Source organism: Actinomadura physcomitrii, from assembly GCF_008923205.2.
GTDB lineage: Bacteria > Actinomycetota > Actinomycetes > Streptosporangiales > Streptosporangiaceae > Spirillospora > Spirillospora physcomitrii.
The window spans coordinates 1-373986 of the sequence record NZ_WBMS02000004.1; the positions used below are offsets into that span (position 1 = coordinate 1).

The 373986-nt window shown below is 73.4% G+C and carries 335 protein-coding genes, 5 tRNA genes, 1 rRNA gene, 1 other RNA gene and 5 pseudogenes; 146 read left to right on the forward strand and 201 right to left on the reverse strand.

From position 1 onward, the window contains the following. Window positions 1–1284: bifunctional phosphatase PAP2/O-acyltransferase family protein (locus F8568_RS05940; protein WP_202124566.1), on the reverse strand; the 1284-nt coding region annotated here is incomplete at its 3' end. A 207-nt stretch (window positions 1285–1491) separates the two neighbouring features. Here F8568_RS05940 and F8568_RS05945 point away from each other — a divergent pair. Together F8568_RS05945 and F8568_RS05950 are read left to right on the forward strand one after the other, a co-directional pair. Then, window positions 1492–2238, forward strand: coding sequence for a PadR family transcriptional regulator (locus F8568_RS05945; protein WP_151592262.1), 747 nt, complete (start codon window positions 1492–1494; stop codon window positions 2236–2238). 4 nt (window positions 2239–2242) lie between these two features. Further along, the gene (locus tag F8568_RS05950) at window positions 2243–2749 is read left to right on the forward strand and encodes a DUF1707 SHOCT-like domain-containing protein (RefSeq protein ID WP_151592264.1); all 507 of its coding nucleotides are present in this window, start codon (window positions 2243–2245) and stop codon (window positions 2747–2749) included. A gap of 24 nt (window positions 2750–2773) precedes the next feature. Here F8568_RS05950 and F8568_RS05955 read toward each other — a convergent pair whose 3' ends face one another. From F8568_RS05955 to edd, 4 genes are all read right to left on the reverse strand, one after another. Continuing rightward, a complete protein-coding gene (locus F8568_RS05955) occupies window positions 2774–3169 on the reverse strand; it encodes a PPOX class F420-dependent oxidoreductase (RefSeq protein ID WP_151592267.1) in 396 nt (131 codons plus the stop codon). A gap of 62 nt (window positions 3170–3231) precedes the next feature. Further along, entirely contained in the window at window positions 3232–3858 is a 627-nt protein-coding gene (gene eda, locus F8568_RS05960) for a bifunctional 4-hydroxy-2-oxoglutarate aldolase/2-dehydro-3-deoxy-phosphogluconate aldolase (protein ID WP_151592269.1), read from the reverse strand. Further along, window positions 3855–4859, reverse strand: a complete 1005-nt coding sequence (glk, locus tag F8568_RS05965) for a glucokinase (protein WP_328600741.1) — start codon at window positions 4857–4859, stop codon at window positions 3855–3857. Before glk ends, eda begins: the two co-directional genes overlap by 4 nt. A 95-nt stretch (window positions 4860–4954) precedes the next feature. Further along, complete coding sequence (gene edd, locus F8568_RS05970) at window positions 4955–6772, reverse strand: phosphogluconate dehydratase (RefSeq protein ID WP_151592273.1); 1818 nt, start codon at window positions 6770–6772, stop codon at window positions 4955–4957. A gap of 148 nt (window positions 6773–6920) precedes the next feature. Here edd and F8568_RS05975 point away from each other — a divergent pair, with 148 nt between their 5' ends. After that, window positions 6921–8039 (forward strand): ROK family transcriptional regulator, encoded by a 1119-nt coding sequence (locus F8568_RS05975; protein WP_151592275.1) that lies wholly within the window; start codon window positions 6921–6923, stop codon window positions 8037–8039. Between the two features lie 9 nt (window positions 8040–8048). On the opposite strand, the gene F8568_RS05980 is transcribed toward F8568_RS05975, so the two are convergent. Both F8568_RS05980 and F8568_RS05985 read right to left on the reverse strand, forming a co-directional pair. After that, window positions 8049–9701: an ABC-F family ATP-binding cassette domain-containing protein gene (locus F8568_RS05980; protein WP_151592277.1), complete on the reverse strand. Its 1653-nt coding sequence runs from the start codon at window positions 9699–9701 to the stop codon at window positions 8049–8051. Between the two features lie 48 nt (window positions 9702–9749). Then, on the reverse strand, window positions 9750–10736 hold the full coding sequence (locus F8568_RS05985) for a quinone oxidoreductase family protein (RefSeq protein ID WP_151592279.1): 987 nt from the start codon (window positions 10734–10736) through the stop codon (window positions 9750–9752). Window positions 10737–10815: 79 nt separating this feature from the next. Between F8568_RS05985 and F8568_RS05990 the strand changes: the two genes are divergently transcribed. The 3 genes from F8568_RS05990 to F8568_RS06000 all read left to right on the forward strand — a co-directional run bounded on the left by F8568_RS05990 (window position 10816) and on the right by F8568_RS06000 (window position 13647). Further along, window positions 10816–11172 (forward strand): ArsR/SmtB family transcription factor, encoded by a 357-nt coding sequence (locus F8568_RS05990; RefSeq protein WP_151592281.1) that lies wholly within the window; start codon window positions 10816–10818, stop codon window positions 11170–11172. 42 nt (window positions 11173–11214) lie between these two features. Further along, on the forward strand, window positions 11215–11910 hold the full coding sequence (locus F8568_RS05995) for a GNAT family N-acetyltransferase (protein ID WP_151592283.1): 696 nt from the start codon (window positions 11215–11217) through the stop codon (window positions 11908–11910). Between the two features lie 255 nt (window positions 11911–12165). Beyond that, complete coding sequence (locus F8568_RS06000) at window positions 12166–13647, forward strand: metallophosphoesterase family protein (protein ID WP_151592285.1); 1482 nt, start codon at window positions 12166–12168, stop codon at window positions 13645–13647. 14 nt (window positions 13648–13661) lie between these two features. Here F8568_RS06000 and F8568_RS06005 read toward each other — a convergent pair whose 3' ends face one another. Together F8568_RS06005 and F8568_RS50950 are read right to left on the reverse strand one after the other, a co-directional pair. Continuing rightward, a complete protein-coding gene (locus F8568_RS06005) occupies window positions 13662–13868 on the reverse strand; it encodes a DUF397 domain-containing protein (RefSeq protein ID WP_151592287.1) in 207 nt (68 codons plus the stop codon). Further along, window positions 13865–14678, reverse strand: a pseudogene (locus F8568_RS50950) (helix-turn-helix domain-containing protein). The gene F8568_RS06005 and the pseudogene F8568_RS50950 overlap by 4 nt, the downstream one beginning before the upstream one ends. Before the next feature lie 98 nt (window positions 14679–14776). On the opposite strand from F8568_RS50950, the gene F8568_RS50220 reads away from it, so the two are divergent. Together F8568_RS50220 and F8568_RS06025 are read left to right on the forward strand one after the other, a co-directional pair. Beyond that, on the forward strand, window positions 14777–15748 hold the full coding sequence (locus F8568_RS50220) for an ATP-binding protein (protein ID WP_328600742.1): 972 nt from the start codon (window positions 14777–14779) through the stop codon (window positions 15746–15748). 388 nt (window positions 15749–16136) lie between these two features. Beyond that, complete coding sequence (locus F8568_RS06025; RefSeq protein ID WP_151592294.1) at window positions 16137–16838, forward strand: DUF6082 family protein; 702 nt, start codon at window positions 16137–16139, stop codon at window positions 16836–16838. Between the two features lie 68 nt (window positions 16839–16906). Here the strand turns inward: F8568_RS06025 and F8568_RS06030 are convergent, their stop codons facing one another. The 3 genes from F8568_RS06030 to F8568_RS06040 form a co-directional block, all read right to left on the reverse strand. Beyond that, window positions 16907–17563 carry a class F sortase gene (locus tag F8568_RS06030; protein ID WP_160573530.1) on the reverse strand — a complete coding sequence of 219 codons (657 nt, stop codon included), beginning with the start codon at window positions 17561–17563 and terminating at the stop codon, window positions 16907–16909. A gap of 34 nt (window positions 17564–17597) precedes the next feature. After that, window positions 17598–18290 (reverse strand): SH3 domain-containing protein, encoded by a 693-nt coding sequence (locus F8568_RS06035; RefSeq protein ID WP_151592298.1) that lies wholly within the window; start codon window positions 18288–18290, stop codon window positions 17598–17600. Window positions 18291–18615: 325 nt separating this feature from the next. Next, on the reverse strand, window positions 18616–19095 hold the full coding sequence (locus F8568_RS06040) for a hypothetical protein (RefSeq protein ID WP_151592300.1): 480 nt from the start codon (window positions 19093–19095) through the stop codon (window positions 18616–18618). A gap of 308 nt (window positions 19096–19403) precedes the next feature. Between F8568_RS06040 and F8568_RS06045 the strand changes: the two genes are divergently transcribed. Then, window positions 19404–20174 (forward strand): creatininase family protein, encoded by a 771-nt coding sequence (locus F8568_RS06045; RefSeq protein ID WP_160573531.1) that lies wholly within the window; start codon window positions 19404–19406, stop codon window positions 20172–20174. Here F8568_RS06045 and F8568_RS06050 read toward each other — a convergent pair. The 8 genes and pseudogenes from F8568_RS06050 to F8568_RS06085 form a co-directional block, all read right to left on the reverse strand. Then, window positions 20163–20933 (reverse strand): annotated as a pseudogene (locus tag F8568_RS06050) (lysylphosphatidylglycerol synthase transmembrane domain-containing protein); the annotation flags it as partial. The gene F8568_RS06045 and the pseudogene F8568_RS06050 overlap by 12 nt on opposite strands. Next, window positions 20930–21727, reverse strand: coding sequence for a class I SAM-dependent methyltransferase (locus tag F8568_RS06055; protein WP_160573532.1), 798 nt, complete (start codon window positions 21725–21727; stop codon window positions 20930–20932). The gene F8568_RS06055 and the pseudogene F8568_RS06050, both read right to left, overlap by 4 nt. After that, window positions 21724–22791, reverse strand: a complete 1068-nt coding sequence (locus F8568_RS06060; protein ID WP_151592302.1) for a glycosyltransferase family 4 protein — start codon at window positions 22789–22791, stop codon at window positions 21724–21726. The genes F8568_RS06055 and F8568_RS06060 overlap by 4 nt, the downstream gene beginning before the upstream one ends. Further along, window positions 22788–23186 (reverse strand): 6-pyruvoyl trahydropterin synthase family protein, encoded by a 399-nt coding sequence (locus F8568_RS06065; RefSeq protein ID WP_151592304.1) that lies wholly within the window; start codon window positions 23184–23186, stop codon window positions 22788–22790. Before F8568_RS06065 ends, F8568_RS06060 begins: the two co-directional genes overlap by 4 nt. A 48-nt stretch (window positions 23187–23234) precedes the next feature. Then, window positions 23235–24215 carry a zinc-dependent alcohol dehydrogenase gene (locus tag F8568_RS06070; protein WP_151592306.1) on the reverse strand — a complete coding sequence of 327 codons (981 nt, stop codon included), beginning with the start codon at window positions 24213–24215 and terminating at the stop codon, window positions 23235–23237. After that, window positions 24172–24960: a CDP-alcohol phosphatidyltransferase family protein gene (locus F8568_RS06075; RefSeq protein WP_151592307.1), complete on the reverse strand. Its 789-nt coding sequence runs from the start codon at window positions 24958–24960 to the stop codon at window positions 24172–24174. Before F8568_RS06075 ends, F8568_RS06070 begins: the two co-directional genes overlap by 44 nt. Further along, a complete protein-coding gene (gene ribA, locus F8568_RS06080; RefSeq protein ID WP_151592309.1) occupies window positions 24957–25622 on the reverse strand; it encodes a GTP cyclohydrolase II in 666 nt (221 codons plus the stop codon). The genes F8568_RS06075 and ribA overlap by 4 nt, the downstream gene beginning before the upstream one ends. 167 nt (window positions 25623–25789) lie before the next feature. After that, window positions 25790–26269 (reverse strand): nucleotidyltransferase domain-containing protein, encoded by a 480-nt coding sequence (locus F8568_RS06085; protein ID WP_151592311.1) that lies wholly within the window; start codon window positions 26267–26269, stop codon window positions 25790–25792. 199 nt (window positions 26270–26468) lie between these two features. On the opposite strand from F8568_RS06085, the gene F8568_RS06090 reads away from it, so the two are divergent. The 10 genes from F8568_RS06090 to F8568_RS06135 all read left to right on the forward strand — a co-directional run bounded on the left by F8568_RS06090 (window position 26469) and on the right by F8568_RS06135 (window position 38447). Next, complete coding sequence (locus tag F8568_RS06090; protein WP_151592313.1) at window positions 26469–27818, forward strand: ABC transporter substrate-binding protein; 1350 nt, start codon at window positions 26469–26471, stop codon at window positions 27816–27818. Between the two features lie 5 nt (window positions 27819–27823). Continuing rightward, window positions 27824–28849, forward strand: coding sequence for a carbohydrate ABC transporter permease (locus tag F8568_RS06095; RefSeq protein ID WP_151592315.1), 1026 nt, complete (start codon window positions 27824–27826; stop codon window positions 28847–28849). Continuing rightward, window positions 28846–29676 carry a carbohydrate ABC transporter permease gene (locus tag F8568_RS06100; RefSeq protein ID WP_151592317.1) on the forward strand — a complete coding sequence of 277 codons (831 nt, stop codon included), beginning with the start codon at window positions 28846–28848 and terminating at the stop codon, window positions 29674–29676. The genes F8568_RS06095 and F8568_RS06100 overlap by 4 nt, the downstream gene beginning before the upstream one ends. A gap of 65 nt (window positions 29677–29741) precedes the next feature. Next, entirely contained in the window at window positions 29742–31379 is a 1638-nt protein-coding gene (locus F8568_RS06105) for a glycoside hydrolase family 13 protein (RefSeq protein WP_151592319.1), read from the forward strand. Between the two features lie 10 nt (window positions 31380–31389). After that, on the forward strand, window positions 31390–32436 hold the full coding sequence (locus F8568_RS06110) for a LacI family DNA-binding transcriptional regulator (RefSeq protein WP_151592321.1): 1047 nt from the start codon (window positions 31390–31392) through the stop codon (window positions 32434–32436). A 142-nt stretch (window positions 32437–32578) separates the two neighbouring features. Beyond that, window positions 32579–33880 (forward strand): ABC transporter substrate-binding protein, encoded by a 1302-nt coding sequence (locus F8568_RS06115; protein WP_151592323.1) that lies wholly within the window; start codon window positions 32579–32581, stop codon window positions 33878–33880. A gap of 105 nt (window positions 33881–33985) precedes the next feature. Beyond that, window positions 33986–34972, forward strand: a complete 987-nt coding sequence (locus F8568_RS06120) for a carbohydrate ABC transporter permease (RefSeq protein ID WP_151592325.1) — start codon at window positions 33986–33988, stop codon at window positions 34970–34972. Continuing rightward, on the forward strand, window positions 34969–35862 hold the full coding sequence (locus tag F8568_RS06125; protein WP_328600743.1) for a carbohydrate ABC transporter permease: 894 nt from the start codon (window positions 34969–34971) through the stop codon (window positions 35860–35862). Before F8568_RS06120 ends, F8568_RS06125 begins: the two co-directional genes overlap by 4 nt. A gap of 5 nt (window positions 35863–35867) precedes the next feature. Further along, window positions 35868–37301, forward strand: coding sequence for a GH1 family beta-glucosidase (locus F8568_RS06130; protein ID WP_151592762.1), 1434 nt, complete (start codon window positions 35868–35870; stop codon window positions 37299–37301). Window positions 37302–37436: 135 nt separating this feature from the next. Next, complete coding sequence (locus tag F8568_RS06135; RefSeq protein WP_151543316.1) at window positions 37437–38447, forward strand: LacI family DNA-binding transcriptional regulator; 1011 nt, start codon at window positions 37437–37439, stop codon at window positions 38445–38447. A 41-nt stretch (window positions 38448–38488) separates the two neighbouring features. Here the strand turns inward: F8568_RS06135 and F8568_RS06140 are convergent, their stop codons facing one another. The 12 genes from F8568_RS06140 to F8568_RS06195 all read right to left on the reverse strand — a co-directional run bounded on the left by F8568_RS06140 (window position 38489) and on the right by F8568_RS06195 (window position 51849). Then, window positions 38489–38740 (reverse strand): carbohydrate-binding protein, encoded by a 252-nt coding sequence (locus tag F8568_RS06140; RefSeq protein ID WP_151592327.1) that lies wholly within the window; start codon window positions 38738–38740, stop codon window positions 38489–38491. A gap of 55 nt (window positions 38741–38795) precedes the next feature. Further along, window positions 38796–39830, reverse strand: coding sequence for a LacI family DNA-binding transcriptional regulator (locus tag F8568_RS06145; RefSeq protein WP_151592329.1), 1035 nt, complete (start codon window positions 39828–39830; stop codon window positions 38796–38798). Next, window positions 39827–41200, reverse strand: coding sequence for a GH1 family beta-glucosidase (locus F8568_RS06150; protein ID WP_151592331.1), 1374 nt, complete (start codon window positions 41198–41200; stop codon window positions 39827–39829). The genes F8568_RS06145 and F8568_RS06150 overlap by 4 nt, the downstream gene beginning before the upstream one ends. After that, window positions 41200–43491: an alpha-xylosidase gene (yicI, locus tag F8568_RS06155; protein WP_151592333.1), complete on the reverse strand. Its 2292-nt coding sequence runs from the start codon at window positions 43489–43491 to the stop codon at window positions 41200–41202. The genes F8568_RS06150 and yicI overlap by 1 nt, the downstream gene beginning before the upstream one ends. Continuing rightward, entirely contained in the window at window positions 43488–44384 is an 897-nt protein-coding gene (locus tag F8568_RS06160) for a carbohydrate ABC transporter permease (protein WP_236008469.1), read from the reverse strand. Before F8568_RS06160 ends, yicI begins: the two co-directional genes overlap by 4 nt. After that, window positions 44381–45361 (reverse strand): carbohydrate ABC transporter permease, encoded by a 981-nt coding sequence (locus tag F8568_RS06165; protein WP_151592335.1) that lies wholly within the window; start codon window positions 45359–45361, stop codon window positions 44381–44383. The genes F8568_RS06160 and F8568_RS06165 overlap by 4 nt, the downstream gene beginning before the upstream one ends. Continuing rightward, entirely contained in the window at window positions 45358–46644 is a 1287-nt protein-coding gene (locus F8568_RS06170) for an ABC transporter substrate-binding protein (RefSeq protein ID WP_151592336.1), read from the reverse strand. Before F8568_RS06170 ends, F8568_RS06165 begins: the two co-directional genes overlap by 4 nt. A gap of 193 nt (window positions 46645–46837) precedes the next feature. Continuing rightward, window positions 46838–48292 (reverse strand): protein kinase domain-containing protein, encoded by a 1455-nt coding sequence (locus F8568_RS06175; RefSeq protein ID WP_151592338.1) that lies wholly within the window; start codon window positions 48290–48292, stop codon window positions 46838–46840. A 20-nt stretch (window positions 48293–48312) separates the two neighbouring features. After that, the gene (locus F8568_RS06180; RefSeq protein ID WP_328600744.1) at window positions 48313–49104 is read right to left on the reverse strand and encodes a putative hydro-lyase; all 792 of its coding nucleotides are present in this window, start codon (window positions 49102–49104) and stop codon (window positions 48313–48315) included. Beyond that, window positions 49101–50006: a 5-oxoprolinase subunit C family protein gene (locus F8568_RS06185; protein WP_151592340.1), complete on the reverse strand. Its 906-nt coding sequence runs from the start codon at window positions 50004–50006 to the stop codon at window positions 49101–49103. The genes F8568_RS06180 and F8568_RS06185 overlap by 4 nt, the downstream gene beginning before the upstream one ends. Continuing rightward, window positions 50003–50611, reverse strand: coding sequence for a 5-oxoprolinase subunit B family protein (locus F8568_RS06190; protein WP_151592765.1), 609 nt, complete (start codon window positions 50609–50611; stop codon window positions 50003–50005). The genes F8568_RS06185 and F8568_RS06190 overlap by 4 nt, the downstream gene beginning before the upstream one ends. Window positions 50612–50619: 8 nt before the next feature. Further along, complete coding sequence (locus tag F8568_RS06195; protein WP_151592342.1) at window positions 50620–51849, reverse strand: NRAMP family divalent metal transporter; 1230 nt, start codon at window positions 51847–51849, stop codon at window positions 50620–50622. Window positions 51850–52010: 161 nt separating this feature from the next. Here F8568_RS06195 and F8568_RS06200 point away from each other — a divergent pair, with 161 nt between their 5' ends. Then, window positions 52011–52706: a GntR family transcriptional regulator gene (locus tag F8568_RS06200; RefSeq protein WP_151592344.1), complete on the forward strand. Its 696-nt coding sequence runs from the start codon at window positions 52011–52013 to the stop codon at window positions 52704–52706. 35 nt (window positions 52707–52741) lie between these two features. Here F8568_RS06200 and F8568_RS06205 read toward each other — a convergent pair whose 3' ends face one another. Then, entirely contained in the window at window positions 52742–53383 is a 642-nt protein-coding gene (locus F8568_RS06205; protein WP_328600745.1) for a GntR family transcriptional regulator, read from the reverse strand. A gap of 144 nt (window positions 53384–53527) precedes the next feature. On the opposite strand from F8568_RS06205, the gene pdhA reads away from it, so the two are divergent. The 5 genes from pdhA (at window position 53528) to F8568_RS06230 (ending at window position 58883) form a co-directional block, all read left to right on the forward strand. After that, a complete protein-coding gene (gene pdhA / locus F8568_RS06210) occupies window positions 53528–54706 on the forward strand; it encodes a pyruvate dehydrogenase (acetyl-transferring) E1 component subunit alpha (protein WP_151592348.1) in 1179 nt (392 codons plus the stop codon). Continuing rightward, window positions 54706–55725 (forward strand): alpha-ketoacid dehydrogenase subunit beta, encoded by a 1020-nt coding sequence (locus F8568_RS06215; protein ID WP_151592350.1) that lies wholly within the window; start codon window positions 54706–54708, stop codon window positions 55723–55725. Before pdhA ends, F8568_RS06215 begins: the two co-directional genes overlap by 1 nt. Continuing rightward, complete coding sequence (locus F8568_RS06220) at window positions 55722–57035, forward strand: dihydrolipoamide acetyltransferase family protein (RefSeq protein WP_151592352.1); 1314 nt, start codon at window positions 55722–55724, stop codon at window positions 57033–57035. Before F8568_RS06215 ends, F8568_RS06220 begins: the two co-directional genes overlap by 4 nt. A gap of 97 nt (window positions 57036–57132) precedes the next feature. Beyond that, window positions 57133–57777 (forward strand): nicotinamide riboside transporter PnuC, encoded by a 645-nt coding sequence (gene pnuC, locus F8568_RS06225; RefSeq protein ID WP_151592354.1) that lies wholly within the window; start codon window positions 57133–57135, stop codon window positions 57775–57777. After that, window positions 57774–58883 carry an AAA family ATPase gene (locus F8568_RS06230; RefSeq protein WP_151592356.1) on the forward strand — a complete coding sequence of 370 codons (1110 nt, stop codon included), beginning with the start codon at window positions 57774–57776 and terminating at the stop codon, window positions 58881–58883. The genes pnuC and F8568_RS06230 overlap by 4 nt, the downstream gene beginning before the upstream one ends. Here F8568_RS06230 and F8568_RS06235 read toward each other — a convergent pair. The 5 genes from F8568_RS06235 to F8568_RS06255 all read right to left on the reverse strand — a co-directional run bounded on the left by F8568_RS06235 (window position 58861) and on the right by F8568_RS06255 (window position 60639). Continuing rightward, on the reverse strand, window positions 58861–60087 hold the full coding sequence (locus F8568_RS06235) for an ROK family transcriptional regulator (RefSeq protein ID WP_328600746.1): 1227 nt from the start codon (window positions 60085–60087) through the stop codon (window positions 58861–58863). The two genes, F8568_RS06230 and F8568_RS06235, sit on opposite strands and share 23 nt — an antisense overlap. A gap of 219 nt (window positions 60088–60306) precedes the next feature. Further along, window positions 60307–60381: transfer RNA gene (locus F8568_RS06240), tRNA-His, on the reverse strand. A gap of 1 nt (window position 60382) precedes the next feature. Further along, window positions 60383–60455 (reverse strand) — tRNA-Arg (locus F8568_RS06245). Between the two features lie 21 nt (window positions 60456–60476). After that, a tRNA-Met gene (locus tag F8568_RS06250) sits at window positions 60477–60549 on the reverse strand. 5 nt (window positions 60550–60554) lie between these two features. After that, window positions 60555–60639, reverse strand: a tRNA-Ser gene (locus F8568_RS06255). 223 nt (window positions 60640–60862) lie between these two features. Here F8568_RS06255 and F8568_RS06260 point away from each other — a divergent pair. Both F8568_RS06260 and F8568_RS06265 read left to right on the forward strand, forming a co-directional pair. Then, entirely contained in the window at window positions 60863–61288 is a 426-nt protein-coding gene (locus F8568_RS06260) for an SDR family NAD(P)-dependent oxidoreductase (RefSeq protein WP_328600747.1), read from the forward strand. Further along, window positions 61204–61854, forward strand: a complete 651-nt coding sequence (locus tag F8568_RS06265) for a LysR family substrate-binding domain-containing protein (RefSeq protein ID WP_151592360.1) — start codon at window positions 61204–61206, stop codon at window positions 61852–61854. Before F8568_RS06260 ends, F8568_RS06265 begins: the two co-directional genes overlap by 85 nt. On the opposite strand, the gene F8568_RS06270 is transcribed toward F8568_RS06265, so the two are convergent. Both F8568_RS06270 and F8568_RS06275 read right to left on the reverse strand, forming a co-directional pair. After that, window positions 61844–62104 (reverse strand): sigma factor-like helix-turn-helix DNA-binding protein, encoded by a 261-nt coding sequence (locus tag F8568_RS06270; RefSeq protein WP_225992169.1) that lies wholly within the window; start codon window positions 62102–62104, stop codon window positions 61844–61846. The two genes, F8568_RS06265 and F8568_RS06270, sit on opposite strands and share 11 nt — an antisense overlap. A 62-nt stretch (window positions 62105–62166) precedes the next feature. After that, window positions 62167–63348: an MFS transporter gene (locus F8568_RS06275; protein ID WP_151592362.1), complete on the reverse strand. Its 1182-nt coding sequence runs from the start codon at window positions 63346–63348 to the stop codon at window positions 62167–62169. Between the two features lie 100 nt (window positions 63349–63448). Between F8568_RS06275 and F8568_RS06280 the strand changes: the two genes are divergently transcribed. Continuing rightward, window positions 63449–64216 (forward strand): AraC family transcriptional regulator, encoded by a 768-nt coding sequence (locus F8568_RS06280; protein ID WP_151592364.1) that lies wholly within the window; start codon window positions 63449–63451, stop codon window positions 64214–64216. Window positions 64217–64306: 90 nt separating this feature from the next. Then, window positions 64307–64612 carry a hypothetical protein gene (locus F8568_RS06285; RefSeq protein WP_151592366.1) on the forward strand — a complete coding sequence of 102 codons (306 nt, stop codon included), beginning with the start codon at window positions 64307–64309 and terminating at the stop codon, window positions 64610–64612. An 8-nt stretch (window positions 64613–64620) separates the two neighbouring features. Here F8568_RS06285 and F8568_RS06290 read toward each other — a convergent pair whose 3' ends face one another. Next, window positions 64621–65178, reverse strand: coding sequence for an MFS transporter (locus F8568_RS06290; protein WP_151592368.1), 558 nt, complete (start codon window positions 65176–65178; stop codon window positions 64621–64623). A gap of 117 nt (window positions 65179–65295) precedes the next feature. Between F8568_RS06290 and F8568_RS06295 the strand changes: the two genes are divergently transcribed. From F8568_RS06295 to F8568_RS06305, 3 genes are all read left to right on the forward strand, one after another. Further along, window positions 65296–67221, forward strand: coding sequence for an AMP-binding protein (locus F8568_RS06295; RefSeq protein ID WP_328600748.1), 1926 nt, complete (start codon window positions 65296–65298; stop codon window positions 67219–67221). A gap of 31 nt (window positions 67222–67252) precedes the next feature. Further along, the gene (locus F8568_RS06300; RefSeq protein WP_328600749.1) at window positions 67253–68188 is read left to right on the forward strand and encodes a phosphotransferase family protein; all 936 of its coding nucleotides are present in this window, start codon (window positions 67253–67255) and stop codon (window positions 68186–68188) included. 67 nt (window positions 68189–68255) lie between these two features. Further along, on the forward strand, window positions 68256–68510 hold the full coding sequence (locus tag F8568_RS06305) for a TFIIB-type zinc ribbon-containing protein (protein ID WP_151592372.1): 255 nt from the start codon (window positions 68256–68258) through the stop codon (window positions 68508–68510). An 80-nt stretch (window positions 68511–68590) separates the two neighbouring features. On the opposite strand, the gene F8568_RS06310 is transcribed toward F8568_RS06305, so the two are convergent. Genes F8568_RS06310 through F8568_RS06320 form a run of 3 tightly spaced genes read right to left on the reverse strand, consistent with a single transcriptional unit; the run spans window position 68591 to window position 73625 of the window. After that, window positions 68591–71146 carry a polynucleotide kinase-phosphatase gene (locus F8568_RS06310; RefSeq protein ID WP_151592373.1) on the reverse strand — a complete coding sequence of 852 codons (2556 nt, stop codon included), beginning with the start codon at window positions 71144–71146 and terminating at the stop codon, window positions 68591–68593. After that, complete coding sequence (locus F8568_RS06315) at window positions 71143–72591, reverse strand: 3' terminal RNA ribose 2'-O-methyltransferase Hen1 (RefSeq protein ID WP_151592375.1); 1449 nt, start codon at window positions 72589–72591, stop codon at window positions 71143–71145. Before F8568_RS06315 ends, F8568_RS06310 begins: the two co-directional genes overlap by 4 nt. A gap of 38 nt (window positions 72592–72629) precedes the next feature. Further along, window positions 72630–73625: a DUF3152 domain-containing protein gene (locus tag F8568_RS06320; RefSeq protein ID WP_236008471.1), complete on the reverse strand. Its 996-nt coding sequence runs from the start codon at window positions 73623–73625 to the stop codon at window positions 72630–72632. A 255-nt stretch (window positions 73626–73880) separates the two neighbouring features. Between F8568_RS06320 and F8568_RS06325 the strand changes: the two genes are divergently transcribed. Beyond that, window positions 73881–74729, forward strand: a complete 849-nt coding sequence (locus F8568_RS06325) for a TIGR02452 family protein (protein WP_151592377.1) — start codon at window positions 73881–73883, stop codon at window positions 74727–74729. Window positions 74730–74771: 42 nt separating this feature from the next. On the opposite strand, the gene F8568_RS06330 is transcribed toward F8568_RS06325, so the two are convergent. After that, a complete protein-coding gene (locus F8568_RS06330) occupies window positions 74772–75512 on the reverse strand; it encodes a TetR/AcrR family transcriptional regulator C-terminal domain-containing protein (protein ID WP_328600750.1) in 741 nt (246 codons plus the stop codon). A gap of 182 nt (window positions 75513–75694) precedes the next feature. Here F8568_RS06330 and F8568_RS06335 point away from each other — a divergent pair, with 182 nt between their 5' ends. Continuing rightward, window positions 75695–77425, forward strand: coding sequence for an MFS transporter (locus tag F8568_RS06335; protein WP_151592379.1), 1731 nt, complete (start codon window positions 75695–75697; stop codon window positions 77423–77425). Window positions 77426–77654: 229 nt separating this feature from the next. Here the strand turns inward: F8568_RS06335 and F8568_RS06340 are convergent, their stop codons facing one another. Both F8568_RS06340 and F8568_RS06345 read right to left on the reverse strand, forming a co-directional pair. Beyond that, window positions 77655–78581 carry an LLM class F420-dependent oxidoreductase gene (locus F8568_RS06340; protein WP_151592381.1) on the reverse strand — a complete coding sequence of 309 codons (927 nt, stop codon included), beginning with the start codon at window positions 78579–78581 and terminating at the stop codon, window positions 77655–77657. 44 nt (window positions 78582–78625) lie between these two features. Continuing rightward, window positions 78626–79675: a DUF11 domain-containing protein gene (locus tag F8568_RS06345; RefSeq protein ID WP_151592383.1), complete on the reverse strand. Its 1050-nt coding sequence runs from the start codon at window positions 79673–79675 to the stop codon at window positions 78626–78628. A 215-nt stretch (window positions 79676–79890) separates the two neighbouring features. Between F8568_RS06345 and F8568_RS06350 the strand changes: the two genes are divergently transcribed. Further along, window positions 79891–80922 (forward strand): glycoside hydrolase domain-containing protein, encoded by a 1032-nt coding sequence (locus F8568_RS06350; RefSeq protein WP_151592385.1) that lies wholly within the window; start codon window positions 79891–79893, stop codon window positions 80920–80922. A gap of 31 nt (window positions 80923–80953) precedes the next feature. Here the strand turns inward: F8568_RS06350 and F8568_RS06355 are convergent, their stop codons facing one another. The 3 genes from F8568_RS06355 to F8568_RS06365 all read right to left on the reverse strand — a co-directional run bounded on the left by F8568_RS06355 (window position 80954) and on the right by F8568_RS06365 (window position 85647). Further along, the gene (locus tag F8568_RS06355) at window positions 80954–82141 is read right to left on the reverse strand and encodes a GNAT family N-acetyltransferase (protein WP_151592387.1); all 1188 of its coding nucleotides are present in this window, start codon (window positions 82139–82141) and stop codon (window positions 80954–80956) included. Window positions 82142–82208: 67 nt separating this feature from the next. After that, complete coding sequence (locus F8568_RS06360) at window positions 82209–83543, reverse strand: class I SAM-dependent RNA methyltransferase (protein ID WP_151592389.1); 1335 nt, start codon at window positions 83541–83543, stop codon at window positions 82209–82211. Window positions 83544–83613: 70 nt separating this feature from the next. Then, window positions 83614–85647 (reverse strand): APC family permease, encoded by a 2034-nt coding sequence (locus F8568_RS06365; protein WP_151592391.1) that lies wholly within the window; start codon window positions 85645–85647, stop codon window positions 83614–83616. A gap of 223 nt (window positions 85648–85870) precedes the next feature. Here F8568_RS06365 and F8568_RS06370 point away from each other — a divergent pair, with 223 nt between their 5' ends. Next, window positions 85871–86536 carry a potassium channel family protein gene (locus F8568_RS06370; RefSeq protein WP_151592393.1) on the forward strand — a complete coding sequence of 222 codons (666 nt, stop codon included), beginning with the start codon at window positions 85871–85873 and terminating at the stop codon, window positions 86534–86536. After that, a complete protein-coding gene (locus F8568_RS06375) occupies window positions 86536–87195 on the forward strand; it encodes a potassium channel family protein (protein ID WP_151592395.1) in 660 nt (219 codons plus the stop codon). The genes F8568_RS06370 and F8568_RS06375 overlap by 1 nt, the downstream gene beginning before the upstream one ends. A gap of 59 nt (window positions 87196–87254) precedes the next feature. On the opposite strand, the gene F8568_RS06380 is transcribed toward F8568_RS06375, so the two are convergent. The 7 genes from F8568_RS06380 to dut all read right to left on the reverse strand — a co-directional run bounded on the left by F8568_RS06380 (window position 87255) and on the right by dut (window position 96728). Beyond that, a complete protein-coding gene (locus F8568_RS06380; protein ID WP_328600751.1) occupies window positions 87255–88019 on the reverse strand; it encodes a DUF3159 domain-containing protein in 765 nt (254 codons plus the stop codon). Between the two features lie 58 nt (window positions 88020–88077). Then, entirely contained in the window at window positions 88078–88500 is a 423-nt protein-coding gene (locus tag F8568_RS06385; RefSeq protein WP_151592397.1) for an OB-fold nucleic acid binding domain-containing protein, read from the reverse strand. 140 nt (window positions 88501–88640) lie between these two features. Beyond that, window positions 88641–89996, reverse strand: a complete 1356-nt coding sequence (locus tag F8568_RS06390; protein ID WP_151592399.1) for an FtsX-like permease family protein — start codon at window positions 89994–89996, stop codon at window positions 88641–88643. 1 nt (window position 89997) lies between these two features. Beyond that, on the reverse strand, window positions 89998–90810 hold the full coding sequence (locus F8568_RS06395; protein ID WP_151592401.1) for an ABC transporter ATP-binding protein: 813 nt from the start codon (window positions 90808–90810) through the stop codon (window positions 89998–90000). A gap of 174 nt (window positions 90811–90984) precedes the next feature. Further along, on the reverse strand, window positions 90985–95136 hold the full coding sequence (locus F8568_RS06400; protein ID WP_151592403.1) for a HEAT repeat domain-containing protein: 4152 nt from the start codon (window positions 95134–95136) through the stop codon (window positions 90985–90987). 253 nt (window positions 95137–95389) lie between these two features. After that, window positions 95390–96217: a DUF3710 domain-containing protein gene (locus F8568_RS06405; protein ID WP_151592405.1), complete on the reverse strand. Its 828-nt coding sequence runs from the start codon at window positions 96215–96217 to the stop codon at window positions 95390–95392. A gap of 37 nt (window positions 96218–96254) precedes the next feature. Further along, a complete protein-coding gene (gene dut, locus F8568_RS06410) occupies window positions 96255–96728 on the reverse strand; it encodes a dUTP diphosphatase (RefSeq protein ID WP_151592771.1) in 474 nt (157 codons plus the stop codon). Window positions 96729–96945: 217 nt separating this feature from the next. Here dut and F8568_RS06415 point away from each other — a divergent pair, with 217 nt between their 5' ends. From F8568_RS06415 to F8568_RS06425, 3 genes are all read left to right on the forward strand, one after another. Further along, complete coding sequence (locus tag F8568_RS06415) at window positions 96946–97245, forward strand: DUF6412 domain-containing protein (protein WP_202124644.1); 300 nt, start codon at window positions 96946–96948, stop codon at window positions 97243–97245. A gap of 46 nt (window positions 97246–97291) precedes the next feature. Continuing rightward, entirely contained in the window at window positions 97292–97999 is a 708-nt protein-coding gene (locus F8568_RS06420) for a YidC/Oxa1 family membrane protein insertase (RefSeq protein ID WP_151592407.1), read from the forward strand. Window positions 98000–98107: 108 nt separating this feature from the next. Beyond that, window positions 98108–99394 carry a cytochrome P450 gene (locus F8568_RS06425; RefSeq protein WP_151592409.1) on the forward strand — a complete coding sequence of 429 codons (1287 nt, stop codon included), beginning with the start codon at window positions 98108–98110 and terminating at the stop codon, window positions 99392–99394. Between the two features lie 53 nt (window positions 99395–99447). Here F8568_RS06425 and valS read toward each other — a convergent pair whose 3' ends face one another. Then, window positions 99448–101973, reverse strand: a complete 2526-nt coding sequence (valS, locus tag F8568_RS06430) for a valine--tRNA ligase (RefSeq protein WP_151592411.1) — start codon at window positions 101971–101973, stop codon at window positions 99448–99450. Between the two features lie 126 nt (window positions 101974–102099). Between valS and F8568_RS06435 the strand changes: the two genes are divergently transcribed. Beyond that, complete coding sequence (locus F8568_RS06435) at window positions 102100–102387, forward strand: DUF4235 domain-containing protein (protein WP_151592414.1); 288 nt, start codon at window positions 102100–102102, stop codon at window positions 102385–102387. A gap of 125 nt (window positions 102388–102512) precedes the next feature. On the opposite strand, the gene F8568_RS06440 is transcribed toward F8568_RS06435, so the two are convergent. Next, entirely contained in the window at window positions 102513–103319 is an 807-nt protein-coding gene (locus F8568_RS06440) for a hypothetical protein (protein WP_202124569.1), read from the reverse strand. Window positions 103320–103365: 46 nt separating this feature from the next. Continuing rightward, window positions 103366–103662, reverse strand: a complete 297-nt coding sequence (locus F8568_RS06445; RefSeq protein ID WP_117404125.1) for a DUF4193 domain-containing protein — start codon at window positions 103660–103662, stop codon at window positions 103366–103368. A gap of 508 nt (window positions 103663–104170) precedes the next feature. On the opposite strand from F8568_RS06445, the gene F8568_RS06450 reads away from it, so the two are divergent. Together F8568_RS06450 and F8568_RS49380 are read left to right on the forward strand one after the other, a co-directional pair. Further along, window positions 104171–105904, forward strand: a complete 1734-nt coding sequence (locus tag F8568_RS06450) for a serine/threonine-protein kinase (protein ID WP_151592416.1) — start codon at window positions 104171–104173, stop codon at window positions 105902–105904. 97 nt (window positions 105905–106001) lie between these two features. After that, window positions 106002–108848 (forward strand): ABC transporter substrate-binding protein, encoded by a 2847-nt coding sequence (locus tag F8568_RS49380; protein ID WP_151592418.1) that lies wholly within the window; start codon window positions 106002–106004, stop codon window positions 108846–108848. Window positions 108849–108861: 13 nt separating this feature from the next. Here F8568_RS49380 and F8568_RS06460 read toward each other — a convergent pair whose 3' ends face one another. Further along, window positions 108862–110103, reverse strand: a complete 1242-nt coding sequence (locus F8568_RS06460; RefSeq protein WP_407924459.1) for a sensor histidine kinase — start codon at window positions 110101–110103, stop codon at window positions 108862–108864. Between the two features lie 140 nt (window positions 110104–110243). Continuing rightward, window positions 110244–110897, reverse strand: a complete 654-nt coding sequence (locus F8568_RS06465) for a response regulator transcription factor (RefSeq protein WP_151592420.1) — start codon at window positions 110895–110897, stop codon at window positions 110244–110246. 209 nt (window positions 110898–111106) lie between these two features. On the opposite strand from F8568_RS06465, the gene F8568_RS46600 reads away from it, so the two are divergent. Beyond that, window positions 111107–111283 carry a hypothetical protein gene (locus F8568_RS46600; protein ID WP_190859996.1) on the forward strand — a complete coding sequence of 59 codons (177 nt, stop codon included), beginning with the start codon at window positions 111107–111109 and terminating at the stop codon, window positions 111281–111283. 84 nt (window positions 111284–111367) lie between these two features. On the opposite strand, the gene F8568_RS06470 is transcribed toward F8568_RS46600, so the two are convergent. The 3 genes from F8568_RS06470 to F8568_RS06480 form a co-directional block, all read right to left on the reverse strand. Next, a complete protein-coding gene (locus F8568_RS06470) occupies window positions 111368–112177 on the reverse strand; it encodes an inositol monophosphatase family protein (RefSeq protein ID WP_151592422.1) in 810 nt (269 codons plus the stop codon). A gap of 10 nt (window positions 112178–112187) precedes the next feature. Then, a complete protein-coding gene (locus F8568_RS06475; protein WP_151592424.1) occupies window positions 112188–113099 on the reverse strand; it encodes a ferrochelatase in 912 nt (303 codons plus the stop codon). A 70-nt stretch (window positions 113100–113169) separates the two neighbouring features. Then, window positions 113170–114462, reverse strand: a complete 1293-nt coding sequence (locus F8568_RS06480; protein ID WP_328600752.1) for a lytic transglycosylase domain-containing protein — start codon at window positions 114460–114462, stop codon at window positions 113170–113172. A gap of 139 nt (window positions 114463–114601) precedes the next feature. On the opposite strand from F8568_RS06480, the gene F8568_RS06485 reads away from it, so the two are divergent. Next, on the forward strand, window positions 114602–114805 hold the full coding sequence (locus F8568_RS06485) for a hypothetical protein (RefSeq protein ID WP_236008473.1): 204 nt from the start codon (window positions 114602–114604) through the stop codon (window positions 114803–114805). A gap of 43 nt (window positions 114806–114848) precedes the next feature. Next, the gene (locus tag F8568_RS06490) at window positions 114849–116159 is read left to right on the forward strand and encodes a D-arabinono-1,4-lactone oxidase (protein WP_151592426.1); all 1311 of its coding nucleotides are present in this window, start codon (window positions 114849–114851) and stop codon (window positions 116157–116159) included. A gap of 4 nt (window positions 116160–116163) precedes the next feature. Here the strand turns inward: F8568_RS06490 and F8568_RS06495 are convergent, their stop codons facing one another. After that, entirely contained in the window at window positions 116164–117117 is a 954-nt protein-coding gene (locus F8568_RS06495) for a hypothetical protein (RefSeq protein WP_151592428.1), read from the reverse strand. Window positions 117118–117526: 409 nt separating this feature from the next. Here F8568_RS06495 and sepH point away from each other — a divergent pair, with 409 nt between their 5' ends. Beyond that, window positions 117527–119290, forward strand: coding sequence for a septation protein SepH (gene sepH, locus F8568_RS06500; protein WP_151592430.1), 1764 nt, complete (start codon window positions 117527–117529; stop codon window positions 119288–119290). A 12-nt stretch (window positions 119291–119302) separates the two neighbouring features. Here sepH and F8568_RS06505 read toward each other — a convergent pair whose 3' ends face one another. Continuing rightward, on the reverse strand, window positions 119303–120820 hold the full coding sequence (locus F8568_RS06505) for a PH domain-containing protein (RefSeq protein ID WP_151592432.1): 1518 nt from the start codon (window positions 120818–120820) through the stop codon (window positions 119303–119305). Beyond that, on the reverse strand, window positions 120817–121377 hold the full coding sequence (locus F8568_RS06510; protein ID WP_151592434.1) for a PH domain-containing protein: 561 nt from the start codon (window positions 121375–121377) through the stop codon (window positions 120817–120819). The genes F8568_RS06505 and F8568_RS06510 overlap by 4 nt, the downstream gene beginning before the upstream one ends. Before the next feature lie 199 nt (window positions 121378–121576). Here F8568_RS06510 and F8568_RS06515 point away from each other — a divergent pair, with 199 nt between their 5' ends. From F8568_RS06515 to F8568_RS49385, 3 genes are all read left to right on the forward strand, one after another. Next, window positions 121577–122569, forward strand: a complete 993-nt coding sequence (locus F8568_RS06515) for an ATP-binding cassette domain-containing protein (protein ID WP_151592436.1) — start codon at window positions 121577–121579, stop codon at window positions 122567–122569. Further along, window positions 122566–123375 (forward strand): ABC transporter permease, encoded by an 810-nt coding sequence (locus F8568_RS06520; RefSeq protein WP_151592438.1) that lies wholly within the window; start codon window positions 122566–122568, stop codon window positions 123373–123375. The genes F8568_RS06515 and F8568_RS06520 overlap by 4 nt, the downstream gene beginning before the upstream one ends. Window positions 123376–123707: 332 nt before the next feature. Next, window positions 123708–123842 carry a hypothetical protein gene (locus F8568_RS49385; RefSeq protein ID WP_268896186.1) on the forward strand — a complete coding sequence of 45 codons (135 nt, stop codon included), beginning with the start codon at window positions 123708–123710 and terminating at the stop codon, window positions 123840–123842. On the opposite strand, the gene F8568_RS06525 is transcribed toward F8568_RS49385, so the two are convergent. Both F8568_RS06525 and F8568_RS06530 read right to left on the reverse strand, forming a co-directional pair. Further along, complete coding sequence (locus F8568_RS06525; protein WP_151592440.1) at window positions 123843–127055, reverse strand: BTAD domain-containing putative transcriptional regulator; 3213 nt, start codon at window positions 127053–127055, stop codon at window positions 123843–123845. A gap of 89 nt (window positions 127056–127144) precedes the next feature. Continuing rightward, a complete protein-coding gene (locus F8568_RS06530; protein WP_151592442.1) occupies window positions 127145–128518 on the reverse strand; it encodes an NAD(P)/FAD-dependent oxidoreductase in 1374 nt (457 codons plus the stop codon). Window positions 128519–128899: 381 nt separating this feature from the next. Here F8568_RS06530 and F8568_RS06535 point away from each other — a divergent pair, with 381 nt between their 5' ends. The 3 genes from F8568_RS06535 (at window position 128900) to F8568_RS06545 (ending at window position 134048) form a co-directional block, all read left to right on the forward strand. After that, window positions 128900–129484 carry a YbhB/YbcL family Raf kinase inhibitor-like protein gene (locus F8568_RS06535; RefSeq protein ID WP_151592444.1) on the forward strand — a complete coding sequence of 195 codons (585 nt, stop codon included), beginning with the start codon at window positions 128900–128902 and terminating at the stop codon, window positions 129482–129484. A 255-nt stretch (window positions 129485–129739) separates the two neighbouring features. Further along, on the forward strand, window positions 129740–131659 hold the full coding sequence (locus tag F8568_RS06540) for a chromosomal replication initiator protein DnaA (protein ID WP_151592446.1): 1920 nt from the start codon (window positions 129740–129742) through the stop codon (window positions 131657–131659). A 124-nt stretch (window positions 131660–131783) separates the two neighbouring features. Beyond that, window positions 131784–134048, forward strand: a complete 2265-nt coding sequence (locus F8568_RS06545) for a SulP family inorganic anion transporter (RefSeq protein WP_151592448.1) — start codon at window positions 131784–131786, stop codon at window positions 134046–134048. A 43-nt stretch (window positions 134049–134091) separates the two neighbouring features. On the opposite strand, the gene F8568_RS46605 is transcribed toward F8568_RS06545, so the two are convergent. Continuing rightward, window positions 134092–134379, reverse strand: coding sequence for a hypothetical protein (locus F8568_RS46605; protein WP_151592450.1), 288 nt, complete (start codon window positions 134377–134379; stop codon window positions 134092–134094). Between the two features lie 299 nt (window positions 134380–134678). Between F8568_RS46605 and F8568_RS06550 the strand changes: the two genes are divergently transcribed. Continuing rightward, window positions 134679–135542 carry a hypothetical protein gene (locus F8568_RS06550; RefSeq protein WP_151592452.1) on the forward strand — a complete coding sequence of 288 codons (864 nt, stop codon included), beginning with the start codon at window positions 134679–134681 and terminating at the stop codon, window positions 135540–135542. A gap of 76 nt (window positions 135543–135618) precedes the next feature. Here the strand turns inward: F8568_RS06550 and F8568_RS06555 are convergent, their stop codons facing one another. Beyond that, the gene (locus F8568_RS06555) at window positions 135619–135888 is read right to left on the reverse strand and encodes a GntR family transcriptional regulator (RefSeq protein WP_151592454.1); all 270 of its coding nucleotides are present in this window, start codon (window positions 135886–135888) and stop codon (window positions 135619–135621) included. An 84-nt stretch (window positions 135889–135972) separates the two neighbouring features. On the opposite strand from F8568_RS06555, the gene F8568_RS06560 reads away from it, so the two are divergent. Then, window positions 135973–136338 (forward strand): hypothetical protein, encoded by a 366-nt coding sequence (locus tag F8568_RS06560; RefSeq protein ID WP_151592456.1) that lies wholly within the window; start codon window positions 135973–135975, stop codon window positions 136336–136338. Here F8568_RS06560 and F8568_RS06565 read toward each other — a convergent pair. The 6 genes from F8568_RS06565 to F8568_RS06590 form a co-directional block, all read right to left on the reverse strand. Further along, on the reverse strand, window positions 136269–136664 hold the full coding sequence (locus F8568_RS06565) for a VOC family protein (RefSeq protein ID WP_151592458.1): 396 nt from the start codon (window positions 136662–136664) through the stop codon (window positions 136269–136271). The two genes, F8568_RS06560 and F8568_RS06565, sit on opposite strands and share 70 nt — an antisense overlap. A 21-nt stretch (window positions 136665–136685) precedes the next feature. Continuing rightward, a complete protein-coding gene (locus F8568_RS06570; protein ID WP_151592460.1) occupies window positions 136686–137009 on the reverse strand; it encodes a cupin domain-containing protein in 324 nt (107 codons plus the stop codon). Window positions 137010–137538: 529 nt separating this feature from the next. Then, window positions 137539–137928, reverse strand: an RNA gene (gene rnpB, locus F8568_RS06580) — RNase P RNA component class A. A gap of 30 nt (window positions 137929–137958) precedes the next feature. Further along, a complete protein-coding gene (locus tag F8568_RS06585) occupies window positions 137959–139050 on the reverse strand; it encodes a bifunctional RNase H/acid phosphatase (RefSeq protein WP_328600753.1) in 1092 nt (363 codons plus the stop codon). Next, window positions 139047–139790: a zinc ribbon domain-containing protein gene (locus tag F8568_RS46610; RefSeq protein WP_202124645.1), complete on the reverse strand. Its 744-nt coding sequence runs from the start codon at window positions 139788–139790 to the stop codon at window positions 139047–139049. Before F8568_RS46610 ends, F8568_RS06585 begins: the two co-directional genes overlap by 4 nt. Further along, the gene (locus F8568_RS06590) at window positions 139787–140608 is read right to left on the reverse strand and encodes a Nif3-like dinuclear metal center hexameric protein (protein ID WP_151592464.1); all 822 of its coding nucleotides are present in this window, start codon (window positions 140606–140608) and stop codon (window positions 139787–139789) included. Before F8568_RS06590 ends, F8568_RS46610 begins: the two co-directional genes overlap by 4 nt. Before the next feature lie 110 nt (window positions 140609–140718). Here F8568_RS06590 and F8568_RS06595 point away from each other — a divergent pair, with 110 nt between their 5' ends. The 8 genes from F8568_RS06595 to F8568_RS06630 all read left to right on the forward strand — a co-directional run bounded on the left by F8568_RS06595 (window position 140719) and on the right by F8568_RS06630 (window position 144759). Continuing rightward, window positions 140719–141303: a pyridoxamine 5'-phosphate oxidase family protein gene (locus tag F8568_RS06595; protein WP_151592466.1), complete on the forward strand. Its 585-nt coding sequence runs from the start codon at window positions 140719–140721 to the stop codon at window positions 141301–141303. Window positions 141304–141347: 44 nt separating this feature from the next. Next, window positions 141348–141710: a DUF6191 domain-containing protein gene (locus F8568_RS06600; RefSeq protein ID WP_151592468.1), complete on the forward strand. Its 363-nt coding sequence runs from the start codon at window positions 141348–141350 to the stop codon at window positions 141708–141710. 51 nt (window positions 141711–141761) lie between these two features. After that, window positions 141762–142160: a hypothetical protein gene (locus tag F8568_RS06605; protein WP_151592470.1), complete on the forward strand. Its 399-nt coding sequence runs from the start codon at window positions 141762–141764 to the stop codon at window positions 142158–142160. 209 nt (window positions 142161–142369) lie between these two features. Beyond that, window positions 142370–142660, forward strand: a complete 291-nt coding sequence (locus F8568_RS06610; RefSeq protein ID WP_151592472.1) for a YbaB/EbfC family nucleoid-associated protein — start codon at window positions 142370–142372, stop codon at window positions 142658–142660. Continuing rightward, complete coding sequence (locus tag F8568_RS06615; protein ID WP_160573533.1) at window positions 142660–143025, forward strand: YbaB/EbfC family nucleoid-associated protein; 366 nt, start codon at window positions 142660–142662, stop codon at window positions 143023–143025. The genes F8568_RS06610 and F8568_RS06615 overlap by 1 nt, the downstream gene beginning before the upstream one ends. A 19-nt stretch (window positions 143026–143044) precedes the next feature. Continuing rightward, window positions 143045–143785 carry a WXG100 family type VII secretion target gene (locus F8568_RS06620; protein ID WP_160573534.1) on the forward strand — a complete coding sequence of 247 codons (741 nt, stop codon included), beginning with the start codon at window positions 143045–143047 and terminating at the stop codon, window positions 143783–143785. After that, complete coding sequence (locus F8568_RS06625; RefSeq protein ID WP_151592476.1) at window positions 143778–144386, forward strand: hypothetical protein; 609 nt, start codon at window positions 143778–143780, stop codon at window positions 144384–144386. Before F8568_RS06620 ends, F8568_RS06625 begins: the two co-directional genes overlap by 8 nt. 16 nt (window positions 144387–144402) lie before the next feature. Continuing rightward, window positions 144403–144759 (forward strand): hypothetical protein, encoded by a 357-nt coding sequence (locus tag F8568_RS06630; protein ID WP_151592478.1) that lies wholly within the window; start codon window positions 144403–144405, stop codon window positions 144757–144759. 12 nt (window positions 144760–144771) lie between these two features. Here the strand turns inward: F8568_RS06630 and F8568_RS06635 are convergent, their stop codons facing one another. From F8568_RS06635 to F8568_RS06670, 8 genes are all read right to left on the reverse strand, one after another. Further along, the gene (locus F8568_RS06635; protein ID WP_151592480.1) at window positions 144772–145650 is read right to left on the reverse strand and encodes a galactokinase; all 879 of its coding nucleotides are present in this window, start codon (window positions 145648–145650) and stop codon (window positions 144772–144774) included. Further along, a complete protein-coding gene (locus F8568_RS06640) occupies window positions 145647–146408 on the reverse strand; it encodes a hypothetical protein (protein ID WP_151592482.1) in 762 nt (253 codons plus the stop codon). The genes F8568_RS06635 and F8568_RS06640 overlap by 4 nt, the downstream gene beginning before the upstream one ends. Next, window positions 146405–147628 carry a glycosyltransferase gene (locus tag F8568_RS06645; RefSeq protein ID WP_151592484.1) on the reverse strand — a complete coding sequence of 408 codons (1224 nt, stop codon included), beginning with the start codon at window positions 147626–147628 and terminating at the stop codon, window positions 146405–146407. Before F8568_RS06645 ends, F8568_RS06640 begins: the two co-directional genes overlap by 4 nt. Further along, entirely contained in the window at window positions 147625–148446 is an 822-nt protein-coding gene (locus tag F8568_RS47865) for an alpha/beta fold hydrolase (protein WP_151592486.1), read from the reverse strand. Before F8568_RS47865 ends, F8568_RS06645 begins: the two co-directional genes overlap by 4 nt. Then, on the reverse strand, window positions 148439–148720 hold the full coding sequence (locus F8568_RS06655; RefSeq protein ID WP_151592488.1) for an acyl carrier protein: 282 nt from the start codon (window positions 148718–148720) through the stop codon (window positions 148439–148441). The genes F8568_RS47865 and F8568_RS06655 overlap by 8 nt, the downstream gene beginning before the upstream one ends. Continuing rightward, the gene (locus F8568_RS50225) at window positions 148717–152970 is read right to left on the reverse strand and encodes a beta-ketoacyl synthase N-terminal-like domain-containing protein (protein WP_151592490.1); all 4254 of its coding nucleotides are present in this window, start codon (window positions 152968–152970) and stop codon (window positions 148717–148719) included. Before F8568_RS50225 ends, F8568_RS06655 begins: the two co-directional genes overlap by 4 nt. Continuing rightward, window positions 152967–160325: a type I polyketide synthase gene (locus F8568_RS06665; RefSeq protein WP_151592492.1), complete on the reverse strand. Its 7359-nt coding sequence runs from the start codon at window positions 160323–160325 to the stop codon at window positions 152967–152969. Before F8568_RS06665 ends, F8568_RS50225 begins: the two co-directional genes overlap by 4 nt. Window positions 160326–160550: 225 nt before the next feature. Further along, window positions 160551–161633, reverse strand: coding sequence for an alpha/beta fold hydrolase (locus tag F8568_RS06670; RefSeq protein WP_151592494.1), 1083 nt, complete (start codon window positions 161631–161633; stop codon window positions 160551–160553). Between the two features lie 331 nt (window positions 161634–161964). Between F8568_RS06670 and F8568_RS06675 the strand changes: the two genes are divergently transcribed. From F8568_RS06675 to F8568_RS06685, 3 genes are read left to right on the forward strand one after another with little or no spacing between them, the layout of a single operon-like run. After that, window positions 161965–163842, forward strand: a complete 1878-nt coding sequence (locus F8568_RS06675) for a RelA/SpoT family protein (protein ID WP_202124572.1) — start codon at window positions 161965–161967, stop codon at window positions 163840–163842. Window positions 163843–163876: 34 nt separating this feature from the next. Next, window positions 163877–164329, forward strand: coding sequence for a universal stress protein (locus F8568_RS06680; protein ID WP_151592496.1), 453 nt, complete (start codon window positions 163877–163879; stop codon window positions 164327–164329). Window positions 164330–164387: 58 nt separating this feature from the next. After that, window positions 164388–165257, forward strand: coding sequence for a hypothetical protein (locus F8568_RS06685; RefSeq protein ID WP_328600754.1), 870 nt, complete (start codon window positions 164388–164390; stop codon window positions 165255–165257). Here the strand turns inward: F8568_RS06685 and F8568_RS06690 are convergent. The 4 genes from F8568_RS06690 to F8568_RS06705 all read right to left on the reverse strand — a co-directional run bounded on the left by F8568_RS06690 (window position 165238) and on the right by F8568_RS06705 (window position 168785). Continuing rightward, entirely contained in the window at window positions 165238–165888 is a 651-nt protein-coding gene (locus F8568_RS06690) for a hypothetical protein (protein WP_151592498.1), read from the reverse strand. The two genes, F8568_RS06685 and F8568_RS06690, sit on opposite strands and share 20 nt — an antisense overlap. 177 nt (window positions 165889–166065) lie before the next feature. Next, window positions 166066–167079: a glutamine synthetase gene (gene glnII, locus F8568_RS06695; protein ID WP_151592500.1), complete on the reverse strand. Its 1014-nt coding sequence runs from the start codon at window positions 167077–167079 to the stop codon at window positions 166066–166068. A gap of 166 nt (window positions 167080–167245) precedes the next feature. Next, window positions 167246–168247, reverse strand: a complete 1002-nt coding sequence (locus tag F8568_RS06700) for a ketopantoate reductase family protein (protein WP_151592502.1) — start codon at window positions 168245–168247, stop codon at window positions 167246–167248. A gap of 88 nt (window positions 168248–168335) precedes the next feature. Beyond that, window positions 168336–168785 carry a group II truncated hemoglobin gene (locus F8568_RS06705; protein ID WP_151592504.1) on the reverse strand — a complete coding sequence of 150 codons (450 nt, stop codon included), beginning with the start codon at window positions 168783–168785 and terminating at the stop codon, window positions 168336–168338. Between the two features lie 366 nt (window positions 168786–169151). Here F8568_RS06705 and F8568_RS06710 point away from each other — a divergent pair, with 366 nt between their 5' ends. Next, window positions 169152–170417, forward strand: coding sequence for a PucR family transcriptional regulator (locus tag F8568_RS06710; RefSeq protein WP_151592506.1), 1266 nt, complete (start codon window positions 169152–169154; stop codon window positions 170415–170417). A gap of 83 nt (window positions 170418–170500) precedes the next feature. Here the strand turns inward: F8568_RS06710 and F8568_RS06715 are convergent, their stop codons facing one another. Continuing rightward, a complete protein-coding gene (locus tag F8568_RS06715) occupies window positions 170501–171514 on the reverse strand; it encodes an AurF N-oxygenase family protein (protein ID WP_236008474.1) in 1014 nt (337 codons plus the stop codon). A gap of 390 nt (window positions 171515–171904) precedes the next feature. Here F8568_RS06715 and F8568_RS06720 point away from each other — a divergent pair, with 390 nt between their 5' ends. The 3 genes from F8568_RS06720 to F8568_RS06730 all read left to right on the forward strand — a co-directional run bounded on the left by F8568_RS06720 (window position 171905) and on the right by F8568_RS06730 (window position 174838). Then, on the forward strand, window positions 171905–173494 hold the full coding sequence (locus tag F8568_RS06720; RefSeq protein ID WP_151592508.1) for a GMC oxidoreductase: 1590 nt from the start codon (window positions 171905–171907) through the stop codon (window positions 173492–173494). 27 nt (window positions 173495–173521) lie between these two features. Next, complete coding sequence (locus F8568_RS06725) at window positions 173522–173968, forward strand: porin PorA family protein (RefSeq protein ID WP_151592509.1); 447 nt, start codon at window positions 173522–173524, stop codon at window positions 173966–173968. A gap of 183 nt (window positions 173969–174151) precedes the next feature. Next, window positions 174152–174838, forward strand: coding sequence for a DUF899 domain-containing protein (locus tag F8568_RS06730; protein WP_151592510.1), 687 nt, complete (start codon window positions 174152–174154; stop codon window positions 174836–174838). A gap of 45 nt (window positions 174839–174883) precedes the next feature. Here the strand turns inward: F8568_RS06730 and F8568_RS06735 are convergent, their stop codons facing one another. Beyond that, window positions 174884–175249 (reverse strand): hypothetical protein, encoded by a 366-nt coding sequence (locus F8568_RS06735; protein ID WP_151592511.1) that lies wholly within the window; start codon window positions 175247–175249, stop codon window positions 174884–174886. Between the two features lie 298 nt (window positions 175250–175547). Beyond that, entirely contained in the window at window positions 175548–175976 is a 429-nt protein-coding gene (locus tag F8568_RS06740; protein ID WP_151592512.1) for an NUDIX hydrolase, read from the reverse strand. Between the two features lie 80 nt (window positions 175977–176056). On the opposite strand from F8568_RS06740, the gene F8568_RS06745 reads away from it, so the two are divergent. Together F8568_RS06745 and F8568_RS06750 are read left to right on the forward strand one after the other, a co-directional pair. Next, the gene (locus F8568_RS06745) at window positions 176057–176842 is read left to right on the forward strand and encodes a GntR family transcriptional regulator (protein ID WP_328600755.1); all 786 of its coding nucleotides are present in this window, start codon (window positions 176057–176059) and stop codon (window positions 176840–176842) included. Between the two features lie 99 nt (window positions 176843–176941). Continuing rightward, window positions 176942–177316, forward strand: coding sequence for a hypothetical protein (locus F8568_RS06750; protein WP_151592517.1), 375 nt, complete (start codon window positions 176942–176944; stop codon window positions 177314–177316). Window positions 177317–177625: 309 nt separating this feature from the next. Here the strand turns inward: F8568_RS06750 and F8568_RS06755 are convergent. The 8 genes from F8568_RS06755 to F8568_RS06790 form a co-directional block, all read right to left on the reverse strand. Beyond that, a tRNA-Val gene (locus F8568_RS06755) sits at window positions 177626–177700 on the reverse strand. Window positions 177701–177754: 54 nt separating this feature from the next. After that, window positions 177755–178936 carry a geranylgeranyl reductase family protein gene (locus F8568_RS06760; protein ID WP_151592519.1) on the reverse strand — a complete coding sequence of 394 codons (1182 nt, stop codon included), beginning with the start codon at window positions 178934–178936 and terminating at the stop codon, window positions 177755–177757. Between the two features lie 32 nt (window positions 178937–178968). Continuing rightward, complete coding sequence (locus F8568_RS06765; protein ID WP_151592521.1) at window positions 178969–179616, reverse strand: dienelactone hydrolase family protein; 648 nt, start codon at window positions 179614–179616, stop codon at window positions 178969–178971. Beyond that, window positions 179613–180032 (reverse strand): CBS domain-containing protein, encoded by a 420-nt coding sequence (locus F8568_RS06770; RefSeq protein ID WP_151592523.1) that lies wholly within the window; start codon window positions 180030–180032, stop codon window positions 179613–179615. The genes F8568_RS06765 and F8568_RS06770 overlap by 4 nt, the downstream gene beginning before the upstream one ends. A 69-nt stretch (window positions 180033–180101) precedes the next feature. Continuing rightward, window positions 180102–181010, reverse strand: coding sequence for a proteasome assembly chaperone family protein (locus tag F8568_RS06775; RefSeq protein ID WP_202124573.1), 909 nt, complete (start codon window positions 181008–181010; stop codon window positions 180102–180104). Window positions 181011–181118: 108 nt separating this feature from the next. After that, window positions 181119–182075 carry a CbbX protein gene (cbbX, locus tag F8568_RS06780; protein WP_151592528.1) on the reverse strand — a complete coding sequence of 319 codons (957 nt, stop codon included), beginning with the start codon at window positions 182073–182075 and terminating at the stop codon, window positions 181119–181121. Window positions 182076–182095: 20 nt separating this feature from the next. Then, window positions 182096–182524: a ribulose bisphosphate carboxylase small subunit gene (locus F8568_RS06785; protein ID WP_151592530.1), complete on the reverse strand. Its 429-nt coding sequence runs from the start codon at window positions 182522–182524 to the stop codon at window positions 182096–182098. A 1-nt stretch (window position 182525) separates the two neighbouring features. Then, window positions 182526–183959, reverse strand: a complete 1434-nt coding sequence (locus F8568_RS06790) for a form I ribulose bisphosphate carboxylase large subunit (protein ID WP_151592532.1) — start codon at window positions 183957–183959, stop codon at window positions 182526–182528. Between the two features lie 199 nt (window positions 183960–184158). On the opposite strand from F8568_RS06790, the gene F8568_RS06795 reads away from it, so the two are divergent. After that, complete coding sequence (locus F8568_RS06795; RefSeq protein ID WP_151592534.1) at window positions 184159–185034, forward strand: LysR family transcriptional regulator; 876 nt, start codon at window positions 184159–184161, stop codon at window positions 185032–185034. Here the strand turns inward: F8568_RS06795 and F8568_RS06800 are convergent. Then, entirely contained in the window at window positions 185031–185210 is a 180-nt protein-coding gene (locus F8568_RS06800; RefSeq protein WP_151592536.1) for a hypothetical protein, read from the reverse strand. The two genes, F8568_RS06795 and F8568_RS06800, sit on opposite strands and share 4 nt — an antisense overlap. A gap of 181 nt (window positions 185211–185391) precedes the next feature. On the opposite strand from F8568_RS06800, the gene F8568_RS06805 reads away from it, so the two are divergent. Continuing rightward, window positions 185392–186570 (forward strand): saccharopine dehydrogenase family protein, encoded by a 1179-nt coding sequence (locus F8568_RS06805; RefSeq protein ID WP_151592538.1) that lies wholly within the window; start codon window positions 185392–185394, stop codon window positions 186568–186570. Here the strand turns inward: F8568_RS06805 and F8568_RS06810 are convergent. Further along, window positions 186557–187747, reverse strand: coding sequence for a GAF domain-containing sensor histidine kinase (locus F8568_RS06810; RefSeq protein ID WP_328600756.1), 1191 nt, complete (start codon window positions 187745–187747; stop codon window positions 186557–186559). The genes F8568_RS06805 and F8568_RS06810 overlap by 14 nt on opposite strands. Next, on the reverse strand, window positions 187744–188400 hold the full coding sequence (locus F8568_RS06815; protein ID WP_151542498.1) for a response regulator: 657 nt from the start codon (window positions 188398–188400) through the stop codon (window positions 187744–187746). The genes F8568_RS06810 and F8568_RS06815 overlap by 4 nt, the downstream gene beginning before the upstream one ends. A gap of 182 nt (window positions 188401–188582) precedes the next feature. Here F8568_RS06815 and F8568_RS06820 point away from each other — a divergent pair, with 182 nt between their 5' ends. After that, window positions 188583–189551, forward strand: coding sequence for a phosphoribulokinase (locus F8568_RS06820; RefSeq protein WP_151592540.1), 969 nt, complete (start codon window positions 188583–188585; stop codon window positions 189549–189551). Window positions 189552–189685: 134 nt separating this feature from the next. Here the strand turns inward: F8568_RS06820 and F8568_RS06825 are convergent, their stop codons facing one another. The 6 genes from F8568_RS06825 to F8568_RS06850 all read right to left on the reverse strand — a co-directional run bounded on the left by F8568_RS06825 (window position 189686) and on the right by F8568_RS06850 (window position 193283). Continuing rightward, entirely contained in the window at window positions 189686–190780 is a 1095-nt protein-coding gene (locus F8568_RS06825) for a potassium channel family protein (protein WP_151592542.1), read from the reverse strand. Between the two features lie 83 nt (window positions 190781–190863). Then, complete coding sequence (locus F8568_RS06830) at window positions 190864–191214, reverse strand: hypothetical protein (RefSeq protein ID WP_151592544.1); 351 nt, start codon at window positions 191212–191214, stop codon at window positions 190864–190866. Window positions 191215–191287: 73 nt separating this feature from the next. Next, window positions 191288–191746 (reverse strand): peroxiredoxin, encoded by a 459-nt coding sequence (locus F8568_RS06835; RefSeq protein WP_151542501.1) that lies wholly within the window; start codon window positions 191744–191746, stop codon window positions 191288–191290. 140 nt (window positions 191747–191886) lie between these two features. Then, the gene (locus tag F8568_RS06840; protein WP_151592546.1) at window positions 191887–192315 is read right to left on the reverse strand and encodes a DUF3052 domain-containing protein; all 429 of its coding nucleotides are present in this window, start codon (window positions 192313–192315) and stop codon (window positions 191887–191889) included. A 267-nt stretch (window positions 192316–192582) separates the two neighbouring features. Further along, on the reverse strand, window positions 192583–192990 hold the full coding sequence (locus F8568_RS06845; protein WP_151592548.1) for a YjbQ family protein: 408 nt from the start codon (window positions 192988–192990) through the stop codon (window positions 192583–192585). Between the two features lie 86 nt (window positions 192991–193076). After that, window positions 193077–193283: a DUF1918 domain-containing protein gene (locus F8568_RS06850; protein WP_151592550.1), complete on the reverse strand. Its 207-nt coding sequence runs from the start codon at window positions 193281–193283 to the stop codon at window positions 193077–193079. 219 nt (window positions 193284–193502) lie between these two features. On the opposite strand from F8568_RS06850, the gene aceE reads away from it, so the two are divergent. After that, a complete protein-coding gene (aceE, locus tag F8568_RS06855; protein ID WP_151592552.1) occupies window positions 193503–196292 on the forward strand; it encodes a pyruvate dehydrogenase (acetyl-transferring), homodimeric type in 2790 nt (929 codons plus the stop codon). 84 nt (window positions 196293–196376) lie between these two features. Here aceE and F8568_RS06860 read toward each other — a convergent pair whose 3' ends face one another. Beyond that, on the reverse strand, window positions 196377–196751 hold the full coding sequence (locus F8568_RS06860; protein ID WP_151592554.1) for a VOC family protein: 375 nt from the start codon (window positions 196749–196751) through the stop codon (window positions 196377–196379). Between the two features lie 302 nt (window positions 196752–197053). Here F8568_RS06860 and F8568_RS06865 point away from each other — a divergent pair, with 302 nt between their 5' ends. After that, window positions 197054–197527: an outer membrane protein assembly factor BamB family protein gene (locus F8568_RS06865; RefSeq protein WP_151592556.1), complete on the forward strand. Its 474-nt coding sequence runs from the start codon at window positions 197054–197056 to the stop codon at window positions 197525–197527. On the opposite strand, the gene F8568_RS06870 is transcribed toward F8568_RS06865, so the two are convergent. Beyond that, window positions 197497–198204, reverse strand: a complete 708-nt coding sequence (locus tag F8568_RS06870; RefSeq protein ID WP_151592558.1) for a helix-turn-helix transcriptional regulator — start codon at window positions 198202–198204, stop codon at window positions 197497–197499. The two genes, F8568_RS06865 and F8568_RS06870, sit on opposite strands and share 31 nt — an antisense overlap. 82 nt (window positions 198205–198286) lie before the next feature. Between F8568_RS06870 and F8568_RS06875 the strand changes: the two genes are divergently transcribed. Genes F8568_RS06875 through F8568_RS06885 form a run of 3 tightly spaced genes read left to right on the forward strand, consistent with a single transcriptional unit; the run spans window position 198287 to window position 200706 of the window. After that, window positions 198287–199078: an ABC transporter ATP-binding protein gene (locus F8568_RS06875; RefSeq protein ID WP_151592560.1), complete on the forward strand. Its 792-nt coding sequence runs from the start codon at window positions 198287–198289 to the stop codon at window positions 199076–199078. Between the two features lie 9 nt (window positions 199079–199087). Next, window positions 199088–199849 (forward strand): ABC transporter permease, encoded by a 762-nt coding sequence (locus tag F8568_RS06880; RefSeq protein ID WP_151592561.1) that lies wholly within the window; start codon window positions 199088–199090, stop codon window positions 199847–199849. A 44-nt stretch (window positions 199850–199893) separates the two neighbouring features. Beyond that, complete coding sequence (locus F8568_RS06885) at window positions 199894–200706, forward strand: MerR family transcriptional regulator (RefSeq protein ID WP_151592563.1); 813 nt, start codon at window positions 199894–199896, stop codon at window positions 200704–200706. A 4-nt stretch (window positions 200707–200710) separates the two neighbouring features. Here F8568_RS06885 and F8568_RS06890 read toward each other — a convergent pair whose 3' ends face one another. Then, entirely contained in the window at window positions 200711–201667 is a 957-nt protein-coding gene (locus F8568_RS06890; RefSeq protein WP_151592565.1) for an alpha/beta fold hydrolase, read from the reverse strand. Window positions 201668–201853: 186 nt separating this feature from the next. Here F8568_RS06890 and F8568_RS06895 point away from each other — a divergent pair, with 186 nt between their 5' ends. Beyond that, entirely contained in the window at window positions 201854–202642 is a 789-nt protein-coding gene (locus tag F8568_RS06895; RefSeq protein WP_151592567.1) for a 3-hydroxybutyrate dehydrogenase, read from the forward strand. A gap of 11 nt (window positions 202643–202653) precedes the next feature. Beyond that, window positions 202654–204537, forward strand: coding sequence for a helix-turn-helix domain-containing protein (locus tag F8568_RS06900; protein ID WP_236008475.1), 1884 nt, complete (start codon window positions 202654–202656; stop codon window positions 204535–204537). A 68-nt stretch (window positions 204538–204605) separates the two neighbouring features. On the opposite strand, the gene F8568_RS06905 is transcribed toward F8568_RS06900, so the two are convergent. From F8568_RS06905 to F8568_RS06925, 5 genes are read right to left on the reverse strand one after another with little or no spacing between them, the layout of a single operon-like run. After that, complete coding sequence (locus tag F8568_RS06905; RefSeq protein WP_202124576.1) at window positions 204606–205535, reverse strand: branched-chain amino acid ABC transporter permease; 930 nt, start codon at window positions 205533–205535, stop codon at window positions 204606–204608. Beyond that, window positions 205532–206392: a branched-chain amino acid ABC transporter permease gene (locus F8568_RS06910; protein ID WP_151592573.1), complete on the reverse strand. Its 861-nt coding sequence runs from the start codon at window positions 206390–206392 to the stop codon at window positions 205532–205534. The genes F8568_RS06905 and F8568_RS06910 overlap by 4 nt, the downstream gene beginning before the upstream one ends. Window positions 206393–206403: 11 nt before the next feature. After that, on the reverse strand, window positions 206404–207642 hold the full coding sequence (locus tag F8568_RS06915) for an ABC transporter substrate-binding protein (protein ID WP_151592575.1): 1239 nt from the start codon (window positions 207640–207642) through the stop codon (window positions 206404–206406). A gap of 30 nt (window positions 207643–207672) precedes the next feature. Next, window positions 207673–208377: an ABC transporter ATP-binding protein gene (locus F8568_RS06920; protein ID WP_151592577.1), complete on the reverse strand. Its 705-nt coding sequence runs from the start codon at window positions 208375–208377 to the stop codon at window positions 207673–207675. Further along, window positions 208364–209149, reverse strand: a complete 786-nt coding sequence (locus F8568_RS06925; RefSeq protein WP_151592579.1) for an ABC transporter ATP-binding protein — start codon at window positions 209147–209149, stop codon at window positions 208364–208366. The genes F8568_RS06920 and F8568_RS06925 overlap by 14 nt, the downstream gene beginning before the upstream one ends. 286 nt (window positions 209150–209435) lie before the next feature. Between F8568_RS06925 and F8568_RS06930 the strand changes: the two genes are divergently transcribed. After that, a complete protein-coding gene (locus tag F8568_RS06930; RefSeq protein ID WP_151592581.1) occupies window positions 209436–210761 on the forward strand; it encodes a tannase/feruloyl esterase family alpha/beta hydrolase in 1326 nt (441 codons plus the stop codon). Window positions 210762–210778: 17 nt separating this feature from the next. On the opposite strand, the gene F8568_RS06935 is transcribed toward F8568_RS06930, so the two are convergent. Continuing rightward, the gene (locus F8568_RS06935) at window positions 210779–211804 is read right to left on the reverse strand and encodes a PHP domain-containing protein (protein ID WP_328600757.1); all 1026 of its coding nucleotides are present in this window, start codon (window positions 211802–211804) and stop codon (window positions 210779–210781) included. 42 nt (window positions 211805–211846) lie between these two features. Here F8568_RS06935 and F8568_RS47870 point away from each other — a divergent pair, with 42 nt between their 5' ends. From F8568_RS47870 to F8568_RS06970, 7 genes are all read left to right on the forward strand, one after another. Next, window positions 211847–212146, forward strand: coding sequence for a sensor histidine kinase (locus F8568_RS47870; protein ID WP_328600758.1), 300 nt, complete (start codon window positions 211847–211849; stop codon window positions 212144–212146). 169 nt (window positions 212147–212315) lie between these two features. After that, window positions 212316–213335 (forward strand): alpha/beta hydrolase, encoded by a 1020-nt coding sequence (locus tag F8568_RS06945; protein WP_151592585.1) that lies wholly within the window; start codon window positions 212316–212318, stop codon window positions 213333–213335. A 55-nt stretch (window positions 213336–213390) separates the two neighbouring features. Then, a complete protein-coding gene (locus tag F8568_RS06950) occupies window positions 213391–214572 on the forward strand; it encodes a PucR family transcriptional regulator (protein ID WP_151592587.1) in 1182 nt (393 codons plus the stop codon). Between the two features lie 90 nt (window positions 214573–214662). Continuing rightward, window positions 214663–215577: an ACP S-malonyltransferase gene (locus F8568_RS06955; RefSeq protein ID WP_151592589.1), complete on the forward strand. Its 915-nt coding sequence runs from the start codon at window positions 214663–214665 to the stop codon at window positions 215575–215577. Next, window positions 215574–216539: a beta-ketoacyl-ACP synthase III gene (locus F8568_RS06960; RefSeq protein WP_151592591.1), complete on the forward strand. Its 966-nt coding sequence runs from the start codon at window positions 215574–215576 to the stop codon at window positions 216537–216539. The genes F8568_RS06955 and F8568_RS06960 overlap by 4 nt, the downstream gene beginning before the upstream one ends. 57 nt (window positions 216540–216596) lie before the next feature. Continuing rightward, entirely contained in the window at window positions 216597–216848 is a 252-nt protein-coding gene (locus F8568_RS06965) for an acyl carrier protein (RefSeq protein ID WP_151544105.1), read from the forward strand. A 150-nt stretch (window positions 216849–216998) separates the two neighbouring features. After that, a complete protein-coding gene (locus tag F8568_RS06970; protein WP_151592594.1) occupies window positions 216999–218306 on the forward strand; it encodes a beta-ketoacyl-[acyl-carrier-protein] synthase family protein in 1308 nt (435 codons plus the stop codon). A gap of 249 nt (window positions 218307–218555) precedes the next feature. On the opposite strand, the gene F8568_RS06975 is transcribed toward F8568_RS06970, so the two are convergent. Further along, a complete protein-coding gene (locus tag F8568_RS06975) occupies window positions 218556–219050 on the reverse strand; it encodes a DUF3145 domain-containing protein (RefSeq protein WP_151544103.1) in 495 nt (164 codons plus the stop codon). A 284-nt stretch (window positions 219051–219334) separates the two neighbouring features. On the opposite strand from F8568_RS06975, the gene F8568_RS06980 reads away from it, so the two are divergent. The 4 genes from F8568_RS06980 to F8568_RS06995 all read left to right on the forward strand — a co-directional run bounded on the left by F8568_RS06980 (window position 219335) and on the right by F8568_RS06995 (window position 224190). Beyond that, window positions 219335–220498: a S8 family peptidase gene (locus F8568_RS06980; RefSeq protein WP_151592596.1), complete on the forward strand. Its 1164-nt coding sequence runs from the start codon at window positions 219335–219337 to the stop codon at window positions 220496–220498. Window positions 220499–220598: 100 nt separating this feature from the next. Then, complete coding sequence (locus tag F8568_RS06985; protein WP_236008476.1) at window positions 220599–221141, forward strand: RNA polymerase sigma factor; 543 nt, start codon at window positions 220599–220601, stop codon at window positions 221139–221141. Beyond that, entirely contained in the window at window positions 221138–221602 is a 465-nt protein-coding gene (locus F8568_RS06990) for a hypothetical protein (RefSeq protein WP_151592600.1), read from the forward strand. The genes F8568_RS06985 and F8568_RS06990 overlap by 4 nt, the downstream gene beginning before the upstream one ends. Continuing rightward, on the forward strand, window positions 221599–224190 hold the full coding sequence (locus F8568_RS06995; RefSeq protein WP_328600759.1) for a CHAT domain-containing protein: 2592 nt from the start codon (window positions 221599–221601) through the stop codon (window positions 224188–224190). The genes F8568_RS06990 and F8568_RS06995 overlap by 4 nt, the downstream gene beginning before the upstream one ends. Before the next feature lie 49 nt (window positions 224191–224239). Here F8568_RS06995 and F8568_RS07000 read toward each other — a convergent pair whose 3' ends face one another. The 4 genes from F8568_RS07000 to F8568_RS07015 all read right to left on the reverse strand — a co-directional run bounded on the left by F8568_RS07000 (window position 224240) and on the right by F8568_RS07015 (window position 229909). Beyond that, complete coding sequence (locus F8568_RS07000) at window positions 224240–225070, reverse strand: sulfurtransferase (RefSeq protein ID WP_328600760.1); 831 nt, start codon at window positions 225068–225070, stop codon at window positions 224240–224242. Between the two features lie 179 nt (window positions 225071–225249). Continuing rightward, window positions 225250–226380: an alkaline phosphatase family protein gene (locus F8568_RS07005; RefSeq protein WP_151592604.1), complete on the reverse strand. Its 1131-nt coding sequence runs from the start codon at window positions 226378–226380 to the stop codon at window positions 225250–225252. Between the two features lie 7 nt (window positions 226381–226387). Next, window positions 226388–226969, reverse strand: a complete 582-nt coding sequence (locus F8568_RS07010) for a DUF5998 family protein (protein WP_151544098.1) — start codon at window positions 226967–226969, stop codon at window positions 226388–226390. Window positions 226970–227455: 486 nt separating this feature from the next. Continuing rightward, the gene (locus F8568_RS07015) at window positions 227456–229909 is read right to left on the reverse strand and encodes a bifunctional acetate--CoA ligase family protein/GNAT family N-acetyltransferase (protein ID WP_151592606.1); all 2454 of its coding nucleotides are present in this window, start codon (window positions 229907–229909) and stop codon (window positions 227456–227458) included. Between the two features lie 165 nt (window positions 229910–230074). On the opposite strand from F8568_RS07015, the gene F8568_RS07020 reads away from it, so the two are divergent. Further along, complete coding sequence (locus tag F8568_RS07020) at window positions 230075–230998, forward strand: carbohydrate kinase family protein (RefSeq protein ID WP_151592608.1); 924 nt, start codon at window positions 230075–230077, stop codon at window positions 230996–230998. 164 nt (window positions 230999–231162) lie between these two features. On the opposite strand, the gene F8568_RS07025 is transcribed toward F8568_RS07020, so the two are convergent. Beyond that, window positions 231163–232200, reverse strand: a complete 1038-nt coding sequence (locus F8568_RS07025) for a LysR family transcriptional regulator (protein WP_151592610.1) — start codon at window positions 232198–232200, stop codon at window positions 231163–231165. Between the two features lie 171 nt (window positions 232201–232371). Between F8568_RS07025 and F8568_RS07030 the strand changes: the two genes are divergently transcribed. Next, window positions 232372–232578, forward strand: coding sequence for a hypothetical protein (locus tag F8568_RS07030; protein ID WP_151592612.1), 207 nt, complete (start codon window positions 232372–232374; stop codon window positions 232576–232578). A 430-nt stretch (window positions 232579–233008) separates the two neighbouring features. Continuing rightward, window positions 233009–233914 (forward strand): NADP-dependent oxidoreductase, encoded by a 906-nt coding sequence (locus F8568_RS07035; RefSeq protein WP_151592614.1) that lies wholly within the window; start codon window positions 233009–233011, stop codon window positions 233912–233914. Window positions 233915–233967: 53 nt separating this feature from the next. Here F8568_RS07035 and F8568_RS07040 read toward each other — a convergent pair whose 3' ends face one another. Continuing rightward, on the reverse strand, window positions 233968–236061 hold the full coding sequence (locus F8568_RS07040; RefSeq protein ID WP_151592616.1) for a RecQ family ATP-dependent DNA helicase: 2094 nt from the start codon (window positions 236059–236061) through the stop codon (window positions 233968–233970). A 126-nt stretch (window positions 236062–236187) separates the two neighbouring features. Between F8568_RS07040 and F8568_RS07045 the strand changes: the two genes are divergently transcribed. Then, on the forward strand, window positions 236188–237582 hold the full coding sequence (locus F8568_RS07045; RefSeq protein WP_236008477.1) for a threonine/serine exporter family protein: 1395 nt from the start codon (window positions 236188–236190) through the stop codon (window positions 237580–237582). Window positions 237583–237784: 202 nt separating this feature from the next. Further along, window positions 237785–238123 carry a DUF6745 domain-containing protein gene (locus F8568_RS07050; protein ID WP_236008478.1) on the forward strand — a complete coding sequence of 113 codons (339 nt, stop codon included), beginning with the start codon at window positions 237785–237787 and terminating at the stop codon, window positions 238121–238123. Between the two features lie 119 nt (window positions 238124–238242). Here the strand turns inward: F8568_RS07050 and F8568_RS07055 are convergent, their stop codons facing one another. The 8 genes and pseudogenes from F8568_RS07055 to F8568_RS07090 all read right to left on the reverse strand — a co-directional run bounded on the left by F8568_RS07055 (window position 238243) and on the right by F8568_RS07090 (window position 245445). Next, window positions 238243–238629, reverse strand: a complete 387-nt coding sequence (locus F8568_RS07055) for an ATP-binding protein (protein WP_328600761.1) — start codon at window positions 238627–238629, stop codon at window positions 238243–238245. 269 nt (window positions 238630–238898) lie between these two features. Beyond that, a pseudogene (locus F8568_RS47875) lies at window positions 238899–239263 on the reverse strand (hypothetical protein). Between the two features lie 197 nt (window positions 239264–239460). Then, the gene (locus F8568_RS07065; protein ID WP_151592620.1) at window positions 239461–240276 is read right to left on the reverse strand and encodes a MetQ/NlpA family ABC transporter substrate-binding protein; all 816 of its coding nucleotides are present in this window, start codon (window positions 240274–240276) and stop codon (window positions 239461–239463) included. 32 nt (window positions 240277–240308) lie between these two features. Further along, window positions 240309–240965: a methionine ABC transporter permease gene (locus F8568_RS07070; RefSeq protein WP_151592622.1), complete on the reverse strand. Its 657-nt coding sequence runs from the start codon at window positions 240963–240965 to the stop codon at window positions 240309–240311. Next, window positions 240962–242017, reverse strand: a complete 1056-nt coding sequence (locus tag F8568_RS07075; RefSeq protein ID WP_151592624.1) for a methionine ABC transporter ATP-binding protein — start codon at window positions 242015–242017, stop codon at window positions 240962–240964. The genes F8568_RS07070 and F8568_RS07075 overlap by 4 nt, the downstream gene beginning before the upstream one ends. A gap of 661 nt (window positions 242018–242678) precedes the next feature. Next, entirely contained in the window at window positions 242679–243542 is an 864-nt protein-coding gene (locus F8568_RS07080) for a DUF4097 family beta strand repeat-containing protein (RefSeq protein ID WP_151592626.1), read from the reverse strand. Then, window positions 243539–244186, reverse strand: coding sequence for a response regulator (locus F8568_RS07085; RefSeq protein ID WP_151592628.1), 648 nt, complete (start codon window positions 244184–244186; stop codon window positions 243539–243541). The genes F8568_RS07080 and F8568_RS07085 overlap by 4 nt, the downstream gene beginning before the upstream one ends. After that, on the reverse strand, window positions 244174–245445 hold the full coding sequence (locus F8568_RS07090) for a sensor histidine kinase (protein WP_151592630.1): 1272 nt from the start codon (window positions 245443–245445) through the stop codon (window positions 244174–244176). The genes F8568_RS07085 and F8568_RS07090 overlap by 13 nt, the downstream gene beginning before the upstream one ends. 425 nt (window positions 245446–245870) lie before the next feature. Here F8568_RS07090 and F8568_RS07095 point away from each other — a divergent pair, with 425 nt between their 5' ends. The 5 genes from F8568_RS07095 to F8568_RS07115 all read left to right on the forward strand — a co-directional run bounded on the left by F8568_RS07095 (window position 245871) and on the right by F8568_RS07115 (window position 249816). Continuing rightward, window positions 245871–246248: a hypothetical protein gene (locus F8568_RS07095; RefSeq protein WP_202124577.1), complete on the forward strand. Its 378-nt coding sequence runs from the start codon at window positions 245871–245873 to the stop codon at window positions 246246–246248. A gap of 535 nt (window positions 246249–246783) precedes the next feature. Further along, window positions 246784–247356 (forward strand): hypothetical protein, encoded by a 573-nt coding sequence (locus F8568_RS07100; protein ID WP_151592633.1) that lies wholly within the window; start codon window positions 246784–246786, stop codon window positions 247354–247356. A gap of 40 nt (window positions 247357–247396) precedes the next feature. Then, complete coding sequence (locus F8568_RS07105; protein ID WP_151592635.1) at window positions 247397–247978, forward strand: TetR/AcrR family transcriptional regulator; 582 nt, start codon at window positions 247397–247399, stop codon at window positions 247976–247978. A 348-nt stretch (window positions 247979–248326) separates the two neighbouring features. Continuing rightward, window positions 248327–249088: an SDR family NAD(P)-dependent oxidoreductase gene (locus F8568_RS07110; protein ID WP_151592644.1), complete on the forward strand. Its 762-nt coding sequence runs from the start codon at window positions 248327–248329 to the stop codon at window positions 249086–249088. Window positions 249089–249126: 38 nt separating this feature from the next. After that, window positions 249127–249816: a class I SAM-dependent methyltransferase gene (locus F8568_RS07115; RefSeq protein WP_151592646.1), complete on the forward strand. Its 690-nt coding sequence runs from the start codon at window positions 249127–249129 to the stop codon at window positions 249814–249816. Window positions 249817–250172: 356 nt separating this feature from the next. Here F8568_RS07115 and F8568_RS07120 read toward each other — a convergent pair whose 3' ends face one another. From F8568_RS07120 to F8568_RS07140, 5 genes are all read right to left on the reverse strand, one after another. Continuing rightward, window positions 250173–250778, reverse strand: coding sequence for a response regulator transcription factor (locus F8568_RS07120; protein ID WP_151592649.1), 606 nt, complete (start codon window positions 250776–250778; stop codon window positions 250173–250175). Next, window positions 250775–251902 carry a sensor histidine kinase gene (locus tag F8568_RS07125; RefSeq protein WP_151592651.1) on the reverse strand — a complete coding sequence of 376 codons (1128 nt, stop codon included), beginning with the start codon at window positions 251900–251902 and terminating at the stop codon, window positions 250775–250777. Before F8568_RS07125 ends, F8568_RS07120 begins: the two co-directional genes overlap by 4 nt. A gap of 122 nt (window positions 251903–252024) precedes the next feature. Further along, window positions 252025–252693 (reverse strand): ATP-binding cassette domain-containing protein, encoded by a 669-nt coding sequence (locus tag F8568_RS07130; RefSeq protein WP_151592653.1) that lies wholly within the window; start codon window positions 252691–252693, stop codon window positions 252025–252027. 91 nt (window positions 252694–252784) lie between these two features. Then, a complete protein-coding gene (locus F8568_RS07135) occupies window positions 252785–254086 on the reverse strand; it encodes an alpha-amylase family protein (protein WP_151592655.1) in 1302 nt (433 codons plus the stop codon). Between the two features lie 52 nt (window positions 254087–254138). Continuing rightward, window positions 254139–254573 carry a MarR family winged helix-turn-helix transcriptional regulator gene (locus tag F8568_RS07140; RefSeq protein WP_202124578.1) on the reverse strand — a complete coding sequence of 145 codons (435 nt, stop codon included), beginning with the start codon at window positions 254571–254573 and terminating at the stop codon, window positions 254139–254141. A 39-nt stretch (window positions 254574–254612) separates the two neighbouring features. Here F8568_RS07140 and F8568_RS07145 point away from each other — a divergent pair, with 39 nt between their 5' ends. Next, window positions 254613–256097: an FUSC family protein gene (locus F8568_RS07145; protein ID WP_151592657.1), complete on the forward strand. Its 1485-nt coding sequence runs from the start codon at window positions 254613–254615 to the stop codon at window positions 256095–256097. Here the strand turns inward: F8568_RS07145 and F8568_RS07150 are convergent. Beyond that, the gene (locus tag F8568_RS07150; RefSeq protein ID WP_151592659.1) at window positions 256051–257217 is read right to left on the reverse strand and encodes a lactate 2-monooxygenase; all 1167 of its coding nucleotides are present in this window, start codon (window positions 257215–257217) and stop codon (window positions 256051–256053) included. The genes F8568_RS07145 and F8568_RS07150 overlap by 47 nt on opposite strands. A 175-nt stretch (window positions 257218–257392) precedes the next feature. Between F8568_RS07150 and F8568_RS07155 the strand changes: the two genes are divergently transcribed. Continuing rightward, window positions 257393–259891 (forward strand): DNA gyrase/topoisomerase IV subunit A, encoded by a 2499-nt coding sequence (locus tag F8568_RS07155; protein WP_151592661.1) that lies wholly within the window; start codon window positions 257393–257395, stop codon window positions 259889–259891. A gap of 33 nt (window positions 259892–259924) precedes the next feature. On the opposite strand, the gene F8568_RS07160 is transcribed toward F8568_RS07155, so the two are convergent. After that, a complete protein-coding gene (locus F8568_RS07160) occupies window positions 259925–260683 on the reverse strand; it encodes an ATP-binding protein (protein WP_160573536.1) in 759 nt (252 codons plus the stop codon). A 57-nt stretch (window positions 260684–260740) separates the two neighbouring features. Between F8568_RS07160 and F8568_RS07165 the strand changes: the two genes are divergently transcribed. Further along, window positions 260741–261763, forward strand: coding sequence for a helix-turn-helix domain-containing protein (locus tag F8568_RS07165; protein ID WP_236008479.1), 1023 nt, complete (start codon window positions 260741–260743; stop codon window positions 261761–261763). Beyond that, window positions 261753–261956, forward strand: coding sequence for a DUF397 domain-containing protein (locus F8568_RS07170; protein WP_151592665.1), 204 nt, complete (start codon window positions 261753–261755; stop codon window positions 261954–261956). The genes F8568_RS07165 and F8568_RS07170 overlap by 11 nt, the downstream gene beginning before the upstream one ends. 80 nt (window positions 261957–262036) lie before the next feature. On the opposite strand, the gene F8568_RS07175 is transcribed toward F8568_RS07170, so the two are convergent. The 8 genes from F8568_RS07175 to F8568_RS07210 all read right to left on the reverse strand — a co-directional run bounded on the left by F8568_RS07175 (window position 262037) and on the right by F8568_RS07210 (window position 268264). After that, window positions 262037–262633: an isochorismatase family cysteine hydrolase gene (locus F8568_RS07175; RefSeq protein ID WP_151592667.1), complete on the reverse strand. Its 597-nt coding sequence runs from the start codon at window positions 262631–262633 to the stop codon at window positions 262037–262039. After that, the gene (locus F8568_RS07180) at window positions 262630–264300 is read right to left on the reverse strand and encodes a purine-cytosine permease family protein (RefSeq protein ID WP_151592669.1); all 1671 of its coding nucleotides are present in this window, start codon (window positions 264298–264300) and stop codon (window positions 262630–262632) included. Before F8568_RS07180 ends, F8568_RS07175 begins: the two co-directional genes overlap by 4 nt. A gap of 195 nt (window positions 264301–264495) precedes the next feature. Continuing rightward, complete coding sequence (locus F8568_RS07185) at window positions 264496–265047, reverse strand: flavoprotein (protein ID WP_151592671.1); 552 nt, start codon at window positions 265045–265047, stop codon at window positions 264496–264498. A gap of 45 nt (window positions 265048–265092) precedes the next feature. Next, entirely contained in the window at window positions 265093–265455 is a 363-nt protein-coding gene (locus tag F8568_RS07190; RefSeq protein ID WP_151592673.1) for a nuclear transport factor 2 family protein, read from the reverse strand. 39 nt (window positions 265456–265494) lie between these two features. Then, window positions 265495–265848: a hypothetical protein gene (locus tag F8568_RS07195; RefSeq protein WP_151592675.1), complete on the reverse strand. Its 354-nt coding sequence runs from the start codon at window positions 265846–265848 to the stop codon at window positions 265495–265497. Window positions 265849–265969: 121 nt separating this feature from the next. Further along, on the reverse strand, window positions 265970–266632 hold the full coding sequence (locus tag F8568_RS07200; protein ID WP_151592677.1) for a response regulator: 663 nt from the start codon (window positions 266630–266632) through the stop codon (window positions 265970–265972). A 16-nt stretch (window positions 266633–266648) separates the two neighbouring features. Further along, window positions 266649–267785, reverse strand: coding sequence for a sensor histidine kinase (locus F8568_RS50230; protein ID WP_202124579.1), 1137 nt, complete (start codon window positions 267783–267785; stop codon window positions 266649–266651). Then, the gene (locus F8568_RS07210) at window positions 267782–268264 is read right to left on the reverse strand and encodes a DUF1453 domain-containing protein (protein WP_151592679.1); all 483 of its coding nucleotides are present in this window, start codon (window positions 268262–268264) and stop codon (window positions 267782–267784) included. The genes F8568_RS50230 and F8568_RS07210 overlap by 4 nt, the downstream gene beginning before the upstream one ends. Window positions 268265–268514: 250 nt before the next feature. On the opposite strand from F8568_RS07210, the gene F8568_RS07215 reads away from it, so the two are divergent. Beyond that, on the forward strand, window positions 268515–269387 hold the full coding sequence (locus F8568_RS07215; RefSeq protein WP_151592681.1) for a hypothetical protein: 873 nt from the start codon (window positions 268515–268517) through the stop codon (window positions 269385–269387). 161 nt (window positions 269388–269548) lie between these two features. Here F8568_RS07215 and F8568_RS07220 read toward each other — a convergent pair whose 3' ends face one another. Continuing rightward, window positions 269549–271639: a DNA gyrase/topoisomerase IV subunit B gene (locus tag F8568_RS07220; RefSeq protein WP_407924458.1), complete on the reverse strand. Its 2091-nt coding sequence runs from the start codon at window positions 271637–271639 to the stop codon at window positions 269549–269551. Between the two features lie 238 nt (window positions 271640–271877). Between F8568_RS07220 and F8568_RS07225 the strand changes: the two genes are divergently transcribed. From F8568_RS07225 to F8568_RS07235, 3 genes are all read left to right on the forward strand, one after another. Then, window positions 271878–272780 (forward strand): ABC transporter ATP-binding protein, encoded by a 903-nt coding sequence (locus F8568_RS07225; RefSeq protein ID WP_151592683.1) that lies wholly within the window; start codon window positions 271878–271880, stop codon window positions 272778–272780. Further along, window positions 272777–273850 carry an ABC transporter permease gene (locus tag F8568_RS07230; RefSeq protein WP_151592685.1) on the forward strand — a complete coding sequence of 358 codons (1074 nt, stop codon included), beginning with the start codon at window positions 272777–272779 and terminating at the stop codon, window positions 273848–273850. The genes F8568_RS07225 and F8568_RS07230 overlap by 4 nt, the downstream gene beginning before the upstream one ends. 139 nt (window positions 273851–273989) lie before the next feature. Continuing rightward, window positions 273990–274214, forward strand: coding sequence for a DUF7455 domain-containing protein (locus F8568_RS07235; protein ID WP_151592687.1), 225 nt, complete (start codon window positions 273990–273992; stop codon window positions 274212–274214). 171 nt (window positions 274215–274385) lie between these two features. Here the strand turns inward: F8568_RS07235 and F8568_RS07240 are convergent, their stop codons facing one another. Further along, window positions 274386–275129, reverse strand: a complete 744-nt coding sequence (locus F8568_RS07240) for a GNAT family N-acetyltransferase (protein WP_151592689.1) — start codon at window positions 275127–275129, stop codon at window positions 274386–274388. A 26-nt stretch (window positions 275130–275155) separates the two neighbouring features. Here F8568_RS07240 and F8568_RS07245 point away from each other — a divergent pair, with 26 nt between their 5' ends. Next, on the forward strand, window positions 275156–275896 hold the full coding sequence (locus tag F8568_RS07245) for a YaaA family protein (protein ID WP_151592786.1): 741 nt from the start codon (window positions 275156–275158) through the stop codon (window positions 275894–275896). Between the two features lie 81 nt (window positions 275897–275977). On the opposite strand, the gene F8568_RS07250 is transcribed toward F8568_RS07245, so the two are convergent. The 3 genes from F8568_RS07250 to F8568_RS07260 form a co-directional block, all read right to left on the reverse strand. Then, entirely contained in the window at window positions 275978–277636 is a 1659-nt protein-coding gene (locus F8568_RS07250; RefSeq protein WP_151592691.1) for an RNA polymerase sigma factor, read from the reverse strand. 268 nt (window positions 277637–277904) lie between these two features. Continuing rightward, window positions 277905–280037, reverse strand: a complete 2133-nt coding sequence (locus F8568_RS07255; RefSeq protein WP_151592693.1) for a SpoIIE family protein phosphatase — start codon at window positions 280035–280037, stop codon at window positions 277905–277907. Between the two features lie 417 nt (window positions 280038–280454). Next, entirely contained in the window at window positions 280455–281036 is a 582-nt protein-coding gene (locus F8568_RS07260) for an HhH-GPD-type base excision DNA repair protein (RefSeq protein WP_151592695.1), read from the reverse strand. Between the two features lie 151 nt (window positions 281037–281187). Between F8568_RS07260 and F8568_RS07265 the strand changes: the two genes are divergently transcribed. The 10 genes from F8568_RS07265 (at window position 281188) to F8568_RS07310 (ending at window position 291691) form a co-directional block, all read left to right on the forward strand. After that, window positions 281188–281889, forward strand: coding sequence for a molybdopterin-dependent oxidoreductase (locus F8568_RS07265; protein ID WP_202124580.1), 702 nt, complete (start codon window positions 281188–281190; stop codon window positions 281887–281889). Continuing rightward, a complete protein-coding gene (locus F8568_RS07270) occupies window positions 281876–282652 on the forward strand; it encodes a cytochrome b/b6 domain-containing protein (protein ID WP_151592697.1) in 777 nt (258 codons plus the stop codon). Before F8568_RS07265 ends, F8568_RS07270 begins: the two co-directional genes overlap by 14 nt. Before the next feature lie 136 nt (window positions 282653–282788). After that, a complete protein-coding gene (locus tag F8568_RS07275) occupies window positions 282789–283037 on the forward strand; it encodes a hypothetical protein (protein WP_151592698.1) in 249 nt (82 codons plus the stop codon). 165 nt (window positions 283038–283202) lie between these two features. Beyond that, complete coding sequence (locus F8568_RS07280) at window positions 283203–284753, forward strand: hypothetical protein (protein WP_202124625.1); 1551 nt, start codon at window positions 283203–283205, stop codon at window positions 284751–284753. 97 nt (window positions 284754–284850) lie between these two features. After that, window positions 284851–286818: a TY-Chap domain-containing protein gene (locus F8568_RS46615; protein ID WP_202124581.1), complete on the forward strand. Its 1968-nt coding sequence runs from the start codon at window positions 284851–284853 to the stop codon at window positions 286816–286818. A 62-nt stretch (window positions 286819–286880) separates the two neighbouring features. Beyond that, window positions 286881–289049, forward strand: coding sequence for a TY-Chap domain-containing protein (locus tag F8568_RS07290; RefSeq protein ID WP_151592700.1), 2169 nt, complete (start codon window positions 286881–286883; stop codon window positions 289047–289049). Continuing rightward, window positions 289046–289414 (forward strand): hypothetical protein, encoded by a 369-nt coding sequence (locus F8568_RS07295; protein ID WP_151592701.1) that lies wholly within the window; start codon window positions 289046–289048, stop codon window positions 289412–289414. Before F8568_RS07290 ends, F8568_RS07295 begins: the two co-directional genes overlap by 4 nt. A gap of 68 nt (window positions 289415–289482) precedes the next feature. Then, window positions 289483–290235 (forward strand): LamB/YcsF family protein, encoded by a 753-nt coding sequence (locus F8568_RS07300; protein ID WP_151592702.1) that lies wholly within the window; start codon window positions 289483–289485, stop codon window positions 290233–290235. Beyond that, the gene (gene pxpB / locus F8568_RS07305) at window positions 290232–290846 is read left to right on the forward strand and encodes a 5-oxoprolinase subunit PxpB (RefSeq protein ID WP_151592703.1); all 615 of its coding nucleotides are present in this window, start codon (window positions 290232–290234) and stop codon (window positions 290844–290846) included. The genes F8568_RS07300 and pxpB overlap by 4 nt, the downstream gene beginning before the upstream one ends. Next, window positions 290843–291691, forward strand: a complete 849-nt coding sequence (locus F8568_RS07310) for a 5-oxoprolinase subunit C family protein (RefSeq protein ID WP_151592704.1) — start codon at window positions 290843–290845, stop codon at window positions 291689–291691. Before pxpB ends, F8568_RS07310 begins: the two co-directional genes overlap by 4 nt. Before the next feature lie 41 nt (window positions 291692–291732). Here F8568_RS07310 and F8568_RS07315 read toward each other — a convergent pair whose 3' ends face one another. The 3 genes from F8568_RS07315 to F8568_RS07325 all read right to left on the reverse strand — a co-directional run bounded on the left by F8568_RS07315 (window position 291733) and on the right by F8568_RS07325 (window position 296229). Beyond that, window positions 291733–292428 carry a histidine phosphatase family protein gene (locus tag F8568_RS07315; protein WP_151592705.1) on the reverse strand — a complete coding sequence of 232 codons (696 nt, stop codon included), beginning with the start codon at window positions 292426–292428 and terminating at the stop codon, window positions 291733–291735. 73 nt (window positions 292429–292501) lie between these two features. Next, window positions 292502–293587 (reverse strand): winged helix DNA-binding domain-containing protein, encoded by a 1086-nt coding sequence (locus F8568_RS07320; protein WP_151592706.1) that lies wholly within the window; start codon window positions 293585–293587, stop codon window positions 292502–292504. Between the two features lie 47 nt (window positions 293588–293634). After that, window positions 293635–296229 (reverse strand): AAA family ATPase, encoded by a 2595-nt coding sequence (locus F8568_RS07325; protein ID WP_151592707.1) that lies wholly within the window; start codon window positions 296227–296229, stop codon window positions 293635–293637. 185 nt (window positions 296230–296414) lie between these two features. Here F8568_RS07325 and F8568_RS07330 point away from each other — a divergent pair, with 185 nt between their 5' ends. The 6 genes from F8568_RS07330 to F8568_RS07355 all read left to right on the forward strand — a co-directional run bounded on the left by F8568_RS07330 (window position 296415) and on the right by F8568_RS07355 (window position 301661). Then, a complete protein-coding gene (locus tag F8568_RS07330) occupies window positions 296415–297392 on the forward strand; it encodes an ABC transporter ATP-binding protein (RefSeq protein ID WP_151592708.1) in 978 nt (325 codons plus the stop codon). Beyond that, entirely contained in the window at window positions 297389–298117 is a 729-nt protein-coding gene (locus tag F8568_RS07335; protein WP_151592709.1) for an ABC transporter permease, read from the forward strand. Before F8568_RS07330 ends, F8568_RS07335 begins: the two co-directional genes overlap by 4 nt. 47 nt (window positions 298118–298164) lie before the next feature. Continuing rightward, window positions 298165–299424: a sensor histidine kinase gene (locus tag F8568_RS07340; RefSeq protein WP_151592710.1), complete on the forward strand. Its 1260-nt coding sequence runs from the start codon at window positions 298165–298167 to the stop codon at window positions 299422–299424. 117 nt (window positions 299425–299541) lie between these two features. Next, window positions 299542–300147, forward strand: coding sequence for a response regulator (locus tag F8568_RS07345; protein WP_151592711.1), 606 nt, complete (start codon window positions 299542–299544; stop codon window positions 300145–300147). Window positions 300148–300236: 89 nt separating this feature from the next. Then, complete coding sequence (locus F8568_RS07350) at window positions 300237–300956, forward strand: ribonuclease HII (protein ID WP_151592788.1); 720 nt, start codon at window positions 300237–300239, stop codon at window positions 300954–300956. Between the two features lie 72 nt (window positions 300957–301028). After that, on the forward strand, window positions 301029–301661 hold the full coding sequence (locus F8568_RS07355) for an HhH-GDP family DNA glycosylase (RefSeq protein WP_151592712.1): 633 nt from the start codon (window positions 301029–301031) through the stop codon (window positions 301659–301661). Between the two features lie 76 nt (window positions 301662–301737). Here F8568_RS07355 and F8568_RS07360 read toward each other — a convergent pair whose 3' ends face one another. Both F8568_RS07360 and F8568_RS07365 read right to left on the reverse strand, forming a co-directional pair. Further along, a complete protein-coding gene (locus F8568_RS07360) occupies window positions 301738–303276 on the reverse strand; it encodes a TerD family protein (RefSeq protein WP_151592713.1) in 1539 nt (512 codons plus the stop codon). Between the two features lie 134 nt (window positions 303277–303410). Next, on the reverse strand, window positions 303411–304460 hold the full coding sequence (locus F8568_RS07365; protein WP_151592789.1) for a lipoate--protein ligase family protein: 1050 nt from the start codon (window positions 304458–304460) through the stop codon (window positions 303411–303413). A gap of 126 nt (window positions 304461–304586) precedes the next feature. Between F8568_RS07365 and F8568_RS07370 the strand changes: the two genes are divergently transcribed. Next, window positions 304587–305552 carry a pirin family protein gene (locus F8568_RS07370; RefSeq protein WP_328600762.1) on the forward strand — a complete coding sequence of 322 codons (966 nt, stop codon included), beginning with the start codon at window positions 304587–304589 and terminating at the stop codon, window positions 305550–305552. On the opposite strand, the gene F8568_RS07375 is transcribed toward F8568_RS07370, so the two are convergent. From F8568_RS07375 to F8568_RS07460, 18 genes are all read right to left on the reverse strand, one after another. After that, on the reverse strand, window positions 305527–306549 hold the full coding sequence (locus tag F8568_RS07375; RefSeq protein WP_202124582.1) for a hypothetical protein: 1023 nt from the start codon (window positions 306547–306549) through the stop codon (window positions 305527–305529). The two genes, F8568_RS07370 and F8568_RS07375, sit on opposite strands and share 26 nt — an antisense overlap. Window positions 306550–306666: 117 nt before the next feature. Then, on the reverse strand, window positions 306667–307845 hold the full coding sequence (locus tag F8568_RS07380) for an alpha/beta fold hydrolase (RefSeq protein ID WP_160573537.1): 1179 nt from the start codon (window positions 307843–307845) through the stop codon (window positions 306667–306669). A gap of 108 nt (window positions 307846–307953) precedes the next feature. After that, window positions 307954–308856 (reverse strand): LysR family transcriptional regulator, encoded by a 903-nt coding sequence (locus tag F8568_RS07385; protein WP_151592715.1) that lies wholly within the window; start codon window positions 308854–308856, stop codon window positions 307954–307956. A 129-nt stretch (window positions 308857–308985) separates the two neighbouring features. After that, window positions 308986–309420, reverse strand: coding sequence for a carboxymuconolactone decarboxylase family protein (locus F8568_RS07390; protein WP_328600763.1), 435 nt, complete (start codon window positions 309418–309420; stop codon window positions 308986–308988). Window positions 309421–309457: 37 nt separating this feature from the next. After that, a complete protein-coding gene (locus tag F8568_RS07395; protein ID WP_151592716.1) occupies window positions 309458–311113 on the reverse strand; it encodes a class I adenylate-forming enzyme family protein in 1656 nt (551 codons plus the stop codon). Continuing rightward, on the reverse strand, window positions 311110–312834 hold the full coding sequence (locus F8568_RS07400; RefSeq protein WP_328600764.1) for a CoA transferase: 1725 nt from the start codon (window positions 312832–312834) through the stop codon (window positions 311110–311112). Before F8568_RS07400 ends, F8568_RS07395 begins: the two co-directional genes overlap by 4 nt. After that, on the reverse strand, window positions 312825–314456 hold the full coding sequence (locus F8568_RS07405) for a class I adenylate-forming enzyme family protein (protein WP_151592717.1): 1632 nt from the start codon (window positions 314454–314456) through the stop codon (window positions 312825–312827). Before F8568_RS07405 ends, F8568_RS07400 begins: the two co-directional genes overlap by 10 nt. Before the next feature lie 4 nt (window positions 314457–314460). Then, window positions 314461–315903: a protoporphyrinogen/coproporphyrinogen oxidase gene (locus F8568_RS07410; RefSeq protein ID WP_151592718.1), complete on the reverse strand. Its 1443-nt coding sequence runs from the start codon at window positions 315901–315903 to the stop codon at window positions 314461–314463. Further along, window positions 315900–316856 carry a UbiA family prenyltransferase gene (locus F8568_RS07415; RefSeq protein ID WP_151592719.1) on the reverse strand — a complete coding sequence of 319 codons (957 nt, stop codon included), beginning with the start codon at window positions 316854–316856 and terminating at the stop codon, window positions 315900–315902. The genes F8568_RS07410 and F8568_RS07415 overlap by 4 nt, the downstream gene beginning before the upstream one ends. After that, entirely contained in the window at window positions 316853–318004 is a 1152-nt protein-coding gene (locus F8568_RS07420; protein WP_151592720.1) for a DegT/DnrJ/EryC1/StrS family aminotransferase, read from the reverse strand. The genes F8568_RS07415 and F8568_RS07420 overlap by 4 nt, the downstream gene beginning before the upstream one ends. Further along, window positions 318001–319206 (reverse strand): DegT/DnrJ/EryC1/StrS family aminotransferase, encoded by a 1206-nt coding sequence (locus tag F8568_RS07425; protein ID WP_328600765.1) that lies wholly within the window; start codon window positions 319204–319206, stop codon window positions 318001–318003. Before F8568_RS07425 ends, F8568_RS07420 begins: the two co-directional genes overlap by 4 nt. Window positions 319207–319325: 119 nt before the next feature. After that, window positions 319326–319853 (reverse strand): EF-hand domain-containing protein, encoded by a 528-nt coding sequence (locus tag F8568_RS07430; protein WP_151592721.1) that lies wholly within the window; start codon window positions 319851–319853, stop codon window positions 319326–319328. 310 nt (window positions 319854–320163) lie between these two features. Continuing rightward, window positions 320164–320595, reverse strand: coding sequence for a DUF6917 domain-containing protein (locus tag F8568_RS07435; protein ID WP_151592722.1), 432 nt, complete (start codon window positions 320593–320595; stop codon window positions 320164–320166). Further along, window positions 320592–321596 (reverse strand): Gfo/Idh/MocA family protein, encoded by a 1005-nt coding sequence (locus F8568_RS07440; RefSeq protein WP_151592723.1) that lies wholly within the window; start codon window positions 321594–321596, stop codon window positions 320592–320594. Before F8568_RS07440 ends, F8568_RS07435 begins: the two co-directional genes overlap by 4 nt. Then, on the reverse strand, window positions 321593–322768 hold the full coding sequence (locus F8568_RS07445; RefSeq protein ID WP_151592724.1) for an Ldh family oxidoreductase: 1176 nt from the start codon (window positions 322766–322768) through the stop codon (window positions 321593–321595). Before F8568_RS07445 ends, F8568_RS07440 begins: the two co-directional genes overlap by 4 nt. Next, entirely contained in the window at window positions 322765–324063 is a 1299-nt protein-coding gene (locus F8568_RS07450) for a M20/M25/M40 family metallo-hydrolase (RefSeq protein ID WP_151592725.1), read from the reverse strand. Before F8568_RS07450 ends, F8568_RS07445 begins: the two co-directional genes overlap by 4 nt. Further along, a complete protein-coding gene (locus F8568_RS07455; RefSeq protein ID WP_151592726.1) occupies window positions 324060–324914 on the reverse strand; it encodes a sugar phosphate isomerase/epimerase family protein in 855 nt (284 codons plus the stop codon). The genes F8568_RS07450 and F8568_RS07455 overlap by 4 nt, the downstream gene beginning before the upstream one ends. A gap of 4 nt (window positions 324915–324918) precedes the next feature. After that, a complete protein-coding gene (locus F8568_RS07460; RefSeq protein ID WP_151592727.1) occupies window positions 324919–325947 on the reverse strand; it encodes a Gfo/Idh/MocA family oxidoreductase in 1029 nt (342 codons plus the stop codon). A gap of 499 nt (window positions 325948–326446) precedes the next feature. Here F8568_RS07460 and F8568_RS49400 point away from each other — a divergent pair, with 499 nt between their 5' ends. Beyond that, a complete protein-coding gene (locus tag F8568_RS49400; protein ID WP_268896187.1) occupies window positions 326447–326581 on the forward strand; it encodes a hypothetical protein in 135 nt (44 codons plus the stop codon). An 86-nt stretch (window positions 326582–326667) separates the two neighbouring features. On the opposite strand, the gene F8568_RS07465 is transcribed toward F8568_RS49400, so the two are convergent. Next, a complete protein-coding gene (locus tag F8568_RS07465; RefSeq protein WP_151592728.1) occupies window positions 326668–327372 on the reverse strand; it encodes a DUF4386 domain-containing protein in 705 nt (234 codons plus the stop codon). Window positions 327373–327452: 80 nt separating this feature from the next. Between F8568_RS07465 and F8568_RS07470 the strand changes: the two genes are divergently transcribed. After that, window positions 327453–327941, forward strand: a complete 489-nt coding sequence (locus tag F8568_RS07470) for a MarR family winged helix-turn-helix transcriptional regulator (RefSeq protein WP_151592729.1) — start codon at window positions 327453–327455, stop codon at window positions 327939–327941. A 374-nt stretch (window positions 327942–328315) separates the two neighbouring features. On the opposite strand, the pseudogene F8568_RS07480 reads toward F8568_RS07470, so the two are convergent. From F8568_RS07480 to F8568_RS07490, 3 genes and pseudogenes are all read right to left on the reverse strand, one after another. After that, window positions 328316–334691: pseudogene (locus F8568_RS07480) on the reverse strand (LAGLIDADG family homing endonuclease); the annotation flags it as partial. A gap of 119 nt (window positions 334692–334810) precedes the next feature. After that, on the reverse strand, window positions 334811–335284 hold the full coding sequence (gene nrdR / locus F8568_RS07485) for a transcriptional regulator NrdR (RefSeq protein ID WP_151592730.1): 474 nt from the start codon (window positions 335282–335284) through the stop codon (window positions 334811–334813). A gap of 248 nt (window positions 335285–335532) precedes the next feature. Continuing rightward, the gene (locus tag F8568_RS07490) at window positions 335533–335886 is read right to left on the reverse strand and encodes a LysM peptidoglycan-binding domain-containing protein (protein ID WP_160573538.1); all 354 of its coding nucleotides are present in this window, start codon (window positions 335884–335886) and stop codon (window positions 335533–335535) included. A gap of 175 nt (window positions 335887–336061) precedes the next feature. Here F8568_RS07490 and lexA point away from each other — a divergent pair, with 175 nt between their 5' ends. Next, complete coding sequence (gene lexA, locus F8568_RS07495) at window positions 336062–336760, forward strand: transcriptional repressor LexA (RefSeq protein WP_151592732.1); 699 nt, start codon at window positions 336062–336064, stop codon at window positions 336758–336760. A 92-nt stretch (window positions 336761–336852) separates the two neighbouring features. Here lexA and leuS read toward each other — a convergent pair whose 3' ends face one another. Continuing rightward, window positions 336853–339354 (reverse strand): leucine--tRNA ligase, encoded by a 2502-nt coding sequence (gene leuS, locus F8568_RS07500; RefSeq protein ID WP_151592733.1) that lies wholly within the window; start codon window positions 339352–339354, stop codon window positions 336853–336855. A gap of 280 nt (window positions 339355–339634) precedes the next feature. Between leuS and F8568_RS07505 the strand changes: the two genes are divergently transcribed. Continuing rightward, the gene (locus F8568_RS07505; RefSeq protein ID WP_151592734.1) at window positions 339635–341179 is read left to right on the forward strand and encodes a long-chain-fatty-acid--CoA ligase; all 1545 of its coding nucleotides are present in this window, start codon (window positions 339635–339637) and stop codon (window positions 341177–341179) included. A gap of 12 nt (window positions 341180–341191) precedes the next feature. On the opposite strand, the gene F8568_RS07510 is transcribed toward F8568_RS07505, so the two are convergent. Next, window positions 341192–341638, reverse strand: coding sequence for an MmyB family transcriptional regulator (locus F8568_RS07510; RefSeq protein WP_328600769.1), 447 nt, complete (start codon window positions 341636–341638; stop codon window positions 341192–341194). An 11-nt stretch (window positions 341639–341649) separates the two neighbouring features. Here F8568_RS07510 and F8568_RS07515 point away from each other — a divergent pair, with 11 nt between their 5' ends. Beyond that, window positions 341650–341916, forward strand: a complete 267-nt coding sequence (locus tag F8568_RS07515; protein WP_407924460.1) for an SDR family NAD(P)-dependent oxidoreductase — start codon at window positions 341650–341652, stop codon at window positions 341914–341916. Further along, on the forward strand, window positions 341877–342032 hold the full coding sequence (locus F8568_RS46620) for a Rossmann-fold NAD(P)-binding domain-containing protein (protein ID WP_202124584.1): 156 nt from the start codon (window positions 341877–341879) through the stop codon (window positions 342030–342032). The genes F8568_RS07515 and F8568_RS46620 overlap by 40 nt, the downstream gene beginning before the upstream one ends. A 6-nt stretch (window positions 342033–342038) precedes the next feature. Here F8568_RS46620 and F8568_RS07520 read toward each other — a convergent pair whose 3' ends face one another. From F8568_RS07520 to F8568_RS07530, 3 genes and pseudogenes are all read right to left on the reverse strand, one after another. After that, window positions 342039–344033: a glycosyltransferase family protein gene (locus tag F8568_RS07520; protein WP_151592736.1), complete on the reverse strand. Its 1995-nt coding sequence runs from the start codon at window positions 344031–344033 to the stop codon at window positions 342039–342041. Between the two features lie 174 nt (window positions 344034–344207). Further along, window positions 344208–345452, reverse strand: coding sequence for a cytochrome P450 (locus F8568_RS07525; protein WP_151592737.1), 1245 nt, complete (start codon window positions 345450–345452; stop codon window positions 344208–344210). Between the two features lie 212 nt (window positions 345453–345664). Continuing rightward, window positions 345665–346897 (reverse strand): annotated as a pseudogene (locus F8568_RS07530) (aspartate aminotransferase family protein); the annotation flags it as partial. 121 nt (window positions 346898–347018) lie between these two features. Here F8568_RS07530 and F8568_RS07535 point away from each other — a divergent pair. Continuing rightward, window positions 347019–347912 (forward strand): alpha/beta fold hydrolase, encoded by an 894-nt coding sequence (locus F8568_RS07535; RefSeq protein WP_151592739.1) that lies wholly within the window; start codon window positions 347019–347021, stop codon window positions 347910–347912. A 195-nt stretch (window positions 347913–348107) separates the two neighbouring features. On the opposite strand, the gene F8568_RS07540 is transcribed toward F8568_RS07535, so the two are convergent. Further along, entirely contained in the window at window positions 348108–348986 is an 879-nt protein-coding gene (locus F8568_RS07540; RefSeq protein WP_151592740.1) for an alpha/beta fold hydrolase, read from the reverse strand. A gap of 84 nt (window positions 348987–349070) precedes the next feature. Between F8568_RS07540 and F8568_RS07545 the strand changes: the two genes are divergently transcribed. Then, window positions 349071–351071 carry an AfsR/SARP family transcriptional regulator gene (locus tag F8568_RS07545; RefSeq protein WP_151592741.1) on the forward strand — a complete coding sequence of 667 codons (2001 nt, stop codon included), beginning with the start codon at window positions 349071–349073 and terminating at the stop codon, window positions 351069–351071. Window positions 351072–351173: 102 nt separating this feature from the next. Here the strand turns inward: F8568_RS07545 and F8568_RS07550 are convergent, their stop codons facing one another. From F8568_RS07550 to F8568_RS07565, 4 genes are all read right to left on the reverse strand, one after another. Next, on the reverse strand, window positions 351174–352439 hold the full coding sequence (locus tag F8568_RS07550) for a class I SAM-dependent methyltransferase (protein ID WP_151592742.1): 1266 nt from the start codon (window positions 352437–352439) through the stop codon (window positions 351174–351176). Between the two features lie 91 nt (window positions 352440–352530). Further along, window positions 352531–353898: an FAD-binding oxidoreductase gene (locus F8568_RS07555; protein WP_151592743.1), complete on the reverse strand. Its 1368-nt coding sequence runs from the start codon at window positions 353896–353898 to the stop codon at window positions 352531–352533. Window positions 353899–354107: 209 nt separating this feature from the next. Next, window positions 354108–354629, reverse strand: coding sequence for a DUF1707 and DUF4870 domain-containing protein (locus tag F8568_RS07560; RefSeq protein ID WP_151592744.1), 522 nt, complete (start codon window positions 354627–354629; stop codon window positions 354108–354110). 35 nt (window positions 354630–354664) lie between these two features. Continuing rightward, entirely contained in the window at window positions 354665–355507 is an 843-nt protein-coding gene (locus F8568_RS07565; protein WP_151592745.1) for a polysaccharide deacetylase family protein, read from the reverse strand. Window positions 355508–355679: 172 nt separating this feature from the next. Here F8568_RS07565 and F8568_RS07570 point away from each other — a divergent pair, with 172 nt between their 5' ends. Next, window positions 355680–356051, forward strand: a complete 372-nt coding sequence (locus tag F8568_RS07570; RefSeq protein WP_151592746.1) for a hypothetical protein — start codon at window positions 355680–355682, stop codon at window positions 356049–356051. 4 nt (window positions 356052–356055) lie between these two features. On the opposite strand, the gene F8568_RS07575 is transcribed toward F8568_RS07570, so the two are convergent. From F8568_RS07575 to F8568_RS07585, 3 genes are all read right to left on the reverse strand, one after another. Further along, window positions 356056–356631, reverse strand: coding sequence for a TetR/AcrR family transcriptional regulator (locus F8568_RS07575; protein WP_151592747.1), 576 nt, complete (start codon window positions 356629–356631; stop codon window positions 356056–356058). Between the two features lie 112 nt (window positions 356632–356743). Then, window positions 356744–357751 (reverse strand): DUF4192 domain-containing protein, encoded by a 1008-nt coding sequence (locus F8568_RS07580; protein ID WP_151592748.1) that lies wholly within the window; start codon window positions 357749–357751, stop codon window positions 356744–356746. Window positions 357752–357812: 61 nt separating this feature from the next. Next, complete coding sequence (locus F8568_RS07585) at window positions 357813–358310, reverse strand: phosphoribosyltransferase (RefSeq protein ID WP_151592749.1); 498 nt, start codon at window positions 358308–358310, stop codon at window positions 357813–357815. A gap of 200 nt (window positions 358311–358510) precedes the next feature. Between F8568_RS07585 and F8568_RS07590 the strand changes: the two genes are divergently transcribed. Continuing rightward, window positions 358511–360577, forward strand: a complete 2067-nt coding sequence (locus tag F8568_RS07590; RefSeq protein WP_202124642.1) for an ATP-dependent DNA helicase — start codon at window positions 358511–358513, stop codon at window positions 360575–360577. A 24-nt stretch (window positions 360578–360601) separates the two neighbouring features. Here the strand turns inward: F8568_RS07590 and F8568_RS07595 are convergent, their stop codons facing one another. From F8568_RS07595 to F8568_RS07605, 3 genes are all read right to left on the reverse strand, one after another. Then, window positions 360602–361813, reverse strand: a complete 1212-nt coding sequence (locus F8568_RS07595) for a pyridoxal phosphate-dependent aminotransferase (RefSeq protein ID WP_151592750.1) — start codon at window positions 361811–361813, stop codon at window positions 360602–360604. A gap of 85 nt (window positions 361814–361898) precedes the next feature. Continuing rightward, on the reverse strand, window positions 361899–364409 hold the full coding sequence (locus F8568_RS07600; RefSeq protein WP_151592751.1) for an ABC transporter permease: 2511 nt from the start codon (window positions 364407–364409) through the stop codon (window positions 361899–361901). Continuing rightward, window positions 364406–365185 carry an ABC transporter ATP-binding protein gene (locus tag F8568_RS07605; protein ID WP_202124585.1) on the reverse strand — a complete coding sequence of 260 codons (780 nt, stop codon included), beginning with the start codon at window positions 365183–365185 and terminating at the stop codon, window positions 364406–364408. The genes F8568_RS07600 and F8568_RS07605 overlap by 4 nt, the downstream gene beginning before the upstream one ends. 241 nt (window positions 365186–365426) lie before the next feature. Here F8568_RS07605 and F8568_RS07610 point away from each other — a divergent pair, with 241 nt between their 5' ends. From F8568_RS07610 to F8568_RS07620, 3 genes are all read left to right on the forward strand, one after another. Then, a complete protein-coding gene (locus F8568_RS07610) occupies window positions 365427–366158 on the forward strand; it encodes a TetR/AcrR family transcriptional regulator (protein WP_328600767.1) in 732 nt (243 codons plus the stop codon). A gap of 49 nt (window positions 366159–366207) precedes the next feature. Then, on the forward strand, window positions 366208–367209 hold the full coding sequence (locus F8568_RS07615; RefSeq protein ID WP_151592752.1) for an AurF N-oxygenase family protein: 1002 nt from the start codon (window positions 366208–366210) through the stop codon (window positions 367207–367209). Between the two features lie 162 nt (window positions 367210–367371). Then, entirely contained in the window at window positions 367372–368184 is an 813-nt protein-coding gene (locus F8568_RS07620) for an SDR family NAD(P)-dependent oxidoreductase (protein ID WP_151592753.1), read from the forward strand. Window positions 368185–368243: 59 nt separating this feature from the next. Here F8568_RS07620 and ctaD read toward each other — a convergent pair whose 3' ends face one another. Next, a complete protein-coding gene (gene ctaD, locus F8568_RS07625; RefSeq protein ID WP_151592754.1) occupies window positions 368244–369905 on the reverse strand; it encodes an aa3-type cytochrome oxidase subunit I in 1662 nt (553 codons plus the stop codon). Between the two features lie 94 nt (window positions 369906–369999). On the opposite strand from ctaD, the gene F8568_RS07630 reads away from it, so the two are divergent. After that, entirely contained in the window at window positions 370000–370497 is a 498-nt protein-coding gene (locus F8568_RS07630) for a DUF523 domain-containing protein (RefSeq protein ID WP_151592755.1), read from the forward strand. Here F8568_RS07630 and F8568_RS07635 read toward each other — a convergent pair whose 3' ends face one another. Continuing rightward, window positions 370498–371130, reverse strand: coding sequence for a TetR/AcrR family transcriptional regulator (locus F8568_RS07635; protein WP_151592756.1), 633 nt, complete (start codon window positions 371128–371130; stop codon window positions 370498–370500). It lies immediately after the preceding gene. A gap of 78 nt (window positions 371131–371208) precedes the next feature. Between F8568_RS07635 and F8568_RS07640 the strand changes: the two genes are divergently transcribed. Then, window positions 371209–371928 (forward strand): SDR family NAD(P)-dependent oxidoreductase, encoded by a 720-nt coding sequence (locus tag F8568_RS07640; protein ID WP_151592757.1) that lies wholly within the window; start codon window positions 371209–371211, stop codon window positions 371926–371928. An 18-nt stretch (window positions 371929–371946) separates the two neighbouring features. Here F8568_RS07640 and F8568_RS07645 read toward each other — a convergent pair whose 3' ends face one another. Next, window positions 371947–372891, reverse strand: coding sequence for an AraC family transcriptional regulator (locus F8568_RS07645; RefSeq protein ID WP_151592758.1), 945 nt, complete (start codon window positions 372889–372891; stop codon window positions 371947–371949). An 82-nt stretch (window positions 372892–372973) separates the two neighbouring features. Here F8568_RS07645 and F8568_RS07650 point away from each other — a divergent pair, with 82 nt between their 5' ends. After that, window positions 372974–373810, forward strand: coding sequence for an NAD(P)H-binding protein (locus tag F8568_RS07650; protein ID WP_151592759.1), 837 nt, complete (start codon window positions 372974–372976; stop codon window positions 373808–373810). 50 nt (window positions 373811–373860) lie between these two features. On the opposite strand, the gene rrf is transcribed toward F8568_RS07650, so the two are convergent. Then, window positions 373861–373977 (reverse strand): 5S ribosomal RNA (gene rrf / locus F8568_RS07655). Between the last annotated feature and the right edge of the window lie 9 nt (window positions 373978–373986).

Genomic DNA, 373986 nt, shown 5'->3' on the forward strand with positions numbered 1-373986 from the left:
GGCGCCGGCGAGCGCCTCGCGGACGCGGCGGCGCGGCGGCATCGCCGGCTCGGCGCCGCCGGACGGGCCCGGCGCGGCGGGCTCCATCAGCGAGATGGCCTGCGCGACGACGCCGACGCCGTCCGCGACGACGTGGTGCATCAGGAACACCAGCGTGGTGCGGCCGGGCGCGGCCCCGCCGACCAGGATCATCCGCCACAGCGGCCGGTCGCGGGGCAGCGGCTCGGCCTGGATCTCGGCGATCAGCGCGCGCAGGCCGTCCATCCCGTCGACGCCGCGCTCGGTGACGTGCCACGACCAGTCGAGGGCGGGATGGTCGCGCCAGACCGGGCGCCGCCACCGGCCGCCGTCCTCGAGCCGCTGCCGGAACCGCGGCAGCCGGTCGAGCCGGTCGCCGATCAGCCGGACCAGGTCGAGCCGGCCGAGCGCGCGGCGGGACGTGTCGAGCATGATGACGCCGCCCGTGTGCTGCGGCGCGGCGGCGCTCTCCACCGCGAGGAAGAACGCGTCCTGCGCCGGAACGCGCTCGGCGGCCGGGGGGCGCGCGGCCAACCGCTCGGCGGTGGCCACCGACAGCGCCACCAGCGGCACCGCCGCGACCGCGTCCAGCACGTAGTGGTTGGCCGTCGCGACGATGACGCAGGCGGTCACCGCGATGTGCGCGCCGTTCAGGATCCGCGCCGGCCGCGGCGCGCCCGCCCGCGCGAGCTGCGCCCCGGCCCATAAAGCCCAGGCCATGTGCAGGGACGGGACGGCCGCGAACCGGTCCGCGTGCTCGATCACCGGCGAGCCCCACGACCCCCACGTCCGGCCGAGCCGGACGGTGTCGACGAAGCCGAGGCCGCCCAGCAGCCGCGGCGGCATCACCGGGTACAGCGCGAAGCAGGCGATCGCGGCGACGTTCAGCATGACGAACGCGTTGCGCGCCGTCCGGTACCGGTCGGGGTGGCGCAGGTACAGCCAGGCCAGCACCGCGAACGTGACCGCGAGGTAGGCGGTCGCGTACTCGTAGTCGGCGAGGGCGCGCCAGGCGGGGCGTCCGGCGAGCCAGCCGTTGAGGGCCGGCTCCACGTCCAGGTGCAGGGCCCGCTCCAGCGCGAGCACCGACTCCCCGCGCCGGCGGGCCGCGTCCTGCCTGACCTGCTCCGGCAGCATCGCCACCAGGGAGTACAGCCCGAACAGCGCCAGCCCGAGCAGCACCTCGCCGCCGGCCCGCCCCCGCGTCCCGGCGCCGCCCCCGGTGAGGGCCGCGTCCCGCACGGTCACCGCGTCCTGAGTCCCCATCGTCCCCCCGACCGGCTGCTACCCAGCATTTCCGCCGGTCAGACGGCCATGACCGGAATCGAGGAGCATGTCCGGGATGCGCGCGGGGGGCCGGCCGGGGATCCGGTCCGCGATTCCGGGAACCATCTGGCACAGCGAGCCGTCTTCGATATATCGTTGTCGTATCGCGAGGGATCAAAGAGAGATCTCAGAAGGAAGGTGCGGAACATGGGAGCGGCACACGCGCACGGCGGACCCGACTGGCGCTGGGCGTTCGCGGCGGCGGCGCTCGGAGCGAAGGCCGCGCACGCGGCGTCCCGGCACGGCCCCCACGCGCACGGCCCCGGGCCGCGCGGCGAGTTCCCCGGCTTCGGCCCGATGTTCGGCGGCGGGCCCGGCCCCTGGGGACCGGGCGGATTCGGGCCCGGCCGGCCGCCGTGGGCGCGCGGGCGCGGCCCCTGGGGCCGCGGGCCCAAGGCGCGCAAGGGCAACGTCCGCGCGGCGATCCTCGTCCTGCTGGCCGAGGAGCCCCGCAACGGCTACCAGATCATCCAGGAGATCAACGAGCGCAGCGGCGGCGCATGGAAACCCAGCCCCGGCGCGGTCTACCCGGCGCTGCAGCAGCTCGCCGACGAGGGCCTCATCGCGGGCGAGGAGGGCGGCGGCCGGCGCACCTTCCACCTCACCGACGAGGGCCGCGCGCACGTCGAGGAGAACGCCGACCGGCTCGCCGAGCCGTGGGCGGAGATGACGCCCGAGTTCGGCGAGGGCGTCCCCGACCTGTTCAAGCAGGCCGCGCAGACGGGGGCCGCGGTCATGCAGATCGTCCACTCCGGCAGCCCCGAGCAGGTCGCCCGGGCACGCGACGTCCTGTCGGACGCCCGCCGGAGCCTGTACCGGATCCTGGCCGACGACGCGCCCGGCGACGGCTCCGCCGCCGACGCGGGCCCCACGGCCGACGACGACGAGGAGTAGACCGATGACTCGCCCGGACGACATCCGCATCGGCGACGCCGAGCGGGACGCCGTGATGGTCGCCCTGCACGACCACTTCGCGGCGGGGCGGCTCGACCGCGGTGAACTCGACGAGCGGCTCGACGCCGTGCTGGCCGCCAAGACGCGCGGCGACCTGCGCGCCCTCGTCCGCGACCTGCCCGCGCCGAACGGCCTGCCCGAACCGGAACGCCCCGCGGCGGCCTTCGCCGAGGGCCCCTGGGGCCACGGCCCCGCGCTGATGTTCGGCGGCCCGGGACACCCGATGCGCCGGCACCACCGCCATCACGGCCACCTGGCGCGCCGGCACGGGCCGCCCTTCCCGGCGTTCCCGCTGATGATCGCCGTGTTCCTCGCGCTCGCGTTCACGGTGGGCGTGGGGACGGCGGCGCTGGCCGTGCTGCACGTCGCGCTGGTGATCTGGCTGATCCGCGCGGCGATGCTGCTGGTCGGCGCCCGCCGCTCCCGCCGCCACCTCACCCCCGGCGCCTGAGCCGGGGGCACGCCTCGGGGGAGGTCACGCGTCGAGCGTCAGCTCGTAGTGCAGGGTCTTGTAGCGCTTCATCTTGTGGAAGAGCGGGACGGCGAAGCCCTGCTGGAAGCGGTGCTTGCGCGCCAGCAGCCGGCGGATCGGCTTCGCCTCCTCCTCGGTCAGCGGCCGGACGCGGCCGTGCACCGCGGGGCCGGTGACCTTGCCGCGGTAGGTGCTCGGCGCGACCTCGACCTCGGGGTTGCGGGCCATCCGCTTGACCTTGTACGCCTTGTCGTAGGTGCGGAAGTAGGCGCGGTCGCCGCGGACGACGACGTTCACCGGCGTCCCGACCGGCGTGCCGTCCTTGCGGTAGGTGGTCAGCAGGACGGTGCGCTGCCGGGCCAGGGCGTCGAGCGTCTCGCGGATGTTCGCGGTCTCCATTGCGGGCCTCCCTTGTTCTTGTTCTCGCCCAGGAGACTGGGGGGAGGCCCGCGAATGTGACATCAGGCCGGGCGCAGTTCTGCGGCCTCGGCGGCGAGGCCGCGGATCCGGTCCCAGTCCCCCGCGCCGACGGCGTCGGACGGGGTCAGCCAGGTGCCGCCGACGCAGCCGACGTTCGGCAGCGCGAGGTACTCGGCGGCGTTGCCGGGCCGGATCCCGCCGGTCGGGCAGAACGTGATCTGCGGCAGCGGCCCGCCGAGCGCCTTCAGGTAGGGGACGCCGCCCGCCGGCTCGGCCGGGAAGAACTTCATCGCGGTGACGCCGTCCTCCAGCAGCGCCATCGCCTCGGACGCGCTGGAGACGCCCGGCAGGAACGGCAGGCCGGTGTCCGCCATCGCGGCCCGCAGCCGGGGCATGCAGCCGGGGCTGACCAGGAACCGCGCGCCCGCCTTCAGCGACCGCTCGGCGTCCCGCGCGGTGACGACCGTGCCGGCGCCGACGACGGCGTCCGGCACCTCGGCGGCGATCCGCTCGATCGACTCGGCGGCGGCGGGCGTGCGCAGCGTCACCTCGATCGCGGGGAGGCCGCCCTCGACCAGGGCGCGGGCCAGCGGGACCGCGTGGTCGGCGTCGTCGAGGACGACGACCGGGACGACGGGCGCGAGGCCGAGCAGCTCTTCGGTGTTCATACGTGCTCCAGGTTCTCCAGGGCGGCCGGGGTCTGCGCCAGCCGGACGGCGGCGCCGACGAGGGCCGGGCCGGGGTGGACGATCAGCGAGGTCGGGATGGGCCGCAGGTAGTCCTCGACGGGCGGCTTGGCCTCGAAGCGGGCACGGAAGTCGCTGCCGCGCAGCGCGCCGGCGATGCGCGGCAGGATGCCGCCGCCGAGGTGGACGCCGCCGCGGGCGCCGAGGGTCAGCGCGACGTTCCCGGCGAGCGAGCCGAGGAGCGCGCAGAACATCGCGACGGCCTCCGCGCACAGCGGGTCGCCGTCGCGGGCGCAGATCCCCGCGGGGTCCAGCGGCTCGGCCTTCACACCGTCGAGTATCGCCAGGTAGCGGTGGATGCGGGCGAGGCCCGTCCCCGACAGCAGGGACTCGGCGCGGGCGGTGCCGTGCTCGGCGCGCAGCAGCCGCGCGACCGCCAGCTCCCGGTCGGTCGCGGCGGGCACGTCGACCTGCCCGCCCTCGCCGGCCAGCGGCACCCACCCGGCGGGCGTCGGGACGAGCCCGGCGACGCCGAGCCCGGTCCCGGGGCCGAGGACGGCGAGCGGCGCGGGACCGGCGGCGGGATCGGGCGCGGGACCGATCTGAATCAGGTCATCGGGGCCCAGGCGGGGCAGCGCGAGGGCGAGCGCCTCGAAGTCGTTGAGGATCTCCAGGTGCGGGACGCCGAGACGCTCGCGCACCGACTCCGCGGTGCCCTTCGGCCAGCCCGCGTTGGTCAGGTGGTAGGCCCCGTCGTGGACGGGACCCGCCACCGCCAGGCACGCGGCCGCAGGCCGGACGTCCGGGGCGTGCCGTCCGAGGTAGGCGGCGGCGGCCTCGGCCAGCCCGGCGTGGTCGCGGGTGGGCAGCGACTCGACCCGCTCCGGGACGCCGTCCGGGCCGTCGACGAGGGCGAAGCGGGCGTTCGTGCCGCCGACGTCGGCGACCAGCCAGGCCGTGCCCGCTCCAGTACTCAGGCTCACGCGAGTCTCCTGTGAGGGGGCGACCCCCCACACCCCCCGGTTCGCTTCGCTCATGCGAGTCTCCTGTGAGGGGGCGACCCCCCACACCCCCCGGCTCACGCGAATACCCCGGCGCCCAGCTCGGCGGCGGCCACGGAGCGGCGGAACGCGTCGAACAGCTCGCGGCCGGTGCCCGTCCACTCCTCCGCGGACGGTGCCGCGCCGCCGGGGATGCGCGCGTCGAACTCCTCGTCGGGGACGAGCACCTCGAGCAGCCCCTTGTCGGCGTCGAGCCGGACGATGTCGCCGTCGCGGACGCGGGCGAGCGGCCCGCCCGCCGCCGCCTCCGGCGACACGTGGATCGCGGCGGGCACCGCCCCCGAGGCGCCCGACATGCGCCCGTCCGTGACGAGCGCGACCCGGAACCCGCGGTCCTGGAGCACCGACAGCGGCGGGGTGAGGCGGTGCAGCTCCGGCATGCCGTTGGCGCGCGGGCCCTGGTGCCGGACGACCGCGACGACGTCCCGGTCCAGCTCGCCGGCGGCGAACGCCTCCTGCAGCGCCTCCTGCGACTCGAACACCCGGGCGGGCGCCTCCACCGTGCGGTGCTCGGGCCGCACCGCCGACACCTTGATCACCGCGCGGCCGAGGTTGCCGGACACGGTGTGCAGGCCTCCGTGGGTGTCGAACGGCTCGTCCGCCGGGCGCAGGACGTCGGTGTCGCCGGACTCGGCGGGCGCCTCGTCCCACACGACCCTGCCGCCGTCGAGCCGCGGCGCCTTCCGGTACGCGTCGAGGGTGGCGCCGCCGACGGTTCGCGCGTCCTCGTGCAGCAGCCCCGCGTCGATCAGCTCGCCGATGAGGAACGCGGTGCCGCCCGCGGCGTGGAAGTGGTTCACATCGGCGGTCCCGTTCGGGTAGAGCCGGGTGAGCAGCGGCGTCACCTTCGACAGCTCGTCGAAGTCGTCCCAGGTCAGCTCGATGCCGGCGGCGGCGGCCATCGCGACCAGGTGCAGCGTGTGGTTGGTGGACCCGCCGGTCGCGAGCAGCGCGGTGATCGCGTTGGCGAACGCCCGCTCGTCCAGCAGCTCGCCGATCGGGGTGTACTCGTCGGCGAGGTCGGTCAGCTTGAGGATGCGCCGCCCGGCCGCCTCGGTCAGCCCGTCGCGCAGCGGGGTCCCCGGCGGGACGAAGCTGGCGCCCGGCAGGTGCAGGCCCATGACCTCCATGAGCAGCTGGTTGGAGTTGGCCGTCCCGTAGAAGGTGCAGGTGCCGGGCGAGTGGTAGGACGCGGCCTCCGCGGCGAGCAGCTCGTCCCGGCCGATCTCCCCCGCCGCGTACCGCTTGCGGACCCTGGCCTTCTGCGCGTTCGGCAGCCCCGACGCCATCGGCCCGGCCGGCACCAGGATCACCGGCAGGTGCCCGAACGCCAGCGCCCCGATCACCAGCCCCGGGACGATCTTGTCGCAGACCCCGAGCAGCAGCGCGCCGTCGAACATGTCGTGCGACAGCGCCACCGCCGTCGCCATCGCCACCACGTCCCGGCTGAACAGCGACAGCTCCATGCCCGCGCGGCCCTGCGTGATGCCGTCGCACATCGCCGGGACGCCGCCCGCGAACTGCGCGGTGCCGCCCGCCCGCCGGATCGCGGCCTTCAGGATGTCCGGGTAGTCCTTCAACGGCTGGTGCGCGGAGAGCATGTCGTTGTACGCCGACACGATCGCGATGTTCGGCGTGGCGTTCCCGCGCAGCCACAGCTTGTCCTGGACGCCGCAGGCCGCGAACCCGTGCGCCAGGTTCGCGCACCCCATGCCGCCGCGCGCCGGGCCCTGCGTGCGGGCGGCGGAGACGCGGTCGAGGTAGGCGGTGCGCCGGGCGGCGCTCCGCTCGGCGATCCGCTGTGTGACACGTTCCAGGACGGGGTGCAAGGCCATCGCGAGCTCCAGACCAGGGGGATCAATAGATCGCCAAACTATCGAGACATAGGTCACCCGTACAAGCCGACTTATGAACTTCAACTAACAAAAGTCCGTCTGTTCGGCTAACTGGACGTACTGAACGGGGCCGTGCTTGACTGGCCGGATGCCGCGTCCCGTGACCCGCCCGTGCACGACCGGCGACGTGCTGCGCCTCATCCGCGAGGACGGCGTCGCCACCCGCGCCGACCTGGGCCGCGTCACCGGCCTGTCCCGGCCCGCCGTCGCGTCCCGCGTCGCCGACCTGATCGCCCGCGGCCTCGTCGTCGAGCGCGCCGACGGCCCGTCCACCGGCGGGCGGCCCCCGGCCCGCCTCGCGTTCAACGCCGCCGGCGGCACCGTGCTCGTCGCCAACCTCGGCCAGTCCCGCGGCCAGGTCGCCGTCTGCGACCTCGCCGGCCGCGTCCTCGCCCAGGCCGACGCGCCGCCCGCCGGCCCCACCGCGGGCGAGACCCTGCCCCGCCTCATCGACCAGTGGACCGACCTGCTCGCCGGATCCGGCATCGACCCGGCGTCCGTCCGGGGCGTCGGCCTCGGCGTGCCCGACGCCGTCGAGCACGTCGCCGGACGCTGGGACCGCGTCGAGGTCGGCCCGCCCGTCCAGGAGCGCTTCGGCGTCCCCGCCCACCTCGACAACGAGGTCAACACCGCCGCGCTCGGCGAGCACCAGGCCCACCCCGGCGTCCGCGACCTGCTGTTCGTCAAGGTGTCCACCGGCATCGGCGCGGGCGTGATCGCGGGCGGCGCCATCCAGCGCGGCGCGCTCGGCGCGGCCGGCGAGATCGGCCACGTGCCCGTCCCGGCCGCCGGGGACGCCCCGTGCCGCTGCGGCAACACCGGCTGCGTCGAGGCCGTCGCCGGCGGCACCGCGCTGCTCGCCCGCTCGTCCGCCGCGGACCTGCCCGCCCTCGCCGCGATGGCCCGCGCCGGCGACCCCGCCACCGTCGCGCTGCTGCGCGAGGCGGGCCGCCGCATCGGCGAGGTCGTCGCCACCGCCGTGAACCTGCTCAACCCCGCCGTCGTCGTCCTCGGCGGCGACCTCGTCGGCGCCGACGAACCGCTCATCGCGGGCCTGCGCGAGGTCGTCTACCAGCGCTCCACCGTGCTCGCGACGCGCAGCCTGCGCATCGAGCCGAGCCGCCTCGGCGAGAGCGCCGGCCTCACCGGCTGCGCCGCCATGGTCCTCGGCAACGTCCTGTCCCCCGAGGCCGTCGACGCCCTGTGACCTGGGCGGTCAGCCCGCGGTGGGGGCGAGGTCGTCGGCGACGCGGCCGCCGGCCACGGTGAGGCGGCGGGTGGTGCGGACGGCCCGCAGCATCCGCCGGTCATGCGTGACCAGCAGCAGCGTGCCCGGGTAGGACTCCAGCGCGGACTCCAGCTGCTCGATCGCCGGGAGGTCCAGGTGGTTGGTCGGCTCGTCCAGCACCAGCAGGTTGACGCCCTTGCCCTGGAGCAGGGCCAGCGCGGCGCGGGTCCGCTCGCCGGGCGACAGCGTCGCCGCAGGGCGCAGCACGTGGTCGGCGCGCAGCCCGAACTTCGCCAGCAGCGTCCGGACGGGCTCGGGCTCCAGCCCCGACGCGGCGGCGAACGCGTCCAGCAGCGGCTCGTCCCCGAGGAACAGGCCGCGCGCCTGGTCGACCTCCCCGACGACCACGCCGGGGCCGAGCGCCGCGTCGCCCTCGTCCGGGACGATCCGGCCGAGCAGCGCGCCCAGCAGCGTGGTCTTGCCCGCGCCGTTCGCCCCGGTGATCGCGACCCGGTCGGCCCAGCCGATCTCCAGGTCCACCGGCCCCAGCGTGAACGCGCCGCGCCGCACGACAGCGCCGCGCAGCGTCGCCACCACCGCCCCGGACCGGGGCGCCGCGGCGATCTCCATCCGCAGCTCCCACTCCTTGCGGGGCTCCTCGACGGCGTCGAGCCGCTCGATGGCCCGCTCGGTCTGCCGCGCCTTCGCCGCCTGCTTCTCGCTCGCCTCCGACCGGAACCTGCGCCCGATCTTGTCGTTGTCGGTGGCCTTGCGGCGCGCGTTGCGGACGCCCTTGTCCATCCACGCGCGCTGCATCCGGCCGCGCTCCCGCAGCGCGGACAGCTTCCCGGCGTACTCCTCGTACTCGGCCCGCGCGTGCCGCCGGGCGACCTCGCGTTCGGCCAGGTAGGCGTCGTATCCGCCGCCGTAGAGGTTGATCTGGTGCTGGGCGAGGTCGAGCTCCAGGACGGACGTCACCGTCCGGGCCAGGAACTCGCGGTCATGGCTGACGACCACGGTCCCGGCGCGCAGGCCGGTGACGAAGCGCTCCAGCCGCTCCAGGCCGTCCAGGTCGAGATCGTTGGTGGGCTCGTCCAGCAGGAACACGTCGTACCGGCTGAGCAGCAGCGACGCCAGCCCGGCCCGGGCCGCCTGCCCGCCCGACAGCGCCGTCATCGGCCGGTCCAGCCCGACGCCGAGCCCGAGGTCGGCCGCGACCTCCCCCGCCCGGTCCTCCAGGTCGGCGCCGCCGAGGGCGAGCCAGCGCTCCAGGGCCGCGGCGTAGGCGTCGTCGGCGCCCGCGCGCCCCTCCACGAGGCCTTCGGTCGCCGCGTCCAGGTCGGCCTGGGCCCGCGCCACGCCCGTCCGGCGGGCGAGGAACGCCGCGACGGTCTCGTCCGGCCGCCGCTCCGGCTCCTGCGGCAGGTACCCGACGACCGCCGACGCCGGGCTGAGCTGGACGGCGCCCGACTCGGGCGTCCCGAGCCCGGCCAGCAGCCGCAGCAGCGTCGACTTCCCGGCCCCATTGCCGCCGACCAGCCCGACGACGTCGCCGGGCGCGACGACGAGATCGAGACCGTCGAACAGCGCCCGGTCCCCATGCCCGGCCGCGAGATCCTTGACGACGAGAGTGGCGCTCATAGGCTTCCCACGCTATCGGCCGCACGCCCCTGCGCCGGCCGTGCGGCCTCACCTGAGGCGGGCCACGTACTTGCCGGTGCCGTGGCCTTCCGCGAGCAGCTGATGGACGCCGGCCACCTCGGCGAGCGACCCGACCTCGGTGACCTCGACGTCCAGCCGCCCATCGGCGACCAGATCCAGAACACGGCGCACGGCCTCGGCCACGCGCGCGGGAGCCGAGGCCGACAGGCCGCTGATGCTGAAGCCGGCGATCGCGACGTTCCCCGCGAGGAGCCGCTTCATCGGCGGCAGGGGCGCGGGCCGTCCGCCGGCGGCGTTGCCGAAGAGCACGATCCGCGCGCCCGGTGCCGCGACGGCGAGATCGACGTCGAGCATGTCGGTTCCCAGCGGGTCCAGTACGACGTCCACACCGGCGTCGACGGTCTTCATGACCTCGGCCGCTATGTCCTCGTCCCGCGCCAGCGCGACGTCGTAGCCGCGCTTGCGGGCTTCGGCGACCTTGCCGGCGCGACCCACGGTGCCGATGCGGAGCCCGCCGCCGAGCGCGGGCACGAGCTGCGCGACCGCGGCGCCGATACCGCCGCTCGCCGAGTGCACCAGGACGCTCTCCCCGGGGCTGAAGCGCCCGGCCTGGGTGAGCAGGAGCAGCGCGCTCGCCAGCATGAGCGGGGCCGCCGCCGCGACGGGCATCGGGACCCCGTCGGGTACCGGCACGGTGAGCGCCGCCGGTGCGACCGCGACCTCCGCCAGGCCGCCGCCCGCCAGGGTGAGAGCCGCCACCTTCGTCCCGGGACGCAGGCCGGTGACGCCGTCGCCCACCTCGCGGACGATTCCCGCGACCTCCTTGCCGGGCGCGTAGGGCCAGGCGGGGACGTAACCGGGGTCGTCCCGGCGGGCCATCACATCGAGGAAGTTGATCCCGGCGTCGACGACCTCGATGGCCACCTCGGCCGGTCCCGGCCGGGGCGCGGGGAGCTCGACGACCTCGGTCCGGTCCGCGTTCCGGGCGGGACCGGTGAACATCAGCGTCCGCATGGGCCTCTCCTTCTTCGACGTTCGTAGTACAACGAAAGTAGTACCACAGTTGTACGATGTTCGTCGAAGGAGGACGAAGATGCCCCGATCACAGGGCCGCCGCCTGGCGCCGCAACACCCCGACGTCGACCGGATGGACCTGCTCGACGTCCTGCACGCGCTGGCCGACCCGACCCGCATGACCATCGTCCTGACCCTGCACGCGCAGCCGGAGCGCCCGTGCGGCACGTTCCCGGTGGACGTCGCGCCCTCGACCCTCTCCCACCACTTCCGGGTACTGCGCGAAGCGGGCGTCATCCGGCAACGCGACGACGGCAACCGCCGCTGGACGACCCTGCGCCACGAGGACCTCGAGCACCGCTTCCCCGGCCTGCTCGAGACCGTCGTCACCGCCTACCACCAGCAGCAAAGGCACACTCCCGGCGCCCATCGTTGATCACCAGGAGTCATCCGGTCCTTGCCGGACGTTGGGTTAGACATGAACCCGCTTTACCTGCAGACCGGAACGGCTCGGCCCCCGGATGCCCCGGCTCCGGCAGAGATCCGGCCGTTCACCGAGAGTGACCGCGCGGAGCTGCTCGCCCTGTTCGCCCGCGCCCGCGAGGGCTCCCCCTCGGCGTCCCTGTGGGGCCACGAGGAATCCGAGGCGGCGATCTACCTCACCCCCTATATGGACCTGGAGCCGGAGTCGATCTTCGTCGCCGAGTCCGGGGGACGGCTCGTGGGCTGCCTGACCGGGTGCCGCGACTCCTCCCGCCTTCCCAGCGAGGAAGCCCGCACGCTGGAGGCCATCCGGAGGCACCGCCTCATGCTGCGCCCCCGCCTGACCGCCTTCTTCGCGCGCAGCACGGCCGACCTGCTGTGGGCCGCGGCCCGCCGCCGTCCGAGGGCCGGGGCCTTCGAGGACGCCCGATGGCCCGCGCACCTGCACATCAACCTCGTCCCCGAGGCGCGCGGCACCGGAGCCGCCGAGAACCTCATGACCGTCTGGTTCGACCGGCTCCGATCCACCGGCTCCCCCGGCTGCCACCTGCAGACCCTCTGCGAGAACACCCGCGCCCTCGCGTTCTTCCGGCGGATGGGCTTCACCGAGCACGGCCCGGCCCGCCTCGTCCCCGGCGCCCGCTACCGCGGCGGACGCCTCCACCAGCGCACCATGACCTGGACCCCCTGACCTCAACCTCCTCTCAGGCCGGTTGGCGAACCTCGCTCGGGTGAGTCTCCACGTTCCTCAGGGCGGAGAGCACCATGTCCTCGGTCGAGTGCAGGGCGGCCATGGACTTTCGCTGATCATCACTTGAACAACCCCGGAGACCGGGTCCGGCATGCGCCGGACCGGGGCAGGGCAGATCACCAGCGGCTTTGTCGGGTGATCAACCGCAGTCCACCGCTATGGACCGCTCAATGCCGAACAGGGGAAGTCGGAGTGATGTCACGCCTCGCACTCGTGGCCCTGGCGGTCGCCGGCGCGCTTGCCGCCGCGATCACCGGGCCGCTGCGTCCCCCGTCACAGCCCGTCCGGGCGGCGTCCTCGCCACCGCCTCCAGCGGGCGCCAAGAACGGTGAGGCGTGGGCGTGGACGCAACTGGTCAACGGCGCCTCGCACACGACCGAGATCCGGTTCGCCACCACCGAGCAGCCCTCCGGCCAGTGCCCCACCGCGCAGTACAGGCAGGCGGGCCAGACCCGCACCGCGCCGATGCGGAAGGTGAGCGACCCCTACGTCACCGCGGGCGGGCTCCAGCAGTTCCCGACCACGCTCTGCACGCTGCAGGTCCCCGACGGGTCCACCGACGCGCTGATCGAGCCGAATACCACCAGCGCGGCGACCGTCCACCCCGGCAACCTGCAGCTCCCGCTGCCGGACTGGCCCGTCACCGGCCGCCCCCGGCGGATCGCCGTGATCGGCGACGCCGGCTGCGAGGTCGCCTCCCCCGTCTCCGGGTCCGCCGCCAACCAGGACTGCCTCAAGAGCTGGTCGTTGCACACCCTCGCCACGCACGCCGCCGCCCAGTCCCGCCCGGACCTCGTCGTCCACGTCGGCGACTACGTCTACCGCGAGCAGCCGCAGGCGGCGAACGACGCCTCGGCGGGCTGCAACGCCCAAGGCCAGGCGGCCGACTGGGGCTGCCTCGTCAAGGACTTCCTGCGGCCCGCCGAACCCCTGCTCGGGGAGGCGCCGTTCGTCTTCGCGCGGGGCAACCACGAGGTCTGCACATCGGGAAAGGTGGGGCGGGGCGCCGAATGGTTCCGCTACCTCGCCACCACCCCGCAGAAGGACAACGAGTGCTACACACTCCCGCAGACCCAGGTCGAACCGGAGCAGATCAACGCGGGCACGCTGCACTTCGTCCTGTTCGACTCGTCCGCCGCCGACGACGGAACCCAGCCCGACAAGGCCCAGGCGGGCCGTTACGCGAAGTGGTTCGACGAGGTGAACCGCCTGGCCGCCAACCACCCGCTGCACGACTACTTCCTCATCACCCACAAACCCTTGTGGACGGTCAAGCAGGCCTCGTCCACCGCCGTGACGTGGACGAACCCGACCCTGGCGAGCGGGGTCGCCCAGTCGGCGAGCAAGGCGCTGGCGCCCAACGTCCGCCTGGTGCTCTCCGGCCACCTGCACCTTTACCAGATGCTCGACTTCACTAAGAGCACACGTCCCCCGCAAGTGACCGTGGGCTCCTCGGGGACCACGCTCGACACCGCCCCGGACGACACCAAGGTGATGGGCAAGACCGTTGACGGCAAGACGGTCAAGAACTCGATCTCGCATGACGTGCACGGCTACGCGCTGCTGACCGACAAGGCCGGCCGGTGGCACCTGACGTTCCACGACGGTTCCGGAACGGCCTGGCCCCCGGACTGCACGCTGGGCAACGGCACCATCGAGGGCTTCACCTGCAAGTGAGCGCTCGCCGCGCCTCAGCGGCCGCCCCGCTCGTCAAGGTCAAGCTTTCCGAGCTTGATACGCGCCAGCAACCCGCCGAAGTCCCGAGCACTGACCCCGAGCCGAGGCCCCTCAGGATCCTTGGAATCCCGCACGCCAATCCGTCCGCCCAGGTCAGCCACCTCGACGCAAGCGTCGTCATTCCCGCCGCCGCTATGAGAGCTCTTACGCCACTTGGTCACTCGTAAGTCCTCATCGTCTGCTCGATCAGTTCCCTCGAAGCGTCCCTGGAAAGGGCAAACGCCCCGATCTGCTCGAACCGTATCGCGACGGTGGCAACCTCGTCACCGGCCTCGATCAGCCGTCCGCCGATCTGCGCTCCCGCGTAAGCCAGCTCCCTCGAGCGGATCTTGTAGATCTGAAGAGGGCCATCATGGCCTGGATGCCATCCCACCGATCTGGCCACGACGCGAATCATGGTGCGCGGATTCTCCCCCATCTTGAGAAGGTGACCAAGCTGATCCCGCATCACCGCGTGGTCGCCGATACGGCACTCGAGCACCTCTTGGTCGAGCAGGATCCACAGATATGGCGGCTCCTTGCGAAGCAGAATCTCCTGACGCTTCATCCGTGCCTTGGTCTCACGCTTCTGCTTCACGCATCCGCCCGGCAGCCCGCAGAAGCGCGAGAGCATAGTCCTCGGTCTGCGCCAGCAGCGGGATCGTCTTCCCATGATAAACCCGGACAACCTCTGCACTTTTCTCATACTGGATGAATTGCTTGAACCAGTCTGGATCGTGGCCCGTGCGGGCATAATGCATCAGCCGCTGGAAGTGCCCGCCGGTGTTCCACGCCTCGTCGAGAAGAGCAAGGTGATCGTCATTAGGACGAAACCTGCCGGCCTCCCAATTCGATACGGTCCCCCTCGTGGCCTTGACGATACGTGCCACCTGGGCGAGCGATAGACCTCGCTGGGTACGGTAAAACCACAGGTCAAAGGCCAGCCAGCCCCAAAGCGACGAGTTCGGGTCGATCGTTTCGCGCACCGACATGACAGCTCCTCGCGTATCGCATGCTTTGCAATCCAGTGCAGGCTAACCCCCGAGCGCCAATCCTGTGAAGCGGATCACACACGAACAGGACGGCGACCATGAACGATCAAGTACCGACCCTCCAAGTGCATAAATCAGGTGAAATCCGGATGACTCTACTCGCGGTGGAGTCTTCGGTCGCACTCGCTCGCGAAATCGTCCGTTACGCGCTCTACAACTGGGGCTACGGCCGATCCCTGGCGGACGACTCGATCCTCGTCATGAGCGAAATCACGACAAATGCAGTCGTTGTGGCCCGCGGTCAGCACATCCGGATTCGCATCGCCACGCACAACGGCGCACCCCTGCTCGAGTGCTGGGACCCGGTCCCAGAACTCCCGCTGCACCGCGACGCCGACGCAGAAGCAGAGAACGGACGCGGCCTCACGATCATCGCCGCCCATGCCAAGGACACGGGCGTCCGACCGTCCGCCACCGGCCAGGCAAGATCATCTGGGCCCTCATGCCGCCTGCCGACGCCCATCCACCACCATGACCCCTATGGCCTCTCACGCAGCCCGGAGCATCCAGGCCCCAGATCTCCGCAAGCCTTACTCCGAGGCAAGGAGGCTATAACCACAGGCCCGAGAAACCCCAAGCCCCTCACCAGAGGGCCGCCCAGCACAACCCTGGTTTCCAACTCCACAGATCACCGTCCAGGCATCTCCAGCTCAACTCGTCCACCAAAGGCACCTCTTGTCGCTTTTGCTCCGCGATGCGAGAGTTTCAGCGCAGTGTCGGCGACCGGAAGCGAGTGCCTCATGACGAGACCATGGGAAGCGGACCATCAAGCGGAGTTCCGGCGGAGGCTGGGCAAGACTGCCGCGGAAGTCGGCGACAGCCGCACCACGCAGGACTGCCCCGAGATCTGGGAGCTGGACAACGGCGACATCGCGGTGATCGGCCGTGACGCCACGGCCGCATATGCCGGCCGACTTCCATCCGGAGTCAGCATGGGCGCCGACGAGCGCCTCGTGATCATCTCAGGACGTCTGCTCTCGGCCGCCAAGCCGGACATCCGCGACGCCTGACCCCCGCCGAACGACGTTCACTTGCGGCGTGTCGTCCTTATCAGCGCCGTTTTAAGGACGACTCGCCGCAACTCAACGTCGACGGGCGAGGAGGTGGTCGAGGGCGGCGCCAGCGAGGGTGAAGGCACCTCCGGCGAGCAACGCGGCGACCATCGGCACCCTGCCCGGCTTGACGGCTCTGCAAGCACCACCCGACTGCCGCTGATCTGCGCCACAAAGTTCGCTAAGATGCGATCACATCACGTCCTACACTCATACTCACCACCTAATCCCCCATTCGTCACACAAAACACAATAAGCCAGTTTCCAGCCATTCAGCATTCGCAACGCATTTCGATTTTTCCGCGATCGAGGGTCCGTCGACCGCGAATCCACTTATCATTTGCGCATGCCCCTCAGTCGCAGCAAACGTGCTACCGGAAGCGCGTTTCTCTCAGCGCTCGGCGCACTACTCGTCATCGGCCTCGTCGTCACTCTCGCATTCAGTACGGCGATCATCTATCAAGAGCGTTCAGGGCACAGCGGCAATCGCTACGGCCTGGCGTGTATGGCTGCCTTCGCCGTCGCCGCTCTCGCAGGCGTCGCTGCCTTCCTCGTCATCCAAGCGCGCAGCGTCCGAATCACCAGAGAGGAGGCTCGGCGCATCGCGATTGCGGAGCTGCTCAAGATGGCGATGGACGATCCGGCGCTGGACGAGGCGTGGGGGCCGGTTCCGGAAGGCGAGGACCGGACGGCCCGCCGGCAGCTCATGTACATCAACATGATCGTCTCTGAGTGGCAGATGTCGTACGAGACGAAGGCCCTCCCAGAAGTGCGTCTGCGAGCCATCTCCCGCGAGATGTTCAGCGGCCGTCCCGGACGCGCCTACTGGCAGGAGGCCCGCCAGGTTCGTTTGAAGACGTCCGCCGACAAGCGGTCGCGCCGCTTTCACGAGATCCTGGACGAGGAGTACCGCCGAGCCCCCGCTCCCCCGCCCGAGACTCGGCGCTCCCGCCGCCGTCCGTGGGCGCTCCTCGCCGCCACAGCTGCCGGCGCCCTGGCCCTGGCCCCCATCCTCCGCCGCGCCCTGACCCGGCGCGGCACACGCTGAGATACCTGACCACGTGCGGCGGCCCCGGTTCCGCGCGGTTCGCGCGCGGGACCGGGGCCGTTGCCTGGTCAGCCTTCTGCGTGGGCTCCCTGGGCGGTGCGCTGGGCACCGGGGATCAGGGACGCGTAGACGATGATGTTGTCGACGTAGTGCCCGCGCCGGTGGTCGAACCTGCCGCCGCACGTGATGAGGCGCAGCTCCGGCCCGCCCTCGCGTCCGTAGACGCTGCCGGTCGGGAACTTGTCCTTGTCGACGCGCTGGATGCGGTCGATGCGGAAGGCGGGGACGGTCCCGTCCTTGCGGACGACCTCGATCCACCGTCCCGGACGGAGCGCGCCGAGCTTGTAGAACACGCCCGGCTGGGTCTTGGAGTCGACGTGGCCGACGAGGACGCTGCGGCCGTTCTCGCCGGGCGTCGGCCCCTCCTGGTACCAGCCGACCTGGTCGACCCGGCTGAGCGGCGGCACCTCCAGCTCCCCGTCCGACTTGGTGGAGACCCGGATGACCGGGGCGTCCACCTTGATGGACGGGATCCGGACCCGTTCGGGCACCGACGGCGCGAGCGCCTGCTCCGGGTTCGGCGCCGTGACGTCGGGCGCCTTCTCCACCAGGTTCGACGAAGGCGGCTGCGGCGGCGCGTCGGGGCCGGTCAGCCGGAACCCGACCACGCACATGGTGGCCCCTGTCGCGATGAGGACGGCGGCCAGCCAATACCACAGATGCATTGGCCGGCCGCTGCGCCTTGCTCTGCTCATCGGCTCAGGAGAGCTCCGGCGCCCTGCGGCGGAACGCCGCGATCGCGACCCCGCCGCCCAGCGCGATGACGCCAAGGCCGGCGCCGGCCAGCAGCGGGTTGCCGGACGCGGCGGAGGTACCGCCGGCACCGGCCATGACACCGCCGCGAGCCGAGCGGATCGGCTTCAGGTACGCGCCGAAGGACCACTTGCCGACCTGGTTCGCCGGCACGCTCTGGCGGAGCGCCCGCCAGCCGGCCTCGCTGGCCCGGCAGTCAGCCGTGATGTGCTGGCCGCGGTGCAGCTGCGGCGGCGAGGTGTTGTATCCCGTGCTCGGGCCCGTCCGAACGTTCAGCCTGCTCGCGGTGACCTCGTACCGGCAGCTCCGGCCGCTGTGGCTGAGCAGGCGCAGGTACTGGCCGGAGACCCACTTGCCGACCTGGTTCGAGCGGAGCTGGTGCCAGCCCGACTGGCTGGTGATGCAGTCGGCGCCGAGGTGCTTGGCGTGCTGCAGCGGCGGCGGCACCGTCTCCCACCTCGTGCCCGGGCCGGTGCGGACGTTCAGGGCGCTGGCGGTGACCTGGTAGCGGCAGATGGCCGGCGCGGCGGCCAGGTGCGGCGTGGCCGCCGCGTCGGCCGTGCCGGTGGTCAGCAGCATCAGGCCGCCGGCGGTCCCGGCGACCGCGAGCGCCATGCCAGTGCGCGCGCTTGAGCTCATTCTTCCCCCAACTAGTGATCTTGTTGATGCCGGAGGTGTCCGACTTCGTCGTGATCAAGCTGCCCCTAGTGCATTAGGCGCATGCCGTCGTGGTCGCAAACGTTGGGGATAGCGATCGGTCGGCAGATCGAAATTCTCATTGTCGGACGACAAAGCGGAGTTCTATCTCGCGCGACAATGTCCGCTATCATCGACAATGCGTTCATGCATGGCAAGGACGGAAATTCCCCCATTTTCGGGAGGCGGGTTCCCCAGGCCGCGCGGCGGCCGGCCGGTACCGCGAGGGTGCGTCGGCCGGCCGCTGCGAACGGCTCGAAGGTGCGGGTCAGGAGAGGCCCTTGAGCCGGCGGCGACGGGCCGCGACGGCGAGGCCGCCGCCCAGCGCGATCGCGCCGAGGCCGGCCCCGGCCAGCATCGGGTTCGCCGCAGCGGAAGTGCCGCCGGCACCGGCGGAGGCGCCGCCACTGGGGCTGATCGGCTTGAGGAACTGCCGGAAGACCCAGCCGTGCAGCTGGTTCCTCGGCACGCCCTCGTGCAGTTCGACCCAACCGCCGTCGCTCGCCTGGCAGTCCGCGCCGATGTGCAGGCCGAACTTCAGAGGCGGCGGGATGAGCTTGCCGCGCGGCGTCTCGTGGACGTTCAGGCCGCTCCGCGCGATGACCTCGTACCGGCAGATGTCGCCGGCGCCGACGGGGCCGCCGTGCGGCGCGGTGGCCGCCAGGGCGGCGCCGCCGCTCAGCAGGGTCAGGCCGCTCGCCGCGCCGGCCACCGCGAGCTTCACGCCATTTCGCGCGCTTGTCATCATACTTCTCCCCGAACTAGTGATCTTGTTCTTTGCCGGAGGTGTCCGACATCGTGTCGTTGATCACAGTTCCCGATTGATTTCTGCCGATGTCGCACTGATCGCAAACATTGGGAACAGCGTGGGGCGCCGATCGTGAAGTCCGCGTCGGAGTAGTCCCAAGCTAAGATCTTCTGCGGCCGCCAGAAGCCCAGATAATGGACATGCTGATCATGTACGGCAAAGACGATAAGCAATACGAGTCGCGACGATCAGGTCATCCGGCGGGGTCCGCGGTCCCGGGCCGGGCGCGGGCGTGGCAGGGTGGGCGCATGCTGCCGACGCACACGAGCACGGAGGAACGGGACGACGCCCGGGTGGCGCTGCTGCCCGTCGGGAGTTTCGAGCAGCACGGGCCGTTCCTGCCGCTGGCCACGGACACGGTGATCGCGTGCACCGTCGCCGACGCGATCGCCGAGCGGTATCCGGTGCGGGTGCTGCCGCCGGTGACGATCTCCTGCTCGCACGAGCACGCGGGCTGGCCCGGGACGGTCAGCATCTCGGCCGCGACCCTGTACGCGGTGGTGCGGGACGTGGCGGAGTCGCTGCGCAAGGCGGGCGTGCCGAAGCTGGTGCTGGTCAGCGGGCACGGCGGCAATTACGTGCTCGGGAACGTCGTCCAGGAGTCGGGCGGCGCCATGGCGCTGTTCCCCGGATTGGACGAATGGGAGGACGCGCGCGCCGCCGCCGGAATGGCGACGTCCGGCATCTCCGACATGCACGCCGGGGAGCTGGAGACGTCGATCCTGCTGCACGCGCACCCGGAGCTGGTGCGGCCCGGGTACGAGGGCGCCGACCACCTCGCCGACGACCGGCGCCACCTGCTGACGGCCGGGATGGCGGCCTACACCGCGTCCGGGGTCATCGGGCGGCCGTCACTGGCCTCCGCCCGCAAGGGCCGGGACGCGCTCGCCGGCCTCGCCGAGGCGTTCGGGAGCTGCCTCGCCGTTCTTGACCAGCAGGGCGAGGGCGCCCGGCAGCGCGGACACGAAGGTCAGCACGCCGTAGACGACGGAGATGGTGAGGCCCTCGGCCGAGCCTAGGCCGGCCGCACCGAACGCCAGGGCGGTCACGGCCTCGCGCGGTCCCCAGCCGCCGACGTTGATCGGCAGGCCCATGACCAGCAGCGCCAGCAGCAGCAGCGGCAGCAGTTCGGTGACGGGCGCGTGCGAGCCGGCGGCGCGCGCGGCGACGACGAACAGGGCGAGGTGCCCGGCGAGCGCCGCGGCCGACAGCGCCGCGATGCCCGGCCAGGCCGCGAGGACGCCGCGGGCCTCCGCGAGCGCGGCGGCGACGGCGCGGTGCCGCCAGCGGGCCAGCGCGAGCAGGACGCTCAGCACCAGCGCGGCCGGGATCAGCGCGGGCGTCAGCGCCGCCAGCAGCGACGGGCGGGCCGGCAGCACGGCCAGGCACGCGAGCACGAGGACGATCTGCCCCGCGGCGCGTTCCAGCACGACCGCGCGGACGCCGCGGCCGACGTCCCCGGCGCGGTGGCCGTGGCTGACGGCGCGGTGCACGTCGCCGAGGACGCCGGCGGGCAGCACCGCGTTGAGGAACAGCGCCCGGTAGTAGGCGGTGACGGCGCCGGACAGCGGCAGCGGGAGGCCGAGCCGGCGGGCGATCAGCCGCCAGCGGGCCGCGGCGCACACGGTGCTGACCAGGCCGGCGGCCAGCGCCGCCGCGATGGACGGCCCGTCGACCGCCTTCAGCGCGGCGACGAACGCGGACGTGCTGTGCCACCACAGCAGCCCGGCGAGGATCGCCAGGGCGGCGGCGACGCGCAGCCAGGGACGGAGCTTCACGTGGTTCCCCCGGGGAGTGCGAGCAGGTCGATGTGGTGGATCTCGGCGGTGAGGCGGCCGGCGGCGCAGTCGGCGAGCCGGCGGCGCAGGTACTCGGCGGCGGGTTCGGCGAGGTCGGGGCGCTGCTCGACGGCGGCGCCGACCCAGCCGCGCAGCCATTCGGCGGCCAGCTCGGCGCGGTCCGGGCCGAGCCGCCACAGGCTGGGGCGGGTCTGGACGGACGCCCCGCGGCGGCGGAACGCGGTAGCGGCCGCCGCGGCGGCGTCCGGTCCGAGCAGCCCGTCCCGCCGCTGGTGGGCGTCGAACGCGGCGCCGATCTCGGCGTCGAGCGGGTCGTGCGGGACGATCCGGACGCGTCCGGCGACGGTGAGGGTGAGCAGCGCGGGGCAGGACGCGGCGGCGGCGATCCCGTCGACCTGCTCGGCGGTGAGGACGTCCAGCAGCGCGGACGCGGTGACCAGGGACGCGCCGACGAGGTCGGCGGCGCGCAGGTCGGCGAGGTCGCCCTCGCGGGTCTCGAGGGTGGCGGGCGTGCCGTCGGCGGTGCGGTAGGTGTTGGCGCGGGCCTCCTCCAGCAGCGCGGGGTCGCCGTCGAACAGCACCCAGTGCTGGGGGCCGGGCAGGCGCGGGGCGAGCCAGCGGCCGAGGGCGCCGGTGCCGCAGCCGAGGTCCCAGATGACGAGCGGCTCGCCGGCGGGCAGGCGGGAGCGCAGCGGGGCGAGCAGCTCGCCGGCGCGGGCGGCGGCGTCGGCGTCCTCGCGCAGCGCCAGCCAGGCCGGGGCGAAAGCGGTCATGGTGTCTCCTCAGCGAGTCCGTCCAGGACGGCGGCCATGCGGCGGGACGTCTCGTCCCAGCCGGACAGGGTGTCGCGGCGCCGCCGGGCGGCGGCCCGCAGCCGGTCGCGCAGGCCGGGGTCCCGCAGCCAGCGGCGCAGGGCCGCGGCGAGTGCGGCGGGGTTGTCCGGGGGGACGAGCATGCCGGGGACGGTGCCGCCGGGCGCGTGCCCGAGGGTGCCGGGGACGCCGTCGACGTCGCTGGTCAGGACGGGGGTGCCGCGTGCGAGCGCCTCGGTGACGACCATGCCGTAGGTCTCCGAGCGGGTGGGCAGGACGGCGAGGTCGGCGGCGTCGTAGGCGGCGTCGAGGGCGCGCCCGGTGAGGGGCCCGGAGAGGTCGACGCGGTCGCCGAGGCCGTGCCGGTCGATGAGCCCGCGGACCCACGCGGTGTGGCCGGGGTCGCGGTCGAGGGGCCCGGCGCAGAGGCACGTCCACGGCAGGTCGGCGACGCGGCCGAGGGCCTCGGCGAGGACGTCGTGGCCCTTGCGCGGCGTCATGGACGCCACGCACAGCAGCCGGGACGCCCCGTCGGTGCCGGCGGCGAGCGGCGCGGGGTCCACGCCGGGCGGCACGGAGTGCACCCGGGCGGGATCGAGACCGTGCTGCCCGATCAGGCGCTTCATCGCCCACTGGCTGGTCGCGACGACCGCGGCGGCGGCGCGCAGCGTGTCGCGTTCGAGGGCGTCGAGATGCGCGTCGCCCTCGTCGACGAGCGGCATGTGGACGAGCACGGCGAGCCGCAGCCGGGACGCGTGCGGGACGACGACGTCCGGGACCCCGCACGCGACCAGGCCGTCCATCAGCACGGTGGTGCCGTCGGGCAGGTCGGCCAACGACCGGTCGAGCTGCGCGCGGGCCCCGGTGCCGGGCCGCGGCCAGCCGCCGGGCGCGGTGATCTCCCGGACGGGCCGTCCCGCGGCGGCGAGCCCCCGGCAGAGCCGCCGGTCGTAGACGTTGCCGCCGCTCGGGACGTCCGGGTCGTCGATGCCGCCCGGGACGACGAACGCGACGCCGGAGGTCATAGCGCCCGCTCGTAAGTCGCCCACGCGACGTGCGACTCGCGCAGCGTCACCTCGATCCCGGACAGCCCGCGCGCGCTCTCCCCCATCGCCCCGGCGTGGATCCGGTCGGCGAGCCGGTCGGCGACGACCTTCGCGAGGTACTCCGTCGTCGTGTTGACCCCGGCGAACTCGGGTTCGTCGTCCAGATTGCGGTAGTTCAGCTCCCGCAGCACCTCGCCGAGCTCGCGGGTGGCGAGCCCGATGTCGACGACGATGTTGTCGGCGTCGAGTTCCGCGCGGCGGAACGTCGCGTCCACGACGAAGGTGGCGCCGTGCAGCCGCCGTGCCGGTCCGAAGACCTCGCCGCGGAAGCTGTGCGCGACCATGAAGTGGTCGCGGACGGTGATGCCGAACAAGTGTGCCCTCCCTGTTGCCGTGCGGTTCCTGCGAGCAAAGCGTTCGTGCTAGCCGTGCGGATAGTCGATCCGGTGGCAGAGCGCGGGCGTCTCCCCGCTCGCCAAGCGGGCCATGGCCTGGGGAAGCTCCTCGAAGGGGCTGTTCCCCGTGATCAGCGCGTCGAAAGCCGGAGCGGCGAGCAGCCGCAGCGCCAGCGCGAGCCGGTCGCCGAACGCGCGGCGGGACCGCCGGGCCGGCGCGACCATGCCGACCTGGCTGGCGCGGACGGCGAGCCGGCGCGAGTGGAAGAACTCGCCGAGCGGGACGCTCACCTTCCGGTCCCCGTACCAGCTCAGCTCGATCACCTCGCCCTCGGGCGCGAGCAGCTCCAGCGACCGGGCGAGCCCGTCCTCCGTCGCGCTGGCGTGGAAGACCAGGTCCCGGCCGCCCTCGGCGTCGCCGGGCAGCGCGAACGAGACGCCGAGCGCGCGCGCCGTGCCCGCCCGCGCCGGGTCGACGTCGACGAGCTGGACGTCGCATCCCGGCAGCCCGGCCAGGACGCCCGCGACCGAGCAGCCGACCATGCCCGCGCCGACGACCGCGATCCGGTCGCCGACCAGCGGCGCCGCGTCCCACAGCGCGTTCACCGCGGTCTCCACCGTCCCGGCGAGGACGGCCCGCTCGGGCGGGACGCCGTCCGGCACCGGGACGACCGCGCCCGCCGGGACCACGTAGCGGGTCTGGTGCGGGTAGAGGCAGAACACGTGCCGCCCGGCCAGCTCCGGCGGGCCGTGCTCGACGACCCCGACGTTCAGGTACCCGTACTTGACCGGCCCGGGGAACGCGCCGTCCTGGAACGGCGCCCGCATCACCGCGTACTGGTTCTCCGGGACGCCGCCGCGGAAGACGAGCGTCTCGGTCCCCCGGCTGACGCCCGAGAACACCGTCCGGACGACGACCTCGCCGGGCCCCGGCTCCGGCAGCTCCACCGGGCGGATCTCCCCCTCACCGGGCGACCGGATCCAGAACGCGCGCGCGTCGAGCTCCATGAACCCCCCTTCCCCGGCGGGCCCGGCGGTGCCGGGCCGCCAGCGCCAGCACGTCCCGTCCGAACGACCAGGCCAGCAGCGCCAGCGCCGCCGCCGTGAACACCGCCGCGTACGGGACGGCGCCGGACGCGGCGGCCGTCAGCACGACGCCCTGCACCACCGCGACGGCCTTGCGCGCGAAGCTCGGCGGCAGCGGCGCCCGCAGCCACGGCAGCGCCCACGACGCCGCGACGAACGCGTACCGCATCGTCCCGATCGCCAGCACCCACAGCCCGGCGACCGCCGCGACCTGCACCGACAGCACCAGGATCAGCAGCGCGTCGACCTCCATGTCGAAGCGCGCGCCGAGCGCGGAGGTCGTCCCGGTGCGGCGCGCGACCTGGCCGTCCACCCCGTCCAGGACGAGCGCGGCGGCGGCGAGCGCGACCAGCGCCCCGGCCGGCCCGCCGTCCACGAGCCGTCCCGCGACGAGCGCGGCGACGCATCCGACGAGCACGACCCGCACCAGCGTGACGTGGTCGGCGGGCCGCAGCGCGCGCCGCCCCCGGAACGCGAACTCGAGGACGCCCCACGCGGCGAGCGCGTAGCCGATGCCGACGGCGAGGCCCACCGCGCCCGGCCGCAGCAGCGCCACGGCCGCCATCTGGACGCACGCCGCGCCGGCCAGCTCCCATGCCCGCCACACCACGGGCCCGCGCCATCCCGTCCGGAGCACGGGGCGCGACACCGTCATCGGCCGCGTCATCGGCACGCCTCGCCGGCGTCGACCGCGGCGGCCTGCGCGGGCACCACGCCGTCCAGCTGCGGGAGGTCGTGGCCGAGGCGGTCGCGCTTGGCGGTCAGGTAGCGGATGTTGTCGTCGCTGACCGGGACGAGGAGGGGGACCCGGGCGGCGACGTCGATGCCGTAGGACCGCAGCGCGCTGACCTTCGCGGGGTTGTTGGACAGCAGCCGCACCGACCCGACGCCGAGGTGGCGCAGCACCCGGGCGGCGGGCCCGTAGTCGCGGGTGTCGACCGGCAGCCCGATCGCGGTCGCGGAGTCGACGGTGTCGAGCCCCTGGTCCTGCAGGATGTGCGTGCGGATCTTGGCCACCAGCCCGATCCCGCGGCCTTCGTGGCCGCGCAGGTAGACCAGGACGCCGGCGCCCTCCCGGACGACCGCGTCCAACGCCGCGTCCAACTGGTCGCCGCACTCGCAGCGGGTGGCGCCGAAGATGTCGCCGGTCATGCACTCGGAGTGCATCCGGACGAGGACGCGCGCGCGGCCCGCGACGTCGCCGCGGACGAGCGCCATGTGCTCGTTCCCGTCGACCGGGTCCCGGAACGCGACGGCGCGGAACGTGCCGCGCCGCGTTCTCAGCTCCGCCTCCGCGATGTCCTCGCTGTCGATGCCCTGGTCGTGCATCTGCCCCTCCTCGGCTCGTGATCACCGTGCTCCGCAGCGATCGGTACGCAGCGGGCGCGGCGTGCGGTCGCGTCCCCGGCAATGAATCTGCCCGCGAATCATTCAGGCTCTGAATGGATCCTTCGGGCCGTTACACCGACTGGCACGGAGGGGAGGTACCCGAGGGTTCAGCGAATTCGCGCGCGGACCACGAGGTCGTGCAGGGCGCGCCGCGCCATGACGTGCTTCCACTTCGGCTCGCCGCGGTTGCGCAAGTCGCCTTGCAGCTTGCGGAACTGCGCGTCGGCGTAGCGGAGGAAGGTGCGGTGCGCGTGCCGGGACAGGAACGCGTCCCGGACGGCCAGCAGCTCCTCCCCGACCGGCGTGACCGTCTCGACGATCGGCGACCACAGGCACTCCAGCACGGTCGGGTTCGCGGCCAGCGCCAGCTCGCAGAACCGCTCGAGCTCCCACGAGAACTGCTCGGGCAGCGGGCCGTCCAGATGGGTCGGCGGCTTGGTGAATCGCCAGAACAGCGGGGCCGGCGCGGCGAACACGCCGCGCCGGTCGGTGTCGCTGCCGCCGGTCGCGAGGCCGTAGGCGCGCGAGCCGGTCACGACCGACAGCACGGTGTGGTCGCGGACGAGCCGGAGATCTTCGGAGGTCACGGACGAAGCCTGGCGCAGCCGCCCGCCGCCGCGCCACCGGGTTTGGCCGGCCGCTGCAAGGGGTTACAGCCTGGCAACGAGCTTGCAGAAACTTTCTGCAAGCTATTTACGAGGCTGCAAGCCGTTGCTAGCGTCCCGGTCCAGCCACCCCAATCCCGGACCTGCGGGGCGACGTCCGCGCCCCGCGAAGGAGGACCCCATGCGGCGCATCCCCCCGATCGGCGCCCCGAGAACCACCGGCCCCCTCGTCACCGGCCCCCTCGTCACCGGAACCGTCGTGTGCGCCGCCCTCGCGCTCACGCTCTCCGCGTGCGGCGGGGACGGCGGAGGCGGCTCGGACGGCGCCGCGAGCACGGCGAGCCTCACCGGCCGCGGGCCCATCACCTTCGTCACCGGCAAGGACCGCTCCGGCTACCTGCAGAAGCAGCTGGACGGTTGGAACGCCGACCACCCGAAGGAGTCGGTCCGGGTCATCGAGCTGCCGGACGAGCCGAACGACCAGCGCCAGCAGATGATCCAGAACGCGACGACGAAGTCCGACGCGTACACGGTGCTGAACCTGGACGTGGTGTGGACCGCGGAGTTCGCCGCGAACAGGTGGCTGACGCAAATACCGAAGGACAAGGTGGACCTGTCGAAGATGCTGCCCGCGACCGTCACGACGGGGCAGTACCGCGGCAACCTGTACGCGGTGCCGTCCACGTCCGACGCCGGGATGCTGTACTACCGCAAGGACCTGCTCGCCAAGGCCGGGATCTCCGCGCCGCCGAAGACCTACGCCGAGATGTGGTCCGACTGCGACAAGGTCCAGAAGCTGCCCGAGGGCAAGGGCGTCGACTGCTTCTTCACCGAGGTCAACAAGACCGAGAGCATCACCATCAGCGCGGTCGAGGCGATCGGCAGCGCCGGCGGGTCCATCGTCGGCGCGGACGGCAAGCCGACGCTGAACACGCCGCAGGCCGAGCAGGGCCTGGAGTTCCTGGTCGGCGCCAAGAAGGACGGCCGGATGCCGAAGGAGGCCGTCACCCTCGACACCGAGGGCGGCCGCCGCTACTTCCAGTCGGGCAAGCTGCTGTTCCAGCGGCAGTGGCCCTACCAGTACGCGCTCGCCGACAAGAGCGACGGCTCGTCGAAGGTCGCGGGGAAGTTCGCCGTCGCGCAGCTGCCCGGCCCGAACGGCCCCGGCGTCGCCAACCTCGGCGGCCACAACCTCGCGATCTCCGCGTTCGCCAAGAACAAGGCGACGGCGCTCGACTTCATCCGCTACCTGACCGGTGAGCAGTCGCAGCGCGCGAACCTCCTCGCCACCTCGCAGGCGCCGACGCTCGCCTCGCTGTACGACGACCCGGAGATGACGAAGAAGTTCCCGTACCTTCCGGTGCTGAAGCAGGCCATCACCAACGCGAAGCCGCGCCCCGTCGCGGTGAAGTACGGCGACGTCACCGCCGCGATCCAAGGCGAGGTGTACGACGCGGTGACCGGCAAGAAGTCCGTCGACCAGGCGCTGACCGACCTGCAGGGCAAGCTCGGTCCCCTGACCGCGCAGTGACCGGCATGACCACCACGTACGACGGCACGCCGCCCGCCGCGGACACCGCCGCGGCGGGCGCGGCGCGCCCGGGCGGGCGCGACGTGCAGGGCACGAAGCGGCTCGCGGCGCTGCTGCTGTCCCCGACGCTGCTCGTGCTCGCGCTGGTCATCGGCTACCCGGTGCTCGCCGGGTTCCGCGAGTCGCTGTACGCGCGCGGCGAGGGCCTGGACGCGAACGGGTTCGTCGTGCAGGGCGAGCGGTTCGCGGGCCTGGACAACTACACCGCGATCTTCCACGGCGACCGCGGCGACGCGTTCTGGAACGCGTTCGGCAACACGACGTTCTTCACCGTCACGACCGTCGTGCTGGAGACGGTGATCGGCGTCGGGATGGCGCTGATCATGCAGCAGGCGTTCCGCGGCCGGGGGCTGGTGCGGGCGAGCATCCTCGTCCCGTGGGCGATCCCGACCGCGATCTCCGGCCTGCTGTGGCGATGGATCTTCCAGGCGGACGGCGCCGCGAACGCGGTGCTGCGGCACCAGATCCTGTGGACCGCCGACGGCTTCCAGGCCAAGATCGCCGTCGTCATCGCCGAGGTCTGGAAGACCTCCCCGTTCATCGGGCTGCTCGTCCTCGCCGGCCTGCAGATGATCCCGCGCGAGGTGCACGAGGCCGCGCGGGTGGACGGCGCCGGGCCGCTCCAGCGGTTCAGGCGGATCACGCTGCCGCTGGTCAGGCCCGCGCTGCTGGTCGCGGTGCTGTTCCGGATGCTGGACGTGCTGCGGATGTTCGACCTGCCCGCCGTGCTGATCGGGGTGAACCAGAAGTCGGTGGAGACCCTGACGATGATCGCCTGGTTCGAGGCGTCCAACCTGCGGTACGGGTCCGCGGCGGCGTACGCGACGATCCTGTTCCTGTACATCGCGCTGATCGCCTACCTGTTCGTCAAGCTGCTCGGCGCCGACATCATCGGCGAGGCGCGGCAGCATTCGAAGCGGACCCGCAGGAACCGGCCCGTCAAAGGGCGCCGGAAGAAGGTGACCGCATGACGGGCTCCCTGCCGAAGCGGGTGCTGTCCTACCTCGGCCTCGCCGTCGTGGCCGCGTACTGCCTCGCGCCGTTCTACTGGATGGCCGTGTCGGCGTTCCGGCGGCCGCAGGACCAGTTCGACAACTCGATCGTCCCGACGCGCTGGTCGTGGGAGAACTTCCACGCGGTGTTCTCCGGCGACAACGGCTTCGGCCGCGCGCTGCTGAACAGCCTCGTCGTCGCGGGCTGCACCACCGTGCTGACCCTGCTCATCGGCACGTTCGCCGCGTACGCGCTCGCCCGGCTGGACTTCCGGTTCAAGAACGCGGTGCTCGGGCTGATCGTCGCGACCACGATGTTCCCGGGGATCTCGCAGCTGGTGCCCTTGCTGAAGCTGTTCACGGACATCAAGTGGATCAACACCTACCAGGCGATGGTCCTGCCCAGCCTGGGGTTCGCGCTGCCGCTGTCGGTCTGGCTGCTCACCGCCTTCTTCCGGCAGCTGCCCTACGAGCTGGAGCAGGCCGCGATGGTCGACGGCTGCACCCGCGGCCAGGCGTTCCGCAAGATCATCATTCCGCTGGCTGCGCCCGGGGTGTTCACCACGGCGATCCTGACGTTCATCGCCGCGTGGAACGAGTTCCTCATCGCGCTGTCCATGGTCAACAAGAAGGAGATGCAGACCGCCACCGTGGCGATCTCCAAGTTCACCGGCGTGTCGGGCTTCGACCAGCCGTTCGGCACCCAGATGGCGGCGGGGGTCATCGTGACCGTCCCCCTGATCGCCGTGGTGCTGGTCTTCCAGCGCCGCATCGTCGCCGGCCTCACCGCCGGCGGCGTCAAATAGACCGGCACGTTGAACAGACCGGCACGTCGCGTGCATCCGGCACGCACCCGAACCGAAGGACGTTCATGACGCAGGACACCCTCGCCGTCCCCGCGCCGGGCTCTCCCACCGGGGAACCCGCCCGCTGGTGGCGCGACGCCGTCATCTACCAGGTGTACGTGCGCAGCTTCGCCGACTCGGACGGGGACGGCGTCGGCGACCTGCCGGGCATCCGGTCCCGGCTGCCGTACCTGGCCTCGCTCGGCGTGGACGCGCTGTGGCTGACCCCGTTCTACGTCTCGCCGATGGCCGACTTCGGCTACGACGTCGCCGACTACCGCGACGTCGACCCGCTGTTCGGCACGCTCGACGACGCCCGCGGCCTGATCACCGACGCGCACGACCGCGGCCTGCGGATCATCGTCGACGTCGTGCCGAACCACACCTCCGACCGGCACGCCTGGTTCCGCGCGGCGCTCGCCGCCGCGCCCGGCTCGCCGGAGCGCGCCCGCTACGTCTTCCGCGACGGCCGCGGCCCCGGCGGTGCCGAGCCGCCCAACGACTGGGAGTCGGTGTTCGGCGGCCCCGCCTGGACGCGGGTGCCGGACGGGCAGTGGTACCTGCACCTGTTCGCCGCCGAGCAGCCCGACCTGGACTGGGAGAACCCCGAGGTCCGCGCCGAGTTCACCGGCATCCTGCGGTTCTGGCTCGACCTCGGCGTGGACGGGTTCCGGGTCGACGTCGCGCACGGCATGGCCAAGGCGCCCGGGCTGCCCGACGTCGGGCACCCGAACCAGGTCGAGATGCTCGGCACTGACGTCCTGCCGTACTTCGACCAGGACGCGGTCCACGGCATCCACCGCGAGTGGCGCCGCGTCCTGGACGGCTACGGCGGGCAGCGGATCGCGGTGGCGGAGGCGTGGGCGCCGACCCCCGAGCGGCTCGCGCTCTACACCCGCCCGGACGAGCTGCACCAGGCGTTCAACTTCCACTACCTGACCGCGCCGTGGGACGCGGCCGGGATGCGGGCGGTGGTCGAGGAGTCGCTGCGCACCGCGGGCGCGGTCGGCGCGCCCGCGACCTGGGTGCTGTCGAACCACGACGTGAAGCGGCACGTGACCCGCTACGGCGGCGGCGCCACCGGCCTGCGGCGCGCCCGCGCGGCGGCGCTGCTGACGCTCGCGCTGCCCGGCTCGGCGTACGTCTACCAGGGCGAGGAGCTGGGCCTTCCCGAGGTGCTCGACCTGCCGGAGGAGTTCCAGCAGGATCCGCAGCGGCTGCGCGGCGAGGGCCAGGGCCGCGACGGCTGCCGGGTGCCGCTGCCGTGGGAGGGCGAGGAGCCGCCGTTCGGCTTCGGCGCCGGCGGCTCGTCGTGGCTGCCGATCCCGACGTCCTGGCGCGACCTGACCGTCGCGGCGCAGAGCGAGGACCCCGGTTCGATGCTCGCGCTGTACCGGGCGGCGCTGCGCCTGCGCCGCGAGCATCCCGCGCTCGGCGACGGCCCGCTCCGCTGGCTGGACGGCCCCGAGGGCACGCTGTCGTTCGTCCGCGAGGACCCGGCGACCGGGCGCGCGTGCGCCTGCGTCGTGAACATGGGCGACCGCCCCGTCCGCGTCCCCGCCGAGGGCGGCCCGCTGCTCGCCAGCGGACCGGTCCACATCGACGGCGGCACGGCCGAGCTGCCGCCCGACACCGCGCTGTGGCAGAGCCGTGAAGAGGGATAATTTGAGGCCTATGACGACACGCCTGGCGGACATCGCCGCGCACGCCGGGGTGAGCGAGGCGACCGTGAGCCGGGTCCTGAACGGCAAGCCGGGCGTGTCGCCGTCCACCCGCCAGGCGGTGCTGACCGCGCTGGACGTGCTCGGCTACGAGCGGCCGGCCCGGCTGCGCCAGCGGCGGGCCGGGCTGATCGGGCTGATCATCCCGGAGCTGACCAACCCGATCTTCCCGGCGTTCGCCGAGGTCATCGAGAGCGCGCTGGCCCGGCACGGGTACATGGCGGTGCTGTGCTCGCAGGCGCCGGGCGGCATCGCCGAGGACGACTACATCGAGATGCTGCTGGAGCGCGGGGTCGCCGGGATCATCTTCGTCAACGGGCTGCACGCCAACGCGCGCTCGGACCGGGCCCGGTACGTCCGGCTGATCGAGCAGGCGCTGCCGGTCGTGCTGGTGAACGGGTACCGGCCCGACATCGACGCGCCGTTCATCTCCAATGACGACGTCGCGTCGCTGGAGGCGATCGTCGCGCATCTGGCCGCAATGGGCCACCGCCGGATCGGGCTGGCGATCGGGCAGGACGTGTACGTGCCGACGCGGCGCAAGACCGAGGGGTTCCGGCGGGCGATGGCGGCGCACACCGGGCTGCCGGCCGCCGAGGTCGACGAGCTGGTCGTCAACACGATGTACACGGTCGAGGGCGGGCAGGCGGCGGCGGCGAAGCTGCTGGACGCCGGGTGCACGGCGATCTGCGGCGGCAACGACATCATGGCGCTCGGCGCGATCCGCGCGGCCCGGGCGCGCGGCCTGCGGGTGCCCGAGGACGTGTCGGTGACCGGCATGGACGACTCGCTGCTGACCGCCTACCTCGACCCGCCGCTGACGACGATCCGGCAGGCCGTGCGGGAGATGTCGATGGCGGCGGTGAGCACGGTGCTGGACGAGATCCGGGGCGCGCGGTCGCCCCGGACGGAGATGCTGTTCCGTCCGGAACTGGTGGTGCGGCGGTCCACGGCGCCGGTCCCGGCGGGCCGGCGGCTGTCCACGGTACCGGAGGGCTGAGCCGGGTCCCGGCCGGGTCCCGGCCGGTCTGTCCGAGTTGTAACGGTTGTGTTGCGGCGGATTGACAGTGAGGCGGCTCACGGTCTTTCCTTCGTGGGAGCGCTCCCACGCAATGGAAGACACAACCTGAGAGGGGTCCGCCATGAGGGCCATCATGCGGCGCGGACTGGGTACGGCGATGGCGGTCCTGCTCGCCGGCGGTCTCGCGGCCGCCTGCGGCGGGGACGACAAGAAGGACTCGGACTCGGGGCCGGTGACGCTCACCGTCGACGTGTTCGGCGAGGTCGGCTACGACCAGCTGTACAAGCAGTACGAGCAGTCCCACCCCGGCGTGACCATCAAGCAGCGCAAGGTCTCCGACCTGGACACCTACAAGCCGCGCATCCAGCAGTGGATGGCCACGGGCAGCGGCGCCGGCGACGTGGTGATGCTGGAGGAGGGCATCCTCCCGCTCTACATGCAGCAGCGGACCAAGTTCCTCAACCTGTTCGACTACGGCGGCAAGGCCCTGCAGGACAAGTTCCTGCCCTGGAAGTGGCAGATGGGCATCAGCCCCGACGGCAAGCAGCTCGTCGGGCTCGGCACCGACGTGGGCCCCCTCGCCATGTGCTACCGCAAGGACCTGTTCAAGAAGGCCGGCCTGCCCACCGAGCGCGACGAGGTCGGCAGGCTCTGGCCGACGTGGGACGCGTTCCTGCAGACCGGGCAGAAGTTCCAGCAGAAGGTGTCCGGCCCCAAGTGGCTCGACGGCCCGACCGGGCTCTTCCGCGCCACCGTCCTGCAGAACGCCGGCGCCGGCCCCGGCTACAGCTTCTTCGACAAGGACGACAAGTTCGTCTTCGACACCAACCCGGCGGTGAAGCAGGCGTTCGACACCGCGCTGAAGTTCGAGCAGAACAAGCTCACCGCCGACACGTCGATCTTCACGCCGCCGTGGCAGACCGGCCTGAAGCGCGACACGTTCGCGACCGTGCCCTGCCCGTCCTGGATGCTCGGCGGCATCGAGCAGTTCTCCGGCGCGTCCGGCAAGGGCAAGTGGGACGTGGCCACCACGCCGGGCGGCTCGGGCTACTGGGGCGGCTCGTGGCTCGCCGTCCCCAAGCAGACCAAGCACCCGAAGCAGGCCGCCGCGCTCGCCGAGTTCCTGACCTCCCCGCAGGGCCAGATCGGCGCGTACAAGGCCGCCAACACCTTCCCGTCGTCGCCCCAGGCGGAGCAGGACCCGGCCGTCGCCGGCTCCACCAGCGCGTACTTCAACGACGCGCCCGCCGGCAAGATCTTCGGTTCCCTCGTCGCCGCGGTGAAGCCGGTCCACCTCGGCCCGAAGAACGAGGACGTCCGGGCGGCCGTGGAGAACGTGCTGATCTCGGTCGGCCAGGGCAAGGTCAAGCCGGACGAGGCCTGGTCCAAGGCCGTCGACGCGGCCAAGAAGGCCGCCAGGTAGCCGCCTCCCGCCGCGGCGGCGGCGCCGTGCCCCACCTCCCCGTACGGCGCCGCCGCCGTTCCCTTCCCCCGCTCAGTCCCGTCCTCGGAAAGGAGGCGCCAGGCCATGGCCACCGAACTGCGCCCCAGCCGGAACGGCCCCCAACACCCCCCGGCGAAGGCTCCTCCGGCGGCCCGCCGCTCCCTGCGGTCCCGGCTGACCCGGCTCGACGTGAAGGGCGCGCCGTACGCCTTCATCTCGCCGTTCTACCTCATCTTCGCGATCTTCGGCGCGTTCCCGCTGGTCTACACGCTGTGGGTGTCGCTGCACGACTGGGGGCTCGCCTCGGGCACCCGCAAGTGGGTCGGCTTCGACAACTACAAGTACCTGTGGAGCGACGCGGACTTCTGGCACGCGACGGTCAATACGGTCGCCATCTTCGTGCTGTCGACCGTGCCGCAGCTGCTGATCGCGCTGTTCATCGCCAACGCGCTCAACCGGCGGATGCGGATGCCGACCCTGTTCCGGATCGGCATGGTCGCGCCGCTGATCACCTCGACCGCCGCCGTCGCGATCGTGTTCACCGAGATGTTCGACCACGACTGGGGCATGATCAACTGGGCGCTCGGGCTGGTGGGCGTCGACCCGATCGCCTGGAGCACCAGCCGCGGCTGGTCCTGGGTGGCGATCGCCACCATGGTCGACTGGCGCTGGACGGGCTACAACGCGCTCATCTACCTCGCCGCGATGCAGGCGATCCCGAAGGACCTGTACGAGGCCGCCGCGATCGACGGCGCGTCCCGGATCCGGCAGTTCTGGCAGATCACCGTGCCGATGCTGCGCCCGACGATCATCTTCACCACGATCATCGCGACCATCGGCGGGCTGCAGCTGTTCACCGAGCCGGTCCTGTTCAGCGTGGGGACGCCCAACAAGATGGACGGCGGCCCGCTGCACCAGTTCCAGACGCTGACGATGTACATGTACGACAACGCCTTCGGCCATGACCGGTACGGCTACGGCGCCACGGTCGCGTGGGCCCTGTTCCTGATGATCATCCTGTTCTCGCTGATCAACTTCCTGTTCGTGCGGCGCACGGGAGGCACCAAGTGACCACGCTCCTGGCCGGCCCCGGCGACGCCCGGCACGCCCGCGACCAGCGCCCGGGCCGGCTGCGCGGGCTGTGGAACGCCAGCCCGCTGACCTACCTCACCCTGATCGTCGCGCTCGCCCTGTCGGTCTTCCCGATCTACTGGATGATCGCGGTGGCGACCCGCACCAACGACGTCGTCGCCGACGTCCCGCCGCCGCTGCTGCCCGGCGGGCACGGCGGCACCAACGTGCGCCGGCTGTTCGACAACCCCGACGCCTACTTCGCCAAGGGCCTGCTGAACTCCGCGATCGTCTCGGCGTGCGTGACCGTCTCCACCGTGTTCTTCGCCTCGCTGGCCGGCTTCGCGTTCGCCAAGCTGCGCTTCCGCGGCAAGAACGCGCTGCTGGTGACGATCATCGGGACGATGATGATCCCGGTGCAGATGGGCATCATCCCGCTCTACATGATCATGGTGAAGCTGGGCTGGCAGAACCACCTGCAGGCGGTGATCGTCCCGTTCCTCGTCACCGGGTTCGGCGTGTTCATGATGCGGCAGTACGCCGACCAGGCCGTCCCCGACGAGCTGATCGAGGCGGCCCGCGTGGACGGCTGCACGACGTTCGGCATCTACTGGCGCGTCGTGCTGCCCGCGCTGCGCCCCGCCGCGGGCGTCCTCGGCCTGTTCACGTTCATGCAGTCCTGGAACGACTTCATGTGGCCGCTGGCGACGCTCAGCCCCGAGAACCCCACGGTGCAGCTGTCGATCAACAACCTGGCGAACGCCTACTTCAACGACTACACGCTCATGTTCGCCGGAACCACCGTGGCGGTCCTGCCGCTGCTCGTGGTGTTCATCGTGTTCGGCCGCCAGATCATCGGCGGAATCATGGAAGGTGCAGTGAAGGCGTGACCTCTCTGGAATCCAGCGCCGTTCAGGACGACGCCGGCGCCCGCGACGCCGGCCCGCGGTTCCCCACCGGGTTCCGGTGGGGCGCCGCCACGGCCGCCTACCAGATCGAGGGGGCCGCCGCCGAGGACGGCCGCGGCCCGTCGGTCTGGGACACCTTCGCGCGCACCCCGGGCAAGGTCCTCGGCGGCGACACAGGGGACGTCGCCGTGGACCACTACCACCGGTACCCCGAGGACGTCGCGCTGATGCGGGAGCTCGGGCTGTCCGCCTACCGGTTCTCGGTCTCCTGGTCCCGGGTGCAGCCGGCCGGGGCCGGGGCCGCCAACGAGCGGGGGCTCGACTTCTACCGGCGCCTCGTCGACGAGCTGCTGGAGGCGGGGATCGAGCCCTGGCCGACGCTCTACCACTGGGACCTGCCGCAGCCGCTGGAGGACGCGGGCGGCTGGCCCGAGCGGGAGACCGCGTACCGGTTCGCCGACTACGCGGTGCTCGTGCACGAGGCCGTCGGCGACCGGGTGAAGCACTGGACGACGGTGAACGAGCCGTGGTGCGCGGCGTTCCTCGGGTACGCGTCGGGGGACCACGCGCCGGGCCGCCTCGACCCGGCCGGGTCGCTGCTGGCGGCGCACCACCTGATGCTGGCGCACGGCCTGGCGGTGCAGGCGCTGCGGGCCCGCCGCCCGGACGAGCTGTTCGGCGCGGCCGTCAACCTGTACGCGGTCTCCCCCGCGACCGACGACCCCGCCGACGTGGACGCGGCGCGCCGCATCGACGGCCTGCAGAACCGGCTGTTCCTCGATCCGCTGCTGCTCGGCCGCTACCCCGAGGACGTCCTCGCCGACACGGCCCGGCACGGGTTCGAGCCCGACGCCGCGGACCTCGCCGTCATCAACCAGCCGATCGACCAGCTCGGCATCAACTACTACACGCGGCACACGGTCGCGGGGACCCCCGGGGAGGCGGCGCAGACGGCGTCGGGGCCGTTCGCCGTGCACTCGCCGTGGGTGGGCAGCGAGCACGTCCGGTTCGTCCCGGCGGGCCGGCCGACGACCGGGATGGGCTGGGAGATCGACGAGGGCGGGCTGCACGAGGTGCTGACCCGGGTGCACCGCGAGTACCCGGCCGTCCCGCTGTACATCACCGAGAACGGCGCGGGCTACGACGAGGTGCCGGACGGCGATGGCACGGTCCACGACGCGGGGCGCATCGCCTACATCGACGCGCACCTGCGCGCGTGCCACGCCGCCATCGCCGACGGCGTCCCGCTGGCGGGCTATTTCACATGGTCGCTGCTGGATAATTTCGAGTGGGCCTGGGGCTACTCCAAGCGCTTCGGGCTGGTCCACGTGGACTACGCGACGCAGCGCCGGACGCCGAAGGACAGCGCGCGCTGGTACTCGGAGGTGATCCGGCGGGGCGGCCTGCCGGGGGCCGGCTGACGCGTCGCCGGATACCCCCCCCGGCCGGGCGGGACCGCCCGGCCGGCCGGGCCGGCGCCCCGGTGGCCGCCGGCCCGGCGGGACGGCGGCGACGCCGCAGGAACGACGACGCCGCAGGAACGACGGAGGGGCCTGATGACGCAGAGGGGCACGCGCCCGACCCTGGAGGAGGTCGCGGCGCGCGCCGGGGTCGGCCGCGGCACGGTGTCCCGGGTGGTCAACGGGTCGCCGCGGGTCAGCGAGCGGGCCCGGCAGGCGGTGCTGAAGGCGATCGACGAGCTCGGGTACGTGCCCAACCGGGCGGCCCGCACGCTGGTCACCCGGCGCACCGACACGGTGGCGCTGGTGGTCGCCGAGTCCGACCAGCGGCTGTTCGGCGAGCCGTACTTCGCCGGGATCATCCGCGGGATCAGCAACGGCCTCGGCGACACCGGCCTGCAGTTGCTGCTCGCCCTCGCCCGCTCCCCCGCCGAGTACGCGCGCCTGGAGCACTACCTGACCACCCAGCACGTGGACGGGGTGCTGCTGACCTCGCTGCACGCCGAGGACCCGCTGCCCGCCAAGCTGGAGGCCAACGGGGTGCCGACGGTGCTCGGCGGCCGGCCGCCGGGGCTGTCGCCGGTCAGCTACGTCGACGTCGACAACCGGCTCGGCGCGCGCGAGGCCGTCGGGCACCTCATCGCCGGGGGGCGGCGCCGCATCGCGACGATCGCCGGCCCGCAGGACATGGGGGTGGGCATCGACCGGCTCGCCGGCTACCGGGAGGCGCTCGGCGAGGCGGGGCTGCCGGAGTACGTCGCGTTCGGCGACTTCGGCGAGGCCACCGGCATCGCCGCCGCCGAGCGGCTGCTCGCGGGCGAGCCCGCGGTGGACGCGGTGTTCGCCGCGAGCGACCCGATGGCGCTCGGCACGCTGCGGGTGCTGCGCCGGCTCGGCCGCCGCGTCCCCGACGACGTCGCGGTGATCGGTTTCGACGACTCGGCCGCCGCGCCGCTGGCCGACCCGCCGCTGAGCAGCGTGCACCAGTCGCCGGAGGAGATGGGCGTGGCGATGGCGCGGCTGCTGGTGTCCCGGATCCGCGGCGAGGCCGTCGCCGACCCGGTGGTCATCATGCGCCCGCACCTGGTGCTGCGCGAGTCGGCCTAGCCCGGCGGCCCGGCGGCGCGGCGCCCTGTCATGAGCCCCGCCTATGATCGCTCATGACATCCCCGGACCCAGAGGGCCGACCTGCGGGCGGCGGCCCCGTCCCGGCCGGACCGGGACGGGGCCGTGGACGTCACCGGCCGAGTGAGGGCGGACAGGCGGGCCTCGCCGGTGAAGACCAAGTAGAGGTCGTGGCGGCCGGTGGCGTGCAGGGCGGCCGTCACGTCCTTGTAGGCGTACCTGTCGCCGGTGGACGGGACGGTGAGGGTCGCGTGGGTGTCGAAGCGCTTCGACAACCGGGCCGCGCGGGCCCGGACGCATGCCTCCTTCGGGTCCGGCGGGGCGGGACGGTCAGCGCGGCGCCGGGGCGGAACTCGCGCGCGGGGTCAGGGCCGGCGGCAGCAGCGTCGCGGCCGGGACGGACTCGCCGCCGAGCTTGCCCATCAGCAGCTCGACGGCGCGCGCGCCGACCTCCTGGGCGGGGATCGCGACGCCCGACAGCGGCGGCTCGGCGTGCTCGGCCATCTCGTCCGGGCAGATCGCGACGACCGACACGTCCTGCGGGACGGCGCGCCCGTTCGCGCGCAGCGCCCGCACGACCGTGTCCGCGACCGGCTCGTTGTGCACGAGGATCCCCGACAGCCCGGGACGCTCGGCGAGCAGCCGGGCGACCAGCGCGCGGGCCGCCTCCGGCGTCGCCTCGCACGGGTGGACGCCGCCGGACAGGCCGTGCTCGCGGACGGCCGCGCCGAACCCGTCCGCGACCCGCTGCGCGAACCCGGTCCGCCGCGCGTACACCTCGGGCGGCGAGCCGATCAGCGCGACCTCGCGGTGACCGAGCCCGGCCAGGTGCTCCACGCAGACCGCGCCGGCCGCGTGGAAGTCCAGGTCGATGCAGGTCAGGTCGCCGGCGTCGGCGGGGAAGCCGATGAGCACGCTCGGCCGGTCGAGGGAGCGCAGGAGCGGCAGCCGCGGGTCCTCCATCTGGACGTCCATGACGATCAGCGCGTCCACGAGCGCGCTGCCGGCGACGCGGCTCAGGCCGTCCTCGCCCTCCTCCTGCGTCAGCAGCAGCACGTCGTGGTCGTGCCGCCGCGCGGCGGTCACCACCGACATGGCGAACTGCATCACGACGGGCACCGCGATGCCCGAGCGGAGCGGGATCATCAGCGCGAGGACGTTGGAGCGGCTGCTCGCCAGCGCGCGGGCGCCGGCGTGCGGGCGGTAGCCGAGCTCGCGGATGCTGTCGCGGACCCGCTGCCGGGTCTCCTCGGAGATCGTCCGCTTGCCGCTCAGCACGTAGGACACCGTGCTCGGGGACACCCCGGCGTGCCGGGCCACGTCGGTGATCTTGACCACGGACCGTCCCGCCGTCGAGCGGTTCATCGCGCGTCCGATCCCGGCGGCGTGCGGATCGCGTCGCGGTACCAGAACGCGCTGTCCTTCCAGGTGCGCTCGCCCGTCGGATAGTCGACGTGGATCAGCCCGAAGCGCCGGTCGTAGCCGTAGGCCCACTCGAAGTTGTCGAGCAGCGACCAGGCGAAGTACCCGCGCAGGTCGACGCCCCCGTCGACGGCGCGCCCGGCCGCGGCGATGTGGTCGCGCAGGTAGCCGATGCGGCGGTCGTCGCGGACGCGGCCGTCCACCACCTCGTCGTCGAACGCGGCGCCGTTCTCGGTGACCATCAGCGGCACGTCCGGGTACTCGCGGTGCAGCCGCAGCAGCAGCTCCTCCAACCCGGACGGGTCGATCGGCCAGCCCATCGCCGTGTACGGGCCGGGCTGCTTCACGAACTCCAGGCCCTCGCAGCCGACGAACGGGGTCGCGGCGCCCTGCTTGTGGCCGTCGTCGTTCTCGCGCGGCGACGTCCCGTCCCACACGCGGACGAGCGTCGGCGAGTAGTAGTTGACGCCGAGGACGTCGAGCGGCGCCGCGATGACGTCGGCGTCGCCGTCGCGGACGAACCCCCAGTCGGTGACGGCGGCGGTGTCGGCGAGCAGGTCGGCGGGGTAGCCGCGCCCGAGCATCGGGTCGAGGAAGATCCGGTTGGCGACCGCGTCGGCCCGCCGGACGGCCTCGGCGTCGCCGCGCAGGTGGTGCAGGTTGAGGGTGACCGAGTGCCGCGCGGACGGCGGCACGACCCCGCGCAGCGCCCGGACGGCCAGGCCGTGCGCGAGGTTGAGGTGGTGCGCGGCGGCGAGCGCGTCCGCCGGGTCGGTGCGGCCCGGCGCGTGCACGCCGGCGGCGTAGCCGAGGAACGCCGAGCACCACGGCTCGTTCAGGGTCGTCCACGTCTCGACGCGGTCGCCGAGGACGCGGCCGACGCGTTCGGCGTAGTCGGCGAAGCGGCGGGCGGTGTCGCGCTCCGGCCAGCCGCCCGCGTCCTCCAACTCCTGCGGAAGGTCCCAGTGGTAGAGGGTCGCGACGGGCGAGATGCCGTGGTCGAGGAGCTCGTCGACGAGCCGGGAGTAGAAGTCGAAGCCCTTCTGGTTCGGCTTCCCCTCCGGCAGGACACGCGACCACGAAATGGAGAACCGGTAGGCGCCGAGTCCGAGCCGCGCCATGGACGCGACGTCCTCTTTCCAGCGGTGGTAATGGTCGGTGGCGACGTCGCCGGTGTCGCCGTTCAGCACCTTTCCCGGCGTGCGGCTGAAGGTGTCCCAGATGGAGGGCGTGCGGCCGTCCTCGTCCGCGGCACCCTCGATCTGGTAGGACGCGGTCGCCGCGCCCCACAGGAAACCCTCGGGAAAGCCCATCAGTTCTCCTCTTCCAGGGTGATGGCGAGTTCGCCGCCGGCCGCTTTCACCAGGACCCCCTGCGGATGGCCGGACGCCTCGCCTCCCTCCACCGCCGCGACGCGCGCGTTCACCAGGAGGACGTTCCAGGAGCCCGCGCCGGTCATCCGCAGCGTCGCACCATCGCGCACCGTGGTGAAGGACGTTTCGCCGATCTGCGTGAGGACGTTCATCCCGTCGTACGGTTCGTAGACGCGCAACGTCACCCCGTCGGCGTGGTCATAGTCGGGACGGTCGTCCACCGAGCCCTCGGGAATGACCGCGCCGGGACGGGCCAGCAGCGGCACGCTGCCGAATCCGTGCCGTTCCTTCACCCACCGGCCGCCGTGCACGCGCTCACCGGTGAGGAAATGCGTCCACACGCCGTCCGGGACGTAGTAGGAGACGTCGCCGCCGGCCGAGAACACGGGCGCGACGAGCAGGTCGTCGCCGAGCATGTACTGGCGTTCCAGGTGCGTGCAGGCCGGGTCGTCGGGGAATTGCAGGATCATCGCCCGCATCATCGGCAGGCCCTCGCCGTACGCCTGCCGCGCCGCCCCCGAAAGGTAGGGCATCAGCCGCATCTTCAGTTTCGTGAAGTCGCGCAGGACGTCCACCGACTCCTCGTCGAACAGCCACGGCACCCGGTAGGAATGGCTTCCGTGCAGCCGGCTGTGCGAGGACAGCAACCCGAACGCGATCCACCGCTTGAACAGCGCCGGATCGGGCGTCCCCTCGAACCCGCCTATGTCGTGGCTCCAGTAGCCGAACCCCGACAGGCCGAGGGAGAGGCCGCCGCGAAGGCTCTCCCCCATCGCCTCGAACGTCGATTCGCAGTCGCCGCCCCAGTGCACCGGGAACCGCTGCCCGCCGGTCGTCGCGGACCGGGCGAACACCACCGCCTCGCCCTCGCCGCGCTTCTTGCGCAGCAGCTCGAAGACGGTCTGGTTGTAGAGGTAGGTGTAGTAGTTGTGCGCGCGTTCCGGGTCGGAGCCGTCGTGGTAGACGACGTCGGTCGGGATCCGCTCGCCGAAGTCGGTCTTGAAGCAGTCCACGCCCATGTCCATGAGCGCCTCCAACTTCGCCGAGTACCATTCCCGGGCCTCGGGATTGGTGAAGTCGACCACCGCGAGGCCGGGCTGCCACTTGTCCCACTGCCACACGCCGCCGTCCGCCCTGGTCAGCAGGTAGCCGCGGGCGCGCCCCTCCGCGAACAGCGGCGAGCGCTGCCCGATATAGGGGTTGATCCACACGCAGATCCGCAGGCCGCGCTCCTTGAGCCGGCGCAGCATCCCGGCCGGGTCCGGGAACACGCGCGGGTCCCATTCGAAGTCGCACCACTGGAACTCGCGCATCCAGAAGCAGTCGAAATGGAACACGCTCAGCGGCAGGTCCCGCTCCGCCATCCCGTCGATGAACGAGGAGACGGTCGCCTCGTCGTAGTCGGTGGTGAACGAGGTCGACAGCCACAGCCCGAACGACCAGTCCGGCAGCCGCGCCGGCCGCCCGGTCAGCGCCGTGTACTTGCGCAGGATCTCCCGCGGCGACGGCCCGTAGATGACGAAGTACCGCATCGACTGGCCCGCGACGCTGAACTGCGTCCGCGCGACGGCCTCGGACGCGACCTCGAACGACACGTGCCCGGGGTGGTCGACGAAGACGCCGTATCCCGCGTTCGTCAGGAAGAACGGCACGTTCTTGTACGCCTGCTCGCTGGCGGTGCCGCCGTCGGCGTTCCAGATGTCGACGGACTGGCCGTTCTTCACCAGCGGCCCGAACCGTTCCCCGAGCCCGTACACGAAATGGTCGACGCCGAGGTCGAGCTGCTCGCGCACGTAATGCCCGCCGTCGTCGGTGTCGATGACGGCCGTCGACTTCGGCGCCGTGCCGGTCAGCCGCCGGCCGTCCGCGAGGAAGTCGACGCCCCATTCCCCGCCGCGCTTCACCCGCACGGTCAGCGCGCCGGACGTCAGTTCCACGGCGTCGTCGCCGACGCGCACGTCGCCGGTCGGTGCCGCGGCGAGCTCGAATTCCGGGCCGCGCCGCCTCTCCCCCGCGAAATGGGTGATGGTGACGCCGATGACGTCCGGCATGGGCGACGCGCAGTCGATCGTCACCACCGGCCCCTTGAGCAGGTCGCCCCGGTGCCGAATCCGCTGGACGGGCGCCTGCACCGAGAACGAGCCCGGCCCTTCCGCGACGTCGAGGACCTCCACCGGATGGACGGCGTGCACACCCTCGCGCATCATCCAGTAGCCGTCACTGAACTTCATTTGATGGCTCCTGCGGTGAGTCCGCGCGACAGGGTGCGCTGGAAGATGAGGAAGAACACGACGGTCGGGAGGAGGCCGAGGAGCGCGGCGGCGCTGGACATGGTGGCGTCCATGAGGCGCTGTCCCTGCAGCACGCCGAGCGCGACGGAGACCGTCTGGTTCTCGTTGGAGATGAGGAAGACCAGGGGGATGAGGAACTCGTTCCACGTCCACACGAAGAAGAAGACGAGCAGCACGCTCAGCGTCGGCCGGACGACCGGGACGACCACCCGCCACAGGATCTGCCAGCGGTTCGCGCCGTCGATGCGGGCGGCCTCCAGCAGCGGGCGCGGGAACGCCGACATCACCGAGGACAGCAGGTAGGTGCCGAACGCGCTCTGCACCACCGTGAACACGATGATCACGCTGAGCCGGGTGTCGTAGATCCCGAACCGCTTCGCCAGGTAGTACAGCGGGTAGACGAGCGCCTCCTGCGGCAGCGTGTTCGCCAGCAGCAGCAGCGCGAGCAGCCAGATGCGGCCCTTGATGCGGCCGATGCCGAGCGCGTAGGCGTTGAACACCGACACCAGGACGGCCAGCACCGCGACCGAGCCGCTGATCAGCGCGCTGTTGAGCAGCACGTGCCCGAAGTCGACGCGGTCCCAGAAGTCGCTGATGGCGTCGGAGTTGAAGCCGGACGGCGGCGCGAGCGGCCCCTTGGAGGTGTACTCCTCCGGCGTCTTCAGCGCGTTGAACACCACGACCAGGAACGGGATCAGCATGACCCCGGCCAGCGCCGCCAGCGCGACGAACACCGCGTAGGCGGACGGGCCGCGGCGGCGCCCGCGGCGTGTCCGGGCGCCGCTCCGCCGGCCGCGCGCCGGCGCGCCCGGCTTGGTCATCGTCACGGTCATCGCTCCTCCCCCAGGTCACGTCCTTGCAGCCGCAGGAAGACGACGGTGAGCGCGATGATGACGAGCGTCAGCACGGTCGCGATCGCCGAGCCGTAGCCGACGTCGGACTTCTCGAAGAAGTTGACGTAGGAGTAGTACGACGGGACGTTCGTGGCGCCGCCCGGCCCGCCCTTCGTCAGCACGAAGATCTGCGGGAACGCCTTGAGCGCCGCGATCGTCGTCCACAGCAGCACGACGAAGATCTCCGGGCGGATCTGCGGGACCGTGATGTGCCAGAACCGCCGCGCCCACGTCGCGCCGTCGATCTCGGCCGCCTCGTACAGCGACGGGTCGACGCGCTGCAGCCCCGACATGAACACCACCAGCGGGAACCCGATCTGCATCCACACCATGACGCCGAGGACGGACCACAGCGCGGTGGCCGGGTCGCCGAGCCAGTCGTGCGCGAGCGAGCCGAGCCCGACGTCCTTCAGCAGCGTGTTCACCGCGCCGTTCTCCGGCGCGAGCAGCCAGCTCCACACGACGCCGGCGATGACGACCGGCAGCACCTGCGGCAGGTACAGGCAGGCGCGCAGGACCGAGGCGGCGCGCGGCCCGAAGTGCCGGCCGATCAGGTCGGTGAGGGCCGCCGCGAGCACCAGCCCGATCGCGGTCGGGACGATCGCCATGCCGACGATGACCAGGACGTTGTGCCGGAACGAGGCCCAGAACTCCCCGTCCTTCGCCAGCTCCCGGTAGTTGCCGAGGCCGGCCCAGGACGGGCTGCCGACGCCGGACCAGTCGGTGAAGCTCGTCCCGACGTTCATCAGGAACGGCACGCCGATGACGGCGGCGAACAGCAGCAGCCCGGGGACCAGGTACGGCAGGTAGGCGAGCTGCTCGCGCGCCCTCCCCCGGCCGTCCGGGCGGGACGCGGCGCCGGTGGCGGCGCCGGTGGCGGCGCCGCGTCCCTTCCGGGCGCGGTGGTGCGTCGTCACTTCGGCAGGCCGTCGTCGTAGGTCTTCTGGAGCGCGCCGAGCGCGTCGCCGGGCGCGGTGCCGTTCATGATCTTCTGGGTCTGCGCGACCCAGGCGTCGTAGAAGCCGGAGACCGGCCAGTCCGGGTAGTAGGCGAGCTGGTTGTTCTGCGCCAGCGTGGTGAAGTCGTCGGTGAGCTTCTTGACCTTCGGGTCGGTGATCGCCGAGGCGTCGGCCGCGACGGGGATGCCGCCGAGGTCGCCGAGCATGTTCTGCACCTTCTTCTTCATCGTGATGTCGATGAAGTCGTAGGCGAGGTCCTTGTTCTTGGAACCCTTCGGGACGACCCACAGGTTGCCGCTGGAGCCGAGCGTCATCTTCGCGCCGGGCCAGACGGACGTCTCCCAGTCGAACTTGGCCGCCTTGGCGACCCGCCCGTACCACCAGGACCCGGAGAACATCATCGGGAACTTGCCGCTCATGAAGGCGACGCCCGCGTCCTCGGCCTTCCGGCTCACCGAGTTCTTGGCGATGTAGCCCTTCTTCACCCAGTCGGCGAAGGTGGCGGCGCCGTAGGTCCAGGCGGCGTCCTTGAAGTCCGGCTTGGCGGTGTAGCGCTGGTAGGCGTCGACCCAGGAGCGGTCGGGCGCCTTGTCGAGGGCGAGCTGGTAGACGAACTGCTGCGCCATGTACTCGGCGCCGGCGTTGGTCAGCGGTGTGACGCCCTTGGCGACGAACTTGTCCATCGCGGCGGTCAGTTCGGCGAACGTCGTCGGGATCTGGACGCCGTTCTTCTTGAACAGGTCCTTGTTGTAGTAGACCTGCAGGTACTCGCCGTAGTTGGGGACGCCGTACCACTTGTCGCCGCCCATGGTGCCCTTGGCGTCGTACTTGGCGGTGACCTGGACGCCCGGGCTGATCAGCTTGTCCCAGCCGCGCTCGGTGACCTCCGGGGTGAGGTCCTGGAGGAGGCCCTGCTTGGAGAGCATCCCGGCGGTCGCGTTGCCCTTGTTGTACTCCAGGACGTCGGGGGCGTCCTTGGAGTTGAGGACCATCGGCGCCGTCTTCTGGATCTGCTCGAAGCCCTTCTCCTCGAACTTCACCTTCACGCCGGGGTGGGCGGCCTCGAACTCCTTGATCGCCTCGTTCCACGCCGCGCCCATGGCGCTGTCGGGGGCCTCGTAGTGCCAGAGCTTGAGCACCTTGCCGTCGGAGCCGCCGCCGTCGCCGCCGCAGGCGGACAGCGACAGGGCCGCGGCGGCGAGGGCGGCGAGCAGCGCCGCGCTCCTGCCTGCCTTGAACATGGGGGATCCTTCGGGGGTGGGACCCGGGGGTCGGATCGATGGGGGGAGTCGATGCGGGGTGTCGAAGCGCTTCGATTGACGGGGATGCTAAGCCCTCGCAAGCCGCCGCACAATAGGCCGATCAGCCTTGGCCGTCGAAATTGGGCGCTGACCTGCGGGAACTTTTTGGGAGCGCTCCCATCGACGGACGGGCCTAGCGGCACTCCCCGCCGTTCAGCGTGAACCGGGACGGCCGCCCGCCGCCCCCGTCCCGCCTGCCGAGGAACCCGAACTCGACCGTCCCGCGCGGCGGGATCGACCGGTTCCAGTCCGCGGCGGTGACCGTCACCGACGCGCCGTCCTGCCGCTGCCCGGCGTTCCACACCTGCGTGATCGACTGGCCGTCGGGGAGGTCGAAGCCGAGCCGCCAGCCGTCGATCGCGGCCGTCCCGAGGTTGGTGATCCGCACCGTCGCCTGGAAGCCCTGCGGCCACGACCCGTCGATCCGGTACGCCACCGAGCACGCGGTGACCGCCGCGGTCGCGGAGGTTCCGGACGGGGCGGGCCCCTTGGACGGGCCGGCGGCGTCCGGCGAGGAGTCCGGCGTGAGCACGCCGATCAGCAGCGCCGCCAGGCCTGCCGCGCCGACCGCCGCGCCCGCGATGACCAGCGGCCTGCGCGACGGTACCGGCCGACCGCCCGGCGGCGGCCCGGTCTGAGGCGGCCCGGCCTGCGGCGCCTCGCCCAGCACGGGCGCGCTCGCTGCGGCGGATTCCCCGGACGGCTCCGGGAGCGGCTCGTCCAGTACGCGCGTCGGCGAATCCCCGGCTCCTTCCCGCCGCTCGTCGGCGACCTGCGCGTGCTGCGGGAAGGCGGCGAGCTGGACGCCCGCCGCGGCCGCGAGGATCCGGGCCGCCTCCGGCGCCGCCGGACGGGCGCCGGGGTCCTCGTCCAGGCAGCGGCGGCACAGGTCCGCGACCTGCGCGGGGACGCCGTCCGGCAGCGCGCCGGCGACCGGTGCGGGCGCGTCGCCGGTCAGCGCCTGGTTCAGCACGACGCCGAGCGAGAACACGTCGGCGGACGGTCCCGGCTCCGCGCCGGCGAGCAGTTCGGGGGCGACGTAGGCGGGGGTCCCGAGGACGGGCCCGCCGGGCGTCCCGGTGAACGCGATGCCGAAGTCGAGGACCTTCACCCCGACCGGCGTCAGGAACACGTTCGCGGGCTTGATGTCGCGGTGCACGATCCCGGCGGCGTGCGCGGCGGCGAGCGCGTCGGCGATCCGCGCGCACACCGCCGCCGCCTCCCGCCACGGCATCGGGCCGCGCTCGAGCCGCGCCGCCAGGGTCTCGCCGTCGAGCAGCTCCATCACCACGTACGGGACGCGCCGCCGCTGCGCGTACCGGCCCGTCCGCGGCGTGACGTCGTCCTCGCCGTAGTCGTAGACGCCGGTGATGCTCGGGTGGGCGAGGCCGGCGGCGGCCTTGGCCTCCTCGCGGAACCGGCGGGCGAGGTCCTCCGGCCAGCCCTCGGCCGGGACCTTCACCGCGACGGCGCGGTCCAGGACGAGGTCGGTGGCGCGCCAGACGGTGGCCATCCCGCCGGCTCCCAGCGGCGCCTCCAGCAGGTAGCGCTCGCCGAGCCGGTCGCCGGGGGCGACGATCTCGGGCATGGAGGCAGCCTATGCCGGACTCAGGGCACGATGTAGCGGGTGTCGCGGGCGTCGGTGATCGCCATGTGCCCGGGCGCGTGGCCGATCGCGAGCTTCGGGCGGGACGCCATGACCGCGGCCTGCGGCGTCACCCCGCACGCCCAGAACACCGGGATCTCGTCCACCCGGACCTCGACCGGGTCGCCGAAGTCCGGTGCGTCCAGGTCGGCGATGCCGAGCTCGAGGGGGTCGCCGACGTGCACGGGCGCGCCGTGCACGGACGGGTACCGCGCCGTGACGCGGACGGCGTCGGCGACCTGCGCGGCGGGGACGGGCCGCATGGACACCACCAGCGGTCCGCCGAACTCGCCGGCGCGGCGGCACATCCGGTTCGTCCGGTACATCGGGACGTTGGTGTTCTGCTCGATGTGCCGGACCGGGACGCCCGCCTCGCGCAGCGCGTCCTCGAAGGTGAAGCTGCACCCGATCAGGAACGACACCAGGTCGTCGCGCCAGTGCGCGGTGACGTCGGACACCTCGGCGACCGGCTCGCCGTTCTCGTAGACGATGTAGCCGGGCAGGTCGGTGCGCAGGTCGCCGGCGAACAGCGACGCGCAGGTCTCGCCCGGCTCGGTGACGTCCAGCACGGGGCACGGCTTGGGGTTGCGCTGCGCGAACAGCAGCAGGTCGTAGGCCTGGTCGCGGGGGACGGCGATGAGGTTCGCCTGCGTCCAGCCGGAGCACCAGCCGGCCGTGGGGACGCGCAGCCCGGCGCGGAACAGCGCCCTGGCCTGGTCCGGGCTGAGCGAGCCCGGGTCGATCGGATTCGTCACGGTCCCTCCTGTCGGGGTCGCGGTCCTGCGAGCGGGGGCGCGGGGTGCGGGCGGAACCGCAGCCGCTGCCCGGGGCGCGCCTGCGCGGCGCGCCCGACGTCGGCGGAGACGACCACCGCGATCACCGGGTAGCCGCCGGTGACCGGGTGGTCGGCGAGGAACAGCACGGGCAGCCCGGACGGCGGGACCTGCAGCGCGCCGGTGACGGTGCCCTCGCTGGGCAGCTCGCCGCGTCCGGCGTGCTCCAGGCGGGGGCCGTCGAGCCGCATGCCGACCCGGTCGATCTCGCTGGTCACCGCGTAGGGCGAGGCGAACAGCGCGTCCAGGGCGCCGGGGGCGAGCCAGTCGGCGCGGGGGCCGGGGATCGCGCGCAGCTCGACGTCCCGGGCGGGCGGCGCCGCGACGGGCAGGACGTCGAGGCGCGGGTGCTCGCGCGGCGGCGGGCCGACCGGGAGCAGGTCGCCGGGTTTGAGCGGGGCCGGGCCGAGGCCGGACAGCGTGTCGGTGGAGCGGGAGCCGAGGACGGGCGGGACGGCGATGCCGCCGCGGACGGCCAGGTAGCTGCGCAGGCCGCTGGGCGGCGTGCCCATGCGCAGCTCGGCGCCGTCCGGGACGTGGAAGACCGAGAAGGGGGCGACGGCGCGGCCGTCGACGGTGAGGGGCGCGGGCGCTCCGGTGACGGCCGCGAACGCTCCCCCGCGGAAGCGGACGTGGAGCCCACCGAAGGTGGCCTCGATGGCGGCGGCGTCCTCGGCGTTGCCGACGGCGCGGTTCGCGAGCCGGAACGAATCCGGGTCCGCGGCGCCCGCCACCCCCACGCCGAGCGCCGCGTGACCCGGACGTCCCAGATCCTGAACGGTCGCCAGGAGTCCTGACTGGAGAACGTCCAGGCCCCGCTTCATGGTTCCCTCCGGACGAAACGAACTTCGACTCCAGGTCTGAGCAGGGCGGGAGGGTCGCGGTCGAGGTCCCATAGGACGGCCTCCGTGCGCCCTATGAGCTGCCATCCGCCCGGCGAGTCGACGGGGTAGACGCCGCTGAAGCGGCCCGCGAGCCCGACCGCGCCGGCCGGGACGCGGACGCGCGGGGTGCCGCGGCGCGGGACGTCCAGCCGCGGGTCGCCGCCGTCCAGGTAGCCGAATCCGGGGGCGAACCCGGTGAACGCGACCCGCCACGGCGTGCCGGTGTGGGCGGCGACGACCTCGCCCGGGGTGAGCCCGGTGCGGGCGGCGACGTCGGCGAGGTCGGGTCCGTCGTAGACGACGGGGACCTCGACAGCCGCCGCGGACCCGGCCGCCGCGCCGGGCCGCGCGCCGCGCACGGCGGCGGCGATCCGGACGGGGTCGGCGGACGGGCCGAGCAGCAGGGTCAGGGTGCGGGCCGCCGGGACGACGTCGGTGACGCCGGGCGGCGGGGCGGCGGCGAGCGCGGTGTACAGGCCGAGCATCGCCTCCTGGCCGGGCAGCTCGACGAGCAGCGCCCGGTCGCCGTTCGGCAGGATCCGCACCCGTTCCCTCAGTTCCACAGGTCTTCTATGCCCGAAAGCGAGTTCCAGCCGAGGTACAGCGACAGCAGCCAGGCCGCGACGCCGAGGCCGAGCAGCCAGACCGGGTACCGGTAGCCGCCGAGCAGGTCGCGGCGGCGGGCGGCGACCCATAGCAGCACGGCCAGCCCGAACGGCAGGATGAGCCCGTTCAGCGCGCCGGCGAGGATCAGCAGCTTCGCCGGAGTCGTGCCCATGGCCAGGTAGATGGCGGTGGAGACGACGATGAACGCGACGACGAGCCGGTTGCGGTGCCGTTCGATCCAGCCGGAGAACGAGACCAGGAACGACACCGAGGTGTAGGACGCGCCGATCACCGAGGTGATCGCGGCGGACCACATGATCAGGCCGAACACGCGCAGCCCGGTCTCGCCGGCGGCGTGCTGGAAGGCCGACGGCGCCGGGTTGTCCTTGGCGAGCGCGACGCCGCCGGCGACGACGCCGAGCACGGCGAGGAACAGCAGCACGCGCATCACGCCGGTGACGAGGATGCCGGTGATCGCGCTGCGGTTGATCTCGCGGACGTTGCCCGGCCCGGTGAGGCCGGACTCGATCATGCGGTGCGCGCCGGCGTAGGTGATGTAGCCGCCGACGGTGCCGCCGATGAGCGTGGTGATGACGAGGAAGTCGACCTGCTCGGGCGCGACGGTCTGGCGGAGCGCGTCGCCGACCGGCGGCCCCGACTTCACCGCCACGTACAGCGTCATGATGATCATGACGGCGCCGAGCACCACCACGATCCGGTCCATCGCGACGCCGGCCCGCCGGATCAGGAAGATCGCGATGGCGACCAGCGCGGACAGCGCACCGCCGATCTTGACGTCCAGGTCGAGCAGCGCGTTCAGGCCGAGCGCGCAGCCGGCCACGTTGCCGATGTTGAACACCAGCCCGCCGAAGACGTCGAGGGCGGCCAGCGCGTAGCCGCCGCCGGGCACCACCGAGTTGCCGAGGTCCTGGGCGCGCCGCCCGGAGACGCCGACGATCCGCCACACGTTGAGCTGGATCGCGATGTCCACCAGTACCGACACCAGGATCGCGAACGCCATCGCGGCGCCGAGCTTGGCGGTGAAGGTCGTGGTCTGGGTGATGAACCCGGGGCCGATGGCGCTGGTGGCCATCAGGAACATGGCGCCGAGGAGGGCGCCGCGGCGCGACGAGGTGGGCTGGGAGGCGGGCGTGTGGTCGAGGGTGGTTTCCGTCATGGCTGCCCCTTCCGGGGTATCGGCTTTCCGACAGCGTAGATTTCGTTCAACAATCCATCAATCCCCCTGTTGAGAAATTCTTCGCGGAAGGGGCTACGCTGGTCTCGGACGAGTTCCGCGCGCGCCCGGGCGGCGCCGCGCCACCCCGGGAGGACGGGCCGATGCCGGCGCAGGAGTCGTGGCTGGAGACCATCGCGGCGGCACGGGACGACATCGGCCGGCACAGCACCGCCGACCGCGTCGCCCACCAGCTCCGCGAGCAGATCACCGACGGCCGCCTCGTCCCCGGCCAACGGGTCCCCGAGGAGGACCTCGGCCGCGCCGCCAAGGTCTCCCGCAACACCGTCCGCGAGGCGTTCCGGCTGCTCATCAACGAGCGGCTGCTCGTGCACGAGTTCAACCGGGGCGTGTTCGTCCGCCGCGTCACCGCCGACGGGCTCGCCGACCTGTACCGGGTCCGCCGGATCCTGGAGTGCGAGGGCGTGCGGTGCGCGCCGTCCGCCCCGCGCGAGGCGCTCGCCCGGGTGGAGGCGGCGGTGGCCGACGGCGAGCGCGCCGCGGCCGGCGACGACTGGCCGCGGGTCGGCACCGCCGACATCCGCTTCCACCAGGCGCTCGCCGCCCTCGTCGGCAGCCCCCGGGTGGACGAGATGATCCAGCACCTGCTGGCCGAGATGCGGCTGGTCTTCCACGAGATGGGCTCGCCGCGCGAGTTCCACGAGCCGTACCTCGCCCGCAACCGGCGCCTGTGCGACCTGCTGGAGCGCGGCGACACCGAGGCCGCCGAGGCCGAACTGCGCTCCTACCTCGACGACGCCGAGGCACAGCTCACCAAGGCCTACCGCGAGAAGGAGTGAGCCGGAGCGGGGGGCGCCCTACGGCGCGCGGCCCATCATGCGCCCTCCGGCGCGTAGTTCATGACGTGGTCGTGCAGCAGCTGCGGGGCCTGCGGGTCGCGGCGGCGGAACGCCTCGATCAGCTCGGCGTGCTCGGCCGACTTTGAGTAGATCTCGGTGTGGTGCAGCCGCAGCGACAGCGTCGTCCACAGCTCGATGCCGAGGCCCTCCCACACCGAGAACAGCAGCCGGTTGCCCGCCGCCTCGACGATCTCGCGGTGGAAGGCGATGCTGAGCCGCATCTGCTCGTGCAGGTCGCCGCCGCGCGCCGCCTCGCTCAGCTGCCGGTTGCGCTCCTCCAGCGCGTCCAGGCAGCCGGCGATGCGGGCCATGCCGAGCTCGGCGGCGGTGCGCTCCAGCCCGGCCCGGACGGGGAAGATCTCGGCGAGGTCCTGCTCGGTGAACGCCCGGACGCGGGCGCCCCGGTTCGGCAGCGACTCGATCAGCCGCTGCGCCTCCAGCTGGCGCAGCGCCTCGCGCACCGGCCCCTGGCTGACGCCGAGCTCGGTGGCGATGCGGCGCTCGACGATGCGCTCGCCCGGCTCCCACCGGCCCGAGCTGATGCCCTCCACGATGAACTCGCGGATCTGGTCGGCGAGCCCGGTGCGCAGCAGCTGGGCGGGGACGGGCGTGTTCACGGGAGCCAATATTAGACGGGACGACGGTAAGTGAGTCTTGACGCCCGACGAGATAGACTCGAATATGATCGATCATTGATCAATGATGATCGGTGAGCGTCGTGGCGATCCTACGGCGTTCCCCCGGACTTAGGAAGGTCGCCGATGGCTGAGACCACCCGGTCAGCTACCAAGGCCGCTCCGGCTCGCACGACCCGGAGAGCGCGCGGCACAAAGGCTTCCGGGCCGACGGCCGCCGCCGCGGCGGACGCCGGCGCCGCGCGCGAGGGCGCGGTCAACGGCGCCGCGCCCGGCGGCCCGGCGGAGAGCGCCGAGACGCTCGTGGCGTACTACCGCCAGATGCTGCTGATCCGCCGCTTCGAGGAGCGCGCCGCGCGCGCCTACACCGAGGCCAAGATCGGGGGCTACTGCCACCTGAACCTCGGCGAGGAGGCGACCGTCGTCGGCCTGATGGCCGCGCTGCGCCCCACCGACTACCTGTTCACCAACTACCGCGAGCACGGCTACGCCCTCGCCAAGGGCATCTCCGCCGAGCGCGTGATGGCCGAGCTCTACGGGCGCTCCACCGGCGTGTCCAAGGGCTGGGGCGGGTCCATGCACCTGTTCGACGCCGAGGCGCGGCTGCTCGGCGGGTACGGCATCGTCGGCGGGCAGGTCCCGCTCGCGGCCGGCGCCGCCCTCGCCGTCTCCTACAAGGGCGGCGACGAGGTCGTCATGTGCCACATGGGCGACGGCACCACCGCGATCGGCGCGTTCCACGAGTCGCTGAACATCGCCGGCCTCTGGGACCTCCCGGTCGTCTTCGTAGTGATCAACAACGGGCTGGGCATGGGCACCACCGTGGAGCACTCCGCCGCCGAGCCCGAGCTGTACCGGCGCGGCGCCGCCTACCGGATGCAGAGCGTCCGGGTGGACGGCACCGACGTGGTCGCCGTGCGGGACGCCGCGCGCGTCGCCGTCGAGCGCGCCCGCGCCGAGAGCAAGCCGTACCTGCTGGAGACCACCAGCCCCCGGCTCAAGGGCCACTCGGTCGTCGACCCGGCCCGCTACCGGTCCAAGGAGGAGAAGGAGGCCCTGAAGGCCGCCGACCCCCTCGCCCGGATGGCGCTGGAGCTGGAGGAGGCGGGGATCCTCTCGCACGACGACCGCGACCGCCTCGACGCCGAGGTCACCGCCGAGATCGACGCCGCCGCCGCGTTCGCCGACGAGAGCCCGGCCCCCGAGGTCTCCACCCTGTTCGACTACACCTACGCCACCCCGGTCCCGGGCGAGCTGCGCCGCCTGCCCGCCGACCCGGTATTCGGTTCCGGAGGAGCACGCTGATGGCACCCGTCACCTACCGCCAGGCGCTCCGGGACACGCTGCGCGCGGAGATGCTCCGCGACGAGAACGTCTTCCTGATGGGCGAGGAGATCGGGCTCTTCGAGGGCTCGTACAAGATCACCGAAGGGCTGCTGAAGGAGTTCGGGCCGAAACGGGTCCGCGACACCCCCATCGCCGAGGAGGGCTTCGTCGGCGCCGCGATCGGCGCCGCCATGCTCGGCCTGCGCCCCGTCGTGGAGATCATGACGATCAACTTCTCGCTGCTCGCGCTGGACCAGATCGTCAACCACGCCGCCAAGATCTACGGCATGTTCGGCGGCCAGGCCAGCGTGCCGATGGTGATCCGCACCCCGGGCGGCGGCGGGCAGCAGCTCGGCGCCACCCACTCGCAGAACGTCGAGCTGTTCTACTCGTTCATCCCGGGGCTGAAGGTCGTCGCGCCGAGCACGCCCGCCGAGGCGTCGGCGATGCTGAAGGCCGCGATCCGCGACGACGACCCGGTGCTGTTCCTGGAGAACCTCGCCCTCTACAACACCAAGGGCGAGCTGCCGGCCCCGGTGGAGGAGATCGAGCCCGCCGAGATCGGCCGCGCCGCGGTCACCCGTCCCGGCACCGACATCACGATCATCGGCTACTCCCGGATGGCGCGGGTCGCGGGCGAGGTCGCCGAGACCCTCGCCGCCGAGGGCGTGTCCGCCGAGGTCGTCGACCTGCGCAGCCTGCGCCCGCTGGACCGCGCGACCGTCGTCGAGTCGGTCCGCAGGACCGGCTGCGCCGTCGTCGCCGAGGACGACTGGCTCACCTACGGCATCGGCGCGGAGATCGCCGCGACGATCCAGGAGGGCGCCTTCGACTGGCTGGACGCGCCGGTCCGCCGCGTCGCGATGGCCGAGGTGCCGCTGCCCTACGCCAAGTCCCTGGAGACGGCGGCGCTGCCGTCCGCCGAATCCCTGCTCACCGCCGTCCGCGACACGCTCCGCGCGACCGGCCGCATCCCGACTCTGGAGCCCGCCCGATGACCGAGATCCTCATGCCGCGCCTCTCCGACACCATGGAGGAGGGCGTCATCAGCTCCTGGCAGAAGCAGCCGGGCGACGAGGTGGCGGTCGGCGACGTCCTGGTGGACATCGAGACCGACAAGGCGGTCATGGAGTACGAGGCCTACGAGGCCGGCGTGCTCGAGAAGATCCTCGTCGGCGAGGGCGAGACCGCCGCGATCGGCGCGCCGATCGCCGTGGTCGCCCCGAAGGGCGGTGCGCGTCCCGAGGCGGCGGCGGCCGAACCGGCCCCGGCGCCCGCCGCGCCCGCAGAGCCCGCGCAGCCCGCCGCCGCACCGGCTCCCGCGCCTGAGCCCGCGCCGGCCGCCGCGCACCCGGCGCCGGCCCCGGCCGAGCGCCGGACCGGCGCGTCCCGGCCGCCGTCGTCGCCGCTGGCGCGCCGGCTGGCCCGCGACCACGGGCTCGACCTCGCGACGCTGACCGGCTCCGGGCCGGGCGGGCGGATCGTCCGCGCCGACATCGAGGCCGCGATCCGCGACGGCGCCCCCGCCGCCGCACCGGCCGCACCGGTCGCGGCCCCGGCGGCTCCGGCCGCCCCGGCGCAGGCGCCCGCACCCGCCGCCGCGCGCCCGCAGGCCGCCGAGGACCCGGACGTCGAGGCCGTCCCGCTGAACCGCTTCCGCAAGGTCGCGGCGCGGCGGCTCACCGAGAGCAAGCAGAACGCGCCGCACTTCTACCTCAACCGGGAGGTGGACGCCGAAGCGCTGCTGGCGTTCCGCGCCACCCTCAACGAGGCGCTCGCCCCGGCGAAGGTCAGCGTGAACGACCTGGTCGTCAAGGCGGTGGCCACGGCGCTGCGCGAGCATCCCGAGGTCAACGTCTCCTACACCGAGGAGAACCTGCTCTTCCACAAGCGGGTGCACGTCGGCGTCGCCGTCGCCGTCCCGGACGGCCTGGTCGTCCCGGTCGTGAAGGACGCCGACCGCAAGAGCGTCTCGCAGATCGGCGCGGAGACCCGCGAGCTGGCCGGCAAGGCGCGCGACGGGAAGCTGTCCGTGCAGGAGATGAGCGGCGGCACGTTCAGCGTCAGCAACCTCGGCATGTTCGGCGTCGACTCGTTCTCCGCGGTGATCAACCCGCCGGAGGCGGCGATCCTCGCGGTCGGCGCGGTGCGCGACGAGCCGGTGGTGCGCGACGGGCAGGTCGTCCCCGGCAAGCGGATGGCGGTGACGCTCTCGGTCGACCACCGCGCCTGCGACGGCGCGACGGCCGCGAAGTTCCTCGCCCGCCTTGCCGAGCTGCTGCAGAATCCGCTGCTGATCGTGGCGTGAGCCTGGCGGCGGGCCCGGTCGTGAGCGCGGCCCCGGTGACGTCACCGGGGCCGCACACCCCTTGTCGTCCCTATGACGATATGTGATCATTGCCGGCATGGCGGTCAACGTTCCGCTGGGTCCCCTGCTGGACCCGGCGTTCCACCTCGGAACCGTGCCCACGACGTGGGCGGAGCTGCTCGGCTTCGCCACCGGCGCGGTGAACGTCTGGCTGGTCGTCCGGCAGAACATCCTCAACTGGCCGGTCGGGATCGCCAACGTCGTCCTGCTGGGCCTGGTGTTCCTGGACGGCGGCCTCTACGCCGACGCCGGGCTCCAGGTCGTCTACGTCGTGCTCCAGCTGTACGGGTGGTGGGTGTGGCTGTACGCCGGCGACGGGCGCGACGAGCTGCCCGTCCGGCGCACCGCGCGCACCGAATGGTGCGCGCTCGCCGCCGCCGGAGCGGCCGGGACGGCGCTGCTGACCTGGATGCTGTCGGCCTGGACCGACTCGACCGTCCCGTTCTGGGACGCGCTGACCACCGCGCTGTCGCTCGTCGCGACCTACGGGCAGTCCCGCAAGCTGCTGGAGTCGTGGTGGCTGTGGATCGCCGCCGACCTGATCTACATCCCGCTGTACTTCTACAAGGAGCTGAAGCTGACCGGCGCGCTGTACGTGCTGTTCCTCGCGCTGTGCGTCGCGGGCCTGGTCGCCTGGCGCCGCGACCTGCGGGAGCGGGAGACGGCCCCGGTGGCGGCATGACCCACGATCACGGGCTCGTCATCGGCAAGTTCTATCCGCCGCACGCGGGCCACCACCATCTGATCGACACGGCCGCCGCCGTGTGCGCGCGGGTGACCGTCGTCGTCGCGGCGTCCACCGTGGAGAGCGTCCCGCTCGCGCTGCGCACCGCCTGGCTGCGGGAGGCGCACCCGCAGCCGCACGTGGAGATCGTCCCGGTGGTGGACGACGCCGAGATCGACTACGACTCCGACGAGATCTGGTCGGCGCACGTCGCGGCGTTCCGGGCCGGGCTCGCGCTGCGGTCCGGGCTCGGCGTGACCGTCCCGCCGGTGGACGCGGTGTTCAGCTCCGAACCGTACGGCGCCGAGCTGGCGGCGCGGTTCTCGGCCGTCCACGTGCCGGTGGACCCGCCGCGCGAGCGGTTCCCGGTCAGCGGCACCGCCGTCCGCGCGGACCCGGTGGCGGCGTGGGAGTGGCTGTCGCCGCCCGTCCGCGCGTACCTGGCGCGGCGCGTCGTGGTGACCGGCGCCGAGTCGACCGGCACGACGACGCTGGCGCGCGCGCTCGCCGCGCACTACGCGCAGCGCGGCGGGGTGTGGGCGGCGACGCGGTGGGTGCCGGAGTACGGGCGCACCTTCACCGAGGAGAAGCTCGCCGCCGCGCGCCGCGCCGCGTCCGACCCGTCGCTGTGGCTGGACGGCCTGGCGTGGGAGTCCGCCGAGTTCACCGCGATCGCCGAGCGGCACGCCGCGCTGGAGGACGCCGCCGCCCGCACCGGTTCGCCGCTGCTGGTCTGCGACACCGACGCGTTCGCGACCGCGCTCTGGCACGAGCGCTACCTCGGCGCGCCCGCCCCGGACGTCGAGGCCGTCCACGCGCGGGTGCCGCACCACCTGTGGATCCTGACCTCGCCGGACGGCGTGCCGTTCGAGCAGGACGGCTGGCGGGACGGCGCGTCGATCCGCGCCTGGATGTCGGGCCGCTTCCAGGAGGAACTAGCGAAGCGGGACCTCCCGCACATCGTGGTGACCGGCCCGCACGAGGAGCGGCTGGCCGCCGCGGTCGAGGCCGCCGACGCGCTGCTCGCGCGCGGCTGGTCGTTCAGCGCCCCGCTGGCTCCGTAGCCGCGGGCGGATCCGTGGCGGCGGGGGCGCGGTCGACGCGGAAGAGGTCCTCGTCGATGCGGTCGAGGGCCAGCCGGACGGCGCCGAGCCCGATCGCCTCGTCGCCCAGCCGCGACGCCTCGATGCGGACCGGGCTCAGGCACAGCGGCAGGACGTGCCGGCGCAGCGACTCCACCAGCGGCGCGCCCGCCCCGACCAGCGGGCCGCCGACGACGATCATCTCCGGGTCCAGCGCGAGGGCCATCGCGGCGACGCCGCGGGACATGCGCGCGGCGAGCCGGTCGACGGCCCGCAGCGCGTCCGGGTCGCGCCGCCCGGCCGCGGCGAGCACGCGTGCGGCGTCCTCCAGCGCGGGCCCGGCGGAGGCGAGGCCGGCGAGCTCCGCGCCCGCCGCCCCCGGCCCGGGCCCGGCACCGCTGATCAGCACGACGGTCGTGTCGCGCAGGCCCAGCTCGGGCAGCATCCCGATCTCGCCCGCCGCGCCCCACCGGCCGCGGTGCAGGCGCCCGCCGATCAGCGCGCCGGCGCCGGTGTGCAGCCCGGCGTGCACGCAGACGACGTCGTCGGCCGCGCGGGCCGCACCGCGCCACCGCTCGGCCAGCGCGGCGAGGTTCGCGTCGTTCTCCACCAGGACGGGGCAGGCGAACGAGCGGCCGAGCTCGCGGCCGAGCGCGACGCCCTCCCAGCCGGGCACCGCGGCGCAGCGGGTGACGGTGCCGTCGGGGCCGACGACGCCGGGGGTCCCGGCGGCGACGGCGCGCAGCGACCGCCGGTCGATCCCGGCCTCGGCCAGGCACGCCTTGACGGCGGCGCGGACGGCACTGATGCGGGCGTCCGGCCGGGCATGGGTGTCCAGGCTCGCGCGGTGGCCGCCGACGGCCTCGCCGGACAGGTCCGTGACGAGCAGCCGCACGTGGTGGGCGTCGATCTCGACGCCGAGCGCGTGGCCGGCCTCGGCGCGGAACCGGTAGCGGCGCGCGGGACGGCCGAGGCCGCTGCCCGGGCGCGGCGCGACCTCGGCGACCAGGCCTCGGCCGATCAGGTCGCCGAGCACGCCCTCGGTGGTGGGGCGCGACAGCCCGACCCGGCGGGCCAGCCCCGACAGCGTCGACTCGCCGCCGTCGCGCAGCTCGCGCAGCGTCGCGGCGGAGTTCAGGCGGCGCAGCACCGAGAGGTCGCCTCCGTGCAGCGAGCGTTCGGACACGTCATCCCTCGACGGCGATCTGCGGACCGGCGGCACCATGGCCGCTCTACTTAGGGAAGGTACCTGCATAAGTGGGCCGGACGGCGCCCACGATACCCCGGACCGGCGGCGCGGCCCCCTCAGCCGCCCGAGCCGAGCCCGGCGGCGGCCATTTCCGATGCCAAGCGGCCGGCAATATCTGCCGGCCACCGCCCGACCAATCCTGCTATTTCCTATTAAGGGCGACCGCCCGGGATCGAACCGAGGACCTCCAGGACCACAACCTGGCGTGCAGACCACCACACCACGGACGCCGTGTCTCCGACAGGACTCGAACCTGTGCCCTCCGGGTCCGCAACCCGGCGCGCTCTCCACTGCGCCACGGAGACTCGATATTCGGTTGCCGTGCGTACTGGGCGCAGGAATCGAACCTGCCTGATGCGGGATATGAATCCGCCGGATGCACCAGCATCCCTGCCCAGCCTGCGCGGAGGGTGCGAGATTCGAACTCGCGCAGGGTGACCCCTGACGACGGCTTAGCAAGCCGCTGCCTTTCCGCTCGGCCAACCCTCCGGGAAACGTTCGGGGAAAGAAAAGACCGCCCGTTCTGCTCGGGCGGTCGGCGTCAGGACGCGACGGTCACGTCCTGCGGCGGCTCCCGAGGCCGGAGTGGCTGCTGCGGTGCATTCGGTGATGGCGCATCGTTCCCTCTCCTTCCGGCCTCGTTCCGTTCAACGCCCATACTGTCCAAGCGATTCCGCTGCGGCAACCCATTATTTCCGGGGCGGCCCGCCCGGTGCGGGCCGCCCCGATTTCCCTACTCGTCGAAATCGGTGCTGCGGATCAGCGGCTCCCAGGCGGCGAACTCCTTGCGGAGGCCGTCCAGGCTCGCGGCGACCGCGTCGGCGGCGTCGCCGCCGAGCGGCAGCCGGCGACCTCGGGGTTCGGGCGGGCGATCGCGGAGGCGGCGCTCGCGGCGGGCGACACCGTCGTCGCGGCGGCGCGCCGCCCGCAGGCCCTCGACGACCTCGCCGAGCGCCACCCGGGGCGCGTGAACGCGGTCGCGCTGGACGTCACCGACCACGGCCGGATCGCCGACGTGGTGGCGGACGTGCTGCTGTCCGCCAGGCCGAGCGGGTGGCCGCAGCAGCGGAGCGGCACCGGCGCGCCAAGACCGGAGTGCTGCGCGTCGGGTTCGAGGCGAGCGGCGCCGGGGAGCTGACGACGCGGGCGCGCGCCGAGTTCGCCCGCACCCATCCCGGCGTCCGGGTCGAGCCGAAGCGGTTCGACTGGGGCGGCGAGGCCGACGCGCTGCGGTCCGGTGACGTGGACGTGGCGTTCGTATGGCTGCCCGCCGACCTGTCCGGCCTGCACGCCGAGATCGTCCACACCGAGCCGCGGATCGTCGGGCTGCCGGCCGGGCACCGGCTCGCCGGGAACGCCTCAGTCGGCATCCTCGACGTCGGCGACGAGCCGCTGATGTGGACGGAGCGGGCCCCGCGCGAGTGGGTGGACTGGTGGGCGGTCAACCCTCGCCCGGACGGGTCGGAGCCGCGGTGGGGGCCGACCAACGACAACGTCGAGGAGATGCTCGAGCAGGTCGCCGAGGGCGTCGCGATCTGCTTCGCGCCGTCCAGCATGGCGCTGTACTACACGCGGCCCGGCATGGTGTGGGTGCCGCTCACCGGCGTCGAGCCGCTGCGGGTCGCGCTCGCCTGGGCGGACGGCGCGGACGGCCCGCTGGTGCGGTCGTTCGCGCGGATCGTCCGCGGCCTGGTCACCGGGTGACGGGAGCGCCCAGGGTCGCGTGCAGCGCGCGCAGCGCCTGGTAGACGCGGACCTTGACCACGTCGACCGGCACCCCCAGCAGGGCGGCGGCCTCGTTGACCGAGCGCTCCCGGAAGACCGTCTCGGTGAGGATCTCGCGGTGCGCCGACGGCAGCGCCTGGAAGGCCCGGGCGACCGCCGCGGAGCGCGTCCGCTCCCCCGGTGCGCCGGGGGCGAACGAACCGGTGTGCTTGCCCATTCGCAGTGCCACGCAACGAACTTGGCACCACACCGCCCGCCCGGCGCCTCCCTTATGCCGCCTTTAAGGAAGAGCTAACGGTGGAGTGAGGGGCGGGGGGCGTCGGACGGGGTGGCGGGGGTCTCGAGGGGGGCGGGTTCTTGAAGAAGGCGTGCCAGGAGCCAGGCGACGGCGGGGACGGCGATGAGCGGGAGCAGGGCGGCGCGGGGGGACGCGGCGTCGGCGAGCGCGCCGACGGCGGGGCTCGCGATGCCGCCCGCGCTGACGGCGAGGCCGAGGGTGACGCCGCTGGCGGTGCCGACGCGGCGGGGCAGGTAGTCCTGGCCGAGCGTCACCTGGATCGAGAACGGGATGTAGAGGGCGATCGCGATGAGGGCGACGAACGCGTAGATCGTGTAGGAGGGGGCGAGCGCGACGCCCGCGACCGCGGGGACGGCGAGCAGGTAGGACGCGCGGAGCGTGCGGACGCGGCCCAGCGTCGCGGCGAGCCGTCCGCCGAGGACCGTGCCGGCGGCGCCGCCGGCGAACAGGACGAACAGGGCGGCGGCCCCGGCGTCGGCGCCGCCGCCGGTCCGCTGGCGCGCGACGACGGCGAGCAGGGTGCTGAGGCCGAAGAAGACGACCGAGCGGCACAGCACGACCAGGGAGAGCCGGACGAACATCGGCCAGTCGTCGCGGCCGTGCGCGGCGCTCTTCTTCGCCGCCGCGCCGGACGTGCGGCGGCGCATGGCGGTGAGGCTGAGCGCGGTCCCGAGGACGGCCGGGGCCGCCAGCCACGGCGTGGCGTGCAGGCCGCCCGCCGCGAGGACGGGCGTGACCAGCAGCGGGGCGGCGGCGAAGCCGATGTTGCCGCCGAGCGAGAACCAGCTCATCCCGGCGTGGTCGCTGCCGGTGACGGCGCGCGCGATCCGCGCGGACTCGGGGTGGTAGGCGGCCACGCCGAGGCCCGACACGGCGATCGCGGCCCAGGTCAGGGCGTAGGCGTCGGACACTCCGGACAGCGCGACGCCGAGGCCGGCGGCGCCCGTCCCGGCGGGCACGAGCCACGGCATCGCCCAGCGGTCGGTCAGCATCCCGAAGGCGGGCTGGACGACGGAGGACAGCAGCGTGGCGGCCAGCACGATCCCGGACGCGGCGACGTAGCTGTAGTGCCGCCCGGTGACGAGGAACGGGACGATCGCGGGGACGGCGCCCTGGTAGACGTCGACGCAGGCGTGTCCGGCCGACAGCAGCGCGACGGGGCCTCGGCGGTTCATACCGGCAGCCTCGCGTCCGAGGCGCCTGTCGCGCTTCCGATATTTGGCCATCTTGTATCGCTGTTCCGCCACTGTCGGTGGCCGTGCGTACGCTGAACCGATGACCCGCTACACCCCGCGCGCGAGCACGGGCCTGCGGCTGCTGCCGCCCGGCGGCGAGATCGACGCGCACCGCCACGACGACCACCAGCTCGCCTACGCCGGCTCCGGTGTCCTGTCGGTCACGACCGACGCCGGGATCTGGCTGGCGTCGCCGGCGCGCGCGCTGTGGATCCCGGCGGGGACCGTCCACGAGCACCGCTCGTTCGGCGGCGCCGGCCTGCGGCTCGTCGGGATCCCCGCGCCGCGCGACCCGCTCGGCCTCGCCCGGCCCGCCGTCCTCGGGGTGGACGCGCTGCTCCGCGAGCTGATCGCGGCCTGCACCGACGTCCCCGAAGCCGAACGGGACGGCGCCGAATGGCTGCGGCTGCGGGACGTGCTGCTCGACCGCGTCGCGCGCGCCCCCCGGTACGCCGACTACGTCCCCTCCGCCCGCGACCCGCGGCTCGCCGCCGTGTGCCGGATGCTGTGCGACGACCCCGCCGACGACCGGACGCTCGCCGAACTCGGCGCGCGCGCCGGAGCGGGCGAGCGCACGCTCACCCGGCTGTTCCGCGCGGAGCTCGGCATGACCTTCCCGCAGTGGCGCGCCCAGTTGCGCCTGCACCACGCCATGGTGCTGCTCGCCGAGGGCCTTCCCGTGACGACCGTCGCGCACCGGTCCGGGTGGGCGTCCGCCAGCGCGTTCATCGACGCGTTCCGCCGCACGTTCGGCCACACGCCCGGCACGCACCGCGCGCGCGTCGACGGGCGCCTCCTGCTCCGCTGACCGCACAGGCGCGCCTTTGCCGGCGAGCTCCCAAGCGGCCCTCGCCCGGCGGCCCAGCGCCTAGGATGAGGCGCGGGGGAGGTGGTGGACGTGGACGCGCCGCACATGTCGTTCCCACCGGACGGCTGCTCCTACGAGGTCCGCTACACGCTGGGCCGCCGCGGCACGGGCCTGGAGGCGTTCGCCGACGAGTTCGACCTCGGCCGCTGGTTCGTCCTGATGGCCGAGGAGGGCGTGTTCGTCCCGGTGGAGTTCTCCGTCCCCGACGAGGACGGCCGCAACGGGTTCCAGATCTTCTGCGTGTCCGACGGGACCCGGGTCCCGATCAGCTACTTCCACCCCCGTCTCGTGAGGGGCCGCATCGAGGGCGCGCACGACGCCGTCCCGAACCCCTGACCGGGCCGCTAAGCGCGCGCGGGACGCCGCAGGACGGCCGCCGCCAGGACCGCCACGCCACAGAACGTCCCGGCGAGCACCCCGTACCCGGCCGCGGACACGATGACGGTGGACAGCAGCCCGGCCGCGGCGGCGATCGTCCACACGGCCGCGTCCACCGTGCCCTCGACGTCCGCCCGCGCGGGCTCGGGCAGCTCGCGGGCGAGGCGCCCGCTGCCGCCGACGAAGCACAGGTTCCACGCGTAGCCGAGCCCGAACAGCGCCGCGGTGCGGGTCAGGGCTCCGTCCCCGACCGCGGCCAGGGCCGTCGACGCGGCGAGCGCCGCGATCCCGGCGGCCATCACCGCGCGCGCCCCGTACCGGTCGACCAGCCGCCCGGTCAGCGGCGACAGCGCGAACATCCCCAGCGTGTGCGCGGACAGCGTCATGCCGACCATGCCGAGCGCGTCGCCGTGCATCCGCATCGCGACCGGCGCGGCCGTCATCACCGCGACCATGACGACCTGCGCCGTGGCCATCACCACCAGCGCCGGCCGCGTCACGGGCCCCTTGAGCAGGGCGCGCACTGAGATCCGTCCGCCGGGCTCGTCCGTCTTGGCGGCGGGCGACGCCGGGGCGGACGCGGTCGCGGCGAGCGCGGCGGCCGCGGTGGCGAGGAACGCGGCCAGGAACGGGCCCGCCAGGTGCGGCAGGCCCAGCCCGTGCGCGAGGCCGCCGGACGGGTCGAGCAGCAGCGGCCCGCCGACCGCGCCGATGGCGGCGGACCAGACGACGACGCCGATCGCGGAGCCCCGCCGGCCCGGCGGGTACAGCTCGGCCGCCGCGTACCGCGAGAGCTGCGCGCGCGCCGGGCGGCCGCGGCGAGTTCCGGGATCGGGCAGGTCGTGGTTGAATTCTCGGTTATGTGGCCCTCGTCACAAAGATCACTCCCGTGGCGCCGGAGGTATCAGCCGGGGGTTCCCACCGAGATCGAGATCCCCGACGTCCCCGTCACCCGGCTGCTCGACGACGCCGCGGAGCGGTACCCGCGGCGGACCGCGCTGGTCTTCCACGGTCGGCGGCTCGACTACCGGGAGCTGCGGGACGCGGTGGACCGGTTCGCCGACGGGCTGCACCGGCTCGGCGTGCAGCCCGGCGACCGGGTGGCGCTGATCCTGCCGAACTGCCCGCAGGCCGTGATCGCGTTCTTCGGGGTGCTGCGCAGGGGCGCGATCGCCGTGCAGCACAACCCGCTGTACACCGAGGAGGAGATGCTCCACCAGCTCGCGGACTGCGGCGCCCGCGTCGCCGTCGTGCTGGATCGTTCCTACGCGACGGTGCGGGCGGTGCGGCACCGGCTGCGGCTGGAGCACATCGTCGTCACCTCGCTCGTCGACTACCTCCCTCCGGCCGGGCGGGCGGTGCTGCGGCTGCCGCTGGTGCAGACGCAGCGGCGGCGCGCGGCCATCACCGCGAACGTGCCGGACGACGCCGGCGTCGTCCCGTTCAAGGAGCTGCAGAGGATCCCGCAGCGGCAGGTGCGGCAGCTCCCGGTGGTTCCGTCGCGCGACCTCGCGGCGATCCAGTACACCGGCGGGACGGAGGGGCGCCCCAAGGGCGCGATGCTGACGCACCGCAACCTCGTCGCGAACGCGTGCCAGCAGCACGCGTGGGACGTCGGCGTGCGCGAGCGGCAGGACGTGACGCTCGCGGTCCTGCCGCTGTTCCATTCGTTCGGCCTGATGAGCTGCCTCATCGCGCCGACGATGACGGCGGGCGCGGTGGTGCTGCTCCCGCGTTTCGACCGCGACCGGGTGCTGCGCACCATCCGCAAGTACCGGCCGACGGTGTTCCCCGGCGTGCCGACGCTGTACGAGCAGGTACTGGACGGCCCGCGGTTCCGGCCGTCGGACCTGCGGTCGCTGCGGGTCTACATCTGCGGCGCGATGGAGCTGGGGCAGCGGCTCCTCGACCGCTTCGACGAGCTGGGGGTGCGCGGGCTGATCCAGTGCTACGGGCTGACGGAGGCGTCCCCGGCGGTCACCGGCAACCCGCTGGGCGGCGGCGCCCGGAACCTGACCGTGGGGCTGCCGCTGCCGATGACGGACGCGGTCATCGTCGACGTCGACGAGCCGACGCGGGACCTGCCCCCCGGGGAGGCCGGCGAGCTGGTGGTGCGCGGCCCGCAGGTGTTCGCGGGCTACTGGAACGCGCCGCTGGCCACCGCGCAGGCCCTGTCGAAGGGCTGGCTGCGGACGGGCGACATCGCGGTGATGGACGAGGAGGGGTTCATCACCATCCTCGAGCGGCAGCGCGACATGATCAAGGTGAGCGGGTTCAGCGTCTACCCGTCCGAGGTGGAGAAGGTCCTGCGGCGCCATCCGGCCGTGTACGACTGCGCGGTGGTCGGCGGGCCGGACGAGCGGCGCGGCGAGCGCGTCATCGCGCACGTGGTGGAGCATCCCGCCTACCCGTTCTCCGCGGACGAGCTGCGGCGGCACTGCGAGCGCTATCTGTCGCGCTACAAGGTGCCCGCGGAGTTCCGTCCGCGCACGGACCTGCCGCGCAACGTCCTGGGGAAGGTCGTCCGGCGCAAGCTGCGCGACGAGTCGGTGAATTCCCCGGCGTAGGCGGCGCCCGCCGGGTGGTTGACTGTTCCCCGTGGAGACCGAGACCGCCCCGCCGGAGCTGTTCGCCCGGCTCGCCGAGATCGGGCGTGACTCGTCCCGTACCGCCGCGCGCGCTTCGGACGCGCCTCTGGAGCCGGAGACGCTGTACGACCGGCACGGCGTCCTGGTGGTGCGTGTAGGCGACACCGTGGTGAAGGCGCATCAGCCCGGCCGTGACTACGGGGAGCGGTTCCTCGCACGCATCAAGGTCGCGGCGTCCCTGCCCGATCTGCTCCTCGGGCCGCTCGGTGCACCGACGGACGTGGACGGCCGTACGGTGACCGTCTCCGTGTACGGGGAGCCGGTGGATCCGCACAAGGAGCTGCCCTGGGCGGACGCCGGACGTCTCCTGGCCGCGCTCCACTCCACGCCTGTACCGGCGGACACACCGTCCTGGGGACGTCCCGCACGCGTTGCCACTCAGGTGGCGCGCCTGGGCGAGGGCCTCGCGGAGGACGAGGTGCGGCGCGCGTTCGCGACCCTGCCCGCCTGGGTCCGCGGCGAGGCGGCGGTGAGCGCCCGCCCGGAGCGCGCGGAGTGCCTCATCCATGGCGACTGGCATCTCGGCCAGATGGTGCGCGCGCGGGACGGACGCTGGCGCCTGATCGACATCGAGGACCTCGGCAAGGGCGACCCCGCCTGGGACCTGGCGCGCCCCGCCGCGCTGTACCTGTCGGGCGTCCTGCACCCGGACGACTGGGAGCGGTTCCTCGGCGCCTACGTGGAGGCCGGCGGCGCCGCGGTGCCGGACGGCGGCGACCCCTGGGCGACCCTCGACCTGCCCGCGCGAAGTCTGGCGATCCAGATCGCCGCCACGTGCGTCATATCCGCGAAGGAGGGCGAGCGCCCGTTGGACGGACCGGAGCAGGCGATGGTGGACGCCTGCGGCAGAATCTCCACCGCGGGGGACGCGGCACGGCTCGCATGACGTGGCGCGGAACCTGCCCTAGATTTACCCTCTACCTGGGGATCCATAGCGGAAGGATGACAAGGCGATGCACTGCCCTAAGTGTCATGGATTGATGCGGACCTACAACCGCAGCGGCGTCCACATCGAACAGTGTGACAACTGCCGGGGCATCTTCCTCGACTACGGAGAGCTCGAGGCCCTCGGCCAGATGGAGGCCCGCCACCATGCCGCTCCGCCGCCGCCCGGCTGGGGCGCTCCCGCGGCCTCCGTGCACCACCATCACCACGGCCACCACGCGCCGCACCACGGCGGCGTCTTCCACATGCTCTTCTCGACCTGACGCCCGCGCGGCCCGCCCCCTCGGAGGCGGGCCGCGTTCTCGGCAGATCGTTCCCGGCCGCGCGCGCCCGCGGCGTGCCGTCACAGGCGCGGGTCGACGGGCTCCGACTCCAGCGCCAGGACGGCGAAGACGGCCTGGTGGACCCGCCACAGCGGCTCCCCGGCGGCGAGCCGGTCGAGCGCCTCGGCGCCGAGGGCGTGCTCGCGCATCGCCAGCGACCGCTTGCGGCCGAGCGACCGGCCGCGCAGCCGGTCGAGGTTGCCCGGCTCGGTGTAGTCCGGCCCGTAGATGATCCGCAGGTACTCGCGGCCCCGGCACTTCACGCCCGGCTGGACCTTCGCGCCGTCCGGGAGCGGCCCGAGCGGCTTGACGACCATCCCCTCCCCGCCCGAGGCGGTGAGCTTCTCCCACCATTCGGTCGCGGCGGCCTCCGACTCCGGTGAGGCCAGGTCCACGACGACCGACTCGGTCCGCTGGAGCAGCCCGGTCGGGTCGGCCGCGGCGAGCCCGGCGGCCACGTCCAGGTGCCAGTCGTGGTCGCGCGCGGCGGCCAGGGAGCGGCCTTCCGCGGCGAGGACCTGGAACGGCGCGAGCCGCACTCCCTCAAGCCCGTTGACGGGCCAGCAGTAGCGCGCGTAGGCGTCGCGGAAACGCGCCGCGTTCGCCGCGCGCCGGTCGATGTGCTCGCGGAGCCCGCCGACGTCGAGGCCGCGCTCGTGTGCGCGCGCGAGGACGCCGGACGCCATCGGCAGTGCCGCACGCGCCGCCGCGCCGGCCGCGGCGTACTGGGTGCGGATGAGGTCCATCGCCTTGGCCGACCACGGCAGCAGCTCGCAGTCCAGCACGAGCCATCCCGTCTCCAGCTCGTCCCACAGGCCGGTGGCGCCGATCGCGGAACGCAGCCGGGCGAGAATCTGCTCGGTCACGGACGCGTCGCGGAAGAAGGCCCGCCCGGTGCGGGTGTAGACCGCGCCGGTCGTCCCGTCGTCCACGCCGAACCGCGCCTCCGCCACCGACGCGTCGCGGCAGACGACCGCGACGGCCCGCGAGCCCATGTGCTTCTCCTCGCAGATCGCGCGCAGGACGCCCTTGTCCCGGTACGCGGCGAGCGCCTCGGCGGGGTGCTCCAGGTGCCCGGGCAGCGGCGAGGTGGCGGCGGGCGCCATCGTGGGCGGCAGGTAGACCAGCCACCGCGGGTCGACGGCGAACCGGCTCATCACCTCCAGCGCGGCGAGCGCGTTCTCCTCCCGGACGGTGACGCGCCCCAGCAGCCGCGTCTCCACGCCCTGGGCGCCGAGGACGTCGTCGATCTTCAGGACGTCGCTCTCGCTGCGGCCGCCCGGCGCGGAGGCGGACGGCGCGTGCAGCGGGCGGGCCGGCTCGTACCAGACCTGCCGCGCGGGGACGGACACCAGCTCGCGCTCCGGATAGCGCAGCGCGGTCAGCTTGCCGCCGAACACCGCGCCGGTGTCGAGGCAGATGGTGTTGTTGACCCATTCCGCGTCCGGGACGGGCGTGTGGCCGTACACCACCATCGCCTTGCCGCGGTAGTCGCGCGCCCACGGGTACCGCACAGGCAGCCCGTACTCGTCGGTCTCCCCCGTGGTGTCGCCGTACAGCGCGAACGAGCGGACACGTCCCGACGCGCGCCCGTGGTAGTCCTCCTTGAGCCCGGCGTGGGCCACCACAAGGCGCCCTCCGTCGAGGACGTAGTGGCTGATGAGCCCGTCCATGAAGCGCAGCGCGGCGTCGCGGAACTCGTCGGTCTCGGCGCCGAACTGCTCCATCGACTCGGCGAGCCCGTGCGACATCTGCACCTTGCGGCCCTTCAGGGCGCGGACGAGCTTCGCCTCGTGGTTGCCGGACACGCACAGCGCGTTGCCCGCCTCCACCATGCCCTTGACGAGCCGGACCACGCCGGGCGAGTCCGGGCCGCGGTCGACCAGGTCGCCGACGAACACGGCGGTGCGCCCGCCCGGGTGGTTGGCGCCGGCGGCCAGGCCCCGCGCGTCCCGCTCGATCTCGTAGCCGAGGCCGGCGAGCAGCTCCTCCAGCTCGGCGCGGCACCCGTGCACGTCGCCGACGATGTCGAAGGGGCCGGTCAGCTCGCGCCTGTCGGTCCACGCCTTCTCGTAGACGATCGTCGCGGCGTCGATCTCCTCCTGTCCGGACAGCACGAACACGCGCCGGAACTCGCGGCCGAGCGTGCGCAGCCCGCGGCTCAGTTCGCGCCGCTGGCGCGGGATCACGTGCGGGGGCATGTCCCGGTCTGGGCGGGCGGCGTTGCGCTCGGCAGCGAGCCGCTCGGGGACGTCCAGGACGATCGCCGCCGACAGCACGTCGTGCTCCTTGGCGAGCCGCAGCAGCGGCTGCCGCGCCTTGCTCTGCACGTTCGTCGCGTCGACGACGGTGAGCAGGCCGCGCCGCAGCCTCTTGGCGACGATGTAGTGCAGCAGGTCGAACGCGTCGCCGGTGGCGGACTGGTCGTTCTCGTCGTCGGACACCATGCCGCGGCAGCGGTCCGACGACACCACCTGCGTCGGCGCGAAGTGCTTGCGCGCGAAGTGCGACTTGCCCGACCCGGTCACGCCGACCAGGACGACGAGCCCCATCTCCGGAAGCCGGATCTCGGTCATCGGGCGAAGACTCCCATCTGCGTCGGCGCGCCCACCTCGGGGTCGTCGTCGCCGACCGGCACGTGGCGGACGCGGTAGCCGTGCGCCTCGGCGACGCGGCCGGCCCAGGCGCGGAACTCCGCGCGCGTCCATTCGAAGCGGTGGTCGGGGTGGCGCATGGCGCCGGGCGCCAGCCCCTCGTAGCGGACGTTGTGCTCGGCGTTGGGCGTCGTCACGACGACGACGCGCGGCTTGGCGTGGCCGAACACGACCTGCTCCATGGCGCGGACCCGGGGCGGGTCGATGTGCTCGACGACCTCCATCAGCACGGCCGCCTCGTAGCCGCGGAAGCGTTCGTCCGCATAGGTGAGAGCGCTCTGGAAGACGTCCAGGACGCGCTTGTCGGGACGGTGCCGGGGCTTGTCCAGGCGCAGCCTGCGCGCCGCTCCCTCCAGGGCGCGGTACGAGACGTCCGTACCGGCGATCTCCGTGAAGAAGTCGTCCTGGGCGAGGCGCGCCAGGAGCTTGCCGGAGCCGCACCCCATGTCGATGACGCGGCGGGCGTCCTCGTCGTGGAGCGCCTGCACGACCGCCTGGATCCGCCGCTCCGACAGGGAGGCCGGGGCCTCCACCGCGGCGTCCGTGCCGTTCTCCGCGCGCGCCAGGCCGTTCTCCGCGCGCGCGGGCTCCTCCTCGATCTCGACCGGGTCGAGCGCGTCGTCCGGTGCGTCCTCGGCGTCGGCCAGGCGGCCCAGCGCGGCCCGGACGAGGGTGCGCCGGTTGGCGAGGTAGCGGCGGGTGATGGCGGCTCGGTCGGGGTGCGCGCCGAGCCATCCCTCCCCCGCCCGGATGAGCTTGTCGACCTCGTCCGGCGCCACCCAGTAGTGCTTCGCGTCGTCCAGCACGGGCAGCAGCACGTAGAGCTGGTTGAGCGCGTCGGCGAGCCGCATCCGGCCGGTGAGCGTGAGCGTGACGTAGCGGGAGTCGCCCCAGTCGGCGAACTCCGGGTCCAGCGGCACCGGCACGGCCGACACGTCCCAGCCGAGCGGCGCGAAGAAGCGCTCCGCCTGCCCGGCGCCGCCTCGGCACGGCAGCGCCGGCAGCACGATCTCCAGGGGGATCGCGGTCCCGGCCAGGTCGGGCCGCTTGTCGCACCTGCCGCGCATGGCGGTGCGGAAGACGTTCGCCATCGCGGACGCCAGCAGCGACGACGCCGCGTACGGGCGGTCGTTCACGTACTGGCCGAGGGAGAAGTCGGGCGTGCCTCTGCCGCGCGTGCGCACGAGCTTGACCGGGTCGACGTCCAGCAGCAGCGCCGCCGTGCAGCGGTCCTCGCCGGCGTCGGGGTAGAAGACGTGCGCGGTGCCGAAGGACTGCTCGAAGCTCAGCGCCTTGTCCGGGTGCTTGTGCAGCAGGAAGCCCAGGTCGGTCGCCTGGTCCGCGGTAGTGGTGATCGTGAGAAGCACGCCTCGAGTGTGGCGGAACCCGGCGGCGCGCTTCTAATTCATTTTCCGGCGACGGCGGGGCCGGTCAGGAAACGGCCGTGCGAGTCGAACGGCCACGGGTTGATCCGGCAGCCTTTCAGCCCGTAGATCTGCTGCATCATCACGGGGGCCGGCTTGCCGCGCCCAGGGCAGGTCATATGGCCGAACCCCAGCCGGTGGCCGACCTCGTGGTTGATGGTGAGCGCGTGATAGGCGTCCGGCTGCCCGCGGTAGTACTTGGTCAGCAGCAGCCAGCGCCGTAGGTTCACGACGACCTGCTTGCCGCCGCTGCAGTTCACCGTGCCGTTGGTGGTCATGCCGTAGGAGCCGCAGATCTTGTCGACGGTCTTCGGCGCCGCGAGCTGCACCACGAAGTCGTACGCGCCGGAGTTGACGCGCTGGAACGCCCATTTGCCGCTGGCCGTCCACCCCCGCTTATCCGCGAGTATCTTGTCGACGCTGCGCGCGAACTTCGTGGGGTCCTGGCGTAAGCCGCCTTCCACCTGGACCATGTAGCGCATCACTTTTCCGTGGCCGAACACGCGGGTTCCGGAAGCGGGCAGAAGGAATTTCCCCGTGCCCTTGGCGGGGATGTACACCGACCGTGAGGGCTTGACCACGGGCGCGTCGGACGGCTCCGACTCGACCCGGGCGCCCCCGTCCTGTCCCGTGCCGGTCTCCCGCGCGGGCGGCGGCGCGGCGGCGTGCTTCGTCCCGCCGCCGAAGCTGAGGTAGGCCATGGCGCCGAGGCCCGCGACGGAGACCAGCACCAGGGCGGTGACGCCCAGGATGACGCCGCGCAGCCGCGTCCGCCGGGCGCCCTCGAACTCCCGTTCCAGGTCGTCGCCGAGCCAGTCCCCCGAGCCCGGACGGCGCGGACCGCCGCCGCGGCGCCCGCCGCGTCCACCCTGTCCGCCCGGTCCACCCCGTCCGTCGTAGCCGTCGTAGCCGCCGGGTCCGGATGGTCCGGGCGGTACGGGTGGCCCGGGCGGTACGGGCGGTCCGGCGGGCGGCATCGGCGCGTGGGGCGGAGGGGCGGCGGCCCGGCGGTGGGACGACGCCCGGCGCCTGCCCTGGCGTGATCGTGGAGGCTGCATGGCGCAGCCAGCATGCCAGAAAGTAGTCAGAATGAGATCATTTCCCACAAATCCCCAGGTAGTGCTACAAGCACCTACATCTCTGACATGTACCGGATAATCACGAAGAGTGGCGGTCCGGCCGCGAAAAGGGTTTGCGGCCGGCCGCGCGCGCCCGCCACAATCCGGAGCGACATGAGCAGACATCCCCGCCGGATGACCGCGCAGGAGACCGTGGCCGTCCTCGAACGCGGCGAGTACCGCGCCCCGTCCGGGCGCACCGTCTCCATCGCCGCCGACCTGGCGCGCTGCGTGCGCGACACCGTTCTGTACCGGCCGGAGGAGCTGGACGCCCTTCTGAAGGACCTCCCCGGCACCGCGCCCGGCGCGGGACCGGCGGCCGACGCCGCGACGCGCGTCGAGGTGACCGACGAGACGACCCTCGCGGCGGCGCGGCGGCTGCTCGCGCCCGGGAAGGTCCCGATGGCGCTCAACTTCGCCTCCGCCAAGAACCCCGGCGGCGGCTTCCTGAACGGCGCGCACGCGCAGGAGGAGGGCCTGGCACGCTCGTCCGGCCTGTACCTGTCGCTGCGCGCGGCGAGGGAGTACTACGACTTCCATCGTGCGCAGGGCGACCTGCTCTACAGCGACCACATGATCTACTCCCCCGGCGTGCCGGTGATCCGCACCGACTCCGGGAGGCTGCTGGACGAGCCGTACGGGGTCGCGTTCCTGACCTCGCCCGCTCCGAACCGGGGCGCGATCCGCGATCCGGCCAAGGCGGAGCGCATCCCCGAGGTGCTGCGTGTGCGCGCGCGGAAGGTCCTCGCGGTGGCGCTGGCCAACGGCCACGGGCGGCTGGTGCTGGGGGCGTGGGGCTGCGGCGTGTTCCGCAACGATCCGGCGGAGGTGGCGGAGGCGTTCGCCGGGCCGCTCGGTCCGGGCGGCGAGTTCGAGAACCGCTTCGAGCACGTCGTCTTCGCGGTCTGGGAGTCCGCCAAGGACACGCCCAGGCGCAACGCGTTCCACCGCGTGTTCGGCTGACGCCGCGCCTTCGCCCCGGTGCCCCGGCCCCGCCCTGGGGCTCTAAGCCCTGCCGACGTCCTCGACGTAGGACGCGATGCCGCGCAGCAGGACGTCCAGGCCGAACTCGAAGCGCTCGGCGCCGCCCTGGTCGGTGAGGTCGTCCACCAGCGAGACGATGTGCGGGTACCGGTCGGTCGGCAGTGCCTTGAAGTAATCGCGGACCTGGGCGATGTACTTGCGGAAGTGCTCCCACGGGTCCTCGTCGCCCTTGACCGTCGCGGTGTAGAAGGTGTCCTCGACGGCGTCGGCGTCGATGTACATGCCCAGCGTGTCGACGGCGAGCCCGGCGACCTTCGGCGGGACGCCGCCCGCGATCATGAGGGCGAGCTGCGCCTCGGCGACGGCGAGCAGGTTCGGCCCGGTCGGGATCAGCCCCATGGAGACCTTCGCGATGTCGCGGTGCGAGGTGTAGACGCGGCGGATCTCCAGCGCGACCTCCTTCAGCTGCTCGCGCCACCGGGCCGGGTCGGGCTCGGCCGGCAGCCTGATCTCGGCGGCGACGCGGTCGAGCATCAGCTCGCGCAGCTCCTGCTTGTCCGAGACGTGCGCGTACAGGGACGCCGGGCCGGTGCCGAGCTCCTGCGCGACGCGGCGCATGGTGACGGCCTCCAGCCCCTCGGCGTCCAGGACGCCGATCGCCGCCTCGACGACGAGGTCCTGCGTGAGCGGCTGCCGGGACGGCGCGGGCCTGCGGGGCCGGCGGCCCGGGGGCGTCGGCATGTCCGGACGTGCGCTGGCCACCTCGGAACCTCCCAATTTCGCGATACATCTTGACTATCCCGAATCGCGATATATCTTCTCTACCTGAGAGACAAAATCGCGTCACGAACATCGTACTTGACACGAACACCGTTCCCGTCGTAGAACGATGTTCGTAACGACGAACGCCGTTTTCACCGTGTTCCCTCCCAGGAGACGACCCCATGACCGAGACAGTGCAGACCCCCACCGGGGCCACCGGCACGGCCGGCTACCGCTGGCGCTGGGCCGCCCTGTTCGTGATCCTCGCCGGCGAGGTCATGGACATGCTGGACTCGCTGATCACCAACATCGCCGCCCCCACCATCCGCGCCGAGCTGGGCGGCTCCGCCGCCACCATCCAGTGGCTCGCCGCCGGCTACACCCTGGCCATGGCGGTCGGCGTGATCACCGGCGGCAGGCTCGGCGACCTGTACGGCCGCAGGCAGATGTTCATCGCCGGCGCGGCCGGCTTCACCGCCGGCTCGCTGCTGTGCGGCGTGGCCGCCTCGCCCGGCATGCTGGTCGGCGCCCGGCTGATGCAGGGCCTGTTCGGCGCGGTGATGCTGCCGCAGGGCATCGGCATGATCAAGCAGATGTTCAGCGAGAAGGAGATGGGCGCCGCGTTCGGCGCGTTCGGCCCGGTCATGGGGCTGTCGTCGGTCGGCGGCCCGGTGCTGGCGGGCTGGCTGGTCGACGCCGACCTGTGGGACACCGGCTGGCGGATGATCTTCCTGATCAACCTGCCGCTCGGCCTCGCCGCCGTGCTCGCCGGGCTGCGCTTCCTGCCCTCCGGCCGTTCCCCGCACGCCTCCCGGCTCGACCTCACCGGCGCCGCCCTCGCCTCCCTCGGCGCCGGGCTGATGATCTACCCGCTGGTGCAGGGCCGCGAGCTGGACTGGCCCGCCTGGACGTTCGCGATGATCGCCGCGTCCCTGCTCGTCTGGGCGCTGTTCGCCTGGTACGAGACGCGCAAGCAGCGCGCCGGGGCCGACCCGCTGATCATCCCGAGCCTGTTCCGCAAGCGCGGCTTCACCGGCGGGCTCGTCGTCGGCGTCGTGTTCTTCACCGCCATGGCGGGCACCGCCCTGGTGCTCTCGCTGTTCTTCCAGCTCGGCCTCGGCTTCTCCCCGCTCAAGGCCGGCCTGTCGCAGATCCCGTGGTCGGCCGGCGTCGTCCTCGGCTTCGGCGCGGCCCAGGCCGTCCAGCGGTTCGGCCGCGCCGTCATCCAGGCGGGCGCCCTCATCATGGCGGCCGGCCTCGCCGGGATGTTCGTCACGCTGCAGCTGGCGGACACCGGCGTCACCCCGTGGCAGCTCATCCCGTCGCTGCTGGTCACCGGGCTCGGCATGGGGCTGCTGATGGCGCCGTTCTTCGACATCGCCCTCGCGGGCGTCGAGCCGCAGGAGGCGGGGTCCGCCGGCGGCACCCTCACCGCGATCCAGCAGCTCGGCAGCTCGCTCGGCGCGGCCGTCCTCGGCACGGTCTTCTTCGGGCTGCTCGGCGGCCACGTCGCGACCGCCGCCGACGACGGGTCGGCCGGGCTGCGCAGGCAGCTCGCCGCCGTGTCCGTCCCGGCCGCTCAGCAGGACCGCATCGTGACCGCGCTGCGCGACTGCGGCAAGGACCGCGCCACGGCCAAGGACGCCGAGGCCGTCCCGCCCTCCTGCGCGCGGATGCAGGACGGCGTCAGGGCGGCGATCGCCGCGCAGCCCGCCGCCGCCCCGGCGATCCAGAAGGCGGTCGCGGCGGACGCGGCGCGCTCGGCCGAGACCGGGTTCACCGGCGCCATGAAGATCACGCTGTGGATCGTGGTCGGCATGCTCGGCCTGACCTTCCTGGCCGTGTTCCTGCTGCCGGAGCACGCCCGCCCGCAGGACGCCGCCGGCGGCGGCGCCCAGCCCGCCGCCGCCTGACGCCCCGTCCGGCGGCCCCGCGGCTCCGGCGGCTCCCGGCCCGGCATCCCGGCGGACCCACGGCCCCGACCGCCCGGCGGCCCGGCGGCCAGAGGTCCCGCGATCCCGGCCCGGCAACCGCGGAGAAAGGCCCGCGGCGAGGACGAGCGCTCCCGTACGGAGCCGCACGTCCCGCCGCGGGCCTTCCGGCGTACCGGAGCGCCGCCGGACGGTGCCGGCGCGGCGCCCGTCAGACCTTGGCCAGCACCTCCGACGCCAGCAGCTCCAGGTGGTCCAGGTCGCTCAGGTCGAGCACCTGCAGGTAGATCCGCTCGGCGCCCAGCTCCCCGAAGCGGCCGATCTTCTCCACGATCTCGGCCGGGGTGCCCGCGAGCCCGTTCTGCCGCAACTCGTCCACCTCGCGGCCGATCGCGCCGGCGCGGCGCGCGAGCTCCGCCTCGTCCCGCCCGCAGCAGACGACCTGCGCCGCGGAGTACACGATCGGCTTCGTCCGGCCCGCCTCCGCGCACGCGGCCCGGACCCGGTCGAACGCGCCGCCGGTGTCCTCGACCTGGTGGAACGGCACGTTGTACTCGTCGGCGTAGGCGGCGGCCAGGCGCGGCGTGCGCTTCGGCCCGAACCCGCCGAGGATCACCGGCGGGCCGCCCGCCTGCGCCGGCTTCGGCAGCGCCGGCGAGTCCTTCAGCGTGTAGTGCTCCCCGGTGAAGGAGAAGGTCTCGCCGTCCGGCGTGCCCCACAGCCCGGTGACGATCCGGATCTGCTCCTCCAGCCGTTCGAACCGCTCGTTCAGGCTGGGGAACGGGATGCCGTAGTGGACGTGCTCCTCCTCGAACCAGCCCGTCCCGATGCCGAAGTCGACGCGGCCGCCGCTCATCCGGTCCACCTGCGCGACCGAGATCGCCAGCGGCCCCGGGTAGCGGAACGTGCCGGCCGTCACCAGGGTGCCGAGCCGGATCCGGCTCGTCTCGCGGGCCAGCGCGCCGAGCGTGACCCAGGAGTCGGTCGGGCCCGGCAGGCCGGACACGTCGCCCATCTTCGTGTAGTGGTCGGAGCGGAAGAACGCGTCGAAGCCGAGGTCCTCCGCCGCCTTGGCGACCGACAGCAGTGTTTCGTAACTCGCCCCCTGCTGGGGCTCGGTGAAGATCCGTAGACGCATGGGTCCATCCTCGTACGCCCGCGCCCCGGCCCGCGCCACGGGACCTACTTCGCGCCCGCGCGCTTGGTCTGGGGCGCGCCCGCATACGCCTTCTTCTTCGGCGCCTTCTTCTTCGGGGCGGCCTTCTTCGCCGTGATCCGGGTGCGGACCGTCGCGGAGTTGTTCCGAGGGTTCGGGTCGGTGGTCGACGACGTGACCCGCGACGCGAACGTCAGGACCTTCCCGGCCCGGACATTGCCGGCCGGGAGCACCCTGAAGCGCAGCGTCCGCGTCTCGCCGGGCCGCAGCGCCCCGACCCCGCAGACGAAGCCCCGCTCCTCCGGGATGCACGCGGCGTTCCCCGTGAGCAGCCGCACCGGGCCGGACGCCCGGACGAACACGTCCTCGGCCGTGGCCGGGCCGCGGTTGCTCACCCTGAGCACGTAGGAGATCGGCGCGCCGGAGCGCGCGGTCGCCGGTGCGGTCTTCGCGATGGCGAGGTCCGCCGTCCGGGCGACACGCGCCACCGGGAACTCCGCGGCGTCGCGCCTTCCGCGCCACGTCACCGTCGCGGGGATCCAAATCGCCTCGTCCGGGCGGGCGCGCCCGGCCACCTTCGCCCGGATCGCCCCGGCGACCGTCTGACCGGGACGGACCGCGCCGAGATCGCACTCGACCGTCCACCCGCTCACCGCGCAGTCGCGCCGTCCCGACACGAACTCCAGCGACTTCGGCAGCGTCGCGCGGAACACCGCCCGGCCCGCCTTCCCGTGCCCCTTCGCCGTCACCGCGAACGGCCAGTCGTACGTGCGGCCGGGGAGTACCGCCTTCCCGGGAGCGCTGGTGTGCAGCCGCACCGACCTGGCCTTCTTCTTGTGCCCGGCCGGCTCGCGGTGCTTGACGGGAGGCCGGTGCTTCACCGGCTTGTGGTGCGGCGCCGGCCTCCCCCGCCCCTTGCCCTTGTGAGCGTGCTGGCCGCCGTGCCCCGACGGGCCGGGGCCGTCGGCTCGCGCGCCTCCGGCCGCGCCCATCAGCGGCACCACGCCCAGCAGCGGAGCGGCGGCCAGCACCGCGAGCCCCCGCGCACCGACGCGCCGCGTCTTCTTCCCAGTCACCGTGGAACCCCCCGTGGCCTGCGCCTTTGTAGCGGACAGGTCCGTTGTAGCGAGCACACGGCGAAACCGCTAGCGCAACGTAGGCGTGTCGTCACTGACAGCCACATCGGGCGGAAAGGTCCGTTCCGGACGACCGAACCTCGGGAATCTCCTGCGACGAAACGGGCGCAACCTGTTGAATCGGCAATGACCTGGATCCGAATCATGGAGTTGACATGGCAGTCTTCGGCGTCGACTACGCGTGGGGACGCCCCGGCGCGTCCGCGCTGAAACGCGCCGGGGCGAAGTTCGCGTGCCGCTACCTCTCGCACGACACCACCGGCAAGAACCTGACCCGCGCCGAGGCGGACGAGCTGTCGGAGGCGGGCCTGTGGCTGGTGGTGGTGTGGGAGACCACCGCGAACCGGGCGCTGGACGGCAAGGCCGCGGGAAAGGCGGACGCGCAGGCCGCCGCGGGCCAGGCCGAGGCGTGCGGCATGCCGGACGACCGGCCGATCTACTTCGCGGTCGACTGGGACGCGTCCTCATCCCAGCAGGACTCGATCAACGCCTACCTGGACGGCGCCGCGTCCGTGCTCGGCCGCGGCCGGGTCGGGCTGTACGCCGGGTACGGGCCGGTCAACCGGGCGTTCGACGCCGGGAAGATCGCCTACGGGTGGCAGACCTACGCCTGGTCCGGCGGCCGCTGGGACGCGCGCGCCCAGCTCCAGCAGTACTCCAACGACCACACCATCAACGGCGTCGGCCTCGACTACGACCGCGCCGTCAAGGACGACTATGGGCAGTGGCGCGTCGGCGTCTCGCCCGGGGAGGACGACGAAATGCCGAGCTACGTGTCCGTCGGCACGACCAAGGAGCAGCAGCTGCCCGCCGGCCAGTGGACCAACGTCAGCTGGCAGCACGACTACGCCGACTCCGAGCACCAGCACGCCGACAGCGGCGGCCCGAGCATCCTGTGGGGCTCGGCCCGCTACGCGCTGACGGCCGCCGTCACGGTCACCGGCGTGCCCGCGGGCACGCTGATCCAGGCCCGCGCGGTCGAGGTCGACGCGAAGGACGACAGCAAGCTCACCGGCGGGCCCGTGCAGGACTACGTGTCGGCCGGCGACCAGACCCACATCGTGTACTCGCTCGGCGCCGACACCATCGGCGACGGCTACCGGCTGCGCTTCCAGGTCGCCCAGCACGGCAACGGCGCCGCGAAGGTCGCCACCGGGGGCAGCGCCAAGGTCTTCTTCTGGCGCTGAAATCTTCCGGCGCCGGCACCGCGGTCCGGCGTCAGAAGTCGTCGTTGGTGTAGGGGGCCAGCGGGACGGCGAGCGCCGCGTCCAGGCGGGCGGCGGCGCCCGGGGTGTGCTCGGTGACGGCGCCGATGCGCACGAGCGTGCTCAGCCTCGCGCCGCCGAGGTAGGCGGCGCCGAGGTCGGCGACGCTCAGCGACAGGTCCGGCTCGCCGCCGGTGGGCGCGCAGCCGGGCGCGGCGCCGGTCGTGAGCCGCCAGCGGCCGTGGTTGGCGGGGATCCGGGCGTCCGCGACGTCCAGCACGAACACGTCGCCGGACGCCCACGACCGGGCGCGGAGCGCGGCCGGGACGTCGACGAGCCGCAGCCACAGCGCCCCGTACTCGCCGGTCACCTTCACCTGGTCGGGGTCGGCCGCCATGTGCGGCAGCAGATCGTCCACCGGCCGGGTCGGCGCCGTGATCCGCGAGGTCAGGTCGATGCCGGCGAGGAACCGCCAGAGCGCCGCCTCGACCCGCGCGTCCGCCGCGACGAGGTCCTCGAGCCGGACGATGCCGTGGCCCGTCCGGTAGATCGCGTAGCCCTCCGGGTGGACGACGACGCGCGGAGCGGTGAGCCGCTCGTCGCTCAGTTCCTCGTCGGGCAGGACGTTGCGGGACCACCATTCGCCGTCGCGCACCAGGCCGCCCGGACGGAGGGCGAGGGCGGCCTCGTGGATCGGGCCGACAATCGCGGGCGCGTCCGCGGGATCGACGAGCCGCAGCGGCCGCGGGTCGGGCTCGGTGCGCAGGGGCAGCGGGCGGGAGGTGTCGACCTCCAGCTCGACGGCCCGGTCCGCGAGGCCGAAGCCGTACCGGCCGTAGATCGCGCCCTCGGACGCCCACAGCACCGCGACGGGACGGCCCGCGGTAGCGGCGTCGGCGTGCATCCGCTCGATCATCGCCGACAGCACGCCGCGGCGGCGGTGCGTCGGCAGCACCCCGACCGCGGTGATCGCCGAGCAGTCGACGGTCCCGCCCGGCACGGCCAGCCGCATCGGCAGCGCGGCGAGCTGCCCCGCCCGGATTCCGCCGGACCAGGCCCCGATGCGCTCGGCGCGCCGCATCATCCAGCGCCAGCGGTCCAGGTCGCGCTCGCGGATGCGCTGGTGGAACACCAGGCCGGAGAAGTCGATCATCTCGTCCAGGGCGGTCTCGGGGACGTCCCGGATCTCCAGATCGGTCATGTACCCACGGTAACCAGCGCCCGCAACCGGTTTTCGGGCCGCCGCCCGCCCCCGGCGCGGCGTCCGGTCAGCCCCTGACCAGCGTCGCGAGGCACTCCACGTGCTGGGTCATCGGGAACGCGTCGAAGGCGCGCAGGGTCTCCAGCGTCCAGCCGCGCTCGCCGAAGTAGCCGAGGTCGCGGGCCAGCGTCGCGGGGTCGCAGGACACGTAGGCGATCTTGCGGCCGGCGAGCCGGGTGACGTGCTCGACGACGTCGCGGCCCGCGCCGGTGCGGGGCGGGTCGAGGACGACGACGTCCGCGCGGCGGACCCGGGACGCGCCCTGATGGTGGCCGCTCCCGCGCTTGTTCTGCGCCTTCCCGCCGCCGGAGGCGCCGCCGCCGGACGCCCGGCCGAACTCCAGCTCGGCGACGACCTCCTCGACGGCGCCGCGCTCGATCGAGACGTTCTTCAGGTCCCGCAGGTTGAAGCGGGCGTCCCGGACGGCCTGCCCGTCGGACTCGACGCCGACGACGAGGCCGTCCGGGCCGATCCGGTCGGCGAGGACGCCGGCGAACAGGCCGACGCCGCAGTACAGGTCGAGGGCGATGTCGCCCGGCTTCGGCTCGAGCGCGTCCAGCACGGCGTCGGCGAGCAGCTGCGCGGCGCCCGGGTGGACCTGCCAGAACCCGCTGCCGCTGACCTGGAACATCCGCCCGGAGACGCTCTCGCGGACGTACGGGAGGTTCGCGCCCGGCTCCGGCTTGCCGCGCACCAGCCGGACGGGCACGTCCAGCCGGGGCACGCGGATCTTGCGGCGGTCGCGGCCGCGCAGCACCACGAGCCGGTCGCCGGTGGCGGCGGACACGATGCCCTCGACGCCGGACGCGCCGGGCCAGCGCTTGCGCTCGATGCCCATGAGCTCGACGCCCGGGTGCGCGATCAGGCACTCGTCGACCGGCTCGATGTCGTGCGAGCGGTGCCGGCGCAGCCCGACCGCGCCGCCGTCGACGGAGAACTGGACGCGGGTGCGCCAGCCGAGGCCCGGCGGCGGCACCACGTCGCCGTCGACGGGGTAGGGGACCTCCTCGACGACGACCGTGCGGGTGATCCCGGCGAGCCGGCTCAGCTGCTCCTCGACGACGGCGGCCTTGAGGGCGCGCTGCGCGGGCAGCGAGGCGTGCTGCCAGTCGCAGCCGCCGCAGCGGCCGGGGCCGGCGAACGGGCAGGGCGGCTCGACCCGGTCCGGGGACGCTTCGATGATCTCCACGGCGTCGGCGCGCAGGAAGTTCTTGGTGCGGTCGGTGACCCGGGCCCGCACCCGCTCGCCGGGCAGGGCGTGCCGCACGAACACGACGCGGCCCTCGTGCCGGGCCACGCAGAACCCCCCGTTGGCGACGTTGCCGATCTCCAGTTCGAGCATCTCGGGGACGCCCGGTTCCGAGCCGGTGCCTCGCGAGGGGGACCCGCCCCCCGGGCCGACTCCGTCGGTATTACTCACGGTCCGAAACACTACCGCCGGACGGCCGCGCTTCGACCCGCGGCGGCCGCCGGGACGCGCCCGGTCCCGGCGGCTCCAGCCGGCCCTTCAGCCGGTCGGAGGAGTGCAGCTGCCAGGCGACGCTGGTGACCATGACGCCGGGCTGGAACAGCAGCCGGCCCTTCAGCCGCAGCGCGCTCTGGTTGTGCAGCAGCTGCTCCCACCAGTGGCCGACGACGTACTCGGGGATGAACACGGTGACGACGTCGCGGGGGCTGCGCCGCCGGACGCTCTTGACGTAGGCGAGAACGGGCCGGGTGATCTCCCGGTACGGGGAGTCGAGGATCTTCAGCGGGACCGGCATGTCCAGGGCGTCCCACTCCTGCTGGAGCCGGGCGGACTCCTCGGCGTCCACCGCGACCGTGACGGCCTCCAGTGAGGACGGGCGGGTCGCGCGGGCGTACGCCAGCGCCCGCAGCGTCGGCTTGTGGATCTTGGAGACCAGGACGATGGCGTGGTTGCGGGCGGGCAGCGCCACGTCCTCGCCGGAGGGCACCAGCTCCTCGGCGACCCGGTCGTAGTGCCGGCGGATCGCCCGCATCAGCAGGAACAGCAGCGGCATCGCGATGCAGACGATGTAGGCGCCGAGCAGGAACTTGGTGAGCAGCACGACGACGAGGACGATGCCGGTGAGGGTGGCGCCGAACGCGTTGATGGTGCGGGAGGTGCCCATCCGGCGCCGCTGCGCCGGGTCGGTCTCGGTGGCGAGCAGCCGGTTCCAGTGCCGGACCATGCCGACCTGGCTGACGGTGAACGAGACGAACACGCCGACGGTGTACAGCGGGATCAGCCGGCTGACGGACGCGTCGTAGGCGTAGATCAGCAGGCCGGCCATGGTGGCGAGGATGATGATGCCGTTGCTGAACGCGAGCCGGTCGCCGCGGGTGTGCAGCTGGCGGGGCAGGTAGCGGTTCTGCGCGAGCACCGACGCCAGCACCGGGAACCCGTTGAAGGCGGTGTTGGCGGCGAGGAACAGGATCAGCGCGGTCATGGTGGTGACCAGCCCGAACCCGACCTCGAAGTTGCTGAACACGGTGTGCGCGACCTGCGCGATCACCGGGTCGGCGTCGGTGACCTCCTTGCCGGTCGCCGGGTTGATCAGGTGGCTGCCCTGGTCCGGGGAGGCGAACTTGGCGTGCGTGATGTAGGCGAACGCGGTCACCCCGCCGAACATCGTCATCGCGACGATCCCGAGCGCCAGCAGCGTCTTGGCGGCGTTCTCGCCCTTGGGCTTGCGGAACGCGGGCACGCCGTTGCTGATCGCCTCGACGCCGGTCAGCGCGGCACAGCCGGACGAGAAGGCTCTGAGCAGCAGGAACACCAGCGCGAACCCGGCGACGCCGGTCTCGTCCCCATGGATCTGGTAGTGCGCGGTCTCCGCGTCCAGGTGCGTGCCGAGCACCAGCCGGCCGAGGCCCCACAGCAGCATGACGACGATGGAGAACATGAACAGGTAGGTCGGGATCGCGAAGGCGACCCCGGCCTCCTTGAGGCCGCGCAGGTTCCCGATGGTGAGCAGCACGACGATGCCGATGGCGACGGCCACCTCGTGCGGCTGCATGAACTTCAGCAGGGCGCCGAGGTTCTCCACCCCGGACGACACCGAGACCGCGACGGTCATGACGTAGTCGACGAGCAGGGCGCTGGCGACGACCACGCCCCAGTTCCCGCCGAGGTTGGTGGTGGCGACCTCGAAGTCGCCGCCGCCGCTCTGGTAGGCGCGGACGTTCTGCCGGTACGACGCGACGACGGTCAGCAGGATCACCACCACGGCGGCGGCGACCCAGGGGGTGTAGTGGTAGGTCACGAGACCCGCGGCTGCGAGCGCGAGCAGGATCTCCTGGGGGGCGTACGCCACGGAGGACAGGGCGTCGCTGGCGAAGATCGGCAATGCGACCCTCTTCTTCAGCAGCTGTTCGTGCTGCTGGGCGCTGCTGAGGGCGCGGCCCAGGATGAGCCGCTTCGCAAGGTCCGGAACCTTTGACACGGAAGGAGAGCCTAGCCCGTCCGCCAGGTGGCCCTTCGCGGCCCCTCGTCCGGGCGGCCGGGTAGTGCTCGCCTGGGCGGATGTGTAGTTTTGCAGCCCGGCAGGGATCATTCAGAGAAGCGATCCTCGGGTGCAGCACGGCGTCGGCGGACCGGCGGCGGATGCCGTGCACGGCGCGGGGGGTACAGGGGGGACGTCCCCCTGGACGGAAGAAGGAACGGCCGTGCATATCGTGATCATGGGCTGCGGGCGGGTCGGGTCGACGCTCGCCCACATCCTCGAGGACAAGGGCCATACCGTGGCCATCATCGACCAGAGCCCGGAGGCGTTCCGCCGGCTGCGCAGCGGCTTCAAGGGCCGGCGCATCACCGGGTTCGGGTTCGACCGCGATGTGATCGTCGAGGCGGGCATCGAGAGCGCGGACGCGTTCGTGGCCGTCAGCAGCGGCGACAACTCCAACATCATCTCGGCGCGGGTGGCCCGCGAGACGTTCGGCGTCGACAACGTGGTGGCCCGGATCTACGACCCCCGCCGCGCCGAGGTGTACCAGCGGCTCGGCATCCCCACGGTGGCGACGGTCCGCTGGACGGCCGACCAGATCCTGCGCCGGCTGCTGCCCGAGGGCGCGGAGCCGCTGTGGCGCGACCCGACCGGCGCGGTGCTGCTCGCGGAGCTGGACTCCGGGCACCTGTGGGTCGGCGAGAAGGTCGGCGCGCTGGAGGAGCACGCGGACTGCCGGGTGGCGTTCCTGTCCCGGATGGGCGAGGCGCTCGTCCCGGAGCGCAACACGGTGATCCAGGACGGCGACATCGTGCACATCATCGCGCGCGCCGACGAGGTCGAGCGGATCAACGCCGCCGTCGCGGCGCGGAACGAGGAGGGCGCCTGATGCGGGTCGCGATCGCCGGGGCCGGCGCGGTGGGCCGCTCCATCGCCCAGGAGCTGCTGGAGAACGGCCACGAGGTGCTCCTGATCGACAAGAGCCCGAAGGCCATCAAGGTGGAGATGGTGCCGCGCGCGGAGTGGCTGCTCGCCGACGCGTGCGAGATCTCCGCGCTGGACGACGCGGCGCTGGAGCGCTGCCAGGTGGTGGTCGCCTCGTCCGGCGACGACAAGGTCAACCTGGTGGTGTCGCTGCTCGCCAAGACCGAGTACGGGGTGCCGCGGGTGGTGGCGCGGATCAACCACCCGAACAACGAGTGGCTGTTCAACGAGTCGTGGGGGGTGGACGTCGCGGTGTCCACGCCGCGGCTGCTGTCGGCGCTGGTGGAGGAGGCCGTCAGCGTCGGCGACCTGGTCCGGTTGATGACGTTCCGGCAGGGCGAGGCGAACCTGGTGGAGCTGACGCTGCCGGACAACGCGCCGCTCGGCGGCGAGCGGGTCGGGTCGGTGAGCTGGCCGCGCGACACGGCACTGGTGGCGATCCTGCGGGAGGGCCGGGTGCTGGTGCCGACGCCGGACGACACCCTGGAGCCGGGCGACGAGCTGCTGTTCGTCGCGAGCCAGGACGTGGAGGACGAGCTGGCGGAGCTGCTCGGCGGCCGGTAGGGCGCGGGCATGCGGGGGCGGGCCGGGCGGCAGGCCCCCGCACCCGCGTTCAGGCGGGGTCAGGCGCGGCCGGGTCCGCCGTCGCCGTCGGCGGGCAGCGGGGTGCGGCCGCGGGCGAGCAGCCACACCATGGTGGCGAGCGCGGCGACCTGCAGCGGCCAGCCCATCACGATCTTGGCGGGGCCGAGCAGCCCGCTCTGGTCGCCGGACGCGAGGTAGATCGGGTACTGGACGGCGACCCGCAGCGCGCACGGCAGCACCAGCAGCCAGGTCAGCCGGGAGCAGAGCTTCACGATGCCGGGGTCGGACCGCCAGGCGGTCGGGTCGCCGGTGACGGAGCCGATGATGAAGCCGACGAGCGGCCAGCGCACCGCGATCGAGAAGATCATCGCGGCGGCGTAGCCGGCGTTCAGCATGATGCCGGGCAGGAACGCGTCCTCGGCCTTGCCGGAGCGCAGCGCGAAGAACGCCGCGATCGCGATGCCGACGAGGCTGTTCAGCACGAACTGGACGCTGGTGCGCTGCGCGATCCGGAGCACGAGCAGCACCACCGCCGCGCCGATCCCGACGCCGACGGACAGCTTGATGTCCTTGGATGCCACGTAGGTCGCGGTGAAGCCGAGGGTGGGGACGGCGGCCTCGATCATGCCGCGGACGCCGCCGAGCGCCTTGCTGAGCTGGGCGCGGACGGCCGCCTCGACGGTGTCGTGGGCGTCACCGGTGCCGACGCGCGCGGGCGCCGGGCCTCCGGGCGCGGTGTCCCCGGGCGCCGCCGCGGTGGCGCCTGTGGAGGCCGCCGTCTCTGTCGCTTCCCGTTCGCTCACATCGCACTCCAGGCCGTATCGCCGCGGGGACGCTCCCCCGGCGCCGCGGCGGGCGGGATCAGGAACCGCCGCGCAGTTCGTACCGCGGGTTGAACATGACCTTGCGCCCGTCCTGCACGCTGACCAGGCCCTCGGCGCGCAGCCGGCGGCCCGGGTCGATGCCGGCGATCCGCCGCCGGCCGAGCCAGACCAGGTTGATCACGTCGGTGCCGTCGTAGAGCTCGGCCTCCAGCGCGGGAGCGCCGCCCCGGGGCCGGAGGGTCACCGTACGCAGCGTACCCGCCACGCAGTGCCGCTTGCGCGCCGAACATGCGGTGATGGGGGTGGCGCCCTCGTCGCCGCTCGTCTTCTGCAGCTCCTCGGCTTCGAGTTCGGCCTTGCTCGACGCCATGCGCCGCAGGAAGCGCCGCAGGCCGCCCTTGCCCCGTTCCGGCGGAGCCGGGTCGGGCTCCGGGGAAGTGCGGGGCGAAACCTCGTCCATAAGTGAAAGCGTATGGCATCACGGTGCGAATCGGGCCCCCGCGTGCGGCGGGGGGGGCCGCGGGGGGGGGGGCGGGGGGGGGGGGGGGCGCGCGCGGCCCCCCCCCCCCCCCCCCCCCCCCCCACGGGGATGGGGCCCGGTCAGGTGGTGACGGCGGCCACCGCGGGGGTGCGCAAGGTCCGGCGGGCGGCGGCCAGGGCCGTGCCCGCGGTCAGGGCGGCGGCCAGGGCGACCACCCCGGCGTAGAGCCAGACGCTTCCGTCCGGGGCGGCCGAGCCCTTGCGGGCCACGGCGAACGGGATGACCGTGAAGAGCGAGGCGACCGTCCCGCAGGCCGCGCCGACCACCGTCAGCACCGCCGACTCCAGCGCCACCGTGCCGAGCACCTGGGCCGGGGTCGCGCCCGCCAGCCGGGCCTGGCCGAACTCGCGGCGCCGGTGCACGGTCGCCGCGACCAGCGTGTTCACCAGCATGATCGCGGCGAACAGCACCACCATCCCGATGACCACGAGATTCAGCGTCTCGACCCCCTTCTGGTCGGCGGTCGCGGCGACGCCCGACCGGGCCGTCACCGCGTTCTCGGTGGCCTGCAGGAACAGCGTCCCGACGGCGATGCCGGTGAACAGGATGACCGGGGTCACCGCGGACGCCATCGCGCCCGTCCGGCGGCGCAGGTTCGTCACCGCGAGGTCGCCGGCGACGCCGAACGCGCGCACCGGCCCGGCCAGCAGCGCCGTCGCCCGCCGGACGATCACCGGGGCGAGCAGCGCCAGCCCGATCGCGGCGAAGATGTCGGCCTGCCCGGACGTCGCCATGACGTCGGTGCCCTTGCCGCGCATCATGGTCATCGTCACGACCGCCTCGTCCACCGCGAGGAACAGGAACACCCCGGCGAAGATCGCGCGCCTGCGTCCGAGCCGGCCCGGCTCCGCGGCCGCCGCCATCAGCGACTCGGTGACCCGGACGCGGGCGGCGCGGCGCGCGGTGATCAGCGCGGCGACCGTCGCGGACGCGAACGTCACGCCGAGGCCGGTGCCGAGCGCGAACGTCCCGAACGCGTAGGACACCTCGCCGGGGACCTGGTGGGTGCCGTGCAGCAGCGCGAGCAGCCCCCGCCCGCCGAGCGTGCCGGGGACGGCGCCGAGCGCCGCCGCGAGCACGGCGAGGGCCGCCGCCTCGCCGGCGATCATCCGGGTGAGCTGCGCCGGCGTCGCGCCGACGCTCTTCAGCAGCGCCATCTCCGCCGCGCGCTGCCGGACCGACAGGGTGAGCGTGGAGGTGACCGCGAAGACCACCAGCAGCAGCCCCCAGCCGCCGACCACCATCGCCATCGTGACCAGCGTGGACCGGGCCTGCCCGGTCGCCCCGCTCGCCTCGGCCGTGTCGAACATCGACGCGAACGCCATGATGATCGCCGAACCGAGGAACATCGACAGGAAGCTCGCCGTGAACGCGCCCGCGCGCTTGCGCAGGGACCGCAGTGCCAGCGCGACCATCTCACACCCCCGCCTGCGTGCGGCCCGCGGCCCGCTGCCGCTCGACCTCGTCGGCCAGGTGCGTCATCCGCGCGGCGACGGCCTCGGCGGTCGGCGCGGTCTGGTAGCCGACGATCTTCCCGTCCGCCAGGAACAGCACCGCGTCGGCGTGCGCGGCGGCGACCGGGTCGTGCGTCACCATCACCACCGTCCGCCCGTACACGCGGACGGCCTCCTGCAGCAACCCGAGGACGTCGCGCGCGCTGCGGCTGTCGAGCGCGCCGGTCGGCTCGTCGCCGAACAGGATCCGCGGCTCGGTCACCAGCGCCCGCGCGATCGCGACGCGCTGCTGCTGCCCGCCCGACAGCTCCGCCGGCAGGTGCCCGAGCCGGTCGCCGAGCCCGACCCGGGCGAGGACGTCCCGGGCCCGGGCCTTGTCGGCGCGGCGGCCCGCGAGCTTGAGCGGCAGCGTCACGTTCTGCATGACGGTCAGCGTCGGCAGCAGGTTGAACTGCTGGAACACGAACCCGATCCGCTCCCGGCGGAACCGCGTCAGCGCCGCCTCACCGTCGCCGGACAGCTCGGCGCCGTCCACCAGGACCCGCCCGGCGCTCGGCCGGTCGAGGCCCGCCGCGCACTGCAGCAGCGTGCTCTTGCCCGACCCGGACGGGCCCATCACCGCGGTGAACGACCCGGCGGGCAGCGACAGCGACACGCCGTCGAGCGCCACCACCCGGTTGTCCCGCGCGCCGTACACCTTCCGGACGTCCTCGAGCCGGAGCGCCTCGCCGGCGGACGGGGCCGTCCCCGCCGGGCGCGCCTTGTGTCCGAACATCGCCTTCACCTCTCCGCCCGGCGCCCCCTCGTGGAGCGCCTCCGGAGACGAAGCTACGGACGGCGGAGGCGGCGGAGGATGGGTCCAGCACGCCGATCGGGGTAGGCAAAACCCCACCTCGGGACGGTGCCCGCGCCGATCGTCCAGGGGCGGGCCCTCGATGCCCGGGGTCGATCACGCCTCCGAAGCGTTGATCTCGGCCAGCGGGCCGGTGTACCGGGACCGGTGGTCGGGCCGGGCGCGCCCCGCGGCGTGCCGCAGCGCCGGGACGGCCGCCGCGCCGAACCGGACGAGCCCCTCGGACGCGGCCCGCCGGACCTGCGGGCGCGGGTGGGCGAGCAGGCCGACCAGGCCCGGGATCGCGGGCGTCCAGCCGGCGTGGCTCAGCGTCTTGATCGCCGAGCGGACGACGTCGGGCTCGAGGTCGCCGAGCAGCCGCACGGTCTGGTCCAGGTACGCGGCGCGGCTCAGCACGCGGCGCGCCACCCGGTGCGCGTGCAGCCGCACCTTCGTGTCGCGGTGGCCGATCAGCTCGGCGAGCAGGTCCTCCAGGCCGTCCGCGCGGCGGTCGGCGAGGAGCGCGAGCGCGCGCCGCGCCTCCTTCGCCCCGCCCTCCCGCGCCTGCCGGAACAGCAGCTCCGTCGAGGGCTCCGTCGCGGCGGGCGGCGCGTGCTCGCGCATCGCCGCGAGGGCGGCCGCGTCGCGTGCGGCGGCGCCGGGCGGCCGGAGCGGGCCGTCCACCAGGACGAGCCGGTCCGCGAGGTCGTCGCGGCCCGCGTCGCGCAGGCGCCGCCGTGCCCGCTCCAGCGGCGCGGTCCGGGCCAGCCGGCTGCCGGCGACGAGGTCGAGCAGGCCCCACGCGCCGTCCGCCAGCCGCTCGGCGATCCGCGCGGCGACGGCGTCGGCGGACGCCTGCCGCAGCACCCGGCCGGCGGCGTCGTCCCCGCCCTCCCAGCGCGACACGAGCGCGGGGACGAACCGGTCGAGGTCGGCACCGTAGAGATGGCCCGCCAGCTGGACGAACCGGTCGCCGTCCGGCACCTCGGGCGCCTCCAGCAGGACGCGCGCCAGCTCCCGGGTGGCGGTCAGCCCGTCGCGGCCGTCGAGGAAGGCGCGCAGGACGGCGAGCCGTCCCTCGGGTTCGGGCCGGTCGAGCAGCACCCGGGCGGCCTTCGCCCGCCGGCCGGCCGGGCCGGCGTCCAGCATGGCCATCAGGCGGCGCCGCTGCGCCACGGACGGCGGCTGGTCGAGGTCTCCGGTGCGCCGCGTCCTCGCCTCGGGCTCCTCGCGGCGCTCCGCCAGCGTCCACGGCGGGGCGCCGAGCGGCTGCAGCGCCTCCATCCAGTCGAGCAGGAGGGGCCGCGCTTCGTCGGGGGCGTCGAGGTAGGCCCGGATCAGCGCGTCGAGTGTCTTCCGGGACGGGCCGCGCAGCTCGTCGCGGAGCCGCCGCAGTTCCTCCGGCTCGCGGACCGCGCCCCTGATCGCCTCGTGTATCGCGGTCGCGGGGTCCGCCGCGTCCTGCGCGAACGCCTCCCGCAGGACGGCCTCCTCGTCCGCCGCCGGATCGGGGGCGCGGCGCGCGGCGGCGAGCGCGCGCTCGAGATCGCCGCGCGTGACGACCGCGCCGCACAGGCCCAGCAGGGTGATCGACACGGTGCTCGGCGGCAGCGCCCGCACCCGCTCGGCGATCTGGAACCTCTCCCCCGCGCCGAGCCGGGGCACCGCCTCCTTCGCCAGTTCGAGGAGCGGGCCGCCGTGGCGCTCCGCGCCCGCGACCAGCGCCTCGACGAGGAGCGCGGCGGATCGCGCGAACAACTCCAGTTCCGTCGGCGTGCGCGGCGGGCCGCAGACGGCTGCGGCGAGGTGCAGCGCGCGCGGGTCCGATGCGGCGAGGTCGAGCCATCGGGGCAGCAGCGGACGCAGCGACGCGAGAGCCGCCGCCGTGCCGTGCGCTTGCGCATCGAGGAGGCGGCGCGCGGTCTCGACGTCCCAGCCGTGCTCGGCCAGCTCGCGGACAGCGTCGGCGGCCTGCTCCTCCGGCGTCCGCCGCTCGCCGGCCGTCCCGGCGTCCCGTCCGGGGCGGCGCGGCGGGGCGCCGGGGGCGAGCGCGGGCAGCGCGGCGCGCAGGAGGGCGCGGGTGCGGTCATCGTCCGCCTGGTCCGCCGCAGCGAGGACGACGGCGCCGGACGCGTCCCCGAGAACGGTGCGCAGCGCCTTGACGAGGTCCTCGCGCAGGCCGGGGTTGTCGTGATGGCCCAGCCAGAACAGCGCCTTGGGGACCGCCGCGGGCGCGCCCGCCGCCGCGAGAGCCGCCGCCGCGGCCTTCTTGACGCTCATCTCGCGATGGTCGAGGCACGCCGCGATCGCCGGTGCCGCCCAGGTCGCCCGGGCCTCGGCCAGGGCGAGCAGCGCCTGCCGGACGGTCGCCGGGTCGTCCGCCGAGACGAGCGGGACCAGGCTCGCCGACAGCACCCGGGCGCCCTCCGCGTCCGTGGTGAACAGCGCGGTCGCGCGGCCCCGGACGTGCCCGTCGCGGTGCCGGAGCAGCCGGTGGACGCGCGCCCTGGTCCGCCGGTACGGGGCGCCGCGCAGCACGGTGAGCAGGAGCGCCTGCTCGGCCGGGACGAGCCCGGGCCGGTCGAGGAGATCGAGGACCGTGCTCGCGAGCACGGCGTTCCCGGCCGCGTCCGGGTCTTCGGCGTCCAGCAGGCAGCGCGGCCGGATCGCGCCGCGCCGGTGGAGCCGCGCGCCGAGGTCGCGGACGGCGTCCAGGACCTCGTCCGGCACGGCCGGTTCGGGTCCAGGGCCGCCGGGCGTCCACGCCTCGGCCAGGCCGGACACGACGCGCAGCAGCAGGTCGGCGGCGGCGGGCAGGGTGGTGGCGTCGCCGTTGCGGGCGAGCCGGGCGAGCGCTTCGGCGGGGTCGCGGGGGTCGGGGGCCGCGCGCAGGACCGCCAGCTCGCGCGGGTCGGGGCCGCCGAGGTCGTCGGCGACGCGGCGCGGCGGGTCGCGGGGGTCGAGCCGGTCGAGCAGGGTCCGGCGCCGCTGCGGATCGCGGTCGAGGTGCCAGAGCAGTCCCAGCGCCCGGCGCCGGAACGGGGCCAGGTGCGGGGCGACGCCGCTCGCCTCCGGATCGTCCGCGTCCAGGCCGAGCCCGGTCCACAGGGCGGCGGCCGTCCGGGGGCCGCCGACGGCTTCGAGCGCGTCGAGCGCCTCGCGGGGCGCGTCCGGCAGCAGCGCGAGCACGGTCTCCTCCGCCGCCGGATCGCGCAGGTCGCGCAGCGCGCGCAGGAAGGGCCGGGGGTCGGCGGCCTCGCGCGCGAGGCGGGCGACCTCGCCGGCCACGCCGAGACCGGGGGCGCCCTGCGCGTCGAGCGCGACGAGCAGGTCGAGGCGGCGGGGCCACGAGGCGGCGTCCGGCCCGGGGCGGGCCAGCTCCCGCAGCGCCTCGTGCCGGCACGAGTACAGGACCACCGCGATCTCGCCGGCGGGCGTGCTCTGGTCCGCGAGCGCGAGCCCGACGATCGCGGGGACGTGGCGCGCGGCGGGGAAGTGGCCGCGCCGGTGCAGGCCGCGCAGGCACGCGGCGGCGGGCCCGGCGAGCAGCGGCGGGTCCTCGGCGGCGGCGCCGAGCAGGCCGCCGATGTCGTCGCGGCCCGCGAGGTCGCCGAGCAGTTCGAGCGCCCGCCGCCGCACCGCCGGGGCCCGGGACGGGTCGGCGGCGACGTCGAGCAGCAGGTCCCGGTGCCCGTGCCGGGCGGCGACCTCGATCGCGGCGCCGTCCCGCCCGGCGCCGAGGAGGCGCCGCACCCGCTCGTGCGGCAGCGGGTCCAGCGCCGCCCACGGTTCGGCCAGTTCGCGCAGCGCGGCGGGGACGTCGCCGGCGAGTCCCGCCATGGTCTCCCGGACGGCGCGGGGCGGCAGCAGCGCCGCGTCCAGCGCCTCCCGCGCGACCCGGACGGCCTCGGCGCGCAGCACGGCGTCGTGGCCTTCCGCGAGGGCGCGGACGAGCGCCCCGGGGTCGTCGGCGTCGGTCGCGCGAAGGGCGCGGACCGCCTGGTAGAGCGGCTCGCCCGGCGGTTCGGCGCGGACGTCCGTGCGGCCCGCGGCGATCTCGGCGCTCAGCCACGCGACGCGGACCGCCGCGGGCAGCCCCGCGGACCGCCAGTCCGGCCAGGACCGGACGTGCCCGCGCAGGTGCAGGCGCGCCAGCGCGAGCGCCGCCTCGGGCGGCCCGTCCAGCGCGGGCGGTCCATCCGGCGCGGCGGGCACGGTCCCGGCGTCGAGGAGGCCGGCGGAACGGGCGGGTTCCGGCACCGAAGTCATGGCGGCGATCTTAGGAGGAGCTTCGGCGCCGCCGCGGCGCTGGCTCAGTGCCGGGCGTTGGGCCGCTTGCCCTTGTTGTGCTTGCTCCGCTTGCGGGCTCTGCGCTTCCGCGTTCTCTTCGACATGCCCCGATTGACCACCCGGCGGGCGCCGGACGCAAGGCACCCGGCGCACCCGGGAACGCAGAAACCCGCCGGCCGTGCGACCGAAAAGCGGCGCACGGCCCGGCGGGCGGTGTCGGCGTAGGGCCGGGTCAGCGGACCTCGGTGATCTCGGGACCGCGCTCGAACGGGTTGAAGGTCTCCTCGCCGCCCTGCTCCTCGCCGTTCTCCCCGGCCTCGCTGAACTCCTTGGGGATCCGCAGCTCGAGCAGGTCGCGGGGCGGCATCGGCGCGTCGCCGCGCACGACGACGACGCCGCGCAGCACGTCCTCGAGGACCTGCCACTGCTCCTCGTCCTCGATCGCGGCGCCCTGCACCACGGCCTGCAGGAACCAGCGCGGGCCGTCGACACCGAGGAAGCGGATGATCTGCGGCGCCCAGCCCTGGTCGACGAACTCCTGCGGGATCTGCTCGCGGACCTCCTGCGGCATCTCCGCGAGGACCTCCTCGGTCAGCGCTGCGGGGATCATCGCCAGCAGCTCGGGACCGAACGGCCCCTCGCCCTCCTGGGTCTGCCCCTGCGCCTCCTCCTCGATGTCCTTGGCGGTCTCGCGGCGCACGTCGTCCCAGATGCCGCTGCGCTTGGGCGCGGCGAACACCTGGAGCTGCATGGCGCTCTCCTCGTACTGGACGAGCACCGCGACGGGCCGGCCGTCGAGGGGGTTGCCCTCCTCGTCCACCTGGGTCGCCTCGAAGTTCACCTGGAAGCCGAGCCCGGGCGCGATCGGGACCTGCATCGAGCCGAAGTCCAGGCGCTGCAGCTCGGGGAAGGAGTCCTCGGAGTCCCAGGGCCCGCCCTCGGCCTTGGCGGCATTGGCGGGAGCCTCCTCGGCGGCCTCGTCAACGGCCTCCGCCGGTTCCTCGGTCGCCTCGGGACCCTTCTCGGGCTCCTCGGCCTGCCGGCGACGTCCAAAAGCCACGACTCACGCTCCTTCTCGACTGTGCTCGTTACCAGTGTCACCCATGGCCGGGAGCCTCCGGCCCGCCGAAGCCGCCCGTGGAGCCGAATCCGCCGGTTCCGCGGGCCGATCCGGGAAGGTCGGCGACCTCGTGGAACACAGCCTGCTCCACCCGCTGCACGACCATCTGCGCGATGCGGTCGCCGCGCCGCAGCCGCACGGTGGCGCGGCGGTCGGTGTTCAGCAGGGTCACCCTGATCTCACCCCGATAGCCGGCGTCGACCGTACCGGGTGCGTTGACTATGGTCACCCCCAACCTAGCGCCCAAACCGGACCTGGGGTGAATGAAAGCGGCGTAGCCGTCGGGCAGCGCGATCGCCATGCCGGTGGGCACGACGGCGCGCTCCCCGGGCGGCAGCTCGACGTCCTCGGCGGCGACCAGATCGGCGCCGGCGTCGCCCGCGTGCGCGTACTGCGGCAGGGGCAGGTCGGGGTCCAGCCGCTTGATCAGCACATCGACCTTGGCCAACAGGGTCCACCTCGCGTTCGGGAGCGTTCCGGCGGTCCCGCCGAGAAGCCACACGACAATACCGGGTGCGGAGGCGGCGGGCCGCTTGTGCGGCGCCCTCGCGTCCGGCTTCCGCGCGCGACCCTATCCGGTTCCGGGCCGGAACCCGGCCGCCGATGGCGTACCGGCGGGAATCGGTGGGACACTGTGGATCGTCCGTGTCGTCAGGAAGGTCCGTTCGGTGTTCTGGTCGCTGGTGGTCGCCGCGCTGCTGCGGGTGCTCGCCGTGACCGAGTGGGCCGGGACGGCGCCGGGCCAGCCCGTCCTGCTGGCGCTGGCGACGGCCACCGTGGCGGGCCTGGTGGTCCTGGCCGTGGTGCGCGTGCGCGCGGCGGGGGCGGGCCATCGGTCCGCACCGGCACGGGTGCGGACGACCTTGCGGGACCGGACGCTGCGGACCGCCTTCCTCCCGCAGCGCGACCCGGACGCGGCGGGGCGCCCCCGTCCCAGGGCACCGGGAGCGGAGATCGCGGCCGCCTGAGCGCGGTCGGCACGCCCTCGATCTCCTGCTACCCGGAAGGCTGTCCATGTCCCTGTTCGACGTTCCCGTTTCGCTCGCATACGCCCTGGTCAAGGGCCTGGCCGACGGCATCGGCCCGGTCGCCGGCCCGGTGGCGGCGGCCACCGCGATCATCCTGTTCACGCTCCTGGTCCGGCTGGCGATGCTGCCGCTCGCCGTCTCGGCCGCCCGCGGCGAGCGGGCCCGGGCGCGCCTGCTGCCCCGGGTCCAGGCCCTGCAGAGGAAGCATGCACGCAACCCGGAGCGGCTCAAGCGCGAGACGGCCGCGCTGTACGAGGCGGAGGGCACGACGCCGCTGACGGGGTGCCTGCCGATGTTCGCGCAGTGGCCGGCGTTCATGGTGATGTACCGGCTGTTCCGGTCGGCGACGGTGGCGGGGCACCAGAACCTCTTGCTCGCGCACACGTTGCTGGGGGCGCCGCTGGGGCAGAACTGGATCGGGCTGGTCGGCGGCGGGCTCCTCGCGCCGCCGTCGCTGGTGTTCCTCGGCCTGTTCGCGCTGCTCATGGCGCTGGCGGTGTGGTCGTCGCGGCGGGCGGCGCGGACGGCCCCCGCCGGTGCGGCGGGCGTGCTGGCCCGGGTGGCGCCGTTCGGGACGGTGGTCTTCGCCGCGTTCGTGCCGCTGGCCGCCGGGCTGTACCTGCTGGCGTCCGGCACGTGGACGGCGGTGGAGCGCGCGGTGCTGCACCGGCGGATCGTGGCGCCGGCCGGCTGACCGGCCGGGGGTCCGAATCGCGGGCTTCGCCTTGACGGCCCCGCTGGACGCCGGTTCGATGGAAACCGAACCTGATTCTGGACGCGACGCGCAGGGCGGTGAGCGGGCGTGACGACCGCGGCACGGAACGAGATCGACGGCGACCTGTCCACGCTGGAGTTCTGGGCCCTGCCCCAGGAGCGGCGGCTGGCCGCCTTCGCCCGGCTGCGCGAGCTGGACCATCCGGCGTTCTTCCGGGAGCTGAAGCTGCCGTTCGTCAAGAGCGGCGCCGGGTTCTACGCGCTGGCCAGGCACGCCGACGTGGTCGAGGCGAGCCGGTCGCCGCAGATCTTCAGCAGCGAGCCGTGCTCCAACAGCATCGCCGACCTGCCCCGGTTCCTGGCCCGCTACTTCGGCTCGATGATCAACATGGACGACCCGCGGCACGCCAAGATCCGCCGGATCGTGTCGCGGGCGTTCACCCCGCGCGTCCTGGAGAAGATGGAGGACGACCTCCAGCGCAGCGCGACCCGGATCGTCGACGACCTGATCGCCAACGGCCCGGCCGACTTCGTCACCGACGTCGCGGCGCGGCTCCCGCTCCAGGTCATCTGCGACATGATGGGCATCCCGGAGCACCTCCGCCCGATGGTGTACGAGCGGACGAACCTGATCCTCGGCCTCGGCGACCCCGAGTACACCGGCGGCAAGGACTACACCCGCGACGGCATCACCCGCATGGGCGCCCTGTACGGGCTGCTCAAGGTGCTGGCGGCCGGCTACGAGCTCAACCACCTGGCGATGAAGCTCGCCCGGCGGCGCCGCAGGGATCCCGGCGACGACCTGGTGTCGGCGCTGGTCTCGGCGAACGTGGACGGCGAGTCGCTGACCGACCAGGAGATCGGCTCGTTCTTCATCCTGCTCGTGGTCGCCGGCAACGAGACGACCCGCAACGCGATGTCGCACGGGCTGAAGCTGCTCACCGACAACCCCGAGCAGCGCGCCCTGCTGCTGGAGGACTTCGACGCCCGCATCCCCGGCGCCGTCGAGGAGATCGTCCGGCTGGCGACGCCGGTCATCCAGTTCCGCCGGACGCTGACCCGCGACCACGAGATGAACGGCCACCAGTACAAGGCGGGCGACAAGGTCCTGCTCTTCTACAACTCCGCCAACCGGGACGAGACCGTCTTCAAGGACCCGGACGCGTTCGACATCACCCGCTCGCCGAACCCGCACGTCGGGTTCGGCGGCCCCGGGCCGCACTTCTGCCTCGGCGCGAACCTCGCCCGCCGCGAGATCACGGTGATGTACCGGGAGCTGTTCACCCGCGTCCCGCGGATCCGCGCGACCGGTGAGCCCGACCGGCTGTTCTCCAGCTTCATCAACGGGATCAAGCACCTGCCCTGCGCGTTCTGACCCCCCTCTGGGCTGACGGAGGTGCCGCCGGGCTGACGGAGGTGCGGCGGGGCTCAGCCGGCGGGCGCCAGCGTCACGTCCACCGTCAGGTCGGCTGGCGCGCTCTCCAGCGTCAGCTCCGCGATCCGGCCGGCGGCGGCGAGGTCGGGACGGGAGACCCGCCCGGCCTCCGCGCCGCGCACCACGGCCCGCGCCACGTCCGCGCGCATCGACGCCTTCGCCTCCGACTTGGCCTTGCGGACCTGCCGCAGCGCCTCACCCGTCGCCGCGAGCACCGCCGGGTCGCCGCCCGCGGGCAGCTCGGCAGGCAGCGGCCACTGCGCGGCGTGCACCGACCCCTTCCGCCACCACGACCAGACCTCCTCGGTCACGAACGGCAGCACCGGCGCGAACAGCCGCAGCAGCACCGACAGCGCCGCCCGCAGCGCCGCCCGCGCCGACTGCGCCTGCGGCCCCTCCCCGTACGCGCGGGCCTTCACCAGCTCCAGGTAGTCGTCGCAGAACTCCCAGAAGAACCGCTCCGTGCGCTCCAGCGCCCGCGCGTAGTCGTAGCCCTCGAACGCCTGAGTCGCGTCCTCGACGACACCGGACAGCGACGCCAGCATCGCCCGGTCCAGCGGCTCGGTCACCGCCGCGTCCCGCGCCACCTCGCCGAGCCCCAGCACGAACTTCGACGCGTTGAGGATCTTGATGGCGAGCCGCCGGCCGACCTTGATCTGGCCGGTGTCGAACGCGGTGTCGGTGCCCGGCCGGCCGCTCGCCGCCCAGTACCGGACGGCGTCCGAGCCGTACTCGCGCAGCAGGTCGATCGGGGTGACGACGTTCCCCTTGGACTTCGACATCTTCTTGCGGTCCGGGTCGAGGATCCAGCCCGACAGCGCCGTGTCCGTCCACGGCAGCGCCCCGTGCTCCAGATGCGACCGGACGACCGTCGAGAACAGCCACGTCCGGATGATGTCGTGCGCCTGCGGCCGCAGGTCGTAGGGGAACACCCGGGAGAACAGGTCGGCGTCGCGCTCCCAGCCGCCCGCGATCTGCGGCGTCAGCGACGACGTCGCCCAGGTGTCCATGACGTCCGGGTCCCCGATGAACCCGTCCGGCTTGCCGCGCTGCTCCTCGGCGAAGCCCGGCGGGACGTCCGAGGACGGGTCGACGGGCAGCGCGTCCTCCGCCGGGACGATCGGCGCGTCGTAGCGCGGCTCGCCGGACGCGTCCAGCGGGTACCAGACCGGGATCGGCACGCCGAAGAACCGCTGCCGGGAGATCAGCCAGTCGCCGTTCAGGCCCTCCACCCAGTTCTCGTAGCGGGCCCGCATGTAGGCCGGGTGCCAGTTCAGCTCCGCGCCGCGTGCGAGCAGCTCGGCGCGGGTCGCGGCGTCGCGCCCGCCGTTGCGGATGTACCACTGCCGCGTCGTGACGATCTCGAGAGGCTTGCTGCCCTTCTCGTAGAACTTCACCGGACGGCTGATCCTGCGGGGCTCGCCGTCCAGGTCGCCGGACGCGCGCAGCATCTCCACGACGCGCTCCTTGGCGGAGAACACCGTCTTGCCGGCCAGCTCCGCGTACGGCTCCGCCGCGACGCCCGCCGGCGGCTCGGCCGACAGCCGGCCGTCCCAGCCGATCACCGCCCGGGTCGGCAGGTTCAGCTCCCGCCACCAGGTGACGTCCGTGACGTCGCCGAACGTGCAGATCATCGCGATGCCGGAGCCCTTGTCGGGCTCGGCGAGCCGGTGCGCGAGGACCGGCACCTCGACGCCGAACAGCGGCGTGCGGACCGTCGTGCCGAACAGCTCCCGGTACCGCTCGTCGTCGGGGTGCGCGACCAGCGCCACGCACGCCGGCAGCAGCTCCGGCCGCGTCGTCTCGATGTAGACGGGGCGCTCGTCCCCGTGGAACCGGATCCGGTGGAACGCCCCCGGCTGCTCGCGGTCCTCCAACTCGGCCTGCGCGACGGCCGTCCGGAACGTCACGTCCCACAGCGTCGGCGCCTCCGACACGTAAGCCTCGCCGCGCGCCAGGTTCCGCAGGAACGCGCGCTGCGACGCCGTCCGGGACGCCTCGCCGATGGTGGAGTACAGGTGGTTCCAGTCGACCGACAGGCCGACGCGGCGCCACATCTCCTCGAACGCCTTCTCGTCGACCTCGGTGAGCCGCTCGCACAGCTCGATGAAGTTCCGCCGCGACACCGGTACCTGCTTTTTCGGGTCGGGCTTGGCGGGGGGCTCGAAGTCCGGGTCGTAGGGCAGCGACGGCTCGCACCGCACGCCGAAGTGGTTCTGCACGCGCCGCTCGGTCGGCAGGCCGTTATCGTCCCAGCCCATCGGGTAGAAGACGGCGCGACCGCGCATGCGGTGGAACCGGGCGACGGTGTCGGTGTGGGTGTAGGAGAAGACGTGGCCGACGTGGAGGGAGCCGCTCACGGTGGGCGGCGGGGTGTCGATCGAGTAGACCTCGCCGCGGGGCCGGGTGCGGTCGAAGCGGTAGACGCCCGTGTCCTCCCAGACGCGTACCCACGTGTCCTCCAGGCCGTCCAGGGAGGGCTTGGAGGGAACGCTCGGCGTACGCGGCTGCTCTGTCATAAGGCCAATGCTATTGACATCCGCCGTGCCCGCATGCCACTTGCCCGCGCCGACGCGGCGGCCTTTCCCGCCCGGAGCGGGGCGTTCCGGTAGCGTCGGAGGCGACAGGACGACTGGAGGACGATCATGGCGGACAAGGGCGACATCGGCTTTCGCGTGATGGCCGGCGCCGCCGCCTTCGCGGGCGGCTTCGTCGCGAAGAAGGCGATCACGCTCGCCTGGAAGAAGACCACCGGCAAGGAGCCGCCGACCAACCCCGAGTCGCCGGACGTGGCGCTGTCGGAGGCGATCGGCTGGGCCGTGGTGGTGGGCGTCGGCGTGGAGATCGCCCGGCTGGTGGCGACCCGGGCCGCGGTGCACCAGTGGGCCAAGGGCACCGGCGAGCTCCCGTCCCACCTGAAGGTCGACGTCTGAGCCCGCGGGCCTGATTCGGAGCAGACGAGCGGCGTGGCCGGTCCTGGACGTCCGGGACCGGCCACGAGGCTTTCCAGGGCCGGGACGGAGTGCCGCCGCCGGGGGCGCGGGCAGGGGCCGGGACGCTAGGCGGGGTCGCCGGGCGGTGACTGCAGCTCTTGGGGCGCCGAACCGCGCAGGTCCTGGCGGACCTTGGCGGCCAGCGACCTCGTCGCGGCCCGGTTGAGCGCGGCGCCCGCGGCGGCGCCGGTCAGCAGCGGCCCCATCGTCGTCATGTGGCGGCCGAACGTGCGCATCATCCGCTTGCGCAGCGTCGCCTTCGCCGCCGAGCCGAGCGCACTGGTGAACGTGCCGCCCTCCAGGGGGTTGACGCCGCGCTGGCGCGCCCAGGAGGTGACGAACGCCGCGCTGCGGGCGGTGCCGGAGCCCTGCACGCTGACCCCGTACACCTCGTGCAGCTCGGCGATCAGCTTCACCTCGATCGCGGCGACCACGAGGGTCTCGGCGGCGATCTGCGCGGGGGCCGTCAGCAGCAGCGGCGGGGCGGCGAACTCCACCGCCGCCAGCGCGCCGCCGACCGCGCCGACCGCGGTGGTGGCGTTGCCCGCGACCTTCACCAGGTTGTCGGCGAGGTCCTCGCCGGCCAGCCCGTGGTGGTGGCGGCTGAGCGTCTCCAGATCACGGATCGGGATGTGCGGGGCCGCCTCGAGCAGCAGGTCGGCCAGCCAGCGGCCGCGCGCGATCCCCGCCGCGCCGGCCCGGCGGGCGCCCTGCCCGAGCAGCCGGGCGAGCCGGCCGAGCAGCCGCCTGCGGGTCTCCCGGTCCATCTCCTCGTCGCCGGCGAGCCGGCCGACCAGCTCGCCGAGCTCCGTGGAGCCGCCGCCGCGCGCCGGCTCCACGTCGTCGTTGCGTCGTTCGAGTTCTCCCGTCATGCCGCTCCCGGTGGTGCCTCTCGCGTGGGGCCGGTCCCCGGACGTGTCAGGCGGCGCACTCGCGGCAGACCGGCTGTCCGTTCTTCTCCGTGGCCAGCTGGCTGCGGTGGTGCACCAGGAAGCAGCGCGTGCAGGTGAACTCGTCGGCCTGCCGGGGGACGACCCGGAAGGTCAGTTCCTCGTTGGACAGGTCGGCGCCGGGCAGCTCGGCGACCTCACCGGCGTCCAGGTCCTCGTCGATGATGCTGGCGGCCTTGTCGGCGCGCCGGGCCTGGAGCTCCTGGAGGCTGTCCTCGCTCAGGTCGTCGTCTGTCTTGCGTGGGCTGTCGTAGTCGGTCGCCATCTTCTATCTCCATCCCCCTCAGTGCTTTATGCGCCCCGTCGCGCGGAACTAACGCTCGGGGGACCGTTCTTGTGCCCGATCCGGGCGGGAAATTCTGTCACGTTTGGTGAGCTGTGACACACGAGGCGCGACCGTTCCCACGGGTGACACCGATCACCCGTGCCCCACCCCTGCAATGTGTCGTCCCTCACATGCCCGGCGGGCGTTCCGGCGTGCTCCCGAAGGGCCGGTGCGCCTGCCGGGGTACCCGCGGCGGCGGGGATCATACCCGCCCCGGGAGCGTTGCGCGCGCCGACCGGCCAGCGGCGCGCGGGACGGCTCGAACCGGCTGGTGGGCCGCTGAACCAGACGCTTCAGTGAAACGTCTGAACTAACGCGATATCGTGCCCGCCTGAGGTCGGGGGCCGGGCTCGCCGGCACCGGCGGGGCCGGTGCGGGCGACCGGGCCCCGCGACGGGTCCGGACGCACCATGTCGCGGGACATCACTGCGGGTCACTGGAGGATCAGATGCCGGATGCCGCTCCGCTGGAGCCGGGCGATCCCAGGGCACTGGGTCAGTTCGAGGTCGTCGGCCGGCTCGGCGCCGGGGGGCAGGGCGCGGTCTTCCTGGGCCGGGCGCCGGGCGGCGAGTACGTGGCGATCAAGCTGCTGCACGCCCAGATGGCGAACGATCCCGCCGCGCGCGCCCGCTTCACCCGCGAGGTGGCGGCCGCGCAGCGGGTGGAGCCCTTCTGCACCGCGCGGGTGCTCGAGGCCGACGTGCAGGGCGACCAGCCGTACGTCGTCAGCGAGTTCATCGACGGCCCGTCGCTGCACGACGTGGTCGCGCACAACGGCCCGCTCGGCGCCGACGAGCTGGAGCGGCTGGCGATCGGCACCGTGACGGCCCTCGCGGCGATCCACGAGGCCGGGATCGTGCACCGCGACTTCAAGCCCAACAACGTCATGCTGGCCTCCGACGGCCCGCGCGTGGTGGACTTCGGCATCGCCCGGACGGTCAACTCGCAGGAGAGCGCCGTCACCGCGACCGGGATGGTGGTCGGCACGCCCGGCTACCTGGCGCCCGAGCAGCTGACGGGCGCGCCGCTGACGCCCGCGGTGGACATCTTCGCCTGGGGCGCGACCATGGTGTTCGCGGCCACCGGGCAGTCGCCGTTCGAGGCCGACACGCTGCCGGTCATCATCAACCGCATCCTCAACGAGGACCCGGACCTGTCGGCGCTGCCGCCCGGCCCGGTGCGCGACCTGGTCGCGCGCTGCCTGTCCAAGGACGCCGGGCTGCGCCCGCCGGCGCCGCAGCTGCTGCTGAACCTGCTCGGGGCCGTCGGCGCCGCGCCGTCCAACCCCGGCGCCGGGCAGGAGGACCTGCTCAACCAGGGCACCCGGATCGCGGCGCAGATGCCGGCGCCGCCGCGGGTGCCGCCGGCCCCGCGTCCGCAGCCGCCGCAGCAGTCGATCACCCCGCCGCCGATGCCGCTGCACCAGGGCGGCATGCAGGCTGGTGGCATGCAGGGCGCCGGGATGCAGGGCGCGGGCGTGCAGGGCGGCATGGGGGGTCCGGCGACGCCGCCCCCGCAGCCGATCACGCCGCCGCCGATGCCGATGTACCAGGGCGGCATGCAGCCCCCGCCGCCACCGAACATGCCGATCGGGCAGCGGCCCCCGATGCAGCCGATGCAGCCGCCGCCGTCCTACGGCCCGCCGCCCGCGAAGTCGAGCTCGTCGGGCCCGGCCATCGCGATCGGCTGCGGCGTGGTCGCGCTGCTGGCGGTCATCGGGCTCGTGGTGTTCGTCGTCATCGCGTCCAACAGCGACGACGACCCGGACCCGGACCCGATCCCGCCGACGGCGTCGGTCTACACGCCGCCGAGCAGCGGCTCGACGTCGAGCACGCGGGGCGGGCTGGTCGGCGTCTGGGAGGGCAACGGCTACCAGCCGGGCGCCCCGGCCGGCCACCAGAACTTCAAGGCGGAGTTCGCGCTGGTCTACACGCACGGCACCGCGAAGTACGACTACGGCAGCGTGCAGCCGACCTGCTACACGAACCTGGCTCTGCTGTCCGGCAACGAGAGCAGCGCCTACGTCGAGTACCAGGAGACGCCGATGGCGGGCCAGCAGAGGGAGAACTGCGCGCCCGGCTACGTCCGGTTCGTCAGCCCCGGCGGCAGCACCATGCGGTGGGAGTGGCGGGAGACCCGCGACGCGGTGACCCCCGCGGCGTCCGGGACGGTGAGCGAGTGACCGCCGTCCGGGCCTGACCGGCCCCGGACACGCCGAGCCGTCCGCGCCCACGCCCTCCGTCGCCCCTTCCTCCGTCCCCCTCGCCCGAAGGATCCAGATGGCCGACATCCGCCCGCTCCGCCCGGGCGATCCGGAAAGGCTGGGCGGCTACCGGCTGACGGGCCTGCTCGGGGAGGGCGGGCAGGGCGCGGTCTACCTGGCCGAGGACGAGCCGGGCCACCGGGTCGCGGTGAAGCTGCTGCACGCGCGCTTCAGCACCGACCCGAAGGCCCGGTCGCGGTTCGCGGCCGAGGTGGCGGTGGCGCAGCGGGTCGAGGCGTTCTGCACGGCCCGCATCCTGGACTCCGACGTCGAGGGCGACCGGCCCTACATCGTCAGCGAGTACATCGACGGCCCGTCGCTGGCGGCGGCGCTGGCGGAGGGCGGCCCGCGGCGCGGCCCGGACCTGGACCGGCTGGCGATCGGCACGATGACCGCGCTGGCGGCCATCCACCAGGCGGGGGTCGTGCACCGCGACTTCAAGCCGGCGAACGTGCTGCTCGCCGCGGACGGGCCGCGGGTGATCGACTTCGGCATCGCCCGGGCGCTGGACGCGACGGGCACCCTGTCCAGCACCGCCGTGGGGACGCCCGCCTACATGGCGCCGGAGCAGATCTCGGGGGCGCCGGTCGGGCCGGCGGCCGACGTGTTCGCCTGGGGCGCGACGATGGCGTTCGCCGCGACCGGGCGCCCGGCGTTCGGGCAGGACTCCATCCCCGCGGTCATGCACCGCATCCTGAACATGGCGCCGGACCTCGGCATGATGCCCGAGCCGCTGCGCGGCGTCGTGGCGGACTGCCTGAGCAAGGATCCGGCGCTGCGGCCCGCGTCGCAGCGGGTGCTGGCGACGCTGCTGACGCTCGCGGGCAGCCCGCCCAAGCCCGGCGACGCCGGTGACGAGGCGATGCTCAGCCAGGGCGCGGAGACGGCCGCCGCCGATTCGGCGCGGCTGCGGGACGCGGGGCCGCCGCCGTCGAGCCCGCCGCAGCCGCTCGCACCGCGGCCGCTGTCGTCCTACCCGCAGCTCGAGCAGCACCCGCAGTCCCCGCTCGCGCAGACGCCTCCCCCGCCGTCGTCCCCGTTCGCGCAAACACCGCCTCCGCAGAGTCCGTACGCGCAGACGCCGCCGGGGCCGCAGCCGCCCTCCCCGCCGTGGGCGGGGCCGGCCGGCTCCGCGGGGCAGCCGACGTGGCCCTCGGGCGGCGGCCAGGGCGCCCCGTCCGGGACGGACCGGACCGGACCGCCCGGCGCGCGGCGGCGCAGGCGGATCGGCGTGCTCGCCGGCGCCGGGGGCGGCGCGGCCGTCGCGCTCGCCGTCGCCGCCACGCTGGTCGTCGTCCTGTCGGACGGCGACGGCGGGCCCGGCCCGTCCCCCTCGCCCACCGGGAGGGTCGGCGGGACGCTGCGGATCACCGCCGCGAGCCTCGGCTCGACGAGCGGCGAGATCGACCCCTCGCACGCCTACACCGGCACCGAGCGGTTCCTCGCCAAGCTGCTGTTCACCGGCCTCGCCGAGGTCGAGCCGGACGGCACCGTCCGCAACCGCCTCGCCACCGAGATCAAGTCCGACGGCACGTGCTCGAACTGGACGATCGGGATCAAGGAGGGGACGGTCTTCAGCGACGGCTCGCCGGTCGACGCGGCGGCGTTCCAGCGCGGCTGGACGCGCGCGGCGCGGACCTCGGCCGGCGGTGGGCCGGTCCTGATGTCCGACATCGCCGGGTATGCCGAGGCCTCGACCGGCCAGGCGGGCGCGCTGTCCGGGGTGTCGGCGTCCGGCAGCGTGATCGACGTGCGCCTGACCTCGCCGAACTGCGACTTCCCGAAGCGGCTGGGCGACCCCGCGTTCGCGCCGCTGCCGCAGTCCGCCGGGGCGTGGGACAACGCGTCCTACAACGAGAACCCCGTCGGCAACGGGCCGTTCAAGCTGCAGAGTTCCGACAAGGGCAAGAGCTACACGCTGGTCCGCAACGACCGGTGGGCGTTCGGCAGGACCAAGCTCGACGCCGTCCAGGTCAGCGCGCTGGACGACACGGCGCAGGGCCGCGTGAGCTTCGCGTCGGGCAGTACGGACTTCGCACCGCTGACCGGCGGCACCGGCACCGCTTCGGCGAGCCCGCCTCCCGGCGGGACGGTGGTGACGAGGACGCTGCCGTACACCCGGATGCTCGTCCCGGTGACGGCGCGCGGGCCGATGAAGTCGCGGGAGGCGCGGCTCGCGGTGTCGTACGCGCTGGACCGCAACGCGATCGCTGGGCTGTACGGCACCGGGGCCGCGCCCGCGCACGGGATCGTCCCGGCTTCGCTGCCCGGTTTCGGGAAGGCCGGCGCGTGCCCGTCGTGCGACGCGACGGACCCGGCGAAGGCGAAGCAGTTCGCCGCGCAGGCCGGGCTCGGGTCCGGCACGAGAATCACGCTCTACCTGCAGCAGACGAGCACCGGTACCGCGGCGGCGCAGGTCATCCAGGCGCGGCTGCGGGCGGTGCTCGGCTGGTCCGTGGAGCTGAAGGAGACGCCGCTGTCCGACTGGAGCAAGTTCCGGCAGGCGGTCACCGCCGATGACGCGTCCGGGCTGGCGCTGTTCGCGTGGGGACCGGACTACCCGTCGCCGTACACGAGCCTGTGGTCGCTGCTGGGCGGCACGCTGGTCGGCAGGAGCGACGGCTACAACCTGGCGGGCTGGAAGAACTCCTCGTTCGACGGCCTGATCTCCAGCGCGGTGCGCACCCCGTCCGACGACCAGCGCACGAAGCTCTACCAGCAGGCCGAGAAGATCGCGCTGGACGACCTGGCCCTCATCCCGCTCGTCTACACCGGGGCGGGCGCGCTGGCGAGCAACCGGTTCGTGAACCTGCGGCTGGACTACGACGGCGACCCGACGGTGGCGACGGCCGCGCTGAAGTAGCGGCCGGGAACGATCAGCCGGGCTGGAGCCGGACGGTGACGATCAGCCCGCCGCCCGGCCGCGGCACCGCGTAGACCGCGCCGCGGTGCGCCAGCACCACCGAGCGGACGATCGACAGCCCGAGGCCCGCGCCCTTGGCGGACTCGACCCGGTCGGAGTTCAGCCGCCGGAACGGCTCGAACAGCCGCTCGACCTCGTAGGCGGGCACCGCCGGGCCGGTGTTCTCGACCTGGACGGTGGCGTATCCGTCGAGCATGCCGGTGCGGATCCACAGCTCGCCGCCCTCGGCGTCGTTGTGCTTGATCGCGTTCTCCACCAGGTTGGACACCAGGTGCTCCAGCAGCACCGGGTCGCCGAGCGCGGTCCCGGACGTCAGCTCCCGGTGCACCGCCACATCGTTGTCGTGCTCGCGGCGCGCGGAGTGCTCCAGCACCGTCGCGGCGACCTCGGCGAGGTCGACGGGGTTGCGGGTGGTCAGCTCGCGCTCGCTGCGGGCGAGCAGCAGCAGGCCCTCGATGAGCCGCTCGTGCCGGGCGTTGGTGGCGAGCAGCGTCCGGCCGACGGTGCGCAGGTCGTCGGACGCCTCCGGGTCGCCGAGCGCGACCTCCAGCAGCGTCCGGTTGATCGCGAGCGGGGTGCGCAGCTCGTGCGAGGCGTTCGCGACGAACCGGCGCTGGGAGTCGAACGCCTGGCCGAGCCGCTCCAGCATCGCGTCGAAGGTGTCGGCCAGCTCCTTGATCTCGTCGTCGGGGCCCTCCAGCGCGATCCGCTCGTGCAGGGTGCTCTCCGACAGCCGGCGGGCCGTCGTGGTGACCCGCTGCAGCGGGCTGAGCGCCCGGTCGGCGACGAACCAGCCGAGCACGAGGGTGATCACCCCGACCCCGGCGAGCGCCATCAGGGACCGGCCGACCAGCTGCTTCATGGTCTGCTCGACGAACTGGTGCTGCAGCTCGTTGGCCTCTGCGTCGGTGATGCCGAGGCCGATGACCTTGACGTTGCCGAGGATGTTGGCCATCAGCACCGACATCACGAACAGCAGCAGCGCCCCGGCCATGAAGAACAGCAGCCCGTACAGCAGGGTCAGCCGCAGCCGGACGCTCATCCGGCCGGGCACCTTCTTCAGCTCGCCGAACGACGCGCCGCCCTCCCCCCGCCAGGCGTTCTTGCCGCCGAGCTCGGGGCCCGGCACCTGCTGCGGGCCGGGCCGCCGCCAGCGGCCGGGGCGCGCGGACCGCTCGTCCGCGCCCGGCTGCACCGGACGGGTCGGCTGCGTCTGCTCGGACCGCCCGGCCGCCGGCTCGCCCGGCCCGGCGTGCTCGCTCTGCCCGGGTCGCTCGTTCTGCCCGGGCCCCTCGTTCCGGTCGGGCCGGTCGTTGTGCGGTGCGGATTCGGAAGTCAAAGGCGGTATCCCACTCCGGGCACGGTCTCGATGACCGGGGGGTCGCCGAGCTTCTTGCGCAGCGTCATCATCGTCACGCGGACGACGTTGGTGAACGGGTCGATGTGCTCGTCCCAGGCCTTCTCCAGCAGCTGCTCGGAGCTGACGACGGCGCCGTCCGCGCTGAGCAGCACCTCCAGGACCGCGAACTCCTTGCGGGTCAGCTCCACCACCCGCCCGTCCCGGGTCACCTCGCGGCGGGCCGGGTCGAGCGCCACCCCGGCGCGCTCCAGCACCGGCGGCAGCGGCGCGGCGGCGCGGCGGCCGAGCGCCCGCACCCGGGCGATCAGCTCGGCGAAGGCGAACGGCTTGGCCAGGTAGTCGTCGGCGCCGATGGACAGCCCCTCGACCCGGTCGTCCAGCTCCCCGGCGGCGGTGAGCATGATGATCCGCGCGGGGTAGCGCTGCGCCACCAGCTGCTTGCACACGTCGTCGCCGTGCACCCGCGGCAGGTCGCGGTCCAGGACGATCACGTCGTACTCGTTCACCCCGGCGCGGTCCAGGGCGCCGGCGCCGTCGTAGGCCACGTCCACGGCGAGCGCCTCGCGGCGCAGCCCGGTCGCGATCGCGTCGGCGAGCACCCGCTCGTCCTCGACGACTAGAACACGCACTCTGCGTCCCCCTCCGGTCGGGGCGCGGTCCGCCCCGTGGTCCCAGGTATGCCACGGAAGTCGTAAGACGCCCGTAAACACCTGTTCAAGACGGCGTTCGCCGCGCCGCGTTAACTGGCGGCGCAAGGATCCGCGAAAATTGCACCGGCGAACAGGTTTACCTTCAGCCTACGGCTGGGTAGGCATGGGCACGATCCGGGAGGAGGCCCATGGGCGAGTTGTCACGCACGATTCAGCAGCGGCTCGACGACGCGTACGCGTCGCTGCGCAGCGCCCACGCGGAAGGCGACACCTACCTGGCGGACATCCGTCAGGAGGAGATCAACGAACTGCGCCGGATCGCAGCGAACAACGACATCGGCGTCGAACCACCCCGCTGCGACTGAGACGCCCGACACAGGGAGCCCGGGACGCCCCATGTCCCGGGCTCTTGCCGTCTTCGCGGCCCGGCGCGGAGCCCGGCCCCGCCGTTAGTCGGTGAGGGGGTCGAGGGGCGCGAGCAGGTCGTGCAGCGCCTCGAAGGTGCCCGGCCCGGCCGCCATGGTCAGCTCCGGCCCCGGCGCGGCACCGTGCAGGCCCTCGACGCGCCCGCCCGCCTCCTGCACGATCAGCGCGCCGGCGGCGATGTCCCACGCCTGGACGCCGCGCTCGTAGTAGGCGTCGAGGCGCCCGGCCGCCAGCGAGCACAGGTCCACGCAGCAGGAGCCGCCGCGCCGGATGTCCCGCACGGCGGGCAGCACCCCGGTGAGCACCCGCGCCTGCGCGGCGCGCCGTCCCGCGTCGTAGCCGAACCCGGTCGCCACCAGGGCCCGGCCGAGCGGCACCCGCTCGGTCACCCGCAGCTCGCGGGTGCCGGCCGCGGTGTGCAGCAGCGCCCCGCCGCCGCGGAAGGCCGTGTACGACTCGCCGCGCCGCGGCATCTCCACCGCGCCCGCGACCGCTTCGCCGTCGACCTCGGCGGCGATGCTGACCGCCCAGTCCGGCAGGTCGTAGAGGTAGTTGACGGTCCCGTCGATCGGGTCGACCACCCAGCGGACGCCGCTGCCGCCGCCGTGCTCGCCGCCCTCCTCGCCGAGGAAGGCGTCGTCCGGGCGGACGGCGCGGATCCGCTCGATGATCAGCGCCTCGGCGGCGCGGTCCATCTGGGTGACGACGTCGGTCGGGGACGACTTGGTCTGCACCACGTCCGGGCCGCCGGCCGGCCGCTTGTCGACCAGCATCCGGCCCGCCTCCCGGGCGGTCGCTACGGCGAGCTCCAGCAGCTCCTCGGGCAGGCTCAATTCCCCTCCATCAATCGAGTGTCTCCTCCAGCAGCAGGCGCGGCAGTGCGGCGAAGCGCGGGTCGCCGCCGGGCGTCGCGGCCCGGACGAACGCGATGCCCAGCTCGGCGGCGCGTCCGGCCGCCTCCACGTCGAGGTCGTACTTGACCTCCATGTGGTCGGAGACGAACCCGATCGGCACGACCGCCACCGCGCGGACCCCCTCGCCGGCGAGCTTCTCCAGGTGGTCGGTGATCTGCGGCTCCAGCCACGGCTGGGACGGGGGGCCGCTGCGGCTCTGGTAGACCAGGTCCCACGGGGCGCCGGGGGCGGCGCGGCCGGCGACGGTCCGGGCGGCCTGCTCCAGCTCGGCGACGTACAGCTCCCGGTTCGGCTGGGCCAGCGGGACGCTGTGCGCGGTGAACAGCAGCCGCGCGCCGTCCGGGAGCCGGCCGAGCGCGTCGCGCGCCGCGTCCGCGAACGGGTCGAGGAAGCCGGGACGGTCCCAGTAGACGGGCAGCTTGTCGATCTCGGGCGCGCCGGGGACCTCCTCGCGTGCGCGCGCGATGTCCTGGAGGTACTGGTCGTTCGTGGAGTAGCCGCTGTAGGCGGACGTGACGAACGCCGCCGCGTGCCGGATCCCGTCGTCGCGCATCTGCCGGACGGTGTCGGCGAGATACGGGGTCCAGTTCCGGTTGCCCCAGTACACGGGCAAGTCGACGCCGTGCGCGGCGAAGTCGGCCTCGATGGCCGCCTTCAGCTCCCGGCACAGCCGGTTGATCGGGCTGACCCCGCCGAACAGGTGGTAGTGCTCCCCCACCTTCTCCAGCCGCTCGCGCGGGATGCCGCGGCCCCGGGTGACGTTCTCCAGGAACGGGATCACGTCATCGGGCCCCTCCGGCCCCCCGAAGGACAGCAGAAGCAACGCGTCGTGAGACGTCATGCCTCCATCCAACCAGCCCCCTCCCGGTACCCCGCCCCGGGTGGAGGCACCGGAGCACCGGCCGCCCGGCTCAGCTGTAGCGCGCCGCGTACGCCCGCGCGAGGTTCAAGACCTTCTGGACATACCAGTCGGCGTGGTTGTACTGCCAGATCGCCCGGTACAGCTGCTGCCCGCCCCGGCCCGCGCCGTTGGCGCACAGGTACTTCGCGGCGCCCGGGATCGCGTCGTAGGGGTTCATGATGTCGGCCTTGCCGTCCCTGTCGCCGTCCACCCCGTAGGTCTTCCAGGTGGACGGCAGGAACTGCATCGGGCCGAGCGCGCCGGCGCTGGAGCGGCCGGCGTTGCGGCCGTGGTCGCTCTCGACCTGCCCGATCGCGGCGAGCACCGTCCAGGACAGGCCGGGGCAGGTGGTGGCGGCCTGCTTGTACAGGTCCAGGTAGCTGGTCGCCTTCCCGCCGGTGCCGGACGACTGGTACTTGGCGTCGTGCAGGTTCACCACGTTCGCGCCCGCGCCGAGGATCTTGCGGACGGCCGAGACGACCTTCGCCGGGCTGACCCCGGGGGCGTTGACGAGCACCGCGACGTTCGGGACGAGGCCCATCTGCGTGCCGGCCTTCTTGCTGACCAGCATGTTGATCCCGGGCAGGCCGAGGTCGCCGGAGCCGCCCATGGTGAGCTTCGGGATCGTCCGGCCGACCACCGGGTACTCGTAGCCGGTGGTCAGCTGCAGCTGCTTGGCGGCGTCCGGCGACACCACGAACCGGTCGGCGGCGAGCGCCGCCCACAGGTCGGTCTTCTTCGCGGTGCCGGGCGGCGTCCAGGAGCGGAACGAGGACGGGTCGACCGCGAACGCGTTGACCTGGCGGCCCTGGAGCTGGACGGCCCCGCCCGCGACGGCGACGACGTCGCGGACCTTCGTCAGCTTCGCGATCTTGGCGATCTTCGCGGCGGAGATCGACCCGGCCTCGGCGGCGAGCACGTCGGGCGGGACGACCCGGCGCAGCGGCGCGACCTGCCCGTCGTCGACGACCTTCACCGGGTCGCCCTGGCCCGCGCCCGGCGGGGTGTCGCCGTGCTGCGCGCCGGCCGGGGCGGCGTGCCCGGAGCCGTCGGTGGTCAGCGCCGCGTAGACGCCGGCGGACGTGCTCGCTATGGCGAGCGCGGCGATGGTCGCGATGAGCATCGGCAGCACGCGCCGCGGCCCGCCGCGCGCCGTGCCCGCCCGGGCGGTCGGCGAGGTCCGGCCCTTGCGCTGCTTCTTCTGCGGCCTCTGCCGGGGCGGGCGCACGGCGGACCCCCGGACGGAGGCCGCCGCGTCCGGCGCCCCGTCCTCGGCCGCGCGCGGTGCTGATGGAGGAGCCACAACATGTCCCAACGAGTGTCGCTACGGGTGAGTTACACGTCTTGCCACTTCTTTCCCCCAGGTAACGTGATCATGGGGCTGAAGTCGAACGACGGGGGCCGGGGGACGCCCGACCTCCCGGCGGGGAGGGGAGTCGCGGATGTCCGGTCCGTACCGGGAGCCGCTGTCGGTTCCCGGCGCCCGGCCGTTCGTCGCCGCCGGGTTCGTCGGCCGCATGTCGATGTCCATGGTGGGGATCGGCATGGTGGGGATCGGCATCGTCCTTCTCGTGTCCGCGGTTACCGGATCGTACGGTATCGCCGGATCCGTGACGGCGACGCTGTCGCACCGGCGCGCTCGGTAAACGTGAACTTTCCTCACGATCGATGGCCGAGTAGAGTCGCCGCATGTCCCCCGTGACCCACCAGAAGTGGCACAACTGGGCGGGAAACCAGCAGGCCGCCCCGCGCCGCGTCGCGACCCCCGGCGGCACCGCCGAGGTGGCGGCGGCGGTCCGGTCCGCCGCGTCCGACGGCCTCACCGTCCGGATGATCGGCACCGGCCACTCCTTCACCGGCGCGGCCGTCGCCGAGGGCGTGCTGCTGCGCCCGCACGCGCTCACCGCCGTCCGCTCCGTCGACACCGCGACCGGCCTGGTCACCGTCGAGGCCGGGCTGCCGCTGCACGCGTTCAACCGCGTCCTCGCCGAGCACGGCCTGGCCCTGGCCAACATGGGCGACATCCAGGAGCAGACCGTCGCGGGCGCCCTGCAGACCGCCACGCACGGCACCGGACGCGACGCCGCCGGCCTCGCCTCCCAGGTCGCCGCCCTCGAGCTCGTCCTCGCCGACGGCTCCACCGTCACCTGCTCGCCCGGCGAGCGCCCCGAGCTGTTCGACGCCGCCCGCGCCGGCCTCGGCGCCCTCGGCGTCGTCACCGCCATCACCTGGAAGACCGTCCCCGCCTTCCTCCTGCGCGCGCAGGAAGAGCCGATGAAGTGGGACGAGGTCCTCGCCCGCGTCGACGAGTTCGACGACGCCAACGAGCACTTCGAGTTCTACTGGTTCCCGCACACCGAGGGCTGCCTGACCAAGCGCAACAACCGCGTCGAGGGCCCCGCCGAGCCGCTGCCGAAGTTCAAGTACTGGATGGACGACGAGTTCCTGTCCAACAAGGTCTTCGGCGCCGTCAACCGGCTGACGCACCTGGCGCCCGCCACCACGCCCTTCGTCAACGGCATCTCCGCCAAGGCGCTCGGCGCCCGCACCTACAGCGACGCCTCCTACAAGGTGTTCACCAGCCCCCGCACGGTCCGCTTCAAGGAGCAGGAGTACGCGATCCCGCGCGAGGCTCTCGTCCCCGCGCTGCGCGAGCTGCGCTCCCTGTTCGCCCGCAAGGACTGGCGCATCAGCTTCCCGATCGAGGTGCGGCTGCTCCCCGAGGAGGACGCCTGGCTGTCGATGGCCCACGGCCGCCGCAGCGCCTTCATCGCCGTCCACGTCTACTACAAGGACCGGCACCAGGAGTACTTCCGCGGTGTCGAGAAACTCCTCACCGACCTCGACGGCCGCCCGCACTGGGGCAAGCTCCACACCCGCGACGCCATCTACCTGGAGAAGGTCTACCCCCGCTTCAGCGACTTCCAGAGGCTGCGCGACGAGCTCGACCCCGACCGCCGCTTCGCCAACCCTTATACCCGGCAGGTCTTCGGCGATTAGAGGCTCACTGGTTCGGGGTGGCGCCGACGTTCGGCTCAGCGCCGCCCCCGCCCGGCTGCCGGCCGTCGCCGCCGTCTGAGGTCTTCGTCGGTTGAGGGGTGCTCGGCGTCTCCGGCGTGCTGGGCGCCGAGGACGTCGGCGCGGTCGGCTCGGTGGGCTCGCGCGTCGGCGCGGCCGGCGCCGTCGTGGTGGGCGTGCCGCTCGACGGCGTCCCGCCGGACGGGCCGGTGCTCGGCGTGGCGCCGGGGCCGGTGGAGTGCCCGGTCGGGGACGGCGACGTCGGCGTCTCGTCCGAGCCGCCGCCTCCGCCGCCGGTCAGCGCCTTGCTGATGGTCGTGCCGTTGCCCGGGTCCCCGAGCGGCGAGCCGGTGGCCGCCTCGTAGAGGGTGATGCCGCCGATCACGATCGCGAAGATCGCCGCCGACGACACCGCGAGCTTCACCCAGTGCTGCTTCAGCCGGTCGGCGGTCGCGTCGAGCGCCGACCGGCGGACGACCTCGCGGACGGCGTCCGGGCTCGCCGCCGCCGCGAGCGCGTCCGCGACCGTCTCCGCCGGGGTGCGGTCCAGGCGCGTCGCGTTCGGGTCCCCGCCGCCGGACGGGTGGCCGGGCAGGTTCAGGTCGAGCCGGGTCGCGTTCGGGTCGCCCGCCGGCCACACCACGGTCCGCGTCGGGTCGGCGCTCCGCGCCTGCGCCGCCGCCTGCTCCGCCGCGCCCTGCCGGAGCACCGCCGCCTGGAGGTGCGTCAGGTCCTTGATCTGGTCACGGCCCTGGTCGAGGTAGTGCTTGACGACCGCGGAGCCCGCCGTCGACACCACGCTCATCAGCGCGGCGCCGATGATCGTCCCGTAGACCCCCAGGTAGGAAGCGCCGACGGCGGCGACCAGCGTCGCCACCCCGCTGGCGATCAGCTGCGTGGTGCTGACATCGGGCAGCTTGCCGCGCATCGATCGTTTCACCCCTGTTCGTTCGCCCAAAACCCCCGGAAATCAAACTAATCGGAAGATCAGGGTGTTCCTGCCGCAGACGTGACGCTCGTAACCTCGAAGCGGTGGAGTACGCCGCCGGGGTCAGGCACAGTGTGGAAAAGGATCCACAAGAATGCGGCAGGCCGCCCCCGGTCGCCCCGCGACACCGGCAAGCTAGGTCAGGTGCCCTCTTCGGCCTCGTGAAGGGGGCTTCGAGAGCGGCGATGTTCGGACATGCCGGGTACGGTGCTGGCAGCAGGTGTGTCCGGAAGAGAGACTCGGGAACCCGGGGGAAGGGCACGCATGCGCCCTCGGCGGGCGAGGGGCGACCGGCCGGCGAGACCGCGGCCGGACGGTCCGGCGCCCTCCGTGCCGTCAGGACAGGGCAGGAAGGACACGCATGCAGGAGCTGCGCCTCGTCGCGGTCAGCGAGGACGGTACGTACCTCGTCCTGGCCACCGCGGGCCGAGGCACCCGGTTCACCCTGCCCGTCGACGACCGGCTCCGCGCAGCGGTCCGTGGGCACTTCTCCCGCCTCGGCCAGTTCGAGATCGAAGTGGAGAGTCCCTTGCGTCCCAAGGAGATCCAGGCCCGCATCCGGTCCGGCGAGACGGCGGAGGAGATCGCCGAGTCCGCGGGCATCCCGGTCGAACGCGTCCGCTGGTTCGAGGGCCCGGTCCTGCAGGAACGCGAGTACATGGCGCAGCAGGCGCAGCGCGTCGCGGTGCGCCGCCCCGGTGAGAGCACGCTCGGCCCGCCGCTCGGCGAGACCGTCGAGGAGCGGCTCGGCCGCGGCGGCGTCGACCTCGAAGAGGCCGAGTGGGACTCCTGGAAGTGCGAGGACTCCACCTGGCGCGTCCGGCTGTCGTTCTTCGACAACGGCCGCCCGCACGCCGCCGAGTGGTCCTTCGACCCGCGCCGCCGGCACGTCTCCCCGCTCGACGAGATCGCCGCCCGGCTCACCGCCGTCGAATGGGACGAGGAGACGCTGTCGGACACCGTCACCCCGCTCGTCCCGCGCCGTCCGGCGATGAAGGTCGTGCAGAACGACCGGCTCCCGAACGACCGGTTCCCGGGCGACAGGGACGTCTCCGCGCGCGGCCTGCCCGCCGAGCCGGAGCAGCCCGCCGCGGTCGGCCCGCTGCGTCCCGCCGAGCCGCCGCAGTACATCGTCGAGCGCGGCCGCATGGTCGACCCGCGCCCCGCCTTCCGCGAGGCGCCCGCCGAGGGCGCGCCGCTGCGCGAGGCGTCCCGCCCGCTCTCCTCCGACGGCCCCCGCGAGGCGCCGCGCCTGCGCGAGGCCGCCGAACCCGCGCGTCCCGCCGAGGACGCCCGGCCGCGCGACGACCGCCCGGCCCGCGAGGAGGAGCCGCAGGCCGAGGCGCCCGCCGGTGACGCGGCGTCCGGCGCGGAGAGCGCCGCCGAGGAGGCCGGGCCCGCGGATCGCGAGGAGACCCGTTCCGAGGCGGCGAGCGACGCGGCCGAGGTCCTTGAGGAGTCGCGTCCCGCCGAGGACGAGGCCGGGGACGACCCCGCGGCTCAGGGCGCGGAGCCCGCCGAGGAGAGCGAAGCGTCGCAGGCCGCGGCCGAGGACCCCCGGCCCGTGGCGAGCGAGGACGCCCGAGACGACGTCCCCGCCGAGACCGCGCAGGCGGACGGCGACGCCCCGCAGGCCGAGGACGCGCAGGTGACGCGCGAGGAGCCCGCCGAGGGCGAGCCCGCCGACGAGGAGCCCGCCCCGCAGGAGGCGGAGGCGGCTCCGGCGCACGACGAGCCCGATCAGGCTGAGGACGCCCCGGCACCGGCGGCGCGAGAGAGCGAGAAGCCCGCCGAGAGCGACGGTGGCGAAGCCGCGCCCGAAGAGAAGGCCGCCCGGCCCGACCTGACTCCGCCGCAGCCCGCCCAGCAGCCGGCACCGAAACAGCCGGTACCGCAGCAGCAGGCGCCGCAGCATCCGGCGCGCCGGGAGCCGACCCGGCCGCCGGCGAAGAAGAAGCCGGCCCGGCCCTCGATGCCCGCCGCGCAGGACAAGCCGGTCACCGGTTCCCCGGCGGCGGAGACCCCGGCGCAGCGTCCGGCGCGCCCCCGCCGCAAGGCCAAGGGCAAGCGCGCCTCCGTGCCGTCCTGGGACGAGATCATGTTCGGCGCCCGCCGCCCCGAGTGAGCGGGGGCCGGGTCACGGCCGGGGTTCGGCGCCCCGTTTCGCGGGCGGTTCCGGCGCGGGGCGCTCGATGAACGGCGCGAGCCATTCGGGGGTGATGGCGGCGGCGAAGGCGACGGCGTCCGACTCCGACATGTCCGTCGCGGAGTAGCCCCCGTCGCCGGCGCCGGTCGCGACGAACAGGGTCGCGAGGCCGAGCCGGCGCTGGAACAGCGTGCGGCGGACCCGCCAGCCGATCACGGCGCCGTGGTCCACGACGACCTGGCGGCGGCGCAGCGAACCCGACCGGACGGTGAGGCGCGTGCCGTCCGAGGCGTGCCCCAGCTGGCGGTAGCGGTCCAGGCCCAGCGGCACGGCGGGGACGGCGAGGGCCGCGCAGGCGTAGGCGACCCACGGCTGGCCGGCGAGCACCGCGATGGCGGCGACCGCGGCGAGCGGCGCGACCGCGCGCGCGACCCGCCGGCCGCGGGCCGCGCGGGGATGCGCGACCAGCGGGCCCGGCACGGCGCCGAGGACCCGCGCCGCGAGATCCTCCGCCGCGCGACGGGGCGCGGCGGGCAGCAGCCGGCCGCGGTGCGCGGCGTCCCCGAGACCGGTGATGAGCGCGCCGAGCCGCACGACCCCGGCGCGCCGTTCCAGCAGGTTGTCCGACAGCTCGACGCCCCGCAGCCGGCGGCGTTCGAGGGACACCGCCCGCCGGGTGAGCACGCCGCGCTCCACCAGGATCGAGCCGTCCCGCTCGTGCACGGTGAAGTCCCAGTTGAACAGCGCGAACACGATCACCGACATGACCGGCATGGCGAGGAGCAGCAGGACGAGCAGCGCGACGGCGAGGGCGGGCGCCGCCCCGGCGACGCCGTGCCCCACGCTCTCGACGCGCTGCCGGGTGATGAGCCCGAGATCGTCGCCGAGGTTGTAGAGGGTTCCGAGCACGCTGCCCGCCAGAGCGAACGGCGTGAGCAGGTAGGCGCCGCTGAGCGGGGCGTACAGGTACCAGCGCGGCGACACGCGGGCGAGGAGGCGGCGCGGCGGGCGCCCGTCGGCGGCCGGGCGGGCGAGCAGCACCCGCCGCAGCCGGTCGGCCTCCTGGCGGGACACGGCGTTGAGGGTGCCCTCGCCGCCCTCCGCGCCCGCGTCGATGTGCACGACGGCGAGGCCGAGCAGCCGCTGCGGCAGGGACGCGCTGACGTCGACGCCGCGGATCCGGTCGCGCGGGATGCTCTTGACGGACCGTCCGACGAGGACGCGCCGCAGCTCGATGCGGTCGCCGTGCAGCACGTAGGTGAAGGTGACCCAGCCGGCGACGTGGAACGCCAGCCCGAACCCGAGCCCGGCCAGGGTGAAGTAGAACGCGGTGGACACGCCGCCGACGAGCAGCCCGGCGGCGCCCGCGGCGAGCAGCGCGACCAGCTCGCGGACCGCGCCGACCACGAACGTCAGCGGGTGCAGCCGGCGGCGGCGCGGCCCGGCCGCGACGGCGGCGGGCGGGGGGCCCGCCGCCGCGGGCTCTCCGGTCTCGGGGCGGACGCTCACGTCGCGTCGTCGCGGAGGTCGTGCGCGCGGCGCGCGAGCTGCTCGGCGAGGCGGGTCGCGACGTCCGCGGGCAGGCCGGACACCTCCGACGAGCCCGTGTGCGACGCGGTGTTGACCTTGATGGTGGCGAGGCCCAGCAGCCGCTCGATCCAGCCCTGCTCGGTGTCGACGGTCTGGATCCGGCTGACCGGCACCAGCAGCCACTCGCGGCTGAACCAGCCGGTGCGGGTGTAGACGACGTCGGCGCTGACCTCCCACCGGTGCACCCGGTACCGCCACACGGGCGCCGCGGTGACCATGAGGACCCCGGCCGTCCCGACCGCCCACGGCAGCCAGCCGACGCGCCCGGACAGCCAGCCCGGCATGCCGCTCCACCCCTCGTCGCCGAGCCAGGCGGCGACGCCGAGCGCGAGCCCGAACGCCAGCCCCCACAGCAGCAGGTACTCGATCGCCCAGTGCGCGATGGCGCGCGGCGAGACCCGGTGTTCGGGCGGCCGCAGCCGCGGCGGGTGCGGCCCCCCGCCGTCCTTGTGGTGACTGCGCCGCACCGACGTCACACCGCGAGTCTAGAACGTCCGGAGAAAACAGCGCCCTGCCAGCGTTTTGTCAGTACCGGCTGCGAAGGTGGCGGGACGTGCCCGGGACGCCGCCGAGGCGGCGGAAAAGCAGATGCGGACCGACCTGAGGCATGCATAGGTTGGCGGGTCCGTCCCCGTCGGGCGGGTAAGTCCGGCAGACCGAGTCCTAGGAGATCACATGTCCTACGCGATCCAGGCCGACGGCCTGGTGAAGCGGTTCGGTGAGACCAGGGCGCTGGCCGGCGTCTCGCTCACCGCCGAGCCCGGCACCGTGCTGGGCGTCCTCGGCCCGAACGGCGCGGGGAAGACGACCGCGACGCGGATCCTCGCCACGCTGATCGAGCCGACCGAGGGCAGCGCCCGGGTCGGCGGGTACGACGTGGTGAAAGACGCGCACAAGGTACGGCAGCTGATCGGCCTCACCGGCCAGTACGCCGGGGTCGACGAGATGCTCACCGGCACCGAGAACCTCATCCTGATCGGGCGGCTGCTCGGCATCTCGCGGCGGGCGTCCCGAGCTCGCGCGGCGGAGCTGCTGGAGCGGTTCGAGCTCACCGAGGCGGCCGAACGCGCCGCCAAGACCTACTCGGGCGGAATGCGCCGCCGTTTGGACCTCGCGGCCAGCCTCGTCGGCCGGCCGCAGTTCCTGTTCCTGGACGAGCCCACCACCGGGCTCGACCCGCGCAGCCGCGGCGGCCTGTGGGACATCGTCCGCGGCCTGACCGACGACGGCGTCACCGTGCTGCTCACCACGCAGTACCTGGAGGAGGCCGACCAGCTCGCCGACGACATCGTGGTGATCGACCGCGGCCAGGTGATCGCGCAGGGCACGTCCGACCGGCTGAAGGAGCAGGTCGGCGGGCAGGTACTGGAGCTGCGGCCGATCCGGGAGGCCGACGGCGAGGCCGCCGCGCGGATCGTCGCCGACCTCACCGGCGCCGAGCCGGAGACCCGCGACGGGCTGGTGTCCGCGCCGATCACCGACCCGGCGCTGATGCCCGCCGTCGTCCGGCGGCTCGACGACGCCGGCGTCGCGGTCGGCGAGCTGTCGCTGCGCAAGTCCAGCCTGGACGAGGTGTTCTTCGCCCTCACCGGCCACCACACCGACGACATCGAAGCGGAGGCCGGCGCCCTCGAGCAGGCCGCCGACCGGGAAGGGGCGCCGGCATGACCGCCACCGCGTTCGCGCCGCAGGACCTCGCCAAGCGCGTGTCGCCGGGCATCGCCGCCCGCAACACGCTGACGCTGGCCTGGCGCAACCTCGTCCAGATCAAGCACAACCCGATGGAGCTGCTGGACCTGTCCATCCAGCCGATCATGTTCGTGCTGCTGTTCGCGTACGTGTTCGGCCCGGCGATGGCCGGCAGCGTGCACGCCTACCTGCCGATCGTCATCCCGGGGATCATCGCGCAGAACGCGCTGTTCGCCGGGATGAGCACCGGATTCGGGCTGAACACCGACATCACCAAGGGGGTCTTCGACCGGTTCCGCAGCCTGCCGATCTCCCGGTCGGCGCCGCTCGCCGGCCGGATCATCGCCGACACCGTCAAGCAGGCCTGGTCGATGCTGATCCTGCTGGGCGTCGGGTTCGCGATCGGGTTCCGGGTGCACACCGGCGTCCTGTCGGTGCTCCTCGCGTTCCTGCTGCTGCTCACGTTCGCGCTGCTGTTCTCCTGGACGTCGGTGTACATCGCGATGAAGGTCAACGAGCCGGAGAAGGTGCAGATCTTCGGCTTCGTGGTGATCTTCCCGCTGAGCTTCCTGAGCACCGCGTTCATCCCGACGACCAAGGGCATCCCCGGCTGGCTCGCGTTCTGCATGGACAACAGCCCGGTGACGCAGCTGGTCGCGTCCATGCGCGGCCTGCTGGTCGGCGGCCCCGTCCTGGAACACGCCTGGATCGCGCTGGCCTGGGGCCTCGGAATCTCCCTGGTCTTCGCGCCGCTGTCGCTGAGGGCCTACAAGAAGCGGGCGTGATTTCCCAGGGGAGCGACCCCCTGGAACCCCCGTCACGATCAAGAGGCTGTTTCCCCGCTCCGCTGGCGCTCCGCGGCGAAACAGCCTCTTGATCGGCGGGCGGGCCCGCTGCGCTCGCTGCACTCGCTCCGCGTGCCCGCCCGTGTGGTGGCTGGGGTTCGGCCTTCCGTAAGGGTGTTCAGTCGGCTGATCAGCCTTGGGAGGCGTCAGTCGGCTATGTGGGCCTTGGGGGCTTCATCGGCTTGGGGTGTGTTGGGGTGGGGGCGCGGTTTGAGGGCGGTGAAGGCTAGGGGGGCGGCGGACAGGGTGGTGATCGCGGCGGCCAGGTAGACGTGGTCGAGGCCCTTGGCGGGGGCGTGCGGGGCGTGCTGGAAGAGGACGCCCAGGGCGGCGACGCCGAGGGTCTGGCCGAGCTGGCGCCGGTCATCCGCACCGTAAAGCGCGCCGGCCCCGCGCTGCGCCCCTGATCAGCCGCCGGGCGGGCGTTCCAGGCCGAACTCGTCGACGACGTCGTCGAACGTCCGGGCCGTGCCGCGGTCGTAGGCGGCGGTGTAGGCGGCCTCGCCGAGGTCGCCGCGGACGGCGGCCTTGATGGCGAGGACGTCGGGCAGCGACAGGTCGGGGCCGCCGCGCAGCCCGTCGGCGGTGCCGAGCAGCACGGCCGCCCGCTCCGGGTCGCCGAGCAGGCGGGCCCGTTCGGCGACGCCCGCCAGCACGTAGGACAGGATCGGGTGGTCGCGGGCGCGGGCGGCGCCGCGGACCGCCTCGTCGAGCCGCGCGGACGCCTCGTCCAGCGCGCCCGTCGCCAGGTCGAGCTGGGCGCGCGAGCACAGGACCATCGCGCGGAACTGCGGCGGGCCGGGGATGTCCCTGGTCAGCTCGTCGGCGCGGGCGAGCCGGCGCCGCGCCTCCGCCGCGTCGCCGGAGCGGCGGGCGAACTCGCCGAGCTGGTAGTGCACCGCGGCGACCTCCTCGGGCCGCCGGGACGCCTCGACGCCCTCCACCGCCGCGAGCAGCAGCGCCTCGCCGCGCTCGCGCTCGCCGATCAGGTCGAGCGCGTTGGCGAGCTTCATGTGGACGTGGACGAGGGCCGCGGTCCCGCCGCCGAGTTCGGCGTTCAGCCGCAGCGACTCCTCGAACAGGGCGACGGAGCGGTGGTGGTCGCCGTCCCGGCCGGCGATCTCCGCCTGCGCGGCGAGCGTGAACGACAGCCCCCACCGGTCGCCGGCCTCGCGGAACGCGGCGAGCGCCCGGTCGCAGTCCTCCTGCACCCTGCCCGACCAGCCGAAGTTGTGGGCGATCTGGCCGCGGATGAAGTACGCCAGCCCGCGCACCCACGGGTCCGGGTCGTCCAGCAGCCCGTCGACGCCGGGCGCGGTCGTGTCGTCCCAGCCGACGGTGTACATGTCGAAGCTGGTGAGCATCAGGCGCAGCACCGGGTGCAGGGCGGCGGGGTCGCGGCCGGCGCACAGCCGCCTGGCGCGGTTCAGCCAGCCGAGCACGCGGTCGCCGTCGAGCTGGTTGTCCAGCGAGGCCATGGCCCCGAGCGCGAGGGCGCGGGCGGTGGTCTCGTCGTCGGGGACGCCCGGCAGCGGGAGGACGTCCTCCAGGTGGTCGGCGCCGTCGCGCAGTTCGCCGTGCAGGAACCAGTACCAGCCGAGGGCCGCGCAGAACCGGACGGCGGTCGCCGCGTCCCCGGCGGAGATCGTCCAGCGCAGCGCGGCCGAGATGTTGTCGTGCTCGGCGGTCAGCCGGCGCAGCCACTCGAGCTGCTCGGCCCGGTACAGGTGCGGCTCCGCCTCCTCGGCCAGCCGGACGAAGCAGCGGGCGTGCGCGCGCCGGACGTCGTGCTCCTCGCCGGCCTCGGCGAGCCGTTCGGCCCCGTAGGCGCGGATCGTCTCCAGCATCCGGTAGCGGGGCTCGTCGTCCGTGCCCGTCACGATCACGAGGGACTTGTCGACGAGCGCGGCGAGCGCGTCCATGACGGCTGCGCGGTCGAGGCCCGCGCCGGCGCAGACCTGCTCGGCGGTCTCGAGCGTGGCGCCGCCGGGGAAGGCGGCCAGCCGCCGGCACAGCGCGCGTTCGGGCTCGTCCAGCAGGTCCCAGCTCCACTCGACGACGGCGCGCAGCGTCCGGTGCCGGGGCAGGGCGGTGCGGCTGCCCGCGCTGAGCAGCCGGAACCGGTCGTCCAGCCGGGTCGCGACCTGCGCGGGCGTCAGCGCCCGCAGCCGCGCGGCGGCGAGTTCGATGGCCAGCGGGATGCCGTCGAGCGCGCGGCAGATCCGCACGACCGGGGCGACGTTGGCGGCGGTGACGGCGAACCCGGGCGCGACGGCGGCGGCGCGGTCGGCGAACAGCCGGACGGCGGGCCGGGCGAGCGCCTCGTGCGGCGTGGCGGCCGGCGGCGGCGCCTCCAGCGGCCCGACGGGCCAGAGCGTCTCGCCGGTGATGCCGAGCGGTTCCCGGCTGGTCGCCATGACCCGGACGCCGGGGCAGCCGGCGAGGACCCGGTCGGCGAGCCGGGCGGCGGCGTCGAGCAGGTGCTCGCAGTTGTCGAGGACGAGCAGCATCCGCCGCCCCGACAGGGCGGTGACGACGCGGTCCAGGGGGTCGGACGGCGCGGCGCGCTGGCCGGGCATCGGCTGCGGCGCCTCGCGCAGCCCGAGGGCGGTGAGGACGGCGGCGGGCACTTCCCCGGGGTCGGTGACCGGCGCCAGCTCGACGAGCCAGGCGGGGGCCTGGGCGTGGTAGCGGCGGGCGGCCTCGACCGACAGGCGGGTCTTGCCGGCGCCGCCGGGGCCGGTGAGGGTGACCAGGCGGGCGCCCGCCAGCAGCGAGCCGACCCGCTCCAGGTCGGCGTCGCGGCCGATGAAGCTGGTCAGCGGCGCGCTCAGGTTGCCCTTCGGCGGCTCCGCACGGGACGCGGCGGGCGCGGGCGCCGCCGGGCGGGCCGCGAGGGACGGGTCGCGGCGCAGCACCGCCAGGTGGACGGCCGCCAGCTCGGGCGACGGGTCGACGCCGAGTCCGTCGGCGAGGGCGCGCTTGGCGTCCTCGTAGCGGGTGAGGGCCTCGGCGTGGTGCCCGGCGGCGTACAGGGCGCGCATGAGCAGCGCGGTGACGGGTTCGCGGAGCGGGTCGCCGGCGGCGAGGGCGCGCAGCTCGGGGATCACCTCGTCGTGCCGGCCGAGGGCGAGGTCGGCGTCGATGCGCTCCTCGAGGGCGGCGCGGCGCAGCGCGTCCAGCCGGGCCGCGGGCGCGTCGGCGAACCGCAGCCCGGCCGCGTCGGCGAGGGCGGGCCCGCGCCACAGCGCGAGCGCCTCGCGCAGCCCCGCGGCCCGCGCGGCTGGGTCGCCGGCCCGCCGCGCGTCCGCGACCCGTGCCTCGAACGCGTGCGCGTCGACGCTCTCGCGCGGCACGGCGAGCCGGTACGCGCCGGACCGCGACTCGACCGCCGCGCGGCCGATCGCGGCGCGCAGCCGGGAGACCAGGGACTGCAGCGCGTTCGGGGCGCCGCGCGGCACCCCGTCCTCCCAGAGCGCGTCGATGATCCGCTCGGCGGGCAGCAGGGCGCCGGGGTCCAGGGCGAGCAGGGTCAGCAGCGCCCGCAGCCGCGCTCCCCCGACCTCGACGGGGGCGCCGTCCGCGTGCACCTCCAGGGGCCCCAGGATCCCGATCCGCACACCGGCGATTCTCCCCCACCGCCGGACGTGCCGGAGCCCCGGCGGTCACGGGGACCGCCGGGGCTCCGGGTGCCGGCGAGGGCCGCGGGTCAGGCCGCGGTCCCGCTCGACTTCGCCTTCGGCTTGATGTCGTCCAGGGCCGCGAGCTGGAAGTCGGCGCGCGGCTGCTCGACGCTCGCGAGCGAGACGGTCTCGCGCTTGAGGAACAGCGCGAGCGTCCAGTCCGCGATGACGCGGATCTTGCGGTTGAACGTCGGGACCATCGCGCCGTGGTAGCTGCGGTGGAAGATCCACGCGGGCCAGCCCTTGAGCTTGAAGCCCATCGGGTTCGCGACGCCCTTGTGCAGGCCGAGCCCGGCGACGGCGCCGAGGTTGCCGTGCACGTACGGCTTGAGCGACTTGCCGCGCAGCGACCGGACGATGTTGTCGGCCAGCACCTTCGACTGCCGGACGGCGTGCTGGGCGTTCGGCGGGCAGAACATCCCGTCCTGGGTGAGGTCGGGGATGGCGGCGTTGTCGCCGGCGGTGAACGCGCGCACCAGGCCCTCGATGGTGAGGTACTCGGTGCCCTTGACGCGGCCCCGCTCGTCGACCGGCAGGTCGCCGTGCCGGACCACCGGGGACGGCTTGACGCCCGCGTTCCACACCAGCGTGCCGGCCTGGAAGCTGCTGCCGTCCGACAGCTCGATCTGGCCGTCCACGGCGGACTGCAGGAAGGTCTTCATCTTCACGTCGATGCCGCGGCCGCGCAGCTGCTCGGCGGTCCACTTGCCCATGTCGGGGCCGACCTCCGGCAGGATGCGGTCGGCGGCCTCGACGAGCATGAACCGCAGGTCCTGCGGGGTGACCTTGCGCATGTACTTGGTGGCGTCGCGGGTCATGTCCTCGAGCTCGGCGATCGCCTCGACGCCGGCGAACCCGCCGCCGACGAACACGAAGGTCAGCGCCTTGCGGCGGAGGTCGACGTCGTCGGTGGACTCGGCGATCTCCAGCTGCTCCAGCACGTGGTTGCGCAGGTGGATCGCCTCGCCGACGGTCTTGAGGCTGATGCCGTTCTCGGCCAGGCCCGGGATGGGCAGCAGCCGCGGCACCGCGCCGGCGGCCATGACCAGGTAGTCGTAGGAGATCCGCTCCGGCGGTCCGGCCAGCGGCTGGACGATCGCCCACCCCTCGTCGTGGTTCAGCTCGGTGACGCGCGCCTTGCGCACGGTGCAGCGGGGCAGCACGCGGCGGAGCGGGACGACGACGTGCCGCGGGGAGATGTTCCCGGCGGCGGCCTCGGGGAGGAACGGCTGGTACGTCATGTACGAGTTGGGGTCAACGACGGTGACCTTGACCTCGCCCCGCTTGAGCTCCTTCTTGAGCTTCTTCTGCAGGCGCAGGGCGGTGTACATGCCCACATAGCCGCCACCCACGATGAGGATGTGGGGAGCGCCAGGGGTCTCCTCGGCGGTCCTGGCCATTGCGGCCTCCTATGTCACGGTCGGCTTGTGAAGACATTCACAAACTAGCCGATGGAACGTGCCCGACACCAACCGGAAACCACGAAAGAACACGAAAACTTTCCGATCCGGCAAAGTAGAGCGTTGCCAAGCGTGTGAAACTCGCCACTCCTTCCCAAAAATCGCCTAGACCGGGACGAAGCACGCATGACGCAACTCACACCGGCGTCTCACGAGGGGTGGCACGGCCGCGCGCGGCCGAAAGGCCCGTTCCACTCCCGGGGAAGCCCTAAGGTTGGGCCGGACGAGAAAGGGGGCGCCACCGGGCGCGGTGCGCGCGGGATCCGGCAGGACGGCGGTCCGGCGGCGCGCAGCGTACGATCTCGCCCGGGAGCGTAACGAATGAAGACCAGAGACCGGCGTCCGATCCCGGCCGCGGCGGGCGCCCTCGCGCTCACCGCGGTGCTGGGCGGCTGCGGGCTGATCGGCCAGCCCCAGAACAAGAGCGCCGAGCTGTCGGAGTGGTTCACCGTGACCAGCCCGGTCTTCCGCGATGGGCGCGACTTGCCCACGCGGTACGGCTGCGCGAAGTACCCTGGCGGCGAGGGAAAGACCCCGCCGCTGCACTGGTCGGCGCCGGCCGGGACCAGGTCGTTCGCGATCGTCATGGACGACCCGGACGGCTCGGAGGGCGCCTACGTGCACTGGGTCATCGCGGGGATCGACGGCACGACCAACGAGCTCGTCGAGGGCGCCGAGATCCAGGGCGCCGTCGAGGGGCTCACCACAGGCAAGAAGACGGGATACACGCCCCCGTGCCCGCCCAAGGGAGAGCGGCATCGGTACCGGTTCACCATCTACGCGCTGGACGGTCCGGCGCCGTTCCGCCAGGGCGCCAAGCTCCGGGACTCGCTCGGCGCCATCGCCGAGCACACGGTGGGCCGCGGCCGGATCACCGGGAACTTCGGCGGCAATCAGGCGCGTTGACCGTGGAGCCTCCGGGCGCCGGGGTCGGCGCGGACCCCTTCGGGGGGCTGGAGCCAACAGGGGTGTGCGGGTGGCCCGAACGGGCCGGCCGGCACGCGTCGGGTGAGGGTAAATGTGCGCGAAGGGTGTGACAACGGTCATAGCGGTCGGACAGAATCGGACTAGCTCCGAGGACAACCGACCGCCGGCGACGAACGGGCCCGACCCGCGGACCGCGCCGACGACTCTCGCCGGGCCAAGGCATTGGGTGGTGGCATGACTTCTTACATCGTGGTCTTCGGCCTCATTGTGGTCGTGGTCCTGGTGGTCGTCCTCGTGGCGCTCGGGCTGCGGGCCAGCAGGGCCGGCCGCGACGACGACGACTGGATGGACGACGAGCCGCAGCAGCCCCGCGGCCGCCGTGGCGCCCCGCCGCCGCCCGACGACATGGGCGTGCAGGACGACGGCTACGGCCCCGGGTACGACCAGGGCTACGGCAGCGCCGCCCCCGACCCCGGCTTCGACCGGCGCGTCGCCGGCGGGCCGCTCGCCGCCCCGGCCCCCGCCGCTCCCCAGTCCCCGCCGCCGCCCGCTCCCGGCGGCCAGGCGTCGGACGAGATGGAGGACGACGACTACTGGGCCACCATCACCTTCGACAAGCCCAAGTTCCCCTGGCAGCACGGCCAGGAGGCGGGCGAGCCGGACCCGGCGGCCGACCCGCTGAACGGCCGGCACGCCCCCCAGCAGGCGCAGGCGACCCAGCACGTCGCGCCGCCCGAGCAGCCCGCCGTCGAGCAGCCCAACCTCACCCAGCCTGTCGCCCTCGGCGCGGACGGCACGATCCTCAACGGGCTCGGCGGCCCCTCCGGCACCGGGCCGCAGCAGGCCCCCGGCGGCGGCTTCCAGGGCTCCGCGCCCTTCGCCGCCGACCCCGGCTCCACCTCGCTCGACCCGCTCCCGGCGGACCTCGGCGCGCTCGGCGGCCCGTCCGGCACCGGGCCGCAGGGGCCCTACGGCGCCCCCGACCAGCAGGTGTACGGCGGGCAGGAGCCGCAGCCGGCGTACGGGGCGGCCGACCAGTACGACCCGTCCTACGGCGGCGGCGACCAGTTCGGCGGGCACGCCGACCAGCCGCACTACGGCGCGCAGGACCAGTCCGGCTACGGCGACCAGCCGCAGTACGGTGTCCCGGACCAGCCGCAGTACGGGGCCCCGCACGAGCCGTCCTACGGCGACTTCGGGGGCGACCCGCTCGGCTCCCGTCCGGCGGGCGGCCCGCCCGGCGGCCGTCCGGACGCCTACGACCTGCCGCTCGGCTCGTCCGCGTCGCCGCCGGCGCAGCACCAGGCGCCGGCCCCGTCCGACCCGCTGGGCCTGCCGCTCGGCCGCCCCGAGGAGCCCGCCCGCGGGTTCGGCGAGAGCACCGGCGGGCTGCCCGGCCCGGCCGAGGCGATGCCGCCCGCGCCGCCGGCTCCGGCCGCTCCCCCGGCCCCGGCCGCCCCGGCGGCGCACGGCGGCCTCGGCGGCGCCCCGTCCGGCGGATCGGGCTCCGACACCGACAACCACAAGCTGCCGACCGTGGACGAGCTGCTCCAGCGGATCCAGAGCGACCGGCAGCGCTCCGCGGGCGGGCCGTCCGGCGACTCGTACGGGGCGCTGAACGACCCGCTGAACGACCCGCTCGGCACCGGCTCGTTCGGCACCACGGGGACGGGCGCGGGCGTCGGCTCGGGCGGCGGCTCCGGCACGGGCCCGTGGCCCCCGCCGGCGTCCGGCGGCGCGACCGGCTCCGGCTCCGGCCTCGGCTCCGGCGGCGCGTTCGACGGCGGGTACGGCGCGACCGGCACGGGATCCGGCGCCGGGTACGGCCAGGGCTCGCACACCGACGGGTACCCGACCGCGCCGGCCTACGGCGAGTCGCCCCGCTACGACGACCCGCTGGGCGGGCCCCGGGAACCGTACGGCTCCGGCGGGCAGGGCGGCGGCACCGGCGCCTACGGCGACTTCAGCGGCAGCAGCTACAACGGCGGCGACCCGCTGGCCGCGCCGCACGACCCCAACGCCACCCAGGCGTACGGCTCGGGCTACCCGGGGTCGCCGCAGCAGGGCGGCTACCAGCAGGGCGGGCAGCCGAACGACGGCAACTCCTACGGGTCGCGGCAGCCGAACGACGACTGGGAGAACTACCGCCGCTGACGCGGCACCGCGCAAGGATCGGGACGAGGACCGCCGGTTTTCCGGCGGTCCTCGCTCGTTTCTCCGGCACACGGGCTGCGCCGCGTCTGGGCGCGATACCGGACATTGTGATTGGATACGGAGAGTGACTTCAAAGCCACTCAATGCATCCGCACTGCGCAGGGACGCGCTCGCGTCCTTCGTCGTGTTCCTCGTCGCGATCCCGCTGTCGCTGGGCATCGCCGTCGCCTCGGGCGCGCCGGTCGCCGCCGGGCTCGTCGCCGCCGTCGCCGGCGGCGTCGTCGCCGGGCTGGCCGGCGGGTCGCCGCTGCAGGTCAGCGGCCCGGCCGCCGGGCTGACCGTGCTGGTCGCCGACCTCATCGCCGGCTACGGCTGGCGGGCCACCTGCACGATCACCCTGCTCGCCGGGCTGCTGCAGGTCGTGCTCGGGCTGAGCCGGGTGGCACGGGTCGTGCTGGCCGTCTCGCCCGCCGTCGTGCACGGCATGCTCGCCGGCGTCGGGGCGGTGATCGTGCTCAGCCAGGTGCACGTCGTGCTGGGCGGCGGCCCGCAGGAGTCCGCCGTGGCCAACCTGCGGGAGCTGCCGGGGCAGCTGCTGCATCCGGCGCCGCACTCGGCGCTCATCGCCGCGCTGACCGTGCTGGTGCTGCTCGGCTGGTCCCGGCTGCCGCGCGGAAGCCGGCTGCGCGCGGTCCCCGGCCCGCTGCCCGCCATCGCCGTCGCCACCGCCACCACCTGGGCGTTCGGGTGGCGAGCCGACCGGGTGGACCTGCCGGAGACCCTCCTGCACGACTGGGGGCTTCCGGAGCTGCCGCACGGGTCGCCGCACGGCGTCGCGGGCGCCGTCGTCTCGCTCGCGATCGTGGCGGCCGTCGCGTCGCTGCTGTGCAGCGTGGCGGTCGACCGCGTCCGGCCCGCGGGCGTCGCGCCCACCGACCTGGACCGCGAACTGGCCGCGCAGGGCGCCGCGAACGCGGTGTCGGGGCTGCTCGGCGGCCTGCCGGTCGCGGGCGTGATCGTTCGCAGCACCGCCAACCAGGAGGCCGGCGCCCGGACCCGGATGTCCACCGTGCTGCACGGGGTGTGGGTGCTGGTGCTCGCGGTGACCTGCGGGCCCGTCATCGAACGCGTCCCGCTGTCGGCGCTGTCGGCGCTGCTGGTGGTGCTCGGCGTCCGGCTGGTGGACCCCGCGCCGCTCCGGGACCTGCGCAACTACCGGGAGGCGCCCGCCTATGCCGCCACGTTCGGCGGTGTGGTCGTCCTCGGCCTCGGCGAGGGCGTGCTGCTGGGGATCGCCGTCACGGCGGTGCTGGCGCTGCGGCGGCTGACCCGGCTCACCGTCCGGACGGAGCGGTTCATGCCCGCGCCGGGCGACGCGGACGTCCCGCCCCGCTGGCACGTGGTCGTCGAGGGGACGCTGACGTTCCTCGGGGTGCCGAAGGTGACGCGCGCGCTGCGGTCCGTCCCGGCGGGGGCGGGCGTGGACCTCGACCTCAACGTCGACTTCATGGATCATGCCGCCTTCGACGCCGTCCACCAGTGGCGGCTGGCGCACGAGCGCCAGGGAGGCAGGGTCGACATCGACGAGGTTCACGAGGGTTGGTATGAAAGGGGGGTGACAGGTGATTTGTCTTCGCCGCGTAAGTCGTCCCCTCCAGCCCGCTGGTGGGCCCCTTGGGCGAATCGGCAGCGGCGCTCCGCGAGCGCCGCCGGGGCCTCGACCCCGACCTCCGTCCTGCTCAACGGCGTCCGCGAGTACCACGACAGCACCGCCGGGCTGGTCCGGCCGATCATGGCCGAGCTGGCGATGGAGCAGAAGCCGGAGCTGCTGTTCATCACCTGCGTCGACTCGCGCGTCGTGCCCAACATCATCACCGCCAGCGGTCCCGGCGACCTGTTCATCAACCGGAACGTCGGCAACTTCGTCCCGCCGCACGACACGGCCGTCCCGGACGACTCGGTCATGGCGACGGTGGAGTACGCGACCAACGTGCTGGACATCCGCACCATCGCGGTCTGCGGGCACTCCAACTGCGGCGCGATGGCCGCGGTCATGGGGGGCTCCGCCGAGGTCGCGCACCTGCCGGGGCTGGCCCGCTGGCTCGAGCTCGGCGCGCCGACCCTGGAACGCTTCCACGCCGAGCCGGACCAGGGCGACGACCCGCTGGCCCGGCTCAGCCAGGTCAACGTGATCCAGCAGCTCGACAACCTGCTCACCTACCCCTGGCTCCGCGAGCGCGCCGAGGCCGGCGAGCTGGAGCTCGTGGGGCTCTACTTCGACCTGAAGTCCGCCACGGTCAAGGTCCTGGACGCCGAGGGGGAGTTCGCCACGATCCCGAACCACGTCCCCGACTCGGCCTACCGGAACCCCGGCGAGCGCCGCCCCTGACGCGGAAGGGTCTCCGGGGCACGGCCCCGGAGACCCCTCTCCCTCACCGTCCGACCAGCTGCTCCCCGTGCATGCGGCCGCCGTCCGGTGCCCCGCCGTCGTCGATCATGGGGCGGATGTTGCGCGGGGATCCGCGGTGGTACAGGGCACCCTCCTGGCGAGGGTCGCGCACGTACATTCCGGTCACCCGCCGCGCCGCGCGCGCACCGCGGCCCGCCGGGGGCGTGAACAGCATGTCGCTGCGGCTGGCCCGCGCGAAGACCGCGAGGTAGATCAGGGCCCCCAGCGCCCCGGTGAGCACAAGGGCCACGAACACGATGATGATGGACATCAGCGCTCCTTTCCACGGGGCGGCCACCGCGCCCCGCCGCTTCCCGCCGACCCGGCGATCAGCTCTACAGATGACGGTATGCGCGCTCTTTCAGGCCGTTTGTGTCGTGTGACCCGAAGCCACCGAGATCCATCCCACTCGACTCGCCTGCGAAGTTCTCTGTAAATCTGCGGTCTCCCGCCTCTTCACCCGCCACCCATGACCACGCCGTTCGACCTCCGGGCGAACCGCCGTTGACCTGGGCTTTCGGCAACACCTGCGCGGTTTCGGCCGAGGCGCCCCCGGGGAGCCCGGCAATTATGAACAAAACCACCATTTCGACCGCAGCGGGCGCCGTCGTCCTGACGGCGGGCGCCCTGCTCCCCATCGGCACCGTCCACGCGGACACGGCCCCGGAGCCCGGCGCCCCGGCCACCACCGACCCGGGCGGCGGCAACCCCGGCGACCCGGGCGGCGGCGGAACCGACGACCCGGGCGGCGAGACCCCGGGCGGCGGTGGCACCGACGCCCCGGACACGGGAGCCCCCGGCACCGAAAGCCCCACCGACACAGGCAGCCCCACCGACACAGGCAGTCCCACCGACACAGGCAGCCCCACCGACACAGGCAGCCCCACGACCCCGGGCAGCGGGAGCCCGACCTCCCCGGGCACCACGGCGCCGGCCCCGGGCGGCACGGCGCCCGGCCCGGGTGGCGCACCTGCCAACCCCAAGGCCACGACCGTCACCGTCACGGAGCGGGAGTACTCGCTGAAACTCTCCCAGACCACCTTCAAGGCGGGCCCGTACACCTTCGTCGCCAAGAACTCCGGCACCATGCAGCACGCCCTGGCAATCTCCGGTCCGGGCATCACCAACGCGAAGGTGACCCCGGGGATCTCGCCCGGTAAGCAGGCCACACTGAGCCTCCGCCTGCAGCCGGGCACGTACCAGCTCTGGTGCCCGATCGACAACCACCGCGCGCTCGGCATGGAGACCAAGATCACCGTGCCCGGCTCCGGCGGCGTCGTCCCGCCGGGCGGCTCGCCAAGCAGCCCGTCCCAGGCACCCACGGGCAGCCCCACGGGCAGTCCGCCCGCGAGCCCACCGGCAAGCCCGCCGGAGAGCCCGACCGGCGCCCCCACGGGCACCCCGACCGGCTCCGGCGCCCCCGGCGGCTACTGAGACCGCCCGGCGTTCACTTGTGGCGTGTCGTGCTTATCCGACCGTCCAAAAGCACGACACGCCACAACTCAACGCCTCACTCCGCGACGGTCCCCGGGGGAGGGCCGTCCGGGCCCATGACGTAACTGCCGCGCTGCGGGACGGTGTAGATCAACCCCTGCTCGCGGAGGTACTTCACGGCGCGGCGGACGGTCGTTCGAGCGACGCCCTCGAACTCCTGCATGAGCGTCTTCTCGCTCGGGATCGGCCGATCGGGCGCCAGCGCACCGGACGCGATCTGGTCGGCGACCCATGCGGCGATCTGCCGGTACGGCGGCAGCGGCGACTCATGATCGATCTCAGCCATGGGCGAACGGTATCCGTCTGCAAACGTCTCTCCCTCTAGCGCTACGTATCGACACGTAGCGCTACGGAGCGATACGCTTTCGCCATGCACACTCCCCTGGCACGGGCGCAGGCGGGGCTCGGCGCGCTGCTGCACCGTCTCGATCTCTACGACCTGGACGTCCGCCTCAAGATCGACGGCCTCCTGGTCTCCGCTCCCTTCGCGGACGGGTGCTGCGACGGCAACCCGGAACCGTCCGACACCATCACCTGCCGTCCCCGCCCGGACGACGGCGACCGCTTCTGGTTCGCGCACTCATGGGGTGAATGGATCGCCGAGGTCGATCAGGTGGCCGACGCGGCCCTGCTCATCGCCACCCGGCTCCGCGCCCGCGGGGCCGATCACTCGGCCGGGCCGAGCAGGTCCCAACGGTTGCCCGAGACGTCCAGGAACACGGCGACCCGGCCGTAGGGCTCGGCGCGGGGGCCGGTGACGAATTCGACGCCGGCGGCCGACATGCGCGCGTAGGCGGCGTCGAAGTCGTCCACGCGCAGGAAGAACCCCACGCGTCCGGCGACCTGGTCCCCGACGGACGCGGCCTGGCGATCGCCGTCCGCGCGGGCGAGGAGGATCCCCGTCTCGGCACCCGGCGGCCGGACGACGACCCACCGCTTGGGACGGCCGTCGTTGGTGCGCGAGGGCGAGTCCTCGACCAGATCGAACCCGAGGGCCTCGGTGAAGTACCGGATGGCCCGGTCGTAGTCGTCCACAACGATGGTGATCAGCTCGAGCCGCATCCTCGGGAGCCTAGAACGCGCCTAACCCTCCGGATAGAAGAGGAACAGGGTGCAGCCCGTGGTCGTCTGCGGGACGTGCGACGAACCCGCCGGGGCGTGGATGAACGACCCCGCCGGATAGTCGCGCTCACCATCGTTGAAGACGCCCGACACCACGAAGACCTCCTCGGGCCCGGGCTCGTGGACGTCCACGCCCTCCCAGCCCGTGTTCGCGTCCATCTCCAGCACGAACGCCTTCGCGCCCCCGTCCCCGCGCCACAGCGGCCGCAGCCGTATCCCGGGGAACACCTCGCGCACCGGAGCGTCCTGGACGGTAGACCACACATAACCCGGTTCTGTCGTCATGGCACCACCCTGGCCGCACACCACGATCCCGCCGAGTGTCTGGATAGACGTCATGCGGTACTTTCGCGCCATGCACCGTGTGGTCGCCCTCGTCCGTCCGCCGCAGTCGACCTTCGAGCTCGGCTGCGCGGCACAGGTCTTCGGGATCGAGCGTGCGGGGCTGCCGACCGTGTACGCCTTCTCCGTCTGCACCGAGCGCCCCGGCCCCGTCGCCACCCTCGCCGGCTACGACATGCTCGTCACCGACGACCTGCGCGCCCTCGACGAAGCGGAGACCGTGATCGTCCCCGGCTGGCTGCCCACCTCGGAGCCGCCCTCGCCCGCCGTCGTCGGAGCCCTCCGCCGCGCGCACTCGCGCGGCGCAGGACCTTCTGGAATCCACCGCCCTCCCCCTCGACGCGATCGCCCGCCGCGTCGGCCTCTCCTCCGCCACCAACCTCCGCCGCCGCTTCCTCAACGCCCTGGCCACCACCCCAGGCGCCTACCGCCGCGCCTTCCAAACCCCCGCGCCGGTCACCGAAAAGGAGGGCGGACGAGTCGGCCTGTAAGCCGGGTTCTGTGCCCGCCCCGGGGGGCGGGTGACGGCCATCCATCTCGGACCGCCGTTGCCGGCGGCCTCCAGCGGTCTACCCGCAGGCTCGGGCGGGCCGCCCTCAGGCACCTGCGCGGGGCCTCTTGCGGGGCCCCTTCTTGACCTTGCTCCGGGTGGGGTTTACCGAGCCGCCCACGTCACCGTGGGCGCTGGTGAGCTCTTACCTCACCGTTTCACCCTTACCACCGGCGAACCGGTGGCGGTCTGCTTTCTGTGGCACTGTCCCGCGGGTCACCCCGGGTCGGCGTTACCGACCACCCTGCCCTGTGGAGCCCGGACTTTCCTCGACGGGGATCGGGTCCCCGACGCGGCCGTCCGGCCGGCTCGTCCGCCGTACACAGAACTCTAGCGGGTCGGTCAGTGTTCCAGGTGATGGGCGTCGTTGAAGGAGCGCAGGCTCGCCGGGCCGTCGGCGTACCAGTCGATCGTGGTGAGGGACGCGACGTCCAAGTGCATCCGGTACAGCGCCTTCATCGGGGCCCCGAGGGCGTCCTTGACCAGCAGCTTGATCGGCGTGACGTGCGAGACGACCAGGACCGTCCGCTGCCGCTCGCGGACTTTCAGCTTGTCCAGGGCGGTGCGGACGCGGCGGGACACCTGCGCGAAGCTCTCCCCGCCGGGCGGCGCGGCCTCCGGGTCGGCGAGCCACGCCTTCATCTCGGCGGGCCAGCCCTTGCCGGCCTCGGCGAAGGTGAGGCCCTCCCAGTCGCCGAAGGCGGTCTCGCGGAAGCCGTCCTCGACGCGGACGTCCAGGCCCGTGACGGCGGCGACCTCGGCGGCGGTGTCGCGGCAGCGCGCCAGCGGCGAGGCGACGATCGCCTCGAGACCCCGGTCCTTGAGGGCGAGGGCGGCGGCGCGGGCCTGGGCGAGGCCGGTCGTGGTCAGCGGGACGTCGTTCGTCCCGGCGAAGCGCTTCTCGGCGGAGAGGGGGGTCTCGCCGTGGCGGAGGAGGACCGTCCGCGTGGGGGTCGAGGAGACGGGCGGCGGGCCCGGCGCCTCCTCGCGCGGGGGCTCCTCGGTCGTGCGCGACCACTGCTCGCCGCGGGCGGCGGCGTCCATCGCCTCGTTGGCGAGCCGGTCGGCGTGCGCGTTGCGGTTGCGCGGGATCCACCCGTACGACACCGAGCCGAGGCCCTCGGCGACCTCCCGGGCCCGCAGGGCGAGCGGGATCATGTCCGGGTGCTTGATCTTCCAGCGGCCGGACATCTGCTCCACGACGAGCTTGGAGTCCATCCGCACCTCGACCCGCGCGGACGGGTCGATCCCGGCGGCGGCCGTCAGCCCGGCGATCAGGCCCCGGTACTCGGCGACGTTGTTGGTGGCCATCCCGATCGACTCGGCGACCTCCGCCAGCACCTCGCCGGTCAGCGCGTCGCGGACGAGGGCCCCGTACCCCGCCGGGCCCGGGTTGCCCCGGGACCCGCCGTCCGCCTCGACGATCAGCTTCACAGGCCCGACTCGGGGGTGCGGACGAGGATGCGCCGGCACTCCTCGCAGCGGATCACCTCGTCCTCGGCCGCGGCCCGGATCCGGTTCAGGTCGACGGTGTTGAGCGCCAGGTGGCAGCCCTGGCAGGCGCCGCGGAACAGCTTCGCCGCGCCGACCCCGCCGAACTGGCCGCGCAGCTTCTCGTAGAGGCCGAGCAGGTCGTCCGGGACGTCCTTGGCGACCGCGGTGCGGGCGGCGCCGGTCGTGCCGTTCTCCTCGTCGATCTCCTTCAGCGCGGCGTCGCGGCGCGCGACGACCGCGGCGAGCTCCTCCTGCGCCGCGGCCTGGTCGGCGCGCAGCGCGGCGACGCGGCCGTCGGCCTCCTCGATCCGCTCCATGATCTCCAGCACGACCTCCTCGAGGTCGGACTGGCGGCGGTGCAGCGACTCGATCTCCGCCTGCAGGCCGCTGAGGTCCCTGGCGGAGGTGACCTGCCCGGAGTCCAGGCGCTTCTGGTCCCGCTCGGCGCGGCTGCGGACCTGGTCGACGTCCTGCTCGGCCTTCTTCTGCTCCCGCGCCAGGTCGCCGGCGTCGGTCTCGGCCGCCACGATCGCGTCGCGCAGCTCGGCGAGCCGGCCCTCCAGCCGCTCGATCTCGGCCAGTTCCGGCAGCGTCCGGCGGCGGTGCGAGAGGCGGTCCAGCGAGCTGTCCAGGTCCTGCAGGTCGATCAGGCGAAGCTGGGCTTGCGGTGCGGCTTTCACTGTTCTCCTTCTGCGTGAAGGCTCCACGCGTCGGTGACGATCGTGGACACCCGTGTCTCCAACTTGCCCGCTTCGGGTACGGCGGCGGTCAGGCGGCGCGCCGCGTCGGCCAGCCAGGGCCACTCCGTCGCCCAGTGCGCGGCGTCCACCAGCGCCGGGCCGCCGTGCTCGGCGAACTCCGACGCGGGATGGTGCCGCAGGTCGGCGGTGAGGTACACGTCGACGCCCGCCGCGCGGACGGTGTCGAGGAGGGAGTCGCCTGCGCCGCCGCAGACCGCGACGGTCCGGACGGCACGGTCCGGGTCGCCCGCGGCCCGCAGCCCCCAGGTGGTGGACGGCAGCCCCACCGCGGCCCGCCGGGCGAACTCCCGCAGCGTGACCGGTCCGTCCAGCTCCCCGATCCGGCCGAGACCGCGGCGCGGGTCGTCGGCGGCGGGGACGATCGGACGCAGCTCGCCGGTGAGCCCGACGGCCCGCGCGAGCGCGTCCGAGACCCCCGGACCGGCGACGTCGGCGTTGGTGTGCGCGGTGTGCAGCGCGACCCCGTTCGCGATCATCCGGTGGATCAGCCGGCCCTTCGGGGTCGTCGCGGCCACCGAGTGCACCCCGCGCAGCAGCAGCGGATGGTGGCACACCACCAGGTCGGCGCCCCACTCCAGCGCCTCGTCGACCACCGCGGCGACCGGGTCGACCGCCAGCAGCACCCGCCCGACCTCCTGGTCGGGGTCGCCGCAGACCAGGCCGACCGCGTCCCAGGACTCCGCCCACGACGGCGGGTAGAGCTCGTCGAGAGCCGCGATGACATGGGATAGGCGCACGTCCCGCAGGCTACCGCGCCGAGCCGCTCCCAACGAGCCACCGAGCGTCACCGGGAGGCTCCGCGGTCTGAAACGATGGGCCGGGGAACGTCCGCAGAAGGGAGAGCGCCATGTCGGCTTCCGGGTTCGCCTCGGCACCGGAGCCCGCGTCCGGATTCGCCCTGGCATCGGAGCCCCGCCCCGGGTTCGCTCCGGCGCCGGAGCCCGCCGCAGACCGTCCGCACATGCCCGGTTACGGGATCCGCGGACCCGCCGAGGGAAGCGGCCTGCTCCCCTGGTCGTGGGCCGTGGAGCGGCTCCGCGCCGCCCGCAACTTCTGGCTGTGCACCGTCCGGCCGGACGGCCGCCCGCACGCGATGCCGGTGTGGGGCGCCTGGTCCGGTGAGGCGCTGCTGTTCAGCAGCAGCGTCCCGTCCCGCAAGATGGTCAACCTGCGGGCGAACCCGCAGGTCGTCGTGGCCACCGAGGAGGCCGAGGACCCGGTCGTCCTGGAGGGCCGCGCGGAGGTCCTCACCGAGCCGCGGGAGCTGCAGCGCTTCATCGACCTGGTCAACTCCAAGTACGCGACCCGCTATCGTGTCGACTTCCTGGACCCGGAGGTGAACGCGACCGTCGCGGTGCGGCCACAGAAGGCGTTCGGGCTGCGTCAGGGAGATTTCACCGGTTCTCCCACCCGGTGGACGTTCGAAGGCTGAACGCCGCCGGGATCAATCTGGAGCCGTATGGCGTTGGAGTATGCGTGAAGTCACCGTTTCGCCGCCGCAAGCGCGTCAAGGGGCGCCCGATGGGCAACCGCCCCGAACAGGCCGGGCACGAGCCCGTCGACTGGCCCACCGAGGGCACCGGCCGGTCGACGCTGATGGGCGCCATCCGCGGCGACGGCGAGACCGGCGCCGGCTTCGGCGGCGGCATGTTCGAGGACCTCGCCTCGGCGTTCGAGGGCTCCAAGAAGGTCAAGCAGGAGGAGCAGCAGCGGCAGAAGGTGCTGCGCCAGGACGACCACGAGCAGGCCGGGGACGGCTCGGCCCGCGACGACCTGGACTCCGGCAAGATCCGGATCCGCCGCAACGGCCCGGTCACCCCGCCGCCCGCGACCGACTGAATGTCCGGTTCGGGTCGAACATAGGTTCGAATCTCGGGTTATCGTGGACGCGTGAGCACCTACGTTCCGCCCGGCTGGCCCTCGCAGGTGCACCCACCGGGCACCGACCGCTTCGAGGACACGGCTCTGAGCTGGCTGCTGGAGCTCGTCCCGCCGGAGTACCGGCGCTACGGCGTCCTGCGCCGGTACCCGATCGCGCTCGCCCGGATGGCGCGCCACCACGTCAACGCGTCCGTCGAGGCCGCCCGCGAGGGCTTCCGCTCCGCCCGCGTCGACCTCGCGACCCTCGTCCCGCCGCACGGCGTCGAGGCCGTCCTCGAGGCCTACCGCCGCGAGGGCGCCCGCCTCGTCTCGCTCCTCCAGGCCATCGAGCTGGTCGAGACCGCCCTGCGCGCCCAGGCCGAACCCGACGACCCGGCCCACCGCCGCCCCTTCACCCCCAAACTCTGACCCACCCGCGCCCGGCACGCGATCGCACCCTGCCACCGCGAACCCGGCCACGCCGAAGCGGCGCGGCCACGCAGCGCTTCACACCCGCCCCGTCACCAAATGGGCATAACGCATAAACAGAATGGCGTCGGTGAGCGCCTTTGCGCCATCCTGACTTACCACTACACTCTGCTGACAACATCTCGTTCCCCCAACTACGAGACGAGTCAATGCCCGCACCCCCTGAACTGCAGGAACTGCACGCCGAGCTGTCTCGGGCACGGTTGACGGCCGTGAAAGCCAACGGCCTGGTCACGGCAGAGATCGACGGCAACGGCCGGCTCCTTGACTTGAGCATCGACACGACCCGCCTGGACGCGGCGCGGCTCCGCCTCATCGAGGCGGGCATCGTGGAGGCCGTCAACGAGGCCGAAGACCGCTCTGCCGCCCTGGAGAGCCGCTTGTACGCCCGAGCCTTCGGCGCCCAGGAACCGGGTCCGCCTTCGGGAGAGCGGTCCTGATGCCGCCTCCCGATGCCAGAGCGCGGGCCCGCGCCGATCAGAACCTGGCCCGGCTCGCCGAAGCGGAACGGCGAATGCTGGAGACCGAGCGGGCCGTGAGCGACCACGTCGAACAGCTGTCCGAACTGAGCGACCAGCAGCGCTATGTACGGATCACTCATAAGATCCGGCCGGGTCTCGGCACTATCGAAGTGGACGGCGACGGCCGCCTCCTGCATGTGTCACTCCTGCACAGCGAGCTGGTCACCTCGGATAGGAGTCTGCTGGGCCGCCGCATTCTCGAGGCGCTTGCAGCCGCCCGCGCCGAAGCGAGCGCCCAATACAAGAAGGAAGCGGCCCGCATCGCCCGCCGCAACCGCGTCTGACGGAAAGAGGCCGGCCTCCATGACCGCACCCAGACCACGCCCCAGGCCCGGCCGTCGCGGCGGCGGCTCGACAGGCGACTCCCGCCCGGGCGCGAGCGGCACGGGAAACGACGCCGAGGAGCCCCAAGGCGGCCCGACCGCGGCGACCATGCTGATCGACATCGCCGCTTCGGTCATGCTCGCCACCGAAGTGGCGAAGGCGTACCGGACCCTCCAGAAGATGAAGCCGAATCCCAATGCGGTGCGAGCGGCGGCCAGGAAATGGTATGAGGCGTCGGCGGCCTATCACTCTTCCTTCGATCCGCTCAAGATCACGAGTATCGAGCTCGGCGGCTACTGGAAGGGGCCGGCGTACGAGGCTTTCGACAAATACATGGAAAAAATCGTGCTCGACGCCGCGACCAACATCTCTGACACCTTAACCGCGATCGGTGACACGTTGATCGACCTGCACAATCAAATCGTCGATCAGTACAACGACGGCATGAGATCCTATCAGGAGACCCTAACCAAGGCCATCGATTACCACCTTGACCTGAAGACGATGGAGGGCGACGCACGGGATTCCGCATGGGGGGCGTTGCACAGCCTCCTGAAAATGTGGATCGACGGCATCTACGTCAAGAAGCAGGCGATCTACGGCATCACCCAGAGAGGCGCCAGCGCGATGGAATCCCTCAATGGAAAGATTCTGCAGCTGGATCCTCCCGCAAAGGCCCCGGCCATCGTCGCGGACAAGGGGAGGTGGACGTATGGATGAGCGGGACGGCGCGCGCCGCGCCGAGCTCGGCAGGTCTTCGCGTGCCGCGCTGCCCTCAGCCCTCGCCTTGTCGCTGCTCTTGGTCACAGGCTGCTCGGGGGAAAAGGGCCCGGATCATTACACACCCCCCATGTTCGACACCGGAGCCAGGCTCCCCGACCCGTGCCGCGTGGTCGGCGGCAAGACGCTCGGCCGGCTCGTCGGGCCATCCACGATGGTCCGAGAGAAGAACGGCAAGGAGGATGCGGAGTGCCGCTGGGAGTCCAGCGATCCCTCACCCAACGGCGAGCAGCCAAGCGGGCTGCTTCAGGTCGCTGCCTTCACGCAGGCGAAGCAGGTGAAGAGCGCTGAGCTGTACGGCGACGCGAAGATCGCCTACAAGGCCGCTCAGCGGGAGAAGACCTGCACACCGCTCAGGACATCCGCCGACGAGGCATGCTGGCAGTACGACGATCTGGGGCTGCACCTCGCGATACGCAAGGGATACACGACTATTACGGTCCACTATGGCGCGGCACATTCTCCGGCTCTGGGCGAGCACAAGAGGGAGCAGACGGCCACCGAACTGGCCGCCGAAGTGCTGACAAACCTTTCCGCGTGATCAGCAAGGAGGACCGATGGGCGGCTACAGCCTCCAGGGGAAGAAGTACCTCATCGAGGCCGGGGACAAGATCAACGAGGCGGTGAACCTCTGGATCGACGCCTCCGTCGACGTCAATGACGCCTGGCTGGCGAGCGGCGCTCTGAGCAAGTACGGAAGGGCGGCGGAGAGGCGTTACAAGGAGCTCCAGCAGGAGGCGCTGCGGAGGTTGCAGGCGTCGCAGAATTCGTTGATCGAGACTCGGGAGACGATGTACCAGGTCGCCGGGGTCTACTCGGCCGCCGAGGAGGAGGCGGCGCGGAAGGCGGCGGAGAAGGCGCGGGAGGCGGGGTTGCGGCATCGGCCTGAGCTGGACGATCCGCGGTACGGGTGACGGGGCCGCAGGTCAAAGGCCCGCGGCGGCGGTCGGGAGGGCTGTCAGGAGGCGGGGCGGGCGCGGGAGGTCGGGGGTCAGGCGGGTGGTGAGGGCCCGGCGGATGACCGGGACGGCCGTGGTGGGGGCCAGCGCGACGACGCAGGCGCCGATCTTGCGGCCGCCGAGGGCGCCGGCGCTCAAGGCGGTGCGGAGGGCTCGGTCGGGAAGCGGGTCGCCGAAGGTGTGGGCGTCGGTGAGGAGCGGGCCGAGGGCGGACGGGCCGGACGCGCGCAGGGCGGCGGCGGCGCGGGCCGCGGCGCCCGGCGGGGTGGGCAGGGCGGACGAGTGCCGGGCGCCGAGGTCGACGATCAGGACGCGCAGGTCCGCGGCGGCGAGGTCGAAGGGGATGTGTTCGAGGGTGCGCGGTGTGGTCAGGACGGCGTGGGCGGCGCGGGCGTGCAGGGCCGTCCGGTAGGCGGGGTGGCCGGTGAGGGGGTGCGGTCCGGCGGGCGGGCCGTGCAGGGCCCGGAGTGCGAGGAAGGTGGCGGCGGCGGTCTCGGCTCCGGTGAGGAGGCCGGTCTCGGCGGGGAGCTCGCGGTTGATCACCAGGTGGGTGCCGGGGGCGGGGTCGGCGTGGGAGTTCAGCACGGCTGCGGGCTCCCGGGCCCAGTGCGGGACGGGCCCGGTGAGGGACGCGGCGCCGTCGGTGTGGTGGTTCACCGAGTAGAGCGAGTGGCCCGAGGACGGGCCCGCGGCGACGATGGCGCCCCAGGGGACGGCGATGGTGAGGCCGTCCAGGAGCGGCAGGCCGATGAGGGCGCGGTGGATCGCGGTGGGCGGGGAGCCGTGGACGCGTTCGAAGACGTACGCGGTCATGCGGATCTCCGGGGACGTGGTGGGGCCGATCAAGGCTCGTCCTTCCGCGGGCGGCGCGGCAGGGGGCGCGGCCAGGGCGGGAGGTCCTCGACGAGGGTCCGCCACCACGTGTACGGGGTGAGGGCTGGCCGCAGCAGCGCCGTCCGGTGCAGGTCGCGGGGTGACAGCGGGGTGCCGGCGAAGACGAGGTAGGGGACGGCGCAGTAGGCGATGAGGGCGACGGGGCCCCATTGCGGGTCGGCCGCGAGGGCGGCCAGGACGAGCGCCATGGCGAGGATCGAGGGCACGACGGCCTGCGCGAGGGGGACGCCGAGGCCGTGCAGCCAGGCGGCGCGTCCCTTGTAGGCGGGGGAGCGTGGGGTGAGGTGGCAGGGGACGACGACGTGGTCGGTGTCGGCGTCGTGGTGGCGGAGGCGCGCCATGGTGCTCGTGTAGTCGCCCGTGTAGGCGTCGTCCAGGAGTTCGGTGTGGACGACGGCCGCGAACCCCGCGTCGCGGGTGTGGCGGAGCATGTCGAGGGCGCGGGTGACGGGGAGGTCGGCGGGGATGAGCCCGAGGACGTCCAGGCCGGTGTCGCGGGCGTGGGCGATGGCGGCGTGCCGGACGTTGGCGGAGATGACGGCGCCGTCGGCGCCGATCACGTCATAGCCGGCGGACTCGCGCAGGCCCTCCCAGCTGAGCGGGGCGGCGCGGCGGGGCTGCGGGAGCCGGTGGAACCGCGCCAGGCGGCGGCGGAGCCGCATCGCGTCCGCGACGAGGCCCGCCGCCACCAGCGCGGGTACCGCGATCACGCCAGCTTCTCCAGGCGGTCGGCGGCCTCGGCGGCGCCGCCGGCGGCGGCGAAGGAGTCCCGGACGGCCTCGGCGGCGGCGCGGTGGGCGGTGCCGGTGAGGACGGTGGTCAGCGCGTCGCGCAGTTCGGCGGCGCGGACCCGGCCGAACCGGACCTGGACGCCGGCGCCGGCGGCCTCGACCTGCCGGGCGATGACCGGCTGGTCGTCCCGGATGGGGGCGACGACCAGCGGCAGGCCCTGCGCGAGGCTCTCGCAGACGGTGTTGTGGCCGCCGTGGCAGATGACGGCGGACATCCGCTGCAGCAGCCGCAGCTGCGGGACGTACTCGCGGACGAGGACGTTGGGCGGCGGGTCGTCGAGGGTGCCGGGCGGGGCGACGAAGACGGCCTGGACGTCCAGGTCGCGGACGGCGTCGGCGGCGACCCGGTAGAACCGTTCGCCGGCGGGCCCGTTGAGGGTGCCGAGGGACAGCAGGACGGCGGGCCGCCCGTCCAGCCACTCCCACGGGAACGCGGCGCCGGCCGGGCGGTCGAGGGCGGGGCCGACGAACGCGAAGTGGCCGGGGAAGAACGAGGTGTCGCCGACGAGCGCGCCGGTGGAGAAGATCAGCACGAGGTGGTCGGAGAACCGCAGGTCGAGCAGGTCGTCGATGCCGTGGTCGAGCTGGAAGCCGCCGATCTGGTCGCGGACCCAGCGCTCGACGAGCGGCATCCCGGCGAGCGGCCGGGTGAACTCGGCGGAGGTGGTCGCGGAGGTGGCCCACGGGATCTCGCGGTGCCGGGCGGCGACGGGCGCGGCGAGCACGATCTGGTCGCTGACCACCACGTCCGGGCGGAACCGGTCGAGGGCGGTCTCGACGCCGGGCATCATCGCGTGGCCGAGCGGGACGATGAACTCCTCCCACAGGAACCGCAGGGCGGCGGGGCCACGCAGGCGCAGCCACTCCGCGCGGGCGGCGGCGAGCCGCGCGGCGAACGCGTCGTCCTCGGCGGAGAAGATCCGGGCGCCGGCGCGCAGCAGCGGTTCGAGGGTGGCGCGGTGGCCGGTCCAGGCGACGGTGTGGCCGCGGCGGACGAGTTCGGCGCCGACCGCGACGGTCGGGTTGATGTGCCCGGCGAGCGGCGGGACGGCGAACAGGAACCGGCGCTTCGGCGTCTCGGCGCGGGGGATGCCGGGCGCGCCGAGCAGGGACGGGACCTGGACGCGGCGACCCTTCACCGGGCACCTCCGGCGGCGGCGGCGGGGACGCGGGTGCCCGCGTGGTCGGCCAGCCAGGGCAACATGACCTCCAGGAGTTCGGCGGTCCCTTCGCGCAGCACGGCGTGGGCGTGGCCGGCCATGACGTGCAGGGTGCAGCCGGGGACGGTGCGCAGCAGCAGCCGCCCCGCGGCAGCGACGTCGGAGTGCTGCCCGTACACGGCGAGGACGGGGCAGCGGACGGCGGCGAGGTCGGCGGGGCGGACGGGTCCGGTGCGGGCCAGGTCGTCGAGCAGGGTGGTCCGGTTGACGAGGGCGTCGGCGGCGGCGATCTGCCGGCCGGTCTTGCGCCATCCGGCGGCGAGCAGCTGGTCGGCGAGCCGGTCGTACTCCAGGCCGAGCGCCCCCGCGGTGAGGGTGTTGAGCAGGCCCTCGGCCCATCCGTCGTGCTCGGCGGGCCCGTACGCCTCGATGAGCACGAGCCCGGCGATCCGGTCGGGCCGGGCGAGCGCGGCCTTCAGTGCGATGACGCCGCCGAAGCTGTTGGCGACGAGGTGGACGCGGTCGTGGCCGAGCGCGTCGAGGATCCCGAACAGGTCGGCGACGGCGTCGTCGGCGCCGTAGCCGTCCGGGGTCAGTTCGGAGCGGCCGTGCCCGCGCAGGTCGTACAGGACGGCGTGCGCGCCGGCGTCGGCGACGGGCCCGGCGATCGTGTAGTAGAAGCTCGACAGGTTGTCGAGGAGGAGCCCGTGCAGGAACACGGCGACGGGCGCGCCGGGCGCGGGCGGGCCGATGGTCTGGACGTGGAAGCGGACGCCGCGGACGGTGACGTCAGGCATGGGCGGCCTCCGTGGCGGCGATGTGGTCCACCAGGTCGCCGACCGTCAGGCCCATGATCTCGTCGATGTCCATGCCGGCGATGAACGCGGCGAGGTCGACGCCGTCGCCGTAGTGGTCGCGCAGCTTGTCGGCGAGGGCGACGAACTCGATGCTCTCCAGCCCGAGGTCCTCGTTGAACGAGGTGTCGCGGCCGATCTCCACGTCGAGGAGGAAGTCCTCCCCGACGACCTCGGCCAGCATCCGGACGACCTGCGTCAGGGCGTCGTCGCTCATGTTCGGGTCTCCTCCGTGTCGGTTCCGCCCGCCGTGACCGTCCAGGCCACGACGTGTCCGTCCAGCTCGCGCGTCCCGACCTCGGTGACCGCGCCGCCGCCGGTGACCAGCAGGTGCTCGGCGTCGGACACGGTGAAGGCGGGTTCGGGGTGGCCGGCGGGAAGGGCCTGCAGGACGGCCTGCGCGGCGGCGCGGACGCGGGCGTCCGCGCCGCCGGACGCGAGGCCGACGCCCGCGGGCTCGCCGGCGGGCCGTGCCAGCGCGACGCCGAGGTCGGCGTCGGAGGCGATGGACACGGCCAGGTCCTGGTCGAAGGGTCCGGTGACGGCGTGGTGGGGCCCGGTGCCGTCGCGGACGGTCAGCTCGGCGGGGAACAGGGGGCCGTGGCCGTTGCGCCACAGCCAGTCCCGGACGGCGTCCTTCGCGGCGATGCGGCCGAGCAGCCACGGGCCCTGCGCGGAGCCGGGGAGCCGCTCGTAGTCGGCGCGTTCGGCGGCGCACAGGTACTGGCGCATCAGGAGGTCGCGGGAGGCGGCGCCGTCCCAGCGCTTGCGGGCGAGGCACCAGCCGCCGTCCTGCGGTTCCCCCATGCCGGACACTTCGGGAGTGAACTTCATCCGCCACACGGCCTCATCGGTGTAGAAGCGGTGGGTGGTCCATCCGTCTATGCGCGCCCACAGGTTCCCGTCTTCGCGGACCATCTCGACGGAGCAGCGCAGCGTGGTGTCCGTGAGGGAGTCTGCCCAGACGGTGGTCTCGAGGCGTTCGCCCGCCGACGGCGGCGGGCCGTACAGGGCGACTCGTTCGATCCCGACGGGGAAGACGGTCTGGTCCTTCTCCCCGTACACCTGGATCCAGTGGCCGCACAGCTGCCCGGCGCTGTCGATGAGCGCACCGGGCGTGGGCAGGGACGTCAGGACGCCGCGCACGCCGTCCTCCGCGACCGCGACGATCTCGGTGACGCCGCGGAACAGCGGGCCGTGGAACATCCACCGCTCCTCGTAGAGCCGCTCGGCCGTGACGACGGGCGGGCCCTCGCCGGTCAGCGGGGTGCGGTCGGGTGGGGACGGGGGGAGGTGGCGGTCGGCGAGCAGGACCGTCCCGTCGGTGTGGCCCGGGATGACGACCTTGACCCGGCGCGGGCCCTCGGCACCGGTCCCGTCGACGATGTGGGCGCGGATGTCGGCGCTGGTCGGCGGGGCCGCCACGACCCACCGGACGGCGCGGACGGCCTCGAACCCGACGACGACCGCGTCCGGCAGCAACTCCCGCGCGGTCGCGGCCATCACCTCCAGCAGCGTGGCCAGCGGCACGATCGGGAACCGGTCCGACATGTCGGGCCAGCCGGGGGGCTGCGGGAACACGCAGTGGTCCGCGAGGTAGGGCATCGCCTCCAGCGAGAACACCCGGGTGATCACCAGTTCGTCCGCCGGTCCGCCCGCCGCTTGCCCGGTCGCGGGCGCCGCCCCGCCGCCGCCGAGCGCCTCCAGGACGGTCTGCGCGCCGGTCGCCGCGTCGTTCAGCAGCGCCTCCAGCTCGGCGAGCACCGGATCGTCCGCGGGCAGCGACGGCACCGGCGCGCCGCCCGTCCGGATCGGCGGCACGGCCCCGTCCAGCCTGACCAGCGGGGTGCTCAGGTCGAGCCGCATGCCCGCCGACGCGGGCGGCGCCGGGGACGCCCCGTACCCCTCCGCCCACAGCGCCGCGACGACCCGCCGCAGCTGCGCCATCCCGTCGCGCTTCGGGACGTTCACCGCCATCGCCAGGTGCTCGCGGGCGCCGAGCCGGTCGCCGACGAACCCCGTCAGGCTCCCCGGCCCGACCTGCACGAACGCCCGCACATGCGCCGTCCCGTACAGCTCCTCGACCAGCTCGCTGAACCGCACCGGCTCCAGCAGGTGCCGCGCGACCAGCTCCCGCACCGCGTCCTCGCCGGACGGGAACGGCGCGGCCGTCGTCCCCGACCACACCGGGAAGCGCGGCGCGCGGACCTCCAGCGCCTCGAACGACGCCTGCACCTGCTTCTCGTACGCCGCCGCCAGCGGCGTGTGGAACCCGCTGCGGAAGGGCAGCTCCCGGCCGAGGACGCCCTCGGCCGCCAGCCGCTCCAGCACGTCCCGGACGTCGCCCGGCGGTCCGCAGATCACCGACTGGTGCGGACAGTTGTCGTGGCTGACGTACAGGCCGGACCGCCCGGCGATCGCCTCCTGCGCCCGGTCCGCGCCGCAGCCGAGCGCCCCGTACAGCACGTCGGGGGCGTCCAGCCCGTCGCGGCCGAGCGCCCGCACGAACGCGTCCACGGCGGCCGTGTCGTACATCCCCGCGACGATCATCGCGGTCCACTCGCCGAGGCTGTGGCCGGCCGCGACGTCCGGTTCGACGCCCAGCTCGGCGAGCGCCGCGGCGAGCAGCCGGCCCACCGCGATGACGTCCGCCGCGTGGCCGAGCAGGTCGGTGCGCCCCGTCGGCTCCGGCTTCGGCATCCCGAAGTGCTCGGCGACGTCGTCCACGCGCGGCTCGAACGCCGGCTCGAACCCGGGGAACAGGAACGCCAGCCGCCCGCCCTCGGCGAGCAGGGGCCGCGGGGCGAACCACACGTCGCTGCGCCCCCGCCACGGCGTCCCCCGCTGGACGACCGCCCGCGCCAGGTCCAGCCTGCGCGCGGTCGGCCCCACGACCGCCACGCGGACCGGCAGGTCCGGCGGGGTCTCCCCCGCGCGCGCGAGCAGCTCCTCGTCGGGCACCGCCAGCAGCGCCGCCAGCTCCTCGGCGGTGCGCGCCGCCAGCCTCAGCACGCCCTCCTCCGCGGGCGGCGCCTCCAATCTCCGGCGCCTGCGCGCCCGGCCCGCCGGAGGCTCCTCCAGGATCACGTGCGCGTTCGCGCCCCCGAACCCGAACGCGTTCACCACCGCCCGGCGCGGGCCCTCCGCCGGCCGCGTCCACTCCGCCGCCTCCCGGACGACCCGCAGCCGCCCCCCGTCCAGCGCCGGATGCGGATCGTCCACGTGCAGCGTCGGCGGCAGCACCCCGTCGCGCAGCGCGCACGCCGCCTTGATCAGCCCCGCCATCCCCGCCGCCGGCATCGCGTGCCCGATCATCGACTTCACCGTGCCGAGCCCGACCGGCGCGCCGCCGGTGCCGAACACCCGGCGCATCGTCGCCAGCTCCGCCTCGTCCCCCGCCGGCGTCGCCGTCCCGTGCGCCTCCACCAGGCCCAGCGCGCCCGGCGCCCGCGGATCCAGGCCCGCGTCCCGCCACGCCCGCTCCACCGCCAGGACCTGCCCGTCCACCAGCGGGCTCATGATCCCGGCCGCGCGGCCGTCGCTGGACGACCCGGTCCCGACGATCACCGCGTGGATCCGGTCGCCCGCCCGCACCGCGTCGCGCAGCCGCTTCAGCAGCACCACCCCGGTGCCCTCCGCCAGCAGCGTCCCGTCCGCCGCCCGGTCGAACGGCCGGATCGTCTCGCTCGGGCTCAGCGCCCGCAGCTGGCTGAACACGCTCCACACCGTCACGTGGTGCGCGTGATGCACCGCCCCCGCCAGCATCGCGTCCGCCTCGCCGCCGCGCAGCGCCCGCACCGCGTGCTCCACCGCCAGCAGCGACGACGCGCACGCCGCGTCCACCGTGTACGCCGGGCCCCGCAGATCGAACCGGTTCGCGATCCGCGCCGCCGCGAAACTCGGCACCAGCCCGACCGACGCGTCCGGGCCGTCCGGCCCGACCCGCGCGCAGAACGCCCGCCGGATCTCCTCCAGCCGGTCCGCGCCGAGCTCCGGCAGCAGCTCCGCCAGCACCCCCGCCAGCTGGTGCGACGTCCGCACCCGCTGGTCGAACCGCGCCGCCCCCGGGGTGATGTAGCCGCCCCGGCCGATCACAACGCCGACCCGCGTCCGGTCCGGCAGCCGCTCGTCGCCGCCCGCGTCCTCGACCGCCTCCGCCGCCGCCCGCAGCGCCATCAGCTGGTCCGGCTCCATCCCCGGCACCGACGCCGGCATGATCCCGAACCGGGCCGGATCGAACGTCGCCAGCTCGTCCACGAACCCGCCGCGCCGGCAGTAGAACCGGTCGCACTCCGGCGCCCGCCCGTAGGCGTCCGGGTCGTAGTACAGCGCCGGATCCCAGCGGCCCGGCGGCACCTCGGAGATCGCGTCGATGCCCGCCAGGACGTTGCGCCACAGCTCCGCCGCCGAACCGGCGCCGGGGAACACCGCCCCGGCGCCCACGATCGCGATCGGCTCCCCCGTCACCGGACCGTCCCGGTGAACACGACCTGCGTCTCGTCCCCGTGCGCGATCTCCCGCAGCAGCGCCGCGACCCCCGCGTCCGGATCGATCAGCCCTATCCCGCGCCGCGCGTACTCGCGGGCCAGCTCCGGCGACACCATCCCGCCGCCCGCCCACGGACCCCAGTCCGCCACCAGCACCCGGCCGCGCAGCCGCGTCCGCCACACGTGCGCGAGCGTGTCGCACGCCTCGTTCGCCGCCGCGTAGTCCGCCTGCCCCCGGTTCCCGTGGACGCCCGCGACGCTGCCGAACACGACGAAGAACCCCACATCGGGGCGCACCGCCGCCGCCAGCGCCGACGCGCCGTCCACCTTGGTCCGGTACACCCGCTCGAACGACTGCGGCTCCTTGTCCCGGACGAGCCGGTCCTCCACGATCCCCGCGCCGTGTATCACCCCGTCCAGCCGGCCGTGCCGCGCGTACACCCGCTCCACCGCGTCCCGGACCACCCGCGGCTCCCGCACGTCCCCCGCGTGGTAGCGGACCGACGCCGCGTGCTCCCTCAGCGCGTCCAGATTCGCGCGGATCTCCCGCTCGGCGAGGATCCGCCGCACCGTCGCCTCGATCTCCGCCGGACGCCGTCCGCCCTGCGCGACCAGCGCCCGCCGCAGGCCCGCCTCGTCCGGGACGTCGGGGAACGACGCCGGGCCCACCGGCTCCAGCGTCCGCCCCATCACCTCGATGTGGCAGCCCGTCGTCCGCGCCAGCTCCAGCGCCGCCCGCGCGGTGACGCCCCGCGCGCCCCCGGTCAGCAGGACGACGCCGTCCCGCTCCAGCGGCACCCGCGCCTCGCCCCGCAGCTCCGCCGGCACCAGCCGGATCGTGTGCCGCAGCTCCCCCTCATGCCCGACCACCACGGGGCCCCGGGCGTCCAGCAGCTCGGCCAGGATCCGCAGCGCGATCGCGCGCGGCGTGTCCTTGGTGTCCACGTCCACCGCCCTGACCAGGGTGTCCGGATACTCCTGCGCGACCGTCCGGGCCAGCCCGCGCAGCCCCGCGCCCGGCCCCGGGTCGCCGACCCCGCCGCCGTCGAACGCCCGCCCGAACGTCCCTCCGGCCCCGCTCGCCACGACCAGCCACCGCAGCCCGCCCGCCAGCGCCCGGCGGATGCCGGTGTAGGCGTCCGGCAGCACCGCCGTGGCGCCCGGCCGCAGCGCCGCCAGATGCACCAGGCCGTCGCACTTCCCGTCGACGTCCATCGGCGTCCGCACCCGGGCCCCGTGCCGTTCCAGCAGGTCCGCGAGCTCCAGCGCGACCCCGCACCCGTCGTCCACCACCACGATCGTCCGGCCGTCGAACGCCGTCCCGGTGTCGTCCGGGACCGGCAGCGCCTCCAGCTCCGCCGTCCGCACCACCTGCCGGACGACCCGCCGGGCCCGCTCGCCCGACGGCCGGACCCGTCCGGCCAGCACCCTGCGCGCCCCGCCCGCCTGGTCGGACGGCACGGGCGGCGCGGGCGTCCCGCCGCGCGCGAACGGCTCCGCCTGGGCGTCCTCCCCGCCGAGCGCGGCGACCCCGTCCCCGGCGAGCCGCACGATCTCCACGGCCGCATCCCCCACCGACCGCCGCCCGGCGGCAGCGGCACCGGCCGATGTCTGCGCCGGGGTGCCCGCACGTGTGTCGCCATCGCCTTCCGCCACGCGGGACGACGTCGCGTGCGTGGTCTCTTCGGCGGTGCTCGCCGCGCTCTGCGGTGGCCCGCTCGGCGGCTCTTCACGCCGCGCATCGGGCGGCGTCTGCGCAGGTGGGTCCGCGCCTGCGTCGTCCTTGTCCTCGGTCGTGTCCGGCGACGTCGCGGGCTGTTCGACCGTCGTCGTCGCCGCGGTCGGCGGGTGCTCTGCTGTGCCGGCCGTCTCGGCCGATGGTCCTTGCGCGAGGAGCGGGGTCGCCTGGGGCGGGACGGCGGGGCGCTGCGGGCCGGTGGCCGACGGGAGGCGGGCACTGAGCCAGTCGACGATCTCGCCGATCGTGGTGATGCGGGTGAGCTGCTCGATGGCGGCGTCCGGGGCGGTGAGGCCGGTGCGCTCGGTGACCTCGCCGATGATGACGGTGCGCTTGATGGAGTCGATCGACAGGTCGGCCTCGAGGTCGAGGTCGCCGTCCAGCATGGACTCGGGGTAGCCGGTGCGGGCGCTGATGACCGCCAGGACGGTGGCGCGGACGTCGCGGGGCGGTTCCGGCGCGGCGGGCAGGGCGGGAAGGGTCTCGCCGGGCAGGACGGGACGCGGCGCGGGGACGGGCGCCGGGGCGGGCAGGGCGGCGGGCGCGGCGCCGAGATGGCGCAGGATGACCTCGCGCTGCGCGGCGATCAGGTCGCGGCCGGCGCGCAGGTACTCCAGGACGGCGGCGTCGGAGCCGGCGGGCCGGTCGGGCCCCGCGCCGGCGGCGGGCACGCGCTCGGCGGGGCGGAGGCCGCCGGGCGGGTAGCCGCCGTCGGCGGTGCGGACGAGGTGGCCGTTGACGATCCAGCCGGGCGCGGCCGGATCGGACGCGGGGTCGAGGACGCGGGCGTCGCGGCCCGCGAACAGCGGCAGCGGGTCGACGGGGACACCGGCGGCGGCGAGTTCGGCGAGGGCGTGCAGGAGGCGCTCGACAGAGCCGCCGACGGAGCCGCCCTCCGCGGCGTCGCAGGCGACGGCGGTGTGCGGCCGGTCGCCGAGGATGCGGCGGGTGAGGCCGGTGAGGACGCGTCCCGGCCCGGCTTCGACGAAGGTGCGGGCGCCCGCCTCGTACATCGCCTCGACCTGCTCGACGAACCGGACGGGCGCGGCGAGCTGCCCGGCGAGGGTCGCGGCGAGGTCGGCGGGGTCGCTGTCGTAGGGCGCGGCGGTGGTGTTGGACCAGACGGGGAACGCGGGCGAGCGCAGGTCGCGGCCGGTGAGGGCGGTGCGGAGGGCGCCGGAGGCGGCGGCGACGAGGGGGCTGTGGAAGGCGCAGGCGACCGGGATGCGCTCTGCGGCGAGGCCGCGTTCGGCGAGGACGGCGAGCGCGCGGGCGACGCCGGCGGTGGTGCCGGACACGACGACCTGGTCGGGCGCGTTGTGGTTGGCGACGACGATTTCGGAGAGGCCGGCGACGGCGTCCTTGACCCGCCCGAGCGGCGCGGCGACCGCGGCCATGGTGCCGGGGTCGGTGCCGGCGGCGGCGAGGATCGCCTCGGCGCGGGCGGCGCTGAGCTCGATCATGTCGGTGTCGTCGAAGACGCCGGCGGCGCACAGCGCGACGAGCTCGCCGTAGCTGTGCCCGGCGGCGAGGTCGGGATGCACGCCGACGGCGGTGAGCAGGCGGTGGACGGCGAGGCCGGCGATGCCGAGGGCGGGCTGCGCGACGCGGGTGTCGGTGAGCGCCTCGCGCTGCCGGCGGGCGTCGTCGGGGCCGAACGCGGCGGGCGGGAACATCGCGGGCGCGTAGCGTCCGCCGGCGAGACGCAGCAGGCGCTGCAGGCGGGGGAAGGCGACGAAGAGGCCGGCGAGCATGCCGGGCCGCTGGCTGCCCTGGCCGGGGAACAGGAACGCGACCTGCCCGGGATCGCCCGGGGCGCGGACGCGGACGCCGGGTTCCGCACGGAACTCGGCGGCGGCGGCGAGCTTGCCGCGCAGGTCGTCGAGGCTCGTGGCGACGACGGCGGCCTGGACGCGTCCTTCGGCGGACGCGCAGGTCCGCGCGAGGTCGCGCAGCCGGACGGAACCCGCGTCCAGCAGCCGCCGGAGCCGGGCGATCTCGGCGCGCGCGGCGGTGCGGTCGGCGCCGCGGATCAGGAACAGCTCGGCGGGCCATTCGGCGAGGCCGGACACCGGTTCGGGGCCGCCGTCGTAGCCGGCGAGGACGGCGTGGAAGTTGGCGCCGCCGAAGCCGAAGCCGCTGACGCCGGCGTACCGGTCGCCGGGGCGGGCGGCCCAGGGCCGCGCGGACGTCCCGAACGCGAACGGCCCGTCCGCCTTCCATCCGGCGTTCGGGCTGGTGAGGTGCAGGGTGCCGGGGAGGACGCCGGTGTGCAGCGCGTACGCGGTCTTGATCAGGCCGGCCAGCCCGGCGGCGCACTTGGTGTGCCCGATCTGCGACTTGACCGAGCCGAGGGCGACCGAGCCGGGCGCGGCGGCGGCGAACGCGACGGTGAGGGTGGCGAGCTCGGTGCGGTCGCCGACCTCGGTGCCGGTGCCGTGCGCCTCGACGAGCCCGACGTCGGACGGGCGGACGCCGGCGCGCTCGTAGGCGCGGTCGAGGGCGAGCCGCTGCCCTTCGGCGCGGGGCGCGGTGAGGCCGAGGGAGCGGCCGTCGCTGGATCCGGCGACGGACTTGACGACGGCGTAGACGCGGTCGCCGTCGCGTTCGGCGTCGGCGAGGCGCTTGAGCACGACGCAGGCGACGCCCTCGCCGAGCGCGATGCCGTCGGCGGCGGCGTCGAACGGGGCGCAGCGGCCGGACGGCGACAGCGCGCGGACGGCGGAGAACATCAGGTAGTCCTGGATGCCGTTGTGGACGTCGGCGCCGCCGCACAGGACCATGTCGCTGCTCCCGGCGGCGAGTTCCTTGCAGGCGGTGTCGAGCGCGGCGAGGGACGAGGCGCAGGCGGCGTCGACGGTGCAGTTGGCGCCGCCGAGGTCGAGCCGGTTGGCGATGCGTCCGGCGATGACGTTGGTGAGGACGCCGGGGAAGGAGTCCTCGGTGGGCTCGGGGAGCTGCTCGTCCAGGCCGGGCGGGACCTCGCCGTAGTAGGACGGCAGGGCGGCGCGCAGCCCGTAGGCGGTGGCGAGCTCGTTGCCGCCTCCGGCGCCGAAGAACACCGACGTGCGGGACCGGTCGAACGGGCGGTCGGCGTATCCGGCGTCCTTCAGCGCGCGCGCCGCGACCTCCAAGGCGAGGAGCTGGACGGGCTCGATGCTGCCGAGCGCGCTCGGCGGGATGCCGTAGGCGAGCGCGTCGAACGGGACGTCCGGCAGGAACCCGCCCCATTTCGACGGGGTCTTGCCGGGGTCGGACGGGTCGTAGTGGACGGCCGGGTCCCACCGCCCGGCGGGCACCTCGGTGACGGAGTCGACGCCGCCGACGATGTTCGCCCAGTAGGCGTCGGCGTCGCGGGCGCCGGGGAACACGCAGCCGACACCGACGATCGCGATGTCGGCAGGACGGGCGGCGCCGGACGCGGCGCCGGACGCGGCGCTGGACGCGGCGCTGGACACGGCGCCGGACGCGGCGCTGGACACGGCGCCGGACGCGGCACCGGACGCGGCACCGGACGCGGCGCCGGACGCGGCGCTGGACGCGGCGGCCCGGTCCCCGGCGATGCCAAGATCGGCGGCGCGCGCGGCGAGCAGTGCGGTGGCACCGTCGGTGACCTGTCCGTGCAGGTCGGCGAGCGTGGTCGTGGAGGTGCGCAGCGCCGCGACGTCCCCGATCATGTAGAGGCCCTCGGCGTGCTGCTCGTCCGGCCCGACGGGGGTGGAGCGGCGCAGGCCCTTGCTGGCGATGCGCAGCCGGCCGAGGTTGAGGCGTTCGAGCTGCCGCCACATGTCCTGCCGGGCCGTCCCGGCGTCCTCCAGTTCGCGGCGCGCCTCGGTGAACCTCTCGACGTAGGGGGTGCGGGCGCAGCGGGTCGCGTGGCCGGGCGAGGTCTCCAGCAGCGCCGTCCCGTCGCACTCGAGGGCGGCCTTCTGGAAGCCGGGCAGGATCGCGCCCGCCGCGACGGCCTCGGCGGTGAACAGGTAGGCGGTGCCCATCAGGACGCGGACGCCGGCGCCGCGTTCGGCCAGCGGGCCGGCGAGCGCGGCGACCATCGCGGCGGACCGCGCGTCGTGGATCCCGCCGGCGAACATCACCGACAGCTCGGCGGGGTCGCCGCCGAACGCCTCGAGCCGCTCGATCTGCGCCTCCCACAGCGGGAAGCTCGCGCGCGGCCCGACGTGCCCGCCGCACTCCCGCCCCTCGAAGACGAACTTGCGGGCGCCCTCGGCGAGGAACCGCTCCAGCAGGTCCGGCGACGGGACGTGCAGGTACGCGCTGACGCCCGCGTCCTCCAGCGCCGCCGCCTGCGCGGGCCGCCCGCCGGACACGATCGCGTACGGGGGCGCGGCCTCGCGGACCGCGGCGAGCTGCGCCTCGCGGACCTCCGGCGGCGCGAACCCGAGCACACCGACGCCCCAGGCGCGGCCCGCGAGCCGGTCCGCGGTCTCGCGCAGCAGCGCCCGCACCCGGTCGCCGTCCATCAGCGCGAGCGCCAGGAACGGCAGCCCGCCCTCCTGCGCGACGGCCGCGGCGAACGTCGAACGGTCGCTGACCTGCGTCATCGGCCCCTGGACGACCGGGAACTCGGGGCCGTCCGGGGTCTGCCGGGACGCCAGCGGCGCGGCCCGCACGGCGGCCCGCAGATGCTCGGCGATCCCGTCCCGGACCGCCTGGACGACGCCGCCGGCGGTGCGGTGCCGGGCGGCGAGCGCGGCGGCGAGCGGCGCGTCCTGCCCGGCGGGCAGCAGCCGCGACCGCAGCCCGGTCGCGCCGATCCGCGCGCCGACCTCGGCCGGGGTGAGGCCGGCGAGGGCGATGTCGGGCAGGCCGGGGCGGGCGTAGACGCGGTGGCCGTGCACGACGCGGGTCTCCGAGCCGTCCATCGCGGTGAGCGCCGCGGCGACGTCGGCGGGCAGGTCCATCTCGCGGACGAGCGCGAGCTGCACGTCCAGCACGACGCCCGCCGCTCCCCCGGCGACGGCCGCGGCGGCGGTGCGCGGGCCGATGCCGCCGGCGGCGAGCACCGGGACGTCCACGGCGCCGTCCGCGAGCAGCCGCTGCAGCAGCACGAACGTGGTGAGGTCACCGACCCGGCCGCCCGCCTCGCAGCCGCGGGCGATGAGCGCGGTCCCGCGCGTGCCGGGGAACCCGCCGGCGACGGGCAGCACCGCGGCGGCCTCGGCGGCGTCCACGACCTCGACCAGCAGCCGGCGGCCGCGCGCGAACCCGGCGATGTCCAGCGAGTCGTCGGCGAGCAGCGCCGGGGCGTCGAACACGACGGTGCCGGCGGCGTCCGGCAGCTCCTGCGGGCGGACCCGGCAGCCCGCCGGGACCCGCACCCCGAACGGGCCCGCCCACCAGCGGCGCACGTCGGCGAGCGCGGCGAGCGCCGGCTCCCGGTCGGTGCCGAGGTCGAGCACGCCGAGCCCGCCGGCCCGCGCGACGGCCACCGCGAGGTGCGGCGCGGGGCGGCCGAACGGCGTGACGCCGACGATCTCGGTCCCCCGCCCGGCCCCCGGCGCCCGCCGGTCCGGGCCGTCCTGGACGGCGGCCCTCGTCTCGTCCCCGTCCGCCGCCGTGCCCCTGTCCGCGGCCATGCACTGCCCCCCGACGCGTCCCGCGCGGCCCGACCCGGCGACCGCGCGGCTGGTGACCCTCGCTCACAACAACGGTCGGCAGACTACGGTCCGTGAGCGGTCGAGCACGGGGACGACACACCCGGGGGGTGCGCTGATGGCGGCACCGCAAAGGACTTTGGACGCTTCCTTGGCCTGCGCAAGACCCGCCGCCGGTGCGACCGGGCGGTCAGCGGGCGGGGGCGGTCACACCGTGACGGCGGGCCCGCGGCGCTGCCGGCGGATCCCGTGCCGGACCGTTCCCTCGTCCAGCCAGCGGTCCAGGTACGCCCATGTGGTCGCGCGCGCGGACCGTCCGGTCAGCACGTCGAGGTGGCCCCCCGACGCGACCTCGAACCGCACCTTCGGCGCGCCGGGCAGCAGCCGGATCAGCGGCAGGACGGACCGGACCGGCGCGACGGCGTCGCCGCGCCCGGCGATGGCCAGAACCGGCACGCCGATCCGGCGCAGCTCGACCCGCCGGCCGTCGATCTCGAGGCCGCCCGCGGCGAGCGCGTTGTCCTGGAAAATGGCGCGCTGAATGCGTCGCGCGGCGTTCCCCGTGAATCCGGTGACGGTGCCGGTGAATTGTTCGACGGCTTCGATCTGGGCGAGGAAATCGGCATTGTCGAGATGGGTCAGCGTCCGATAGGGCCGGAGCAGGACGCGATCGATTCCGGTCGCCCGGCGGAGGCGTTCCAGCACCGCGCCGGGACGGGGCGCGGGCAGCCGCACGGGCAGCCGCACGGGCGACCGCGGCGGGCGGACGTCGACAGGCGCGGCGATCGCGGCGACCGACGCGATCGGCAAGGCCGGGTCGTCGGCGGCGGCGAGCAGCGCCACCACCCCGCCGAGGGACCAGCCGACGAGCTGCACGGGCTGCCCGCCCGCGTCCCGGCTGACCGCGCGGATCGCGCCGGGCAGCAGGTCGCGGACCCATTCGCGCAGGCCGCCGTCCCGCCCGCCGCGGCCAGCGGAGCGCGCGGAATCGGCGGGGTCGCGGTCGAGCAGGTAGCTGCGCCGGCCCGCGCGCACGACGTGCTCGGCGAGGCTGCACCCGCGGCGCAGGTCGTAGCAGCGGGCCGGCGCGGCGGGCGGCGGCACGAACAGCACCGGCGGGCCGGCCGGGACCACGCCCTCCGGCGGCCGGTAGCGGCGCACCCCGCACCTGTCTCCGCCGCCCTCCACCGGATCGGCGGGCATCGGCCGCAGATCGGCGATCCGGCCGTGCCGGGCGAGCTGGACGGCATTGGCGGCGGCATCGCGCGCGCCTCGCGGGGAGAGGATCAATGCGCCATTATCCAACCGTCCTGACAGAGCACGGCGCGGGCCCATTGACCAAAGGCGGCCCGTCGCCCCTTCACCGCATTAATACACTGGTCAGCACGGCCGGGAAATCTCGACCGCGTGAAGCGCGTGTTAAATCGTCTTGACAGCGCGGCCCGGCGGGTCCGTAATGGGCGTGCGGGCCGGCCCGGCGGTGGCACGCTCCAGCGGCCGTCCGGCGGCGCCGGCGCGACGCGACCGCCCCGCTCTCGCGCCACCGCCGCGACGTCGCACATAATGTCGGTTACACCCAGTAGCAGGGGCGCTACCGGGGCGGGCGGCAGGTGGGCGCGTGATGACGACCCTCGATCCGGCGAACTCCACAGGCACGGCCTCCACCGCCGGCGCACCGGAGGGCGGGGCCGCGCTTCCCGGCGCGCCCGTCCCGGCGCGCGAGCGGTTCGGGTTCCCTCCGGCGCGGCGGGCGCCCGGCGCCGCGTCGCGGGTGCCGCGCGGCCCGGCACGGCTGCCGCGCGGTCCGGCCCGGCTGCCGGTGCGCCGCCTCCGGTCCGCCGCCGCGGACGGCCCGGTCGGCCCCGCCATCGCCCCGCTCCTCGCCGTCCACCGGTCCGCCTGCCCCGGCGGCGACGAGGCGGAGCTGCTGCGCGGCTACGAGGTCGCCGAACGGCTGCACCGCGGGCAGCTCCGCAAGTCGGGCGCGCCCTACATCACCCATCCGCTGGCCGTCGCGATGATCCTCGCCGGGATGGGGATGGACACCACCACCCTCGTCGCCGCGCTGCTGCACGACACCGTCGAGGACACCCCCTACACGCTCGGCGAGCTGCGCGCCGACTTCGGCGAGGAGATCGCCGTCCTCGTCGACGGCGTGACGAAGCTGGACGGCAGCCGCTGGGGCGAGCGCGCCGAGGCCGAGACGTTCCGCAAGATCGTGCTCGCGGCGGCGGCCGACCTGCGCGTCCTGGTCATCAAGCTGTCGGACCGGCTGCACAACCTGCGGACGCTGCGCTACCGGCCGGCGCACAAGCGCGCCCCCTACGCCAAGGCGTCCCAGGAGCTGCTCGTCCCGTTCGCCGAGCGGCTCGGCATCCATGTGCTGAAGCGGGAGATGGACGACCTGGCGTTCGCCGCGCGCGCCCCCGAGGCGCACGCCGCGACCGACCGCGCCGTCCGGGCCGCGCTGCGGGGCGCCGACGCGGTGTTCGCCCCTGCCATCGCGCGGATCCGCGACGCGCTCGCCGAGCACGGCGTGCGCGCGCGCGTGCAGATCCGTCCGTCGCACCTGTACGCGGTGCACGTGTCGTACGGCGGCGACCTCGCCGGGCTGCGGCCCTGCGAGGCGGCGCGGCTCCTGCTGCTGGTCGACGGCGAGGAACGCGACTGCTACATCGCCCTCGGCGCGGTGCACGCCGCGCTGCACCCCGTCGCCGGGCAGGTCCGCGACCACATCGCGATGCCGAAGGACAACATGTACCGGTCGCTGCACACCCGCGTCATCAGCCCGGACGGCGACCCGTTCGACGTGATCGTGCGCAGCGAGGCGATGCACCCGGTCGCCGAGTACGGCATCGTCGCGCACATCCGGCGGGCCCGCGACGACGACGCCGCCACCGCCGACGCCGTGGCGGGCCGCCGCGACCTGGCGTGGCTGAGCCGGCTGCTGGCCTGGCAGTCCAACGCGCCGTCCGCCGACTTCCTCGACGGCCTGCGCGCCGACCTCGCCGCCGGGCACCTCGCCGCGTTCACCCCGGACGGCCGCGCCGTGCCGCTGCCCGAGGGCGCGACCGCGCTCGACTTCGCCTACGCGCTGGACCCCGGCACCGGCGACCGCTGCATCGGCGCCGTCGTCAACGGCCGGCTCGCGCCGATGTCCGTGCAGGTCCGTACCGGCAACGTGGTGGAGGTGCTCACCGACCCGGCCGGCTCCCCGTCCGAGGACTGGCTCGACTTCGCCGTGACGGTCCCGGCGCGCATGCACATCCGGCGGAGCCTCGCGCTGCGCCGCGCGGAGGAGGCCGCGGACGCCGGCCGCCGCACCCTCGTGCGGGCCCTCGCGCAGCGGCGGCTCGACCTGCTCGCCGCGGAGGCGCGCGGCGACTCGCTGGCCGTCGCCCGCGACCTCGGCTACGGCGAGATCGACCAGATGTACGGCGCGCTCGCGGCCGGCGCGCTCGGCCTCGACGACCTGGTGGCCCGGTTCACCCGACTCTGACATTCCGCACTACCCTGGTCGGCGTGATGATCGCATGACCGGTGAGGGGCCGTTCGAGTACGGCATGGACGGGCCGAAGGTGATCGTGGCCGGGGTCGACGGGTCGGAGACCTCGCTGCACGCCGGCGCGTACGCGTGGGGCCTGGCCCGCCGCGGCGCGGCACGGCTGATCCTCGTGCACGTCGAGCGGATCCCCGCGCTGTCCACCCTCACCGCCGGCGGCGCCGCGGTGATGCGCGAGGCCGGCGAAGCCGTCGCCGACGACCTGCGCCGCGAACTGGAACGCGCCGCCGAGCGCGCCGACGTCCGCTACGAGTTCGTCACCGAGCAGGGCGACCCGTTCACCGTCATCTCGCGCATCGCCGACGAGAACCGCGCCGACGCGGTGATCGTCGGCGCGTCCGCGCAGGCCGGGCACCGGCTGATCGGGTCCGTCGCGGTCAAGCTCGTCCGCACCGGCCGCTGGCCGGTGACCGTCGTCCCGTGACCCGTGCGCGCTCGGCCGCGCGGCCAGGTTGGACGGCGGCGGCGGGGGAACGGGTCCGGTGAACCGTGCGGAGGACGAGGCGGGGGCGGCGATGCCGGAGCCATACCTGACCGAGGTCGGCTGGGCGGGGTCCGCGCTCCGCGTCGCCGGCGCGATCAGGCGCGACGACGACCTGCCCGCCGTCCCGGAACTGGAACTGCTGCTGCGCGAGCGCGACGGCGACGGGCTGCTGCGGCTCCCCGCGTCCGCCGCCGACGAGAGCGGCCTCATCACCTTCGAGGCGCTGGTGGACGTCGCGTCCGTCGGGAGCGGCGGGCCGCTGCCCGGCGGGCTCTGGGACGTCGGCCTCGCGATCGGCCCGCCGCCCGCCGGCCGCGTCGTCGACCTCGGGCCCGAACGCGCGCCCGGCCTCGACACCTCCCCGCGGCGGCGGTTCCTGCCGGGCGCGGTCACCGTCGCCGCCTACTTCGGCGACCGCGGGGCGCTGTCCATCGACGTCGGCGGCCACTCGCACGTCGCCGGCACGACGCGCGCCGACGGGGTCGCCTGGGACGGGCGCCGCGCCGAGATCGTCATCACCGGGCACATCGACCGGAGCTGGCTCAGCATGCCCGTCTCCGGCACGCTGACCCTCACCGAGCGGAGCACCCGCCGCGCGTTCGAGGTCATCGCCGCGCTCGACGAGACCGGCGACCGGCTCGGCTACCGCGCCGCGCTGCCCGTCAGCCGGGCGTTCGTCGACGACCCGCTGCCGCGCGGCACCTGGGACGTCTCGCTCTGCCTCGCCTTCTCCGGCATGCACCGCGAGCTCGGCGTCCTCGCCCCCGAGGCCGCGGTGGACGTCCAGGTGTGGAGGCGGCTCCGGCACGTGCGCGTGTCGTCGTCGTCCGCGCCGGACCCGCTCGCCATCACGGTCGGCCGCGCCTGAACGGGCGGTCCGGCCAGAACGGGCGGTCGGGCCAGAACGACCGCGAGCCCGCGGCCGCCACCCCCGCGAGCAGCACCACCACCGACGTCCCGCCGACGAGGTTGACGCACGCGGTCGCCACCGCCGCGTCGGGCGGCCCGTTCAGCAGCAGCGGCAGGATCGTCAGCAGCACCACCGCGAACCCGCCGATCCACGCGAACGCGCGGACGGGCCGTGCCGCCGTCGCCAGCAGCAGGTGCATCAGCGCGGTCGCCTGGATCGTCCCGGCCGCCGCGACCAGCGCGTAGCTCGTCGCCGCCGGTCCCGCCGCGGTGTGCCCGCCCGCGAACACCGGAACGTCCAGCCCGAACAGGCCGCGCAGCCCCAGCACGGCCGCGAACGCCATGCCGCCGGCGGCCAGCGCCGCCGACGTCCCCGCCCACCACAGCGGGCGGAGCGGGAGCGCCGGGCCCCCCGAGATCTCCTCGTGCAGGGCGACGAACTCGTGGTACCGCCTCGCCGGAGCCTCCGCCCGGCGCCGCCGCGCCGTGGAGGGACACCGGAACGACCGCTCGTACGGCCGTGGCGCAGGACGGCCGGCGTGCCTGCCCGGCAGGCCGCCGGGGTACCGCCCGAATGGCGTATCGGGCATGTTCCCTCCCCCCGGTGCGAACGATGTAGGTGCTACCCGGCCGCGATAGGGGGAACTCTCCCAAGCACAACAATTTGCAGATGTTTGGGTCCGTCACCGGTCATAGCGGCGTTCTTCGCGGAACGCGAAGGGCCCCGGGGAACACGCCTCCCGGGGCCCTTTCCGTCGTGCGCGAGGTCAGACCTGGCCGGCCTTCTCCAGCGCCGCGCAGCAGGTGCCGGTGATCAGCCGGGCCACCACGTACGGGTCGACGTTGGCGTTCGGGCGGCGGTCCTCGATGTAGCCCTTCTTCTCCACCTCGACCTGCCACGGGATCCGCACCGACGCGCCGCGGTTCGACACGCCGTAGCTGAACTCGCTCCACGGGGCCGTCTCGTGCATTCCGGTCAGGCGGCGCTCGATGTCGGCGCCGTAGCCCTGGACGTGCTCCTGCGCGCGCTCGGCGAGCGCCTCGCAGGCGGTGATGATGGCGTCGTAGCTCTCGCGCATCGCCTTGGTCGAGAAGTTGGTGTGCGCGCCGGCGCCGTTCCAGTCGCCCTCGACCGGCTTCGGGTCGAGCGTCGCGGACACGTCGAACTCCTCGGCGATGCGGTAGAGCAGCCACCGCGCGACCCACATGTGGTCGCCGACCTCCAGCGGCCCCGCCGGGCCGATCTGGAACTCCCACTGCCCGGGCATGACCTCGGCGTTGATGCCGGAGATCTTCAGGCCGGCGTCGAGGCAGGCGTCCAGGTGCCGCTCGACGATCTCGCGGCCGAACACCTCGTCCGCACCGACACCGCAGTAGTAGAAGCCCTGGGGCGCCGGGAAGCCGCGCTCGGGGAAGCCGAGCGGCCGGCCGTCCTTGAAGAACGTGTACTCCTGCTCGATGCCGTACCAGGCGTCCTGGTCGGCGTACTGCTCCGCGATCGGACGCAGCTCGGCGCGGGTGTTGGTCTTGTGCGGCGTCCCGTCGACGAGGAACACCTCGCACAGGACGAGCTTGTGGTCGCCGCCGCGCAGCGGGTCGGGGCAGGAGAACACCGGCTTGAGCACGCAGTCCGAGTGGTCCCCGGGGGCCTGGTTCGTGCTGGAGCCGTCGAAGCCCCAGTCCGGCAGGTCGGCGCCGTCGGGGAGGATCCTGGTCTTGGACCGCAGCCGCGCGGTGGGCTCGGTGCCGTCGATCCAGATGTACTCGGCCTTGTAGCTCAACGTCGATCCCTTCGCTCACTGCCGGGCCATGTGGGTTCCGCGGCGACGACCACGCTCCCAACCAGCCATTTCGCACCTGTTGCCCATATGTGAACGCCATGTAACACGCCCGCCTGGCCCGCGAGACCCTCCTCACACCCCGCCGGGCCGTCCGGTCCGGCGCCCGCTAACGCCCGCCCGGGATCCGGGCGGCGAGGTCGCCGGCGGTCATGGAGCCGGGCTCGCGGCCGGTGCGGGCGAACTCGTTCGCGGCTCGCAGGAGCGTCTCGTTCACCGGGGTCGCGACGCCGTGGAGCCGTCCGAGGAGCACGATCTCGCCGTTGAGGTAGTCCGCCTCGACCGACGTGCTGCCGCGCCGCAGGCTCTGCCAGGTCGAACCGCCGGCGGGGCCGCCGCCCTCGACGGGGCGCACCTCGACGCGCCCGGACCGCAGGGCGCGCTGCTCCTCGCCGGTCGCCCGGTCGATGCCCGCCGCGTCCAGGACCTCGGCCCCCTCCTCGCGTGCCCGCGCGACCAGCGCCTTGGCGTCGTCGCCGGCCAGCGTGCCGCACACCGCCTCGACCGCGTTCGCGAGGTTGCCGAGCAGCTTCGCGTACTTCCAGCGCATCACCTCGGGCGTGACCGGCACGAGGAAGTTCGCCTTCTCCAGGCCTTCGGCGATCCGGCGGGCGGTCTCGTCGGCGCCGGAGGGGTAGCGCCCGAGGTTGAGCGCACCGGTGTACGGCGCGCAGCGGACGGTGACGGCGCCCGGTTCCAGGTAGCTCGCCGGAAGGAACACGCACATCCCGTAGACGTCGCGGAAGCGGCGCAACGCCAGCCGTTCCGCCTCGACGCCGTTCTGGGCGCACACCAGCGGCAGGCGGTCCCCCGCCGTCCCGCCGCCGGCGACCGGGCGCGGCGCCCACGCGTCCAGGGCGGCGATGGCGTCCTGCGTCTTCACGGCGAGGACGAGCACGTCGTCCGGGGTCGGTTCGAGCGCGTCGGGCCCGTCGACGACCGGGACGGGCAGGTCGATGACGCCGTCCGGGCCGGTGAGCCGCAGCCCCCGCTCGCGCAGCGCCGCGTACTGCGCGCCGCGCGCGACCAGCACCACGTCCTGGCCCGCCTGCTGCAGCCGGCCGCCGATCGCGCCGCCGATCGCCCCCGCGCCGATGATGACGTAACGCATGTAAGCCCCGTTCGACCCGGACGCCCGTGACCACCCCACCCTAAGCGTCGCGATCACCGGCCACGCGGGCGGCCATGGGGTACGGGCGTCACGAGGTCCCGGCGGGCCAGTCCCAGTGCGGCACCTCGCGCAGCGGGTGGAGTTCGTCGTCGGTCGCGGCGTGCGAGTTCTGCTTGGCGACCTGGGAACCGAACTCGACGTGCTCGAGCAGCGCCTGCCGGAACGGCGCGTCGTCGGGCAGGCCCGCGGCGTCGGCCGCCGCCATGTACAGCTCGACGAACCTGCACCGCTGCTCTTCGGTGATCTTCAGGTGCCGGTGCACGTCGATGAGGTGCGCGAAGCCGCCCATCTCCCGCGAGAACGTGTCGGGTCCGCCGAACGTCTCGGCGGTGAAGGCCGTCAGGTGGTCGACGTGCGTGGGCCGTCCCTCGCCGAACAGCGGCTGCAGGAGCGGGTCCGCCAGCAGCGACGCATAGAAGATGTCAATGAACCGGCGCAGGCCTTCGTGGCCGCCCGCGTGCTCGTACAGCGTGCGCATGACCCTGCCCCCTGGGCTCGCCGTGTCACGTACAAGCCGTTTATCGCAGCCGCGGGAACCCTTGTCCACCCCATGGCCGCCACCTCCCGCCACCGCCGCCCCCGGTCGTGCGGGGCGGCCCAGGTGAGCGCGTTGTTGGATGGAACGAAGTAAGTGAGCGTTCGCTAGAGGTATCCTGATTCGGGTGCGCCGGTACAGGAATGGAGGGCCAGAAGACCATGCGCGGCTTGTGGCTCGCTGAGGCGGCCCCTGGATTCCGGATCGCGCCATCGGGGAGCCGCCGCCGGGGAGAACCCGGCGGTGGCGGTTCAGCCGCACGCTCCACAAGCCTTGACGCAGCACCGAGGCTACGAGATCGGATCTTCCATGACTCCCACCCCCGCGGAAGCCGAGAAAGTCTCCCTCCCCCAGACCATCGACCCACCGATACCCGCTCGGATCCTGGAACGTCTCCGCGAAGAACTCCCCCTGTTCGCCGCGGAGAGCGTCGAGAAGGCCCAGCAGAGCCTGCCGCAGATCGCGCACGCCCTGAGAGGACAGGGGGAGGACGCCCACATCCGGGCCAGCGACCTGGCACGGCAGGTCCTGGTGCAACTCGCCGACCCGCACACCCCCAAGGCGCAGTGGGCCGACCTCTGCCGGTCCCTCGGACGTGAGGCGTTCCGGCTGGGCCTCAGCCTCGAAGCGCTCGAAGGGGCGTTCCGGGTGGGCACCCGGGACGGCTGGGTCCGCCTGACGCGAGTCGGCCGCCAGGCCGGCGCGTCGGGCGAGCAGCTGTGCCAGCTCGCCGAGCTGCTCTTCGCGTCCATCGAGCAGGTCTGCGCCTACTCCGTGGGCGCCTATCGCGAACTGGCCGCGCAGAGCTCCGCCTCCCTGCAGGCCGCGAGGAAGCGGCTGCTGGACGTCCTGCTGTCCGATCCGGACGCCGGCGGCATCGAGGAACTCGCCCGGCAGGCCGAATGGCGGCTGCCGCAGACCGTCGCGGCAGTGGCGCTGGGCGAGTCGTGGCATGCCAAGCACCAGATGCTGCCGGCCCTGGAGCCCGACGTCCTCATGGACCTCCACCGCCCGGACCCCTTGCTGCTGCTGCCCGATCCGCAGGGACCGGGCCGTGTGGAGATGCTGCAGCGAGGCCTGCGCGAGGTTCGCTTCGCCATCGGGACCAGCGTCCCGCTCGCAGACGCCGCGAGCTCCCTGCACATGGCGCGCCATGCCCTGTCCCTCATGCGGCGCGGCCTGTTGCGGCAGGGGAACCACATCCAGTGCACCGACCACCTTGCGAGCCTGCTCATCCTCAGCGATGAGGAGATAGCGCGGCAGGTGGCCAGGCATCAGCTCGGGACCTTCACGGAACTGAGGAGTGTGGAGCGGTCTCGGCTGCGGGAGACGTTGCTGGTCTGGCTGTCCTCGGGAGGAACGTATCCGGAGGTGGCCGATCAGCTGCACGTGCACCCGCAGACGGTCCGGTACCGCATGCGCAAGCTCACGCAGATGTTCGGGGAGCGCCTTCGTGATCCGCAGTGGAGATTCGAGATGCTGCTCGCCCTCCATGTCGACCAGATGATCGACAGGTCCGGTGAGGACGCGGCGCGACCGGCACTGTCAGGGCAGGCCGCCGGCGCCACGCGGTGAGCCGCACGGGGCCGGGTCCGAGAGGTCGGCCCCGGGCATCCGCCGGGCACCACCGCCGGCGCTCGGACGAGCCGTGCTCGACGTCATCGGATGAGCCCGCTGTGACGCCACAGGGCGGTGCCCGGACCGGCGACGATCCCGGTCTCGGCGAGGAACGGCATGATCTTCTCGCCGAGCCAGTGCCGGGTCTCCAGGAAATGCGGATTGGCCGCGGCCGCCTTGCGTCCGGCGTCCGGGGAGAGACCGACGCAGCGGTACACCTTGGGATCGATCATGAATTCGACGATCGCCGTGCCGATGACGGCGGCCAGCAGCCGGTGCCGGGCCATGGCCGCACGCCCGAGCCCGCGCATGCTGCGGACGAGCTCCTCCCGGGCGTAGCGGACATGCCGCGACTCTTCGACGACGTGGATCCTGTTCACGGCCCGGACCAGGGGCTGGACGCGCTCGTCGTCCATGCTCGCCCGTTGCACCCGATCGAAGACCTCTTCGCCTATCAGGAAGATCGCCCACATCGACGGGCCGCCGCCCACCGCCTTGAAGACCCGGCCACCGTGGTGCACGATCGGCGGGATGCCGTACTGCGGCGTGCCCATCTTGCCCAGCAGCCGGGCGAACATGACCGAGTGGCGCGTCTCGTCCCCGACCTCGGTGAGCGCGAACCGGGCGTGCGCCGTGCGCGGATCCTGATGGTAGATCTTCCTGAGAAAGAGGTGCATCAGGCTCAGCTCGAGCCAGATGCCCACCGCGGTCTGGCTGGCGAACTCGTGCTTGGACAACTCGATCCGCTGGTCCTCGGTCATCCGCTCCCACAGGGCCGTGCCATAAAGGGAGACGCGTTCCGGCGGCAGGAAGGGCGCCTTCTCCTCGAAGGCGGCCTCCCAGTCGATTTCCTGGTCCGGATCGTAGGAGGCACGCGCCGCGGAGCGTATCAGCCGGGTCGCGGTGCGTTCGCGATCACCGACCCGTAGAGCACCGTTCATTGGAGCAGACCACTCCGTCCTTGGGAAGCACCGTGCGGTGGCGGTCGCGTCGCACGCGGCGGCCGGGCCATGGATTATGCAGGCGCCGGCCCGACCGGACTTAGTCACGAACATGACTATTACTCGACTTTGTTTTGTTCGATCGACGACAATCCAGCCCGGCCGTCAGGCGCATCCGGCATGCCGCCGGCGGTGTCTGGTGAGTTTTTAGAACGTGAGTGTGATCCAGCACAATTCGGCAGACCGACCACTGTGCGGCAGCACAGGCCGGCCGGTTCTAGTGCTGAACGTTATAGTTCCGCCCGGACGAATATGCCCGTGCGCCATCTGGGCCACGGCATCTGCGCCGGCCTACGGTAAGCCCGCGTTGAACACGTTGGGTTTCGCCATCAGGCGCAGTCGCGGCATGTCCCTCGCGGGCGTGCCCCATGAGATCTGCCAGATCACGGTCTTCCCCACTCGTACGACTGCTGCCCGCCCGCATCCTTACTGATTGGAGTCGTCATGTCCGAGATCAGCCGCCGTTCCCTGCTCGCGGGCGCCGCGGCCACCGCGGGGCTGGCCGCCGTCGGAGCAGCGCGGACGCCGGCGCGGGCCGCCGCGAAGGCGCGGGTCCCGGTCACGCGGTCGCAGGAGCGCGTCGTCATCATCGGATCCGGGTTCGGCGGCGGCGTGACCGCGCTGCGGTTCGCGCAGGCGGGCGTCCCCTGCCTGGTCCTGGAACGCGGCATCTGGTGGCGCACCGGACCCAACGCCGAGACCTTCCCGCACGCCGCCTCCCCCGACAAGCGGATGTTCTGGCTCGGCTCCACACCGCAGATCTTCGGGATCTCCGCCGACCCCTTCGAGCACTACACCGGGCTGCTGGAACAGGTCGCCGGCAACGGCATGGACATGATCGTCGCGGCCGGCGTCGGCGGCGGATCGCTGGTCTACCAGGGCATGACGCTCCAGCCCACCCGCGATGCCTTCAACGCCAACCTCCCCGAGCAGCTCGACTACACCAGGATGGACCAGGTCTACTACCCGCGCGTCGCCCAGATGCTGCAGATCGAGACCGCCCCCGACGAGCTGATCAACAGCCCCACCTACCAGCCCGCCCGCGTCTTCGCCAAGGACGTCCAGCGCGCCGGCCACCCCCTGTCGAAGATCCCGATGCCGATCGACTGGGACTACGCGCTGCGCGAGCTCAAAGGGGAGATGAAGCCGTCCTACACCAACGGCGACTGCGCCCTGGGCGTCAACAACGGCGGCAAGCACTCGGTCGACGTCACCTACATCGCCGCCGCCCAGGCCACCGGCCTGGTCACCGTCGCGACCCAGCACAACGTCACCGACGTGGCAATGACCTCCGACGGCCGCTGGGAGATCCACGTCGACCGCATCGGCACCGACGGCACCGTCCTGGAGAAGAAGATCATCACCGCGAAGGCGCTGGTCATGGCCGCCGGAACCGCCGGCACCACCAGGCTGCTCATGCGCGCCGCCGCCAAGGGCCAGATCCCGGACATGCCCGACGGGCTGGGCACCGGCTGGGGCTCCAACGGAGACCGCATCTACGTCTGGACCGACCTGGAGGACGACTTCGGCGACCCCCAGGGCGGCCCCGTCGTGTACGGCAGCCTGGAATGGGACGACCCGAACACGGCCAACACCGTCATCCAGGCCTCGCTGCCGCCCACCGGCGGCGACATCCGGTCCACCATGATCGTCGGGTACGGGGTCAGCAAGGGCCGCGGCCGGTTCGTCTACGACTCCGGCAAGGACGACGCCGTGCTGCAGTGGCCCAAGGGCGCCGACGACACCATCTACAAGCGGATCAACGAGCGGATCACCAAGATCGCCGGCTCGCTGTCGGTGCTCACCGACACCACCGGCGCCTACCCCTCCACCTGGCACCCGCTCGGCGGAGCCCCGATGGGGACGGTCTGCGACCTCTCCGGCCGCGTCCAGGGCCACCGCGGCCTGTACGTGCTCGACGGCGCGCTGATCCCCGGCACCACCGCCGCCTGCAACCCCTCCATGACCATCGCCGCCATCGCCGAACGCGCCACCGACGACATCGTCGCCCACGACGCCGGCACCGTCTTCTGACGATTCGGCGACCGATAAGGAGAGAATGTGCGATACACGGCCGCCTACGCGATGGCCGGACTCGGGGCCTTTCTGGTGGCCGCCGCGCTCCTTCTGCATCTCTATGTGGGACCGAGTCTGATGCGGGCGCCATCGAACGTGTACAAGGTCGTCACGCTCCAAGCGAACAATGCGACATACTTCGATGCGGCGTCGCCGCGCCGGCGTACGGGTGCCACGGTCACCGCGACCACGACCGTCCGCGGAGACACGGCCGCGAGTGCCGGGCACATCGTGACCTGGGACTCCTTCACCATGATGCAGGACCTGCCGGGCAAGACCACCGTGGGGTACCCGAAGATCCGGCTCGCCTTCGACCGGCGCACCGGACGACTCGTCAACTGCTGCGGCGCGAACATCGACGGAGGCGGCCGGCGCCCGGCCGCCACGCCCCCGCGTCTCTGGCAGGGCAAGAGCATCGGGATCTCGAGGTGAGAGCCCCTGGCGGGTGACATACGACAAGACGGCTCGCGCCGCCTAAGGGCGCGGAGGACATCTTCCCCAAAGCGATCGCAACGTCAAGGCCCTCGAAGTTACGCCGCCTCCCCAGGGACCGATGATTCCGGCGGCCGGGCACGGTCTGTACTACCGACGTCGATCGCAACTCGGAGGAAGACCATGACCAGCAAAGCACTGCCGCCCGTCGTCGACGCGGAGACCTGGCGACGCCACCTCGACGAGCTGCGGGCGCGGGAGAAGGCCGCGACCCGGGAACTCGACGCGATCGCCGCGCAGCGCCGCCGGATGCCGATGGTCGAGATGCCCGACTACACCCTCGAGGGCGAGGAGGGCCCGGTCCGGCTGGCCGACGTCTTCGCCGGCCTGTCCCAACTGATCGTCTACAACCACATGTGGTTCCCCGGCGAGACCTGGCAGTGCCCGGGCTGCACGGGATTCACATCGCAGTTCACGCGGCTGGAGTTCCTGGGCGCCTACGACGCCCGCTTCGCCATCGTCACCCAGGGCCCGATCGACGAGGCCCTCGCCTACAAACGGCGGGTCGGCAACAAGATGACCTGGTACTCCACGGCGAACAGCCCCTTCGGCACGGACGTGGGCGCCCCTCCCGGCGGCGGCTTCGCGGTCAACGTCTTCCTGCGCGACGGCGACACCGTCTACCGCACCTGGCACACCGACGGCCGCGGCACCGAGCAGCTCAGCCACACCTTCCCCCTCATCGACCTGCTGCCGTACGGGCGCCAGGAGGAGTGGCAGGACGTGCCCGAGGGCTGGCCCCAGTCCCCGACCTACAGCCGCTGGCCCGGCAGCAAGGACATAGCCGCCCTCTACGGCGAGGACGGCTGAAACAGGACCGGTCCCGGCCGCGCAGGCGACCGGGACCGGCGACGGTCAGTCGGCGCAGATCGCGTACACGCTGATGCCGACGTCGTTGTAGCCGATCTGGCGGCCGAGCGCGATCCAGCCGCGCCCGTCCTGCGTCGGGAACGACCCGACGAGGATGGCGCCGTTGCCCTGGGCCTCGGCGCCGCCCCCGAGAACGTGCTTGGATCCGGGGCAGTAGAGGGTCCGTCGCTGGAAGTTGGGGACGTTGGCGTTCGGGAGGGTGACGATCTGGTAGCCCGCCGGGAGCTGGGCGGCCCGCTCCGGGGACCGGCGGCCCTCCGTGCTCTGAGCGCTGGCGACGCCGGCGGACGCCAGGCAGGTCGCCGCCGCGGCCACGGCCAGTGCCACGGAGGTGGTCTTGAGGGACGGCATGTGCTCTCCTTCTATGTTGATCTCCCGCACCCGCAACACGAGAAGGCGGGGAGCCGAAGAATCCGAACACACAGAGTGTCGCCGCAAACACACAGAGCTTCAATAGCTCTCTGTACACAAGAGATAACGGATAGCATCCAAAATCGATTACGGAGGGTGTTTATCGGCGCCGTAACCCCGCCACCTGCCGCAATGGCCCGCCCCCAGAAAGCCGGCTGGCCTCGTCCGGCCACCCCCTTGCCCCCATACCACTTAGTCCGAGTCTCATCTGCAAAATAGGGGCTGCGACCGGCATCCTTCAGCCGAAGATATGGATGCCGTCGTGTTGGCGGATGGGGACCGTGGGACGGGCGGCCAGGGCGTCTTGGACTCGGATGGCGAAGGCTTCGTTTGCCAGCTCGACCACCTCGTCGGCGGTCACCCAGCGGAAGGCGGAGGTCTCGTCGGATTCTCGGAGGGAGCCGGCCTCGGCCTTGCAGCGGAAGACCAGGGCCACGATGCCGCGGGCCATGTTCTTGTAGACGCCGGTAAGGGCGACCGGCGTCACGTCCAGGCCGGTCTCTTCCCGGACCTCGCGGCGAAGGCCCGTGATGATGTCCTCATCCTGCTCCAGGACGCCGCCGGGCGCCTCCCAGTGGCCGTTGTCACGGCGCTGGATCAGGAGGGCTCGCCCCTGGTCGTCGACGACGACCCCCGCCACGCTAACGGAGTGACGGTTGTCGGGCATTTCGCATGCTCCTCGTGCCAGGTCCGGCTACTAGACTCAACGCTAGTACACGTACGTACGAGTTGAGGAGTTGGCGGCGCGTGGGCGAGCTGGGGCTGCCAGACCTGGATCCGACGAGCGACCGGCCGGTCTTCAAGCAGATCGCTGATCATCTGCGGGCGGCAATCGACGGCAAGCAGCTCGCGCCCGGCGAGAAACTCCCTTCGGAGAGCCAGCTGATCGGGCACTACGACGTGGCCCGGATGACGGTACGGCATGCTCTCCAGATTCTGCAGAGCGAGGGGCTGACCGTCGCCGAGCACGGCAAGGGTGTTTTCGTTCGATCGCGGCCGCCAGTACGGAGGCTGGCCTCCGATCGATTTGCTCGGCATCATCGCGAAGAAGGCAAGGCGGCCTTCATCGCCGAAGCCGAAGAGGCCGGCGTCAAACCATCGGTCGACTCCATCAGCGTCACGGAAGGCACGCCGACGCCAGATGTTGCGTCGAAGCTGGATCTCGCGAGTGGTGAGCTGGTCATCGTCCGGGCGCGTCGGTATCTGCTCAACGGGCACCCCGTGGAAACGGCGACCTCATACATTCCAGCCTCGATCGCTCGCAACTCGCAGATCGCGCAGTCCGACAGCGGCCCCGGCGGAATCTACGCCCGCCTTGAGGAGCTCGGTCATCGCCTCGACCGCTTCACCGAGGAGATCAGAGCCCGGATGCCGTTGCGCAATGAGGCCCGGGCGCTGAAGCTCGCGCCCGGCGTACCGGTGTTCCATCTGGTGCGCACGGCCTATGACCAGGACGGACGACCGGTCGAGGTCTGCGACACGGTCATGTCGAGCGACGCGTACGTCCTCTCGTACGAGCTTCCAGCCCGGTAGCACTGGACTCGTCTAGACGAGTTGTGTCAGAGTCAACGCACTCATCTAGACGTCTAGATGTCATTGGCGCTCGCCGCCAGCCTTCAGGAGGACTTGGTCATGAACGATCTCGACACGCGACACGAGCCGGACGGTTCCTGGCGTATCGCGGCTCTGGCGCTGGTGGAGGCGCTGGGGCGACGCGGACTGGATGCTCGGCTGTGCGGCCACGGTGTGGTGCGGGCGAGCAACCCGGCAGGTGAGCCCGACCCCGATGACCCATTTGGAGCGTTGATGCATCCGGGGTTGCGGCAAGAGGTGCTGTGCCACCGCCGCGATGGCGCGTTGTGGTGGTTGTGGGTGTGGACGGGCCCCACCCGTCAGTCCCCGCCGGAGCTGGAGCCATTGTGCCCGGCAGCAGAGACGGACAAGGCGGCGGAACGAATCGCGCGGGTCCTGGCGGTGCCGTTTACGGATTCCTCAGGCGGCTCGTGATGGGCACTGTTCGAGTCGTCCTGCCGGCCGGGTTGAGCGGGCGACCGGTCGCGCAGCAGATCGAGCGCGAATTCCGGGCGTCTGCGCCTGGTACGGGCAAGCCACCGGATCAGGGTGGGCGATGGGGGTTCGGGGTGCTCCTCGGCTTGTCGAAGCACTGAGCCCTCAGCAGTTGAGGGACGCGATCGTCAGCGCACAGCATCGACGCCCGAGCGCCGCCCGGTGAGGGCAGGGGGCTCTGCTTCGCGGCTAATGGCATGGCAGTGGCACGAAACCCCGTTCCCTCGCTGTGGAACGGGGCCTTTTCGCTGGTGGGCGCGGACGGTTTCGAACCGCCGACTCCTCGCTTGTAAGGCGAGTGCTCTACCCCTGAGCTACGCGCCCGCGTGCTCGTGACCGGGAAAGCGTACCTGGTTCGGTGGGGCGATCGCGAAACGGTCAGGAGGCGGGGGCGAGGCGGGTGAGGGCGGCGGCGAGGTGGTCGGCGGACGGGTCGGTGAGGTTGCCGAGGAGTGTGAGGGCGAAGCGCATCAGGGGCGGGTTGGCGAGGCCGGCGCGGGTGGCGGCGCGCATGACCAGGGGGTTCTCGATGGCGCGGGCGAAGGTGCGGCCGAGGGTGAAGGGGCGGCCGTTGGCCTGGCGGATCGCGGACGGGTAGGTGTAGAGGGCGCGTTCGCGGGCGCCGGGGGTGGGGGCGGCGAGGGCCGCTCGGACGGTCTCGGCGGCGATGCGGGCGGCTTCGAGGGCGTAGCCGATGCCCTCACCGGTGGACGGGTTGATCATGCCTCCGGAGTCGCCGGTGAGCAGGAGGCCGGGGAGGTAGTGGGGGCGGCGCGTGTAGCCCATGGGGAGGGCGGCGCCGCGGAGGGGGGACACGGCGTTGTCCTCGGTGAAGCCCCAGTCCGGTGGTGTGCGGGCCAGCCAGCCGTCCAGGAGACGGCGGGTGTCGGCGTGCGCGGTGCGCAGGAGGGCGACGCCGACGTTGCAGGTGCCGTCGCCCATGCCGAACACCCAGCCGTATCCGGCGGGGACGAGGTCGAGCCAGGCTTCGAGGTAGGGGTCGTCGTGGCGGGGGCTGCGGTAGTAGCGGCGGGCGGCGGTGCCGATCGGGCGGTCGCGGCGGGGATGCAGGCCGAGGGCGACGGAGAGCCGGGAGGACGCGCCGTCGGCGGCGATGACGATCGGGGCGCGGTGCTCGCCGGCGTCGGTGCGGACGCCGGTGACGCGGCCCGTGCGGTCCCGGAGGGGGGCGGTGACCTTGGTGTTCTGGGAGAGGACGGCGCCGGCGGCGACGGCGTGGCGGGCGAGGATGTCGTCGAGGTCGTGGCGGGTGCGGGTGAGGCCGAAGGGCGGGTACCCGGTGTCGGGCCAGGGCAGTTCGAGGCGGCGGTCGCCGGCGATCAGGCGGAGGCCGCGGTTGCGGAACCAGCCGGGGGCGTCGATGTCGACGCCGAGGTCGAGGAGTTCCCGGACGGCCCGCGGCGTCAGGCCGTCGCCGCAGACCTTCTCGCGGGGGAACGCGGACTTCTCCAGCACGTGGACGTCGAGGCCGGAGCGGGCGAGGTGGCAGGCGGCGGCGGAGCCGGCCGGTCCGGCTCCGACCACGATGACGTCGGGCATGCCGACATCGTGCCCCGGCCGCCGGTTGCGAATCAGGTTCCGTGGTCGAGGTGCCGGTTGAACCAGTCGGCGGCCTGCGTGGTGACCTCCTCGAGGGCGCCCGGTTCCTCGAACAGGTGGGTGGCGCCGGAGACGACGTGCAGTTCGGCGGCCTCGAGATGCCGTTCGGCCTGCTCGTTGAGGCGGAGCACCTCGGGGTCGGCGCCGCCGACGATCAGCAGGACGGGCACGCGGACGCGGGGCAGCGACGGACCCGCGAGGTCGGGGCGGCCGCCTCGCGAGACGACGGCGCCGACCCCCGGACGGGCCGCGGCGGCGGCGAGCGCGGCGGCGGCGCCGGTGCTGGCGCCGAACAGGCCGATCCGCAGGCCCGCGGTGTGCGGCGCGGCCTCCAGTCCTTCGGCGAGCGCGTCGACGGTGCCGACCAGCCGCATGGTCAGCAGTTCGATGTCGAAGCGGAGGGCGGCGGTGACCCGGTCGACCTGGTCCTCCTGCTCGGTGAGCAGGTCCAGGAGGAGGGTGCCGATGCCGGCGGCGTTCAGGCCCTGCGCGACGGCCCGGTTGCGGGGGCTGTGCCGGGAGCTGCCGCTACCGTGCGCGAACACCACCATGCCCGCCGGGTCGTCCGGGATGGCGAGGTCGCCGGCCAGCTCGGCGTCCGGCAGCTTCAGCGTGATCATGTGTTGGGGGGTTCCGCGCTGATGTCGGCCAGCGCCGAGCGCTCGTCGCGCTGCACCGCGAGGTCGCCGATCGACACCATCCCGATCGGGCGGTCGCCGTCCACGACGGGGAGCCGCCGGACGGCGTGCCGGCGCATCAGCCGGACGGCCTCGTCGGCGTCCTGCTCCGGCGCCACCGTCACCATGTTGGTGCTGCAGATGTCGCCGACGGTGGTGTTCCCGACGTCCTTCTGGACGGCGACGGCGCGGACGACGATGTCGCGGTCGGTGACCAGCCCACGCAGGCGCCCCTCGTGCACCACCAGGACGTCGCCGATGCCGTGCCGGCGCATCAGGTCGCTCACCGTGACCAGCGTGGTGTCCGGGGACACCGCCACCGGCACCGGCGTCATCACTTCGTTCACTCTCTGGGCCATGGGCGAGCCTCCCCCCTCCGGGGCTCGCCTACCCAGCGCCCGGCCGGATATGTCAGGGCGCCCGCCGGGTCACGGCGCGGAGTCGGGGCCCTCCTGCTCGGCCAGGAACCGCTCGAACTGCGCGCCGAGCTCGTCCGCGGTCGGCATGTCCTGCGACTCGGCGAGCAGGCTGTCGCGCTCGGCGGCGCCGGCGAACGCGTCGTACTGCTGCTCCAGCGCCCGGACGACCTTCTCGACCTCGGCATTGCCGTCGACCTGCTCGGCGATGTCGGCGTCGGTGGCGGCGGCGGCCTCGCGGAGCCGCTCGTTCGGCAGCACCAGCCCGGTCGCGGCGACGATCTGGTCGAGGGCGGCGACCGCGGCGGCCGGGTAGGCCGACTGGGCCAGGTAGTGCGGGACGTGCACGGCCAGGCCGAGGGCGTCGTGGCCCGCCTCGCCGAGCCGCAGCTCGAGCAGCCCGGCGGCGCTGCCCGGCACCTGGACCTTGTCGAACCAGGTGTTGCGGGTGATCAGCTCGGGCCGGGTGGCGTGCGAGGTGACGCCGACCGGGCGGGTGTGCGGCACGCCCATCGGGATGCCGTGGAACCCGACGACGAGCCCGACGTCCAGCTTCTTCACCAGGTGCACGACGGACCGGGTGAAGCCCTCCCAGAGCCGGTCGGGCTCGGGCCCGGACAGCATCAGGAACGGGCTTCCGACGTCGTCCCGGAGCAGCCGCACCACCAGCTCGGGCGCGTCGTAGGACGCCCAGTGGTCGCGGTCGAAGGTCATCGCCGGGCGGCGCGCCCGGTAGTCGATCAGGGAGTCGACGTCGAAGCGGGCGATGACGCGGTGCTCCAAGGCCTCCAGCAGGTGCTCGCGCACGAGCTGCCCGGTGGATCCGGCGTCCACGAAGCCGTCGAGGCTGTGCAGCAGCACCGGACCGGTCATCTCCGGCAGGTCGGTGTCCAGCTCGTACAGATCCTCAGGGTTCAGCAACTTCTCCCCCACCTCTTCATGTCTGGTCTTAACACTAGGACATGAAGAGGTGAATCCCTTTCCCGACTGTGATCGCCGCCTCATTCGGAGTGCCGCGGATCACACCGGTCACGTGAATACCCGGCTGGTGAGGAAGTCGTCCGGTTCGAGGGTGGTGAGGGCGGCGCGGTCGACCTCACCGGCGGCGGCCAGGAGGCGGTTGGCGTGGCGCAGGCGCGCGCGCTCGATCGCGTTGCGGACGGAGCGGGCGTTGGCGAAGCGCGGCTGGACGCGACGCCGGTCGAGGTAGTCGCGGAAGACCGGTTCGGTCTCCGGGGCCAGGACGTACCCTTCGCGCCGCATCATCAGGTGCCCGATGGCCTCCAGCTCGTCCGGCTCGTAGTCGGGGAAGTCGATGTGGTGGGCGATGCGGGAGCTCATGCCGGGGTTGGACGCGAAGAAGGAGTCCATGCGGTCCTTGTAGCCCGCCAGGACGACGACGAGGTCGTCCCGCTGGTTCTCCATGACCTGCAGCAGGATCTCGATGGCCTCCTGCCCGTAGTCGCGCTCGTTCTCGGCCCGGTACAGGTAGTACGCCTCGTCGATGAACAGGACTCCGCCCATGGCGCGCTTGAGGACCTCCTTGGTCTTCGGGGCGGTGTGGCCGACGTACTGGCCGACGAGGTCGTCGCGGGTGACGGAGACGAGGTGGCCCTTGCGGATGTAGCCGAGCCGGTGGAGCAGCTCGGCGAGCCGGACTGCGACGGTCGTCTTCCCCGTTCCGGGGCTGCCGGTGAAGCACATGTGCAGGTTGGGGCGTCCGGAGTCGATGCCGAAGCGCGCGCGGACGCGGTCGACCAGCAGCAGCGCGGCGATCTCCCGGATGCGGGTCTTCACCGGTGCGAGGCCGACGAGTTCGGTGTCGAGGGCGTCCAGGACGTCGTCGGCGTGCGACTCGGCGCGCTCCTTGGCGAGGTCGACGCGGGCGTCGGGCGGCAGCGGGGGCGGTGCGCCCGGCGGGGCCGGCTCCCCGGCGGCGGGAGCGTGGGGTGGGGCCGCCGGGGAGCCGTTTTCGGAGGGTCGCATGCCGAACCCGGGACGGTCGCTCAACCCGTGTCCCCGTAGCGCTCGCCTTCGGGACGGTCCGTCGCGTACGAGTGCAGCGTGTACCGGATGCGCCGGTCGGAGGTCTCCTCGCGGTCGAGGCGGAACCCGGGCTCCGCGGGCGGGCGCTGCACGATGAACGACAGCGCGGTGGTCTGGCGCCCGTAGTGCGCGTCGTAGGCGTTCAGCCGGATGTAGTGGTTCGGGTACGCCTTGCGGCATTCCTTCACCTCGTACAGGACGCCGGCTGGGTCGGCGAGGTCGAACATGGGCAGTCCCCACATCTCCCAGTAGGAGTTGCGCGGGTGCGGGTCGTCGGTGAACTCGACCGAGCAGGGCCAGCCCCGGTCCAGCGCGTACGCGATCTGCTTGGCGATCTCGTCGTCGGTCAGGTCGGGCAGGTAGGAGAAGGTGCCTTGGGTGATCCGCATGTCACACCCTCACAGGGGTCTCGACGGCGTCGGGGGTGTCGGTGGAGGCGTAGGTGAAGGTGATGTCGCCCCAGGTGGAGAGGGCGACGTCCAGTTCGCGGCTGTTCCTGGCGGCGGCGCGCAGGATGTCCGGGCCCTCGGCGAGGTAGTCGCGGCCCTCGTTCCGCGCCTTGATCATCGCTTCGAGCGCGACGCGGTTGGCGGTGGCGCCGGCGGCGATGCCCATCGGGTGGCCGATCGTCCCGCCGCCGAACTGCAGGATCGAGTCCTCGCCGAGGTAGTGCAGGAGCTGGTGCATCTGCCCGGCGTGGATGCCGCCGGACGCGACGGGCATGCAGCCGGGCAGCGACGCCCAGTCCTGGTCGAAGTACAGGCCCTTCACCGGGTCGGCGGGCGTGTGGTCGAGGCGGAGCGTGTCGTAGTAGCCGCGGACGCTGTTGGGGTCGCCCTCCAGCTTCCCGACGACCGTCCCGGCGTGGATGTGGTCGACGCCGGCGAGGCGCATCCACTTGGCGATGACGCGGAAGTTCACGCCGTGGTTCTTCTGCCGCGTGTAGGTGGAGTGCCCGGCGCGGTGCAGGTGCAGCAGGACGCCGTTCCCGCGCGCCCACTTGGCCATCGACTGGATCGCCGTGTACCCGATGGTCAGGTCGATCATGACGACGACGCTGCCGAGGTCCTTGGCGAACTCGGCGCGCTCGTACATGTCCTCCATCGTCGCGGCGGTGACGTTGAGGTAGTGGCCCTTGACCTCGCCCGTCGCGGCCTGCGCCCGGTTGACGCCCTCCATGCAGTACAGGAACCGGTCGCGCCAGCGCATGAACGGCTGGGAGTTGATGTTCTCGTCGTCCTTGGTGAAGTCGAGGCCGCCGCGCAGGGCCTCGTAGACGACGCGCCCGTAATTGCGGGCCGACAAGCCGAGCTTCGGCTTGACGGTCGCACCGAGCAGCGGGCGTCCGAACTTGCCGAGGTACTCGCGCTCCATGACGATGCCGTGCGGCGGCCCCTGGAACGTCTTCAGGTAGTGGGTCGGGATCCGCATGTCCTCCAGGCGCAGCGCCTTCAGCGCCTTGAACCCGAAGACGTTGCCGATGATGGACGACGTCAGGTTCGCGATCGACCCCTCCTCGAACAGGTCGAGGTCGTAGGCGATGTAGGCGGTGAACTGGTTCTCCTGGCCCGGGACCGGCTCCACTTTGTAGCACTTGGCCTGGTAGTTCTCGTAGGAGGTGAGCCGGTCGGTCCACACGACCGTCCAGGTGGCGGTGGACGACTCGCCCGCGACGGCCGCGCCGGCCTCCTCCGGCGGGACGCCCGGCTGCGGCGTGATCCGGAAGGCGGCGAGGATGTCGCTGTCCTTCGGCTCGTAGTCGGGCCTCCAGTAGCCCATCTCCGCGTAGGGGATCACGCCCGCCGACCATCTGCCCGAACTCATCGCCGATCTCCTTCGCGTGCCGGGCGGGACGCGGCGGCTCCGTCCCGCGAAGGACGGCATGCCCAGGGGATGGGGGCGGAGCGCCGCGTCCCGGCCAAGTGGAACCGTGACGCGTCGAGCTTCGCCTCCCCACACTTGCGCTGTCCATCAAGTGTTCTACGGTGACCATCAAGTATTCACTTGAATGAGGAGGCCGGACGTGACAGAGGCACGGCTGCGGACGTTGGTCGCGCTGTCCGACACCGGGTCCGTGCGGGCGGCGGCGCTCCGGCTGTACGTGACGGAGTCGGCGGTGTCGGCGGCGGTGTCCGCGCTCACCCGCGACCTCGGCGTCCCGCTCGTCCGGCGGGTGGGGCGCGGCGTCCGGCTGACCCCGGCCGGGACCGTCTACGCCGGGTACGCGCGGCAGGTGCTCGGCCTGCTGGAGGAGGGACGGGCGGCGGCGCGCGGCGCGGCGGATCCGGGCCACGGCACGCTGCGGCTGGCGGCGGTGACGACGGCCGCCGACCAGATCCTGCCCGAGCTGCTCGCCTCGTTCCGGACGCGCTGGCCCGACGTGGAGCTGACCCTCGAGGTGGGCCCGCGGCGGCAGGTGTGGAGCAGCCTCGCCGCCCACGAGGCCGACCTCGTGCTGGCGGGCCGTCCGCCCTCCGACGCCGCCGCGACCGTGCTGGCGACGCGTCCGAACGAGCTGGTCGTGGTCGGCGCACCGGACGTCGCGGACGGCTTCTCCCCCGCCCGGACGCCGTGGGTGATGCGCGAGCCGGGGTCGGGGACGCGGGCGTCCGCGGACGCCTACCTGGCCGAACGGGAGGTCGCGCCGCCCCGGCTCGTCCTCGGCTCGAACGGCGCGGTGATCGCGGGCGCGGCGGCGGGGCTCGGGGTGGCGCTGGTGTCGCGGGACGCGGTCGGCGCCGAGCTCGCGGCGGGACGCCTCGTGGTGATCGACATGCCGGGGATGCCGCTCGACCGCCCCTGGCACGCCGTCGCGGGCGCCGCGCCGACCCCGACGACGCTGCTGTTCGTCCGGCACCTGCTGAACGCGCCCGCCTGGACCGCGCCCGGCTCCCGCTAGGGAAGGCTCCACAGGGGTACCGACAGCAGGATGAGGCTCACGCCGATGAGCGCGACCGCGACGGACCGTCCGCCGTCGCCGCCGCCCGGCACCGCCGCGGGCCGCAGGACGCCGAGGAGGGACCAGCAGAGGCAGAGCACGGCGACCACGTCCATCGCCACGGCGAGCCCGATCACACCACCATCCCCCTCGTAGTAGAGGCCAACAGTAGGGCATACGCAGGCATGGGCCGGGCGCGCGCGACGATCCGAGTGGAGTCGCTCACATCGGCGGCCCAGGGCGCTCGCGATGGTTCCACGACGGGACAGAATCTGGTTCGGTACAGGGTTACCACTGGTACCGGGGAGAGGCGCGGCCATGACCACCGACCGTCCGTACGACATCGTGCTGTTCGGCGCCACCGGCTTCACCGGCGCCCTGACCGCCGAGTACCTGGCCGGGCACGCCGACCCGGGCACGCGCTGGGCGCTGGCCGGCCGCAACCAGGCCAAGCTCGCCGCCGTCCGCGACCGGGCCGCCGCGATCGACCCCGCCTGCGCGGAGCTCCCGCTGCTGCACGCCGACACCAACGACCCGTCCTCCATCGAGGAGATCGCGCGGTCGGCCAAGGTCGTCATCACGACGGTCGGACCGTACGTGCAGTACGGCGAGCCCCTGGTCGCGGCCTGCGCGCGCGCCGGGACCGACTACGTCGACCTCACCGGCGAGCCCACCTTCGTCGACCGGATGTACGTGAAGTACCACGACGAGGCGGTCCGCACCGGCGCCCGCATCGTCCACGCCTGCGGCTTCGACTCGATCCCGCACGACCTCGGCGCCTACTTCACCGTGAAGCAGCTGCCCGAGGGCGTCCCGCTGCACGTCGAGGGGTTCCTGCGCGTGCACGGCGACGCGTCGGGCGGCACCATCGCCTCCGCGGTCGGCATCTTCGCCGACGTGACCGGCATGATGCGCGCCGAGCGCGAGCGGCGCCGCGCCGAGGGGCGGCCGGAAGGCCGGACGGTCCGGATCTCGCGGCGGCCCGCGCCGCGGGCGCGCGTCGGCGGCGGCTGGACGCTCCCGCTGCCGACCATCGACCCGCAGATCGTCGCCCGGTCCGCCGCCGCGCTCGACCGGTACGGCCCGGACTTCTCCTACGGCCACTACCTGGCGGTCAAGCGGCTGCCCGTCGCCGCCGGGATGGCGGTGGGCTCCGGTGCCCTGCTCGCACTCGCGCAGCTCCCGCCCGCCCGGTCGCTGCTGCTGCGGCTCCGCGCGCCGGGCGAGGGGCCGTCCCCGGAGCGGCGCGCCCGCAACTGGTTCAGCGTGAAGTTCGTCGGCGAGGGCGGCGGGAAGCGCGTCGTCACCGAGGTCGCCGGCGGCGACCCCGGCTACGGCGAGACCGCGAAGATGCTCGCGCAGTCCGCGCTGTGCCTGGCCCACGACGACCTGCCGAAGACGTCCGGTCAGGTCACCACGGCCACCGCGATGGGCGACGCGCTGATCGCCCGGCTCATCGCCGCCGGCATCGCCTTCCGCACCCTCACCCGCACCTGACCCGGTTGGGGCGGGCGGGGACGGGGATGACGGCTTCGACGGTCGTGCCGACGCCCGGGCGGCTGGTGACGGTGACGCGGCCGCCCAGCAGCTCGGCGCGCTCGCGCATGCCGCGCAGTCCGTAGGAGTCGGTGCGCCGGGGCCGCTCGGCGCGTGCGCCCTGCGCGAACACGTCCCGTACGGAGAACCCCCTGCCGTCGTCGGTGACCTTCAGCCGGACCCGGCCGCTCGCGTGCTCCAGCAGCAGGTCCACGCACGTCGCCGACGCGTGCCGCAGGCTGTTGCCGACGGCCTCCTGCGCGATCCGGTACAGCGCGGTCTGCACATGGTCGGGAAGCTCCTCCTCCAGCTCGCCCTCCACGGTGACGCTGACGTCGAGGACACCGGACGGCCCCGGACCGTCGCCCGCCTCGCGGGCGAGCGTCGCCAGCGCCGCCGACAGGCCGAGGTCGTCCAGCACGGGCGGGCGCAGCCCGCCGATCGCGGCCCGCGTCTCCGCCGCCGCCAGCTCGCACAGCTTCCGCGCGATCATGATCTGCGCGAGGCCCTCCGGATGGTGCTCCGGCAGCGCCCGCTCCGCCGCCGACAGGTGGAAGCCGAGGCTGGCCAGGCGCTGCGCGATGCCGTCGTGGATCTCCCGGCTGAGCCGGGACCGCTCGGCCTCCTGCGCCTCCACGGCCCGCTCGGCGAACCGCTCGGCGGCGTGCTCGCGCTCGCGGGCCGTCCGCAGCCGCCGGCACGAGCACAGCACCGGCGCGAACAGCTCCGCCAGCGCGGTGACGAGCGCGACGTCGTCGTCCGGGCACGGACCTGCGGACCGCACGTCGACGACGGCGATCGTGGTGATCCCGCTGCGGACGGGAATCGCGACGCCTCGTCCGTCCGTGTGCGCGCGGGCACGGCCATGGGCGGCCACCCAGCCCACATCGCCCTCCCCTAGCGGGACGGCCGGGCCCGACCATTCGAGAGCCCGTTCCTCGTCGTCCAGTACGTACACGTCGCAGAACGTCAGCGCGCGCGCCGACCGGACGACCAGCCCGGCCAGCTCCTCGGCCATCCGCGGCAGCTCCCGGTCCGAGCAGGCCACCGCGACGATCCGGACGAGCAGGTCGTTGCCGCGCCCGGCGAGCAGCTCCGCCGGCGAAGGCGGCGACGACGAGGAGGGCGACGCCGTCACCGGAACAGCCCCTCGCGCAGCGCGACCGCGATCGCCGCGGACCGGTCGGTCACCTCGAGCTTGCGGTACAGCGCCCGCAGATGGCTCTTCACCGTCTCCTCGCTCAGCACCAGCCGGGCCGCGATCGCCTTGTTGGACAGCCCGCCCACCAGCAGCGACAGCACCTCGCTCTCGCGCTGCGTCAGCCCCCGGTTCGCGCCGGGCCAGAACTCGCCGCGGGTCAGCCGGGCCGCCGTCACCGCCATCCGCCCGGCGAGCGTCGGATCGACGACGGTCTCGCCCTGCGCGACCTCCTCCAGGCGCCGCACCAGCTCCGGGCCGTCCACCCGTTTCAGCAGGTAGCCGCCCGCCCCGGCACGCAGCGCCTCGAAGACGTACTGCTCGTCGTCGTACACCGACAGGAACACCACCCGCGCCTCGGGGACGCGGCCGGTGAGCAGCCGGCACAGGTCGAGGCCGCTCTCCGGGCCGAGCCGCACGTCCAGCAGGACGACGTCGGGGCGCAGCGTGGTGACCAGGCGGGTGGCCTCCTCCCCCGTCCCCGCCTGCCCCACGACGCGCACCCGCCCGGCGAATCCGGCCAGCATCGCCTGCAGTCCGGCGAGGATCATCTCATGGTCGTCCACCAGGACGACGCGTACGGGGGCGCCCATTCCGGCACGATAACAACGCTCGGCTACTCACCAGTAGCCCCGGTGCGGCCGGGCCTCCCGCGCGCTTCACCCCCGCTCTCCCCCGACCGGGGGACGCGTCCGCGCCGCGGCCCCCGTACTCTCCCTGTCGAAAACCGGATTCCGCAGGACGGAGGAGCAAGGTGCCCCATCGGATTGTGCATATGCTCCGGGCGCGCGGGTCGGGCCGCCGCCCCGTCATGCTCGCCATCGCCGGCGACAGCGCGGCGGGCAAGACCACACTGACCAGGGGGCTTGTGCGGTGTCTGGGGGCCGAACGGATGACGGCCGTCTGCGTCGACGACTACCACCGCTACGACCGGGCCGAACGCGCCGGCAAGCCGTTCACGGCGCTGCACCCGGACTGCAACCACATCGACATCATGGAGCAGCACCTCCAGCTGCTGTCGATGGGCGAGCCGATCCTCAAACCCGTCTACGACCACGCCACCGGCGAGCTCGTCCGGCCGGAGCTGGTCGAGCCCCGCGACTTCGTGATCGTCGAGGGCCTGCTCCCCCTGCACACCCGGCTCGCCCGCGCCTGCTTCGACATCAGCGTCTACCTCGACCCGCCCGAGCCGCTCCGCCACTCCTGGAAGGTCCGCCGCGACTGCGACAAACGCGGCTACAGCCCCGAGCAGGTCATGGCCGAGCTCGCGCGCCGCGAGCCGGAGAGCGCCGCCTACATCCGGCCGCAGCGCAAGTACGCCGACATCGTCGTGCGGTTCGCGCCCGTCGCGGGCCGGCTCGACCCGCCCGGCACGCCCCTGTCGGCCGAGCTGCTGCTGCGCCCGACGATCGACCACCCCGAGCTCGCCGACGTCCTGGACGGCGCGTCCGGCGACGCCGACAAGCCCCTGCACCTGCGGCTGCACCGTGACGACGACGGCCGCCCCGTCGACGCATTGCACGTGCACGGCTACGTCTCGCCCGAGGAGTCCCAGGTCGTGAAGAAGGCGATCTGGGAGCGGCTCGGCGCGCGCGCGGGAGCGGGCCTGCCCGACCCCGACGCCCTGGGCCGCCTGGGCGACGCCGGCACCAGCGACCCCCTGGCCATCACCCAGCTCCTCCTGCTCCCCCACCTGCTGAACACGTTCACTTGCGGCGAGTCGTCGTTATCGCGGCCCGCATAACGACGACTCGCCGCAAGTCGACGACCCCGCGGGCGCGCGGGGAGGCCCCGGGGCTTGACCTGTGCCTCGGGCCGCGCGCACCGCGGCGGCCGGGAGGGCGCCCCAGCGGGCGCAAGGGCGCTCTCCCGGCCCTTCTACAGCTCGTGCCAGGGGATTTCAGGGCGGCCGGGGGCGACGATCGCGAGGGACTGGCCGCCGCGGACCAGCTCGCCCGGGTCGGACGTGAGCCGGAAGCGGGCGTTCGGGCGGTGCGACTCGCCCACGGCGAGGAGCGTGCTGCCGCGGCGCAGCAGGAAGACCGCCACGTCCAGGCGGGGCCACTCGCCGGCGCCCTCGGGGACGTCCACCCGGTACAGGGTGCCGTCGGCGTCGAGGGTGCTGGCGAGGTTGTGGTAGATCGCGGCGACGCCGGGATTGCGGATCGCGACCGCGACCACGGCCGGGTCGTCGATGTCGACCGGCTCGATGTCCGGGCCGATCAGCGCGAGCGCCTCGGTGATCTCGGCGCGGCGGCCGCCGTCGTGCACGCCCGCGAGCAGGTGGACGGGCGGCTCCCCGCGGCGCCGCAGGTAGGCCGAGACGCCCAGCATCACCCGGACGGTCTCGTCGTCGCTGCGGCCGACCACCACGACCGTCCGCGCAGCCTCCAGGCAGGCGCGCCGGTAGGCGGTGTCGTCGAAGGCGACCACGTCGTACAGCTCGGGGTCGGGGTTCTCGCCGGTCAGCTCGCCCGGCCAGAAGACCGTGACGACCGGGGTGCGGGCGTACTCGGGGTCGGCGCGCAGCTGGGTGATGATGGCGCGCAGCCCATCCCGCTCGTACCCGACGACCACGATGTGCCGCTCGACGTGCAACTGCGCCTGGCCGTTGGCCCGCATCGTCCTGCCCTTCGCCATCCAGAGCGTCAGCTCGGCGAACAGCACGAGCCCCGCGGTGAGCCCGGCCACGATCACGATCACGCCGCCGATCCGGCCGCCCGTCGAGGACGGGTAGAGGTCGCCGTAACCGGTGGAGGTGCCGCTGACGAAGAAGTACCAGATGTAGTTCCACGGCTGCTTGATCTCGGCGCCGGGCTTCTCGCACACCGCGATCAACAGCCAGCCGATGCCGAACGCCCCGAGCAGCACCAGCGCCGGCGCGTGCCAGGAGCGCGCCGCGACGCGGTGCGCGAAACGCCGCAGGAAGCTCGACATCCGCGCAGCCTGCCAGCAGGCGAAATGCCGCGTCAAGCCCGAAATGCTCCGGATTGCGACCACAGAACGTGACCGGGCCGGATGTGGCCGGAGGCGGCCAGTGGAGGTCAGCCCGCCGATCAGCCGGCCGGGCCGCGCCGCAGCACCCGGCTCAGCGCCGCCGCGACCTCCTCCGAGAGCCCGCGGTCGTCCCGGGGCACCGCGCTCGAGGGCACCAGGTCGGCCGGACGGGGGTCGTCGCGGACCGCCTCCCGGGTGTGCCCGCAGTCGCGGCACTCGACCTCGCCGAGCCGGCAGACCAGCGCGACGGAACCGCAGGCCGCGCAGCGGTCGAGATCGTCCGCCCAGTCGTGGGCGGTCTGGCAGCCGGGGCAGACCAGCACCTGGTGGTCCGCCCGGACACCGCGTCGCCACGGGCTCGCCCCGCGCACGGGGTCGGTCTGCCGTGCCCCGCAGCGGAAGCAGGGCATCACACCTCCAGGGGTGCGGGGGCCGGAACCGGCCGCGGGACGCCGCCGCGCGGCCGGGACCGGCCCGTTTCGCTCAGAGCCCGGCGAGCGCCTTGCGGTACTCGTCGAGGTCGCGTGCGTCCGGGATGGCGTTCACGACCTTCCAGCGGACCACACCCTGCGCGTCGATGATGAAGGTGCCGCGGACCGCGAGCCCCTTCTCCTCGTCGAACACGCCGTAGCGCTGCGCCGTCCCGCCGTGCGGCCAGAAGTCCGACAGCAGCGGGAACTGGTACTTCTCCTGCTCGGCCCAGGCGCGCAGCGCGAACACCGAGTCGACCGACACGGCCAGCACCTGCACGTCGTCGCCGCCGAGGGTGGGCAGCTCGTCCCTGATCTGGCACAGCTCGCCCGTGCACACGCCGCTGAACGCCAGCGGATAGAACACCAGGACGACGGTCTTCTCGCCCCGGAAGTCCGACAGCTTCACCGGCGTGCCGTGCTGGTCCTTCAGCTCGAAGTCCGGTGCGCTGTCGCCTACCTCAACCGACAAAGCCTCTCCCGCGGATCGTCCCCGCCTGGCGGGGGGTATGGGCGCCCCCACGGGCGTGGGGACGGGCCCAGTCTGCCACCCGCCGCCGGAGCCGGACGGCCCGGCCGCCCGCGCGGCGGCGGACGTCCGGAGCCGTGCGGCTACTTGTGGACCTTGGGCGCGACCAGCCGCGTTCCGGACCACTCCTTCGCGGCGCTGACGCTGCTCGTCTGCGACAGCCCGGCCGTCTGCGCGGCCTCGCCGATGTCGCTGGGCTCCACGTGCCCGTCCCGGCCCGCCTTCGGCGTCAGCAGCCAGATGTTGCCGCCGCCGGTGAGCGGGATCATCGCGTCGGTCAGGCCCTCGAACAGGTCGCCGTCCTCCTCGCGCCACCACAGCAGCACGATGTCGACCACGTCCTCGTAGTCCTCGTCGACCAGCTCGGTCCCCGTGACGGCCTCGACGGAGCGGCGAAGCTCCTCGTCGACGTCGTCGTCGTAGCCGATCTCCTGCACCACCTGGCCCGGCTTGAGGCCGAGCCGTTCGGCCAGGCTGCGCTCAGACTGCGCCTGACCCGCGGTCGCGCTCACGAAAGTCCTCCCATTGTCGTCAGTCCGCACGGTGTCCCGCGCATTTCTCGTCTCCAGGCCCCGTCGTGACGGGCGGCCTGCCCGCACCCGTGCGGTGTTTGCGGGACAGTCCACACAAGTGAGGGCCCCTAGCGCAAGTGTCTTCCCGGCTTTTGGTGGGCTCATTGGCCCGAACACGGCGAGCGTCGTCACAGGACCTCCACAGAAAGTGACAACGCGCGGTCATGCCGTGCCCCCGGGAGGGGAGGATTCCCCCGCTCACCCCGTTCATCCCCGGAGAAAGGACAGCCGGACCTGCCGATCCGGGTTGTCCACGTTGAGGTCGACCAGCGCCACCGACTGCCAGGTCCCGAGCGCGAGCCGGCCGTCCACCACCGGCAGCGTCGCGTACGGCGGGACGAGCGCCGGCATGACGTGCGAGCGGCCGTGCCCCCGCGACCCGTGCCGGTGCCGCCACCGGTCGTCGGCCGGGAGCAGGTCGCCGAGCGCGGCGAGCAGGTCGCCGTCGCTGCCCGCGCCCAGCTCGATGATCGCGATGCCCGCGGTGGCGTGCGGCACGAACACGTGCAGCAGGCCGTCGCCGCCGGCCGCGCCGGCGAACCGCTCGCACTCGGCCGTGATGTCGTGCACGGCCTCCTGCGTCCCGGTGGCCACCCGGACCACGGTGCTCTCCATGATCGCAGGTGTACCCGATCCGCGGCGCCGGACGCATCCCGGCGCGCGCGGATCCGGGCGGGGCCGGGACGCGTCGGGCCCGTCCGCTACCGGGCGGGGTGCCCGGCGGTCTCGCGGGACTCGACGACGGCGTCCGGCCCCGGGTAGACCAGCGTCTGGTGGCCGTCCTCGAACCGGACCACGTACGGCGGGCCGCCGCTCTCGCCGCGGATCTCGATGATCTCGCCGACGCGGTCGTGCTGGCCCACGACGGTGCCGTGGACGTGCAGCAGGTCCCCGATTCGCGCGTGCATGGCTCCCCTCCGTTCTCCTCGAAAAACGGGTCCTCGAAAGGTGCGTACCCCGGTTGACCGGGGAGAATGGTTACCGGTTGGTAGAGATGCGTTAGCCGTCACGAACGACGACGATGGATCACGAAACCAGGCGGTGAGACACCTCCGCCGGGGACCGCGGGACCGCCGAACGGCGGCCGGGTCCCCACCAGCAAAGACGGCAAGCACAGAGGGGATCCCGTGGCTTCCGGACGTCAACGCTTTTCGATCATCAGCGACGGCCTGCCGAGCCAGCTGCCGGACATCGACCCGGACGAGACCCGGGAGTGGCTGGAATCGCTGGACACGGTCATCAAGACCGAGGGCCGCGGCAGGGCCCGGTACGTGATGCTCCGCCTCCTGGAAAGGGCACGGGAACTGCAGGTCGGGGTCCCCGGGCTGCGGAGCACCGACTTCATCAACACGATCCCGCCGGAGTCGGAGCCCTGGTTCCCGGGCGACGAGCACGTCGAGCGGCGCATCCGCGCCTATATCCGGTGGAATGCGGCGATCATGGTGTCGCGGGCCAACCGCCCCGAGCTCGGCGTCGGCGGCCACATCGCCACCTACGCCTCGGCCGCGTCCCTCTACGAGGTCGGCTTCAACCACTTCTTCCGCGGCAAGGACCACGGCGAGTCCGGCGACCAGGTGTTCATCCAGGGCCACGCCGCCCCCGGCATCTACGCGCGCGCGTTTCTGGAAGGCCGGCTGCCGGAGGAGAAGCTCGACGGGTTCCGGCAGGAGCAGTCGCACCCCGGCGGCGGCCTGTCGTCCTACCCGCACCCGCGGCTGATGCCGGACTTCTGGGAGTTCCCCACCGTCTCCATGGGCCTCACCGCGATCAACTCGGTGTACCAGGCGCGGTTCAACCGCTACCTGTACAACCGCAAGATCAAGGACACCTCCCGCTCGCACGTGTGGGCGTTCCTCGGCGACGGCGAGATGGGCGAGCCGGAGTCGCTCGGCGCGATCGGCCTGGCCGCCCGCGAGGAGCTGGACAACCTCACCTTCGTCGTCAACTGCAACCTGCAGCAGTTGGACGGCCCGGTCCGCGGCAACGGCAAGATCATCCAGGAGCTGGAGTCGTTCTTCCGCGGCGCCGGCTGGAACGTCATCAAGGTCATCTGGGGCCGCGACTGGGATCCGCTGCTCGCCCAGGACGTCGACGGCGTGCTGGTCAACCAGATGAACACCACCCCCGACGGGCAGTTCCAGACGTTCTCGGTGGAGACCGGCGACTACATCCGGGAGAAGTTCTTCGGCGCCGACCCCCGGCTGCGCAAGATCGTCCAGCATCTGTCGGACGACGAGCTGCGCAAGCTGTCGCGCGGCGGGCACGACTACCGCAAGGTGTACGCGGCGTTCAAGGCGGCCCGCGAGCACGTCGGCCAGCCGACGGTGATCCTCGCGCACACCATCAAGGGCTGGACGCTCGGCTCGGACTTCGAGGCCCGCAACGCCACCCACCAGATGAAGAAGCTGACCAAGGCGGAGCTGAAGGAGTTCCGCGACCGCCTGTACCTCGACATCCCGGACTCGGCGCTCGAGGCGCCGCTGCCGCCCTACTACCACCCGGGCGAGGACTCCGACGAGATCCAGTACATGCGCGAGCGCCGCGCCGCCCTCGGCGGGTTCCTGCCGAAGCGCGTCGTGCGCGCCAAGCCGCTGAAGCTGCCCGGCGACCCCGTCTACAGCGAGCTGAGCAAGGGTTCCGGCAAGCAGAACGTCGCGACGACCATGGCGTTCGTCCGGCTGCTCAAGGACCTGATCAAGGACGAGAACATCGGTGCCCGGTTCGTCCCGATCGCCCCGGACGAGTACCGGACGTTCGGCATGGACTCGCTGTTCCCCACGTCCAAGATCTACTCTCCGCACGGGCAGACCTACGACGCGGTGGACCGCAAGCTCCTGCTGTCCTACAAGGAGTCCGAAAGCGGCCAGATGCTGCACGAGGGCATCAGCGAGGCCGGGTCGATGGCCTCGGCGATCGCCGCGGGCACCGCGTACGCCACGCACGGCGAGCACATGATCCCCGTCTACATCTTCTACTCGATGTTCGGGTTCCAGCGGACCGGCGACCAGATGTGGGCGCTCGGCGACCAGATGGGCCGCGGGTTCCTGCTCGGCGCCACCGCCGGCCGCACCACCCTCACCGGCGAGGGCCTGCAGCACGCCGACGGCCACTCCCCGCTGCTCGCCGCCGCGAACCCCGCGTGCGTCCACTACGACCCGACCTGGGCGTTCGAGCTGGCCCACATCACCAAGGACGCGCTGCGCCGCATGTACGGCTCGTCCGAGGAGCACCCGCAGGGCGAGAACGTCTACTACTACCTGACCGTCTACAACGAGCCCTACCAGCAGCCCGCCGAGCCCGAGGGCCTCGACGTCGACGGCCTGCTCAAGGGCCTGTACCGGTTCCGCGAGGCGCCGGAGGTGTCCACGGGCAACGGGCAGCCGCCCCGGGCGCAGATCCTCGCGTCCGGCGTCGGCGGCCGGTGGGCCCTGGAGGCCCAGCGGATGCTCGCCGAGGACTGGGGCGTCGCCGCCGACGTCTGGTCCGCCACGTCGTGGAACGAGCTGGCCCGCGAGGCCCGCGAGTGCGACGAGCAGAACCTGCTGAACCCGGAGGCGGACCAGCGCGTCCCGTACGTCACCCGGACGCTCGACAACGTCGCCGGGCCGATCGTCGCGGTGTCGGACTTCATGCGCGCCGTCCCCGACCAGATCGCGCCGTGGGTGCACGGCGACTTCACCTCGCTCGGCACCGACGGGTTCGGGTTCTCCGACACCCGCGCCGCCGCCCGCCGGTTCTTCCACGTGGACGCCGCGTCGATCGTCCTCGCGGTGCTCACCCGGCTCGCCCGGCACGGCGAGGTCAAGCCGGAGACGCTGCCCGAGGCGATCCGCCGCTACCGGCTGGACGCGCAGGTCAGCGACGTCTTCGCCGGCGGCGTCGGCAGCGCCGAGAGCAACACCGGCGGCGAGAGCTGACACCCGGCCATCGCGGAGGTGTAGGCCGCGATGACCCGCGAAGGGCCCCGAGGATCATCCTCGGGGCCCTTTTCGTACGCCGGGTCAGGACGCCGGCGGGGTGAACACGCCGAACCGGTTGCCGGACGGGTCCTGCAGGTGCGCGAACCGCAGCCCATCGGGCGTCGTCACCGTGGGGACGGCGACACCGCCCCCGTGCTTCTCCGCCTCCGCGCACGCGGCGTCCACGTCCTCGACGAGGACGAAGAAGACCGCGTGGTTCTGCGACGCGTCGGGCACACGGGCGAGGCCGCCGCTCGGCTGCTCGGCGCCCTCGTAGCCGACCAGGTCGTAGCCCTGGCTGTCCGAGTCGGACGCGAACTTCCACCCGAACATGTCGCCGTAGAAGCGGCGGGCCTCCTCCGGCGCGTCGGTGCCGACCTGGAACCACGCCACGGTGTTGTATGCGGGAACGCCCATCGTTCTCCTCCTTCGAACGCTGTGGACATCAGCGTCGAGGAGCCCCGCGACAGCCCCCTGTCGGAGTTTCCGAAGAAGATCGGGCCGCCCGGACGGAACTCCGCCCACACCACCGGACGGTCCGTCTGGAGTTTCCCCCCGGGCGCGTGGCTCACGCCGCCCGCGGCGTCCGGCGGACGTGTCGTCGTCTGCAACATGCGCTACCTGTACGGGCTCGATGCCGCCACCGGCAAGCAGGTGTGGCGCGCGGGAGGCGGCGGGAACCTGTTCCTCGGAGTGCCGGCGATCACCGATGACACCGCTTGTGCCGTGGACGCTGGAGGAGCGACGCCGTGCCCGGGACGCAGAACGCGGCCGTGTCCTCCGGCGGGCTGCTGTACGTCGCGGGCGGCGGCGAGCATTCCGGTGCCGTCGCCGTCGACGCCGCGACCGGCCGGACCCGCTGGCAGGCGCCCGTCCCCGATCCGAACGGGACCCTCAAGGCCTCTCCCGCCGTCGCCGGCGGGGCGGTGTCCCTCACCGTCGACGGCAAGCTCGTCAACCTCGAGGCCGCGACCGGGAAGCCGCGCTGGACGGCGGTCATCAACAACTCCAACGACGGTGGCGTTCCCCTTTCGGGCGCCGCCGAAGGCCACGACCTTCCCGTTGAATTGTGGCGTGTCGTGGTTCTGACGGCTGCCATAACCACGACACGCCACAACTCAACGGTGGGGACGGTCGTGGTAGGCCTCGCCGGTGAACCCGCTCAGACGAACTCGAGAGGGCGGACGACGTAGTCGGACGGGACGTCCTCGTGCATGGCCTCGACGAGCCGTTCGGGGGCGGTCTCCTCCAGGAGGACGGCGCGGCGGACGCGGTCGGTGCGGAAGATGCGGCGGCCGCCGCGCTTGCGGCACCAGGCGGTCAGGTACCAGCCCTTGCTCGACGCGGTGAACGAGACGGGCTCGACGTCGCGGACGGTCTCGGTGCCCGCGCGGTCGATGTAGGTGAGGCGGACGACCCGGCGGCTCAGGACGGCCTCTTCCAGCATGGCGGGCACGGACGCCGGGTCGTCGTCCCCGGCGGGGATCAGGAAGCGGACGCGGTCGGCGAGTTCGCGCGCGGCGGCGCCGTCGTTCGCCGACATCGCCGTGACGATCTTGTGCAGGGCCGTGCGGGCGGACCGGGAGTACGGCGAGCCGCCGGCGCGGGCGAGGGTGATCGCTACGGCGACGGCCTCGGCGGGGGTGAAGTTCAGCGGCGGCAGGGTGCGGCTCTTGTCGAGGGTGTAGCCGCCGCCCCGGCCGACGTCGGCGTAGATCGGCACGCCGGCCTGCTGGAGCGCGCCGATGTCGCGCTCGATCGTGCGGGCGCTCACCTCGTACCGCGCGGCCAGCTCGCGGGCGCTGACCCGGCGCGGCGCGCAGGCCCGTAGCTCCTCAACCAGGGCGTAGAGACGGTCGGTGCGGTTCACGCGGCGACCGTACGCGCCGCCTCCGACATTCTCCCGAGCGGCCTTGACCCTGACGCAGCGTCAACCCTTCAGGCTGGCCGCCATGACGACCGATCAGGTCCAGGCGCCCGCGATCTACGTGCGGGGCCTGGAGAAGTCCTACAAGGAGCTGCGCGTGCTGCGCGGCGTCGACCTCGATGTGGAGCGCGGCGGCGTCGTCGCCCTGCTCGGCTCGAACGGGGCGGGCAAGACCACGCTGGTGAGGATCCTGTCGACGCTGCTCGGCGCCGACGCGGGGGCGGCCCGGGTCAACGGGTTCGACGTCGCGACGCAGGCCGCCGACGTGCGCGCGTCCATCAGCCTCACCGGGCAGTTCGCGGCAGTCGACGGGATGCTCAGCGGCCGGGAGAACCTCGTCCTGGTCGCGAGGCTCAGGCATCTCAAGGACCCGGGCGGGATCGCCGACGGCCTGCTGAGGCGGTTCTCGCTGACCGAGGCGGGCGGCCGGCGGGCGGCGACGTACTCCGGCGGCATGCGCCGCCGGCTGGACATCGCGATGAGCCTCATCGGCGACCCGCCCGTCGTCTTCCTCGACGAGCCGACGACCGGGCTGGACCCGAAGGCGCGCATCGAAGTGTGGCAGGCCGTCAAGGAGCTCGCCGCGGGCGGCACGACCGTGCTGCTCACCACCCAGCACCTGGACGAGGCCGAGCAGCTCGCCGACCGGATCGCGATCCTGCACCAGGGCCGGATCGTCGTCGAGGACACCTTGGACGGGCTCCGGCGGCTGCTGCCGCCCGCCAAGGTCGAGTACGTCGAGAAGCAGCCGTCTCTCGAAGAGATCTTCTTCGCGGTCGTCGGCGACGACGCCGCGACCCTGTCGGGCAAGGAGTAGGGAGCAGCGATGGCCACGCATTTCCTGGGCGACACCGCCGTCCTCACCGGACGGACCATGCGGCACGTCACGCGCAGCCTGGACACCATCATCACGACGGCTATCACACCGATCGCCATCATGCTGCTGTTCGTCTACGTGTTCGGCGGCGCGATCGACACCGGAACGGGCTCGTACGTGGACTACATGCTGCCCGGCATCCTGCTCATCACCATCGCGTCGGGCATCGCCTACACCGCGATCCGGCTCTTCACGGACATGCAGAGCGGGATCTTCGAGCGGTTCCAGTCCATGCCGATCGCCCGGTCGGGCGTGCTGTGGGCGCACGTGCTGACCTCGCTCGCCGCCAACGCGGTCTCGGTCGCGGCCGTCATCGGCGTCGCGCTGCTCATGGGCTTCCGCTCGGGCGCGGGCGTGGGGGCATGGCTCGCGGTCGCCGGCGTCCTCGTCCTGTTCACCCTCGCGCTGACCTGGATCGCCGTCATCCCCGGCCTCACCGCGAAGAGCGCGGACGGGGCGGGCGCGTTCTCCTACCCGCTCATCTTCCTGCCGTTCATCAGCTCGGCCTTCGTGCCCACCGCCACCATGCCCGGCCCGGTGCGCGCGTTCGCCCGGCACCAGCCGGTGACCTCCATCGTCGACACGATCCGCGCCCTGCTCACGCAGCGGCCGGTCGGCTCCGGGCTGTGGACCGCGCTCGCCTGGTGCGTCGGCGTCCTCGCCGTCGCCTATGCCTTCGCCGTCATCTCCTACCGGCGCAAGATCTCCTGAGCCGGCGCCCGCCGGACCCGGCCGAACCACGGCAGGATCAGAGCATGCTCACGATCGGTCAACTGGCCGCGTACGCCGGCGTGACGGTGCGCGCGGTACGGCACTACCACCAGATCGGGCTCCTCCCCGAGCCGGAGCGGGACGCGTCGGGGTACCGGCGGTACGGCGCGACGGCGGTCGTGTCCCTCATCAAGATCCGCACCCTGGCCGATGCGGGCGTGCCGCTGTCGCGGATCGGCGGCATGCTCGAGGCCGACGCCGCGTCGTTCGCCGAGGGCGTCCGGCGGATCGACGACCGCCTGCGCGCGGAGATCGCGCGGCTGGAGAGCAGCCGCGAGCAGATCGCGCGGCTCGCCTCCGGAGACGGCCTGGTGCTCCCGCCGGAGATCGTCTCCTATCTCGACCGGCTGCGGGGGCTCGGGGTGTCGGAGCGGATCGTGGAGGGCGAGCGGGACGGGTGGATCCTCGTCTCGGCCCGCTGGCCCGACCGCGTCCGCGCGTTCATGCCCGGGAAGTTCGCGCAGCTGGAGGATCCGCGCGTCGTCCGGCTCTACCGGGTGCTGTCGGAGATCATTGAGGGCGGCCCGGACGACGACCGGCTGCTGGTGGAGGCCGCCGACATCATGGCCGGCCTGTTCGAGCAGGCGTACGCCGACGGCCAGACCGAGTTCGGCGGGACGGTCCACGACCACCAGCCGTTCGACCTGCTGGAGTCGCTCGCGCTCGAGGCCGATCCGCGTGCGGAGCGGATGGTGGAGCTGATGCGCGAGCGCGGCTGGAACGGCTGGACCCGGATGGAGCGGCTGCCGAGGCGTCCCTCCCGGCCGGACGGGCCGGCACCGAAGCGTCCCGGCTGACCCGCTACAGGTCGCGGAGGAAGGCGAGCAGGGCGTCGTTGACCTCGGCGGGGCGTTCCTGCTGCACCCAGTGACCGCAGTCGGGCAGGACGACGGTGGTCCGCAGGTTCGGCACGAAGTCGACCATTCGGTCGAGCGCTCTGCGGGCGTTGGGGAACGCGAGGACGGCGTCGCGGTCCCCGGCGATGAAGAGCGCGGGCGGGCTGATCGGGGCGCGGTGCCAGGCGGCGGTGAGCTCCCAGTTGCGGTCGAGGTTGCGGTACCAGTTGACCGGCCCCGTGAAACCGCTCTCGGCGTACTCGGCGACGTACGTCGCGACGTCGTCCTCGCTGAGCCAGTCCGGGAGCTCGGCGGGCTCGGGGGTGATGTCGAGCATCCCGCCGCCCGCCGGGACGATCGGCGCCTGCGCCGGTCCCTGCCCGGACGCGGCGTACAGCGTCCGCCGGAACGTTTCGGCGGGGTCGCGCTCGAACTCGGCCTCCGGTACGCCCGGCTGCTGGTAGTAGACCATGTAGAAGCCCTCGCCGATCGTCTCCCGCATGGTCTGGACGGGCGGGCGGGAGCCGCGCGGCCGGTGCGGGACCGACATCCCGACGACGCCGCGGACCTTGTCGGGGCGCATCTGCGCGGTGTGCCAGGCGACGGGCGCGCCCCAGTCGTGCCCGACCACGACGGCGCGCTCGCCGCCCAGCGCCTCGATCAGCCCGACGGCGTCGCCGACCAGGTGCAGGATCGAGTAGGAGGCGGGGTCGGCCGGGCCTCCGGTGCGGGCATAGCCGCGCTGGTCGGGCGCCACGGCGTGGAAGCCGGCGTCCGCGAGGGCGGTGAGCTGGTGGCGCCAGGAGTACCAGCATTCGGGGAAGCCGTGCAGGAGCAGGACGAGCGGGCCCTCGCCCGCCTCGGCGACGTGCATCCGCAGGCCGCTCTGCGAGTCGACGAAACGATGCGTGATCTCGGTCATCGGAGCCCTCTCGCCCGTCAGCGGATGCCGGGCCCAACGCTAACCCCCAGCAAGATCGATGACCATCGCGGACCCGGCGCGAGACCGGCACGCCGGGCTGCTGTAAGGGCCGTCCATACGGATCGCCGTGGGATTGTGTGCCGGGGCCACATGGGACCCCGTGGCGGCGCTTCGTAGGTTCTGCGCATGACGAGCGTGACACCCCGGCCCGCCGCCTGGACGTCCGAGGCGCTGGACCTGTCGGGGAAACGGGCCCTGGTCACCGGCGGCGCGAGCGGCATCGGCCGCGCCTGTGCCCGGCTGCTGGCCGGGGCGGGCGCCCGCGTGGTGGTGGCGGACGTGGACGGCGACGCGGCGCGCGCGGCGGCGGACGAGATCGGCGGGATCCCCCTGCTCGCCGACCTGTCCGACATGGACGCGCTGGACGGCATCGCCGCGGACGTCGACGTCCTGGTCAACAACGCGGGCGTCCAGCATGTGGCGCCGGTCCACGAGTTCCCGCCGGAGGTGTTCGCGCGGATCCAGCGGCTGATGGTGGAGGCGCCGTTCCGGCTCGTCCGGGAGGCGCTCCCCGGCATGTACGAGCGGGGCTGGGGGCGGGTCGTCAACATCTCGTCCGTGCACGGGCTGCGGGCCTCGCCGTACAAGGCGGCCTATGTGACGGCCAAGCACGGGCTGGAAGGGCTGTCGAAGGTGATCGCGCTGGAAGGGGCCCCGCACGGGGTGACGTCCAACTGCGTCAACCCGTCCTATGTGCGCACCCCTCTGGTGGAGGGCCAGATAGCCGACCAGGCGCGCGCGCACGGCATGGCCCCGGACGAGGTCGTCGAGCGCGTCATGCTGGAGCACGCGGCGGTGAAGCGGCTGATCGAGCCGGAGGAGGTGGCCTCGCTGGTCGGCTACCTGTGCTCCCCCGCCGCGTCGATGGTGACCGGAGCGTCCCTCGCACTCGACGGCGGCTGGACGGCGCATTGACAATGGCCCGTATGACCTGCGGCGTCTTCCTCGAACTGCTCGCCCGCGAGGCGTCCCCCGTCGAGTTCGAGGGGCCGCTCGTGCAGGCGCGGGCGCAGGGCGCCTCGGCGACGGTCCTGGCGGAGCTGGAGGCGGCGAAGCTCGCCGCGCTGCGGGTCCGGTCGATCATGCGGCGGCACGCCCGCCGGGAGGCCGAGCTCGCGGCGCTGTTCGACACCGCGGGCGACCTCGCCGGGCTCCGTGACCTCGACGCGGTGCTGGAGGCGATCACGCGGCGCGCGCGGCGGCTGCTGAGCGCCGACATCGCGTACCTGACGCTGAACGACGACGAGCGCGGCGAGACCTACATGCGGGTCACCGACGGGTCGGTGTCGGCGGCGTTCCGGCGGCTGCGGCTGCCGATGGGGACGGGCCTGGTGGGCCTTGTCGCGCAGAACGCAATGCCGTACACGAGCGCGCACTACCTCGGCGACGAGCAGTTCCGGCACCGCGGGTTCATCGACTCGGCGGTGGCCGAGGAGGGCATCGTCGCGATCCTCGGCGTGCCGATGCGGCTCGGCAGCCGCGTGATCGGGGTGCTGACGGCGGCGAACCGCAGCGAGCGCCCGTTCGACCAGGAGGAGGTCGCGCTGCTGGGGTCGCTGGCGGCGCACGCGGCGGTCGCGATCGACAACGCCCGCCTTCTGGAGGAGACGCGGACCGCGCTGGAGGAGCTGAGCGCCGCCAACGAGGTCATCAAGGCGCGTAGCGCGGCCGTAGAGCAGGCGGCGCGCGCGCACGACCGGATGACGGCGGTGGTGGTGCGCGGCGGCGGCGTCGAGGACGTCGCGGCCGTCGTCACCGAGCTGCTGGGCGGCACCCTGCACGTCCTGGACGCCGACGGCCGGCACCTCGCCACGACGGGAGCCGAGTCGGCGTCGCTGAGCGACGAGGAGCTGTCCGGCGTGATGGCGTCGGCGCACTCGGCGCGCGCGCAGGGCCGCACCGTCCGCCGCGGCGACCTGTGGATCGCCTCGGTGACGACCGGCGACGAGATGCTCGGCACGCTTGTGCTGCGCACCGCCGACGAGGTGTCCGGCGCCGACCAGCGCATCCTGGAGCGGGCCGCGCTCGTGACCGCGCTGCTGGTGCTGTTCCAGCGCAGCGTGACCGAGGCGGAGGGCCGCGTCCGCGGCGAGCTGCTCGACGACCTGCTGTCGGACCGGCGGACGGACGCCGACACGCTGATCGTCCGGGCCCGGCGGGTGAACGTCGACCTGAACGCGCCGCACGTGCTGCTGTGCGCCCGGTACGAGTCGCACGACCACCGGCCGCGCGCCGCCTTCTGGGCGTCGTCGTTCGCGGCGGTCGAGCACGGCCTGGCCGCCGCGCGCGGCGACGAGATCGTCCTGCTCCTGCCGGGCGAGCGGCCCGGCGACGCGGCGCGCCGCGTCGCCAAGGAGCTCGGCGCCTCGCTCGGCCGCCCCGCGACCGTCGGCGCGGCGGGCCCGGTGCGCGGGCCGTCCGAGATCGCGGCGGCGCACCTGGAGGCGCGGCGCTGCGCGGACGCGCTGCTCGCCCTCGGCCGCCGCGGGGACGGCGCCGGCGCGTCCGAGCTGGGCTTCGTCGGCCTGCTCATCGGCGACGCGCGGGACGTCCCGGGCTTCCTCGGCGGCACGCTCGGCCCCGTCCTGGACTACGACGAGCGGCGCGGCACGGCGCTCGTGCAGACGCTGGACGCCTACTTCGGCACGGGCGGCAGCCTGTCCCGGACGGCGGAGCGCCTGCACATCCACGTCAACACCGTCAGCCAGCGCCTGGACCGCATCTCCCGCCTCCTCGGCGACGACTGGCAGTCCCCCGAACGCGCCCTGGAACTCCAGCTGGCCCTCCGCCTCCACCGCCTCTCCCGTTGAGTTGGGGGGGGGGGGGGGGGGGGCGGGGGGCCCCCCCCCCCCCCCCCCCCCCCCCCCCCCCCCCCAACTCAACGTTCCAGGAGGGTGCGGGCGGTGCCCCACACGCCGCGGCGGAACACCAGCACCACCACGATGAAGATCGCGCCGGTGATGATCCCGGTCTCCTGGAAGCCGGCCGTGGCGAGGCGGTCGTTCAGCTCCACGATCAGCGCGGCGCCGATCGCGCCTCCCCACAGCGTGCCGATGCCGCCGAGGACCACCATCATCACGGCCTGCCCGGACGTCGTCCAGTAGACGCCGTCCAGGGACGCGAACCCGTGGCCTATGGCGAACAGGCCGCCGCCCAGCCCCGACAGGGCCGCCGACAGGACGAACACCAGCAGCTTGTAGCGGTCGATGCTGTAGCCCAGCGCGCGCGCACGCGCCGAGTTGTCGCGGATGGACACCAGCACGCGGCCGAACGGCGACCGGACGATCCGCCACGCGACGAACAGGCCGGCGAGGATGAACGGCAGTCCCGCGTAGTAGAAGAAGAACGGGTCGGACAGGTCGACGCCGAAGAAGTCCCTCGGGATGCCCTGCAGGCCGTTCTCCCCGCCCGTCACGTCCCGCCACTGGTTCGCGACGAAGTACACCATCTGCGCGAACGCCAGGGTGACCATCGCGAAGTAGATGCCGCGCAGCCGGATGGACAGGTACCCGATCGGGACGGCCAGCACCGCGGAGAACGCCGCGCCGCCCAGCACCGCGACCGGGAACGGCAGCCCGGAGTGCACCGCGATCAGGCCCGTCGCGTACGCGGCGGACCCCCAGAACGCGGCGTGCCCGAACGACAGCAGCCCGGTGAAGCCGAGCAGCAGGTCGACGGCGGCGGCGAACAGCGCCCAGCAGGCGATGTCCAGCGCGACCGGCGGGTAGACGAACCACGGCAGCAGCAGCGCCGCGACGAGCCCGATGACCAGCAGCACCGGGCGTCCGGCCAGCCTGGACAGGATCACAGTGCCTCCTCTCTGCCGAACAGGCCCGCCGGGCGCCACAGCAGCACGGCCGCCATCAGGATGAACACGAGCGTCTGCGACAGCGACGGCGCGTAGTAGTTGCCGAGCGCCGAGACGATCCCGACCGCGAACCCGGCCGCGACCGACCCGAACACCGAGCCGAGGCCGCCGATCACCACCACGGCGAACACCGTGATGATCAGGTCGGCGCCCATCAGCGGGTTGACCGCCCGCATCGGGGCGGCGAGCACGCCGGCGAACGCGGCGAGCGCGACGCCGAACCCGAACACCGGCGTCACCCAGCGGGCCACGTCGATGCCGAGCGCGCGGGTCAGCTCCGGCCGCTCGGTCGCCGCCCGGACGATCATGCCGACGCGGGTGCGGGTCAGCACGACCCATACCGCCCCGCACACCACGACCGACACCGCCAGCACGAACACCTGGTAGGCGGGGTAGTCGAACAGGCCGAGGTCGATGGAGCCGCCCAGCGCGGACGGCCGCGGGTACGGCTGGGACTGCACCCCGTACTCCCGCTTGACCAGGTCCTGCAGGATCAGGGCGAGGCCGAAGGTGAACAGGAAGTTGTAGAGCGGGTCGAGCGGCGCCAGGCGGCGGATGAACAGCCGCTCCAGCACCGTCCCGGCGACGCCCAGCACGACCGGGACGAGCGGCAGCGCGACCCAGAAGTTCACGCCCCACGAGTCGAGCAGGACGTAGGAGCCGAACGCGCCCAGCATGTAGAACGCGCCGTGCGCGAAGTTGACCACGCCGAGCATCCCGAAGATGACGGCGAGGCCGAGGGCGAGCAGGGCGTAGAACGCCCCGCCCACCAGCCCGTTGAACGCCTGTTGCAGCACGCCGGGCCCGCCTAGAGCTTGCAGGCGGGGTCGGGCTGCTGGAACGCCTGCGCCGCCGGGATCGTCTTGAGGATCTTCTCGTAGTCCCAGGGCTCCTTGACCTCGGAGCCGGGCTTCACCTGCGCGATGTAGGCGTCGTGGACGAGGAGGTGGTCCTGCGGCCGGATGGTGCCGGTGGCGGTGAACACGTCGTTGACCTGGTGGCCTTCGAGCTGCTTCACCACGTCGCCGGACTTGTCGGTGCCGCCGCGCTGCACCGCCTCCAGGTACTGCAGGGCAGCGGAGTAGTCGGCAGCGTGCACGGCCGTCGGGCGCTTGCCGGTCTTGGCCTGGAACTTGTCCGCCCAGGCGCGGTTGCCCTGGTTGGCGTTCCAGTACCAGAAGTCGGTGAAGCGCGTGCCGGCGAGGGCGTCCGGGCCGAGCGAGTGGATGTCGGTGAGGAACATCAGGCCCGTCGCGAGGCCGACGCCCTTGTCGCGCAGCTTGTACTCGTTGTACTGCTTCACCAGGTTGACGAGGTCGCCGCCCGCCTGCATGGCGCCGAGCACCTGCGGCTTCGGATTCAGCCCCGGCGCCTTCAGCAGGAACGTCGAGAAGTTGTCGTTCGGGAACGGCGTCGGGTCGGACTTGACGACCGTGCCGCCCGTCTCCTTCACGGCCGCGCTGAACGTCTTCTGCATGTCCTGCCCGAACGCGTAGTCCGGGTAGACGATGTACCAGTTCTTCGAGCCGTCCTTGGTGACCTCGCTACCGGTCCCGTGGGCCAGCATGTAGCTGTTGTAGCCGTAGTGGAAGGTGTACTTGTTGCACTGCTTGCCCTCCAGCTCGGTGGAGGCGGCGCCGACGTCGATGAACAGCTTCTTCTTGTTCTTGGCGACGGTCGCGACGGCGAGGGCGGCCGACGAGGTCGGCACGTCCACGATCAGGTCGGCCTTCTGCCGGTCGTACAGCTCCTGCGCCTTGGAGTTGGCGACGTCCGGCTTGTTCTGGTGGTCGGCGTCCACCACCTCGATCTTCTTCGCGACGGCCTTGCCGCCGTACTTCGCCTTGTAGTCGGCGACGGCCATCTTCACCGCCTCGACGGCGTTCTTGCCCGACAGGTCGGCGTACACGCCGGACTCGTCGGTGAGGACGGCGAGGACCACCTTGCCGTCGCTGATCTTTCCCCCGCCCCCGCCGGGTCCGCCCGCGCAGCCGGCCAGCAGCGCTCCGGCGGTGGCGAGCGCCGCCGAACGTCGCACAAGTGTCATCGGGGTTCTCCCTGCCGTGTTCGAGGTTTCTCAGATTCCGAGGTAGTCGAGGAGTTCGCCCTCGCGGGCGCGGACCTCGTCGTTGTCCAGCGACTCGACGACGCGGCCCTCCGCGAGCAGGTGGTGGCGGTCGGCCACGGTCGCGGCGAAGTGCACGTTCTGCTCGATGAGCAGGACGGTGACGCCGGCGGCCTTGACCTCGCGCAGGATCGCGCCGATCTGCTGGACGATCAGCGGCGACAGGCCCTCGGTGGGCTCGTCGCACAGCAGCAGCCGGGCGCCGGTCCGCAGCACCCGGGCCAGCGCGAGCATCTGCTGCTCGCCGCCCGACAGCTTCGTCCCGGGGAACCGGCGCCGCTCCCGCAGCCGCGGGAACGTCTCGTACACCCGCTCCAGCGGCCACGGCTCGGCGCCGCCTCCCGGCCGCGCGACGGGCGGGAGGGTGAGGTTCTCCTCGACGGAGAGCGTCGCGAATATGCCGCGGTCGTCCGGGACGTAGCCGAGCCCGCGGCGCGCCCTCTTGTGCGGGCCCAGCGCGGTGATGTCGTCGCCGAGGAACTCGATCGTCCCCTTGGCGTCCTTGTGGAGGCCCATGAGGCAGCGCAGCAGAGTGGTCTTGCCCGCGCCGTTGCGCCCGACCAGCGTGACGATCTCGCCCTCGTCGACGCGCAGCGACACCTCGCGCAGCGCCTGCGCCTCGCCGTACCAGGCCGACAGTCCGTCAATGCGCAGCATTGGAGTCTCCGAGGTAGGCGGTGACGACGCGGGGGTCGTGGCGGATCTCGGCGTACGGTCCCTCGACGAGCACGCGGCCCTGCTGCAGCACCGTGACCCGGTCGGCGAGGCTGGAGACGACGCTCATGTTGTGCTCGACCATCACGACGGTCAGCGTCCTGCCGCCCGTCTCGCGGACCCGCTGGATCAGCCGGACGGTGCGGTCGACGTCCTCCACGCCCATCCCGGCGGTCGGCTCGTCCAGCAGCAGCACCTTCGGGTCCAGCGCGAGGGCGAGCGCCAGTTCCAGCGCGCGCTTGCGGCCGTAGGCGAGGGCGCCGGCGGGCGTCGCGCCGTGGCCGTCCAGGCCGACCTGTTCGAGCAGCTCGGCGGCGCGGCCGGAGAAGCGGCGCAGCGCCTTGTCCGAGCGCCAGAACCGCCAGCCGAGCCCGGTCCGGCCGGCCAGCGCCAACTCGACGTGCTGGAGCGGGGTCAGCTCCGCGAACAGGCTGGTGATCTGGAACGAGCGGGCCAGGCCTAGCCGCGCGACGTGCTCGGGGCTGCGCCCGGCGAGCTCGTGCGGGCCGAGCCGGACGCTGCCCGCCGTCGGCTTCAGGAAGCCGGTGAGCAGGTTGAACAGCGTGGTCTTGCCCGCGCCGTTCGGCCCGACCAGCGCGTGCACCGAGCCCTCGGCGACGTCCAGGTCGACGCCGTCCACGGCCCGGAAGCCGCGGAACTCCCTGACCAGGCCGCGCGCCGCCAGCACCGGGGACCCGGGAACGGGACCGGCCATGCGCCCTCCTCGCGTTCCTCAGCGTTCATCGCTGCGATCAGTGACCCGGACCACACCGGGTCGCCGTGACCGGGAACGCTAAATCCCGTCCGGAGACCGGACCATGTGAGCCGCACCCACATTCCGGCCGCCCGATACGGGCGTGACCCACATCACGTGCAGGTCACGGCCGCCGGCACATGCCGCCGCGCCCGGATATGTGGGCCGCGCACGTGGCCGCGCCCGCGGGCGCTCACGACCATGACGGCACCCGTCCCCGCCCCGGGGACCCGCCGAAGGAGCCGGGATGCCGAAAGTCCGCAGCCTCCTGACCGCCACCGCTCTCACTGGCACCGCCCTCACCGCCACCGTCCCTACGCAGGCGCAGGCGCAGCCCGGTGCGTGCGCGCCTCGCGTGCCGGTCCCGGGCGCGCAGAAGCAGGTCACCGCGTGCCTCGACGACCTCACCACCGCGGGGACGGTCGCGTCCGGGCACACCGTCCCCGCCGACTGGGCGGGCCTGCAGTCCACCGCGACGAAGAACCCCGCGCACGTTCCAGGCGTCCAGATCGACGGCTATTTCCCGGACACCTCGACGTTCAACACGAACAACGGCTGGAACCACGACGCGCAGTTCGTCATCCGGCTTCCCGAACACTGGACGGGCGGGCTCGTCGTCGCCGGCTCGCCCGGCAACCGCCGCCAGTACGCCAACGACTTCACCATCTCCGACTGGGCGCTCGCCAAGGGCTACGCCTACGCCGCCACCGACAAGGGCAACAGCGGCACCGAGTTCTACAAGGACGGCAAGCGCCCCGGGGACGCGATGGTCGAGTGGAACGACCGGCTCACCCAGCTCACCCGCGCCGCCAAGAAGGTCGTGGCCCGCCGCTACGGGCGCTCACCCCGCCGCACCTACGCCGCGGGCATCTCCAACGGCGGCTACCTCGTCCGCTGGCAGCTCGAAAACCACCCCGAGCTGTACGACGGCGGTATCGACGCCGAAGGCACGCTGTGGCGGGCGGACGGCCCTAACCTGTTCACGTACCTGCCGTCGATCCTGCGCGCGTACCCGTCGTACGCGGCCACCGGCGACCCGTCCGCCCACAAGGCGCTCCTTGACGCCGGTCTAGCACCGGGCTCGGAGTTCCTGTGGCCGTTCCACGACCAGGTGTACTGGGACCTCACCCAGACCATCTACCGCAAGGAGTTCGACCCGTCCTACGCCGGTGATGAGGCGGACTACAACTACGCCGCGCGCCCCCGGTCCGTCCACAAGGCGGTCGACCGCGTCGCTCTCACCGGCCGCATCCGCAAGCCGCTCATCACCTTGCAGGGCACGTACGACTCGCTCCTGCCGATCAGCACCGACTCCGACGTCTACGCCAAGATGGTCCGCGCCCGCGGCTCCGCGCTCTACCGGTACTACCGCGTGGAGGCCGCCAACCACGTCGACGGCCTCTACGACACCTATCCCGACAGGCTCCGCCCGCTGCTGCCGTGCATGCGCAGCGCGTTCACGGCGCTGGAAGCCTGGACGACCCGTCACCAGTCGCCGCCGAAGAGCGCGCCCCTGCCCCGCCCGGCGACCGGCGACCTCGCCAACACGTGTTCGCTGGAGGCCGCCCCGTAGCAGCCGGGCTCGTCCCATCAGGCGGAGCGGGACCATTCGAGGAGGTCGCCGGCGGGCAGCGTGTTGATGACCCGGTCGGCGGGGACGGCGCAGCGGGCGGCCCGCTCGCACCCGAAGTGCTGCCAGTCGAGCTGCCCCGGCGCGTGCGCGTCGGAGTCGATCGAGAACCGGCACCCGGCCTCGACCGCGAGGCGCAGCAGCCGCTTCGGCGGGTCGAGGCGCTCCGGCCGCGAGTTGATCTCCACGGCGACGTCGTAGGCGGCGCACGCGTCGAACACCAGGGCCGCGTCGAACTCCGACTCGGGCCGCAGCCCGCCCCGCTTCCCACCCGCCTTCACGATCCGCCCCGTGCAGTGCCCGAGCACGTTCACGCGCGGGTCCGCGATCGCCGCGACCATGCGCTTGGTCATGGCGACCCGGTCCATGCGCAGCTTGGAGTGGACGCTGGCGACGACCACGTCCAGCCGGTCGAGGAGCTCCGGGTCCTGGTCGAGGGCGCCGTCGTCGAGGATGTCGACCTCGATGCCGGTGAGGATCCGGAACGGCGCGAGCTCCTCGTTCAGTTCGGCGACCACGTCGAGCTGGCGGCGGAGACGGTCGGCGGACAGGCCGTTCGCTACGGTCAGCCGCGGCGAGTGGTCGGTCAGGGCGAGGTACTCGTGGCCCAGCGAGCGCGCTGTCTCGGCCATCTCCCGGATCGGCGAACCGCCGTCGGACCAGTCGCTGTGGGTGTGCAGGTCGCCGCGCAGGGCCGAGCGGAGCGCGGCGGTCGCCTCGTCGAGCGGCTCGCCCTCGGTGGCCTCCAGCCGGCGCAGGTAGACCGGGGTCTCGCCGCGCAGCGCCTCTTCGATCACCAGCGCGGTGACCTTCCCGATCCCGGGCAGATCGGTCAGCGTGCCGGCGCGCGCCCGGTCCCGCAGCGCCTCCGGCGCCGTCGCCTCGACCAGATCGGCGGCCTTGCGGAAGGCCCGGACGCGGTAGGTCGGCTCATGCGCGCGCTCCAGCAGGAACGCGATGCGCCGCAGCGCTTCGACGGGCTCCACGCCCTGCACGGTACCCAGGTATGACGCATACGTCGCACCCTGGTGGCATACGGGCGCGGCCGCGGTGTCTCTCAGCGGATCGCCCGGGAGCTGCACGACGTGGTGGCGCACCACATGTCGATGATCGCGATCCAGGCGGAGGCCGCGCCGTACAAGGTCGAGGCCGTCCCCGACGAGACCCGCCGCGACCTGTCGGAGATCCGCGCGACCGCGCTCGACGCGCTGACCGAGATGCGCCGCATCCTCGGCGTGCTGCGCTCGGCGGACGGCGCCGAGACCGCGCCGCAGCCGAGCCTGGAACGCCTCGACGAGCTGGTCGCGACGCGCGCGGCACCGGGCTGACCGTCTCGGTGCGGCTCGGCGGCGACCTGGACGGGCTGCCGCCGGGCACGCCGAGGCGTACGCGGGCCCGGCGCCGCTCCCGGCGCTGTCGTCCGCGACGCTGGACGCCCGCTACCAGGAGACGGGCACGGAGATCGCCCGCCGGCGCCGGATGGTAGAAAGGCCGAAGATGCCGCCGCCACGCAAGACGACACCGAGGCGCGCCCGACGGCTACGACGGGCGCTGGCTTGCGCCGTTTCCATCTCGGCCCTCCTGCTCACCACCGCCGGGACCGGCCACGCCGACCCGTACGCCGCCCCCGCCGCCGTCCCGTCGCTGACGGCGTCGACGCTGGACGTCCGGTTCGCGACCGAGCGCCGGTCGATCGAGGAGGCGCTGCGGACGGCGCGCAGCGTCGGCGACGGCCGCCGGGCGCGCGCGCTGGCCGCGTTCCTGGCGCCGGGCCGCCGCTTCCTGTACTTCGACCCGCGCGGGCGTGGGCGCGCCATCGAGGTCGTCGGCGACCTCGCGCACGCGCGGCGCGTGGCGGTGCTCGTCCCGGGCGCCGACACGACGCTGACCGCGTTCGACCGGCGGGGCGGCAAGCCCTGGTCCACTCCGGGCGGGGGCGCGCGGGCCGTCTACTCGCGGGCCCGGTCGATCACCGCCGACCCGGACCTGGCCGTCGTCGCCTGGCTCGGCTACGCCGCCCCCAAGACGTTCAGCGGCGACGTCCTGACCGACCAGCGCGCCGACGAGGGCGCGGGCGAGCTCCTGGACTTCCTCGCCGGCATGCGCAGGGTCAACCCCGCCTCCCGCGTCGCGCTGCTCTGCCACAGCTACGGCTCCGTCGTGTGCGGCCGCGCCGCGCTCGACCACCACGCCGGCCGCACGGCCGCCGCATGGCGGCAGGTCACCGACATCGCCCTGTACGGCAGCCCCGGCACGACCGCGTGGTCCGCCGCCGACCTCGGCCGCACCGCCCGCGTCTGGGCCGGCCGCGGCGCGGCGGACTGGATGGAGGACGTCCCGCACGTCCGCATCCTCGGCCTCGGGCTCGGTCCGGACCCGGTCTCCCGCGGCTTCGGCGCCCGGGTGTTCGCCGCGGGCTCCGGCGGCCACAGCGACTACCTCGCGCCGGGCTCCCTCCCGCTGCGCAACCTCACCGAGATCGCCCTCGGCGACGCCCCCGCCGTCGTCGGCGGCTGACGGGCGATCCCGCACTCGGGCCGGATCATCCCCTGTTCGATGGCACTCTGGGGTGGTGGACACCGCAAGCGAGGCCGAGATCCGCGAGCAGACCACCCAGCGCCTGGAGAAGGCGATGGGCACGTTCGGCACCGCGGCGCTGACCAGCATGGAGGAGCAGCTCCCCTGGTTCCGGCGGATGCCGCCGGACCAGCGCTCCTGGATCGGGCTGGTCGCGCAGGCGGGCATCGCCGCGTTCGTCGAGTGGTTCAAGAGCGACGAGCGGACCCGGCCCGCGATCGCCGGCGAGGTGTTCGGCACCGCGCCCCGCGAGCTGCTGCGCTCCATCAAACTGCACCACACCATCGACATGATCCGGGTGATCATCGAGGTGGTGGAGACCCGGCTCGGCGAGCTGGCCGCGCCCGGCGGCGAGGCCCAGCTCCGCGAGGCCATCCTGCGCTACACCCGGGACGTGGCGTTCGGCGCCGCGCAGGTGTACGCGCGCGCCGCCGAGACCCGCGCCGCCTGGGACGCCCGCCTGGAGGCCCTCGTCGTCAACGCGGTGCTGCGCGGCGAGGTCGACGACGGCATGCACTCCTGGGCCGCGGCGCTCGGCTGGACGTCCAAGCCCGTCACGGTGATCGCCGGATACACCCCCGAGGACGAGGAGCCCGAGGTCACCATCGACCAGATGCAGCTGGCCGCCCGGCGCGCCCGCGCCGACGTGCTCGCCGGCGTGCACGGGCACCGGGTCATCGTGGTGGTGGGCGGCGACGCCGACCCGATGGAGGCGGCCCGCCCCATCGCCGCCAAGTGCGGGCCGGGCCCCGTCGTGGTCGGCCCGAAGGTCGGCGACCTGTACGACTCGACCAAGTCCGCGCAGGCCGCCGTCGCCGGGCTGCGCGCCGCGGCCGGCTGGCCGGACGCGCCGCGCCCCGTCCCGGCGACCGAGCTGCTGCCCGAGCGGGCCCTCGACGGCGACGCCGCGGCCCGCCGGTACCTGGTGGAGGGTGTCTACAACCCGATGCTCGCCGCCGGAGCGCCCCTGCTCGACACCCTCACCACATATCTGGAGCAGGGGTCGTCACTGGAGGCGACCGCCCGGCTGCTGTTCGTGCACCCGAACACGGTCCGTTACCGGCTGCGTCGCGTCACGGAGCTCACCGGCCTCTCCCCCACCGACGGGCGCAACGCGTTCACGCTCCGCATCGCCCTGGTCCTGGGCCGCTTCGCCGCACGTCCGCCCCGGGCATAGGGGGTTGTAGGGGTCGTACAAAGGGCCCCGACCAAACTTCGTCGCGAAAGACATCGTGGGCGAAGGGGCGTTCACGAAAGGCTGGACGCCGTGATTCTCCTCGCATCGCCCGGCCAGGGCGCCCAGACCCCCGGCTTTCTGCAGCCATGGCTAGAGATACCCGGAGTCGCCGACCGCCTGGCCTGGTGGTCGGCCGTCACCGGGCTGGACCTGGTCAGGTACGGGACGACCGCCGACGCCGAGGAGATCCGCGACACCGCCGTGGCGCAGCCGCTGCTGGTCGCCGCCGCGCTCGCCGCCTACGAGGTGCTCTACGAGGACGCCGTCCCCGGCGCCGTCGCCGGGCACAGCGTCGGCGAGCTCGCCGCCGCGGCGATCGCCGGGGTGCTGTCCCCCGAGGCCGCGCTGGTGCTCGTCCGGGAGCGGGGACGCGCGATGGCCGAGGCCGCCGCCGTCACCGAGACCGGCATGACCGCCGTGCTCGGCGGCGACGCCGACGAGGTCCTCGCCGCGATCGACAAGCACGGCCTCACCCCCGCGAACGTCAACGGCGCCGGCCAGGTCGTCGCCGCCGGGACGATGGAGCGGCTCGCGGCGTTCGCCGACGAGCCGCCCGCCGGGGCGCGGCTGCGGCCGCTGTCGGTCGCCGGCGCCTTCCACACCGAGCACATGGCCCCCGCCGTCGACTCCCTCCGCCGCCTCGCCCCCGGCGCCCCCGTCGCCGACCCCCGCACCAAGCTCTTGCAGAACCGCGACGGCGCCGTCGTCGCGTCCGGCCGCGACTTCGCCGCCCGCCTCGTCGAGCAGGTCAGCGCCCCCGTCCGCTGGGACGCGTGCATGGCGACGATGCGCGAGATCGGCGTCACCGGGATCATCGAGCTGCCCCCGGCCGGGACGCTGACCGGGCTGGCCCGGCGCGAGCTGAAGGGCATCGGGCTGGTGGCCCTCAAGACCCCCGCCGACCTGGACAAGGCGCGCGAGCTGATCAAGGCGGACGCGGCATGACCGGGCTGCGCATCCCCGACGCCGCCGCGGGCGCCCGCATCCTCGCGTTCGGCGACTACCGGCCCGCCCGGATCGTCACCAACGACGAGCTGTCGCGGACCGTCGACACCAACGACGAGTGGATCCGCACCCGCGTCGGCATCCAGGAGCGGCGGATCGCCGGCGACGACGAGGGCATCGTCGAGCTCGGCGTGCACGCCGGCGGCAAGGCCCTCGCCAACAGCGGCCTCGACCCGTCCGACATCGACCTGGTGATCCTCGCGACCTGCTCGGCGGAGTCGCCGATGCCCGGCCACGCGCCGCAGGTCGCGCACCGGCTCGGCATCGACGCGCCCGGCGCCTTCGACCTGAACGCCGCGTGCGCCGGGTTCTGCTACGCGCTCGCCACCGCGAGCGCCGCCGTCCGCGCCGGCAGCGCCCGCAACGTGCTGGTGATCGGGTCCGAGAAGATGTCCCAGTGGATCGACTGGACCGACCGCTCCACCAGCATCATCTTCGCCGACGGGGCGGGCGCCGCGGTCGTCACCGGCAGCGAGTCCCCCGGCATCGGCCCGGTCGTGTGGGGCAGCGCCGGGGAGAACTACGACAAGATCATCATCGATGACCGGCACTCGTTCATCCGGCAGGAGGGGCAGGCGGTGTTCCGCTGGGCGACCACCGCCATCGCGCCGGTCGCGCTGGAGGCGTGCGAGCGCGCCGGGATCGCCCCCGAAGACCTCGCCGCCGTCGTCCCGCACCAGGCGAACCTGCGCATCATCCAGGCCATCGCCCGCAAGATGAAGGCCGCCAACGCCGTGGTCGCCGACGACATCGTGCACTCCGGCAACACCTCGGGGGCCTCCATCCCGCTGGCCCTCTCCCGCATGATCGAACGCGGCGACGTACCGTCCGGCGCCCCCGCCCTCCTGGTGGGGTTCGGCGCCGGACTGTCCTACGCTGCCCAAGTCATCCAGATCCCGTAGGCCGTCACGCCTGCTCGCAGGCTCTGGACCAACCCCATCGAAGGAGAAACAGCAACCATGGCAGTCGCCACCGAACAGCAGATCCTGGACGGCCTCGCCGAGATCATCGACGAGATCGTCGGCATCGACAAGTCCGAGGTCACCCCGGAGAAGAACTTCATCGACGACCTCGACATCGACTCGCTGTCGATGGTGGAGATCGCGGTGGCCGCGCAGGACCGCTTCGGCGTCGAGATCCCCGACGACGAGCTGCGCAACCTCAAGAGCGTCCAGGACGTCATCAACTTCGTCCAGAAGCTCCAGAGCTAGTCCAGACGGTGGCCGGGCCGTGCACCGCACGGGCCGGCCGCAGGGAGGGCGCGCCGCCGGGCCGCCCGGACGGGTCCGCGCGGGCACCGCCGGGGTTCCGGGCCGGGCGCGCCCTGCCTCCACTCCCCCTCCAGTCCGCAAGGAGCATCTATGAGCAAGAGCCAGACCAGAGTCGTGGTGACCGGTCTCGGTGCAACGACCCCTCTCGGCGGCGACCTGCCGTCGACCTGGTCCGCCCTGCTCGCCGGAGAGTCCGGGATCCGCAGCCTGGACTGGGAGGGCGTCGAGGACCTGCCGGTGCGCTTCGCCGCCACGCTGAAGGTCGACCCGGCCGAGGTGATGCCGAAGCAGTCGCTGCGCCGCCTCGACCGCAACCAGGCGATCGCGCTGATCGCCGCGCGGGAGGCGTGGACCAGCGCCGGCTTCGCCCCGGCGGTCAGCAACAAGACGATGCGCAACGAGGAGCCCGCCGGCGTGCCCGGCGGTTTCGTCGTCGACGGCGAGCGCCTCGGCGTGGTCGTCTCCAGCGGCATCGGCGGCCTGCACACCGCGCTGAACAGCTACGAGGTGTTCCGCGAGCAGGGCTGGTCGCGGGTGTCGCCGTTCACCGTGCCGATGCTGATGCCGAACGGCGCGTCCGGGCACGTCGGCATCGAGTTCGGCGCGACCGCCGGCTCGCACGCCCTGGTCAGCGCGTGCGCGTCCAGCGGCGAGGCGGTCGGCTACGCCATCGACATGATCCGCGCGGGCCGCGCGGACGTCGTCATCTGCGGCGGCACCGAGTCGTGCATCCACCCGCTGCAGATGGCCTCGTTCGGCCGGATGCGCGCGATGTCGACCCGCAACGAGGAGCCGGCGCGCGCGTCCCGGCCCTACGACAAGAACCGCGACGGCTTCGTGCTCGGCGAGGGCGCCGCCATGCTCATCCTGGAGTCGGAGGAGCACGCGCGCGCCCGCGGCGCCCGCGTGCACGGCATCGCCGCCGGCTGCGGCTACTCCAACGACGCCTACGACATCGTGCTGCCGGACCCGAGCGGCGGCGGGCAGGCCAAGGCGATGCAGCGGGCGCTCGCCGACGCCGGGCTGAAGCCCGAGGACATCGTGCACATCAACGCGCACGCCACCTCGACGCCGTCCGGCGACGTCGCCGAGCTGAACTCCATCAAGGCGGGCCTCGGCGAGGAGGCCGCCGCGAAGGTGGTCATCACCGCGACCAAGTCGATGACCGGCCACCTGCTGGGCGGCGCCGGCGCGCTGGAGTCGGTGTTCACGATCCTGGCGCTGCGGGACGGCCTCGTCCCGGCGGTCGCCAACCTGGAGGACCTCGACGACGAGGTCGACCTGGACATCGTGCGGGACGAGCCGCGCAAGCTCGCGGACGGACCCGCCGCGGCGCTCAACAACTCGTTCGGGTTCGGCGGCCACAACGTCTCGGTCGCCTTCCAGCGCGCTCTGTGACGGTCCGCGCGACCGCGCACGCCAACGGCCCGGCGAGTCCGAATCTCGGACTCGCCGGGCCGTTTCACATGCCGCGTGGCCACGCCGTGCACGGCGCTCAGCACGACGCCCCATGGGCAGCGGTACGGAGCGCTCCGCGCGATGCGGGCGCGATGACGCCCTGAGCAGCGGCCCTGGATGGGAGCGTGCGAGTTGCGGGACGGGCACGCTCCGCGCGCGGTCCGCCGGAAGCGCCGCCGGCGACGCGCCTCAGACGGCGGCGTGAAGCCAGCGCACCGGAGCGCCGTCGCCGGCGCGCCGGAAGGGCTCCAGCTCGTTGTCCCAGGGCGTGCCGAGGAGCCGGTCGAGCTCGTGCTCCAGGGTCGTCTTGCCGACCGCGGCGTTCGCCATGACGGACCGCAGCCGGTCCTCCGGCACCATGATGTCGCCGTTGGCGCCGATGACCCCGCTGAACACCCCGAGGGACGGGGTGAAGCTGTAGCGGACGCCGTCGCTGCCGGGCGTCGGATCCTCGGTGGCCTCGAACCGCACCAGCTTCCAGTTGCGCAGGGCCGAGGTGATCCCTGCCGCGGTGCCCGGCCTGCCCTCCCAATGAAGCTCGGCGCGCAGCGTCCCCGGCGCGGCCGCCTGATCGGCCCACTCAAGGGAAACGGGCACGCCGAGAACACCTGCGGCGGCCCACTCGATGTGCGGGCTCAGCGCAGGTGGCGCGGAGTGGACGTAGAAAACGCCACGTGCGGTCACCGGACCTCCTGGATCTGTACCGAGGCTCGTCTTCCCCTACGGCCTCGTACGTCCCAAGACGGCGTCCGCGTCCCTCATTGTGCATCATCGGCCCCGGTCGCACCACCGTGACTGCACCGTTTGCCGAACCCTTGACCGCGCGATGCGCGGCGTTCATCGGCCTCGACCGCCCAGGGTAGGCCCTCACCCGGCCGCGGCGCCGCGGTTTCGGCGCGTTCGATCGTCACCTTCCGTCCGCGTTCCGGCACGATGAGTGGCGGATCCGGATGCGGGGAGGGTGAGCGATGCTCGATCAGGAGGCGCGGCTGGAACGGCTACTGGTGCGGCACCGCGACGCGACGGTGGTGGAACCGGTGCCGGGCCGGCGGGCGCTGGTGCGCCGCGACCAGGTGCTCGTCTCCGGGCGGGACGCGGGCGTCGCGCAGGACCTGGTGCGGCGCTGGTGCGACGCGCGGGAGGACGAGCCGGGCGCGACGCGGCTACGGCTGCGGCCGTCGGCGAAGGTGGACGTGTGCGAGCTGTCCGCACTGCTGTCCGGTGGTGGCCGCCATCGGACGCTGAGCGTGTCGCCGAACCACCTCGTCCACGGCCAACCGATGTGGTGGAGCGGTCCGGCCGACCGGCCGCACCCGGCGCCGCCGCTGCCCGCGCCGGTCGCGGCGGGGACGCGCCGGGACGTGCGGGTCGCGATCCTCGACACGGGGCTGTCGCCGCATCCCTGGTACGCGGAGACGGCGTGGTTCCGCGAGCAGCGCGACGAGGCGGCGGAGGTGCTCGACGCCGACCTCGACCTCGAGCTGGACGCGCAGGCGGGGCACGGCACGTTCATCGCGGGCGTGGTGCTGCGGCACGCGCCGGCGGCGGAGCTGCGGGCACTGCGCGTCATCGGCGGGGACGGCGTCGGCGACGAGCTGGACGTCGTCCGGGCCCTGACCCGGCTCGCGTCCTGGGGGCGCGCGGACGTGGTCAACATCTCGCTCGGCTGCCACACCTTCGACGACCGTCCGTCGCCGGTGGTGGCGAGGGCGGTCGCGGCGCTCGGCCGCCGGACGGTGGTGGTGGCGTGCGCGGGGAACACCGCGAGCGACCGCCCGTTCTGGCCGGCCGCGATGAAGCCGGTCATCGCCGTCGCGGCGCTCGACGGGGACGACCGGGCCTGGTTCTCCAACTACGGCTGGTGGGTGGACGCCTGCGCGCCGGGTGTGGACGTCGCGAGCACGCACGTGTGGTTCGACGGCCCGCGCGCGCCCTCCGGAGGCACGGATCCGGACCGGTTCGAGGGATACGCGACGTGGAGCGGGACGTCGTTCGCGGCGCCCGCCGTCGCGGGGCGGATCGCGGGGCTCGCCGCGGCGGAGGGACTGGACGCGCCGTCCGCGGCCGACCGGGTCCTCGATCCGACGCGGTGCGTCACCCTTCCGGACCTCGGCGTACTCATCAGTTCTTGAGCACGGTCCGATGGCGAAGCGGTAACCGCGTACGGAGCGTCGCCAGTTTCCCACTTAGTGTGATCAGTTCATGTCAGAGGATCACGTGGCGGGAGACCCCTTGGCGACACTGCGGGATGACGCGTTGCAGGACGACACGAGCGCGCTGGTGGCGCGGGCCCGGGCCGGCGACGGCGCCGCCTGGGAGCGGCTGGTCGAGCGGTACACCGGGCTGCTGTGGTCGATCGCCCGCGCGCATGGGCTGGGCGACGCGGACGCGGGCGATGTGGTGCAGACGTCCTGGTTGCGGCTGGTGGAACGGATCGACGCGCTCGACGATCCGTCGGCCGCGGGATGCTGGCTCGCGGCGACGGCGCGCAACGAGTGCCGCGGGCTCGCGCGGCGGCGCACCCGCGACCTGGCCCTGATGCCGTTCGGCGCGCGCGCCGCGTCCGGGCCGGACGAGGTGGCGGTGGCGCGGGAGCGCCTCGGCCGCGTCGGCGCCGCGCTGGAGGTGCTCCCGCGCCGCTGCCGGACGCTGCTGCGGATGTTCGCGCAGGCCGCGAGCTACGCCGAGCTGGCGGCGGCGCTGGGCGTCCCGGTCGGGAGCGTCGGCCCGACGCGGGCGCGCTGCCTGGCCGCGCTGCGGAGGCTCGTCCCGTGAACGACGAGGAGCTGATGGCGGGGGCGCGGGCCGCGTTCGACGCCCTCGACCCGGTACCGGAAGGCGTGCTCGCGGCGGCGCGTTCGGCGCTCGCGTGGCGGGCGCCGGCGGCGGCGCTTGCGGAGCTGCGCCATGACGGCGCCGTGCGTCCGGCGGCGGGCGTGCGCGGCGGGACGGGACGGTCGCTGCGGTTCGCTTGCGCGGCGGAGCCGGCGGCCGGGCCGGCGGTGGAGATCGAGGTCACCGGGGACGGCCGGCACCGCGAGATCACCGGACGGCTCGTCCCGCCGGCGAGCGCGGAGATCGTCGTCCGGCACCGCGACGTCCCGGCGGGCCGCACGGCGGGCCGCACCGGGCAGAGCGGTATGTTCTGCCTTCCGGAGGTGCCGGAAGGGCTGGTCAGCCTGCTGTTCCGGCTGCCGGGCGGTGCGTCGGTCGTCACGAGCTGGGTGCGCGTGTGAGCGGCGGGGACGAGCGGGCGCTGCTGTGGCTGGCCGCGATCGACCCGGCGACCGCGCACGCCCGTGCGACGACGCTGCTGGAGCGGGGCGACGACATCCTCGCGCTGCGGATCGCGGGACTGGCGTGCAAGGAGCTGGGGCGGCTGGAGGAGGGGCTCGCCCTGCTGTACCGGGCGCTCGATCTGGCGACGGGGCGCGAGACGGCCGCCACGACGCCCGCGGAGGAATGGCCCGTCTTCGCGGACGACGCGTGGGCGGGTGACACGCGTCCCGACCCGTACGCCGCGGCGAAGGTCCGGATGAACCTGGTGGGCCTCCTGACGGCGCGCGGGGATCTCACCGCGGCGCTGGCGCACGCGGAGGAGGCGGAGACCGTCCTGCGCGGCGAGGAAGCGGACCGGCTGGCGGCGAACAAGGCCTGTGCCCTGGCCCGTGCGGGACGCGTGGCGGAGGCGCGCGACGTCGCGGAGCGCGCGCTCGCAGGCCTGCGGAAAGGCAACGACCGGGCGGCGCTCAACGGGCTGCTGAACAACATCGGGCTCGCGCGGGCGATGCGCGGCGACTTCGCCGGTGCCGAGGAGGCGCTCGCCGAGGCCGTCGCGGTCGGCGAGGCCGCGGGGCTGCGGCATCAGACGGCGATGGCCAAGGGGAACCTGGCGTTCGCGGTGTCGCGGCGCGGGGACGTCCCGCGCGCGCTCCGGCTGTACGCGGAGGCCGAGCCGCTCCTGGCCGGGGAGCGCCTGGCGCAGTGCCGCCTCGACCAGGCGGAGACGCTCATCGTCGCGGGCCTGCCGAGGGAGGCGCGGCCCCTCCTCGACGCGGCCCTGGACGCGGCGCGGGCGCACGGCTACCGGTGCGACCTCGCGGACGCCCTCCTCCTGCGCGCGCACGCGGAACTCGCGGACGGCGACGCCGGGCGCGCAGCCGAGACCGCCGGGCAGGCGCGGGACGCGTTCGCCGCGCAGGAGCGTCTCGGCTGGATCCCGCTGGCCGAGCAGGTGCTGATCAAGGCGCGCTGGGAGTCCGGCGAGCGGTCCGAGGCGCTGCTCGGCGGCGCCGTCGCCGCGGCGGGCCTGCTCGGCGACGGCGGCTGGGCCGGGCCCGCCGCCGAGACGAAGATCATCGCCGCGCGGGTGGCGATGGCCCTCGGCAGGCCGTCCGCAGAGCTGCTCGCGGAGGTACACGACACGGGCGGTTCCGCGGCCGTGCGGATCGCCGGGCGGCACGCGACCGCCCTGGAACGCGCGGAACGCGGCGACGTCGCGGGCGCGGTCGACGCCGTGCGGGAAGGCCTGGAGGCGGCCGCGCGGCACGCGGAGGCGTTCGGCGCGCTGGACCTGCGGGCCCGCGCGGCGGGCCTCGCGGGCGAGCTGGCCGCGCTCGGGCTCGGCCTCGCCCGGTCGGCGGCGGAGCTGCTGGCCCTGGAGGAGCGGCGGCGCGCCATCGCCCGCCCGGCGCGGCTGCGGCCGCCCGCCGATCCCGAACGGGCCGGGGCGCTGGCGGCGCTGCGGGCGCTCAGCGCCGCGCACACCTGCGACGCCGCGGGCGGCGGCGTGCCGTCCGTGCTCGCCGCCGACCTCGCGGACCTGGAGGCGAAGGTCAGCGCGCACACCCGCCGCCGGCCGGGCGGACCGCCCGGGACGCACGCGCCGGAGCCCGCCGAGATCGCCGCCGCGCTCGCCGACCGCGCCCTCGTCGAGCTGGTCGCGGTCGACGGCGAGCTGCACGCGGTGACCGTCGCGGACGGCCGGATCCGCAGGCACCGGCTCGGCGGCGTCGACGCCGTCGCCCGCGAGACCGGGCTGATCCGCTACGCGCTCGGCAGGCTCGCGGGCGCCGACGACGACGCCGCGCTCACCGCCGTCACCGAGTCCGCCGAACGCCTCGACCTGCTCCTGCGGGCGGCGGTACCGTCCGGCGCCGGCGACCGCGACCTCGTGATCGCCCCGACCGGCCCGCTGCACGGCCTGCCCTGGGCCGTGCTGCCATCGCTCGCCGGACGCCCGTTCACGGTCGTCCCGTCGGCCGCGGCGTGGCTGCGCGCCCGCGCGGACCGTCCGTCCGGCGGACGCACCGTCCTGGTCGCGGGCCCCGGCCTCGCCCACGCCGAGCGCGAGATCACCGCTCTGCTCGATGCCCACCCCGGAGCCCTCGTGCTGGACGGCCCGGACGCGCGCGCCGAACCCGTCCGCGACGCGCTGGACGGCGCCGCGCTCGCGCACATCGCCGCCCACGGCGAGTTCCGCGAGGGCAACGCGCTGTTCTCGCGGCTGCGGCTCGCCGACGGCCCGCTCACCGTCCACGACCTGGACGCGCTCGCCGCGCCGCCCCGCGTCGTGGTGCTGTCGGCGTGCGACATCGGCCGCTGCGACGAGGGCGACGCCGCCGTCGGGATGGCGGGCGTGCTGCTCGCCCTCGGCGCCGGCACCGTGATCGCCAGCGTCGTGCCCGTCCGGGACGCCGCGGCGCCGGAGTTCATGTCGGCGTTCCACGCCGGGCTGGCGGCGGGACTGCCGCCGTCCCGCGCGCTCGCCGCCGTGCCGCGCCCACCTGGCGTCGCGGGCTTCCTCTGCTTCGGCTCGGGATGACGACCGGCCCGTGGCCGCCGGGACGTCCCGGCGGCCACGGGCCGTCAGCTTAGGAGTCGCCCGTCGCGACGGGTCTGCCCGGATCGGCGACCCAGTTCGACCACGACCCGACGTACAGGGCCGCGGGGATGCCCGCGAGGTTGAGGGCCAGGATCTCGTGCGCCGCCGTCACCCCGGAGCCGCAGTAGGCGCCGACGTCCAGCGCGTCGGTCGCGCCGAGCTGCGCGAACCGCTCGCGCAGCAGCCCCGGCGGCAGGAACCGGCCGTCCACCCCGACGTTCCCGGACGTCGGAGCGTTCCGCGCGCCCGGGATGTGCCCGGCGACCGGGTCGACGGGCTCGGTCTCACCGCGGTACCGCTCGGCGGCGCGCGCGTCCAGCAGCACCCCGGCCGTCGCCAGCGCCCCCGCCCCCTCGGCGTCCAGCACCGGCAGCCGGCCCGGACGGGCGAAGAAGTCGCCCGGCTTGACGTCGGGCTCCTCGGTGGTGACCGGGTGGCCCGCCTCCGACCAGGCCCGGTACCCGCCGTTCAGCACGCGGACCTTGTCGTGGCCGAAGTAACGCAGCGACCACCACAGGCGCGCGGCGGACGTGGAGTCGGCGTCGTCGTAGACGACGACGAGCCGGTCCCCCGACACGCCGGCGCGGCGCATCGCGGCCTCGAAGTCGCCGGACGGGGGCAGCGGATGGCGCCCGGCCGGACCCGGCGGCCCGGCCACGTCCCGGTCCAGGTCGACGAACACGGCCCCGGGGAGATGGCCCTTGCGGTAGGAGTCGATTCCCGGCGGCCCCGCCAGATGCCAACGCACGTCCAGCAGGACCAACGGGGTCTGCTGCCGGAGCAGCCGGTCCAGCGCGGGCACTTCGATGAGAGGGTGCACATCGCCAGTTTGACCTTCGTCGCCCGGATTGAGGAGGGGCGCGGCGGGGTTCGTCACGACCGGCAGCCTACGCACCGGCGCCCCGGGACACGCCGTGACCAGCATCGATTCCGCGACATCCCAGGTCAGCGCGCCTTGGTCTCGGGAGGCGCGACGGCGCGCCGCGGGCCCGGCCGTGGTCAGGGACGGGTCGCCGACAGCAGCGGCACGATCTGCTCGGCCGCGACGAGCGACCCGTGCATGCCGACCATCCGGTTCAGCCACGGCTCCCGCTCGGACGCCACGATCGCCAGGTCCGCGTGCGGGACCGCGATCACGTCGCCGATCCGCTCGGCCATCCCCGGCGCCAGCGGGCCGAACCAGCCGTCCGCCACCGCCTTCTCGCGCGGCACCACCCACGCCCGGTCGCCGACCATCGCCGTCCACGCGGCGAGGACGTCGTCGTGGGCGCCCGGCTCGCTGTAGACGTACCGGCAGCGCGCGTCGCCGCCGAGCAGGGCCACGCCCTCGTCCAGCTCCGGGACGGTGTCGGCGTCGATCCGGTCCGCCGGGTCGACCATGCCGTGGTCGGCGGTCACGTACAGCGCCGAACCCGGCGGCAGGACCGCGGCGAGCTCCTGCACGAGGACGTCCACGAACCGCAGCTGGTGCCGCCACTCCGCCGACCCCACCCCGAACTTGTGCCCGGTCGAGTCGAGATCCGCGTGGTAGACGGTCACGAAGGACCGGCCGCCGCGCCGCAGCGCCCGCTCCGCCCGCCCGACGAGCTGCCCCAGGCTGTCGGCCGCCAGGTACTCGGCGCCCCGCGTCGTGGCCCGGCTGAGCGGCGAGTTCCGGTACATGCCGAGGGACACGTAGCCGACCGCCACACCGGCCGCCGCGGCCCGCTGGTAGATCGTCGGCGCGGGCTGGAACCGCTCCGGCTCGACCGCGTCGTCCCGCCAGCGCAAGCAGTTCAGCAGCCGTCCCGTGCCCGGGATCGCGACCTGCAGGCCCAGCAGGCCGTGCCCGCCCGGCGGCAGTCCGGTGCCGAGCGACCCGAGGCTGGTGACGGTCGTCGCGGGGAACCCCGCGGTGATCGGCCGGCCGCCCATCGCGGTCAGGTACGGCGCCTCGTCCGGGTGGGCGCGCAGCAGCTCCCAGCCGAGCCCGTCGACCAGCAGCACGCAGACGCGCGGCAGCACGGGCAGGCCCAGCACGTTCACCGCGTCCGGGACGCCGAGCGTCGCCAGCACCGACACCGGGACGTCGGCGAGCGCGCCCGTCCCGTACCGGGGCACGGGCGGCACCGGCGCCCGCACCGCGCTCATCGCGCGGTCACCGGGCGGTCGCCGCGGACAGCTCCTCGGCGAAGGCCAGTACCTGCGCGACCGCGTCGGCGCCGTCGGCGGCCTCGCTCACCCGCAGCGACAGATCGTCGGCGGTGACGCTGCCGGTGTAGCCGTGGTCGGCCTCGCAGTTCTCATCACCGCAGGTCGCGGGCTCCAGGTCGATGTGCGCGATGGCGCCCCACCCGATCGTCAGCACGACTTCGGTCGGCGGCACCCCGGGCACGTAGGAGGCCGGATCCGGGACGACCCGCGTCACCGCCACCGACTGGACGCGCTCCAGCTTCACCGCCTCGGTGGTCGTGGACGCGTGCGGGCGCTCCATGCCCTCGCCGGGCGGGTGCTCGTCGGTGTGGCACACCAGCAGCCGGGACGCGGACAGCACCAGCACGGTCACGTGCCGCCGGACCTCCATCGCCGGGTCGAACGTCGCCTCGTGGTGCACGACGTACGCGACGACGCGCTCGTCCCCTATGGCCGACTCGACCGCGTCCGCGACCAGGGCCGGGTAGTAGCCGCTGCGCTCGATCGCCGTGCGCAAACCATGAGCGGTCGCTCGGGTTTCCCTCATGCCCCTATCCTGCCCTGTCCGGGGGCGGACGTGCACATGCCCGGCACGCTGCGGACCCCGGCGGGCCCCGAGGGAGACCGCCGCGGGCCCGGGCGCACGGGTACCCGATGGGCACGCGGGTATGGGAGTCCCATGGACGAGAGAGATCCGCTGCCGACCCCGCGGCCGGTGCCACCGCCGACACCGGACCCGGCCCCCGCACCGGACCCGGCCCCCGCACCGGAACCGCTGGTCCCGCCGACCGAGCCGCCCCCCGGCCCGATGCCGGGCCCCGGGCCCCAGCCGCCGCGGCCCATCCCGCCGGGGCCCGCGCCCGACCCCGTCCCGCCCGGTCCGCCGCCGGAGCCGACCCCGCCGGGACCGGCACCGCAGCCCACACCGCCCGCGCCGGACCCCGACCCGGTCCCGCCCGGCCCCGAGCCCGACCCGGTCCCGCCGACCCCGGCGCCGAGCCCGCCGCCGCCTCCGGGCCGAACCTAGAACGCCCTAGAACTGCCGGAGGCGCCGGGGGCCCAGCTCCGTGCGCGGCCCCAGCGGACGTTCCAGGCGGAGAGCGACGTCGCGCACCGCGACGCCGGACACGTCCGCCATGACCGGATTCAGCTCGAGCCGCGCCACCTCCGGCAGGTCGTACCCGAGCCGCGACACCCGCAGCAGCAGCTCCTCCAGCGCCGCGACGTCCACCGGCTGCGCGCCGCGATGGCCGAGCAGCAGCGGCGCCGTCCGGATCGCCCGGACCAGCTCCGCCGCCTCCACATCGGTGAGCGGACCCAGGCGGTAGGCGCGGTCGTCGAGGAGCGCGGCGGTCTCGTCGGCGAGGCCGAACGAGACGACGGCGCCGAACGACGGGTCCTCCATGGTCACGACCCGCGTCGGCACTCCCCCGGTCGCCGCGTCCCCGGAGATCGCGATGCCGTAGCAGCCGAGCAGCTCGGCGGCCTGCTCCGGCGTCCCCTCCACCGGGCCGCCCGAACCGAGCCAGTCCTCGACCAGAGCCCGCGCGCGCCTGCGGTCCGTCCCCTCCAGCTCCGGCAGGCGGCCCGGCGGCGTCCGCCGCCACTGCGCGTACCGGATCACGTAGGAAAGCGCCCGCACGGCGTCCTCCGGCGCGGCATAGGACGGCACCGACCCCTCCGCCGCCGTCCCGTCCGGCCCGGTGATCCGCAGATCGGCCGGCATGCCCTCCGACCCCAGGTACGTCGCGACGATCGGCTTGCTGCCGCCCGCCGCCAGCCGCAGGATCTCCTGCGGGACGCGCAGGTCGTAGCCGCCGATCGTGGGCGGGGTGAACAGCGCCACGATCGCGTCCACGGAGTCGTCGGCCAGCGCGCCCGCCAGCGCCGCCTCGTAGTCGTCGGCGTCCGCGCGCGGCCCGAGGTCGACGCGCGGGCGGACCTCCAGGCCCAGCGCGACCGCCGCGTCCTGCGCCAGCAGCCCCAGCGAGTCGGAGTTGTCGATGATCGCGATCCGGTCGCCGGACGGCAGCGGCTGGTAGGCCAGCAGCTGCGCCACGTCGAACAGCTCCGCCAGGTCCTCCACCCGGATCAGGCCCGCCTGCTGGAACAGCGCGCTCACCGCGTGGTCGGGCAGGGTCAGCGCGCGCGCCGCGTGCCCGATCGGGACGCCCTGCGTGCTGCGTCCGCTCTTCACCGCCACGATCGGCTTGCGGCGGCCCAGCCTCCGCGCCAGCCGCGCGAACTTGCGCGGATTCCCCAGCGACTCCAGGTAGAGGAGCACGGCCTTGGTCGCCGGATCCTCCTCCCAGTACTGCATGAGGTCGTTGCCCGACACGTCCGCCCGGTTCCCCGCCGACACGAACGTCGACAGCCCCAGACCGCGCTCCGCCGTCCGCTGCAGGATCGCGATGCCGAGCGCGCCCGACTGGGAGAAGAAGCCCACCGGGCCCCGGCCCGGCATCGTCGGCGCCAGCGTCGCGTTCAGCCGCACGTCCGGGTCCGTGTTGGCGATGCCCAGGCAGTTCGGCCCGACCACCCGCATCCCGTAGGCGCGGGCCAGCCGCACCAGCTCCTCCTGGTCCGCGCGTCCCTCCGGGCCCGTCTCACCGAACCCCGACGACACCACGACCAGGCCCCGGACGCCCTTCCCCGCGCACTGCTCCACGACCTCGCGGACCGCGTCCGCCCGCACCGCGACCACCGCCAGGTCCACGTCGTCCGGAATGTCCAGGACGGACGCGTAGGCCCGCACCCCCGCCACCGCCGTCGCCGTCGGATGCACCGGGTACACCGGCCCGCTGAAGTCCCCGCTCAGCAGGTTCCGCAGGACCGTCTGCCCCACGCTGTGCTCCGCCCGGCTCGCCCCGACCACCGCCACCGACTCCGGGAACAGCAGCCGCTGGATCGACCGCGACTCCGCCCGGTGCTCGCGCGCCGCCATCACCTCCACCGACGTCTCCGTCGGTTCCAGGTCGAGGACGAGCTCGATCACGCCCTCCTCGAACCGCTGCTCCGCCTGGTAGCCCGCCTCGCGGAACACCCGCGTCATCCGCCGGTTGTCGGGCAGCACGCTCGCCACGAACCGGAGCACGCCCCGCTCCCGCGCCGCCGCCGCGATGTGCTCCAGCAGCACCGCGCCCAGCCCGCGCCCCTGATGGGCGTCCTCCACCAGGAACGCGACCTCCGCCGTCTCCGGCCGGTCGCTCAGCATGTCGTACCGGACGACCGCGACCATCTCCTCGCCGATCGTGGCGATCAGCGCGACACGCCGGTCGTGGTCCACCCCGGTGAAGTGCTCGACCTCACGGTCCGTGAGGTACGGGCGCGGCGAGAAGAACCGGTAGTAGATCGACTCCGGCGACAGCCGCGCGTAGAAGACCCGCAGGAGATCGGCGTCCTCGCTCCGGATGGGCCGCAGATGCGCCGTCCCGCCGTCGCTCAGGACGACGTCGGCCTCCCACTGATCCGGATAACCCTCGGTCACGTACCGAGCGTAAGGCACGCGACGCCGGCGGCACCCCAGAGGAAAAACCCGCGTTCCCGGGTTTCGCTGCGCGTTCGAGACCTAATCGGGGGCCAAGAGCTGTTACGGTCGTTCCACGCCCTGAATGCCGCTCGCGCGGGCCGTGTTGATCGAGGTGATGACTCCATGACGCGCGTGGTCGTGGTCGGCGATCTCATGACAGACACCGTGGCTCGTGCCGCGTACCCTTTGGCGAAGGGCAGCGACACGCCCGCCGCCGTGACGACCCATGGAGGAGGCTCGGGCGCCAACGTCGCGTCCTGGCTCGCCCTGGAGGGGATCGAGGTCGCCTTCGTCGGCCGCCGCGGCTCCGACATCGCCGGCCGCAACCGGGACATGGAGCTGATGGGGTACGGCGTCGACGCCCGCCTCGTCATGGACCAGGAGCGCCCCACCGGGACGTGCGTGGTCATGGTCACCCACAAGGGCGACCGCACCATGCTGTCCGACCCGGGCGCCAACGCCGCCCTCCTCCCCGAGGACGTCGAGCGCTGCAAGGACCTGTTCTCGCAGGGCACCCACCTGCACATGTCCGGCTACTCGCTGATCAACGAGGGCTCGCGCAAGGCCGCCATCCACGCCCTCGAGCTCGCCCGGCAGGCGCAGATGTCGGTGTCGGTCGACGGCGGCTCCTCCTCCCCGCTCAAGCGGATGGGCGCCGAGCCGTTCCTGGAGTGGACGCAGGGCGCCCGGCTCCTGGTGGTCACCGCCAAGGAGGCCGAGATCCTCACCGGCCGCGACAACCCGGCCGCCGCCGCCAAGGTGCTCACCGCCTGGTACCCGCAGGTCGTCATCAAGGACGGCGCCGAGGGCGCGCTCTGGTACACCAACGGCCGCCCCGAGCCCGTCACGGTCTCCGCCGAACCGGTCGAGAAGGTCGTCGACGGCACCGGCGCGGGCGATGCGTTCATCGCCGGCTTCCTGCCGCCCTGGCTGGACGGCAAGCAGCCCGCCGACGCGCTCACCGCCGGCTGCCGCCTCGCCGCCCAGGCCACCCAGCACCTCGGCGCCCGCCCGTCCCTCGACGTCGTGGACAACCAGATCAAGTAAGGGCTGTGTCTGCCCAGGGGGACGACCCCCTGGAACCCCCGTCACGACGGACGGGCATGCCCGCGGCCGTGGCTAAGCTCTGGCCTTCCACACCGTTGCCCAACCGGCTCCCCGCACCGGCGCTCAGCCGGCTTTCCGCACCGGGGATCGGTCGGGGGTGGGGGTCAGGCTAGGGGGGTGTAGGTGCGGACGTCCTCGTGGACGGCGGCCCAGAGGCGGTTCAGGGGATGGCCTGCGTCGTATCGCTCCAGGTCGGCGCGGCGGACGAAGGCGCCCGTCATCAGCTCGGCCTTCGGCTCCAGGTCGTCGTGCAGGCCGATGGCGCGCAGCGGGACGGCGTCCGGATCGTCGCGGCCCGCCATGCCGCGTCCGATCGAGCCGGTGACGATCATGGAGCCGCGGACGAAGCCGGAGCGCAGCAGCGACAGCCCGTAGTGCACGTCGTCGATGTCGGCGACGACGTTCAGCCGGTCCCGGAACGCGGGGCCGTACCAGGTGGCCAGCAGGTCGGCGACCAGGCCGGCGGGCGGCAGCACGAGCGGGACGCGTCCGAGGCGGCTGGTGCGGACGGGCCCGTCCGGCAGCTCGCTCTCCGGCAGGTTGGTGAGCAGCAGCGCCTGCCCCCGCGCGTACTCGATGACCTCGTACTCCTTCAGCCGCCGGTCGCCCTCCGGCGTGCTGACGATGCTGCCGCACACCAGGTCGACCTGCTTGGTCTCCAGGCGGGACCACAGATCCTTGGTGCGGACGTGCGCGACCTTGAACTCGACCTCGCGCTGCCGGAACTCCTCCGACACCCGGGCCCAGGCGCGCGACACGATCGGGAGCGTGAACTCGGTCGTGCCGACCGTCAGCATCCGGCCGAGCCGGCGGCGGCTCCAGTGGATCGACTCCAGCCAGTTCTCGATGGTCGTCCGCGCCAGCTCCACCGTCGTCTCGCCGGTCGGAGTGAACAGGTAGTCCTTCCCGCGTCCCTGCCGGACGGTCAGCACCTCGCCGCACAGCGCCTGGCTGTTGCGGTTGAGGGTGTCCAGCTGCTTCTGGACGCTGGACTGCTCCCGCCCGAGCGCCCGTGCGGCGCGCAGCGCGGACCCCGTCTCGTGCACGACCAGCAGCGTGCGGAGCTGATCGAACGTGGCGTCCAGCAGGCCGGGCGGGCAGTCGAGGAGCGCGTCGAGGGTCGATGACACGGAGTGGGACATTACTACCTGCTCCTTCGTCCCGCTGAAATGGCCGTCCGTGCATTTGAGCGGGAAATGATGACATTTCCTGCTCAACTTATCTCAAGATGTTCTCTCAAACAGCTGGACAGGGTTTTCTAACCTCTAGAACACTTTCTTCCCGTCGCCACCCGTACCCGAGGAAGCAGATCCGTGACGCCGACCGCCCCCGCGCCCCCTGTCCCGTCGTCCGACGGCGGGCCGCCGGAGAAGATCGCCGTGCCGGTGCTGCCTTCCGCCGCCCCGCCGCAGCCTGGCGACCTGCTCGTCTACTCGGGCGTGCGGGACGAGCCCGCCGGACGGCGCGCCCACCGGCCTGGCCCTCCGGGCGGCGACCCCGGCCTGGGAGCACTCCCCTAGGCCGCCTCGACCCCGGTTCGCCGCGGCTCTTCTCCGCCGCGGCGCCCGGACCGGTCACCGGTCCGTGCGCGGGGCCGCGCGCACGGGCCGGTCCACCGCTCCGCCCGCGCCTACAGGGGCGCGCGGGCGGCTCCTCGCGGTCCCGGCCGGGCCGGACCTCACCACCCCGCAGGCCCGGCCGACCGGGAGAAAGCTCGCGCGGCAGCACCCGAGAAGATCGCGGCCCCACCAGCCCAGTGACATTTCAGGTCGCGGCCCCCGCTTCGTCGCTGAGACGCGGCGCCCACACATGCGCTCGGGTTTGGCGGTTTCGTGGGTGGGGCCGGTGGCCGGTGGGGAACAGAGGACGTGTCGTCCGGCTTTCCCATCTACGCCGGCCGGTGAGCGTCCCGCTCCGGGCGCGCTCATATGTCCTGAGGAGAGAGCCGCCATGCGTGCTGCCATATTCGCCGAGTACGGCGACCCGTCCGTTTTGAAGGTGGTGGAGACCGGCCTGCCCGAGCCCGGGCTCGGTCAGGTTCGGGTGGCCGTCCGCGCCGCCGGGGTGAACCCGATCGACGTCAAGGTGCGCTCGGGGTCCATGTCGGGCGGCAGGCCGCCGACGAGGCCGCGGTCCCTGGGGTCGGAGGTTTCCGGGGTCGTGGACGCCGTGGGCGACGGGGTCGCGGACGTGGCGGTGGGCGACGCGGTCGCGGGGTGGCCGGTCGGCGGCGGGTACGCCGAGTACGCCCTGATGTCGGTGTACGCGGCGAAGCCGGACGCACTGACCTGGAAGCAGGCCGCGGTGCTTCCCGTGGCGGGCGAGGCCGCGCTGCGCTCGCTGCGCTCGCTCAGGCCCGGACGCGGAGAGACCCTGCTGATCAACGGCGCGTCCGGGGCGGTGGGCGCCCTCGCGACGCAGATCGCCATGGGCGATGGCGTCACCGTCATCGGCACGGCGGGTGCGGCGAACCTGGACCGGGTGCGGGCCCTGGGGGCGGCCGCCACCGTGTACGGCCCGGGCCTGGCCGGCCGGGTCCGCGAGCTGGCGCCGCAGGGCGTGGACGCCGTGCTGGACGCGGCCGGGCACGGAGCGCTTCCGGACGCGATCGCGTTGCGCGGCGGCGTGGACCGCGTCGTGACGATCGCCGACCCCGCCGCCTTCGAGCTGGGCGTCCCGTTCCTGTCGGGCGGCTCGAAGGACCAGACGGCGGAGGTGCTGCGCACGCTGCTGGAAGCGGCGGCGCAGGGGCGGATCACTCCGCCCGCCGCGCACGGTATGGCGCTCGATCAGGTGGTGCAGGCGCACGAGCAGGTGGAGAAGGGCGGAGCGGGGAAGATCGTGCTCCTCCCCTGAGACGGTTCCCTTCGGGGACCGTGCCCGCCGCTGTCCGCGGCTGGGCGGCCGGGTCAGTTGGGGGTGGCCAGGGTGAGCGGGAGGATCGCCTGGGCGCCCGCCTCTCTCAGCAGGCGGGCGGCGACGGTCATGGTCCATCCGGTCTCGATTCGGTCGTCGATCACGAGCAGGGGCCCCGCCGCCTCCTTGGCGGCGATGGCGACGGGGTCGGGGAGCATCAGCGCGGCCCAGACCGAGCGGAGGCGCTGGGCGCTGTTGTGCCGGCGCGGGACGGGCTCTCCCACGGGGGCCAGTTCGCCCAGGTAGGGCAGGCGGCCGATCTCGGAGATGCGGTGGCCGAAGGTGGTGACGAGACGGGGCCGCGAGCGCGATCCGATCGTCACGACGCCGGTCGGCCGGGCGGGCCAGTCCCACGCGGCGAGCACCTTGACGACGGCGTCGACCATGTCGGCCGGGACGTCGGTGTCGCCGCCGGCGAACAGCTCGCGGAGCCGGTTGCCCCAGCCGATGTCGGTGAGGCGGCCGAGGGCGCGTCCCGTCTCGGCCTGCAGGTCCGGCTTGATACGGCCGGAGACGCCGAGGTCGTCCTTGACACCGGTGGGCCACATGCGGCGCGGCGCGATGTCGACCCCGGGCCGGTGCAGGCGGTCACGGGCCTGGGTGGCGCCCTCGGCGGTGACGTCGGCGGGCCAGTGCTCGCCCGTGCAGTTGTCGCAGCGTCCGCAGGGAGCCGCGGCGGGATCGTCCAGCTGCCTGCGCAGGAACTCCTCGCGACAGGCCTCCGTCACGATGTAGTCGAGCATCGCCTGCTGCTCGCGGCGGCGTTCGGCCGTGACGCGCTCGTAGCGCTCGCGGTCATAGGCCCACGGGGCGCCCGTGGACGTCCAGCCGCCCTTGACGCGGCGGACCGCGCCGTCGACGTCGAGGACCTTCAGCATCATCTCCAGGCGGTTGCGGCTCAGGTCGACCTGCGGTTCCAGCGCGCCGGTCGACAGCGGCCGGCCGGCGGCGTCCAGAACATCGAGGGTGGCGCGGACGACGGGTTCGGGCGGGAACGCGAGACCGGCGAAGTAGGCCCAGATCTCGCGGTCCTCGCGGCCGGGCAGCAGGATCACCTCGGCGCGGTCGACGCCGCGCCCGGCGCGCCCGATCTGCTGGTAGTAGGCGACCGGGGACTGCGGGGCGCCGACGTGGACGATGAAGCCGAGGTCGGGTTTGTCGAAGCCCATTCCGAGGGCGCTGGTGGCGACGAGCGCCTTCAGCCGGTTGGCCTGCAGGTCCTGTTCGGCCTGCAGCCGCTCGGCGGGCTCGGTCTGGCCGGTGTAGACGGCGACCTCGTGGCCGCGGTCGCGGAGGTAGCCGGTGATCTCGTGGGCGGCGGCGACGGTGAGGGTGTAGATGATGCCCGAGCCCGGCAGCGACGCGAGGTGCTCGCCGAGCCAGGCGATGCGCTGCTCGGCGGTCGGCACGGCGACGACGGCCAGGCGGAGCGAGTCGCGTTCGAGCGGCCCCCGCAGCACCAGGGCGTCGTCGCCGGCGAGCTGCTCGGCGACGTCCTGGGTGACGCGGGCGTTGGCGGTGGCGGTGGTGGCGAGGACGGGGATGCCCGGCGGGAGCTCGGCGAGCAGGGTGCGCAGCCGGCGGTAGTCGGGGCGGAAGTCGTGCCCCCAGTCGGAGATGCAGTGCGCCTCGTCGACCACGACGAGGCCCGCGCCGGCGGCCAGCCGCGGCAGCACCAGGTCGCGGAAGTCGGGGTTGTTGAGCCGTTCGGGGCTGACCAGCAGGACGTCGACCTCGCCGGCCTCGACCTCGGCGAAGATCCGCTGCCAGTCCTCGGTGTTGGCGGAGTTGATCGTGCGGGCGTGGATGCCGGCCCGGTCGGCGGCCTCGATCTGGTTGCGCATCAGCGCCAGCAGCGGTGAGACGATCACGGTGGGGCCGGCGCCCCGCTCGCGCAGCAGCCGCGTCGCCACGAAGTAGACGGCGGACTTGCCCCACCCGGTGCGCTGGACGACGAGGGCGCGGCGCCGGTCGACGACGAGGGCGCGGATGGCCGTCCACTGGTCGTCGCGGAGCCGGGCGTGCTCTCCGGCGAGGGCGCGCAGGCACCGCTCGGCATCGTCGCGGAGTCCGTCGGGAGTGCTCATGCCCCCTTTGGTACCAGCGGCGGGAGAGCGGTCGCACCAGAACCTCATTCTGTGGATAACCCCCGCCGCCGACCCACCGGTGACGGTCAGTGCTCCCATGGGTAGCCTGCGTGGAAGATCGGTTTCTTGGCGGAAGGACACCGGCGGCGGATGGGCGCGGCGGAACGCTTGCGGCGGACGTGGCATGTCCTGTGGGACGGCTCGCCGCCGGAGCCCCCCGAGGACGAGCCGAGCGAGGTCGTCGATCCGCGCGCCGTCGATCTCGTCCTGCGCGTCGGCGAGCTCCTTCTGGCCAGCGGCGAGACCACCGAGCGCGTGAACGAGGCGATGCTGGGCCTCGCGGTCGCCTACGAACTCCCGCGCTGCGAGGTCCAGGTGACGCTCACCAGCATCCTGGTGTCCGCCCATCCGGGCAAGGGCGCGCCACCGGTGACGGGGTCGCGGGCCATCCGCCGCCGTACGCCCGCCTACTGGCGCCTCACCGGGCTGCACGCCCTCGTACAACAGGCGTCCATCGGAATGCTGGAGCTGGACGAGGCGCACAAGCAGCTCGCGGAGATGAAACGGGGGCGCGGCCCGTACCCGCCGTGGCTCATCGTCGCGTCGCTGGGGCTGATCGCCGCCTCGGCCAGTGTCCTGTCGGGCGGTGGTCCGCTGGTCGCGGGCACGGCGTTCGTCGCCACCCTGCTGGGGGACCGGACCGCCGCCGCCCTCGCGCGCCGCGGCATCGCGGAGTTCTTCCAGCTGACGGTGGCCGCCGCCATCGGCGCCTCGGGGGCCGCCATCGTCGTCGCGGCGGGCAACCCGGAGCGCGCCTCGACGATCGTCACCGGCGCGATCCTCGCGCTGCTGCCGGGGCGGCCCCTGGTGGCCAGCATCCAGGACGGCATCACGGGCGATCTCGTCAGCGCGGCCGCGCGCGGGCTCGAGGTCTTCTTCATGATCGCGGCCATCGTCGCGGGGCTCGGCGCGGTGGTGTACGTCGCGGTGAACCTCGACGTGCCGATCGACGTGAGCCACCTGCCCACGGCGCCGGCGACGCTGAAGCCCGTCCCGCTGATCGCCGCCGCCGCCGTGTCGGTGACGTTCGCGGTCTCGCTGGCCGCGCCGCGGGACGTGCTCCTGGCATCCGCCCTCGGCGGCGCGCTGATCTGGACGATCTACGTGCTCCTCCGGGGGTGGAACGTTCCGCCCGTGCTGGCCTCGGCGATGGCGGCGATCGTCGTCGGTGTGCTGGCGAACTGGCTGGCCCGGCGCCACGGGGCGCCCGTGATGCCGTACCTGGTGCCGGCCATCGGCCCGCTGCTGCCGGGGACGGCGCTCTACCGTGGCATGGTCGAGCTGAACACCGGTTCCCCGCAGTCGGGTGTGCTGAGCCTCATCGGCGCCCTGTCCGTGGCGCTCGCGCTGGGCGCCGGCGTCAACCTCGGTGGCGAGTTCGTGCGCGCGTTCCAGCACGTCGGGCTCTCGGCGGGCGGACGGTGGGCGCGTCCGGCGGCCCGCCGTACGCGGGGCTTCTGACCGACCGCCGTTCCACGCCCCCCGAAACTGTCGGTGGCGGACGTTACGTTCGCGGCATGTACCGACAGGGAGACATCCTGATCCTGCCCGTGCCGGAGGACGAAGTACCGCAGTCCGTGCGGGACCTGCCGCCGTCCCCGAGGGACGGCCGGGGGCGCATGGTGCTGGCGCTCGGCGAGGCCACCGGCCACGCTCACGCGCTGTGGCCTCGCTCACCGGCCTCACCGCCGACCGCATCTCCGCCGAGGGGAACGCGGAGCTGCGCCGGGTCATGCTGGAGATCTTCGGCTACGACCGGTACCTGGCGGAGACGGGCGCGCGGCCCCTGCACCAGGACGAGACCGGCGTGCTGTGGTCCATCGACCTGCCCGGGGACGAGCCGGTCGTCATGGTGGAGGTGGTCAACTCCACCCCCGAACCCGACGGCACGCACCGCACCTACTACCTGCGGGTCCCGCCGTCCACGCGCACCGCGCGCGCGGGCGTCGCGTGGACGTTCGGCGTCGACGAGGCCGACTACCGCCCGCAGAAGCAGACATGAGCCCCCGGACGGCGGTCCATAGCGCGCCCGCGCCGTCCTTCCTCGTGGCGGGAGCCCCTTGGTAGCACTTCCCCAATTACCAAGGGGCGCCCGCCCGCTCCCGCGCGGCGCTCACGGGGTCACGGGGTCGCGGCCTGCGCCCAGGTCACCTTCCCCTCACCGGTGGGCCGCCAGCCCCAGGAGCGGGACAGGGCGCCGACGAGGAACAGCCCGCGGCCGCTTTCGGCCTGCATGTCGTGCGGGGGCTCGACGGGTCCCTCGGGGTTGTCGTCCCATACCTCCACCATGGCCGTCTTGTCGTCGGGCAGGTACAGCACGAGGGTGACGGTGTCGGCGTGGCGGAGCGCGTTGGTGACCAGTTCGCTGGTGATGAGTTCGACGTCGCCCGTGGTGTCCGGGCGGTCCCACCCCTCCAGCGCGGCGCGGACGACGTCGCGCGCGGCGCGCACCGAAGTGTCCGCCGACCTCAGCGCGAGGACGAAGTGGGGGCGTTCGAGATAGTCCACGGCATCGCCTAACGGTCGCCTGCTATCGACAGCATGCGCCCTCCAGGGCGGTCGTGCACGGGATCCGCTCCCTCTGTCATGACCGTCCGCGCGGCTCGACCGCCGCCTGATTCTTTCACTGTTAGCAGTCATTCGGCTCCGTGTGGTGACCATGCGGGAACATCCACAGCGTGGCGCCATGAACGGAGAATTGCAAGGCGGCCGCGAACGCCCGTCTCACCCGCCATCTGACGGCGGCGGGCAGGTCGCAGAGGTGGGTCACCTTCCGGTTACATCTCGCCCAGCAAGGCAGGGATGCGTTCCAGGACGCCTCCGGCGAAGGTGTCGTGGAGGCCGAGCGGCTCAAGATGGACGTAACCGATGCGACAGTCGCACCTGTCCAGCGGGCAAGGGCGCGGGGCGAGGGCGTCGCGGAACGAGCCGTCGTAGAGGTTTCCCAGGACGGCCGGGACGAAGTGGCAGCGGCGGACACGCCGTGCTCCTGCTCGGCCACCCAGGCGGTGAAGCGCTCGAGGGCTGCGCGGTCGGCACGCAGTTGCTCCGGTGTGTCGCGCCGTTTGGCGAACGGGCAGTAAGGGCAGTCGTAATCGCAGCTGGCGAGCGGCCCTCGATAGAGGATCGTGAGGTGCCGCATCAGCGCCCTCGTAGGAGGCCATCAGTTCCCTCACGCGTCGGGAAAACAGTCCGGGCCCGATGGCGTCGGAATGGGCGAGCTCCTCGGGCGTCAGCCAGAGAGCCGTTCCCGTGGCCTCCAGCCAGCAGAGGTCATCGAACGGCGCCGGTGCTTTCGCCGCACCGCCGCGTCGGGGCGATCCGGGCGTTTCCAGGCCGCTAGGACGCCATCAGCACTGAGCCCTTGTACTTGTCCTGCACGTACTTGCGCACCTCAGGGCCGCGCAGGAGCTGGACGAGCTTCTTCACGCGCGGGTCGTCCGCGTTCTCCGGCAGCGTGACGATGCCGTTCGCGTAGGGGTTGCCCGCCGCCTTCTCCGCAACGAGCGCGTCCTTGGCCGGCGACAGGTTCGCCTCCAGCGCGTAGTTGCCGTTGATGACCGCCGCGTCGACGTCGTCCAGCGAGCGCGGCAGCTGCGCGGCCTTCAGCGGCTTGAACTTCAGGTGCTTGGGGTTGCTCGCGACGTCCTTCTCGGTGGCGCTCGTAGGCGCGCCCGGCCTCAGCGTCAGCAGGCCGTTGTCGGCGAGCAGCTTCAGGGAGCGTCCCTCGTTCGCCGGGTCGTTCGGCACCGCCACGGTCGCGTTCTGCGGGATCGCCTGAAGGCTCTTCACCTTGCTGGAGTAAACGCCGAGCGGCTCAAGGTGCACCGGCGCGACGAACGTCAGCTTGGTCCCCGACTTCTTCTCGTACTCCTCCATGAAGGGCACGTGCTGGAAGTAGTTGGCGGTGACCTGCTTCTCCTTCAGCGCGGTGTTCGGCTGCTGGTAGTCGTCGAAGGTCACGATGTCGAGCTTCAGCCCGGCCTTGGACGCCAGATTGTCCTTGACGTACTTCAGGATGTCGCCGTGCGGGACGGGGTTGACCGCGACCTTCAGCGGAGCGTCCGGGTCGTCGGACGCCCCGGAGGAACCGCAGGCCGCCAGGCCCGCGACGAGGCCCACGGAGGCGAGAGCGATGGTGATCTTGCGAAGCACGAAGAGTGCCTTTCTGTGCGGTGAGGGCGGTGTCACTTGTGGGACAGGCGGCGGGCGACGAGGTCCCCCACGGCCTGGATGATCAGGACGAGGACGACGAGCAGCAGCACGGTCGCGACCATGACCTTCGTCTCGAAGCGCTCGTAGCCGTAGGTGACGGCGAGGTTCCCGAGCCCGCCGCCGCCGACCGTGCCGGCCATGGCGGTGTAGCCGATCAGTGCGATCACGGTGACGGTCAGCCCCGACACCAGGCCGGGCCGGGCCTCGCGCAGCAGCACCTTGCCGACGATCTCGCGGCGGGTCGCGCCCATCGCGTCCGCCGCCGCGACCACGCCGGGGTCGACCTCGCGCAGCGCGATCTCCACGAGCCGCGCGTAGAACGGGATGGCGCCGACGGTCAGCGGCACGATCGCGGCGGCGTTGCCGATGCTGGTGCCCACCACGATCCGGGTGAACGGGGTGATCGCCACCATCAGGATCAGGAACGGCAGCGACCGGCCGATGTTCACGACCGCGCCGAGAACCTTGTTGACCGGCGGCGCGGGCAGCAGGCCGCCGCGTTCGGTGACCACCAGCAGCACGCCGAACAGCAGCCCGAGCACGGCGGTGAACAGCGTCGCGACCCCGGTCATGTAGAGGGTCTCCCGGGTGGCCGGCCACAGCAGCGGCATGACCTCGTCCCAGCTCATCGGGCCTCCTCCTCGGCGGGCGCGGTGAGGGCATCGGTGTTCGGGGCGCCGGGGGCGGCGGCGGTCGCGCGCGTCCGCACCTCGACGGCGAGGCCGGACTCGCGCAGGAACGCCAGCTGCGCGGCGTTCGCCGACGGATCGCCCGGCAGCTCGAGCTGGAGCCGCCCGACCCGCTCGCCGCCGACCGTCTCGACGGCGCCGCCGAGGATGTTGACGTCCAGCGAGTACTTGCGGGCCAGCGCCGACACGAACGGCCGGCCGTTCGCCCCGCCCACGAAGGTGACCTCGACGAGCGTCGTGCCGTCGCGGGGTTCGGCCGCCGGCAGCGGGAAGAGCCCGCGCGCCAGCTCCGACCCGGGACGCGCCAGCAGCTCCGTCACCGGCCCCTGCTCGGTGAACCGGCCGTCGCGCATCACCGCGGCCGAGTCGCAGATCCGCTTGACCACGTCCATCTCATGAGTGATCAGCAGGACGGTGAGCCCGAGGCGGCGGTTCAGGTCGCGCAGCAGCTCCAGGATCGACGCGGTGGTCTCCGGGTCGAGCGCGGAGGTCGCCTCGTCCGACAGCAGCACCTTGGGTCGCCCCGCGAGCGCCCGCGCGATGCCGACGCGCTGCTTCTGCCCGCCCGAGATCTGCGCCGGGTAGGCCTTCGCGTGCCCGGTGAGCCCGACCAGGTCCAGCAGCTCGGCGACCCGCGCGGCGCGCTCGCCGCGCGGAACGCCCATGACCTCCAGCGGGAACGCGACGTTGCCGGCCACCGTGCGGGAGCCGAGCAGGCCGAAGTGCTGGTGGATCATCCCGATGCCCTGGCGGGCGCGGCGCAGCTCGGTCCCCCGCAGCGCGAGCAGGTCGCGCCCGCCGATCACGACGCGGCCCTCGTCCGGACGGTCCAGCAGGTTCACGCAGCGCAGCAGGGTGCTCTTGCCCGCACCGCTCGGGCCGAGCACGCCGAAGACCTCGCCTTCGCGGACGGTCACGTCGACGCCGTCGACGGCGGTCACCTCGCGCCCGCGGGCGCGGTGCACCTTCCTGAGTTTTTCGATCTGAATCACAGAGAATCATCCGTGCGAACGGGCGCCGCCCTGGTCAGGGACGGTGCGGGAGTGGACGGGGCGGCTCTGAGACACACCCGATCAGGCCGAGACGGCAGAAGTGCGGTCGGTCACGCCGACGACCGGCGCCGGCGGTTATCCACAGAACGCGGTTCCACTTCCGTGTCCGGGACGGCCGGCCGACGATGTCCTCGACGGGTCCGGCCGGGGCGGCCGGGTCCGGTGGAGGCGGCTCGCGCTCGATCGGGCGCGCGGCCGGTCAGGTCCGACCGGGGGGATACGGGGCGTGGCTCAGCAGATGGCGTTGGAAGTTCATGCGCGACTCGGGTCTCGGAGTTCGCTCGCTTCGGGGCGCGAGGCTCAGGCAGGGGCCCTCAGCGGTCACACATTCGCCGGCAGCACGTACGCCGCATGGCCCGCGGGTTCAGCGGGCCGCGCTCACGGCACGGGCGTACGAAGCTCATGTCAGCAGTCAACCAACCAACGACAAATGGCGCAAATCGCGCCGCGCCGGCGAACCAGCCGGTCAGCCGCCTGCGACCCTGCCAGAGGACGACGCGCCCTGGGGCGGCACGACCCGCCGCCCCGTGCCCGGCGTCCCCGGTTGCCGTCCGGCGAGCGCGCGGACAAGCGCGCACGCTGCGGCGTCGCGGCCACCGGGTCAGTCGTCGCGGTAGTCGACGTACGACGAGCCGGACCCGCTGCGGACCGATATCAGCCGATCCGACCGCTCGTCGGCGAGCGCCGGGTTGAGATGCGTATCACCCGAGCCGGTCCAGCCCTGGATCCGGTAGTGCGAACCCGCGGGCACGATGATCTTCACGGAGCCCGCGCCGGCCGACACGTCCACGGTCCGCGGCGGCTCGGCGTAGCGGAGGTCGAGCTCGCCGGAGCCCACGTTCGCCCGGGTGCCGGAGGAGGCCAGCCCGGTGCCGCGGATCGTCCCCGAACCGGCCCGCGCCCGCAGCGCGCCGCGCGAGCCGGCCACGCTGATCTCCCCCGACCCGGTCCGCAGGTCCAGGTCGCCGTTCACCCCGCGCACGGTGATCTTCCCCGAGTCCGACGCCGCCGACACCCGCACGCCGGCCGGCACCTGCACGTCGATGTCGGCGCCGCACTCCCAGTCGCCGTACAGCGGTGCAGCGCCGGGGCACCGCGCCGCGATGGACAGCACGTCACCATGCAGCGACTCCGTCACCACCGGTCTGCGCAGCACCCACTTCAGCCGCTTGTAGACGCGCGCCTGACCGTCCGGGCCCGTCCCGATCGACACCTCGGCGCTTCCGGCCTCGACCCGGAGCTCCTTGATCGAGTGCCGGTACGGGGTGATGTGCTCCACGGTCCGCCGCATCGCCCGTCCGCCCAGCCCCAGGCAGAGGGGGACGACCACGATGGCGGCGGTGGCGGCCGCGAGGAAGATCCACACACCGCGTCGCCGCGGCCGATCACCGGCGGCGTCGTCCCGCGCGGTGGCCCGCGACCCGGCGGTCGGCGACGCGGTGCCGCGGGCCCCTGTGCCGGTCATGTCTCCCCGTCCAGGAAGCGCAGCACGGCCAGCACGCGGCGGTGGTCGCCTTCGGCGTGCGGAAGGTCGAGCTTGGCGAAGATGCCGTTGATGTGCTTGGCGACGGCGCTCTCGCTCACCACGAGGGCCGCGGCGATCCCCGCGTTCGAGCGGCCCTCCGCCATCAGCGCCAGGACCTCCTTCTCGCGGGGAGTCAGCCGGTCGAGGGGGTCGCGATGACGGCGCAGGAGCAGCTGCGAGACGACCTCCGGGTCCAGGGCGGTGCCGCCCGCGGCCACCCGGCGCAGTGCGTCCAGGAACACCGACACGTCCGCGACCCGGTCCTTCAGCAGGTATCCGATGCCGCTGGTGCTGGTCGACAGCAGGTCCGCCGCGTACCGCTCCTCGACGTACTGCGACAGCAGCAGGACGGCGACCTCGGGCGTCTCCCGCCGCATCACCAGCGCGGCGCGCACGCCCTCGTCGGTGAAGCCCGGCGGCATCCGCACGTCGACGATCGCGGCGTCCGGACGGTGCTCGCGCACGGCCGCCAGCAGGCCCTCCGCCTCGCCGACCGCCGCCGCCACCTCGAACCCCGAGGTCTCCAGCAGCTTGATCAGCCCGGCTCGCAGCAGGACCGAGTCCTCGGCGATCACAATGCGCACGGCAACTCCACGGTGACGGTCGTCGGCCCCCCGGCGGGACTGACGATCCGGAACGTACCGTCCACCGACCGGACCCGGCGCGCGAGCCCGGTCAGGCCCGTCCCCCGGGACGGGTCCGCGCCGCCCGCGCCGTCGTCGGCGACGGTCAGGCGCAGCCGTTCGCCCTCCCGGATCGCCGCGACGTCCACCGCGGTGGCCCTGGCGTGCTTGACGACGTTGGTGAGCGCCTCGGAGACGACGAAGTACGCGACCGCCTCGACGGTGGACGAGGCACGCGGCTCCACCTCGACGCGCAGCCGGACCTCCAGCGGCACCCGGGCCGCGATGCCGGACAGCGCGGCGTCCAGGCCCCGGTCCTCCAGCACCGCCGGATGCAGCCCGCGGATCAGGTCGCGCAGCTCGGTCAGCGCCTCCTTGGCCTCCTCGTGCGCCTCGACGATCACCCGCATGGCCTCGTCCGGCACGCCGGTGAGGGTCGCGCGGGCCAGCCCGAGGTTCAGCGCGAGCGAGACGAGCCGCTGCTGCGCGCCGTCGTGCAGGTCGCGCTCGATGCGGCGGCGTTCGATGTCGGCGGCGTCCACGACACTGGCACGCTTCTCGACCAGGTCCTCGACCCGCCGCTCCAGCTCCGCGGCACGGTCCGGGCCGAGCAGCGCGACCGCCGCGCGGACGTCCAGGCGGCGAACTCCGGCGGCGACCCACGGTGCCGCGATCAGCAGCAGGACGCCGACGACCGACAGGACTCCGGCACGGACGGCGTGTCCCTTGTCCACCGAGCTCAGCGGGCTCGTGCCGGGCAGCGCCCAGGAGTACGCGCCGGTGCAGGCGAGGATCACGCCGCCGGCCCAAGCGCCGATCGTGCCCAGTCCTCCGATCGCCACGAGGGGCCCGACGATCAGGTGGTACCGCAGCACCCGCCACACCTCCGGCTTGCGGAGCCCGCGCAGCACCTCCCATGCGCGGCCGTCGTCGAAGCCCGGCATGGGCGGGATGCGCAGCCCCAGCATCGCCCAGCAGCGTTCCCGCTGCCAGCGCGTCAGCGGGCGCAGCACCAGCAGGGTCACCGCGCACGACCCCGCCAGCACCAGCATGATCGGCGTTACGTTCACCGGCGTCCAGAAGGGCCAGACCGACCCCAGGACGGCCCAGCCGGCGAACTGCAGCGGCACCCCGGAGGCGACGAAGGTGGTGTCCCGCCACGCCGCCGGTGACCACGGAGCGTGCGCCAGGGCATGCCGGGCCGCGGGGATGGATGCCATGGACGCAACGGTATTGCCCCAGTTGGGGCGTCGCCATGGAGTGAACTTCCGGCCCCGGGGTGAACCTAGTGCCACCCCAGGTCGGATATGCACGCTACTGATCGTGGAACGGCGCGCGGCCAGGCTTGATCTGGCACCCGGTAAGCGGTGCGAGATCACCAGGGAGTCCAGTCATGGTCGCGAACACCGTCCCCTTCACCATCCCCGCCCACCGCCCTCGCCCACGCCTCCGGCTCCCGGTCTGGAGGACCGTCCCCTACCCCTCAAGGCCCCGGCCGGCTGCGCGTGCTCTCCGAGCGCCCCATGTCCCGGCCTCCCCCGCGGCCACGACCCACGCCGCAGCTTCCGGCACCGGGGCATCGCGCCGGTGGGAGCATTGGATCGGGTCGGGCTTCGCCGCCGGCGGCGCCGTGCTGGTGCCGTGGATGTTCGTCCTGGCTCGCGCGCTGCCGTCCAGCACGCACGTGTCGAACTGGTCGGCGGCCTGGGTCGGGCTGGACGCGCTGATCGCCGCCGGGCTCCTCGGCACCGGGGCGCTGCTCGCGCGGCGGGACCCGCGGCACGGCCTGACCGCCGCCGCCACCGGCGCCCTCCTGGCCATGGACGCGTGGTTCGACGTCCTGACCTCCGGTCCGGGCGCGGAGCGCGCTCTGGCCGTGGCGATGGCCGCCGGGCTGGAGCTGCCGCTCGCATGCGCCTGCGCGGTCCTCGCCGCCCGCGCCCTGCGCCCCGTCTCGACGGCTCCACAGCCCGCCGGTACCGACGAGGGCCACCCGGCGGCCGCGAACGCCCGACGCGCATGAGCACCGTGGAAGAGCACGGCGGCCCAAGATCGCGCCAGGGCGCGCGAAAGCGTGCGGAGCACCCTGGCGCCCTGACGCCTTGGCGCGCGGAGCCCCCTGGCGCCCGAAACGCGCGTGAAGCACCCTGCGAAGCTTGGACGCCGCGCGACTCAGGCGCACACGCGCTGAGCGTCCAGGCGTCCAGGCGTCCAGGCGTCCAGGCACGCGAACGCGCGCGGGGCGCGCTGCGAGGCATGGACGGCGGGCTGGCGAAGGAAGGCCGGAGCGCGACGGAAGGGACGGTGTGCGAGGGTGCGCGGAGCGTGCGCGACGGCCCCGACAAACGGGTCAAAGCGCCCAGACCTCGGCGGATGCGAGGTCGATACAGGTGCGGGGTACGAGCGACGGGGCAATGAAGGGCAGATGGCAAAGCATCGACGGGAGTACGCCAGATGGGTGAAACCAGACGAGGCGGACCTCTAGAGTGAGTCGAACGTCGGGGCCCTCTCGCGGGAGGGCCCCTCGCCCTGCCTGCACGATCAGAGGTCCCCCGAACATGAACGACCACGAGGTGCATGAGGAGTGCCTGCGGCTCCTTCGGGACGGCATGCCCGATCCCGCCCCCGACACCTTCGACGAGGAACGGGACTTCCTTCCGCTCGGCCTCGATATGGACGGCGACGTCGCCGTTGTAACGTTCCTACACCAGTGGAGCGGGACCGGCGTCGACCCGTTCATCGAGGGACGGACGTTCCATCGGCGCGACGGCGAGTGGATGGGCCTGGGCGGAGGCGGCGGCTCTGCGCCCTACGAGCCGCTGGTGCGCCGCTCGTCCGGCGAGATGGGCCGCTACCTGTACAAGTACGGCACGGGGCGGACCGTCCGGAACGCCAACCGGCTACTGCCCTGGGGCGCGAAATGGGTGAACGAGGCGCGACTGCGGGCCTCGGCCGAGGTGACCCGGGTCCGGGTGGGCAAGCGGTTCCTGGACGTGCCCGCGCACGGGCACATCGTCGTCGTCTGGGGCGCCCGGCGCGGCCCCGTCCTTGAGGCGCTCGCGGCCGACGGCTCGGTGCTGGACACGCTGGACCTCGACCGTCCCCCCGTCCCGGCGCGCTCGGACGCCTGATATTTGACCGGTCGTTCTCGATAGCCGTACGGTCATGTGCATGGCACGGACCAAGGAGTTCGATCCGGACGTGGCGTTGCAGCAGGCGCTGGAGCTGTTCTGGGAGCGCGGGTACGCGGCTACCTCCATGGCCGATCTCGTCGAGCGCCTCGGCATCGCCCGTGCGAGCGTCTACGCGACGTTCGGCGGCAAGCGCGAGCTGTTCCTGCGGGCGCTCGAGCGCTACCTCGAGACGACCGACCCGAGGATCGCCGAAGCGCTGTCGCGGCCCGGCCCGGTCCTGCCCGCCGTCCGCGCGCTGATCGACCGCTACGCCGACGAGGCCGGCCGGGAGCGCCCGCGCCTCGGCTGCCTCGTGGTGAACACGGCGGTCGAGTTGGCGGCCCGGGACGCCGAGGCGGCCCGGCTCGTCGAGGCGAGCTGGAGCTTCCTCGAGGCGTCCCTGACGTCGGCGCTGACCCGCGCCCGCATGCAGGGTGAGCTGCCCGCGGACGCCGACCCGCGCGCGCTCGCCCGGCTGCTCCTGGTGATCTTCCAAGGCATGCGCGTCCTCGGCCGGGCCCCCGCGGAGGAGTCCCGCATTCGCGACGCCGCCCAGCAAGCCCGAGCCCTCCTGACATGACCCCTGCTCAGCCTCCCGGGGGGCAAGCGCAGGCAGAAGGACCAACGCTGCCCGACCGGTCGAGCGCCCTACCGCACCACCCGCACCGCCACCACCCGCCGCCGCTGCTGCTGCTCCGCACACGCGGTCGCCGACGGCGTGACGCCGCCCTCGCAGTGACCCCGCCCCCGCACTGAACCCGCCCACGCAGTGACGCCGCTCCCGCACTGAACCCCCGCACTGACCCGCCTCGGCACTGATCTTCCAGGCCTGGCAGCCCCCTGCGGCCCCGCCTTCGGGCTTGGCGCTGAGGCATGCGAACTTTTTTCACCGAATTCGAGACCGATCGTTCTGGAAATTGGAGATGTCATGAGAGCACGCTTCGCCGATCGGGTCGTCCTCGTCACCGGGGGCGCCGGCGCGATCGGCAGGGTGACCGCCCGCGCGTTCGCCGGAGAGGGCGCCACGGTGGTCCTGGCCGGACGTGACGAGGAGTCCCTCGTGCGGGCCGCTGAGGAGGTCCGGGCCGGGGGCGGACGCGCCGACCATATGGTCGCCGACGTGACCGTCTCCGAGGACGCCGCCGCCATGGTCTCCTCCGTCGTCCACCGCCATGGCGGCCTGCACGTCGCGGTCAACAACGCCGGGACCTTCGGCGCGATCGGCCCCGTCGCCGAGATCGACGACGACGCCTGGCGGACGGTCATCGACGTGAACCTGACCGGCGTGTTCCTGTCGATGAAGCACGAGATCGCCCATATGCGCGCGCACGGCGGCGGGACGATCGTGAACATCGCGTCCAACATCGGGGTGCACGGGCGCAGGCCCGGGCTGGCCGCGTACGCCGCGTCCAAGGCCGGCGTCAGCATCCTGACCCGGACCGCGGCGATCGACCACATCGCCGACGGGGTGCGCGTCAACGCGGTCAGCCCCGGAGCCAGCGACACCCCCATGTCGCTGCGGCCGGGCGAGACGAGAGCGCAGCGCGACGCCCGGCTGAAGGCCTCGATCCCGGCGGGGCGCCCGAGCGACCCGTCCGAGGTCGCGGAGGCCGTCCTGTGGCTGGCGTCCGACGAGTCGGCCTATCTGGTCGGTCACGACATGGTCGTCGACGGCGGCACCACCGCCTGACGACGCATCCCGTAAGTCCCGCTGGGCAGACTCAACGTATGGCCCTGTCGCCCGACTACGACGCCGACCCGGAGCGGTTCCGCCTCGCCGCGCAGGTCACCCGGCGGTACCTGATCGGGGCGCGGAGCCTGCACGACCACATCGCCGCCAAGCTGGTGGCGGCCGAGGCGTCCCGGGTGCTGGACATCGGCTGCGGGGAGGGCGCGCTCCGCCGCGCCCTCCCCGACCCGCCGCCGTTCCGGCTGGTGGGGCTGGACGCGTCCGCGACGCTGCTGTGCGCCCACTCCGGCCTGCGCGTGCGGGCGGACGCGCTGCGCCTGCCGTTCCGTGACGGTGCGTTCGACGCCGCCGTCGCGGTCAACATGCTGTACCACCTGGACGAGCCGCGCCTCGCCCTGCGCGAGGCGCGGCGGGTGCTCGCGCCGGGCGGGACGCTGCTGGTCTCGGCGATCTGCCGGACCGACAGCCCGGAGCTGGCGCCGGTCTGGCGGCCCGAGCCGTCGTCCTTCGACGCGGAGGACGCGCCCGAGCACGTGTGCGAGGTGTTCGGCGAGGTGGAGGTGGAGCGCTGGGACGCCCCGCTGATCACGCTCCCCGACCGGGCCGCGATCCGCGACTACCTGATCGCCCGCCACGTCCCCCGTCCGCAGGCCGCCGAGGCCGCGGCCCGCCTCCCGACCCCGCTGCCGGTGACCAAGCGCGGCTCCCTGCTCCTGGCCCGCCGCTGACCCGGACCCGGACCCGATGATCCGCCCCCCCTGCATGGACCCGGTCCCGAAAGGGCTGCGCCCGCCGAGCTCGTCCCGCGAAAGATCCGCGCCTTGAACGGCATGCCCCGGCAGGAACCCGAACCCGGAGGGGCCGCCTCCAATAGGCCCCGCGTCCTGAATGCGGATGCGTGTTTTAGATGGATACGCGCCCGAGGTGGCCGCTGCCCCGAAGGGACTCCGTTCCCTGCGGGGGTCCGCACCGTTGATGACGAGGAGCGTTATGTCCATCGTTCCCTGCGGGGTCCGCGCCCGGCCTGTGCACCGGGAGGAGCCGTACGGCGTGGGTGTGGGGCCGGCGGGGGGTTGGGGTGTCCCTATAGCCAGCCCAGGTCGCGGGCGGTGGTGACGGCGGCGTGGCGGTTGTGGACGCCGAGCTTGGTGACGGCGGCGGACAGGTAGTTGCGGACGGTGCCCTCGGACAGGCCGAGCGTGCGGGCGATGCGGGAGACGGGGGCGCCGTCGGCGGCGGCGCGCAGGGTGTCGAGTTCGCGGGGGGTGAGAGGGCATTCCTCGGCGGCGAGGGCGTCGGCGGCGAGCTGCGGGTCGATGTAGCGGGCGCCGGCGGCGACCTGGCGGATGACCTCGGCGAGCCGGGCGCCGGGGGCGTCCTTGCCGAGGAACCCGCGGACGCCGGCGGCCATCGCGCGGCGCAGGTTGCCGGGCCGGCCGTGCGCGGTGACGATCACCAGGCGGCAGCCGGGGAGGTCGCGGGAGAGGCGTTCGGCGGCGCTGAGGCCGTCCAGTCCCGGCATGTCGATGTCGAGGACGGCGACGTCGGGCTTGAGGGCGAGGGCGCGGTCGACGGCCTCGTCGCCGCGGCCGACGTCGGCCGCGACCTCGATGCCGTCCTCGGTCTCCAGCAGCAGGACGAGGGCCTCCCTGATCAGCAGGTGGTCGTCGGCCAGCAGGACGCGGATCATGCCTCTCCCCTCGCCGCGGGGACCGCGGCGGTCACCCGGAAGGTCCCGTCGCCGGCCGGGCCGGCGCTGAAGCGGCCGCCGGCGGCGGCGATCCGCTCGGCGAGGCCGGTGAGGCCGCTGCCGGAGTCGCCGGCGGCGCGGCGCGGGGCGCCGTCGTTGACGATCTCCACGTGGACGCGCTCGCCGTCGGCGCGGACGGTGATCTCGCACCAGGTGGCGCTGGAGTGCCGCAGCACGTTGGTGGCGGCCTCCCGCGCGACCCAGCCGAGGGGTTCGTGCACGTGGGCGGGGAGTTCCGGGGACACCTCGGGCCGGTCGCAGCGGATGCCGGCGGCGCGCAGGACGGCGGACATCCCGTCCAGTTCGGTGCGCAGGGACGTGGCACGGTAGCCGCGGACGACCTCGCGGACGTCGCGGACGGAGTCGCGCGCCATCGTCTGGATCTCGGTGAGCTCCTTGCGGACGCGCCCTGGATCGCGGTCGAGGTAGCGTTCGGCGACCTCGGCGCGGAGCGCGACGGCCTGGAGGCTGTGGCCGAGGACGTCGTGCAGGTCGCGGGCGAAGCGGAGGCGCTCCTCACCGACCGCGGACCGGGCCACTTCGGCGCGCGCCTCCCGCAGTTCCTGGACGACATGGAACAGCCATACCTGGACGTATCCGGAGAAGGCGGTGAGCGGCACGCCGACCATCTCGTAGAGGACGCTCAGCGCGGGCAGGCCGAGGAGGACGCCGTAGACGGGGGTGAGGACGGCCGCGGCGGCCGCCACCGGGATCGCCTGCCGGAGCGGCAGGACGACCGCGATCAGCCCGGCCGGGACGAGGAGGGCGTTGCCCCAGCCGTGGCCGACGCCGAGGAGCGGCAGCGTCCAGCAGATCGCGGCGATCGCGGCCAGCCCGAAGCGGTGTCCCGGGGCGGTGCGGCGCATCATGTTGAGCCACAGCAGCCGGGCGTAGAGCGCGAACGCGACGGCGACGCCGGCCGCGGAGAGCGCGACGCGCGCCGGGTCGTGGCGGTCGAAGGCCTCGTACCAGAGCGCGGGCAGGAGGAGCCCGGCCAGGGTGACCGCCGTCATCCCCACGATGATCGCGGCGATGGCGGTGGGGCGCGGGATCCTCGGCTGCACGCGCCCAGAGTATGCGGGTGTCAAGGGATGCGGGCGCCGCCGGTGCAGGTGGGCGGGGACGATCCCGCCGAGCGCGCGCTGGAGCGGGCTGCCGCCGCCGTCGTCCACGCTCCCGGCGCCGGTCAGGCGGCGTGCGGGGCGTGCCGGGCGGCGGCGCCGAGCCGGTCGGAGGCGCGCCCGGTGACCAGGCGGCCGTCGTCGAGCACGCCGACCCGGTCGGCGCGGCACGCCTCGCCGGTGTCGCGGGTGGTGATCACGACGGTGCTGCCGTGCGCGGCCAGCAGGAGCAGCACGGACCAGACCTCGCGCGCGGCGGCCTCGTCGAGCCCGGTGGTGGGCTCGTCGAGGAAGAGCACGTCGGAGCGGCCGATGAGGGCGAGCGCGAGGTCGAGCAGGCGCCGCCGGCCCGGGTCGAGCCGTTCGAAGGGGACGTCGGCGCAGCCGGTGAGGCGGGCGAGGCGGAGCGCCTCGTCGCGGGTGATCGGGTCGAGGGTCCAGCGCCGCCAGGTGTCGATGATCTCGGCGACGGTCAGCCCCGGGAACAGGCCGCCGTCGCGCCAGACGGTCCCGGACCGGGCGGCGTCGCGGTCGGTGTAGGGGTCGGCGCCGCGGACGCGGACGGTCCCGCCGGTGGGTCGCCGCAGCCCGGCGAGCATCTCCAGCAGGGTCGTCTTGCCCGAGCCGTACCGGCCGAGCAGGGCGTACACCTCGCCTTCCGCCACGGTGAACGAGACGTCTCGCACGGCCTCGTTCAGCTGCAGGTCGCGTACCTCGATCACGTGTCCCTTCATGGGTTCCATGCTGCCGACGGGCGATCTCCGCGTGCAGTCACGGACGTCAGGTGGGGGCCGTGAGGTTCGCAGGGGTCGGCCATGACATCTGTCATGGGTGCGCGATGGCCCAGCCTCGGGGCGGGATCACGGCGCCTTCGCCGTGGAAGTCGGCGTCACCGGCGATGCGGGTCCAACCGGCGGCGGGAAGGTCGGCCTTGGCGGGCTCGTCGGCCACGTTGAGGACGACGCCCAGGCGCTCATCGCCCTGCCCCACTGTGTAAGAGAGGGCCGTATTGGTCAAGGTGGCGACCTGCGTGTGCGCGCGGACGAGCCATGGGTGGCGGCGCCTCACGCCTATGAGGTCCTGGTGGAGCCGGTGGTGGGGAGTACCGTAACCGGGCGTTTCGTCAGAGCGTGCAGGGAAGGCGGGACGTATGGCGTCGTCGCCGCCTTCGCGTTCCTCCTTGACGCCGTGAAAGGCGAACTCGTCACCGGCGTAGACGGATGGGACGCCGGCCGTGGTGAGGAGGACCACGAGCGCGTGGGCGAGGTGGCGCTCGTCGTCGAGGCGGCTGGCGACGCGCGTTACGTCGTGGTTGCCGACGAAGGTCTGCGGGACGAACGTGCCGAGCATCCCGTCGTGGCGGGTGAGCGCATGGGCCAGTTCGAAGAAGTTGCGGTCGTTCAGGGAGCTCCAGATGGCCTTCCATAGTTCGTACTGGGTGACGGAGTCGAGTCCGCTGCGTTCCACGAAGCCCGCATAGTCGCCGTGGATGACCTCCCCCAGGAGCCATGCGTCGGGGAAGCGCGCGCGGACGCGGTCGCTCACCGTCCGCCAGAACTCCGCCGGGACGGCGTACGCGGCGTCGAGGCGCCATCCGTCGATGCCGCGCTCCAGCCAGTGGTTCATGACCTCGACCGCGTAGTCGGCGACCGCCGGCTCGTCGTGGTCGAGCGCGACGAGCTTGTGGTGGCCCTCGAACGTGCGGAAGTCGCCGTCGCCGTCGGGGACGAACCATCCCGCGTACGGCGACGCGCCGCCCCTCGCCCGCACGTCGGCGAAGCGCGGGAAGCCCCGTCCGACATGGTTGAAGACCCCGTCGAGCAGCACCCGGACGCCGCGTCCCGACGCCGCCTCGACGAGCCGCAGCAGGTCGTCCTCGTCGCCGAGGCGCGGGTCGACGCGGAAGTGGTCGACGGTGTCGTAGCCGTGGGTCTCGGACGCGAACACCGGCCCGAGGGCGAGGCCGTTGCAGCCGAGCGCCACCAGGTGGTCGAGCCATCCGGTGATCCGCTCCAGCCGGTGCGGGGGCGGACCGGGCGGGGAGCCGGGCGGGAGGGCGGCGCGTTCGGCGCCGGTGAAGCCGAGCGGGTAGACGTGCCACCAGATGGCGTGATCGGGCCAGCGCATGCGCGTCTCCTTACCCGGGATCGCCGCTCTCAATATAGTAAGTACTAGCGAACTATTCTGTCAGCCGATCCATCAGCCGGGCGGCGAGCCGCAACACCTCGAGCTCGGTCTCGCCGAGCTCGCCGAGCGCCTCGGCGAGCCAGGCGTCGCGCTCGTCGAGATCGCGCCTGAGCACCTCGCCCCCGGCCCGGGTGATGGTCAGCACGGCCTGCCGGCGGTCCCGCTCGTCGCGCGTGCGGACGATCAGCCCGGACTCCTCGAGCTCCGCGAAGACCCTGGTCAGCGACTGCGGGCGCTGCCCTTCGGCGGCCGCCACCTCGCCGGCCGTACTGGGCCCGTTGCGGGCCAGGTGGCCGAGCACGATCAGCTTGTTGCTGCTCAGCGCGTCCGGGGAGCGCGACGAGCGCATCCGGCGCGCCATCCGCATCACCCCGCGGCGGATCTCCACCACCGCTTCCCTCGGCACCTCGGGCCGATCGCTCGCCATAATGTTACGCTATCCCTTACTAATCACCGGAGGTGGACCATGACGGCCGGCACGGTCGGAGTTCTCGGCGCCGCGAAGGCGCCGATCGGCGTCGCCGCCACCACGATGACCGCCGTCCTGGCGTCCTTCGGGTCGGCGCTGGTGCTGGAGCACGCGGCGCACCTGCACACCGACGCCGTCATGCAGGCCGTCGTGCTGTCCGTCACCCTTTCCAGGGGGCATCGCGGCGCCCGCCTGCCGGACCGCCTGATCGGGTTCGCCGTCATGCCCGCCGTCGCCCTGGTGTCGGTCGCCCTCGGCATCCTCATGCGCGACGACGCGTTCGCGGGGGACGCCGCGTTCGCCGCGCTCGTCACGTCCGGGGTCTGGATCCGCCGCTTCGGGCCCCGCTTCACCAAGGCCGGCACGCTGATGATGCTCCCAGCGATCGCCCTGCTCGTCATCCCCCACGGCGCGCCCGGCGCGCCGTCGACGCACCTGCTGTGGGCGCCCGTGGTGGCGCTCATCCCCTACTTCTGGGTCACGGCCGTCCAGGTCGCCGTGGAGCGCCCCTGGCGCATCGGCCGCATCGAGGCCGCCGCCCCCGCCCGCGCTTCCGCCCCGAGCAGACGGCTGCCCGCCAGCACCCGCATGGCGGCGCAGATGGGCGTCGCCCTGTGCGCCGCGTTCGCCGTCGGACACCTGCTGTTCCCGGACCACTGGTCGTGGGTCGTCCTGACGGCGTTCATCGTCTGCAATGGAGCGCGAGGACGCGGCGACGCCCTCCACAAGGGTCTGCTGCGCGCGCTCGGCGCCGCCGGTGGGACGGTCCTGGCCGCGCTGGCGTCCGGGTTGTTCGCACCGAGGGACCCCGACGCGGTCGTCCTCATCTTCGTCGTGCTGGGCCTGGCGGCATGGTTGCGGCAGCGGAGCTACGCCTACTGGGCCGGTGGCGTCACGGCCGCCCTGTCGCTGCTGTACGCGTACTTCGGCCAGTCCGCGGGCCCGCTCCTCCAGACGCGTCTCGAGGCCATCCTCGTCGGCGGCGCCATCGGCGTCGGGGCGGCTTGGGCGATCCTGCCCTTCCGCACCAGGGACGTCCTGCGCCGCCGTACGGCCGAGTGCCTGGCCGCTCTCACCGACGTCATGAAGGACGAACCGCACGCCCGCGCGCGCTTCGAACACTCCGTCGCCGAACTGGACACCATCGACGGACCGCTGCGGCTGCACCGGTTCGTGAGCCGCACCAGGCCGCACCATGCCGATGTCGTGGACGTCCTACGCGAGATGGTGCCGCACGTCCGTGCCGCCGGGCCCGACGCCAAGGCGTTGCGCGCCAACGTGGGATCCGTGCGGCTCGCGATCGCCCGACGCCATGACGGCACGCCGTACAAGCGGCTCGCGCTGGACGACGCAACGGCCGCGCACGCCATCGATGCGGGACTGGCCCGCATCCACGCGATCTATGCACCGCCCACACAGGAACCCGGGCAGGAGCCTAGGCGCGGACCAGAGTCTCCAGAGAAAGCTCGTCCGGGCGGGTGACGCCGGACAGCGTCATGGTCAGCTCCAGCTCCGCCTGGATGCAGCGCAGGACGTGCTGGACGCCGGCCTGCCCGCCGAGCGCCAGACCGTAGGCGTACGGGCGCGCGAGCAGCACCGCCTTGGCGCCGAGGGCGAGCGCCTTCGCGACGTCCGATCCGGTGCGGATCCCGCTGTCGAACAGCACCGTGGCCCGATCGCGGACGGCGTCGACCACACCGGGCAGCGCGTCGAGCGAGGCGATGGCGCCGTCGACCTGCCGGCCGCCGTGGTTGGACACGATCACGCCGTCCATCCCCGCGTCCACCGCGCGGCGCGCGTCGTCGGGGTGCTGGACGCCCTTCAGCGCGATCGGCCCGTCCCAGTGGTCCCGCAGGAAGGCCAGGTCGCCCCAGGTGAGGGACGGGTCGCCGAAGTTGGCGACCCAGTGCAGGAGTGCGGTGTCGCGGTTGGCGTCGGTGACGGGCCCGCCGACCGCCTTCTGGAAGACGGGGTCGCTGAAGTAGTTCGCGACACCGATGCCGCGCAGGAACGGCAGGTACGCCTGGTCCAGGTCGCGGGGCCGCCACGCCAGCGTGAACGTGTCGAGCGTGACGACGAGCGCCGTGTACCCCGCCGCCCTGGCCCGCTCGAGGAAGCTGACGGCGAGGTCGCGGTCCTTGGGCCAGTAGAGCTGGTACCAGCGGGGCGCGCCGTCGCCGTTGGCCTCCGCGACCTCCTCGATGGAGTGCGACGCCGCGGTGCTCAGCACCATCGGGACGCCCTCGGCGCCCGCCGCGCGCGCGGTGGCGAGCTCGCCGTCCGGGTGGATGATCGACTGCACGCCGATCGGCGCGAGCAGGATCGGCGACGGCATCGCGGTGCCGAGGACCTCCACCGACAGGTCGCGGTGCGCGACGTCCCGCAGGAACCGCGGGACGATCCGCCACCGGTCGAACGCGTCCCGGTTGGCGCGCGCGGTGGCCTCGGTGCCCGCCGATCCCGCGACGTATCCGAACGCCTGCGCCGACAGGACGCCCTCGGCCAGCCCCTCCAGCTTCGTCAGGTCGGTCGGCAGCGACGGCCGCACGTCACCGAGTCCCTGCAGGTAGATCGAGTTCTGGTAGTCGGCCAGCGCGCTCATCGGATACCTCCACGGGGGTGGCGGCCGGGGCGCCGGCCGCGTGCGGAAACCGTCCGGGACCAATCTGCCACGGCCGCTGACCGGATCGTGCGCCGCGACCGGCCCGGGAACCATTCCGCGGTCCATCCGGTGGGGCGGGCGAAAGATGTCGGCGGGACCGGCCACAATGTGGGGCATGGCACGACGCGGATCCCAAGCCCCTCCCCCGCCGCCGGACTTCGAGGAGAACATCGTCGACGTCGACGTCTCCGAGGAGATGCGCGGCAGCTACCTCGAGTACGCCTACTCGGTGATCTACCAGCGGGCGCTCCCCGACGCCCGCGACGGGCTGAAGCCCGTCCAGCGGCGGATCCTGTACTCGATGAACGAGATGGGGCTGCGCCCCGACCGCGGGCACGTCAAGTGCGCACGCGTCGTCGGCGAGGTCATGGGCAAGCTGCACCCGCACGGCGACAGCGCGATCTACGACGCCATGGTGCGGATGGCCCAGCCGTGGGCGATGCGGATGCCATTGGTCGACGGGCACGGCAACTTCGGCTCGCTCGGCGGCGACGACCTGCCCGCCGCCATGCGGTACACCGAGGCCCGCATGTCCCGCGAGGCGCTGATGATGGTCGCCTCCATCGACGAGGACACCGTCGACTTCCGGCCGAACTACGACGGCCAGGAGCAGGAGCCGGAGGTGCTGCCCGCCGCGTTCCCGAACCTGCTGGTGAACGGCGCGTCCGGGATCGCGGTCGGGATGGCCACCAACATGGCCCCGCACAACCTCGGCGAGGTCGTCGCGGCGGCCCGGCACCTGATCGACCACCCCGACGCCACCCTCGACGACCTGATGCGCTTCGTGCCCGGCCCCGACCTGCCCACCGGCGGCATGATCGTGGGTCTGGACGGCATCCGCGACGCCTACGAGAAGGGCCGCGGGACGTTCCGCACCCGCGCCACCACGACCATCGAGAACGTCACGCCGCGCCGCAAGGGCATCGTCGTCAGCGAGCTGCCGTACGCGGTCGGCCCGGAGCGCGTCAAGGCCAAGATCAAGGAACTGGTCAACGCCAAGAAGATCCAGGGCATCGCCGACCTGAAGGACCTCACCGACCGCAACGTCGGCCTGCGCCTGGTCATCGAGATCAAGAACGGCTTCAACCCCGAGGCCGTCCTGCAGGACCTCTACCGGCTCACCCCGATGGAGGAGACGTTCGGCATCAACAACGTCGCGCTCGTCGACGGCCGGCCGCGCACGCTCGGCCTGCGCGACCTGCTGCAGGTGTACGTCGACCACCGCATCGAGGTCGTGCGGCGCCGGTCGATGTTCCGCCGCAAGAAGCGCGAGGACCGCCTCCACCTCGTCGACGGACTGCTGGTCGCGCTGCTCAACATCGACGAGGTCATCCAGGTCATCCGGCAGAGCGACGACGCCGCGCAGGCCAAGCAGCGGCTGATGCAGATCTTCGAGCTGTCGGAGATCCAGGCGCAGTACATCCTCGACACTCCGCTGCGCCGCCTCACCCGCTACGACCGGCTCGAGCTGGAGAAGGAGAAGGAGCAGCTGGCCAAGGAGATCGCGAAGCTGACCGCGATCCTGGAGTCGGAGCGCAAGCTGCGCGGTCTGGTGTCCAAGGAGCTCGGCGAGGTCGCCTCCGAGTACACGACCCCGCGCCGGACGATCCTGCTGGAGTCCTCCGGCCACACCGCCGCGGCCGCCGTCCCTCTCGAGGTGGCGGACGACCCGTGCACGGTGCTGCTGTCGTCCACCGGGCTGCTGGCCCGCACGCACGGCCCCGAGCCGCTGCCCGACAGCGGCCCGCGCGCCCCCCACGACGTGCTGGTCTCGGTCGTCCCGGCGACGGCCCGCGGGCAGGTCGGCGCGGTGACCTCGTTCGGGCGGATGATCCGCATCGACGTCCTGGACCTGCCCGCGCTGCCGCCGTCGGCGACGCCGCCGTCCCTGGCGGGCGGCGCGCCGGTGACCGAGTACGTCGAGCTGGAGCCGGACGAAACGGTCGTCGGCGTCGCCGCCCTGACCGACGAGGGCGGCGGGCTCGCGCTCGGCACCGCCCAGGGCGTGGTCAAGCGGGTCGTCCCGGACTTCCCCGCCAACCGCGACGAGTTCGAGGTCATCGGGCTCAAGGACGGCGACCGAGTCGTCGGCGCCGTCCAGCTCCTCGCGGAGGACCAGCACCTGGTGTTCATCACCACCGACGCGCAGCTGCTGCACTTCGCCGCGTCCAACGTGCGGCCGCAGGGCCGCGCCGCCGGCGGCATGGCCGGCATCAAGCTGGGCGCCGGCGCCCGGGTGCTGTGGTTCGGCGCCCTCGACCCCGCGCGCGAGGCCCGGGTGATCACGATCTCCGGGTCGTCGGCGGCGCTGCCCGGCACCCAGACCGGCGCGATCAAGCTGGCCGACTTCGCCGACTTCCCGGCCAAGGGCCGCGCGACCGGCGGCGTCCGCGCGCACCGGTTCCTGAAGGGCGAGGACGTGCTGCTCCAGGCGTGGGCGGCGCCGACCCCGCTGCGCGCCGCCGCCGCGAACGGCAAGCCCGCGACGCTGAACGTGACGCTCGGCCGCCGCGACGGCTCCGGCGAGAAGCTGAGCAGCCCCATCGTGTCGATCAGCGGCCCCATCGGCCCCGTCCCCCCGGACACCGACGAGCCCGCCGCCGACGAGGCATGACGGTGAGCCGGGCCCGCCCACCGCGGGCCCGGCTCACCGGGCGTCGAGGTCCTCACCGCACCGCACGATCGCCTCGGCCACCTCGGTGACCTCCCACAGCGGATACCGGACGGTCCCCACGGACGGCATCGTGACGACGAACCCGTGCCGCCGCGCCCACACGGTGATCTCCGCGCGCACGGACAGCACCGCCATGCCCCAGCCCTCGCACCGGTGCAGTGGCCGGAGCCCCCGCCCGCCGAGCGCCGCCTCCAGCTCCCGCGCCGCCTCGGCGGGATCCTTGCGCGGAACGGGCAGCGCGACGCCCGGCATCGGCAACCCGAAGTAGGCGGCCTTCCCGGCGACGGGCGCGAACGCCAGCCTGGACCGGCTGCGGTGCACGCCCCAGAACCCGCCGTGCTCCCACGCGAGCGCCTTCACCAACTCGAACCCCCGCCCGCCCTCGTCCAGCGGGGATGAGGGAGGTCCCGGCCGGACGGCGCCCTTCCACGGCGCACCGTCGAAGACCTTCACGACGATCCGCGCCCGCTCCCCCGTCCGGTAGGCGTACAGCTCCGCCGAGGTCCCGGGCGCGTGCCGGTAGGTGTTGGTCGCCAGCTCCGACACCATCGTCGCCGCGTCGCGGACGAGCACGTCGGGCATCCGCAGCGCACGCATCGTCGCCCCCACCCGCGCCCGAGCGAACGCGGCGCACGTCGCGTCCGTGGGAAGCGCCCACACCACGCACCCCCCGCCCCGGATCACCTCCGCCCCCCATGCCGCGCCGCTCTCGTCGCCGTCAAGACACCCCATGGAAATCACCATCCACTCGTTCCCGCGCAGCCACCCTGAGTGATGACAACACTCCGGATGGTGCTCCTCATCGAGCAGCTTCTGCAAGCAGAAATGAAAAATTCCATCTCCAGCCTCAGGAATCTTGGCGTTCCACGCCCCTACGCTGCCCCCGAACGGCAGACTCGGACCATGCCTGAACGCCGCCCCACCATCCGCGAACGTCGGCTCGCCGCCGAGCTTCGCCGGCTACGAGATCGGTCGACGCTCAGGCTGGAGCAGGTCGTCGCTCAGCTCCAGGCCCAGACTGAGGGACGCTGGTCTGCGGCAAAGCTCTCCCGCCTCGAACGAGCCGGGCAGGGCATCAAGATCGCGGACGTCAACCAGTTGTGCGACCTCTATGAGGCGACACCCGAAAAGCGCGAAGCGCTTCTCGCCTTGACTCGCTCATCACGCCAACGCGGCTGGTGGGACGCGTACGCCGACACCATCCACACCGACTACGCCGCGTACATCGAGCTCGAGGCCGAGGCCGCATCCCTTCGCTGCTACAACGCCCAGATGGTCAATGGCCTGCTGCAGACTGAGGAGTATGCCCGGGAGGTCATCAGGGTAGGCCTCATGCAGTTCGCCCCTCCTTCAGAGATCGATCGCCGCGTCGAGGTGCGAAAGACGCGGCAGAGGCTGCTTGAGAAGCACGAGCCCGGACCACTGCGCATCTGGTCGATCATCGACGAGGCTGCGCTCCGGCGCGCCGTCGGCGGCCCGGACGTCATGGCCCGGCAGTGCGAGCATCTGCTCACGCTGGCCGAGCTCCCCAACGTGATGCTGCAGGTGCTTCCGCTCAGCGCGGGCGCGCATCCAGCCCTCACTGGGGCGTTCACCCATATGGAGTTTCCAGAGCGCCACATGGCCGATGTCATCTACCTCGACGGGTTGACCAGCGCCCTCTACGTCGAGGACGACGCCCAGGTTCACAACTACGCGCTCGCATTCAACCAGCTCGCCATGACAGCCCTCGGCGCCGATGAGTCACTCGACTTGATCGCAGAACTGGCTTGGCCGCACCGAAAGCGGCATATTGGCGCAAATGAAGGCTAGGGAAGACCTGTTCGTCTGGCACAAGAGCTCCTACTCAGCGCAGGGCGCCGACTGCGTAGAGGTTGCCGGCTCGGCGTCGGCGTGCGCCGTCCGAGACTCCAAGGACCCGAACGGCCCCGTCCTCGCACTCACCCCACACGCGTGGTCCACACTCGTCCACGCCATCAAAACAGGCGCCCACGACCTCCCCTGACACCACCCGCACCGTTGAGTTGTGGCGTGTCGTGGTTATGAAGCGCTCCAAAACCACGACACGCCACAAGTCGACGGGGGTCAGGGGGTGGGGACGGGGGTTAGGGCCTCGGCGACGGTGGTGATCTCGGCGAAGCCGCAGTCGCGCATCACCTCCAAGCCGATCTCGTGGAGGCGCGGGGTGAGGGCCGCGCAGGCGTCGCCGAGCACGGTGACGCGGTAGTCGCGCATGTAGGCGGCGCGGACGGTGGACTCCACGCAGACGTTGGTGACGACGCCGCAGACGAGCAGGTGATCGGCGCGGAGCCCGCGGAGGAGCGGGTCGAGGGACGTCCACAGGAAGGCGTCGAAGCGGGCCTTGTCCACCACCAGGTCGTCCGGGCCGCAGCCCAGTTCGTCGGCGACCTCGGCGTCCCAGCTGCCCGCGGCGAGGGCGGATATCTCGGCCAGGGCCGGGTGGGCGCCGGCCAGATTGGCGCCCTCATCGGCACGGCCGGGCCGGTAGACGTGGCGGGTGAAGACCACGGGCGTCCCGGCGGCGCGGGCGGCGGCCACCGCGGCGGCGCACTGCCGCACGGCGCGGCCGGTGTCGGCCAGGGCCATGCCGAGGGTGGGCAGCGATCCGTCCGGGTGGACGAAGCCGTTCTGCATGTCGACGACGGTGAGGACGTCGGTCATCGCATTGCCTCCGGGGCTTGTTCGAGGGAGGTGGTGGACGGGGTCGTGCCGGGCATGCCGAGCAGGACCGGTTCCTTGGGCGGGCGCCAGGCGCTGGGCTTGCAGGCGTCCCGGCAGGAGCCCTCGGTGGAGCAGCACAGCGAGCAGATGTGCCCCTGGTGGAACGGGCAGGTGGCCATGTCCACGACGTCGTAGGAGCCGCCGCACACCGCGCAGGGCAGTTCGGTGGCGCCGTCGGGGAAGACGCTCGTCCGCGCGATGTACCAGCGGCCTCGGGTGGCCGCGGCGACGAGGGGCGGCAGGGCCAGCGCGAGGACGAAGGCGATGAAGGGCGACAGGTCGGCGGCCGTGGCGCCGAACGCGCCGTAGTAGGCGACGATCGAGACGGCCGCGGCGGCGACCATCGAGCCGAAGCCGACCGGGTTCACGTTGTACAGGTGGGCGCGGCGGAACTCCACCTCGGGCGGGCTGAGTTTCAGCCACCGCTTGTTGATGACCAGGTCGGACGCCATGGCGGCGATCCAGGCGATGCCGATGTTGGCGTACCAGGCCAGCACGGTGACGATGTGGGCGAAGATGTCGATCTCCATCAGGACCAGCGCGAGCGCGACCTGGAGGATCACCCACACCGCGCGGCCGGGGTGCCGGTGCAGCAGCCGGGAGAAGAAGTTCGACCACGACAGCGAGCCCGAGTAGGTGTTCATGATGTTGATCTTGAGTTGGGAGAGCAGCACCAGGACGCCCGCGAGGACGAGCGCCACCGTGTGGTCGCCGACCGCCCGCTCGTACACGACCGTGAACAGGTCGACCGGGACCGCGACGTGGTCGGGCGTCGTCGCGGTGTCGGCGTAGCCGACGAGCAGCGTGGACGCGAAGAAGATGAGGATGGCGAACAGGGACAGGCCGGGACCGCCCATCAGCACCGCGAGCCGCCATCTGCGGCGCCCCGCCGCGCCCTCGGGGTCGGGCATCAGCCGCAGGTAGTCGCCCTGTTCACCGATCTGCACCGCGAACGACAGCTGGGCGGCGGCGATGGTGAACACCGCGGTCAGCGTGATGCCGCCGGCGGCCACCGCGCCGTGCGCGGTCACCGGGTGGACCATGTGGTGGCCGGCGGAGGGGGAGGTCGCCGCGACGACCAGGGCGAAGCCGATCAGCAGGATCCACAGCGGCCACGTCCACGCCTGGAACTTCGAGCTGAACGTCATCCCGTAGAGCGTGAGCGGCACCATCACGGCGGAGACGATCACGTACGAGATGTGGACGTCGACGTGGCACAGCGCGGTCACCGCCTGCGCCATGATCGCGCCCTCGTAGGCGAGGAAGATCAGCGTGTAGGTCGCGTAGACCAGCGAGGTCACCGTGGAGCCGAGGTAGCCGAACCCGGAACCGCGTGTGAGCAGGTCGATGTCGATGTGCCTTCGGGTGATGGCGAACGCGATCACGATGGTCAGCGGCAGCGTGACCACGCTCGCGACGGCGAACCCCAGCAGCGAGCCGCCGAAGCCGAACTCGTTGACGAACGCGGCGTCCAGCGCGTATCCGGCCATGGCGGACAGGCCCACCAGGCAGCTCAGGAACACCATCCACGGCGACCAGGTGCGGAACGCGCTGGGTGTGTACCGCAGGGAGTAGTCCTCCATCTGCGGGTTCTCGGCCAGATCCAAACCCGGCTCCTTTCCTAGCGGGGCGGCGGGCACCGCAGAAGCTAGGAACGGGATGTTTCTCCGGGGTGTCGGAACCGGTCGCGCCCCGTTACGCCGGGCCGTGCCCCGCGATGGGGGTTCTGGCCTGCGAGTTCGTGGGGGCGGGCGGAGCTTGCGCCGGGTCCGGACGGGTTTCGGCCGGTTCGGTGGCCCGAGTCACCCTCCTGTCAGACCGGCGCGGAGCGAGAGCAGGTGGTCGTGGAGGTCCGTCCAGGGGAACGTCGCTCCGCTCGGTGCGTCCGAGTCGGGGTTCGGCAGCGCGTCCGGGTTCAGCAGGACGGTGACGCCCCAGGCGCGGAGGTCGGCGACACTGCGCGGGAAGGCCGGGTGGCGGGCGAGGGCCGCGTTCGGCCAGGGGGCGGCGACGATCGGGCGGCCCAGCCCGACGGCCTCGTTGAGCAGGCCGAGGGCGAGGGTGTCGCTGATGCCGTGCGCCCACTTGTTGACGGTATTGAACGTCGCCGGGACGACGGCGAACGCGTCGGCGGGCGGCAGGACGTCGGGCTCCTCGGGCCGCTTGTAGTCGGAGCGGACGGGGAAGCCCGTCAGCGCGGCGAGCCGCGGGGCGTCGATGAACTTCGTGCCGGACGGCGTCGCGACGACGCAGACCGTCCAGCCGTCGCCGAGGAGCCGCTCGACGAAGGCCGGCAGGTCGGCGGCGGGGCGTCCGCCGCAGGCGATCACGTAGAGCACGGGACGTGCGGGCACCCGGCCTCCTCGGTTCCGACCGGGTCCCAGCCTGCCACGTCCCGGTCAGGTCTCGACGTCGTCGGGTCCCCAGTGCGCCTCCATCCGGACGATCTTGCCGTCGGCGCCGAAGGTCATGACGTCGATGACGCGGATGCGCATGCCGGGGACATCGATGGTGAAGGCCATCGCGGCGGTGTCGCCGTGCGAGCCGCGGATGGGGGCGTCGAGCGACAGCTTCGCGCCGGCGGACACGGCGTTGCCGTAGAACTCCTCGATCGCGGCGCGGCCCTCCATCGGCGGGTTGCCGACCGGGTCGACCACGACGGCGTCGTCGGCGAACAGGCCGGTGACGGCCGCGGGGTCGCCGGAGTTGAAGCCGTCGACATAGGCCTGGAGCGTGCGCTTCATCTGTTCCTGGGGCAGCATGCGACAGAGGCTACCAAGCGCCTGCTTGGCCGCCTCTGGCTACCTGCAGGCGGCCACGCGCCCGGCGTGCTCGTCGGACGCGGCGCGCTCGGCGCACGCGGCCAGGCCTTCGAGGAGGTCCGCCGCGCCGCCGGCGGCCTCGTCGTAGTGCCAGTGCCGGACGAGCGCCTCGCCCTCGGGGCCGGGGTCGAAGCGCCCCTCGGCGAAGCAGCCCGCGACGGCCATCCGGACGATCACGCGGTCGCAGTCGTCCAGCTGCGCCACGTACGCGGCCGCGTCGATCAGGCCGATCGCGGCGCGGGCGTTGCGGCAGTCGTCGGCGCGGTCGGGGCGGGCGATCCGCCACTGCGCGTACGGGCGCAGGTACTCCGCGATCATCACGGTTCGGTGCACACGAGGTCCTTCCGGGTTCCGGGACCTCCCATGCTGGAGACGGGGCCGCCGGCGGGCGGGCGCCTTGACCGAGGTCTTGCCGCCCGCTGACCGATCGATCGCGTCGGCCCGGCGCGGGTGGCTAGGACCCGGCCAGGCCGTGCCGGAAGGCGTAGGTGACGGCCTGCGCGCGGTCCCGCAGCCCGGCCTTGGCGAACAGGTTGTTGATGTGGGTCTTGACCGTCGCCTCGCTGATGAACAGGTCGCCGGCGATCTCCGAGTTCGACCGGCCCTGCGCGATCAGCGCGAGCACCTCCGCCTCGCGCCGGGTCAGCCCGTCGGGCAGCTCGCCGCGGGCGGCGCGGACGGGCCGCTGATCGGCCGCGACCGCCTCGACCAGCCGGCGCTGGATCGCCGGGTCGAGCTGCGCCGCGCCGCCGCGCACCGCGGCGACCGCGCGGGCGATCTCGTCGGCGCCGGCGTCCTTGGTGAGGTACCCGCGCGCCCCCGCGCGCAGCGCCGCGAAGATCGACTCGTCGTCGGCGTAGGTGGTGAGCACGACGACCTCGACGTCCGGGTGCGCCTGCTTGATCCGCCGGGTCGCCTCCACCCCGTCCACCCGCGGCATCCGCAGGTCCATGAGCACCACGTCGGGCCGCAGCTCGCCGACCATGGCGACGGCCTGCTCGCCGTCGCCCGCCGACCCGGCCACCTCGATGCCCGGCAGCAGTTCCAGCAGCAGGACCAGGCCCTCCCGCACCACCGTCTGGTCGTCGACGACCAGGATCCTCGTCTCGTCGCTCACCGTGCCTCGTCCCGTGTCACGCCGGCACCCGGAGGGCGACGCGGAATCCCTTGCCCTCCGGCCCGGTCTCCAGGGTCCCACCGATCAGTTCCGCGCGCTCCCGCATGCCGACCAGCCCGTAGCCGCCGCCCTCGATCTCCAGGACCGGCTCGGTCGCGCCGGTGTCGGTCACCTCGAGGCCGACGGCGCCGCCGAGGTAGCGCAGCGTGATGCGCGCGCGGGCGCCGGGCGCGTGCTTGCGGACGTTGGTGAGCGCCTCCTGCGCCGTCCGGACGACCGCGAGCCCCGCCTGCGGGGGCAGCTCGCGCGGCACGCCGGTCACCTGGACGTCGCAGGGACGGCCCGTGCTGGCGTAGAACTCCTCGGCCAGCTCCGCGATGACCTCCTTCGGCTCGGGGATCTCGCCGCGGAGCGTTGCCAGCGCCCGCCTGGTCTCCTCCAGGCCGGACTTGGCGAGGTTGCGCGCGCGCTCGACCCGGTCGAGGGCCTGCACCCGGTCGCCGTCGCGCGACAGGAGCAGGCGCGCGCCCTCCAGGTGGACGATCTGCGCCGACAGCGAGTGGGCGAGGATGTCGTGGATCTCGCGCGCGATGTGCGATCGCTCGGCCAGCACCGCGTTGGCCGCCTCGGCGCGGCGGGTGGCCTCCTGCGCGAGGGCGCTCTGCCGGCTGGCGAGGGCGCCGAGGGTCAGGCCGACGAACGCGGCCATCAGCCCGTAGTCGGGGCCGCGGGCGAAGGCCTCCCCGAGCGCGCCGACGACGATCACGGTGGCGCCGCCGATGGCGAGGCCCCAGCGCACCGTCGTCCGCATGATGAGGGCCCACATGGCGGCCAGCGAGAAGAAGTACCCGCCGCCGCCGTGCGGGGCGAGGGCGTACAGCGACAGCGACGTGCCCATCGCCACCACGAGCAGCACCTTCCCCGCCCAGCGCCAGCGGGACTCCTGCGCGCGCCCCACCCACAGGCCGGCCCCCAGGAGCACGAACGTCGCGGTGTTGAGCAGGATCACCGCGAGGCCCGTGCCGTGCAGGGCCGGCGCGGGCGTGGAGTGCAGCAGCCCGCGCAGGTAGGCCGCGGCTCCCCAGATCAGCGCTACCGTGATCGCGATCGTCCGGGCGAGCCGGTCCTCGATGGTGAAGGGTCCGAACCTCACGATGCGACGCTGGCCGCTGCGGGCCCGGTGATCCGCCGTCCGCGCCAGGCGACCAGCAGGTTCTGGACGATGAGGGTCAGGGCGAGGAAGACCAGGAAGACGCTCGCGCCGAGCTTGAGGCCGAGCGCGTGCCCGGCGGCGAGGAACCCGACGCGGCTGAGGATCGACACCAGCCAGGCCGCGAGGGTCCAGCCGGTGCCGCGCCGCCACAGCTCGCCGTCCTTCTCCCGCCACAGCCGGACGGTGACGGCGCGCAGGGCGCCGAACGCGACGGCGGCGACGGCCTCGGCGGCGATGAGCGCGACGCTGAGCGCGACGTGCGCGCCGTCGAGCAGGCCGCCCTGCGCCACGCCGATCACGGCGAGGACGGCCGGGAGGGTGTAGAGCCGCCGCTCGCCGACCGGCCTGGCGCGCAGCTGCCGGTAGAGGACCAGTGCGAGGACGGCGAGCGCGATGAGCACGTTGTCGGCGGTGTTCATGGCCTCGACGCTAGGCCGGGGCGGCGGGCCCGGGGATCAGCGCGCGGCTGGACTTCGGGGTCTCCACCGGCGGGTGGAGAACGGTGCGTGAGCGGCGCCTCACCCGGCGAACAGCGCCAGTGAGAGCTGGCCTCTTCCGGCCAGGTGTGCGATCTTGCTACGAGAAACGCTCACGTTTTTGAATCGGGTACCACGTGGATCGCTCCATTGCGGTCCGCGCCCCCTCCCATGAAAGGCGCGTCCAGAACCCGTGAAATCCTTCCTCCGCGCCGCCGCAGTGGCGGCGCCTCTCACCCTGGCGCTCGGCGCGGTCGCCGCACCGGCCCAGGCGTCCCCCCAGGCCCCCGCGACGACCGCCGAGGCGCCGGCCCCCGGCGTCCCGGCGTTCGACTTCGCCAAGGACTGCCCGCCGCTGCCCGCCGGCATCGACCCCGCCCTCGGCCTGTGCATGCAGATGGTGGTGACCGGCGGCTCCATGAAGCTCGGCGGGCTCAGCCAGACCATCACCCAGCCGATGCGGATCACCGTCCAGTCGGTCCAGGCCGACGCCTCGTCGAACTCGGAGTTCACCAGCGTCACGCTGACCGGCAAGCCGATGACCATCCCCGGCGGCGTGCTCGGCCTGCTCGGCCTGACCGTCCCCGGCCTCGACGACCTGCCGTTCAACAAGGTGCAGGTGCAGCCGAAGTACACCGGCGGCTTCACCTTCAACCTGCCGAACGCGGGCCTGGAGCTGAAAATCAAGATCATCAACGACGCGGTCGGGAAGGGCTGCTCGATCGGCTCCAAGAAGGACCCGGTCAAGCTCGACCTCGGCGTCGACCTCGGCCAGATCAGCATCGTGGACGAGGGCGACCCCGCCGACGCGTTCCACCACCCGCCCGTCCTGCACACCCCCGCCGCCGACACCACGTTCGCGGTGCCGAAGACGGACGGCTGCGGGCTGTTCGGGCCGGTGATCGACTGGAAGGCCGGGCTGCCGTCGGCGTCGGGCAACAACGCCGCGTCGTTCGACACCTACCTCGCGCTCGCGCCGTACGCGCCGTTGCCCGCGGCGTCCGCGCAGCGCAAGGCGGTGCAGGACCCGGTCCAGCAGCTGCGCAACCTGCACATCACCGGCTGACGCGCGGCAGGCGCTGACGCGAGACCCGCGCCGACGTACCCCTCCCCGGGGCCGTGCACGACCCGACGGCCCCGGCCCCGCACCGGCGCGCACCCGCACCGGCGCGCACCGCGCGACCGGCTCGCCGGGGGTGGCACCCGCACCACCCCCGGAGGGAGCGGCTACATGTCGATGCGCTCGGTGTCCAGCTCGGACGCGCCGGCGGTGATGAACTCCCGGCGCGGCGCCACGTCGCTGCCCATCAGCAGATCGAAGATCTTCGCCGCCTCGTCGGCGTCCTCGACCCGGATCCGCCGCAGGATGCGGTGGCGCGGGTCCATCGTGGTCTCCGCAAGCTGGTCGGCGTCCATCTCGCCGAGGCCCTTGTAGCGCTGGACCGGCTCCTTCCAGCGCTGCCCCTTGCGCTCGAACTCCACCAGCTTGCGGGTCAGCTCGCCGTCGCTGTAGCAGTAGACGTACTTCTCCTGGCCCTTCTTGGGCTTGACCAGCTCGATCCGGTGCAGCGGCGGGACCGCCGTGAACACCCGCCCCGCCTCCAGCATCGGCCGCATGTAGCGGAACAGCAGCGTCAGCAGCAGCGTCCGGATGTGCGAGCCGTCGACGTCGGCGTCCGCCATCAGGATGATCCGGCCGTAGCGGGCGGCGTCGATGTCGAACGTGCGGCCCGACCCGGCCCCGATCACCTGGATGATCGCCGCACACTCGGCGTTCTTCAGCATGTCCGCGACGGACGCCTTCTGCACGTTGAGGATCTTGCCGCGGATCGGCAGCAGCGCCTGGAACTCGGAGTTGCGGGCCAGCTTGGCGGTGCCGAGCGCCGAGTCGCCCTCGACGATGAACAGCTCGCTGCGGTCGTCGGCGTTGCGGCAGTCGACCAGCTTCGCCGGCAGCGCCGAGTTCTCCAGCGCGTTCTTGCGGCGCTGGTTGTCGCGCTGCGTGCGGGCCGCGATCCGGGTCTTGGCCGCCCCCACGACCTTCTCCAGCACGGCGCGCAGCGGCTGCTTCTGGCCGCGCGGCGGGTTCTCGAAGACCGCCTTCAGCTCCCGCGTCACCACCTGCGAGACGATCCGGGTCGCCGCCGAGGTGCCGAGGATCTCCTTGGTCTGCCCCTCGAACTGCGGCTCCGGCAGCCGGACCGTCACCACGGCGGTCAGGCCCTCCAGGACGTCCTCCTTGATGACGTCCTCGTCGCCGTTCTTCAGCAGCTTCGTCGCGCGCAGCTGCTCGTTGACGACCTTGAGCACCGCCCGGTCGAACCCGCGCACGTGGGTGCCGCCCTTCGGGGTGGCGATCACGTTCACGAACGACCGGGTGATCGTGTCGTAGCCGGTGCCCCAGCGCAGCGCGACGTCGACCTCCAGGTCGCGTTCCACGTCGGTGGGGGTCAGGTGGCCCTGCTCGTCCAGCACCGGGACGGTCTCGGTGAAGTGCCCGCGGCCCTGCAGCCGCAGCACCTCGACAAGGGCGGCGTCCTTGGCCAGGTAGGTGCAGTACTCGCTGATGCCGCCGTCGAAGCGGAACCGCTCCTCGACGACCTCCTCGCCGCGCTCGTCGCGGACGTCGATGGTCAGGCCCGGGATCAGGAAGGCGGTCTGGCGCATCCGGTCCAGGACGAGGCCCTGCTCGACCGTCGCGTCCGCCAGGAAGATCTGCATGTCGGGCCAGAACCGGGTGCGGGTGCCGGTGACCTTCCGCGCGACCTTGCGGATCTGCCGCAGCCCCGACTTCTTCTTGAACCGCGCGTTCGGGCGGCCGTCGTCGGCGAACTCGCCGGCCAGGCCGCGCCGGAAGCTGATCGCGTGGGTGTGGCCCTCGCGGTCGACCTCCACGTCCAGCCGGGCCGACAGGGCGTTGACCACGGACGCGCCGACGCCGTGCAGGCCGCCGGAGGCGGTGTAGGACACCCCGCCGAACTTGCCGCCCGCGTGCAGCCGCGTCATCACCAGCTCGACGCCGGGCAGGCCCGTCTTCGGTTCCAGGTCGACCGGGATGCCGCGTCCGTTGTCGCCCACCTCGAACGACCCGTCGGCGTGCAGCGTCACGCTGATGTGGGTGCAGTACCCGGCCAGTGCCTCGTCGACGCTGTTGTCGACGATCTCCCACAGGCAGTGCGCCAGGCCACGGCTGTCGGTCGACCCGATGTACATCCCGGGTCGCTTCCGCACGGCCTCCAGCCCCTCCAGCACCGAGAGGTGCCGGGCGGAGTAGCCGTGCGGGTCATCGGTCATCGCTTCGGCGGTCGCGGCGGTCAACTGCTTGTGCTCCTCGGGGGTAGGACATTCGGCAAGAGAGTACCCCCGGGCACCGACAGACGTTCGAAAGGCTCGCCGCCGCGGCCTTCCGGACACGTCCTCGTCGACGATCTTGCGGGCGCTCCGGGGCTGCTCCGGGCCTGCTCCGGGAGGTTCCCGCCCAACCCGGGGTGGAGTACCGCAACGTCCACCTATAGGTGGGTGTTTCGGACCGCCTCGTTTCCCTAATGTCCTGGTCATGGCAGAAACGATCGAGGTCAGCGGGCTCCGCAAGCGCTACGGGGACGTCAACGCGGTCGACGGGGTGACGTTCTCCGTCGCCGAGGGCGAGTTCTTCGGGATCCTCGGGCCGAACGGGGCCGGCAAGACGACGACCCTGGAGATCGTCGAGGGGCTGCGCCAGGCCGACGACGGCGCGGTCTGCGTCCTCGGCCTCCCCCCGTGGCCCCGCAACCCCCGGCTCCTCCCCCGGATCGGCGTGCAACTGCAGGCGTCGTCGTTCTTCGAGCGGCTCACCGCGCGCGAGCAGCTCCAGACGTTCGGGTCGCTGTACGGCGTGCCGCCGAAGAAGGCCGACGCGATGCTGGAGGCCGTGGGCCTCGCCGACAAGGCGGACGTGCGGGTGGAGAAGCTGTCGGGCGGGCAGGCGCAGCGGCTGTCGATCGCGTGCGCGCTCGTCCACGACCCGGAGCTGGTCTTCCTGGACGAGCCGACCGCCGCGCTGGACCCGCAGGCCCGGCGCAACCTGTGGGACGTGCTGAGCGCGATCAACACCGAGGGCCGCACCATCGTCCTCACCACGCACTACATGGACGAGGCGGAGGCGCTCTGCGACCGCGTCGCGATCATGGACGCGGGCCGGATCCTGCGGCTCGGCCCGCCCGCGGTGCTGGTGCGCGGCCTGGACGCGCCGGCCCGGATCAGCATCGCCAGCGGCCTGCTGGACGCCGACGACGCCCGTCGGCTGCCGGGCGCCGACGACGTCGAGGACGACGGCGTCTCGCTGACCATCTCCACCCGGGACCCCTCCGCGGTGGTGGCGGCCATGGCCGCCAAGGACGCGCTGGACGGGGTGCAGATCCGCGGCGCGACCCTCGAGGACGTCTTTCTGGAGCTCACCGGACGGGAGTACAGGGCGTGAGCACGCTGGAGAGTTTCAAGAGCCTGTCCAAGGCGATGTTCCTGGGCTTCCGGCGGGACCGGGGCGCGCTGTTCTTCACGGTGCTGTTCCCGCTGATGTTCCTGGTGATCTTCGGTGGCGTGTTCGGCCACCAGAGCACCTCCAAGGTGAAGGTGCAGGAGATCGGCCGGGTGCCGATCCTGGACCAGGCGATGGCGCGCGGGGGCGACGAGCTCGGCGACACCATGAAGCTGACCAAGACCTCGGACCGGCACGACGCGCTCCACAAGGTCACCAAGGGCGACGCGGACGCGGCCGTGGAGCAGGTCGGGAACCGGCTCGTCGTGCACTACTCGGCGGCGGACCAGGTGAAGTCCGGGGTCGTGCAGGGCCTGATGAACTCGATCGTCCAGGGCGCGAACCAGGCGGCGACCGGCAAGCCGCCCGCCTACCAGGTGACTTCGCGGCAGGTGGAGGACGACTCGCTGAAGGCGATCCAGTTCTTCACGCCGAGCCTGCTGGGCTGGGCGCTGGCGTCGGCCGGCGTGTTCGGGGCCTCCCAGACGCTCGTGACGTGGCGGACGAAGGGCATCCTGCGCCGCCTCCAGCTGTCCCCGGCCCCGATACCCACGGTGTTCGCCGCACGCGTCGCGGTGAGCCTGGCGGTCGCGCTGGTGCAGTTCGCGCTGTTCGTGGCCGTCGCGCAGCTGCCGTTCTTCGGCCTGAAGCTCGGCCACTACTGGTGGATGGCCGTCCCGATGGTGCTGTCGGGGGTACTGGCCTTCCTGGCGATCGGGATGGTGATCGGCGCCTGGGCGAAGACGCAGGAGACGGCGCAGGCGGTAACGCAGCTGGTGGTGCTGCCGATGGCGTTCCTGGGCGGCTCGTTCTTCCCGCTGGACGCCTCGCCCACCTGGATGCGGACGCTCGCGTACATCTTCCCGCTGCGGTATCTGAACACCGGGATGCTGAACGTGATGGGCCGCGGGCTCGGGCCGATGTCCGCGCTGCCGCAGATGGGAATCCTGCTCGGTTTCGCGGTGGTCGGCGGGCTCGTCGCCATGCGCCTCTTCCGGTGGGACAGCGCCTGACATTCACCGTGGCGCGACGGTGTGATCTCGGTCACTAATCGAGCCATTCCGCTGTGGGCGTACGAAGAAACAGGTTGGGAACGTCCACGTCGGGTTAGATGTTGTCCTAAGTACCGACCCCGAGCATGAGGAAGGTGCCGTGACTGGAGCCCTTGCCCCGACCAAGCCGCTGACCGTCGCCGACCGGTGCGACCGCTGCGGCGCCCAGGCCTACGTCCGTGCGGTCCTTGTAGGCGGCGGCGACCTTCTGTTCTGCGCCCACCACGGGCGTAAGTACGCGGAGGCCCTGCGCGCCAACGGGGCCGACATTCAGGACGAGACCGACAGGCTCAACGAAACCCCGGCTACCGCTTCGGACGACTAGCGGTAGGGATCGAATAGCACACCCCGCAGCGGCGGCCACCGGAGACGGCGGCCGCCGTTCGCATTTCAGTCGCCGCCCCCACCGGCCCCCATCCCCGGGCATTGCGAAGTGAATTCGAGAAGTGATCGAGTCATCACTCTGGGTATCGAATTGGCATGGTGAAGTGCTCTCTCACCCGCCGGTGACGGTCTTCACGCGATAGTGGTATCCGCCGGATTCGGTGAACCCCTCCGCCGCGTACATCGCCCTCGCCGGGGCGTTCCGCTCGACCACCACCAGGTACGCCCGCTCGCACCCCTGCTCGCGGCCCCAGCCGAGCAGCGCCCGCAGGACGCGCCGCCCCAGCCCGCGCCGGCGCGCCTCCGGCGCCACCGCCATCGCGTAGATCCCGAGCCACTCCCCCTGCGGCACGGCCCGCCCGACGGCGACGCCGTCCAGGGAGGCGTACCCCGCCGGGACACCGGTGAGGATCTCCGTCGCGACCGGCAGGTCATTGCCGTACCGTCCGTCCACCGACCACCACACGTCCAGCCAGTCCGGGGACGGCTCGTCCGCGATCACCACGCCGTCGCGCTCGTACGGGCCGGCGAGCTCGGCCGCCATGCCGAGCGTGGGGTCGACGATCTCGTAGCCCCGCGCCTCCAGGAACGCGTCGAGCCCCTCGGGCCGCGCACGGTCGCTCAACGAGAACACCGTCGGCAGCCCCAGTCCGGTGTAGAAGCGCTCCGCGCGCGCGAGCGCGGCCTCCAGATCCTGGGGATCACCCAATGGCAGGACCGAGTTGGCGCGCTTGGTGACGCCTCCGGCGTGGCGCAGCAGCCACCCGCCAATATCCTGGACGGACCGCGCCGGCCACGCCGCGGCCAGGAGTCCGTCAAGGTCCTGTGGCCCGGGGACCGTCGCGCAACGTGTCATCGAAGAGCACCGCTTTCGGGGGGATCGTGCACATCCTGCTGCCGCCGTCGGAGAAGAAGGCTACCGAGGGCGACGGCCCGCCCCTCGACCTGGCCTCGCTGAGCTTCCCGGAGCTCACCGCGGCGCGCAAGCGCGTCATCACCGCCCTGACCAGGGCGTCCCGCCGGAAGGACGCGCCCGAGACGCTCGGCCTGCCCGCAGGGCAGATCGACGAGGCCCTCGCGCGCAACAAGGCGCTGAAGCAGGCCCCCTCGGTGCCCGTGGCGCGGCTCTACACCGGCGTCCTCTACGACAACCTCGACCTGGCGAGCCTGGATCCGGAGGCCGCCGCCGAGCGCATCGTGGTCTTCTCGGGCCTGTGGGGCGCCCTGCGGCTCACCGACCGCGTCCCGCCCTACCGGTTGTCCATGGCGGTCTCGCTGCCGCCCCTCGGCCGTCTGGGGACGTTCTGGAAACCCGCGATGACCAAGGCGCTCCGGCCGTCCGGGCTGATCGTCGACATGCGGTCCGGGCCGTACGCGGCGGCCTGGAAGGCCCCGCGACCGGCCGTGGCGGTCCGCGTCTTCCGCGAGACGATCATTGGCGGCGTCCCCAAACGGACGGTGGTCAGCCACATGGCGAAGGCGACTCGCGGGGCGATCGCCCATGACCTGCTGGACGCCGGCGCCGACCCCGCGACGCCCGAGGAGCTGCTGAAGGCCGTGGCCGATCTCGGCCACACCGTCGAGCTGAACGGCGCCAACCTCGACGTGATCCTGCCGTCCTGACCCGGCCCCGCCGGAACCCGGAGCCCGCGTACGCGGAGGCCCCCGTCCACCGGACGGGGGCCTCGCGGTAAGAGAAATGTGTCAGTCGAGGTAGTCCCGCAGAACCTGCGAGCGGGACGGGTGGCGCAGCTTCGACATGGTCTTGGACTCGATCTGCCGGATGCGCTCCCGGGTCACCCCGTACACCTTGCCGATCTCGTCCAGCGTCTTCGGCTGCCCGTCGGTCAGGCCGAACCGCATCGACACCACGCCCGCCTCGCGCTCGCTGAGCGTGTCGAGCACCGAGTGCAGCTGCTCCTGCAGCAGCGTGAAGCTGACCGCGTCGGCCGGAACGATCGCCTCGGAGTCCTCGATCAGGTCGCCGAACTCGCTGTCGCCGTCCTCACCGAGCGGGGTGTGCAGCGAGATCGGCTCGCGGCCGTACTTCTGCACCTCGACGACCTTCTCCGGGGTCATGTCGAGCTCCTTGGCCAGCTCCTCAGGGGTGGGCTCGCGGCCCAGGTCCTGGAGCATCTGGCGCTGCACGCGGGCCAGCTTGTTGATGACCTCGACCATGTGCACCGGGATGCGGATGGTGCGGGCCTGGTCGGCCATCGCGCGGGTGATCGCCTGCCGGATCCACCAGGTGGCGTACGTGGAGAACTTGTAGCCCTTGGTGTAGTCGAACTTCTCGACCGCGCGGATCAGACCGAGGTTGCCCTCCTGGATCAGGTCCAGGAACAGCATGCCGCGGCCGGTGTAGCGCTTGGCCAGCGAGACCACCAGCCGGAGGTTGGCCTCCAGCAGGTGGTTCTTGGCGCGGCGGCCGTCCTCGGCGATCCACTCGAAGTCCTCGAGGTCCTCCTCCGACAGCGCGGGGCCGTCGGCGGCGAGCCGCTCCTCGGCGAACAGGCCGGCCTCGATCCGCTTGGCGAGCTCGACCTCCTGCTCGGCGTTCAGCAGCGGGACCTTGCCGATCTGCTTGAGGTAGTCCTTCACCGGGTCGGCGGTGGCGCCGGCCGCGGCGATCTGCTGCGCGGGCGCGTCCTCGTCGTCGTCGCCGAGGGTGAAGCCCTCCTCCTCGGCGGGAGCGTCGCCGGGCTTCTTGCCGGCGGCGGCCGGGGCCTTGTCCGCGACGGCGGCCGGGGCCTCCTCCTCGTCGGCCTCGGGCGCCTCCTCGACCTCGGGCGCGTCCTCCTCGAGGTCGACCTCGAGGTCGTTCAGGTCCTCGTCGAGGTCGACGTCGACGTCGTCCTCGAGTTCGGGGTCGTCGGCGGCCTTCTTGGCCGGGGCGGCCGCCTTGGCGGCGGCGGGCTGCGCGGCCTTCTTGGCGGGCGCGGCCTTCTTCGGCTTGGCCTTGGCGGACTTGGGCGGAGCCGGCTTGGGCGCCGCGGGCCTCGGGGCCTGCGGGCGCGGGGCGGTCTCCTCCGGGGCCGGGCCGTCGGCGACGACCGCGGTCACGGTGTCGGGCTGCTCCTTCGCGGCAGCAGCGGTCCTGGGCCTACGCGCCGGCGGCGCCGCGCGCTTGCGCGAACGCTTGGGCGCCGCGGAATCGGCAGCGCTCACCACGACGGTCACACCCTCCTTGCTGAGGCTCCGCAGAATGCTGGAGGCCTTCGACACGGGGATGTCGGCCTCCTCGAACGTACGGCGTACGTCGTCGGCTTCGAGGTAACCCTGGGACCGTCCACGCTCGATCAGTTGCGCGATGACGTGATCGTGCAGATCTGACGCTTTCGAGGTCGAGCTAGCAGGCGACACAAATACCTCTCGAACGAACGTGTGGCTTGGTTGACCCAAGTGCCCTGACGGGCCCGGCCTCACACTGGGGTGGGACCACACACTGGGCGGACCTCCCGGTGCGGGACCGCAGCGTACCCGCTCTCACTGGGTCAAGCATTCTGGCACTGCTGCGCATTCCGCCCCGATGTCCTACCCGGTAACTCTCCACCTTAGAGGGCGCGGGACGGTCCTTCGTACGGACGGGACCGGCTCCGCACCGTCTGCGGCGGGCTTCACTCGGGTTTCACTAGGGCTTGGGCGGGACGTGCAGGGCAAGCACGGTCACATCGTCTACCTGCTCGTACCCGGCAAGCATCCGATCGACCAGGAAGTCGACGAGTCTTTCTGGATCTCCTACCACTTCAGGTGGGGCGTCCGCGGCCGTCGCCACGAGTTCCTCCAGCCCGGCGTCCACCCCACGCCTACGGTTCTCCACAAGTCCATCGGAATAGAAGACCACAGTGTTGCCGGTCTCGATGGAAAAACTTGTCTGCTGCCGCTGGCTCGGCCAGCCGAGGGGCGTGCCGGGCTCGCGCGTGCTCACGCGCGCGGGCGCGTCCGGGGAGATCAGCAGGGGTGGCGGATGCCCGGCGTTGCTGAAGGCGCCGCGGCCCGTCTCGGGGTCGATGACCGCGTACGCGACCGTGGTGAACTGCTCCTCGTCCTCGGTGGCGCTGAACAGCCGGTCGAGGCCGGCGAGCACCGCGGCGGGCCGCGGGTCGTTCAGCGCGAGCGCGCGCAGCGCGTTGCGGACGCGTCCCATTCCGGCCGCGGCGAGCACGCCCTTGCCCATGACGTCGCCCACCGCGACCGCGAGCCGGTCGTCGGGGAGGCGGAACACGTCGTACCAGTCGCCGCCGACCTGCACATGGCGGGTGGCCGGGTTGTAGCGGGCGGCCAGCACCATCCCGGGGAGCTGCGGAAGGTCGCTGGGCAGCAGGCTGCGCTGGAGCTCCTCGGCGGTCCGGTGCTCGCGCTCGAACAGCAGCGCGCGCTCCACCGCCAGGGCGCACTGCCCGGCGAGCGCCTCCAGGAAGACCCGCTCCTCCTCGGTGATCTCCCTGGGGCGGGTGAAGGAGAAGCGCAGCGCGCCGATCGGGGCGCCCGCCGCCAGCAGCGGCAGGCCGACCCAGGCGCGCTCCTCGGGGTGCTGGGCGAACAGCTCCTTCTCGTCGCGGCCGAGCTGGAGGCGGAGGCTGTCGGGATGCTCGGCCAGGAACGGCCGGCTCTCGCGCACCGCCACCGACATGACGGTCTGGTCGGCGACCTTGATGTCGTCGCGGGCCGGCGGCCGCCCCTCGGCCTCGCCGCCGGGCTGGGACGGGGCGACGATGCTCAGCCGCAGCTTGTCGTCGTCCAGCAGCGCCACGGCGGAGTAGTCGGCGCCGATGGCCGACCGCCCCACCTCGGTGATGACCTGCACGACCTGGGAGACGGTCAGGGCCTCGGCGAGCATCGAGGTGGCCTGCTGGAGCCGTGCGGTGCGCAGCGCCGCGGCCGACAGCTGCTCGGTCAGCCGGCCGCGCATCTCCTCGGCCTCGCGCTGGCCGGTGACGTCGGTGTTGGCGCCGACCCACTCGATGACCACGTCGCCCTGCCGGATCGGCACGGCCCGTACGTCGAAGTGCCGGTACGTGCCGCTCCTGGTGCGGATCCGGTAGTTGGTCTCGAAGACCTGGTTCTCCGCCACGCACTCGCGCCAGGCCGCCTCGATGCGCGGGCGGTCCTCGGGGTGCACCACGGCCATCCAGCCGCCGGCGGCGTAGTCGTCGGGCGCCTGGCCGGTGATCGCGCGCCACTCCGGCGCGTCGTCGATCACGGCACCGTCGGCCGCGGCCACCCACACGACCTGGGCGCTGGCCTCCACCAGCGAGCGGTAGCGCTGCTCCTTGCGCCGGATGACCTCCTCGGCGCGGCGCCGCTCCGTCACGTCCAGGGCGGTCAGGACGGCGCCGAGACGCTCGCCGGCGGGCCCGCGGGCGGGCAGCCACGTGCAGGCCAGGATGCGCTCCTCGGTCGCCGTGGCGACCGCCTGGGCGTCGCCTGCGCGGCCGGACGGCTCGGCGGGGACGACGAGGTCGAGGTCGCTCAGCGGGCGGTCCTCGGCGAGCACCGTGCGCAGCGCCGTCTCGAACGCGGTCGCGAGGCCCTCGGGCAGCACCTCGGCGGGGCGCCGCCGCTGCAGGTCGCCGACGGGCACCCGCAGCAGCGCCGCGAGCGCGTCGTTGGCCTTGCGGCAGCGCAGGTCGCCGTCGAAGAACGCCAGCCCTCCGGGGGCTTCCTTCAGCAGGGTCGCGTACAGCGCGGAGTCGGACGCATCCATGGGCTGCCCCTCCACCCCTGAGACGCGGGGTTGGGGAACGGACGTCTCGGTGCTCATGGACAACACCTCCGCCCCAGAGGGTCCCGTACCGCGCGGCAAGTTTTCATCACTATGAGTGAATGGGAGCAGGCTAGCGCTCCCGCCTCCATCACAACACCGTCGGAGTCAGGTATTCATCATCCCGGTGGTCCGCCGCGTACGGAAGCCCTGAAGGACATCGTCGTCTCTGTGCCTCCGCGCGAAGACGCGGGATTCGGACGCCTTCGCCCACGAGCCGCCGGTGGCGGCCCATGAGGAGGGCGAGTAGGCGATGTTACGGCGCCCGGAGCGCCATGGGCGGCCAACCCCGCCGGTTCGGCGAGTTCCGGCCGTGAGCCGGACCGGCCGAACTCCGTCCGATTTAGTCCACAAAATTACGGTAAAGAGCAATTCGGTGATCGGCGGTCCTTACCCGTCGGCCCTTACCCGTCGGCCCTACTTTCCGGCCTTGGCGGCGGCCTTCATCTCCTGCTTGAAGGCGCGCACCTTCGCCAGCGACTCCGGGCCGGTGATGTCGGCGACCGACCGGTGCGAGCCCTCCTCGCCGTACGCGCCGGCCGCCTCGCGCCAGCCCTCCGGCCGGACCCCGTACTGCTTGCCCAGCAGCGCCAGGAAGATCTGCGCCTTCTGCCTGCCGAACCCGGGCAGCGCGTTCAGCCGCTTGAACAGCTCCTTACCGCCGTCCACGCCCGCCCACACCTTCTCGGCGTCCCCGTCGTAGTTCTCCACGAGGTACTGGCACAGCTGCTGCACCCGCTTGGCCATCGAGCCGGGATAGCGGTGCACGGCCGGCTTCTCCGACAGCAGCGCCGCGAACCGCTCCGGGTCGCAAGCGGCGATCTCGTGCGCGTCGAGATCGTCCGTCCCGAGCCGCTGCGCGATCGTGTACGGGCCCGAGAACGCCCACTCCATCGGGACCTGCTGGTCGAGCAGCATCCCCACCAGTGCGGCGAGCGGGCTGCGGCCCAGCAGTTCGTCCGCCTCGGGCCGCTGCGCTAGTTGAACCTTCGTGGCCATGGGGTCAGCTTAGAACCGCCTTGGGGAGAGCGGTCGGTTCACGAGGAACCTCGCCGACGCGGCCGCCGGACCGGCGCGGCGAATCTGTCAGAAGTCTTACGAGATCGGCGGACGCCTGGCGGCCCGCAGGACGCAGTGCTCGAATGGGGACGTGAACGAGGATCCGGAAGAGGGCAGTCCCGTAGGACGGCGGGTCGTGCTCGGGATGCTCGGCCTCGGCGTCGCCGGCGTCGCCGTGGGCGCGTCCCTCCAGCAGAAGGTGAACCGTGCCCTGGCGCCCGTAGGCGGCATCCAGGACGTTCTCCCGGCCGCCGGGGGCTTCCGCTACTACTCCGTCACCGGAAGCGTCAAGAGGCACAGCATCGCCACCCATAAGGTGACCGTAGGCGGCCTGGTGGACAAGCCTCAGGCGTTCACCATGGCCGACTTGGCACGCCTGCCGCAGACGATGCTCGACAAGGACTTCCAGTGCGTGACCGGATGGCGGGTGCCGAACGTCAGGTGGGCGGGCGTCGCCCTACCCGACCTCCTGGACGTGGTGGGGGTGTCCCCTAATGCCGTGGCCGTCCGGTTCAAGTCGTTCGACGGCGTCTACACCGAGTCGCTCACGCTGGACCAGGCGCGGCGCCGCGACGTCATGGTCGCGACCCAGATGGACGGCAAGCCGGTCACCCACGACCACGGCGGCCCCACCCGGCTCTACGTCGCCCCCATGTACGGCTACAAGTCCCTGAAGTGGCTCGGCGGCATCGAGCTCACCGACGAGGTCAAACCGGGCTACTGGGAGGACCTCGGCTACGACGTGGACGCCTGGGTCGGCCGGTCGAACGGACGTGACGATGCACCCACATGACGTGGCCCGCCCCGAGCCCGCCCGTCCCGAGCCGTCACGGTCCGGCACACTGCTGCGGTTCACAGCGGCCGAACGGTCGATCCACCATGTGACCGCGCTGCTGATGCTGGTGTGCCTGGCCACGGCCGGGATGCTCTACCTGCCGATGTTGTCCACGCTGGTCGGGCACCGCGAACTGCTGAAGACCGTCCACGTGTGGTGCGGTTTCGCGCTGCCGGTCCCCATCGTCCTGGGGCTAGCCTCCAGAGCATTCAGGACGGACGTACGGCGCCTCAACCGGTTCGCCCCCCACGACTGGGAGTGGCTCAAGCGCGGGGACCGCAGAGCCGTACGGCGGGGCAGAGGAGTCCTGCCCGTGGGCAAGTTCAACGCCGGCCAGAAGCTGAATGCGGCGTTCACGGCGGGCGCGATCCTCGTCATGCTCGGCACCGGCGAGGTGCTGACGTTCCCCGGCCCGTGGCCGGACCGCTGGCGCACCGGCGCCACGTTCGTGCACGACTGGCTCTTCGTCGTCATCGTCCTCGTCGTCGCCGGGCACCTGTGGGAGGCGTTCCGGGACCCCGGCGCGCTCGGCGGGATGCTCACCGGCCGGGTCGACCGCGGCTGGGCGGCGAGGCACCACGCGGGCTGGGCGGACGCCGTCCAACGGATCGCCCCGCGAGCGCCGGACGGTCCGTCCGGCGGCGGAACCGGCGGGACGGCCACCGGCGCGTCCGGAGATGGTGGTCCAGAATTTGCGAAACGACGCCCCGGTATGTCTTGACTCTCCCTGCGAACGCGCTGGAATGAGACATCGAGGCGAGGTTCGGGCGGACCCCCCGCAACCGGGTCGGCCCGCGCTCCGTCTCGGCCGGCGGCGTCCCCGCCCGCCGGAACCCGTGCGCGGAGGTGTTACGCAGATGCCCGCACTGGCCGACCACCGAAGCGAGACCCGCGACGCGCTCACGCGGCGGCTCACCGACGAGTTCTCGCACGTCTCCTCGGACGCGGTGCACCAGTGCGTCGCCGACGTCCAGGCGTGCATGGCCCACCTGGGGCTCGACCCGACGCCCGCGCGCGTGGAGCGCATGGCGCGCGAACACCTCGTCGGCAGGCTGAAGTCCGAGCCGCCCTCAGGGCGGCCCCAGGGCACCGGGGTGGACGGCTGAACCCGCCGGACGGTCCCCCGCCTTAGGGGCTTGGGGGCACGCGCCGCCGCGGGATCTGAGAAACTAGGACCCGTGAGTCCTCGCAGCCGCCGCTCCTCGTCCGGGGATCCGGCGCGGGACGGCCCCCCTGCCCCGCCGGGCGAGGTCTCCGAGATCTTCGACGGGATGCTGCGGCACGCCCGCGAACTGTTGGCGGTGCGCAGCCCGCTGGACGCCGAGCTGATCGTCAGCGAGATCCTCGGGTCCTGGTGGGGGCACCGGGTGTCCGGCGGAGACGTCGAGGTGGTCATCGGCGAGGCGCTGGTCGACCATGCGGCGCGCGCCGCGACCCCGGCGGCGCTGGCCCTGCTCACCGGGATGGCCTATCTCGGCACTCCGCGGCAGGCCGCCAAGGCCGAGCGCGCCGCCCTGGAGCTGATGGACCGGGGCGTCGCCCGTCCAGGCTGGGCCGACCGCGTCGGCATGGTCGCGCCGGACGAGTGCTTCGTGTCCCGCGACGTGTACGGCGACCAGGACTCCATCGTCTGCACCTACACCTACGGTGGAGCCGACCGGCACGCCCTGGTCATCCTCGTGGACAGGAACAAGGCCGGGGCCATCCAGTACGCCGACGCCCCGTTCCCCTCCGCGGCCCCTCCCACGCCGCGCGCCGCGCGCCCCCCGGCGTGCGGGATGGTCCGGGACGCGTGGGTCTCGTCCCAGGTCGACAAACTCCTCGACCACTGCCGCCGCGAGGGCCGCGACAACGCGCTGATGCGGTTCGAGCAACTGGACCCGCGCGACACGAAGGCGCTCCTGCAGAGCGCCCTCGCCCTCACCAACGACACGGCCGAACCGCCGGTCAACGACAACTTCGGCTCGTACCACGCCTTCGTGCGCGCGCGCATAGGGATCCTCCCGCCGGGAGGCCGCCTGCCGCAGCCCCCCGTGTACGGGCGCGACCGCCGCGCCACGATCGCCGCGCGGTTCCTGGCGTCGGACGAGGCCGAAGGACTCTCGGACCTGTCGGCCGCCAGCCGCTGCGTGGACCGCATCATCGCCTACGGCTGCGCGCACGATTTCGGACGGCCGCTGCGGGTCAGCCCGATCAAATGCGAGATGTTCCTGCTCGACTGGCTGCCCCGCAAGGTGCTCCTGTCCCCCGCCGAACAGGAGGCCGTACCGCACGTCCTGGCCGCCTGGGTGCGGTGGGCCGGGAAGCGCACCGGGCTGCCCGAGGAGGGCGTCAGGGCGACCCTCGACGCGGTCTGGGACGCCACCGCGAAGTTCGCCGAGGCGTACCGCGACCCGTCCGCCTTCGGCCTCGACCGCGACCTCGTCGCCCGGCTGCTCCCGGACGGGGAGCTGGAGGCGCTCCCCCGGCGGGCGTTCGCGCTGCCGTTCCTGTCCGGCACCCACCGGCGCTCCGGGCGGCACGGCTCCGTCGACCTGTCGACGCTCGACCCCTCCGACCCCGACGACCGGCGCGTCATCCTCGAATTCGAGCACCCCGGCGCGGACGAGGAGCACCTCGACGCGCACGAGAGGCTCACCGACCGGCTGTGGCGGGGCGACCCGCCGCAGCTGTGGGACACCGCCCAGGCACTGCTCGACATCGGCTACGAACGCCACGAGATCCTGCACAAGCTCATCGGGGTCCTCGACCGCTGCGGCGGCGACGCGGACGCCCTCCGGGAGGCGCTGCGTGTACTGCGTCACGAACCGCCGCCCGAGTGAACTCCCGGTTTGCGCGCGGCGTCCCCGGCGACAATCATCGGATCCCGGGCATGGTCTCGCGGGGGTCCGGGTCCGCCCCCGGTCGTAGGGAGTGATCTTGTTGGAGTGGTCCGAGTTCGCCCGCCGGCTGGGCCGTGAACTGGCGGGTCTCGACCGGGACACCATCCTCATCGTGCGCGAGCGCGACGAGAGCAGGCACTACGTCCAGGCCATGCGCGAGCCCGACCGGCTCTACGCCGAGGCCGTCAGCAACAACTTCCTCGACGGGCCGCTGCTGCTCACGCCGGCCGACGAGGAGGTCATGAGCGACGCGGGCTGGCGCCCGCCCGCCGACCCCGCGCCCCGCAACTGGTGGACCGAGCTGCCCGAGTCCGGCACGCCCGGCGGGATGCGCTCGGTCAGCGGCGGCGACTACTCGCGGCTCGCCGACGTGATGGTCACCGCGCTGCGCGACGTCCAGGGCGTCCGGCGCCCCTCCGACCTGGTGTACGAGTCGTTCCACCGGCACGGCAGCGGCCTGATCGAGCTGCTCGACTTCGGCATCGAGACCGCCGACCCGTCGCGCGTCAGCAAGCGCCGCTCGTCGGCCGCGATCGCCCCGCCGGAGACCGCACCGGAGAGCGCGCGCCCGGCGCCCGGCCCGCCGCCCGCCGGACCGCCCATGCCGCTGCCCCCCGCCGGGGTCCCCGGCAGCGACGCCGACCTGCTCGAACCGCGCCTGGCGGAGGCCAAGGAGCGCGGCGACCACGCCACCTACTTCAGCCTGCTGGCGGGCGCCGACCTGGTGCTCCCGGCCACCGCGCACGCGGTGGAGAACCCCGACCGCGCCGAACTGCCGACCATCACGATCGGCACCGGCACCTACGTCACGCTGTACACCTCCCCCGGCGCGCTGGCCCGTACGGGCGACCAGCACCCGCTGTACCGGCGCACCTCGTTCGCGCTCCTGGCGGCCGGGTGGCCCGACCCGTCCTGGCAGCTCGCCGTCAACCCCGGCCTGCCGAGCGAGGTCCTGCTGGACGCGTCCGCCCTGGGCCGCCTGGAGGCCGCCCAGCGGGAGGCGTCCTCGGCCGCGCCGGAGCCGTCCAACCCGTACGGGACCGTCGATCCGGGCGCGCTGTCCGGGCCGGGGGCCATCGCGGGACGGCCCCCTTCAGGGGTCAACGGTTCCGGCATGCCCGGGTTCCCCGGCGCGCAAGGACCGTCCCAGGGCGTCAACGGTTCGGCCGCCGCCAACGGCTTTTCCATGCCGAACGGGATGCCGTCCCTCAACGGGATCCACGGCCTCAACGGGCCGGCAGGAGGCGACGGCTCTTACGACGACTTCCACGACGACTCCGGTACCGCGATCGACCCGTACACGGCGGAGGAGCTGAGGGCGGCGCTGGAGGCCGGTACACCGGACCTGGGCAGGGCCAAGCCGGAGACCCCGGAGAAGAAGGGGCCCGAGCCCGCCGCCACGCCCCTGGGCGCGCCGACGGACGGAACGCCCGCCGACGGCGAGCCCTCCGAGACGCACCGGCCGGGCGCGCCGCAACCCGACGCGCACCAGCCCGGTGCCGCGCAGCCCGCCGTGCCGCAGCCCAGCACCCCGCAGCCCAGCACCCCGCAGGCCGACCTGCCGCAGGCCGCGCCTCCCCAGGCCGCACCCCCTCAGGCCGCACCGGCTCCTCAGGCCGCCGCACCACCGGTGGAGATCCCTCAAGCCCCGATGTCGCAGGCACCGGCACCACAAGCGCCGGCACCGCAAGCACCGGCGCCGCAAGCACAGGCGCCGCAGACGCCCGCACCCCAGGCCGGAACACCTCCGGTCGCCGCACCGCGACCCGAGGTGCAGCCGGAAACGCAGCAGCCCGAGCCGCGGCAGCCCGGCGTGCAGGCGCCCGTCGAGCGGCAGCCCGCGCCGCAACCGCCCGCCGGCGTTCTGATGCAGCCGCCGCACGGCACCCGCCTGTGGCGCTCCGTCGGCGAGAACGACGACGTCCCCATCGCGGTCTACGACGCCGTCGGCGGCGTCTGGAGCCCGGCGCGGGCCGACGCCGTCCCGGCGCCGCGGGCCGAGTGACGCCGCCCTCGGCTACCGTCGAGTAAGGCAATCCCACCCCCGGACGCGAGAGTGGACCCCGAGTGGACTGGAACGACTTCGACAAACGGCTGACCCTTGAGCTGTCGCGGCTCCCCGTCAATTCGTTCCTCATCGTGCAGGGGCCCAGCGGACTGCCGTACGTGCAGGCCATGCGGATCGAAGGCGGGCTGGACGCCGAAGCGGTCGGCAGCGCGTTCCTGCCCCGCCCGCTCGCGCCGCGCCAGGAGCGGCGCCTCACCACCCTCGGCTGGGAGCCGCCCGACGGCGAGGAACGGCGGAACTGGTGGAACCGCTACACCTGGCGCGAGCGCGGCGGCCGCGCGTCCGAGGAACTGCTGGAGTGCGCCGCGATGCTCGCGGGCCAGATGGTCGGCGCCTTCCGCGACGTCTACCGGATCGATACCCCGCTGGAGCTCGTCTACCAGGCGAGCAAGACGGGACCGGAGGGCGGGCCGCTGGCCCTGCCCGGCCTCGGCATCCCGCTGGCCGTGCCCGAGTCCGAGAGCCGTCCCGCCGAGCAGGACGCACCGCGCCCGGAGCGTCCGTCCGGCACCGCCCTGGAGATCGCGCTGGCCGAGGCGCGCGAGCGCGGCGACCAGCAGGCGTACCTGCGGCTGCTGGCGCGCGCCACGCTGTACCTGCCCGCGTCCGGCGACCCCACCACCGAGCACCGGTTCGCCACGGCGCAGTTCGGTGACGGGACGTTCGTGCTGGCGTTCACCTCGCCCGAGGCGATGGACCGGTCCCTGCAGGGGCAGGCCGTCCACCACCGGGAGGCGACGCTGCCGGAGCTGTCGCGGCACTGGCCGCATCCGGACTGGCAGCTCGCGATCGACCCGGGGCTCCCCAGCGCCTCGTACCTGGACGCGAACGCCCTGCTCGAGCCCGTCCCGGAGGAGGCGCCCGCCCGGCCCGCGCCGCCGGACCCGGCCGACGTCCGGGTGGCGGGGCGGTCGTCGCGGGCGTCCCGGCCGCCGGCGCGGCGGCGCCGGCGACCCGAACCGGAGGCCTCCGGAGCCGCCGTCAGAGCGCCGCAGGCGCCCGCTCGCCCGCAGAACCGGCCTGGTGGTCCCCGGGACGTTCCCGCGGCCGCACAGGCGCCCTCACGGCCGGACGCCGATCCGGGCGCGCTTCCTCGCCGGCACGAGCGTCCGGGGCCGCCGCCTCACCCGGAGCCGGCCGCGCGCCCGCGGCCGGCACAGCGTCCCGAGCCGACGCAGCGTCCGCGGCCGGCGCCTCACGCGGAGCCGGCGACCGCGCGGGAGACGCCGGCCGATCCTCAGGGCCTTCCGGTCCCGCCGCTGTACGGCGGCGCGCATCCCGCGCCCGCGCCGCGGGAGCGGAACGTCCCGCGGGAATCGCAGTCCGCCCGGCCGACCGCGCCGCAGCCCGCGCCGTTCGACCCGCCGCAAGACGTCCCTCCGCGTCCGCAGCCGCATGCAGGTCCACAGCAGACGGCGCGGGACATCCCCCGGCCGTCGCGAGGCGGCCACGGTGGCGTAGGCGCGCCACCGCAGCCCCCCGCGTTCGACCGTGCCGAGCCCATGGCCGCGCCGGAGACGGCGCCGAGCCCGATGCCCGCGGACATGCCCGGGCCGACGCGTCCCACTGCGGTGCCCAGGCAGGACGCACCCCCGCCGGCGAGCGACGTTCCGCGCGAGACCGCCCCGCAGGGCGACGCGGCCCCGGAGAACGCCGGGGCCATGGACGCCGCGTCCGGGACCGTGGTCATGCAGAAGGTCCTGCGCCGCGAGCACGTGCAGCACTACCTGGAGGGCGGCTACGACCTCGTCGCCGGGTACGTGCACCGGCTACAGGACGTGGCCGAACTGAACACGCCCGCCGCCCTGATCCGCGGCCTCGGCCTGGTGTACGAGGGGTCGTCGTTCGCGCCCGGCGACGACGAGGTCTTCGTGATCCGGTGGCCCGCGGTGAAGCCGTCGCTGTTCCGGCGGCCGTTCGGGGGCATCGACGAGTGGAGCATGGGGATCATCCCGGGCGGCTGGGTGATCGAGAAGGCGCCGTTCCCCGGCTCGGGGTATGCGCCCGGCGACGGCCCCGCCGTGCCCGAGTTCAAGATCGAGAGCCAGCGGCTGCCGCACGGCGCCGAGCTGTACCGGCTCGACGCGGGCGCGCGCGAGTCGCTCGTCGCGGCCTACGACGCCGACCTGCGCCGCTGGCTCGTCAGGCTGCCGGGAGGGCGGGGATGAGGATCCGGCACGGCTTCTTCGCGCGCTGGCGCGGCACCGAGTACGAGGCCAGCCCCGACGGCGACAAGGTGCGGCTCTACGTGAGCGAGCACGCCGACGGGTTCCGGCAGATCGGCCCGGCCCGGTTCGTCCAGGTGGTGCCCGCCTCGGACGTCGAGGACGTCCGGTACGTCAGCACGTACTGCACGTGGCGCGGCGAGCCGTTCGTGGTGCTCGGCGAGCACGAGGGGTGGCTGCGGGTGGAGTACACGGGCGGCAAGGCGCCGGTGGCCGAGGGCCTGGGGCTCGAGCTGTTCGACCGCGGCGTCTACCAGGCGTGGGCGTCCAAGCACGAGGTCGAGGACGTGCGGGAGGAGTCCGTCTGAGGCGGGCCCGTCCCGGCTGAGGGCGGGCCGCTCCCGGCGGGCGGGGCGATCGGTGGTAGGTCTTGGGTATGGCGGTCATCGACATCAACGCCGACCTCGGCGAGGGGTTCGGCATCTGGGAGCTGGGCGACGACCTGGCGCTGCTCGACGTCATCACGAGCGCGAACGTGGCGTGCGGGTTCCATGCCGGCGATCCGCTCATCATGCGCCGGGTGTGCGCCGCGGCGGTGGAGCGCGGCGTGACCATCGGCGCACAGGTCTCCTACCGGGATCTGGCCGGGTTCGGCCGCCGCGAGATGGACGTGGCCGCGCCGGAACTCACCGCGGAGGTCCTTTACCAGCTCGCCGCTCTGGACGGCATAGCGCGCGCGGAGGGCGGCCGGGTGAGCTATGTGAAGCCCCATGGCGCGCTGTACAACCGCATCGCCCGTGACGCGGTGCAGGCGGCGGCGGTCGTCGAGGCGGTGCGCGCCTACGATGCGGCGCTGCCGGTGCTGACGCTTCCCGGATCGGCGGTGCACAAGGTCGCCGACGGGCTGACGGTGGTGGCCGAGTGCTTCGCCGACCGCGCCTACACGTCCTCCGGCGGGCTGGTGTCGCGCCGCGAGCCCGGTGCCGTGGTGCACGATGCGGACGAGGTCGTGCGGAGGGCCGTCCGTATGGCCCTCGAGGGGACGGTCGTCGCGGCGGACGGCACCGAGGTTCCGCTCCGGGCGCGTTCCATCTGCGTGCACGGCGACACACCGGGCGCGGTGGCGCTCGCGCAGGCGGTCCGGTCCGCGCTGTCCGGCGCGGGCGTCGTGCTGGAGCCGTTCGCGTGAGAGTCTTGCGGGCCGGTGACACGGCCCTGCTCGTGGAGACCGGCGACCTGGCGACGGCCCATCGGCTGAACGCGGCGCTGCGCGAGGCGTCCTGGCCCGGCGTCGTGGACGTCGTCCCCGGGGAGCAGACCGTCCTGGTGGTGGCCGACCCGTCCGCCGACCTCGACCGCCTCGCGGCGCGCCTGCCCGACCTCCCGCTGCCCGCCGACGCGGAGGCCGGCGCCGAACCGGTCGAGATCCCGGTCGTCTACGACGGGGAGGACCTGGACGAGGTCGCGCGCCTCACCGGGCTGTCGCGCGGCGAGGTCGTCCGCAGGCACGCGTCCGGCGCGTACACGGTGGCCTACCTGGGCTTCTCCCCCGGGTTCGGTTACCTGACGGGGCTGGATCCGGCGCTGCACGTGGCGCGCCGCGAGTCGCCGCGCACCGCGGTCCCGGCGGGCTCGGTGGCGATCGCGGGGCCGTACGCGGCCGTCTACCCGTCCCGGTCGCCGGGCGGCTGGCGGCTCCTCGGCAGGAGCCGGCTGCCGCTGTGGGACGTGACGCGCGACCCGCCGTCCCTGCTGCGGCCGGGGACGCGCGTCCGGTTCGTCCGCGAGGAGCCTTCTTGATCGAGGTCGTCCGGCCCGGTCCGCTGGCGACCGTGCAGGATCTCGGCAGGCCCGGTCTCGCCCATCTCGGCGTGCCGCGGTCCGGCGCGGCCGACGAGCGCGCCCTGCGTCTCGCCAACCGGCTGGTCGGCAACCCCGAGGGCGCGGCGTGCGTGGAGTTCACCTTCGGCGGCGGCTCCGTGCGCTTCCATGAGGGCGCGTGGGCGGCGGTCACCGGCGCGCCGTTGCCGGTGTGCGTCGACGGGCGTCCGCAGGGGACGAACGCGCCGTGCCACGTGCGGGGCGGGGGCGTCCTGGAACTGGGCACGCCCGCGCGGGGGCTGCGCAGTTACCTCGCCGTGCGCGGCGGCATAACGGTCGACCGTGTGCTCGGCAGCAGGTCGACCGATCTGCTGTCCGGTCTCGGGCCCGCGCCGCTGTCGCCCGGCACGCGGCTTCCGGTGGGGCCTTCCGCGGACCTGGACGCCATCACCGTGGACGTGGCACCGGCCCCGCGCATGCCCGAGACGCCGGTGCTGCGCATCCTGGCCGGACCGCGCGGCGACTGGTTCACCGAGGACGCGATGGCGACGCTCACGTCGACGCCGTACCAGGTGTCGCCGGACAGCAACCGGGTGGGCGTCCGGCTCGACGGGCCGCCGCTGGCGCGGTCGCGCGGCGGGGAACTCGGCAGCGAGGGCATGGTCACCGGTTCGGTCCAGGTGCCGCCGAGCGGCCTGCCCATCATCTTCCTCGCCGACCATCCGACGACCGGCGGTTACCCGGTCGTCGCGGTGCTCGCCGCGGCGTCGGTGCCGGACGCGGCGCAACTGCGCCCAGGGCAGCACGTCCGGTTCCGGACCTGACGACGGTTCGCGATAGGGCGCCTCCGGGAAGACGCCTCTTGTCAGGTCAGCGGCGTGGGCGCGGACCAGTCCAGGTGCGAGACGTCGTTGTACCCGCGGATCGACCACAGGCCGTTCAGCCACACCAGCACCGAGATGGATCCGTTGTCGGCACCTTGGAACGCGAACGGCCGGGAACCGGTGGCCGCCGCGAGCGCCTGCCCGATCACGCCGCCGTGGGTGAACACCGCGACGCGCCCGCCGGGATGAGCGGCCGCGACCCGCCCGAGGCCCTCCCGGACCCGGGCGGCGAACGCCTCGTCGTTCTCCGCGCCGGGAATGACGTCCCAGCGCTGCTCCGCGAACACGCGCTGCGCGACCGGGTCGTTCTCGGCGAACTTCTTGCGGAACAGGCCGCCCTCCCACTCGCCGAGATGCACCTCGCGCAGGGCGGGCTCGACGCGCGGCTCGATGCCGAGCTTGCGCGCCAGCGGCGCGGCGGTCTGCGCGGTCCTGCGCAGCGGAGTCACGTAGACGGCGTCGAGCCGGGTCGAGGCGAGCCGCTCGGCGACCTGGTCGGCCTGCTCGCGGCCCTCCGGCGCCAAGTCGGGATCGCCCTGGCCGTCCACCAGCGAGAACGGAGCGTCCAGGCGGGCCGGCGCGGAGGCGCCGTGCCGGATCAGGAGCACCTCGGTCGCGCCTTCCGGCGGCTGGTAGCGCATCTGCCGGTATTCGACCGGCTCGTCCCGCTCGTCCACGGACGGCACCCTACGCGGGCGAGGGAGGACCCCATCACGCCGGGGTGCCCGGAAACCCCGGCGTAGCAGGCCGTCAGGCCAGTAGCCGTCCCAGCCTGGCTCTCTCGGTTTCCAGCGGCTCGGCGGGGAGGTCTTCGAACGCCGTCACGGCCGGGTCCCCGTCCTTCGCCTCCCACACCCCGGCGACGCGCCCCTCGTGCAGGACGACGGGCGAGATCCAGCCGCCCGTGCGGCTCACCTCGGCGCGGCACCCGGCCGGTACCAGGTACGGCGCACCGGTTCCCGCGCCCAGGACGTACTGGTCGAACGCCCCGAGGAGGCGTACCGACGTTGCGGGCGCGGTGTCGACCAGTTCATCGCGGTGCTCCTCCAGCACGTGCATGGGCACGCCCTCGACCTCGACCGTGGACAGCCCGTCGGCGGCGGCGTCGAACCAGGCCTTCAGGTCCTTCTTGCGGTTGCCTTTGCGCATGAGCCAGTTGTCGAACATCTCGGGTGTGGCGGGGCCGTGCGCACCGAGGTAGGAGTGGATGACCGTACGGGCGGCCTCGTCCACGGGCGGCAGCCCCTTCCATGCCGGAAGCCAGTGCTGCGGCGAGGTGAACGTGACCCGCGTGCCCTGCGGCGGCCCGTAGCACAGCACGCCCCACCAGGCCAGCGGCTTGAGGAGGGTCCCCCACCCGGAGCCGAGCACTTCGGCGAGATGCCGCGAGCCCGTCTCGTCCACCACGGCGCCGGTCAGTTCCTCGCGCGTGAGCGCGTCCCCGCCGGCGAGCGCCTCGGCTGCCGCTTCGGCGATCGCCTCCACATCGGCGGCGGTCGCGCCGAAGTTCCGCTGCCAGGTGGCCTTCTCCCAGTTGCGGATCGCCGCGCACAGCACGAGGTAGGCCGCGGCGTCGTCGGCCGGAAGCAGGTGCAGCGTGCCGCGCATGGCCCATGTCTTGACGAGCGTCCTTTCTTCCAGGACCGCGCTCGCCACTTCGCCCGGCCGGGGCGTCGCCTGGCGCACCGCGACGGCGAGTTCGGCGGCCGAGGCGACCTGCGCCTGCACGCCCGCCAAGCGCCGCGCTATCTCGACGGCCGACGCGCCGCCGGGCGGCTCGATGAACTGCCGCCGCATCCGCCAGGCCAGCACCTGGCCCCACGTAACCGAGGTCATCCCCCGATTACACACCGGACCGCCGACAGAACCGCCCGGGGCGGCGCTCAGGCCAGGCGGTGGGTCAGCTCGGCGAAGGCGTCGCGCACGTCGTCGGCCGTCAGCACGGTCAGGTCGTCGGCCGTCGCGGCGGATCCGAGCCCGGCCGCCCGCAGCGCCCGGCACGCGCACGCCTTCTCGTACAGGGAGCGCGCGAAGCGGCCGTTGCCCAGCTCGTCGATGCGACCCGTCCCGCAGACGCGCTGGAAGACCAGTGCAAGGTCGTCGAGTGCGCGTTCCTCCCACTGGTCGCCGCCCTGCTCGGCTATGAGCTGGGCTATGCGCAGCAACTCGTCGGGACCGTAGGAGGGGAAGCCCACGCGGACGTCGAAACGCGACGCGAGCCCCGGGTTGGACGCCAGGAAGCGGTCCATGTCGGCCTCGTATCCGGCGAGGACGACCACGAGGCGGTCCCGGTCGTCCTCGGCGCGCTTCAGCAGGACCTGCACCGCCTCGGCGCCGAAGGCGTCGCCTCCCGAGTAGCCCGGGTTCGTCAGCGCGTACGCCTCGTCGATGAACAGCACGCCGCCGAGCGCGGAGTCGACCACCTTGTTCGTCTTCAGCGCGGTCGCGCCGAGGTGCTCGCCGACGAGGTCGGCGCGCTGCGCCTCGACCACCTCGGGCCGCGCGAGCAGCCCGAACGCCGCGAAGATCCGGCCGAGGACCCGCGCGACCGTCGTCTTGCCGGTGCCCGGCGGGCCGGTGAACACGAAGTGCCGGGTCGGCGGCCGGGTGACGAGCCCCTGCTCGCGGCGCATCCGCGCCACCTGCAGCTGCGCGGCGATCTCGCGGACCTGCCGCTTCACCGGTTCCAGCCCGATCATCGCGTCCAGCGAGCCGAGCGCCTCGTCCAGCGTGGGGGTCTCGGCGTAGCCGCGGTACCGCTCGGTGACCTCCGCGAAGGCCGTCTCGACGTCCTCCTCCAGGAGGGTGACGAGGTCGTCGGCGGTGGGCGCGGCCGGCCCGCCCGGCGAGGCGGCGGCGTCGACGACACGTACGTCCCGCGCGCGCGCCGCGGCCTCCGTCAGCGTGCGAACGAACCGTCCGTTGCCCAGTTCGTCGACGATGCCGCGCCGCTCGACCTCCTCGAAGCGGGCGGACAGCCGCTCGCGGGCGCCGGACGAGAGCCGGTCCTCACGCAGGCCCGTGTGGTACTCGGCGATCTGCAGCAGTTCGGCGGGCCGGTACGAGGGGAAGCGCACGCGGGTTCCGAAGCGGGACGCGAGGCCGGGATTGGAGCCGAGGAACTCCTCCATCTGCGCGTCGTACCCGGCGAGGATGATCACCAGGTTGTCGCGGTCGTCCTCGGCGCGCTTGAGGAGCGCCTGCACGGCCTCGTCCCCGAAGCGGTCGGGCTGGCCCTCGGCGGAGTTGACGAGCGCGTACGCCTCGTCGATGAAGAGCAGCCCGCCGAGGGCGGAGTCGATGAGCCGGTTGGTCTTGATGGCGGTGGCGCCCAGGAACTCCCCGACGAGGTCGGCGCGGTGGGCCTCCACCACCGTCTGCTTGGGCAGCAGCCCGAACGCATAGAAGATCTTCGCCAGGACGCGCGCGACGGTGGTCTTGCCGGTGCCCGGCGGCCCCACGAACACGAAGTGCCGCATGGGCTTCTCCGTCGGGACTCCGGCGGCGGCGCGCATGTGGGCGGCCTCGATCGACGCGGCGATGGAGCGCACCTGCCGCTTGACCGGCTCCAGCCCGATCATGGCCTCGAGCTCGGCGAGCGCCTCCGCGACCGAGATGCCCGGCTCGTCCGCCCCGGGGGCGTCGCGGGGCGCCGAGGCCTCCGCGCCGCCGGCGGCTTCGGCCGCCTGAGCGGCCGCACGCGGCCGGTGGGCCGCCTGCGCGGCCGCCGCGGTTCCAGAGGACGTCCTGGACGCGTCGTCCCGCGAGCCGCCGGATGAGGGGCGCGCGGACCCTCCGGTATCGCGGCGGTCGGGGCGGTCGCGCTTCTCCGGGCCCGAGGGGTTCCGCCGAGATCCCACCGTTCCGTCCCCCTTCGGGGTGGCCTGTTCCTGGACCCAGCCGGTCTCGTACGCCTCGGCCGGCACCGCGCGCCGCGCCTGGTCCCAGCGGTAGGCGAGCACCGCGAAGGCGGCGGCCCACCCCGGCAGGACGCTTCCCTGCGGGAACGGGTGCGCGATCGCGGCGGTCGCCACCCCGGCCGCGGCGAGCGCAAGCAGCGCCGTCCGCCACGGCGCGTACCCGCGCAGGCGGAACGCCATGAACGCCACCGGCAAGGCGAGCAGCGCGAGCAGCAGTTCGGGGCTCAGGTACGGCGGACGCCCGCCGCCCGGGTACAGCCGTCCGAGCGGCACCGACAGCGCCAGCCAGGACGCGATGACCGCGACGACCGCCATCCCGGTCGGCGAGCGGAGCGTCAGGTGGACCACGATGAGCAGGATGACCGCGAACGCCGCCGTGCCGAGGACCGGGCCGTCCACGACCACCACGGCCGCCAGCACCAGCGCGACCAGCAGCACCCCGCCGAGGAAGCGCAGCCCCGCCGGGATCTGGAAGTAGCGCCAGCGCAGGCGCTCGAAGAGATCCCGTGCCGCGGCGTCCTTCGCCGGGCGGGAGCGGGACCTGCCAAACAAAGCCATCAATAAGCGAGTAAAGCGCAGGACAGGCCCGAACGGGACTCCCCGCGCCGCGTTCATTGGCTCCAAGGAACGCCGCCCGGTCGGGAGTTCTGTTCTCGCCGCCGGAAGACCAGGACATTTGTCCTGCGAAGAACCAGAGGTTCGGCTCTGCAACCGGCCATGGCGCGATCCGTAGCGTCACCGGCATGACAGTCCAGACGACGGAAACGGCGAGCGCGGCCGAGTTCGCCGGCGTCACCAAGAGCTACGGGACCGTGCGCGCGGTGGACGGGCTCGACCTGCGGCTCGACCGCGGGACGTCCGTGGCGCTCCTCGGGCCGAACGGAGCCGGCAAGTCGACCGCCATCGGCATGCTCCTCGGCCTGCTGCAACCCGACCGCGGCACGGTCGCGCTCCTTGGGACGACCCCTGCGCAGGCCGTACGGGCGGGTCGTGTCGGGGCGATGCCGCAGAGCGGCAGGCTGATCGGCGGGGTGACCGTAAGGGAACTGCTCGGTTTCGTCCGGCTCGCCTATGCCAGGAAGTCCCGGGCCCATGCGAAGGAGCCTCCAGTGCCGGCGCTCAGCGAGTTGATGGAGGCGGCGCGGATCACGGAATTGGCCGGGCGGAGGGCCGATCAGTTGTCGGGCGGGCAGGCCCAGCGGGTCAGGTTCGCGATCGCGATGGCGGGTGCGCCCGACCTGATCGTCCTTGACGAGCCCACCGCGGGGCTCGACATCGAGGCGCGGCGGGAACTGTGGGCCGCCGTCCGCGGGTACGCGGAAAAGGGCGGGACGGTGCTGTTCTCCACGCACTATCTGGAAGAGGCCGACGACCATGCGGACCGTATCGTCGTCCTGGACCGCGGACGGGTCGTCGCCGACGGCACGAGCGAGAGCATCAAGCGGCGCGTGCCGGGCCGGACGGTCAGCTTCGACCTGGCGGGGCCCGCGCCGTCCCTGGACGTCCTGCCGGGGGTCGTCAGCAGCGAGGTCAGCGGCGGCCGGGCCAGGCTGCACACCACCGACTCCGACGCGACCGTCCTGGCGCTCGCCGAGGCGGGCTGCGTCCGGAACCTGGAGGTGACGGGCGCCCGGCTGGAGGAGGCGTTCCTCACCCTCACCCACGCGGGCCCCGCTTTGACCCATGCCGGCGGCGCGCACGCCGAAGGAGGAGCACGGTGATCGTGCATTACGTCCGGCTGGAGATGGTGCGGCTCCTGCGCGACCCCGGCTACCTGGTGATGAGCCTGATCTCGCCCCTGACCATGTACCTGGTGTTCACCTCGCTGGATCTCACCGGTGAGTCCGGGCACGGCGGCGCGGTGTACTCGATGGTGGGCATGGCCGGCTTCGGCGCCGTCGGCGCCGTCATGGGCAGCGGGGTCTCCATAGCCGAGGACAAGCCGATCGGCTGGATACGGCAGCTTCGCCTCCTTCCGCTACGGCCGCTGGAGGTCGTCGCCGGGCGGGCCCTGTGCGCGATGGTCGTCACCCTTCCGCCGATCCTGTCGGTGTGCATGGCGGGCGCCGTGGTGAACGGGGTGTCGCTCGACGCCGGCCAATGGGCTGCGGTACTAGCGCTGCTGTGGGTCGGCATCGCGCCCCTCGCCGTCCTCGCCATCGGCCTCGGCTACCTGCTCACCGGCCAGCAGGCGCAAATGGCGGGCCTCGTCTGCTACATGGGCCTGTCGCTGCTCGGCGGGCTGTGGGTGCCCATCTCAAGGTTCCCGGGCTGGCTGGAACGCCTCGCCACCGCCACTCCGATCAACCGCTACGGGGAGCTCTCCTGGCGCGTGACCGACGGCGGCGCCCCGTCCCTCACGGGGGTACTGGTGCTCGCGGGGTGGGCGGCCCTGTTCGCCGCGATCGCCGTGTACGGCTACCGGCGCTCGGCGCGTTCGGCGTGAGCGCCGTCTCCCGCGTACCGTTTGCGCGTGACCGAGGAGAGCAGCGGGTGAAGCTGTGGAAGGACGCTCCGCCCCGGCGGACGCCCGACCTGGACCTGGACAAGCTGGATCGCAACGGCCCCGAGGGCGGCGCGTTCGTCTTCTGGCTGATCATCCTGCTGTGGCCGCTGCGCGACATCGTCGAGGGGCGGTCGCAGCCGGTGTGGGCGGCCGTCCCCGCGCTGCTCGCGTTCACGGCCGCGCACATCGCCGTCGCCCGCACCGCGTTCGACGGTCGGGTGCCCATGAAGGTGCCGGTGGCGCTGCTGCTCGTGGAGGCGGGCGTGGCGTCCGCCGCCACCGCCGGCTTCGGGCACCGGTGGTTCACGCTGTGGCCGCTGCTGGGGCTCGCCACCGGGGTCGTCGTAGGGCACATGCCCCGGCAGACGAAGGGGCCCGAACTGCCGATGCTCGTCGGCATCGGGGGTGTCTCGGCGTTGTGCGTCATCGTCTCGGCGGCCGCCGGGGAGGACAGTAAGACGATCCTCGGCAGCTGGTATGGCGTCGTGACCGCGGCCATGGTGACGGCGGTACTGCTGCGTCTGTTCACCGTCATCCGCATGCTCCGCGAGGCGCGCGAGGAACTGGCGAAGGCCGCCGTCGAGCAGGAGCGGCTCCGCTTCTCCCGGGACCTGCACGACCTGCTCGGCCACACGCTGTCGCTCATGGTCGTCAAGGCGCAGGCGGTCCGGCTGGTGGCCGAGCGCGATCCCGCCGTGGCCGCCGAGCAGGCCGCCGACATCGAGAACGTCGGACGGCAGGCCCTCGGCGAGGTGCGCCAAGCGGTCTCCGGATACCGCGGCCGCGGCCTCGCCGACGAGCTCGACGCGGCGGCCACCGCGCTGGCCGACTCCGGCGTGGAGGCGGCGGTCCGCCGGGCCGGGCCGCCGCCGCCCCCGGAACCGGACGCGCTGCTCGGCTGGGCGGTGCGCGAGGGCGTCACGAACGTGATCCGGCACAGCGGCGCCCGGCACTGCGTCATCACGATCCGCAACGACGGCGACAGCGCGACCGTGGAGATCGCCGACGACGGGACCGGGCCGGGACGGGACGCCGCCGCGCAAGCCGCCGACGCCGCACGCACGGCCGCGGGCGAGGACGGCCGCGACGGTGACCGTCCCCGCGCGGCGGCCGCGGGGCTCTCCCTCGGCGCCGGCGGGCACGGCCTGCGGGGCCTGGCGGAGCGGATGGAGGCCGCCGGCGGCACGCTCAGGACGGGTCCGGCGCCCGGCGGCGGGTTCCTGCTGACGGCGACCGTGCCGCTCTGACCGTGCCGCTTTTACTGTGCCGACCCGAGCGTGCCGCTCTGATGGACGCCGCTCAGCGGACCGGAGCCGGACGCGGCGGCGGCGCCGCCGGTGGACAATGGGGCCGGGAGGAAGCCCGTGATCAAAGTTCTGCTCGCCGAGGACCAGGGCATGATGCGCGGCGCGCTCGCGCTGCTGCTCGGCCTCGAAGAGGACGTGGAGGTCGTCGCGCAGGTCGGCGACGGCGCGCAGGTGCTCGAGGAGGCCCTGCGGACGCGTCCGGACGTGGCGGTGCTCGACATCGAGATGCCGGGCCGCAGCGGCCTCGACGTGGCCGCCGACCTGCGCCGCGACCTGCCCGGCTGCAAGGTGCTCATCGTCACCACGTTCGGCCGTCCCGGCTACCTGCGCCGAGCGATGGAGGCGGGCGCGAGCGGCTTCCTGGTGAAGGACGGCCCGATCGAGGACCTCGTCGCCGCGCTTCGCCGCGTCCTGGCCGGGGAGCAGGTCGTCGACCCGGCCCTGGCGACCGCCGCGCTGTCGGTGGGCCCGAACCCGCTGACCGAGCGGGAGCGGGACGTGCTGTCCGCCGCGTCCGACGGCGCGACCATCGCCGACATCGCCGGGCGCCTGCACCTGTCGGAGAGCACCGTCCGCAACTACCTGTCCTCGGCGATCGGCAAGACGGGTGCGCGCAATCGCATCGAGGCGGTGGGCACGGCCCGCCACAATGGCTGGCTGTGACCACCGAACGCGTCCCCGAGGACGCTCCTTCCGCCGGCCCGGCCGACGCGCTGCCCGGGCTCGACCCGGCCGCGCCGCCGTCCGGAGGCGTGCCCCGCACCGCCGGCTACGAGATCGAGCGGGAGCTGCGGGACGCGCTCGCCGGCGCCGGCCGGCCGGTCAGGATCGCGGGCGTGGACGAGGTCGGCCGCGGCGCCTGGGCGGGCCCGGTCGTGGTGTGCGCTGCGGTGACCGACCTCAGCGCGCCGCCGGTGCTGCGCGGGCGCGGCGACCGGACCGTCGCGCTGACCGACTCCAAGCTGCTCACGGCCGCGCACCGCGCCGCGTTCGCCGGCGTGCTGCCGGGCTGGCTCGCCGGCCACGCCATCGGCGCGTCCGCCCCGCAGGAGATCGACGAGGTCGGCATGACCGAGGCGCTGCGGCGCGCCGCCGTCCGCGCGCTGGAGGCGCTGCCGCATCCGCCCGACGTGGTGATCCTGGACGGCAAGCACGACTTCCTACGCCGCCCGTGGCGGGTGCGCTGCGAGGTCAAGGCGGACCAGCGGTCGGTGACGGTCGCGGCGGCGTCCGTCCTGGCGAAGGTGCACCGCGACGCCCTCATGGCGGACCTGGAGCACGCGCATCCCGGCTACGGGTTCGCCGACAGCGCGGGATATCCCTCTCCCGTCCACCAGCGTGCCCTGGAGGAGTCCGGGCCGACACCGCACCACCGGCTCTCCTGGTCGTATCTCGACGACCTGCCCCGGTGGCGGCACCTGAAGAAGCACCGCGACCCGCTCGCCGGGGAGGGGCAGCTCAGCCTTCTGTGACGACGCTCAGCGCGGGCGCATGAGTCATCCCCCTCAGCCCGGGTAGGCGTCACCATACGGGAGGTGCAAGCCATGGACGGTGTCGTCAAGAAGCTGCTGCGCGAGTCCGGGGAGACGTTCGCGGAGGAAGCGGGGATCCCGCTGAAGGACCAGCCCGCCGCGCTCTTCAAGCTGCTCGTCATGGCGAACCTGCTGAGCGCCCGGATCTCGTCGGACATCGCGCTGGCGGCCGCACGGGAACTCTTCGAGGCGGGCGGCGGGACGCCCCGCGGCATGGCCAAGCTGACCTGGCAGGAACGGGTGGACGCGCTGGGGCGCGGCCACTACGTCCGCTATGACGAGAGCACCGCGACGCGGCTCGGAAACATGGCGGAGATAGTCCAGGACAAGTACAAGGGCGATCTGCGCAAGCTCGCCATCGAGGCGGGACGCGATCCCGCCAGGGCCGCCGAGCTGCTCAGGGAGTTCCCCGGCATCGGCCCGACGGGAGTGGACATCTTCTGCCGCGAGGCGCAGGCGATGTGGCCGTGGCTGCGCCCCTACGTCGACTCGCAGGTCAAGAAGGGCGCGGAACGGGTGGGGCTGCCCACCGACGCCGGCAAGCTCGCCTCCAAGGTCCCGGAGAAGGACCTCGCGCGGCTGAGCGCCGCCCTGGTGCGGGTGGCGCGCGACAGGAAGCTCGCCGACGCTGTCAAGCCCGCCTGACGAGGGCACCGGGCGCCGAGACGGACGGTGCCCCCGTCCACGGGCTCCTGCCCGGCGCCGGGCAGGCGGGCCGTGCTCAGTCCTTGCCGCGGGCGGCCACCCACTCCAGGTTCCAGCCGTACGCCTCGTCGACCGACATCTTCCCCCAGCGGGGACGGCCCGGCGGCGGCAGCACGAACCGGCCCTCGCGCCGGACGACGAGTTCCCCGCCCACGTTCTCGATGAGCGCGAGCACGGCGTCGCGGGAGCCGTCCATGCAGTCGTCCATGCGCATCTCGATCGGCGCCGCGTTCACCGGGAACAGCGTGGCGATCGCGTCCAGGCCGCGGAAGTCGTCCGCGCCGTCGTAGATCTCGGCGAACACCAGGATCCGCTTGAAGTCGGCGGTGTGGTCCAGGTTGATGGTGAGGTTCTCGCCGGTCTCGATCGCGCCGGTGCGGTCGTCGGCGTCCAGCTTGATGAACGGCGGCCGGTCGAGGGCGCCCATGTCGCCGAGCGCGTGGATGATGCCCCGGCGGCCGCTCTGGAGTTCCCACAGGCAGCACAGGTCGAGGTCCAGGTCGACGCCGCGGCGGCGCTTGCCGAGCCGTCCCTTGGCGACGCCCTCGCGCGCCGTCCAGTTGAGGTTCACCCGCATGTGGCCGGAGGTGGCGCCGTGCTTGGTGAGCGACACCGTCGGCTTGCTCTTGGTCAGGGAGATCTTCCCGCCCTCCGGCACGGGCGCCTGCGGAGGCTGGCCCTGCGGCGGCGGGCCCTGCGGCGGTCCTTGCGGGGGCGCGTAGCCGTGCGCGGGCGGAGGAGCGTACTGCCCGGGAGGAGGCGGCGGCATGTACTGGCCGCCCGGCGGCGGCGGTGGCGGGGCGTAGTCGCCGGGCGGAGGCGCGTACTGGCCCGGCCCTGGCGGCGGAGCGTACTGGCCCGGCCCCGGAGGAGGCGGCGCGTACTGGCCGGGGGGAGGCGGCATGTACTGGCCGCCGGGCGGTGCGTACTGCTCTGGCGGGGCCTGCGGAGGCGGCGGCTCCTGCGGCTGAGGCGGCGCGGGAGCGGGCGCCTGCGGAGGCGGCGGGGCCTGCGGGGCCGCCCCCTGGCCCGGGTCGTCGACGGAGATGCCGAAGTCGGTGGCCAGGCCCGCGAGCCCGGTGTCGTACCCCTGCCCGACCGCGCGGAACTTCCAGCCGCCCTGGCGCCGGTACAGCTCGCCGAGCACGAACGCGGTCTCGCTCGTCGCGCCCTGGCTGTCGAAGCGCGCGATCTCGGTACCGGCGGACGCGTCCGCGACCCGCACGTACAGGCCCTGGAACTGGCCGAACGTCCCGCCGTCCGCGGACGCCGCGATGACGATCTTGTCGATGCCCGGCTCGACCCGGTCGAGGTCCGCCGACAGGGCGTCCACGGTGACCGGCCCCTGCCGCTTTCCCTCGTGCCGCACCGCGCCGGACGCGTGCGCCGGCTGGTTGTAGAAGACGAAGTCGCCGTCCGAGCGCACCCGGCCGGACTCGGTCAGCAGCAGCGCCGACGCGTCGGCGTCCGGCACCCCGGGGCCGCCCTGCCAACCGACCTCGACGCGCACCGCGGAGACCGGCACCGCGGTGTTGGCGCCCTTCTGCATGGACATAACGCTCCTCGTCGTCAACCGATGCCGACAAACCTACGGGCAGACGCACGGCACCGCGACCTGCATGTGAGGTGGACGCACGACACGTCCGCGGAGTTCCGCGCTCCCGCCGGGCACCGCAGAGGAAGACGCCGTCAGGGCACGCGGGCGGTCCACTCCACGGTGGCGAACTTGTCGGTGACGTACTTGTCCGCGAGGCGGAGCTCGTCCTCGGTCAGCCCGTCCGCGACCAGGCCGTACCGGCCCCGGAAGTGCGCGATCATCCGGTCGATGATCTCCTCGCGGGGCAGGCCGGTCTGCCGGCGGAGCGGGTCGACGCGCTTGACCGCGCTCGCGATGCCCTTGTCGGAGATCTTCTCCCGGCCGATCCGCAGCACCCGCAGCATCTTCGCCGCGTCGATGTCGTAGGACATCGTCACGTGGTGCAGCACGGCGCCGCCGGCGAGGCGCTTCTGCGCGGCGCCCGCGATCTTCCCCTCGTCGGAGGTGATGTCGTTGAGCGGCTGGTACCAGGCGCGGATGCCGAGCTCGCCGAGGGCGCCCAGCACCCAGTCGTCGAGGAACGCGTAGCTCTCCGCGAACGACATGCCCGCGACGAGCGAGCCGGGCGCGTACAGCGAGTAGGTGATCGTGTTGCCGGGCTCGACGAACATCGCGCCGCCGCCGCTGATGCGGCGCACGACCTCGACGCCGTACCGTCCCGCCTCCTCGGCGTCGACCTCGTTGCGCAGCGACTGGAAGCTGCCGATGACCACGGCCGGCGACGCCCACTCCCACACCCGCAGCGTCGGCGGCCGGCGGCCCGCGCCGACCTCCTCCGCGAGCACCTGGTCGAGCGCCATGTGCAGCGCGGGCCCCTGCGGCGGCTCGTGGACGAGGCGCCACTCGTGGTCGCGCCAGTCCGACGCGTGGGAGACGGCCCGCCGCACCGCGATCCCCACGGCCTCGGCGGTGATGCCGAGCATCACGGTCCCGGCGGGCAGCCCCGCCTGGACGCGGGCGCCGATCTCCCTGGCCTCCAGCCCCGCGGGCAGCCCGTCCAGGACGGCGTTGATGGCATCGAGCGCCTCGTCGGGCTCCATGAAGAAGTCGCCGCTGATCCTGGGGCGGCGCAGCAGGCCGTCCACCACGTCGACGTCGGCGACCACGAGCTTGCCGCCGGGGACCTTGTACTCACCGTGCATCACGTTCGTACAAACCCCGCCGCGCCACCGGCGATTCCGCCCCGGAGGCCGGTGGCGTGGCGGGGGCTGGGACGGGCGCGCGGCGGGGGTGTTGCATACGGTGGTCCTCAGGAGGAGGTCGGTGCCGTGAGCAATCTCGATGTGCGGCCCAGCGCCGTCGCGTGCGGGGGCCGGGAGGACGTACCCGGAGGGCCGGTGCACGAGGTGCTGCCGCCGCGCCGGGTGCCGCTGGGCGAGAGCACGTTCGTCCGGCGGCTGCTGCCGAGCCTGGGGCGGCGGATGGTGGGCGCCTGGTGCTTCGTCGACCACTACGGGCCCGACGACATCGCCGATCAGCCCGGCATGCAGGTGCCGCCGCATCCGCACATCGGGCTGCAGACGGTCAGCTGGCTGCACGAAGGCGAGGTGCTGCACCGCGACAGCCTCGGGAGCCTGCGGACCGTCCGGCCACGGGAACTGGGGCTGATGACGGCGGGCCGGGCCATCGCGCACTCGGAGGAGTCGCCGCGCGAGCACGCGCGCCTGCTCCACGGGGCGCAGCTGTGGGTGGCGCTGCCGGACGCGCACCGCCGCACGGACCCGGCGTTCGAGCACCACGGGGATCTGCCGGTCGTGACCGGGCCCGGGTTCAGCGGGACGGTGATCCTCGGCGAGTTCGACGGGGCCGCCTCGCCCGGGACGGTGTTCACCCCCATCGTCGGCGCGGACGTCGCCCTCGCCGACGGGGCGGACGTCCGGCTGCCCGTCGAGCCGGACTTCGAGTACGCGGCGCTCACGATGTCGGGCGTCACGGAGGTGGACGGGGTGCGGGCCGAGCCCGGCTCGCTGGTGTACCTCGGATGCGGACGCCGTGAGCTGCGGCTGCGCGCCGACGGGGCGAGCGGGCTGGTGCTGCTGGGCGGCGAGCCGTTCGCGGAGAAGCTCGTCATGTGGTGGAACTTCGTCGCGCGGTCGGGCGAGGAGATCCGGCGGGCGCGCGAGGAGTGGACGTCCGGTGACGGGTTCGGCGCCGTGCACGGCTACCACGGGCCCCCGATCCCGGCGCCGGCCCTTCCGGACGTCCCCCTCAAACCCCGGGGCCGCGTGCGGTGACCGTCGCGCGCGACCGGACGGCCTTGAGCAGTGCGGCGAGCATGATGATCCCGGCGGCGATGCTCAGCCCGTACTGGACGACGGAGACGGCCGGGTACTCGGGCGCCTCGTAGCCGCCGGGCCGGACGAGCGCCCAAGGGAGCCTCCACGCCGCCCAGGCGAACAGCGAACCCGACGACGTGAAGGCCACGCCCATGGGAATCCACGAGGGCATCCTCGGCCGTCCGGTGGCGATGGCGCGGATCGCTGCGGCGCCCAAGGCCGCCCAGAGCGCGGAGTTGCCGGTGAGCAGCCGCCCGTTGAGGTCCATGACGTCGCGGTGCGCGGGCGCGAGGCCGAGCGTGCCGCCCGCCGTCCAGTACGTCCAGAGCAGGACCAGTGCGGCCACCAGGACGTAGAGCGCCCCGAGGCGGGTGCGGGCGAGGCGCGGGGGCGGGCGGTCGCCGATCCGGCCGAGGAACGCGGCCGGCCACCGTTCGCGCAGGTGGATGGGGAGTGCGATGGCCACGCCCAGGGCCATGCCCGCGAAGCCGATGGTGATGAAGACCATCTCCCAGGACGGCACCGCGTCCCCGCTCCCGGAACCGCCCGAGTCGCCGCCTCCCGAGTCGGCTCCGAGGAACGCGCCGGCGAGCATGTAGGGGATCATCGGGACGAGGAACCCGGCCGCCATCCAGGCGAAGAAGATGAGCGGCGGCGCGGGGACGCGGCGGCGCCCGGGGCGTTGCGCGAGGACCAGTCCCAAGACGACGCCGACGACGGCCATGCCGACGGTGACCGTGTTCAGCAGAATCCAGTCGCCGTCACCGAACGACGACGGCGTATGCCCCAGCAGCGCCGCCACCACCCATACGACCTTCACCAGGAGATAGAGCGACAGCGACAGGGCGGCGCCGTAGCCGCCCGCGGCGCGCAGCGCCGACCATCGGGCGCCGACCCGGTCCGCCTCGGCCGGTGCCGCGGCGCCGCTCTCCGGTGCTTTCCACCTCATGTTCATGGTGGCGAGCCTCCCGGGGAGCACCGGGTCGGCGCCTCCCCCGCGAAGGTCGTCCGCCTCACCCGCACGGGTGAGACCGCGCGAAGCCGCCCCGAGCGGCGGTTCCATGCGCGCGCTCTAGCGGTCGGCCGGAAGGAAGCGGTCGAGGGCGTCGGCGACCAGCTCGGGCTGTTCGAGGGTCTGCATGTGCGGCGTCCCCGGCAGCACCTGGTACGCGGAGCCCGGGATGCGCTCGGCGACGCCCGACATGATCTCCGGCGTGGTCGAGCAGTCCTCCTCTCCCACCAGGATCATGGCCGGCACGTCGAGCGCGGTGAGCCTGCCCTGGACGTCGACGCCCCCGAAGGCGCGCCAGGCGGCGGCCCAGTCGGCGGGGTCGAAGCGCCGGATGCGCTCGCGCGCGTACCGCACGCCCCATCCGTTCGCCGCGAGCGCGGGGGCGGTGAACCAGCGGGTCAGGGTCGGGACGACCTGGGCCTCCATGCCGTCCGTCTCGCCGGAGCGCGCCCGTCCCTCGAACGCGCCGAACGCGTGGTCGGTGGTGGCGAGCAGCGCCAGCGACGCGATCCGCTCGGGCGAGCGCACCGCGAAGGTCTGCGCGATGCCGCCTCCCATGGACAGCCCGACCACATGCGCGCGCTGCACGCCGAACGCGTCGAGGACGCCGCCCATGTCGCGGGCGAGGTCGTCCATGGAGAACGGGCGCGGGGCGCCGGCCGCCGCGCCGTGGCCCCGGAAGTCGTAGGCGAAGACGCGGCGGCCCCGCGCCAGGCGCTCCATGACCGGCTCCCACATCCGCCAGTCGACGCCGAGGGAGTGCGACAGGATCACCGCGGGCCCGTGGTCGCCCTTCTGCGCGACGACGGTCTCGTGGTCGTCCAGCTGAACGCGGTGCAGAGCCGGCTGGTCCGGGAGGCCCGCCTCCCGCAGCACCTCATTGACGACGTCCAATGCGTTGAGCGCGCGCGGGAAGCCCGCGTAGACGGCGATGTGCTCCGCAAGGGCGAGCAGTTCGTGGGGCGCGACGCCCTGGTGGAGCGCGCCGCGCACGTGGCCGGCCAGGCGCCGGTCGGCGCCGCCGATCGACGCGATGATCGCCGTGCTCGCGATCTCCCGGTCCCGGCGGGACAGCTCGGCGCGCGCCAGCGGGCCGCCGAACGCCCCGTCGAGCACGGTCTCGTACATCTGCGGAGAAATGCGGCGCACGTCGCTGAAAGCCTGCTCGGCCGGCACGCCCATCAAGCCCTCGTACGCCCTGCTCCCAGTACCGCGGCTTCCACCCTCATCACGGTTCATCGCGCCCTCCTCCGAGCAACGGCCCGCGCTGTGCGGGACGCCTCGATCGTGGCGCGGCACGCCGTCAGATGTCCAAGACATGATCGAGCTACTGGTGAGATCTCTCACTTATGAAGCGACGGACGCGAGGTCCGGGTGGTCTCGCATGAAGGCGATGAACGCCGCCAGCGCCGGGCCCGGCCTGCGGCCCGCCGGCCATGCCAGTGACGGCGCCCAGGTCGGCTCCGGATCCAGCCGGACGACCGCGACCGGAAGCCCCGGCTCCTCCGCGATCGAGCGGGGGACGACCGCCGCCGCGAGCCCGACGCTCGCCATGGCCCGCGCCGTGCTGTACTCGCGGGTCTCGAGCCGGATCCGCGCCGCCGCCCCCGCCTCGGCGAAGGCCGACAGGACGATCTCGCGGATCACCGACCCCGGCGAGAAGCAGGCGAGGTCCACGCCGTCCAGCGCCGCCACCGGCACCCGGTAGCGGCCGGCCTGCGGCGCCGACTCCGCGGTGATGAGGACGAGCGGCTCCTCGCCGAGCGGCAGCGAGGCGAGCCGCCGGCCCTCCTCCTGCGGGGGCAGCCGGACGACGGTCGCCGCGTCGAGCCGCCCGCCGTGCAGGCCGGCGAGCATCTCCTCGGTGTTGTGCTCCCGCAGGTCGACGTCGACCTGCGGGTACTCGGCGGAGAACGCGGCGAGCAGCCGGGCGAGCCGGACCGTCAGCCCGCGCGCGATGCCGAGCCGGATGCGGCCGCGCGTCCCGCCGGCCCAGCCGCGCATCTCCTCCTCCGCCGCGGCGATGTCGGCGAGGATCCGTTCCGCGTGCTCGAGGAGGGCCGCCCCGGCCGGGGTGAGCTCCACACGGTGGTTGTCGCGGTCGAACAGGGCGACGCCGAGCTGCCGTTCGAGCTTGCGGATCTGCTGCGACAGCGCGGGCTGCGCCATCTGCAGCGCCTCGGCGGCGCGGGTGAAGTGCAGTTCCCGCGCCACGGCCCGGAAGTACTCGAGCTGACGAGATCCCATCATCACGCCAGCATCTCACCAGATCGCGAGGTCAGACCATCGCCGTCTTGGCTTCGTGGCGGACCGGGAAGTTCACCGAGGCGGCTGAGGAAGGACAGCATGTGGCACTGCGACAGCGACGCGACGAGCAGTTCAGGCCGGGGCGGACGCGGCGATGCCGACGCGGTTCCAGGCGTTGATGGCGGCGATCGTCCAGACCAGGTGCGCCAGCCGCCGCTCGTCGAAGTGCTCGCGGGCGGCGGTGACGACCGCGTCGGGCACTCCGCCGGCGGCGATCACGGTCATGGCCTCGGCCAGCTCGAGGGCCGCGCGTTCCGGGCCGGTGAACAGCGGGCTCGCGCGCCAAGACGCGAGAGCGCGCAGGCGGTCGTGCTCCTCCCCCGCCGCCAGCGCCGCCCGCGTGTGCAGGGAGAGGCACATGGCGCAGCCGTTGATCTGCGAGACGCGGATGCGGACGAGCTCGGCCAGCGCCGGGTCGAGCGGCCCGCTCGCGACCGCGTCGACCCCGGCCATCGCGGCGTGGACCCCGGGCGCGGCGGCCTGGACGTCGATGCGCTTCCCGGTCACCGGCCCTCCCCGGCACGTCCCGGGACCGCGACGCGGCTCACGAGCCGGCCTCCGCGTCCGATGCCGCCGGGACGGCCGATTCGGCGGCGATGCGGGTGAGTGCGCTGACGCTCACCTTGCCGGTGGGGCCGACGGGCAGTTCCGGGAGGATCAGGAACCGTTCGGGCAGCCGGCGCCGGTCCACGCCGCGTGCGGACAGCCACGCGAGCATGGCGGCGGGGGACGGCGGCCGGGCGCCGTCGCGCGGGACCACGCAGGCGCACATGCGTTCGCCCAGGTCCAGGTCGTGCACGGGCACGCAGTGCGCGTCGGCGATGCCCGGATGGGAGACGAGCGCGCGTTCGACCTGCGCGGGGAAGAGGCTGACGCCGCCGCGGATCACGGTGCGCTTGAGGCGGTCGAGGACCCGCAGCGTCCCGTCGGGGTCCAGCCTGCCGAGGTCGCCGGTGCGGACCCAGCCGCCGGGGGCGCGGTACCGGTCGTCGAGGTCCGGCGCGGCGACGTAGCAGAGCGGGGTCATCGGGCCCAGCGCCCAGATCTCCCCCGGCTCGCCCGGCGGCAGCGTCCGTCCCCGCCGGTCGCGGACGGTGATCCGGGCCACGCTTTCGTCGGGGACACCGGCCAGCCCGGGTTCCCAGCGGTCCGGGGCGCGGCCGGTGTGGCAGTTCACACCGTCGCTGGACCCGTAGATGTTGATGGGCGGCATGCCGAACCGCCGGACGCAGGCGTCCCTGACGTGCCGATGCACGGGACCGGCGCTGGAGACGACGGCGCGCAGCGAGGAGAGGTCCGCGTCGGTGCCGCCCTCGGCCATCCGCCAGAGCATCGTGGGGACGCCGAACACGTGGGTGGGGCGGTGCCGCTCGACGGCTTGGAGCGCCGCGGCGGCGTCGAAGCGCGGCAGCAGCACCAGGGTGCCGCCGTGGCGGGCGAGGATCACCGATGTGCCGAGCGACCCGTACGACGAGGCCAGCGACACCAGGACCAGTGCGCGCACGCGGTCGGCGCCGCGCCGCAGGGCGGCGACGTAGTTGCCGCGCCCGCCCGCCATGGCGTTGTGGGAGTAGGCCACCATCTTCGGCTCGGACTCCGATCCCGAGGAGACCAGGATGCGGGCCGGTGTCTCCGCGTCGATGCGGGCGGGCCGCCATGCGGGGATCTGCTCGGTGCCGGGTTCGTCCAGCGCGTGCATGCTCTCTCGCACCAGGTCGCCGGGGGCCCATAGTTGCAGGTCGGGGAGGTCTCCGAGGCCCGGCACCGGCTCCCCGGACGCGATGAGCGCGGCGGCGCGGGACCGGCGGACGAGGCTCGCGACCTCGCGCGGCCCGTGCGTGTGCGGGATCGGCAGGGCGACGGCGCCGATCGCCGCGACGGCCAGCTCGGCGACGACGGCGTCGCGCCCGTTGGGCAGCAGGACGGCGATGATGTCGGCGGGCCCCCGTCCCCCGGCGTGCAGCGCGGCGGCGGCGCGGCGGACGCGGGCGTCGAGCGCGGCATAGGTGAGCGCGCCCGCGCCGTCGACGACGGCTTCGGCCTCGGGCGCGGCGCGGACGTGCTCCCGGAACAGCGTGTAGAGGTCGCGGCCGGGGCACAGCCCGTCCGCGGTCCAGGCCGCGCGCAGTTCGGCGGGCACCCGGTCGGCCAGCGTGACGCCGTTGGCCGATGTCCAGGCCGGAGAAGCTGCGGTTCTCATCGTTCCTCCCTGTCGTGTTCGGACGGGCTCGTGAACGTCCACGGCGCGCGGCTGTAGCAGGCGGCTCCATCGGTTTCGAAGAGGGCGGCGTACGCGGGGTCGGCCGCCATCGCCGCGAGGTCGGTCACGACCGGCGCCGTCCCCCCGGCCGCGCGGGCGCCGGGGGCGGGCGTCTCGCGCAGGAGGCGGCCCGCGTCGGCCAAGGCCGTCTCGACCCGCACTCCGGCGCCGGTGCGGGCGGCGCCGAGCAGGCCCGCGGCGACGCCTTCGGCGCTGATCAGCGCGCCGAGCACGTCGATGATCGTCATCAGCGTCGGCGCGGGCGGCCGGCCCGGCGGCGTCAGCAGCGCCGCGACTCCGGTGTGCGCCTGCACCAGGTAGTCGGTGCCCATCGGCTGCGGCGCGAGCAGGACGTCGGCCCAGCCGCCGGCGTACGCGTGGACGAGACCGGGGTGCACGGCGGCGAGGTCCGCGGCGTCCAACCCGAACCGGGCGGCGCGGCCCGGCGCCCAGTTCTGCAGGAACACATCCGACGAGGCGACGAGGCGCAGCGCTTCGTCGCGGCCCGTGAGCGACTTCAGGTCCGCCTCGACCACCCGCTTGCCGCGGTTGAGGGCGAGGAACCGGGCCGAGCACTCCCCCGCCATCGGCGGGACGCCGCGCATCGGGTCGCCGCCGGGCGGTTCGATGCGGACGACGTCGGCGCCGAGCAGGCCGAGCACATGCCCGGCCAGCGGACCTTGGACGCGGTTGGTGGACTCGGCGACCCGGATCCCCGCCAGGGGGCCGCCGTCCCGCCGCGATGGGCCGTCCGGTCGGGGCGCCGCCTGCGCGGACGGCGCGGCGGGAAGGGGGCGGAGCCGCCACGGGGAGGCGGGCGCCGGCGGGAGCGGCGTTGCGGCGTCGTTCACCGTCACGACGCTGACGCCGGCGGCTTCGGCGGCCCGGCGCACCGCCGGGTAGCCCAGCGCCGCCGCGGCGGCCGCCAGGCCGGGCGGAAGCGCGCAGGTCCCGGTGGCGAAGCGCTGCTGGAACGGCGTCCAGCCGGCGGCGATGTCGGGGCGTGCGGCGCCCAGTGCGGTCCAGAAGCGCAGCCAGGTCTCGGCCTGGAACGTCTCGATCTCGAAGCGGACGCCGTCGGCCGAGCGGAACGGCGGCGTCCGCGCGGTGCCCGGCTCCGGCCGGGAGGAGCCGGAGCCGGTGTCGGTGGTGGTGGCGACGGCGACGTACTGGGTGAGGGCGAGCGCCGCGGCCTGGGCGACCGACGTCGCCGCGCGCACCGCCGGCCCGCCCCGCAGCGCGGCCAGCAGGCCCGCCGTCACGGCCTGGGCCGCGAGCACGCCCGCGCAGACCGAGGCGTAGTCGACGTGCAGGACGCGCGGTCCGCCGGTGGCGCGCCCATGGACGTGCATGATGCCGCAGGCGGCCTGCACGTCGCGCTCACCGCCCATCGGCACCGCGACGGGCCCGGACCAGCCGATACGGCACTCGGGCAGCGCCCGGTCCCCGGGGAGCCACGGCGCCCGGACGACGCGCAGCAGCCCGGCGGGCGCGTCCGGTGGCGGCGGGCCGCCGGCGGTCTCGATCGCGCAGCCGAGCGCCCGCAGCCGGGTCGCGGCGACGCGCACCGCGACCGAGCGGCCGGACGCGCGCACGACCGTTCCGTCCAGCGGACGGGACACCGGTACCGCCAGGGGACGCGCCGCCGTCTTCACGTCCACCGTCCCCTCCCGTAGGTCTCGGAGGTCACGCCGAGACGCTCGCGCAGGGCGGCCCGCCGGACCTTGCCGGTCCCGGTGCGCGGTATCCGGTCCCAGGCCATGACGACCGGGTCGGCGAGTTCGGGCAGGTCCGCGGTCGCCTCGCGCCATAGCGCCGGGCTCGTGATCGGGGGCGGCCCGCCGTCCTCGGTGATGAGCACGGGCACGCACCGCCCGCCGGGCACCCCGAGGACGACGCATTCCGCGACGCCGGGCAGCCGGTCCTCGAGCACGTCCTCCAGCTCGACGCAGCTGCCCTCCGGCAGGACGTCGGCCTCCCGGTCCAGCAGGAGCAGGCGCCCGCCGCGGGTGAGGACGCCGATGTCCCCGGTGACGAACCACTCCCCCGCGAGCTTGCGCCGGAAGCGCCGCTCCTCGCCGACATAGCCGAGGCACAGCGCCTTCGTGCCGCAGACCAGCAGGCCGGCGGTGCCGCGCGGCACGGGCCGCAGGGTTTCCCGGTCGACGACGCGCAGCCTGCTCCGCCCGGGGACGGGACGGCCCAGGTCGCGGGTCGTGGGATGCCGCTCGCGCTCGGCCCGCAGGGCGCGGCGCGTCAGGAAGCGGAAGGTGAGCGGCCCCGTCTCGCTCTGCCCCCAGCCCTGCAGCCAGATCGGGCGCGGATGCGCGGTGGCGTTGAGGAACGTCCGCACGGTGGGCGGGTGCACGGCGTCGAAGGTGCTGATGTACAGGCGGACGCGGCCGAACGCGCGGCTGGGCGCCGGTCCGTCCTGCGCGCGGACATGGGGGCGCCACCGCACGAACGTCGACGGCTGGGCCTCCACGGTGGTGGGCCGGTGCCGCTCCAGCAGCGGCCGGGCCTCGTCCCAGCCGGAACCGGTCACCACCAGCAGCTTCTCGGGGCCGAGCGCCAGCACGCTCGCGGTCCAGGCGAGCGCGCGGCCGTGCGCGAAGGAGAACGCGCCCGCCACCACGTCGCTTCGGCGGGCGGCGAGGACGGGCCAGCGGTGCGCTTCGAAGCCGGCGAGGCGTCTCAGCAGGGTGCGCGTGGAGTGCACGACGAGCTTGGGCGCCCCGGTGGTGCCGGACGTGTGCACGATGACCAGCGGGTCGTCGACCGGCGGGCGCCGCGGTGCCGGGGCAGCGTGACCGCGGACGTCGTCGAGGGACAGCACCGGCCCCGCGGCGCCGGCGCCGCCGTCCAGCAGCAGCGTCCGGGACGCCAGGGAGGTCAGGGCGCCGCCCGGCCCCGCCGGTGCGAAGCCGAGGACGAGCAGCGCCGGATCCAGCCGTTTGAGCAGGATCTCCAGAACGTCCGGGTCCAGGTGGGCCGACAGCGGCACGGGCACCGCGCCGATGCGGGCCGCGGCGCAGCACAGCAGCACCAGGTCGAAATGGTTGCGCTTGACGATGGCGACGCGGTCGCCGGGTCCGGCGCCGGCCGCGGCGAACCATCCAGCGGCGTCCGAGACGAGCCGGGCCGCCGCCGGGACGTCGAGCGCGGTGCCGAGTTCGGGGGCGATGTCGAGGGGCCGGCCGAGGTGCACGGTCGTGGCGGCGCCGCGCTCGGCCGCGTCGTCGAACAGCGTGCCCAGCTCGATCCGCCTGCTGAAGGGAGCCATCGTCTCACCTCGGGTCGTCGGGACGGGGGTCGGCCGCGCTCAGGGCCGTCGCGCTCAGGGCCGTCGCGCTCAGGGCCGTCGCGCCGCCGGGGCCCGTCCGCGATAAGCCCGACCGGGCCGCGAGGCAGGCCAGGACGCGTTCGGCGGCCAGGGCGGCGGACGCGACGGCGCCCTCGCTGCAGGGGCGCAGCATCACCCAGTCGCCCGCGTACTCGACCGCCGACACCGGCCGCCGGGCGAACGCGCCGCGCAGCCCGAGCGCGCGCGGCGTCGCCTCGGGCAGCCCGTGCTCGAACCGGTGCACGCGGGCGTGGGCGACGTGCGCCGCCAGCCCGGGGACGAAGCGCCCGGCGCGGGCGATCAGCCGTTCCGCGACCGTCCGGTCGGGCTGCCCGAACAGGTCGGCGCAGCCGAGCGGCGAGGCGATGAGCGACACCAGGCCGCCGCCCGCGGGCGCCCGCCCGGGATGCTTGCGGTGGTCGGCGGTGATGACGCCGAGCAGCCGGTCCTCGGCGGCGGGGACGAGCGTGGCGAAGCTCGACCGCGGCCCGCCGGGCGCCAGCGGCTCGTCCAGGACGAGGCTGACGCGCAGCATCGGCGTGTAACCGCAGTGGTCCAGGAAGGCGCGTACGGCGGGCCGTTCGTCGGCGTACAGGCGCGCCGCGGCGGGAGCGGGGACGGCCAGCACCGCCGCGCGTGCGGTGACGGCGCCGCGCGGCGAGTCCAGCCGGACCGCGCCGTCGTGCCGGGTCACGCGGGTGACGGGATGGCCGGTCGTGACGTCCAGGTGTTCGGCGAGGGCGCGGGCGAGGGTGTCCATGCCGTCGCGGTAGGTGTGCCAGGACGCGGAGCTGCCGCACGTGAGCAGGTGCGCGGCGAGCGGGGCGGCGGCCGAGCGTTCGGGGTCCCAGCCGAAGAAGCCGCCGGCGAGCGGGCCGACGAGGCGGTCGGACAGGTCCCGGTGGTAGGGGCGGACGAGGTCGGCGACGGTGGCGGTGCCGAGCGAGGACGCCTCGGGACGGGCGGGGTCGAGGTCGCCGAGCCGCGCCAGCCGCGCCTGGAGCCGGACCAGGTCGAGCCGCGCCCGCAGCCCGAGGCCCGCGCCGGTCAGCAGCCCCAGCGGGCGGCCGGCGTGCGGGCGCGGGCGCCCGTCCCGCCACACGGCGAGGGCGTCGCGGACGGCCGGGACGGCTCCGGGATCGCGGTCCAGCCCGAGCGCGGTGATGAGCCGCCAGGTCGCGGGGTAGCCGGTGCGGCCCGGGAACATCTCGGCGCCGGTGTCGATGAGGCAGCCGTGCTCGCGGAGCGTCCGCATCCGGCCGCCGACGGCGCCGGCGGCCTCCAGCACCCGGACGGTGCGTCCGGCCCTGGCCAGCGCGTACGCGGTGGCGAGCCCTGCGGGGCCCGCGCCGACCACCGCGACGTCGACGGGCCGTCCGGCCGTCATATCAGGGCTCCAGCGGTCAGGTCGACGGCGACCAGCAGCACCACCGTGACGCGGTGCGCGTGGATGGCGATGCGGCGCGCGCGCAGGATGTCGCCACGGAAGCCGATCACCAGGTGGGCCAGCCGCATCCCGGCGAGCGGGAGCATCGCGACGGCGAACCACCACGGTGCGGCGCCCGCCACCGGCGCCCCGGCGACGAGCACGACCTGCGCTGCGGTCATCGCCGCGACGAACACCCGGTGCGCCCGTGCGGAGACCAGGGTGGCGACGGTGATGCGCCCGGCGGCGCGGTCGCCGGCGGCGTCGTTGGTGTTGGAGTAGAGCCCGAACAGCATCGGCCCCGACCCGAACAGCACCGCCTGCACGATGACGAAGCCGCTCGCCCCGCCCGTGAGCAGTGCGTACGGCACCAGCGTCCAGCCGACACCGAGCCCGATCAGGAACAGCTCCTGGAAACCCCGGTAGCTGATCTTCAATCCCCACGAGTACTGGACGGACGCCGCCACGCAAACCGCCGCCGCCACCACCGCCCACACCGGACGGTGCGGCGCCGCCGCGACGACCGCCGCCCACAGCAAAGATCCGGCCGCCGTGGCCGCCCACGAGAACCGCAGTGCCCGCGCCTCGCTGAGCGTCCCGGCGACGAGCGGCTTGCGGGCCAGCCGGCGCCGCGCCGCGTCGGACCCGTAGTTGGCCGCGTCGCTGCCGTCGCGGTAGCCGGTGACGTCGTCGAAGCCGACCATCGCGGCCACCACGACCAGCTCGGCGAGGAGGATCAGCGCGAGCAGCCCGAACGTCTGCGGCTTCCAGCGCACGGCGGGCGCCAGCAGCGCCCACACGACCAGGAGCCCGAGGTAGTAGTCGTAGATGTCGAGTTTGGCCAGGCGCGCGTACGCGGCGAGGTCGCCGCGCCCGGTGGCGCCCGGCCGCCGCAGAGCGGTCTGCTCGCTCAACTGGTCCTCCCGTGGACGCCGGTGAACGCGCAGACGGTGTCGGCGATGTGCTCGGCCTGCGCGTCGGTCAGGTTCGGATACAGCGGCAGCGAGATGGCGCGCCGCGCGGCGGACTCGGCGTTCGGCCACGTCTCGCCGGGCCGCGCGTAGCGCGCGAACGCCGGCTGCGCCGGCAGCGGCCGCGGGTAGTACACGTGCGCGGTGACGCCGTGCGCGGCCAGATGGGCGTGCAGCGCGTCCCGGTCGTCGGTGAGGACGGTGTAGACGTAGTGGAAGCGGCCGTCCCCGCCTTCCGGGGGCGCGATCAGGCCGCGCTCGGCGAGCGGCGCGAAGCGGCGGGAGTAGTAGGCGGAGATCTCCGCGCGGCGCGCCAGCCGTGCGTCCAGGCCGGCCAGCCGGTGCAGCTGGAAGGCGGCCATCACCTCGTCGAACCGGCTGTTCTGGCCGATCCGGTGGTGGACGAAGCGGTGGACGCCGTCCTGGCCGTGGTTGCGGAGCATCCGCACGTCCGCGGCGAGGCCGGCGTCGTCGGTGATGACCACGCCGCCTTCCCCGGGCATCCCGAACGGTTTCACCTGCACGAACGAGTACAGTCCCGCGTCGCCCCAGCGGCCCGCCGGACGGCCCCGCAGCGTCCCGCCCTGGGCGAGCGCCGAGTCCTCGATGAGCCGCAGCCCGTGCCGGTCGGCGAGCTCCCGGAACGCGGGCATGTCCGCCATCACCGAGAACATGTGGGCGGGCATCAGCGCCCGGGTGCGCGGCGTGATCAGCGGTTCGGCGGCGGCGGGGTCGGCGGTGAGCCGGACCGGGTCGATGTCGGCGAACACGGGCCGGGCGCCGGCGTCGATGACGGTGGCGGCCAGCGGCGCGCACCCGAACGCCGGGACGACGACCTCGTCGCCGGGCCCGACGCCCATCGCGGCCAGCACCAGCGAGAGCGCGGACGTGCCGCTGGAGCAGGCGACGACGTCCCCGGCGCCGGTCCGGGCGGCGAGCGCGCGCTCGAGCCGCGCGGTCCGCTCGCCGAGGATGAACTTCTGGTCCCGGCAGGTCCCGACGGCGTGGACGATGCCGTGCAGCACGTCGCGGTCCTGCTCGAACAGGTCCGGCGAGAAGAACGGGATCGCCGCGGCGGGCGGGGCGGTCACCGCGGCGTCCCGGTGTAGAAGCGCTCGATCTCGTCGCAGACGCGGTCCACGTGCTCGTCGGGCAGGTCGGGATAGAGCGGCACCGCCAGCGCCTCGGCGCACGCCTTCTCGGCGCGCGGGAAGTCGCCGGGCCGGTGGCCGAGGTGCGCGAAGCACGGCTGGAGGTGCAGCGGGACCGGGTAGTAGACCTCCGTCTCGATCCCGCGGGCGGCCAGGTGCGCGGCGAGGGCGTCGCGGTCCTCGACGCGGAGGAGATGGACGTAGGAGACGCGGTCGCTTCCGGGCGGCGGCGGGAGCGAGCCGGGCACGTCGAGGACGCCCGGCACCCCGCTCAGCCGCGCGTCGTAGCGTGCGGCCAGGCCGGCGCGGCGGGCGATGGCGGCGTCGAGGCCGGTGAGCTTGGCCTGCAGGACGGCCGCCTGGACGTCGTCCATCTTGCTGTTGCGTCCCGGCACCACGGTGGCGTTGGAGATGCCGGGGAAGTTGTCGAGCGTGCGGCCGCCGCGCCCGTGGTGGCAGAGCATCCGCGCGGTCTCGGCGACGGACTCATCGTCGGTCAGCACCGCCCCGCCGTCGCCGATGCCGCCGAGCGTCTTGGCGGGGAAGAACGACAGGACGCCCCCGGCGCCGTGCAGCCCGGCGTGGACGCCGTCCATCCGCATGCCGATCGCCTCGGCGCTGTCCTCCACGATCGTCAGGCCGTGGCGCCGCGCGACCGCGCCCAGGCCGCGCAGGTCGGCCATGCGGTCGAACAGGTGCACCGGCATGATCATCCTGGTGCGGGCGGTGACCGCCGCCTCCGCCGCGCGCGGGTCGAGGCCGTGGCCGCGCTCCTCGATGTCGGCGAAGACCGGGACGCCGCCCGCGAGCACCACGGAACTGGCCGTGGCGATGAACGAGAAGGCGGGGACGACCACCTCGTCGCCCGGCTCCAGGCCCGCGGCGCGCAGCAGCAGGACCAGCGCGTCGGTACCGGAGTTGACGGCGACGGCATGGCGGGCCCCGGTCCAGTCCGCGAGCCGCTCCTCCAGTTCGGCGACCTTCGCGCCGTGCGAGAACTTCCCGTTGTCCAGGACGTCGTCGAGGTGCTTCGCGATCCCCTCCCAATGCTCCTGGAAACTCGCGGCCTGGTCGAAGAAGGGAATGGGAGCGGGCAGGACGGGAAAGGGAGCCGCAGGCGGTGTCGGCGGTGTTTTATGCACGATTTCCTACACGGGGGTGAGAGGGCGGCGGGGGGCCGCCCGGGAAGACTCCCGGCCGGTGCTTCGACGGGAGTCGAATACCGGGTCTCTTCCCGGACGGCGTTCTTTCTGGCTTCCGCTCAGCGACCGAGCAGCGGAATGTCGTTGCGGCCGAGGTGGTAGTCGCGGACCGCGTCGACCAGCTCGTCCACCGAGAGCCTTCCGCTGCCGTCGGTGTCGAGGTCGCGGAAGGCGCGGTCGGCGACCTCGCCGTCCAGGCCGATCGCGGCGAACCAGCCGTGCATCTCCGCGGGCGACACCTCGCCGTCGCCGTCGCGGTCCAGTATGGCGACTATGGCCTCGATGGTCGGGCGGACGACGGCGGAGAAGCCCGCGTCGCCCTTGCTGATGATCTCCTGCTCCGCGGCGCTCAGGAACTGCGCGCGGCTCATCCGGGCCGCGCCGGCCGCCTCCGCCAGCTTGTCGAACATGCCGAGGTAGGTCTGCTTGAGCTTGTCGGCCTGGGGGGTGCCCTGCGCGCCGAGCCGGGCGATGATGTCGTCGGCCTCGCGCTCGAAGTCCGAACGCTCGATGACGCCGTTGCCGTTGCGGTCCCACAGCCGGAACCGCTCTTCCAGGCGATTCGACTGGGTGGTGGCCATGACCATTGTCGTTCTCCTCCTGCACCATTCGGTGATCGGGATGGACGAGCGAATCTCCATGCGGATCCGCACCGGTGGTCCGGAATCCGCTTCGCGCCGTCAACTCTGCCCTATTCCATTGCCGCGGAACCAGGTACCGCGAGTAAGGACTTGATATCCCTGCGACGAATGTCGCGTCACGGCAATGAGCCGGTTCCCGGGCATGCCGAATTACCGGCTCCTCGAATTCCAGGCGCCGTTCTCTTTTCGGTGGATTTCTCGTGCGGACGGTCTCTCGACCGAGCGGTTCCAGCCGAGCGGTTCCAGCCGAGCGGTTCTAGCCGAGCGGTTCCCGGCCGGGCGGGGCGCCCTGGCGGAACGCCAGCCGTACCCCCGGCATCAGGCCGAGCTCGGTTCCGCTGCGCGCCGGCTCGGCGCGGACCAGGACGTTGTAGTGGTTGGGCAGATGGCAGCCGTCGAAGCCGAGCAGGACGCCGATGCGCTGCCCGGCGATCCACAGCTCGTCGCCGCGGTCGAGCACGCCCGCCGCGTCGATCTCGGCGAACCCGAGGAACGCGACGCGGTCGATGCGCGCGCCGGCGGCGGTCTCGCCGTGGTCGGTGGCCACCAGCTCGTGCACCTCCCCGGCGCGGACGCAGCGGCTGGCGAACGGCTCCAGCCGCATGCCCCGGTCCGTCCGGCGATGCGCCAGGACCTTCACGAGCGTCGCGGCGACCGCGCTCTTCGGCCCGTCCTCGAGCGGGTTCATCCCCCGCCCCCCGTCCGCGCGCCGTCCCCGATCACGGCTCTGGCCCGCGGCGCCGCGGAGCCGCCGCGCCCGGCGGGCCAGGGTGCCGCGAGGTGGTAGGCGGCCCGGACGAACCGCAGGGCCGCCAGGCCGCCGTCCACCGAGGACGCCCTGGACGCCCGAGGCGCCCGGATGCGGCGTTCGAAGTCCCGCAGCACGCCCACGTACTCGTGCCACAGGGACCCCTTGAAGCCGGAGTGGCCGTCGAGCATGTCGGCGTGGAGGGTCCGCCCGTCGGCGAGGCGTACCTCGACGTCCTTGCGCTCGCCGGGGTAGGACCAGTCGAGCAGGATCCGCGCCGCGGCCGTCCGGCCGCGCAGCAGGACGTCGGCGCGGCGGTCGACGCCGCCGCCGTCCCGCTCGACCCGGGCGGACACCACCTCCGGCGGCGCCTCCGCCGGCCCGAGCAGCAGGCGCAGCAGGTCGAACGCGTTGGGGCCGTTGTCGGCGACGCATCCGCCGCCGCAGCGCGCCGGGTCCAGGTACCAGCCGTCGTCGCCGGCGTGCTCCTCGATGCGCTCCAGGTAGCGGACGGTCACCTCGGTGGTCGGGGAGCCCGCGCAGTGGTCGCGCAGCCGCGCGATCGCCGCGTTGTAGCGGCGGTGGAACGCGGTGAACAGCGGGACCCCGCGCCGGTCGGCGAGACGCCGCAGCGCGTCGCCCTGCGCGACGTTGAGGGCGAGGGGCTTCTCCACGCAGACGGCGACGCCGCGTTCCAGCGCGTCCGCGCACACCCGCAGGTGCACGTCGTTCGGCACGGCGACCACGACGGCGTCCGGACGTTCCGCGTCCAGCAGCCGGGCGTGGTCGGTGTAGCCGGGCACACCGCAGGCGCCCGCTCTGGACGGGTCGCTGTCGCATACGGCGACCAGCCGCATGGAGGGCGAGTCGCGCAGCGCCGCGAGGTAGAAGCGGGAGATGACGCCGAGGCCGATGACGGCGACCCGTAGCGGCGCCGTCATGTCCGCTCCAGCGCCACGGGGGCGGCCAGGCCCAGGCGTGCGGCGGTCTCGTGCAGCTCCCGGAAGAGGTCCCCGCTCAGCGGGACGCCGTTGCGCAGGCGTTCCTGGGCGCGGCGATGCTCGTGCCAGCCGGGATACCGGACGGGTTCGGACGGGTCGGCGGGCGGGCAGCCGAGCAGGGCGCCGAACAGCGTGCCCGCGTCGCGGCCGGCGCCGGCGCGCAGCGCGTCGGGGGCGATCGCGGCGGTGAAGAAGCCGATGCCGTCGTCGCGCCCGGAGGGGCCGCCGTCGCCGCCGAACGCGTCCGGGTGGGCGCCCAGCGCGGCGCCCGGCACCACCGCGGCGAGCACCTCCACCGCGAGGCCGAGCCCGAACCCCTTGTACTGGCCCGCCTCGCCGCCCAGCCACATCAGATGCGCCCGCCCCTCGTCGAACGCGGACGGGTCGGTGACCGCGGTGCCGTCGTCGCCGCGCAGCACCCCGGCGGGGACCGGCCGGCCCTCGCGGGCCGCCTGCCGGATCCGTCCCGTCGGAGCGGCGGTCGTGCTCATGTCCAGCACGAACGGCGGATGCGGGCCCGCCGGCGCGGCGACGCTCAGCGGATTGGTGCCCAGCATCGCCACCGCGCCGCCGGGCGGCCGCGCGATCCGCTGCCCGCCGCAGTTCGCGGCGACCAAGCCGATCATGGCGTGCTGCACGGCGCGCAGCGCGTGGTGCCCGGCGCAGCCGAAATGCGTCGCGCCGCGCACCGCCACCATCCCGATCCCGAAGGTCGCGGCGCGCTCGACGGCGAGGTCCATGGCGGCCTCGCACGCCCACAGGCCGAGCGCGCGCCCGGCGTCCAGCAGCACCGACGCGCCGCGGTCGGCGACCGTCCGCGGCTCAGCGCCGGGGTCGACCCGCCCGTCCTCGAACAGCGGCAGGTAGAGGCGGGTGAGGTTGGTCAGCCCGTGAGACGTCATACCGGTGAGGTCGCCGTAGCACAGCGCGCGCGCCGCCGCGTCCGCGCGCGCGGACGGCAGCCCATGGCGGCGGAAGACGGCGACGGTGAAGTCGAGCAGGTCGGTGTAGGCGACCCGGACGCGCGGGGCGGCCGGGCGGGGAGCGGCGCCGGGGGAATCCGGCCAGGGCGGGACGGGAGCGAGGTGCCGGAACGGCGAGGTCGTGGTCACGGTGATCCATTCAGGTCGTCGGTGAAGGCAGTGAGGAGGCGGGCGACAGTGGCGGCGAAGTCCGCGAGCTGGTCGGCGCGGGCGAACTCCCCGTCGGCGTGGGCGTTGTTGGCGGCGAGGTCCCCGGGGCCGAGCACGACGGTGCAGGCGCCCGGGACCTGCGACATCCAGATCGCGTCGCAGGTGAAGGCGGGTTCGCCGGAGGGCCAGGGCGCGACGCCGGCGCGGTCGCGCAGCAGCGCGTGGCCCCAGGCGTCGCGGTCGTCGAGCACGGGCAGCCCGCGCTTGAGCCATTCGAGCCGGGTGACGGCGCGGGCGTCGGCGGCGGTCCGGCCGAACAGCGGCGTGCCCGCGAACGCGAACGCGAACTCCGTCAGCCCCTCGCTGAGCGCCTCCCGCAGGCGCCGTTCCAGCCGGCGCGCCGCCTCCGGCGTCCCGTAGGCGAGATTGAGCAGCAGGGAGCCGCCGCCGTAGACCTTGTTGTGCCGGGTGCCGGTGTGCAGGCCCGCCACGCAGACGCTCGCGTCCGGCATCGGGGCCCCGAGCGCACCGCCGAGATGCTGGGCCAGGAAGCCCAGCAGCACGCTGGCGTTGTGGCCGCGGCCCGGCCGGTCGTCGACGGCGTCGTCGCCGTCCACCACGATCCGCGCGGTCATCGCCGCGGTGCTGCGGGTCAGGAACCGCCCGCCGGTCGGTTCGCAGAAGACGTTCAGCCGCCCGGTGTAGCCGCGCCGGACGAGGGGCCGGGTGCCGAAGACGCCCATCGCCCCGCCCTCCTCCCCCGCGACGGCCTGCACCAGCACGCCGACGTCGCGGCCGAGGGCCGGCCGTTCGGCGCGCGCGGCGCGGATGCCGGCGAGCAGCGCCACGGCCGGGCCCTTGGCGTCGATCGCGCCGCGCCCGTGGAAGCGGTCGCCGTCGAACGAGACCGGCGGCCGGCCCGCAACGGTGTCCAGGTGCACGTTGAACATCACCGTGCGGTCCGCGGGCAGGCCGTCCGGCCCGAGGCGGAGCACGAGGCTCGGCTGGCAGGCGAGGAAACCGGGACGGGACGCGGCCGCGCGGACCGCCGCCGGGACCGGCGCGCCGTCCAGGTCGGCGGGCTCGGCCGGGGCGTGCCGGACCGCCCGCAGCCCGATCCGGGCGGCGTGCCGCCGGTAGGCGACCTGGGCCTCGGCGAGCCGCGGCGGCGGCGCGTCCGGCTCCAGCGGCCCGGCGGTGGGCAGGCGCAGCAGCCGCAGCAGCAGGTCGCGGTCGCCGGGGACGAGCGGCGCCGGCGGATCCGCGGCGGTCACCGCCCGCCTCCGGCGCTCCCGATCCCGGCGATCAGCCGTTCGAGGGCCCGCCCGTACGCGACGAACGCCCCCGGATCGCCCGTCCCCGAGCCGAGGTGGGGACGCAGCGCGATGTGCGGCTCGATCGACAGCACCCCGGCGTAGCCGCCGCGCAGCAGCACCCGCAGGCACTCGGCGACCTCCGCCTGCCCGGCGCCGGGCGGCACGAACACGGCCTCGCCGTCCGTCCCGGCGCGCGCGTCCTTGACGTGGACGTGCACCACGTACGGGACGATCTCGCGCAGCATCGGCAGCGGCCGATACCCGTGCGCGACGCCGTTGCCGATGTCGAACAGCAGCCGCAGCGCCGGGCTGCCGATCCCGGTGACGAGGTCCAGCATCCGGTCGGCGCGCTCGCCCGCCCAGCCGGTGCAGTTCTCGTGCGCGAGGACCAGCCCGTGGTCCTCGGCGCGGAGAGCCAGCTCGCGCAGCCGCTCGCCGGCGCGGCGGCCCCACTCCGCGTCGTCCAGGCCGCCGGACGGGTACGACATGACCCGCACCAGCCGGGTGCCGAGCACGGCGCAACGGCGGGCGAGGACCTCCAGCTCGTCCAGGTCGATCGCGAAGTCGCCGGTGACCGGCCGCGACCAGTCGCCGATCTTGGACGCGACGGCCGGCACGTCCGTCCCGGCGGCGCGCAGCCGCTCGGCCGCGCCGCGGAACGCCCGCTCGTCCAGCCGCGCGACGGGCGTGCCGCCGATCGTGCGCAGCTCCAGCCGGTTCCAGCCGAGCTCCGCGACCGCGCCGATCTGGTCCGCTAGGCCCGGCGCCGCCTCGTCACCGACGCCGGCGAGCCGGATCCCGTCCGGCACGCGCTCAGCGGATCGCCGCGGCACCCCGGGCCTCCCCTCGCGGGCCGCCGGCCGCCGCGCACATCCCCTTGGCCTCGGTGAGCAGCCGGACCGCGTCGACCTGCACCGGAAGCGTCCGGTGCATCGACGACACCGACAGCGCGTAGCGGACGTACGCGCCGCGCAGGAACGCCGGGAACGCATCGTCGGTGAACACGGCCCGCGTCGCGTCGCCGCCGGGTCGGACGGTGCGCAGCTGCGCGGTGTGGTCGGCGTCGCTGCACGGGTAGTGGCCGACGAGGACGGCCCGGTCGAAGTGCAGGGTGATGCTCCGCTCGCGGACCGGAGACGTCAGATCCGAGTCGAGTTCGGTGCGGACGCCCGCGGCGTGCTCCAGCCGTAACCGGGCCCGGCCGAGGCGCGGCACCCTCGTCCGCCCGAGGACCAGGTCCTCCCAGGACGCGTCGACGACCCGCGCGCCCCCGGCGAGGCTGAGCACGACCGCCAGCGCGTGCGGCAGCTCGACGTCGAACGCGGTCGGATGGTCGCGGGCGGCGATGCCGCGGGTGAACCGCGGCTTGTTCTGCACCGCGCGGATCCGCCGCAGCGCGCCGAACTCGCCCGCGGCCACCGCCGTCCGCAGCCGGCGGGTGAGGACGCTGTCGAGCCAGTGCGTGGCGACCGTGACGTCCAGGCCCCAGCGGCGCCGGATCCGGGCCACCTCCGCCAGCCCGGGCAGGTCCACGGCCAGCGGCTTCTCCACGATGATCTTGCGGTAGCCGAGTGCGGCCAGCCGGTCCAGCAGCGCGGCGCGGACCCGCGGCGGAGTGCACACGTGCGCCACGGTCCGCGCGGGCGGGCAGCGCCGGGCCGCCTCCTCCAGCGACTCCGCGCGCACCAGGCCCGGGCCGTCGGCCGGCGGGCGCAGCGGGTCGACGGCGACGATCGGCGCGCGGGCCAGCAGGCCGGGGGCGGCGGCGCGCACCTTGACCAGCGACGGCAGGTGCAGGCCCTGGCCCGCCCTGCCCATCCCGACGATGAGGGTATGCAACATTGCAGGTCAAAAGCCTTTCCGAGGCACAGCGCGGGAGTGGTTCAGGCGGCCGGGAGCGGGCCTTCCTGACAGTCGGTCAAGCTAATTGCCGCAGCGCCACCGGTCAATGACGAACAGTGATCGAGAATGGCCCCACATTGAGTAACCGCACGTCAGAGGGCGACGCCCCACCGACATTAACCACCAAGGGTGACAAGGAACTTGCTCTGCGTTAGGACTCGGCGCGAACCGGGCATCATCGCCGCGTTCCTCACTCGACCCAAAGGAGCCGCATGCCCATCCCCTCGCGCATCGCCACTGGAGCCACCGCTCTCACAGCAGCGCTTCTCGCCGCCTCGGCGGCCCCCGCGGCCCAGGCCGGGGAGCGGGCCGCGCCCCCGAAGGAAAGATCATCGTTTTCGTCACCGAAGGCGCCCAGGTCTCCTGGGCGGGCACCCGGCTGAAGGAATACCCGCCCTCGTCGAGCTGCCGATCCTTCCCGCCCGGCGCGCACGTCGTCGTGAACGACAGCACCGCCCGCCTGCTGTTCTTCTCCGACCCGTTCTGCGCCGTCCCCGTACCGCCGCCGTTCAATTTCATCGCCCCCGGATACGGCGCGCACGTGTCCCCCACCGGCAGTTTCCGGACCGGCTGACGGCACGAACGCGGAACCGGCGGCGGACTCGTCGTCCGCCGCCGGTTCTCCGGGCAGGCCCCGCGCCGGACGCGGGAAACGCGAGTTCACGCCGCGGCACCCTCCCGGGACCGCACCTCATGGCGGGTGCGCGGCATCAGCGCAGCGGCGGCGATCAGCCACAGCAGCCCGCCGAACCGGACGACCGGGACGAGGAAGGCGAAGCCGGAACCCACCAGCGTCAGCGTCCCCACCATGCCGGCGAGGGCGATCACCAGCCCGGCCCAGCACAGCGGCCGCGGCAGCAGCAGGGCGAGCAGTCCCGTCACCGACAGGCCCGCGACCAGCAGGGCGAACGTCGCCGCGTAGGCGGGGCCACCGGACAGGAACGACAGGTCGGCGAGCGCCCGCGCCAGCGCCGGGCTCGCGTCCGCGGGCAGCCGCCCGCCGGCCCAGCCGAACATCGCGCCGAGCACGAGCATGCCCGCCGCGAGGATCCCGCCGGCCAGCGTGATCGCCGAACCCGGCGCGGTGATGCCCAGCGCGCGCAGCCGCCGGTAGAGCACACCGGTGGCCACGGTCAGCGGGAACGCCGAGCCGAGCAGCAGGAACGCCCCGGCCTTGATCGCGGTCCCGTGGTCCCGGGCGTACCGCAGCACCTCGGCGCCGGACGCGTCCGGATGCGGCGTGGACCGGTTGGCCGCCACGTAGCCGATGGTCAGGGCGGTGAAGACGAGGACGGGCAGCAGCAGCGGCGGCCCGGACTGCGGACGCCGGCCGGACGCCGCCCGCGGAGTGGTCTGCGTGGTCATGGTCTCTCCCTCTCGACGAACCGTATACTTCTGATAATGATTACAGATCAGAACGATTGTCAAGTGGGTACGATGTCGCCATGACCGCGAGCCCACCCACGCCCCAGCCGGGCGTCGCCTTCCTGCTGGCCCAGCTCGGGGCGCACGCGGCCGGGCTGTTCGCCGAACGGATCGCCGCCCTCGACCTGACCCCGCCGCAGGCCGGACTGCTGCGCATGCTCGCCGCCGCCCCCGGCCGCAGCCAGCGCGAACTCGCCGGCGACCTCGGCATGCCGCCCAGCCGGTTCGTCCCCTTCGCCGACGAACTCGAAAAGCGCGGCCTCATCGAACGCCGCAGGAACGCGAGCGACCGCCGCGTCTACGCGCTGCACCTCACCGAGAAGGGCGAGGCCCTCCTCGCCGAACTCGCCCAAGCGGGCATGGCGCACGAACACCTGCTCTGCGAAGCCCTCACGGCCGAGGAGCACGACCGGCTCCTCGGCCTCCTCCGCCGCATCGCCGACCAGCAGGGCCTGCGCCCCGACGTCCACCCCGGCTACCGGACCCTCCGCCCCAGACCCAAACCCTGACCCGCACCACGGAAAAAGAGAGGACCCGGAAATCCCGGATCCTCTCCGATCGCCCACCACCCCGTCCCCCACGAACCGAAACGGGGGACCCGGCACCACGCCGGATCCCCCGCCACGGCCCGTCAGATCAAGCCGCGCTCACCATCAGCTGCAGCCGCTGGTGGAGCCGCAGCCTTCGCACACGTAGCAGCTGCCCGCCGGCCGCATCTTCGTGCCGCAGGTCAGGCACAGCGGCGCGTCGGCAGTGCGGCCCTGGCGACTCTCGATGACCTCCATCGACGAGTGCGCCTCCGACACCGGCGCCGGAACCGCCGGACGGGCGATCTCCGCCGACTGGGCGAGGGTCTCGTGCTCGATCTCCTCGTCGGCGTGCAAGGTCGCCGGGTCCTCGCCGTTGGCCTGCATCGCACGCTCCTCGGCGGTGAAGATGCCGAGCTCCGCGCGCTCGTCGTAGGGCAGGTGGTCCAGCGCCAGGCGGCGGAAGATGTAGTCCATCACCGAGGTGGCCATGCGGATGTCCGGGTCGTCGGTCATCCCGGCGGGCTCGAACCGCATGTTGGTGAACTTCTCCACCCACGTCTCCAGCGGCACCCCGTACTGCAGGCTGATGGAGATCGCCATGGAGAACGCGTCCATCACGCCGGCGAGCGTGGAGCCCTGCTTGCCCAGCTTGAGGAACACCTCGCCGAGACCGTCATCCGGGTAGGACGACGCGGTCATGTAGCCCTCGGCGCCCGCCACGGAGAACCGGGTGACGGTCGCCGGCCGCTGCTTCGGCAGCCGCTTGCGAACCGGCCGCACCTCGACCGGAGCCGCCTCCGCCTTCGGCTCCTCCTTCTTCCCGGCGGCCGACAGCGGCTGGCCCACCTTGCAGTTGTCGCGGTAGATCGCCAGGGCCTTCAGGCCGAGCCGCCACCCCTCGAAGTACACCTTCTCGATGTCCTCGACGGTCGCCTGCTCCGGCATGTTGACCGTGTTGTGGTTCATGATGCCGTTGGCCACGAAGGCGTGCGTCTCCGGCACCGAGAGGTCGAAGACCTCGACCTGTCCGGCGTCCTCCACGGACGCGACCGGCGAGAAGTGCAGCCGACCGTCCAGCACCTGCCTCAGCCAGTCCGGCAGCACGACGCCCGGCAGCGTCGACACCCGCTCGACCGTCCGCCGCGTCACCTGCCGCGTACGCGGATCGCACAGGAAGGCGAACGCACGACGCGCGCTACGGACTCCGTTCCGCCCGGGCCTGCTGTCATCCGGGATGAGCTCGTACAGCTCGCGCGGTGTGATCCCGGGAACGACATCGGCCGTGTCGCGGGCGGCGAAGTCCATGGAGAGGTACTCCGCCGCACGCGCCGCCTTCTCCGGCTCCAGGAACGGCGCCATGCTGACGAGCAGCTGCCCCTGCGTCCCGGCCGCGTAAACCTCGTCGAAGGACTTGCCGTACTTCTCGTTGTACTTGGAGACCCGGCCGTGCACGACACCGAGGTTGGTGAGGACGGCCTGCAGGTCGTCCAGCAGTTGCGGGCTGTCCAGGCAGATCGCCCACTTCGGCGCCGTGGCGGTGGTGACGTACGCGTCCAGCCACAGCCCTTGGAGGAACGCGATCACCATCTTCCGCGGCGACCGCAGCACCACGTCCGGGATGCGCTTGTCCGAGGCCCGTGAGCCGCACCCCAGCGCGTCCATGAACTCGACGAGCGTCTTGGACGTGACGACGACTCCGGGGCACCGCCCGGGCTGCGAGGTGATCCGTGCGTCGAGCCCGAAGATCGACTTCCAGGCCCGCCGGACACGCTCCAGCACCTCCGGCACGGAGTTGGTGATCACGACCGACCACGTGCTGCGGCTGGTGTGCCCTTCCGCCGCGTAGGCGCCGAGCAGGAAGGCCAGTTCCTCCGTCATCTCGTCCGGAAGCACGATCCGCTTCTGGTCGCCGTACGCCGCCGGCACCTCGACGTGCCTCAGGCTCGCCGGCAGAGCCGCCCACATCTCCGCGCCATACTGCACGGCCACCGCGTCGCCCTCGCCGATCTCCCCGAGCGTCTTCCAGACGAGACCGCCGTCTCCCGCTGTCAGGAGCCGGTGCGGGAAGGTGCCGGTGATCGTGTGCCCAGAGCGGAGCGTCACTTTGCGGACAGGCCGGACCCCGCCGTAGTAGAACGCGTCCGTCTTCCGGTCGCCGTCCAGAGACGAGATGACGAGATTCTCCGGACGGAAGGTGTCCTCAGCCTCCCCCTGGTGGAGGCTGCCGATCCGGGTCAGCCCATCCGCGGTCGCCACGAGCGTCTCTCCCGAAACGCACTTGGAGATCGCCCCCGACAGGAACGGCTGCGTCGCCGCCATCATCCGGACGTGCCCCATCGGGCTGATCGCCCGCTCGCCCATCGCGCAGTCGAACACCTCGTAGTGCTCGGGCCGCAGCCCGGGCGCGTCCACGACGTGGCCGTTCTCCCCGATGTACTCGACGATCGCCTCGATCTGCTCCTGCTGGTAGCCGAGCTTGCGCAGGGCGCGCGGCACCGTCTGGTTGACGATCTGCATCGACCCGCCGCCGACGAGCTTCTTGAACTTCATCAGCGCGAGGTCGGGCTCGATGCCCGTGGTGTCGCAGTCCATCATCAGGCCGATGGTGTTGTGGCTCACCATCCCGTTGGCCACGTAGGTGACGTTGTCCGGGACCGACAGGTCGTACGTCGGCTGGACGCCGCCGTCCTCGTTGGCCTGCACGCGCTCGAACAGGTAGCCCAGCGCGAACCCGAGCCGCTCGTCCATGGTCTCGGTGTACAGCGACCGCGCCAGCATGCGGGACACACCGCCGTGCTTGCGAACCGACTGCATGACGGCGTTCCTGGACGGGTGACCCGCCGGGACGAGCTGCTCCCACACGTCCCTCGACAGCACCACGTGGTCGTTCTTCGCCGACCGCTCCGGCTCCAGGGACGCCATGAGGCGGCCCTTCCGCTCGCTGATGAACCCGACCATCTCGTCGAAGTTCAGCGCGTGGTCGACGTTCCGCAGGCGGACCTGGAAGATGTCGCCGCCGAAGCCGCTGACGGTGGTCCGGGTCGTGGTGGCCAGCCCGAGCGCGAGCAGCAGGGTACGGACCTCACCCGCGAACGACTCCGAGGCGGTCGACAGGCTGGGGACGCCCTCCGCCACGGTTCCGTCCGCCTCGAACAGCCCGCGAAGGAAGCCGGCGTAGACCTCGGCGTCGTTCGTCTCGAGGATCGCCGAGGGGACCCGGGGCGTCCAGCCCTTGCCCGCGTGGTCGACTCCGGGCAGGTCCTTGGCGAAGCCCGCGGCCTTCCACCACCGGGCGAGCCGCACGGACTGGAGGGTCACCTCGCGGTACCCCTCCCGCTGCGCCACGGCGGGCGCGATGCCGAACAGTTCCTTCGCGAGGATCTGCAGCCGCTCGGCCACGTCGAAGTCGCCGTCCGCGACGCACAGCCGGATGCCCTTCGCGTGGAGGCTTCCGTCCCCCATGAAGTACCCGACGAGTTCGGCGAGTTCCGGCGTCACGGAGTCCGGGACATGGACGTTCCGGTCATCGGTGTAGTACGCCTGATCGAGGACGGGCAGCGGGACCTCGTTGCGGTCGCCCACGAGCGTCCGCATCTGCATGGGGATGAGGTCGCCCTCGGCGATGTCGGCGAGACGCCGCCACACCCACTCGCCCGTGCCCTCCTCGACGACCTTGACCCGGTGCGTGAGGGTGCCCTGGACGGCGTAGCCGCCGCGGGTGCGGATCCGGCGGGTCGGCTCCTCGCCGTTGACGAAGAACTTCGTCGCCCGGCGGGGACCCTCGTCGGTGGAGACGGTCAGGTCCAGGTCCTGCCACCGGTCGCCGTACACCTGCCCGATCTCGGACAGGCGCATCAGGCCGCGGTCGGTCGTGACCAGGGTGTCACCGGTCAGGCAGCCGGTGGGCGCGAGCAGGCTGGCCTGCGCGTTGCGGTAGCCGTGCTTCTCGCCGGCCTTCAGGCACTCCTGCCACTGCTTGGCGGCGGCGGCGTGGATCGCCTTGTCCATGTCGTCGAGGGTGCGGATGTCGTCGTTGGCGGCGGCGTGCTTGCGCATGACCCGCTTGTGGCCCTCGGCGTTGCGGGCGTAGCCCGCGTACGGGCCGACGACGCCGGCGATCTCGGCGGAGCGGCGGTAGGCGACGCCGGTCATCAGCGAGGTGATGGCCGCGGCGAGGGACCGGCCGCCCTCGGAGTCGTAGGCGTGGCCGGTCGCCATCAGCAGCGCGCCCAGGTTGGCGTAGCCGATGCCGAGCTGCCGGTAGTCGCGGGTGGTCTGCGCGATCTTCTCGGTCGGGAAGTCGGCGAAGGTGATGGAGATGTCCATCGCCGTGATGATCAGCTCGGTGAGCTTGATGAACTTCGCGACGTCGAACGTGCCCTCGTCGGTGAGGAACTTCAGCAGGTTGATGCTCGCGAGATTGCAGGACGAGTTGTCCAGCGACATGTACTCACTGCAGTTCGCGACCACGAATCCGCTCACGATGTACGAGTGGTTCCGGGGCTCGGTCAGGTTGTACGTGGTCTCGAAGCCCCTGGATTCGCGGGACACCATGCGAACCGACAGGTCCTTCTTGTACCGCTTGGTCGTGTCGAGGAGACCGAGCAGCGCGTCCTGCTTGGCGGGCAGGCCGAAGCCGACCACCGCGGCGAACTCGGCCATGGCCTGGCCGCTGATGCGCAGGTCGAAGCTCGGGCCGTCCGAGCCGTAGGTCGCCTCGCTGCCGTCCTTGCGGGTGTAGTGGAAGCTCTCCTTCTTGGCGCCCGTCCGGTAGATCCGGCCGGCGATGCCGAGTGAGGCGAGCAGTTCCTGGACGCCCAGGATCAGTTCCTCGGACCGGCTTCCGAGCCCGACGTACCGGGTGCCGTTCTTCAGGCCGACGACGCACCCGTCGGCGTCGAAGAGCCCTTGGAGGAACGCCACGAGCTCCGCTTCGGGAGCCTCGTAGACCGCCGCGGGGACGACCTTCTCCGGCGCCCGCCCGCCGGACACGCCGAGAGCCCGCAGGAAGGAGCGGAACGCCTCGTGGCCGACTCGGAGCTGCTGCGTTCCGTTCGCCTGGACGCTGGGCTTCCGCTCGCGCCCGGTGATGCGGCGCAGGAGACGCTCATGCCTCGGCATCACGGTCTCTTGTTCGCGCTCGGTGCCGTAGACCGTGATCACACCGGCGTCGGTGACACATCCGTCACCGATCAGCCAGCCGAGGTAGTGGGCGAACTCCTCGTCCCACTTCTCCGGCAGGTCCAACGCGTACCGGGACGCCGCCGCCTGTGCGGCATGGTGCGCGGCCATGGGCATCTCGCCCGTCGCCGCCGCGCGGCTCGCGCGGTGGAAGGACCGCACGACCCGGTCGTCCTCGGTCAGGTCCTCGGCGTGCACCCAGCCGCGGTCGGCGGTCCAGATGCGGTGTCCCGGGGTGCACCTCAGCCGGGAACCGTCCGAGAACCGGAGCTCGAGGATCTCGTTGGTGCCGGTCACCATGTAGCGCAGCGGGTCGGTGGCGACGATGCGGTCCTGCGCGTCCGACTCGGCCGTCACATCGTTGGTGTAGACCCCGTAGGTCTCCCCGATCGCGGCCCGCCGCACCATGTCACCGATGCGGACGAGTCCCTTGTCGGTGACCACCCGCTGATCGGCGGGGAAGCATGGGTTGGACGCGGTGATACGTCCGGTTTCGGGGTTGGTGTGCCAGTCGTTGATCGTGTCGTCGTACTGGATGCCGGGGTCGGCGCACTCCCAGGCGGCCTGGGCCATCAGCCGGAACAGGTCCTTGGCCTTGACGGTCTCGACGACCTCGCCGCTCATCCGGGCGCGCAGGCCGAACTCGCCGTCCGCCTCGACGGCGTGCATGAACTCGTCCGACACCCGGACGGAGTTGTTGGCGTTCTGGTACTGGACGCTGCCGATGTCCTTGCCGCCGAGGTCCATGTCGAAGCCGGCGTCCCGCAGCGCGCGGATCTTGTCCTCCTCGCGCGCCTTGGTCTCGATGAACTCCTGGATGTCGGGGTGGTCCACGTCCAGGACGACCATCTTGGCGGCGCGGCGGGTGGCGCCGCCCGACTTGATCGTCCCGGCGGAGGCGTCGGCGCCGCGCATGAATGACACGGGGCCGCTTGCGGTGCCGCCGGACGACAGCAACTCCTTGCTCGACCGGATCCGGGAGAGGTTCAGGCCGGCACCGGAGCCGCCCTTGAAGATCACCCCTTCTTCCTTGTACCAGTCGAGAATCGACTCCATCGTGTCATCCACTGACAGAATGAAGCACGCAGAGACCTGTTTGGGGGACTTTGTACCTACGTTGAACCAGACCGGCGAGTTGAAGCTGAACATCTGGTGGACGAGGGCGTACTTCAGCTCGTGCTCGAAGATCTCGGCGTCCTGCTCGGAGGCGAAGTAGCCCTCCTTCAGGCCCGTCTCCACGTACACGCCGACGACGCGGTCGACGAGCTGCTTCAGGCTCCACTCGCGCTGCGGGGTGCCGACCGCGCCGCGGAAGTACTTGGACGTGACGATGTTGACGGCGTTCAGCGACCAGAAGTCGGGGAACTCCACGCCGCGCTGCTCGAAGTTGACCGAGCCGTCGCGCCAGTTGGTCATGACGACGTCGCGGCGTTCCCAGCGCAGCTCGTCGTAGGGGTGCACGCCGGGCGTGGTGAAGATCCGCTCCACCTTCAGCCCCTTGCGGCCCCCCTTGCCGCGCCGTGCCGGCCCGCTGACCGTCTCCGTCATGACTTCCCCCTCCCGGGCCCTCCCGCCGGGCCCTGTACAGGAACAACTCCGCCGCCGCCCGGGCCATGCCCGTGCGGAGGCGCCTTCACGATGTGCTTGTCGTATTTCCGGAACCGCCCTTACCGGGGCGGGCCGGGCTCCCCCGAGGAACCGGCCTTCCGCAGCGCTTCGATCTCCTTGGCGAAGTCGTCCAGCGACTCGAAGCTCCGGTAGACCGAGGCGAATCGCAGATAGGCGACCTCATCGAGTTCACGAAGGGGCCCCAGGATCGCGAGGCCGACCTCGTGCGAGGGGATTTCCGCGGATCCGGACGATCTGATCGCCTCTTCGACCCGCTGCCCCAGCTTCGCGAGCGCATCCTCGTCCACCGGGCGGCCCTGGCAGGCCCTGCGCACCCCGGCGATGATCTTTTCTCGGGAGAACGGCTCGGTGACCCCGCTGCGCTTGGCCACCATCACGAGCACATTCTCCTGCGTGGTGAATCGCTTGCCGCATTCCGCGCACGCGCGGCGGCGCCGAATGGCGCCGCCGTCATCGGTCGCGCGGCTGTCGATCACTTTGGTGTCAGGGTTGCGGCAGAACGGACAGTGCACGCGCTTTCCCTCCCCTGACGGAAACGAGTCACACCGACTACACGCCATATATAGGTGACTTACATCAGTGTGACTACTAGATGTTGTGGTCAACCGTACGGCTCGGCGCACGGCTGCGCAACCTGGTCCCAGGCCTCGCGGGTGGACCCGCGTCGCGTCCGCCCCGTAGATCCAGGTCACGTCGGACGATCGGGTTCCGGGCCCGGGCGTGTCGCCGCGGGCACTCCGGCGGGGCCGCCCGGGAGGGTTCAGCCGGGCAGGACGAGCCGCTGGCCCGGCTGTACGGTGGGGTCGCCGCCCATGCCGTTGAGGTCGATGATCCGCTGAACGGTGACGCGCGGGTCGGCGCCGGGGTCACAGTCCGTGGCGATGCGCCAGAGCGTGTCGCCGGGCTCGACGACGGCCGTCCGGACGTGCCCGGACCGGCCGTGGTGGTCGGCGCGGCCGCCGGCGAAGGCGCCGGTGCCGCCGTCGAGCCAGAGGGCGGCGAGCGTGGCGGCGGCGGCGAAGAGCACCAGGACGGCGCGCCCGCGGCGGGTCAGCCGGACCGGGGCGCGCTCGGGACGCGGCGGGACGCGTTGATCGGACGGCGAATCGGGCATCTCCACCCTCCTCGACTTCGAATGAATTTTCGATCGAACGCCTGTACGATGTTGTACCGCAGCCCACCCGCGAAACGCGAGCACATCTTCGAACAATTGTTTGATCATTTCGTCCGGACGCGATAGCGTTCATGACAAGGAGTGACGGATCGAGGCGCCCGGGAGGCGACGAGCGATGAGCAAGGTCCGGGAGCTGCCCGACGGGCCCATGGACGAGACGGGCCTGACCCAGCGGCAGCGCATGGTGCTGGAGGTGATCCGCGACTCGGTCCAGCGCCGGGGGTATCCGCCCTCGATGCGCGAGATCGGCGAGGCGGTCGGCCTGACCAGCACCTCCAGCGTGTCGCACCAGCTCCGGGCCCTGCAGCGCAAGGGGTACCTGCGGCGCGACCCGAACCGCCCCCGCGCGGTGGAGGTGCGCGTCCCCGGCGCGACGCCGGTCCGCACCGAGCCCGACTCCTACGAGGCGGTCGGCGGCCAGGAGACCGCGACGCGGCCCGCGCCGGCCTACGTGCCGCTGGTCGGCCGGATCGCCGCCGGTGGCCCGATCCTGGCGGAGGAGGCCGTGGAGGACGTGTTCACGCTGCCCAAGCAGCTGGTCGGCGAGGGCACGCACTTCCTGCTGAAGGTCACCGGCGACTCGATGATCGAGGCCGCGATCGCGGACGGCGACTGGGTCGTGGTGCGCCAGCAGCCGGTCGCCGAGCAGGGCGACATCGTCGCCGCCATGATCGACGGCGAGGCGACGGTGAAGACGTTCAAGCGCAGGGACGGCCACATCTGGCTGATGCCGCAGAACCCGGCCTACGAGCCGATCCCCGGCGACGAGGCGTCCGTGCTGGGGCGCGTCGTGGCGGTGCTGCGCAAGATGTAGCGCGCGGCCCTCTGGGGGCGTGCGAGCGACGCTGAGAGGCGGCCGCGGGGGATGATCCCCGCGGCCGCCTCAGCGCTCGGCCCAGGTGGCCGTCAGCGCTTCGGGACGATGTTCACGATCTTCGGCGCCCGGACGATGATCTTGGCGATGTCCGCGCCGCCCAGCGCGTCCTGGACCTTGGCGGAGGCCAGCGCCAGCCGCTCCAGCTCCTCGGCGGCGACGCCGGGCGGCACCTCCAGCCGGTCGCGGACCTTGCCGGCGACCTGCACGACGCAGGTCACCGACTCCTCCACCAGCAGCGCGGGGTCGGCGTGCGGCCAGCCCGCGCGGATCACCGGCGCGGTGCGTCCGAGCAGCTCCCAGGCCTCGTCGGCGGTGTAGGGGGCGAACAGCGACAGCAGCACCGCGATCGCCTCGGCGGCCTCGCGGACGGCCGGGTCGGCGGCGCCGGGCCCGGAGTCGATCGCCCGGCGGGTCGCGGTGACCAGCTCCATGATCCGCGCGATCGCCACGTTGAACCGCTGCGTCTCGACCATCTTCGTGGCCTCGTCGACGGTGCGGGCGGTGGCGCGGCGCAGCGCGGTGTCGCCGGACGCAGGGTCGGTGCCGGGCGCGCTGGAGACCTCGGTCGCGATGCGGTGCACCCGGGTCAGGAACTTCGACATGCCGTGCGGGGACACGTCGGCCCAGTCGATGTCGTCCTCGGGCGGGCCGGAGAACAGCATCGCCAGCCGGACGACGTCGACGCCGAACTCGCCGATCTGGTCGCCGAGGTCGACCAGATTGCCGGTCGACTTCGACATCCCGCTGCCGTTCAGGATCACCTGGCCCTGGTTCAGCAGCCGGGTGAACGGCTCGGTGAAGTCGACCATGCCCATGTCGTACAGGACCTTGGTGAAGAACCGGCTGTACAGCAGGTGCAGGATGGCGTGCTCGACGCCGCCGGTGTACTGGTCGACCGGCATCCACCGGCGGACCTGCTCGACGTCGAAGGGGCCGTCCTCGTAGCCCGGCGAGCAGTACCGGAAGTAGTACCAGGACGAGTCGACGAAGGTGTCCATGGTGTCGGTGTCGCGCTTGGCGGCGCCGCCGCACTTGGGGCACTCGACGTTCACCCAGTCGGACGCGGCGGCCAGCGGCGAGGTGCCCTTGGGCGCCAGGTCGGCGCCGCGCAGGTTCTCCGGCAGCCGGACGGGCAGCTGCTCGTCGGGGACGGGGACCTCGCCGCACGCCTCGCAGTGCACGATCGGGATCGGGCATCCCCAGAACCGCTGCCGGGACACCAGCCAGTCGCGCAGCCGGAAGTTGACGGAGGCGCGTCCGGTTCCGCGCTCGTCCAGCACCTCGATGATGCGGGCGATGCCGTCGGCCTTGCCCATCCCGTCGATCGGGCCGGAGTTGACCAGCCGGCCGTCGCCGGGGGTGGCGATGCCGGTCTCGGCGGGGTCGGGCAGCCCGGTCTCCACCACGACGCGGACGGGCAGCCCGAACTTCAGCGCGAAGTCCAGGTCGCGCTGGTCGTGCGCGGGCACCGCCATGATCGCGCCGTGCCCGTACTCGGCCAGCACGTAGTCCGACGCCCAGACCGGCAGCCGCTCGCCGTTGACCGGGTTGACCGCGTAGCGGCCGAGGAACACGCCGGTCTTCTCGCGCTCGGTGGACAGCCGCTCGATCTCGCTCTCCCGGGAGACCTCCTCGCGGTAGGCCTCGAACGCGGCGCGCTGGTCGGGGTGGCAGATCTCCTCGGCCAGCGCGGCGTCGGCGGCGACGACCATGAACGTGGCGCCGAACAGGGTGTCGGGGCGGGTGGTGTAGACGGTGACGGGCTCGTCCCGGCCCTCGATCACGAAGTCGACGTCGGCGCCGGTGGAGCGGCCGATCCAGTTGCGCTGCATCAGCAGGACGCGCTCGGGCCACTTGCCCTCCAGCTGCGCCATGTCGTCCAGCAGCCGGTCCGCGTAGTCGGTGATCTTGAAGTACCACTGGGTCAGCACGCGCTTTTCGACCAGCGCGCCGCACCGCTCGCAGTGCCCGCCGACGACCTGCTCGTTCGCCAGGACGGTCTGGTCCTTCGGGCACCAGTTGACGTGGCCGCCCTTGCGGTAGGCCAGGCCCCGCTCGTAGAAGCGCAAGAACAGCCACTGCGTCCACTTGTAGTACTCGGGGTCGGAGGTGTGCAGGCGGCGCGTCCAGTCGAAGGACGGGGCGTAGCGGCGGAACGAGGCGGCCTGCGTGTCGATGTTGGCGTAGGTCCATTCGGCGGGGTGCGAGTCGCGCTTGATCGCGGCGTTCTCGGCGGGCAGGCCGAAGGAGTCCCAGCCGATAGGGTGCAGGACGTTGTGGCCGCGCTGGAACCAGTAGCGGGCCACGACGTCGCCGATGGCGAACGCCTCGGCGTGGCCCATGTGCAGGTCGCCGCTGGGGTAGGGGAACATGTCGAGCGCGTAGCGCCGCTCGCGGCCGTCGTCCTTCTCCTCGGCCGTGAAGGGGTCGAGCTCCGCCCAGCGGGCCTGCCACTTGTCCTGAACCGCCCGTGGGTCGTACTGCTCGTCGCTGCTCACGCTTCCGCTCCGGTCTCCATCTGGGGTCCACAGGGCCTACGGGCCGTCCGTCACATGAAACGACCCCTCGCGAAGGAGGGGCCACCACGTCGACGTCGATGCGTCAACGTGGTCGTTGAAGGAGCAGCCTGGCCGACATACATCAAGAGTAGCGCAACCGCAAGCCTTCACGCGGGGGCTTGGCGGGCGCGGGAGGCGGCGGTTCCGGCGGGCCGTCCGGCCCCGGCGCCCGCCCCCACCTGGCCACCTGGCCACCTGGTCATAGACTCCTCGGTAACCAACCGGCCGGTCACCGTTCCGCGCGAGGAGTGCCATGCTCAACCTGTCCGTGCTGCTGGAGGACGCCGCCAGGGAGACGCCCGACCGCGACGCCGTGGTCTTCGGCGACCTGCGGCTCTCGTACTCCTTCGTCGACGCGGTCGCGAACCAGGTCGCGAACCTGCTGCGCTCGCGCGGCGTCCGCCCCGGCGACAAGGTGGCGCTGTCCAGCCCGAACCTGCCGTACTTCCCGATGGTGTACTTCGGGGCGCTCAAGGCCGGCGCGGTGGTCGTCCCGCTGAACGTGCTGCTCAAGCCGCGCGAGATCGGCTACCACCTGAGCGACTCGGAGGCGAAGGCCTTCTTCTGCTTCGAGGGCACGCCGCAGCTGCCGCTCGGCGAGACCGGCCGCGCGGGGTTCGAGCAGGCCGAGGGCTGCGAGCACTTCTTCCTGCTGCCGGCGGACCCCGCCGCGACCGAGTCGCCGGTCGAGGGCGCCGAGCTGTTCTGGGCGGCGCTCGCCGGGCAGCCGGACGCGTTCGACACCGAGCGGACCGAGGGCACCGACACCGCGGTGATCATCTACACCAGCGGGACGACCGGGCAGCCGAAGGGCGCCGAGCTCACGCACGGCAACCTGCTGATGAACGCGATGGTCGACGACACGCTGTTCGCGCGGACGCCGCACGACACGTCGCTGGTGACGCTGCCGCTGTTCCACATCTTCGGGCAGACGTGCGTGATGAACGTCGGGTTCTACCGGCGCGGGACGCTCGTCATGCAGCCGCGGTTCGACGCCAAGGAGGCGGTCGAGCTGCTGGTGAAGGAGAAGGTGACGATCTTCGCCGGCGTCCCGACCATGTACTGGGCGCTGCTGAGCGACGACACCTCGCCCGCGGACGTCGCGGCGATCCGGGACAACCTGCGGGTCGCGGTGTCCGGCGGCGCGGCGCTGCCGATGGAGGTCATCAAGGGGGTCCGGGAGAAGTTCGGGATGAACGTCCTGGAGGGCTACGGGCTGTCGGAGACCTCGCCGGTCTGCTCGTTCAACCGGCCCGACCGGCCGACCAGGCCGGGGTCGATCGGGCTGCCGGTCTGGGGCGTGGAGATGAAGCTCGTCGACGACGAGTGGAAGGACGTCGAGGGCGAGGGGCCGGGCGAGATCGCGGTGCGCGGCCACAACGTCATGAAGGGCTACTACAAGCGGCCCGAGGCGACCGCCGAGGCGATCAGGGACGGCTGGTTCCGCACCGGTGACGTGGCCCGCCGCGACGAGGACGGCTACTACTACATCATCGACCGCTCCAAGGACATGATCATCCGGGGCGGCTACAACGTGTACCCGCGGGAGCTGGAGGAGGTCCTGATGACCCATCCGGACGTCTCGCTGGCCGCCGTGGTGGGCGTCCCGCACCCGAGCCACGGCGAGGAGGTCAAGGCGTACGTGATCCGCAAGCCGGGCGCGACCGTGACCGAGGACGAACTGGTCGCGTGGGGCAAAGAGCAGTTCGCCAACTACAAGTACCCGCGGATCGTGGAGTTCCGGGACGAGCTACCGATGACCGCCACCGGCAAGATCCTCAAGCGCGAGCTGCGCTAGCAGGCGAGGGCTTCAGCGGGAGGCGAGGTCCTGGGTTCCGACGACGCGGAGCAGTTTCAGCGCCTCGTGCGACGGCGTGCCGGGAGTGGTGGTGCAGAGGACCACTCGCTGGTCGCGTTCCGGCAGGTACAGAACGTCGCAGTGCAGTTCCAGCGGCCCGACCACCGGGTGCTTCATGCGCTTGCGGCTGCTGCGCCTGATGCCGACCTCGCCCGACTCCCACAGGCGGGCGAACAGCGGGCTGCGCGCGGACACCTCGGCGACCAGCTCGGCGATGCCGGCGTCGCCGGGGTAGCGGCCGGCGACGGGGCTGGTGAACAGCCACCGGATCACGTTGCGCTCCCTGGCGGGCATCGCGGCGAAGTCCGTCATCAGCGCGGCGGCCAGCGGGTCCCAGGCGAGGATGTCGTGCCGGGCGTTCAGCACGTAGGCGGGCGTGTCGTCGAGCCGTTCCAGCAGATGCCGGGGGAATCGGCTTCGAGACGGCGCGAATCCTCGGCTCCGGCGGCCGGACCGTGCTGGTCGGCGCGCGTTCCGCGGAGCTCGGGGAGAAGGCCGCGGCCGAACTGGCGGGTGAAGGCGCCGCGGCGCGGTTCGTCCGCATCGACGTCACCGACGAGGCCTCCGTCGCGGCCGCGGCCGAGCTGCCGCCGTCACGGTCGCCTACGCCAAGGAGCTGGCCGACACCACGGTCAGCGTGGTCGCGGCCGCGCCCGGGTACTGCGCCACCGACCTGAACGGGCGCACCGGTCCCCGCACGCCGGCCCAGGGCGCGGCCGTGATCGCCGGGGCGGCGACCGGCGGCGCCGCGAACGGCGCGTTCGTCGCCGAGGACGGCCCGGTGCCCTGGTAAGGCGCGTCAGAACAGGATGTGCTCCTCGGGCAGGCCGTAGAAGGCCAGCCGGCCGGAGTCGAGGAGTTCCAGGTCGGTGGGCCGCCAGGTGTGGCGGGTGGCGTCCGCGTGCCGGACGGTGACGAACGAGAACCGGTCGGCCGCGTACACCCGGACCCCGTCCGCGCGCAGCCGCCGGAAGAGGTCGGTGTCCTCGCCGCGTCCGCGGTCGGCGAACCGGTACGTGCGCATCAGGTCGCCGTCCGCGAGCAGTGCCCCGCCGCGCACCACGTCCACATAGCGGTGCTCATGCTCGGGGTAGCGCAGCACGGTCGCGTTCATGGCTTCGAGCAGGGCGTAGTGGGCGAGTTTCCCGACGACGCCGGCGTCGGTGTAGGAGAACGCGGGAAGCAGGTCGGACACGTAGTGCGGCCCGTACAGCTCGTCGTCGTCGACCTTGCCGATGTAGGCGCCGTCCGCGGCCTCTATGCCGAGGTTGAGGCACTCGCCCAGGGACAGGGACGCGTCGGCCCGGCGGACGACGATGTCGTCGATTCCCGCGGCGATCGCCTGCTTCTCCACGTCCCGTGGGTCGAGGTCGAGGCGGTGCAGCACCAGCACGAGCTGCAGGGGCCGCCAGACCTGCGCCGCGATCTGCTCGAGCGAGGAGGCGATCTGCTCGGCCCGGCACGTGGACAGGACCAGCGACACCGTCGGCGGCGCCGCAGGGGCGGGCCCTGTCCCGAGGTGTTCCAGGAGGGAGTCGACGCGGTGCCGGTAGGTGTGCTCGGCGTGCACCCGGCGCAGTGCCAGGTGCGCCTGCCGGTCGCGCAGTTCCGGGGCCCGCAAGAGCGCGCGCAGGCTGCGCTGCGCCGCCTTGGTGTCCTCTACCGCCGGGCCGAACGCCGGGTCCGCGTCCGCCCGGTGGTGGATGACGGGCACGCCGGCCGCCGCCGCCTCGTACGCAAGCCGCGGCGCGGGCGCGATCAGCACGCGGAACCGCTTGCGGATCGCGATGGCCTCCTCGTACGGGCGCGGCGGCGCCACACGCTGCCGGTACAGGCGGGGGAAGCCGGTGGCGAAGAAGTGCGCGCCGAGCCGGGGCGCGGGCGCGATGAGCGGTTCGGCGCCCTGGTCGTACTCCCCCTCGTACAGCAGCGGGTAGCGGCCGTGGTCCTGGACGCGCATCGGGTTGTGCAGGCGGGGCTGCGCGGCGAGCGGCAGGTGGTGGACGCGGTCGTGGCCGAGGCCGCGCCGGTGCTCCGGCACCGCCGCCGCGTCCACGGTGAAGACGTGGTCGAAGTGCGCGGCGGCGTCGCCGAGGCCGGCGCCGGTGTCCCAGTAGGCGGTCGGGACGCCGTGCTCGCGGCACCAGTCCGCCATCTCCGCGACGGGAAGGGCCGTCCGAACCGACTCCACGAGCAGCAGGTCCGGTGGCCTTTCCGCGAAGGTCCCCCGCCAGCCGCCGGACGCGGCGACCTGCGTCCACTCGTAGCGGAGGTTCGCCTCCAGGACGGCGCCGAGAACGACGGCGGCGACCAGACCGGGCCGGTTCACCCGGCCGTCCGGCGCCGCGGGCGGCGTCACCTCGATCGGCTCGGTCTCCGCCACGAGGACGTCGGGGCGGCGCGTGCGCGCGGGCTCCTCGGGAGGCTCGGGCGGCAGGTTGAGCGTGCGCAGCGCGTCCCGGACGCCCCGGTACGAGCGGGGCGCGAGCGGGCGGCGGCGCAGCGCGGCCAGCGCGGGCCCGAGCCGCGACCAGCGCTGCAGCCGCAGCGTCTCGTGCTCCCACGCGGCGCGCTCGGCGCGGTGCTCGGCCACGGCCCGGCGGCGGTCGAGGTCGCCGATCCGCCGGGCCGCCTCGTTCAGCGCGCCGATCAGCCGCCCGATCTGGTCGTCCCGGTCGGCCTGCTCGCGTTCCAGCTCGGCGAGCCGCAGCCGGACGACCGCGTTGTCGGCGGCGAGCCGGTCGCCCCGTTCCCGGGCCGCGCGCGGCTCGGCGGTCGGGTCGGTCTCGGGCACGGGCGCTCCCGGAACGTGCGGAACTGGGCTTCTCCGCACGTTAACCGCACCCGGCGCCGCCTCGGCGGCCCGCCACGCAACGTTCACCGAGCCGTCGACCACCGGTCGCCGCGTTCCCGGCAAAGCCCCCGAAGCGCCGGGAGTGCTTGCGGGCCCGCCGGACGCGGCGTCCGGTCAGATCGTGTACGGCAGGCGCTTGATCCCGTTGATGAAGTTGGACTCCAGCCGGTCGGGCTCCCCGGCGCGGATGCCGGGGACCTTGGCCAGCAGCTCGCGGAACATCACGGTGATCTCCCGCCGCGCCAGGTGGGCGCCCAGGCAGAAGTGCGGGCCCGGCCCGCCGAACCCGACGTGCGGGTTGGGGTCGCGCAGGATGTCGAACTTCTCCGGGTCGGTGAAGACCGACTCGTCGCGGTTCGCCGACCAGTAGTAGAGGACGAGCTTGTCGCCCTCCTTGATCTCGTGGCCGTTCAGCGTGGTGTCGCGGGTGGCGGTGCGGCGCATCCAGATGACGGGCGAGACGTACCGGACGATCTCCTCGACGGCACCGGCGATGCGGCCCTCGAAGTCCTCGGTGAGCAGGGCGCGCTGGCCGGGGTTGCGGGTGAGCAGGTCCAGGCCGTGCGCGATCGCGTTGCGGGTCGTCTCGTTCCCGGCGACGACGAGCAGGATGAAGAACGAGCCCAGCTCCTGGTCGGTCAGCGACTCCCCGTCGATGTTGGCGTTGACCAGCGCGGACGTCAGGTCGTCGGTCGGGTCCTCGCGGCGCTTGCGGCCGAGCTCCTCGACCAGGCCGCGCAGCGTCTCGCCCGCGTTCAGCAGCGCGAGGGCGAGCTGCTCGGGGTCGCCGGCGGGCACGAACTCGGCGTCGTTGCCGGCGAGGATGACGTTGGTCGCGTCGAGGACGGTCCGGTACTGGTCCTCGGCGATGCCCATCATGTCGCAGATGATCTTCAGGGGCAGCCGGGCGGCCACGTCCGCGACGAAGTCGCCGCTGCCGCCGCCCGCGGCGACGTTCCCGACGATCTCGGCGGCCACGGCCTCGACGCGGTCCTCGAACCGCTGGATCATCCGCGGCGAGAACGCCCGGGACACGATCCGGCGGATCTTGGCGTGCCGGGGGTCGTCCATGCTGATCATCGAGCCGAAGTACTCGTGCATGTCGCCCGGCATGTCCGGGATGCTGATCGCGCCGCGCCCGGAGCAGAAGTCCTGCGGGCGGCGGGACGCCTCGACGATGTCCGCGTGCCGGGTGAGGGCGTAGTAGCCCGGCCCCTGCGGCGCGATGACGATGTCGGGCTCCTCGAACTTGACGAGTTCGGGATGCCACCGCAGGGCCTTGAACGCCTCGTGCCGCTGGTCGTGCGGCCGGCGCCAGAACTCCCAGTCCGTCAGGTTGATGTCAGCGACCTCGAGCACGTGCTATCACCTCGTCCGAACGTGATTCGGTTTACATGCACTGTCTCAAAGTAAAGTGCATGACCGACACCGGACGGCGCGGTGACCCGCGTCACACCGGCCTCAGCGTAGCCCCATCCTGGCCCGGTCCGTGGTGGTTCCGCACGTTCGCGGCGGATCATCCCGCCTCCGGGCGCGCCCGCGCCCGCCGGGCCCGGGCGCGCCCGGAAGGATCACAGCCGCGCCCACGCCTCCGCCAGCACCGCGCGCAGGATCTGCTCGATCTCGTCGAAGTGCGCCTGGTCGCAGGTCAGCGGCGGCGCCAGCTGGACGACCGGGTCGCCGCGGTCGTCGGCGCGGCAGTACAGGCCCGCCTCGTACAGCGCCTTGTCGAGGAACCCGCGCAGCAGCCGCTCCGACTCCTCCTCTGTGAACGTCTCCCGGGTGTCGCGGTCCTTCACCATCTCGATGCCGTAGAAGTAGCCGTCGCCGCGGACGTCCCCGACGATCGGCAGGTCCCGCAGCCGCTCCAGCGTCGCGCGGAACGCGTCGCGGTTGCGCATGACGTGGCCGAGCAGGTCCTCGCGCTCGAACAGGTCGAGGTTCGCCAGCGCCACCGCCGCCGACACCGGGTGCCCGCCGAAGGTGTGGCCGTGCGCGAACATCGCCGTGCCGTGCCTGAACGGCTCGAACAGCCGGTCGGCGACGAGCATCCCGCCGAGCGGCGAGTACCCCGACGTCACGCCCTTGGCGAAGGCGATGATGTCGGGCGTGCAGCCGAACCGCTGCGCGCCGAACATCGTGCCGAGCCGGCCGAACGCGCAGATCACCTCGTCCGACACCAGCAGCACGTCGTGCCGGTCGCAGATCTCGCGGACCCGCTGGAAGTAGCCGGGCGGCGGCGGGAAGCAGCCGCCCGCGTTCTGCACCGGCTCCAGGAACACCGCCGCGACCGTGTCCGGCCCCTCGAACTCGATGGCCTCCCCGATCCGGTCCGCGGCCCAGCGGCCGAACGCCTCCGGGTCGTCGCCGTGCTCGGGCGCCCGGTAGATGTTGGTGTTCGGGACCCGGAACGCGCTCGGCACCAGCGGCTCGAACGGCTCCTTCAGGCCGGGCAGGCCGGTCAGCGACAGCGCGCCGTGCGGGGTGCCGTGGTAGGCGACCGCGCGGCTGATCACCTTGTGCTCGGCGGGCTTGCCGGTCAGCGTGAAGTACTGCTTGGCGAGCTTCCACGCGCTCTCCACGGCGTCGCCGCCGCCGGTGGTGAAGAACACCCGGTCCAGGCCGTCCGGCGCGAGGCCGGCGAGCCGCTCGGCCAGCTCGACCGCCTTGGGGTGCGCGTACGACCCGATCGGGAAGTACGCCAGCTCGGCGGCCTGCTTGGCGGCGGCCTGCGCCGGCTCCTCGCGCCCGTGGCCGACCTGGACGGTGAACAGCCCGGACAGCCCGTCGAGGTAGCGCCGGCCCGCCGCACGTATTCGGACACAGGTATCCGTAGCGATGCCGTCACGTGACCGGCACCCCCGCCCAGCCGCGGGACCCCGGCCGGCGGTAGCGTCGCCCCGGGATCAAGGAGGCGAACACCGCATGGGCGACATCACCACCGGTTCGGTAAAGGCGAACGGCCTGGACTTCTGCTACCTCGCGGCGGGCCCGGAGAACGGGCCGCTCGCGCTGTGCCTGCACGGCTTCCCGGACTCGGCGCACACCTGGCGGCACCTGCTCCCCGAACTCGCCGCCGCCGGCTACCGCGCCGTCGCGCCCTTCATGCGCGGGTACGCGCCCACGTCCGTCCCCGAGGACGGCGCCTACCAGGGCGGCGCCCTGGCCGCCGACGCCAACGCCCTGCACGAGGCGTTCGGCGGCGGCTCCGACGCCGTCGTCATCGGGCACGACTGGGGCGCCTTCGCCACCTACGGCGCCGCCGCCGCGGCCCCCGACCGCTGGCGCAAGGCGGTCGCCATGTCCGTCCCGCCCATCTCGGTGATGGCGACGGCCTTCTTCGACTACGAGCAGCTCAAGCGCTCGTTCTACATCTTCGTGTTCCAGACGCCCCTGGCGGAGGCCGCCGTGAACCGCGCCTTCATCGAAGGCCTGTGGCGCGACTGGTCCCCCAAGGACGCCGGCTACGCCGCCGAGGACGTCGACCACGTCATGGACTGCCTCGGCACACCGGACAACCTGTCGGCCGCGCTCGGCTACTACCGCGCCATGTTCGACACCTCGCGCCACACGGAACGCTATGCGGCCGAACAGGAGGCGACCACCTCGATCGGCGTACGCCCCGTCCTGTACCTGCACGGCGCCGAGGACGGCTGCCTGGGGCCCGACATCGTCACCCCCGGCGGCGACGTCAGCGGCGTCCTGGCCGGGCTCCCCGCCGGCTCGCGCGCCGAGCTCGTCCCCGGCGGCGGCCACTTCCTCCAACTGGACCGCCCCGCCGACGTCAACCACCGCATCCTCGACTGGCTGTCGACCTGAGCCCCGCCGGGCGGCCGTCAGTATGGCTCAGCACCCACCTGGGGGGACGACCCCCCAAACCCCCCGACAACAACCGCTGAACCGCTCCTTCGCTAGCGCTCAGTCGGCGGTTCAGCACCCACCTGGGGGGACGACCCCCCAGACCCCCCGACAACAACCGCTGAACCGCTCCTTCGCTAGCGCTCAGTCGGCGGTTCAGCGGTCCATGAGCTCGCGCAGGGTCTTGGCGATCTCGGCGGGCGCCTGCTCGGCCATGAAGTGGCCGTGGCCGACCGTGCCGTGCACCAAGTCCGGCGCCCACGCCGACCACAGCGCCCGCGCGTCGAAGCCGAGCGCGGCGCCCCAGTCCTGCTGCAGGACGGTCACCGGCATCCGCAGCCGGTTCCCGGCGTCGCGGTCGGCCTGGTCGTGCGTGATGTCGATGCCGGCGGACGCACGGTAGTCCGCGACGATCGACGGGACGGCGTCGCGGCAGGCGTCCAGGTAGGCGGCGCTGACATCGGCCGGGATCGCCTCCGGGTCCGCACCCCAGACGTCGAGGAAGTGGCCGAAGAACGCGTCGGCGGTCGCGGCGATCATCTGCTCGGGCAGGCCGGGCGGCTGCGCCATCAGGTAGAGGTGGAACCCGACGGCGGCGCTCACCCCGTGCATCGCGTCCCACATCTCCAGGGTGGGCAGCACGTCCAGGCAGGCCAGGTGCGTGATCGTGTCCGGGTGGTCCAGGCCGGCGCGGAAGGCGACCAGTGCGCCCCGGTCGTGCCCGGCCAGCGCGAAGCGCTCGTGCCCGAGTGCGCGGGCGAGGGCGACGATGTCGGCGGCCATGGTGCGCTTGGAGTAGGTGTCCGGGCCGTCCTCCGCCGGCTTGTCGCTCGCGCCGTAGCCGCGCAGGTCCGGGCAGATCACGGTGTGGTCGGCGGCGAGGCCGGCGGCGACGTGCCGCCACATCAGGTGCGTCTGCGGGAACCCGTGCAGCAGCACGATCGGGCTGCCCGAGCCGCCGGCCGCCGCGTGCAGGGACACCCCGTCGGCGACAGGGACCCGCTGATAGTGGAAACCGTTGATCGTCGTGGTCATGGCCGCAGGTTGCCGTCCGTGAATGAGCATCCGGTCAGCGCGCTAGCGTGAGGTCGCGGGGAGTCACCGGGGAGGGGCGGGCGAGTGGAGGTCGTGTTCGGGGTGCTGGGGCCGGTGACGGCCTGGGACGCCGCGGGCGGGCCGATCGCGTTGAAGGGGCCGCGGCACCGGGCGGTCCTGGCCAGGCTGATCGTCGCGCGGCGGCGCGTCGTCCCGGTCGGGCTGCTCGTCGACGACCTCTGGGACGTCCCGCCGGAGGGGGCGGTCGGTGCGGTCCGGACGTTCGTGGCGGCGCTGCGCCGGGCGCTGGAGCCCGGCCGTGCGCCGCGCACGCCGCCCCGGCTGCTGGTCACCGAGGGGCCCGGGTACGCGCTGCGCGCCGAGCCCGGGCAGGTGGACGCCTGGCGGTTCGAGCAGGCCGTGTCCGACGCGGCCGACCTGCCGCCCGGCAGGGCGCAGGTGCGGCTGGAGGAGGCGCTCGGCTGGTGGCGCGGCCCCGCCTACGCCGACTTCGCCGACGAGCCCTGGGCCCGGGCCGAGCGGTCCCGGCTGGCCGAGCTGCGGCTGCACGCGGTGGAGCGGCGGGCGCAGGCGCGGCTCGACGCCGGGCTGGCCGCCGAGACCGTACCGGACCTGGACGCGCACGTCAGCGAGCATCCGTGGCGCGAGTCGGGCTGGCGGCTGCTCGCGCTCGCGCTGTACCGGACGGGCCGCCAGGCCGACGCGCTCGCGGTGCTGCGCCGCGCCCGCGGCATCCTGGCCGGCCGGCTCGGCCTCGACCCCGGCCCCGAGCTGCGCCGGATGGAGGCCGACGTGCTCGCGCAGGCGCCCGGCCTGGACCGGCCCGCCGAGCCGGAGACGGCGGCGGCGCGGCTGTGGACGCGCGCGGCGGCCGACTACGACCGCACGGTCGCGGCGGGGGCGCGCACGCGGCTGGAGTCGACGGTCGGCCTGCTCCGCGACCTGGCGGTGCGCGGGAGCGGCGGGCTGGAGGCCGCCCGAGGGCACCGGCTGGCGGCCGTCGCCGCGGCGGAGGAGTTCGGCGACCCGGAGCTGACCGCCCGGGTGATCGGCGCCTACGACGTCCCGGCGAACTGGACGCGCAGCGACGACCCGGAGCTCGCGCGGCGGATCGTCGCCGCGGCCGAGCGCGTCCTGCCCCGGCTGCCGCCCGGGCCCGCGCACGACGCGACGCGGGCGCGGCTGCTCGCCACGATCGCGCTGGAGATGCGCGGCACCCGGTCGCCGCGGGGCCCGGAGGCCGCCGCCGAAGCGGAGGCGCTGGCCCGCGACCTGGACGATCCGGCGGTGCTGGCGTTCGCGCTGAACGGCGCGTACATGCAGTCGTGCACGCGGGCCGGGCTCGCGGCCCGCCGCGACGCGATCGGCGCCGAGCTCGTCGACCTGTCGGTCCGGCACGGCGTGGTGACCTTCGAGGTCCTCGGCCACCTCATCGGGCTGCAGGCGCGCTGCGCGCTCGGCGACTTCACCGCGGCCGACGGGCACGCGGCCGCCGCCGACCGGCTGGGCGAGCGCCATGAACTGCCGCTGGTCGGCGTGTTCACGCAGTGGTACGCCGTGCTGCGGTCGGCCGCGTCGGGGCAGGCCCCGGCCGCCGAGACGGAAGCGGCCTACCGGGCGGCGGCCGCACGCCTGGAAGGCGCCGGGATGCCCGGCCTGTCCGGAGGGCTGCTGCCTCTCGCGCTGCTCAGCGTCCGGTTGACCGCACCGAACCCGCTGCCGTCCGGCGACCGGAGCCCGGTCGAGGTCGACCCGGCGGACGGCTGGGGGCCGTACCGCCCCTGGGCCGAACCGCTCGCCCTGCTGCACGCCGGCCGCGACGACGAGGCGAAAGCGGCGCTGCGCGCCCTGCCGGAGCCGCCCGCGGACCTGATGTACGAGGCGATGTGCTGCCTGGAGGCCGCCGCCGCGCTGTCGCTCAGCGACGAACCCGTCCTGCGGCGCGCCCGCGACCGGCTCCTGCCCGCCGCGGGCGAACTCGCGGGCGCGGGCAGCGGGCTGCTCACCTTCGGCCCCGTCGCCACCTGGCTCGCCCGCCTGAACGCCGCACTGAACGAAACCTGAACGCGCCGTCCGGGACGGTGCCCACCAGGGCGAACAAGTGACGGGCCGGCCGGTTGGTGCCGGCCGGCCCGTCGCCGACTCGTCGCGGGAGCCCTCGCGGCTTCACACGCCCCAGTCGGGACGCAGCGGCATGCGGCTGCCGCCGTCCTCGTCGAGCTTCACGCCCAGGGTCTGGTGCAGCTGGATCCAGTTCTGGTTGAAGCCGAGCACGCAGCCGGCCATGTAGACGCGCCACACCCGGGCCGTGCCCTCGCCGACCTCGGCGACGGCCTCGTCCCAGTGCTCATCCAGGTTCCGGCACCAGCCCGTGAGGGTCCGCGCGTAGTGCTCGCGCAGGTTCTCCTGGTGCCGGATCTCGAAGCCCGCGTCGTTCATCTGCTGCTGGACGTACCCGGGGCCCTCCAGCTCACCGTCCGGGAACACGTACCGGTTGATGAACCCGTTCTCCTTGCGGGTGGGCCCGAGGTTGTCCGGACGGGTGATGGTGTGGTTCAGCATCCGCCCGCCGCGCTTCAGCTTCCCGTACAGGAACGAGAAGTACGACGGCAGGTTCTTCTTGCCGATGTGCTCGGTGAGCCCGATGGAGCTGATCGCGTCGAAGCCCGTCTCCGTCACGTCCCGGTAGTCCAGGTGCCGGACCTCGGCGAGGTCCGACAGGCCCCGGTCCGCGATGGCCTTCTGCGCCCACTCGGCCTGCTGCTTGGACAGCGTCACGCCGAGCGCCTTCACGCCGTACTCCTTGGCGGCGTGCATCACCATGCCGCCCCAGCCGCAGCCCACGTCCAGCAGCCGCATCCCCTGTTTCAGCCCGATCTTCTTGGCCACCAGGTCGTGCTTGTGGAACTGCGCCTCCTCCAGCGTCGAGTGCTCCTCGGGGTAGCACGCGCACGTGTAGGCCATGGACGGCCCCAGCACCCACTCGTAAAAGGTGTTGGACACGTCGTAGTGGTGCGAGATGGCCTTCGCGTCGCGCCGCTTGGAGTGCCGCAGCCACGACGGGATGCGGCTGAAGGGAGCCTCCTGCGGCGGCGGGTCCAGCCGGCGGGACATCGCCGCGCGCAGCAGCGGATCCCCCAGCACCCCGCGCACGATCCGCGCCTTGTCCCGCGGTGTCACGTCGCTGAGCACCTGCTGCATCGTCGTCAGCGCCTCGATCATGTCGCCGCTGACGTCGATCATGCCGGTGACGTACGCGCGGGCCAGCCCCAGCGCTCCCGGCGAGTGCACCAGATAGGACACCGCGTAGGGCGAGCGCACGTCGAACCGGATGGGCGCGCCGGGCACGCCCGACCGCGAACCGTCGTACGCCGTGAACTCCACTGGCGCCTCAGCCCCGGCGAGCTGCTCGAAGACCTTGGCCAGCGTCATCTTGCTCCTCCTGTCTCTTCGCCCCGGACGGGACGACGATGGTCGACCACCGGCCCTTCCGGGGCCCCACCCCCGATTCCGCGGACGCCGGTCAGCGTCCGCGCACGCACTTGTCGTAGAGGTCCAGCAGCCGCTCGCCGGGGTCGTACTCCCCCTTGAGCCGCCGGTAGGTCTCCCCGTCGTAGTACCGCCAGAACTCGTCCCTGCTGTAAAAAGCGGTCGAGTACAGGGACTTGTGGCCGTCAAGCTTGGCGACCTCGCGCTCGATCAGCCGGTTGTGGTACTCGGGGATCTGGCCCGGAGGGAGCCGGACCGTCCCCCAGAAGCCGACGTTGACGTACGGGCGGCCGACCTCGAGCGGGTACAGCGGCCACTGCTCCTTCGCCCGCAGCGGGCACAGCCAGATCGGGCTCATCCCGATCTTGTCGTGGAAGAACTCCAGGAACTCCGGCAGCCGCTCGACCGGCACCTCGATGTCCTGGATGACGTCCTCGCGCGGGCGCAGCCCCCGCCACCGCTCCACGCGCGCGAGGAGCTGGTAGCGCCGGTCGTAGGCGACCAGCTTGCGGTACACGTCGGACCGCTTGTACTTGTCGGGCCACAGCCGCCGGACGGTCGGGTTCTGCACGCCGAACGCGCCCGAGCACCAGAACCAGTCGGTGTCCCAGCGCCAGATGTAGTCGCGCACCGTCAGGAAGTCGACCGAACGCTCCTGGATCGACCGGTAGTAGATCCCCTGGCCGGTGTAGTCGGAGGTGTAGGGCGCGTCGTCGGCGAAGAAGCCGAGCGTGATGTACTGCTCGTCCGCGCCGAAGACCGCGCCGTCGACGAAGTCGACGGTCTCGCCCTCGTACACGCCGGACTCGGTGATCTCGCCCATCGCCTTCGCGAGCTCCGCCGCGTCCCCGAACCGCAGGTGCCGCAGCCGGACGTACGGCTTCACCGGCCGCAGCTCGATCTTCAGCCGCAGGCTGTAGCCGAGCGTCCCGTAGGAGTTCGGGAAGCCGTAGAACAGGTCGGCGTGCTCGTTGTCGCGGGTCGCGGTGACGATCCGGCCGTCGCCGGTCAGCACCTCCAGCTCGAGGACGCCCTCGTGCGGGAGGCCGTCCCGGAACGACGTCGACTCGATGCCGAGGCCCGTCACCGCCCCGCCCAGCGTGATCGTCTTCAGCTGCGGGACGACGGTCGGCATCAGCCCGTGCGGAAGGGTCGCGTCGACCAGGTCCTCGTAGGTGGTCATCCCCTGGACCTGCGCGGTCCGCTCGTTCGCGTCGACGCTGAGCACCCGGTCGAAGCCGGACACGTCCAGCCCCGGGGCCGCCGAGGGGTCGCGCCACCGGAACAGGTTCGAGGTCTTCTTCGCCAGCCGCACCGGCGTGCCGGCCGGGATCGCCTCGTACGATCGCCTGAGCGCCTCCACCGCCCGCTGGTGATCGCCCTTGAGCGCAAGCTCCGTCATCTACCCCTCCCTTGCATAGTTAATCCATGATCCCATGTATCGTCCACATAACCCGGACGTTAGGGTCATCACAGGTAGGGAGGGGAATAAAGGCACGGCCATGATCATGTGCGGTCCGGTTCCTCGGGACACGGCCGCCGGCGGCGGCCAGTGTTGACCTTTCCCCGGCCGTCCGCGCCGACAAACCCGCCGGAGCCGTCCGCGCGCCGCTACTTCACCAGCCGCAGGATCCACGGGTAGCGGAAACCGCGCCCGGCGAGCGCGAAGACCGCCGCGATCGCCGACAGGATCCACGTCACCCCGTACAGCGCGCCGCCGACGCCCAACGTCACGATCGTGATCAGCAGCAGCGTCACCTGGAGGTTGAGCGCCTCCATCGCCTGCCGCCGGATGTACTCCGAGCGCTTGCCGCTCACGAGCATCAGCACCAGCGGGCCGACGAACAGCGTCGGCACCGCGAGCGCGTGCGCCGCCGCGGCGAGCATCCGGTCCTCCCCCGTCGGCTGCGCGGGTTCCAGCCCGCGCCCCGCGTGCCCCGCCACCGGCCCCAGGTCGCGGGTGACCGCCGCGAGGTCGTCGCGCGTCTTGGACGTCATCGCCAGATGCGCGCGCATGTCGAACTCGTCGTGGTCGAGCCTGCCCTCGGCGTACGCGTCCTGGAGCCGCCGGACGACCGCGTCCCGCTCGGCGTCGGAGACCCGCAGCCGCCCCACCGCGTCAGTGCTGTCCATGCCTCCATGCTGAGCGGCGCGCGCGGCTTCGGCCATCAGGGAAGACCCTGACGATCCCCTGAGTCGAGCCGGACGTACTCCTTCCCCGGGGTGAGCGTCCCGCCGAACAGCTCCGGCACCGTCACGAACGAGTACCCCTTCGCCGCCAGCCTCTCGATGATCGTCGGGACGGCCGCCACCGTCGTCGGATGGATGTCGTGCATCAGCACGATGTAGCCGGGCTTCACCGCCTTCAGCACGCTCCGCTCGACGTACTCGGTGTCCTGGTGCTCCCAGTCGAGCGGGTCGACGGTCCAGAGCACCTGCGCCAGCCCCATCCGCCTGGTGATGGCGGTCAGCCGCTTCGACAGCGACCCGTACGGCGGCCGCAGCATCGTCGGCGTGATCCCGGACGCCCGCCGGATCGCCTCCTGCGTCCGGGTCAGCTCCGACATGATCTTCTTCGTGGACGCCCGGCCGAGGTCGGCGTGCGTGTAGCTGTGGTCGGCGATCCGGTGCCCCGCCTCGTGCTCGCGCCGCACCAGCTCGGGGAACTTGGCGGCCTGCTTCCCGACGATGAAGAAGGTCGCCCGCACATGGTGCGCGGCGAGGATGTCCAGCAGCCGGCCCGTGCTCTCGGCGGGCCCGTCGTCGAAGGTCAGCGCCACGCACTTGGCCCGCAGGCAGTCCACCCGCGGCGGCGCGGGCGGCGGCGCCTGCCGGCGCGGCGGGCTCCTGCGGCCGGAGTGCCCGGGCCCGGCCGGCGGCGCGTCCGCCGGCGCGGACGCCGCGGCGAGCCCGACCCGCGGCGGTCCCGGGCCCAGGGTGCTCAGGGCCCCGCACACGGTGGCCGCGAGCACCGCGGCGGCCGCCCGCCGGACCGCTGTCGGCCCGTCCATCAACACCCCCCGCTGTTGATCTACCAGGCCCGGCCAGTCTAGGGTGCTGTGCCCGGCTCTCCGGGGACGCCGCCGCTGTGTCGGGAACCCGGCCGCGCCGCGTGTTCGTTGTCCGCAGACACCCGACCAGGTCCCGTTCCCCCTCCGGGGCCGCCCGACGACAGGACAGGCGATGAGGTTCCGGGACCGGTTCGGCATCCGCCGGCACCGCGGCACGACGGTCACCAAGCTCGACCGGGAGGCCACGGCCGCCGACATCGAGGCGCTGATCTCCTTCGCGCGCGACCGCCGCGGCGTCGAGTTCTACATCGAGCCGGAGACCTTCGCCACCGACACCACCGCGGTCGCGGTCGCCCACGACGGCGAGTGGACCCGCCGCCGCGTCGGCTCCCCCAAGGTCATCGGCAAGGTCGCCCGCGACCTCGGCGTCCCCGCCTACGACGTGCAGATCGTCGGCTACCCGCCGCGGATGCGCGCCTGGAACGAGCGCAACCGCGACCGCCGCATCGACCCCGGCACCCCCGGCCAGGCCGTCCGCCCCTGAGGCGTCAGGCGGGCGGCCAGTTCCGCAGCAGGGCGTCGACGGCATCCAGGGCCCGGTGCCAGGAGGCCTCGACATCGCGCGCCGCGCGCGAGTGGTCGAACCCGCCCGCCTCCTCCAGGCTCACGTAGCCGTGGAAGACGCTGCCGAGCAGCCGCACCGCGTCGGTCTGGTCCGGCTCCGCGAGGTGGTAGCCGCGCAGGAGCGCCCGCATCATCTCCGCGTGCCGGCCCGCGGCGCTGGCCGCCGCCGTCTCCGGATCGAGCCGCAGCCGCGCCGCCGTGTAGCGCCCCGGATGCTCTTTCGCGTACCTCCGGTAGGCGCCCGCGAACGCCACCAGCGCGTCCTTGCCCGCACGTCCCGCGAGGGCGGCCGCGGCCCGGTCCGCGAGCTCGGCGAGGGCCAGCACCGCGACCCGCGTCCTGAGGTCCTGCACGTTCTTGACGTGCGAGTACAGGCTCGCGTCCTTGACGCCGAACCTGCGCGCGAGCGCGGACACCGTCACGTTCTCGAAGCCGACCTCGTCCGCCAGCTCCGCCGCCGCCCGCGTCAGGCGCTCGGCGCTCAACCCCGCCCGCGCCATCCGCCCACCTCGCTCGCCTCCGCCGCCGCCCCGGTTGCCTAATCGTCCTAGGGAACCCGACGTCCACCACCCCACGCAACACCAACGCGACCCCCGCGCGGGGGCGTGCGGGTCAGCCGGCCTCCTGGGTCGGTTCGCGGTAGGCGGCGGCCAGTTGGGCGGGGGTCATGCCGATGCGGGCTTGGGCGGGAGGGACGCCGGCGTCGATGAGGCTGCGGAGCAGGACGGCCATGGAGTAGGCGGGGTCGGCTTCCAGGGCGCGTTCCAGGGCGACGTTGGCCAGGCCGCCGTCGCCGGCGGAGTAGGCGGCGAAGGCCAGCAGCGACGCCGGGGCCGGGACGTAGGGCGGTTCGACGCGGCGGAGCACATCGCGCCAGAAGGCGATGTCGGCGGCGGGGGCGTCCTCGTCGATGCGGATCCACGCCTCGTCGCGGACGCGCAGGTCGGTGAGCAGGAAGCCGAGCCGGGCGATGTCGTCGTCGGTGGGGCGGGGGCCGCCGCGGGCGCGGGCGAGGACGCGCGGGACGTGGTCGAGCCCCTCTTCGGTGATGCGGGAACGGAACCGGGTCGCGGGTTCGCGGGCCCACCGCAGGAAGCGTCTCTCGGCCCGTTGGGTGGCGCGGCGCATCGACTCGCGGGCCGGGCCGTCGACCGGCTGGACGGAGCGGACGAGCTCGTCGCGGTCGGCGAGGGCGACGTGGCCGGCGAGCGTCGCCTGCGCGGCGATGAGGCTGGTGGAGATGTCGTAGCGGGTGCCTTCGGCGGGGCAGCAGCCGTCGGTGCAGGTGAGCGACCACCAGCGGCCGTCGCAGACGCGGACGGACTCGACGACGTCCACGCCGGCGGCGGTGAGGGCGGCGGCCGTGGCTCCGGCGGAGCCCTCGACCTCGCCGGCCGGGCCGTAGCCGAGCAGGAGCGCCTTGCGGAACCCGTTGCCGGACAGCAGCCCGGCGACGCGTTCGCCGGCCGCGGCGGGGACCGGCAGGTCGAGCCGGACCGCGCACGTTCCGTGCGGGCCGTCGTGGCCGATGACGACGAGGCTGCGGGCGGGGTGGAACCCCAGCAGGTAGGGGACGGCGGAGATGGCGTCCTGGACTGAGCGGATGACCAGTGCTGTCATGCCGTCGACACTGGCAGCCGGGCCCGGCGGGGCGAAGGCTCCACCGGAAATGTGGATAACCTCAGGCGTCCAGGATCTGCTGCGGCCGGCTGACGACGGGCGGCTCGGTCGACCAGGGGAAGTTGATCCAGCGGTCGGTGTGCCGCCAGACGTACTCGCACTTGACGCTGGAGTGGGGCTTTTCGTAGACGACGGCGCAGCGGACGTCGGCGACGTGGTCGGCGCAGAAGTCGCGGACGAGCTTGAGGGTGGCGCCGGTGTCGGCGACGTCGTCGGCGACGAGCACCTTGGCGCCGGACAGGTCGACGGCGTTCGGCACGGGCGGGAGCATCACGGGGAGTTCGAGGCGCTGGTCGACGCCGGTGTAGAACTCGACGTTCATGACGTGCAGGTTCTTGACGTCCAGGGCGTAGCCGAGCGAGCCGGCGACGAACAGGCCGCCGCGGGCGATGGACAGGATCAGGTCGGGCCGGTAGCCGCTGGCGGCGATCTCCTGGGCCAGCTCCCGTCCGGCGGTGCCGAACAACTCCCAGGTCAGGACTTCTCTTTCAGCAGACACGGCCCCTATCTTGGCCGACCCGCCGTAAAGGGCGTCAACCGGACCCGGCGCGGCCCGCACCCGGCAGGGCGCAGGCCCCCGCCCGGCGCGGGGTGGGCTCGTCGCGGCGACCCGGGCGCGGGCGTCCGCCGCGGGCTGTAGCGTTGGGCGACGTGCCCGCCCCTGATCTGCTGACCGACAGCGACACCCAGATTCCGGACATGCCGACGCTGCTGTCCGCCGCCGTCGCGGCCATCGGGGGCGCCGAGCGCCCCGGGCAGGTGGAGATGGCGGGCGCGGTGGAGAAGGCGATCGCGTCGGGCGAGCACGTCGCCGCGCAGGCGGGCACGGGGACGGGCAAGTCGCTGGCGTACCTGGTCCCGGCGATCCGGTACGCGGTCGAGAAGCAGACCACGGTGGTGGTGTCGACCGCGACGATCGCGCTGCAGCGCCAGCTCGTCGACCGCGATCTGCCGCGGCTGGCCGAGGCGCTGAACCCGCTGCTCGGCCGGGAGCTGAAGTTCGCGATCCTGAAGGGCCGGCGCAACTACCTGTGCCTGCACCGGGTGCAGACGGGCGCGCCGGAGGAGGACGAGGGCGGCGCCGGGCTGTTCGACCCGCAGCAGCTGTCCATGCTGGGACGCCAGGTCAAGCGGCTGAACGAGTGGGCGGAGGAGACCACGACCGGCGACCGCGACGAGCTGGTCCCCGGGGTGAGCGAGCAGGCGTGGCGGCAGGTGGCGGTCACCGCGAAGGAGTGCCTGGGCGCGCAGCGCTGCCCGCAGGGCACGGAGTGCTTCGCGGAGCTGGCCCGCGCGGAGGCGGGCGAGGCGCACATCGTGGTCACCAACCACGCGCTGCTGGCGATCGACGCGCTGGAGGAGTTCCAGGTCCTGCCGGAGCACGATGTGGTGATCGTGGACGAGGCGCACGAGCTGGTCGACCGGGTGACGTCCGTCGCGACGGGCGACATGAGCGCGGCCGGCGTCGACATCGCGGCGCGGCGCTGCGGGCGGCTGGTCGAGGAGGGCGTCGCCGACCGGCTGAAGGAGGCCGCGGAGAGCCTCGGCGTCCTTCTCGAGGACCTGCCGGCGGGGCGTATGGACGTCCTGCCCTCCTCGTTGGGGAGCACGCTCGCGGCCACGCGGGACGCGTTGCACGCCTGCATCACGGCGATCGGCCCGGAGAAGAAGGACGCCGATCCGGGCGACATGGCGGCGCGCAAGGCGGCGCGGTCGTCGCTGGAGGAGCTGCACGACACCGCGGTGCGGATGCTGGAGTCGTTCCAGCCGGAGATGTCGCAGCGGTTCGACGTGGTGTGGTTGGAGAAGCCGTTCGTCCAGGAGGGGCGGCCGAAGCGTCCGCCGGCGCTGCACGTCGCGCCGATCGGGGTGGGCGGGCTGCTCAGGACGACGCTGTTCGAGCAGCGCACGGCCGTGCTGACGTCGGCGACGCTCACGCTGGGCGGGTCGTTCGAGCCGCTGGCGCGGCAGTGGGGGCTGCCGCCGCTCGGCGAGAACGCGCCCAAGGACGCCAAGACGGCCGCCGAAGGCCTCGCGCGGACCGCCACCGACGGCAAGGACAAGGACGAGGACGACAACGAGATCGTCTGGTCGGGCCTGGACGTCGGCTCCCCGTTCGATCACCCCAAGTCGGGGATCCTGTACGTGGCGCGGCATCTGCCGCAGCCGGGGCGGGACGGCCTCGCCGACGCGTACCTGACGGAGATCACCGAGCTGATCGAGGCGGCGGGCGGCCGGACGCTCGGCCTGTTCTCCTCGATGCGGGCGGCGCGGCAGGCCGCCGACGAACTGAAGGACCACCTGTCGCACCCGCTGCTGTGCCAGGGTGAGGACTCGACGTCCCTGCTGGTCAAGCAGTTCGCGGAGGACGAGCGGACGTGCCTGTTCGGGACGCTGTCGCTGTGGCAGGGCGTGGACGTGCCCGGCCCGTCGCTGCAGCTCGTCATCATGGACCGCATCCCGTTCCCGCGCCCGGACGACCCGGTGTCGTCGGCGCGCGCGCGGGCGGTGGCGGCGCGCGGCGGCAACGGGTTCATGGCGGTGTCCGCGACGCACGCGGCGCTGCTGCTGGCACAGGGCGCGGGCCGGCTGCTGCGGTCGATGGACGACCGCGGCGTGGTCGCCGTGCTCGATCCGCGGCTGGCGACGGCCCGCTACGGCGGTTTCCTGAAGAACTCGCTGCCGCCGTTCTGGGCGACGACCGACCCGGCCGTGGTGCGCGGCGCGCTGCGCCGCCTCGACGCCGCCGCGTCCGGGTCGTCGTGACGGCCCACCGGTCGTGACGGCCCGTCAGCGGCGGTAGGTGCTGAGGAAGTCGCCGATGCGGCCGACGGCCTCTTCGAGGTCGTCGGCGTACTGCAGGGTGACGACGCGGAAGTGGTCGGTGGTCGGCCAGTTGAACCCGGTGCCCTGCACGACGAGGAGCTTCTGCCGTTCGAGCAGGTCGAGGGCGAAGCGCATGTCGTCCTCGATCGGGTACATCTCGGGGTCGAGCCGCGGGAAGACGTACAGCGCGCCCTTGGGCCGGACGCAGCTGACGCCGGGCAGGTCGTTGAGCAGCTTCCAGGCGCGGTCGCGCTGCTCGCCGAGCCGGCCGGTCGGCAGGACGAGGTCGTCGATGCTCTGGTAGCCGCCGAGCGCGGCCTGGATCGCGTGCTGGCCGGGGACGTTCGGGCACAGCCGCATGTTGGCGAGGATGTCCAGGCCCTCGATGTAGGACTCGGCGTGCTCCTTCGGCCCGGACAGCACCACCCATCCGGACCGGAACCCGGCGACCCGGTAGTTCTTCGACAGCCCGCCGAAGGTCAGGCACAGCAGGTCGGGGGCCAGCGAGGCGATCGGGACGTGCACGGCGTCGTCGTAGAGGATCCGGTCGTAGATCTCGTCCGCGAAGACGATCAGGTTGCGGCGGCGGGCGAGCTCGACGATCTGGGTCAGCACCTCGCGCGGGTAGACGGCGCCGGTCGGGTTGTTGGGGTTGATCAGCACGATCGCGCGGGTGCGGTCGCCGATCTTGGCTTCGATGTCGTCCAGGCTCGGCGCCCAGTCGGCGGCCTCGTCGCACAGGTAGTGGACGGGTGTGCCGCCGCACAGCGACACCGACGCCGTCCACAGCGGGTAGTCGGGCGCGGGGATCAGCACCTCGTCGCCGTCGTTGAGCAGCGCCTGCAGGGTCATCACGATCAGCTCGGACACGCCGTTGCCGAGGTAGACGTCCTCGACGTCCAGGCCGGTGACGCCGTTGCCCTCGAACCGCTGCACGATGGCGCGGCGGGCGGGCAGGATCCCCTTGGAGTCGCTGTAGCCGTGCGCCTCGGGCAGGTTGCGGATCATGTCCTGGAGCAGCTCCGGCGGGGCCTCGAACCCGAACGGCGCGGGGTTGCCGATGTGCAGCTTGAGGATGTTGTGGCCCTCGGCCTCGAGCTGCTTGGCGCGCTTGAGCACCGGCCCGCGGATGTCGTAACAGACGTTGGTCAGCTTGCCCGACTGGTTGACCTGCATGGACACACAATATCCGCGCCGCGGAGCCGGGACCCGCCCGGGCGGCCGTCCCGCGGGGCCCTGCGGGACGGCCGCCGAGGCCGGGTCACGGCGCCGCGATCGAGGCGAGGATCGCCCCCCCGGCGGGGCGGCGGGCGGGCCGGATCGCGGCGAGCGCGCCCGCCACCGCTCCGGCCAGCGCGATCACACCCAGCTGGACGGGCGGGGCGGCGAACGGGTTCCCGAGCGCGGCGCCGAGCCCCCAGCCGAGGAACACCCCGAGGCCGAGCCCGCCGGCGGTGCCGAACAGCGCGACGATCAGCGATTCCCAGCGGATCATCGAGCGGATCTGCGCCCGGGTCGCGCCGACGGCGCGGAGCAGGCCGAGCTCGCGGGTCCGCTCGTGCACCGACAGCGACAGCGTGTTGGCGATGCCGAGCAGCGCGATGATGATCGCGAGGGCGAGCATCCCGTAGACGACGGCGATGAACCCGTTCATGTCGGACGTCTGCGCCGTGACGAACGCGTCCCGGGTCTCGACCTCGGGCGCCCCGTACGGCTTCGCCAGGGCGGTGAGCGCGGCGCGCGCCGACGCGACGGGCGCGCCGGGCTTCAGGTCGACGAACGCCCTGGTCACGAGCGGCTGCTCGGTGTGGGCGTCCCAGATCGTCCAGGGCACGAGGTAGTCGCCGGTCAGGTCGGTCCGGTCGTACACGGCGCCGACGGTGACCTGCTGGGAGGCGCCGTCGGCGAAGGTGAGGCCGACGCGCGTGCCGGCGTGCCAGCCGCGGTCGCCGGCTGTCTTCTTGGAGACCGCGAAGGTGCCGGGGCCGGCGAGCGAGCCCTGCGAGACGTCCAGGTCGAGGACGCGGCGCAGCGCCGACGGGTCGCCGACGGACACGGTCGCGACGCGGCCGCCGACCCGCATGTTCCCGGTGCCGAGCCCGGCGACGCCGCCGACCTGCGGCAGCCGGGCCGCCTCGTCGACGAGCCGCGGGGCGAAGCCGCCGGTCTCGTTGCCGCCGCCGTCCACGACGAGCGGGCCGTCGAACGAGCCGGCGACGCCGTCCTCCAGGGACGCGCGCAGCGAGCCGACGAACACCGTGAGCAGCGTGACGACGCCGACGCCGATCATCAGCGCGGTCGCGGCGCCGGCGGTGCGGCGCGGGCTGCGCGTCGCGTTGCCGCGGGCGAGCACGCCGGGCACGCCGCGCAGCCGCGCGGCGGGGGCGCCGGTGACCGCGGCGGCCGGGCGCGCCACGGCGGGCCCGAGCACGACCATCGCGACCAGGCACAGCACCGCGCCGGCGGCGGCCATCGCCACCTGCCCGCCGGACGCGCCGAGCACGACGGTGCCAGCGGCCACCGCCGCGAGCACCCCGCCGACGACCAGCCGGGTGTCGGACGGCCGGGACGGCTCCGCCGCGACCTCGCGCAGCGCCGCGAGAGGCCGCACCCGGGACGCCCGCAGCGCGGGCCCGAGCGCCGCGACGAGCGTGACCAGCAGCCCGGCGGGGACGGCGACGAGCAGCGTCGTCGCCGAGACGGTGAGCCCTTCCATCGCGATCCCGATCCGGAAGGCCGTGAACAGCAGCCGGAGCAGCGCGGCGAAGCCGAACCCGCCGGCGAGCCCGGCCAGGGTCGCGGCGCCGCCGATCACCAGCGCCTCGATCCCGGCGAAGGCCACGATCTGGCGGCGGCCGGCGCCGAGCGCGCGCAGCAGCGCCGACTCGCGGGTCCGCTGCGCCATGGTGATCGCGAAGGTGTTGTGGATGCTGAACGCCGCGACGAACAGGGCGACGCCGCCGAACGCGCCAAGCACGATCCGGAACGTCTTCAGGAAGCCGTCCTGCACGGCGGTCATGCCCTCGTCGACCTGGGCGCGGTTGGTGACGGCCTCGGTCCCGGCGGGCAGCACCGGGCGGACGCGCGCGGCCAGCTCGTCCTGGCTCACCCCGCCGGCGGCGCGGATCGCGACGCTGCTGATGCGGCCGGGCGACTTCGCGACGTACCGCTGCGCGCCCTCCAGGCTGAACGCGGTGAACGACGTCTCGCCGAACGCGTCCTCGTCGCCGAACTTGCTGATCCCGACGACCGTCACGGGGACGCGCTCAGGTGTCAGGACGGCCGTGCGGTCGCCGACCTTCAGCTCGCCCTCGTCGGCGAACATCTTGTTGATGACGACCTCGTCCGGTGCGCGCGGCGCGCGTCCCTCGGCGAGCCGGTAGGGGTTGAGCTTCGGGTCGTTCAGCCAGTTCCCGGCGGTCCTCGGGCCGCGGGACGCGATGGTCGTCCCGTCCTTGGCGAGCAGTTGCCCGGAGCCCTGGATGACGGGCTCGGCGTTCGCGACGCCGTCCACCCCGCGCACCTTCGCCAGCACCGACGCGTCGATCTGCCCGCGCGCCCCCCAGGGCGAGTCGCTCACCTTGGTGGCGTTGCGGACGCTGACGTCGCTCTTGCCGTAGGCGCCGGAGAAGTAGCCGTCGATGCTGGACGCGAGCGTGTCGCCGAGCACCAGCGTGCCGGTGAGGAACGTCACCCCGAGGAACACCGCGACCAGCGACCCGGCCATGCGGCGCTTGCGTCCCCACAGGTCCTTGAAGACGAGCCCGGTCATGCCCGGTCCCCCAGCCCGCGCATCCGGTCGAGGACGCGGTCGGCGGTGGGCTCGTCCATCACGTCCACGACGCGCCCGTCGGCGAGGAACACGACCGCGTCGGCGTAGCCGGCCGCCACCGGGTCGTGCGTCACCATCGCGACCGTCTGTCCGAGGTCGTCGACGGCGCCGCGCAGCAGGTCGAGCACCTCCGCGCCGGTACGGGAGTCGAGGTTGCCGGTCGGCTCGTCCGCGAACACGATCTGCGGACGGGTGACCAGCGCGCGCGCCAGCGCCACCCTCTGCTGCTGCCCGCCGGACAGTTCCGACGGCTTGTGCGTAAGCCGCTGCCCCAGCCGCAGTACGCGCACCACCGTGTCCAGCCACTCGGGGTCGGGACGCGTCCCGGCCAGCGTCATCGGCAGGACGATGTTGTCCTTCGCGGTGAGCGTCGGGAGCAGGTTGAACGCCTGGAACACGAACCCGATGCGCTCGCGCCGCAGCCGCGTCAGGCGCCGGTCCGACAGGGACCCGAGCTCCTGGTCGCCGACGTAGACCTTCCCGGACGTGGCGTCCTCCAGGCCCGCCACGCAGTGCATCAGGGTCGACTTGCCCGCGCCGGACGGGCCCATGATGGCGGTGAAGCGCCCGGCGGGGAACGCCACGCTCACCTCGTCGAGCGCGCGCACCGCCATGCCGCCGGTCCCGTAGACCTTGGTGAGCTTTTCCGTGCGGGCGCCGCCCATGGCCGCGTCCGCTTCGCCGATCGTTCGTCTTGCCTCTGCCGCGTTTCCCATGGCCGGGATCGTCACGCGGCGGTACGGCCCGCGTCGTCCGGCTGCGAGAGGCACCGCGCCTACCCCGTGGGCGGCACCGGCGCGCCCGCGCGTACCACGGGGGCGGCAGCGGAGCCGGGCCGGGTACCCCGCCGGGGGTACTTCTTCGCCGGAAGATCAATAAGACGCACCGTCCAATTGTGATGCGGGCAACATACAAGCAGGCTTGCTTGCTTGTAAGTGGGCTCGTACCGTCGGAGGCGTGTCAGTCAGCAGCCGCCGGCGCCGGCGCCACAGCGGCGCGACCCGCCGGACCCAGGAGGAGCGCAGGTCGCGCACGCAGGCCCGGCTCCTCGAGGCCACCATGGAGTGCCTGGTGGACCTCGGCTGGTCCGGCACGTCCACCACCGAGGTGGCCCGCCGCGCGGGCGTCTCGCGCGGGGCGCAGCAGCACCACTACCCGACCAAGATGATCCTGGTCGCGGCGGCGCTGGAGCACCTGCTCGAAGCGCAGCGGCTGGCCTACGAGACGGCGTTCGCGGTCCTGCCGAAGGAGCGCCGCAACGTCACCGGCGCGCTCGACCTGCTCTGGGAGGTCTTCCGCGGCCGGCCCGCCAAGGCGCTGATGGAGCTGGCGGTCGCCGCCCGCACCGACGAGGAACTGCGCCCGCTCTGCGTCGACCTGAACGAGCGGATCCTGCAGACCATCGCCGAGACCTTCGAGAAGCTGTTCCCCGCGAACACGCTGCCGCCCGACTTCACCGACACGCTGCTGCGCGGCCTGTTCGCGATGTTCGTCGGGCTGTCGATCCAGAACGCCCTCGACGACGACTCCGGCGGCCACCAGGCCGCGGTGCTCCGTCAGGTCAAGGAGATCGCCCGGCTGATCGTCCCGGAGCCCGGCGGCCCCGCCCCGGCGGCGCGGGGCGACGATGGTGACGGCACCGCGCCACCGCAGCAGGCGTCCGCGGCCAGCGCCGCGGACGCGCCCTGAACACCCCCCGGCCCCCGCAGGCCGCACCACCCCCGAGGGAGCGCCTCACATGCCGAAAGCCCCCACCGAACTCGCCGACGAGGTCCGCGAGCAGGTCAAGGACAGGAAGTCCTACCTCGGCGTCGTCGACCGGCTGAACAAGGCGTCGGTCGACAAGCACTGGGAGGCCTACGCCGACATCCCGTGGGACGACCCCGACCTCGCCGTCGACAAGAACGACCCGCGCTGGGTGCTGCCGCGGTTCGACCGGCTCGGCGAGACCGAGTGGTACCGCTCGCAGCCGCCGGAGATCCAGGCGCAGATCGGGCTGTGGCGGGTCGCCACCGCGATGAAGATCGGCCTGCAGTTCGAGAACCTGCTCAAGCGCGGCCTGCTCAACTACGCCTACCGGCTGCCGAACGGCCGGCCGGAGTTCCGGTACGTCTACCACGAGACGACCGAGGAATGTCACCACGGGATGATGTTCCAGGAGTTCGTGAACCGGACGAAGATGCCGATCCGCGGCATGCCGCGCTCGCTCAGCCTCATCGCCCAGGCGGCGCCGTGGATCCCGCTCGTCAGCACCGAGATGTTCTTCGTGTTCGTGCTCGGCGGTGAGGACCCGATCGACTACGTGCAGCGCAAGTCCCTCAAGGGCGGGCACATCAAGCACCCGCTCGAAGAGACGATCATGAAGATCCACATCGCGGAGGAGGCGCGGCACATCTCCTTCGCCCGCCACTACCTCAAGCACCGGATCCCGGCCATGAACCCGGTGCGCCGCCGCATCCTCGGCTTCGCGACCCCCATCGTGCTCGGCGTGATGGCGCGGATCATGCTGTCCCCGCCCGGCCCGATGGTGCGGCACTTCGACATCCCGAAGGACGTCGTCAGGCAGGCGTACAAGAGCCCTGCCTCGCAGGCGGAGATCGCCAACTCGGTCGGCAAGATCCGCGACCTGATGGCCGAGCTCGGCGTGATCGACCCGGTGAACAAGCGGGTCTGGAAGGCGTTCGGCATCTGGGACCGGCCGGGGACGCGGCGCCCCGTCGACGAACCCAAGGCCGCCTGAACCGCCCGGGGCGGCGCGACGCGGAAGCGCGGTGCGGGTTCGACGAGCCGACGGTCCCCGTTTCGTAGCCGGGTGAGTATCGGCCCGGCCGCACCACCCCGTAGAATCCCCCGCAATTGAACAGAACATCCAATTAGCCCAGCATCGAGCGGAGCGCGCAGAATGAGCATCGCGATCGTGACCGGAGGCGCATCCGGCATCGGCCGTGCGATCGCCACGTCCCTGGTGGCGCGCGGCGACACCGTCGTGGTCAGCGACATCAACGCCGACGGCGCCGCCGCCGTCGCGGACAAGCTGAACACCCTCGGCAAGGGCAAGGCGTCCTCCGCCCCCCTCGACGTCACCGACGCCGAGGCCGTCACCGACCTCTACAAGCGCGTGCAGGCCGACAACGGCACCCTCGACCTGGTGTTCAACAACGCCGGCATCGCGATCGGCGGGCTGGCCGAGGAGCTCACCCTCGACCACTGGAACCGCGCGATCGACATCAACCTCAAGGGCGTCGTGCACGGCGTGCACGCCGCGTACCCGATCATGCTGGAGCAGGGCCGCGGGCACATCGTCAACACCGCCTCGCTCGCCGGGCTCGTCCCGATGCCGATCGGCATCCCCTACACCGCCACCAAGCACGCCGTCGTCGGCCTGTCGCTCGGCCTGCGCGCCGAGGCCGCCGGACGCGGCGTCAAGGTCAGCGTGGTCTGCCCGAGCTTCGTCGACACCCCGCTGCTGCACAACGTCAACCCCGACCTGCCCGAGACGCAGCTGAGCGGCAACGCGACCGGCGACATCGCCAAGGCGTCGCCGCGCCTCTACACGGCCGAGAAGCTGGCCCGCGACATCATGAAGGGCGTCGCCAAGAACCAGGCGCTCATCGTCGCGCCCGCGCACGGCCGCCTCGCCTGGCGCGGCGTCCGCCTCAACCCGGCGGCCGCGGTCCGCGTCGCGCAGATCGCCGTCAGCCGCATCGCCAAGTAGCCGTCCCGGCTCGGCCCGCGCGCGCCCACCGAGCGCGCGCGGGCACGGTCATGGTTTAGCTAGGACGCCTCCTGCGGCTCGGTCCCGGCCTCCGCCGCCTTCGGATAATGCAGGTCGAACGCGGGCCTCTCCGAGCGGATCCGCGGGATCGAGGTGAAGTTGTGCCGCGGCGGCGGGCACGACGTCGCCCACTCCAGCGAATTGCCGAACCCCCACGGATCGTCCACCTCGACCCGCGTGCCGCGGCGCGACGTCCGGTACACGTTGTAAATGAAGAACAGCGTCGAGATCCCCAGCAGGAACGCTCCGGCGGTGGAGACCCGGTTCAGGCCTTCGAACTCCTTGGGATAGTCGGCGTAGCGGCGCGGCATCCCCTCCGCGCCCAGCCAGTGCTGGACGAGGAACGTCGTGTGGAAGCCGATGAACAGCGTCCAGAAGTGGACCTTCCCCCACGCCTCGTTCAGCATCCTCCCCGTCATCTTCGGCCACCAGAAGTAGAAGCCGGAGAACATCGCGAACACGACCGTGCCGAAGACGACGTAGTGGAAGTGCGCCACCACGAAGTAGGAGTCCTGCACCTGGAAGTCCAGCGGCGGCGACGCGAGGATGACGCCGGTCAGCCCGCCGAACAGGAACGTCACGAGAAAGCCCACGGCGAACAGCATCGGCGCCTGGAAACTGAGATGGCCGCGCCACATCGTCCCGACCCAGTTGAAGAACTTCACCCCGGTCGGCACCGCGATGAGGAACGACATGAACGAGAAGAACGGCAGCAGGACCTGCCCGGTGGTGAACATGTGGTGCGCCCACACCGACATCGACAGCCCGGCGATCATGATGGTGGCGCCGACCATCCCGAAATAGCCGAACAGCGGTTTGCGGCTGAACACCGGGATGACCTCGGTGACGATCCCGAAGAACGGCAGCGCGATGATGTACACCTCGGGGTGCCCGAAGAACCAGAACAGGTGCTGCCAGGTCAGCGCGCCGCCGTAGGCCGCGTCGAACACGTGCGCGCCGAGCCGGCGGTCCGCCTCCAGGCCGAGCAGCGCGGCGGCCAGCACCGGGAACGCCATCAGCACGAGCAGGCTCGTCAGGAACACGTTCCAGGTGAAGATCGGCAGCCGGAACATCGTCATTCCCGGCGCCCGCATCCCGATCACCGTGGTGATGAAGTTGACGCCGCCGAGGATCGTCCCGAATCCCGACAGCGCGAGCCCCATGATCCACATGTCGCCGCCCACGCCCGGACTGCGCAGCGCGCTGTTCAGCGGCGCGTAGGCCGTCCATCCGAAACTCGCGGCGCCGCCCGGTGAGATGAACGACGCGAACACGATGAGGCCGCCGAGCAGGAACAGCCAGTAGCTCAGCATGTTCAATCGCGGGAACGCCACGTCCGGCGAGCCGATCTGCAGCGGCATCACGACGTTCGCGAACCCGACGAACAACGGCGTCGCGAACAGCAGCAGCATCACCGTTCCGTGCATCGTGAACAGCTGGTTGTACTGCTCGTTGGAGACGATCTGCCGGCCCGGGGAGGCGAGCTCCGCCCGAATCACCATCGCCATCAGCCCGGCCAGCAGGAAGAAGACGAACGATGTGGTCAGATACAGATATCCGATCACCTTGTGGTCGGTGGTGGTCAGCCAGGACACCAGAACCGAGCCCCGGGGACGTCCTTCGGAAGGCGCCTCCGGAAGTCGACGGCCGAGAAGGACCATGCCGGGCTCCCAAGCGACGGGGGATCGCCCATAACTATTCGCCGGGGATCAGGGGGGCGCAAGACGTCTCCGCTCCCCGCATAGGCTGACAGGCGTGGAGCGCATACTGGTCAGTTCCTGCCTGGTGGGACGGCCCGTCCGATATGACGGGGCCGCCAAGCCCGTGGGCGGCGGCCTCTTCGAGCGGTGGCGCATGGAGGGGCGGCTCGTCCCCCTCTGCCCCGAGGTGTCCGGTGGCCTTCCCGTTCCCCGGCCGCCCGCCGAGATCGTCGGCGGCGATGGCGGCGCCGTCCTCGACGGCACCGCCCGCGTCGTCACCGAGGCCGGCGCGGACGTGACCGCCGAGTTCCTGCGCGGCGCCCGGCTCGCGCTGGCCGCCGCCGAGCGCTCCGGCGCCCGCATCGCGCTGCTGAAGGAGGGCAGCCCGTCGTGCGGCGGCACCCGCGTCCACGACGGGACGTTCTCGGGCACGCCCGTCCCGGGAGCCGGAGTGACGACGGCCCTGCTGCGCCGCGAGGGCATCCGCGTCTTCGGCGAGGACGACCTCGACGCGGTCCAGGAACTCCTGGCCGCCCTGGAACAGAACCGCTGATCAGCCGCCCGCCATGAACTCGGCCACCTGATCCGGTGTCAGCGCCGGGACGGGCAGGGGACGCGCCGCGTCGGCGCGCAGCCCGTCGAGCACGAACCCCAGGAACCGGCGCCAGATGCCGGGCGCCGCGTCCCCGCACTCGCGGATGATCTGGGACGTGGCCCACATCAGCGGCATGATGTCCTGGGTCTCGAAGTCGCTCCGCAGCCGCCCGGCCTCCTTGGCCCGTTCGACGATCCGGTCCAGGTGCGCGAACCCGCGGTGGCACGCCTCGGCCAAGCCCGAGGCGGCCGGGAACCGGCGCGCGAGCACGTCGTTGAGCCCCCGGTCCGCCGCCTGGAGCGCGACCAGGCCCTCGACGAACGCGACGAACCCCGACCACGGATCCGCGTCGGCCAGCGCCGTCTCGGCGAGCCGGTCCAGAGCGCTCAGCCGGGCGGGGAAGATCGCGTCGAAGAGGTCGGCGCGGGCGGGGAAGTGGTTGTAGAGCGTGCCGATGCTGACACCGGCCCGGCGCGCTACCTCCTCGAGCGGCGCGTCCAGGCCGCGCTCCCCGAAGACCGCCGCGGCCGAGGCCAGCAGCTTGTCCCGGTTGCGTGCGGCGTCGGCCCGCGGCGCCCTGCTCTTCGCCATGCCCCCATCCTACGAAGTTGAGGGCGCCCTCGATTTCTCTGCTAACTTGAGGATACCCTCAACTTGAAGGAGGTCTCCATGACCGCGACGACCGTCGTCATCGGTGCCGGCCCGGGGCTCGGCATGTCGATCGCCCACCGCTTCGGCCGGGAAGGGCACACCATCGCCCTCGTCTCCCGCAACGGCGCCCGCCACCCCGGCTACCTCGCCTCGCTCGCGTCCGCGGGCATCGAGGCGACGTCCCATCCGGCGGACGTCCGCGACCGCGACGCCCTGCTCGGCGCTCTCGACGAGATCACCGCACGGCACGGCGCCGTCGACGTCGTCTACTACGGCCCCGGCGCGGCCGACCCGACCGCGCGCCCCGTGCCCATCACCGAGACCGACGTGCCCGCCGTCCAGGACGCGATGAGCTGGGTGTACCCGGCGATCGACACCGTCCGCGCGGTCCTGCCCGGCATGCTGGAGCGCGGACACGGCGGCCTGCTGTTCGCCGGCGGCCTCAGCTCCGTCGTCCCGATGCCGATGCTCGGCCCCCTGGCGCTCGCGTCCGCCGCCCTGCGCAACTACGCCGTCACCCTGCACGCCGCCCTCGCCGACCACGGCGTCTACGCCGGGACGCTCACCATCGGCGGCGCCATCGAGCGCGGCGACATCCACAGCGCGATCGTCGCGCGGCCCGACCTCGTCGGCGGCATGGAGGTCCGCACCCTCGACCCCGACGCCCTCGCCGACACCGCCTGGGACCTCTACGAGAACCGCGACGAAGCCGAAGCCGTCTTCAACGTCCTCGCCTGACCCGTACCCGCGAAACGGTCAGCCCGTCCCGCGCCGCCAACTGGACGGGCTGACGCCCCGAGCGCGCTTGAACGCCACGCTGAAGGCGAACGCGTCCTCGTACCCGACCTCGCGGCCCACCGCGGCGACCGTCGCGTCGGTGTCGCGCAGCAGATCGGCCGCGAGGGTCATCCGCCAGCCGGTCAGATAGGTGAGCGGCGGCTCGCCCACCAGCCCGGTGAAGCGCGCGGCGAACGCCGCGCGGGACATCCCGACCTCGGCGGCGAGCGAAGCGATGGTCCAGCGGCGCGCCGGATCCCCGTGCATCAGCCGCAGCGCCTCACCGACCGCAGGATCCGCCAGCGCCCCGTACCAGGACGGCGGATCCGACCCCGGCCGCGCGCACCAGGCCCGCAGCGCCAGCACGAGCACCAGGTCCAGCAGCCGGTGCAGGACCGCGTCCTGGCCCGGCTCGTCGCGACCGACCTCGGCGGCGAGCAGATCCAGCGCGCCTCCCGTCCGCGGCCCGGCCGGCACCACCGCCACCGGCGGAAGCATCGCAAGAATCCGTCCGCCCACGTCACCGTGCAGTTCGTAGGCACCGCGGAGCATGACCGTGGCGCCGGGCAGCCCGTCCCCGTAGGTGCGGGGAGCCAGGTTCCACCCTTCGCGCTCGACCGGGTCCCCGCTGTCCGCGTGGTACTTCCTCCCCTGCCGGATCACGACCTGGGCAGGCGTGGACGCGTTATCCGCGATCGTGTACTCGCCGACGGCCGTGATCAGGGCGATGTCGCCCGCCGCCAGGGCCACCGGCGCCGCATCGGCCTCGTCCAGCCGGACCACGGCATGGCCGCCGAGCGTGGCGACGACCGTCAGCGCCGTGGCGTCGGCGAAGGTCAGCGCCCACGGCGGCCGCTGGACCAGCCGCCTGACCAGCGCATCACCGGCGCGCGCCCGGCGCAGCAGATCGCTCAGGACGTCCATGCCGCACAGGCTAGACGATCACAAATGGATCCAAGACGTTCTCTCATGGATCGTCTGGCCGTCCTACGGTTGCGTAGGGGGCATGGAGAACACGCTCATCCTCGGCGCCACCGGGAAGACCGGTCGCCGTATCGTCCGGCGCCTGCGCGCCTCCGGCCATCGCGTCCGCACCGCGTCCCGCACGGGAAGCGACGTGGCCGTCGATCTCGGAGACCCTGCGACCTGGCCCGCCGCCCTCGACGGCGCCACGGCCGTCTACCTTCTCGAACCGGTCCTCCAGCCGGTCCCCGATCGCGACGCGCGCATCCCGAAGTTCGTGGCCGAGGCGGTCTCCGCGGGTGTGCGGCGCCTGGTCCTGCTGTCCGCGCACGGCGTCGGCGACGCCGGCGACGACCATCCGCTCAAATCCGCCGAACGGGCCGTCCGCGAATCCGGCACCGGCTGGACGATCCTGCGTCCCGGCTGGTTCGCGCAGAACTTCAGCGAGTCGTTCTGGAGGCCGTGGGTCCTCAGCGGAACCCTCGCCGTCCCGACCGGGGACGGCCGCACCCCCTTCGTCGACGCCGAGGACATCGCCGAGGTCGCCGCCGACGCACTCACCGACGGCAGGCACAACGGCCGGATCTACCAGCTGACGGGACCGCGGGCGGTCAGCTTCGCCGAGGCCGCCGAGCTCATCGGGAAGGCCACCGGACGCACGATCCGCCATGTCGATGTCACTCCGGAGGCCTTCACCGAACGCCTCGCCTCGCATGGCGTCCACCCGGACGCGGCCCGCATGCTCGCCGGCCTCCTGGCGAACATCCGCGAAGACCGGGAAGCCGCCGTGTCGGACGGTGTGGAGCGCGCCCTCGGCCGGCCGGCCAAGCCCTTCGAGGACTACATCACCGAAGCCGCCGCCGCGGGCCACTGGAACTGACCCCAGAAATGCGGAAGGCCCCGCCTTTCGGCGGGGCCCTCCCAATATGTGTCCGGCGGTGTCCTACTCTCCCACACAGTCTCCCATGCAGTACCATCGGCGCTGAAGGGCTTAACTTCCGGGTTCGGAATGGGACCGGGTGTTTCCCCTCCGCCATGACCACCGAACGCCTCACG

Excerpts from the sequence above, each read along its gene's own strand:
- F8568_RS05945 (WP_151592262.1), top strand. The coding sequence starts at position 1,492 with ATGGGAGCGGCACACGCGCACGGCGGACCCGACTGGCGCTGGGCGTTC.
- F8568_RS05950 (WP_151592264.1), top strand. The coding sequence starts at position 2,243 with ATGACTCGCCCGGACGACATCCGCATCGGCGACGCCGAGCGGGACGCC.
- F8568_RS05955 (WP_151592267.1), bottom strand. The coding sequence starts at position 3,169 with ATGGAGACCGCGAACATCCGCGAGACGCTCGACGCCCTGGCCCGGCAG.
- eda (WP_151592269.1), bottom strand. The coding sequence starts at position 3,858 with ATGAACACCGAAGAGCTGCTCGGCCTCGCGCCCGTCGTCCCGGTCGTC.
- edd (WP_151592273.1), bottom strand. The coding sequence starts at position 6,772 with ATGGCCTTGCACCCCGTCCTGGAACGTGTCACACAGCGGATCGCCGAG.
- F8568_RS05975 (WP_151592275.1), top strand. The coding sequence starts at position 6,921 with ATGCCGCGTCCCGTGACCCGCCCGTGCACGACCGGCGACGTGCTGCGC.
- F8568_RS05980 (WP_151592277.1), bottom strand. The coding sequence starts at position 9,701 with ATGAGCGCCACTCTCGTCGTCAAGGATCTCGCGGCCGGGCATGGGGAC.
- F8568_RS05985 (WP_151592279.1), bottom strand. The coding sequence starts at position 10,736 with ATGCGGACGCTGATGTTCACCGGTCCCGCCCGGAACGCGGACCGGACC.
- F8568_RS05990 (WP_151592281.1), top strand. The coding sequence starts at position 10,816 with ATGCCCCGATCACAGGGCCGCCGCCTGGCGCCGCAACACCCCGACGTC.
- F8568_RS05995 (WP_151592283.1), top strand. The coding sequence starts at position 11,215 with ATGAACCCGCTTTACCTGCAGACCGGAACGGCTCGGCCCCCGGATGCC.
- F8568_RS06000 (WP_151592285.1), top strand. The coding sequence starts at position 12,166 with ATGTCACGCCTCGCACTCGTGGCCCTGGCGGTCGCCGGCGCGCTTGCC.
- F8568_RS50220 (WP_328600742.1), top strand. The coding sequence starts at position 14,777 with ATGAACGATCAAGTACCGACCCTCCAAGTGCATAAATCAGGTGAAATC.
- F8568_RS06025 (WP_151592294.1), top strand. The coding sequence starts at position 16,137 with ATGCCCCTCAGTCGCAGCAAACGTGCTACCGGAAGCGCGTTTCTCTCA.
- F8568_RS06030 (WP_160573530.1), bottom strand. The coding sequence starts at position 17,563 with ATGCATCTGTGGTATTGGCTGGCCGCCGTCCTCATCGCGACAGGGGCC.
- F8568_RS06035 (WP_151592298.1), bottom strand. The coding sequence starts at position 18,290 with ATGAGCTCAAGCGCGCGCACTGGCATGGCGCTCGCGGTCGCCGGGACC.
- F8568_RS06040 (WP_151592300.1), bottom strand. The coding sequence starts at position 19,095 with ATGATGACAAGCGCGCGAAATGGCGTGAAGCTCGCGGTGGCCGGCGCG.
- F8568_RS06045 (WP_160573531.1), top strand. The coding sequence starts at position 19,404 with ATGCTGCCGACGCACACGAGCACGGAGGAACGGGACGACGCCCGGGTG.
- F8568_RS06055 (WP_160573532.1), bottom strand. The coding sequence starts at position 21,727 with ATGACCGCTTTCGCCCCGGCCTGGCTGGCGCTGCGCGAGGACGCCGAC.
- F8568_RS06060 (WP_151592302.1), bottom strand. The coding sequence starts at position 22,791 with ATGACCTCCGGCGTCGCGTTCGTCGTCCCGGGCGGCATCGACGACCCG.
- F8568_RS06070 (WP_151592306.1), bottom strand. The coding sequence starts at position 24,215 with ATGGAGCTCGACGCGCGCGCGTTCTGGATCCGGTCGCCCGGTGAGGGG.
- F8568_RS06075 (WP_151592307.1), bottom strand. The coding sequence starts at position 24,960 with ATGACGCGGCCGATGACGGTGTCGCGCCCCGTGCTCCGGACGGGATGG.
- ribA (WP_151592309.1), bottom strand. The coding sequence starts at position 25,622 with ATGCACGACCAGGGCATCGACAGCGAGGACATCGCGGAGGCGGAGCTG.
- F8568_RS06090 (WP_151592313.1), top strand. The coding sequence starts at position 26,469 with ATGCGGCGCATCCCCCCGATCGGCGCCCCGAGAACCACCGGCCCCCTC.
- F8568_RS06095 (WP_151592315.1), top strand. The coding sequence starts at position 27,824 with ATGACCACCACGTACGACGGCACGCCGCCCGCCGCGGACACCGCCGCG.
- F8568_RS06100 (WP_151592317.1), top strand. The coding sequence starts at position 28,846 with ATGACGGGCTCCCTGCCGAAGCGGGTGCTGTCCTACCTCGGCCTCGCC.
- F8568_RS06105 (WP_151592319.1), top strand. The coding sequence starts at position 29,742 with ATGACGCAGGACACCCTCGCCGTCCCCGCGCCGGGCTCTCCCACCGGG.
- F8568_RS06110 (WP_151592321.1), top strand. The coding sequence starts at position 31,390 with ATGACGACACGCCTGGCGGACATCGCCGCGCACGCCGGGGTGAGCGAG.
- F8568_RS06115 (WP_151592323.1), top strand. The coding sequence starts at position 32,579 with ATGAGGGCCATCATGCGGCGCGGACTGGGTACGGCGATGGCGGTCCTG.
- F8568_RS06120 (WP_151592325.1), top strand. The coding sequence starts at position 33,986 with ATGGCCACCGAACTGCGCCCCAGCCGGAACGGCCCCCAACACCCCCCG.
- F8568_RS06135 (WP_151543316.1), top strand. The coding sequence starts at position 37,437 with ATGACGCAGAGGGGCACGCGCCCGACCCTGGAGGAGGTCGCGGCGCGC.
- F8568_RS06145 (WP_151592329.1), bottom strand. The coding sequence starts at position 39,830 with ATGAACCGCTCGACGGCGGGACGGTCCGTGGTCAAGATCACCGACGTG.
- F8568_RS06150 (WP_151592331.1), bottom strand. The coding sequence starts at position 41,200 with ATGGGCTTTCCCGAGGGTTTCCTGTGGGGCGCGGCGACCGCGTCCTAC.
- yicI (WP_151592333.1), bottom strand. The coding sequence starts at position 43,491 with ATGAAGTTCAGTGACGGCTACTGGATGATGCGCGAGGGTGTGCACGCC.
- F8568_RS06160 (WP_236008469.1), bottom strand. The coding sequence starts at position 44,384 with ATGACCGTGACGATGACCAAGCCGGGCGCGCCGGCGCGCGGCCGGCGG.
- F8568_RS06170 (WP_151592336.1), bottom strand. The coding sequence starts at position 46,644 with ATGTTCAAGGCAGGCAGGAGCGCGGCGCTGCTCGCCGCCCTCGCCGCC.
- F8568_RS06175 (WP_151592338.1), bottom strand. The coding sequence starts at position 48,292 with ATGCCCGAGATCGTCGCCCCCGGCGACCGGCTCGGCGAGCGCTACCTG.
- F8568_RS06185 (WP_151592340.1), bottom strand. The coding sequence starts at position 50,006 with ATGAAGCGGGGCCTGGACGTTCTCCAGTCAGGACTCCTGGCGACCGTT.
- F8568_RS06195 (WP_151592342.1), bottom strand. The coding sequence starts at position 51,849 with ATGACGGAAACCACCCTCGACCACACGCCCGCCTCCCAGCCCACCTCG.
- F8568_RS06200 (WP_151592344.1), top strand. The coding sequence starts at position 52,011 with ATGCCGGCGCAGGAGTCGTGGCTGGAGACCATCGCGGCGGCACGGGAC.
- pdhA (WP_151592348.1), top strand. The coding sequence starts at position 53,528 with ATGGCTGAGACCACCCGGTCAGCTACCAAGGCCGCTCCGGCTCGCACG.
- F8568_RS06215 (WP_151592350.1), top strand. The coding sequence starts at position 54,706 with ATGGCACCCGTCACCTACCGCCAGGCGCTCCGGGACACGCTGCGCGCG.
- F8568_RS06220 (WP_151592352.1), top strand. The coding sequence starts at position 55,722 with ATGACCGAGATCCTCATGCCGCGCCTCTCCGACACCATGGAGGAGGGC.
- pnuC (WP_151592354.1), top strand. The coding sequence starts at position 57,133 with ATGGCGGTCAACGTTCCGCTGGGTCCCCTGCTGGACCCGGCGTTCCAC.
- F8568_RS06230 (WP_151592356.1), top strand. The coding sequence starts at position 57,774 with ATGACCCACGATCACGGGCTCGTCATCGGCAAGTTCTATCCGCCGCAC.
- F8568_RS06275 (WP_151592362.1), bottom strand. The coding sequence starts at position 63,348 with ATGAACCGCCGAGGCCCCGTCGCGCTGCTGTCGGCCGGACACGCCTGC.
- F8568_RS06280 (WP_151592364.1), top strand. The coding sequence starts at position 63,449 with ATGACCCGCTACACCCCGCGCGCGAGCACGGGCCTGCGGCTGCTGCCG.
- F8568_RS06305 (WP_151592372.1), top strand. The coding sequence starts at position 68,256 with ATGCACTGCCCTAAGTGTCATGGATTGATGCGGACCTACAACCGCAGC.
- F8568_RS06310 (WP_151592373.1), bottom strand. The coding sequence starts at position 71,146 with ATGACCGAGATCCGGCTTCCGGAGATGGGGCTCGTCGTCCTGGTCGGC.
- F8568_RS06320 (WP_236008471.1), bottom strand. The coding sequence starts at position 73,625 with ATGCCGCCCGCCGGACCGCCCGTACCGCCCGGGCCACCCGTACCGCCC.
- F8568_RS06325 (WP_151592377.1), top strand. The coding sequence starts at position 73,881 with ATGAGCAGACATCCCCGCCGGATGACCGCGCAGGAGACCGTGGCCGTC.
- F8568_RS06335 (WP_151592379.1), top strand. The coding sequence starts at position 75,695 with ATGACCGAGACAGTGCAGACCCCCACCGGGGCCACCGGCACGGCCGGC.
- F8568_RS06340 (WP_151592381.1), bottom strand. The coding sequence starts at position 78,581 with ATGCGTCTACGGATCTTCACCGAGCCCCAGCAGGGGGCGAGTTACGAA.
- F8568_RS06350 (WP_151592385.1), top strand. The coding sequence starts at position 79,891 with ATGGCAGTCTTCGGCGTCGACTACGCGTGGGGACGCCCCGGCGCGTCC.
- F8568_RS06355 (WP_151592387.1), bottom strand. The coding sequence starts at position 82,141 with ATGACCGATCTGGAGATCCGGGACGTCCCCGAGACCGCCCTGGACGAG.
- F8568_RS06360 (WP_151592389.1), bottom strand. The coding sequence starts at position 83,543 with ATGCTCGAACTGGAGATCGGCAACGTCGCCAACGGGGGGTTCTGCGTG.
- F8568_RS06375 (WP_151592395.1), top strand. The coding sequence starts at position 86,536 with ATGCGGGTCGCGATCGCCGGGGCCGGCGCGGTGGGCCGCTCCATCGCC.
- F8568_RS06385 (WP_151592397.1), bottom strand. The coding sequence starts at position 88,500 with ATGGACGAGGTTTCGCCCCGCACTTCCCCGGAGCCCGACCCGGCTCCG.
- F8568_RS06390 (WP_151592399.1), bottom strand. The coding sequence starts at position 89,996 with ATGGTCGCGCTGGCACTGCGGTCCCTGCGCAAGCGCGCGGGCGCGTTC.
- F8568_RS06395 (WP_151592401.1), bottom strand. The coding sequence starts at position 90,810 with ATGTTCGGACACAAGGCGCGCCCGGCGGGGACGGCCCCGTCCGCCGGC.
- F8568_RS06400 (WP_151592403.1), bottom strand. The coding sequence starts at position 95,136 with ATGACTTCGGTGCCGGAACCCGCCCGTTCCGCCGGCCTCCTCGACGCC.
- F8568_RS06420 (WP_151592407.1), top strand. The coding sequence starts at position 97,292 with ATGTCCCTGTTCGACGTTCCCGTTTCGCTCGCATACGCCCTGGTCAAG.
- valS (WP_151592411.1), bottom strand. The coding sequence starts at position 101,973 with ATGACAGAGCAGCCGCGTACGCCGAGCGTTCCCTCCAAGCCCTCCCTG.
- F8568_RS06435 (WP_151592414.1), top strand. The coding sequence starts at position 102,100 with ATGGCGGACAAGGGCGACATCGGCTTTCGCGTGATGGCCGGCGCCGCC.
- F8568_RS06440 (WP_202124569.1), bottom strand. The coding sequence starts at position 103,319 with ATGACGGGAGAACTCGAACGACGCAACGACGACGTGGAGCCGGCGCGC.
- F8568_RS06445 (WP_117404125.1), bottom strand. The coding sequence starts at position 103,662 with ATGGCGACCGACTACGACAGCCCACGCAAGACAGACGACGACCTGAGC.
- F8568_RS06450 (WP_151592416.1), top strand. The coding sequence starts at position 104,171 with ATGCCGGATGCCGCTCCGCTGGAGCCGGGCGATCCCAGGGCACTGGGT.
- F8568_RS49380 (WP_151592418.1), top strand. The coding sequence starts at position 106,002 with ATGGCCGACATCCGCCCGCTCCGCCCGGGCGATCCGGAAAGGCTGGGC.
- F8568_RS46600 (WP_190859996.1), top strand. The coding sequence starts at position 111,107 with ATGGGCGAGTTGTCACGCACGATTCAGCAGCGGCTCGACGACGCGTAC.
- F8568_RS06475 (WP_151592424.1), bottom strand. The coding sequence starts at position 113,099 with ATGACGTCTCACGACGCGTTGCTTCTGCTGTCCTTCGGGGGGCCGGAG.
- F8568_RS06485 (WP_236008473.1), top strand. The coding sequence starts at position 114,602 with ATGTCCGGTCCGTACCGGGAGCCGCTGTCGGTTCCCGGCGCCCGGCCG.
- F8568_RS06490 (WP_151592426.1), top strand. The coding sequence starts at position 114,849 with ATGTCCCCCGTGACCCACCAGAAGTGGCACAACTGGGCGGGAAACCAG.
- sepH (WP_151592430.1), top strand. The coding sequence starts at position 117,527 with ATGCAGGAGCTGCGCCTCGTCGCGGTCAGCGAGGACGGTACGTACCTC.
- F8568_RS06515 (WP_151592436.1), top strand. The coding sequence starts at position 121,577 with ATGTCCTACGCGATCCAGGCCGACGGCCTGGTGAAGCGGTTCGGTGAG.
- F8568_RS06520 (WP_151592438.1), top strand. The coding sequence starts at position 122,566 with ATGACCGCCACCGCGTTCGCGCCGCAGGACCTCGCCAAGCGCGTGTCG.
- F8568_RS06530 (WP_151592442.1), bottom strand. The coding sequence starts at position 128,518 with ATGGCCAGGACCGCCGAGGAGACCCCTGGCGCTCCCCACATCCTCATC.
- F8568_RS06535 (WP_151592444.1), top strand. The coding sequence starts at position 128,900 with ATGAAGACCAGAGACCGGCGTCCGATCCCGGCCGCGGCGGGCGCCCTC.
- F8568_RS06540 (WP_151592446.1), top strand. The coding sequence starts at position 129,740 with ATGACTTCTTACATCGTGGTCTTCGGCCTCATTGTGGTCGTGGTCCTG.
- F8568_RS46605 (WP_151592450.1), bottom strand. The coding sequence starts at position 134,379 with ATGTCCATCATCATCGTGTTCGTGGCCCTTGTGCTCACCGGGGCGCTG.
- F8568_RS06550 (WP_151592452.1), top strand. The coding sequence starts at position 134,679 with ATGAACAAAACCACCATTTCGACCGCAGCGGGCGCCGTCGTCCTGACG.
- F8568_RS06555 (WP_151592454.1), bottom strand. The coding sequence starts at position 135,888 with ATGGCTGAGATCGATCATGAGTCGCCGCTGCCGCCGTACCGGCAGATC.
- F8568_RS06560 (WP_151592456.1), top strand. The coding sequence starts at position 135,973 with ATGCACACTCCCCTGGCACGGGCGCAGGCGGGGCTCGGCGCGCTGCTG.
- F8568_RS06565 (WP_151592458.1), bottom strand. The coding sequence starts at position 136,664 with ATGCGGCTCGAGCTGATCACCATCGTTGTGGACGACTACGACCGGGCC.
- F8568_RS06570 (WP_151592460.1), bottom strand. The coding sequence starts at position 137,009 with ATGACGACAGAACCGGGTTATGTGTGGTCTACCGTCCAGGACGCTCCG.
- F8568_RS06595 (WP_151592466.1), top strand. The coding sequence starts at position 140,719 with ATGTCGGCTTCCGGGTTCGCCTCGGCACCGGAGCCCGCGTCCGGATTC.
- F8568_RS06610 (WP_151592472.1), top strand. The coding sequence starts at position 142,370 with ATGCCCGCACCCCCTGAACTGCAGGAACTGCACGCCGAGCTGTCTCGG.
- F8568_RS06615 (WP_160573533.1), top strand. The coding sequence starts at position 142,660 with ATGCCGCCTCCCGATGCCAGAGCGCGGGCCCGCGCCGATCAGAACCTG.
- F8568_RS06620 (WP_160573534.1), top strand. The coding sequence starts at position 143,045 with ATGACCGCACCCAGACCACGCCCCAGGCCCGGCCGTCGCGGCGGCGGC.
- F8568_RS06625 (WP_151592476.1), top strand. The coding sequence starts at position 143,778 with ATGGATGAGCGGGACGGCGCGCGCCGCGCCGAGCTCGGCAGGTCTTCG.
- F8568_RS06630 (WP_151592478.1), top strand. The coding sequence starts at position 144,403 with ATGGGCGGCTACAGCCTCCAGGGGAAGAAGTACCTCATCGAGGCCGGG.
- F8568_RS47865 (WP_151592486.1), bottom strand. The coding sequence starts at position 148,446 with ATGCCTGACGTCACCGTCCGCGGCGTCCGCTTCCACGTCCAGACCATC.
- F8568_RS06655 (WP_151592488.1), bottom strand. The coding sequence starts at position 148,720 with ATGAGCGACGACGCCCTGACGCAGGTCGTCCGGATGCTGGCCGAGGTC.
- F8568_RS06665 (WP_151592492.1), bottom strand. The coding sequence starts at position 160,325 with ATGGCCGCGGACAGGGGCACGGCGGCGGACGGGGACGAGACGAGGGCC.
- F8568_RS06675 (WP_202124572.1), top strand. The coding sequence starts at position 161,965 with ATGACGACCCTCGATCCGGCGAACTCCACAGGCACGGCCTCCACCGCC.
- F8568_RS06680 (WP_151592496.1), top strand. The coding sequence starts at position 163,877 with ATGACCGGTGAGGGGCCGTTCGAGTACGGCATGGACGGGCCGAAGGTG.
- F8568_RS06690 (WP_151592498.1), bottom strand. The coding sequence starts at position 165,888 with ATGCCCGATACGCCATTCGGGCGGTACCCCGGCGGCCTGCCGGGCAGG.
- F8568_RS06700 (WP_151592502.1), bottom strand. The coding sequence starts at position 168,247 with ATGCGTTACGTCATCATCGGCGCGGGGGCGATCGGCGGCGCGATCGGC.
- F8568_RS06705 (WP_151592504.1), bottom strand. The coding sequence starts at position 168,785 with ATGCGCACGCTGTACGAGCACGCGGGCGGCCACGAAGGCCTGCGCCGG.
- F8568_RS06710 (WP_151592506.1), top strand. The coding sequence starts at position 169,152 with ATGACTCCCACCCCCGCGGAAGCCGAGAAAGTCTCCCTCCCCCAGACC.
- F8568_RS06715 (WP_236008474.1), bottom strand. The coding sequence starts at position 171,514 with ATGTTCGTGACTAAGTCCGGTCGGGCCGGCGCCTGCATAATCCATGGC.
- F8568_RS06720 (WP_151592508.1), top strand. The coding sequence starts at position 171,905 with ATGTCCGAGATCAGCCGCCGTTCCCTGCTCGCGGGCGCCGCGGCCACC.
- F8568_RS06730 (WP_151592510.1), top strand. The coding sequence starts at position 174,152 with ATGACCAGCAAAGCACTGCCGCCCGTCGTCGACGCGGAGACCTGGCGA.
- F8568_RS06735 (WP_151592511.1), bottom strand. The coding sequence starts at position 175,249 with ATGCCGTCCCTCAAGACCACCTCCGTGGCACTGGCCGTGGCCGCGGCG.
- F8568_RS06740 (WP_151592512.1), bottom strand. The coding sequence starts at position 175,976 with ATGCCCGACAACCGTCACTCCGTTAGCGTGGCGGGGGTCGTCGTCGAC.
- F8568_RS06750 (WP_151592517.1), top strand. The coding sequence starts at position 176,942 with ATGAACGATCTCGACACGCGACACGAGCCGGACGGTTCCTGGCGTATC.
- F8568_RS06760 (WP_151592519.1), bottom strand. The coding sequence starts at position 178,936 with ATGCCCGACGTCATCGTGGTCGGAGCCGGACCGGCCGGCTCCGCCGCC.
- F8568_RS06765 (WP_151592521.1), bottom strand. The coding sequence starts at position 179,616 with ATGATCACGCTGAAGCTGCCGGACGCCGAGCTGGCCGGCGACCTCGCC.
- F8568_RS06770 (WP_151592523.1), bottom strand. The coding sequence starts at position 180,032 with ATGGCCCAGAGAGTGAACGAAGTGATGACGCCGGTGCCGGTGGCGGTG.
- cbbX (WP_151592528.1), bottom strand. The coding sequence starts at position 182,075 with ATGCGACCCTCCGAAAACGGCTCCCCGGCGGCCCCACCCCACGCTCCC.
- F8568_RS06785 (WP_151592530.1), bottom strand. The coding sequence starts at position 182,524 with ATGCGGATCACCCAAGGCACCTTCTCCTACCTGCCCGACCTGACCGAC.
- F8568_RS06790 (WP_151592532.1), bottom strand. The coding sequence starts at position 183,959 with ATGAGTTCGGGCAGATGGTCGGCGGGCGTGATCCCCTACGCGGAGATG.
- F8568_RS06805 (WP_151592538.1), top strand. The coding sequence starts at position 185,392 with ATGACCACCGACCGTCCGTACGACATCGTGCTGTTCGGCGCCACCGGC.
- F8568_RS06815 (WP_151542498.1), bottom strand. The coding sequence starts at position 188,400 with ATGGGCGCCCCCGTACGCGTCGTCCTGGTGGACGACCATGAGATGATC.
- F8568_RS06820 (WP_151592540.1), top strand. The coding sequence starts at position 188,583 with ATGCTCCGGGCGCGCGGGTCGGGCCGCCGCCCCGTCATGCTCGCCATC.
- F8568_RS06830 (WP_151592544.1), bottom strand. The coding sequence starts at position 191,214 with ATGCCCTGCTTCCGCTGCGGGGCACGGCAGACCGACCCCGTGCGCGGG.
- F8568_RS06845 (WP_151592548.1), bottom strand. The coding sequence starts at position 192,990 with ATGGAGAGCACCGTGGTCCGGGTGGCCACCGGGACGCAGGAGGCCGTG.
- F8568_RS06850 (WP_151592550.1), bottom strand. The coding sequence starts at position 193,283 with ATGCACGCGCGAATCGGGGACCTGCTGCACGTCCACGGCACCGTCGTG.
- F8568_RS06860 (WP_151592554.1), bottom strand. The coding sequence starts at position 196,751 with ATGGGCGTTCCCGCATACAACACCGTGGCGTGGTTCCAGGTCGGCACC.
- F8568_RS06875 (WP_151592560.1), top strand. The coding sequence starts at position 198,287 with ATGACGACCGATCAGGTCCAGGCGCCCGCGATCTACGTGCGGGGCCTG.
- F8568_RS06880 (WP_151592561.1), top strand. The coding sequence starts at position 199,088 with ATGGCCACGCATTTCCTGGGCGACACCGCCGTCCTCACCGGACGGACC.
- F8568_RS06885 (WP_151592563.1), top strand. The coding sequence starts at position 199,894 with ATGCTCACGATCGGTCAACTGGCCGCGTACGCCGGCGTGACGGTGCGC.
- F8568_RS06890 (WP_151592565.1), bottom strand. The coding sequence starts at position 201,667 with ATGACCGAGATCACGCATCGTTTCGTCGACTCGCAGAGCGGCCTGCGG.
- F8568_RS06895 (WP_151592567.1), top strand. The coding sequence starts at position 201,854 with ATGACGAGCGTGACACCCCGGCCCGCCGCCTGGACGTCCGAGGCGCTG.
- F8568_RS06900 (WP_236008475.1), top strand. The coding sequence starts at position 202,654 with ATGACCTGCGGCGTCTTCCTCGAACTGCTCGCCCGCGAGGCGTCCCCC.
- F8568_RS06915 (WP_151592575.1), bottom strand. The coding sequence starts at position 207,642 with ATGACACTTGTGCGACGTTCGGCGGCGCTCGCCACCGCCGGAGCGCTG.
- F8568_RS06920 (WP_151592577.1), bottom strand. The coding sequence starts at position 208,377 with ATGCTGCGCATTGACGGACTGTCGGCCTGGTACGGCGAGGCGCAGGCG.
- F8568_RS06925 (WP_151592579.1), bottom strand. The coding sequence starts at position 209,149 with ATGGCCGGTCCCGTTCCCGGGTCCCCGGTGCTGGCGGCGCGCGGCCTG.
- F8568_RS06930 (WP_151592581.1), top strand. The coding sequence starts at position 209,436 with ATGCCGAAAGTCCGCAGCCTCCTGACCGCCACCGCTCTCACTGGCACC.
- F8568_RS06945 (WP_151592585.1), top strand. The coding sequence starts at position 212,316 with ATGCCGCCGCCACGCAAGACGACACCGAGGCGCGCCCGACGGCTACGA.
- F8568_RS06960 (WP_151592591.1), top strand. The coding sequence starts at position 215,574 with ATGACCGGGCTGCGCATCCCCGACGCCGCCGCGGGCGCCCGCATCCTC.
- F8568_RS06965 (WP_151544105.1), top strand. The coding sequence starts at position 216,597 with ATGGCAGTCGCCACCGAACAGCAGATCCTGGACGGCCTCGCCGAGATC.
- F8568_RS06970 (WP_151592594.1), top strand. The coding sequence starts at position 216,999 with ATGAGCAAGAGCCAGACCAGAGTCGTGGTGACCGGTCTCGGTGCAACG.
- F8568_RS06980 (WP_151592596.1), top strand. The coding sequence starts at position 219,335 with ATGCTCGATCAGGAGGCGCGGCTGGAACGGCTACTGGTGCGGCACCGC.
- F8568_RS07005 (WP_151592604.1), bottom strand. The coding sequence starts at position 226,380 with ATGAGCGCGGTGCGGGCGCCGGTGCCGCCCGTGCCCCGGTACGGGACG.
- F8568_RS07010 (WP_151544098.1), bottom strand. The coding sequence starts at position 226,969 with ATGAGGGAAACCCGAGCGACCGCTCATGGTTTGCGCACGGCGATCGAG.
- F8568_RS07020 (WP_151592608.1), top strand. The coding sequence starts at position 230,075 with ATGACGCGCGTGGTCGTGGTCGGCGATCTCATGACAGACACCGTGGCT.
- F8568_RS07025 (WP_151592610.1), bottom strand. The coding sequence starts at position 232,200 with ATGTCCCACTCCGTGTCATCGACCCTCGACGCGCTCCTCGACTGCCCG.
- F8568_RS07035 (WP_151592614.1), top strand. The coding sequence starts at position 233,009 with ATGCGTGCTGCCATATTCGCCGAGTACGGCGACCCGTCCGTTTTGAAG.
- F8568_RS07040 (WP_151592616.1), bottom strand. The coding sequence starts at position 236,061 with ATGAGCACTCCCGACGGACTCCGCGACGATGCCGAGCGGTGCCTGCGC.
- F8568_RS07070 (WP_151592622.1), bottom strand. The coding sequence starts at position 240,965 with ATGAGCTGGGACGAGGTCATGCCGCTGCTGTGGCCGGCCACCCGGGAG.
- F8568_RS07080 (WP_151592626.1), bottom strand. The coding sequence starts at position 243,542 with ATGACCGGCACAGGGGCCCGCGGCACCGCGTCGCCGACCGCCGGGTCG.
- F8568_RS07090 (WP_151592630.1), bottom strand. The coding sequence starts at position 245,445 with ATGGCATCCATCCCCGCGGCCCGGCATGCCCTGGCGCACGCTCCGTGG.
- F8568_RS07095 (WP_202124577.1), top strand. The coding sequence starts at position 245,871 with ATGTTCGTCCTGGCTCGCGCGCTGCCGTCCAGCACGCACGTGTCGAAC.
- F8568_RS07100 (WP_151592633.1), top strand. The coding sequence starts at position 246,784 with ATGAACGACCACGAGGTGCATGAGGAGTGCCTGCGGCTCCTTCGGGAC.
- F8568_RS07105 (WP_151592635.1), top strand. The coding sequence starts at position 247,397 with ATGGCACGGACCAAGGAGTTCGATCCGGACGTGGCGTTGCAGCAGGCG.
- F8568_RS07110 (WP_151592644.1), top strand. The coding sequence starts at position 248,327 with ATGAGAGCACGCTTCGCCGATCGGGTCGTCCTCGTCACCGGGGGCGCC.
- F8568_RS07115 (WP_151592646.1), top strand. The coding sequence starts at position 249,127 with ATGGCCCTGTCGCCCGACTACGACGCCGACCCGGAGCGGTTCCGCCTC.
- F8568_RS07120 (WP_151592649.1), bottom strand. The coding sequence starts at position 250,778 with ATGATCCGCGTCCTGCTGGCCGACGACCACCTGCTGATCAGGGAGGCC.
- F8568_RS07130 (WP_151592653.1), bottom strand. The coding sequence starts at position 252,693 with ATGAAGGGACACGTGATCGAGGTACGCGACCTGCAGCTGAACGAGGCC.
- F8568_RS07135 (WP_151592655.1), bottom strand. The coding sequence starts at position 254,086 with ATGCGCTGGCCCGATCACGCCATCTGGTGGCACGTCTACCCGCTCGGC.
- F8568_RS07140 (WP_202124578.1), bottom strand. The coding sequence starts at position 254,573 with ATGGCGAGCGATCGGCCCGAGGTGCCGAGGGAAGCGGTGGTGGAGATC.
- F8568_RS07145 (WP_151592657.1), top strand. The coding sequence starts at position 254,613 with ATGACGGCCGGCACGGTCGGAGTTCTCGGCGCCGCGAAGGCGCCGATC.
- F8568_RS07150 (WP_151592659.1), bottom strand. The coding sequence starts at position 257,217 with ATGAGCGCGCTGGCCGACTACCAGAACTCGATCTACCTGCAGGGACTC.
- F8568_RS07155 (WP_151592661.1), top strand. The coding sequence starts at position 257,393 with ATGGCACGACGCGGATCCCAAGCCCCTCCCCCGCCGCCGGACTTCGAG.
- F8568_RS07160 (WP_160573536.1), bottom strand. The coding sequence starts at position 260,683 with ATGGGGTGTCTTGACGGCGACGAGAGCGGCGCGGCATGGGGGGCGGAG.
- F8568_RS07165 (WP_236008479.1), top strand. The coding sequence starts at position 260,741 with ATGGTGCTCCTCATCGAGCAGCTTCTGCAAGCAGAAATGAAAAATTCC.
- F8568_RS07170 (WP_151592665.1), top strand. The coding sequence starts at position 261,753 with ATGAAGGCTAGGGAAGACCTGTTCGTCTGGCACAAGAGCTCCTACTCA.
- F8568_RS07175 (WP_151592667.1), bottom strand. The coding sequence starts at position 262,633 with ATGACCGACGTCCTCACCGTCGTCGACATGCAGAACGGCTTCGTCCAC.
- F8568_RS07190 (WP_151592673.1), bottom strand. The coding sequence starts at position 265,455 with ATGCTGCCCCAGGAACAGATGAAGCGCACGCTCCAGGCCTATGTCGAC.
- F8568_RS07210 (WP_151592679.1), bottom strand. The coding sequence starts at position 268,264 with ATGAACACCGCCGACAACGTGCTCATCGCGCTCGCCGTCCTCGCACTG.
- F8568_RS07225 (WP_151592683.1), top strand. The coding sequence starts at position 271,878 with ATGGCAGAAACGATCGAGGTCAGCGGGCTCCGCAAGCGCTACGGGGAC.
- F8568_RS07240 (WP_151592689.1), bottom strand. The coding sequence starts at position 275,129 with ATGACACGTTGCGCGACGGTCCCCGGGCCACAGGACCTTGACGGACTC.
- F8568_RS07255 (WP_151592693.1), bottom strand. The coding sequence starts at position 280,037 with ATGAGCACCGAGACGTCCGTTCCCCAACCCCGCGTCTCAGGGGTGGAG.
- F8568_RS07260 (WP_151592695.1), bottom strand. The coding sequence starts at position 281,036 with ATGGCCACGAAGGTTCAACTAGCGCAGCGGCCCGAGGCGGACGAACTG.
- F8568_RS07270 (WP_151592697.1), top strand. The coding sequence starts at position 281,876 with ATGCACCCACATGACGTGGCCCGCCCCGAGCCCGCCCGTCCCGAGCCG.
- F8568_RS07275 (WP_151592698.1), top strand. The coding sequence starts at position 282,789 with ATGCCCGCACTGGCCGACCACCGAAGCGAGACCCGCGACGCGCTCACG.
- F8568_RS07280 (WP_202124625.1), top strand. The coding sequence starts at position 283,203 with ATGCTGCGGCACGCCCGCGAACTGTTGGCGGTGCGCAGCCCGCTGGAC.
- F8568_RS07295 (WP_151592701.1), top strand. The coding sequence starts at position 289,046 with ATGAGGATCCGGCACGGCTTCTTCGCGCGCTGGCGCGGCACCGAGTAC.
- F8568_RS07300 (WP_151592702.1), top strand. The coding sequence starts at position 289,483 with ATGGCGGTCATCGACATCAACGCCGACCTCGGCGAGGGGTTCGGCATC.
- F8568_RS07320 (WP_151592706.1), bottom strand. The coding sequence starts at position 293,587 with ATGACCTCGGTTACGTGGGGCCAGGTGCTGGCCTGGCGGATGCGGCGG.
- F8568_RS07325 (WP_151592707.1), bottom strand. The coding sequence starts at position 296,229 with ATGGCTTTGTTTGGCAGGTCCCGCTCCCGCCCGGCGAAGGACGCCGCG.
- F8568_RS07330 (WP_151592708.1), top strand. The coding sequence starts at position 296,415 with ATGACAGTCCAGACGACGGAAACGGCGAGCGCGGCCGAGTTCGCCGGC.
- F8568_RS07355 (WP_151592712.1), top strand. The coding sequence starts at position 301,029 with ATGGACGGTGTCGTCAAGAAGCTGCTGCGCGAGTCCGGGGAGACGTTC.
- F8568_RS07360 (WP_151592713.1), bottom strand. The coding sequence starts at position 303,276 with ATGTCCATGCAGAAGGGCGCCAACACCGCGGTGCCGGTCTCCGCGGTG.
- F8568_RS07365 (WP_151592789.1), bottom strand. The coding sequence starts at position 304,460 with ATGCACGGTGAGTACAAGGTCCCCGGCGGCAAGCTCGTGGTCGCCGAC.
- F8568_RS07375 (WP_202124582.1), bottom strand. The coding sequence starts at position 306,549 with ATGAACATGAGGTGGAAAGCACCGGAGAGCGGCGCCGCGGCACCGGCC.
- F8568_RS07380 (WP_160573537.1), bottom strand. The coding sequence starts at position 307,845 with ATGAACCGTGATGAGGGTGGAAGCCGCGGTACTGGGAGCAGGGCGTAC.
- F8568_RS07385 (WP_151592715.1), bottom strand. The coding sequence starts at position 308,856 with ATGATGGGATCTCGTCAGCTCGAGTACTTCCGGGCCGTGGCGCGGGAA.
- F8568_RS07395 (WP_151592716.1), bottom strand. The coding sequence starts at position 311,113 with ATGAGAACCGCAGCTTCTCCGGCCTGGACATCGGCCAACGGCGTCACG.
- F8568_RS07405 (WP_151592717.1), bottom strand. The coding sequence starts at position 314,456 with ATGGCTCCCTTCAGCAGGCGGATCGAGCTGGGCACGCTGTTCGACGAC.
- F8568_RS07410 (WP_151592718.1), bottom strand. The coding sequence starts at position 315,903 with ATGACGGCCGGACGGCCCGTCGACGTCGCGGTGGTCGGCGCGGGCCCC.
- F8568_RS07430 (WP_151592721.1), bottom strand. The coding sequence starts at position 319,853 with ATGGTCATGGCCACCACCCAGTCGAATCGCCTGGAAGAGCGGTTCCGG.
- F8568_RS07435 (WP_151592722.1), bottom strand. The coding sequence starts at position 320,595 with ATGAACCCGCTCGAGGACGGGCCGAAGAGCGCGGTCGCCGCGACGCTC.
- F8568_RS07440 (WP_151592723.1), bottom strand. The coding sequence starts at position 321,596 with ATGACGGCGCCGCTACGGGTCGCCGTCATCGGCCTCGGCGTCATCTCC.
- F8568_RS07460 (WP_151592727.1), bottom strand. The coding sequence starts at position 325,947 with ATGTTGCATACCCTCATCGTCGGGATGGGCAGGGCGGGCCAGGGCCTG.
- F8568_RS07465 (WP_151592728.1), bottom strand. The coding sequence starts at position 327,372 with ATGACCACGCAGACCACTCCGCGGGCGGCGTCCGGCCGGCGTCCGCAG.
- F8568_RS07470 (WP_151592729.1), top strand. The coding sequence starts at position 327,453 with ATGACCGCGAGCCCACCCACGCCCCAGCCGGGCGTCGCCTTCCTGCTG.
- F8568_RS07490 (WP_160573538.1), bottom strand. The coding sequence starts at position 335,886 with ATGCCCGATTCGCCGTCCGATCAACGCGTCCCGCCGCGTCCCGAGCGC.
- lexA (WP_151592732.1), top strand. The coding sequence starts at position 336,062 with ATGAGCAAGGTCCGGGAGCTGCCCGACGGGCCCATGGACGAGACGGGC.
- F8568_RS07505 (WP_151592734.1), top strand. The coding sequence starts at position 339,635 with ATGCTCAACCTGTCCGTGCTGCTGGAGGACGCCGCCAGGGAGACGCCC.
- F8568_RS07535 (WP_151592739.1), top strand. The coding sequence starts at position 347,019 with ATGGGCGACATCACCACCGGTTCGGTAAAGGCGAACGGCCTGGACTTC.
- F8568_RS07540 (WP_151592740.1), bottom strand. The coding sequence starts at position 348,986 with ATGACCACGACGATCAACGGTTTCCACTATCAGCGGGTCCCTGTCGCC.
- F8568_RS07550 (WP_151592742.1), bottom strand. The coding sequence starts at position 352,439 with ATGACGCTGGCCAAGGTCTTCGAGCAGCTCGCCGGGGCTGAGGCGCCA.
- F8568_RS07555 (WP_151592743.1), bottom strand. The coding sequence starts at position 353,898 with ATGACGGAGCTTGCGCTCAAGGGCGATCACCAGCGGGCGGTGGAGGCG.
- F8568_RS07560 (WP_151592744.1), bottom strand. The coding sequence starts at position 354,629 with ATGGACAGCACTGACGCGGTGGGGCGGCTGCGGGTCTCCGACGCCGAG.
- F8568_RS07565 (WP_151592745.1), bottom strand. The coding sequence starts at position 355,507 with ATGGACGGGCCGACAGCGGTCCGGCGGGCGGCCGCCGCGGTGCTCGCG.
- F8568_RS07570 (WP_151592746.1), top strand. The coding sequence starts at position 355,680 with ATGAGGTTCCGGGACCGGTTCGGCATCCGCCGGCACCGCGGCACGACG.
- F8568_RS07575 (WP_151592747.1), bottom strand. The coding sequence starts at position 356,631 with ATGGCGCGGGCGGGGTTGAGCGCCGAGCGCCTGACGCGGGCGGCGGCG.
- F8568_RS07580 (WP_151592748.1), bottom strand. The coding sequence starts at position 357,751 with ATGACAGCACTGGTCATCCGCTCAGTCCAGGACGCCATCTCCGCCGTC.
- F8568_RS07590 (WP_202124642.1), top strand. The coding sequence starts at position 358,511 with ATGCCGACGCTGCTGTCCGCCGCCGTCGCGGCCATCGGGGGCGCCGAG.
- F8568_RS07595 (WP_151592750.1), bottom strand. The coding sequence starts at position 361,813 with ATGCAGGTCAACCAGTCGGGCAAGCTGACCAACGTCTGTTACGACATC.
- F8568_RS07600 (WP_151592751.1), bottom strand. The coding sequence starts at position 364,409 with ATGACCGGGCTCGTCTTCAAGGACCTGTGGGGACGCAAGCGCCGCATG.
- F8568_RS07605 (WP_202124585.1), bottom strand. The coding sequence starts at position 365,185 with ATGGGAAACGCGGCAGAGGCAAGACGAACGATCGGCGAAGCGGACGCG.
- F8568_RS07615 (WP_151592752.1), top strand. The coding sequence starts at position 366,208 with ATGCCGAAAGCCCCCACCGAACTCGCCGACGAGGTCCGCGAGCAGGTC.
- F8568_RS07620 (WP_151592753.1), top strand. The coding sequence starts at position 367,372 with ATGAGCATCGCGATCGTGACCGGAGGCGCATCCGGCATCGGCCGTGCG.
- ctaD (WP_151592754.1), bottom strand. The coding sequence starts at position 369,905 with ATGGTCCTTCTCGGCCGTCGACTTCCGGAGGCGCCTTCCGAAGGACGT.
- F8568_RS07635 (WP_151592756.1), bottom strand. The coding sequence starts at position 371,130 with ATGGCGAAGAGCAGGGCGCCGCGGGCCGACGCCGCACGCAACCGGGAC.
- F8568_RS07640 (WP_151592757.1), top strand. The coding sequence starts at position 371,209 with ATGACCGCGACGACCGTCGTCATCGGTGCCGGCCCGGGGCTCGGCATG.
- F8568_RS07645 (WP_151592758.1), bottom strand. The coding sequence starts at position 372,891 with ATGGACGTCCTGAGCGATCTGCTGCGCCGGGCGCGCGCCGGTGATGCG.
- F8568_RS07650 (WP_151592759.1), top strand. The coding sequence starts at position 372,974 with ATGGAGAACACGCTCATCCTCGGCGCCACCGGGAAGACCGGTCGCCGT.